The 461373-nt window shown below is 37.6% G+C and carries 399 protein-coding genes, 2 tRNA genes, 2 other RNA genes and 7 pseudogenes (1 of these 410 only partly in view); 177 read left to right on the top strand and 233 right to left on the bottom strand.

What is annotated here, in order from left to right; genetic code table 11:
* From rapA to tkt, 3 genes are all read right to left on the bottom strand, one after another.
* Window positions 1–2692, bottom strand: partial view of an RNA polymerase-associated protein RapA gene (rapA, locus tag F4V57_RS02025; protein ID WP_070070131.1) — the 5' portion only. The gene continues 146 nt to the left of window position 1, outside the view; 2692 of the gene's 2838 nt are visible here — the first part of the coding sequence; its start codon is at window positions 2690–2692; the stop codon falls past the left edge of the window.
* A gap of 93 nt (window positions 2693–2785) precedes the next feature.
* Window positions 2786–3430, bottom strand: a complete 645-nt coding sequence (locus F4V57_RS02020; RefSeq protein ID WP_070070132.1) for an RluA family pseudouridine synthase — start codon at window positions 3428–3430, stop codon at window positions 2786–2788.
* Between the two features lie 148 nt (window positions 3431–3578).
* A complete protein-coding gene (gene tkt / locus F4V57_RS02015) occupies window positions 3579–5564 on the bottom strand; it encodes a transketolase (protein WP_070070133.1) in 1986 nt (661 codons plus the stop codon).
* Between the two features lie 288 nt (window positions 5565–5852).
* Between tkt and sstT the strand changes: the two genes are divergently transcribed.
* A complete protein-coding gene (gene sstT / locus F4V57_RS02010; RefSeq protein WP_070070134.1) occupies window positions 5853–7073 on the top strand; it encodes a serine/threonine transporter SstT in 1221 nt (406 codons plus the stop codon).
* Between the two features lie 76 nt (window positions 7074–7149).
* Here sstT and F4V57_RS02005 read toward each other — a convergent pair whose 3' ends face one another.
* Window positions 7150–8616 carry an MFS transporter gene (locus tag F4V57_RS02005; RefSeq protein ID WP_070070135.1) on the bottom strand — a complete coding sequence of 489 codons (1467 nt, stop codon included), beginning with the start codon at window positions 8614–8616 and terminating at the stop codon, window positions 7150–7152.
* Window positions 8617–8919: 303 nt separating this feature from the next.
* On the bottom strand, window positions 8920–9813 hold the full coding sequence (locus tag F4V57_RS02000; RefSeq protein ID WP_070070360.1) for a LysR family transcriptional regulator: 894 nt from the start codon (window positions 9811–9813) through the stop codon (window positions 8920–8922).
* 449 nt (window positions 9814–10262) lie between these two features.
* Here F4V57_RS02000 and F4V57_RS01995 point away from each other — a divergent pair, with 449 nt between their 5' ends.
* The 3 genes from F4V57_RS01995 to F4V57_RS01985 all read left to right on the top strand — a co-directional run bounded on the left by F4V57_RS01995 (window position 10263) and on the right by F4V57_RS01985 (window position 13654).
* Window positions 10263–10508 (top strand): DUF485 domain-containing protein, encoded by a 246-nt coding sequence (locus tag F4V57_RS01995; protein WP_070070361.1) that lies wholly within the window; start codon window positions 10263–10265, stop codon window positions 10506–10508.
* The gene (locus F4V57_RS01990) at window positions 10509–12098 is read left to right on the top strand and encodes a sodium:solute symporter family transporter (protein ID WP_070070362.1); all 1590 of its coding nucleotides are present in this window, start codon (window positions 10509–10511) and stop codon (window positions 12096–12098) included.
* Between the two features lie 110 nt (window positions 12099–12208).
* Window positions 12209–13654, top strand: a complete 1446-nt coding sequence (locus tag F4V57_RS01985) for a CoA transferase (RefSeq protein WP_070070363.1) — start codon at window positions 12209–12211, stop codon at window positions 13652–13654.
* A gap of 67 nt (window positions 13655–13721) precedes the next feature.
* Here F4V57_RS01985 and F4V57_RS01980 read toward each other — a convergent pair whose 3' ends face one another.
* The 3 genes from F4V57_RS01980 to acuR form a co-directional block, all read right to left on the bottom strand.
* Window positions 13722–14600, bottom strand: coding sequence for an alpha/beta fold hydrolase (locus F4V57_RS01980; RefSeq protein WP_070070364.1), 879 nt, complete (start codon window positions 14598–14600; stop codon window positions 13722–13724).
* Window positions 14601–14653: 53 nt separating this feature from the next.
* Window positions 14654–15637, bottom strand: a complete 984-nt coding sequence (gene acuI, locus F4V57_RS01975) for an acrylyl-CoA reductase (NADPH) (protein WP_070070365.1) — start codon at window positions 15635–15637, stop codon at window positions 14654–14656.
* Between the two features lie 85 nt (window positions 15638–15722).
* Complete coding sequence (gene acuR, locus F4V57_RS01970) at window positions 15723–16361, bottom strand: acrylate utilization transcriptional regulator AcuR (RefSeq protein ID WP_070070366.1); 639 nt, start codon at window positions 16359–16361, stop codon at window positions 15723–15725.
* Window positions 16362–16604: 243 nt separating this feature from the next.
* Between acuR and F4V57_RS01965 the strand changes: the two genes are divergently transcribed.
* A complete protein-coding gene (locus tag F4V57_RS01965) occupies window positions 16605–17891 on the top strand; it encodes a globin domain-containing protein (protein WP_070070367.1) in 1287 nt (428 codons plus the stop codon).
* Between the two features lie 387 nt (window positions 17892–18278).
* Here the strand turns inward: F4V57_RS01965 and F4V57_RS01960 are convergent, their stop codons facing one another.
* Window positions 18279–20381, bottom strand: a complete 2103-nt coding sequence (locus F4V57_RS01960; protein WP_070070368.1) for a TonB-dependent receptor — start codon at window positions 20379–20381, stop codon at window positions 18279–18281.
* A gap of 53 nt (window positions 20382–20434) precedes the next feature.
* Window positions 20435–20836: a DUF2946 family protein gene (locus tag F4V57_RS01955; protein ID WP_070070369.1), complete on the bottom strand. Its 402-nt coding sequence runs from the start codon at window positions 20834–20836 to the stop codon at window positions 20435–20437.
* An 885-nt stretch (window positions 20837–21721) separates the two neighbouring features.
* Between F4V57_RS01955 and F4V57_RS01950 the strand changes: the two genes are divergently transcribed.
* A complete protein-coding gene (locus F4V57_RS01950) occupies window positions 21722–22060 on the top strand; it encodes an ArsR/SmtB family transcription factor (RefSeq protein ID WP_070070604.1) in 339 nt (112 codons plus the stop codon).
* A gap of 1 nt (window position 22061) precedes the next feature.
* On the opposite strand, the gene F4V57_RS01945 is transcribed toward F4V57_RS01950, so the two are convergent.
* The 5 genes from F4V57_RS01945 to F4V57_RS01925 form a co-directional block, all read right to left on the bottom strand.
* Window positions 22062–22646: a uracil-DNA glycosylase family protein gene (locus F4V57_RS01945; protein ID WP_070070605.1), complete on the bottom strand. Its 585-nt coding sequence runs from the start codon at window positions 22644–22646 to the stop codon at window positions 22062–22064.
* Window positions 22643–23134, bottom strand: a complete 492-nt coding sequence (locus F4V57_RS01940) for a hypothetical protein (protein ID WP_070070606.1) — start codon at window positions 23132–23134, stop codon at window positions 22643–22645. Before F4V57_RS01940 ends, F4V57_RS01945 begins: the two co-directional genes overlap by 4 nt.
* An 8-nt stretch (window positions 23135–23142) precedes the next feature.
* Entirely contained in the window at window positions 23143–24849 is a 1707-nt protein-coding gene (locus F4V57_RS01935) for a M61 family metallopeptidase (RefSeq protein ID WP_070070607.1), read from the bottom strand.
* Window positions 24850–25053: 204 nt separating this feature from the next.
* A complete protein-coding gene (locus F4V57_RS01930) occupies window positions 25054–26304 on the bottom strand; it encodes an acyl-CoA dehydrogenase family protein (RefSeq protein WP_070070608.1) in 1251 nt (416 codons plus the stop codon).
* 41 nt (window positions 26305–26345) lie between these two features.
* Window positions 26346–27596 carry an SfnB family sulfur acquisition oxidoreductase gene (locus F4V57_RS01925; RefSeq protein ID WP_070070609.1) on the bottom strand — a complete coding sequence of 417 codons (1251 nt, stop codon included), beginning with the start codon at window positions 27594–27596 and terminating at the stop codon, window positions 26346–26348.
* Window positions 27597–27851: 255 nt separating this feature from the next.
* Between F4V57_RS01925 and msuE the strand changes: the two genes are divergently transcribed.
* Both msuE and sfnG read left to right on the top strand, forming a co-directional pair.
* Window positions 27852–28580 carry an FMN reductase gene (gene msuE / locus F4V57_RS01920; protein WP_070069814.1) on the top strand — a complete coding sequence of 243 codons (729 nt, stop codon included), beginning with the start codon at window positions 27852–27854 and terminating at the stop codon, window positions 28578–28580.
* Between the two features lie 48 nt (window positions 28581–28628).
* Window positions 28629–29720 carry a dimethylsulfone monooxygenase SfnG gene (gene sfnG / locus F4V57_RS01915; RefSeq protein WP_070069815.1) on the top strand — a complete coding sequence of 364 codons (1092 nt, stop codon included), beginning with the start codon at window positions 28629–28631 and terminating at the stop codon, window positions 29718–29720.
* A gap of 102 nt (window positions 29721–29822) precedes the next feature.
* Here the strand turns inward: sfnG and F4V57_RS01910 are convergent, their stop codons facing one another.
* Complete coding sequence (locus F4V57_RS01910; RefSeq protein WP_070069816.1) at window positions 29823–30224, bottom strand: Lrp/AsnC family transcriptional regulator; 402 nt, start codon at window positions 30222–30224, stop codon at window positions 29823–29825.
* Window positions 30225–30328: 104 nt separating this feature from the next.
* Here F4V57_RS01910 and F4V57_RS01905 point away from each other — a divergent pair, with 104 nt between their 5' ends.
* The gene (locus tag F4V57_RS01905; protein ID WP_070069817.1) at window positions 30329–30907 is read left to right on the top strand and encodes a cysteine hydrolase family protein; all 579 of its coding nucleotides are present in this window, start codon (window positions 30329–30331) and stop codon (window positions 30905–30907) included.
* A gap of 30 nt (window positions 30908–30937) precedes the next feature.
* Here F4V57_RS01905 and F4V57_RS01900 read toward each other — a convergent pair whose 3' ends face one another.
* A complete protein-coding gene (locus F4V57_RS01900) occupies window positions 30938–32113 on the bottom strand; it encodes an acyl-CoA dehydrogenase family protein (RefSeq protein WP_070069818.1) in 1176 nt (391 codons plus the stop codon).
* 439 nt (window positions 32114–32552) lie between these two features.
* Here F4V57_RS01900 and F4V57_RS01895 point away from each other — a divergent pair, with 439 nt between their 5' ends.
* Genes F4V57_RS01895 through F4V57_RS01880 form a run of 4 tightly spaced genes read left to right on the top strand, consistent with a single transcriptional unit; the run spans window position 32553 to window position 36362 of the window.
* A complete protein-coding gene (locus tag F4V57_RS01895; RefSeq protein ID WP_070069819.1) occupies window positions 32553–33533 on the top strand; it encodes a sulfonate ABC transporter substrate-binding protein in 981 nt (326 codons plus the stop codon).
* A gap of 43 nt (window positions 33534–33576) precedes the next feature.
* Window positions 33577–34749, top strand: a complete 1173-nt coding sequence (gene ssuD, locus F4V57_RS01890) for an FMNH2-dependent alkanesulfonate monooxygenase (RefSeq protein ID WP_070069820.1) — start codon at window positions 33577–33579, stop codon at window positions 34747–34749.
* Window positions 34746–35558, top strand: a complete 813-nt coding sequence (ssuC, locus tag F4V57_RS01885) for an aliphatic sulfonate ABC transporter permease SsuC (protein ID WP_070069821.1) — start codon at window positions 34746–34748, stop codon at window positions 35556–35558. Before ssuD ends, ssuC begins: the two co-directional genes overlap by 4 nt.
* A gap of 12 nt (window positions 35559–35570) precedes the next feature.
* A complete protein-coding gene (locus F4V57_RS01880) occupies window positions 35571–36362 on the top strand; it encodes an ABC transporter ATP-binding protein (RefSeq protein ID WP_070069822.1) in 792 nt (263 codons plus the stop codon).
* 109 nt (window positions 36363–36471) lie between these two features.
* Here the strand turns inward: F4V57_RS01880 and F4V57_RS01875 are convergent, their stop codons facing one another.
* The 8 genes from F4V57_RS01875 to F4V57_RS01840 all read right to left on the bottom strand — a co-directional run bounded on the left by F4V57_RS01875 (window position 36472) and on the right by F4V57_RS01840 (window position 45169).
* On the bottom strand, window positions 36472–37383 hold the full coding sequence (locus tag F4V57_RS01875; protein WP_070069823.1) for a ParB/Srx family N-terminal domain-containing protein: 912 nt from the start codon (window positions 37381–37383) through the stop codon (window positions 36472–36474).
* A 10-nt stretch (window positions 37384–37393) separates the two neighbouring features.
* Window positions 37394–38680, bottom strand: a complete 1287-nt coding sequence (locus tag F4V57_RS01870; RefSeq protein ID WP_070069824.1) for an OprO/OprP family phosphate-selective porin — start codon at window positions 38678–38680, stop codon at window positions 37394–37396.
* A 183-nt stretch (window positions 38681–38863) separates the two neighbouring features.
* A complete protein-coding gene (locus tag F4V57_RS01865; RefSeq protein WP_070069825.1) occupies window positions 38864–39115 on the bottom strand; it encodes a hypothetical protein in 252 nt (83 codons plus the stop codon).
* A 440-nt stretch (window positions 39116–39555) separates the two neighbouring features.
* On the bottom strand, window positions 39556–40446 hold the full coding sequence (locus tag F4V57_RS01860; RefSeq protein WP_171257538.1) for a DUF3829 domain-containing protein: 891 nt from the start codon (window positions 40444–40446) through the stop codon (window positions 39556–39558).
* Between the two features lie 292 nt (window positions 40447–40738).
* Window positions 40739–41965, bottom strand: coding sequence for an FAD-dependent monooxygenase (locus F4V57_RS01855; protein WP_070069827.1), 1227 nt, complete (start codon window positions 41963–41965; stop codon window positions 40739–40741).
* Window positions 41962–43167: a 2-octaprenyl-6-methoxyphenyl hydroxylase gene (gene ubiH / locus F4V57_RS01850; protein ID WP_070069828.1), complete on the bottom strand. Its 1206-nt coding sequence runs from the start codon at window positions 43165–43167 to the stop codon at window positions 41962–41964. Before ubiH ends, F4V57_RS01855 begins: the two co-directional genes overlap by 4 nt.
* A 17-nt stretch (window positions 43168–43184) precedes the next feature.
* On the bottom strand, window positions 43185–44504 hold the full coding sequence (gene pepP / locus F4V57_RS01845; RefSeq protein ID WP_070069829.1) for a Xaa-Pro aminopeptidase: 1320 nt from the start codon (window positions 44502–44504) through the stop codon (window positions 43185–43187).
* A gap of 53 nt (window positions 44505–44557) precedes the next feature.
* Entirely contained in the window at window positions 44558–45169 is a 612-nt protein-coding gene (locus F4V57_RS01840; RefSeq protein ID WP_070069830.1) for a UPF0149 family protein, read from the bottom strand.
* Window positions 45170–45232: 63 nt separating this feature from the next.
* Between F4V57_RS01840 and F4V57_RS01835 the strand changes: the two genes are divergently transcribed.
* From F4V57_RS01835 to ssrS, 3 genes are all read left to right on the top strand, one after another.
* A complete protein-coding gene (locus F4V57_RS01835) occupies window positions 45233–45787 on the top strand; it encodes a hypothetical protein (RefSeq protein WP_070069831.1) in 555 nt (184 codons plus the stop codon).
* Window positions 45788–45791: 4 nt separating this feature from the next.
* On the top strand, window positions 45792–46091 hold the full coding sequence (locus tag F4V57_RS01830) for a cell division protein ZapA (RefSeq protein ID WP_070069832.1): 300 nt from the start codon (window positions 45792–45794) through the stop codon (window positions 46089–46091).
* 94 nt (window positions 46092–46185) lie between these two features.
* A non-coding RNA gene (gene ssrS, locus F4V57_RS01825) (6S RNA) lies at window positions 46186–46367 on the top strand.
* 567 nt (window positions 46368–46934) lie between these two features.
* Here ssrS and F4V57_RS01820 read toward each other — a convergent pair.
* Complete coding sequence (locus tag F4V57_RS01820) at window positions 46935–47519, bottom strand: TetR family transcriptional regulator (protein ID WP_070069833.1); 585 nt, start codon at window positions 47517–47519, stop codon at window positions 46935–46937.
* An 86-nt stretch (window positions 47520–47605) separates the two neighbouring features.
* On the opposite strand from F4V57_RS01820, the gene F4V57_RS01815 reads away from it, so the two are divergent.
* From F4V57_RS01815 to F4V57_RS01800, 3 genes are all read left to right on the top strand, one after another.
* On the top strand, window positions 47606–49084 hold the full coding sequence (locus F4V57_RS01815) for an MFS transporter (protein ID WP_070069834.1): 1479 nt from the start codon (window positions 47606–47608) through the stop codon (window positions 49082–49084).
* 532 nt (window positions 49085–49616) lie between these two features.
* A complete protein-coding gene (locus F4V57_RS14860) occupies window positions 49617–50294 on the top strand; it encodes a hypothetical protein (protein WP_227515686.1) in 678 nt (225 codons plus the stop codon).
* The gene (locus F4V57_RS01800; RefSeq protein ID WP_070069835.1) at window positions 50294–50578 is read left to right on the top strand and encodes an HTH domain-containing protein; all 285 of its coding nucleotides are present in this window, start codon (window positions 50294–50296) and stop codon (window positions 50576–50578) included. The genes F4V57_RS14860 and F4V57_RS01800 overlap by 1 nt, the downstream gene beginning before the upstream one ends.
* A 6-nt stretch (window positions 50579–50584) precedes the next feature.
* Here the strand turns inward: F4V57_RS01800 and F4V57_RS01795 are convergent, their stop codons facing one another.
* From F4V57_RS01795 to F4V57_RS01785, 3 genes are all read right to left on the bottom strand, one after another.
* Window positions 50585–51592, bottom strand: a complete 1008-nt coding sequence (locus F4V57_RS01795) for a tyrosine-type recombinase/integrase (RefSeq protein ID WP_070069836.1) — start codon at window positions 51590–51592, stop codon at window positions 50585–50587.
* A gap of 410 nt (window positions 51593–52002) precedes the next feature.
* Window positions 52003–52281, bottom strand: coding sequence for a hypothetical protein (locus tag F4V57_RS01790; RefSeq protein ID WP_070069837.1), 279 nt, complete (start codon window positions 52279–52281; stop codon window positions 52003–52005).
* A gap of 9 nt (window positions 52282–52290) precedes the next feature.
* On the bottom strand, window positions 52291–53175 hold the full coding sequence (locus F4V57_RS01785; RefSeq protein WP_070069838.1) for a phage antirepressor N-terminal domain-containing protein: 885 nt from the start codon (window positions 53173–53175) through the stop codon (window positions 52291–52293).
* Between the two features lie 145 nt (window positions 53176–53320).
* Here F4V57_RS01785 and F4V57_RS01780 point away from each other — a divergent pair, with 145 nt between their 5' ends.
* Window positions 53321–53575: a hypothetical protein gene (locus F4V57_RS01780; RefSeq protein WP_070069839.1), complete on the top strand. Its 255-nt coding sequence runs from the start codon at window positions 53321–53323 to the stop codon at window positions 53573–53575.
* A 48-nt stretch (window positions 53576–53623) separates the two neighbouring features.
* Here the strand turns inward: F4V57_RS01780 and F4V57_RS15000 are convergent, their stop codons facing one another.
* Entirely contained in the window at window positions 53624–53758 is a 135-nt protein-coding gene (locus F4V57_RS15000) for a hypothetical protein (RefSeq protein ID WP_264754217.1), read from the bottom strand.
* Between the two features lie 178 nt (window positions 53759–53936).
* Between F4V57_RS15000 and F4V57_RS01775 the strand changes: the two genes are divergently transcribed.
* Entirely contained in the window at window positions 53937–54164 is a 228-nt protein-coding gene (locus tag F4V57_RS01775; RefSeq protein WP_070069840.1) for an Arc family DNA-binding protein, read from the top strand.
* A gap of 4 nt (window positions 54165–54168) precedes the next feature.
* Window positions 54169–55614, top strand: a complete 1446-nt coding sequence (locus F4V57_RS01770) for a nucleoside phosphorylase-I family protein (protein ID WP_070069841.1) — start codon at window positions 54169–54171, stop codon at window positions 55612–55614.
* Window positions 55615–55653: 39 nt separating this feature from the next.
* Here F4V57_RS01770 and F4V57_RS01765 read toward each other — a convergent pair whose 3' ends face one another.
* The 15 genes and pseudogenes from F4V57_RS01765 to F4V57_RS01710 form a co-directional block, all read right to left on the bottom strand.
* Window positions 55654–56736 (bottom strand): hypothetical protein, encoded by a 1083-nt coding sequence (locus tag F4V57_RS01765; protein WP_070069842.1) that lies wholly within the window; start codon window positions 56734–56736, stop codon window positions 55654–55656.
* Window positions 56737–56775: 39 nt separating this feature from the next.
* Entirely contained in the window at window positions 56776–57867 is a 1092-nt protein-coding gene (locus F4V57_RS01760) for an XRE family transcriptional regulator (RefSeq protein WP_070069843.1), read from the bottom strand.
* Window positions 57868–57885: 18 nt separating this feature from the next.
* Window positions 57886–58506, bottom strand: a complete 621-nt coding sequence (locus F4V57_RS01755) for a hypothetical protein (protein WP_070069844.1) — start codon at window positions 58504–58506, stop codon at window positions 57886–57888.
* Window positions 58507–58669: 163 nt separating this feature from the next.
* Window positions 58670–59167: pseudogene (locus tag F4V57_RS01750) on the bottom strand (NlpC/P60 family protein); the annotation flags it as partial.
* A 74-nt stretch (window positions 59168–59241) separates the two neighbouring features.
* On the bottom strand, window positions 59242–59553 hold the full coding sequence (locus F4V57_RS01745; protein WP_319822798.1) for a hypothetical protein: 312 nt from the start codon (window positions 59551–59553) through the stop codon (window positions 59242–59244).
* Window positions 59533–59652, bottom strand: a pseudogene (locus tag F4V57_RS15120) (DUF2213 domain-containing protein); the annotation flags it as partial. The gene F4V57_RS01745 and the pseudogene F4V57_RS15120, both read right to left, overlap by 21 nt.
* Window positions 59653–59775: 123 nt before the next feature.
* Window positions 59776–60336, bottom strand: coding sequence for a hypothetical protein (locus F4V57_RS01740; RefSeq protein WP_070069846.1), 561 nt, complete (start codon window positions 60334–60336; stop codon window positions 59776–59778).
* A 75-nt stretch (window positions 60337–60411) separates the two neighbouring features.
* Complete coding sequence (locus tag F4V57_RS01735) at window positions 60412–61215, bottom strand: phage head morphogenesis protein (RefSeq protein ID WP_141729230.1); 804 nt, start codon at window positions 61213–61215, stop codon at window positions 60412–60414.
* Window positions 61175–61522: pseudogene (locus tag F4V57_RS01730) on the bottom strand (anti-CBASS protein Acb1 family protein); the annotation flags it as partial. The pseudogene F4V57_RS01730 and the gene F4V57_RS01735, both read right to left, overlap by 41 nt.
* Window positions 61488–61667, bottom strand: a complete 180-nt coding sequence (locus tag F4V57_RS14855; RefSeq protein WP_070069848.1) for a hypothetical protein — start codon at window positions 61665–61667, stop codon at window positions 61488–61490. The pseudogene F4V57_RS01730 and the gene F4V57_RS14855, both read right to left, overlap by 35 nt.
* Before the next feature lie 8 nt (window positions 61668–61675).
* Window positions 61676–62065 (bottom strand): annotated as a pseudogene (gene terL / locus F4V57_RS15085) (phage terminase large subunit); the annotation flags it as partial.
* Window positions 62064–62282, bottom strand: a pseudogene (locus F4V57_RS15080) (phage terminase large subunit); the annotation flags it as partial. The pseudogenes F4V57_RS15080 and terL, both read right to left, overlap by 2 nt.
* Window positions 62260–62739: a DUF2280 domain-containing protein gene (locus tag F4V57_RS01720; RefSeq protein ID WP_070069849.1), complete on the bottom strand. Its 480-nt coding sequence runs from the start codon at window positions 62737–62739 to the stop codon at window positions 62260–62262. The gene F4V57_RS01720 and the pseudogene F4V57_RS15080, both read right to left, overlap by 23 nt.
* A gap of 211 nt (window positions 62740–62950) precedes the next feature.
* The gene (locus tag F4V57_RS01715) at window positions 62951–63259 is read right to left on the bottom strand and encodes a hypothetical protein (RefSeq protein ID WP_070069850.1); all 309 of its coding nucleotides are present in this window, start codon (window positions 63257–63259) and stop codon (window positions 62951–62953) included.
* Window positions 63260–63402: 143 nt separating this feature from the next.
* Window positions 63403–63696, bottom strand: coding sequence for a hypothetical protein (locus F4V57_RS01710; RefSeq protein WP_070069851.1), 294 nt, complete (start codon window positions 63694–63696; stop codon window positions 63403–63405).
* A 292-nt stretch (window positions 63697–63988) separates the two neighbouring features.
* Between F4V57_RS01710 and F4V57_RS01705 the strand changes: the two genes are divergently transcribed.
* On the top strand, window positions 63989–64450 hold the full coding sequence (locus tag F4V57_RS01705; protein ID WP_070069852.1) for a very short patch repair endonuclease: 462 nt from the start codon (window positions 63989–63991) through the stop codon (window positions 64448–64450).
* A 62-nt stretch (window positions 64451–64512) separates the two neighbouring features.
* Here the strand turns inward: F4V57_RS01705 and dcm are convergent, their stop codons facing one another.
* The gene (gene dcm, locus F4V57_RS01700) at window positions 64513–65805 is read right to left on the bottom strand and encodes a DNA (cytosine-5-)-methyltransferase (RefSeq protein WP_205634526.1); all 1293 of its coding nucleotides are present in this window, start codon (window positions 65803–65805) and stop codon (window positions 64513–64515) included.
* Window positions 65806–65883: 78 nt separating this feature from the next.
* On the opposite strand from dcm, the gene F4V57_RS01695 reads away from it, so the two are divergent.
* From F4V57_RS01695 to F4V57_RS01675, 5 genes are all read left to right on the top strand, one after another.
* Window positions 65884–67290: an McrB family protein gene (locus tag F4V57_RS01695; RefSeq protein ID WP_070069854.1), complete on the top strand. Its 1407-nt coding sequence runs from the start codon at window positions 65884–65886 to the stop codon at window positions 67288–67290.
* The gene (locus tag F4V57_RS01690) at window positions 67283–68536 is read left to right on the top strand and encodes an LlaJI family restriction endonuclease (RefSeq protein WP_070069855.1); all 1254 of its coding nucleotides are present in this window, start codon (window positions 67283–67285) and stop codon (window positions 68534–68536) included. The genes F4V57_RS01695 and F4V57_RS01690 overlap by 8 nt, the downstream gene beginning before the upstream one ends.
* Window positions 68537–68617: 81 nt before the next feature.
* Entirely contained in the window at window positions 68618–69871 is a 1254-nt protein-coding gene (gene xseA / locus F4V57_RS01685) for an exodeoxyribonuclease VII large subunit (RefSeq protein ID WP_070069856.1), read from the top strand.
* Window positions 69864–70061 (top strand): exodeoxyribonuclease VII small subunit, encoded by a 198-nt coding sequence (xseB, locus tag F4V57_RS01680; protein WP_004938247.1) that lies wholly within the window; start codon window positions 69864–69866, stop codon window positions 70059–70061. The genes xseA and xseB overlap by 8 nt, the downstream gene beginning before the upstream one ends.
* Before the next feature lie 18 nt (window positions 70062–70079).
* A complete protein-coding gene (locus tag F4V57_RS01675) occupies window positions 70080–71078 on the top strand; it encodes a hypothetical protein (protein ID WP_070069857.1) in 999 nt (332 codons plus the stop codon).
* Window positions 71079–71082: 4 nt separating this feature from the next.
* Here the strand turns inward: F4V57_RS01675 and F4V57_RS01670 are convergent, their stop codons facing one another.
* From F4V57_RS01670 to F4V57_RS01650, 5 genes are read right to left on the bottom strand one after another with little or no spacing between them, the layout of a single operon-like run.
* Window positions 71083–71601 (bottom strand): hypothetical protein, encoded by a 519-nt coding sequence (locus F4V57_RS01670; RefSeq protein WP_070069858.1) that lies wholly within the window; start codon window positions 71599–71601, stop codon window positions 71083–71085.
* Window positions 71582–71998, bottom strand: coding sequence for a DUF559 domain-containing protein (locus F4V57_RS01665; protein ID WP_070069859.1), 417 nt, complete (start codon window positions 71996–71998; stop codon window positions 71582–71584). The genes F4V57_RS01670 and F4V57_RS01665 overlap by 20 nt, the downstream gene beginning before the upstream one ends.
* A complete protein-coding gene (locus F4V57_RS15075; protein WP_070069860.1) occupies window positions 71995–72384 on the bottom strand; it encodes a hypothetical protein in 390 nt (129 codons plus the stop codon). Before F4V57_RS15075 ends, F4V57_RS01665 begins: the two co-directional genes overlap by 4 nt.
* Window positions 72385–72394: 10 nt before the next feature.
* Window positions 72395–72844 carry a phage regulatory CII family protein gene (locus F4V57_RS01655; protein WP_070069861.1) on the bottom strand — a complete coding sequence of 150 codons (450 nt, stop codon included), beginning with the start codon at window positions 72842–72844 and terminating at the stop codon, window positions 72395–72397.
* 21 nt (window positions 72845–72865) lie between these two features.
* Window positions 72866–73120 (bottom strand): hypothetical protein, encoded by a 255-nt coding sequence (locus tag F4V57_RS01650; RefSeq protein ID WP_070069862.1) that lies wholly within the window; start codon window positions 73118–73120, stop codon window positions 72866–72868.
* Between the two features lie 133 nt (window positions 73121–73253).
* Here F4V57_RS01650 and F4V57_RS01645 point away from each other — a divergent pair, with 133 nt between their 5' ends.
* From F4V57_RS01645 to F4V57_RS01605, 9 genes and pseudogenes are all read left to right on the top strand, one after another.
* Window positions 73254–73919 carry a LexA family protein gene (locus F4V57_RS01645; RefSeq protein WP_070069863.1) on the top strand — a complete coding sequence of 222 codons (666 nt, stop codon included), beginning with the start codon at window positions 73254–73256 and terminating at the stop codon, window positions 73917–73919.
* A gap of 18 nt (window positions 73920–73937) precedes the next feature.
* Complete coding sequence (locus tag F4V57_RS01640; protein WP_070069864.1) at window positions 73938–74129, top strand: hypothetical protein; 192 nt, start codon at window positions 73938–73940, stop codon at window positions 74127–74129.
* Window positions 74126–74701, top strand: a complete 576-nt coding sequence (locus F4V57_RS01635; RefSeq protein WP_070069865.1) for an ABC-three component system protein — start codon at window positions 74126–74128, stop codon at window positions 74699–74701. Before F4V57_RS01640 ends, F4V57_RS01635 begins: the two co-directional genes overlap by 4 nt.
* A complete protein-coding gene (locus F4V57_RS01630) occupies window positions 74695–75195 on the top strand; it encodes an ABC-three component system middle component 5 (protein ID WP_070069866.1) in 501 nt (166 codons plus the stop codon). The genes F4V57_RS01635 and F4V57_RS01630 overlap by 7 nt, the downstream gene beginning before the upstream one ends.
* Complete coding sequence (locus F4V57_RS01625; protein ID WP_070069867.1) at window positions 75182–77074, top strand: AAA family ATPase; 1893 nt, start codon at window positions 75182–75184, stop codon at window positions 77072–77074. Before F4V57_RS01630 ends, F4V57_RS01625 begins: the two co-directional genes overlap by 14 nt.
* A 306-nt stretch (window positions 77075–77380) precedes the next feature.
* The gene (locus F4V57_RS14845; protein ID WP_227515688.1) at window positions 77381–77974 is read left to right on the top strand and encodes a hypothetical protein; all 594 of its coding nucleotides are present in this window, start codon (window positions 77381–77383) and stop codon (window positions 77972–77974) included.
* A gap of 11 nt (window positions 77975–77985) precedes the next feature.
* Window positions 77986–78396 (top strand): annotated as a pseudogene (locus tag F4V57_RS01610) (ERF family protein); the annotation flags it as partial.
* Window positions 78397–78457: 61 nt separating this feature from the next.
* Window positions 78458–78601 (top strand): hypothetical protein, encoded by a 144-nt coding sequence (locus F4V57_RS14730; RefSeq protein ID WP_169740420.1) that lies wholly within the window; start codon window positions 78458–78460, stop codon window positions 78599–78601.
* A 106-nt stretch (window positions 78602–78707) separates the two neighbouring features.
* Window positions 78708–79001, top strand: a complete 294-nt coding sequence (locus tag F4V57_RS01605; RefSeq protein WP_070069971.1) for a hypothetical protein — start codon at window positions 78708–78710, stop codon at window positions 78999–79001.
* Window positions 79002–79025: 24 nt separating this feature from the next.
* On the opposite strand, the gene F4V57_RS01600 is transcribed toward F4V57_RS01605, so the two are convergent.
* The 8 genes from F4V57_RS01600 to efp form a co-directional block, all read right to left on the bottom strand.
* On the bottom strand, window positions 79026–80048 hold the full coding sequence (locus F4V57_RS01600) for a tyrosine-type recombinase/integrase (RefSeq protein WP_070069868.1): 1023 nt from the start codon (window positions 80046–80048) through the stop codon (window positions 79026–79028).
* Between the two features lie 206 nt (window positions 80049–80254).
* Window positions 80255–80331 (bottom strand) — tRNA-Val (locus F4V57_RS01595).
* A gap of 50 nt (window positions 80332–80381) precedes the next feature.
* The gene (locus F4V57_RS01590; RefSeq protein WP_070069869.1) at window positions 80382–82475 is read right to left on the bottom strand and encodes a transglutaminase family protein; all 2094 of its coding nucleotides are present in this window, start codon (window positions 82473–82475) and stop codon (window positions 80382–80384) included.
* Window positions 82475–83398 carry a DUF58 domain-containing protein gene (locus F4V57_RS01585; RefSeq protein WP_070069870.1) on the bottom strand — a complete coding sequence of 308 codons (924 nt, stop codon included), beginning with the start codon at window positions 83396–83398 and terminating at the stop codon, window positions 82475–82477. The genes F4V57_RS01590 and F4V57_RS01585 overlap by 1 nt, the downstream gene beginning before the upstream one ends.
* 8 nt (window positions 83399–83406) lie before the next feature.
* The gene (locus F4V57_RS01580) at window positions 83407–84357 is read right to left on the bottom strand and encodes an AAA family ATPase (protein ID WP_406564523.1); all 951 of its coding nucleotides are present in this window, start codon (window positions 84355–84357) and stop codon (window positions 83407–83409) included.
* Window positions 84358–84437: 80 nt separating this feature from the next.
* Entirely contained in the window at window positions 84438–84737 is a 300-nt protein-coding gene (locus F4V57_RS01575) for a YbdD/YjiX family protein (RefSeq protein WP_070069872.1), read from the bottom strand.
* A 1-nt stretch (window position 84738) separates the two neighbouring features.
* Entirely contained in the window at window positions 84739–86847 is a 2109-nt protein-coding gene (locus F4V57_RS01570; protein WP_070069873.1) for a carbon starvation CstA family protein, read from the bottom strand.
* Between the two features lie 204 nt (window positions 86848–87051).
* Complete coding sequence (gene efp / locus F4V57_RS01565) at window positions 87052–87621, bottom strand: elongation factor P (RefSeq protein ID WP_070069875.1); 570 nt, start codon at window positions 87619–87621, stop codon at window positions 87052–87054.
* A gap of 71 nt (window positions 87622–87692) precedes the next feature.
* Between efp and epmB the strand changes: the two genes are divergently transcribed.
* Genes epmB through F4V57_RS01550 form a run of 3 tightly spaced genes read left to right on the top strand, consistent with a single transcriptional unit; the run spans window position 87693 to window position 92644 of the window.
* Window positions 87693–88700, top strand: a complete 1008-nt coding sequence (gene epmB, locus F4V57_RS01560) for an EF-P beta-lysylation protein EpmB (protein WP_070069876.1) — start codon at window positions 87693–87695, stop codon at window positions 88698–88700.
* A gap of 27 nt (window positions 88701–88727) precedes the next feature.
* Window positions 88728–90485: a hypothetical protein gene (locus F4V57_RS01555; protein WP_070069877.1), complete on the top strand. Its 1758-nt coding sequence runs from the start codon at window positions 88728–88730 to the stop codon at window positions 90483–90485.
* Window positions 90482–92644: an EAL domain-containing protein gene (locus F4V57_RS01550; protein ID WP_070069878.1), complete on the top strand. Its 2163-nt coding sequence runs from the start codon at window positions 90482–90484 to the stop codon at window positions 92642–92644. The genes F4V57_RS01555 and F4V57_RS01550 overlap by 4 nt, the downstream gene beginning before the upstream one ends.
* A 59-nt stretch (window positions 92645–92703) precedes the next feature.
* Here F4V57_RS01550 and rpmE read toward each other — a convergent pair whose 3' ends face one another.
* The 4 genes from rpmE to F4V57_RS01530 all read right to left on the bottom strand — a co-directional run bounded on the left by rpmE (window position 92704) and on the right by F4V57_RS01530 (window position 96263).
* On the bottom strand, window positions 92704–92928 hold the full coding sequence (rpmE, locus tag F4V57_RS01545) for a 50S ribosomal protein L31 (RefSeq protein ID WP_070069879.1): 225 nt from the start codon (window positions 92926–92928) through the stop codon (window positions 92704–92706).
* A gap of 209 nt (window positions 92929–93137) precedes the next feature.
* Complete coding sequence (locus tag F4V57_RS01540) at window positions 93138–94142, bottom strand: bile acid:sodium symporter family protein (protein WP_171257539.1); 1005 nt, start codon at window positions 94140–94142, stop codon at window positions 93138–93140.
* 109 nt (window positions 94143–94251) lie between these two features.
* A complete protein-coding gene (gloA, locus tag F4V57_RS01535; protein ID WP_070069881.1) occupies window positions 94252–94653 on the bottom strand; it encodes a lactoylglutathione lyase in 402 nt (133 codons plus the stop codon).
* Window positions 94654–94763: 110 nt separating this feature from the next.
* On the bottom strand, window positions 94764–96263 hold the full coding sequence (locus F4V57_RS01530; protein WP_070069882.1) for a bifunctional ADP-dependent NAD(P)H-hydrate dehydratase/NAD(P)H-hydrate epimerase: 1500 nt from the start codon (window positions 96261–96263) through the stop codon (window positions 94764–94766).
* Between the two features lie 19 nt (window positions 96264–96282).
* Between F4V57_RS01530 and queG the strand changes: the two genes are divergently transcribed.
* Window positions 96283–97383 carry a tRNA epoxyqueuosine(34) reductase QueG gene (gene queG / locus F4V57_RS01525; protein WP_070069883.1) on the top strand — a complete coding sequence of 367 codons (1101 nt, stop codon included), beginning with the start codon at window positions 96283–96285 and terminating at the stop codon, window positions 97381–97383.
* A gap of 183 nt (window positions 97384–97566) precedes the next feature.
* Window positions 97567–97806, top strand: a complete 240-nt coding sequence (locus F4V57_RS01520) for a hypothetical protein (RefSeq protein ID WP_070069884.1) — start codon at window positions 97567–97569, stop codon at window positions 97804–97806.
* 53 nt (window positions 97807–97859) lie between these two features.
* Here the strand turns inward: F4V57_RS01520 and F4V57_RS01515 are convergent, their stop codons facing one another.
* On the bottom strand, window positions 97860–98273 hold the full coding sequence (locus F4V57_RS01515) for an RDD family protein (RefSeq protein WP_070069885.1): 414 nt from the start codon (window positions 98271–98273) through the stop codon (window positions 97860–97862).
* A gap of 74 nt (window positions 98274–98347) precedes the next feature.
* A complete protein-coding gene (pepN, locus tag F4V57_RS01510; protein ID WP_070069886.1) occupies window positions 98348–100957 on the bottom strand; it encodes an aminopeptidase N in 2610 nt (869 codons plus the stop codon).
* A 212-nt stretch (window positions 100958–101169) separates the two neighbouring features.
* On the opposite strand from pepN, the gene F4V57_RS01505 reads away from it, so the two are divergent.
* Together F4V57_RS01505 and thiM are read left to right on the top strand one after the other, a co-directional pair.
* The gene (locus F4V57_RS01505; RefSeq protein WP_070069887.1) at window positions 101170–102345 is read left to right on the top strand and encodes a hypothetical protein; all 1176 of its coding nucleotides are present in this window, start codon (window positions 101170–101172) and stop codon (window positions 102343–102345) included.
* Window positions 102346–102360: 15 nt separating this feature from the next.
* Entirely contained in the window at window positions 102361–103173 is an 813-nt protein-coding gene (gene thiM, locus F4V57_RS01500; RefSeq protein ID WP_227515689.1) for a hydroxyethylthiazole kinase, read from the top strand.
* On the opposite strand, the gene F4V57_RS01495 is transcribed toward thiM, so the two are convergent.
* Window positions 103160–103978 (bottom strand): TIGR01458 family HAD-type hydrolase, encoded by an 819-nt coding sequence (locus tag F4V57_RS01495; protein ID WP_070069889.1) that lies wholly within the window; start codon window positions 103976–103978, stop codon window positions 103160–103162. The two genes, thiM and F4V57_RS01495, sit on opposite strands and share 14 nt — an antisense overlap.
* Window positions 103979–104123: 145 nt before the next feature.
* On the opposite strand from F4V57_RS01495, the gene F4V57_RS01490 reads away from it, so the two are divergent.
* The 5 genes from F4V57_RS01490 (at window position 104124) to metK (ending at window position 109783) form a co-directional block, all read left to right on the top strand.
* A complete protein-coding gene (locus F4V57_RS01490) occupies window positions 104124–104636 on the top strand; it encodes an MJ0042-type zinc finger domain-containing protein (protein WP_070069890.1) in 513 nt (170 codons plus the stop codon).
* A 430-nt stretch (window positions 104637–105066) separates the two neighbouring features.
* Window positions 105067–105336 (top strand): DNA-binding transcriptional regulator Fis, encoded by a 270-nt coding sequence (gene fis / locus F4V57_RS01485; protein ID WP_070069891.1) that lies wholly within the window; start codon window positions 105067–105069, stop codon window positions 105334–105336.
* Between the two features lie 75 nt (window positions 105337–105411).
* Window positions 105412–106986: a bifunctional phosphoribosylaminoimidazolecarboxamide formyltransferase/IMP cyclohydrolase gene (gene purH / locus F4V57_RS01480; protein ID WP_070069892.1), complete on the top strand. Its 1575-nt coding sequence runs from the start codon at window positions 105412–105414 to the stop codon at window positions 106984–106986.
* A 107-nt stretch (window positions 106987–107093) separates the two neighbouring features.
* A complete protein-coding gene (gene purD, locus F4V57_RS01475) occupies window positions 107094–108377 on the top strand; it encodes a phosphoribosylamine--glycine ligase (protein WP_070069893.1) in 1284 nt (427 codons plus the stop codon).
* Between the two features lie 239 nt (window positions 108378–108616).
* Complete coding sequence (metK, locus tag F4V57_RS01470; protein WP_070069894.1) at window positions 108617–109783, top strand: methionine adenosyltransferase; 1167 nt, start codon at window positions 108617–108619, stop codon at window positions 109781–109783.
* Between the two features lie 69 nt (window positions 109784–109852).
* Here the strand turns inward: metK and F4V57_RS01465 are convergent, their stop codons facing one another.
* From F4V57_RS01465 to surE, 3 genes are all read right to left on the bottom strand, one after another.
* The gene (locus F4V57_RS01465) at window positions 109853–110746 is read right to left on the bottom strand and encodes a LysR family transcriptional regulator (RefSeq protein WP_407642978.1); all 894 of its coding nucleotides are present in this window, start codon (window positions 110744–110746) and stop codon (window positions 109853–109855) included.
* Window positions 110747–110828: 82 nt separating this feature from the next.
* Window positions 110829–111635 carry a LysM peptidoglycan-binding domain-containing M23 family metallopeptidase gene (locus F4V57_RS01460; RefSeq protein ID WP_070069896.1) on the bottom strand — a complete coding sequence of 269 codons (807 nt, stop codon included), beginning with the start codon at window positions 111633–111635 and terminating at the stop codon, window positions 110829–110831.
* A gap of 160 nt (window positions 111636–111795) precedes the next feature.
* Window positions 111796–112572: a 5'/3'-nucleotidase SurE gene (gene surE, locus F4V57_RS01455; protein ID WP_070069897.1), complete on the bottom strand. Its 777-nt coding sequence runs from the start codon at window positions 112570–112572 to the stop codon at window positions 111796–111798.
* Window positions 112573–112714: 142 nt separating this feature from the next.
* On the opposite strand from surE, the gene F4V57_RS01450 reads away from it, so the two are divergent.
* The 8 genes from F4V57_RS01450 to F4V57_RS01415 all read left to right on the top strand — a co-directional run bounded on the left by F4V57_RS01450 (window position 112715) and on the right by F4V57_RS01415 (window position 119640).
* Window positions 112715–113113 carry an MCR_0457 family protein gene (locus F4V57_RS01450; RefSeq protein WP_070069898.1) on the top strand — a complete coding sequence of 133 codons (399 nt, stop codon included), beginning with the start codon at window positions 112715–112717 and terminating at the stop codon, window positions 113111–113113.
* Window positions 113114–113232: 119 nt separating this feature from the next.
* Entirely contained in the window at window positions 113233–114393 is a 1161-nt protein-coding gene (dacC, locus tag F4V57_RS01445) for a D-alanyl-D-alanine carboxypeptidase PBP5/6 (RefSeq protein WP_070069899.1), read from the top strand.
* Window positions 114394–114471: 78 nt separating this feature from the next.
* The gene (locus F4V57_RS01440) at window positions 114472–115017 is read left to right on the top strand and encodes a gamma carbonic anhydrase family protein (RefSeq protein WP_070069900.1); all 546 of its coding nucleotides are present in this window, start codon (window positions 114472–114474) and stop codon (window positions 115015–115017) included.
* Window positions 115018–115145: 128 nt separating this feature from the next.
* Window positions 115146–115625, top strand: coding sequence for an NUDIX hydrolase (locus F4V57_RS01435; RefSeq protein ID WP_406564522.1), 480 nt, complete (start codon window positions 115146–115148; stop codon window positions 115623–115625).
* Between the two features lie 6 nt (window positions 115626–115631).
* Window positions 115632–116771, top strand: a complete 1140-nt coding sequence (gene mnmA / locus F4V57_RS01430; protein ID WP_070069902.1) for a tRNA 2-thiouridine(34) synthase MnmA — start codon at window positions 115632–115634, stop codon at window positions 116769–116771.
* Between the two features lie 24 nt (window positions 116772–116795).
* Window positions 116796–117536, top strand: a complete 741-nt coding sequence (locus F4V57_RS01425) for a DUF489 family protein (RefSeq protein ID WP_070069972.1) — start codon at window positions 116796–116798, stop codon at window positions 117534–117536.
* 35 nt (window positions 117537–117571) lie between these two features.
* A complete protein-coding gene (gene purB / locus F4V57_RS01420) occupies window positions 117572–118957 on the top strand; it encodes an adenylosuccinate lyase (RefSeq protein WP_070069973.1) in 1386 nt (461 codons plus the stop codon).
* Between the two features lie 206 nt (window positions 118958–119163).
* Window positions 119164–119640 (top strand): BLUF domain-containing protein, encoded by a 477-nt coding sequence (locus F4V57_RS01415; protein WP_070069903.1) that lies wholly within the window; start codon window positions 119164–119166, stop codon window positions 119638–119640.
* Between the two features lie 981 nt (window positions 119641–120621).
* Here the strand turns inward: F4V57_RS01415 and F4V57_RS01410 are convergent.
* The 4 genes from F4V57_RS01410 to F4V57_RS01395 all read right to left on the bottom strand — a co-directional run bounded on the left by F4V57_RS01410 (window position 120622) and on the right by F4V57_RS01395 (window position 125474).
* Window positions 120622–122157, bottom strand: a complete 1536-nt coding sequence (locus F4V57_RS01410) for a pyridoxal phosphate-dependent decarboxylase family protein (RefSeq protein WP_070069905.1) — start codon at window positions 122155–122157, stop codon at window positions 120622–120624.
* A 3-nt stretch (window positions 122158–122160) separates the two neighbouring features.
* The gene (locus F4V57_RS01405; RefSeq protein ID WP_070069906.1) at window positions 122161–123537 is read right to left on the bottom strand and encodes a diaminobutyrate--2-oxoglutarate transaminase; all 1377 of its coding nucleotides are present in this window, start codon (window positions 123535–123537) and stop codon (window positions 122161–122163) included.
* Between the two features lie 385 nt (window positions 123538–123922).
* Window positions 123923–124549, bottom strand: coding sequence for a superoxide dismutase (locus tag F4V57_RS01400; protein ID WP_070069907.1), 627 nt, complete (start codon window positions 124547–124549; stop codon window positions 123923–123925).
* A gap of 166 nt (window positions 124550–124715) precedes the next feature.
* Window positions 124716–125474 carry a Nif3-like dinuclear metal center hexameric protein gene (locus F4V57_RS01395; protein WP_070069974.1) on the bottom strand — a complete coding sequence of 253 codons (759 nt, stop codon included), beginning with the start codon at window positions 125472–125474 and terminating at the stop codon, window positions 124716–124718.
* A 169-nt stretch (window positions 125475–125643) separates the two neighbouring features.
* Here F4V57_RS01395 and F4V57_RS01390 point away from each other — a divergent pair, with 169 nt between their 5' ends.
* The 3 genes from F4V57_RS01390 to F4V57_RS01380 all read left to right on the top strand — a co-directional run bounded on the left by F4V57_RS01390 (window position 125644) and on the right by F4V57_RS01380 (window position 127838).
* Window positions 125644–126831: a S1C family serine protease gene (locus F4V57_RS01390; RefSeq protein ID WP_070069908.1), complete on the top strand. Its 1188-nt coding sequence runs from the start codon at window positions 125644–125646 to the stop codon at window positions 126829–126831.
* Window positions 126832–127029: 198 nt separating this feature from the next.
* Window positions 127030–127299, top strand: coding sequence for a type II toxin-antitoxin system RelB/DinJ family antitoxin (locus F4V57_RS01385; protein ID WP_070069909.1), 270 nt, complete (start codon window positions 127030–127032; stop codon window positions 127297–127299).
* 98 nt (window positions 127300–127397) lie between these two features.
* Entirely contained in the window at window positions 127398–127838 is a 441-nt protein-coding gene (locus F4V57_RS01380; protein WP_070069910.1) for a GNAT family N-acetyltransferase, read from the top strand.
* 27 nt (window positions 127839–127865) lie between these two features.
* Here F4V57_RS01380 and F4V57_RS01375 read toward each other — a convergent pair whose 3' ends face one another.
* The gene (locus F4V57_RS01375; RefSeq protein WP_070069911.1) at window positions 127866–128591 is read right to left on the bottom strand and encodes a pseudouridine synthase; all 726 of its coding nucleotides are present in this window, start codon (window positions 128589–128591) and stop codon (window positions 127866–127868) included.
* A 173-nt stretch (window positions 128592–128764) separates the two neighbouring features.
* Here F4V57_RS01375 and F4V57_RS01370 point away from each other — a divergent pair, with 173 nt between their 5' ends.
* The 8 genes from F4V57_RS01370 (at window position 128765) to prpF (ending at window position 138732) form a co-directional block, all read left to right on the top strand.
* Complete coding sequence (locus F4V57_RS01370; RefSeq protein ID WP_070069912.1) at window positions 128765–129217, top strand: DUF2946 family protein; 453 nt, start codon at window positions 128765–128767, stop codon at window positions 129215–129217.
* A 108-nt stretch (window positions 129218–129325) separates the two neighbouring features.
* Window positions 129326–131341, top strand: coding sequence for a TonB-dependent copper receptor (locus F4V57_RS01365; RefSeq protein ID WP_070069913.1), 2016 nt, complete (start codon window positions 129326–129328; stop codon window positions 131339–131341).
* A gap of 84 nt (window positions 131342–131425) precedes the next feature.
* Window positions 131426–131704: a hypothetical protein gene (locus F4V57_RS01360; RefSeq protein ID WP_070069914.1), complete on the top strand. Its 279-nt coding sequence runs from the start codon at window positions 131426–131428 to the stop codon at window positions 131702–131704.
* A gap of 321 nt (window positions 131705–132025) precedes the next feature.
* Complete coding sequence (locus F4V57_RS01355) at window positions 132026–132712, top strand: GntR family transcriptional regulator (RefSeq protein ID WP_070069915.1); 687 nt, start codon at window positions 132026–132028, stop codon at window positions 132710–132712.
* Between the two features lie 3 nt (window positions 132713–132715).
* Entirely contained in the window at window positions 132716–133600 is an 885-nt protein-coding gene (gene prpB, locus F4V57_RS01350; protein ID WP_070069916.1) for a methylisocitrate lyase, read from the top strand.
* 76 nt (window positions 133601–133676) lie between these two features.
* Complete coding sequence (gene prpC, locus F4V57_RS01345; protein ID WP_070069917.1) at window positions 133677–134834, top strand: bifunctional 2-methylcitrate synthase/citrate synthase; 1158 nt, start codon at window positions 133677–133679, stop codon at window positions 134832–134834.
* Window positions 134834–137431, top strand: coding sequence for a Fe/S-dependent 2-methylisocitrate dehydratase AcnD (gene acnD, locus F4V57_RS01340; protein ID WP_070069918.1), 2598 nt, complete (start codon window positions 134834–134836; stop codon window positions 137429–137431). Before prpC ends, acnD begins: the two co-directional genes overlap by 1 nt.
* Before the next feature lie 65 nt (window positions 137432–137496).
* Window positions 137497–138732: a 2-methylaconitate cis-trans isomerase PrpF gene (gene prpF / locus F4V57_RS01335; RefSeq protein WP_070069919.1), complete on the top strand. Its 1236-nt coding sequence runs from the start codon at window positions 137497–137499 to the stop codon at window positions 138730–138732.
* 78 nt (window positions 138733–138810) lie between these two features.
* Here prpF and F4V57_RS01330 read toward each other — a convergent pair whose 3' ends face one another.
* The 8 genes from F4V57_RS01330 to F4V57_RS01295 all read right to left on the bottom strand — a co-directional run bounded on the left by F4V57_RS01330 (window position 138811) and on the right by F4V57_RS01295 (window position 148642).
* On the bottom strand, window positions 138811–140115 hold the full coding sequence (locus tag F4V57_RS01330; protein ID WP_070069975.1) for a hypothetical protein: 1305 nt from the start codon (window positions 140113–140115) through the stop codon (window positions 138811–138813).
* 232 nt (window positions 140116–140347) lie between these two features.
* Entirely contained in the window at window positions 140348–141718 is a 1371-nt protein-coding gene (locus F4V57_RS01325) for a nucleobase:cation symporter-2 family protein (protein WP_070069920.1), read from the bottom strand.
* A 48-nt stretch (window positions 141719–141766) separates the two neighbouring features.
* The gene (gene uraH, locus F4V57_RS01320) at window positions 141767–142102 is read right to left on the bottom strand and encodes a hydroxyisourate hydrolase (protein WP_070069921.1); all 336 of its coding nucleotides are present in this window, start codon (window positions 142100–142102) and stop codon (window positions 141767–141769) included.
* On the bottom strand, window positions 142099–142602 hold the full coding sequence (uraD, locus tag F4V57_RS01315) for a 2-oxo-4-hydroxy-4-carboxy-5-ureidoimidazoline decarboxylase (protein WP_070069922.1): 504 nt from the start codon (window positions 142600–142602) through the stop codon (window positions 142099–142101). The genes uraH and uraD overlap by 4 nt, the downstream gene beginning before the upstream one ends.
* 502 nt (window positions 142603–143104) lie before the next feature.
* The gene (locus F4V57_RS01310; RefSeq protein WP_070069923.1) at window positions 143105–144424 is read right to left on the bottom strand and encodes an adenylosuccinate synthase; all 1320 of its coding nucleotides are present in this window, start codon (window positions 144422–144424) and stop codon (window positions 143105–143107) included.
* A 66-nt stretch (window positions 144425–144490) separates the two neighbouring features.
* Window positions 144491–145657 carry an ATP phosphoribosyltransferase regulatory subunit gene (locus F4V57_RS01305; RefSeq protein ID WP_070069924.1) on the bottom strand — a complete coding sequence of 389 codons (1167 nt, stop codon included), beginning with the start codon at window positions 145655–145657 and terminating at the stop codon, window positions 144491–144493.
* A 179-nt stretch (window positions 145658–145836) separates the two neighbouring features.
* Window positions 145837–147267 carry a M48 family metalloprotease gene (locus F4V57_RS01300; protein ID WP_141729231.1) on the bottom strand — a complete coding sequence of 477 codons (1431 nt, stop codon included), beginning with the start codon at window positions 147265–147267 and terminating at the stop codon, window positions 145837–145839.
* 121 nt (window positions 147268–147388) lie between these two features.
* Window positions 147389–148642, bottom strand: coding sequence for a serine hydrolase domain-containing protein (locus F4V57_RS01295; RefSeq protein WP_070069976.1), 1254 nt, complete (start codon window positions 148640–148642; stop codon window positions 147389–147391).
* 285 nt (window positions 148643–148927) lie between these two features.
* Here F4V57_RS01295 and F4V57_RS01290 point away from each other — a divergent pair, with 285 nt between their 5' ends.
* Window positions 148928–149344 carry a hypothetical protein gene (locus F4V57_RS01290; protein WP_070069926.1) on the top strand — a complete coding sequence of 139 codons (417 nt, stop codon included), beginning with the start codon at window positions 148928–148930 and terminating at the stop codon, window positions 149342–149344.
* A gap of 69 nt (window positions 149345–149413) precedes the next feature.
* Here F4V57_RS01290 and F4V57_RS01285 read toward each other — a convergent pair whose 3' ends face one another.
* Entirely contained in the window at window positions 149414–150283 is an 870-nt protein-coding gene (locus tag F4V57_RS01285) for a MaoC/PaaZ C-terminal domain-containing protein (protein ID WP_070069927.1), read from the bottom strand.
* 97 nt (window positions 150284–150380) lie between these two features.
* Window positions 150381–151775 (bottom strand): 3-oxoacyl-ACP reductase, encoded by a 1395-nt coding sequence (locus F4V57_RS01280; protein ID WP_070069928.1) that lies wholly within the window; start codon window positions 151773–151775, stop codon window positions 150381–150383.
* Between the two features lie 211 nt (window positions 151776–151986).
* Between F4V57_RS01280 and F4V57_RS01275 the strand changes: the two genes are divergently transcribed.
* Window positions 151987–153432, top strand: coding sequence for an acetyl-CoA C-acetyltransferase (locus F4V57_RS01275; protein WP_070069929.1), 1446 nt, complete (start codon window positions 151987–151989; stop codon window positions 153430–153432).
* Window positions 153433–153583: 151 nt separating this feature from the next.
* A complete protein-coding gene (locus F4V57_RS01270; protein WP_070069930.1) occupies window positions 153584–154165 on the top strand; it encodes a 5-formyltetrahydrofolate cyclo-ligase in 582 nt (193 codons plus the stop codon).
* A gap of 41 nt (window positions 154166–154206) precedes the next feature.
* On the opposite strand, the gene F4V57_RS01265 is transcribed toward F4V57_RS01270, so the two are convergent.
* Window positions 154207–154851, bottom strand: coding sequence for an A1S_1983 family putative colistin resistance protein (locus F4V57_RS01265; RefSeq protein WP_455423261.1), 645 nt, complete (start codon window positions 154849–154851; stop codon window positions 154207–154209).
* A gap of 116 nt (window positions 154852–154967) precedes the next feature.
* Between F4V57_RS01265 and ispF the strand changes: the two genes are divergently transcribed.
* Window positions 154968–155447 (top strand): 2-C-methyl-D-erythritol 2,4-cyclodiphosphate synthase, encoded by a 480-nt coding sequence (gene ispF / locus F4V57_RS01260; RefSeq protein WP_070069932.1) that lies wholly within the window; start codon window positions 154968–154970, stop codon window positions 155445–155447.
* 70 nt (window positions 155448–155517) lie between these two features.
* Here ispF and F4V57_RS01255 read toward each other — a convergent pair whose 3' ends face one another.
* The 3 genes from F4V57_RS01255 to F4V57_RS14995 all read right to left on the bottom strand — a co-directional run bounded on the left by F4V57_RS01255 (window position 155518) and on the right by F4V57_RS14995 (window position 157989).
* The gene (locus F4V57_RS01255) at window positions 155518–157401 is read right to left on the bottom strand and encodes a SurA N-terminal domain-containing protein (RefSeq protein WP_070069933.1); all 1884 of its coding nucleotides are present in this window, start codon (window positions 157399–157401) and stop codon (window positions 155518–155520) included.
* A 156-nt stretch (window positions 157402–157557) separates the two neighbouring features.
* On the bottom strand, window positions 157558–157830 hold the full coding sequence (locus F4V57_RS01250; RefSeq protein WP_070069934.1) for an HU family DNA-binding protein: 273 nt from the start codon (window positions 157828–157830) through the stop codon (window positions 157558–157560).
* Window positions 157831–157863: 33 nt separating this feature from the next.
* Window positions 157864–157989: a hypothetical protein gene (locus F4V57_RS14995; protein WP_264754218.1), complete on the bottom strand. Its 126-nt coding sequence runs from the start codon at window positions 157987–157989 to the stop codon at window positions 157864–157866.
* A 333-nt stretch (window positions 157990–158322) separates the two neighbouring features.
* Between F4V57_RS14995 and F4V57_RS01245 the strand changes: the two genes are divergently transcribed.
* The 8 genes from F4V57_RS01245 to fdx all read left to right on the top strand — a co-directional run bounded on the left by F4V57_RS01245 (window position 158323) and on the right by fdx (window position 164428).
* Complete coding sequence (locus tag F4V57_RS01245) at window positions 158323–158979, top strand: hypothetical protein (RefSeq protein WP_070069935.1); 657 nt, start codon at window positions 158323–158325, stop codon at window positions 158977–158979.
* 107 nt (window positions 158980–159086) lie between these two features.
* The gene (locus F4V57_RS01240; protein ID WP_070069936.1) at window positions 159087–159560 is read left to right on the top strand and encodes an Rrf2 family transcriptional regulator; all 474 of its coding nucleotides are present in this window, start codon (window positions 159087–159089) and stop codon (window positions 159558–159560) included.
* A 1-nt stretch (window position 159561) separates the two neighbouring features.
* On the top strand, window positions 159562–160779 hold the full coding sequence (locus F4V57_RS01235; protein WP_070069937.1) for an IscS subfamily cysteine desulfurase: 1218 nt from the start codon (window positions 159562–159564) through the stop codon (window positions 160777–160779).
* Window positions 160780–160847: 68 nt separating this feature from the next.
* Entirely contained in the window at window positions 160848–161231 is a 384-nt protein-coding gene (iscU, locus tag F4V57_RS01230) for a Fe-S cluster assembly scaffold IscU (RefSeq protein WP_070069938.1), read from the top strand.
* A 42-nt stretch (window positions 161232–161273) separates the two neighbouring features.
* A complete protein-coding gene (gene iscA, locus F4V57_RS01225) occupies window positions 161274–161594 on the top strand; it encodes an iron-sulfur cluster assembly protein IscA (protein WP_070069939.1) in 321 nt (106 codons plus the stop codon).
* Between the two features lie 75 nt (window positions 161595–161669).
* Window positions 161670–162191 (top strand): Fe-S protein assembly co-chaperone HscB, encoded by a 522-nt coding sequence (gene hscB, locus F4V57_RS01220; RefSeq protein ID WP_070069940.1) that lies wholly within the window; start codon window positions 161670–161672, stop codon window positions 162189–162191.
* A gap of 20 nt (window positions 162192–162211) precedes the next feature.
* Window positions 162212–164086 carry a Fe-S protein assembly chaperone HscA gene (gene hscA, locus F4V57_RS01215; RefSeq protein WP_070069941.1) on the top strand — a complete coding sequence of 625 codons (1875 nt, stop codon included), beginning with the start codon at window positions 162212–162214 and terminating at the stop codon, window positions 164084–164086.
* Window positions 164087–164089: 3 nt separating this feature from the next.
* Complete coding sequence (fdx, locus tag F4V57_RS01210; protein ID WP_070069942.1) at window positions 164090–164428, top strand: ISC system 2Fe-2S type ferredoxin; 339 nt, start codon at window positions 164090–164092, stop codon at window positions 164426–164428.
* 22 nt (window positions 164429–164450) lie between these two features.
* Here the strand turns inward: fdx and F4V57_RS01205 are convergent, their stop codons facing one another.
* The 5 genes from F4V57_RS01205 to F4V57_RS01185 all read right to left on the bottom strand — a co-directional run bounded on the left by F4V57_RS01205 (window position 164451) and on the right by F4V57_RS01185 (window position 175041).
* On the bottom strand, window positions 164451–165944 hold the full coding sequence (locus F4V57_RS01205) for an adenylate/guanylate cyclase domain-containing protein (protein ID WP_070069943.1): 1494 nt from the start codon (window positions 165942–165944) through the stop codon (window positions 164451–164453).
* 28 nt (window positions 165945–165972) lie between these two features.
* A complete protein-coding gene (locus F4V57_RS01200; RefSeq protein ID WP_070069944.1) occupies window positions 165973–166407 on the bottom strand; it encodes an HIT domain-containing protein in 435 nt (144 codons plus the stop codon).
* Between the two features lie 114 nt (window positions 166408–166521).
* A complete protein-coding gene (gene mfd, locus F4V57_RS01195) occupies window positions 166522–169977 on the bottom strand; it encodes a transcription-repair coupling factor (protein WP_141729237.1) in 3456 nt (1151 codons plus the stop codon).
* Window positions 169978–170082: 105 nt separating this feature from the next.
* Window positions 170083–172299 (bottom strand): TonB-dependent siderophore receptor, encoded by a 2217-nt coding sequence (locus tag F4V57_RS01190; RefSeq protein WP_070069945.1) that lies wholly within the window; start codon window positions 172297–172299, stop codon window positions 170083–170085.
* A gap of 627 nt (window positions 172300–172926) precedes the next feature.
* On the bottom strand, window positions 172927–175041 hold the full coding sequence (locus F4V57_RS01185; protein WP_081409206.1) for a TonB-dependent receptor: 2115 nt from the start codon (window positions 175039–175041) through the stop codon (window positions 172927–172929).
* Between the two features lie 445 nt (window positions 175042–175486).
* Here F4V57_RS01185 and F4V57_RS01180 point away from each other — a divergent pair, with 445 nt between their 5' ends.
* The gene (locus F4V57_RS01180; RefSeq protein ID WP_070069946.1) at window positions 175487–175723 is read left to right on the top strand and encodes an SEL1-like repeat protein; all 237 of its coding nucleotides are present in this window, start codon (window positions 175487–175489) and stop codon (window positions 175721–175723) included.
* Between the two features lie 377 nt (window positions 175724–176100).
* Here F4V57_RS01180 and F4V57_RS14990 read toward each other — a convergent pair whose 3' ends face one another.
* The 3 genes from F4V57_RS14990 to msrB form a co-directional block, all read right to left on the bottom strand.
* Window positions 176101–176223 carry a hypothetical protein gene (locus F4V57_RS14990; RefSeq protein ID WP_264754219.1) on the bottom strand — a complete coding sequence of 41 codons (123 nt, stop codon included), beginning with the start codon at window positions 176221–176223 and terminating at the stop codon, window positions 176101–176103.
* A 159-nt stretch (window positions 176224–176382) separates the two neighbouring features.
* A complete protein-coding gene (locus tag F4V57_RS01170) occupies window positions 176383–176865 on the bottom strand; it encodes a glutathione peroxidase (protein ID WP_070069947.1) in 483 nt (160 codons plus the stop codon).
* Complete coding sequence (msrB, locus tag F4V57_RS01165; RefSeq protein WP_070069948.1) at window positions 176862–177281, bottom strand: peptide-methionine (R)-S-oxide reductase MsrB; 420 nt, start codon at window positions 177279–177281, stop codon at window positions 176862–176864. The genes F4V57_RS01170 and msrB overlap by 4 nt, the downstream gene beginning before the upstream one ends.
* Before the next feature lie 156 nt (window positions 177282–177437).
* Here msrB and F4V57_RS01160 point away from each other — a divergent pair, with 156 nt between their 5' ends.
* Window positions 177438–178673: a pyridoxal phosphate-dependent aminotransferase gene (locus F4V57_RS01160; RefSeq protein WP_141729233.1), complete on the top strand. Its 1236-nt coding sequence runs from the start codon at window positions 177438–177440 to the stop codon at window positions 178671–178673.
* A 164-nt stretch (window positions 178674–178837) separates the two neighbouring features.
* On the opposite strand, the gene F4V57_RS01155 is transcribed toward F4V57_RS01160, so the two are convergent.
* The 7 genes from F4V57_RS01155 to rpsB all read right to left on the bottom strand — a co-directional run bounded on the left by F4V57_RS01155 (window position 178838) and on the right by rpsB (window position 188634).
* Window positions 178838–181390: a DEAD/DEAH box helicase family protein gene (locus tag F4V57_RS01155; RefSeq protein ID WP_070069950.1), complete on the bottom strand. Its 2553-nt coding sequence runs from the start codon at window positions 181388–181390 to the stop codon at window positions 178838–178840.
* 7 nt (window positions 181391–181397) lie between these two features.
* Window positions 181398–183365 (bottom strand): DNA methyltransferase, encoded by a 1968-nt coding sequence (locus F4V57_RS01150; protein ID WP_081409207.1) that lies wholly within the window; start codon window positions 183363–183365, stop codon window positions 181398–181400.
* A 141-nt stretch (window positions 183366–183506) separates the two neighbouring features.
* Window positions 183507–185579, bottom strand: coding sequence for a polyphosphate kinase 1 (gene ppk1 / locus F4V57_RS01145; protein WP_070069951.1), 2073 nt, complete (start codon window positions 185577–185579; stop codon window positions 183507–183509).
* 121 nt (window positions 185580–185700) lie between these two features.
* Window positions 185701–186384 (bottom strand): monofunctional biosynthetic peptidoglycan transglycosylase, encoded by a 684-nt coding sequence (gene mtgA, locus F4V57_RS01140; protein WP_070069952.1) that lies wholly within the window; start codon window positions 186382–186384, stop codon window positions 185701–185703.
* A 187-nt stretch (window positions 186385–186571) separates the two neighbouring features.
* Window positions 186572–186742 (bottom strand): hypothetical protein, encoded by a 171-nt coding sequence (locus F4V57_RS01135; protein WP_141729234.1) that lies wholly within the window; start codon window positions 186740–186742, stop codon window positions 186572–186574.
* Window positions 186743–186851: 109 nt separating this feature from the next.
* The gene (gene tsf / locus F4V57_RS01130; RefSeq protein WP_070069953.1) at window positions 186852–187727 is read right to left on the bottom strand and encodes a translation elongation factor Ts; all 876 of its coding nucleotides are present in this window, start codon (window positions 187725–187727) and stop codon (window positions 186852–186854) included.
* Window positions 187728–187878: 151 nt separating this feature from the next.
* Window positions 187879–188634 carry a 30S ribosomal protein S2 gene (gene rpsB, locus F4V57_RS01125; protein ID WP_070069954.1) on the bottom strand — a complete coding sequence of 252 codons (756 nt, stop codon included), beginning with the start codon at window positions 188632–188634 and terminating at the stop codon, window positions 187879–187881.
* 238 nt (window positions 188635–188872) lie between these two features.
* On the opposite strand from rpsB, the gene map reads away from it, so the two are divergent.
* From map to dctA, 4 genes are all read left to right on the top strand, one after another.
* Window positions 188873–189697: a type I methionyl aminopeptidase gene (map, locus tag F4V57_RS01120; protein ID WP_070069955.1), complete on the top strand. Its 825-nt coding sequence runs from the start codon at window positions 188873–188875 to the stop codon at window positions 189695–189697.
* 62 nt (window positions 189698–189759) lie between these two features.
* Window positions 189760–190449: a YoaK family protein gene (locus F4V57_RS01115; RefSeq protein WP_070069956.1), complete on the top strand. Its 690-nt coding sequence runs from the start codon at window positions 189760–189762 to the stop codon at window positions 190447–190449.
* Entirely contained in the window at window positions 190446–190850 is a 405-nt protein-coding gene (locus F4V57_RS01110; RefSeq protein WP_070069957.1) for an NUDIX hydrolase, read from the top strand. The genes F4V57_RS01115 and F4V57_RS01110 overlap by 4 nt, the downstream gene beginning before the upstream one ends.
* Window positions 190851–190965: 115 nt before the next feature.
* Window positions 190966–192240 (top strand): C4-dicarboxylate transporter DctA, encoded by a 1275-nt coding sequence (gene dctA, locus F4V57_RS01105; protein WP_070069958.1) that lies wholly within the window; start codon window positions 190966–190968, stop codon window positions 192238–192240.
* 153 nt (window positions 192241–192393) lie between these two features.
* Here dctA and F4V57_RS01100 read toward each other — a convergent pair whose 3' ends face one another.
* Window positions 192394–193461 carry a type II asparaginase gene (locus tag F4V57_RS01100; RefSeq protein WP_081409209.1) on the bottom strand — a complete coding sequence of 356 codons (1068 nt, stop codon included), beginning with the start codon at window positions 193459–193461 and terminating at the stop codon, window positions 192394–192396.
* 334 nt (window positions 193462–193795) lie between these two features.
* Here F4V57_RS01100 and F4V57_RS01095 point away from each other — a divergent pair, with 334 nt between their 5' ends.
* Window positions 193796–194674 (top strand): LysR family transcriptional regulator, encoded by an 879-nt coding sequence (locus F4V57_RS01095; RefSeq protein ID WP_070069959.1) that lies wholly within the window; start codon window positions 193796–193798, stop codon window positions 194672–194674.
* 73 nt (window positions 194675–194747) lie between these two features.
* On the opposite strand, the gene uvrB is transcribed toward F4V57_RS01095, so the two are convergent.
* Window positions 194748–196769: an excinuclease ABC subunit UvrB gene (gene uvrB / locus F4V57_RS01090; protein ID WP_070069960.1), complete on the bottom strand. Its 2022-nt coding sequence runs from the start codon at window positions 196767–196769 to the stop codon at window positions 194748–194750.
* Between the two features lie 218 nt (window positions 196770–196987).
* On the opposite strand from uvrB, the pseudogene F4V57_RS01085 reads away from it, so the two are divergent.
* Both F4V57_RS01085 and F4V57_RS01075 read left to right on the top strand, forming a co-directional pair.
* Window positions 196988–197386 (top strand): annotated as a pseudogene (locus F4V57_RS01085) (A1S_2505 family phage non-structural protein); the annotation flags it as partial.
* A 443-nt stretch (window positions 197387–197829) separates the two neighbouring features.
* Window positions 197830–198054: a hypothetical protein gene (locus F4V57_RS01075; protein WP_070069963.1), complete on the top strand. Its 225-nt coding sequence runs from the start codon at window positions 197830–197832 to the stop codon at window positions 198052–198054.
* A gap of 75 nt (window positions 198055–198129) precedes the next feature.
* Here F4V57_RS01075 and F4V57_RS01070 read toward each other — a convergent pair whose 3' ends face one another.
* The 13 genes from F4V57_RS01070 to bcsA all read right to left on the bottom strand — a co-directional run bounded on the left by F4V57_RS01070 (window position 198130) and on the right by bcsA (window position 222508).
* The gene (locus F4V57_RS01070; protein ID WP_070069964.1) at window positions 198130–199539 is read right to left on the bottom strand and encodes an efflux transporter outer membrane subunit; all 1410 of its coding nucleotides are present in this window, start codon (window positions 199537–199539) and stop codon (window positions 198130–198132) included.
* Window positions 199536–202664, bottom strand: a complete 3129-nt coding sequence (locus F4V57_RS01065) for an efflux RND transporter permease subunit (protein ID WP_070069965.1) — start codon at window positions 202662–202664, stop codon at window positions 199536–199538. The genes F4V57_RS01070 and F4V57_RS01065 overlap by 4 nt, the downstream gene beginning before the upstream one ends.
* Before the next feature lies 1 nt (window position 202665).
* A complete protein-coding gene (locus F4V57_RS01060) occupies window positions 202666–203841 on the bottom strand; it encodes an efflux RND transporter periplasmic adaptor subunit (protein WP_070069966.1) in 1176 nt (391 codons plus the stop codon).
* 54 nt (window positions 203842–203895) lie between these two features.
* Window positions 203896–204510 (bottom strand): TetR/AcrR family transcriptional regulator, encoded by a 615-nt coding sequence (locus F4V57_RS01055; RefSeq protein ID WP_070069967.1) that lies wholly within the window; start codon window positions 204508–204510, stop codon window positions 203896–203898.
* 308 nt (window positions 204511–204818) lie between these two features.
* Complete coding sequence (gene clpB, locus F4V57_RS01050) at window positions 204819–207398, bottom strand: ATP-dependent chaperone ClpB (protein WP_070069995.1); 2580 nt, start codon at window positions 207396–207398, stop codon at window positions 204819–204821.
* A 444-nt stretch (window positions 207399–207842) separates the two neighbouring features.
* Entirely contained in the window at window positions 207843–210272 is a 2430-nt protein-coding gene (locus tag F4V57_RS01045; protein ID WP_070069994.1) for a TonB-dependent siderophore receptor, read from the bottom strand.
* 81 nt (window positions 210273–210353) lie between these two features.
* Window positions 210354–211307, bottom strand: coding sequence for a FecR family protein (locus F4V57_RS01040; RefSeq protein WP_070069993.1), 954 nt, complete (start codon window positions 211305–211307; stop codon window positions 210354–210356).
* Window positions 211308–211310: 3 nt separating this feature from the next.
* Window positions 211311–211832, bottom strand: a complete 522-nt coding sequence (locus tag F4V57_RS01035; RefSeq protein ID WP_070069992.1) for an RNA polymerase sigma factor — start codon at window positions 211830–211832, stop codon at window positions 211311–211313.
* A 313-nt stretch (window positions 211833–212145) separates the two neighbouring features.
* Window positions 212146–213753 (bottom strand): cellulose biosynthesis protein BcsG, encoded by a 1608-nt coding sequence (gene bcsG, locus F4V57_RS01030; protein ID WP_070069991.1) that lies wholly within the window; start codon window positions 213751–213753, stop codon window positions 212146–212148.
* Window positions 213754–213790: 37 nt separating this feature from the next.
* A complete protein-coding gene (locus F4V57_RS01025) occupies window positions 213791–216985 on the bottom strand; it encodes a cellulose synthase subunit BcsC-related outer membrane protein (RefSeq protein ID WP_070069990.1) in 3195 nt (1064 codons plus the stop codon).
* Window positions 216982–218121 (bottom strand): cellulose synthase complex periplasmic endoglucanase BcsZ, encoded by a 1140-nt coding sequence (bcsZ, locus tag F4V57_RS01020; RefSeq protein WP_171257541.1) that lies wholly within the window; start codon window positions 218119–218121, stop codon window positions 216982–216984. Before bcsZ ends, F4V57_RS01025 begins: the two co-directional genes overlap by 4 nt.
* Window positions 218114–220363: a cellulose biosynthesis cyclic di-GMP-binding regulatory protein BcsB gene (bcsB, locus tag F4V57_RS01015; protein ID WP_081409212.1), complete on the bottom strand. Its 2250-nt coding sequence runs from the start codon at window positions 220361–220363 to the stop codon at window positions 218114–218116. The genes bcsZ and bcsB overlap by 8 nt, the downstream gene beginning before the upstream one ends.
* Window positions 220364–222508, bottom strand: a complete 2145-nt coding sequence (gene bcsA / locus F4V57_RS01010; protein WP_171257540.1) for a UDP-forming cellulose synthase catalytic subunit — start codon at window positions 222506–222508, stop codon at window positions 220364–220366. It lies immediately after the preceding gene.
* A 522-nt stretch (window positions 222509–223030) separates the two neighbouring features.
* Here bcsA and argG point away from each other — a divergent pair.
* A complete protein-coding gene (gene argG, locus F4V57_RS01005; RefSeq protein WP_070069997.1) occupies window positions 223031–224374 on the top strand; it encodes an argininosuccinate synthase in 1344 nt (447 codons plus the stop codon).
* An 85-nt stretch (window positions 224375–224459) separates the two neighbouring features.
* On the opposite strand, the gene F4V57_RS01000 is transcribed toward argG, so the two are convergent.
* Window positions 224460–226487 carry an NADPH-dependent 2,4-dienoyl-CoA reductase gene (locus tag F4V57_RS01000; protein ID WP_070069996.1) on the bottom strand — a complete coding sequence of 676 codons (2028 nt, stop codon included), beginning with the start codon at window positions 226485–226487 and terminating at the stop codon, window positions 224460–224462.
* 123 nt (window positions 226488–226610) lie between these two features.
* Between F4V57_RS01000 and F4V57_RS00995 the strand changes: the two genes are divergently transcribed.
* Together F4V57_RS00995 and puuE are read left to right on the top strand one after the other, a co-directional pair.
* Window positions 226611–227168 (top strand): PadR family transcriptional regulator, encoded by a 558-nt coding sequence (locus F4V57_RS00995; RefSeq protein WP_070069988.1) that lies wholly within the window; start codon window positions 226611–226613, stop codon window positions 227166–227168.
* A 98-nt stretch (window positions 227169–227266) separates the two neighbouring features.
* On the top strand, window positions 227267–228217 hold the full coding sequence (gene puuE, locus F4V57_RS00990; protein WP_070069987.1) for an allantoinase PuuE: 951 nt from the start codon (window positions 227267–227269) through the stop codon (window positions 228215–228217).
* A gap of 114 nt (window positions 228218–228331) precedes the next feature.
* On the opposite strand, the gene F4V57_RS00985 is transcribed toward puuE, so the two are convergent.
* Window positions 228332–228835, bottom strand: coding sequence for an ureidoglycolate lyase (locus F4V57_RS00985; protein ID WP_070069986.1), 504 nt, complete (start codon window positions 228833–228835; stop codon window positions 228332–228334).
* Between the two features lie 32 nt (window positions 228836–228867).
* Window positions 228868–229875, bottom strand: a complete 1008-nt coding sequence (gene alc / locus F4V57_RS00980) for an allantoicase (RefSeq protein ID WP_070069985.1) — start codon at window positions 229873–229875, stop codon at window positions 228868–228870.
* Between the two features lie 209 nt (window positions 229876–230084).
* On the opposite strand from alc, the gene F4V57_RS00975 reads away from it, so the two are divergent.
* The 3 genes from F4V57_RS00975 (at window position 230085) to F4V57_RS00965 (ending at window position 234281) form a co-directional block, all read left to right on the top strand.
* Window positions 230085–230795, top strand: coding sequence for a FadR/GntR family transcriptional regulator (locus F4V57_RS00975; RefSeq protein WP_070069984.1), 711 nt, complete (start codon window positions 230085–230087; stop codon window positions 230793–230795).
* 324 nt (window positions 230796–231119) lie between these two features.
* Window positions 231120–232277, top strand: coding sequence for an FAD-dependent urate hydroxylase HpxO (hpxO, locus tag F4V57_RS00970; protein ID WP_070069983.1), 1158 nt, complete (start codon window positions 231120–231122; stop codon window positions 232275–232277).
* 435 nt (window positions 232278–232712) lie between these two features.
* Window positions 232713–234281, top strand: coding sequence for an ATP-binding cassette domain-containing protein (locus F4V57_RS00965; RefSeq protein ID WP_070069982.1), 1569 nt, complete (start codon window positions 232713–232715; stop codon window positions 234279–234281).
* 661 nt (window positions 234282–234942) lie between these two features.
* On the opposite strand, the gene F4V57_RS00960 is transcribed toward F4V57_RS00965, so the two are convergent.
* Complete coding sequence (locus F4V57_RS00960; RefSeq protein WP_070070746.1) at window positions 234943–236184, bottom strand: MFS transporter; 1242 nt, start codon at window positions 236182–236184, stop codon at window positions 234943–234945.
* Between the two features lie 151 nt (window positions 236185–236335).
* On the opposite strand from F4V57_RS00960, the gene F4V57_RS00955 reads away from it, so the two are divergent.
* Complete coding sequence (locus F4V57_RS00955; RefSeq protein ID WP_070070747.1) at window positions 236336–237112, top strand: AraC family transcriptional regulator; 777 nt, start codon at window positions 236336–236338, stop codon at window positions 237110–237112.
* A gap of 53 nt (window positions 237113–237165) precedes the next feature.
* Here F4V57_RS00955 and F4V57_RS00950 read toward each other — a convergent pair whose 3' ends face one another.
* The 3 genes from F4V57_RS00950 to F4V57_RS00940 all read right to left on the bottom strand — a co-directional run bounded on the left by F4V57_RS00950 (window position 237166) and on the right by F4V57_RS00940 (window position 241981).
* Window positions 237166–238506, bottom strand: a complete 1341-nt coding sequence (locus F4V57_RS00950) for an aryl-sulfate sulfotransferase (RefSeq protein WP_081409272.1) — start codon at window positions 238504–238506, stop codon at window positions 237166–237168.
* A gap of 16 nt (window positions 238507–238522) precedes the next feature.
* Window positions 238523–240760, bottom strand: coding sequence for a TonB-dependent siderophore receptor (locus F4V57_RS00945; RefSeq protein ID WP_150330535.1), 2238 nt, complete (start codon window positions 240758–240760; stop codon window positions 238523–238525).
* 234 nt (window positions 240761–240994) lie between these two features.
* Window positions 240995–241981 carry an ABC transporter substrate-binding protein gene (locus F4V57_RS00940; RefSeq protein ID WP_227515708.1) on the bottom strand — a complete coding sequence of 329 codons (987 nt, stop codon included), beginning with the start codon at window positions 241979–241981 and terminating at the stop codon, window positions 240995–240997.
* Between the two features lie 404 nt (window positions 241982–242385).
* On the opposite strand from F4V57_RS00940, the gene F4V57_RS00935 reads away from it, so the two are divergent.
* The 6 genes from F4V57_RS00935 (at window position 242386) to F4V57_RS00910 (ending at window position 249779) form a co-directional block, all read left to right on the top strand.
* Window positions 242386–243189: a Crp/Fnr family transcriptional regulator gene (locus F4V57_RS00935; RefSeq protein ID WP_227515709.1), complete on the top strand. Its 804-nt coding sequence runs from the start codon at window positions 242386–242388 to the stop codon at window positions 243187–243189.
* 155 nt (window positions 243190–243344) lie between these two features.
* A complete protein-coding gene (locus F4V57_RS00930; protein WP_070070575.1) occupies window positions 243345–245012 on the top strand; it encodes an arylsulfatase in 1668 nt (555 codons plus the stop codon).
* 207 nt (window positions 245013–245219) lie between these two features.
* Window positions 245220–245723 (top strand): rhodanese-like domain-containing protein, encoded by a 504-nt coding sequence (locus F4V57_RS00925; protein WP_070070576.1) that lies wholly within the window; start codon window positions 245220–245222, stop codon window positions 245721–245723.
* A gap of 27 nt (window positions 245724–245750) precedes the next feature.
* Window positions 245751–246668, top strand: coding sequence for a serine O-acetyltransferase EpsC (gene epsC / locus F4V57_RS00920; RefSeq protein WP_070070577.1), 918 nt, complete (start codon window positions 245751–245753; stop codon window positions 246666–246668).
* A gap of 227 nt (window positions 246669–246895) precedes the next feature.
* Complete coding sequence (locus tag F4V57_RS00915; RefSeq protein WP_070070578.1) at window positions 246896–247828, top strand: family 2A encapsulin nanocompartment shell protein; 933 nt, start codon at window positions 246896–246898, stop codon at window positions 247826–247828.
* Entirely contained in the window at window positions 247803–249779 is a 1977-nt protein-coding gene (locus F4V57_RS00910; RefSeq protein ID WP_070070579.1) for a family 2A encapsulin nanocompartment cargo protein cysteine desulfurase, read from the top strand. The genes F4V57_RS00915 and F4V57_RS00910 overlap by 26 nt, the downstream gene beginning before the upstream one ends.
* 490 nt (window positions 249780–250269) lie before the next feature.
* Here F4V57_RS00910 and F4V57_RS00905 read toward each other — a convergent pair whose 3' ends face one another.
* From F4V57_RS00905 to F4V57_RS00855, 11 genes are all read right to left on the bottom strand, one after another.
* On the bottom strand, window positions 250270–251265 hold the full coding sequence (locus F4V57_RS00905) for an aldo/keto reductase (RefSeq protein WP_070070358.1): 996 nt from the start codon (window positions 251263–251265) through the stop codon (window positions 250270–250272).
* A 19-nt stretch (window positions 251266–251284) separates the two neighbouring features.
* Window positions 251285–252613 (bottom strand): LLM class flavin-dependent oxidoreductase, encoded by a 1329-nt coding sequence (locus F4V57_RS00900; RefSeq protein ID WP_070070357.1) that lies wholly within the window; start codon window positions 252611–252613, stop codon window positions 251285–251287.
* An 88-nt stretch (window positions 252614–252701) separates the two neighbouring features.
* Window positions 252702–254897: a TonB-dependent receptor gene (locus F4V57_RS00895; protein WP_081409240.1), complete on the bottom strand. Its 2196-nt coding sequence runs from the start codon at window positions 254895–254897 to the stop codon at window positions 252702–252704.
* A 150-nt stretch (window positions 254898–255047) separates the two neighbouring features.
* Entirely contained in the window at window positions 255048–256079 is a 1032-nt protein-coding gene (locus F4V57_RS00890) for an ABC transporter substrate-binding protein (protein ID WP_406564527.1), read from the bottom strand.
* 89 nt (window positions 256080–256168) lie between these two features.
* Complete coding sequence (locus F4V57_RS00885) at window positions 256169–257101, bottom strand: TauD/TfdA dioxygenase family protein (protein ID WP_070070355.1); 933 nt, start codon at window positions 257099–257101, stop codon at window positions 256169–256171.
* 125 nt (window positions 257102–257226) lie between these two features.
* Window positions 257227–258012, bottom strand: a complete 786-nt coding sequence (locus F4V57_RS00880) for a Crp/Fnr family transcriptional regulator (RefSeq protein ID WP_070070354.1) — start codon at window positions 258010–258012, stop codon at window positions 257227–257229.
* A 193-nt stretch (window positions 258013–258205) separates the two neighbouring features.
* On the bottom strand, window positions 258206–258613 hold the full coding sequence (locus tag F4V57_RS00875; protein WP_070070353.1) for an ExbD/TolR family protein: 408 nt from the start codon (window positions 258611–258613) through the stop codon (window positions 258206–258208).
* Complete coding sequence (locus F4V57_RS00870) at window positions 258613–259344, bottom strand: MotA/TolQ/ExbB proton channel family protein (RefSeq protein WP_070070352.1); 732 nt, start codon at window positions 259342–259344, stop codon at window positions 258613–258615. Before F4V57_RS00870 ends, F4V57_RS00875 begins: the two co-directional genes overlap by 1 nt.
* 32 nt (window positions 259345–259376) lie before the next feature.
* Window positions 259377–260219, bottom strand: coding sequence for an energy transducer TonB (locus F4V57_RS00865; RefSeq protein ID WP_070070351.1), 843 nt, complete (start codon window positions 260217–260219; stop codon window positions 259377–259379).
* Window positions 260220–260231: 12 nt separating this feature from the next.
* A complete protein-coding gene (locus F4V57_RS00860) occupies window positions 260232–261050 on the bottom strand; it encodes an ABC transporter ATP-binding protein (RefSeq protein WP_070070350.1) in 819 nt (272 codons plus the stop codon).
* A gap of 4 nt (window positions 261051–261054) precedes the next feature.
* Window positions 261055–262665 (bottom strand): ABC transporter permease, encoded by a 1611-nt coding sequence (locus F4V57_RS00855; protein ID WP_141729261.1) that lies wholly within the window; start codon window positions 262663–262665, stop codon window positions 261055–261057.
* Between the two features lie 1120 nt (window positions 262666–263785).
* Between F4V57_RS00855 and purT the strand changes: the two genes are divergently transcribed.
* The 3 genes from purT to dapC all read left to right on the top strand — a co-directional run bounded on the left by purT (window position 263786) and on the right by dapC (window position 269009).
* A complete protein-coding gene (gene purT, locus F4V57_RS00850; protein ID WP_070069220.1) occupies window positions 263786–264997 on the top strand; it encodes a formate-dependent phosphoribosylglycinamide formyltransferase in 1212 nt (403 codons plus the stop codon).
* A 126-nt stretch (window positions 264998–265123) separates the two neighbouring features.
* A complete protein-coding gene (gene glnD / locus F4V57_RS00845; protein ID WP_070069221.1) occupies window positions 265124–267778 on the top strand; it encodes a [protein-PII] uridylyltransferase in 2655 nt (884 codons plus the stop codon).
* 61 nt (window positions 267779–267839) lie between these two features.
* Entirely contained in the window at window positions 267840–269009 is a 1170-nt protein-coding gene (dapC, locus tag F4V57_RS00840; RefSeq protein ID WP_070069222.1) for a succinyldiaminopimelate transaminase, read from the top strand.
* Between the two features lie 55 nt (window positions 269010–269064).
* Here the strand turns inward: dapC and F4V57_RS00835 are convergent, their stop codons facing one another.
* Window positions 269065–269646 (bottom strand): FxsA family protein, encoded by a 582-nt coding sequence (locus tag F4V57_RS00835; RefSeq protein ID WP_070069223.1) that lies wholly within the window; start codon window positions 269644–269646, stop codon window positions 269065–269067.
* Window positions 269647–269763: 117 nt separating this feature from the next.
* On the opposite strand from F4V57_RS00835, the gene ruvC reads away from it, so the two are divergent.
* Entirely contained in the window at window positions 269764–270306 is a 543-nt protein-coding gene (gene ruvC, locus F4V57_RS00830; RefSeq protein ID WP_070069224.1) for a crossover junction endodeoxyribonuclease RuvC, read from the top strand.
* Between the two features lie 58 nt (window positions 270307–270364).
* On the opposite strand, the gene F4V57_RS00825 is transcribed toward ruvC, so the two are convergent.
* Window positions 270365–272518 carry an AmpG family muropeptide MFS transporter gene (locus tag F4V57_RS00825; protein WP_070069225.1) on the bottom strand — a complete coding sequence of 718 codons (2154 nt, stop codon included), beginning with the start codon at window positions 272516–272518 and terminating at the stop codon, window positions 270365–270367.
* A 207-nt stretch (window positions 272519–272725) separates the two neighbouring features.
* On the opposite strand from F4V57_RS00825, the gene F4V57_RS00820 reads away from it, so the two are divergent.
* Window positions 272726–275287 (top strand): Lon protease family protein, encoded by a 2562-nt coding sequence (locus F4V57_RS00820; protein ID WP_227515665.1) that lies wholly within the window; start codon window positions 272726–272728, stop codon window positions 275285–275287.
* Window positions 275288–275337: 50 nt separating this feature from the next.
* Here F4V57_RS00820 and F4V57_RS00815 read toward each other — a convergent pair whose 3' ends face one another.
* The 9 genes from F4V57_RS00815 to F4V57_RS00775 form a co-directional block, all read right to left on the bottom strand.
* Entirely contained in the window at window positions 275338–275721 is a 384-nt protein-coding gene (locus tag F4V57_RS00815; protein WP_070069227.1) for a carboxymuconolactone decarboxylase family protein, read from the bottom strand.
* 3 nt (window positions 275722–275724) lie between these two features.
* The gene (locus F4V57_RS00810; protein WP_070069228.1) at window positions 275725–277176 is read right to left on the bottom strand and encodes an NAD-dependent succinate-semialdehyde dehydrogenase; all 1452 of its coding nucleotides are present in this window, start codon (window positions 277174–277176) and stop codon (window positions 275725–275727) included.
* A 110-nt stretch (window positions 277177–277286) separates the two neighbouring features.
* Window positions 277287–278456, bottom strand: a complete 1170-nt coding sequence (locus F4V57_RS00805) for a hypothetical protein (RefSeq protein ID WP_070069229.1) — start codon at window positions 278454–278456, stop codon at window positions 277287–277289.
* A 20-nt stretch (window positions 278457–278476) separates the two neighbouring features.
* The gene (locus tag F4V57_RS00800; RefSeq protein WP_070069230.1) at window positions 278477–279883 is read right to left on the bottom strand and encodes a purine-cytosine permease family protein; all 1407 of its coding nucleotides are present in this window, start codon (window positions 279881–279883) and stop codon (window positions 278477–278479) included.
* Window positions 279884–280249: 366 nt separating this feature from the next.
* Entirely contained in the window at window positions 280250–281716 is a 1467-nt protein-coding gene (tgnC, locus tag F4V57_RS00795; protein ID WP_070069231.1) for a (Z)-2-((N-methylformamido)methylene)-5-hydroxybutyrolactone dehydrogenase, read from the bottom strand.
* The gene (locus F4V57_RS00790) at window positions 281691–282776 is read right to left on the bottom strand and encodes an LLM class flavin-dependent oxidoreductase (protein ID WP_070069232.1); all 1086 of its coding nucleotides are present in this window, start codon (window positions 282774–282776) and stop codon (window positions 281691–281693) included. Before F4V57_RS00790 ends, tgnC begins: the two co-directional genes overlap by 26 nt.
* A 2-nt stretch (window positions 282777–282778) precedes the next feature.
* Window positions 282779–283729, bottom strand: a complete 951-nt coding sequence (locus tag F4V57_RS00785) for a flavin reductase (RefSeq protein WP_070069233.1) — start codon at window positions 283727–283729, stop codon at window positions 282779–282781.
* The gene (locus F4V57_RS00780; RefSeq protein WP_070069234.1) at window positions 283722–284552 is read right to left on the bottom strand and encodes an alpha/beta fold hydrolase; all 831 of its coding nucleotides are present in this window, start codon (window positions 284550–284552) and stop codon (window positions 283722–283724) included. The genes F4V57_RS00785 and F4V57_RS00780 overlap by 8 nt, the downstream gene beginning before the upstream one ends.
* Window positions 284521–285123, bottom strand: coding sequence for an amino acid synthesis family protein (locus F4V57_RS00775; RefSeq protein ID WP_070069235.1), 603 nt, complete (start codon window positions 285121–285123; stop codon window positions 284521–284523). Before F4V57_RS00775 ends, F4V57_RS00780 begins: the two co-directional genes overlap by 32 nt.
* A gap of 141 nt (window positions 285124–285264) precedes the next feature.
* Here F4V57_RS00775 and F4V57_RS00770 point away from each other — a divergent pair, with 141 nt between their 5' ends.
* Complete coding sequence (locus F4V57_RS00770; RefSeq protein WP_070069265.1) at window positions 285265–285924, top strand: GntR family transcriptional regulator; 660 nt, start codon at window positions 285265–285267, stop codon at window positions 285922–285924.
* 10 nt (window positions 285925–285934) lie between these two features.
* A complete protein-coding gene (locus tag F4V57_RS00765; protein ID WP_070069236.1) occupies window positions 285935–286216 on the top strand; it encodes a DUF1330 domain-containing protein in 282 nt (93 codons plus the stop codon).
* A 212-nt stretch (window positions 286217–286428) separates the two neighbouring features.
* On the opposite strand, the gene grxD is transcribed toward F4V57_RS00765, so the two are convergent.
* From grxD to alaS, 4 genes are all read right to left on the bottom strand, one after another.
* Window positions 286429–286773 (bottom strand): Grx4 family monothiol glutaredoxin, encoded by a 345-nt coding sequence (grxD, locus tag F4V57_RS00760; RefSeq protein ID WP_070069237.1) that lies wholly within the window; start codon window positions 286771–286773, stop codon window positions 286429–286431.
* A gap of 219 nt (window positions 286774–286992) precedes the next feature.
* The gene (gene csrA / locus F4V57_RS00755; protein ID WP_070069238.1) at window positions 286993–287244 is read right to left on the bottom strand and encodes a carbon storage regulator CsrA; all 252 of its coding nucleotides are present in this window, start codon (window positions 287242–287244) and stop codon (window positions 286993–286995) included.
* Between the two features lie 207 nt (window positions 287245–287451).
* Window positions 287452–288732: an aspartate kinase gene (locus F4V57_RS00750; RefSeq protein WP_070069239.1), complete on the bottom strand. Its 1281-nt coding sequence runs from the start codon at window positions 288730–288732 to the stop codon at window positions 287452–287454.
* Window positions 288733–288793: 61 nt separating this feature from the next.
* Entirely contained in the window at window positions 288794–291430 is a 2637-nt protein-coding gene (alaS, locus tag F4V57_RS00745) for an alanine--tRNA ligase (RefSeq protein WP_070069266.1), read from the bottom strand.
* A gap of 377 nt (window positions 291431–291807) precedes the next feature.
* Between alaS and F4V57_RS00740 the strand changes: the two genes are divergently transcribed.
* The 3 genes from F4V57_RS00740 to F4V57_RS00730 all read left to right on the top strand — a co-directional run bounded on the left by F4V57_RS00740 (window position 291808) and on the right by F4V57_RS00730 (window position 295746).
* Entirely contained in the window at window positions 291808–292830 is a 1023-nt protein-coding gene (locus F4V57_RS00740; protein ID WP_070069240.1) for a type I glyceraldehyde-3-phosphate dehydrogenase, read from the top strand.
* A gap of 415 nt (window positions 292831–293245) precedes the next feature.
* The gene (locus tag F4V57_RS00735; RefSeq protein WP_406564514.1) at window positions 293246–293857 is read left to right on the top strand and encodes a LuxR C-terminal-related transcriptional regulator; all 612 of its coding nucleotides are present in this window, start codon (window positions 293246–293248) and stop codon (window positions 293855–293857) included.
* Window positions 293858–293883: 26 nt separating this feature from the next.
* Entirely contained in the window at window positions 293884–295746 is a 1863-nt protein-coding gene (locus F4V57_RS00730) for a sensor histidine kinase (RefSeq protein WP_227515664.1), read from the top strand.
* Here F4V57_RS00730 and rnhB read toward each other — a convergent pair.
* From rnhB to F4V57_RS00695, 7 genes are all read right to left on the bottom strand, one after another.
* Window positions 295738–296307: a ribonuclease HII gene (rnhB, locus tag F4V57_RS00725; protein ID WP_070069243.1), complete on the bottom strand. Its 570-nt coding sequence runs from the start codon at window positions 296305–296307 to the stop codon at window positions 295738–295740. The genes F4V57_RS00730 and rnhB overlap by 9 nt on opposite strands.
* A 59-nt stretch (window positions 296308–296366) precedes the next feature.
* A complete protein-coding gene (locus tag F4V57_RS00720; RefSeq protein WP_070069244.1) occupies window positions 296367–296765 on the bottom strand; it encodes a hypothetical protein in 399 nt (132 codons plus the stop codon).
* 100 nt (window positions 296766–296865) lie between these two features.
* Window positions 296866–297864 carry an adenosine deaminase gene (locus F4V57_RS00715; protein ID WP_070069245.1) on the bottom strand — a complete coding sequence of 333 codons (999 nt, stop codon included), beginning with the start codon at window positions 297862–297864 and terminating at the stop codon, window positions 296866–296868.
* Window positions 297865–297934: 70 nt separating this feature from the next.
* Window positions 297935–299254, bottom strand: a complete 1320-nt coding sequence (locus tag F4V57_RS00710; protein ID WP_070069246.1) for an NCS2 family permease — start codon at window positions 299252–299254, stop codon at window positions 297935–297937.
* A 206-nt stretch (window positions 299255–299460) separates the two neighbouring features.
* A complete protein-coding gene (gene aroC / locus F4V57_RS00705) occupies window positions 299461–300552 on the bottom strand; it encodes a chorismate synthase (RefSeq protein WP_070069247.1) in 1092 nt (363 codons plus the stop codon).
* A gap of 13 nt (window positions 300553–300565) precedes the next feature.
* Window positions 300566–301573, bottom strand: coding sequence for a 50S ribosomal protein L3 N(5)-glutamine methyltransferase (prmB, locus tag F4V57_RS00700; protein WP_070069248.1), 1008 nt, complete (start codon window positions 301571–301573; stop codon window positions 300566–300568).
* A 111-nt stretch (window positions 301574–301684) separates the two neighbouring features.
* Entirely contained in the window at window positions 301685–302344 is a 660-nt protein-coding gene (locus F4V57_RS00695) for an epoxyqueuosine reductase QueH (RefSeq protein WP_070069249.1), read from the bottom strand.
* Between the two features lie 278 nt (window positions 302345–302622).
* On the opposite strand from F4V57_RS00695, the gene F4V57_RS00690 reads away from it, so the two are divergent.
* Together F4V57_RS00690 and F4V57_RS00685 are read left to right on the top strand one after the other, a co-directional pair.
* Window positions 302623–304005 (top strand): ABC1 kinase family protein, encoded by a 1383-nt coding sequence (locus F4V57_RS00690; RefSeq protein ID WP_070069250.1) that lies wholly within the window; start codon window positions 302623–302625, stop codon window positions 304003–304005.
* Between the two features lie 318 nt (window positions 304006–304323).
* Window positions 304324–305373: an NADP(H)-dependent aldo-keto reductase gene (locus F4V57_RS00685; protein ID WP_070069251.1), complete on the top strand. Its 1050-nt coding sequence runs from the start codon at window positions 304324–304326 to the stop codon at window positions 305371–305373.
* A 71-nt stretch (window positions 305374–305444) separates the two neighbouring features.
* Here F4V57_RS00685 and pgaD read toward each other — a convergent pair whose 3' ends face one another.
* The 6 genes from pgaD to F4V57_RS00655 all read right to left on the bottom strand — a co-directional run bounded on the left by pgaD (window position 305445) and on the right by F4V57_RS00655 (window position 311903).
* Window positions 305445–305858 (bottom strand): poly-beta-1,6-N-acetyl-D-glucosamine biosynthesis protein PgaD, encoded by a 414-nt coding sequence (gene pgaD / locus F4V57_RS00680; protein WP_070069252.1) that lies wholly within the window; start codon window positions 305856–305858, stop codon window positions 305445–305447.
* Window positions 305859–305884: 26 nt separating this feature from the next.
* The gene (gene pgaC, locus F4V57_RS00675; RefSeq protein WP_070069253.1) at window positions 305885–307156 is read right to left on the bottom strand and encodes a poly-beta-1,6-N-acetyl-D-glucosamine synthase; all 1272 of its coding nucleotides are present in this window, start codon (window positions 307154–307156) and stop codon (window positions 305885–305887) included.
* Between the two features lie 11 nt (window positions 307157–307167).
* Complete coding sequence (pgaB, locus tag F4V57_RS00670) at window positions 307168–309126, bottom strand: poly-beta-1,6-N-acetyl-D-glucosamine N-deacetylase PgaB (protein WP_171257526.1); 1959 nt, start codon at window positions 309124–309126, stop codon at window positions 307168–307170.
* 403 nt (window positions 309127–309529) lie between these two features.
* Entirely contained in the window at window positions 309530–310171 is a 642-nt protein-coding gene (locus tag F4V57_RS00665) for a DUF2057 family protein (RefSeq protein WP_070069255.1), read from the bottom strand.
* Window positions 310172–310350: 179 nt separating this feature from the next.
* Window positions 310351–311448 carry a signal recognition particle-docking protein FtsY gene (gene ftsY / locus F4V57_RS00660; RefSeq protein WP_070069256.1) on the bottom strand — a complete coding sequence of 366 codons (1098 nt, stop codon included), beginning with the start codon at window positions 311446–311448 and terminating at the stop codon, window positions 310351–310353.
* A gap of 62 nt (window positions 311449–311510) precedes the next feature.
* On the bottom strand, window positions 311511–311903 hold the full coding sequence (locus F4V57_RS00655) for a hypothetical protein (protein WP_070069257.1): 393 nt from the start codon (window positions 311901–311903) through the stop codon (window positions 311511–311513).
* 100 nt (window positions 311904–312003) lie between these two features.
* Between F4V57_RS00655 and trmA the strand changes: the two genes are divergently transcribed.
* Window positions 312004–313089 (top strand): tRNA (uridine(54)-C5)-methyltransferase TrmA, encoded by a 1086-nt coding sequence (trmA, locus tag F4V57_RS00650; RefSeq protein WP_070069258.1) that lies wholly within the window; start codon window positions 312004–312006, stop codon window positions 313087–313089.
* 26 nt (window positions 313090–313115) lie between these two features.
* On the opposite strand, the gene F4V57_RS00645 is transcribed toward trmA, so the two are convergent.
* From F4V57_RS00645 to F4V57_RS00635, 3 genes are read right to left on the bottom strand one after another with little or no spacing between them, the layout of a single operon-like run.
* A complete protein-coding gene (locus F4V57_RS00645; RefSeq protein WP_070069259.1) occupies window positions 313116–314063 on the bottom strand; it encodes a hypothetical protein in 948 nt (315 codons plus the stop codon).
* 27 nt (window positions 314064–314090) lie between these two features.
* The gene (locus F4V57_RS00640) at window positions 314091–315206 is read right to left on the bottom strand and encodes a toxic anion resistance protein (RefSeq protein ID WP_070069267.1); all 1116 of its coding nucleotides are present in this window, start codon (window positions 315204–315206) and stop codon (window positions 314091–314093) included.
* A gap of 17 nt (window positions 315207–315223) precedes the next feature.
* Window positions 315224–316045, bottom strand: coding sequence for a hypothetical protein (locus tag F4V57_RS00635; protein WP_070069260.1), 822 nt, complete (start codon window positions 316043–316045; stop codon window positions 315224–315226).
* Between the two features lie 236 nt (window positions 316046–316281).
* Between F4V57_RS00635 and metH the strand changes: the two genes are divergently transcribed.
* Both metH and F4V57_RS00625 read left to right on the top strand, forming a co-directional pair.
* On the top strand, window positions 316282–319983 hold the full coding sequence (metH, locus tag F4V57_RS00630; RefSeq protein ID WP_070069261.1) for a methionine synthase: 3702 nt from the start codon (window positions 316282–316284) through the stop codon (window positions 319981–319983).
* Window positions 319984–320288: 305 nt separating this feature from the next.
* Window positions 320289–320684 carry a hypothetical protein gene (locus F4V57_RS00625; RefSeq protein WP_070069262.1) on the top strand — a complete coding sequence of 132 codons (396 nt, stop codon included), beginning with the start codon at window positions 320289–320291 and terminating at the stop codon, window positions 320682–320684.
* Window positions 320685–320862: 178 nt separating this feature from the next.
* Here F4V57_RS00625 and F4V57_RS00620 read toward each other — a convergent pair whose 3' ends face one another.
* Together F4V57_RS00620 and F4V57_RS00615 are read right to left on the bottom strand one after the other, a co-directional pair.
* Window positions 320863–321156, bottom strand: coding sequence for a cold shock domain-containing protein (locus F4V57_RS00620; protein ID WP_070069263.1), 294 nt, complete (start codon window positions 321154–321156; stop codon window positions 320863–320865).
* A 135-nt stretch (window positions 321157–321291) separates the two neighbouring features.
* On the bottom strand, window positions 321292–321822 hold the full coding sequence (locus F4V57_RS00615) for a YaeQ family protein (RefSeq protein ID WP_070069264.1): 531 nt from the start codon (window positions 321820–321822) through the stop codon (window positions 321292–321294).
* A gap of 467 nt (window positions 321823–322289) precedes the next feature.
* Between F4V57_RS00615 and F4V57_RS00610 the strand changes: the two genes are divergently transcribed.
* The gene (locus tag F4V57_RS00610) at window positions 322290–324548 is read left to right on the top strand and encodes a TonB-dependent hemoglobin/transferrin/lactoferrin family receptor (RefSeq protein WP_070070566.1); all 2259 of its coding nucleotides are present in this window, start codon (window positions 322290–322292) and stop codon (window positions 324546–324548) included.
* A gap of 26 nt (window positions 324549–324574) precedes the next feature.
* On the top strand, window positions 324575–325408 hold the full coding sequence (locus F4V57_RS00605; protein WP_070070565.1) for an EF-hand domain-containing protein: 834 nt from the start codon (window positions 324575–324577) through the stop codon (window positions 325406–325408).
* A gap of 211 nt (window positions 325409–325619) precedes the next feature.
* Here F4V57_RS00605 and hfq read toward each other — a convergent pair whose 3' ends face one another.
* The 5 genes from hfq to F4V57_RS00580 form a co-directional block, all read right to left on the bottom strand.
* Window positions 325620–325997 (bottom strand): RNA chaperone Hfq, encoded by a 378-nt coding sequence (hfq, locus tag F4V57_RS00600; RefSeq protein WP_070070564.1) that lies wholly within the window; start codon window positions 325995–325997, stop codon window positions 325620–325622.
* 88 nt (window positions 325998–326085) lie between these two features.
* Window positions 326086–327030 (bottom strand): tRNA (adenosine(37)-N6)-dimethylallyltransferase MiaA, encoded by a 945-nt coding sequence (gene miaA, locus F4V57_RS00595; RefSeq protein WP_070070563.1) that lies wholly within the window; start codon window positions 327028–327030, stop codon window positions 326086–326088.
* 4 nt (window positions 327031–327034) lie between these two features.
* Entirely contained in the window at window positions 327035–328951 is a 1917-nt protein-coding gene (mutL, locus tag F4V57_RS00590) for a DNA mismatch repair endonuclease MutL (protein ID WP_070070568.1), read from the bottom strand.
* Between the two features lie 10 nt (window positions 328952–328961).
* Window positions 328962–329429 carry a tRNA (adenosine(37)-N6)-threonylcarbamoyltransferase complex ATPase subunit type 1 TsaE gene (gene tsaE, locus F4V57_RS00585; protein WP_070070562.1) on the bottom strand — a complete coding sequence of 156 codons (468 nt, stop codon included), beginning with the start codon at window positions 329427–329429 and terminating at the stop codon, window positions 328962–328964.
* A 182-nt stretch (window positions 329430–329611) separates the two neighbouring features.
* On the bottom strand, window positions 329612–329974 hold the full coding sequence (locus F4V57_RS00580) for a DUF1304 domain-containing protein (RefSeq protein ID WP_070070567.1): 363 nt from the start codon (window positions 329972–329974) through the stop codon (window positions 329612–329614).
* Window positions 329975–330101: 127 nt separating this feature from the next.
* Here F4V57_RS00580 and F4V57_RS00575 point away from each other — a divergent pair, with 127 nt between their 5' ends.
* The gene (locus F4V57_RS00575) at window positions 330102–331010 is read left to right on the top strand and encodes a pseudouridine synthase (RefSeq protein ID WP_070070561.1); all 909 of its coding nucleotides are present in this window, start codon (window positions 330102–330104) and stop codon (window positions 331008–331010) included.
* 670 nt (window positions 331011–331680) lie between these two features.
* Window positions 331681–332676 carry a sensor domain-containing diguanylate cyclase gene (locus tag F4V57_RS00570; protein WP_070069162.1) on the top strand — a complete coding sequence of 332 codons (996 nt, stop codon included), beginning with the start codon at window positions 331681–331683 and terminating at the stop codon, window positions 332674–332676.
* Window position 332677: 1 nt separating this feature from the next.
* Here the strand turns inward: F4V57_RS00570 and F4V57_RS00565 are convergent, their stop codons facing one another.
* The 10 genes from F4V57_RS00565 to prfA all read right to left on the bottom strand — a co-directional run bounded on the left by F4V57_RS00565 (window position 332678) and on the right by prfA (window position 344766).
* Complete coding sequence (locus F4V57_RS00565; RefSeq protein ID WP_070069161.1) at window positions 332678–333445, bottom strand: Rossmann-like and DUF2520 domain-containing protein; 768 nt, start codon at window positions 333443–333445, stop codon at window positions 332678–332680.
* Window positions 333446–333465: 20 nt separating this feature from the next.
* Window positions 333466–334497: an alpha/beta fold hydrolase gene (locus tag F4V57_RS00560; RefSeq protein ID WP_070069160.1), complete on the bottom strand. Its 1032-nt coding sequence runs from the start codon at window positions 334495–334497 to the stop codon at window positions 333466–333468.
* A gap of 2 nt (window positions 334498–334499) precedes the next feature.
* Complete coding sequence (locus F4V57_RS00555) at window positions 334500–335588, bottom strand: YdcF family protein (protein WP_070069159.1); 1089 nt, start codon at window positions 335586–335588, stop codon at window positions 334500–334502.
* 20 nt (window positions 335589–335608) lie between these two features.
* Window positions 335609–336649, bottom strand: a complete 1041-nt coding sequence (gene murB, locus F4V57_RS00550; RefSeq protein ID WP_070069158.1) for a UDP-N-acetylmuramate dehydrogenase — start codon at window positions 336647–336649, stop codon at window positions 335609–335611.
* A gap of 135 nt (window positions 336650–336784) precedes the next feature.
* The gene (locus F4V57_RS00545; RefSeq protein WP_070069157.1) at window positions 336785–337294 is read right to left on the bottom strand and encodes a low molecular weight protein-tyrosine-phosphatase; all 510 of its coding nucleotides are present in this window, start codon (window positions 337292–337294) and stop codon (window positions 336785–336787) included.
* Between the two features lie 20 nt (window positions 337295–337314).
* A complete protein-coding gene (gene dnaX, locus F4V57_RS00540) occupies window positions 337315–339453 on the bottom strand; it encodes a DNA polymerase III subunit gamma/tau (protein WP_070069156.1) in 2139 nt (712 codons plus the stop codon).
* A gap of 184 nt (window positions 339454–339637) precedes the next feature.
* Window positions 339638–340861 (bottom strand): bifunctional succinylornithine transaminase/acetylornithine transaminase, encoded by a 1224-nt coding sequence (locus tag F4V57_RS00535; protein WP_070069155.1) that lies wholly within the window; start codon window positions 340859–340861, stop codon window positions 339638–339640.
* Between the two features lie 122 nt (window positions 340862–340983).
* Window positions 340984–342258, bottom strand: a complete 1275-nt coding sequence (locus F4V57_RS00530; protein WP_070069154.1) for a Glu/Leu/Phe/Val family dehydrogenase — start codon at window positions 342256–342258, stop codon at window positions 340984–340986.
* Between the two features lie 584 nt (window positions 342259–342842).
* Window positions 342843–343661: a peptide chain release factor N(5)-glutamine methyltransferase gene (gene prmC, locus F4V57_RS00525; protein WP_070069153.1), complete on the bottom strand. Its 819-nt coding sequence runs from the start codon at window positions 343659–343661 to the stop codon at window positions 342843–342845.
* Window positions 343662–343677: 16 nt separating this feature from the next.
* The gene (prfA, locus tag F4V57_RS00520; RefSeq protein WP_070069152.1) at window positions 343678–344766 is read right to left on the bottom strand and encodes a peptide chain release factor 1; all 1089 of its coding nucleotides are present in this window, start codon (window positions 344764–344766) and stop codon (window positions 343678–343680) included.
* 336 nt (window positions 344767–345102) lie between these two features.
* Here prfA and F4V57_RS00515 point away from each other — a divergent pair, with 336 nt between their 5' ends.
* Entirely contained in the window at window positions 345103–345558 is a 456-nt protein-coding gene (locus tag F4V57_RS00515) for a glycine zipper domain-containing protein (RefSeq protein WP_070069151.1), read from the top strand.
* A 126-nt stretch (window positions 345559–345684) separates the two neighbouring features.
* Here the strand turns inward: F4V57_RS00515 and F4V57_RS00510 are convergent, their stop codons facing one another.
* The gene (locus tag F4V57_RS00510; protein WP_081409165.1) at window positions 345685–347403 is read right to left on the bottom strand and encodes a putative bifunctional diguanylate cyclase/phosphodiesterase; all 1719 of its coding nucleotides are present in this window, start codon (window positions 347401–347403) and stop codon (window positions 345685–345687) included.
* A gap of 159 nt (window positions 347404–347562) precedes the next feature.
* Between F4V57_RS00510 and F4V57_RS00505 the strand changes: the two genes are divergently transcribed.
* On the top strand, window positions 347563–348561 hold the full coding sequence (locus tag F4V57_RS00505; RefSeq protein ID WP_070069149.1) for an LLM class flavin-dependent oxidoreductase: 999 nt from the start codon (window positions 347563–347565) through the stop codon (window positions 348559–348561).
* A 3-nt stretch (window positions 348562–348564) separates the two neighbouring features.
* On the opposite strand, the gene F4V57_RS00500 is transcribed toward F4V57_RS00505, so the two are convergent.
* Window positions 348565–349026 carry an Lrp/AsnC ligand binding domain-containing protein gene (locus tag F4V57_RS00500; protein WP_070069148.1) on the bottom strand — a complete coding sequence of 154 codons (462 nt, stop codon included), beginning with the start codon at window positions 349024–349026 and terminating at the stop codon, window positions 348565–348567.
* A gap of 140 nt (window positions 349027–349166) precedes the next feature.
* Between F4V57_RS00500 and F4V57_RS00495 the strand changes: the two genes are divergently transcribed.
* A complete protein-coding gene (locus F4V57_RS00495; protein ID WP_070069147.1) occupies window positions 349167–350417 on the top strand; it encodes a D-amino acid dehydrogenase in 1251 nt (416 codons plus the stop codon).
* Window positions 350418–350473: 56 nt separating this feature from the next.
* Here the strand turns inward: F4V57_RS00495 and F4V57_RS00490 are convergent, their stop codons facing one another.
* Together F4V57_RS00490 and ppsR are read right to left on the bottom strand one after the other, a co-directional pair.
* Window positions 350474–351241: a hypothetical protein gene (locus F4V57_RS00490; RefSeq protein WP_070069146.1), complete on the bottom strand. Its 768-nt coding sequence runs from the start codon at window positions 351239–351241 to the stop codon at window positions 350474–350476.
* Between the two features lie 34 nt (window positions 351242–351275).
* Complete coding sequence (ppsR, locus tag F4V57_RS00485) at window positions 351276–352112, bottom strand: posphoenolpyruvate synthetase regulatory kinase/phosphorylase PpsR (protein ID WP_070069145.1); 837 nt, start codon at window positions 352110–352112, stop codon at window positions 351276–351278.
* 147 nt (window positions 352113–352259) lie between these two features.
* Between ppsR and ppsA the strand changes: the two genes are divergently transcribed.
* The 7 genes from ppsA to cyoE all read left to right on the top strand — a co-directional run bounded on the left by ppsA (window position 352260) and on the right by cyoE (window position 360765).
* A complete protein-coding gene (gene ppsA / locus F4V57_RS00480; RefSeq protein WP_070069144.1) occupies window positions 352260–354638 on the top strand; it encodes a phosphoenolpyruvate synthase in 2379 nt (792 codons plus the stop codon).
* Window positions 354639–354716: 78 nt separating this feature from the next.
* Entirely contained in the window at window positions 354717–355496 is a 780-nt protein-coding gene (locus F4V57_RS00475; RefSeq protein ID WP_070069143.1) for an RDD family protein, read from the top strand.
* 327 nt (window positions 355497–355823) lie between these two features.
* The gene (gene cyoA, locus F4V57_RS00470) at window positions 355824–356930 is read left to right on the top strand and encodes a ubiquinol oxidase subunit II (protein ID WP_070069142.1); all 1107 of its coding nucleotides are present in this window, start codon (window positions 355824–355826) and stop codon (window positions 356928–356930) included.
* Between the two features lie 3 nt (window positions 356931–356933).
* The gene (cyoB, locus tag F4V57_RS00465) at window positions 356934–358928 is read left to right on the top strand and encodes a cytochrome o ubiquinol oxidase subunit I (RefSeq protein WP_070069141.1); all 1995 of its coding nucleotides are present in this window, start codon (window positions 356934–356936) and stop codon (window positions 358926–358928) included.
* 4 nt (window positions 358929–358932) lie between these two features.
* Window positions 358933–359556, top strand: coding sequence for a cytochrome o ubiquinol oxidase subunit III (gene cyoC, locus F4V57_RS00460; RefSeq protein WP_070069140.1), 624 nt, complete (start codon window positions 358933–358935; stop codon window positions 359554–359556).
* Window positions 359553–359876: a cytochrome o ubiquinol oxidase subunit IV gene (gene cyoD, locus F4V57_RS00455; RefSeq protein WP_070069139.1), complete on the top strand. Its 324-nt coding sequence runs from the start codon at window positions 359553–359555 to the stop codon at window positions 359874–359876. Before cyoC ends, cyoD begins: the two co-directional genes overlap by 4 nt.
* A gap of 10 nt (window positions 359877–359886) precedes the next feature.
* Window positions 359887–360765 carry a heme o synthase gene (gene cyoE / locus F4V57_RS00450; protein ID WP_070069138.1) on the top strand — a complete coding sequence of 293 codons (879 nt, stop codon included), beginning with the start codon at window positions 359887–359889 and terminating at the stop codon, window positions 360763–360765.
* A gap of 147 nt (window positions 360766–360912) precedes the next feature.
* On the opposite strand, the gene F4V57_RS00445 is transcribed toward cyoE, so the two are convergent.
* From F4V57_RS00445 to F4V57_RS00420, 6 genes are all read right to left on the bottom strand, one after another.
* Complete coding sequence (locus tag F4V57_RS00445; RefSeq protein WP_070069137.1) at window positions 360913–361698, bottom strand: acetoin reductase; 786 nt, start codon at window positions 361696–361698, stop codon at window positions 360913–360915.
* Window positions 361699–361760: 62 nt separating this feature from the next.
* The gene (locus F4V57_RS00440) at window positions 361761–362819 is read right to left on the bottom strand and encodes a 2,3-butanediol dehydrogenase (RefSeq protein WP_070069136.1); all 1059 of its coding nucleotides are present in this window, start codon (window positions 362817–362819) and stop codon (window positions 361761–361763) included.
* 141 nt (window positions 362820–362960) lie between these two features.
* A complete protein-coding gene (gene lpdA / locus F4V57_RS00435; RefSeq protein ID WP_070069135.1) occupies window positions 362961–364361 on the bottom strand; it encodes a dihydrolipoyl dehydrogenase in 1401 nt (466 codons plus the stop codon).
* A gap of 10 nt (window positions 364362–364371) precedes the next feature.
* The gene (locus F4V57_RS00430) at window positions 364372–365913 is read right to left on the bottom strand and encodes a 2-oxo acid dehydrogenase subunit E2 (protein ID WP_070069134.1); all 1542 of its coding nucleotides are present in this window, start codon (window positions 365911–365913) and stop codon (window positions 364372–364374) included.
* Between the two features lies 1 nt (window position 365914).
* Complete coding sequence (locus tag F4V57_RS00425) at window positions 365915–366934, bottom strand: alpha-ketoacid dehydrogenase subunit beta (RefSeq protein WP_070069133.1); 1020 nt, start codon at window positions 366932–366934, stop codon at window positions 365915–365917.
* Between the two features lie 14 nt (window positions 366935–366948).
* Complete coding sequence (locus F4V57_RS00420; protein WP_070069132.1) at window positions 366949–367911, bottom strand: thiamine pyrophosphate-dependent dehydrogenase E1 component subunit alpha; 963 nt, start codon at window positions 367909–367911, stop codon at window positions 366949–366951.
* Window positions 367912–368241: 330 nt separating this feature from the next.
* Between F4V57_RS00420 and lipA the strand changes: the two genes are divergently transcribed.
* The 6 genes from lipA to rplI all read left to right on the top strand — a co-directional run bounded on the left by lipA (window position 368242) and on the right by rplI (window position 372904).
* Window positions 368242–369294: a lipoyl synthase gene (lipA, locus tag F4V57_RS00415; protein ID WP_081409164.1), complete on the top strand. Its 1053-nt coding sequence runs from the start codon at window positions 368242–368244 to the stop codon at window positions 369292–369294.
* A gap of 235 nt (window positions 369295–369529) precedes the next feature.
* Complete coding sequence (locus tag F4V57_RS00410; protein ID WP_227515661.1) at window positions 369530–370585, top strand: helix-turn-helix domain-containing protein; 1056 nt, start codon at window positions 369530–369532, stop codon at window positions 370583–370585.
* A 256-nt stretch (window positions 370586–370841) separates the two neighbouring features.
* Window positions 370842–371627: a thiazole synthase gene (locus tag F4V57_RS00405; RefSeq protein WP_070069130.1), complete on the top strand. Its 786-nt coding sequence runs from the start codon at window positions 370842–370844 to the stop codon at window positions 371625–371627.
* 193 nt (window positions 371628–371820) lie between these two features.
* Window positions 371821–372210: a 30S ribosomal protein S6 gene (gene rpsF, locus F4V57_RS00400; RefSeq protein ID WP_070069129.1), complete on the top strand. Its 390-nt coding sequence runs from the start codon at window positions 371821–371823 to the stop codon at window positions 372208–372210.
* 11 nt (window positions 372211–372221) lie between these two features.
* Window positions 372222–372449 (top strand): 30S ribosomal protein S18, encoded by a 228-nt coding sequence (gene rpsR / locus F4V57_RS00395; RefSeq protein WP_070069128.1) that lies wholly within the window; start codon window positions 372222–372224, stop codon window positions 372447–372449.
* A gap of 8 nt (window positions 372450–372457) precedes the next feature.
* Window positions 372458–372904, top strand: a complete 447-nt coding sequence (gene rplI, locus F4V57_RS00390; protein WP_070069127.1) for a 50S ribosomal protein L9 — start codon at window positions 372458–372460, stop codon at window positions 372902–372904.
* Between the two features lie 149 nt (window positions 372905–373053).
* On the opposite strand, the gene F4V57_RS00385 is transcribed toward rplI, so the two are convergent.
* Window positions 373054–373695, bottom strand: coding sequence for a hypothetical protein (locus tag F4V57_RS00385; RefSeq protein ID WP_070069126.1), 642 nt, complete (start codon window positions 373693–373695; stop codon window positions 373054–373056).
* Window positions 373696–373919: 224 nt separating this feature from the next.
* On the opposite strand from F4V57_RS00385, the gene dapD reads away from it, so the two are divergent.
* The 5 genes from dapD to F4V57_RS00360 all read left to right on the top strand — a co-directional run bounded on the left by dapD (window position 373920) and on the right by F4V57_RS00360 (window position 377312).
* Window positions 373920–374741, top strand: a complete 822-nt coding sequence (gene dapD / locus F4V57_RS00380; protein ID WP_070069165.1) for a 2,3,4,5-tetrahydropyridine-2,6-dicarboxylate N-succinyltransferase — start codon at window positions 373920–373922, stop codon at window positions 374739–374741.
* Between the two features lie 117 nt (window positions 374742–374858).
* A complete protein-coding gene (queE, locus tag F4V57_RS00375; protein WP_070069125.1) occupies window positions 374859–375557 on the top strand; it encodes a 7-carboxy-7-deazaguanine synthase QueE in 699 nt (232 codons plus the stop codon).
* 93 nt (window positions 375558–375650) lie between these two features.
* Window positions 375651–376319, top strand: a complete 669-nt coding sequence (gene queC, locus F4V57_RS00370; RefSeq protein ID WP_070069124.1) for a 7-cyano-7-deazaguanine synthase QueC — start codon at window positions 375651–375653, stop codon at window positions 376317–376319.
* A 20-nt stretch (window positions 376320–376339) separates the two neighbouring features.
* Window positions 376340–376714, top strand: coding sequence for a hypothetical protein (locus F4V57_RS00365; RefSeq protein ID WP_070069123.1), 375 nt, complete (start codon window positions 376340–376342; stop codon window positions 376712–376714).
* Window positions 376715–376847: 133 nt separating this feature from the next.
* Window positions 376848–377312, top strand: coding sequence for a peroxiredoxin (locus F4V57_RS00360; protein ID WP_070069122.1), 465 nt, complete (start codon window positions 376848–376850; stop codon window positions 377310–377312).
* 78 nt (window positions 377313–377390) lie between these two features.
* On the opposite strand, the gene F4V57_RS00355 is transcribed toward F4V57_RS00360, so the two are convergent.
* Together F4V57_RS00355 and F4V57_RS00350 are read right to left on the bottom strand one after the other, a co-directional pair.
* On the bottom strand, window positions 377391–378017 hold the full coding sequence (locus tag F4V57_RS00355) for a hypothetical protein (RefSeq protein ID WP_070069121.1): 627 nt from the start codon (window positions 378015–378017) through the stop codon (window positions 377391–377393).
* A gap of 109 nt (window positions 378018–378126) precedes the next feature.
* Window positions 378127–378702 carry a nicotinate-nicotinamide nucleotide adenylyltransferase gene (locus tag F4V57_RS00350; protein WP_070069120.1) on the bottom strand — a complete coding sequence of 192 codons (576 nt, stop codon included), beginning with the start codon at window positions 378700–378702 and terminating at the stop codon, window positions 378127–378129.
* Between the two features lie 80 nt (window positions 378703–378782).
* Between F4V57_RS00350 and F4V57_RS00345 the strand changes: the two genes are divergently transcribed.
* The gene (locus F4V57_RS00345; RefSeq protein WP_070069119.1) at window positions 378783–379580 is read left to right on the top strand and encodes an enoyl-CoA hydratase-related protein; all 798 of its coding nucleotides are present in this window, start codon (window positions 378783–378785) and stop codon (window positions 379578–379580) included.
* Here the strand turns inward: F4V57_RS00345 and F4V57_RS00340 are convergent.
* Both F4V57_RS00340 and folP read right to left on the bottom strand, forming a co-directional pair.
* On the bottom strand, window positions 379577–379888 hold the full coding sequence (locus F4V57_RS00340) for an NGG1p interacting factor NIF3 (RefSeq protein WP_070069118.1): 312 nt from the start codon (window positions 379886–379888) through the stop codon (window positions 379577–379579). The genes F4V57_RS00345 and F4V57_RS00340 overlap by 4 nt on opposite strands.
* Before the next feature lie 11 nt (window positions 379889–379899).
* Window positions 379900–380754 (bottom strand): dihydropteroate synthase, encoded by an 855-nt coding sequence (folP, locus tag F4V57_RS00335; protein ID WP_070069164.1) that lies wholly within the window; start codon window positions 380752–380754, stop codon window positions 379900–379902.
* A gap of 421 nt (window positions 380755–381175) precedes the next feature.
* Between folP and F4V57_RS00330 the strand changes: the two genes are divergently transcribed.
* Window positions 381176–381616 carry an ABZJ_00895 family protein gene (locus F4V57_RS00330; RefSeq protein ID WP_141729215.1) on the top strand — a complete coding sequence of 147 codons (441 nt, stop codon included), beginning with the start codon at window positions 381176–381178 and terminating at the stop codon, window positions 381614–381616.
* Between the two features lie 2 nt (window positions 381617–381618).
* On the opposite strand, the gene F4V57_RS00325 is transcribed toward F4V57_RS00330, so the two are convergent.
* Complete coding sequence (locus F4V57_RS00325) at window positions 381619–382728, bottom strand: NAD(P)/FAD-dependent oxidoreductase (protein WP_070069117.1); 1110 nt, start codon at window positions 382726–382728, stop codon at window positions 381619–381621.
* Window positions 382729–382942: 214 nt separating this feature from the next.
* On the opposite strand from F4V57_RS00325, the gene F4V57_RS00320 reads away from it, so the two are divergent.
* From F4V57_RS00320 to F4V57_RS00310, 3 genes are all read left to right on the top strand, one after another.
* On the top strand, window positions 382943–383434 hold the full coding sequence (locus tag F4V57_RS00320) for a thioesterase family protein (RefSeq protein WP_070069116.1): 492 nt from the start codon (window positions 382943–382945) through the stop codon (window positions 383432–383434).
* A gap of 170 nt (window positions 383435–383604) precedes the next feature.
* Window positions 383605–384753: an HlyD family secretion protein gene (locus F4V57_RS00315; protein ID WP_070069115.1), complete on the top strand. Its 1149-nt coding sequence runs from the start codon at window positions 383605–383607 to the stop codon at window positions 384751–384753.
* 6 nt (window positions 384754–384759) lie between these two features.
* Window positions 384760–386289, top strand: coding sequence for a DHA2 family efflux MFS transporter permease subunit (locus tag F4V57_RS00310; protein WP_070069114.1), 1530 nt, complete (start codon window positions 384760–384762; stop codon window positions 386287–386289).
* A 121-nt stretch (window positions 386290–386410) separates the two neighbouring features.
* On the opposite strand, the gene glpK is transcribed toward F4V57_RS00310, so the two are convergent.
* Window positions 386411–387904 carry a glycerol kinase GlpK gene (glpK, locus tag F4V57_RS00305; RefSeq protein ID WP_070069113.1) on the bottom strand — a complete coding sequence of 498 codons (1494 nt, stop codon included), beginning with the start codon at window positions 387902–387904 and terminating at the stop codon, window positions 386411–386413.
* Between the two features lie 135 nt (window positions 387905–388039).
* Here glpK and ssrA point away from each other — a divergent pair.
* From ssrA to F4V57_RS00290, 3 genes are all read left to right on the top strand, one after another.
* Window positions 388040–388399, top strand: a transfer-messenger RNA (tmRNA) gene (gene ssrA / locus F4V57_RS00300).
* A 188-nt stretch (window positions 388400–388587) separates the two neighbouring features.
* A complete protein-coding gene (locus F4V57_RS00295) occupies window positions 388588–389940 on the top strand; it encodes a tyrosine-type recombinase/integrase (protein ID WP_070069112.1) in 1353 nt (450 codons plus the stop codon).
* A 25-nt stretch (window positions 389941–389965) separates the two neighbouring features.
* Entirely contained in the window at window positions 389966–390337 is a 372-nt protein-coding gene (locus F4V57_RS00290; RefSeq protein ID WP_081409163.1) for a hypothetical protein, read from the top strand.
* Window positions 390338–390359: 22 nt separating this feature from the next.
* Here F4V57_RS00290 and F4V57_RS00285 read toward each other — a convergent pair whose 3' ends face one another.
* A complete protein-coding gene (locus F4V57_RS00285; RefSeq protein WP_070069111.1) occupies window positions 390360–390764 on the bottom strand; it encodes a DNA-binding protein in 405 nt (134 codons plus the stop codon).
* Window positions 390765–390934: 170 nt separating this feature from the next.
* On the opposite strand from F4V57_RS00285, the gene F4V57_RS00280 reads away from it, so the two are divergent.
* The 8 genes from F4V57_RS00280 (at window position 390935) to F4V57_RS00245 (ending at window position 399828) form a co-directional block, all read left to right on the top strand.
* The gene (locus F4V57_RS00280; protein ID WP_070069110.1) at window positions 390935–391510 is read left to right on the top strand and encodes a hypothetical protein; all 576 of its coding nucleotides are present in this window, start codon (window positions 390935–390937) and stop codon (window positions 391508–391510) included.
* 358 nt (window positions 391511–391868) lie between these two features.
* Window positions 391869–392816 (top strand): phage/plasmid replication protein, II/X family, encoded by a 948-nt coding sequence (locus F4V57_RS00275; RefSeq protein WP_070069109.1) that lies wholly within the window; start codon window positions 391869–391871, stop codon window positions 392814–392816.
* The gene (locus tag F4V57_RS00270) at window positions 392804–393022 is read left to right on the top strand and encodes an AlpA family transcriptional regulator (RefSeq protein ID WP_070069108.1); all 219 of its coding nucleotides are present in this window, start codon (window positions 392804–392806) and stop codon (window positions 393020–393022) included. Before F4V57_RS00275 ends, F4V57_RS00270 begins: the two co-directional genes overlap by 13 nt.
* Before the next feature lie 204 nt (window positions 393023–393226).
* A complete protein-coding gene (locus F4V57_RS00265; RefSeq protein WP_070069107.1) occupies window positions 393227–394750 on the top strand; it encodes an adenylate/guanylate cyclase domain-containing protein in 1524 nt (507 codons plus the stop codon).
* Entirely contained in the window at window positions 394734–395507 is a 774-nt protein-coding gene (locus F4V57_RS00260; protein ID WP_070069106.1) for an E2 domain-associated cysteine-rich protein, read from the top strand. Before F4V57_RS00265 ends, F4V57_RS00260 begins: the two co-directional genes overlap by 17 nt.
* 2 nt (window positions 395508–395509) lie before the next feature.
* Complete coding sequence (locus tag F4V57_RS00255; RefSeq protein ID WP_070069105.1) at window positions 395510–396433, top strand: TIR domain-containing protein; 924 nt, start codon at window positions 395510–395512, stop codon at window positions 396431–396433.
* 846 nt (window positions 396434–397279) lie between these two features.
* Entirely contained in the window at window positions 397280–398281 is a 1002-nt protein-coding gene (locus F4V57_RS00250; protein ID WP_070069568.1) for a LysR family transcriptional regulator, read from the top strand.
* Window positions 398282–398505: 224 nt separating this feature from the next.
* On the top strand, window positions 398506–399828 hold the full coding sequence (locus tag F4V57_RS00245; RefSeq protein ID WP_070069569.1) for a hemolysin family protein: 1323 nt from the start codon (window positions 398506–398508) through the stop codon (window positions 399826–399828).
* 18 nt (window positions 399829–399846) lie between these two features.
* Here F4V57_RS00245 and F4V57_RS00240 read toward each other — a convergent pair whose 3' ends face one another.
* Both F4V57_RS00240 and F4V57_RS00235 read right to left on the bottom strand, forming a co-directional pair.
* A complete protein-coding gene (locus F4V57_RS00240) occupies window positions 399847–400860 on the bottom strand; it encodes a CobW family GTP-binding protein (protein WP_070069570.1) in 1014 nt (337 codons plus the stop codon).
* A 2-nt stretch (window positions 400861–400862) separates the two neighbouring features.
* Window positions 400863–401402 (bottom strand): O-acetyl-ADP-ribose deacetylase, encoded by a 540-nt coding sequence (locus F4V57_RS00235; RefSeq protein WP_070069571.1) that lies wholly within the window; start codon window positions 401400–401402, stop codon window positions 400863–400865.
* Between the two features lie 141 nt (window positions 401403–401543).
* On the opposite strand from F4V57_RS00235, the gene F4V57_RS00230 reads away from it, so the two are divergent.
* Together F4V57_RS00230 and lon are read left to right on the top strand one after the other, a co-directional pair.
* A complete protein-coding gene (locus F4V57_RS00230) occupies window positions 401544–402587 on the top strand; it encodes a helix-turn-helix transcriptional regulator (protein ID WP_070069572.1) in 1044 nt (347 codons plus the stop codon).
* A 253-nt stretch (window positions 402588–402840) separates the two neighbouring features.
* Window positions 402841–405267, top strand: a complete 2427-nt coding sequence (gene lon / locus F4V57_RS00225) for an endopeptidase La (RefSeq protein WP_070069573.1) — start codon at window positions 402841–402843, stop codon at window positions 405265–405267.
* A gap of 93 nt (window positions 405268–405360) precedes the next feature.
* Here lon and F4V57_RS00220 read toward each other — a convergent pair whose 3' ends face one another.
* The 3 genes from F4V57_RS00220 to F4V57_RS00210 all read right to left on the bottom strand — a co-directional run bounded on the left by F4V57_RS00220 (window position 405361) and on the right by F4V57_RS00210 (window position 409835).
* Window positions 405361–405720, bottom strand: coding sequence for an RcnB family protein (locus F4V57_RS00220; protein ID WP_227515678.1), 360 nt, complete (start codon window positions 405718–405720; stop codon window positions 405361–405363).
* Window positions 405721–405975: 255 nt separating this feature from the next.
* A complete protein-coding gene (locus tag F4V57_RS00215; protein ID WP_070069574.1) occupies window positions 405976–407295 on the bottom strand; it encodes an ammonium transporter in 1320 nt (439 codons plus the stop codon).
* 170 nt (window positions 407296–407465) lie between these two features.
* Complete coding sequence (locus F4V57_RS00210) at window positions 407466–409835, bottom strand: DUF1989 domain-containing protein (protein WP_070069575.1); 2370 nt, start codon at window positions 409833–409835, stop codon at window positions 407466–407468.
* 317 nt (window positions 409836–410152) lie between these two features.
* Here F4V57_RS00210 and F4V57_RS00205 point away from each other — a divergent pair, with 317 nt between their 5' ends.
* From F4V57_RS00205 to F4V57_RS00195, 3 genes are read left to right on the top strand one after another with little or no spacing between them, the layout of a single operon-like run.
* Complete coding sequence (locus F4V57_RS00205; RefSeq protein ID WP_081409188.1) at window positions 410153–411367, top strand: sensor histidine kinase; 1215 nt, start codon at window positions 410153–410155, stop codon at window positions 411365–411367.
* Entirely contained in the window at window positions 411357–412049 is a 693-nt protein-coding gene (locus F4V57_RS00200) for a response regulator (RefSeq protein WP_070069576.1), read from the top strand. Before F4V57_RS00205 ends, F4V57_RS00200 begins: the two co-directional genes overlap by 11 nt.
* A gap of 18 nt (window positions 412050–412067) precedes the next feature.
* Window positions 412068–412871 carry a PAS domain-containing protein gene (locus F4V57_RS00195; RefSeq protein ID WP_070069577.1) on the top strand — a complete coding sequence of 268 codons (804 nt, stop codon included), beginning with the start codon at window positions 412068–412070 and terminating at the stop codon, window positions 412869–412871.
* A 211-nt stretch (window positions 412872–413082) separates the two neighbouring features.
* Here the strand turns inward: F4V57_RS00195 and F4V57_RS00190 are convergent, their stop codons facing one another.
* The 3 genes from F4V57_RS00190 to F4V57_RS00180 are packed head-to-tail and all read right to left on the bottom strand — an operon-like array spanning window position 413083 to window position 415412.
* The gene (locus tag F4V57_RS00190; RefSeq protein WP_070069578.1) at window positions 413083–414276 is read right to left on the bottom strand and encodes an amino acid aminotransferase; all 1194 of its coding nucleotides are present in this window, start codon (window positions 414274–414276) and stop codon (window positions 413083–413085) included.
* Between the two features lie 25 nt (window positions 414277–414301).
* On the bottom strand, window positions 414302–414898 hold the full coding sequence (locus tag F4V57_RS00185) for a YitT family protein (RefSeq protein ID WP_070069579.1): 597 nt from the start codon (window positions 414896–414898) through the stop codon (window positions 414302–414304).
* 31 nt (window positions 414899–414929) lie between these two features.
* A complete protein-coding gene (locus F4V57_RS00180) occupies window positions 414930–415412 on the bottom strand; it encodes an Lrp/AsnC family transcriptional regulator (RefSeq protein ID WP_070069580.1) in 483 nt (160 codons plus the stop codon).
* 353 nt (window positions 415413–415765) lie between these two features.
* On the opposite strand from F4V57_RS00180, the gene F4V57_RS00175 reads away from it, so the two are divergent.
* Window positions 415766–415841: transfer RNA gene (locus tag F4V57_RS00175), tRNA-Asn, on the top strand.
* Window positions 415842–415918: 77 nt separating this feature from the next.
* Here the strand turns inward: F4V57_RS00175 and F4V57_RS00170 are convergent.
* From F4V57_RS00170 to F4V57_RS00140, 7 genes are all read right to left on the bottom strand, one after another.
* A complete protein-coding gene (locus tag F4V57_RS00170) occupies window positions 415919–417283 on the bottom strand; it encodes an NAD(P)-binding domain-containing protein (RefSeq protein ID WP_070069581.1) in 1365 nt (454 codons plus the stop codon).
* Window positions 417284–417536: 253 nt separating this feature from the next.
* A complete protein-coding gene (locus tag F4V57_RS00165; protein WP_081409189.1) occupies window positions 417537–419510 on the bottom strand; it encodes a heavy metal translocating P-type ATPase in 1974 nt (657 codons plus the stop codon).
* 88 nt (window positions 419511–419598) lie between these two features.
* The gene (locus tag F4V57_RS00160) at window positions 419599–422757 is read right to left on the bottom strand and encodes an efflux RND transporter permease subunit (RefSeq protein ID WP_070069582.1); all 3159 of its coding nucleotides are present in this window, start codon (window positions 422755–422757) and stop codon (window positions 419599–419601) included.
* The gene (locus tag F4V57_RS00155; RefSeq protein ID WP_070069583.1) at window positions 422747–423976 is read right to left on the bottom strand and encodes an efflux RND transporter periplasmic adaptor subunit; all 1230 of its coding nucleotides are present in this window, start codon (window positions 423974–423976) and stop codon (window positions 422747–422749) included. Before F4V57_RS00155 ends, F4V57_RS00160 begins: the two co-directional genes overlap by 11 nt.
* A complete protein-coding gene (locus F4V57_RS00150) occupies window positions 423976–425337 on the bottom strand; it encodes a TolC family protein (protein WP_070069584.1) in 1362 nt (453 codons plus the stop codon). Before F4V57_RS00150 ends, F4V57_RS00155 begins: the two co-directional genes overlap by 1 nt.
* A gap of 57 nt (window positions 425338–425394) precedes the next feature.
* A complete protein-coding gene (locus tag F4V57_RS00145) occupies window positions 425395–425808 on the bottom strand; it encodes a hypothetical protein (RefSeq protein ID WP_070069585.1) in 414 nt (137 codons plus the stop codon).
* 84 nt (window positions 425809–425892) lie between these two features.
* The gene (locus tag F4V57_RS00140; protein ID WP_070069586.1) at window positions 425893–428091 is read right to left on the bottom strand and encodes a TonB-dependent siderophore receptor; all 2199 of its coding nucleotides are present in this window, start codon (window positions 428089–428091) and stop codon (window positions 425893–425895) included.
* Window positions 428092–428520: 429 nt separating this feature from the next.
* Here F4V57_RS00140 and F4V57_RS00135 point away from each other — a divergent pair, with 429 nt between their 5' ends.
* Complete coding sequence (locus F4V57_RS00135; protein ID WP_070069587.1) at window positions 428521–429780, top strand: putative DNA modification/repair radical SAM protein; 1260 nt, start codon at window positions 428521–428523, stop codon at window positions 429778–429780.
* Complete coding sequence (locus F4V57_RS00130; protein ID WP_070069588.1) at window positions 429781–430563, top strand: TIGR03915 family putative DNA repair protein; 783 nt, start codon at window positions 429781–429783, stop codon at window positions 430561–430563.
* A 46-nt stretch (window positions 430564–430609) separates the two neighbouring features.
* On the opposite strand, the gene F4V57_RS00125 is transcribed toward F4V57_RS00130, so the two are convergent.
* Window positions 430610–431527 carry a LysR family transcriptional regulator gene (locus F4V57_RS00125; protein ID WP_070069589.1) on the bottom strand — a complete coding sequence of 306 codons (918 nt, stop codon included), beginning with the start codon at window positions 431525–431527 and terminating at the stop codon, window positions 430610–430612.
* Window positions 431528–431656: 129 nt separating this feature from the next.
* Between F4V57_RS00125 and speB the strand changes: the two genes are divergently transcribed.
* The 6 genes from speB to folE all read left to right on the top strand — a co-directional run bounded on the left by speB (window position 431657) and on the right by folE (window position 437379).
* Window positions 431657–432619, top strand: coding sequence for an agmatinase (gene speB / locus F4V57_RS00120; RefSeq protein WP_070069590.1), 963 nt, complete (start codon window positions 431657–431659; stop codon window positions 432617–432619).
* Window positions 432620–433299: 680 nt separating this feature from the next.
* Entirely contained in the window at window positions 433300–433884 is a 585-nt protein-coding gene (locus F4V57_RS00115; protein ID WP_070069591.1) for an anthranilate synthase component II, read from the top strand.
* A gap of 15 nt (window positions 433885–433899) precedes the next feature.
* Window positions 433900–434952 carry an anthranilate phosphoribosyltransferase gene (gene trpD, locus F4V57_RS00110; protein WP_070069592.1) on the top strand — a complete coding sequence of 351 codons (1053 nt, stop codon included), beginning with the start codon at window positions 433900–433902 and terminating at the stop codon, window positions 434950–434952.
* 13 nt (window positions 434953–434965) lie between these two features.
* Entirely contained in the window at window positions 434966–435775 is an 810-nt protein-coding gene (gene trpC, locus F4V57_RS00105; RefSeq protein WP_070069593.1) for an indole-3-glycerol phosphate synthase TrpC, read from the top strand.
* A gap of 271 nt (window positions 435776–436046) precedes the next feature.
* A complete protein-coding gene (locus F4V57_RS00100; RefSeq protein WP_070069594.1) occupies window positions 436047–436757 on the top strand; it encodes a Smr/MutS family protein in 711 nt (236 codons plus the stop codon).
* Between the two features lie 73 nt (window positions 436758–436830).
* The gene (gene folE / locus F4V57_RS00095; protein WP_171257531.1) at window positions 436831–437379 is read left to right on the top strand and encodes a GTP cyclohydrolase I FolE; all 549 of its coding nucleotides are present in this window, start codon (window positions 436831–436833) and stop codon (window positions 437377–437379) included.
* A 72-nt stretch (window positions 437380–437451) separates the two neighbouring features.
* On the opposite strand, the gene F4V57_RS00090 is transcribed toward folE, so the two are convergent.
* Window positions 437452–438063: a carbonic anhydrase gene (locus F4V57_RS00090; RefSeq protein ID WP_070069596.1), complete on the bottom strand. Its 612-nt coding sequence runs from the start codon at window positions 438061–438063 to the stop codon at window positions 437452–437454.
* Window positions 438064–438385: 322 nt separating this feature from the next.
* Here F4V57_RS00090 and F4V57_RS00085 point away from each other — a divergent pair, with 322 nt between their 5' ends.
* Window positions 438386–439354 (top strand): hypothetical protein, encoded by a 969-nt coding sequence (locus F4V57_RS00085; RefSeq protein ID WP_406564518.1) that lies wholly within the window; start codon window positions 438386–438388, stop codon window positions 439352–439354.
* Window positions 439355–439420: 66 nt separating this feature from the next.
* Here F4V57_RS00085 and F4V57_RS00080 read toward each other — a convergent pair whose 3' ends face one another.
* From F4V57_RS00080 to ftn, 3 genes are all read right to left on the bottom strand, one after another.
* The gene (locus tag F4V57_RS00080) at window positions 439421–441613 is read right to left on the bottom strand and encodes a TonB-dependent siderophore receptor (protein ID WP_070069598.1); all 2193 of its coding nucleotides are present in this window, start codon (window positions 441611–441613) and stop codon (window positions 439421–439423) included.
* Between the two features lie 403 nt (window positions 441614–442016).
* On the bottom strand, window positions 442017–444029 hold the full coding sequence (locus tag F4V57_RS00075) for a TonB-dependent receptor domain-containing protein (protein WP_070070138.1): 2013 nt from the start codon (window positions 444027–444029) through the stop codon (window positions 442017–442019).
* Between the two features lie 405 nt (window positions 444030–444434).
* Entirely contained in the window at window positions 444435–444899 is a 465-nt protein-coding gene (gene ftn, locus F4V57_RS00070; RefSeq protein ID WP_070070139.1) for a heteropolymeric bacterioferritin subunit Ftn, read from the bottom strand.
* 325 nt (window positions 444900–445224) lie between these two features.
* Here ftn and F4V57_RS00065 point away from each other — a divergent pair, with 325 nt between their 5' ends.
* The gene (locus F4V57_RS00065) at window positions 445225–446286 is read left to right on the top strand and encodes an NAD-dependent epimerase/dehydratase family protein (protein WP_070070140.1); all 1062 of its coding nucleotides are present in this window, start codon (window positions 445225–445227) and stop codon (window positions 446284–446286) included.
* A gap of 174 nt (window positions 446287–446460) precedes the next feature.
* On the opposite strand, the gene F4V57_RS00060 is transcribed toward F4V57_RS00065, so the two are convergent.
* The 4 genes from F4V57_RS00060 to F4V57_RS00045 all read right to left on the bottom strand — a co-directional run bounded on the left by F4V57_RS00060 (window position 446461) and on the right by F4V57_RS00045 (window position 451268).
* On the bottom strand, window positions 446461–447009 hold the full coding sequence (locus tag F4V57_RS00060; RefSeq protein ID WP_081409226.1) for a DUF2799 domain-containing protein: 549 nt from the start codon (window positions 447007–447009) through the stop codon (window positions 446461–446463).
* Between the two features lie 12 nt (window positions 447010–447021).
* On the bottom strand, window positions 447022–449046 hold the full coding sequence (ligA, locus tag F4V57_RS00055) for an NAD-dependent DNA ligase LigA (RefSeq protein WP_070070142.1): 2025 nt from the start codon (window positions 449044–449046) through the stop codon (window positions 447022–447024).
* 247 nt (window positions 449047–449293) lie between these two features.
* Complete coding sequence (locus F4V57_RS00050) at window positions 449294–450139, bottom strand: 4-phosphopantoate--beta-alanine ligase (RefSeq protein WP_070070151.1); 846 nt, start codon at window positions 450137–450139, stop codon at window positions 449294–449296.
* A gap of 214 nt (window positions 450140–450353) precedes the next feature.
* A complete protein-coding gene (locus F4V57_RS00045) occupies window positions 450354–451268 on the bottom strand; it encodes a YadA-like family protein (RefSeq protein WP_070070143.1) in 915 nt (304 codons plus the stop codon).
* A 327-nt stretch (window positions 451269–451595) separates the two neighbouring features.
* On the opposite strand from F4V57_RS00045, the gene F4V57_RS00040 reads away from it, so the two are divergent.
* On the top strand, window positions 451596–452036 hold the full coding sequence (locus tag F4V57_RS00040; RefSeq protein ID WP_227515699.1) for a hypothetical protein: 441 nt from the start codon (window positions 451596–451598) through the stop codon (window positions 452034–452036).
* A gap of 6 nt (window positions 452037–452042) precedes the next feature.
* Here F4V57_RS00040 and F4V57_RS14725 read toward each other — a convergent pair whose 3' ends face one another.
* The 5 genes from F4V57_RS14725 to F4V57_RS00020 all read right to left on the bottom strand — a co-directional run bounded on the left by F4V57_RS14725 (window position 452043) and on the right by F4V57_RS00020 (window position 456227).
* On the bottom strand, window positions 452043–452219 hold the full coding sequence (locus F4V57_RS14725) for a hypothetical protein (RefSeq protein WP_171257548.1): 177 nt from the start codon (window positions 452217–452219) through the stop codon (window positions 452043–452045).
* A gap of 158 nt (window positions 452220–452377) precedes the next feature.
* Entirely contained in the window at window positions 452378–454012 is a 1635-nt protein-coding gene (gene groL, locus F4V57_RS00035) for a chaperonin GroEL (protein ID WP_070070144.1), read from the bottom strand.
* Between the two features lie 59 nt (window positions 454013–454071).
* On the bottom strand, window positions 454072–454362 hold the full coding sequence (locus tag F4V57_RS00030; RefSeq protein WP_070070145.1) for a co-chaperone GroES: 291 nt from the start codon (window positions 454360–454362) through the stop codon (window positions 454072–454074).
* Window positions 454363–454543: 181 nt separating this feature from the next.
* Window positions 454544–455311: a metallophosphoesterase family protein gene (locus F4V57_RS00025; RefSeq protein WP_070070146.1), complete on the bottom strand. Its 768-nt coding sequence runs from the start codon at window positions 455309–455311 to the stop codon at window positions 454544–454546.
* On the bottom strand, window positions 455292–456227 hold the full coding sequence (locus tag F4V57_RS00020) for a diacylglycerol/lipid kinase family protein (RefSeq protein ID WP_070070147.1): 936 nt from the start codon (window positions 456225–456227) through the stop codon (window positions 455292–455294). Before F4V57_RS00020 ends, F4V57_RS00025 begins: the two co-directional genes overlap by 20 nt.
* A 504-nt stretch (window positions 456228–456731) precedes the next feature.
* Between F4V57_RS00020 and F4V57_RS00015 the strand changes: the two genes are divergently transcribed.
* Window positions 456732–458570 carry a phosphoenolpyruvate carboxykinase (GTP) gene (locus tag F4V57_RS00015; RefSeq protein ID WP_070070148.1) on the top strand — a complete coding sequence of 613 codons (1839 nt, stop codon included), beginning with the start codon at window positions 456732–456734 and terminating at the stop codon, window positions 458568–458570.
* A gap of 204 nt (window positions 458571–458774) precedes the next feature.
* Here F4V57_RS00015 and ffh read toward each other — a convergent pair whose 3' ends face one another.
* Window positions 458775–460181 (bottom strand): signal recognition particle protein, encoded by a 1407-nt coding sequence (gene ffh, locus F4V57_RS00010; RefSeq protein ID WP_070070149.1) that lies wholly within the window; start codon window positions 460179–460181, stop codon window positions 458775–458777.
* Window positions 460182–460332: 151 nt separating this feature from the next.
* Here ffh and F4V57_RS00005 point away from each other — a divergent pair, with 151 nt between their 5' ends.
* A complete protein-coding gene (locus tag F4V57_RS00005; protein ID WP_070070150.1) occupies window positions 460333–461142 on the top strand; it encodes a cytochrome C assembly family protein in 810 nt (269 codons plus the stop codon).
* An 89-nt stretch (window positions 461143–461231) separates the two neighbouring features.
* Here F4V57_RS00005 and F4V57_RS14835 read toward each other — a convergent pair.
* Window positions 461232–461373: hypothetical protein (locus tag F4V57_RS14835; protein WP_228268218.1), on the bottom strand; the 142-nt coding region annotated here is incomplete at its 5' end.

Raw genomic sequence — 461373 nt, 5'->3', positions numbered from 1 at the left:
ACCGATCAATTTCATGTTGCCAGCGATTTTGATAATGTTGTTGCGCATCCTGTACAATTTGCGGTAATTGTGTTTTTACCAAATCCAGCGCCTGTTGATAACGTTCCTCAATAATTTCACGACGAGCTTTAATCACTTGACGAGCATTATTATTATCCAGATGCTGAATATATGGCTGTAAAACGTGGGAAGCAACTTTTTCAGATAAATCCTGACCATTTTCACTTAATAAAACACGAATTAATTGTTTCGGCAAACTGGCAGGCACGTTAAGTAATTTAGGCGCAATTGCATTAAGTTTAAACCATATTTCAACCAAAATTGTTCCCGGTTTAATGGCATTACTTTTTAATAATGCAACGTTAGCACTACCAAAAGACTGGGTATTGATAAATTCCATAACGCTTTCAACAAAAGGATGTTCCAGCGTTAAAAATTGCGCATCTTCGCGGGCTTGTGCCTGATCTCGATAAAAGGTCGCTGTCATACCATCTTCATCAAGTTGCAAACCTTGCACCTGCATCTGATCAGTCGGTCGGATGATCACAGTTCCGTTACTTTGCTCATCAAAATCAATATTGGTTGAAGACATAAATCGTCTGATAAAATCAGGAACCAATGAATTATCTTCGTAATCTTCTAATGCATTAACAATACGCTGGGCAACTTTTGGCCGACAAGAATTGTATTCTAATAATCGATCACGGCCTTCCTGTAATTCTTGCTCCAGAAGCTGACGTTGCTGGTTAACTTCTTCCAGTAATGCTTCAAATTTTTCTGATAAATCGGATAGTAAACAATCTTTAAGCTCAACAATAAAGTTTTCTTGCAAAGTTTGGGCTGTCGGCGAAATATTGCTAAAAATATTGAGTGCTTCATTATACCAGCGGAACATACGTTCCTGTGCAGAGCCTTCAATATAAGGCACATGAATTTGAATACGATTTTGCTGGCCAATACGATCCAATCGACCGATACGTTGCTCAAGTACATCAGGATTCGCAGGCAGATCAAATAATACTAAATCACTGGCAAACTGAAAATTACGTCCTTCTGATCCAATCTCTGAGCATAACAGGATTTGTGCACCATAACTTTCTTCAGCAAAATATGCAGCCGCTTGATCTCTTTCCAATAAACTCATGCCTTCATGGAACATTGCTGTACGAATACCGGCATGTAAGCGTAGTGCATTTTCCAGTGCTTCAACCACCGGACCACTACGTGCAATCAATAATACTTTTTTATGTTTTAAATCTGTACGCAGGGCTTCCAGCAACCAGGTAACACGTGGATCAGTCTCCATCCATGTACCATCAAGTTGCTGTTCTTCGGGCCACATTTGCTCACGTAATTTTCCTGTGGTATTCCAATCTTCCGGCTTTGGCAAGGCAACTGGTTGACAATCCCGTCCCGGAAATCCCTGAATGGCTTCACGGGTATTACGGAATAAAATACGTCCAGTACCATGACGATCTAGTAATTCATGAATCGCACGATAACGTTGTTCTGGTTCATCAGTAAAATCATGTTCCAATAATGCTTCGATAGCTTGAATTTGTTGGGAATCGAGCGGCTCATCAGACATTAATATTTCTGCAATTTTGGCAGTTTGCTGATATTGTTCTTCTTCTTCAAGAAAACGATCCAAGTCATCAAAACGTTGTGGATCCAGTAACCGCAATCGTGCAAAATGACTCTCTACACCCAGTTGCTCAGGAGTTGCCGTTAAGAGTAGTACACCTGCTGTTTTATTGGCAAAATCCTCAACCAGTGCATAACGATCATTACCACCTTCCTGTTCGCTCCACATTAAATGATGTGCTTCATCGACAACCAGCAAATCAAAACCAGCCTCTATCGCTTGTTCATGTAAATCAGGATGATCCAGCATCAAATCAATACTGGCAATAATACGTTGCTCTGTTAAAAACGGATTCAAATAAGGATCATGTTCACGAATGGCTGCGGTACGGGTCAGATCAAATAATGAAAACTGTAGATTGAAACGGCGGCGCATCTCAATCATCCATTGATATTGCAGTGAGTCAGGAACCAGAATTAATACACGCTCACTACGTCCGGTTTTAAGCTGCTGATGAATAATTAGACCTGCTTCAATGGTTTTCCCCAAACCTACTTCGTCGGCCAGTAATACACGGGGCGCAAGTCGGGTACCAACTTCATTGGCAATATAGAGTTGATGCGGAATTAAACCTACTCTTGCACCAAGCAAACCACGCAACGGACTACGGCTCATTTGTGCCTGCATTAACAACGCCTGAATTCTCAGGTCGTACCATTCTTTATAATCAATTTGACTAGCTAATAAACGCTCTAATGGTTTTGAAAGCTGAATATGGGCTCCCAGACGGGTTTCATTGAGATCCTTGACAACATCCTGTCCATTTTCATCAATACGTCTAGCATGATAACGCAACACACCATGATTTTCGTTGATAGCTTCAACAATCCAGTCCAAGCCTTCCTGATCCTGAATGCTATCTCCAACATTAAAGATGATACGAGAAAGAGGTGCATTATTGCGTGCATAAACGCGGGTTTCATCGCTTTTGGGGAATAAAATGCTGACGGATCGCTCATCGACATCGATAAGTACACCTAAACCAAGTTCTGATTCAGTATCTGAAAGCCAACGTTGTCCAATAGCAAATTGTTGCAATTTTCTCACCTTAAACGATTAATTAAAAAAACACCATTCTCTGAGTGTATGCAGCGCATACGATCATAACAGCCTTATCGATTGGAATAAATCTTCAATACTTTAAAATGGTGGTGGACAAACAAACTTCAATGCCTGACCACTAACGGGATGCTTAAAACTTAACGCCGTTGCATGTAAACACAAACGGGAAGATAGGGTCTGACCATCTACCGTTGCATAAAGTGTATCACCAATAATCGGATGCCCAAGATATTGCATGTGGACACGTAATTGATGTGATCGACCTGTAATCGGCGTTAATGCGACCCGACTCACTTTCTGATTCTGAATAGTCAAATACTCAATGACTTCAAATTGCGTTAAAGCGGGTTTAGAAAAATTCGGATCGGCAATATGCAATGGCGGGCGGCTTGGATCGTAGCAAACAGGCACATTCACCTCACCTCGTTCAGGTAAATCACCTTCGACAATGGCTTGGTAAAGTTTGTAAGTTTGACGTTCCTGAAACTGTCTGGAAATATGGCTTTGTGCTGCTTTATTTAACGCAAAAACTAATAATCCTGACGTATCACGATCCAGACGGTGGATCAACAGCGTTTTAGGTTCTATGGCGTGTAAACGTGTTAATACACTATCGAATAATGCTTCACCTTTACCTGGAACACTGAGTAACCCTTCGGGTTTTTGAATGACTAAAATATCCTCATCCCGATACACCAGGCAATCTTGTAAAAAATTACTCAAAACCACGCCTACGTTATGTTTTAGCAAGGGGCAAATAATAGTGATTCTGTTCTTTCAAGGCAATCCATTTTTATAAAAAAATACAGTTTTTTGCATAAAAAAAGCGGCATCTCTCACTGAAAATGCCGCTTTTGGAAGTATTTAATCTTTAGGCCAAAGATTTGACTGCATTAATCACTGCATCTTTGCTAATACCAAAGTGCTTAAATAAATCTTTTGCTGGTGCAGACTCGCCATAACTTGTCATACCAATGACTTTGCCATCCAAACCAACAAATTTCCACCAATAATCTACATGAGCTGCTTCAACAGCAACACGGGCACGGATATTTACTGGTAAAACAGTTTCACGATATGCTGCATCTTGTTGCATGAAGACTTCTGCAGATGGCATCGATACAACACGTACACCATCCAGCTCGGTATAAGCCTGCATTGCCAGATCAACCTCAGAACCTGTGGCAATAATAATGGCCTTTAACTCGCCTTTTTCTTCAGCAAGAATATATGCACCCTTTTCAATATTAGCAATTTGTTCAGCATTACGATTTTGGAATGGCAAATTCTGACGGGAAAGAATCAGTGCTGACGGACCTTCTTTACGCTCTAATGCCGATTTCCATGCCACAGCTGTTTCTACCGTATCTGCCGGACGCCAAGTATTTAAATTCGGTGTCCCACGTAAAGATGCAATCTGTTCAATCGGCTGGTGAGTCGGACCATCTTCACCTAAACCAATGGAATCGTGGGTGTAAACATGAATCACACGTTGTTTCATTAAGGCAGACATGCGTACAGCATTACGTGCATATTCCATAAACATCAGGAAGGTTGCAACATACGGAATAAAACCACCATGTAATGCAACACCATTTGCAATTGCTGTCATACCAAATTCACGAACACCATAATGAACATAGTTGCCGGCAGGATTATCCTGTATCCCTTGACAACCTTTCCAAAGTGTTAGGTTTGACCCGGCCAAATCAGCAGAACCACCTAATAATTCAGGTAGTAATGGACCAAAAGCCTGTAAAGTATTTTGACTTGCTTTACGTGTGGCAATAGTTTCAGCTTTTGCGTTGGTATCACTGATAAATTGTGCAGCTTTTTCTGCAAAATCATCAGGTAAGTCACCGGAAGTACGACGCAGTAATTCTGCGGCTTCAAGTGGATATTTTGCCTGATATTGTGTAAATAATTCATTCCAGGTCGCTTCAGCCTGTGTTCCTTTCTCTTTGGCATTCCATGCTGCGTAAATATCTTCAGGAATAACAAAGGCTTCCTCAGCCCAGCCTAATGCTTCACGAGTTAACTTGATTTCCTCACCACCTAATGGTGCACCGTGGCAATCTTCCTTACCTTGTTTATTTGGAGAACCCAAACCAATAATTGTTTTACAAATAATTAATGTTGGTTTTGTTGTTTCAGTTTGTGCTTTAAGAGTAGCCTGACGAATGGCTTGTGCATCATGACCATCAACACGCAATACTTGCCAACCATAAGCGTTAAAACGTTGCTCGGTATCATCACTGAACCAGCCTTCAACTTCACCATCAATGGAAATACCATTGTCATCATAATAAGCAATAAGCTTACCTAAACCCAAAGTCCCAGCCAGTGAACATGCCTCATGAGAAACACCTTCCATTAAACAACCATCACCTAAAAAGCAGTAAGTAAAGTGGTTTACAACATTAAGATCATCTTTATTGAATTGTGCTGCCAGCGTTTTTTCAGCTAGAGCAAAACCAACCGCATTGGCAATCCCCTGACCTAATGGGCCAGTTGTTGTTTCGATACCTGGTGCATACCCCAACTCCGGATGTCCAGGTGTTTTTGAGTGAAGCTGACGGAATTGTTTTAGATCTTCGATTGACAGATCGTAACCTGTTAAATGTAACAGCGCATATTGCAACATGGAACCATGTCCATTAGACAACACAAAACGATCACGATTAATCCACTGAGGATTACCCGGGTTATGGGTTAAAAACTCACGCCATACCACATCAGCAATATCAGCCATACCCATAGGTGCACCTGGATGTCCAGAATTTGCCTGTTGTACAGCATCCATTGCCAATACACGAATTGCATTTGCAATACGGCGTTCATTTAACGGGGTTGTCATAAGATCAAGTTCCAAAACGTAAACAAGTAAAGAAAGGATGATGTTGAAAATAATATCGACAAATAAATGGATATTATTATTCACAAAATTTAATTAGCTGATATTGTCCTAAAAAAATACTCATGGGTAAAGTATCACAACACAAAAAACCAGCAGACTTACAAAATAGTTGGAGAATTTGACTGAATAACGCCATTGCGACGGCTTTGATTTAGCCGAAAATACTAGCCATTAAAACAACTTTGAGCTAACCTGTGCCACTTTGATTGACTTGAAATAAAGGCTCCAATGTTTCGTGCTATTACTAAATTAAATTTAGTGACACAAATTTTTATTGCTTTAATTCTCGGGATTATTGTCGCTTTTGTATTTCCACAAAGCGCATCTTATGTATCGATCCTTGGAGAACTGTTCATTAAGGCGTTGAAATCTGTGGCACCAATTTTGGTTTTTGTGCTGGTTATCTCCGCCATTACCAATTATCAACCTGCAAATAATAAGCAAATCCGCTATATTTTTATCCTCTATGCAATTGGAACACTACTTGCTGCCAGTTCAGCAGTTGTTGCCAGTTTATTATTTCCTTCCGAACTTAATTTAAAACATGCTTATGATGCAGCAACACAGCCACCAAGCGATGTAGGTCAGGTATTAAAAGGCTTATTGATTAGCTTTATTGATAATCCTGTTCATGCCCTAGCAAATGCCAACTTCATTGGTGTACTGGCATGGGCCATCGGAATTGGTATTGCTATTCGTCATGCTAGTGACACGACAAAGCAGGTTATTCGGGATTTTTCCAATAGCATTGCGTTTATTATTTCTTTAGTTATTAAATGTGCTCCAATTGGGATTTTTGGACTGGTTGTGGTTTCTATTGTAGAAGCCGGCGTAGATGCCATTAAAAACTACCTTCATGTATTGCTGATTTTATTGGCAACTATGGCTTTTGTCGCATTAGTAATTAATCCATTTATGGTTGCACTTGTTATTCGTCGTAACCCTTATCCATTGGTTCTAACCTGTTTAAAAGATAGTGGCATTACGGCTTTCTTTACCCGTAGTTCTGCTGCCAACATTCCGGTTAATCTTGCACTTGCAGACCGTATGGGAGTAGATAAATCGTTATATTCAATTGCTGTACCTTTAGGTTCATCTATTAATATGGCTGGGGCTGCGGTTACGATTACCATCTTAACCATGGCCACTATTCATACACTGGGAATGCAGGTCGATTTATTTTCCATGTTTTTATTGTGTATTGTTTCTGCACTAAGTGCCTGTGGAGTTGCCGGTGTTGCTGGAGGCTCACTTCTTCTGGTGCCGTTAGCCTGTAGCTTATTTGGTATCAGTAGTGATATTGCCATGCAGGTCGTAACCGTAGGTATGGTAATCAGTATTCTTCAGGATTCAACAGAAACTGCGCTCAACTCATCTACTGATGTGTTATTTGTAATTGCTGCCGATCAGGCCATGAAACAAAAACAAGGAATTAGTATTTCTGAATAAGAATTCCACTTTTTTATACAGACAGATAGATTCCCCAATTGAGCATGGGTTAATTGGGGAATTTTTAAAATAATTTTTATTCTATCGCAGGTTTTCCAACCGATGACTGCTGATTATCTTCAATGATAGTAGCATCGACATCTTGTTTAGTTGGTTCAAATTTAATTAATAAACCAATCACGATTAATGGTATGAAAGCAAAGACAGAAATAATCAAAAATACATCCGTTTTATAATTTGCCATCCAGATTGGTAATACAAACATTGCAATTGCCTGAGCAACACCTGTAACAGCACGATTAAACCCAACGCCCACTCCACGAATAGATGCAGGATATGCCATTGTTGGGTAAACCATCATTTGTGCCCCAGGCCCAAATCCTTCTGCAAATAGCCATATACCAAGCATAATGATTGCAGTATAAACCAATAACGAGTTTTCTGGTTGTCCTATCCAAGCCAAGATTAATAATGAAATAAATTGTAGAAAGAACCCAGCCAATAATACATGACGCGATGCTAATCGACTGGCAACATAAACGCCTAATAAACCACCTGTAAATGCAAATAAAAGATTTAACCCTAATGTTGTCGAGATGGTTGTTAAGGTATCTGTATGGAAAAATCGACTTAAAATTGAAGGTAAAAAGAAAGCAATCGTTGTATATTGAAAAGCTACCGAAATATGAATAACAATAGATACAATGGTTCTGGATAAATATGTTTGATTAAATAATACTAAAAAGCCTTCTTGCTTATGTTTTTTCTGTTTTATACTTGTTTCTTTAACTGTTGCATGTGCATTAATATCATACGAATCACGTAAAATTTTGGCAGCTTCTTCCAGTTTTCCCTGATTAGCCAACCATATTGGAGATTCTGTAAGATATTTATTGCGAATAAAAATAATAAGTAGGGCTGGAATAGCACCAAAAATCAGAGAAGCTCGCCATAACCAGTTAATATGTTCCGGAGGTAAAATAAAATATAAGGCCAACACTATACCAAAACATACAGAAGATGCAGCATACCACATTGGGCACCATGCGGCTAATCTTGCGGCCTTATTACTTTTTCCATTAAATTTAGAAAATTCAGACAAATAGGACATTGCCACAGGTAAATCAACGCCTACACTTACTCCCATAATAAATCTGGCAATGATTAACACCCATACATTTGGTGCAAAACCGGCAACAATAGCAGCAATGACAAACAGCACCATATCTGCCATAAATACACGATATCGACCTATTTTATCAGTTAACCAACCCCCAATTAAATTACCGAATATTGTTCCGCAAATAATTGCTGAAGCAACCACCCCTGTCATCACTGGTGTTAATGAAAACTCTTCAACAACTTGCTCTATACCAAAAGAAAGTGTTGTTAAATCATAAGCGTCAATAAATACCCCAATTAAGGCCAACCAGATAACTTTATTGGTTTTACCTGACCCAGCAAATTTTGAAACAAGCTTAGAAACATCATCTGGTGTGTTTATTTCATATCTATCCTGATTTACTGAACTCTCAACACTCATAAGATTATTACTGCCATCAAATAAAGAAACATCTAAATACTTTTTAAGTAAAAAACAAAATAAATAATTCTGAAAATATTATTCATTTTTCTTCTTTATACTTTTAAATATAAATTTCTTAGTTTTGAATTTATTATTTCTAAACTAGCATAACATTAAAATATTTTTAAAATCATATATAAATAATTAATATATAAAATCATCCATATATTCCAAGAAACCATTCAATATTTATAAAATATCAAATAACGCTATCATCAAGAATGATATTTTCAAACAGACAAGTATTTAAATAATCATTATTTAATTAAAAGATAATTTACTTGAGTAATCACCATCAAATAAACATTCTTTAAAAAATTTCATAGATGTACCTTCACGCACATCATTGCGTCGAATAAATATTGTTGGTGTATTCGCAATATCTTTATCAATTTCATGAATATTAATTTGTTTATATATATTTGAATTTTTGATTAAATGTTCAGGTAATAATGCAATACCTACACCTGCTGCGACACATCCCAAAATTCCTTCCAAAGTGCCAAATTCTAATGAATGATAATGTGGTCGACCCAATGAAGTAAGTAATTGCTCAAGTTTTTTTCGATATGCACACCCTGCTCTAAACATTAATGCAGTCAAAGGAATGGTTGCACTTTGTAAATCTGCTAAACTCTTAATATTCCTTGAAGTAATAAGCACCAGTTTTTCATTGAATATCTGTTCTCCCTCCAATAATGCATGATCAATAGGTCCTGCAACAAAGGCACCATCTATCTCATTATCAAGAACTTTTTGAACAAGCTCAGCCGTTGGTCCTGTTTGGACAATTAATTCCACATTCGGATATTTTGAATGGTAATCTGCAAGAATTTCGGGTAAACGCACTGCCAATGTTGTTTCCATCGTACCGATACGCAAACTCCCCAGTGCCACACCATCATCTCTTGCAGCATCAGTTGCTTCATGCAGTAACATTGTAATCCTTGATGCATAAGGCAATAGGCGCAGACCTGCACTGGTTAGGGCCACTCCTCTGCTATGTCGCTCAAATAGAGCAACTCCGACTTCATCTTCGAGGCTTTTAATACGACTGGTTACATTAGATTGTACAGTATTCAACTCTTTTGCGGCACGAGTAATACCTGCACAACGTGCAACTGTAGAAAAAGTTATCAGATCGCTGATTTCCATCTTTTTGTTTCCTTTAAAAGATGATAGGAGAGTTCATTCATCAAATTTACATATAATTAGCAAAAACAAGGCCAACTCTATAAAAAAACAAAAACCAACATATATAATTGAATTTTTTATATAAATTTAAAAATAGTCTGATGATTTTAAATCTAATTCTATAAAATCTTTCTTTAACGTCAGCTTAACTTTAATTTAATTAGCTTTAAAACAGTGCCTTTTGTTATACGAATGCATCATTTCAGAACAAGAATGCACAATAATAAAATCATCAAAAATAGAGATTGCTGACATCAAAATTAAATGTTTTCCAAAGCCTAAAAATTAATTCATATTAAAAAAATGGATATTTTAATGATGAGTATTTTTATGATTTAAATATCTCAATATTATCCTATTTAATTTAACCTATGTTATATCTTTATTGATATACATTTAAGGAGAAATACATGAAATCCTTAAAAAATGACGAAGCTGATGAGTATATTCCATTAAGTATTTATTTTACGATTTTACAGATACTTTTCTATTTTTCATTTATTTTGTTGGGATGTTTTTTTAATGAATTCCTAGCAACTCAAATCGCAGTTTTAAATATACCCCTATCTTTTGCTATGGGGTTGGCAGTTATTTTACTCGGCACTTTTTTGACGGTGATTTATGTGATTGTTGTCAATCGTAATGAGGAAAGCTAAATGGAAAAAATTATTTTTTGTATTTTGCTATTAATCACCAATACCCATGCCATGGCAACAGAGTCAAGTATAGGACAAAGTAATCGTATTTCTCTGACACTGTTTGTACTGATTATTTGCATTACACTTTGTATTACTTGGTGGGCATCTAAAAAAACCCAGTCAACTAGCGATTTTTACGCAGCAGGCGGAAAAATATCAGGTTTTCAAAATGGTTTGGCCATTACTGGAGATGCGTTATCGGCTGGCGCATTTTTAGGTTTAACTGCATTGGTGTTTAACAGCGGTTTTGATGGTTTGATATATGCGATCGGTTATACCACTGGTCTACCTATCGTAGTTTTTTTGATGGCAAGTAGATTAAGAAAACTTGGCAAATATACATTCACAGATGTGGTCTGTTCCAAGCTCAAAGGTACACCTATTCGTATCTTTTCAGCTATGGCATCACTCATTATTGTTTCATTTTACCTAATTGCACAAATGGTTGGTGCTGGTCAGTTGATTCAATTGTTATTTGGCATCAATTATAACGTCGCTATTATGTTAGTAGGTTCGTTGATGGTGTTATATGTAGTTTTTGGTGGAATGATGGCAACCACCTGGGTTCAAATTATCAAAGCTATTCTGATGCTGGGTATAGGTGTTGTCATTAGTGTTTTGGTGATGGCTAGGTTTGACTTTAGTTTTATTCAGTTACTTCAGGCATCTACAGCAATTCATCCTGATCAGCAAAATATTTTGATTCCACAAGCGTTGGCGAAAGATCCTGTTTCAGGTATTTCACTGGCAATTGCATTGATGCTGGGAACAGCTGGTTTACCTCATGTTTTGATGCGTTTCTTTACAGTTCCTGATGCCAAAGCTGCTCGTACCTCGGTATTGTGGTCAACGATTTTCATGAACAGTTTTTATGCAATGATTTTTATTATCGGATTCGGTGCGCTTGCTTTATTAAATATGCATCCAGAATATTTTGATGGTAAAGGTGGCTTGATTGGTGGAAGTAATACCGCTGCATTACATCTATCCCATCTCTTGGGTGGCGATATTATGTTTGGTGCTGTATCTGCAATTGCCTTTTCAACAATTCTTGCCGTGGTTGCGGGTTTAACACTCTCTGGTGCATCAGCGATTAGTCATGATATTTACAGTGCTTTGTATAAAAAAGGAGATTTGAGTAGTGCGAGTGAGCTCAAAATTGTAAGAATTTCAACCATTGTATTGGGTGTTTTTGCAGTATTCCTTGGTATTATTTTCAAAGGCCAAAATGTAGCCTATATGATCAGTCTAGCCTTTTCGATTGCATGTTCATCAACTTTTCCTGTTCTTATTCTCTCTATTTACTGGAAAAAATTAACCAGTATCGGTGCAGTAGCAGGTGGTGGGATCGGCTTATTAAGTTCCTTATTGTTTACCATTATGGGACCGTCTATCTGGGTTAAAGTCTTTGGGTTTAGTCAAGCATTGTTCCCAATAGATCCTCCAGCAATTGTTACGGTACCACTGGCATTTATTGTCTGTATCGTCGTGTCCTTGCTCACACAACCCAAAAATTTGCCAATACATATTGAAGCGAACAAATCTTAATCCTGTTTTCAGCATGAATACTAACTCATATTCATTCACAACAGATTCTTTTTATGACCAATACATTCAACCATAAATCATCAGCAAATACCTGATGTTGAGGAAAAAACATGACAAATTCAAATGATTCCCTAGGACGTACAGGCGCATTTGCAGAACTGATGTCCATCCGTAATGGTACACCTATTATTGCAGATGAAATCAAAATTACTGGTCAGGATCCATTATTCTTTTCACCATTTCGTATCGGCGAAACCACGGCTGATGTGTTGGCAGCTCGGGCAGTTGCTGCCAATGATTTGTGGGAATTGCGTACTGGTCGCCGTCAATCGATTGAAATTGATGTCAGAGCTGCTGCTGCAACTTCGCTTTCAGGCGGAGACATAACCCAGAAAAAAAATGAACAGGGAATATATGAGCCGATTCCCTCTTCTGTGGAATTGAAACACATGATTTCGTTAACCCAGCCATGGCAAACCGCAGATCATCAATGGTTATTACCACATACCAACCTGCCTCATCTAGAAAAAAGAATACTTGATATTTTAAAATGCGAAAGTACGCCAGAGTCTATTGCAGAAGGCGTCAGCAAATGGAATGCTGATGAACTTGAAGATGTGATTGCTGAACAATTTGCCTGTGGTGGCAAGGTAAGAACACCTGAAGAATGGCTTGCCCATCCACATGGCGCATATCTAGCACTCAAGCCTGTCGTCGAAATTACCAAAATTTCAGAAAGTGAGCCTGTGCCTTTACCTGAGGGTGATTATCCAGCTTCTGGAATTAAAGTTCTGGATCTTACCCGCATTTTGGCAGGTCCATCATGCGGATTGGGCTTTGCCGAATACGGTGCCGATGTATTGATGGTGACCTCTCCCGAATTACCACAAGTACCGGCATTTGTCCGTGATACCAGCCATGGTAAAAGAAGCTGCTTTTTGGATTTTAACCATCCTGATGAAGCACAAAAACTTCGGGAATTGATTAAAGATGCCGATGTATTTATTGATGGTTACAGACCAGACCGTCTTGCAGCTCATGGTTTTGGTGCAGACGATATATTTAAACTTAAACCCGGTATAATCCATGTGTCAGTCAACTGTTTTGGTTCCGGTGGACCTTTTGCATCACGCGCTGGCTGGGATCAGGTTGCCCAAGCTGTGACAGGTATTTGCCATACACAAGGCGAAGCCACAAAAGCCGGACAACCAAAGCTTACACCCGTATTTATGTGTGACTTCATGACTGGATTTCTAGGTACATTTGGCGCATTGATTGCACTCGCACGTCGGGCAAAAGAAGGCGGCAGTTATCGAGTACAGGTTTCTTTATGTCAATCTGCCATGTTATTACAACGACAAGGATTAATAGAAGATTTTGAGAATGCTCCTGGTCGCTTAACTGCTGAAGAGTTTGAACAATATGCCGTTTTTGACGATAATACAGGTTATGGGGATTTAAAAAGCTTGGGGCCAGTAGTTCGTATGTCTGAAACCTCACCAAAATGGTTTGGCACCACACCTGATCTTGGTAGCAATCGTGCAGAATGGCTATAAACTAGACCTAAAATAACAGAAATAATGAACGTGGAGAGATTATAAGCCTTCACGTTCTTCATTTTAATCATGCATTTTTATCAACATTATTTTTTAGTTTCTGCAAAAAAGCTTTCATTATTTCCGCAGTTTGTTGACAAGACTCCTCTAGCACAAAATGACCACCGTCTAGTAAATGGATCTCAGCAGATGGAATATCCTTGACATAGGCATAAGCTCCATCGATGGTAAAAGATGGATCATGTTTTCCCCATACCACCAAAGTCGCTGGCTGATATTGCTTAAAATAATCCTGCCAATGCGGGTATAATTTGACATTGGACTGATAGTCATAAAATAGATCAAGCTGAATATCGACCTGTTTTGGCTGCGAAAGAAAATAATGTTCATCTACCCAAATATCTGGATTGTATAACTCAATATTAGGGCTATTACCCACATGCCTTAATTTGGTTGCTTCAAGAGAAACAAAATTTTGTTTTAATTGACTTTCATAACTATCCCTATCATTCCAGAATGCTTTACGGGTATCCCACAATGGCCCCAAACCTTCTGCATGCGCAACGGCATTCTGAACAATCAGAGCATTCACACGTGTCGGAAACTGACTCGCAATTCTAAATCCAATTGGACCGCCATAATCTTGTACCACAAGTGTATATTGTTGCAAATTCAGCTTCTCGATGAATTGCAGCATCACATCACTAAGATTATCAAATGTATAATGAAAATCCACATGCGATGGCCAACTGCTTTGTCCAAAACCAATATAATCTGGCGCAATCAGCCGATATTGCTCTGAGAGCAACAGCATCAATTGTTCATACATTCTCGATGACGAAGGAAAACCATGCAACAGTAAAATAACAGGTGCATCAGGTTTACCAATTTCACGGTAAAAAATTTGGAAGTCATTCACTGCAACATATTTATACTGCATATTCATCAGAATTAAACCATAAATTAACTAAACTTAAAGAAACTTGTGAATTCTGTTACTTAGCTGATTTTCACTACCGTCCTTCCGCGAACCTGACCATCCAGTATTTTGTGCGCAACATCAAAACATTGTTGCAACGTAATTTCTTTTGTCAATGCTGCAAGTTTATCGCTGTCCAGATCCTGAGCCAGACGTTGCCATGCCTGTTCCCGCAAAGATTTTGGTGCCATAACACTATCAATGCCATATAAAGTAATACCACGCAAAATAAATGGCGCAACGGTTGCAGGAAAATCCATACCACCAGCAAGCCCACATGCTGCAACTGCACCGCGATATAGAGTACCCGCACAGGCATTTGCCAATGTATGACTGCCTACAGTATCAATCACACCTGCCCAGCGTTCTTTTTGCAATGGTTTTCCCTGCCCTGACAATTTAGCACGATCAATCACTACACTGGCCCCCAACTGATAAAGATGCTCATCATCCTGCATCCGTCCAGTTGATGCAACAACCTGATAGCCCAATTTTTTCAGTATGGCAATTGCAACATTCCCTACCCCACCATTAGCACCCGTCACCAGAATTTCACCTGAGTGCGGCGTAATACCATGATTTTCCAGCGCCATAATACATAACATCGCCGTATAGCCTGCCGTACCAATTGCCATGGTTTGCTGGAAGGAAAAAGCCTGCGGCTTACGAATCAACCAATCACCGGAAACCTGCGCAAGTTCGGCCAAACCACCCGGAAACTTCTCACCAACACCCCAACCATTCAAAATAACTTCATCACCTGCCTGCCAATCTGGGTGACTACTTTTTAACACCACACCAGAAAAATCAATTCCAGGAATCATAGGAAACTGACGAACAACAGGTGACTGTCCTGTAATCGCCAAAGCATCTTTGTAATTTAATCCAGAATAATACACCTGAACCAAAACATCGCCTTGTCCAAGTAATTCATCATCAATCTGCTTAAGTCGAGCCTGATAGCCATTTAATTCATCTTTTTCAATCAAAATACCGTTAAACATTATCCAAACTCCTGCAATACCATAATTAGACTAGATGTCTATAAATAACCAAAAAATAATGCATTATGATAAATGCATTGATTTTTTATTCAGATGACAATACTGCCATTTTGAATAATTGATAAAATTCATGTAAAGGTTGCTCCGATTTGACTAACCGAGCTCTCAACACCGCACCTTCCCAACCGATCCAAAATTGATGTGCCAATTGCTCACAGCTCAATGAATGGTGAATCTTCTCAACAGGAATTTGCTGCAAACAACAACAAATCTTGACTTCCCATTCTCGAAAAATACTTTCCAGACGATTAATCAACTCCCCATCCAGATAAGATGCTTCCTGTCCTAGATTACCAACCAGACAACCTCGTTTAAACGCATAACGCTGCATACCCTGACCTGCATCTTGTACAAATGCCGCTATCCGTTGCATAGGACTTAAATCTTCAGTTAACAAAAACCGATCCAGCTTTTTAAGAAAATAGACGTTATAAGCATTTACAACCTCGAGAACAAAAGCGTCCTTACTGGTAAAATAATGATAAAAAGATCCTTTCGGGACCTGTACAGAACGCATCAGTTCATCCAGACTGGTAGCGATCATACCCTGTTCCGTCAGCATTTCTATGCCTCGACGTATCAACGTTTGTTTAGTATCTGCATAAGCGAGTCCATGTTTGCTGGGTCTGCCCCTTGGACGTTTTGGTAAAGATGATGTATTCATGCAAAATAAAATAGACCGAGTAACTACAAATATCAAGTATTTGATATAAATATTTTTTCAAACCAATCAAGCTCATATAAATTATTTAATAATTTATATGTATATCATGCATTTAAATTAAAATAATGATGACTTTCCCTATTCCTGACTTGTAATTTCATCAACAAAAATTAAACCCTGTATTGATAATGTCACATTAAAGGTGTATTTTAAATATATCTTTTGAGTCACTGAGTCACAATTATGCTAAGTCCTGAGCAAAAAGATCTCGTTAAAGCAACAGTCCCTGTTTTGAAAGAAAATGGTGTTGCATTAACTGATTATTTCTATAAACGTATGCTAGGTAATAATCCCCAGCTAAAAGAAACCTTTAACATGGGACATCAACGCAGTGGTGCACAAGCCAAAGCTTTAGCTGGTGCGGTGCTTGCTTATGCAGAAAATATTGACGATCCTTCCGTTCTCGCACCTGTAGTTGAATTGATTTGCCATAAACACGTCAGTTTGAATATCCAAGCACCAGATTATGATATCGTGGGTGAAAACCTGCTACATTCCATCAGTGAAGTGCTAAACATTTCCATGGAAGATGACCTGATTGCTGCATGGGGAGCTGCCTACAAACAACTTGCTGACCTATTCATTGCAACAGAAAAAGCCATTTATGATGAACATGAAAAAACCAAAGGTAGCTGGTTAGGCTGGAGAAATTTTGTTGTTAGCCGTAAAGTGAAGGAAAATGACGAAATTACCTCATTCTATTTGATCCCGCAGAATAAACAGTCACTTCCGCAATATAAACCAGGTCAATATATTACTGTTCGAGTTACTGTACCTGAGCTTGGTATCAAACAGCCACGTCAATATAGTCTGTCTGATAGCCCATCTGGTGAATATCTGCGGATTTCTGTTAAACGTGAAGATGCACATGTAGAAAATCAGGATCCAGGTTATGTATCCTCTACCCTACACAACCATATCAACGAAGGCGATGTGATTGAAGTCAGTGCACCTACTGGAAACTTTTTTCTGATCAATCCGGAAAAAAATAATGTACTGATCAGTGCGGGTATTGGTTTAACCCCAATGATTGCGATGTTAAATCAGTTAATTACCGAAAATACTGATCCAAACCAAAAAGCTTCATTTTGGGATAAAATCAAAGCACCATTTACACATCATAATGCACATAAAAATCAGATCAGCTTTATTCATGCAGCACGTAATCCAGAAGTACATGCCATGCGTAAGGAAGTCAAGGCACTGAGTCAACATCACGATCATTTAAATGTGTTTGTCGCTTATGAACAGATTGCTGACAACAGTAAGATTTCCCGTGAAGATTATCAACAATTGGGGCGTTTGGATTTGACCAAGGTACCAGTAAATCTTTTACCTAAAGATGCTGATTATTATCTATGTGGCCCTATTCCATTCATGCAACATCAAAATCAAACATTGTTAGCACTTGGTATTCCACAAGATCAAATTCATAGTGAGGCTTTTGGTACTGGTGGCGTTGCACTGTAAGTACATCATGTTTGTGTAAAATAGATTGCTAACAATAAGTGTTCAGTTTTCTGTAAAAGTTTAATCATTATATATTTCTTAGAAAAAATATATAATTTTGCAAAAATTATCTCAATAAAGGTCGTTTTAAGCGGCCTTTATTTTCCCCAAAATTCATTCTTATAAAACAATGTATGATTATAAGCATATACTAGAAAATCTATTTTTTATAATTCAATTCATCATTTAATCTGGTTAAAATAGATGGTCTTTTAAAAAAAATTAAAAGTATAAAAGATTATCCATATTTTTTTATGAAAGTCATTAAACTATCTTGATAATAAGTAAATTTAATGACTTTCTAGAGACTTTCACAAAAATCTATTTGTTTATTTTTTACAATCAGATTTAGAAATTAAAAACTAGACTCACAGTTGCTTTTAACGGCTCGCCCGGCATAATCCAGTAATTGGTATAACTTGCAACATAATAATCACGGTCAAAAACATTATGTATATTAAGCTGTACTTTAAGCATGGGTGTCAACTGAGTATATGCACCTAAATTTAATAGCAGAAAAGAAGGTAAAGTTGTGCCATTATCTTTATAATTCGCACTTCTTTGAGCATAATAATTTACATTACTGGTTAATCCTGATGCATATCCAAAAAGATTAAAAGTATATTCACCACTTAAATTTGCTGCATGTTTGGGAATATTTTTTAATCTTGCACCTGAGCGTTCTGTTTCGCTTTTAATCACTTTCGCATCAGTATAGCTATAATTTGCAGATAAGGTTAAAGCATCAAAAAATTGATGTTGCCAGTTCAACTCAAGTCCTTGACTTTTAACTTCACCATTATCAACATAACTATCAAAAACACCTTCTGTCAACAAATGCTGTTTACGCATATCAAAATAAGTCAAACTCAACCAGTTCTGCATACCATATTGATATTTTCCACCGATCTCCCAACTCTGGGTTGTTTCTGGATCAAATAAATTACCAGTACTCTCTTTTAAGCCAGTATTCATTTCAAAAGCTTTACCCCAGTTGCTATAAAAAGATAAAGCAGAGGTCGGTTGATAATTCAGACCAATTCTTGGGCTAAATGGCGTATAAGTTTTTTGATCTGAAATTGCAGATTTATCATCATAAATTTTCTGCTGCATATAATCTATTCGACCGCCAAATAAAATATTCCATTTTGAATTTAGAAAAATCTGATCCTGTATATTCAAAGCAAGATTATTTTGTGTTTCCTTTGAGTGTTTGGTTAATCTGGATAAAGGTAAAATATTGCCATACACAGGTGAAGATAAACTGATAGGCATGTTAATACCAGAAGCATTACGATATTGAATTTGCTTAATAACATAATGACTTGCTTCAACATTAGCAACAAATTCATGTGCAATTGTACCAGTATTAAATTGTCCCCGTAAAATAGACTGAAACTGGGCCGTTTCGGTGTTAAATTTACGATAACGACGGAAACGATTGGCGAGATCAGCATGAATTGATGCAATTTCTGTTGATGTACCTTCACGCTGACCCTGAGCATAAGTAATGGCTGAAGTATTGTCCCAATTCTCATTCAATTGATGGTTTAAACGTAACTGATACATCTGCTCATTTACTTTGACATCACCATCATTCGGCTCGCCCAGAAAGGTCTTTTTATCAGTCAATATTTTGCCAGCATTTGACATGGGAATTCCACGATCAAAAACGTACTGGTATTGCCCAATTTCACTCTCCAGATTTAGTTGGGTTTGTTCAGAAATTTTCCATACCAGTTGTGGCGCAATAAAATAGTGCTGATTGGTGACATAATTTCGAAAGCTATGATTATTTTCATAAGATGTAGCCAAACGATAAGCTATCTGATCATTTATTGCACCTGTGCTGTCCAGTGCTGCACGGTATTGGTCATTTGTCCCCGCTTCAAGATTAAGCCGGCGAGTGGTTTCCCATTCAGGTTGTTTAGTGCTGATATGAAGTACACCACCAATCGCCCCTTGACCATACATTGCCGCCATCGGTCCTTTCAAAAAATCAACTGCTTCAACATTAACCATATCCCTTGGGACATGAATACCGGGAATTGTACTTAAACCGTTACGTAAATTACTGGTTCCCATATTCGGATCAGTACTGAAACCACGAAAAGAATAATTATCCCAGCCACCACCACCGTAACTGTCCTGATAAAACACGCCACTCACCATGGACAGTGCATCACTGATATTTTTTATATGATAATTTTCAAGCTCAGTTACGGATAAGTGGGATTTATTAAAAGGGACATCAAGCAAATTATGTTGAAACTGTGTTATTGCCTGTGATGAATTAAATTTTTCATTTTGTTTTTCAGCTTTGACAACCAATGTTGGCAATTGCTCAATCTCCTGCACAGCATCAGTATTGTTTTGTTCGGCATATACTGTTATTGAAATTTGGATCAGTGCAAGACTCCACGTAAGTGGATGCAATAAAAATTTAGACATATTCGTACTCTGTCATTGATTAAGATTTAAGTTGCAAAAGCAACCAACAATTTTTAAACAAAAACAGGCGATACAGGTGGACCACGTCCTTGAGGACAAAGAAATAGACGTTGCAGATAAAAGAAGATATACCATGAGATAGTCAGGTAAATGATCCTCATCAATGTTCTAATTTCAATTAATTGTGGAGATGAAATAGATATTGCCAAACTAGAATGAAACAATTGGCAAAAGTGACAGTCCATAGTACTGTCGATTTTCACATGATGTTCAAGGCTAGATTGCTGTAATGCTAAATGGTGATGTGATGATGGTACTACTGAATGATCCATTGCATGTATAATTTCGATACAAACTTGATTTTGGTACATTTTTTTAGGTAATAAAGCTTGCCAGAACACCATATTCTGTAATAGAACTGCAAGAATCCCCAATAAAATACCAAACCGAATCATGAACAATATCAAATAAAATAGCAGACACAAGATAGTCAACTTTTAAAATGATTGCAAATAAACATTGTCCAAACCAGTATAAAACGCAAAAGTTTTTTAGTTGTTACTATTGTTTAACAATATTCAAAATTTTGCTCAGAAATAATGGCAAGCCATGGTGCAGAAGTAAAATAAAATTTGGAAAGCTATATTCATAATTCTCACTGTTTAATCATAGTATTCTAATTGTTAGAACCAATTCAATCAGTATATTGTTGATAGATACTCGACAATAAACATAATATGCTAAATTGTAATATTATGATGTATCACCTATTTTTTAATCATTAAAATATTTTTTAAATATTATTTGATATCAGGCTATAGCAAATTTTTAACAAGAAGATGTCGTTTTTATATGTAAAAAATAAATTTCACAACATACCTATTATTTTTTCTAACCTTTGTGATTTAAACTAATTTGTTGTACATTTTTGCCAATTAGCACAACATTTTTATTCTAAATTACAAGCTAGAAATTGATCATTTCTTTTTTTTTAAAAATATACAGAAATACGATTTATTAACAATTTCAATCAAATGATGAAATTTTAGTCCCACAATCTCTTTTGTTACTGAAAAATACAGAAAAATGCTATTTATAAGATAAAATTAAAAATATAATATTTTTTGCCAAGAATGCCGCTTTAATTCAACCTTGAGTGTCCATTAAAGTCATTAGGCCAGCATTACATAAAGTGATTTTTAACCATACAATATCACTATGTCTAGCTAGCACAATACAAGTTTAAACTCATATTGCAATTTTTATGAGGATAAGCTGAATCGGGATTATTCCGGTGTTTTCTTGTAATTTATTATATTTTTTTATATATTATATACCCCATGATTAAGGAGCGTTTCCCATTGGAAAATCTTCAGGCTGTTTCAGAATCATCTATCACGATTGATCAAATTAATTTGGTTACTGATCGACTTAAAGTCCTATCAAATCCAGATAGAATGAAAATTCTGTGTATGTTAATTGGTAATGAATTTAATGTGCAAACCATTGAAAAATTAACTGATATTCATCAGCCTACGTTATCACAGCAACTTACCGTATTACGTAATTCAAAGTTGGTAGAAACTCGCAGGGATGGTAAACAGATTTTTTATCGTATTACTGATGAAAATTTATTGAAGTTATTAGAAACCGTTTTTAAGCTTTATCATCAAGATTAGTTTAAATCAGTCCAATCTGATCAAATAATGCAGCATAATGTTGTGCTTTCTGCTCTAATTTCATCGGATAAGCTCTAGATGATGATGGCAAACGATGTAAGTAAATAGTTCTTTCTCCCAGATGAATATGCTGTGATTGTCCAATTGTCGGTGCTTGTAAACTCTCCCCTAGTGCAAGCATCATGGTCTGCGCAGCTTTTTCGCCTGTGGTAATTATATGATGACACTGTTTGAGCTGAGCTAAAATCTTTTGTAAATCTGCATATTCTACAATTTCTAAATGTGAATCTGCTGCATTTCCCTTAAGGCGTTTTACAGCAATAGCACTATCATAAATTGCAATCCCCTTTGTCTGTAAAAATTGCTGAATTACAATCGTTTTAAATGTTCTATTTTGCAAATCAATAAAATAATTTTTGTCCTGAAAAAAAATCAACCCCATGATTCGCCACATGTCATTTTGAAAATTTGGATAATAGAAATCCATTTTCCAGCGTAAACGAGGTGGCGGGAAACTGCCTAGCAAGAGAACTTTGGCATGCTCAGGTAAAAACGGCTGAAGTGGATGATGTTCAATTTCAATCATAAATATAAATTTTTCTGTTGCAAACTAACCTGAAGTACGGCGCCTGTATAAAATTGTTCAAGTTTTCGTACAAAAATATCCTGAACAGGATGTTGTATACGATCCAATACAACGATTTCAAAACGCTGTAAAATCGGTTGTAAGTCCTGATAACCATATTTTTGAAAAAATTGCTGATATTCACATAATTGTACAATTGTGGCCTCATATTGCGCTAACAACATTTGTGCAGATAATATGGTATGTAATGCAAAACTCGATTGCATCTGTAGTAAAACATTCGTACGTTGTGACAGGATTAAAGCTTGTGTAAGCTTGCCCTGATGATACATCACATCGATCAACGCAACAATCAAACGAATCTTGTCAATTTCATTTTCAACTTCGAGTGTATGCCAGCGTTTGCCCCGACAGATTTCATCGCAAATCTGTCTGAGCTGATATACGTGTATACTGGACTTTACTAACTCAGGATTAATAAAGCTCATGCATATCTTTATTGGTTAAAAATCCATTGAGAAACTTTCCGTTGATCTTTAACCTGTAATTTAACAGTCTGCAAAACATATTCTTCTGCCATTAATTCAAATTGCATGAATTCGTCACGTCTAAAAGCATGACAAGTCATATTACGCTGTGTCTTGGCTTTGCTTTTCCATACGGCCTCAGTTGCTTTAATACCATCAATTGCCACGACAATATCATGTGCAGATAAACCAGCCTGTGCTGCATGACTTGTTCTTGATACCTGTTGTAATAGTAATCCTTCCGGTTTTTCCTGAATCTTGGCACCAAAAGCCAGTGTTTGCTCTGTCTGAACTTGATAATCAATACCAAACTCTGCCAATACTTCATCCAGTGGTAATTCTTCAGTACTATTAATCAAAAATGATAAGCGATCTGCCCAATCCTGACCAGTTAAGGATTTACAAATTTCAAAAATACTACGCTCGTTAACCTGAATACCTTTTTGGGTATTGGCATATAAAGTTTTTAATACATGATCTAAACCTGAACCATGACTACGTAATCCTAAATCCAAACATAAAGCAACCAATGCACCTTTATTATAATAGCTTGTTCCAGCATTATTACTATTTTCATCCTGACGATAAAATTTTATCCATGTATCAAAACTGGACTCACTTACCGATTGAATTTGGCGTCCCGGATTCTGCAAATAACGATTAATTTGTTCTGTCAGTAATTTTAAATAATCTTCTTGCGAAATCACCTGACTTCGAGCCAAAATCAGGTCATCATAATAGGACGTAAATCCTTCAAAAATCCACAATAATGAAGTGTAGCCTTCCTGATTCAAGTTAGGATGAACATAATTTTCCGGACGAATAAATTTGACCAACCAGGCATGAAAATATTCATGACTACATAATCCAAGATATCGTTGATAATTTTTACTTGGTTGATCAGTTTCTTTTGCTGTTGGCAAATCATCACGTGGACAAATTAAACTGGTACTTTCACAATGTTCTAATCCACCATATAAACTACCGGTTGCCATGGTCAAAAAAGTATATTTTTCAAAAGGTGCTGAACCAAACATAGCAATTTCTGTAGCACAAATTTTTTGCAAGTCCTGTTTTATGCGATCCAGATTTGCATGATGTTGACCAGAAATGACAAAATCATGATGAATGCCTTGTGCATCAAAGCTAAATTGCTGTTGCTGCGCCAATTCGAACGGACTGTCTATTAAATGTGCATAATTTTTAGCTTTTAAGGTATAACGACCCTTAACTAATGATTTGCTGCTCAAGGCACCAGCCAAACTAAAATGCTTCAAAGCTGTCGGCAAAAAGATTTCCACTTCATGTGCAGCATCTTCCTGATCTGTTAACCCTAAACAAACAGTAGTTGGATTGATATAAATTCGGGTTTGATCAACATAACTGCCTCGCACCGATAAATCATAAGCATAAACCTGATATTCTACAGTAATCAGTTCATGTTCAGTATTGGTTAATTCCCAGCGATTCTTATGAGTTTTATGGATAGTTAGCGATAATCCGGCTTCATTATAGGCTTTGACATTTTCGATATGTTTAGAAAATTCACGGATCAGGTAACTTCCCGGAATCCATGTAGGTAACCAGAGTTGTTGTTGGGGATTGGCTAAAAATCGAATGGTGACGTTAATCAAATGTTGCGTATAGTCATCAAATTCAAGCTGATAATGAATCATACAAACATGGTCCTGTAATCAATTTCACTAGTGTAACACCTGCCAGACTACCGAAAAAGATCTGTTAAATTTCAAGATGTTTTTATAATGTCTGCTTGCCGTAAATTATAGGACAGTTAAAAAACAAAAAATCACTTATTCAATGTTCTGATCCATCAATTTAAAAATATCCGAACATTCAAATAAGTGATTTTTTAGGTGTATTTAAGCAGTTTTAATACTTGGACTTGCGCCAATTTGCCAGACAAATGGTAAAGCTTGCTGATTCACTTCCCAATCTCCAATTGCTTTTTCTTTATAAATGATTGGATTATGTGAAGAAACAACTCGAGCATTTCGCCAGAAACGATCAAGGGATTTACTTGAGCTTGCAGCAGAAGCACCTAATGTATTAAATAAACGACTGGTTAAGTCTAGTACCAGTTCAGAAATAATGACCTGCCCCTGAGCTGATTCCAGCTCAGCCGCATTATTTGCCTGAATATCTTTAAGTTCAGAGGAACCAAAATGACTTAAATAAGCAGTTTGTAACGCCTGTGCTGTACGTTGTGTAATGGCTTCACTGGCATAAGTTTGCGCAGATGCTTTACCAATTAATTGTAATATTTGTGGATCATGACGTACCAAATCGCCATTGCCATGACTGAAAATACGCTGACGATTCTGGACTTCCTGCGTAAAAGTCTCTACTGCTGATTGGGCTATACCTGTAAGTGTAGCAAGATGAAAGACTTGATAAAAAGCGGTCTGATATTTAAATCGTTGATCAAAAGGTAAAACATGTTCTGCGAACACAGGCACATTTTCAATTGTTAAAGTGCCACTCCCAGTCGTACGTTGTCCAAAACCATCCCAGTCATCTTTAATTTGAACACCTGTTTCATGGGTAGAAATTGCAGCAATAACATTTTGTTGTGTGGTTTCATCAAAAGCAAACAGATCAATCCAGTCTGCAAAAATTGAGCCTGTTGAGTAATATTTTTCACCATTAACCACCAAGTGACCTTGTGAATTCTTGGTTACTCGTGTAACTACGTCACCAATTTTAACTTTACCAACCTCAGTCCAACCATTTCCAACCAAATCACCCTGCACAAAACGTTCAAACCACTTTTGTTGTGCTACGGTTTTGTGAGCAACGATACGATCTTCCACAAATGCAAAATGTCCACGCAATGCCTGAGTTAGATTGGAATCTGCCTTTGCCAATTCTGTCAGTAATTGGAATAATTGTGGCAATGAAACACCTTGTCCACCATATTGCACAGGAATACGCACTGCACCAAAACCAGCATCTTTTAACCATTGAATGGGTTCATAAGGCAATTGTCGCTGCTGCTCACGTTGTAATGCTGTTGCAGCAATTTTTTCAAATACTGGACGAAATTGTTTGGCCACCTGTTCATAATCTGCGCCTAAAGACAATTCTGATGTTGCAATGTTTAGATCACTCATAATTTTTATCCTCTCATGCTTTAAATATTCAAAAATGAAAATTAACTCCATGAATGTCGTGGCGGTTCTATCTCATTAAGGTAATAATTTCCAATAATATTGTATTTCCAGCGTACAGGATCATGTAATGTATGCGTACGAGCATTACGCCAATGACGATCCAGATTTAATTCGGATAATGTGGATCTGGTGCCTGCCAATTCAAATAATTTATTGGTCGCGAGAATCGCTATTTCTGTGGTTAATACTTTTGCTTCGGCTGTTTTTAAGGTGGCCAGCGAAACATTGTGTTCTGTTGGTTGCTGTTTTGCCAGATCTATGGCATCTCCGGCCAGTGCCAGAATAGCTTCAGCCGCATGTAGTCTAATTTTCAATTCCCCAATATTGGCAATGGTATATGGATCATCACTTGCTTTTTCCAAACCAGAATCAATCCATGGACGGGTATATTGACGTACATATTGAATGGTTTGTTCAATGGCACCACGTGCAATACCTGCATCTACTGCTGCCTGAATATATTGTGAGATTGCTCCTGCGGCTGTTGGGCGCTCAAAGGCTTTGTAAACTGGAACAACATATTTGGCATCAACCTTTACCTGTTTTAGGTTTACACTTCCGCTTGCCGTAGTCCGTTGGCCAAAACCAGACCAGTCATTGATAATTTCTAATCCAGGACTGTGTTGCGGAACCAAAGCTGCATAAGGATTATTCTCGTCATCTACTGCGATCACAGGGATCCAATGTGCCAATAATGCACCAGTTGCAAAAAATTTTTGACCATTAATTTCGTAATGATCCTGATCTACTTTTTGTATTTTTGTTTCCAGTGCAGCAACATTCTTGCTATTTTTTTCTGAAAAGGCATTCCCAAATCGTGCACCTTGCAACACTTGTGCAAAGAAGAATTGCTGTTGTTCCAGACTAGCATCCAAACGTAGATGTTCAAGGAAAGCCCAATGATTTTGTGCAATCTGTCCCAATGAAGAGTCTACACTAGAAATAATATTCACAACTTCAGCCAGTGTTCGATATTTGACGTCTGCACCACCAAATTCCTTAGGGATTGTAATTGCCCACAAGCCGCTTTGAGAATATTTTTGGATTTCCTTTAAAGGCAAACGTCGCTCCTGATCACGCTGTGAGGCTTCTACAGCAAATTCAGTTGACAATTTTTTAGCGATTGCGATGGCTTCTTCATCAGTTTTAATAATATGTGCAGGTTCATTATTTTCAAAAAAATTAACAGGTATTGCCGTTTGAGATGAAAACGGTTGATTAAGATCGGTCATAATAACTTAAACTCTTGTGTTATTGATTTGATTTAAGCTAGCACCCTTTTTTAAATAAATTTAATAACAAATAATGCTAAAAATATTATTTTAATTAAAATCGAATTTTTATTTTATATATATTATTATGATAAGCTTATTCTTATAATAATTATCTATTATTTAGATAAGTTTAAAATATTTATTCATTTTACATCAGTGTTTTTTATTTCAATACTAATAAAACTTCTATAACATTATTTTTGAGCGATTATTATGTCTACTCCATCTGATCAACCTTTAAATATTGTGGCCGTATCTGGTGGCTTAAATACACCTTCAAAAACAGAAAGTTTGGTACAAAATATTCTTAATGAACTCTCAGTTGCAACTCAAATCAACGTTCACTTTATTAAACTAAGTGAAATTGGACCATTACTTGGTGGTGCAATTTATCGTAATCAGCTACCACAGCGTGTTCAAGATGATTTGGCTGCAATTGAATCTGCTGATGCATTAATTGTGGGTACACCTGTTTATCGTGCATCTTTTACAGGATTGTTTAAACATTTATTTGATTTTGTAGAACAAACTGCTTTAGTTGATGTACCGGTTTTATTAGCAGCTTCAGGTGGTAGTGATCGTCATGCACTGGTACTGGAACATCAATTGCGCCCTTTATTTAGTTTTTTTCAGGCACAAACTTTACCTATTGGGGTCTATGCCACAGACAAAGATTTCACACCTGAATACACCGTAAAAAGTGAAGAGCTTAAACAACGCATTACACTGGCTGTTGCACGTGCATTACCAATTCTTGAATGGGCACCGGCCAAGGGTCATCGTGCACAAGTGATTAAAGACAAAACTCAACAAGCCAATCAACAATTGGGTATTAATAAGCAAATTGAACAGGATGATGTTTTGCCATCGGCAGCCGTTCCTGATCTCGATGCTGCTGAAAATCGTCTACATGCAAAAACGCAAAAAGCTTCTGTCGCCTGATATACAAGCGTAAAGTTTTTTGATTAAAAAAGATGAATGGAGGTTTCCATGACTACAAAAACAGAGATTCAATTTGCTTACTGGGTTCCAAATGTAAGTGGGGGTTTGGTGGTTAGTAACATCGAACAACGCACCAATTGGAGCTATGAATATAATGTTAGCCTTGCTCAGGCTGCTGAAAAAAATGGATTTTCCTATGCCTTAACCCAGATTCGCTTTACCGCAGGTTATGGTGCAGAGAATCAACATGAATCTGTCAGTTTTAGTCAGGCGCTTTTAGCAAAAACGGAGAACCTCAGGGTTATTGCTGCTATTTTGCCTGGTCCGTGGAAACCTGCACTTGCAGCAAAACAACTGGCAACCATTGATTACATTAGTAATGGGCGTATTGCAATTAATGTCGTCAGTGGTTGGTTTAAAGGTGAATTTGATGCAATTGGCGAAGAATGGCCTGAGCATGATGAACGCTATGTACGCTCAGAAGAATTTATTCGTAGTATCAAAGGTATCTGGACACAGGATCAATTTAGTTTTGATGGTAAATATTATCAATTTAAAGATTACACCTTAAAACCTAAGCCGATACAGCAACCACATATTGAGGTTTTTCAGGGAGGAACTTCTCGTGCCGCAAGAGATATGGCATCAAGGGTATCGGACTGGTATTTCGCAAATGGCAATACTGTAGATGGAATCAAGGCACAAATTGATGATTTACGTTCCAAGGCAAAAGCCAACAATCATCAGGTTAAAGTTGGAATCAATGCCTTTATCATTGCCAGAGATACCGAAGAAGAAGCAAAAGCAGTACTGGAAGAAATTATCGCAAAAGCCAATGTTGAAGCTGTTCAGGCTTTTGACGATGCTACCCGTCAGGCAGGTGCTGCTAGCCCAGAAGGCGAAGGAAACTGGGCCAAATCGACCTTTGATGATTTAGTCCAATATAATGATGGGTTTAAAACCAATTTGATCGGCACACCACAACAAATTGCCGAACGAATCGTTGCCTTAAAAAATGTAGGCGTGGACTTGATTCTTTCTGGTTTTTTACACTTTATTGAAGAAGTAGAATACTTTGGAGAAAAAGTATTGCCTTTAGTCCGAGAACTAGAACAACAACAAGAAAAGAAATTAGCATAATTTTTATATCACCTTTATTTTTTTATGGCGACACCCTAATATGAATTTTTATTAGGGTTTTCTTTTATCTGGATTTTTACGAGAGTGTAAATGATTCTATCGTTAAATTGTCTTAATGACTGTTTCAACAGAATAACGGCACCATTGTGAAATTTTTTCAATAAACTGATTTAAATCCTGAGGTTCAAAATTGCTAACAACCATATAACAAGCTTTGCCCAAAACTTTATGGCACTCTTGAATCTGTGAATATTGTTTTACCAGATATTCAACTTCTGTAAAGGATTGCTGTTCATTTAAATATAGTTGGATAAACTGCTTATGTTGATGATTCACGGTAATCGTATATTTTTGAATAATACCCTGTTCAATCAGTTGTGTAATACGCATACCTACAGCCTGCCCCGTACGGTGTACTCGTTGACCAATCTCTTTATGGCTTAATCTGGAATCCAGCTGTAATAAATTTATAATTTTTTGATCTATATCATCTAATTGCAACATATTTTCACTACGAAAGAAAATTAAAAAGATTATTTTCAATATTATATAACAGAATTTATTTAATTAACCTACCATGAAGTTGTCTATTTACGTAAGCGTCTAGAATGAAACAAGCATTATTAATTATCGATGTACAAAATGATTATTTTCAGGGTGAAAAAATGCCATTATTTCAGCCTGAACAGGCCTTAAAAAATATTCATTTACTTGAACATTTTTTCCATTCACAAAAGTTACCTGTAATTTATATTCAGCATTTTAATTCTGAAAACAGCAAATTCTTTTATGAAAATACCATCGGAGCAGAACTTCATACAGAGCTAGCGTTAGCTGCTGATGCTATTATTGTTAGCAAACGTTATCCAAATAGTTTTTATCAAACTACATTACAGCAGACATTACAGCATTTAGCGATTGAACAACTTGTAATCACAGGTATGATGACACACATGTGCATTGATTCTACAACACGCCATGCAGCAGAATTAGGGTTTCAGCCTATTCTGATTCACGACGCAACCGCAACAAAAGATCTAAATGATCTGGGCAAAACAGTCGCTGCTCAAGATGTACAGATTGCATTTTTGGCCGCGCTAAGTCGATTTGCTCAACTACAATCGACACAACAATTTTTGACTACATACCCACCATCATCATGCCAAAATCATCGTGTTGTAAATTAAACTCACCTGATACCACAATAATTTTTTGATTTAAGAGTAAAAACTTGGATCAGGTACTTTTGCTGTTAACACCCATTCCCCAACTTCCTGATATTTGTAATCTATCGGATCATGTAAGGTTTGGGTGCGTACATTACGCCAGAAACGATCCAAATTAAGTTTTGCAGTGGTTGCTCTTGCTCCCAGAACCTGAAAGATATTTTGGGTGATCTCTAGACTAGTTTCGGTGGCTGCAATCTTGGCCGTAGCAATTGCAATAGAAACCTCCCCTCGCTGCTGCTCAGTTAAATTTTCACCAACTGCCCATGCCTGACTAAATTTTGTAATAGCTTGTCGTGCCAATAAGCGTACACTTTCCAACTTCACCCAGAATGCTGCAAAATGCTGTTGGATATAAGGATCATTAACAGCCTGTGTCGCATTGGATTTAAACCAGGCTTTTTGTGTCTGAATCTGTGCTTTTGCATATTCAAAAGCACCTTCAGCCACACCTAAAAATAAATGTACAAATATAAGCTGTGCGAGCAAAGGTCGCAAACTGGTATAAGGTGTACTTAATGGCCCTGGATCTAGCAAAAATTCTGATTGATAAATACGAACTTGTTCAAATTGTGTTGTGCCACTATCCGTCTGCCGTTGCCCCATATTATCCCAATCACCTTTAAAATAAATACCTTGCCGTGTAGTGGGAATAACTGCAATCCATAACTTATCGTGTTCATCATGTGCTGAACAAAGCAACATATCTGAATCTATTGAACCTGAACTAAAACTTTTCTCACCATTAAAAACATAATATTGCTTGTCTATTTTCTGTAATTTAGTCCGTTGATCCAATGGATTCAACGCATTGCCCCAGAATTGCTGTTTTTGTGCAGAATGTCGAAACCAACCTGTATATTGCTCAGGTTTAGAAAATAATTGTACTGTTGCAATCAATAAATGATGAAAAGCATAAACATGGGCAACTGAACTATCCGCTTGGGCAATAATGCGAATAGACTCAAAAATGGTTGACCACTGCGCACCTATACCACCAAACTTTTTGGGAATAGATAAATTCAACAAACCACTTTTACGAATCAAATCACGCTCATACTTTGGATTTCCGCCTTTTTTATCCCGAATAGCAGCAGTTTCACTCAATTTTATTGCGAGATCATGCGCAACTTCTAGTACATCTTCTTCATTCAGTATTAATGGCATTTCAATCTTCCAACATTATTTTTTCATACAATATTGTTTCTATTTTCTTCTGTCAAAATAGAAAGTAATAGCGTAATACATACTTTTTTAAAGTAGTTTAAAAATTAAGGAATTCATTGTGATCTATTTATTGATAATATCTATAATTTTTTAGTTTATTTATTAGCATTTTTATAACTATATTTTGCATTTTTTTTCCTATGCAATTTTTCAGATAAAGTTTGTCTTTTTTATTCGTTTTCATCGCTTATTTTTTTTATTACTTTAATGTCTATCGATTTTAATGCAATTGATTAAGCGAGTACGATATGCATGTTTTCCATTCTCAACCTTATACTTTTATAGACTGCAAGCAATATACCTCGATTGCGATGTGGATGCATATCTGTACGCATTAAAACTATTGTTTAAATAATTTTTCTTATTCGAGGTATATTCCATGTATTTTCAACCCAAATTTGCTGCATTCACTATTTTAAGTCTCGCATTTGCAATCAGTGGATGCAATAAATCTAACGATCCACAACAATCCTCAACTGAACAAACCACCGATCAGTTAAAAACCGTTTCAATTGGATTTCAAAAATATGGTTTGTTACCAATTGTCAAAGCACGTGGTGATTTAGACAAAGCATTGCAAAAACAAGGAATTAAGCTAAAATGGGTAGAATTCCCTGCCGGCCCTCAATTACTGGAAGGCTTGAATGTAGGTAGTGTAGTATTGGGTGAATCTGGCGAAGCGCCACCTATTTTTGCTCAGGCAGCCAGTCCCAATTTAATTTATGTTGCCAACCAACCCCCTGCACCGGCAGCTGAAGCCCTGATTGTTGCTAAAGACTCTCCTATCCATTCTATTCAGGACTTAAAAGGTAAACGGGTAGCCTTAAATAAAGGCTCGAATGTCCACTACTTATTATTAAAAATTCTGGAAAAAAATGGGTTAAAACTCAGTGACATTCAAGTAGTATATTTAACCCCTGCTGATGCGCGCGCCGCCTTTGAACGTAAATCAATTGATGCATGGGTAATTTGGGATCCGTTCTTTGCTGCCGCAGAACAACAATTAGGTGCCCGCGCATTGGCAACAGGACAGAACCTTGTCAGTAATCATCAATTCTATCTGGCAGATCGTAAATTTGCCCAGCAACATCCTCAAGTTCTAAAACAGATTGTGACTGAGCTAAATCAAACCACTGAATGGGTCAAAACTCATCAGGATGATGCAGCAAAACTTCTTGAAAAACCAACAGGTTTGGATTTCAACATCCTTAAAACCTCAATCTCCCGTATGGGCTTTGGTGTAACGCCAATCAGTGACAAAGTGATCACAGAGCAGCAGGCTGTTGCCGATGCCTTTTATCAACAAAAACTTATTCCAAATTCCATCAAGATTCATGATGCCATTTTAAAAACTGAATAAGCCCTGAACGTATTTTGGAATTCAATGTAACTAGGTGATGTATATGAAAATTTTTTGGTTTATTCCTACACATGGTGACAGTCGTTATTTAGGTACAAGCAAAGGTGCCCGTCAGGTTGATCATGCTTATATGAAGCAAATAGCTGTTGCTGTAGATAATTTAGGTTATGAAGGGGTATTGATTCCAACCGGGCGTTCCTGCGAAGATCCGTGGATCACTGCGGCCAGCTTAATTGATGCTACTGAAAATCTGAAATTTCTAGTCGCACTGCGTCCTGGTGTGACAACACCAGCATTAACTGCACGTATGGCAGCTACATTTGATCGTTTATCCAATGGACGTATTTTATTAAATCTGGTTACTGGTGGTGATGAGGAAGAATTAAAAGGCGATGGTTTATACGAAGACCACAAAACTCGTTATCAAACCGCCAATGAATATGTAAAAATCTGGCGTGAAATTTTGACCCGCTCACATACAGGAGAAAGTTTTAATTTTCATGGCGAGCGTTTACAGGTAGATGATGCAAAATTACTTTATCCACCAGTTCAACAACCTCATCCACCATTATGGTTTGGTGGCTCGTCAGATGTTGCTATTGATCTTGCAGCAGAACAGGTAGACACCTATTTAACGTGGGGTGAACCACCTGCCGCAGTCAAAGAAAAAATTGCCGTTGTAAAAGCCAGAGCAGAAGAAAAAGGTCGTCAACTCAGTTACGGTATACGCTTGCATGTCATTGTACGTGAAACTAATGAACAGGCTTGGGCTGCCGCAGATGAACTGATTCAATATGTGGATGATGAAACTATTGCCGCGGCACAGAAAAAATTTGCACAAATGGACTCTGTCGGCCAACATCGTATGGCAGCCTTACATGGTGGAAAACGTGACAAGCTTGAAGTCTCTCCAAATTTATGGGCTGGTATAGGTTTGGTTCGTGGTGGGGCCGGAACAGCATTGGTCGGTGATCCGGAAACTGTTGCTGCACGTATTCAGGAATATGCAGATCTTGGAATTGATACATTTATTTTTTCAGGATATCCACATCTTGAAGAAGCCTATCGTTTTGCTGAACTGGTATTCCCGTTACTACCATTAGAGACCCAGAAAAAACTGGTACAACCAAACTTAACAGGGCCTTTTGGCGAAATTATTGCCAATAATTATGTCCCTGATGCAGCCAAAAATAAAAAAACTGAGGAGGTGTTATGAACCAGACTGCCTCCAAGGCACCAAAAATCAAAAATCGCGTATTACAAAAATCATGGCAGAAAATTCTGCCGTGGTTAGTGCCCATTGCCCTTATTGCTTTTTGGCAAATCTGCTCTAGTACTGGTTTATTGGAAAGCCGTATTTTGCCAGCACCTACTGCTGTGATTGCAGCATTCTGGACATTACTCATCAGTGGTGAACTTTGGCATCACGTCAAAATCAGTGCCGGACGCGCATTACTCGGATTATTGGTTGGTGGTGGTTTAGGGTTACTTTTAGGTTTATTAAATGGTTCATCACGTTTTTTTTCCAATTTACTCGATACCACATTACAAATGATCCGTAACATCCCTGCTCTTGCGCTAATTCCATTGGTAATTTTATGGTTCGGAATTGATGAAACTGCCAAATTATTTTTAGTTGCTGTGGGTGTATTTTTTCCAATTTATGTCAACACTTATCATGGTATTCGTTCGGTTGATCCACAATTGATCGAAATGGGTAAAAGTTATGGCTTAACCCGCTGGCAGTTATATAAAGATATTATTTTACCAGGAGCAATGCCATCGATTTTGGTTGGATTACGTTTTTCGCTTGGATTGGTCTGGGTATTGTTGATTGTGGCAGAAACAATTTCTGCACAATCAGGTATTGGTTATATGACCATGAATGCACGTGAATTTTTACAGACAGATGTGGTACTCGTAGGAATTATTTTGTACGCCATACTCGGTAAACTCGCAGATAGCTTTGCCAAATCACTTGAACACTATCTCCTGCGCTGGCATGCCGGTTATCAAAATCATTAAGAGGATACAATCATGAGTAACTTAAATATCCTATATAGTGACGAAGCCGTTCATCTGGAAAGAGCTGAAAGCAAACCAGTTGCCATCACAGGTGCAGATATTCACATTCAGCAACTTTCCAAGTTTTATGGAAATGTTACTGTACTGCAAAATCTCAATCTGAACATTGCTGCTGGAGAATTTGTGGCAATCGTGGGTCGTAGTGGTTGCGGTAAAAGTACGCTGTTACGCTTAATTGCAGAATTAGAACATGCCGATCAAGGCGAGATTCAGTTTATCTCTCAAAAGAATCATCAAAGTATTCAGAAGCACGATATACGTGTTATGTTTCAGGATCCAAGATTGTTACCATGGAAAAGCATTGAAGATAACGTTCAGCTAGGACTAGAAAAAACACAATTTAATATTGCTCAAAACTTATTAAACAAAGTAGGTCTTGCAGAAAAAGCCAAACTCTGGCCAAGCCAATTATCCGGTGGCCAGCGACAGCGTACTGCTTTGGCACGTGCATTATCTCATCGACCACGTATCCTTTTACTGGATGAACCATTGGGTGCTTTAGATGCTTTAACTCGTCTGGAAATGCAAAATTTGATTGAAAAGCTTTGGCTTGAACAGGGCTTTACTGCCATTTTAGTGACCCATGATGTAAGCGAAGCCGTTCAACTGGCAGATCGAATCATCTTATTGGATAAAGGCCATATTGCACAACAATTTCAGGTTAATTTGGCACGTCCACGTAAAAAAGGTGTTGCATTTGCTGAACTTGAACAAGCCGTTTTAGAAGCTGTTTTAAATACATGATCTACAAATTATTTCTTATAGTATTGATAATTTAATCAGCGCAATCAAACTTAAATAAAATAACGAGAAGTAAAGACAGCTTCTCGCTATTTTTCGTTATTAGACATATTTATTTTTCAGAAAATGCATAAGTTACTTTTCCTGTTGGCGCAAAAAGTTTTTTATATTCATTTTCATTAAATTTTTGATAAATCCCCATATCTCTTACAGTATATTTTTTACCGTGAATCACTGCGACAACTTCATCAGACGGTGATTGAATCATTGCTTTGCCAATATTTTTCAAAGCTACCGCATAATCTATCTTATTAGATAAATTTAATGTGGATAATGGAACTTTTTTACTGATCCATTCAGCAAGATAAAACTCGTAAAATGGTGCAGCCTGATTAGGTTTTTTAAACGCCACTTCCCTTAAAAAATACATTAAAGAGCGATATTCATCATTTTTTAAATCATCTACTGTGACATGTTCAGGTAATTCTGAAAATTTTACAGTTTGATTTTGATAATTCAACCAGACAAGTTGCTGTTTTTGCATTTCTTCAGCAAAAGTCGTCATATCTTTTAACTGACTATAATCATGCGTTAAATAAACAAATAATGGCGTATCTGCACCTGAAACCTTCATAATTTGACTGACAAAATGATGACCATCGGTTAAATAAAATTGCCCATCAGGTGCTTTTACAACTGTTTTCATTGCATTTGGTTGAGTACCAAAATTTTCCTGACATTGAAAAGATTGTAAGTTTCTCAATGTTGATTGTCTGTTAAAACTTTTTACTGCTACTGCACCAGTGGCTTCACAATAATCATCAAACATTTTTTTAGGTTCATAATGATACCTTTGTACCTTATAACTTATCTGACGGTCACCTACTGCTGGCTGTGTTGGGTGTAAATCAGCCAAATTGACCTGAATTATTCCCAGCGGAACAGAATTTATCTGATTTTTTGCTGTGCTTAGAGGACTAGATACCATTAATGCCAATCCTACGCATCCATAAATAAAACGCATGATTAAATTCCTAGAAAACAAACTGAATACGACCAACAACAGTTTGGTTATTATCTTTAACTTTAATACCATTAATATTTCTTGAGGTATCAACATTACCAAGTTCTGAATAAATATATGATAAAGTAAATCTTATATTTTCATTCATAAAATAGTTAATACCTGCAACATAACTATTAATCTTATATTTGTCTTCTCTATTGATTGCACGAATACCATCAACATTGTTATTCATTTCTTTTTTAGATGCAGCTTCATTTGGTTCTATCTGGCTATATTCATAACGCAAAAATGGTTCAAATGTATTAAATTGGGTAGGTTTTCCCCATTTTCCTTCTGCAACATTATATTTACGACTTGCATTCCATAAATAAGATGCTTGTATATAGCCACCTTGTAAGCGTACATTTTGTAATTCAGTTTTCTTTTTACCAATATCTTTGCCTTTTACCTCACGATAAAAATATTCGCCCTGTAATCTTAAGTTATTTTTTTGATATGCAAGTTCTGCAACAGCTTCCCGATCCTGATATGTATTATTAACTTCTGCAAATCTTAATTTATCATCCTGATCGCTTCTTGTTTCTAAACGTGTCGCTATTTTTGTATCATTATTATCCGGATTAGCATCATGATAATTTAAGCCCAAATGTAAAACTTCATTTGGCTTAATAATCGGTGCAAAAGTAAATTTGGCATAATAACCAAAATTTTTATTGGGATTTTCTTCATCACGATCAAAATATGGCTTTGCCAAAGCCACAGCTAAACTATGATTTAACCCTGAAGAAGTAATTTGATAACCATAATCCAGATCATCTCGTCCAGTAGTTAAATCATACATGATAGGCCGTTCATTTGAGGTTGTCCAACTAGAACTGGTCGCGCCTTCCAGTCCCCAGTTATATTTAAATCGGCCTGCATAAACCCCAATATTTTCCAGACCTGTAAAACCAACCCATGCCCGATCGAAAGAAAAATCATGTGTTTTTCGATCATAAGCCACTCGAGCCTCATAAGGTAATACTTCATGAACTACTCCTGATAAACCAAGATTACCACGGCGAACAAAGGAATCATTAGAATTATCAAATGCCTTAGTTTGGCTCGCTGCAGAAAATCCTTCAAAATTCACAAAGTCATATTGTATTCGACCTTCAAGTGCAATAGATGAACCATATCCTGACAGGCTAAAGCCATCTTTCAAATTTGCAGAATAATCAAATGATTGATCTGCATAAGTAATATGACCTGCTGTTAAGGCAAGAATTGCCAATAAGATAGGTTTAAGTTGCATTTGTTAAGTCCATAATCAAAAAATTGTACTTTTTATACGTTCTTTATGTTTCTTTTTCATGACGAAATGTATTAGGTTATATAAAAATACTTTGATATAAAATTAAGTTTTTTACAAAAATAAGAGGCAATAAAAAATCTGCCAAACTCTTGATTTAGCAGACTTTTAAAATCTATTTAAGCATTAATTTGCAGACTCATCGGGTGGAACCTGTGTAATTTGTCCACCTTGTGCCAGAAATCTAGCTACTTCATCTTCAAGTTGTTCACGGATATGTTGCTTTGCTGTGACTGTTAATGTTTCCGCTTCTGCAAGGTCTAAATCAGAGACACCACTCGACTCATCATTGCCACCTTTTTCGGCTGCATTAGCTTCATCTTCGTCAACTGTTTTATCTTCACGATCTTCATCATCATAATCGTTTGCATCGGTCATGAGCGCATCTCCTATAACCCCAATAACTCATTTTTTCTTAAGGCGAAATGTAGCAATCTATCGCCTTCTGGAAAAGAGTTATTTGCATCTTTTTGTTTATTTAATCAACAAAAAATGTATTTTTTTATTTTTTGCTGTATTGCCTGTGTCGATGTAAATAAGTTGATAATTTTAGTCATGAAATATTTTTATGAATTTTACCTAAATACTTTAAATTATGACTGCAATTTCTTTATGAAAATCTAGCTAGATCCAATTTAAACCAAGAAGTCAACTTTATTTCATACGCATCCTTGTCACATTACCTTTCCGGTATACAAAAGCCATTTAATTCACTGTTCAGCAAAGAAAGTTACTCATTTTAAGCCTTACAACCTATGATAAAAATCTGCAACTTTCTTTTTAAAATAAAATCTGGCTCAATCACAATTTCTCAAAGCTTATGAGCGAAAGTTTGAATATTGTACTGCACTATTATAAGCATCAATCATAAACTTAAAATCATACTGATTCTTACTTTGTTTAAATTCCCGATAATATTTTAAACATGAGCTTAAACTCATTAAAACAGTATCGGTTGCAATTTTAGGATCTTTTTCTTTATTTTTATTATATTCAGTATTGAGTTGATTGAGTTCCTGCTGTAACTGATCGGCAATCGCATCTGCTTCTTTATATTTAGCTGGATTAGTTATGTCCTGTTCTGTTTGAAAGACCGATACCAATCTCTCTGATGCATCAAGTGCTGCAGCCCGATGATATGCATAGGCGTTTCCACTTTCTTTTAATTTCTCAAGTTCTTTTTTCTTTTCTTTACTATAAACTTCATTTAAAGCAATCTGAAATCTTTGAAAACTGTCTACCGCCTCCTTAAAATGCTGCTGGATTTGAGCATCAGCTTTTTTACCCTTGGCTAATTGATCAGTTTTATATTCACCGCTGTCATAGTAAATGTTAAATTCATTATAATCTTGTTCTAAAGCATGAATTTTAACTTTTAAATCTTTACTTGCTGTTTGTAAAGCAGGACTTAAGCTACTGACATCTTTTAATGCAGAAAATTTTTCATTCAGATACTTATAATTTAAGGAAGGATAATCTATCGCTTTATCTGGTGTAGCTGTTGCTATTTTCTGTTTTAAATATTGTGCTTGCGCTTGTTCAACTCCCGATAAACCAGTCAGCTGATTTGCAATCGCAATATGATCATTTATACGAACTGTATCAGCAGGCGCTGTATTTTCACTGGTTTCATGATCAGCCTGTTTTTTCTCATCACAACCGGCTAATAAAACTGAACAAATCATTGCGGACAGAAATATTTTGCTCACTCTCATATCATTTCATTCCATTGCTAAAAAATTTTAGTCATTATATTTTTTTACTTGCTGATTAAAACTTTTTTTACAACTTTTAAACCAATTCATATCTACTTTACATTGATTATTATTTTGATTGTTTATAAATAACGATCTTAATGTAAATTATTTCTCCAATTACTATCTACAGTTATTTTTTAAATATTGATACAGTCTTTCATAAAATTTAAAACGCCCAATGAATTTTATTAGACGTTTATTTAAACTGAGATTCAACCATTCACACAAGATGCAAAATTTAACATCAAACATATTGTGTAGATTTTAATGCGGGTAATCCGCTGGCCTGCTGACCAAAAAATTTAATTGCTTCCGGACGTTTGGCAACCATATTCATGCCTTCACTTCTTAACCATTGTAAAGGTCGCCATTGGGTTTTATTAATCCATCCCAAAGCAGACATACTATGCATCATCATACTGTTATGTAAACGACGTTGATGCTCATATTTTCTTAAAGTCTGTATGTTTGCCCAGACTCCACGTTGTTGATCTTTAATCAGACAATCTACCAGAACACCTGCATCCAGACAGCCTAAATTAACGCCTTGACCAGCAAGTGGATGAATAACATGTGCAGCATCACCTACTAATGCTAATCCATCAGTAACGTAATGCTGTGCCTGTCTGGCAATTAATGGAAATGCTGCTCGTGATATCACTTCATTTACATTACCCAACATATAGTGACTGGCCTGTGCCACCTTCTGTCTGAATTTTGCATCATCAAGTTGCGCATATTCTTCAGCGTAATCTGTAGGTAATGTCCAAACAATAGATTGCCAATAACCTGATTGTTCTGATTCTAGACTATGCATCGGCAAGAATGCCAATGGTCCAGTAGGTAAAAAAATCTGTCTTGCGACATATTGATGTGGATGATCAGTACGAATGGCACAACTGATGGCGGTTTCAGCATAGTTAAGAATATCAAGTTCAATCATGGCTTGTTTTCGTACAAAAGAATTTGCACCGTCTGCACCAATCATCAAGTCTGTTTGCAGTTGATCACCATTTTCCAGTGTAATTAACCAGCCTTTAGGACATTTGTCCAAACGTGAAACTTTGACAGAGGTATAATAATTTTGGATATTTTGTTTTAATTGTGTCTGGATTGCCAGATTTAAAATACTTGGTTCCACCATACTACCCAGCCAATCATATTGCATTGGCAGCGTATTTGAAGCATGTCCAAAATTAATTTCACTCAGACCATCTCTATTCCAGACCTGCATACCACTATAGGGTTCATGGCGCTGCAAATGCTGCCAGATTCCGGCATATTGCATCAGTTTCATAGATGCCAAATTGATCGCTAACACGCGGGGATTAGTTTCTGAAATTACTTTTTGTGGTTCTAATTCGGGAGAAGCATCCAAAACTGTGGCCTGTATCCCTGCTTTTGCCAGTAATAAAGCAGTTAACCCCCCAACCAGACCACCGCCAATAATCACTACCTGATGTTGTGTCATGCTCTTAGCCCCATTGCAAAATTTGCAATTAGTGGTTTTACTCCAGGAATAAAGTCAAAGGCCAGTAATCCTGTATTGCGTGCAAACTTTAATAACGGATTATTATTGCTAAAACCCTTTACCACACGATCACAGAAAAAAATGACTTTTTGCTGATCATTCAGACGGGCTTTTTCATAGGCCATTAAAACCTGTGTATCTCCCAAATCTTGTTGTTGCTGAAACTGATGACTTAAATAACGAATCAGTACATGGGCATCACGTAGACATAGATTAAAGCCTTGTCCAGCAACAGGATGAATGGTGTGTGCTGCATTCCCCATTAATACCACTCGTCCAACAACTTGTTTATGTGCTAAAACTTGCGTTAATGGATAACAAAAACGTTGACCTGTTTTTATAAATTTTCCGGCACGATCACCATAAGTTTGCTGTAAAGCATTTAAAAAATGTTGCTCATTATGTTCGCCTAACCATTCCTGTTCAGTGCCTTTTTTTACCGGCCAAACCACACTACGGCGATATTCTCCCGGTAATGGCAATAATGCCAAAGGGCCAAGCGCACTAAATCTTTCAAATCCTACATGTTGATGTGGTTTGGATGTTTGTACAGTCGTCACAATTGCAACCTGATCATAATCGTGTACATCTACACCAATACCTATTGCCTGACGACAAAAAGAATCCCGCCCGTCTGCTGCAATGACTAAAGCTGTACTTAATTCAAACGTTTCCTCTTCTCGTTTGACAGTCAGATAAGCTTGTTCAACATCCTGTTTTAAACTTGTTACCTGTACACCATCAATCAATTCAATATTTGTAGTTTGTCGAACTTCAGTGAGCAGCACTCGTCCTAGCCATGCATTTTCAATCACTTGACCAAAACTTTCTACGCCCTCATGCTGATTAATCAGTTTTGCTTTGCCAAAACTTCCTTGTTCAGAAATATGAACCTGATAAATAGGCGTTGCATATTGTTGTAATTTATCCCATAGACCCAGTTCTTGATAAATTTGCACACTACGTCTTGATAATGCGCTATTTCTGGCATCGAAACTGGAATGGTAAGGAATATCATCTGCTGCACCGTAATCAGGATAGCGAATAGCTTCAAGTAATTTCACCTTGATATTTTGCTTTGCCAGCATTAATGCCAGACTAAGCCCAACCATGCCACCACCCACAATTATCACAGCTTGCATTACATTCCCCTTTTTATTTAATTATGTTTCATAAAATGTTCAATATCATCAATTGATTTAATCACATCTGAGGTCAAAACGTGTGGACCATCTTTTGTGACAAGAATATCATCTTCGATTCGAATGCCTATTCCTCGCCAACGTTCTGCAACGGTTTCGTCATCAGCCTGAATATATAATCCGGGCTCAACGGTAACCACCATACCTGATTCGTATGGTCGCCATTCACCATGTTGTTTATAATTTCCAACATCGTGCACATCCATACCTAGCCAGTGTCCAGTTCCATGCATATAAAACTGTTTATAAGCTTCTGTTTCTATCAACTCATTGATTTCACCGGAAAGAATACCCAAATCAACTAGACCTTCAGTAAAAATTTTACAAACAATTTCATGTGGATAACGATAATGTTGTCCAACTCGTGTTGCATCAATTGCTGCAAGCTGAGCGCTTAAGATAATATCGTATAAGGCTTTTTGTTCACCTGAAAACTTTCCATTGACCGGAAAAGTACGGGTAATGTCTCCAGCGTAATATTGATACTCGCAGCCAGCATCAATCAATACCAGATCACCATCTTTAAGTGGCTGGTCATTTTCAACATAATGCAAAATACAACCATTTGCTCCGCCACCAACAATGGTATTGTAAGAAGGAACACAACCATGTTGTCCAAAAACATAATTTAATTCCGCTTCAAGCTGATATTCCATCATACCCGGATAAACAGTTTGCATCGCACGTAAATGCGCTTTGGCACTGATCTGACCTGCGATTTGCATCAATTCAATTTCTTCAGCGGACTTGATCAGGCGCATTTCATCAAGAATACTGTCAAGTTGAATCATTTGCTGCGGTGCGCCACCACCTTGACGTTGTTGTTTTTGCGCCTGATTACACCATTCCCCCACACGTACATCAAATTTCTTGGTTTGACCAAAACGCACAAATAAACGTTCTTTATTTAATAAAAAGACAATAATTTCATCATCCAGATCTTCAATACTAAATGCTTGATCAGCCCCATAATCCGCTAATGCACCTTCAATACCAGCTCTAAATCCTGTCCAGATTTCCATTTCACGATGGCGTTCACGACAAAACAAAGTGTAACTGTAATCGCCATTTTCATCGGTTTCCAATACAGCAACAGCTTCCGGTTCTGCAAATCCGGTCAAATAGTAAAAACTACTGTCTGCACGGTATTTATAATCTGCATCCCGATTACGATACATTTCATCACGAGTTGCAATGATGGCAATTGCATTGGCCCCCATGACATTCACCAACTGCTCACGGCGTTCGCGAAATACACTTTGCTCTAATCTGGACATGATAAAAACCTTATACGTTGTTCATGAAAATGGAATTACTAAAGTTCTGGCAATTAGCTTGGACGGTGGGGGGTAAACATTTCAACAACATTCGCATTTTTTTGTGTAAGTGCTGTTCCTTTAAGTAGCGCTGTTTCTGAAACTGCAACTTTTTTGCGTCCTGTAGATAAACTTACAGGAATTAAGCGTACAAATTCATAAATCTCGTTAAAACCTTCTTCGCCTGCTTCATCTGCATCATCTTCAGTAAATTCAACTGCTGCAACATCTTGCAAATGTTCAATCCATTCAGCTTCATCCTGCCGAATATGTCCTGATGCCAGACCAAAACCCAGTACAACACCCGCACACCAGTCTGCCAATGCCTGCACCCGTTCCGCAAGCAAATGTTGATCATCTGGTAACATCGGTAAATAATCCAGTTCATCATCATGAATTGCCGATGCGATATCCTCAGCTTCTTCGGTCAATAAACGTAAAGCTTCTTCAGATAAAACAGAAATTTGCAATGTATCTAAAATCGCTTCCCACTCTTGAGTGCTTGGTGCTTGAGTAACACAAATAATACCTGTGAGTATGCCATGTAACTCACTTGGGCTTGATAACTCTTCAATGCTGTTAAAAGCAGCATCCCATTCATTCCAACCACTAATATCGTCTTGCATTCGTATTTCCAATCTCTATACTGCTTATATATTACCGAGTAAACAGACAATGTGCGATAGATCATGTTAGAAGAATTACAGCATTTACAAAACCAGATTAAAACACTGGTTGAGCATATTCAGGATACGCAGCAAACGCTTGTGCATCAGTCACATGAGCACACTGAGTCCACTCAAAAGTTACATCGTGAACTGATTCAATCACAAGATCAGACCAAAGGCTATCAAGAACGCTTAAACAATAGCCAAACCGAACTTAATGAACAGAAAAATGCTTATCAGCAATTACAAAAAGATCATCGTGCATTAAATGATCAATACACCCGTTTAGAGCATAGTTGTGCTGAATTGCGTAAACGCTTTGAAGCGTTAATTCAGCAAAAGAATCAATTAAAGACCGATTGCGATACGCTGACCAATCAAAATGATTCATTGCAACGTCAAGTCAAAGAACTGACACACAATCGTGATGTATTACTGAAAAAAAATGAACTTGCCAAACATAAAGTTGAAGCAATTATTCATCGGTTGGCTATTCTTGGAACTTCACAGGATACTTCTGCTCAGGAAATTCAACAACTTGCTCATCCACATGCTGAACAGTTAGAAGAGAACTAAAATCATGACTCAAAATAATACTGTAGAATTATGGTTACTTGATAACGTTTATAAACTAGGCTGCCCTGATGAAAGCGTAGAAAAATTAAAAAGTACCGGAAAAATGCTTGAACAACGTTTCCAAGAGTTTCGTAGTGCTAATCCGCGTATGGACAATCAAAAAATTGCTGTAATGATTGCATTACAATTAATGCAGGAAGTTCTTGATGTCAATAAAACCCTGCAAGGCTATCAAAACTGTGAAGCCAAACTGGCTGAAATTAACCATCAACTAACCAAACAACTCGAAAATCTAAAACAGTGATGTGAATATAGACAGTTACGTGAAATATTGTGTCATTTTACAACAATCTGCATAACGGGTTTTTACAAAAGGTTTTTGAGTCGTTATACTAAGTTCATCTCTGGAATGTTTGCCAATAGGTCTATTCCCCTGAGCCGATATCATCACTTACGGATGCGATCTGTATGGTTTGGGTGTATGTCTGCCTTGTGTAGAAAACCGAAAAATTATACGTTTCATCCACCTTGAACTTTAGGGTTCAAGGGTAATGATCTATAGCGGCATTCTGGAGTTCTTATTTCTATAATAAAAACAATAAATTATTAAATAAAACATCAATATTCATTCACTTAAAAAACTTTATTTTTCATCTAAATATACCCTTCATGTTAATACTATGAACAGTTATTTTGTTGAAAAGAAAATGCCAAATGGTCAATCTAAGCGTAAAACTATTGGTAAAAATGGTTTATATACACGTAACCAAATACTAGCCGAAACTAAGCATTTATTGCTTTTGATGAACAAAAGGATTGATTGATCCTACAGCTGAAAAAGAAAATAGCGATAGAAATCTGTGTAAAATAAAAGATTGATACTATTCTCACCGCAGAATAGGCCTTGAAAGATAATAAATTTTCTAAAATAGCATTAATCCAAAGATAATTTTATCTAGTGAAATCGCAGATTCGAGAGCTACCTGTATTCGTACTGCAAAAACAAGCAGTAACATGAGAATCACAGAAATTAATATATCAGCAATTTAGAGCATTATTTTAGCATTTTAGTCAATTGGACTCACTTTCTGCTAGGTAAACCTTAAAAGCTTTCGTCTAGTCATAAAATTTTACATGTAATATAATACTAAAATACATTAATTTCATTTTGAATGAATAAATGAATGTGTTGATAAAAAAATTCAGTATTCATATTTGGCATATCAAGATTATATAAACTTTCTAGACCGCATGATGCGGCAATAAGTCTCCATGCAATTTGATCAGTTTGTTTAGTATCAAACTGAAATTTCCCTAATAATTGCCCTTGATCTAATACATCTTTGACCGATTCGTGCCATAACAAAATTGCCTGTTGGTAAGCACACTTAAAGATAACATCACTATCAATCAGTTGTTCAGCATCATTCCAAAGTTTAAGATAAGTCAACTGTTCTGAACTTTCGACAAAACCTAAGATATTAGCCAAAGCAGTTAAGGCACCTGTTTCTTTTAAATCTTCTGTTTCTAGATTCATTTTAATTAAAGCCAAGAATACCTCAACTTTCAATTCAGATACTGAACCAAAATGATGATGTACCTGTCCAACTGAAATACCTGCTGTAGCAGACAAATGTCTTACTGTTAATGCATTCAAACCATCGCTCAAAACAATTTGTTTTGCATAATCAATAATTTGAGATCTTCTTTCTTGCTTATTCAAGTAACTCATACAATACAGACCATTTAAATTGAACAAACGTTCAGATTAATGTGATATATTGAACGTTTGTTCAATTTTAAAAAATCAGGTTATTTATGTTACACAAGTGGTATATATTAGCAATAGTTGTACTGATTTACCTCCCTGTGTCTATTGATGCGACAGTTCTACATGTTGCTGTTCCAACCCTCACTCAAGAACTTGCTCTAAGTAATAATCAAATGCTTTGGATTATTGATATCTATTCATTGATGATGGCAGGTTTAATTTTGCCGATGGGCGCTTTGGGCGAACGTCTTGGATATAAAAGATTAATGTTGATTGGCGCAATTATTTTCCAATTAGGTTCAGTGATTGCCGCATTTTCACCCTCTGCTGGTGTTCTTCTTTTTGCACGAGTAATTCTAGCTTGTGGCGCAGCAATGCTTATTCCTGCGACCTTGGCATGCGTCCGTAATATCTTTTTAAATGAAAAAGAACGTAATTTTGCACTTGGGATTTGGGTTATAGCCGGCGGTGGTGGTGCTGCATTTGGTCCGCTATTAGGTGGTTTTTTGCTGGAACATTATCATTGGGGTACTGTATTTCTTATTAATATACCCTTGATTTTTTTCGCACTGATAGGTGGATATTATTTATTGCCAGCTCAAGCGATTAATGCGAACAAACATATTAATATTGTAGATGCATTAGTGTTAACATGTTCGATATTATTATTGATTTATACAATAAAAACCAGTATGAAAGCCTTTGATTACTCTATTATATGGACAGGTTTATCCGGGCTTATATTGCTTGTTTATTTTATTCAAAAGCAAAGAAAATTAGTAGAACCATTGATAGATTTGAGTTTATTTAAACTGCAATCTGTAAAAATGGGTTTTTTGATTTGTGTATTTGCAATGATCGCATTGGTAGGATTCGAATTATTAATTTCACAAGAACTACAGTTCGTATATGGTTTTTCTCCTTTAGAAGCGGGTTTATTTATTTTACCGTTCATGCTTGCAGTGAGTTTAAGCGGTATATTTGCAAGTTTATTAATCAATAAATTTGGCGTAAGACTGGTTAGTTTGTTTGGATTAGCATTTTCTGCCATAGCATTGATCGGTTTGGCGGAAACTAATTTTACTGAACACACTTACTACGCCTGGTTTTGGATGATTGTATTGGGCGCAAGTGTTGAAACAACCTTTCTGGCTGCAACATCTGCAATTATTTCTGCAAGCCCAGTAGAAAAAGCAACTGCGGCTGGATCAATTGAAGGCATGTCATACGAGCTTGGTACAGGATTTGGTGTTGCAATATTTGGGTTACTGGTATCATATTTTTATCAAAAAAGAATTCAGTTTGAAGGCTTACTCAACGATCAACAGCTTGAGCTTGCCAAGAATTCAATTGCAGAAACTATTCATGTTTTATCAAGTGTCGATCCAAAATTGACAGCACAAATACAATTTATGGCAAATCAGGCCTTTAGTTCAGCACATCATTCAGTCCTATATGTTTCAAGTATAACTTTACTAATCCTTATGTTATTTGTCACTTTTAGCTGGAAAATAAAGAAATTTTAAATATCAAAACTTTTCATGAACTTCGATAATTTTGGCTTAATTGAAGCCCAAAACAATCAAAAGATAATGTTTTGGGTTAAATTATATTTCAAACTATTTCTGTTCTCTAAGGGGATTCTCAGGTTCTATATTAGGTTTTTTTCAGGTTTTTGATTTTGATAAGTATCCTGATCCGCATTATCATCATTTGATTATTTTTGCTCATTTAACTCTTTATGCGATTGGTTAGTCATGTTTATATCCTTTTGATATGTGGTCAATTAATAAATATGACAGATTACATTAACAGTCTATTATAATTATGTATTGGTTGGTTGAAGTAGTGATTAAAAGCGGTTGACTAGGCGTTACAGATAAAGAAGATCCGGAACAAGCCCGATTATTTGCAATGCATATTTTTGGATTAAGCACTTCAATGCTTGCTGATACGTTATCGACTGCAGATTTTGAAAGGTTTGTGACCACAACACGTGACACTGTAGTTGCACTGCTCAAAAAAGAACGTGGTGAATTGAGAAATTAGGAGAAAGTCATGAGTAAAATGTCACATGAACAATTTTTGCTAATGAAACTAGCGGAAGAAGCCAGCGAAGTTGCACAAATTGCACTTAAAACAGCACAGTTTGGAATGACTGAAAAACATCCAGATTTACCATTAGACAATAAACATCGTATTTATGTCGAATTAAACGATCTGCTTGCAGTGGTAGATGAATTAAATACCTGCTGGTCTGGTTTTGGATACAAGCCCTGCTATGCTTCAAAAATCAATAAGATTGCCAAACTTAATGAATATCTTGGGTATTCAATTCGATTGGGCAAGGTTGAGATTGTTCCTGCTATTTTTGGCAATCCAACAGATTCTGCCAAAATTAAACAGTTAAAACCTGTACCGGTGCCAGATAATTTCTATTGCTGGTCACACCCAGATATGCACCTTGTCGATCCACGCTGGAGCGATGACGACGAGCGACCATACACTCAAGAGGATTTCAATCTACTTAAAGACAATGCTGGTGTGGATATTACACATGAAAGTTTTGACCCATTCGATGAGATTCCAAAAATATCAAATGATTCTTGTGACTGGTCAAAATGGAAGCCAAAGCCACCCTCACCTGACCATTTTCTAATTGGTGCTTACGATACGGAAGATGGGCCTGTGTTGTGGTGGGCTAAACAGCGTGTAAAAGATAGCGAGGTAGGGTGATGGCTGAATATATTGCTGTACTTGAAAGTGACACGCCACCACAGATTTTATTAGGTCAAAATATTGGTGGTGCAGTAGTCACAGAGTTAAAGCAGAAAAAACAGGAATTGGTAAGTGCAGCATATCTTGCAGGCATTTACTCAATTTCTACTGACACAGTAAGACGCAAGCTAGAAAGTATCAATCAGGGTTCAGACGGCAAGTGTCTGTATAATCCTGTTTTAGCTGCCACCATTCTAAAACAGGGTGACAAAAACAAACGTGGACGAAAGAGAGCTAACTAGGCTCTCTTAATCCAACATATCAGCAATATCATTTACGTGTGGATTATAATAAGTATTAACCAACATTTTAATAGTCTTATGCCCTGTCATTTTGGCTAAAATCTCAACTGGTAATTTCTGCTTATTCACAAGCCGAGTGATAGCTTCATGTCGTGTATCATGGAAGTGCAAATCATCAAGACCTACTTTTGCCTTTGTACGCTCAAACATCAACCTAAAAGCATTTTCAGACTGTGGGATAATCTTGTCATTATCATGATCAATCAGTGTCAATAATGCCCTTGCCTTTTTAGTGAGCGGAACATCACGAGCCTCACCATTTTTAGTCTTAGGCAAATGGACGTGTTTTTCAAATACATAGACCTTCATTAGTCCCAATATTTCGCCACGTCGCATGGCTGTCTCCAATGCAAATAAGAATGCCCACGCTACATAGTGTTGTGATAAGGTCGGTATCTGACCATCACGATAATCTAAAGCGTTTAACAGTATTTCAATTTCATCATCAGAAATACGCCTATCTCTTGCCTTTGGTTTTTTGGGTTTAGACACATTAGAAAATGGATTGTACTCAATCAAAAATAATTCTTTTTGAGCATATGTAAATATAGCACTGTACAGTGACATTTCTTTTAATACTGTCCCGGCACTTACTTGTTTTGACCGTTTGTTACGCCAGTCGGTCAAATCCTTTGGGGTAATGTCATAGATATTTTTTTCGCCAAGCAAACCAAATTTATTATCGAACGCATTAAATTGCTCTTGTATCCATTTTCCAGATAGCTTATACCTACCAACATTGACATTGTAATGCTCAAATAGCTGCTTGAACGTGATTATTGGCTTCTGCTCTGCCTTTTCCTCTGCGACACCCGCCTTTAACTCTAGCATCTTCATCGCAGCCCATTGTTCACATTCTTTTGTGGTATCACGAGTACAAGAATATCGCTTACCGTCAAACATAATTTCTATGCGATAAGCATCACCTCTTTTTCTAGGCTTGGGTAGTTTCATCTTGGCGTAAATTATGCCGTATTTTCGGCATTTTTCGCAAGAAATACCGCAAATGCAGCAAATAGCAGACATTAAAAAGGGCTTGCAAGTCATTGAAACTAATGCAAACCCTTGATAAATATATGGTAGGCATATCCAGACTCGAACTGGAGACCTCTACGATGTCAACGTAGTATTTAGGCTTATAATTCAGCTATTTAAGGAGTATGGGTGTTAAATTGGTGTCGATAAATTTATGTAAGGAGAAGTTTCATATCTAAAAGGTAGAGAGAATAATGATCTAATTGTTATTGAGCTATATTTATACCTGTTTTAAAAAATAATTAAAAGCTTAATTTAAAGTTGATGATTTTTTAATAGATTAAATAAAAAACCACCCGAAGGTGGTTTATAGATTATTGAATGCAAGATTAGGATTCATACTCTTTTTGATATGCATCTTCTTGAGATTTTGAAAACTCCAAATTATCTGACACAAGACCCTCTACTATTGCGAATAGTCTTTTCATATCGCTAAATACCGTATCAGGCACGTTGTAGACCTTCTTTACATACTCTGCCGTTTTTTCATGGTTATTGCGCATTGCATCTATCATGACGGATAGATCTGCTACTTGCTCATATGCTAAAGCGTAGCCTTCAGATACATCACTGGCATCGTATGATTTTGTCGGGGTATTTGTTTTCATGGTTCACCCCTACTGATCTAGTTTGTTTAAAGAAAGTAGATTGTTGTACTTTGCATCTGTACTAATCAAACGGCCAATGATTCCGTGTAAGTCCAGAGATTCATTTTGCCAGTCATGGTTTTGTGCAATCTGGCAAAGTGTGGCATAGCTACGTTCCCCCAGCAGTAACCTAGCTTCATAAGCGCCATTTTTAAAATGCTCATGGATGGGATAGCCCATTTTAGGATTGATTTGGCGTATCGCATTACCAAACTGATCCCACCATTGGCTTAACCAAACCGTATGCAGTACCAAATTTCGAATATTTGCTTCTTCTTCGGTGCTGTGTAGTTTTATAGTTTCTAGAAAATTGACAGCGTCTTGAAAGTGAATCGCTAGTAAGTCTTTATAGCTAGATACTTTGAAATGCTGATGATGTCTATGCCACATCTCTGTACGTTTCTTGACGCTACCTTCACAGCGACGATCGACAATTGCTTTAAGCTCAGCAATTTGTCGGTTATTGATTTTGATACGGGTTTCTATATGCTTTTGATTTGATATTTGGCCTTTCGTCCAGTAATCCCAAAGCACATCATCACATTCATTCTGATACATGATGACTTTATCCCTTAATTCGAGTTTTACTTTATTAGAATGAACTGAATACAACCAAGCTGGTAATTTACGAAGAGGTAGGCAAATCATCGAGCGTTCTTTACCATCATTTGCAACTGTCATGATTTCCATGATAGTTGTAGCAAATCTTTGTTTTAGCTTATCAAATTGTGCCTGCCAAGCTAGACCCATACCTTCAACAATGGGTTTCATTGGCACATACGGTTGGCCGTTATATTCGACTATTAGTAACTGTGCACCGTTAAACGGTGCATTTATTTGTGTTAGACTATTCATATCAGTTTTCTCGCTGAAGATTGATAACTAGCCTCGATAGCCGTCCAAAGTTCTCGGGGCTTTTTATTGTCACTAATTTAGTAACATTGACACAACTTTAATATGATACTAATCTAGTGTCAACAACTAACTTATTGAGTTTCAAATGTCAGATAAGACACGCACACAAAATCAAGATGAATGGAAACGAACGCAAATTCGGATTCCAGTAACTCTTTATGAAGAAATAGCAGAACATGCTAAAAAAGATAATCTATCGTTGAATACAGCAATGCTTGATTTAATTGAAAAAGGTCTAGATAAAAAAGACATTTCTATTGATTCTAAAACATTAGATAAATTTCAATCTTTGAATGAAAAGATTGAAAAACTTACCAAACTTATTGATCAAAAAATCTAAAAAAGCCGTCATGAAATTAATCATGACGGCTTTTAATTGAAAAGATATTTAAACAATTACTTTTTCAAGCTTCTCAATTAAAATATCTAATTTTTCAATCAATTGATCAAGTTCATTAATAGATATTTTTAAGTTATTGTTGCAATCCACTTTCGAAATCACTTCAACTTCTTTACTAAACATAATGTTTACACCAATATGAAACCCACGAAATGTGAGTAAGAAATCGCTTATGCGATAAATTGATAACTTGGTAATTATCAGACTGCTTATAGCAGTAAAACATCTATAATCAACTTGACTGTTGCAAATATATATGTCCACTTGATACCATGTCAACAGAATTTATTAGGACGATGTCATGGGTAAACATTTAGGTGTTGCTTATAATTTGCGTTTACCGCAAGAGCTAAAAGATAGAATTGCAGAGTCAGCCAAAGAGCTGAATCGCTCTATGAATGCGGATATTGTTGCTAGGTTGGAAGAAAGTTTTGAACAAAAATTTAAAAATTTAGAAAATACACCGACTGAGGAACTAATGAAAGAGTTAGCAAAGCGTTTGGATGGATTTAGTGTGGTGGTAAATTAACATTATGAATATTAAATCATTAAAAAACTCTATAGATAATAAATATTTTCTAATTCTGACATCAAATCAGAGAGAAACGGATACTATAAATGAATTATTCGATAATAAATGCGAAATAACAATCAACTCTAGAGTTTCTGGAAAGATAGGATTAATAAAAGGAAAAATTGTTTTACATATTAAAGGTGGCTTAGGCTTTACTAGAGAGGGTTCGATTGGTAGAAATGCAAACTTAATATTAAGTAATGAATTTTTTCCTCAACCAGTATTAACAATTTTAGCTGGTGTATGTTGGGGAAATCCTGATCTCACTCAAATAGGTGATATATTAATAAGCAATAAAACAGTAAATTGTAACCTGCAAAATGCATCAGGTATTCCTTATGATCAAGAAACAATTATAAGTAATATTGAAAACACCAATATAATCCATAAAAACACACATAATAATGTCAGACTTATTAGTCAAGAAACAAAGATTGAAGATCCAGTTATTAGAGATATTTTAACTACAAAGTATGCACCTATTCATGGTGGTGAAATGGAAGGCTTATTTCTTACGAATGCAACAAATTGGCTTATTATAAAAGTTGTAACTGATTATGCAGATCAAATAAATAGACAGACACAAGAAATTTGTGTAGAAAAAATCCAACCCGTCATCACTTCTATAATTAATTCTACAAACATTGAAGAATCAAATTGTGAAGAATTTTCGGAAGTAGTAAACTATTTAAAAGGAAATAGTGTCAAAATAGATATAAATCAAATTACAGCCAATCGTATTCAAATTGGATTGACTCGTTTATATGGAGAATTCATTAACAGAAATCTTAAGCGCTACCATTGCGAAGATAGTAGAATAAATAATTTAAATAATATTTTAAGATCTTTTATTCTTGAAATTTGTTCAAATGCTATTTCACATGGGAAAGCCGATAATATTAAAATAGAATTTTTTGGTAGAAAAATTAAAATAATAGATGATGGTGAAAACTTTAATCTTAATGATTTAAATAGTGAAAATAGTGGAGGAACTAGAGATTTCAAAAGTTTTCAGGAATATCATGATTTGATTTCTTACACACATATAAGAGCAGGTGTTAAAAACATTCATACATTTAATTTATCTAAAAGCATAGATGACATTAAAGAAATTATAGTCTACTGCAAAATCAATAGTGAAATTTTCTATCAAACACAAAATAATATTGAGTATGATGAATCATGCTCAGCAGTTTATTTTGATATTTCAGATCTTTATATGACTTCTTTAAGATACCCATTTGTAATGCACTTGATAGAAATTATGAAAAATCATAACAAAATCTTCTTTTTAAAAACGTTAGATGATATGCATCGAAATGATATTATCGAGAATATAGAAAGTGTACTAATAAATGAAAAAACTTTGTTAGAGCAGATAAGTAGCAGGTTGTTTTATATTTAACTTTAAAAGCACCTTAAGGTGCTTTTCAGTATGGAAAACCTATCCAAAAAGCTCTTTAAACTTCAACTGTAAAAATTCATCATTTTTAAAAAATTCTATAGGGATAGTTACTTTAAATTGTGTTTCGCTTCCATTTGAATATATATGTCTAAAGTTCCCCCACATCGCCGCCACTAATGCTAAGTTCTTATCAGAAGTGACAGCTATAAAATTACTATCATTATAAATAACACTATAATTAATAAACATTTCAAGTAAATTAATATCAAATGATGCATTATAAGCGGTTTCCTTATTGAAACCACTACTAAATTTTAGCACCTTATTAAATATTGAAGACCTATTATTATCAGAAGAAACCACATGTAAAACACTAAGTATTAATGCTATATCTTTTTGATAAATTTCATTTTTTTCACATATTTCTTTCAACTTATACCAAGTTTCAATAATTTGATTATTATTTTTAAATGGTTTTTGCATTAAAGCATTTGCTTCAAGTAAGAAATTTTGCCTTTTTTGTATTAATTCTCTTAAATCATTGATTAGCTTCCACGCATAGTCATGCAACGTAATACCCTTATATTCTTGTAATTTAAGATTAGGTAATGCCTTTCTAATTTTTAGCTTTGCTTCTTCTAGTTGTTCTCTAACAGTTAAATAATCTACAAATTTTTTCTCATTCGCTTCCATTGCAAATAAAGTAATATCAATAGTCCAATCTAAATTCTGCAGCTCACTCAACCATCCAAGTTCATCTTCTTTCTTAAACTTGCCTTGATGAAAATTATTTATTAAACCACTTATGAAATTCCGATCTGCAATAACTTTAGAGTGTTTTAAACCTAAATTTAAAGGCAACCATCCACCTTTAACGAGGCAATATACCTTAAATGTATTTGGTAATATCATAGTAATTTCAAGAAAATCATCAGGATTAATTTTTACTTGGCTATTAAAAGCTGATTTACTATCAAAAAAAGATATTTTAAGTTCTGAATTTCCATTAATGTAATCATCAAGCTCATCAAAACCTAGTGGGTTGATATTCCATTTTTCTAAAATAATAATTTGTTTATCGTATGATAAACAAAGGTGACCTGCTGAATTATATGTAATCATTTTCAAAAATCTATAAAATTTTAATATCTAAAAGCGCCATTAGGCGCTTTCTTCTACTAGTTTAGGAGTTCTTGGCTTTTTGGGAATCTCTATTCCTACCAAATTTTCAAGAAAACTAACATTCATATCTAAAGCTTGAGCTATATCTTCTGCAAAAATTTTCTTTTTTGCGAGCATGATAAAACATGCTTGAAGAAGCTCAGGCTTCTCCTTAGGAATTAAATGATCTTCTTTCTCTGTAATCGCCTCACCTGTTTTTTTCAGGTAAATCACACCACTAGTATATTGCTCTTGAGTTAATAAACCCAATTGCTTGGCACGATAAAGGATTGCAGCCTTACTCACTTTCCAAGTCTGTTTAAACTCACCCAGCTTTGTCCAGTTATAACGACCATTTCTGTACCAAGTCGGAAAGTGTGTACGCATCATGACTTGAGGAATCAATAAAGCTGAAGCAAAGTGATTAGCTTGAGATTCAGTTAATCGATCTCCAGTCACTATCCCATCATGAAGTACAAGATGCCCCAGTTCATGTGCCAAATCAAAACGCTGTCGACAAATACTTTCCTTCGCTTCGTTCCGAACAAATACAGGTCGCTTGGTTGCTAGAGACAGAGCATCAACTTCTTTTGAAATAGATGGAAAAGTTGTCACTATGATTCCATGTGTCTCACAGAGCCTAACCATATTACTAATTGGCCCTAAGCCTAATCCCCATTTTTCACGGCATTTTTCAGCAATTAATTCAATAGATGAATTTTGAGAGCTTTCAAATGCTTCAATATCATACTTAGGTAAGCGTAGTTTAGAATCAAGATACTCAGTTAATCGCTTAATGTACTCGCCTCTAGCAATCACAATCTGCTTAAATGATACTTTTGAAGTACGGTTACTTCTAAAATGTATTTGATCCTCTTGTAAAACAGGTTTTAGCTGCATAAAAAAAGACTGTGACACATTAAAGAAATGCGCCACTTTATCAATAAATTGATCGTTGGGTGTCGTTTGCCCCGTCTCAACTTTATGAAGATATTGACGTGTTAAGTCCAGCTTGCCACCTAAGTCCTCTAATGATAATTCATTGAATTGTCTTAGAAGCTTTAGTTCCAAGCCATTAAACTGTGTTGTCATGGCTAAGTCATCATGCAATTAGTTGTTTACAGCTTCGGAATCATCGTCATCTTCTTTTTGATTGTCCATATCAGGATCTTCAACCAATGGTGAACCTAAGTCGACTGGTTTTGGTGTTTCAGGTTCAATCAAGTGGATATGATTCAAGCCAGTGATTCTACTAGAATCCCAGTATGCAACTACATCGTCTTCTGCATTGTATCCAGCAAAGATAACAAGTGCTTCATCTTCCTCAGTTGATGGTTCATTAAGAATATACTTCCAATAAACCGGTTCATTTACATTAGATGGGAATAATTCATAATATGAATCATCCGCTTTTTTAGAAAAGCCTTGATTACTTGGATTTAAAAAATCATCTTTGCAGAATCTGATTCGAGCACTACCAATTTGGAAAATACATTTGAATGTACCATCCTTTAATAAAATCGGTACTGAACATTCACCAGACATTATTAAATGCACTACACATGCATATGTCCGACCAAAAATAGTACATCCACGTGTATAAGCATTATCAAATTGATGTTTGAGATCCATAATGGTTTCGTTATAGATATCAAGCATTGGTTGAGCAATAAAACTGATAACCTCATCAGTCAATTGGGGTTCAAAATAAGAAGGATGACGCCATTCCATAAAAATAATCCGCAATAAAAAGTGAAATGTTGGGTTAAAGTCAATTTATTGCTAATTTTAATATCTGTCAACCAACTTTTATTGCTAATTCCTACTTTTGTCAACCAAATGACTTTTTTTCGACATGATATGAGGCTATAACCATCTCACATCATGCTTGAAGTTAAACCTCACTCACCTTAATTGCAGTCACACCAGAAAGCACAGGCAGATCATAACGATGCTGTGCAGGCTGAGAAGTTTGGCCATACCACATGAATGCCTCAAAATCTGACTCTGCATAAAGCGCAAAGCAAACCATGTCTGACTGGTTCCCTCCCAGACATACCAGTTTACCTGTTCTTTGATCACGTCCCACCACAAAGCAAACATGGCCACCGCCCTGTCTGGTTTTTACTGCTACACAACCATAGGCAGGATTTTTAAGTTTGGTACCATACGCGATATCGATATAAGCAAGTGCTCGGAACCAGTTTTTAGGGTATTTTACACCAGCAATCTGCAAGCAATGCGCGACAAATGTGCCACACCACGGCGTTTCATCATCCGTCCACCACGCCTTCAATGCTTTCAGCCAACTCACGATCGTTAAGTTATGTTTTGGGCCTTTGATTTCTCTCAGACCAATGTGCTTGCGAGCTTCCGCAATCCAGCCTAATTCAGGAAATTGACTCATTTTACTTTTCTCCAGATAAAAAAAAGCCCACTGAGAGTGGGCACGGAATGGATTTGTATTTACTTAAAGATGGATCTGAACGTTTCCCGGACTTCAAGAACAATTTCAGCGAGTGATTTACCCTTCATTAACTGCACGGCTTGATAAACAATACCAATACAAAGCATGCCAAATACCGCAAAAATTAGCATGACAAAACCTTGGGCCATGTGTGAGTACATACTCAGCTCGTAGTATTCGATGAATGCGGAACCACCGTACAGACTGATTGAAACGCTAAAGGCGAACTTCATAATCACACCTGGTGTAATCTTGATTCTTCCTTGTGTATCAATATCGCCAGATAGGGTTACCTGAGGTGCCTTGGCCAAACGTACATTCACACACTTTAGATAGCCTTCTTGAGTAAATGAGCGGGATGACTCGCTGGGTGCAAAGTCACCAATCTTGATGTGATAGATAATTTTCATAAATTGGGCTCATAAAAAAACCACCCGAAGGTGGTTCAAACATAATTGACTAGTATTTTAAATTTTTTAAAATATCAATATCGATCATTAAGAAAAATAGATAAATTGAAATATTAAATAATTTCAACTTGCATTTGATTTGAATAAATCAGAAATTTTCTGAGACTCTGAACAAAATTTTTCTACTTTAAATTCAACTATACATTCAGGTTGCCTTAGAAAAGCATCAGCTCCTATTACTAAAATATGATCACCATTTTCAATACGAAAATTTAAACAATTTGGAATTCTATGCTTCATTTTATTAAGCAATTTATTTAAAGAAATAGGTTTAGTAATTTTACCAACTCTTATTCGAGCATTTCCTGGCTGAATAGTAAGATCTTGAAAATCTTGAGGTGTAATATTTTCATCAACTTCACCTATATGTACATCCAAAATATCCCTATAATCTTGGGCATATTGCGCATTAGCACTCAAGGATAATGCATCTCTTTCTCTAACTATTTCATTAATAATATAGTCAAAATTTTTAATTGCTATTTGGCTTGTAACATAACACCCTTCATTGTCTCGACTTTGCCAAAATAATTTAAAGTCTATAGAAGCTTGATTTAGTAATTCAATCGCATCATCCAAAGTAGCTCCCACCTTATTAACTAAAAATTGAAAATTATTCCCCATAGCTTTTACCAATTTAAATATTAAAATTTAGTATATTTTATATTAAGTTAATATAACTTACTAATAAATAAAAATTTAAATAAGGACATCCTCATAATTTGGCAACGCAGTACAACGGCATCGAATGGGTTCACCTGGATGTCCACCTGTAGGCGGATCATCCCAACGAAAAGTTTTACCTTGTTTGTGCTGATGATCCTTCCTTACCCGTTCATCTTTAGCAGTTTGCCAGACATACGTTTCAACACCCATGGAAAGTTGACGCGCTTTATTGATCTGGCCATTCACCTTACCCATCTGATCCGCAGCAATCAGCCGAGCACGTGAATCTGTGCTTTGTCCTAATTGGGCAATTGCCTTGGCTAGATCTTCATTGGTCTGCCCTGTTTGAAAGGCATTCATCACCAAGGCTTCAAGCTTGTCTACATACTGATTTGGAATAGACTTAATCAGGGCCACGTTTGCCGCAATACTGGTATCCACAACATCCTGAATGTCAGAAGCCCGATATAACGGCGTGAGATCCACACCAATGATCGATTTGGTATGCTCTGCAATCTGGGCATCCACTTCTTTTTGTGAATCTTGCACCACTTTAGTTGCCAGTGTTCGGGAAACCTGTGTGGTGTACTTCACCAGCTTCTCACGAAGTTTGGCAAAGATATCGGTAATCCAGCTATCTCCGATATTCTGGCCAACCGTGGGTAGTACGATTTCCTTGGTCTGATCCTGACAGTATTTTGAAATGACAAGAAGCTGGCGCGTGTAGTACAGCTCAAGACGGCGGTTTACTTTTACAGATCTTGGCTTGGTTGCCTTACGGCCCCGCTTACGCTTAAGGAATTTCAGCAGCACCCGCCGTTTGAATTGAAAACTCACTCATCAAGTCAGGTAGTCCGGCAAAGTTATACGTCTTCGAGTCGTATTCTTCATCCTTGTCGAGTACCAGCATGCCGTTCAGGCTTTTGAGTAAACCCACGCTTAGAAAACGCTCAGCAACTGCCTTCATATCTTCTTTGATTTTATCGACCAGATTTGGCGTCCTGATCACATCAATCTTGGATTCATGGACCAGACTGGCAGTGCCTTTTTTTACTGCGGCATGATCAAGCAGATCCTCATAAATTTCCTGTAGAATACTTTGCGGTTCTTCATTCACTACATCGGCATAGCGGAATGCGATCATGGGCCGCTTTATCTCTCGATGTGCCAATATTTGACACAAAATTGGTATATGCCCCTGCATCGCCGATTGCATCGACCGCTTTTTTGACAGCATCTGCGACGATTATTTTGAGTGTGCCTTCAGCATTCTTTTTTTCTTTTGCCATAAATACCTCTAATCAAATACAGTCGGCTTTTTGGCCACAGTGTCATTGATTGCGTCAATTGTCGGGTCCCACTGGTCATCATGATCGTGTGTCATGTCTGCGGTGAGTCCTTCAATTTCTTCAATGTAGTTCAGTAGCCATGGCGCTTCCGCTGGTAGCATGACCATTTTGTCTTCGACATAAAACACCACATCCATGGTCCGCGTAAGCTTGTCAGTGCTTCGCTGAATTGCACGGATCGGTAAGGTGGTTTGTCTGGAAATGGTCTGGATCAGCGTGGTACCTGAGGACTTATCCTCAATGGCCATATAACGCAGCTTGCCGATTTCGGTATTGCTTTCTTTGTGCCTGTTAATAAATAACTTGGCTTGCTTGATCAGTTCCGGTGCTTCCCACTTTACCGCTACCAGGTGGAACGTTTATGACCAGATTATCAATCCGGCCTGCAATTACCTCGTCAATCGCCCAGGCGATGTATTCATGATGCCAATTGACTGAAAACTTAAAGCCCATGCGGGGCATGAAAAAACGCCGTGTAAAGAACAAGTGTTCTTGCTCGCATTTCTCACGTTCCAACTGCATTTCAAGCAGGCTAGTACTTACCTTCGAGTTCATTTAACACCTGCCTTATCTGCTCAGGCGTTGCAACAACATGGGTGACTGGTTCGGGATTGAGTGGATCTCCACCTGCGCCGGTAAGCTCAGTTTTGTTTGTATACTTCCCGCCTACATCCTCAGCAGCTTGTCGCAAAATATTTAAAGCAGCTACCCGGTTTTTACTGTGCTTCTGGTATTGATTTTCTAAGCGCTGCAACCGCACTGCCAAATTTGCGATTGGGATTGTTTCTGGTTTGGCCAGAAAATCTTTACGTGTGGCTTCAAACTCTTTTCTCAGCTCCTGGCTTAGATCTTGCCCCGCTCTTTTGGTTGGATCATATCTTTCACACTGCTGCCGAGAGACATTTAAATCCTTGTATTCTTCGTTGACGAGCTTTGCTGTTTCTTCTGGTGTATTAAATACAGCAAGTGACCGTACAATAAAGAGTTTCACCTCTTTTCTGAGGGCTGCCATAAATATCCACCTGTCAACGTACGTCAACGTAAATAGTCAAAAAAAGAGCTCGAAGGCTCTACTTAATCAAACACGTCCCACAACTTGCAGCTGTATTTTTTTCAGATACAAACGGCGCTTTTTTAGTTTTGGCTTTGTATGTAGCAATGTTCATAAATTTAGTTCATTAAAAAATCCACCGAAGTGGATTTTGATTTTAATTAATACATTTCTAGTTGCATTTAATTGTCTTGTTTAACACTTTAAAGCTTCCTGTAGTAACTACCTGAGACATATATATCGTCTGACTATGGGTTTGCAAATTATTACCAACTTCACTAAACCCTTTACCTTCACAAACCAACTCAGCCTTTTTATTAACTTTATCTTCCATTGCTTGATTTGAGCCAAATATATTCGAAGTAGTTTGTATCATATAATTACCAGTATTTAGTTTTGTCGCTTGAGCTGGAACCATTTGAGCACAACCTGTTAAAGAGACTGTTGTTACTGCAAAAATTAAATTTAGATATTTATTCATAATTACGTAGTTCATTGTATTAAAGAAACAAAATAAATACATTATATTTAATAGTAATTACAGTCAATTTTTTTCTGATGCCTATTTTGAATTCGTTGGCGTTTCTAGCCAACAAAAAAGCCCATCAAATGATGAGCTTTTTTTCAATCTAGCAACTTGCTTAACTGACTTTTCAAATATGCCAAATAGAGATTTCGATCTTCATAATTTGGTATTCCAAAAACCCAGAAAGCATAACTCTTAGATCTAAACTTAAATTTAACATTAACAGTTTTGACTTCGATAATTGCCTCTTCTTTGCGCATCTCCACAAATAGCTTTAAAACTAAGGCAAAAAATTTAAGCTTATTATCTATTTCATATTCCGACGGTTTATATTGCTCCAGTGCTACAGCAAATATTAGCTCACACCACTCATAACCATCTTCATCATCCATTCAGTCTCATTTGATTATTTAAAATAGATAACGGAATCGACTTATAGCACAGGAGACAATCTTTAACTGTTATTAAGGCCAATATAAAAAATTAAGCCACCAAATAACAACAAAGCCCGCATATGCGGGCTTCAGTTCTGGCCATTTACTTATAATTCGACCACTATAAGATCAAAATAGCACTTGTCCTGCGCAGGGTCAAGTTTTCAATACTTAAACCTAATTCATGCATAAAAGCATATCTCTTAACATTATATTATGGATAAAACCCAGTTATGGTTCATAAAGCAATATGGTTGACGTCGTAGATCGTGAAACCCGTAGCCGTATGATGTCAAATATCAAGGGACGGAATACCAAGCCTGAATTAATGGTGCGCAGTCTTCTACATGCACGAGGTTTTCGCTTCCGTATACATCGTAAGGATCTGCCAGGTAAACCTGATATCGTACTGCCTAAATACAAGGCTATTATTTTTATACATGGCTGTTTCTGGCATGGTCATCAAAACTGCAGATTATTCAAGTTACCTGCCAGCCGTACCAAATTCTGGGAAGCAAAAATTTCCAGAAATCAGGAAAATGACATAAAAGCCATGCATCTGCTTTTAGATAGTGGCTGGAGAATATGTACTATATGGGAGTGTGCAATACGCCGTTCCAGAAAGGATCCTGCACTACTTATGGAAATACTTACAGCATGGCTAGCTGGTACCGAACCACTTCTGGAGATAGATGAATCAATGATGAACTGAAAAAGGGAGATAACTCTCCATTTTTCAGTGAAACCGAGTTTTCACTTACATGGGATAGCAAACTAGAATAGTTTTAGCTGTCTCTCTGCAACAATCTTTTCAGCCTTATCAAGACAGCTAATTATTTGTCCGGCTACAGCCTCAATAACCTTTACGCATACAGAATTGCCGAACTGCTTATAGATTTGTCCATGTGAAACTGCATCGACTATATAGTTCTCAGGGAATCCCTGCAGGCGCGCGCACTCACGTGGCGTCAGCTTACGGGGGTTCTTGCCATGCTCGGCCTGTGAAATGAGGATTTCCGATCCATCCTTGTAGTAGCGTGCACTCAAGGTATTGGAATACGGACTATCGCCTGTATAAAGTGTATAGCCAAATCCGTTACCCTTGATTCCGTGTTCTTCCTTGCGGCGCTGGTGACCTTCCCATAGACGGTCGGAAATCGTATACACATCTTCAGTATTCTTGAATCTGGATACATCTTCAAGGATATCGCCAAGCCGTGTCTGTGTCTTTGGAGGAACAGGCCAGCTGAAAAGTTCTTTAAAATCGCACTCTTCACCAAAGTATTTTCGGTCAAAACCTACTAGGAAAACACGCTCACGGTTCTGTGGTACACCAAAATCCGCTGCACGTAGTACCTTGACATCAACCCAGTAGTTCAGTTTTTCAGAGAGTGCTTTTCTGGTTTCATCAGAAAGCGTTACATCCAGATTCTGTTTCTGATCAAACTCACCACGTAAAATTTCCAGAATTGTCTGGAGTGTGCGCCCTTTGTCATGTCCCTGCAGCTGCTTTACGTTTTCCAGCAGGAATGCTTTTGGCCGCTTTTCTACGAGAATGCGCTGAATCTCGAAGAACATGGTACCACGGGTATCCTGAAAGCCCTGACGTCTGCCTGCCTGTGAGAAAGCCTGACACGGGAAGCCTCCCAGAAGAATATCATGATCAGGAATGTCAGCTGCTTTAATCTGTGTAATGTCACCTGACGGCAATTCACCAAAATTTGCAGCATAGGTCTTCTGTGCGAACTTGTCCCATTCAGAACTGAATACACACTTTCCTTTCAATTTCTGAAAAGGTAAACGAATTCCGCCAATACCGGCAAAAAGGTCAATAAAGGTGAACTTATGCTTCTGGTCAGGATGCTCCCTGAATGGAGCCTTGTCTGGCAGGGCCATGATCTGCTCCCATTTGGCTTTTGTAGGTACGTGCTCGCCACTTTCCCAGCCCCTGACTGTTCTTTCACCATTCTCTTTCATATCGAGAAGCAATGCGAACTCTTTAAGGGATAACCCCATGTTATTTCTTTTTTGTCTGATATAAGATGAATCGAGATCAACGTACTTCACAATAACTTATCCGCTTTTTGACCCGGCTATTAAACCACGATAGTCATTAATGCGCAATCAGGATTAACAGGATTTATAATGATCCATACAATAGATGACCTTATTCACAAAATATCTACTTATGAAAGTGGAATGGATCTAAATAGAGTTCCCAGTTGGCCATCTCTTAGATTTTCGAATACTGGCCGGCGTGGTGAAAAGAAAGAATTTGAAATTTCATTATTTTCTCTAGAAAAAACACTGATAGATATTAAAAACAATTTCAGTGAATTTGAAGTTATCTCGAATTATATTGAGAAACAATGGCGAGATGCTTTTTCAAATTATCTAACTGATCCTGTCGTAAATGCTCTTTCTACTGTACAGACATTGCCTTTATATTCAGTCGTACATAAAGTTTTGTGCGCTGTAAATAATATCGCTTATGTTGAAAAACAAATGCCCCTCACTGAAACCTACTTAAATAATACAATAGCGTTTCTGAACAGACAGGTGCATAACTACACAGCCAGTATCTCTTTTCATGAAATTACAACGGAAATTGATAGTAAAGGAACAGGCGAAAACATCATTTACTACGGCGCACCAGGAACCGGAAAAAGTTTTGCAATAGATCAAAAAACAGGTCCTCATAACTCAATAAGAACAGTATTTCATCCTGAAACGCAGTACAGCGACTTTGTTGGCTGTATCAAACCCTCAATGGGTGATGACGGAATTGAGTACAGTTTCAGGAAAGGTCCTTTTACCGAAGTACTTATCAGGGCTATGAATGATCCTGAGCAGCATTACTACCTGATTATTGAAGAGATCAACCGCGCGCCGGCTGCTGCAGTTTTTGGTGAGCTTTTCCAGCTTCTAGACAGGAATGCTGATGGAAGAAGTTCATATACCATCGATATCAATGATAAGGATCTTTTACAGATCTTTAATACGGAACTTTCAGGCAAATTTCCTGACAACAAGCTTTTTATCCCTTCGAACCTGAGCATCTATGCAACAATGAACAGCAGCGATCAGGCTGTCATGCCACTGGATACTGCTTTCAAGCGTCGATGGAAATTTAACTATATACCGATTAATTTTTCGAACTCTCCAGAAGGGTCTTTTGAAATCATTGCAATGGATAAAGAGCATCGGATCAGCTGGTCTGATTTTGCACAGTCGGTGAACAGAATTCTCTCTGCCGAAGCAATCCCGGAAGACCGGCATCTTGGTCCATGGTTTGTGACTACAGAAGAGATTGCCAGTCCTGAAAGTTCAGAGAAAACCCTGACCGGGAAAGTACTGATGTATCTATGGGATGATGTGTTGAGACACACGGAACGGACTGTCCTTTTTCATCCGGACATCCGGACTTTTGGCTCACTCGTTGAGCATTACAGCCGTAAAGCCGTTATTTTCTCGGACAGGTTTCAAAACCAGTTGCAGGAAAAACTTATAGCTGTACTACCAGGCGAAACGGAAGGCATTACTGGTGAATAGCATTCTGGCGCAGAGTGAATACCTCACAGACAGGATGCCTGTAGAGCAACTTCCTCCGAGGATCGCAAGTTTTATAAGGGATAAGGGACTAGTCAGCTCTGTTAATGGAATGAAAGTTTCATTCTGCGGACTTGTCTGCCATGAGGGCAGGAACTATTTTTTCTTTCCACGCAAGTCGGACATTTATGAGATCCTGCTGAAACCGGAAATATACTGTAACCTTCTCATGCAGTCTCTTTTAAAATTTGCAAGATTTTCGAGAACCCAAGTCCATAGCCCTGAAGATGGTGCAGATGAAATGGGTTTCGACAAGCTTGAGCTTTTCCGGTACCTGATATCAGACTTCCAGCAACACGGTATATTCAGGGATGAAGAGATACTGTCCAGAAAGAATACAGGTAAGACTGACTGGAAAAGAACACTTAACCGGTCGGTTTCCTATCCTGATGCTAAAGGCAATCCGGTTTATCTTGACGTATTCGGCAGACAGAAAACTGTCAGCATTTCTGAAATAACAAGGATTCATGCAGGCATTCTTGCCCGGATCTATTCGAGATACGGTTTTTTGTTTGGTGGTAAAAATGCGGTACCTTATTCACTCCTACAGTACGGTGAATCCGGACTGGCCGTCAGGGCTCAGATCATCCTGTTGAAGCACGAGGCAAGAAAGCATTTTGCAGATCGCCATACACTCCTTCTGGGAAAGCTTATAGATTTTCTTGAGGCCCTGAAGGGAAATCAGGACATGAATATGGTCATCGGGGTCACACGTTTTCATGTGGCATGGGAACATATGCTCGCAAGGTGTTTCCGCAACGTTATTGACATCAACAGATATCTGCCAAAACCGGTTTTTCTGGATAATGATGGAAATTCTCATATTGCCAGTCGATCGGGCATGAGAACAGATATTGTCATTGAGAACCGTGAAGACAGATCACTTCATGTAATGGATGCAAAGTACTACGATGCAACCCAGGTTTCCAGCTCTCCCGGCTGGTCTGATCTGGTAAAGCAGTTTTTTTATGAAAAGGCTCTCTCCCAGCTTTTCCAGTTTGAGGGATACCAGATCAGGAACAGTATGATTTTTCCAGGAAAGCAGAAATTTTTCGACAGCATAAAAATGCTGGACGAATGTTCAAGACAGTTTCAGGATGACTACTTTCCTCCTATCCACTGTATATATATTGACCCTCTTGATATTTTAAAGACATATCTGGATGAAAAGCATTTGCCTGACGGGTAGAACAGCTATAGCGATGGTAAATGTTTATTCTCTCACCCTTAGGTTTTATACTGCTTTTTCAGTCAATCACTATAACGATTAATGTCAGATCACCCTTTATCACTTAACGAGTATCTTGCCTCAGTAAGGGAAGTCATACAAATGACTTTCGATGAGCCTGTATGGGTAAAGGCCGAGATACGCAACCTGACTATTAAGGGCGGCCACTACTATCTTGAGCTTGCCGAAAAAGAAGAAGATACCGACAAGATAATTGCAAGCTGTAAGGCGACGATCTGGAAGTTTACTGCCGCCAAAGTTGTTTTGAAGTTTGAGCGGGAAAGCGGTATTGAGCTTTCTAAAGATCTCAACGTACTGATCCGTATTAAGGCACGTTTTGATCCACAGTATGGCTTTTCAGTAAATGTCGAGGATATCGATTCAAGTTATACACTGGGCGATATTGCCAGACGTTATCAGCAAATTGTTGATCGGTTAAATAAAGAAGGCCTTCTCCATAAAAACAGATCTTTGCCTGCACCTTTCGATATTAAAAGCGTTCTGGTTATTGCTCCACTCAATGCGGCAGGTCTGGGTGACTTCAAGAAAGATGCCGATGTACTGGATCAGGCCGGCGTATGCCATTTTGTTTACCACAGTGCTACCTTTCAGGGTAATACCGCACCTGAGAGTGTTATAAGTTCTGGTTTAAAGCAATGGGCAAGTGATTATAAGGATCCGCCAGATCTGATTGTGATCATACGTGGCGGTGGTGCCGTAAATGATCTGGCCTATCTGAATGACTATGATCTGGCCGCCTTGCTCTGCAAGCGCTCAGTACCAGTATGGGTTGGTATTGGCCATGAGAAAGACCGGACTATTCTGGACGAGATTGCACACCGCTCTTTCGATACACCCAGCAAGGTAATCGGTGGTATTCGCAATCTGATTCAGGAACGTGCACGTGAAGTTATGGATCATTTGCAGACGATCAAGTTACTTTCTCAAAATCAGATCAGTGCTTATCAGAGTCAGAATGATCAGTACATGAACATGATTAAAACGCTGACCACCAGCCGGATCAGTGAAGCTCATAAAAATATTGATACTCTAATGGAAAGTACGCGCTACTTTGCACAGTATCAGCTTAAACTGGCATCTTCGCATATCGAGAGCCTGATCAGGGAAACACTGATTCAAAACCCCAAACATGTGCTGGGTAAAGGTTATGCCATTGTCCGCAGCAACAATCTGGCTATTCGTTCCGTTCAACAGATCACTGATTCATCCATTGAGATTGAGCTTCAGGATGGATTTATTCAGGCAGACGTCAAAAAGGTAATTCGACATGACTAAAAAAGAGCTTTCATTCAAGGATGGCTACGATATTTTGAAGAAAAATGCCGAGCTACTGGAGTCTCAGGAAGAGCCGGACATTGATAACCTGATGAAGATTGTCGAGGAATCAATGACGGCGTACAAAGCCTGCAAAGCCAGAATTGATGCAGTTCAGCAGGCTTTAAACGAGACATTTAACAACCCTTAAAATATTTACTTTATAAACATGATGAAACATACTGATATAAAAATTGATTTAGCCTTTATCACTACAATATATTTAGGATATCTTTACTTAAGTGGCAGAATATTTATCGATGGAGCAATCTATAAAACAGGTAATGAAACCACAAATATTGGTTTCGATTTCACAGATTATGTTTATGAAGGATTCCTGATAAATCTAGGTATTCCTCAATACATAATTTTAGCTGTATGCATAATTTATTTTATAGCAAGACTTAAAGTTAATAAAAAAGAGTATGAAATATCCTATTTATTGTTTTGTGAATTCTTAAATAATCCTTCAGATTTTAATAAAAACAACTTCAAAGGCACCAAAAATAGAGTATTACGAAAATATATACTCGATTCGAGAAGAAAAAAGAAAGTTGGTTTATTTCATGGTTTTCATAACGACCTTTTAATTTCATATCTATTAATGATAACTCTATTAATCTCACTTATGCTTTTTTTTCTTAGATTGTCAGACTTCTCAGTTCAGGGACAAGAAGCCTCACTGTCTAGAGTCTTAAATAGCAGTGTTTATATATTAAAAGATAAAGAAAAAATGTATCAGCTAGCTTGTGGAAAAGATAAATGTATTTATGCAAATAAAATATTTAGTAATTTTATAGCATTAAAAGAAGATGAAAAGAAAACATATATACTCGAGGAAATACCAAGTTTCAGTAGCAAATACAATACAACTGCTTTTATCTTAAGTTCAAAAAAGAGTAAAAAAACTCAAGAAATTATTATTCAAATAAACATGCACTCTAGAAAAGAACCCTTACCATATAAATACGATGTAAAATTAACAACATCAACAGATCACCATAATAAAAAAATCTATAGTGATCAGCCTAATGATTTCTCAGATAAGTTAAACAGCATTCAATTTGTTAAAGAAAAAAGTATTCCTTATTTTGCTTATTTCAAAATTCCATCCGATGAAAGTATTGTAAGTATATCAATACAAAATTTACCAGAGATATATGATTAATCTTTTAGAGATTAACCATATACCCAATAAACCCATACTTACAATGCAACACTGCCAGACCGCATTTTATGTCCTGTCTGGCATCGTTCTGGGTACGTTGATCGTTTGTCATTTCTGACCACGATTGCCCGCGAAAGTAACGGTCAATTAACGCGTCCATCCAGTCGTCTATAATTTCACTCTGGCCAGTCAAATCGAGAATCAGGCGCTGTACCGCTCGTGCTTCATTATCATTGATCATGCACTTGATTCTGGACTTATGCTTTCGGTACGGTTCGCTCTCACTTGCAAAGTAACTGGCAATGATCTCGCGTTGTTTTTTCTTACCCAGCCGTTTCAAACGCCGCTGCTTTTCTGCCTGTATCATGGCCGATGCTATCGGATTACTGTATGCGCCACTGGGAGCACCGGTAAAACTTTTCTGATCCAGCCATGCACCAAACTGGTACAGCCAGCCTTCCAGATCAAATCGGGACCAGTCCACCGTTTGCATAATATGCTTCTTATCGATCATTAGTGTCATTGAATCCCCCAATCATTTTTTCTATCTGCTGTACCGCTAAACCTGATTTAACTTGCGCTGTACTGAATCGTAAAACTGTAAAACCCATCATTGCCGCTGCGTTGTATTTTTCCATATCCCCGATATAACCTTTGCCTCGTGTATGGCGTCCGCCGCTCCAGATCCCGCCTTCAACCTCTATCAAAATTTTTGTACCTGTAATCCAAAAATCTGCCCGCCATTTTCGTTTTGTATGGAATCTATATTCCTGCTCAAAGCTGATTCTGCATGCTCTCAGGTGTGTTGCCAGTACATTCTCGCCTTCACTTGGCTGTCTGGTACCCTGCTTTGCTGAACGGCGTTTTGTTTTTTTCACTGGAAATAATTCACGGTATTCAGCAAGGCTCATGGATGTCATGCCGCCCCCTGCAACGAGCCCTTAAACCCGACCTGCTTGAGATATCGCTCCCACTGTTTGGCCTGCACAGGATCTGAGAGTTTCATGGCAATTCGTGCCGCCAGTTGCTCGTAGCTTTCGCCGGCGTAGGCAAAGAACCCTGCAAACTCGGGATGGTGTGCCAGTTTTTGGGAGAAAGCTGTGATTTGTTTGTCGGTGAGCTGGTTAGCTACACCCTGCTGGCGTCTAACCTGCTTGTCGTGATTTGCGGTTTGTTCACGTACCTGATACTTGGCGTAGCAGCGGTGTGTTTCCCCTGCACGGTCTGCCAGTGTGAGTAACACGAGTCGCTGGCTTGAATTTTTGACTTGAGCCTTCCACGCCCAAATACTTGCGTCTAAGCTCATAAGCTTTTCCTTATTTGTTCATGCATGACTGCACCTGCTTGTCGAGTTTGGCCAGTGCCACATGCATTTCATGAATGACTCGTGACATATCCAGCGCCTCGCCCTGCGTAATCCGGCCATCGGCCATCATTTCCCTAAAGGCTTTAGATACATTGCCCTTGTGTATGGCCAGATATAAAAAGGTGTCCATCAGGCTGGTATCGCGTTTGCTCTCGGGGATATCTGGTAGGTCGATTGCCACCTTGCCCAGTCGGGCGCACATTTCCTGCAATATCCGGTAGTCCCCTGTAATCTCCATCAGCTTGACTGCCTCAAGCAGTGTGATGTGATGGGTATGTGTGTTCGGGTTGACCTTGCTATTAAGCACGGCAGGACTTTTGATGCCCATACGTGGAGCAAGTGCTGATGCGCCGCCTTTGTAGTCATGCACAGTGTTATAAGCAGCATCTAATATGTTCATATCGAGTTCCTTTGAACGTTTTTATTCGATGGGTACTTTATTACTATTTTGGTTGTAATCGTTTAAGACTGGATATAAACCAAAATGTTGAAGAATTTCGGCTTCAGAGACTTTTCCTTTACTCGCAGTAGACAAAGCTTTTCTAAGGTTTCTACGTGGTTCTTTGTACCCATATAGCAAATGAGTCTTTATATAACCGACTGTAGTTCCTGCTTCTTTTGCATATTGCTCTAATTGTTTTGGGCTTTGCTGAAGTACGAAATCTCTAAATTTCATGGATTGATCCTCACCTATCAATCCAAATATTACCTTTTAGGTAATGTAAAAACAACCTTTTTTCTTGTTTACCTTTTTGGTGATAGAACTAAAATTGACATATGTGACTCGTCACAGAACATTCAGGATAAATATGGACAGCAAATCAATTAGATACAAAAATACTCGTTTACTTGTTGATCAAGTTGGCGGTGTATCCAGTTTTGCTGAAAAAATTGGGAAAGGTCAATCACAAGCGAGCCAATTCGCTGGTACTAATCCAATAAAAGGAATTGGTAACAAAGTTGCTCGTGAAATTGAGATTGCCTTTGATAAACCTCATGGGTGGTTGGACTTACCTCATGAACAGGAAATTACATCTAAAGATGTAAACATTTCTGATCCTATTCCTATAATTGGTAAATTGATTCCAGTAATTTCTTGGGTACAAGCTGGTACATGGACATCAACGGAAGCTATACCATCCAATACGCAGTTTGAAGAATGGCTTCCTCCAAATCCTAAATGTGGAAAACATGGCTATGGTTTAGAAGTTGTTGGAGAATCAATGCTTCCAGACTTCCGCCCTAGTGACAAAATATATGTAAATCCTGACTTTCAAATAAGTGATTTAAAAACAGGTGATTTGGTTATCGTTGCATGCGACGGGGAAACAGAAGCAACTTTCAAGAAGTTGATCGTAGAAAGCAACGGTATGTATTTAGAACCCTTAAACCCGAAATGGCTTGAAAAAATCATGGAGCTTCGTGAAGGATGCAAATTGGTTGGAAAAGTTGTTGGGCTTTATAGAGACGTTTAATTAAAAGCGAGAATGATCATGGACTTTCTTAATCAAAATTTATCAGAAATTCTGTCTTTTCTAGGCGGTGTACTAGCTGGTGGAATTGGAGGTGTAAGTATTACTAAATACATGAGCAAAACAGATAACTCTAATAAAACAATTCAAAAAAGGATCAATGCTGGTGGCGATGTTGCAGGCGGCAATATTGATAAATCTGTTAAAAAATGAGTAGCCAAAAAGATATTCAAGCTGGGGGTGATGTTGCTGGTGGCAATATTGATAAATCTCAAAGCTATCATATTCATTTACCAGCTAATGGTCATGTATCCTTACTTCAGCCATTTCTTGATATAATGGCGAAAATAGAAAGTGGGAATAGCATTGATATTGAAAATGAATTAGATGATATTGAACATTATTCTAAGCATCATCGAAGTGATAATAGAGGTCTTGAGAAAAAGTTAGAAGATTCTGGTAGACATTATATGGTTGATGATGCTGTAAGATATAAAACAAAAGCTTCTCAATTTATTTTAAAAAATCAAGACAAACCAGCTTTACTATATCTTATTGGAAGAATATTAAGCAGGATAAAAATAACATACGATTCATTAATCGTACCGTTAATTCAAGCTGATGCTTCAATTGAAATAATAGAAGCAAATATTTTTAAAGAAGTAGTTACTCCTATACAGAACACATTGGTTGGTACACCATTATCTTATAATGACGATTGTGTAGTTCATTTAATGTATTTTCTTGCTGGTAATTGTCATATTTGTTGGGATAAAAAATGTTAATTTATCACCCAGCTTTTGATTCAAGTAATTGTTGCTACCGGTTGATTACAATTTTCAACCATCTTAATCCTAGAGTTACTTTAGAAAAGGATAGATTAAAAATTATTGATTTCTATGTAGTATTCCCTAAGAAATTAAGTACAACAAGAATTCCTAATGAATTTAGAAAGCTAAAATCAGAGTTGAAAAAAATAAATGATACTTATAGACCTTGTAGTAATCCATTTTTCATGGCAAAGAAAATGGGCGGAATTCAAGAACAAGTATTAAAAAAACTTGTTAGTAGTAAAATATTGAGTTTTGATATTAATAGTAACTCTTATGGTAGAGGTGAGAATTTTTCAAAACTTGAAATTAACGGAGATCTTAGTCCTTTTTTATCCCAAGAGAACAAAGAGTTATTTTTGGAATATTTAACGAACTACCCTTTAAAAGGAAAAGATGGAATTAAACATAGGACTCTCCTAATGGAATATCGATATGACAACATATAATACTTTTACTGCTAGCAATCTATTATGCATTAAATCAAAACAGATTGTTATAGACCTCCAGTTAAATTTAGGTTTAAATGTTATTTATGGAAACAATAGTGTTGGAAAATCAACAGTTCTAGATTTAATATCTTATGCACTTGGAGCAGAAAACATTAAATTTAAACCTGCTGCTTTAGTATGTGATTTTGTTCTAATACAAGTAAATATCAATGAATCCACAATTACAATTAGAAGAGAAATCAATAATTCCAGAGCTTCGATATTAATATATTTTGGAGCCATCTCTGATTCACTCAAAGCTCCCGATAGTGAATGGCTAAAACTGCCTTATAATTCTACAGAGGAAAAGTCCGGATTCTCAAAATTTTTCTTTGATTATTTAAATTATCCATCAACTGTTTCTACTGAAACAAGCATTACGACTCATCAAATTCTTAGATTACTTTATGCAGAGCAAAAAAATAATAATCTACCAATTTATCGAGAAGACCCTTGGGATAACACAGAAAAACGTATTGCAATTAGAGATTATATTTTAGGTATCTTCAGTGGAGAGTTATATGAACTTCAGTTAGAAAGAAGAAAAGCTGACAAAGAGCTATCTGCAACGATTAATCGTATCCAGTCTTTTTTCCAAATAGTAGGAAAGACATCAGATCATCTTATTGAAGATCTTTTATTAGCCGAAAAGCAAAATCTAGAATATAGAAAAAATGTTATATTAGAAAAAATTCACAATTTAAATACAACCATTACTAGTACTAATACTTCTGACAGTCAAGTTGATGAGCAAACTCGCCTTAAAAACCAACTAAGTGGCTTGAATAAAGGAATGCTCTCAATAGAAGATAAACTTAATGAAATAGCTTATGAAAATACAGATTTAGATCAATTTAAACTCGAATTGAAACATAGATTAATTGATATAGAAAACGCTATTAGCTCTAACCAAATAATAAATGACATTGATTTTGAGTTTTGTCCTTGTTGCCACGAAAAAATATTAAAATCCACCGATACAAACTCCTGTAATCTATGTAAAAACCCAGTAAACACTTCGAATAATAATTTAAATTTATTACAAATGAAAACTGAAATAATTTTTCAAATTCAAGAAATTGATAAAATTATCAATGATAATAACCATCATTTTTCTAAATTAAATGAGGAATATTCATCACTTAAAACTAATGTAAATAAAAAAGAACAAGATTTGAAACTTCTTACATCAAGATGGCATACAGATTTCGAAATTGAAAGTATTAGGGCATATAAAGAGTTAGGAGAGATAGAGACAGAAATAACTGGTATATTACAAAAATTAGAAATAGCTCAGGAAGTTAAAAAACTCCAAGATCATCGTGACAATCTGCAAGCCAGACTAAATTACATTAATGATCAGATCAAACTATTGCAAGATCGTTCAAAAAATGAATTATTTAGATTACTAGATAAATTAAATAAAATCTTAAAATATCTACTTTCTTTAGATACTGGTTTACAAACAGAATTTATGGATCCAGATAGTGAAATTTTCGTTATTTTTGAAGATAATGAAATAACAGTTAATGGTACAAGTCATTTTTCTCAAAGTTCATCAATATTACTTAAACATTTATTTCATTTAGCTTTATTACTATTAGCAAATGAAGAACCATCTATGCGCTTACCTAAATTTTTAATATTAGATGGTATTAATGATGGCGGATTAGAACAAAAGCGAGCGGAAAATTTACAGGCTATAATTGTTCATGTATCACGTATGTTGACGTCTCCTTTCCAAATAATTTGTGCTACCTCTGAAATATATGAGCCAATGCAACCTTTTATAACACGTAAATACACTGACGGTGAAAAAACATTAAATTTGCGATAAAAGGTAATTTTGTATTGCAATAAATTACCTTTTTGGTAATATTTATCTCGTAATCAATAAAAAAGCCCCTTCACTTTGGACGGCGACGGGGCTTTGCACTTAAGCGAGATAAGTATGAAACAAAAACCTATACAGAGTCAAACCACCTCTATCCTATACCAGCAGCCCACTGCCCTTGAGCAACGCCCATCACGCTGGAAATCTATCTACACCACTGCCAAAGAGTTCTGCCTCTTTGCCCTGCTCTCATTTGTACTTTGGGCCGTTATCCACCTTTGCTACATCGCTGTTGCGGGGTGAATCGTCATGACCTATAAAATATTTTCGAACACTCAAAAACGTACATTTCCTGTTCAACCGCAGCGCAAAATATACCCGACAAGTTATGGCGCACACACACCTGAAAGCCATGTAAATACTGGTGTTTCGGCACCATCTATACAAGGTGGCAGCCACAAGCGTGTAGATCGTTTTGCAAGCGCTTCCACATCCGTCGAAACAACCCCGTTTGTGGAGCATGTGATGAACAAGAAACGTTTTACCACCCCGTTTCAGCAGTATTTATATCAGGACACCAACGGCTACTTTAACGTCCGTTTGGGCCCAAAAATCTATCTGGTCAAAGTTTCTTTAGATTACACCCCAAACTTTGACAACGAATTTTTAGGTGGCAAAGAGGCACCAGCGTTTAACTGGAACAGCATACTGGTCAAAGACACACCAGAGAGCCAGCCGCGCCCCATTACCCAAGATGAACTCACACTGTACTGGTTTAAACCAAACATTAAAAAGGTTGTGAATTATCAGCGTGCCATCAAGCGGCGTGCCAGATCGCAGTCACCGCGCTACAGCAAAGAGCAGCGCATCGCTTACCGCAATAACCAGTACAACAACGCCTGAGGAATAACATGATGAACGTCGCAGTAAATACACAAGCCATGGCCGCTATAAATGCCTCAAGTACCTTGCAACTGATTCAGCTTGAGCTTAAAGCGCCAAAAAGCAAATTCAACAAATTTGGTAATTTCCATTACCGTAGCTGTGAAGATATTTTAGAAGCCGTTAAGCCGCTACTGCACAAGTACGGCGCTACCCTTGTTGTCAGCGATGAAGTGCAGCAGGTTGGCCCACTGGTCGTGATCACGGCCAAGGCTATCTTTACCGAAGCAGACGGAAAACAGACCGTGATTACTGCCCATGCAGGGGTCGATATCGATAAAAAAGGCATGGACGTTGCGCAGACCTTCGGAGCTTCAAGCTCTTATGCGCGCAAATATGCCCTGAATGGTTTGTTCCTGATCGATGATACTCAAGATCCAGATCCCTACTAACCAACCAGAAGGCTGCCAGCCAGCAGTCTTATGAAAAGTTTAAGGGCCATACATGAGTTTTCGTTATTCATCACGCTACCGCACCCTTGTGGTGATCGGTAGCAAAATGAACCACTATTTTGACAATGTAAATGCATCGGAAATATACCAGCTCATCGAAGACGCAAAATTTAAAGAAGCGTGCTGGAGAAAATAAAACCGTCTTGAGCTGCGATGTTCTGCATGAGTGACCATATTGCTGACCCTCTGTGGTCACTCTTGAGAACATTGCAGTATTTGGGGAAATTTTGAAGGGTAAGGTTATGGAAAAATATATATTTGTCATTGAAGCAGAAAAACCACCTCAGGTGTTTATCAATGAAGTCATTCCAAATATCGGTAAAGTTATTGAAATGAAAGCTGAGGAATTACCCAAGAGAGTTGATGCAGCCTGGCTGCAAGAGCGGTTTTCTATTTCGCGCAAGGCCTTAATAGAAAAGTTGCGGATTTTTAATAAAGGGACCGATACCAAACATTTATACGACCCCAAAGAAGTCATGCCAATTCTGGAAAACCTACATGTCACCAATAAGCGTGGTGCAAGACGTAAAAATTAAGGGAGCAATTGCTCCCTTTTCTTATTATGAAGCATTCATCATTTTGGCAATATCCGAGGCCGTAGGATTATAGTACGTATTGATCAGGGTTCTGATGTCCCGATGTCCAGTAACCTTGGCCAGAATCTCGACAGGCAGCTTACGTTTGTTTACGAGTCTGGTGATCGCTTCGTGCCGTGTATCATGAAAATGAACCAGATTGTGCAGCTCCGTTTTTCCAACCGCTCTTTGCCAGCACAACCGAAAAGAATTACTGGTATGTGGAATTAATTTAACGCGATCGGCATGAGGCACCAGATCCAGCAGTGCTCTGGCTTCTGTCGAAAGTGGTACATTACGTGAATCACCATTTTTGGTCATGGGCAAATGTATGTAATCGGCGTAAATATTGTTGCAGGTAATACCGATAATTTCGCCTTTTCGCATGGCGGTTTCAATCGCAAAAAGAAAGGCCCAGGCAACATACTGTCGGGGTGTTTTGGGTGTGGTGCCCGCTTTATAGTTAAGAGCCTCAAGTATGGTCTCGATTTCACTCTGACTGATTAATCGATTACGCGCGGGTGGCTTGGCCGGTTTGATCACTTGCGCAAATGGATTCTCTTTGAGCATAAACAGTTCATTTTTTGCATAGTTAAAGACCGATGTATAAAGACACATCTGCCGATGCACGGTTCCTGCTGCAACTTCCTGTAGTCGTTTATCTCGCCAGTTTCTTACGTCAATCGCTTCGATGTCATATATTGATTTTTCAGCAAGATCGCCAAAGTACTTTTTAAAGGTTTTAATTTTTAGCTGTTGCTGAATATAAGATTTGCCCCTTTTCTTACATCCCACCTCGTCATAGTATTTCTGAAAAAGTGCATGGAATGAAAAGTAAGCTTTTCTTTCTATCGATTTCTGGGGATCATATTCCGCTTTCATTTCCAGTAAACGAATGGCTGCCCACTGTTCACATTCCCGGGCGGTATCTCTGGTAGCGGTATCACGAAGATTTTTATAACGGACTTGGATTCGCCAAGCATTGCCGCGTTTCACTGGTTTTTGCATAAAATCACCTTGGTGTCGTAGCAGCACCAACGACAAAAACCAAGTAGAAACTTGGTGTCTATTTGGTGCTAAAACGGAAATAATAAGGTGTTTTTGACGCAAATTTTGAGGATTTTGCACCCTCAAGCTGACCAATTTAGCATTAAAAACTTAGGTTCTATTCCAATTTTAGCTACTTAAACTATTGATATTTAAGTATTAAAATTTGGTAGGCATATCCAGACTCGAACTGGAGACCTCTACGATGTCAACGTAGCGCTCTAACCAACTGAGCTATACGCCTAAGTGAGCGCATAATAACATTTTAGAAAAAACAAACAAGCTTTTTATGTGCTAATTTAAGCTAATTGGATATTTCATCAACAAATCAATTAACTTTTTCATTTGTTGAAATGAAAGTGATTGAATATATAAATGCTGTGAATATAACTGCATAATCACTGTCAGTTGGTCATTGCTACCATGTTTTGCTTCTATTCGTTTCATCCACGTTATTATAGGTTCACCATCCTGTCTAGATAGTTCTTGTTTTTCTAGCCGTTTAGATAAAGACATTACCGCTGTTTCTAATTTACTTTTTTTATTTTTCTGTAAATAACCAATAGCCTTTAATAATATCCAAAAAAATACAAATGTTAATAAAAGTAATAATAAGATTTGCTGTGTTAAATTTTGAATAGACCATTGTTTTAACCAATTTCTTTGTTTTGATTGATCAAATCCAACCACTTTACTCTGCCATTGATAATTAACATAATCTGTCAAAATCTTTACCTCTGTTAACCACTGTGATTGCTTTGCCTGAATTTTTGCAAGCATAGAGTTTCCATAAACTTGTTGGTATTGTTGTGAATACTGTTGCATACCGTATTCAATTCTCGCTGGAGCAATCGCTGCAGTTGGATCCATACGCACCCATCCTTGACCTTGAAACCATACCTCTGTCCATGCATGTGCATCCAGTTGACGTACTTCCCAACTTTGTTGATCTGGAGCTAAACGCCCACCTTGATAACCCACTACAACTCGTGCCGGAATATTTGCCATACGCATTAAATTTACAAATGCAGAGGCATAATGCTCACAAAATCCGGTACGTGTATGAAATAAAAAATCATCAATCCGGTTATTATCCTGTAATAAAGGAGGTGATAAAGTATAAGAAAACTGCTGTGTATTAAACCAATGTAATACGGCTTGCGCATATTTTTGTGGATCTTGACCAGATTGTAGAAACAATTGTTGTGCAAATTGCTGACTTTGAGGATTCTCAGAAGATGGCAGTTGAATATTTTGTCTAATTTTGTCTATCGGTAATTCCACATCAATTTTCGGTTGTGGCAATAAGTATGCAAGCTGAAATTGTTGTTGCTGGTTTAAATTAAATGGTAAACGCCAACTCAAATCTGATTGCAGGATCAATGGCTTACTGGCTAAACTAAAATCCAAAGCATAAAACCAAGCCTGTTGTGATGGCTGCATAATTAAATAATATGACTTTGTCTGGATCTCTTGAGATTTATCAAATAAATATGCACTAGGTAAATGTAATCGATTTAATGAAATGGTATTTTTTTCTAAACTAAATTTAGGTATTCGACGCCACTGTTTACCATCAAATTGGTCAAGTACCATTGCCCGCCAGTAAAGTTGTGTTGAATCCGGCATAGATTCAGGCTGAGAAAAAATCACACGAAAAACCAATTCACTGGACTGACTTAATTGTGCAATATCTCCTGGAGACATAACATCATTCATCCCCGTTCTTGCTTGAGTTGTTGTTGTAGGAACACTCCATAAGGGCGGAAATCTTGGAAAAAATAAAAATAATAAAATCATTAACGGAACAGCAAACCCCATTAATTTAATAATTGTGGTAAAAGCCTGACGGCGTAGCTGGTTTTTGGAAACGTTCTGAAATGATACTTCCTCATAAGCATCATTATAATACTGTAATTGATGCATTGCATATAAACACACAATAACAGCAATACATGCTGCAACAGCTAATCCAATGCTCTGACCATATAAAAATAAACTGGCAACAACAAATAATGAAAAATTATACTGAATAATTGCGTCACGATATCTTTTAACCTCAAATGCCTTAACTAAAAGAATTGTAACCAGTGTTGAACATCCTGCTTCAACACCCAGAAAGGTTTTATAATGTGCATAAATAATTGCCAAACCTAGTAACAAAACAACATATTGTATCCATTTGTTTTTTAATTTCTTAAAATTTCCATTTTTAAAAAAATTAAACTGCCATAAAATCAAAATAGAAATTAATAAGATATTTAGTAATCTTGGCATATAAAATAGATGCGGAAGAATTGTGATCCACAATACCATTAACAAATAACGATCATTACGTGAATTTAATGCTGTCCATGCTACAGAATGTCTAATTTTTTGTTTTAACATTATGGTTCCTTGGCCAACATTAATTTAGCTTGAAAAAAATGCTCATCGCCATGCCCATATTCAAGAAATTGTGTGGGAAGTTGTAAACTAAATGCATAATGCTGCTGATAGGCTTGCTCCACTAAATACATTAATTGACCTAATTTTTGTTCATGTAATGACAAAGTCATATCAATGTAATTAAAGTTTAATGCCTGTTCTTGATATTGTTCAAATTGCTTGACCAGTAATCCTTTACCTTTTGCATATTGTTGCCATGCAACGCGATTAAGCCCATCACCAGATTGAAATTCTCGCAAATGACTAAAATCTTCAATGCCACTAGTACTCAACTGGGAAGATCGAAATCCATAATGTTGTAAATTTACCATTATAGCTTCAGGTGCAATCCATATTTCTGTATTTGGATAAGCTAAACTCCATGCTTTTACTAAAGCAAATGGATAAACACTATAGAAATATAAACGTTCAATTTGATACCGTCCTCTTGCTTTTGGTAATACAGTAAATGATATTATTTCTGTTATTTTTAATATTGATATTTTCTTATATTGTTGTTCAAACTCGAATCGTAAATGCAAATGTACATAATTTTTTAAAGGAGAAACTTGATAATTAAGTTTCAACGGTTGATTAATTTGTCCCAATTCTTGTGCATTGATTTGTAGTTTTAAACCATAAAGTTGTTTAAATGCCAAATAAAAACTTAATACCAAAATGCTAATTAATAAGAAACATAAAGCCAGAATTAGATTGTTTGCATAATTAATTCCAGCAATAAATGTAATTAAAATTAAAATAATATAAAGATAACCTTCACGATGCACAAAAATTAAAATATCTCTATGTGTTAATCGCTTGTTATTTACTAGTCTAAACCGTTGCACTAACCAACGTTGCCAGTAGGATTTAATTATTTTCATTCATTGACCTAAAATGTAATATCTCTTAACGCTTGCTGAATTTCCTGTTTTGATAAATGAATACGATGAGCAACAACCGGTGCAAAAACTGCCTGAACATCTTCATGCATAGTATAATATCGCCCTTCCAGTAAAGCGTGTGCCTGCACTGCTCTTTTTAATGCCAATAATCCCCGTGTCGATAATCCTTGAACTTTTGCTCTTGTCCAAGCAACCAATGCCTGTAAATAATCTAGCACTGGATCTGATAATAATATTTGCTCACAAACATTTTGAAGTTGCAGGATTTTGTCTTGATTCAAGACTGGTTGCATTTCTATCAATATACGGCGTCGGACCTGCCCTTTTAACAAAGCACGTTCTGCCTGCTCTGAAGGATACCCCATAGATAAACACATCAAAAAACGATCTAATTGTGATTCAGGTAGTGGATAAGTTCCTGATTGTTGTAAAGGATTTTGGGTTGCAATCACCCAAAATGGTTCAGGTAATACATGGCGTATACCTTCGACAGATACCATGCCTTCTTCCATAGCTTCCAGTAAAGCACTTTGAGTTTTTGGACTACTACGATTAATTTCATCTGCAAGTAAAATCTGACTAAAAATTGCGCCTTGTTTAAATTCAAATTTTGACGTGTCTGGATAAAAAATATTGCTTCCAATAATATCGCTTGGAAGCAAGTCGTTGGTAAACTGAATACGTTGAAAATGCAGTCCCGAAAGTACAGATAAAGCCTGAGCCAGTGTAGTTTTCCCTAAACCGGGCAAATCTTCAAATAACACATGCCCTTTGGCCAATAAACAACATACCGCAAGTTTAATTTGTTCAGGTTTATCTAAAACGATCTGATTTAATGCCTGAAGATAGTCTTGTAATCCAGGAGATAACTGTTCAACTTGTTTGGCGAGTAAACTGTATTCATCATGGTCATACGATTGTTGTTTTTTATTCCACAGCATGAAATCCCCCATCTACCCCATAAAAAAGTGCACTTCTTAGAGTACACTATTTTATTGAAGAGAAAATAAAATTCAGATTAACATGGACACTTTTTCAAATTACCTGCCGATGGATACCGTGCATCTACACAATAACGATGAAAGGTTTTTTCATCCATAGGTGTTAAATCTGGATGATGTGTACTCATGTGTTCCAAATATGTTTGATAATCCGGTACACCAACCATCAAACGAAAACTTTGTTGAAGTCGTTGCCATAATACTGCAATCCTTGACCAGTTTTTAGGTGAAAAAATCAAATGTTTTTGTGACATGATGGTAAATTTGATAATTCGAATCATGACTGTTTTACCATGATGTGCAATTTTCAGATTCATATTAATCCCCTTTGCTCACACCTGTTACATTAATATTGGATTCATCAGCATAGACGGCTGGTGCTTCATTAACCGTTGGATTCGGATTAGCTAATGCGCGGCGAATTACAGTAATGGATGCAAATAACATAACAATCGCAACCAACATAAAGAATCCGCACAACACCGCATTAATCTGATTGGATAAAATCACCGTTTGCATTTCAGCAACAGTTTTTGCTGGCGCAAGTAATTCACCATTCGCCAATGCATTTTTAAAACGATCTGCTTGAGCTAAAAAACCAATTTTCGGATTTTCATGGAAAATCTTTTGCCAGCCAGCAGTCATACACGTTACAAAAAGAAAAATAGTAGGTAGAATCGTCACCCAAACATATTTTTCTTTTTTCATTTTAAACAAAATGACGGTACCCAATAGCAATGCCATAGCAGCAAGCATCTGGTTACCAATACCAAATAATGGCCACAATGAGTTGATACCGCCCAATGGATCAACAACGCCTTGATAAACAAAAAAGCCCCATCCTGCAACGGCAATAGCCGTACCAATCAAATTACCAATAAATGATTTTGAGTTTTTAATCGCAGGAATGACGATACCTACAGTATCCTGCACCATAAAGCGACAAGCACGAGTCCCTGCATCTACTGCAGTTAAAATAAATAATGCTTCAAACAAAATTGCAAAATGATACCAAAAAGACATCATGGCACGGCTGTTAAAAATTTCTGAGATGATGTGTGCCATACCAATTGCAAATGTTGGTGCGCCACCAGTACGCGAAAGAATTGAGCTCTCTCCCACTTCCTGTGCCAATACACTCAACATTTCTGGTGTAACCACAAAGCCCAATTGACGTACTGCTTCAGAAGCACTTTCTACAGTGGTTCCCAAAACCGCAGATGGTGCATTAATGGCAAAATAAATGCCAGGCTCAAGCACGGTCGCACAGATCATTGCCATGATTGCCACAAATGATTCCATTAGCATACCGCCATAACCAATCATTCGTATATCAGCTTCATTATTGACAAGTTTTGGCGTTGTACCACTCGATACAAGGGCATGAAAACCAGAAATCGCCCCACAAGCAATGGTAATAAATAAAAATGGGAATAAACTACCCGAGAAAACCGGGCCAGTACCATCAATAAAATGTGTTACTGCAGGCATTTTCATCATTGGCATGGCAACAACAATACCAATTGCTAACCCTACAATCACACCAATTTTTAAGAAGGTTGATAAATAATCACGTGGTGCTAAAAGCAACCAAACAGGTAATACCGAAGCAATAAAACCATAGATCACCAAGGCCCAGGTCAATTGTGTACCGCTTAAAGTGAAAAATGGTCCCCAGTATGGATCTGCTGCAATATGTCCACCATAGACAATTCCCAACATCATCAAGACAAAGCCAATAATAGATACTTCTGCAATTTTACCCGGACGAATAAAACGCATGTAAATACCCATAAAAATTGCTATTGGAATTGTCGCCGCAATACTAAATACACCCCATGGGCTATGGGCCAAGGCTTTAACCACCACCAATGCCAACACAGCCAAAATAATAATCATCACGCCTAATGCACCTAGCATTACAATGACTCCGGCAAAGGCACCTAATTCCTGTTTTGCCATTTCGCCCAATGAGCGCCCGTCTCTGCGTGTGGAAATGAAAAGAACCAGAAAATCCTGCACGGCACCGGCCAATACAACACCGACCAGTAACCAAATTGTACCGGGTAAATATCCCATTTGTGCTGCCAAAATAGGGCCAACTAAAGGCCCTGCACCGGCAATCGCAGCAAAATGATGTCCAAACAAAACACTTTTATTGGTAGGTACATAATCCAGACCATCTGCCAAACGATGTGCGGGTGTCAAACGCCGTGGATTTAATTCAAATACTTTTTCCGAGATATATAGACTGTAAAACCGATAGGCAATGCTATAAATACAAGCGGCGGCAAGTACCAACCATACGGCATTCACATGTTCACCACGACTTACTGCCAATACAGCAAATGATATTGCGCCAATGATCGTGATTAAACTCCAAAGCAGCTTACTTTTTACGCTCATTCTAGTTTTTATTTCGCCCATTCGCATGTCTCCTTGAATATATGATTAGCAGATGAAAGGTTGTAATTATTCATTCTGAATAGAAACAATCCCTTATTATGTTTATCAGCTCTGCTTTCTTCCTTGTGACTGTACTCTTCCCATGCTGCAAAATATCTAAGACTTTGGCATAAAAAAAGGACGGTTTTCAACCATCCTTTACAGAGTAGCATAATTTAAAAATAATTACGCACGCTCTAAATATTCACCAGTACGTGTATCAACACGAACACTTTCTTCTTGTTGAACGAACAATGGTACACGAACAACTGCACCTGTTTCGAGTTTTGCTGGTTTACCACCTGTTCCAGCAGTATCACCTTTAACACCCGGATCAGTTTCAACAATTTTTAAAATCACAAAGTTTGGCGCACTAACGTTTAATGGCACACCATTAAATAACATGATGCTACAAGTTTCATTAGAATCGTCTTTTAACCACTTTACAGCATCGCCCATAGCAGTTTTATCTGCAGCAATCTGCTCAAAAGATTCCGGATCCATGAAATGCCACATTTCACCATCGTTGTACAAATAGTTCATTTCAACTTCAACGATATCTGCAGCTTCCAGTGAATCACCGGATTTAAAAGTTTTTTCCAGAACTTTACCAGTTTTCAGGTTACGCAATTTTACACGGTTAAATGCTTGTCCTTTACCCGGCTTGACGTATTCATTTTCCATGATTGAACATGGATTACTATCAAGCATTACTTTTAAGCCTGGCTTAAATTCGTTTGTAGAATAATTGGCCATGTCTGGCACACTCCAAATTTAACAACTCAACTATAATATAATGCCATATCGCATTATCAAAATCGTGTCGCATGATAAACTATTTATTCCAAGAGAAAAACTGGCAATCACAACTCAATGATCTAATTACTGATCCATTTGAGTTAATTTCACTGCTTGAGCTTTCTCCTGAGCAACTGGATCATCAGGCCCTATTGGCCAACAAACAGTTTAAACTTCGTGTACCACGCCAATTTGTTGAAAAAATACAGATCGGAAACCCACATGACCCATTATTATTACAAGTATTACCACACCATCTGGAAATGCAGGCATTACAAGGATTTAGCTTAGATCCTCTGGGTGAGCGGGACGCCAATGCACTACCGGGCATTTTACATAAATATAAATCCAGATTATTACTTACATTAACTGGGGCATGCGCCATTCATTGTCGTTATTGTTTCAGACGTCATTTTCCTTATCAGGAAAATTTACCCAAAGAAAAAGACTGGCTCCCAATCAAAAAATATTTACTGGAGCATCCCGATGTTAACGAAATTATTTTAAGTGGTGGTGATCCTCTATCTGTATCCAATGAAAAACTCGCACGATGGATACAACATTTTGAAGAATTATCACAAATTAAAACCCTAAGAATTCATAGCCGGCTACCCGTCGTTATTCCGCAACGCATTGATCAAGATTTTCTCGATATTTTACAAAATACTCATTTAAAGCTGGTGATGGTTGTACACAGCAACCACCCACAAGAGCTGGATCAGGCATTTGATGATGCTATGAGTAACTTGATCAAAAAAAATGTGATGCTGTTCAATCAATCAGTATTATTAAAAGGAATTAACGACAATTCTTTGATTTTAAGTGATTTAAGCTATCGACTGTTTCATGCACGTGTGCTACCTTATTATCTGCATGTATTGGATAAAGTCAGTGGATCCGGTCATTTTTTGATTAGTGATATACATGCACAAAAAATTTATCAAGCAATTTTAAAAGAACTACCAGGTTACCTAGTACCAAAATTAGTCAGAGAGATTCATGGTGAATTACATAAAACACCATTAAATATTTTCTGAGATGAAAATTTTCGGGGTCTTGCAAGAATGACAATCAAGTTAGATAAACTTTTTAGCGATACAGTAATACTTGATATCCAGCAACTTACCTATATCCAAAATTACGCTAAGGAAAATGTAGTACGACAGTGGTTACAGGAACTTGTTGAACTAGAGCTTGGTGAAGCAGCCAAACAAATTTTTGTTACTTTATTGGAATTACGCAATCTTAATTGTGAAGATACAATCCGTTGCCAATTATTAGGAATAATCGAACCAATATTGGCTCAGATTCTGATTTCACTGGAAAAGCACTATCTCAATCAGTCCTTACTAGAAACCAAGAGAGATCAACAAATTGCAGAATTAGTGCTGGAAATTAAATCATTATATGCATTAATTTACAGTGAAATCTTTAAACGCACCCAGCGACAACTGGAAACCAGAAAATTTTCTATTCTTGAATTTAACCTCAAGAAAAAATTATTAAATATTCAAAAGACTGCTGCATTAAATGCCCTATACCATCTCACTCAATTATTGCATTCACTACATTTAATTTATTTGGATATTCCAAAACGTTTCTGGTTACTTGCTTACTCTATTTATCATCTAGCCAAGGCTAAAGGTATTACAGATGAAAAAATTGAGTCGAATAAACTGATTCACCTACATATTCAGACACTTGAACAAGCTTTTAAAGAGCTTTTATTACTACACATTCTAAATAGCCATAAATTACGTCAGGCAGAAACTCGCCAACTCATGTTGTGTATCCCTTATTGGGTCGATCTTGTTAACATTTCCAATCATCCTCAACATCAGAGTAAATATGAGCTAAACTTTTACCAAGATCAGCCACCTAAACCCTACATGGAAAGACCTAGCCATCATGCTGAGTCCTACTTTCTGGATACCTATCAACTTAAAAATTATATTACCGAAACATTGGGCAACAGCAAAAAGTGTCACTCTGAAATAGAAGAAAAAAATTTAAGCTCTGTACTCAAATTTCATATTTTGTCGATACTGGATGAAAATAATGTGCGCAAAAGCACTCGTTATAGTCAAGAAGGCGAAGTGGAATTATTATTAGGCATTACTTCAGCCCACTTTTTTCTATCCAAAGCCAAGCACTTCAAGGAAACTTTACTACTGTTAAATGATACATCCAATTTTGATGGACGTCAGCTACGTTTAGATGAACATGGCTTATCTCATCACGAAATCCAAATTTCATCTAGGACATACGCTCAAAGATTCAATGCAGAAATCAGTAAAATTTATACTGCCAATTTAGTTAATCGCAGTGATGAAGGCATGTGTTTGCAATGGACATCTGCTTCTGCCAATCACCTGAGAACAGGACGCTTTATTCTCTTCAGAGAACGTAGTGATGATCCATGGACCAGTGGAATTGTTCGCTGGATTAAATCAATGGATCATGAAATTGTGCAATTCGGTATTGAACTATTCACTCAGCACATGTGTCCTGCAGCCGTTCGTATTGTCTCAAAACAACAGGAATATGTTTATCATCCTGCAATAATTTTAGTTAATCATACAAATCAGTATACGATTATATTACAAAGCTCACAAATTTTTTCTGAAAATCAAAATCTGTTACTACGTTTAGCACAAGAAGAAATTCGGATTTTTTTAAAAACAGGGAGTATCCTTACATCAAATTGTGCTCGTTTTGAATTTGATGTACTGGAACCACCAAAACGAACCCTGCTGCAACATTATATTGAGCAACATGCTTACAGTGCCAATACACAAGATTTGTGGGAATCTCTCAAATGAACTTATTACAAGCTAACCAGATCAAATACAATCATGTGATACGTTTGTTAATGGTAGATCATCAACAAAATAACTTTAATCACATCCAACTTGCATTAAAAGACGCTGGCTATCAATCACAGGGAAAACTACTTGATGACTTAAGTAGTTTTGAAAAAATGATTAATCTACAATGGGATGCGATTGTTTTTCATCATGCTTATGATTTTAGTTATGAGCAAGCTATCAAAATGTTGAGAGAAAAACAAAAAAATGTTCCAGTATTGCTTTTAAGTACAATAGATGTACGTAGTCCTGAAGCATTAGATGTTTACAAGTTGGGTGTATTCAGTATTCTACATCCAGAAAATTATGATTATATTTCAATCATGTTGGTTAGAGCCGCAGTATTTACCCGCATTTTAAGACAGAAACAAAAATTATCTGATGAAGTTGATAAGCTACAACAACAAAGTCAAAGTCTGGTTAAAAATACAGATTATGCTGTAGCAGTATTTCATGAAGGTGTTCATGTATCCGTAAACCAACAATATATTACCCTTTTTGGTCAACAATCTGCTGATGACTTTATTGGCTTGCCGATTATGGATGTATTATGTCCGCAAGATACTTCACAATTTAAAAAAGCTTATAAACGTTTTGCTGCCGGAGATTTTAGTGAATCGCCGATTACAATTGATACAACAAATTCACAATGCCAAGAAAAAAAATTAAAACTTCAGTTTTCACACATTAATTTTGAAAATGAAAATGACCTACAATTGATTGTTCTTACTGATAATATTAATCATGACTTGGAGCATCAAAGCAAATCTATGCATGATGAACAATCATTACTGCACCGTGACTCTAATTTTTTCCCATATATTCAAACCTTATTGTCAACAAATCAAAATATCTGTTTAGTTTTTTTTGTTTTGAACGATTTACCTGAATCCTTATTCAAATTAGAATGGAATGCTCCTGGGCAATTCTTTGTATCATTACAACAACAACTCAATAAACTCAGTCCACATGCTCTTTATCATATTGCTGAGCATATTTTCGTGTTATGTATTAGTAACCCTAATCATGAAGCGGTGCAGAAATATCTTGATCAAATTCAACCACATTTGCCAAAAAGTATTCAGGTAAATCAACATCAATTTGCTATCTCCATACGCTTGACAAGCACCACGATAAATCAACGGATCTCAGAAAGTCAATTAAATCAATATATTAATCAAGCTTTACAACAATCTGAAGTTACTAATCATTCAGATACCCCTCTTATTGACTCGCAAATATCTGAATCAGCTCTTGGTGCTCATCCTACAGAATCTGAAACAACAACTGCTGTATCAGAGTTTATCAATGAAACAACTGAACAACCTTCATCATCCTTGATGATTGATGAAAATGGTGATACTACCTTAGTCAGATCCCTTGAACAGCAATTACAACAGAATCAGATTCAGCTACGTTATCAACAAATATATGATAAAGAAGATATTGATACCCATCTATATGAAGTAAGTGCATATTTTAGGCATGGTGAAAATACTATTAATTTTAAAGGTTGCGATGAGTTATTTAGACAAAATCCCGCCATTGCAATCAAGGCACATCGTTGGGTATTGGTAGAAGCTTGTAAACATTTACATAACTTTTTACCGCAACGTCCAAAAGCAAAAATTATTGTTTCCCTACATTCTATCTGCTTTAATGATCAAGATTTGATAAATTTATTTGCCAAACTGGTTAGTTTAATTAATTCTAAATATACACATCCCCTTATCTTACATTTAAAAGAAAGTGATATTGTTTTATGTATGGAAGATACACTTAAATTCTGTCAAAAGGTTCGTGATCAGGGAATTGATCTTGCAATTGAAGATTTTGGTACAACCGAGTTTAGTAAGGTCATTTTACCTAGACTAGGTATTCAATATGCACAATTAAATACAAAATACAGTCAACTATTATTAACAGATGATGGCTTGGTAGAATTACAGGAACGTCTGGACGATTTCAGAACCCACATGCCTGATGTCAAATTCTTAATTGGTGAACTCAATGATATGACAATATTTGCCAATGCATGGAATGTAGATATTCGTTATTTACAAGGAAATTATTTTCAGGCAAAACAATCTGAATTTGTGGATAGTGCAAGTTAATTCAGCACTTTCTACGACAATAAAAAACGGGCAATTTGCCCGTTTTCTTTTGCAGTCGCTTAGCGTTTAATGCTACGTGACATACCAGCAAAACGTTGTTTGAACTTGTCAATACGACCACCAGTATCTACAGATTTTTGTTTACCTGTATAGAATGGATGGCAAGCTGAACATACATCAAGATAAATAGTATCTTTACCTAATGCAGAACGTGTTTCAATTACATTGCCACATGAGCAAGTTGCTACAATATTTTTGTATGCTGGATGAATATCGGCACGCATTGTCGATTACTCCTAAAATAAGAAAGGCTTAAGCCATCATCGCAATTAATCACTCTCAAAATTTGAGGAAAAGGCTAAATATATTCAGCAGATTAACACGATCACAGACCATTTCTTTTGGCCCACCGAGACAATCATTGTCAGAGCTAAGCACAACAAGTGGACAGAATTATAAAGGATTTATCCCTATTCGCCAAATGATTTCCAAGTTAACTTTCGGACTTTAACATCGTTGATGGTGTATCATTTTCTTGCCGAGACCATTTGGCAGCAATCACACCACATACCATTAACTGAATTTGATGAAAAATCATGATTGGTAAGACAATTAAACCGAGTGGCTGACCAATAAATAGAATTTGTGCCATCGGTACACCAGATGCCAGTGTTTTTTTAGAGCTACAGAAGAAAATTGTTACCTGATCTGGACGATTAAACCCAAGTAATTTAGGTAGAAATTGTGCTAGCAACATCACAATCGTCAATAATACCGAACAGGCCATGACCAGATAAAATAAAGTTAACCCATCAACCTGATGCCAAAGTCCGGCAATCACTGCACTACTAAACGCACCGTAAACCACCATCAAAATACTGCCCTGATCAAATGCTTTCACAATACTTGGTTTTTTTGCCATTTGTGGAAATACCCAAGGACGTAACACCTGCCCTAAAATAAAAGGAATCAGTAAAAGTGCGACAATTTTGATGATTGATGATGTTGGATCAAAATCATGCTGGGTCTGACCGAGAATAAAAAAACTTACAAGAACAGGCGTAATGAACATGCCAATAATATTGGAAAATGAAGCACTACACACCGCAGCAGCCGTATTACCTTTGGCGACAGAAGTAAAGGCTATCGAGGATTGTACTGTAGATGGCAAAAAGCACATAAACAGAAAGCCCCAATATAATTGCTGCCCAAGCATAGGTAATAAAACAGGTTTGGCCAATAATCCGATGACCGGAAAAAGTAAAAATGTAAATGCAAATACCACAGCATGTAACTTCCAATGCATAATGCCCTGCACTACAGCTTCTCTAGAGAGTTTAGCACCATGCAAAAAGAACAAAATTGCAATAGCAATGGTTGTCAGTAAATTAAATATTATTGCTGCTTGTCCATGAATGGGCAAAATCGTTGCTAAAACAACCATAAGCACCAATAACAGGGTAAAGCGGTCAATTGCCAGTAATTTCAACATGATAATCACCCAATAAAAAAGCCCAGTATTCCATTACTAAGATACTGAGCCTACAGAATTCACGATTTATAAGCAATAATTTATCGAAAATCCTACCATACTCCTGCAAGAAATTTTAGTTATTTGTTGCATTTTCATCTTGCTGAATTAATTCGACTTTATAACCATCCGGATCTTCAACAAAAGCAATAACTGTCACACCACCTTTCATTGGTCCAGCTTCACGAACAACTTTGCCACCACGCGCCTTAATCTCGTCACAGGCCGTATATGCGTCATCCACAGCGATTGCAATATGTCCATACGCATTGCCCAAATCATAATGGTCAGTATCCCAATTATGGGTTAATTCCAGTACTGTATGATTTGCTTCATCTCCATAGCCTACAAATGCAAGGGTAAAGCGCCCTTCCTGATACTCCCGCTGACGTAATAATTGCATACCGAGTACTTCAGTATAGAACTTTAGAGATCGTTCTAGATTGCCTACTCGTAACATGGTATGTAACATGCGCATGATATTCATCCTTTTTATTGATCAAAACTACAATGTGAGGCTAAAAATCATAAATCAAAGCCTACTTCCTATTCTACCATCAACTTGTATATCACTTTGGGGGCAATTAATCAGTCAAAATTTACACCATTTACCACCTGATAAATTGCTTGTGACATGTGATGTGCCTGTAGTCCACGCATCCCATGTTGAGCAAGACGATCTCCAGCCAAAGCGTGTAAACTGACAATTTCTGCAATAGAAATTACTTTGGAAAATTGTGCTTTCAGTCCTGCCATCATGCCGGATAAAACATCCCCCATTCCTGCTGTTGCCATACCAGGATTACCAAAAGCACAAATTTCCAGACGATTGTTTTGTAAACTCAGTGAACCCGCACCTTTCAAAATCCATTGTCCGCCATAACATCGTTGTAACTGATGAATTGCAGTAATACGATCTGATTCAATCTCAGCAACAGAGCAATGCAGTAATCGGGCAGCTTCACCGGAATGTGGCGTAGCAATGCAGTGTTCTGGTAAATGCACTTGTTCTGGCAAATCTGCCAAAAACCAGAGTGCATCAGCATCAAGTACCAGAGCTTTTAGATGTGTTTGCTTTAATAATTGTTGCAAAATTGGCTGAAAAAATTGTGCAGCCCATTGATCCCGACCAAATCCCATACCAAAACATACGCTGTCAATAGACTGTAAAAATTCGTTAAATGCGACTTCATTAAGCTGCGTGATATCCTGCAACATAATATTTGGACTTCTGGCTAAAATGGCAGTGTGATGATGTGGATCACACATGATTGTTACCTTACCTGCTCCTGTCGCAATCGCAGCTTCACCAGACATCATCACTGCCCCTCCCATTTTGGGATGTCCGCCAATCACTAAAACATGACCAAAATCACCTTTATGTTGAAAAGCCAGTCTAGATGCCAGTACTGGCTTGGTCTTATTGAAATAGGCGGTTGCGATTAATTGTCCATCTTTAGGAATCAATGGTAATTCGTACAAGTCCCCCACGTAGGCTTGTGCCTGAGCAATCAATAGTCCAGTTTTTAAAGCCATAACCGTTAAAGTGAGATCAACTTTGGTGGCAACCGGCATAGGTATTCCATGATCCGGATGTAAACCGCTTGGTAAATCAAGCGCAATTTTAATACCACTCACCTGATTGAATTGCTTGATATATTGCTGCGCTTGATCGTTCAATTCACGATTCAAACCATTACCGAATAAAGCATCAATGTGTATATCATAATCATTCAGTGGGAAATCCGAATATATTTGAATTTGCTGCGCTCTTGCTTGCTGTTCGGCACATTTGGTTTCTATGCTAATAGGTTGATAAGCTGCAAAAATTGCAACATGATAACCCGCCTGCTGCAAGTAAAAGGCAGTCAAATAACCATCACCACCATTATTTCCAGCACCACACCAAACCAATATTCGCCGGTGTGTCATGGAATTCTGGTTTAAGTAATTCTGTATTGCCTGATCAATCGCCAAAGCTGCCTGCTGCATTAACCCATAACTGCTATTTCCGGCAGCAAACCAACGTTGTTCCCATGCCCGAATGTCCTGACTATGGTAAACTTCCTTCCCATCTATTGTTTTCATCTTGCCTCTTTTATTCTGCATGTCGAAAAATTCTGTCAAAACTCTGGATTTATCTTTACGGGAAAATCCTCAGGCACTCAAAACGTGGATTAAAACTCAAGCACTTGCACTTGGTTTTAATGACTGCGTGATTGCCAAACCTGATACCAAAGATCAACTTGAACATTTTAAACGCTATCTAGATCAAGGCTATCATGCAGATATGCATTATCTGACAGAAAATCTGGATAAACGAGCTGATCCAACGTTATTGGTGCCTAATACCCAAAGTATCATTTGCGTCCGTCTCAATTACCTACAGGATAAACCTCAGCCACGTTATATTCCAGATACTCCGGATATTGGTATTATTGCACGATATGCACGTGGACGGGATTACCATAAAGTTATGCGTGGCCGCTTAAAACAGCTGGCGCAATGCATAGAGGCTAAAATTGGCCCATTTAGTTCAAGACCTTTTAGTGACTCAGCACCAATTTTTGAAAAAACACTGGCAGAAAATGCCGGAATGGGCTGGACAGGTAAACATACTTTACTGATCAATCGCCAATCTGGTTCTTTTTTTGTACTCGGTGAATTATTCTGTAGTCTGCAATTACCTTTTGATGCTCCGGCAACACGACACTGTGGCTCATGTTCTGCCTGTATTGATATTTGTCCAACTCAGGCAATTGTCGAACCTTATATGCTAGATGCCCGTAAATGCATTGCCTACCTTACTATTGAATACAAAGGCAGTATTCCACTGGCTTTACGTCCAATGATTGGGAATCGTATCTTTGGATGTGATGATTGTCAGCTAATCTGTCCCTGGAATCGCTATGCAAAAGTGACCACCCTAGAAGATTTTCATACTCGTCATCAACTTGATCAAACGCATTTAATGGACTTTTGGCAATGGGATGAATCAACATTTCTGGCAAAAACAGAAGGTAGTGCCATCCGCCGTACCGGATTTCAGAGTTTTAAACGCAATGTAGCGATTGCGCTAGGCAATGCACCCTTTTCTGCCGCAATATGCTCTGCATTACAACAACAAAATACCGAACACAATGATCTCGTACTAGAGCACCGAAACTGGGCACTCCAACAACAAATAAATAAAAATGTGCAATCATGATTTTTCAAGCTTTTTATTTGATTAAATTTTATACAAAAATACTGTGACAAATATCACTATTTTTAAAATAATATATTTATAATCAAATACTTGAATTTTTATAACTTTATATTTCTAAAGAATTGAATTTTTTAGATAAAAGCGTATAGTGCGCATTATGTTAGGTCACAACAGTTTATTTGTATGAGTATTTTGCAACGCTTTATCTTGTCTAATCAACAGCACAACCGCCATTTAAATCAGGTACATTGTGTCGAAAATGATTATGCGGGCAAATCTTGCGAACAACTTTTTCAAATTTTGCTTACCACTCAAGATCAAGATTTAATTTCTGGTTTAAAACGTCTACTACTCTCTCGTGGTTATACGCGCAAAGAGCTACAACAAATTTTGACCCCGCAAATTCGTATTAAAGGCTGTTAGCCTATAGCCAAAGTGCAGGAGCAAATATTATCCTGCACTCAAAATATCAATTACTAAATTTCTTTTACCACAACAGTATTGGCAATTTTATCATGCCATCCTTGTTTCTTTGGGTCCCATATAACCCACAATAACCCCAAGCAAAAAATTAATGTTGCCGGAATATAACCCAAATAGCGTAAAATACTTTGTCCTAGTGTCAAGTGATGACCAGTTTGGGCATCAAGCACTTTAAGTTTCAATAAACGTTTACCTGGTGTTCCTGCAAATTTCACCCAGCAATAGACAATAAAAGCAGCACTCAATAATTGAAAAAAAGCATCGACCCAATTAAATTCTGTACTGGTAAAATAATCTTCATTCAAAAGAAGTCCAATAGGTATCGTTACCAGCATAATAATAATTGCATCAATGATTGATGCACCCATACGAATCCAGAACCCAGCATATTGATATTGTTGTGACATGATTTATATCTCTAATAAAAAACTCAGCCAGCAAAATACTGACTGAGTTTATGTTAAATAAAAATGAATCGTATTTAAATAGCCAACATACTATTCACCGTTTCCACTACATTTTTGGATTTCACTTCAGCTTGTAGTTGTTGTAAAGCTGCTTTCACTTCATGCTGACGAGGTTCAGCCAATGTATACCAACGAGAAAGCACCTGAATCATACGGGCACCAACAATTGGATTTTTTTCATCCATAAGTTTTGCTAACCCGATAAAATGTTCTACACCAACATTTTGCCATAAATTTACAGGCCGTGATGCCAGCCCACCAGTCACTGCACGTATTCGATTTGGTGTTCCCAAATCATAATCAGCATGTGCGGTCAATTGTGCAATCTGCTGTTGATCTGCTTGAGGATGTGCTGCCTGAATCATAAACCATTGATCGAGTGCCAATGCTTCATCTTTGAAACGTTGATAAAAATCTGCCAAAACTTGTTCTGCCTGAGGTGCATTATTCCATACCAGAACACGCATTGCACCCAAACGCTCTGTCATATTGGTGGTGTGTTGATATAAATTAAATGCCCAATCAAATGCACAAGTGTCGCCATGACGTGCCAACATACTGAGTGCAATATTGCGTAAAGCACGTACACCCATCGCTTGACTAAACTCTTGCTGTTGATCCGGATCAAAATCCTGATAGATTTCTTTCCAGAAATCACCCATGAATTGCGCCAGTTTGTTTAACAAAGCTTCTCGTTTTTCCGCAACGAACTCTGGCTGATAATTTTGGTCAATACGACTGGCCAGATAACTTTCTGTCGGGACATCAAGTAAACGTGATGCCAATAAAGGATCTTGTGGCGCCAACTGCGGCAAGACCTGTTGCATCGCCTGCAAATATACGTCTACCGAATGATCCTGTAGTAAAATACGTTCTAACAACGCTTGTGTTGCCTGCCATTGATTAAATCCATTGGTTTCATGACGCAATAAAAATGCCAATTCAGCATCAGAATAATCAAAATCCAGATTAACAGGCGCAGAAAAATTTCTAAGTAAAGAAATCACTGGTTTCTGGGCAATCTGCTGAAAAGTAATTGTTGCCTGTTCCTGTGTAAATAAATACACACCATCTTTAACCTGATTTTCAAATAAATCAGTACAGTCCAGTGTAAATTGCTCCCCAGATTCAGCATCAAATAAAGCCAGTGCAACAGGAATCGGGACTGCTTTAAGAGATGGATACTTATGATGTGACTTGATACTTTGCTTAAAATGTAAAGTTAATGTTTTTGCCTGTGCATCATGTGCTGCCTGAACAGCCAAAGTCGGTGTACCAGGTTGATTGTACCAGGTTAAAAATGCAGACAAATCTACACCAGAGCCTGCACTTAAAGCAGCCACCCATTCTTCAACTGTTACCGCTTGCCCATCATGACGATAAAAATATTCATCAGTACCCTGACGAAACTTTTCTTTGCCGAGCAAGGTGGCCATCATTCGGGAAATTTCAGCGCCTTTTTCATAAACTGTGGCTGTATAAAAGTTATTGATTTCCACGAAATGATCCGGACGTGGCGGATGTGATAACGGTCCGGCATCTTCAGGAAACTGGTGTGATTTCAATACAGACACATCATCAATACGTTGTACCGCAGGTGATTGTAAATCTTCAGAAAAAGATTGATCACGAAAAACGGTTAATCCTTCTTTTAAACATAATTGGAACCAGTCACGGCAAGTAATCCGGTTTCCTGTCCAGTTATGGAAATATTCATGTGCAATTACAGATTGGACTCGCATAATTGCTGCATCAGTTGTCACTTCAGGATCAGCCAACACACAGGAGGTATTAAAAATATTTAAACCTTTATTTTCCATTGCCCCCATATTAAATGCACTGGTTGCCACGATCATGTAATTATCCAAATCGTAAGCACGACCATAATGTTCCTCATCCCAGCGCATCGAATCTTTTAAAGCTTGCATAGCAATCTGGCATTTTGGAATATCTTTTTCTACAGCATAAATTTCTAGCGCAACATCTCGACCTTCAATCGTGGTGTAACGATCTTTTAACACTTGCAAATTTCCAATGACACAGGCAAACAAGTAACTTGGTTTTTGGGTAGGATCCTGCCAGATTGCATAATGACGATCACTTCCAACTGTCCCTGTTTCCAGTAAATTGCCATTGGCAAGTAGTACTGGATATTTTAAATCTGCTTCTACACGGGTGGTGAATACCGACAACACATCCGGACGATCCGGATAAAAGGTAATTTTACGAAAGCCTTCCGGTTCGTTTTGTGTCACAAATAAATCGCTACCCGCCTGATATAAACCTTCAAGTTGCGTATTACTTTCAGGATGAATAATCACTTCAGTTTCAATGATTGCCTGATCTGGAAGTTCAGCAATGATGAGTTGCTCAGCATCTAATTGATATTGATTTTCTGCAAGCTGCTGTCCATTCACCACAATACGTTGTAATTGCAGGTCACGCCCCAACAGTATCAAATCACCCGGATGTTGCCGTTGTACCTGCAAAGTAGATCGCACAATACTATGATCATCAAACACCCGAATATCCAGATGAATATCTTGCACTGCAAATGCAGGAGGCGTGTAATCTTTTAAATAAATGGTTTCTGTTACACCAGACGCATTTACAGCAATGTTCATATTGTCGTCATCCTAATTTTATAGTCAATTTAATGAAGGTGTATATCTGGGCAAATCAAACAATTTAAAGCCCATATCAAACTACTTACTCAACAATTTATTAAAAAACTAAAATCCAAATAATTCAATATAGTTTTTATCCAGATAAAATCTTCTTTCGCTTAAATTTGAGGTAAACTTTTCTAAACTCTTGCTGCTGTTATTGCCCTATCATGCCAGAACTTACACAAATTTATCAGAAACAACTGGATCAAAGTCAACTCTGCCCAATTTGTCAGGCAGCCATGTACTGGATTGAAGGCGAATATTTTCAGCAGAATTTAAACTTTCATCAATGCAGCCATTGTGAACATTGTATTTTTTATGCAGATACACCACATACCTGTCATTGCAAACATTGTTTACAAAAACGCCAAAAAGAAATTCAGGCGACCCGTTTTCAGGAGCGTAAAAACGAATGGACAAAAAAACGGGAACGTCAGGATAATGTCGAAATTCTGCTAAATGACCTGAGTTTATTACATAAACTTTTTTTATTGAGCTTATTGGATGGTACTGTGGATGATCAACGACCACATACTGAATTTATTGATTTCGAACATTATTATCCATTGCAGATTACACCTAGTTATCAATTGTTCAAACAACTTAAAAAAACCTTTATCGAACGTTATTATTTACTCTCTCTGGGAAATTCAGAGCAACAATTTTTTCCAAATTTACGTTTACAAGGCTATCGTGAACCAAGCCTATTGAGCTTGACTCAGCAATTACGTCAATGGTTCTATCAAGATTTTACTCAAGGCGTGCCATACAAAGACAGTGAGGAAGTTAAGGATACCTTAATCACTTTACTGGCACATGAGTTGGTTAATTATTGTCAATATCGCTGCCAAAAATGGCAAATATTATTTTATGCCAATCAACAGTTTGTGGATTATTGTAAAGAGCTACTCCGTGATCTGGCTGTCAGCCAAATCTATCACCTGATTGATCGTGGATTAAATTATTTATACGATCAGCAATTACTGGACAATACCAATAAAAATTATGTCAATACCAATCGTTTACGCAAAACTTTACAAGGTTATCGTGAACGTGGACAACAACAACACTGGGAAACTGCAAGCCTTGCCCGCCCCATTGATTTGCCTTACTCACAAATGACGTATATTTTTATTGACCGTTTTCTAAAATTTGAACAAAAAGTATTTATTCAACCGATCTGGAAATGCTGGCAAGATATTTTGCCTCGACTACGTTTTTTCACCGAACGGCACTGTATTCATTGTGGTAGTAAAGATTTACATATTGAATATAGTGCAGAAAATTATGTGTCTTTTAGCTGTTTGCGCTGCAAACATCAGGATCATTATTTTATTCGTTAAAGGATGAATAATTCTATGCAACACAATCAGATTATTGAAGAATTAACCAGCATCTGGCAACAATTACAGCAAACACAACCATTGGTGCATTGCATTACCAATACTGTTGCCAGTAATTTTGTCGCCAATGTTTTACTGGCAATCGGTGCTTCTCCTGCAATGATTGACAATCCATTAGAAGCAGAGAATTTTGCCAGAATTGCTGCGGCATTAAGTATCAATACGGGTACGCCAAACACTGAACAAACTCAAGCCATGTTTAAGGCTGCACAAGGCGCAACACTAGCACAAACGCCGTGGATACTTGATCCAGTAGGTTACGGTACAATTCTGAAATGGCGAAGTGAAACAGTTGATCAATTACTGACATATTCACCTCGAATTATTCGCGGTAACGCATCTGAAATTGCTGCTTTGGCTGGTTACCAAACCACAGGAAAAGGGGTCGATACCACGCTATCTCCAGAAAATGTATTGCAGCATGCTGCAACTTTAATTCAACAAAATAATCAATGTATTGCCATTTCAGGCACCACAGATTTTATCTTAAGCCAACGTTATGGTGTAATTGCCATTCAAGGCGGAAGTTCACTACAACCAAAAGTTACAGCGATGGGTTGTGCTTTAGGTGCAGTATGTGCTGCCTATCATGCAGTAACTGATGATAGCACCTTGGCTGCAATAGCTGCTCATGCACAATTTGCTTATGCAGCACAGCAAGCTGAACAAACTTCTACAGCACTTGGTCGCTTTCAAATCACTTTTTTGGATGCGTTATCGCAATTTCGTCCAGAATATTTCACAGAGGTTCAGTTCAACCAACATTAATTTTTTCTTGAAAATACGACGATAAATCTGCGACTGACTCAATGACAAGATCTGGACGAATCTTTGATTGCTCATGATAAGCTTGTCGGTATTTACCAGTTTTCACTAAAATACCAAAAATACCCGCACGCTGGGCACCACCAACATCACTGTCAATATCATCACCGATTAAGATGGCTTGGCTTTCATCACATTGTGCCGAGCGCAAAACTTGCTGAAAAAATGCCACCGCAGGTTTACCAATAATTAAGGCATCTTGTCTGGACACGTATTCCAGACCAGCAATAAATAAACCGATGTCAACTTTTAAACCATGGCGGGTTTGCCAAAATCGATTTTTATGCAAAGCAACCAGTTTTGCCCCCTGATTTAATGCATAAAAGATTTGATTAATTAAATTATAATCCCAAGCTTCGCCTATATCGCCAATTACAACAAAATCAGGTTGCTGGGTTTCATGTATAAACTCAGAAAAATCTTGCACTATATTTGCATGTACCACTGGCCAGACTTTTATTTTACGCTGTAAAATTTGCTGTTGTTCGCGTAAATAAATCCGGCTTGCTTCGGAAGCACTTAAAATTTCATGACTTTGTGCCTGAATGTTCGCTTGATACAAATGTTGCAATAACATTTCCTGATTTTGTGTAGTTGTATTGGTCATAAACCGAATCATGTAATTTTGCGCACGTAATTGTTCGATCAGTAAATTTGCACCCTCTATCGGCTGACCATCGATATGTAAAGTTCCATCAATATCAAAGATAATGAGTTTTACTTGAGTAGGTAATGCAACGTTGCTCATAGCTACTCCTTTTATTGATAGCTGTTTTGCTATCTTATTAAGTTTTTTATTCTTTCTACAAGCTGTTTTTTATACCGAAATGTTTTTATACTCTAAGCACGAACCCCAGATTAGGTGAACATGTAATGTTCGCAATGAAAAATCCATGCGCTACTTAAGTCAATGTCCAAGTTGCCAAACCATTTACCGATTATCATTATCCCAAATTAATATTTCTGATGGTCGGGTCAAATGTGCGCAATGTCAGCATATTTTTAATGCCTTATCCAACTTTATTCTTGACCCAAGACAATCTATATCCACAGAAATGGATGAGCGTGTAATTTCTGTACCAGAAGCAACAACACCTTCGACAAGTGAAACCTGTACAAAAAAAATACATAACAGGCATCAGCAATATGTGAGCGAATTTATGCATTATCGTGTAGAAGGTTCAAAACTGAATTTACAAACTTACCTGAATAATCTTAATCGTATTAATCCCACACCAGATGAATCACGAAAAGAGAATATACTTCAAACACCATATAACCCACTCATCATTCAAAAAAAATATAATAAAATTATTAACTTAAATCAACAGTTTTTACCTATTAAAATTATTTTAATTCTGCTATCGATCTTCTTTTTACTGATTATTTACCAGACCATTAGGTAATTCTTTTTACACAAAATACTAATCTATTAACCACAGCAACAAAAAAAGTTTCGCACTATAAAACAATTTAAACCAAAAATACAGAAAAAAATTTAAGAAAAAATTGCAGTTTATTTACTCACTTTTTCATAGAAAATGCTATTATATGCGCCATTGAAGTTTACTTATCCTCTGTGTCGCTCTAGTCACAATTTATTACTTAACAAAACTATTTTTACCAATGGATATATTGGTAATGAGGTAGTTTTTTTGTGAGTTTTGTTTTAGGATATTTTTTGAACGATTTTATTGTTCATTGAAGTGCCCAAGGGCAATTTAACTTCTTACTTAATTTTTGATAGTTTTTTTAATTTTTAAAAATACTATCTTCGACTTTGACTAACTTGCCACTGTATCAATATATCGTGGTCTAATATTTTGGGTTTTTAGCATGAATAGCAAATCTCCTATTTTTACTGCGCAGTCTGACGTTGCCTTACGTATTCACGTCGATCGTGCAGTTCGCCATTACTTCGCGCAACTACAAGGCGAACAGCCTTCTCAAGTTTACGATTTAGTATTGGCTGAAATGGAGAAGCCTTTATTATCAGTAGTACTTGAATACACGCGTGGTAATCAAACACGTGCTGCTGAAATCTTAGGGCTTAACCGTGGGACTTTGCGTAAAAAGTTAAAAGCGCACGGACTTATGGCCGAATAAATGATAAAATGCTCGCTGTTGCGGGCATTTTTTTTATGCCTTTTTTATATTAACTGCTAAAAAAATCTGATTGCTATGACAGTTTCTCGTGCTTTAATTTCTGTATCTGATAAAACAGGTATTGTTGACTTCGCCAGAGCATTGGCGCAACTAGGGATCGAAATCCTTTCTACTGGTGGAACTTATAAACTACTGAAAGAAAATCAAATTGCAGTAGTAGAAGTATCAGAACATACTGGTTTTCCTGAAATGATGGACGGTCGAGTTAAAACCCTGCATCCAAAAATTCATGGTGGCATTCTGGCACGCCGCGGTCTTGATGAGGCTGTAATGCAGCAACATCAGATTGACCCGATTGATCTGGTGATTGTAAATTTATACCCATTTGCAGCCACTGTTGCCAAAGCAGATTGCTCTCTGGCTGATGCCATTGAAAACATTGATATTGGCGGGCCAACCATGGTTCGTGCTGCTGCGAAAAACCATGCATCTGTCGGCATTATTGTCAACGCAAGTGATTATGATGCTGTAGTAGCAGAACTTAAAACCAGTGGTGAATTATCACAGGCAACACGTTTTGATTTAGCAGTTAAAGCCTTTGAACATACTGCACAATACGATGGCATGATCGCCCAGTATCTAGGTGCCCGCGTTGGCAAAAAAGAAGGTGAAGCAGATCAATTTGCCCGTACATTCAATCTGCAACTTAACAAAGCACAAGATTTACGTTACGGCGAAAATCCACATCAATCCGCTGCATTCTATGTTGACTCGGCAGCAAAAGAAGCCTCCGTTTCTACTGCAAAACAATTACAGGGTAAAGAATTATCCTACAACAATATTGCCGATACTGATGCAGCACTGGAATGCGTCAAATCATTTGCAAAACCTGCCTGTGTAATTGTAAAACATGCCAATCCATGTGGTGTTGCCGTATCACTGGATGGAATTAAAACAGCTTACGACTTGGCTTATACGACTGACCCTGAATCTGCTTTTGGTGGAATTATTGCATTTAACCGTGAGTTAGATGTTGCAACAGCACAAGCGATTGTAGAGCGTCAGTTTGTTGAAGTGATTATCGCACCGGCAATTGCTGATGGGGTACTTGAAGTAACTGGTGCCAAGAAAAATGTCCGAGTTCTAATTTGTGGTGAATTACCATCAATTAATGAACGCGCTGCGCAACTGGACTTTAAACGTGTAAATGGTGGCTTACTGGTTCAGGATCAGGATTTAGGCATGATTAAAGCAGCTGACCTGAAAGTTGTAACAACACGCACACCAACTGAACAAGAAATTGATGATTTAATTTTTGCATGGAAAGTGGCTAAATACGTCAAATCCAATGCGATTGTATATGCAAAAAATCGTCAAACTATCGGTGTCGGTGCAGGTCAAATGAGCCGTGTCAACTCAGCACGTATTGCAGCAATTAAAGCAGAACATGCCGGTCTTGTTGTTGAAGGTGCTGTGATGGCATCTGATGCCTTCTTTCCTTTCCGGGATGGTATTGACAATGCAGCAAAAGCTGGAATCAAATGTATCATTCAGCCAGGTGGTTCCATGCGCGACCAAGAAGTTATTGCAGCAGCAAATGAACATGGTATCGCCATGGTATTTACAGGAATGCGCCACTTCCGTCACTAAACTGAAACTTATTCACGTTTAAACATTAGCTAAAAGCAACCTTCTCAACACTTTTAATGTATTTATAAGCGCTTGAGAAGGTTTTTTACTATAAATTGGAGAATTTTATGAATATTTTGGTTTTGGGTAGCGGTGGTCGTGAACACGCCTTATCCTGGAAAATTGCACAGGATGAAAAAGTAAAAAAAGTATATGTTGCACCGGGAAATGCCGGTACGGCACTCGAAGCCAAATGTGAAAATATCCTTCTGGATATTCTGGACAATTCTGCCATTATTGCATTTGCACAGAACAACGCCATCAACTTGATTATTGTTGGCCCAGAAGCACCTTTAGTCAATGGTGTTGTAGATGCCTGCCGTGCCGCCAATATCAAAATCTGGGGTCCTACCCAATATGCAGCGCAACTGGAAGGTTCCAAAGCTTTTGCCAAACACTTCCTGAAAAAACACAATATTCCAACGGCTTTTTATGATGTTTTTACCGATGTTGATGCAGCCAAAGCCTATGTTACACAACATGGTGCGCCAATTGTTATTAAAGCAGATGGTCTAGCTGCGGGTAAGGGTGTCATTGTTGCCATGAACAATGATGAAGCTTTTGCAGCAATTGATGACATGCTAGCCGGCAACAAATTTGGTGATGCAGGTTCTCGTGTTGTCATTGAGCAATTTTTAGAGGGAGAAGAAGCATCCTTTATTTGCATGATTGATGGTGACAATATCCTACCAATGGCAACTTCACAAGATCATAAACGTATTTTTGAAGGTGATCAGGGACCAAATACTGGAGGTATGGGTGCATATTCACCTGCTCCTGTTGTCACTGATGATGTCTTTGAACGTGCCATGACAGAAATTATGCGCCCAACTGTAGAGGGTATGAAAAAAGATGGTCATGTCTATACGGGTTTCCTTTATGCAGGATTGATGATTGACAAAAGTGGACAACCTCGCGTCATCGAATTCAACTGTCGTTTTGGTGATCCGGAAACTCAGCCAATCATGATGCGCCTACAGTCTTCATTGATTGATTTAGTAGAAGCAGGATTGGCTGGGAATTTACCCAAAGAAGCACAATGGGATGAACGAAAATCTATCGGTATTGTTTTGGCTGCCGAAGGATACCCAGAAACAGTTCGTAAAGGTGATGTCATTTCTGGCTTGGGTTCAAATCTTGCGGATACCAAAGTTTTTCATGCAGGAACAGCAAACAATGCAGAGGGTCAGGTCATTACTGCCGGCGGCCGTGTGCTTTGTGTAACGGCTTTGGGAAATAGTGTACTTGAAGCACAAACAAATGCTTTAACTGTTTGTGGGGATATCACTTTCAGTGGTATGCAATATCGCCGTGATATTGGTTATCGTGCCATTGCTCGTGAACAAAATTAATTAAATATATCAGGCTCATACTTTATGAGCCTGATGTTCTAAAATAATTTTTAGATCTGTTTCAATCATTTTTCATATCAAAATGAAAAAAAATCATTCCACAAAAACTTTTAAATAATTCATATTTTTCATAAAGTTAATCAATAATACATATATATCAATGTTTGCATTACCCTAGTTAAATTCGGACGAAAGTAGTAGTATATCGCCATTTTGTAAAATCAACATTTGGAATATTCATGCGAGAATATGCTGTATTTACCTCTGAATCGGTAAGTGAAGGTCATCCAGACAAAATGGCCGATCAAATTAGTGATGCTATTTTGGATGCTATTTTAGAACAAGACAAATATGCTCGTGTCGCATGCGAAACATTGGTTAAAACCGGCGCTGTTGTTCTGGCAGGTGAAGTCACAACCACAGCAAATGTTGATGTGGAAAATATTGTACGCCAAACGGTTAATGGTATTGGTTACCATCATTCCAATCTGGGTTTTGACGGTTCAACCTGTGCCGTGATTAACATGATTGGTAAACAATCTCCTGAAATTGCACAGGGTGTTGATCGTCAGAAACCTGAAGATCAAGGTGCAGGTGATCAGGGATTGATGTTTGGTTATGCAAGTTCTGAAACAGATGTATTAATGCCAGCACCGATTTTGTATGCACATCGCTTAATGGAACGTCAGGCAGAACTACGCCGTAATGGTAAATTGGCATGGTTACGTCCCGATGCCAAGAGTCAGGTTACCTTTGCCTACGAAAATGGTAAACCTGTACGCCTTGATGCTGTAGTTTTATCGACTCAGCATGACCCCGAAATTGCACAAAAAGATTTAAAAGAAGCGGTCATCGAAGAAATTATTAAGAAAATTATTCCTGTGGAAATGTTTCATGCTGATACCAAATTTCATATCAACCCAACCGGTTTATTTGTAATTGGTGGTCCGGTCGGTGATTGTGGTTTGACTGGTCGTAAAATTATTGTAGATACTTATGGCGGTATGGCACGACATGGCGGTGGTGCTTTCTCTGGTAAGGATCCATCCAAAGTGGATCGTTCTGCTGCTTATGCAGGTCGTTATGTAGCAAAAAACGTAGTTGCTGCCGGTCTGGCCGAAAAATGTGAAATTCAGGTCAGTTATGCCATTGGTGTGGCTGAACCAACTTCTATTTCAATTAACACATTCAATACTGGCAAAGTTTCTGATGAGATGATTATTACATTAATTCGTGAATACTTTGATTTACGTCCATACGGCATTACACGTATGTTAAATTTATTGCAACCAATGTACCAAAAAACTGCAACTTATGGCCATTTTGGTCGTCAGGGTGCAGCCAATGCCTTTACTTGGGAATTAACAGATAAAGCAGATGCTCTACGGCATGCCGCTGGTTTGTAATTCAAACAGAGAAACTTGCAGCATCTTCATGTTGCAAGTTTTTTATCCCCTTTCAAAACATAATCTAACTTAACGGCCACCGGGAAGTTGAGAAAAATAAGTTTTTAAAGCATCCAGACAACGCTGAATTTTAACTGGTTGATGCTCACGTTTTGATGTCATGGCATATAGGGTATATTCAGGAAGCTGCCAACAAGGCAATACTTCTATTAAATCATGCTGGCAAATTTCATGCTGTGCATCCAGATATAAAATCCGGGCAATACCATGACCATTCAAACACAATGATTTCATTACCAAAACATTATTGGTCTGGATCTTGATTGGCATTTTAATTTGAAGGGTTTCGTTACTTTTTACATGCGTTAAATCCAGTGTTGAATAATCCTGCATCAACATGACAGGTAAAAGCTGATGATGAATTAAATCCTTGGGATGATCAATATTGGAATATTGATTCAAATAAGTTGGAGACGCAACCAGTACCTGCTGCACTCGAGCCATAGGATGAAATTCGAAAGCATCATTTTCTTCAATTTTTGGACTCATACGAATGGCAATATCAATACGATTTTCAGCCAGATCAATATAATGATTATCAGCTTGTATATGTACAGTTAATGCAGTATGTGCCATCATCCAGCGTGATAAGGCTGGAATAATATGCATTGAACCAAGTTCCGGTGTTGTTGCAATCCGTAACTCACCAATCAAGTGGTCCTGTAATTCGACAATTCGTATTTTGCCACGCTCTGCCGCTGCCATCATTTCCTGACAACTTTGAAAAAAAACTTGCCCGGCTTCTGTCAAACTGATTTTTCGGGTTGAACGGTGCAGTAATGTCGTATTCATTTCCTGTTCAAGAGAACGAATTTGTTGACTGACTGCACTGGTCGTAATTCCAAGCTCTCTTGCTGCCCCACTAAAAGACCCCCGTTCAACAATACAAGCAAATACACCCATTGCCCGAAGATTATCTAACATTGTACTCAACACTTTTTTGTTAAAATATTTATCATTATATAATAAAATAATTTTTATAACATCAACTTATCGGTAGTAAAGTTGAGGGGTCAATCGGTTTTCCATCCAGACGAATCTGAAATTGCAACCATGTTCGATTCGTACCAGTATTACCCATTTCTGCAATTTTCTGACCTGCTTGTACTTTATCCCCAACTTTGGTCAATAATTTACTGTTGTGTGCATACGCAGTAATATAACCATTGGTATGACGAATCAGAATTAATTTACCATACTCCTTTAAACCATCATCAGCATATACCACTTCACCCGCAGCAGCAGCATAAATCGGATCGCCGCTATTTCCACCAAAAAACAGACCTTTAATGTCCTGATTCAAATTAAAACGCTGCAAAATCGGGCCTTTACTTGGTAATACCCAGCGAATCTGACTGCTACTAGACGGTGTTGTAACAGTGGGCGTTGAGGTTGATCCAGTTTGAATTTGTGGCTGCACTACAGGAGCTTGCTCTGGTACACTATGATTTTGTGCTTGTTGTGCCACACTTTGTCGCTGAATCTGGATCGGTTGCTCAATTGGACGAGTTTGCACCAAACGTGGTGTGGATTGTGCTGATCCTCTCAGTCGCAATGATTGACTGACATAAATTTTATCCATTGTGTTGATATTATTCAAACGAGCAATTTCTGTGTAATCCAAATTATAACGAGCAGCGATTTTACTTAAACTATCACCTGGTTGCACAGTATAATATTCAGGTATATAAAACTGCCGTGATGATGATACGGTCGGTTGTGATGCACAACCCACCATCAGTAAAGTTGCACTGATCAGCGTTACAGAATAAAAAGCCTTTTTATTAGACATCAATCAACCATCCAGAAATCATATAAATCTTGCAAATACGGTGTAAAATCCGTGCTAGCATAACAAAATGTGTTTTAGCACTAATATTTATTTCGTGCAAAAACACAAAGCAACAACATTTTTACATATATTTTTAGCTTTTTTGCAAGCAATCAGTAAGTTAAATCGCATAATCCACCGATTTTGCCAAATCAAGCAAAACCTCATAATTTGTACTGTCCATTTGAATTGGTGTCACACTGATATAGTCATTGGCAATTGCATAGAAATCTGATGGAATACCACTCACCTTACTTCGCTCAGTAACCGCTTCTCCAGATAGACCAATCCAGTATACTTGCCTACCTCGTGGGTCAACATGACTGGTCACAGGCTTGGATTGTTGGCGACGCCCTAAATGCGTAACTTGTACACCGGCATAATGTTCAACATCAGGAATATTTACATTTAAAATATGCCGTGGTGGTAAATTAGGTATGCCCTGTTGAATGAAAGATTTAACCCAATACGCAGCTTTGGCATAGTCTTCAGGTTTTTCATAAGTACGTACATTTTGTCCACATAACGATACAGCAATAGCAGGTTGTCGCATTAATCGACCTTCAAAAGCTGCACCCACCGTGCCCGAATACAGCACATCATCTCCCAAGTTAGCACCACTATTGATTCCACTAACCACCAAATCAAACTCCCGATCCTGAAACAAACCGTTCATGGACAAATAGACACAATCAGCCGGTGTCCCATTTATAGCCCAGGTATCTGGAGAAATTTGGACTGCGCGTAATGGTCGATCCAGCGTTAAAGCAGAAGAATAACCACTTCGCTCACTTTCTGGTGCAACAATGGTCACATGGGCAATTTCTTTTAGGGCATTCGCCAAAGCAATAATTCCGGGTGCAAATACACCATCATCATTGGCAATCAAGATATTCATGAAAAAACTCTACAAAAATTATATAGCAATCAAAAAGTGGCTTCAGTATTGTAGGGGAATTTACAGGATCTGTCTGAATTCCTCAGGATTTCAAGCAAATCCACCCCACTGAATTGACTTACCTTAATTGGAATATGTACTAATGTCCAAAATTTTAAATTCTATTTTAGCAATCACACTGATGTCCGGTGTTGCTATAACTGGCTATGCAAAAAATACCACTAGTCCTACCCTAGATAAAACCAATCTCGAAGAATCTTCTCAAAGCAGTCTGGTCGAGATTGCTAATTTACAGGTATTTAAAGAAGTATGCCCCGAACTGATTGGTGAAAACAAAAATCTTAATCAGGGAATTCATAAAATTTTGGGAGCGTATCTACCTGGTTTTAAGGATCCAGAATTGGCGTTAAGTGCATTAAATCAGGAAGATTATTATCAACCTATTTTACAGCAAGCTCGTCAAGAAGTTGCAAATGCGTCCAAGGAAGATAATCGTCAAGTTTGTCTAAGTATTGTAAATTGGGATAAAAAGAAAAAATAAGTTTTTAACTATTTTTTAGCCTGAAAAACGATAAACCAATTGGTTTGTCGTTCAGGCTCCTCTAGAATAAGAACCCGTCAACCTATCTATCTCACAACCCTTAACTGGAAATCCAAATAATGACACGCCACATTGCATCTGCTGCATTATTTTTAATTACAAGTAGCTCTTTTAGTTTCACTTATGCAGCAACGGTCATTGCCTCTCCGCCAGAACTAGATAACAAAGCTTATGTGGTCATGGATTATGACTCAGGGCAAATTTTGGCACAGAAGAACCAGAATGAGCATCTGGCGCCTGCCTCAATGACCAAAATGATGACCAGTTATATCATTGAGCAAAAACTATTAAAAGGCGAACTTACCGAAAATGAAAAAGTTCGTATGAATGAGTCTGCGTGGTGCCGTGGTAGCAGTACGGAATCATGTATGTATGTTCCACTTAATGGAACAGCTACAGTACTGGAAATGTTGCGGGGCATTATCGTGCAATCAGGTAATGATGCATCTAAAGCACTGGCGGAACACATTGCTGGCAATGAAGGCACCTTTGCCCACATGATGAATCAGGAAGCTGAACGTCTGGGAATGAAAAATACCCATTTTGAAAATGCAACTGGTATGCCTGCCCAAGGTCACTATTCCAGTGCACTGGATTTGGCTAATCTGGCACGCCATATTATTCGGGATAGCTCAAAATATTATCCAATTTACTCAGAAAAAGAATTTACCTTTAACGGAATCAAGCAAGGCAATCGTAATGCTTTGCTTTATACAGATCCAAGTGTAGATGGCTTGAAAACAGGACATACCAGCGAAGCAGGTTATTGCTTGACAGCTTCCAGTAAACGTGGTCCGATGCGTTTAATTACAGTGATTTTTGGCGCCAATTCTATTCAGGGGCGTGCAGATCAAAGTCGCCAATTACTTAACTGGGGATTTAGTAATTTTGAAACTGTAAATATTCGCCCTGCAAAACAGGCATTGGCAACAACACCAGTCTGGTTTGGGACAGAAGACAAAGCTGAAGTTGGTGTGATGGATCCATTTTCAGTGACTTTGGCGAAAGGTCAAGGTGGTAAAATTACCACAAAACTTGACATCAACCCAAAACTTGAAGCACCATTAAAGCAAGGTCAAGTTGTCGGAAAAATTTCAGCCATTCTTGATGGTAAAGTCATCAGTGAAAGCCCATTGGTTGTTTTAAAACCGATTGAAGAAGCAGGCTTTTTTGCTCGTCTAATTGACCATATTAAATTATTTTTCAGTAATCTTTTTTAAAATAATTTAACAAAGCCATTGATCTTTATAGAAAAGCATTCATCATTTGATGAATGTTTTTTTATGGATAAAAAGATCATGTCAGACAATGTTCGTAATTTCTTAGGTATTCAGCCAAAAATTGATGGCAGTTGCTATATTGATTCACTCTCCGTAGTGATTGGCGATGTACAACTGGCAAAAAATGTATCTGTCTGGCCTTTTGCCGTAATTCGTGCCGATGTCAATCATATCCACATTGGGAAATGTAGTAATGTACAGGATCATTGTATGTTACACGTCAGTCATAAAACAGCAACTAACCCCCAAGGTTCACCACTGATTATTGGCGAAGAAGTTACCATTGGCCATCATGTAACCTTACATGGTTGTAACATTGGAAATCGGGTACTCATTGGCATTAATAGTGTAGTACTGGATGATGTCACGATTGAAGATGATGTCATGATTGGCGCAGGCAGTTTAGTTCCACCTCGAAAAACACTTAAAAGCGGTTATCTATATCTAGGCAATCCCGTGCAACAAATTCGCCCACTTACAGAAAAAGAGCTGGCATTTTTATCCTATTCGGCTCGGCATTATGTCAAAGTGATGCAACAGCATCAACAAACCCTCAAAACCTGATTTATCTTTACGAATCCTGTATTTTTAACCATTTAAACGCAAAAATAGCCTGAAATTCAGATTTCAATTGGCCTTTGCAAACTAAATTGCGTATCATATAGCGCAATTATTCTCAGGGTGGAATGAAGATGTCATGGTCTGCGCATGTTACAGTTGCTACCGTTGTTCAGCAGGACGGACGTTTTTTACTGGTTGAAGAACACAGTGAAGGTTTTTCTCATCCTGTTTATAACCAGCCGGCTGGTCATGTAGAAGCTGGTGAAACGCTGATTGAAGCTGCATTACGTGAAACACTGGAAGAAACCGCTTGGCAGGTCAAAATTACTGATTTTCTGGGAATTTATACTTATACGCCACCAATGTTTCCAGATCGTACTTATTTTCGTTTTTGCTTTTTAGCCAAAGCACTACAAAATACGCAGCAATCACTTGATCAGGATATTCTACAAGCAGTCTGGTTAAGTTTTGATGAGTTACAAAATTCTGGTCGTGCACGCAGTCCTTTGGTTCTCCAAGCTATACAAGATACGATTGCTGGACAAAAATATCCGCTAAACATCATTCACGAACACCCTTTTCATTCTTTAACCTCAAATTTGGAAGCTTAATCTCGTATGCAAAAAAATGTCATCGTTGGCATGTCAGGCGGTGTAGATTCATCCGTTTCGGCAGCTTTACTCCTCGAACAGGGCTATCATGTAGAAGGTCTGTTTATGAAGAACTGGGAGGAAGATGACGGCACGGAATATTGCACAGCAATGCAAGATCTTGCTGATGCACAAGCTGTCGCAGATCGTTTAGGTATTAAACTACACACAGTCAACTTTTCCATGGAATACTGGGATCGTGTTTTTGAACACTTTCTTGCAGAATATTCTGCTGGACGCACACCTAATCCTGATATTCTATGTAATAAAGAAATTAAGTTTCGTGCCTTTTTAGATTATGCCGTAAATTTAGGTGCAGATTTAATTGCTACCGGACATTATTGCCGCCGTGGTATAAGCAGCCAGAATAGTCAGGGTGAAACTTATGCGCCTTTACTAAGAGGTCTTGATAATAATAAAGATCAAACATACTTTTTACATGCCGTACATGGTCGAGAAATTGATAAAACGCTTTTTCCTGTAGGAGAACTAGAGAAACCCCAAGTTCGTGAAATTGCCCAAAAATTAGGTCTATCAACGGCGACTAAAAAAGATTCGACAGGTATTTGTTTTATTGGTGAACGCCGTTTTAATGATTTTTTAAAACAATATTTACCTGCTCAGCCCGGTGAAATCGTTCTTGAAGATGGTACAGTGATTGGGCAACACCATGGGTTGATGTATTACACGCTTGGCCAACGTGGTGGTATTGGTATTGGTGGCATGAAAAATGCTGCTGAAGGTGCATGGTTTGTACTACATAAAGATATCGCCAATAATCGTCTTGTTATTGGACAAGGTCATGAACATTCATTAATGTTATCGACCCAACTAGATAGTGAAGAAATTTACTGGATCGCAGGCGAACAAGATATTCCGTCATCTGGTTTACGTTGCACAGCCAAAACACGCTACCGTCAATCTGATCAGGCATGTACCATTTATCGTCATGATGAATTTCCTTCAGGTGTTCTCGTAGTATTTGATGAGCCACAACGTGCTGCAACACCTGGGCAATCTGTGGTATTTTATCAACAGCAAACCTGTTTGGGTGGTGGTGTTATTCGCAGTATAAATGCACCATTACCGCAATATTTACAGAGATAAATTATGGACACCATGCAGCCTTTTATGCCAGAAGTTGAGTTCTCGCAGCAACAGCATCAGGTTCTGGCATTGGCCGCAGTATTTCAGGCAGCTCAACTCGTACATGTTGTTGCCACTTCCAGTTCAAGCCGTATTGGTGAATTAGGCAACCATTACCGCGATATTTCAATCAGAGCTGCATTAAATATTCGGGCAAATGATAATCCAAATTTAAATAGCCAGATTTTTTTTCCGACATTAGGCGATATCCATCTAGGTTTACACACATTAGAACAATGTCTGATTGCACCTTATGATGCCAGCCCAAAGTCCCGTATTCCCCGCCTTGGCATTAAAAATGCCAAATTTCCATTAAATTATGCAATGGGTTTACTTAATCTTTCTGCCAAAGTCTATCGTCAGGCAGAATTTTGCAAAAAGATTAATCAGACACAACAGAATATTATTCGCCAATTGGCTTTTTTTGACTATCAATATCACCACCCCAGTATTATTGCTGCCTTTGCACAACTATATACTGAAACAGCCAGTACACTAAAACCCAGAATCATGGTTAAAGGTAATCCGGAATCTTTCAAAAACCCTCATGAAGTTGATATGATTCGGGCATTATTATTCACAGGTCTACAGGCCGCACACTACTGGCGCAAACTGGGTGGAAATCCATGGAAGCTGGTTTTTTCCAAAACTAAAATTATTAAAGAACTTCGTTATTTTGCACAACTCCAACATCAGCAGCTCAAGTTTGCTGATATTGAAACTTAATCACAGCGTTTGACTGAATTGAAGGATTTACCATGTTGTCAACCTTAACCGCCCTTTCTCCACTTGATGGCCGCTATGCAAGCAAATGTGATGCATTACGCCCTTACCTTTCCGAATTTGGACTGATTCATGCACGGGTTACCGTAGAAGTGCGTTGGTTACAAGCACTTGCCAATCATCCGGAAATTACTGAAATTCAGCCATTTAGTGATGAAACAAATGCCGCACTTGATGCAATTGTTATCAATTTTTCTGAAGACAATGCTTTAAGAATTAAAGAAATTGAACGCACTACCAATCATGATGTTAAAGCTGTTGAATACTTTTTAAAAGAACAAATTGCACATATTGATGAATTAAAAGAAGCTGGTGAATTTATTCATTTTGCCTGCACTTCTGAAGATATTAACAATCTATCACATGCTTTAATGTTAAAGCAGGGACGTGATGTTCTATTACAAAGTATGAAAAAAATTCTGGCAGATATTGCTACACTTGCACAAACTCATGCTGCTCAACCTATGCTATCTCGCACACATGGTCAAACTGCAAGCCCAACCACGCTGGGTAAAGAAATGGCCAATGTTGCTTACCGCTTATCTCGCCAGATTAAACAATTTAAGCAAGTTGAATTACTTGGCAAAATTAATGGTGCTGTAGGAAACTATAATGCTCACTTATCTGCTTATCCAAATATTGACTGGCCTGCACATTCACAGGCATTTGTTGAATCTTTGGGTTTAACTTTTAATCCATATACCACGCAAATTGAACCGCACGACTATATGGCAGAATTATTTGACGCTTTGCGTCGTTTTAACACTGTCTTAATCGATTTTAACCGTGATATCTGGGGTTACATTTCTTTAGGTTACTTCAAACAACGCTTAAAAGAAGGTGAAGTTGGTTCGTCAACCATGCCACATAAAGTTAACCCAATTGACTTTGAAAACTCTGAGGGCAATCTAGGGATTGCCAATGCAGTGCTTGCGCATTTAGGAGAAAAATTACCGATTTCCCGTTGGCAACGTGACCTGACGGACTCTACTGTTCTTCGTAATATGGGTGTGGGTTTTGCACAAAGTCTGATTGCGTTTGATGCCTGTTTAAAAGGGATTGGCAAACTTGAACTCAATGCCAATCGTCTACTGGAAGATCTTGATCATGCACAGGAAGTTCTTGCAGAACCAATTCAGACAGTGATGCGTCGTCATAATATCGAAAAACCGTATGAAAAATTAAAAGCATTAACACGTGGCCAAGCAATGACACGTGACATGATGGTAAATTTCGTCAACGGTTCAGAACTAGAAAAAGTTCCTGCTCAGGATCGTCAGCGTCTTGCAGAAATGACGCCAGCAACCTATACAGGCAATGCTGAATTACAAGCAAAAATACTACAAAAGCATCTGGACAAGTAAGAAATTACAACGAGTTGCGAGTAGCTACCATAACCCATTTGCATGTTTTGCAAATGGGTTTATTTTTAATCCAATCTAAAATATTAATAAGAAAAGATTTGTGGAAACCAATAAATTTAACCAACATAAAATTCCAAAAAATCTATCAATTCTTGCTGTGCGTGATACATTGATAGATTCCTCCTCCAAATAGTGACTTCATCCAAATGAAAGTTATGCTTTGTTATGCCAGCAAGAGAAAGATTAATGATGATGAAAATTTATTAGAAGACATTATCGATATTCTTACTTTAGCTAGAAAATTCAATCAGGAAAATGAGATATATGGTGTACTTTACTATGCAGATAATGCCTTTTTTCAATGCCTTGAAGGTGAGCAATCCACAATAGAATCCTTGTATAGGAATATTGAGAAAGATATTCGACATCATTGTGTAAAACGCTTATGCATTATTGAAATTGAAAAATTTAGATTTAAAAAATGGTCAATGAAATATGTTGAAAAAGATTCAATGATTGACCACTATTTTAAAGAAAATGGAATTGAAAAATTTGACCCTCAAAAGCTGGACTTGCATCATCTCAGCAATTTTATAGAAACACTAATTACAGTGAATCAAACCAATAGAAAAAATAGAACCCGTACAGGTTTTAATAATCGGGGAATCACTCCGTTTTTGTAAAATTACTAAAAATCTTGAGATTTCTACTCATAAATATCAGAGAAGTCGCCATAAATATTCCTGAACAAATCAGGAATATTTCATTAGATTTACCTAAGAACAAAATTAGAACAAGAAAAGGTACTGTTAGTAATAAATAAACTTTTTCATATTTTAATTGTGATGCGTACATACTATTTACTATTCCATAAAGGAAAGACGTTAAAAATAAGTTGATTGACTCTATAAAGCCGATATAGTTAAAAAAGATCAGTAAAACAAAAAAACTAATGGTAATAAACAAGAAAAACAGGATATCTTTAAATTTTAGCATCTTCATTTCCCCAACGATTAAAGTGGTATCTCTTCCTCTCCTCCTCCAAAAAGAGGAAGAGATGCCAATATGTATCAAAATTATTATTGAGAATAGTTATCTTAATTCTATATGCCATTCTCTTTAATATTGATCAAGTCAACTCGATACATAATGCCATTATAAAAAATAATAAAATTAAACGAATAGTCTATGGATTACAACGATGTAAGCTTTAGCTTACATAATTGCAAGAAATATCTTACATTTGTATGATTTTTAACCATAATATTGTTAAAGTACAGATAAATCCCTTGTTATGCAATATATGATTTATAAAATTAAAGCGTATTAACATTTCACAGATACTTGAAATGCAACCGTACATGATGTAGAACTTTTTAGTTGGTACAAGGCATGATTTGTATAACTTAGTCGTTCTAAGTAAAAAATATAACGCAACATGAGATGAAGGATCAATCACTGTAAGCAAAGCAATGATGTCGTACGCTATATAAGACTCATACTCAGGGTTAGGATCAAAATAAAAATACTTAAAATCTGTGGAATCAAAAAAGGATTAAATCCTACAAAATGCAGAATTTAATCCTCAAGACCTATTTCACTGATTTTTCGGCTTCACACCACTAAATCAGTGAAATTACCAAGCAATTGATCAGCTTTTTAACCTATTCATCAATTGCTGGTGTATAACGACCAGCAACGATTGCATCTTTGATACGATTTGCCTCAGTCAATACAAGTGCCAAAAGATTTTTCACATTATCCAGTGTTGCCACAGGACTTAATGTGGTCATCTTCAGTGATTGTACCGCACCAACTTTGGTTACTCCAATATTTGCTTCACCACGTGCAAATAACTCATCTGCAACATTCTGGTTCAGGCTATCAATAAATTCTTCAGGATAATCCTTTGGAACAACACGGAATAATACCGAAGCAAATTGTGGTTCAACCAAAAGCTCTAAATCTTCTGTTGCCTGAATATAAGCAGCAACATCACGCGTTAGATTGACGCCATGATCAATCATTGAACCATAAAGTTCTTCACCTAATGCTTCAATCGTCATCCACAGTTTCAATGCATCAAAACGGCGTGTGGTTTGTAAAGATTTAGAAACCAGATTAGGAACACCATGCTCTTCATCGTAAGCTGAATTCAAATATTCCGCTTCATAATGCATAAAACGGTAATTAGCTTCATCTTTAAGCAGAAATGCACCACAGCTAATGCTTTGGAAATAGTGCTTGTGAAAATCCAGTGTGACTGAGTCTACAGTTTCAATACCATCTAACCAATGACGATAATCATTCGATAAAATTAATGCGCCACCCCATGCTGCATCGACATGCATCCATGCACCATACTGTGTTGTTAATGCACGAATTTTTTGGATTGGATCAATTGCACCAGCATCGGTGGTTCCGGCAGTTGCAACGACACAGGCAATAATTTTACCTTCAGCAGTCAAATGTGCCATTGTTTTTTCCAAAGCATCAACATCAATTTGTGCCTTGTCATTTACTGGAACAGTCACCACAGACTGAAAGCCCATTCCCATCATTGCCATATTCTTCTGCACGGAGAAATGGGCATTTTCAGAACATATAACTTTGACTTTACTTAATGCTTCTACTGGCAAGCCATCACGTTGTACTGACCATTCCTGACCATCGGCATTTTTCCAGTGTTTGGCAATCGCCCAGTCACGTGCCAGTAATACACCCATTAAATTAGATTGTGTACCACCAGAAGTAAATACACCAGCCTGACCCGCACCAAAACCAACTTTCTGGCGCAACCAGTCAATCAACTGAACTTCCATCAATGAACCGGCCGGACTTTGATCCCATGAATCCATAGACTGGTTGGTGGCATTAATTAGGACTTCAGCAATCTGACTGGTGACCATGGTTGGACAATGTAAATGTGCCAGAGAATGTGGATGATGTACCTTCAGGCTTTTATTCAGAAATAATTCTACTGAACGCTTTAATGCACCTTCAAGTCCCATCCCTTCTTTTGAAGGCTGAAATGCAATGACAGAACGGAGCTGTTTAATGCTGCCGCCTGTGTACATTTTGTCATTTTGCAACCATGCAGCAACTGCTTTAACAGCCTGTTCCATTGCTGACTGATAGTCAGCAATGGATTGTGCATCATTGCAAAGTAGTGCTTGACGGTGCTTTGCAAAATCTACCATGTATTATTTGCCTCGCACTGCAACTAATGCTTCAGCCACAGCTTTTTTGAAGCGTTTAAGGACTTCTTCGCATTCTTCCTGAGTGATAATTAATGGGCAAAGTAAACGGATAACTGTACCATTACGTCCGCCTTTTTCCAGCATTAACTTATTGTTAAAACATGCTGTTTGAATTGCTGCTGCCAACTGAGAATCCGCAGGATAAGCACCTAAATGATCTGCTGGTTGATTTTCGTCAATAATTTCAATGCCGATCATCAAACCACGACCACGCACATGGCCAATACAATGAAAATCTTGTGCCAGTTTTTTTAACTCAGCTTGTAAAAACTCACCACGCTCTTGGGCATTTTCAGCAAGTTTATCTTGTTTGATAGCCGTTAAAGTCGCTAAGCCTGTACCCATCGCCAATTGGTTACCACGGAAAGTTCCGGTGTGACCAGCAGGTTGCCATGCATCGAATTTACGTTTAATTGCCAATACTGCAAGTGGCAAGCTACCACCTACCGCTTTAGACATCACCACAACATCAGGTTCAATGCCTGTATGTTCAAAGGCAAACATTTTTCCAGAACGTGCAAAACCGGCCTGAACTTCATCGAGAATCAAGACAATATTATGTTTCTCAGTGACTTCACGAATTTTTTTCAGCCATTTTGTTGGTGCAACAACCACACCACCTTCACCCTGAATGGCTTCGAGAATAACTGCCGCAGGACGGGTTACACCGCTTTCTACATCTTCAATGAATTGTTCAAAATAATACGTTAAGGCATTTACACCAGCTTCACCGCCGATCCCTAGTGGGCATCGATATTCATGCGGATAAGGCATAAATTGTACGCCTGGCATTAAACCATTCACGGCATTTTTGGCACTTAAATTACCTGTCATGGCCAAGGAACCATGTGTCATACCATGATAACCACCTGAAAAACTGATCACATTTGCACGACCAGTATAGGTTTTAGCAAGTTTGATGGCTGCTTCGGTTGCGTCTGCACCGGATGGACCACAGAATTGTAAGCAGTACTCTTGTTTTCCACCAGGAAGAAACGACAAAAGATTTTCTGTAAAGGCATCTTTTAACGGTGTCGTCAAATCCAGTGTATGTAATGGCAAACCGCTTGCCAGTGTGTCCTGAATACTTTGAATAACAGCAGGATGGTTGTGACCAAGGGCCAAAGTGCCTGCACCAGCTAGACAGTCGAGGTATTCATTGCCCTCAACATCGGTGATCCAACAGCCCTTCGCTTTCGCAATCGCTAAAGGTAATTTACGAGGATAACTACGAACATTTGATTCCATCTGACTTTGGCGAGTCAAGTAATATTCGTTAGTTTTGGCAGTTGCAGTTGGATCGTTTAAAGATACGCTCATATCGGATTACCATCTCTGATAAGGGTAGAAAAAAATAAGTCTTCATTTATAAAGACTTATGCCAATAGCTAGTTTAGGATAATTGCTGTGTTCTCTATCTTAGTCCTAGGCAGCCGATCATACAGTTTTTTTGGGGAAATAAAACCATTTTCTATAAAAAAATGATACTTTCCAGCCAATTGAATAACCGTAAAAACCCACTAAAATAAGTCTATCAACTCTAAAAGAAAAATATATGACAAGTACTAAAGATCTATTTAAATTTTTGTAAATGAAACCATAAGATAAACAAGCAATTTATTCATGATAATTAGGTAATACTTTGCAATAGTAAGATAAAAATAAGGCTCCGGTTTATGTCAAAACCGGAACCTATTAAAACAAATTATTTTTCTACACCAGCTTCCTGACCTGCAAGTTTGGCATTTGCATAATCCCAGTTTACAAGACTCTCAAGGAATGTCGCGATGTATTTTGGACGTGCATTACGGAAATCGATGTAATAAGCATGTTCCCATACATCGATAGTTAATACAGCAATTTTGCCATGTGCAAGTGGAGTATCCGCATTAGCAGTTTTTAGGATAGATAAATTACCATTAATCTCGTCAGCAACTAACCAAGCCCAACCTGAACCAAATTGTGTTGCAGCCGCATTGGCAAATTCTTCTGCAAATTTTTCGTATGAGCCAAAGGCTTCATCAATTTTTACTGCAATTGCACCAGTAGGTTTACCACCACCATTTGGTGTCAGTGAATTCCAGTAAAAAGTGTGATTCCAAACTTGTGCGGCATTATTGAAAATACCTGCTTTAGATGTATCACCTGCTGATGCAGTAATAATTTCCTCTAAAGTTTTCCCTTCAAGTTCAGTTTCCTTGATTAGATTATTTAGATTAGTGACGTAAGTCTGATGATGTTTATCATGATGGAATTCTAAAGTTTCTTTAGAAATATGTGGCTCAAGCGCATCATACGCATAAGGTAATGCGGGTAAAGTAATGGTTGTCATTTCAATTTCCTTGCATATTAGCTGGGTAGTTGATATTTAGCAAAAGTATTGTAATTCATAAAAACGCATTTGGTGCATTTGTTTAAATAACAATACACAATAAGCGCATAAGAAATATACATAAAGCCAAACAACGCGATCCAATTCAATCATCAATTCAAATTCATTAAATCGGGTTATTTAACTCTATATAGTCATATTGCAAATCAAATTGCTTTGCAAGTGCTTTTCCAAGATGTTGTATACCGAATCGCTCTGTCGCATGGTGTCCAGCAGCAAAATAATCCAGACCATATTCATGTGCTTCATGGAATGTTCTCTCGCTTATTTCACCTGACAAATAAGCATCACACGTCAATGTAGCAGCTTTATATAAAAAGTCCTGTGCTGCCCCAGTACAAAAGCCAATTTTTTTAATTACCGACTTATGAGTATCGATATGAATAGGCACCTGTCCAAGTTTATCCGTTAATAACTTTACAAATTGTTCGCTGGATAATGGCTGTGCCAACGTACCAACATTACCAATTGGATGAGACTCAGAAGGATCAAGGGCACCAGTGATTTTAATTCCAAGCAAGGCTGCTAATGCAGCATTATTACCCAATTGTGGATGTGCATCCAATGGTAAATGATAAGCAATCAAAGAAATGTCTGCCTGCAACAGTTGCTTGATTCTTTTTCCTTTTAAACCAGTTAATGGACTGGGCTCACCTTTCCAGAAATAACCATGATGAACAATAAGTGCATCCGCTTTTAAATCTAGAGCAGCCTCAACAGCCTGTAGAGAAGCAGTAACACTACTTACCAGATACTGTACCTCCTGCTTGCCTTCAATTTGTAGGCCATTTGGACAATAGTCCTTAAATTGTGCAGATTGTAATGTTTGATCGCACCATTGGATAAGCTGCTGCAATTGTGCCATATTGATATATTCCATACATTTATAATCAAAAATATGCTAACACAAATTATTTTTTACTAAAGCATTACAAAATAGACTTCAACTTAACGTAGAAACAATTACAATTTGCATAGGGTCATCATAACTACCCTATTATATTGACTGTAAAAAGAATTTTGAGGAATAGACTGTGCGCCGTTTGTTAGTGGTGTTACCTTGGATACTTCTGGTTTTAGTGGTTATTGGTTTTGTGACATGGCAAAAAATGCAAGTACCAAAAGCACCTGTCGCTGCTGATGGCGTAAAAATGCCAGCCGAAAAAATTGAACCCCTGATTGATACCAGCCGTACCGGTGGCGTGGTTTCTTATAGTGGTGCAGTAAAGGTTGCCGCACCTGCTGTAGTAAATATTTTTACCTTACAAAAAACACAAAAACAGGAATCGCTCCCAATTAATGAGCAATTTTTAAGAGAATTTTTTGGTGATCAACTTCCTGAAAACCTACAACCTGAACAACAAAATAGTTTAGGTTCTGGCGTTATCGTTCGTCCCGATGGTTATATTCTCACCAACAACCATGTGATTGCACAAGCTGAAGAAATTGTGGTGGGTTTACATGACGGCCGCAAAGCTAAAGCGCAAGTGGTTGGTACTGATCCTGAAACAGACCTTGCCGTGATCAAGATTAATCTGGACAAACTACCAGTATTACCATTTAAACTGAGTGGTAACGAAGTTGGAGACGTTGTGCTTGCGATTGGAAACCCGTTTGGTGTAGGTCAAACCGTAACACAGGGTATCATTTCTGCGACTGGTCGAACTGGTTTGGGCATCAATACCTATGAAGATTTTATTCAAACTGATGCCGCAATTAATCCCGGAAATTCTGGTGGAGCATTAATTGATGTTGCCGGTAACCTTATTGGTGTGAATACCGCAATCTTCTCAAAAACCGGAGGTTCTCTAGGCATTGGTTTTGCAATTCCGGCAGAAATCTGCAAACAAGTACTTGATTCAATTTTACAAGATGGACGAGTCATTCGTGGTTGGTTAGGCATTGAAGTACGTAGTTTGGATCAAAATAATGAATTCGATACTCAAACCCAAAACGGTGTTCAGGTCATGGGGGTATTGCCTAAAGGGCCGGCAGCACTGGCAGGGATCAAAACAAGTGATATCATTCTGTCAGTTAATGGGCAAACGATTAATAACGCCAATCAGTTAATCGCCTATATCGCAATGCAAAAACCAAATAGTGAAATACCAGCAATTGTGAAACGTGATGATCAGGAATTGACACTCAAGATTAAAATTGTTGAACGCCCCGCAAGTAAAACTGGACCATTTATTCGTGTACCACAGCAATTACAACAATAGTCATTACCAAATTTAACCAAATACATAAATAGGTGCTGGATATAGCGCCTATTTTTATATGCATTACTTAATATTAAATTCTAAAATTGTTGATAAAACAAGCACTGGAAAAATACCTTTTTTTTTAGTAAGATATTTTTCGTCACAATGTAATGACAACGTGCTGTGTTAGTAAATCATATTTTGGGGAAATTTATCATGGCAAAAACTGAGGTTTATCAAATACGCCTAGATAGCGAAGAAAAGAAACAGGCATTTGCTGTTTTCAAACAATTGGGATTGACACCAGCACAGGCCGTGCGCATGTTTTTTCGGCAAGTGGTCATGACACAATCTATCCCTTTTAGTATCGAAAATAAAATGACTTTTGCACCGATTCCAGCTCGTGAAGAAGTGCAAGATGAAAATCATCAGGATTTATTTCTGGAACTGGATCAAATTCTTAATCAAAAACAGAATTCACAATAATTTTTCGTAGCATTTTTTCACAATTGTCTGTTTTATCTTCAAAATTTTTTTGTATATCCTGCATAACTCTTGATAACAATTTTTGAAGGATATGCTTTATGATCGTTAGACGTGCGACTGAACAGGATTTAACGCCTTTGGCTACACTGTTTGATGAATATCGACAATTTTATGGCAGTTCTTCTAATCTAAAGCAAACTCAAGAATTTTTATACAAGCGCTTTAAAAATCAGGAAAGTGTCATTTTCGTCAGCCAAAAAGACGATGAGCTTACTGGTTTTATCGTATTATATCTAGGGTTTTCTACAGCCGAATGTGCCGAATACTACATTATTGATGATACTTATGTCACCCCAGCTTACCGCCGTCAGGGTGCTGCACATCAATTAGTAGATACAGCAATTTTATTTGCCAGACAACATAAATCTTTAAGGATCAGTCTGCAAACTGCTGAAGATAATGTGGAAGCACGCCGTTTATACGAATCTTTAGGTTTTGTTCGTGACGAAGAGTTCAGTACTTATCACTGTTTTATCTAATAGCCAACATTTATTCTAGATCAGTATTTAAAAATCTTGCAGCTTATGCGGTGCTGAGGCAGCGCGTATTTCAGCTTCATTTAAGTAACACCATTCACCTTCCTGTAAAGGTAAATCTGACAATTTTAAACTACCAATCTGATCACGATGCAGTTGTACCACATGGTTACCGACTGCTGCAAACATCCGTTTTACCTGATGATAAATGCCTTGATCAATTGCCATCCTACACTGGCGATGATTCAATACTTCAATATCTTGGGTTGCAAAAACACCTTTTTCCTGATGTAAGTTTACCCCGCATTGTAATTGTTCAATTTGTTCTGGCGTGATGTCTTCTGTTGTTTCAATCACATAATATTTGTTGACGTGTTTTTTGGGATGTGTGAGTTGATGCAAAAATTGTCCATCATCCGTGAGTAAAAGTAATCCGGTAGTATCCTGATCAAGTCGTCCAATTGTTTGTACACCTCGCGAGATTAATTGATCCGATAAAAGATCAAAAATACTGTGATGCTGCTGTGGCTGATGAGAACATTCATAGTGTTGCGGCTTATAAATCGCCAGATAAACTTTTTCCCGATACTGATATTCTTCTTGAAAAACTGTAAATTTCAGTGATGTTGTGACTGTTTTAAACTTGCTATCCGTAATGATTTCATCATTAATTTTCACCTGCCCTTGCCGAATCAATTGCTGGCAATGTTTACGTGAACCAAATCCCTGAGATTGCAATAGTTTATCAAGCTGCACAATATTTCACTATCAAATACACATTTGCTTGGCATTATAACGGATTCAAATATTGAGTGAGTTGAATTTGAGTGTAATTGTTAGGAATCTATCAGATATCTTGTTATTTACAAACTTTACACAATATCAATATTCGGTTAGTGTGTGATGACTTTTATGCATTGAGATGTTACTTGATTCATCGTAGTGGCATACTGCTTGGTTTTTTTGCAGTATTTTTGCAGGTTGTAGTCTTTCTCCAACCTTTGCTTCCAGCTCAATTTCAGGTTTCGCCTGTGTGCGAAGTGATTTCTCGTGCCTTAATGTATAATAATTCAGTACAACATATCACAGCACACGATTATTCCTCTGTACAACCTTCTGCACATGAGCATCATCATGCTCAATCCATTACAGATGCTCAATCTTCTACTCATGAACATCATAGTTTAGGTCATCAATGTCAATATTGTACGGTTTACGCCCATCTGGTTTTACCACCTGAGTTAGGAATAAAAGAAGTTCTGGAACGCATTCAAATTCGATTGTTATTTTTTAAACGACAGTTGAACTATGTCTATTTTGTACTGCAAAGATTATTTCTTTTACCACAAGGTCGAGCACCTCCTGCTTTACTCACAATATAAAACTTAGCATTAAAGCATCATTGTATTTTTTCATTCCATTGCTACAGGACGAAAAAATATCAATGTATATGCTCTATTTATTTAAATTTTTATATTTTGAGTATTACCATGAATTTTTATTTGAAAATCCAGCCGCTAAATGCTGCGCTGTGTAGCCTGTTATGGCTACAAGTTAGTCATGCTGCTGAATCTACTCAAGACACCGCCATACAATTGGCGCCGTTGGTGATCACGGCACAAACAGATCATGTAGTCAATGGCTTGATGATTGTAGCTGATCCTAAGCAACCAATTCAGCCGATTCCTGCTGCTGATGGTGCTGCTTATCTAAAAAGTATGATGGGATTTAATGCTGTTGCCAGCTCAGGAATAAATAGTGATGTAACTTTTCGAGGAATGTTTGGCTCCCGAATTAAAATGTTAACAGATGGTACGGAAAATCTGGGGGCATGTCCGTCACGTATGGATAATCCGGCCTCTTATATTTCACCTGAAAGCTATGACCAAATTACGGTGATTAAAGGCCCGCAAACCGTTCAATATGCAACGCCGGGTTCTGCGGCAACAGTGATGTTTGAACGTATCGCACCTAAATTTGAACAAGGCAAAATGTATCAGGGACAAGCTAGCATTGTCATGGGATCTTATGGTCGTCTAGATCAAAATATTGAAACTGCTCTTGGTAATGCAGAATTTTATACCAGATTAAATGCTAATCGTTCCCGTGCAAGTGATTATGAAGATGGCCAAGATCAACGTGTTCATTCAAGCTGGTTACGCTGGAACACAGATTTGGCATTCGGATGGACACCTGATGCAGATACATGGTTTGAACTTAAAGCGGGTGTGGCAGATGGTGAAGCTGCCTATGCCGGACGCAGCATGGATGGAACTCAGTTTAAACGCCAGAGTTTGGGTCTGCATTTGGAAAAAAGTAATTTAACCTCACATATCAAAAAATTACAGGCGCAAGTTGACTACAATGACAATGACCATGTCATGGACAATTATCAGTTAAGAGCTGCGCCTATTGTCACCATGATGGGAATGGCAATACCCAATGAAATGTCAATGCGTGTCACTCGGCAAACCTTAAATAGCCGTCTGGTGATGACCAGTGAATGGAACAAATGGCAAGTATTAACAGGTATTGATAGTCAACATAATCGTCATGGTGGTGATATGAAAAGTTCAGCCATGTCTACCATGAATCGTGACTATACAGAAGATGCTAAATTTCAAAGTTATGGTGCTTTTACCGAATTTAGTCATACATTTAACCCCGATAATAAACTGGTAAGCGGCATACGACTGGATCATGTCAAGGTTGATGACTTACAAACCCGTCAATCGCGTTCCGAAAATTTACCCAGCGCATTTATTCGGCTGGAAAATCAGACAGAAGATCGCCAAATTAAAAATTATATTGGTTTAGGTTATGTTGAACGTATGCCGGATTATTGGGAATTAATGCGTACTTCTAACCGAGCAACCACATTTAATCTATTAAAGCCTGAACAAACGCTGCAACTTGATCTTGGTCATGAAATTAAATCTGGACCTTGGAATAGTTGGGTATCTGCTTATACTGGCTGGATCAATAATTACATTCTCATTGATTATCAAAGTACTTCACAAAAATTCTCCCGTAATATCGATGCCTTGATTGCAGGTGCTGAAGCTGGTGTTGGCTATCAATTGAATGAACAAATTCATGCCGACATGAGTGCAATGTATGCATGGGGTGATAATCGTAGTGATCATACTGCCCTGCCACAAATTGCACCACTTGAAGGACGCTTTAATTTACGTTACCAACGTGATGATTTTTCTCTGGGTTTATTATGGCGCATGGTTGCTCAGCAAAATCGTGTCAGTCTAAATCAAGGAAATATTGTCGGTTATGATCTCAATAAAAGTGCAGGTTTTAGTATTATTTCCTTAAATGCTGCCTATAGCATTAATGCACATGTTGATGTTTCAATGGGTATTGATAATTTATTCGATAAAACCTACACCGAGCATTTAAACAAATTAGGTGATGCAGGTGCTGGAATGATTGCAACAGCACAATTTAACCAACCCGGACGTAATGTTTGGGCTAGGATCAATATGAAATTTTAAGCCGTTTTCTATTTGCGAATCATGAATATTCAGGCATGATTCCAATCAAATTTTTAATTACTTTTACTTTTTAGGACGAATAACATGACTGATGAAAATTCTACCTCAAAATCTATTTTTGGCTGGAAAGGTGTGTTAATTGCAACTGTGTGTGCCGCAGCATTTTTGGCTATTCTATACTTAGCCATCGGCAATGAACCTGATTACATGCCAAGCCAAAAAATGAAACAGCAAACGACGCAAAAACAAGAGCATTCAACTCATGCGGCAAGCCATGATATGAATATGTCCGCAGAAGAAATGCACATGTCTTCTGCTGAACATGCAATGATGACAGCCTCTCCTGCTTCACATGCACATTGACAATAATTTGGTGTGTAGTTATTAATTTTTGACAGCCTCTCATGCTTGAGAGGTTTTTGTTTTTTTTAGATCTTGTGCTATTCACTATTCTGTTTTTACTTTAAAAAATAATCTCTACGTCATACATTCAAATCTTTTATCAAATTTTAGTTTGAAGCATACATGCCAAAAAATAATCGTTTTCTAAGTATAACTTAAAGTTTAAACTTTAGTCGAATTTTGGTGATCTTTTAAAAAACTGTCTACAATATTTATTGTTATTTGCTTATTTTTGCATTATTTTAATCCATATTCAGCAATATTGTAGACAATAAGGAAAATATGACCATTCATCAAACTGGCCTCTTACAGGAGATGACACTTGCTGATCAAGTGTTTTATAAAATTCAGAATGCCATTATCAATGGTGATCTGGCTCCTGGAAGTAAAATTTCAGAACCTGAATTATCTCGCATTCACGGCATTAGTCGTGGCCCTTTGCGGGAAGCGATTCACCGTCTTGAAGGTCAAAAATTGGTTGAACGCACAGCCCATGTAGGAGCGCGAGTCGTATCTCTTTCACATCAACAATTGTCCGAACTTTATCAAATTCGGGAAAATCTGGAAGGATTGGCCTGTCGTCTAGCAGCACAACGAATTGATAAACAGCAGATTTTGGCATTAAGAGATGTATTGAAAAAACATGCTGAAGATAAAACATTTAAAGCCGGTGAAGGCTACTACAAACAAGAAGGTCAGGACGATTTTCATTATTGCATTATCAAAAATAGCGGTAATAAAACGCTGGAAAAAATGCTTTGTGATGAGTTGTATCACTTGATTCGTATGTATCGCATACAGTTTTCCAATACGCCTAATCGTCCGCCCAAAGCTTTAAATGAACATATTCGAATTTTGGATGCCATTGCCGATGGTGATGGTGAGCTGGCTGAGTTATTAATGCGTCGGCATATTGCACAGTCATATAAAAACATTGAACAACACTGGATGTCATCTCAAGGAGAATAAAGGATGTCAACATTATCCGCAGGTCAACGCTTTCGTGATGCGGTTGCCGCAGAACACCCTTTACAGGTCGTCGGTACAATTAATGCCAATCATGCACTTTTGGCAAAACGTGCTGGTTATAAAGCCATTTATTTGTCTGGTGGTGGCGTTGCCGCAGGTTCTTTGGGTTTACCTGATTTGGGCATCAGTAATCTGGATGATGTACTGACCGATGTACGTCGTATTACCGATGTATGTGATGTCCCTTTACTGGTGGATGCGGATACCGGATTTGGTGCATCGGCATTTAATATCGCACGTACCACCAAATCTTTGATTAAGTTTGGCGCAGCTGCCATGCATATTGAAGATCAGGTCGGTGCAAAACGCTGTGGTCATCGTCCAAATAAAGCCATTGTGTCAACACAGGAAATGGTCGATCGGATTAAGGCGGCTGTTGATGCCCGTGCTGATGATCGATTTGTGGTGATGGCACGTACCGATGCACTGGCAGTCGAAGGTTTACAGGCAGCAATTGATCGTGCGGGTGCATACGTGGAAGCGGGTGCGGATATGCTATTTCCCGAAGCGATTACCGAGCTTGCGATGTATCGTCAATTTGCGCAGGCGACGCATGTACCGATTCTCGCCAATATCACCGAGTTTGGTTCAACGCCACTCTTTACTACAGAGGAATTGGCTTCTGCTGATGTCAGTTTGGCACTTTATCCATTGTCGGCATTTCGTGCCATGAATAAAGCTGCGGAAAATGTCTATCAGGTATTACGTCGTGATGGTACACAAAAAAATGTGGTGGATAGCATGCAAACCCGTCAGGAATTGTATGAGCGCATTAATTATCATCAATTTGAACAGCATCTGGATGCATTGTTTAATCAGACCAAGTAGCAGATTTGGATTTAAAAATTGTATGACATGAGGTCATCAAAGATAAATTTACCCATCAGGAAGAAAGGAAAAAATTATGAGTCAGTTAGAACAGGTTGCAGGATTTAAACCGAAAAAATCAGTCGCACTCAGTGGTCAGGTTGCAGGCTCTACTGCATTATGTACAGTAGGACGCAGTGGTAATGACCTACATTATCGTGGTTATGATATTTTAGATTTGGCTGTCAACTGTGAATTTGAAGAAGTTGCTTATTTACTGGTGCATGGCAAATTGCCGACCAGTTCAGAACTTAAAGCCTATAAAGCCAAACTCAAAGGTTTACGTGGTTTGCCGGCAGCATTAAAAACTGCTTTGGAACAGTTACCGCCATTATCACACCCGATGGATGTGATGCGTACCGGTGTATCGGTTTTAGGCTGTCTAAGACCAGAAGCTGAAGAACGCAGCTATGCCGCAGCACGGGATATTGCCGATAAACTGATGGCATCACTTGGTTCAATGTTGTTGTATTGGTATCACTTTAGCCATAACGGCAAGCGTATCGATGTCGAAACCGATGATGACTCGATTGGTGCGCATTTTCTACATTTATTGCATGGCGAAAAACCCAATGAGCAATGGATTCAGGCTATGCATACTTCCTTGATTTTGTATGCAGAACATGAATTTAATGCCTCAACCTTTACTTCCCGTGTGATTGCCGGAACAGGTTCGGACATGTATTCCTGTATTGCCGGTGCGATTGGTGCACTACGTGGTCCCAAGCATGGCGGTGCCAATGAAGTGGCATTTGTAATTCAGCAGCGTTATGGCAATCCAGATGAAGCCGAAGCAGATATTCGTCGTCGGGTGGAAAATAAAGAAGTGGTGATTGGTTTTGGCCACCCTGTCTATACCATTGCCGATCCACGTAATGATGTAATTAAAAAAGTGGCGTTTGATCTGGCCGAAGCACACAACAATAAAAAAATGTATCGCATTGCCGAACGATTGGAAACGGTCATGAAAGAGGCCAAAAACATGTTTCCAAATTTGGACTGGTTTAGTGCAGTGAGCTATCACTTGATGGGCGTACCGACAGAAATGTTTACGCCTTTATTTGTGATTGCACGTACCGCAGGTTGGTCGGCACATGTGCTGGAGCAGCGTCAGGACGGTAAGATTATTCGTCCAAGTGCAGATTATACCGGTCCGGAAAACCTAGAATTTATTGCTATTGCAGAGCGTGATTAATGAACACCCAGTATAGAAAAAACTTGCCAGGTACGTCATTGGATTATTTTGATGTTCAGCAGGCAGTTGAAGATATTCAGGCAGGGTCATATCAAACTTTGCCCTATACCTCAAAAGTTCTGGCCGAACAATTGGTGCGTAAAGCGGATAGTGACAACCTGAGCGATTATTTAAAACAATTGATTGAACGTCGGCAGGATATGGATTTTCCATGGTATCCGGCACGTGTGGTCTGTCATGATATTTTGGGACAAACTGCTTTGGTTGATTTGGCCGGTTTACGTGATGCGATTGCCGATCAAGGCGGTGATCCGTCCAAAGTCAATCCGGTGGTACCGACACAATTGATTGTCGACCATTCGCTGGCAGTTGAATATGGCGGGTTTGATCCGGATGCATTTGTCAAAAACCGTGCGGTTGAAGATCGTCGCAATGAAGACCGCTTTCACTTTATCGAATGGACCAAAACCGCATTTAAAAATGTTGATGTGATTCCGGCAGGTAACGGCATTATGCACCAGATCAATCTGGAAAAAATGTCGCCTGTCATTCAAAATCGTGAGGGCGTGGCATTTCCTGATACCTGTGTGGGAACCGATTCACACACACCACATACCGATGCATTAGGCGTGATTTCTGTTGGTGTTGGTGGGCTAGAAGCAGAAAATGTCATGTTGGGTCGAGCCTCATGGATGCGTCTACCGGATATTATTGGTGTGGAATTGCAAGGACAACGTCAGGCTGGCATTACTGCAACCGATATTGTTTTGGCCTTAACCGAATTCTTGCGTAAAGAACGTGTGGTCGGTGCTTATCTGGAATTTTTTGGTGAAGGTGCCGATACCATGTCGATTGGCGATCGTGCCACAATTTCCAATATGACTCCGGAATATGGTGCAACTGCGGCCATGTTCTATATCGATCAAAATACCCTTGATTATCTGACTTTAACTGGTCGTGAAGTAGAACAGGTGAAATTGGTTGAACAATATGCCAAGCAAATTGGTCTTTGGGCAAGTGATATGACACAGGCGGTCTATCCTCGTGTTTTACAATTTGACCTATCCAAAGTCACGCGAAACATTGCTGGACCTTCCAATCCACATGCCCGTGTTTCCACGGCTGATCTGAAAGAAAAAGGGATTGCTGGTGTAGTCGAAAACCGTAGCGACGGATTAATGCCTGATGGTGCGATTATCATTGCAGCGATTACCTCATGTACCAATACCTCAAACCCACGCAATACCGTAGCCGCAGGCCTATTGGCACGTAAAGCCAATGCGCTTGGACTGCTGCGTAAACCCTGGGTAAAATCCTCCTTTGCACCGGGTTCCAAAGCAGCCGCATTGTATTTGGAAGAAGCAGGCGTACTTAACGATCTGGAAAAATTGGGTTTTGGGATTGTCGCCTATGCTTGTACCACCTGTAACGGTATGTCGGGCGCACTTGATCCTGTGATCCAGCAAGAAATTATTGATCGTGACCTCTATGCCACTGCGGTACTGTCAGGCAACCGTAACTTTGACGGACGTATCCACCCCTATGCCAAACAGGCATTTTTGGCTTCACCGCCGTTGGTTGTAGCCTATGCCATTGCAGGAACAATCCGTTTTGACATCGAAAAAGATGCTTTAGGCACGGATCAACAGGGCAATCCAGTTTATCTGAAAGACATCTGGCCATCTGATGAAGAAATTGATGCTTTGGTTAAACAATCGGTAAAACCTGAACAATTCCGTAAAGTCTATATTCCGATGTTTGATCTGGGTGAATTTGAACAGGCTGAAAGTCCACTGTATGACTGGCGTCCGCAAAGCACCTATATTCGTCGTCCACCCTATTGGGAAGGCGCACTGGCTGCACCACGTACTTTAACCGGAATGCGTCCATTGGCAATTTTGCCTGATAATATTACTACCGATCATTTATCACCGTCCAATGCCATTGTGCTTAACAGTGCCGCAGGCGAATATCTTGCCAAAATGGGCGTGCCGGAAGAAGATTTTAACTCTTATGCTACCCATCGGGGCGACCACTTGACTGCACAACGTGCGACACTGGCCAATCCCAAAACATTTAATGAAATGGTGTTAAATGCTGATGGTACGGTAAAGCAAGGTTCTCTGGCACGGGTTGAACCAGAAGGTCAAGTGTTGCGTATGTGGGAAGCGATTGAAACCTATATGAACCGCAAACAGCCATTAATTATCATTGCCGGTGCGGATTATGGACAAGGTTCCAGCCGTGATTGGGCAGCCAAAGGCGTACGTCTGGCTGGGGTGGAAGTCATTGTGGCCGAAGGGTTTGAGCGGATTCACCGTACCAATCTAATTGGTATGGGAGTATTGCCGTTACAGTTTAAACCCGGTACCACGCGTAAAACTCTGCAACTTGATGGCACAGAAACTTATGATGTCAAAGGTGAACTGTCACCACGTAATGATCTCATTTTAGTGATTCATCGTACCAATGGCGAAGTGGTTGAAGTGCCAGTGACCAGTCGTCTGGATACCCTTGAGGAAGTGTCGGTCTATGAAGCAGGCGGTGTATTACAACGCTTTGCACAAGACTTTTTGCAGAATCAAAATGCCGCCTAAACCAAGTGATGCAAATTCATACCATATTTGCATCATTTATTTATTGCGTTTTCATGGAGTGAATTATGTCATTTTCACCACAAATTAAAATTGCTGCAACTTATATGCGAGGCGGTACATCCAAAGGCATATTTTTTAAACTAGATGATCTACCTAAAGCCGCTCAGGTTGCAGGTGAAATACGAGATCAAATATTATTGCGTGTTATGGGTAGCCCTGATCCATATCAAAAACAAATTGATGGTATGGGTGGCGCTTCATCAAGTACCTCCAAAACAGTCATTATTTCAAAAAGCACACAACCTGATCATGATGTTGATTATTTATTTGGGCAAGTTTCAATAGATCAGGCGTTTGTAGACTGGAGTGGTAATTGTGGAAATCTTACTGCTGCTGTAGGCGCTTTTGCGATTAACAATCATTTGATTGATGCACACCGCATTCCACAAAATGGATGCTGTACAGTGAGAATCTGGCAAAAAAATATTGCAAAAACCATTGTCGCCCATATTCCGATATGTAATGGACAAGTACAAGAAACCGGTGACTTTGAGCTGGATGGCGTGACTTTTCCAACAGCGGAAATTGCAATTGAATTTCTGGATCCTGCTGCTGCCGATCAAGATGGTTCCACCTTGTTTCCGACCGGGAATGTAATCGATACCTTGGACATACCGGATGTTGGTAATTTACAAGTCACGTTAATTAATGTAGGAATTCCTACAATTTTTCTTAACGCTGAGGATCTGGATTATCAAGGTACCGAATCACAGGAGGAAATCAATCAGGATTTAAACGCCCTTGCCCGTTTTGAACTTATTCGTGCGCATGCGGCTTTAAAAATGGGCTTAATCCAGCACCTTGATCAAGCAAAAAATCGTCAACACACCCCTAAAATTGCATTTGTTTCACCATCAAAAACCTATGTTTCATCTAGCGGTAAAACCATTAAAGCAGAACATATTGACCTATTGGTTCGGGCATTGTCTATGGGTAAACTACATCATGCCATGATGGGAACTGCGGCTGTAGCCATCGGAACTGCTGCCGCGATTCCGGGCACATTAGTTAATCTTGCTGCGGGTGGTCAACCACGTACAATTGTTCATTTCGGGCATCCATCAGGAACCCTAAAAGTCGGTGCCGAAGCTATACAAAATGCTCAAGGACAATGGCAAGTTAAAAAAGTCATGATGAGTCGCAGTGCCAGAATCCTGATGGAAGGTTGGGTAAGAATTCCTTTTGAAGATGTAGGTCTATTGGGGGTAAATCATAACGACAATTTAAACGAGCTACATTAGAACTGTTAATTTGTTTTTTATCAGCCTCAAATCATGAAAGATTGAGGCTGATAAAACAAATCAAATGATAGAACGTTATTAAAACTTATAACTTAAACTTAAACGATTTTGCCAGAAATTTTTGTCATAGCGTGGAGATGTTTGTACACCCACGAAATTACTTAGACTGAGGCCTTGCAACTTTCCACCAAAGTTATAAATTCCATACAGTAAATATTCAGATTGGTTCCGGCTTTTTAATAGATCACTGTCTTTTAAATCCATAAATGAATATCTTGCGCCCAGAATGGTTTGATCATTCCATTTTCCATCAATTGCAGCCATGAAGGCATTACCCGCACCTAAATCCTGCGTACTGGTAAAAAATGGCTGAGCAAAGATCGGGCCAGAAGATGTGTTATATGAATAAGGTGTTAACAATGCTCCATTTTTATATACATTTTTTTCAGGCTTGATGTAATCATAAGCCAATTTTAAATTTAAACTCGGTTTAAGTTTTAGACTAACCTGTGCTCCAATCACCTGACTATCTACCTGACCAGCATAGGCTTTACCCTGATCTTGTCCCGATAAATATTGCAATGCAATTTCTGGTTTATAATGATGTTGTGGAAATAATACACTCCCCTCTGCATAAAACAAATCGGTCAAATCTTCATAACGCTGAAACCACATCTGTCCTTTTAATTGCGTATTTACATTTAGAGCATAACTTTTTCCTACGCCAATTGCCCACATACCATCTGTTTCAATGGTCGAACTTTGGCGAGAAGTTTTGGTAAATTCATCAGCCGCAAAGCTTTTAAATTTATTGACTTTAGTCAAACGTAGAAAATCGGTTTGATTTCCCAATTGAAAATCAGCCGCTTGATACAATGCCTGCAAAACACGCCAATCTGCATAATCGCCTACAAACGGTAAATTTAAACGCTGGTTACCAATTGTTACTCGTGCAACATCATTTTTCCATGTTACATAAGCTTCGGCCAGACCATCACGATCTTCCTTAAACTCGCTCACTTCGGCATGTGTACCTTTATCATCCAGACGACGCTGTAAGTCATAGCCGACTGCAAGCTGGACACCGTAATAAGGTGCTGTCTCATATTTGACATATCCTCCAGCAACCGCAGTATCCTGAGTTAAATCATTCACAAAATAAGCATTATTTAATGAATAATAAGCAGTTTTGACAGCACCATGTACACTACCACAGGCAAACATTGCACCAATACGATCAACTGAATTTTCTGTGATTGTACAATTCTGTTGTAAATTAAACAGATGGTTTAAAGAGGTGTCCTTAGCCCATGCAGAGTGGCTGGCCCCATATAACATTCCGATTAAAGCAATATTAAATGCAGAATATGCAAGTTTTTTCATAAATAAATCATCCATAATTTTAGGCATTGCTTTCAGATAATTTAAATGCCTAAAAGTATTTTAACCTTATGAATATGCATCTTTTTTATCAAAGATACAGTTCATTACCAAAGATTTATATTATTTTTCCAGCAAATTGTGGACAAAATAATCCCCAACCTATCCATCATCTGAATAGGCAGAAAAATAGACAAATAATTCAGGTCAAATTGTTGAGAATTTCCAATAATGACTAGTGACCAGCAGATGATGTAGATGACACATTCATCCCTGTTTTTCTATTTAACCATGATAAATTAAACAGAACATTGAGTAAAATTGCTGTAATACAAGCTGAACTAATACCAGAATGTAATAGAGTTTTTACCCAAACCGGGAATTGAGCATAAAATTCAGCATTTACAACTGGAATCATACCAATGGCCAATGATGTAGCAACAATAATTAGATTTTTATGCTCGTCATAATTCACTTTAGATAAGGTACGAATACCGCTGGCAGTTACTGTTCCAAATAAAACAATACCAGCTCCACCCAATACTGGCATTGGAATTGAGGCAACAAATCGCCCAACCAGTGGTAATAAACCAAGAAGCACTAAAATCCCCCCTGCTGTTGCTACAACAAAACGGCTTTTGACTCCAGTAATTGCCACCAAGCCCACATTTTGTGCAAATGCACTTTGCATAAAAGAACCAAAAATCGGCGAAACTGCACTGGATAGCATATCTGCCCGTAAACCATTACCAATACGTTTGGAATCAACTTTTGTACCAACGATTTCACCAATGGCAATTAAATCAGCAGTTGTTTCTGTCATAATCACCAACGTGACAATCAACATGGCAATAATTGCAGTAAGATCAAATACTGGCGCACCAAAATGAAATAAACTTGGAAATGCCATCACAGGCCCTTGCATAACTTTGGAAAAATCCGTAAATCCAAAAATTGCAGCGATAAGTGTTCCCAGAATAATTGCAAACAGAATGGCCAGACGACGAAGTAAATGATTACGCATCATGCTAAAAAACAACACAATAATTAGTGTGACAGCAGCTAATCCAACATTTTCTGGAGAACCCCAATTTTCAGCTTTTGGGTTACCTCCCATAATCCAGCGAATTGCTACAGGTGTTAAAGAAATTCCAATCATGGTAATCACACATCCAGTGACTACAGGTGGAAAAAAGTGAATAATTTTTGAAAAAAAAGGCGTAAGAAGTAAACCAATGACAGATGCAGCAATAACTGCACCATAAACCACTGGTAACCCGCCTCCAGTATTGACAATCGCCAGCATCGTTGCAACACCAGCAAATGAAACCCCCTGCACAATTGGCAATTTTGCACCAAAATGCTTAAATCCTAAAGTTTGTAATAATGTTGCTAATCCACCGACAAATAATGCAGCAGCAATCAACATACCAATTTCTGCTGGAGATAACCCTGCTGCTGCCCCGATAATCAATGGCGGTGCAATAATTCCTCCATACATTGTTAGCACGTGCTGTAAACCATAGGCTACATTTTTACTCACACCAAGATTTTCATGTTCAGGTGAAACGCCAGTTTCTAAATCAAGAATTTTTTCATTGCTCATTACTTTATCCCCTAACAGCCAAAAAGCTGTTTTTAATATTTTGGCATCTTAGCTACCACGATAAGTGGAATAGGAAAATGGACTGATTAAAAGTGGTACGTGATAATGCTGAGCTATATCTTTTACCGTAAAATCAATGGTCACTTTGGGATAAAAACAATCCCGCTGCGTCACAGAAAAATAAGAAGCAATCTCAAAGACCAACTGATAATCTCCTACTGTTAGTGAAGGAATTTTAAAATCCTTGATACGACCATCAACATCTGTAAGTTTTTGATCGACTAAAACATATTGATTCTGTTGAAACTGCAATAATTTCACTGCAACATTTATTGCAGGGCGACCCAATGCGGCATCCAGAATATGCGTTGTAATGCCACTCATGCGATAATCTCCTGTTTTAAGCGTAATACTGCGATTTCAGCCAATTGCTGTATCACTTCAAGATGTTCAGCTTCATCTGAATTTTTTAAACGGCGATGTAATTCAGATAAAATTTCTTCTGTACTACGTCCTGCTGCACGAATTAAAAAAATAAATCCAAATTGATCTTCATAGGTCTGATTACCATCCAGCAATAACTGTGCTGTGGTATTGCTTAGTTCCAGCTTGCCTTGTTCCTGTGCAGAAAAGTTTTGCTCTTTTTGCGATAGTTCTTGTGCTGCTTTTTTTTGCCCAATGCGTGGATGTTGCGCCAATGCTGTATAAACCTCCGACCATTGCCATTGCTTAGTGTGATACTGAGCAGATTGGTATAAGGCATCAATCGATTGAAAAGGACGTTGTGCCACCAAAAAATTAACCCATGAAGCAATATGTACACAATTTTTGAGTATGCTCTTTGCTTCTTGTTCAGGAATTTGATTAAACGCTTGCAAATGCATGTTTACTCCAGCATTTATTAAATATCAGACAGGTCAGACCAGTTGCTGATTAATAAAGCAATAGTTATGCCATTTAAGCTTTTTAATCGACAACAAGAATGATGATGAAAAATTTAGTCATTGTTTTTTATATATTTTATAGAATAATATTGAAAGAATAAAATTTTCTTAGTCAAGAACTAAAAACAAGATATTAATTAAAAATGTTGTTTTTTGGTGCATTATTCTAGATACAAATACTTTACCATACCATTGCTTCATCATGTTGCCTGAATATTACATAGAATAAATTATGCTAATGTTTTGATAAGCGCTCATTTAAAAATAATGATATATAAGTTTATTTTGTTATAGACAAAATAAACGCATATTATTGAATGCACCAAAATAATCATATAAAAATGAAATAATATGATCTTTTAATTTTTCTACTTTAAATCCACGTAGAAAAAAACCGAATATTGTGACTAATATTCGGTTTCTTAAAACGATTGTTTAATAATTAGCTATTAAAAGGATGTCTTAAAATAATGGTTTCAGCACGATCAGGACCTGTTGACACGATATCTACCGGACAACCAACCAATTCTTCAATACGTTTGATGTAAGCCAATGCATTCGCTGGCAGTTGGCTCATCTCAGTTAAGCCAAAAGTTGATTCAGTCCAACCCGGTAATGTTTCGTAAACAGGTTTAAGATGTTCAAAAGATACTGCATCAGATGAACCGACACAGCCGGAATCTGCATCGTCATAGGCAACACAAATTTTAATTTCTTTTAAACCATCAAGAACATCTAATTTAGTCAAACAAATTCCTGACAGGGAATTCACTTCAACTGAACGACGTAAAATGACTGAATCAAACCAGCCACAACGGCGTTGACGGCCTGTAGAAGCACCAAATTCACTGCCGACAGTACCCAAATGGCGACCAATCTCATCACCTTCACCAGTTGCAGCATCATAAACCAATTCTGTTGGAAATGGCCCACTACCCACTCGAGTTGTATAGGCTTTGGTAATTCCCAAAACATAATCAAGATGCAATGGCCCCATACCAGAACCTGAACTTACACCACCAGCAGTCGTATTTGAACTGGTAACATAAGGATATGTACCATGATCCACATCCAGTAAAGAACCTTGTGCACCTTCAAACATTACTGCTTTGCCATCTTTACGATATTCATGCAAGGTTTCTGTCACATCAATAACAAGTGGCTCAATAACTTTACGCCATTCGTCCATTAACGCGAGAACTTCATTTACATCAATGGCATCAACAGCAAAATATTGTGTTAATTGAAAATTATGATATTCAAGTAATTCTTCTAATTGCGCTTTTAAAGCATCACCACCACGAACCAAATCGGCAACTCGAATCGCACGGCGCGCAACTTTATCTTCATACGCAGGACCGATACCACGACCCGTTGTACCAATTTTTGAGTTACCACGTTTCTTTTCACGTGCTTGATCCAATGCAATATGATGTGGCAGGATCAATGGACAATTTGGAGAAATACGAAGACGTTCTTTAACTGGAACACCTTCTTTTTCAAGAATGTCCATTTCTTTGATCAATGCTTCCGGTGAAAGAACAACACCATTCCCGATTAAGCATAATACGTTATCACGTAAAATACCTGATGGAATGAGGTGTAATACCGTTTTTTTACCACCTACAACTAGAGTATGTCCTGCATTATGTCCACCTTGATAGCGAACTACTGCAGCCGCTTGGTCTGTGAGCAGGTCAACGATTTTACCTTTACCTTCGTCGCCCCATTGGGTACCAAGTACCACAACATTTTTGCCCATAATCGCCTCATTACATCTGATATAAAAAATGAATGATCAATGCTGACTTATATCAGCACGCCGCTTTTAAATCTTTTCGACTTTCCAGCCTTGTTCTGTGTATCGCAATTGATGTGTCGCCTGAGGTACAGACGTCAGTTGATCTTCGCCCAACAACTGAATCACATGATGTCCTTGTTCACGCAAGGTCGAAATCTCAGTTTGTAATTGCTGCTCACGCCCTGCTGGAGCCACAATCAATTCCACATCTTTATACTGATCAGCAACCAGTTTATATAAATCGCAACTAAAACCAGTCGCTGGACGTGCTCGACCAAAATGCTCACCGATACCATCATAACGACCACCTTGAGCCAATGGCATCGCATGATTTGGTGCATATACGGCAAACATCAGACCGGTATGATAGTGATAACTGCGCAGCTCTACCACATCAATACCGACCTGAACTTGTGGCCAACGTATTTGTATTTGTGCAATTGCTGTTTGCAGACTATCTAATGCGTAATTAAAATCTGCATCCTGTAAAGTCTGTGGTGACAGTGCTGTAATAAGTGACTGTAAATCACCAGACAAACGTCCAAGCTCATAAAAGTCTGCGCCAAAAGCAAGTTGTGCAGTATAATCTTTCAATTCCGGCAAAGCTTTGCGCTGATACAAATCTGATAGAGCCAGCTCCTGATCCTTACTCAATCCGGCCAGTTTTACTAGACTTCTAAACAAGCCGACATGCCCAAGATCAAGGTGCAAACCTTGCTGATATCCTGCAACTGCAAGCACACCCAACATGGTATCGATCATTTCCAGATCGGCATCCAGACTGTCATGACCATAAAGCTCGGCACCCAATTGTAATGGTGCCCGGGAAGCCGTCAGCCCTTGTGGTTTGGTATGCAAAATAGTGCCTGCGTAGCAATAACGTGCAACGCCTGCAATTGGACGCACATGTGCATCAATACGTGCAACTTGTGGTGTCATATCAGCACGAACACCCAATAAACGGCCGGAAATCTGATCAATAATTTTAAATGTGACCAAATCCAGATCGTGATTAAGTGCGCTGAGTGAAGAAAGAGATTCTAAATATTCAATAAATGGTGTGTAGACTAACTGATAACCACGCTGTGCAAGGAAATCTAAGGCTTGACGGCGTAAACGCTCAATGATCTGAGCCTGTTCTGGAAGAACATCTGCTACGCCATCAGGCAACAACCATGTCTCTGAAATGGGCATGTGGTAAAACCTAAAAAAATCAGTTTAGACAAACAATCCGCATAAAAAAATCGGGCAATACCCGAATTGCAGCCTATCTTAGCATGTTCTACGTATAGATGCACACCTGATCTTGGCAGATTAGGATTTTTCGGCCAATTAACATTATTTTTTGATAATTTTCATAAACTTAAATACAATTAACTGTCTAAATCATGTGCATCTTGCATTTGTGCAACGCGCTGATCTATTCTGGCTTTTAATGCAGGTTGATCTTTTGCTAAACGCTGTGCTTGCAACAAACTTTTAATTGCATTCACTTCCTGCCCATTCCAAAATTGCACTTCTGCCCGATATCGTAAAACATTAATTTCACGAATGATGCCAGTTTGCAAATTGGCTGCACGTTGCAATAACTGCCAAACCATTACATCTCTTGGAAATCGAGTCGATAAAGGATTTAAAATCTGATTGGCCTGCTCAGGTTGATTCTTTAAAATGTAAATTTCTGCAACCTGCATCGCTAATGCCTTATTTTCAGGTGCAATTTGATAATCCGAAAAGATTTCTACAAGTGCCTGATCAAATTGATTTTGACTTTTATACCAGTCCGACCAAATAAGATGATATAAATTTTTTTGTACCTCACTCGGTTGTATTTTATCCAGTATTTTTTTTGCCTGTTGATACTGCGCTTGCTGAATATGGTAACTTGCCAATGCCAAAGCTGCTGCTGAATTGTTTTGGGCTGCGATATTTAATTGCGTCAAATTTGGATTAGATGAAGAAATCAGGGTACGCCATTTAATTAACTCAAAACGTTGTTGACGAGCATAATCTGGCTTGGAATTAAAATTAAATTGCCGAGCACGTAATCTGGCTTCACTCATTCTAGAAGTGGTCAGTGGATGGGTTAACCAGAATTCCGGTAAATAACTTAACTGTGTCGAAGAACGTTGCATAACCTCAAAAAAATCCGCCATACTATTCGGATCATAACCAGCCAATACCATATATTGCATACCAATACGGTCTGCTTCACGTTCCTGATCACGGCTATAAGATAATCGCTTACCAATCATTGCAGCCTGAGATCCCATCATTACGGCTGCGCCCGCATCAGCAGATTGAGTCGCCACTGCAAGCCCCGCAAGTAAGCCCACCAATGCCAGAATACCTTGCCCCTTTATTGACTCCATACTTCTACTGTAATGACGTTGTGACACATGCGCAATCTCATGCGCCATAACACCAGCCAGTTGGTCAATATTTTTTGCAGAAACAATTGTACCGGCATTGATTGCAAATAATCCTCCAGGAACAGCAAAAGCATTTATTTGTAAATCTTTAATCAATACAACGGCAATGGGTTGCCCCAATCCCGTTTGTGCGTATATACCAGAAAAAATTTGCTGAATTTCGGTTTCCAGCCAAGGATCTTGTATCGTGGCTAACTGTAAACGAACTTCTCTTAAAACTTTTTCACCAATTTCTTTTTCTTGTTGCTGACTGATGAGTCCTTGCGATGAACCCAAAACAGGGACATCCAGATAAGGATTTTTTTGTGCCGGAATATTTGACCAATCTATATTCAAAGGCTGTTCAGCCCTAATAAGCTGCGTACCAGACATCAGGCATGTCATTATCAATATATACGACACATGGTTGAGCTTCAAAACCAATTATTCACCAAAAAAATGATGCCTATGTAATATCAGAGTGCATCATTTTTCTCAATCTATAAATGTAACGCTAGAACCAGCTATTCCGCCCATCAATCGCCACATCAGCGCATTGCAATACCGTCTGTGTTAGCCACCATAAGCGATAATCACCAGTGATATTGCCTGATTTAAAATTATGAATATAAGCAAAACTTAACTCACGAGTTGGATCACACCATCCACCAGAACCATTATATCCAATATGCCCAAATGCTGTGGGGACACGTTTTCCTAAAGTCAATACACGATGATAGCCCAAACGCCAGTGCATTGGAATTGGCATAACCTTGTCACGTGCATGCGTTTGTATACTGGACAAATCCTCAAAAATCTCAGGTTTAATCATTTCACGACCATTCCATTGGCCTTTATTTGCCAACATGGCATAGATTTTGGCAAGACTATTGGCAGTAAACACGCCATTTGCTGAAGGAATAACTGCCTGCAAGGCTTCATCACTATAAAAATCAAATTTTCCCATACTACGAGGAATCAAAGCATCATCAATATCATAAGGATTGATACCGCTTAGACTAATCACTTTTTCGGTGATACTTAAAGGACGACGACCATCTGCATTTAATGGCTTACGTGGTTTCGGTGTACGCTCATCCTCTTCTTTTTTAAATGGTCTGGCAACCCGAGACAATTGTTCGGTAGGAACACTAAAATATGCACCATCCAAGGCCAAAGGCTCTACAAGATATTTTTGTAATAAATCTGGTAATGATTCCTGCATCACTTTTTCCAGTGTTCCACCTACCAGCCAGCCAAAACTTAAAGCTTGATAAGCTGTTGCCGATCCCGGTTCAAAACGTGGTGCCGCATTCTCATAAGCGTTTAACATTCCTTGCCAGTCCAGCATTTTCTGTGCATCGGAAATTGTCTGGCGAATATCGTATAAACCACTTTGGTGACTAAGAACATGACGTAAAGTGATTTGGTCTTTGCCAAACTGGGCAAATTCCGGCCAATATTTGGCAATCGGCATATCATAATCCAAAAAGCCCTGACTCACTAAAATATGTGCCAAAGTTGCTAAAACTGCTGAGCCTGTTGAATAACTCAGTGCCATGTGCTGAGCATCCCATGGTTCATCCGGCTTAGCATCTCCAGTATAGAGTTCGGCAACCTGCTCACCACGAAAATAGATACTAATCGCTGCACCACCTAAAGTAGTATCTGGCTGAATTTGACTAAGCACATGCGCTACGGCCTGAAATCGCTCATCACACATGCCACGGTAATTATCTTTTTTTCCCTGTGTAATCTTTTTTATGATTTTTAAACCTGACATAACATGATCCTTACACTTTTAAGCAAACTTTCATTATTGAAAAAATAATGCATTGACTCAATTGCTAAAATGCCCGATTTATTCATTTTTTTTACTGCAATTATTCTTTGTAGAATTTGTATTTTTAAAAAGATAAAAACAAAACTTTTATCACCATAAATGCTTTATTTTTCATTGATTTTAAGAGTAGACATTACAGATATTTACTGTTTAAATAACGAAATAAACTGGATTTTAACTGTTATAGCATTGCATAAGGAAACCAAGCACATGACGATAGATTTTAATATTGATCAAACTACAATTTTGCTTAAAGAGCGTATTGACCAACTTTTTGAAATTGAATCTGAAATTAACCAGCGTAAAGGTATCCCTGAATCCTTTGGGGCTTCTTTATGGAGTGAATATTCTGATGTTAGAAAATATATCTGGTTAGATGGCGATCACGTGGTGATTATTGGCAAATCAAGTAATTTTTATCGTATTTTTCTGGATCAACTTGGGCATCGAACCTGTATTTTTCACTTATCAGTTTTAGAAGATGATACTTATAAATTAATTACTTTGCGTTATGGCCCATGGGTACAACGTTTTGATCAATACGTTACTGATCTTGCTGCTAAAAAAGATCAACTTGGAAATGATTATAATGCCAACCAAGATGACTTTCAACCCATTGATTTTTAAATTAAAGACTTCCAGACCTGAACATTTAGGTCTGGAAGATTTCTTTTACTATTTGAATTACTAAATGATTTAATTCAGCGTGATCAATGTACCCATTAAATGTGGTTTATGCGTTTTGGCATTTCTAATCATAAAATGACTTGTTGATTCTGATGATTCATCTGTTAAAAACTCAACCTGCGATGGTAAAAAGATTGGCAATTTAAACCATACATCGGCTTGATAGGCATTAGGTAATGGTGCAAGAGCAGCCAAAGCCCGAGCCTTACTCCATAAACCATGTGCAATCGCTTGTTTGAAGCCAAAAATTTTAGCTGTTAATGCATGTAAATGGATAAGGTTAAAATCACCTGAAATTTGTGCATATTGGCGCCCCAAATTTTCAGCAAGTTGCCATTGCTCAATGACTTGATATACAGGTTGTTGCGCATTGGTCGATTTTTGCTTATCCACAGGTGGTGCAGTCACTTTTTGTCGGGAAAGATATGTCATTAAGCCTTCAAATACAATTTCACCTGAAACTCTAGCAGTCGCTATAAAATCAAATACAATCCCTTTATCATGCTGATCAATTTCTCCAAACCGACAGCTTAGCTCAATGGTTTCATTAACTTGAACAGGACGATGCTGCTTAACCTGATTTCGTAGATGAACTAATCCAAGAATTGGAAAAGGAAAATCTTCCTGCGTCATCATGTGCATTTGTAGACTTTGACTCAAAACTGCCAAATAAGTTGCCGGAACATAACCATCACTGAAATAATGGCAAATTTTTTTATATTTGGCTAAATGTACCGAATCAATTTGTAAGTGGTCTACTATATATTCAACCTGTGGCAAACTTGGTGAAGATGTCTGGGGTTTCTGAATTAAGCCTTGTAGCACTTTCGGATAAGCCATATAAGCTTTTGGCAATTGGCTAAAGTGGCGCATTTTCATAAATTTTGCCTTATTTTGTGTCCTGACATTATTTTCACATGATAACAGATCGTTTGTCATAGAAACGAGCTGTTATCTCGACTGTATAAAAACAATCTTACGCACCTAATAGACTTTGTCCACACACCCGCAAGACATTGCCATTAACTCCACTTGAAGCTGGTGAAGCAAAATAAGCAATCGTTTGTGCCACATCAACAGGTAATCCACCCTGACTCATCGAATTCATACGTCGCCCTGCTTCACGAATTGCAAATGGGATCGCTGCTGTCATTTGTGTTTCAATAAATCCCGGTGCAACTGCATTAATGGTCACACCATTTTTTAAAGTCGGTGCTGTGAATTTCACCAGACCAATGACTGCCGCTTTCGATGTTGCATAATTACTTTGTCCCAAATTACCAGCAATTCCGCTAATTGAGGATACACAAATAATGCGTCCATTCGCATTAAAACCCGCATGATTTAATAAATAATCATTAACTGCTTCATTCGCAGCAATATTAATATTCACAACCAGATCCCATTGTTCAGGTTTCATATTGGCAAGGGTTTTATCCCTTGTCACACCTGCATTATGTACCAGAATATCCAGACCACCATATTCAGCAGCAGCAGCTTTAATTTTTTCACCGGCATCTGTTGCAGTAATATCCAGCGTTAATACCGAGCCGGAAATTTCCAATGCCACACGTTCTAGATCAGCCTGTTGTTGTGGGACATCCAGACAGATGACATGTGCGCCATCATCGGCCAGAATATGTGCAATAGCTTCACCAATACCTCTACTGGCACCTGTAACAACAGCAGTTTTTCCTGCAAGCGGCTGATTCCAGTTTATTGCAATGTGATCAGCATTAGATACACGCACAACCTGCCCGGATACGTACGCTGAACGCGGTGAAAGGAAGAAGCGCAAACTGGATTCAAGATTGTCTGGTGCATCTGGATCGACATAAATCAAATTAGCAGCAATTCCTTTTTTAAATTCTTTTGCAACAGATTTTACAAATCCTTCAAGCGCACGTTGCGCAATGGACTGAGATAAACTTTCTGCCTGATCAGGTGATCTGCCAACAATAATCACTCGACCTGAAGCCTGAACTTGACGAGCAACCGGATGAAAAAAATCATAAAGTGCTTTTAATTGACTTACATGTGTAATGCCTGAAGCATCAAATAATAAAGCTTTAAATTTTGATGTTTTATTACTTACATTAAACACTCGTAGATTTAACCCAGTCTCCACTGCAATCTGTTTTAATTCAGAATATTGTTCTGTGCTATAAGTATCTGCATGAATATTTGCAAGGATCTGGCTGATACTTTTAGAAAAAATACTCTCTCTTGCTGCTGCAAATAATACAGCACCATGAATAACCGGCTGATTAACATCGAAACGATCCAATGTTGTTGGTGATGGTAAACCCAAGTTTTTAATCACCAACTTGCCAAGTGCAGTTTTTGAAAAAAGCTGATATTGATCTGTCATATTTGTGCTCTTATGTCCTGAATTTCTGTATCATGCCCAGTATAAAATCAAGCCTTTGGGCGGAATAAACCTTTTGCTTTATCATACTTGAGAATATTTTTAGATAACTTGACCTAATTAACGTATTGTCTGTCATTGCAGTCAATTTTACCCATACAGGTTTATGTTAATGTTAGCCTCAATCATTATTTAATTTTATGGGACATCAGGAATGACTCAAAATTCTCAGCCTTCCCCAGACTCTACAGAAAATACACCAGTACAAAGCAGCATAACAACAAGTGCTGTCCAGACCACTCGCCGTAAAAATACAACACGAAAAACAACATCCACATCATCGTCTTCCAGAACCCGAAACAAGCAACAGGATCATGCTATGAGTCAATCTACTATTCGCCGTGTCGCAATTATTGGTGGTAATCGTATTCCATTTGCACGATCAAATGGTGCATATTTCACTGCATCTAATTCAGACATGTTAACTGCCGCCTTAAACGGACTGATTCAACGCTTTAACTTACAAGGACAACGTTTGGGTGAAGTCGTTGCAGGTGCTGTACTTAAACATAGCCGGGACTTTAACATGACCCGTGAATGTGTACTTGATACTGCACTTTCACCTGAAACACCTGCCTACGATATTCAACAAGCCTGTGGTACAGGTTTACAGGCAGCATTTTTGGTGGCAAACAAAATTGCTTTAGGACAGATTAACGTTGGTATTGCAGGAGGTGTGGATACAACATCAGATGCCCCGCTTGCTTTTGGTGATGGATTACGCAAAGCTTTATTGGAATTAAATGTCGCCAAAACAGCAAAAGATCGCTTAAAAGCACTCACCAAAATCAATGTAAAAAAATTATTGGATGCACCCCAAAATGGCGAACCTCGGACAGGTCTGTCCATGGGTGAACACGCTGCATTAACAGCACTAGAATGGCAAATCAGCCGAGAAGCCCAAGATGAATTAGCAGCAAAATCCCATCAAAACATGGCAAGAGCCTACGAAGACGGTTTCTTTGACGATTTATTAACCCCATTTATGGGCTTGGCAAAAGATAATAATTTGCGCCCAGATTCCAGTGTAGAAAAACTGGCCAAACTGAAACCTGTTTTTGGTCGTGGTGAACAAGCCACCATGACTGCCGGTAACTCTACACCACTCACAGATGGTGCATCCTGTGTATTACTTGCTTCAGAAGAATGGGCTAAAGCCAATGGTCATGAAATTTTGGCTTATTTAAGTTTTAGCGAAACAGCAGCCGTTGATTTTGTACAGAAGAAAGAAGGTTTATTAATGGCACCTGCCTATGCAGTACCACGCATGTTGCAACGTGCCAATCTAACTTTACAAGACTTTGATTATTATGAAATTCATGAAGCTTTTGCTTCTCAAGTACTTTCAACGCTTAAAGCATGGGAAGATGAAAAATTTTGTACAGAACGTTTAGGATTAGATCATGTATTCGGTTCAATTGATCGTAGCAAGTTAAATGTTAAAGGTTCATCTTTGGCCGCTGGTCACCCATTTGCAGCAACTGGTGGACGTATTCTGGCGACAGCAGCCAAGTTAATTCATCAAAAAGGTTCTGGTCGCGCCTTAATTTCGATTTGCGCCGCTGGTGGTCAAGGCGTTGTTGCCATTATCGAAAAATAATACATAAAAACAAAGCCAGCCAATATCGTTTGGCTGGCACAATCAATCCAATATCGATATAAATAACAATAGATCAGTAAATGATTGTCATATAGGCTTTGTCATTGTAAGGTTAAAACTTCATATCAATTTATTTCATCCTGTTACTTTCATGCAAATCGCACAATTACGCCAGCAAATTCGCAGACAACGCCGCCATCTCAGCCAAATACAGCTTCGTCAGGCAGAACTAGCATTAATGCATCGCATTATCTTTCTTAAAGAAATGCAACATGCCCAACGAATTGGTATTTACCTGGATGCATTTGGTGAAATTCCAACCCGGATGTTAATTGAATATTTATTTAAACAACACAAAAAAGTTTATTTGCCACTAATTTGTAATATGAATCAACAATTACGCTGGCAACCTATCAGCCTACAGCAATATCATAATCAGCGTTTTGCCAAACACCGCTTAGGCATGCAACAAGCCATACAACAACGTGGACAATTGTTTAAAGTACTAGATGCCGTCATCATGCCATTAGTTCTGTTCGATCGCATGGGACATCGCATTGGTATGGGTGGTGGTTTTTATGATCGAACACTGGCTAGCGCCCGATATGTGAAACGTATTGGATTAGCACATGATTTTCAGCAAGTAAATTCCATCATTTCAACACAGCACTGGGATCAGGATCTGGATGTGATCTGTACCCCGAAACATATTTATCGCTATAAGCGGCGTTAATATTGAACAAATAATTATTTTAATTCTATAATAAATCCTGATTAATCAAAAAGTTTGTAAATACCAGTAAAATAACGACATGAACCGTCCTTGGAACTAAACTTTAACAAATGTCCCTGACGCTCCAAACTATACTTACATTTTGTTTCTAAATCAATCACTTGTGAGAATTGATCAGGTGATGTATAGGAGCGCAAATAACGAACACGGGTATTTTCGGCATTATTTGGATTACGATATTGAATACCTTCAATTTTTATTCGATTTTTATCCAGTTGATGCAACTGTAATTGTGTTAATGGAGTATGCCGCTGTTCAATATTTTGTCGAATAAAATATTGTGTCAGACTTTGATTCATACTGGTAAACAAATCTAAATCGTTAATACGTTGCTCAAACTGCTGTTGAATACAACGTGTAGTTTTACATTCCTGTACGTAATGCTGCCATCCGATTTGCGTTGTTTTTAAAAGTTTTAACGGTGCATTGGACATCAACTGCGCACTAAGATATTTTGCTTTGATTACATCATTTAGACTGGAAAGATTCTTGTCCTTACAAACTAAACCATCAAATCTCTGTACTGTTTTTTGTGAACAATCGGGCAATACTGCAAAAGTTTGACCAGTAAACATCGCAGAAAACATAAATAAGAATAGGTGCTTAAAACTGGGTTGACTGTTCATAAAAGGATAAACTGTGAATATCAGAAGAAGCCAAAATACGATATGCTTACTATACGCTTTTATTTCATCAATACACAAGTCATCACGTTGTGTGATCGTAGTTTAGGAACAATAAAATGTTAAGAATTGGACAGGGTTTAGATGTTCATGCTTTTGAAGAAGGCGAATTTGTTACGCTTGCAGGCTTAAAAATTCCACATACTCATGGCCTGAAAGCCCATTCTGATGGTGACGTTGTATTACATGCACTTGCTGATGCAATATTAGGCGCTTTGGCACTAGGAGATATTGGTCAACACTTCCCCGATACTGATGAACAATTTAGAGGTGCTGATAGTCGGATTTTACTTAAACACGTTTATCAACTTATATGCAACCAAGGCTATCGATTGGTTAATGCGGATATTACTGTTGCATGTGAACGACCAAAACTTGCACCGCACAATTTAGCCATGCGCCAGAATATTGCTGAAGATTTACTTGTTGATTTGGATTGTATCAGTATCAAAGCAACGACCACAGAAAAACTTGGATTTACGGGTCGGCAGGAAGGAATTTTTGCTTCCGCAATTGTATTGTTGAGCAAAAATCTTTAAATAAAATACTTTTAAAAAAGGCCAACTCGAAATTTCCAAGTTGGCCTCTTAATGATTAAAAAACTAAAGCTTATTTACTTTCAATCTTTTTAATTTCTGCTTTAGATTTTAAGTACTCAATATAATCATTAAGTTCTAATTGTCCACGTGGTTCAAAACGGCCAATAATTTGCTGTTTTTGCTGATCGTTTACATTAAACTCAGGATTTTGCCCCACATTGGAAACCGCAACAACATATAGGGCTTCACCTAAATCAGTGGTGGTTGCAGACCAAAAGTTTGCTTTTGGCACAGATACACTATAAATAGCACGTTCTAGCTTGGTTGGTAAAACCTGACTATAACGTGGTACAGGCCCAAGATTCTCAAATTTGATACGACTTGCTGCCAATGCTTCAGCAGCAGGTTTATTTTTCAGATCATTTAATAATGTTGCTACAGCAGCTTGTGCCTGCTTAATCTGTTCCTGACGTTTTACAGTTGCAGCAACCTGAGCTTTTGCTTCCTGTAAAGTCTGTGGACGTTCAGCATGATAATTTAGGACTTTAACCCATGCTGCATCACCATTTTTTAAGTTAATCACAGTTGATAAATTACGATCACCGTCAACAACTTCTTTGGAAAATAAACGTTGCTTTACAGCAGAGTCAGCAAGAACAGCATTGGATTGGTTAGCCAGTGTTACACCCTTAGTGGTCTGTACCTGTAACTTATATTGATCAGCAATTGCATCTGCTGCATCCGATTGCACTGCGATATCATTTGCTGCTGCAACTGCATCCTGAAAAGCATCTGCCGATTTTTTCGCCTTTACTTCGTTCGCCATTTGATCACGGATTTCGGATAAAGGTGTAACTTTTACTCCATCAATATGGTCAACTCGAATAATGTGATAGCCATATTGTGTTTTCACCGGAGCTGATGTTTGTCCTTGTTGTAGTGCAAGCACTGCCTGATCAAATGCATCCCCGTAAACACCTACATTATAACCGTCTACTTTACCCTGAGCGGCTTTTGTTACCGGATCATCAGAATATTGTTGAACCATTGCTTCAAACTTTTCGCCATTTTTCAATTTGTTTGCGATACTTTGTGCAATTTGTAACGCCTGTTCAGGTTTACGTTGATCTGTAGTAATCAAAATTTGGCTAATCTGACGTGAAGCATCTTTATTTTGCTTGGCCACATAAGCCTGATATTGCTGGTTAATGTCCGCATCGGTTACTTGTACTTTATCTGCAAATTGTGCTTTGGATAACACTACATATTGAACATCAACATTTGCCTGACGCATAAAATCTTTTTGATGTGCATCATAATAGGTCTTAATTTGTGCATCTGTTGCAACAAAATTTTGTGCATATTGGTTTAATGGTAGTTCAGCAATATGTGCTGTACGCTCCTGTCCCAGTAATGCAATAAGCTTTTGCGCATCAGTTGAACTATACAACGCACTATAAATCACACTATTCGTTAATAAAGACAAAGACATACGCTGACCAAAATCTTTTAATAGTTGATCTACAGTAGTACGATTATTCATTAAATAATTCTGGAATACCTGCTCCGAAAACTTACCATTTTCCTGAAAAGCAGCTTGTTGACGGATCAATGTACCAAGCTGCTCATCACTTAAACGAATACCTAATTTTTCAGCTTGTTGTAATAACACAGCCCGCACAATCGCAGCATCATAAACTTCTGCTTCTATGACGCGTTTATTAAGTAGTGACTGATCACCATTTGCAGCCTGTAAATATTCATTTGTCTGAACTTTAATCCAGTTATCCAGTTCATTTTTACTAATTTCCTGATCATTAACTTTGAGCGCTACATCCTCTTTACTAGAGCCTGCAAAATAGCTTTCCAGACCAACAAAGACCAAGGGTGCCAAAAATAACACCAATAATACTTTTCCAAGCCAACCTCGAATTAAAGTACGAAAAGCGTCCATAAATCTTCCAAGAAATTATTTAACCAAAGAATACTAGCCGAAAATCCAGTAATGACAAGTGTTTTATCTGTTGATCACATGTTATATAGATATAATATCAGCGATACCATATAGAAAAAACGCGCCAGTATTGGCGCGTCAAAGTTACATAATCTATTATGCAACTGCGTCTTTAAGACCTTTCCCAGCTTTGAAGCTCGGTACTTTGCTTGCAGCAATTTTTAATTCTTCACCAGTTTTAGGGTTACGACCAGTACGTGCAGCACGTTCCTTCACGCTAAATGATCCGAAGCCTACCAAAGTGACTGTATCATCTGCTTTTAATGCATCGGTAATAGCTTCAATTGTTGCGTCCAAAGCTTTAGCAGCATCAACTTTAGTTAAGCCCCCTTTTGAAGCAATCGCATCAATTAATTCTGATTTATTCATGCAAAACATCCTCTGATTTGATAGTTTGAATACCTAAGGTAAAAATCTTCTACTTGCCTTAGCAGCCTTTATAGCAATGCCTTTCACATAAGGCAATAGCAGGGTGACGGTTTTACCCAAAATTTCTACGGATAATGGATTTTTTACTCTATTTTGCATATTTTTTAATCAATCATATTGTGAGTTGGCAAATTATAATGTTGCTATAATCATTGCAGAACCCTTGCAATATCAGGCAATGGATAAGGTTATTCCTATATTTTCTACTGTTTCAACCTATATACTTTTCATTCGTAACCAAGACAGCAATCCAGCGTTAAAAAAAATTCTTCTAAATTGTTAAATTTGACTAAACAGTCATTGAATACGTTATATGATTTTTGCCAATAATGCTAAAAATTCATTGTAGTGTTGACACCACTAGGCTTCATCCTCTTAAATGTCAGGCTTTCTTTCCTACAGCATGCAGCCAAAAAAAGGTTTTTCTCGTTTATGAATGATCAACAACAAGACAAAAACTCTCCACATCTAATGCAATCTCTAATTATGATTTTTTTAGAGACAAGCTTAACTTTTGTCTTAAAAAATGATCGTTTATCTAGAATCCATGCCAAAGATTTCTTTGAGCACAAAGTTAGCCTACAGTTTAACGTATACTTACCCAGTGGACAGTTTTATGTCAGTTTTGATCAGCGTGGTGTATTATTTGACCTTGAAAAACCTGAGGGAATGACTCAAGCAGATATTGTTATCACAGCATCAACAATCGATTTAATCAAAATTTTATTTACTGGTAATAAGAAAAGTATTCGTCGCCTTCAACTCAAAGGTCATGATGAACTGCATAAGGATTTTCGGTTATTATTGGGAAGTATCAGTTTATCTGCGGTGATTTCTGATTGGCGTTATTGGCTTAGCTCAGCCAATACGCAAACAAAACCATCAAGATATAGCATTCAAAACTTGACCCAACATATAGAATTACAACGTCAAGAAATTACCAAATTACAAATTAAAGTGAAATCTTATCGCTACGATTTAAAAAGGTTACAACGTAAACATAAAATGATGACCTACTTGTACTGGACAATTATTTTAGCCTTAATCATTTCCTTAATTAGTGTAATTTGCTATAATCTGAATCAATAAAATATTAAACTTTAATAAGTTCAGCAGCACAAATAAAGTTGACTAAATTAGTCGGATTTAAGTATAATCACTCTATCGCATTTGTTTGCTTAACTGTAGATTGGATTATGCGTCTTACTACACGCGGTCGTTATGCTGTGACTGCAATGTTGGATTTAGCACTTCAGCCACCAGACCAAACGATTACTTTAGCCGAAATTGCTGCAAGACAGACAATTTCTGTTGCTTATTTAGAGCAATTATTTTCCAAATTAAAACGAAAGCAGCTTGTTGCAAGTGTTCGTGGTGCAAATGGTGGTTACCACCTTGCTCGCCCAGCAAAAACCATTACTGTTCTGGCAATTATTGAAGCTGTTAACGAAACTGTTGACGCAACACGCTGTGATCATCAAGGAAATTGTCAAAATGGTGCAATGTGTTTGACACATGATTTGTGGCATGACCTTTCCAATCATATTGAAAGTTATCTTGAACGCATTACGCTTGCTGATCTAATTGAACGTGATAATGTTCAGACAGTTGCATTACGCCAATCATCACTTGATGATCTAGCCTCTTTATCGGTTACAGGAACAATCTAAAATGAAGCTCCCAATTTATCTTGATTATGCTGCGACAACCCCTGTTCTTCCTGAAATTGCCGAGTCAATGATGAATTGCCTGACGTTTGAAGGTAATTTTGGTAATCCGGCATCTCGTTCACATGCATACGGTTGGCGTGCTGAAGAAGCCGTTGAAGATGCGCGCCAACAGGTTGCAGATCTAATCAAAGCAGATCCACGGGAAATCGTTTGGACATCTGGTGCAACTGAATCCGATAATCTGGCCTTAATTGGTGTGGCTCAATTCTATAAAAATAAAGGTAAACATATCATTACCTCCAAAATTGAGCATAAAGCAGTTCTAGATACCTGCCGTTATTTAGAAACTGAAGGATTTGAAATTACCTATATTGAACCTGAACCACGTACTGGCTTAATTTCTCCTGAAAAGGTACAGGAAGCATTACGTCCAGACACCATTCTTGTTTCATTAATGATGGTAAATAACGAATTGGGTACGGTTACTGATGTCGAAGCAATTGGTGAACTCACTCGTGCCAATAAAACTTTTTTGCATGTTGACGCTGCACAGGCTGCCGGGAAAATTGACATTGACTTAAGTAAAATCAAGGTTGATCTCATGAGTTTTTCCGGTCACAAGGTTTATGGACCTAAAGGCATTGGCGCACTATATGTACGCCGTAGCCCACGTGTACGTTTAAAAGCTTTAATTCATGGCGGTGGTCATGAACGTGGTATGCGTTCTGGCACACTGGCAACCCATCAAATTGTTGGTATGGGACATGCTTTTGAAGTTGCCGGCAAAACCATGCAAGCCGAACAACAACGTATTCGCCAATTACGTGACAGACTCTGGAATGGTTTGTCCGAAATGGAAGAAGTTTATTTAAATGGTCACCCTACTCAGAACGTAGCCAACTATTTAAATGTTAGCTTTAACTTTGTAGAAGGTGAATCTTTAATGATGGCTTTAAAAGACATTGCAGTATCTAGTGGTTCTGCATGTACTTCTGCTACATTAGAACCTTCGTATGTATTACGCGCTTTGGGTCTATCAGATGAATTGGCACATAGTTCAATCCGTTTTAGTTTTGGTCACTATACGACTGAGGCTGATATTGATCACGTGATTGAAGTAACCAAAACAGCTGTAGCAAAATTACGTGAACTTTCACCACTTTGGGATATGTTCAAAGAAGGTGTTGATTTTTCAAAAGTGGAATGGGCTGAGCACTAATTCACTTGAATTTATGCATTTTCACCCTTATTTAAATATTAGCTGACCCCGAGGTATGGAGAAGCATCATGGCATATAGTGATAAAGTAATTGACCATTATGAAAACCCGCGTAACGTAGGTGTTTTAGATAAAAACGCTGAAAATGTGGGTACAGGAATGGTGGGTGCGCCGGCATGTGGCGATGTTATGCGTTTACAAATTCAAGTAAATGATAACGGTGTCATTGAAGAAGCGCGTTTTAAAACCTATGGTTGTGGCTCGGCAATTGCATCAAGCTCGCTCGTTACGGAATGGCTAAAAGGCAAAACACTGGACGAGGCTCAAGCAATCAAGAATCTTGATATTGCGCAAGAATTAGCATTACCACCAGTTAAAGTTCACTGCTCTGTTTTAGCTGAAGATGCAATTAAAGCTGCGATTGATGATTACCGTAACAAACGGGCAAAATAAATTGCCTGTTACAGATAATTAGCAACTATTTAGGAGAATTGTATGATTCATTTGACTGAAAGCGCCGCACAGCATGTTGCTAATTTTCTGGCTAATCGTGGCAAAGGTGAAGGTATTCGCATTGGTATCAAAACTTCTGGTTGTTCAGGTTTAGCCTATGTGCTTGAATTTGTAGATGAAGCTGATCCACATGATGAAGTCTACGAAAATCATGGTGTTAAGGTTTTTGTTGATCCTAAAAGTCTAGTCTATATTGATGGACTGGAAATGGATTATATTAAAAATGGTCTCAATGAAGGCTTTGAATTTAATAATCCGAATCAAAAAGGTGAATGTGGCTGTGGTGAATCATTCACTGTATAACTGCCAGATTCTTATCTAGACAAAGCCAATAAATTTTGTTGGCTTTTCTTTCATTCATTAATCAGAAATTCCGCTATGACTTATTTTGATTTGTTTGATCTGGAGCCTAGCCTGGATCTTGATCTTGATGCTTTAAAAACTAAATTTCTGGCACTACAGCAGCAATATCATCCTGATCATAATCAAGATAATATTGAACAGGCTGTCACAGAATCAAGTGAAATCAATCAAGCCTATACCATGCTGAAGCAGATTGATAGTCGTGCAGCTTACCTTTTAAAATTACAAAAACAGGATGCAGGTCTGGAGCAATCTATTCATGACTTTGAATTTTTACAATCTGCTCTAGATATGCGTGAACAACTAGACGAAGCAAATACTGTAGAACAATTACAACAATTGCGTGAAGAAATTCAACAATGGGTTGACAGTCTAATCCGCGAATTTAAGCTGGATTTTTCAGCACAGGATTGGAGTGAAGCACGCGATACGGTGCGTAAATTACGTTTCTTTCGTCATGTCCTTGCAGACATAGACAAAGCTGAAGACAAGCTGTTCGATGACGATCAGTTTTCAACATTGGATGATGATTTTTAATTTTTACTACGGACTCCTTTATGGCTTTATTGCAAATTGCGGAACCCGGCCAATCCAGTAATCCTCACGAACATCGTGTAGGTATTGGTATTGACTTAGGCACGACAAACTCTTTAGTTGCAACAGTGCGCTCAGGGACACCTAGCATATTAAAAGATCATCAACAACATAGTTTGCTGCCTTCAGTCGTACATTTTGCTGAAAATGATGTAATTGTAGGTTTAGCAGCTAAAACTTTTATCAATCAAGATGCCAGCAACACCATTGTCTCTGTAAAACGTTTTATGGGACGTTCCAGAGCAGATATTCGTTTTCAACATCCCTATCAGCTTGAAGGTTCTGATCAGGACATGCCAAGTTTTGTGACATCCCAGGGAAATAAAACACCAGTTGAAATCTCAGCACATATTCTTGCAGCATTAAAACATCGTGCTGAACAAAACTTGGTCCATGATATTACCGGTGCAGTCATCACGGTTCCGGCCTATTTTGATGAAGCACAACGACAAGCTACACGCGATGCAGCGCAGCTTGCAGGTTTAAATGTTTTACGTTTACTGAATGAGCCGACTGCTGCGGCCATTGCCTATGGACTAGATCAAAATACCCAACTTCAACAAGACCAAAATTTTGCGATCTATGATCTAGGTGGAGGTACTTTTGATATTTCAATATTACGCTTTTCAAAAGGCGTGTTTGAAGTATTGGCTACAGGCGGTCATACTGCTTTAGGTGGTGATGATATTGATCGGTTAATCGTCAAGTATGCCAAACAGCAATTTTCTCTGGAAAGTCTTTCTAATCAACAACACACTGAATTAATGCAGCTTGCAAAGGCAGCCAAAGAGCAGTTAACTACTGAAAATACAGTAAATTTAATCTTTAATACGCATCACTTAACATTGACCCAAGACTTACTTCAACAAATTATTCAACCTGTTACTGATCGCAGTTTGCAAGTATGCCAACGCGTATTACGTGATGCAAAGCTTAAAACTGAACAAATTCAAGCGGTCATTCTGGTCGGTGGTTCAACACGTACGCCCGCAGTACAACATGCTGTTGCTAATTTTTTTCATAAAGAACCTTTATGCAGCATTAATCCTGATGAAGTTGTGGCACTAGGTGCAGCAATTACTGCCAATCAATTGGTGGGTAATAGCAGTGATGGTACACTATTACTTGATGTTACCCCCCTTTCCTTAGGTTTGGAAACGATGGGGGGGCTAGTTGAACGCATTATTCCTCGCAATACACCAATTCCAGTGACTCGCCGTCAGGAATTTACTACTTATCAGGATGGACAAACTGCCATGCTGATTCATGTAGTACAGGGTGAAAGAGATCTAGTCGAACACTGTCGTTCACTTGCTAAATTCGAATTGCGTGGTATTCCACCAATGACTGCAGGTGCTGCACGAATTGAGGTTACTTTTCAGGTTGATGCTGATGGTTTACTCAATGTTTCTGCGCTAGAAACAACTTCCGGTGTACAATCTAAAATTGTAATCAAACCATCATACGGATTGTCTTCTGAAGATACTGAACGCTTATTGCTGGAAGGTTTTCAATATGCTCAGCAAGATAAACTGGCTCGCCATCTACAAGAAACTAAAGTCGAAGCACAACGAGAAATCGAAGCATTAAAGCAGGCATTACAAATTGATGAAGCTTTATTGAATACTGAAGAATCTCAGCGATTACATAGTGCAGTTAAAATTCTTGAACATACAATCGAAGGCGATGATCTGGAAAAAATTGAACAAGCTGTGCAGAATCTAAAAATTTATAGCGATATGTTTGCAGCTATGCGAATGAATCGACATATTGATCACGCCCTTAAAGGTACTCGTGTAGATGACTGGGCAACCACCAGCCAAGATAAGGATCACTAAGCCATGCCACGTATTAAAGTTCTTCCTCATTCACAAATCTGCCCTGAAGGTGCAGAATTTGAAGTTGAGAAAAATAGTAATCTTTGTCAAAGCTTACTTGAGCATGGTATTAAAATTGAACATGCTTGTGATATGTCATGTGCCTGCACAACTTGTCACGTCATTATCCGTAAAGGCTTTTATGAACTGGAAGAAATGAATGATGTAGAAGCAGATTTATTGGATCGTGCCTGGGGTCTTGAACCTGAATCACGTTTATCCTGTCAAGTTAATATCGAAGAAGAAGATCTGGAAGTCGAGATTCCGAAATACACCATTAACCATGCTTCAGAAAATCATTAAGTTTTAAATTGAAAGCCAAATTTTATGGTTTGGTTTTCTCTTTATCTTGTAATTGTTGTTTAAGTTGAAGGTCTGAATCGATCATAACAATGTCTTCCTGCTTTAATGGCACAACCCCATCAAAATCTGTTTGATCTCTTTGTAGCTTTAATCTTTCAATCGTTTTTTCCATAATATCAATGAGTTCTGGATACTGATAAATTGGTGTTTTATCCAGATTTAATAGTAAATTAAATCCTTTATACTCATAATCGTACCAACGGCGATATTTATCTATTGAATCGTGATAATGTTCTATCACCTGCCAAGATTGAATAAACCCAGAAATTCCTTTTAATTTTAAAGGTGGATGTTTAATACATAAAAAATGTTCTCGCACCAAATTAAAGGTTTCATCAGAAATCAAAATTTGATCAACATCAGCAGCAGATTGCAAACGTGCAGCAATATTGGCATCACGTCCTACAATGCTGTAGGCCATACGATGTGACGTACCATAATTTCCTACGTGACAATAGCCTGTAGCAATTCCCATTCGAATATGCAAAGATGCAAAACCCAATTTAATCCAACGCTCACGCAGCACACGCATTTGTTGACGCATTGCAACTGCCATATTCAAACAAGCAATCGCATCTTCCTTGATCCCTCGACTATCTGGGTCACCGAAAAAGATTAAAATTCCATCCCCCATAAATTTATCAATTGTTCCGCCATAGTGTTTGGCTATATCAGTCATGTGTGTAAGATAGTCATTTAATAAAAAAGCCAGATCATCAGGAATCAACTGATCTGAAAGTTCAGTAAACCCCTGAATATCTGAGAAAAATACCGTTAATTTTCGTCTTTTATATTCAATTTTTGCCTCAATTTCTCCACGCATAATAGATTGCCAGACTTGAGTCGGTGCATAACGTGCGAGTTGATTATTTAGATGAACATAACGATTCATTTCATTGAAATAATATAGTTTTTTCTCATGTAACTGACTAATCCTCAAAGTCTGGTAATACATGGTAATTGCGATAAAAGTTAAAAAGGAAATTAAAGATAATACATTTAATTCTAGGCTTGAATTTTTAATATAAGGTTCAAAGCCAAATAATAAAAAACTCGAAATATAAAAAACTGAGATCCCTATAATTGGCGTAAGTAGGATATAAATATAATGAATTTGCCGAAAAATAGCAGAATAAATTAATGCCCCAATAATCGTCATTGATGGGATTAAAGCCATGTGCATGGCAGAAATAAATAAAGCTGTCAGGAAAACATCACTTAAAAATGTAATATTATTTCTTATATCTTTTCCATAATGATATTCAATTTTAGAAAAGGAAAATCGCTCAATAAGTAAAACCAGCAAAGCAACAGGAATAACAACTAAATGGAAGAATTCTATATTTATTTCTGTTACGCTGCTAACTAGCATAATCAGGCTTAAAAGTAGATAACTCAAAAGCCGTAGAAGTTTAATAAACTGATACGGGGCGACATCTAGGAATTTTTTTTTCATACTAGTAATGACGCCGTGATCTGGTTAATTAATCCATTCGCCAGTCAAAAGGCATATCACCCTGCCCTCTTAATGCCAGCATCAGGGTTTGGCGCATGTGTGCCAATACATCTGAAGTATAAGGTACGGCAGTTGTACCCCATACTGGTTTTGGCCATGCAACATCATTTTGATAACGCACCACATGATGAAAATGTAACTGTGGTATCATATTACCCAATGCAGCCACATTCATTTTATCTGCACGGAATACGCGTGCCAACTGACTGGATAACCAACTGGATTCACGAAGAAATTGTTCCTGATCAGCCGGACTTAGCTCGTATAATTCAGTCACTCCAGGTACGCGTGGAATAAGAATTAACCATGGAAACTGCATATCATTCATTAAACGACATGTACACAGCGGGAAATCACCTACGAAAAAAGTGTCTTGGGCGAGTTGTGGATGCAAAGTAAACATATCTTTTCTATAAATAAATGCAATAATTTCGATGCAGCAATACTAACATAGCTATGCTGCACAGGATAAGGGTTTCGATAAAGTTTTATACAATTACTTCACGTTTATGCTGCATTAATGTAATGATGCTAACAATTGATCCAGTAATTGCTGAATAAAATCAATTCGTTTTTGCTGATCTTCCAGATTCACGGTAATTTTTAATTTTTGCCCACCTTCCATTCGATAGAAGGTTGGATTTTTTTGCATCAATTGAATGATAGTAAGTGCCTGTATCGGTGTATCTGGTAGAAAGTCAATATAACCACCACCTTTGGCAATATCAATTTTGGCAATACCTAAGGTTTCTGCTTTTAAACGAATCTGATGGACTAAGAATAGATTTTTTACAGCTTGCGGTAAAAGTCCAAAACGATCAATTAACTCTATACGAATATGATCTAATTTGTCTTGACCACTCACATTACTGATACGTTTATAAAATAAAAGACGTTGATGCACATCTCCCAGATAATCATCAGGAATTAACGCCGATAAGTGTAAAATAATGTCAGCAGTTAAATTCAATGGTTGATCGAAATTCGGAGATTTACCTTTTTGGATAGCTTTTGTTGCCTTTTCCAGCATTTCCATATATAGGCTGTAGCCAATTGCCTGCATACTGCCACTCTGTTGTTCACCCAACAATTCGCCTGCACCACGAATCTCCAAATCTTCTGTAGCAAGCATAAAGCCAGCACCTAACGTATTGGCTCTTTGAATAGCATCCAGACGTTTCTCAGCATCACCTTTTAAATGTTTTACTGAAGGAACCAAAAGATAGGCATAAGCCTGATGGTGCGATCTTCCGACACGTCCACGTAATTGATGTAATTGAGCGAGTCCCAACTTATCTGCACGTTCAATAATGATGGTGTTGGCATTGGGTACATCAATTCCTGTTTCAATAATGGTTGAACAAACCAAAACATTGTACTGTTTGTGATAGAATTGTTGCATGACATGTTCAAGTTCTTTTTCGCGCATTTGTCCATGTGCAACCGCTACTCGAGCTTCAGGCAATAAAACCCTTAAATTTTCTGCTGTACGCTCAATGGTTTCAACTTCGTTATGTAAGAAATAGACTTGCCCACCGCGAAGTAATTCACGTAATACCGCTTCTTTAATGGTGGCATCTGTCTGATCCTGTACAAAAGTTTTGACTGCCAAACGCCTTGCAGGAGGTGTAGCAATAATGGATAGATCGCGCATTCCTGAAAATGCCATATTTAATGTTCTTGGAATTGGTGTCGCTGTCAGTGTGAGCATATCAACATCTGCACGCAACGCTTTGATCCGTTCTTTATCTCGCACACCAAAACGATGTTCCTCATCTACAATCATCAATCCCAAGTCTTTGAATTGTATTGACTCTTGTAGCAATTTATGCGTACCAATGACAATGTCAACTTTTGCATCTTGAATATCTTCAATAATTTTTTGATGTGATTTGTTACTACCAAATCTGGATAAAACTTCAATGCGAATTGGCCAGTCGGCAAAACGATCCCGAAACGATTCATAGTGTTGTTGTGCCAGCAATGTGGTCGGCACCAATACCGCAACTTGCTTGCCATTTTGTGCAGCAACAAATGCCGCTCGCATAGCAACTTCTGTTTTTCCAAACCCAACGTCTCCACAAACCAAACGATCCATTGGTCTAGCTTGCTGCATATCATGTAATGTTGCAGTAATTGCACTGGCCTGATCCAGTGTTTCTTCATACATAAAACCACTAACAAATTGATGATACAAGGCAGAATCTAACTCAAAAGCAAAACCCGGCTTAGCTTGTCGACGCGCATGAATATGAAGTAGCTCCGCAGCAACATCATGTATTTGCTCCAATGCTTTACGCTTGGCTTTATTCCATGCATCTGTACCCAGTTTATGTAGTGGCGCCAAGTCCGGATCACCGCCACTAAAACGACTAATTAAATGTAAATTGGTGACAGGCACATAGACTTTGGCATCATCGGCATAATTAAGTTGCAGGAACTCATGCGTTTCATCATCAATATCCAATGTAACTAAACCGGCATAGCGTCCTACACCATAATCAACATGTACAACTGGTGCACCTATTGATAATTCAGTTAAGCTACGTACCAAGAACTCTTCAGACACTTCTTTTTGATGCTTACGGCGGCGCTGTACTACACGTTGTTCATATAATTGATTTTCAGTAATAATAATCAATTGATCTGGTAAGCATAATCCCCTTTCCAAAGGTGCATCAGTAATTGCAAGTGTGTGTTTGTCCTGTACAAATGTCTGGAAATTCTTTACCACTGCCAAATTTTTTAACTTCAGTGCATCTTTTAATGTTTCACGTCGACCTGCACTTTCAGCAACAATTAATACTGGTTGCTGATGTGTAGCAATATAATCCTTTAAATTATGAAACGGATCTTCCTGCTTATGATCCACATGAAGTTTCGCTGGCTCTATTCCAGTTAAATCAGCACTACCTGCACGTTCCGGTGCTGCATCACTTCCCACAATCATTCTTGGATGCTGATTTAAACGCTGGGCAATTTGTTCTACCCGAACAAAAAGATGATCTGGTGACAAAATAGGCTGATCAATATTATGTCGACGATCCTCATAACGCCGTTCAACTTCCTGCCAGAAATTCTGAATATCTTTTTCCAAATGTTGATTGGTTACAACCATTGCATTTAACGGCAGGTAATCTAAAAAAGTACTCTGTTGTAATTGTTCTGTGCGAAAGAACAACGGAAAATAATACTCAAGTCCTGGACTGGCAATACCATCCATCACATCCTGATATAGTGGATTACGTTTTGGATTGGCCTGTGTAAAAATTTCTGCATAACGATCACGAAAGGTCGAACGACCTTCTTTTAAGGGAAATTCTTTGGCTGGCAAAATGGTAAATGCCTGAATCTTGTCTGTAGTACGTTGGGTTTCTGGATCAAAATAACACAGACTTTCTACTTCATCATCAAATAAATCAATACGAATTGGCTGCTCCTGTCCAGAAGCAAAAATATCCATCAGACTACCACGAACAGCAAATTCACCATGTTCGTAAACAGTATCGACCAAATGATAACCAGCAGTAATCAGTTGCTCACGTTTGCTTTCTATATCAAATTTTTCACCTTGACGGATATCAAAATGTTGACCATATAACCAGTTAGGTGGAACAACTCTTTGCGCCAAAGTAGTTGCAGCCAACAATACAATCCCGGTTTTAGGCATATTGGTGAGTAACGATAACCGCTCAGAAATAATATCTTGATGTGGTGATAGACGATCATAAGGCAAGGTTTCCCAATCAGGAAAAACATAGACTTGCTGACCAAAAAATTCCAGCTCACTTTCCAATTGTGATAAATGTTGATTATTACGGGCAATAATAACCATTAAGGAATGTTGTTGCTGAGCAATCTCACTCAGTAACAATGACCCTGTAGAACCAGTAATTTTTCCAACCCAGCGCCGTTCGCCTTGTTTAAGTTGTTTTAGATTTAATTCAGAAATAGTAGGTTGCAAGAAAGACATCATGGTTGAGAAGATCATGGTTAAAGGAAAATATGAGTTTAATGCTACCACTTAATGCAGGGACAAAAAAGGCAGCCGAAGCTGCCTATAATGAAAATTATGATTTTAAAATTTATATGCCAATGATACTGTATAGGTTCTTGGATCCCCATAAGTATTTGCCCATGTATTTAAACGATATTTTTCGTCTGTTACGTTGGCAATATTTAGTCCAAGGTTGACGTTTTGATTAACTGCATAACGTGCCATAAGGTCTATTAGTGTGAATCCTTCTTGGCGATATGCCTGATAGTTCACACCCGTTGTGCTACGATCATAAAACTCACTTTGCCAATTAATCCCAGCTCCAACAGTCAGTTTTTTATCTAAAATTGGCAGGTTATAAGTCGAAAATAACTTAACTTGCTGTTTTGGAATATCCGTATTGATTCGTGTTCCTGTATTATCTTTTGTTTCTGCTTGAGTATACCCTGCTTGAATATTCCAGCCTGGTAATATTTCTCCTGCAAGCTCAATTTCGAAACCTTTGGTTTCAGCACCTTTTACACCACGATAATAAGAAGTCCCTACTGTAGTCCAACCATTAATAACAGCTGTATCATCCGAAGTATATTTTCCAACTGCTTCGGCTACATTATCCATTTTTGCCTGAAAATATGCTGCACTAATATTCAGACGATTATCGTAAAATGAAAATTTTAAGCCAGCCTCATAGTTATTTCCTTCTTGAGGATCAAGAACCTTATACGAATAATCACGATTGGTTTGTGGTAAGAAAATATTGGTATAACTTGCATAAGCCGTCAAATATGGCGTGAGATCAAAGGTTAAACCAGCATATGGCGTTAATTCATTAGACTCATCAACATGTGAATCTGTTACAGTACCTCTTACAGTATTGGTAGCATGAGTCTTCAAATCGTAATTTGAAACACGACCACCAATAATGATATGTAATGGATCTATAGGATTTAAACGTGTTGCAAGATAAAATCCACTTTGTTCATAATCCTTATTACTTACACCTGTTGCTGTGGTTGCCGAAGCTGGTTGAGCAATTGTGCCATTCCATGTATTTAAATCAATTACTGCACTCGCACTATATCCTGCATATGCATTATTATTGCTTTTTAAGTTTTGATAACTCCCTCCCATCATTAGTTCATGTTCCCGACCAAACAATTGATAAGGTCCATTCACTGAAACATCAAGGCTATGTTCTTCAGGACTAAAATCATTTTGTGAAGCAGCCAGTGAAGCAGTCATGTCTGTATAATTGACCTGAGCAACGCCAATAACACCATACAGTGAATCAATGTCCTGTTTGGTAAAATTATAATTTGCATGAATTTTCCATCGATTTGCAAATTCATGTGTCAATTGTGCAAAAAGATTTAATGTGTCAACTTGACTATAAGCCCAACGCGCATTGGCATTAAATTCACGATTAAATGGCATGATCGTACCATCTGCACCATACATATCCAAACCATGTACCCCTTGACCATCAAGGCGTGAACGACTAAGCATTGCACCTAAAGTCAAAGAGCTTTTATCTGATAGATCCGCATCAACAACACCATACAATAGAGCATTATATTGATCCCCCCAATCTCGCCAAGAATCACTTTGGCCATACGCAGCGACAACACGTCCACGCACATTACCAGATTGAGTTAATGCCCGTTGTACATCATATTCCGAGCGAATAGCATTATTTGAACCAGCACTTATACGCACTGTACCAACTGGATCAATGCTAGTAGCATGTTTTCGGTTCAAACCCACGCTTGCACTCGGATAACCTGCGCCGTTTGTCAAACCAGCTGCACCTTTAATTACAGTTATATTTTCATAAACACTAGGATCTAAATTACTTAATGACGAACCATTCTTGCCACTAGTCGCAGGTGATGTCATAACACCATCAACTTGATAATTGAGAATTTGATTACCTCTTGCATAATAAAAAGTATATTCTCCACCATTACCTACAGCGCCTTGCGCACCAAAACGACGCACATACACTCCAGGCGTTTTTTCTAAAACTTCTTCTACAGTATTTAAATCTTGATCTTCTATCTGTTGCTGAGTAATCACCGTAACTGATTGTGGTGTTTCTTTTAAACTTAGATTCAGTTTGGTAGCTGCCTTACTTTCTTTAACTGTATAAGTATCTTCTTGTTCTACTTGCACTTCCATCGTAGGTAACTGTTTTACTGGATCTTCTGCATACACTGATGTGGCAGCCAAAGCAATTGTCGTATATAAGATATGATTTATTATAGAACTGAGCAAAGTTTGATTTTTCGCAAATTTCATCACCACAAACACCAAATTTAAAGTTAATAATTCTTATTATTGTTTGCAATATACTTATTAGTCAATAACAATTTTTAACATATTAAAACAATTAGAATCTATTAACATTTACTTTAAAAAATAACGGTAAATTAAAATTCAATCACCAAACCATAATTACTTCTCATGGTACATCATACAACACTGATTAAAGATAAATCTATTCTGCAAAATTTTGAGATCTATCTCATATAATTTTATTAAAACCTTTCTTCTAAAAACACCTAAATGATGATCAAGATATGCAGATCTAAAATGGTATTGTATTGATGATAACCATATTTTATTTTCTCAACATGCCACAGCACCCAAATCAAAGATCAGGCTACTTAAAGCATTAGTGGAAATGACTCTAAAATTCATTTAAGGTAAATATTGCAAAGAAATCCAATATATTGTTAAAAATTAATTTATAAGAACTGCTACATGCGATGACAAGCTAAAACACAGAACTATGAAAATTCAGTATTCAGTTTCTTTAGAGTTTATATTTATTTGGTTGTCACCATAAAGTGTCAACATTCTCTGGTAAGATTTAAATAAAAGGCAGCGTATGCTACCCTTTACTTATTCTTGTACTTAAAAAGTTTAGAAGTTGAAAGTCACACCTGCTGTATAAGTACGTCCTTCACCAATAGTGGCATAATTATTACCAAATACGCCTGCCCAATACTTTTTATTTGCGACATTATCCACGCCTACACGCAAAGTAGTGTCCACACCCCCAACTTTGGTTTCATATTTAGCACCTAGATCCACAACAGTATAATCAGGTAATTTAATCGTATTGGCCTGATTTAAATACTGTTCACCAACGTAGGTAGTGTGCGTATTAACACTTAGACCTTCAACAAATGGAATATCATAAGTTAAAGTCAATCCAGCAGTAAAATGTGGAATACCTAGTACAGTTTTTCCTTGATTTGATGCGCTTTTAGTATATTCAGCATCAATATATGCCACACTACCTAACACACTTAGATCATCAATTAGATTACCTGTAACTGTCCATTCCACACCACGAGAACGCTGTTCACCATTTTGTGTTAAATAAGTCTCACCATTTCGTACCTCTTCAAGACTTGCCGCTTTTTCAATTTGATAGAAAGCTAAAGTATTTAACCATGATCCTTGTTGGTATTTAGTACCCATCTCATATTGTTTTGTCTTATAAGGTTTTAAGGTTTGTCCTCCGTTTGCATACCCAGCTGTTTCAGAAACCTTATCACCTTTCGTCAATCCTTCAACATAACTAGTATAAACAGAGAAATTATCTCCAAAAGGTTTCAATACAATTGCTGCACTTGGCGATACACGATGAGTAGAATAGTCCGAAGAACTATCTAAATGATTTTTAATATCCATATCTTGATAACGGGCACCTAAAATCACTTGTAACTTATCATCAAGCATCGACATTTGATCCGTTAAAGCATAGCTTACAAATTCATTATCATCATAACGGTAGGTCTGAGGAGAAGTCGTTTTTACATAAGTAGTATTTGGAGTATAGATATCATCTAAAGTCAAAGCAGAAGATGATCCAGTCGTTTTATACTGAAATGTTTTTTGTGTTAAATAATCCGCACGTAACCCAACAGTATGTTGAATAGCACCAGTATTAAAGATACCTTCTAATCCTGTATTTGCCGTTACACCAATTTCAGACTGTGGTTGGTCATAATAATTAATTGAATATATGCCGTTACGATAATTTACACGTGTTCCAAACATCTGTCCGGAATGCGATTTTTCCGCATAACCTACACCTGCATATCCTTTAAAATCTGGAGTAAAGTTATATTCACCACTTAGCCCAACATAATTACTTTTAATATGACCAAACAAATAAGGTAAATAATTGGTATCGCCTTCGGGTGCGGAAGGAACAGATTGATTGGCATAGGCTGCCAAAGAAATCATTGCAGGTGAACCACCTTGACGATCTTGTTTAATCGAAAAAGCATCAAAATTAATTTTAAATTTATCTGTTGTATAGTCTAAAGCGATAATTCCACTGATATTGGTATCGTCCATACCATCAACAACATGCTCCCCTGTACCATAGTAGGCACTAGTACGAATACCAAATTGTTGATCTTCACCAAAACGTCTTGCTACATCAAAACCAGATTTGTAATAACCACCTTTTTCAATGGAAGCGGAGACTTCTGTTAATTCTTTAGTTGCACGTTTAGTATTGGCAATCACCTTACCTCCCACACCTCCTGTTGGTGACATGCTAGAAACCAAAGCATTTGGACCTTTAATAACAGTAACTGATTCCAATAAATCAGTAGGTGTATTACCAAAAGGTTGCATACCATACTGGCCATTCAAAGCAATTTCATCATGATTAACATCAAAACCACGAATGGTTAAGTTTTCCATCATGTGTCCAGAGTTTGTTGTAGCACGAATGCTTGGATCATTTTTTAATACTTCTGCAACAGTTGAAGCCTGTTGATCTTTAATTCCTTTTTGTGTGTAAGTTAAAATTGAAAAAGGTGTATCAATTAATGATTTTTCTCCTAATACACCTAAATCTGATTTTTGAGCGATCTTCCCTTCATCATAAGTTTCAACAATCAGTGTTGGCAGAACTTTTACATCATCCTCAGCAAATACTGTTACACTAAAACAAGAAAGCGTTGAGAAAATTGCACAATAGATAGATTTTGCAAGTTGTGTTTGATGATTCATTTTGACCCCTTAACTTAAATTGTCACTCAATATTACAACTGATAAATATTATCCTTCTCATATCAATTATTAGTCAATACTTTTCGTTACATATTTTTAATTTTAATAACAATTCACCACGACAATTGAATATATTGATTAATTTTGCTTAATTATCAAAAAAAACTATCCTGGTTATAATTTATGCTCATTTAGAATATTGACATTTATTATGAAACACGATATAAGAGTTAAGACATTTTTATTGTCAAATTGATTGGTGTGCTTTTTCGATACAGCAAAATGACTAGCTTAGTCTCCCAAAAATAACTCAAGCTAATCACCATACCATTACTACATTGTATCGTCATAAAGATGTCATAACTTTGTTAGATACTCATTGTGATAAAAGCATATCAAAAAGTTGGAAGTTGTCCGATCTATTAGAAATATAAAGGAGTCTTAGATGAAACACAAAACAACTGCTGCCCATGAACTTGAGCATTTATACTCAACAGGTGTAAATACAGTACAAACAGAAACCAACTATCGTAATGGTATTGATCAGTTGGAAACAGCTGCACGAGCTGGACATGGTAAAGCTGCTTTATTTTTAGCGCAGTTATATCATCAAGGTTTTCGTGTAGAAAGAGATTTGCAGAAGGCTCAATACTGGCAAGATCTCGCCTATCAACAAGCCTAATAAATGCCACAAATTGTGGCATTTTTAATATCTATAAAATACTATTCGTGTTTTTACTGAAATTTATAAATATCCAAACAATAATAATGAATAAAATTCAACGTAAACCTAGATAATCCCATGCTTACAAAATGTAATATTGAATAAAAAAATTATTACAATATTGATCTTTCCAGTTTAGTCTATTTATTTTTGTGTATCGTTGTTTAATTGGCTCATTTTTCTATTTAATTATGTCACAAAGTTTTGCCAACATTTTAATTAAAAATAGCTAGGTTAAATTAACTACAAGAAATTTCTATTTTGACCGTAACTATACCGAAGAATCAAAATATCCCGCAGCTCGTGATTATAGTTTATTGATTACTTTATGTCGTTTATGGTTGTGCTTTTATGGTGGTGGCATACGTTGCCAATGCTGTTGGAAATGAGTTTAGTTTAACGGATAAAGAAATTGGTTGGCTGACTAGCTGGATTAATTGAAATGACTGTTTGCTCATTATTTATTGGCCAGTTAATTGATCATATTAAGTGTTGTAATCTTATTTCCTCATTTTTCGAAAAATTGGGGAATTTTTGCAATAACTATTATATTCAAATATCCTCAGGTACCATCAAATACTTTATAAAAATATCAATAGTACCTGAAAACATTTTTATTATTGTGCCAGAGCCCTTTCAATATCTTTTTCCAGATGTTCAGGCTTGGTTGTCGGTGCATAACGATCCAGAATTTCACCCTTTCTTCCAATTAAAAACTTGGTGAAATTCCATTTGATATTTTTATTGATAAAGCCTTTGGTTTCTCGGGTTAAATAACGAAAAATGGCATGTGCTTCTCGACCTTTAACATCAACTTTGGCAAACATTGGAAAGCTTACGCCATAGTTCCGTTGACAGAATTGTCCAATTTCTTCATTACTTCCTGGGTCTTGTCCTCCAAACTGATTACAGGGAAATCCTAAAACAACAAAACCCTGATCTTTATATTTCTGATAAATTTTCTCCAAACCGGAAAGTTGTGGGGTAAATCCACACTTACTGGCAGTATTCACAATTAAAATAACTTTTCCCGAATAATCCTGTAAAGATTGCTCTTGCCCTTCTAGGCGTTCGGCTTCAAATTGATAAATATGAGTCATGGATAGTTATCCTCATCGCTATTTTTTTTGCTTTGTAATTTTAATGATGCAGAATTTACACAATAACGTAATCCTGTCGGTTGTGGCCCATCTTCAAACACATGACCGAGATGAGCATCACAATTATGACAAGTAATTTCAATACGATGCATACCATGTGATAAATCAGTCTGTTCATCAATACGTCCATTTTCTACAGGTCGGAAAAAACTTGGCCAACCACATCCTGAATCATACTTTGAATCAGAGGAAAATAATTCCGCACCACAACATCGGCATGTATAAATACCATCAACCTTACTATTCCAGTAACGACCGGTAAAAGCAGGTTCTGTCCCTTTTAATCGCGTAATACGATATTCATCAGGACTCAGTTCACGCTGCCATTCGCGGTCTGTTTTATTGACTTTTCCCATTGCCCGCTCCTTTTCTTATCATATCGAAAATGTCATGATTGCACTTTAATATATTTACGCTACTGAAATCAAAATTGCTAGTGTAATATGTTGCTCAATTCAATTTTTTTAAATTGACTCCTTCTTAAATAATCTTTCAATTACATGGAATTGGTTATGTCCACTCAAATACACTCGTCACGGGAAATCAAAAAATCAGCTAAATTGGAGCATGTTTGCTACGATATTCGTGGTCCTGTGTTACGAGCCGCCAATGAGATGGAAGAACAAGGACATAGAATCATCAAGCTTAATATTGGTAATCCAGCACCGTTTGGCTTTGAGGCGCCTCAGGAAATTATTAATGATATTGCCATGAATTTGCCTAATGCTATTGGATATACCGATTCAAAAGGTATTTTCCCGGCACGTAAAGCCATTTGCCAATATTACCAACAAAAAGGCCTTCTCGATTTACATGTAAATGATGTCTATATCGGTAATGGGGTTTCAGAACTCATCGTCATGTCCATGCAGGGCCTACTTAATGACGGTGATGAAATGCTGATTCCTATGCCTGATTATCCATTATGGACAGCAGCAGTTAATTTATCTGGTGGAACAGCCATCCATTATAAATGTGATGAAGAAAATCACTGGTATCCTGATCTTGCGGATATGGAAAGTAAAATTACTGCCAATACTCGTGGCATTGTGGTGATTAATCCAAATAATCCAACAGGTTCGGTTTACCCTCGTCATATTCTGGAACAAATTGTTGCATTGGCACGAAAATATGACCTGATTTTATTTGCTGATGAGATTTATGACAAGATTGTTTATGATGGGCTAGAGCATGTTGCTTTGGCATCATTAGCCAAAGATGTTTTATGTGTGTCCTTTAATGGCTTATCCAAAGCTTACCGTATCGCAGGTTATCGTTCAGGATGGATGGCCATCTCAGGGGATAAATCCAAAGCTGCCGATTACATCGAAGGTCTGGATATGCTGGCATCCATGCGTCTATGTGCTAATCATCAGGCACAATATGCTATACAGACTGCGCTTGGTGGCTACCAATCAATCAATGATTTAATCCGTCCAAGTGGTCGTCTATATGAACAACGCAATATCGCATGGGAAATGTTAAATGAAATTCCTGGTGTCAGTTGTGCAAAACCAGAAGGTGCTATGTACTGTTTCCCTCGACTTGACCCTAAAATTTACCCAATTGAAGATGATGAAAAATTAATGCTGGATTTATTGAAGGCAGAAAAAGTTTTACTGGTACAAGGAACTGGCTTTAACTGGCCTACACCAGATCATTTCCGAGTAGTATTTCTACCCGCACCTATTGAGTTACGTGAAGCCATTACCCGTATTGGACGTTTTTTGGCAAAATTACGTGCCTGATACAATAATTGGCGGCTGTTGAACATTTCAACAGCCGCTAATTTAATTCTGAGTTTTTCAGGACATTTGCTTGTTACAACAGGCCTTATGCCCATTCAAGGAAAGGATGAAGTAAAGGTATAATCGCCAACTTTACTATATACAATAGAATTTACTAATAAATTCTATTGTATATCAAGAACATGCCGTAGCTCCTGTATAAATTCGTTCTCGTTTCGTGCATGATAAAAAGGGAGAGCTGTTATTCTATATTGCGTATGATCAAGCTGAATGTGTTGTTTTTGCTCGGCAATACACTGTAAAAAATCTGCTTTCCACTGATCTTTATCTTTTAAATGTTCACCTTTGGGTTCAATAAAAACCTGATAAATCAAGCATTGATCATCAACATATTTTTGGCAATATAAAACAAAATCAGGCTCAAATGCCCGCCCTTGTATGTCATAAATTTTAAAGGCACGTTCATTTCTTATTAAATAAATATCTGCAAAATTTTGTTGTAAAGTCGAAATTTGTCTTGCCATCATCTGAACAAATGCCTTTTCTTCAGATGTGCCGTAGTTTGCAGTAAACGCATACCAATCCTGAGTTGCCAGCCATTGCTCCTGCCCTTCTGATCGCTCACTATTCTGTTCGACAAAAATTACTTTATCTTTAAAAATACTGGCAACAGGATATTGAGTAAAATGGGTTCCTGCAAATCCACTGACCTGTTGTTTAATTTCATGCTCCAGTTGTTGCAGAAACTGACGAACTATTCCTATATATTGCTGCATATCGAGTTGATGTATTGACTGTTGTGCATGCACACTCACCGATACTCCCATCAAATAATGCTGGCTTTGTATAAACTCTGATATAGACGTCAGTGCAGGAAAATATTGTTTTAAATTCTGAAAATGAAAAAACTCTCTTTCTGATAAAGCATAACGTAGCGTATGTTCTGGGATCTGGGTAAGCTCCAAATCAGTCACTACTTTGTCAGTAACATCATCAGGACGATCTTCAGTCAATAATCCCAGACGATACCCCCTACCAGATTTCAGGGAAACATGAAAATTTCTTTTGCGAATACCGAGTTGTATAAATGAACAGCTTTGTTGCGTATCCAATACCTGTTTATCATTTAAAAAGATTAACCCTTGTTGATACAAAACACTTTGCTTAAAACTTTCTTTTAAACTCAAATTACGTTGGATTAATTTATATTGATCTTCAACTAGACCAATGGATATTAGAGCCTGACGCAATTCTGAAATATAACGGTTATCTTCAACTGTGTGATAATACAATTCTTCCAAAATTCTAAGTTCATGGTCAGGCTGCTGATCAAATTTTCGCTGATCTCTGGAAAATTCAGAATTTTTCAATTCAAATGGATAATAACGCGCTCCACGCCCAATTAATTGTGCTTCCGATAATGTCGTTTTACCAATTTTGCCATGTTTAATCCCATCACGATCTTCATATAAACGTACAATATCAAATAAATTTAGTACATCCCATCCTTCATTTAATTTTTGTACTGCAAATATGGCACGAATAGGATTGTCCAGATCTTCCAGTGTGTTTAATAAAATTTGATTACGTTCAGCTTCTATTTCATTATTGGCACTTAAACAATGTTCAAATTTAAAATTAGATTTCAACCGGCTTACAATTTCATAAAATGAGATATTTCTACCTTTAAAATAGCTAAATATTTGCTGAATAATATCTGCTGTTGCATTTTTCTCTATATATTCAATATGAGAAACATGTAAATCTTCAATAATATGATGGAAATTTCTCTTATTTTGTTCTGACTCTTTAATGCTTCGTTTAGCTTTAAATAAGATAACAGGCTTTAAATTAATATGATGCTTTGCTGCAATGTCTTCACGATATAAATTCAGTAGTAATGCCTGTAAAATACGTTCCCGTTCGGCAAAATCACTGGCTAAGGTATCTATATGTTTGGAATATCCTGCTTGACAAAACTGTTTTAGATCATACTGATAAATTACTTTATGCTGATATTTCTGATAAATTTGATGTATATCTGCATCAAGGGTTGCTGTAAATTCCAGTAATATATTATCTGAATGCTGTTGTAATAATTGTAATACTGTACTTTCCCAACTTCCTTTCATTTCACCAGATTTTGTACCACTATTTAAATGATGTGCTTCATCAGCAATTAAAACAATTTTTTTATCTTTAAAATCTTCTAGAGTCAATGCATTTTCTCTAGATTTATTTAAATCACTATGTAACTGCTGTAAAGTTGTAAATTTAATATTAATATGTTCTGAATCTGCTTCATCAAAATTTTCAACAGATTTAATCAATAACTCATGATCATTAAATAGCATCGGAGATTTAAATAAATATTTACTATTTTGTGGATCTAGAAAGTTTACTTGTGTCTTTTGCATTATCGTTGAACTATTTACAAAAAATAGAAAATAACGATAACCTTGCTGATATAAATATAACATCAAGGCAGCCATTAACATGGTTTTACCACTGCCTGTAGCCATATTATACATTAAGTGATATGGACGAGATGGTTTATACTCAAAATCATGCTGAAAAAAATAGATACTCTGTTTTAATGCTTGAAACTGATAAGACCGAACTGGATGTTTAAGAGAATATAAAATCGATTCAGGGACATTAATTTGCATTAATGCCTGTTGTGCCAAAGGATGATGGAAAAATTCTACTAAATTCATCTTCGCTTTAACCTTTCAATTGATAAAATGCCTGACTTAATTGCTTTTCAGTCAAACTACAGACAAATTCCTGATCTTCCAGAGAAGATAGATTTACATATAGCTGGTTTTTATCCAGAATTTCAATGAGGTATTGCTGTTGTTGTAAAAAATCCAGCGCCTGAAATTCCGCCAGATAAATGTCCTGTTTCTGAATATCCAGTTGATAATTTAAAAAGGATTTTTGCTTCATCTGTTGCCAGATTTCAAATAATGCTGCACTGTCTGAAGCTGCCATGATTTGCTCAATAAAGCTCTGGTTATGGCTTTTAAGTTCAAAATATCCAAATGTACCCCCACCTTGCCAGTTCACCTCTGGATCACTGGAAATACCCGTAGCATCGCCATTAATCACATTCTGTAAACGTTGTAATGCCAAATCAATCTGATTTTGTAATTGCTCAATACCAATGTAACGCCGCCCCAGTTTATGTGCTGTTGCAGCCGTTGTCCCACTTCCCAGATGATAGTCCAATATGAGGTCATCCTGATCAGTGAACATACTTATCAATAATTTCATCAGTTGTTCTGGTTTTTTTCCATTTCTGAATTCCACACTTCCCTGTCTGGATACTGTATTATATTCTTTTTCAAAATTAAAAAAGTTGGGATATGGTTTTTTGGTAATATCACTACTTTGTGGCATACCCTGATAGTACCCACCATTCTTTTTACCCTGTGGTGCAGCATAAAAATAACGATAGCCCAAAGCATCATCACCCATATCAGGTACTTTGAACAGTGTTTCGGCAGGAAATTGAGCTTTTAATGGTTCCAGAAATTCTACAAAGAAACGTCCACTGCTATTTTTTTCACGAATTGAACCCCGAATACTAATTTTTTTCAATCCTTCTGTACTTGCAGCAGCCGTCTTTACTTGATACTGTTCAGGTAAGTAAACTTCAACTGTTTTATTCGCACACTGTAAAATTTGTGCTGGTACAGGATCAATCAACTCAACGTATTGATCATAATCATCAATGGTCTTGGCAATCTGCTGAAATGGCATTTTTCGATGAATATCATTACTATAAATTAATACATATTCTATAATATCATTAAACTCCTTATCTCCTGTCAAGGTTCGATCTGGATGCCGCACCTGTATGTGCAAATCACATAGGTGCTTGTTAAAAATCTCATCCAGCAATAACCTTAAATAAGGATATTGATGAAAGGAACACTGTGCAATAAAAACGCCCGATGGAGCTAATAAACTTCTGGCAACTTCTGCCCGATTTTTCATAAAAGTCAGCCAACTGGAGCGACTAAAAGTATCATTATATTGAAAAGAATCTGATCCTGTATTATAAGGCGGATCAATATAAATCAATTTTACCTGTCCATGAAATTGTGATTTTAAACTGTGTAATGCCAGCAAATTATTACCTTTAATAATCAAATTCTGACAAATTTTACCTTGTTGATTGCGCTTGAAATTTAAATCTGGATGCTGGCCTTTGGCATCAAAATATACTGGATGCGTTAATACCTTGGGTTCAAATAATTGAGTAATTTCATCTTGAGCCAGAACCTGATTAAAGAAAATTTCTTGCCGTTTTTGCTCTTCTCTTGTTTGTCCGCCTTCCAGCACACAATCCTTGAAAGGCCAGACTAGAACAACATCATTTAATTGTTTGATATATTTATCACCAACACTTAAACCAACTTTATTTTTATACTGAGTATAACTATCATAAAAGAAGCTCTTTTGTTCCATGAATTGTTCAAACTCATGTAATTTGAAGATTTTACTGTCTGCAATTTCTACAAAAAAATGTTGTTTTAACTGAATATTTTCTAGCAACAAAGTGATCAACACTGCATCATACTGTCTGGCTTTATTCAAAACTACCCATTTTTTTATCTGACCATTTTCATCAATGAAATCTGGTTCCTGCTGTAACTGTTGTTGTAAGGTCTGAATAAGCTTCATGAAATTTTAAGTACATGCAAAAAAAAAGAATGTAACGTTTTTTGGAAATGAAGTCTATGAAACAGTAAAAAGAGATGGGCAATCGCTTACTTTTTATAAAAAAGAAGGGGCAGTTCTGCCCCTCGCTGAAACTACTAAATTTTAGCTAAAATATTCAATTAAGACTTGTTGTGCTAGATGTATTTTTTCGCCTTCTGCTGCTTGTACCTGTAACCACTGACCATCAGGTTGCAAAACCCATGCCTGCTGGTTATCTTCCAGATAATTTAATAATCCTTGTTGATAAATACGTTTTTTCAAGACAGGATCTTCTATTGGGAAGCAAGCTTCAACACGATTGAATAAATTACGATCCATCCAGTCTGCACTTGAACAGTAAATACGTGGTTCACCACCATTTTCAAAATAATAAACCCGTGTATGTTCAAGGAAACGACCAACAATAGAACGTACTCGGATATTATCCGATAGTCCTGGCAATTGTGGACGTAAGCAGCAAATTGAACGAATAATCAAATCAATCTGTACACCAGCCTGTGAAGCTTCATACAATTTATCAATCAATTGTTTTTCAGTCAATGCATTGACCTTAACAATAATTCTGGCTGCTTTTCCAGCTTTGGCATTGGCAATTTCATTATCGATAAAAATCTTCAATTGCTGATGTAAGGTAAACGGTGCATGTAAAAGTTTTTTCAGTTTTACCGTTTTACCCATGCCAGTTAATTCCTGAAACACGCGATGCACGTCTTCACACAAATCACGATCTGTGGTTAACAAACCGTAATCGGTATAAATACGAGCATTACCAGCATGATAATTGCCTGTACCTAAATGAACATAACGTATTAACTTATTGTTTTCACGACGCACAATCATGATCATTTTGGCATGGGTCTTATAGCCAACAATACCATAAACAACGACAGCACCTGCTTCCTGAAGTACATTTGCAACTGCAATATTTGATTCTTCATCAAAACGTGCCCGCAATTCAATAACCGCTGTGACTTCTTTACCATTTCTGGCTGCTTCTGCCAAAACTTGAACAATCTCTGAGTTTGGGCCACTTCGATACAAGGTTTGTTTAATCGCCAAGACTTTTGGATCACGAGCAGCTTCCCGTAATAGACTAATTACAGGTGAAAATGATTCAAATGGATGATGTAACAAAATATCCTGTCGTTTCATCGCTGCAAAAATACTTTCAGTTTTTCTCAATGCTCGAGGAATTACTGGAGTAAATGCGGCATAACGTAAATGTGGTTTGTTAAAATCTGAAGTAAGTCGAGCTAAATTGACCGGACCATCAACCTTATAAAGATCATTTTCATCCAGATCAAACTCATCAAGTAAGTAATCATAAATGTGCTTAGGACAATTTTCAGTCACTTCAAGACGCACACCACGACCAAAGCGGCGTGAACTTAATTCACCTTTAAGTGCCTTTGCCAAATCTTCCACATCTTCATTTAAAGCAAGATCAGCATTGCGAGTTACACGGAATTGATAACATCCTGTTGCAGTCATTCCCGGAAATAAATCAGAAACATGCTCATGAATAATCGCAGATAACATGACATGATGGTCTTTACCTCCTGTCAATTCATCTGGTAAGCGAACAACTCGTGGCAATGAGCGTGGTGCCGGTACAACGGCTAAATCAATATTCCGGCCAAAGGCATCCTTACCTTCCAGTGTAATAATAAAGTTCAGACTTTTATTGACTAATCTTGGAAATGGATGTGCCGGATCCAGACTAATCGGTGTTAAAACAGGAATAACCTGCTCTTGGAAATATTTTTTGAGCCATGCCAATTGTTCTGGTGTCAACTCATTACGTTTAAGAAAACAGATATCTTCCTTACGTAAATTCGGTAAAATTTCTTCATTTAAAATTCGATACTGACGTTCAATCGCAGCATGAGCCGTTACAGAAATTTTAGCCAAAACTTCCTTAGGCGTTAAACCATCAGGCGTATGGCTTTCATTACCTAAAGCCAGTTGCTCCATGAGCCCTGCTACACGAATTTCAAAAAATTCATCCATATTTCTGGAAAAAATTAATAAAAATACCAATCGTTCTAATAATGGATGTGCTGGGTTGACCGCCTGTTCCAATACCCGCAAATGAAAATCTAAAATAGATAATTCACGATTAATATATCGTTCGTTAAAGGTGTAGTTATTCCCTGATTCGCTGATCGCATTCATATTACTTAAGTCTCAATTCAAGGTGTTAAAATTCTTTATCTATTATGCGTCAATAATATGACAATTTTGTAACTATTTCCGTGGAAATACACATTTCGTATTCGGTTGTTTAATTTTATGCTTATTCATTGGCAGGAATATGGCTATAACGAATATACTTTTGAATAAAACGCTGACGAAATTTATAACGGGAATCCTCTGGATGCTTTTGATAATACTTAGGATTTGGCAACATGGCTGCCAATTTAATTGCCTGATCTTTGCTTAAATTTTTTGCACTTTTACCAAAATAACGTCTGGATGCGGCTTCTACACCGTAAATTCCATCACCCAATTCTACCGAATTCATATAAACTTCAAGAATACGTTGTTTTGACCACATCCTTTCCATCATAAAGGTTGCTACAGCTTCCTGAGCCTTGCGTATGTAAGAACGTTGGTTAAATAAAAATAAATTTTTTGCCAATTGTTGAGAAATGGTTGAACCGCCTGCAACAACTTCACCTTTTTGGGTATTACGCTGTGCTGCATTCAGCATACCATCCCAGTCAAAACCATGATGTTGTAAAAAACGGCCATCTTCAGCTGCAACAACAGCATGTTTAAAATGGTCATTGATTTGATTATAATCTCGCCATTCATGATATAAATGCGGTTCTGTTGTGGTGTAATAATAAGTACGCATAAACATGGTCGTTTCTACAGGATGAGTTCGCCACCAGAACAGGCTAGTAAAAATCCAGATTTGTATCAATAAAATCACAGCAATCAATGTTAATACGATACATTTTAGAAACTTTATCATTAGGTCAAAAACAGATTGATCATATTGTTGCTCAAATTAGCATGTTTTTAATAATACTCAAGCTCAGCTTTGAGTAATTTTGTTGCCGTATCAAGTGATTAGCCATTGTTATTCATTATTTTAATTTTTATCTTCAGATGGATCTATTAAAAACGTCATATTGTGAATGACGTTCTGATTTTGATGTTTAACGTTTACCCATAGAGCGACGGGTACCACGTGGCGGCATCCATGTTCTATCTGCATATTGTTCAGGTTTTGGGCGCACCTGATTATGAATAGCTTCTGCCTGTTCTGCATCACTTTGTTTCGGTAAAGCAAAAGGCAATTTTACTGCTGCTTTTTTGGCTTGCGACATAAATTTGTCCTTTAACTAAAAATAATTAATGATTTTATCACTAAAATAAAAAGGCCGAACATTAAAATATCCAGCCTTTTACGATATTTAAACCAACCGTATTCGAAGATTATTTTGCAGCAGCTTGTGCAGCAGCAACTTCTTCAGCAAAGCTTAATTCAGCTTTTTTCTCAATCCCTTCACCAACTTCGAAGCGAACGAATTGTGCAACTGTTGTACCTGTTGCTTTCAATACTTCAGCAACTTTTTTATCGTTGTCGATAACATATTGTTGACGTTCAAGAACAACTTCATTCAAGTATTTTTCAACTGAACCTGTTACCATTTTTTCAACGATGTTTGCTGGTTTACCAGATTCAATCGCTTTTGCTTCTGCAATTTCTTTTTCTTTCGCAACAAGGTCAGCTGGAACTTGTTCTGCTGTTACTGCTACAGGATTGAATGCTGCTACGTGCATTGCAATACCTTTACCTGTATCTGCATCACCTGTGTAAGATACAACAACACCGATTTTTAAACCGTGTTTGTAGACTGCAAGGTTCTCACCTTCAACAATTTGCGCACGACGTACTTGAATGTTTTCACCAATTTTTTGAACAAGCGCAATACGTGCTTCTTCAACAGATTGACCATCTTCAAGTTTTAATTCAGCAATTTTTGCTACATCAGTTTCGCCAGAAGCAAGGATTACTTTTGCTACTGCATTAGAGAAATTAGAGAAGTTACCATCTTTTGCAACGAAGTCTGTTTGGCAGTTCACTTCAACCAGAACCGCTTTATTGGCTTCCTGAACGATAGTGATTGCGCCATCAGCAGCAATGTTACCTGCTTTTTTAGCAGCTTTAGCCTGACCAGATTTACGAAGGTTATCAATCGCAAGTTCAATGTCACCGTTTGCTTCTGTTAATGCTTTTTTGCATTCCATCATTGCAAGACCAGTACGGTCACGTAATTCTTTTACCATGCTTGCAGTAATTGCAGTCATGTTGATCTCCTAAATTCGGATGTATTTAAAATAAAAAAATCTATCTAACAAAAAACGGCCCAAAGTAGTCTATGGGCCGCCCGCATTACTTTGACGCTTTAATTTGCCACGACTGCATGTCGCAACGATGACAAGTGAAGCGTCAAACGCATTAAGCCTCTTGAGTTGCTTCTACAGCAGGCTCTTCAGCTTTTGCTTGTGCATTTGCTTGAGTTTGTGCGTACTCTTTACCAGCAATGATTGCATCTGCCATAGCAGAAGCATACAAAGTTACAGCACGGATCGCATCGTCATTACCAGGAATAACGTAATCAACGCCATCTGGATTAGAGTTTGTATCTACGATACCGATTACAGGAATACCCAAGTTGTTTGCTTCTTTAATTGCAATTGCTTCGTGATCAACATCGATAACAAAAATTGCATCAGGCAAACCGCCCATGTTTTTCACACCGCCCAAAGAGCGCTCAAGTTTTTCCATTTCACGAGTACGTTCTAACGCTTCACGTTTAGTTAGTTTCGCAAAAGTACCATCTTGAGATTGTGTTTGAAGATCTTTCAAACGATTGATAGACTGGCGAAGTGTTTTCCAGTTTGTCAACATACCACCTAACCAGCGGTGATCAACATACGGTTGACCAGCACGTTGCGCTTGTTCACGGATAATGTTGGCTGCTGCACGTTTTGTACCAACGAACAAAACTTTATTCTTTTTACTTGCCAATTGGTTAGCAAAGTTTAAAGAGTCATTTAACGCAGGAACAGTATGCTCAAGGTTAATGATATGAATTTTGTTGCGTGCACCAAAAATGTATTGACGCATTTTTGGGTTCCAGAAACGTGTTTGGTGACCGAAGTGCGCACCAGCTTGAAGAAGGTCACGCATGCTTACGTTGTAATCTGCCATTTTCTTTACCTTAAAAGTTTGGGTTAGGCCTCCATATATCCGCATTCTCCACTTATTAGGTAATTAAATAAACCTTCAAGCACCCAGAGTAATGTGACGATATATGTGCGGATTTTTTCTCCGAAGTTACCAAATGTGTTTTGTTATTCATATTTTCATACGAAAAACCATTTGATAAAACGGGCGGCTATTTATACCATAGTCATTTATAAATTACCAAACGTTTTTGAAGAAGATTATGAATAGTTATGTTGCTCCTCGCCGTTTAATCAAATCTGCTGAAGCCATTGAAAAAATGCGTATTGTAGGTAAGCTTGCGGCTGAGGTTTTGGAAATGATTAAGCCACATATTAAGCCTGGGGTAAGTACGCTGGAACTGGATACCATTTGCCATGATCATATTGTCAATGTCCAGCAAGCCATTCCCGCATGTCTGGGTTACGGTGGCGGCCATGGTCGCCCTGCGTTTCAACACACTATTTGTACTTCTGTCAATCATGTGGTATGCCACGGTATTCCTTCAGAAAGTAAAATTCTAAAACATGGGGATATTCTCAATATTGATGTGACTGTCATTAAAGATGGTTATCATGGGGATACCAATATGATGTACGTGGTTGGTGGTGAAACCAGTATTCTGGCAGATCGTTTATGCAAAGTTGCACAAGAAGCTATGTATGTCGGAATGGAAACTGTGCGCGCAGGTTCCTATGTGGGGGATATTGGCCATGCCATCCAAAAATACGTAGAAAGCCAACGTTTCAGCGTGGTTCGTGAATATTGTGGTCATGGCATTGGTACAGTATTTCATGATGATCCACAAATTTTACATTACGGTGAAAAAGGTACTGGCATGCAACTTGAAGCAGGTATGACCTTTACTATTGAACCAATGGTAAATGCGGGTGTGTGGCAAACCAAAACATTAGGTGATAAGTGGACGGTTGTAACTAAGGATCATAAATTATCTGCACAATATGAGCATACACTTTTAGTGACTGAAACCGGACTGGAAGTATTGACTGCTCGCCCTGAAGAAGATTTATCGCGTTTTCAGAAATAGTGAGTAAAAAATAAAGCCGACAAAAATTCGGCTTTATTTTTCTTTGTCAGCAGAAGATTAACGTGCAACTAGATTATACGAGAGTTCTAAGCTTTAATGCAGGTTTCGTAGACACTGCCTGCTTTCTTGCTTTACATGGTGTATTTGCTGCACATATTACTGGTAATTTTGTCACTTTGGCCGCTGGTATTGTGACAAATGAGCCATCAGGGACGATCGCCAAGATTCTTGCACTGCCAGTATTTTGTATAGTGGTTTTTTTAATACGTTTTTTTGATGATATTCTAAAGTTGTTTCATCGTTCAGCCTATAATGCATTATTACAGCTACAAATTTTATTATTTGCAGTTGCAGCAATCATTAGTTTTATTTTTCTACCCTTTCCTGCTACTGATACACCTGCGAGTATTGCAGTTGCTTTATTCTTGATTGCAGCGATGGCTATTCAGAATGCCATGCAGGAAGAGTATTGGCATCAACAGGCACCTACAACGGTCATGACTGGAGCAACTGTCAAACTTATGCTAAAACTTGCTGACTATATCTCTCCAGCAAATCAAAAAGATAAATCTTTCATCATGGATAAAATCAGGCTAAGTTTTCCCAGAATTATTTGGTTTTGTTTAGGCTGTATCCTTGCAGGAATCTTCTATAAACATGCATTATCATGGATCTTTGTTCCGCCTTTTATTGTAATGTTATTTGCCTATAGAATTAGAAATTCTCAACTTGATAACAGTAGTATTTCATGACGTTTACAGATTTTTATCGTTTAAGCGCACATGCTGTGATTTGTAATGCGCAGCGACAGGTTTTATTACTTAAAGCCACTTATACAGATTGTGCATGGGGTTTACCTGGTGGCGCACTGGATCTGGGAGAAACAATACATCAAGCTTTAATTCGGGAATGTAAAGAAGAACTGGGCTGTGATGTGTTAATCGAATATTTAAGCGGAGTTTATTTTCATCGCCATGTGCAATCACATGCTTTCATTTTTAAATGTCAACTCACTGATCATACTCAAATTCAACTCAGTTCAGAACATAGTCAATGGCAATGGTTTGATCTCTCAGAATTATCCCAAGTACAACGTATCCGAGTGCAAGATTGTCTAAACTTTAATGGACAAGTACTCAGTCGCAGTTTTTAATCTTTTTGAGTTTTTGACATTTATTTTTAAGGCAAATAAACACTTGGTTTTGTATGAATTTTCACATTGGAATATTTATTGCTAAGTACGATAATCATTTCAATGGAATTAGATCATGCTTAACCGGTTAAAACGTAGTTTATTTGCTCAAGTTGTACTTGCTTTAATACTAGGCGTGATCTGTGGCCTGTACTTCCATGATTTTTCCATCGCATTAAAACCACTTGGGGATGGATTTATTTCCTTTATCAAAATGCTAATCGCACCTATTGTGTTCTGCGTGGTGGTATTGGGTATTTATGGTGCAGAAGATATTAAAAAAATGGGGCGAGTTGGTGCAAAAACCATTTTGTATTTTGAAGTTGTAACGACTATTGCACTAATTCTTGGCATTGCTGCTGCATATTTGTTCAAACCTGGTGTAGGAATGAACATTGACATCAGCAAACTGGATAGTAAAGATCTAACCACTTATACAGAACGGGCGCATGAGCTCAATTCTGCATCTGATTTTCTGCTGCACCTGATTCCAAAAACGGTATTTGATGCCTTTACAAAAGGTGACATCTTACAGGTTTTAGTTATTGCGATTTTATTTGGCGTGGCAATGTTACTTGTTCCGAAAAATGTAGCTGACACAGCAAAAAGCTTTATTGAATCTATTTCTGAAATTTTATTCAAAATGATGGGATTAATTATTAAACTTGCACCAATTGGGGTATTTGGTTCAGTTGCATTTACTACAGCAAAATTTGGAATTTCATCCTTATTACAATTGGGCTCATTGGTTCTATTATTTTATGCAACATGTTTCTTTTTTGTTTTTATTATTTTAGGCAGTATCTTAAAAATTTGTGGCTTTAATATTTTTAAATTTGTGGCTTATTTTAAAGAAGAACTCACTATTGTTTTGGGAACAGCATCATCAGACTCCGTTTTACCGCAAATTATGCAAAAGCTGCGTAACTTAGGTATTAAAAACTCAACTGTTGGTCTGGTTATTCCTACTGGATATTCATTTAATCTGGATGGTTTTTCTATTTACTTAACACTTGGTGTCATTTTTATTGCTCAAGCCTGCAATATTGATTTAAGCCTACAACATTTAATGGCTATTTTATTCGTATCATTAATTACATCAAAAGGTGCACACGGTATTCCTGGCTCAGCACTGGTAATTCTTGCGGCAACTTTGTCTGTTGTTCCAAGTCTACCAACCATTGGACTGGTTTTATTACTTTCTGTGGATTGGTTTATTGGGATTGTCCGAGCACTTACCAATCTCATTGGTAATTGTGTCGCAACTGTTGTGATTGCAGTTTGGGAAAAGGATATTGATAAAGTACAAGCACGAAAAATTCTGGATCAACAACGTACAAAAACATCATAAAATCCTTCTTATACAATAAAGCCCATTAAATAATAAAATCTAATGGGCTTTATGTATTTTTACAGTGAATTAGGACATATTGACTTCATTGCCTGCCGTATCTAAACCATAATTTTCTGATTTTTCATGGCAAAAATTAAACTTTGACACATCCTAATATTGCCAGAACATACGTTGAATTTCTTTAGTATCACTGGTTTTAGTTAAGGCCAAAGCTGTCAAAATTCGAGCTTTTTGCGGATTTAAATCATGAGCAACAACCCAGTCATATTGATCATCGGGCTGTTCCGCATTACGTAAAACAAAACCATCCGGAACACGAGATGCCCGAACAATAATCAATCCTTGTTGTCTAAGATTTTTTAACGTATTTACCAAATAATTAGGAACTGAACCATTGCCTGTACCAGCATTAATAATCGCTTTCACACCTGCTTTTGCATAAGCATCATAAGCGACTGGCAACATGGAATCCGATCCGTAAGTAATTTGTACCAGTGGTAAACTATCCCCTTTAATATTTTCAATATTAAACTCTGATTGTGTAGTTTGACGTTTTACGCCTTGTCTGAACCAATAGGTTTTTCCTTCAACCACTGTACCTAGGGCACCCCATTGACTACTAAACGCATTAGTATGAATGTTAATTCGCTTACTGGTATCACGAGCCGCAAGAATACTATCATTCATAAACATCATCACACCCTTGCCTTTACTTTCAGGCGATGCTGCCAAAGCAACTGCACCATAAAGGTTCAATGGTCCATCTGCTGATAATGCTGAAGGTGGACGCATAGAACCAACCAATACAATTGGTTTATCGGTATGTACAACCAAGCTCAGAAAAAAGGCAGTTTCTTCAAGCGTATCTGTGCCATGAGTAATGACAACACCATTTACATCAGAACGTTTCACTAATTCATTAACTTGTCTGGCAATCGATAATAATTCTTTGTCTGTAATACTTTCTGAAGCAATTTGTAATGCTTGCACACCTTTGACATTTGCCAGATCCTGAATTTGAGGCACTGCATTAATGAGAGTATCCACAGGAACTTTGGCAGCAGTATATGTTGCGCTATTGGTTGCGCTGGCACCTGCACCTGCAATCGTACCGCCTGTTGCCACAATCATTACCGTTGGTTTAGCCCATGCACCAACACTAATAAAAACACCCAAACTCATGAATAATACATTTTTCACAATCTTTTTTTGCTTCATCTATTAAAATCCTTGATTTAAATCAAATTCCTTTTGGTTTTAGCAATTATGATGCCAAGCTTTGAATATAATGGTTTTAATGAATAACTTCTAGACAGTATTTTAGGATTTCTGCGATGTTTTTCATAAAAATGTAAAAAATATCTTGCTTTTTTTTTGAGCATTATAATATGATGAACATCATAATCGCATGATTTAGATAGTCTGTATCTCCAGACAGATTATCTTATTTTAAGGCTCAGACAATGTTTGGGCTATTTTTTTATTTAATATGATTAAAATTTTTTCATTATTATGTTAGGTTCAAATCTATTTCTTTTATTCTTTCAATACCATGAATCTAAATCAGGAATTACTGACTGTATTTAAAACTTCGATTGATACGGGTTCATTTTCTGCCACTGCCAGACAACTCAAAAAAGCCCCGTCAGCAATCAGTATGGCAATCTCTCAACTAGAAGATGAATTAAATTTAAAATTATTTGATCGATCGAAACGTGAACCACAACCTACAGCAGCAGCGTTAAGTTTATATCAAAGCACCTTACATACGCTTGCCACCATGCAGCAATGGCAAAATCATGCTTTACAACTTTCAAACCAAGTAGAACCTATGTTGAGTATTGCGATTGCCACAGAGCTTGAAAGCCTGACATGGATTACGATCTTTACACAACTCAGTGAAATTTATCCATTGCTGGAATTAGAAATTCTGACTTTACCACAGGAAGAAGCCTATGAAGCAGTATTATCCGGACGTATTCATTTTGCCATTTTACTGGAACGTCACCATCTAAACGAACACGAACAATTCATCGAAATTGGTAAAGAAAATATGCTTGCTGTAGTGGCAGGCCATCATCCTTTAGCAGTTGATCATGTGGATTATGATGCCTTACTCAAACATCGCCAAATTATTTTTAATAATCGCGAAACTGTCCATTCATCACTTCTTAAAATCTCTTATCAAAGCTGGCAAACTGATAATCAATATTTTGCTGAAGATATTATTAAGGCAGGTCTGGCATGGGGTTTCCTACCACAATCCTATATTCAACAAGACTTGGATACAGGTCTTTTAAAAATTATTGATATTGCCGATTTTAATCCAAAGATCAGCTTGTGCATTGATTTATTATGGAGCCGAGAACATCCGATTGGTAAAGTTGCACAGTCATTTATTGATTTAATCAAAGCACAAAAACACCGTTAAATTTTATAGATTTTTTCAAAACAAAAAGAGGTGGAATGAAACCACCTCCTTAAAACGACCAAAAATTTTGATACTATTGAATAAGCTGTGCCTTTAAACGAATAATTTCATCACGTAAGCGAGCTGCTTGCTCAAACTGTAAATCCTTGGATGCCTTAAGCATTTCTTTCTCAAGTTTACCAATATGTTTGGCGAATAGTTTTGGATCAGCAATCAGATGTCGTTCATCATCGCTTAACACCTTATCAACCGGGCGATTACGAATTTCAGTATCTTCATCATAAACTTCGCCTGTATCAATTTCCTTAATTACTTGGCGTACAGCACTTCTTGGCGTAATGCCATGCTCCTGATTAAACTGCATTTGTTTGGTACGACGACGTGCTGTTTCATCAATGGCTTTTTGCATGGAATCGGTCATACGATCTGCATACAAAATTGCTTTACCCTTAACATTGCGGGCTGCACGTCCAATAGTTTGAATTAATGAACGTTCTGAACGTAAAAAGCCTTCTTTATCTGCATCCAGAATTGCAACCAGTGAAACTTCTGGCATATCCAAACCTTCTCGAAGCAGGTTAATACCAACCAAAACATCATGTACACCACTGCGTAATTCATGAATAATTTTGACACGTTCAACCGTGTCAATATCAGAATGCAGATAGGCAACTTTGACGCCATATTCCTTTAAATAGGAAGTTAAATCTTCTGCCATGCGTTTGGTTAGTGTAGTAACCAATACTCGCTCGTTATGTTCTTTACGCAAATTAATTTCTGATAATACATCATCCACTTGGGTCAGTACCGGACGAACTTCAATTTCAGGATCAATTAATCCAGTTGGACGTACGACTTGTTCAACAATTTGCTCGGCGTGTTCAAGTTCATATTTGGCCGGCGTGGCACTAACATAAATTGTATCTGGTGTGATTCGTTCCCATTCCTCAAATTTCATTGGGCGGTTATCTAATGCACTTGGCAACCGAAATCCATAATTGACCAGATTTTCTTTTCTGGAACGATCGCCTTTGTACATTGCACCTATTTGTGGAATGGTCACATGCGATTCATCAATCATCAATAGTCCATCTTCTGGGACATAATCAAATAAAGTTGGCGGTGCATCGCCAGATTGGCGTCCTGATAAATGTCTGGAATAATTCTCAATGCCGTTACAATAACCAAGTTGTTGAATCATTTCCAGATCGTAACGGGTACGCTGTTCAAGACGTTGAGCTTCGACCAATTTATCGTGTGTTTTAAAAAATTCAAGCTGCTGTTTTAATTCAGTTTTAATGGTTCCAACTGCTTTTTCCAAACTTTCTTTTGGAGTAACGTAATGACTTTTGGGATAAATGGTCACACGCGGTACTTTACGAACCAATTTACCTGTTAATGGGTCAAACCAACGAATAGAATCGACTTCCTCATCAAATAATTCGATACGAATGGCATTTTGATCCGATTCCGCAGGAAACACGTCCAAAATTTCGCCTCGAATACGATAGGTACCTCGAGTAAATTCTAGTTCATTACGGCTATATTGCATTTCGACCAAACGGCGAATCAAATCATCTCGAGATACCCGATCGCCTTCCACGACATGCAAGAGCATTTTCATATAGGCTTCTGGATCCCCCAGACCATAAATTGCCGATACTGATGCAACAATAATTGCATCACGGCGCTCTAATAATGCACGAGTTGCAGATAAACGCATTTGATCAATATGCTCATTAATTGCTGCATCTTTTTCGATAAACGTATCTGAAGACGGGACATAAGCTTCCGGCTGATAATAATCATAATAGCTAACAAAATACTCCACCGCATTATGTGGAAAAAAAGCTTTAAATTCGCCATACAGTTGTGCAGCCAACGTCTTATTATGCGCCATAATAATTGTTGGTCGTTGTATCTGAGCAATCACATTGGCCATGGTATAGGTTTTACCTGATCCCGTAACCCCAAGTAACAATTGGTTATTTTTACCTTGTTTTAACCCTGAAACCAGTTTATCAATGGCTTGTGGCTGATCACCGGCAGGCAGATAATCTGTCACCAGTTGAAATGCCTGTGCATCTGATTTCATGTGGTTTTCCTCATAAATTTTGGCTAGGACTTGCCAACATTTTATTGATCAATCATATTGTCGGCTAAAATGTCAACAGATCGTTCATTATAACCAACAACTGAAATAAGCCCAATTTCAATCTGTTTAAAATATTTATCTATCGACACCATAAAATCCACATTCTCAGAATAATTTTTGAGTTACAATTCTAAAGACTCCATCCAGACAGGAATATTGTGATGTATCGCTACCACAATGAAGAAAAAGTTACAGCTTTACCCAATGATCAAATTTTTGTTTTTGGTAGCAATCTGGCTGGCAATCATTATCGTGGAGCAGCCAAAACTGCTCTGGAGAATTTTGGTGCAATGCAAGGCGTAGGACGAGGCTGGTCAGGACAAAGTTTTGCCATTCCAACCAAAAATGAACATGATCAGGCGATGCCTTTACATCAAATTCAACATTACATTGATGATTTTAAAATATATACCCGAAATCATGCAAAGCTTACCTATTTTGTGACAGGTGTCGGTTGCGGTTCTACCGGCTTTCATCTACAAGATATTGCTCCGTTGTTTAAGGGAATTTCTGAGAACGTCATCTTACCCTCTCGTTTTAAACAATTTCTAGAGCAATAACCAATTTATGTATTTCTTTGCACAAGGTAATTTTTCATGATCGATTTTTACCAAAAATTCATATTAATTTCAAAAAAATGTCATATTAGTTTCACATAGGCATATAGATTATTATAAGATAATTACAATCTTATGCTACAAATTATAGTGACATGCAACACATCAACTCAGATTTAATTGATACAGAAATTAATATCTGTGAAAAATTCAAAATTAAACCTTCAAAGATTATCATTGGTTATCAAACCTATGATCTTTTAATGCACGATCCCATTTTTTCGGATCAGGTTTTAAGATCATCAGCAAATCCCAATAAACGCAGATATCGAAATATTAGGATCAAATTAACACAAAGAGCATTTCAAATTGAGGTGGTTTGACTTATTTCTGTCATAGTTTAATGTAAAAATTTCTCAAAACATCATTGGGTTATTTTGAACATGCACGTTAAAATTGAAATGTTAAATCAATTAATTAAAGATGCCTTACAAAATGGTGATAAACCAGAGAAATTATTGATCGGCTATAAAGCTTATGCAGATCTGATGAGCAATCCGAAGTTTTCTGAAGAAGTGACCAATTCTGCACTTAATCCAGAAAAACGTAAATACAAAAAAATTAAGATTAAAATTACACAGGATGATTATCAGCTCAAAGTAATTTGATCCATTGATCCTCTCAGCTAAAAAACCACTCAATCTATGAGTGGTTTTTTAGCTATAAATCTTTTGAACAAAATATTAACTATCGGCACCGCCACCCAAGACTTTATATAAAGTCACGCGATTGGTCGCCTCTTCTAATAACAAAGTAATAAAATCCTGCTGTGCATTATACCAGGTACGTTGTGCTGTCAGAACAGACAAATAATCATCTATGCCCTCTTTATAACGAGCTTCCGTTAAATAGTAAGTTCGATATGATGATTGTACCAAGTCTTTTTGTGCTTCAACCTGATTGCTTATATGCTCACGTGCGGTCAAAGCATCTGCAACATCAGAAAAAGCGGTTTGTATGGCTTTTTCATACTGGGCAATATAAATATTTTTCTGAATTTTTGCTTGATCTAAAGAGGCTTTTAATTCTCCTGCCTGAAAAATTGGCAAAGTAATTGAAGGAATAAATGACCAGCTTGAGGTTCCACCAGAAGCAAATAGTTGTCCGAGTTGTGTACTACTACGTCCTGTTGTTGCCGTTAATGAAATTGTTGGGAAGAAAGCTGCTCTGGCAGCACCAATATCTGCATTGGCAGACTTAAGCATGTGTTCAGCATACAAAACATCGGGGTGATCAAACAGCACCGTAGAAGATAAATTTCCCGGAATAGATGCAAGCTTGATGTCATCCAGACGATCAGTAGATGCTGGTAAATTTTGTGTCACAACTTCTGCACCAACAATCAGATCCAGTGCATTTTTAGCCTGCTGTAGCTGTTTTCTATAACTGGCAATATCAGCTTTGGCACTGTTCACACTGGTTTTAACTTCTTCATAATCCAATGCAGAAGCAATACCTTCCTTATATCTTGCATACGTTAATCGCTGAGTTTGTTCCTGACTTGCCAATACTTGTTCGGCAAATTGCAATTTTTGCTGATAAGCCATAACATTCAGCCAATCTGCGGCAACTTCTGCAATTAAACTCATCTGTGTGCTACGCTGTGTTTCCTGCAAAGCAAAATAATTTTCCAATGATTCAGCTTTTAAGCTGCGAATACGCCCGAATAAATCAAGCTCCCAACTGGTAAATCCCACTGACAAACTGGCATTATGTGTAGTTGCTGCATTACTGGCTGTACCTGACCTAGAATTGGTCTGTGATGCCGTCGCACTAATACTGGGTAAAGCCTCTGCACTTTGAATACGATATTCGGCACGGGCAGATTCGATATTCAGCATGACAACTCTTAAATCTCGATTATTTGCCAATGCCTGAGCAATCACCTGTTGTAAACGCGGATCTGTAAAAATTTCTCGCCAGACCAATGTACTGGCCACTTGATCTACTGTACCACCGGCAATGGATGAATTTTCGAAATGTGTAGCAACTGGGGACTGTGGTCGTTCATATTCAGGCATCAGGCTCGTACAAGCAGATAATCCCAAAATCATCAGGCTACAGATGGAGTATGATAAAAAGTTTTTCATCATTGTGATTCCTTCATTTGGGATTGTTGATCTTTTTTTGAAAAAATACTCCGAATCAGAACATAAAATAATGGAACAAAGAAAATACCAACCAGTGTTGAAATTAATGTCCCGCCAAAAACCCCTGTACCCAATGAATGTCGTCCACCGGAACCAGCACCTGAACTGATTAATAATGGAAATACACCAAGTAAAAATGCGGATGAAGTCATTAAAATTGGACGAAGACGCATTTTTGCCGCTTGTAATGTTGCACTAATCAAATCCTGACCTTTTTCTTCTAATTCTCTGGCAAATTCAACAATTAAAATGGCATTTTTAGCAGATAGGCCCATCGTAGTAAGTAACCCAACCTGAAAATAAATGTCGTTGGATAAACCACGTAAATTGGTCAGCAACAATGCACCTAAGATGCCTATAGGCACGGCCAATAAAACTGAAAACGGAATTGACCAGCTTTCATATAATGCTGCCAGACACAAGAATACAAACAGAATTGAAACTGCATATAACCACGGTGCCAGATTACCTGATTGTTGTTCCTGATAAGATAACCCAGACCATGAATAGCCAAAACCTTCAGGTAATTGTTTGACCAGATTTGCCATTTCCTGCATTGCTGTACCTGAGCTTACCCCATCTGCGGGTTCACCTGTGAGTTCCAATGAAGCTGTACCGTTATATCTTGCCAGTGAAGATGGCGCATAATTCCAGCCAATTTGAGAAAAGGCAGCAAAGGGAACCATCTCATCATTACTATTACGAACATACCAGCGTTTAATATCTTCTGGTGACATACGTGCGCTGGCATCACCCTGCACATATACTTTTTTCACTCGCCCATTATTAATAAAATCATTTACATAACTACTTCCCAGTGCCGTTGATAAAACATCATCCACATCACTCTGGCTCAAACTTAAAGCACCAATTTTGGAATCATCAATTGTTAAGGCCAGTGTTGGTGAGTCCTCCTGACTCCCATAACGAACGTTTTGTAATTTACTATTCTGACTAGCTAATTTAAGCAATTTGTCTTTTGCACTAACCAAACTTTCATGTCCTGCTCCATTCAAATCCAATAATTCAAAAGTAAAGCCTGAACCTGATCCCAACCCCGGAATACCTGAAGGGGCCATGGCAAAGATTTGTGCATCTTTAAAACGCTTGCCCATTTCCTGACTGATTCGTATACCGACTTCACTGGAACTGACTGTACGTTCTGACCAGTCCTTCATACGGATAAAGCCCATCCCACTATTCTGACTACTGCCTCCCGTACTAAACCCTGCAACACTCATCATGGATTCAACTTCAGGCTGTTTTTCAATATATTTTGCTGCCTCATTCATGACATTGAGAGTTTGTTCCTGTGTGGCGCCAGAAGGGAGTTTAAAATTCACCATTAACATTCCCTGATCTTCTTCAGGTAAAAATGATGTTGGCAATATCCAAAATAATCCTGCAATTGCAACCAACATGGCACCATATACCATTAGCATGATTTTTTTATGTGCCAAAACCCATTTGACACCACGATGATAACGTTCGGTATTTTTACCAAACATCTGATTAAACCAGACAAAGAAACTGTGAAATATTCCCTTAGCTGGTTTTTGTTCATCGGTATGCGCTTTTAATAAAGAACCACACAAGGCAGGCGTAATTGTTAGCGCAACAATCGCCGATAAAATCATGGCTGATGCAATCGTAACAGAGAATTGTCGATAGATTGCCCCTGTTGAACCTGTAAAAAATGCCATTGGAATAAATACAGCCGTTAGCACCATTGCAATCCCAATCAAGGCACCCGTAATTTGTTGCATGGATTGATGAGCAGCCTGCTTAGGTGTTAAACCTTCTTCTGTCATTAAACGTTCGACATTTTCGACAACCACAATCGCATCATCAACCAGCAAACCAATGGCCAGTACCATCGCAAACATGGATAAGGTATTAATCGAATATCCTAAAACCGCTAGAACGCCAAATGTTCCCATTAATACAACAGGCACAGCAATTGTAGGAATTAATGTAATCCGCCATTTCTGCAAGAAAATGAACATAATCAAGACAACCAGAGCAATCGCTTCCAGTAATGTCATGACCACTTCTTCAATGGAAATTTTTACAAATGGTGCAGTGCTATAAGCCACATCATATTTGACACCTGTTGGGAAGAATTGCTGTAATTCCTGTAATTTTGCTTCCACAGCTTCTGAAACTTCCAGAGCATTTGCCCCTGAAGCCAGCTCAATACCCATACCCGCAGCATCTTTACCGTTAAACTGGCTGGTAGAAGCGTAGTCCTCACTGCCAAGCTCTACATTGGCAACATCTGATAATTTAACTTCTGCACCACTTTCATCTGATTTTAAAATAATATTTTTAAAATCATCGACTGTTTTTAAACGACTGCGGGCGGTTACTGTTGCCGTTAATGACTGTCCTTTGGCTGCAGGTAAAGCACCAATTGAACCTGCTGTTGCATCGCTATTTTGTGCCTTAATTGCAGTCACAACATCACTAGGCATCAAGCTAAAGTTTTTAAGTTTTTCAGGATCTAGCCAGATTCTCATGGAATATTTTGATCCCATGATCTGAACATTCCCCACACCATCTACACGACTGATCTGATCCTTAACACTGGATACCATATAATCAGCAATGTCAGTACCATTCATACTGCCATCTTCAGTATAGAAACTCAGTACCATAAAGATACTGCCTGATGATTTTGTCACCGTTAAACCATTGGTTTGTACTGATTCGGGTAAGGATGACTCTGCCTGTTGCAGTTTATTTTGCACCTGAACCTGAGCAGTATCCGCATCTGTTCCTGCAGCAAAGGTCAAGGTAACCGATGAACTCCCGGAAGATGAACTACTAGATTGCATATATAACAGGTTATCCAGCCCTGTCATGTTCTGCTCAATCACCTGTGTAACAGAATTTTCTGTGGTTTCTGCTGAGGCGCCTGTATATGTCGCACTGATTCTAACTGTTGGTGGCGCAATATCTGGATATTGCTCAATTGGTAAAGTAAAAATGGAAAATGCACCAGCCAGAGTAATTACAATGGCAATAACCCAGGACAAAATGGGTCGATTAATGAAAAAATCAACCATATTATTGCCCCTTGGTTACGCTGTTGGTCGTTACATCACTTGTTACTGTATTTTTTTGTGCTGTAATTTTTACTCGACTACCCGATGACACCGTACTGGCACCATCAATAATGAGGCGATCACCAGCTTTTAATCCTGAAGTTACCACCCATTGATTACCTTTTGTTTCGGAGGTCTGAATAATTTTTTCTTCCACCTGATTTTGACTGTTCACCAGTTTTACTACAGGCTCCCCTTTATGGTTGCGAGTGACAACTGTTTGTGGTATTAAAATTGCCTGATGATTAATCGCCATCGGCAATTGTGCCTTGACATACATCCCTGGCAATAACAAATATTTTGGATTAGGTACTAATGCACGTAATTTAACATTGCCAGTATCTGTCGCTACAGTTGATCCAATAAATTGTAATTGTCCTTGTTGATCATAGGTTGAGCCATCCTCCAGAATAATATTGACAGGAATTTTATTAATGGCCTGCAATTGCCCCTGATCCATTTGTTTACGCAAAGCCAAAAGCTCAGCACTGGACAAGGTAATATCCACATAAATTGGATTTAATTGCTGAATAGTGGTTAAAGCTGTAGTTTGTTCGGCTGTAACCAAAGCTCCAGGTGTATAGGTTGACGTGGCAATACGACCAGAAATTGGTGCCCGAATTGTCGTATATTGCAGATTAATTTTGGCAGTATCCAAAGCAGCTTGAGCAGATGTTACCGCAGCCTGATATTCTTTTAGACTAGATTCAGCATCTGCTGCATCCTGTTTGCTTACAGCCTCGATTTTTAATAAGTTGCGATAATGCTGTGCTTTGGGCTGAGCAGATACCAAAGCAGCTTCAGCCTTAGCCAGATCACCTTTTGCACTATTAAACGCAGCTTGATATAAACTGGCATCCAATTGATACAAAGCCTGACCTGCCTTGACATCATCACCTTCATTAAACAAGCGTTTATTGATGATTCCGCCAACTTGTGGACGAACATCAGACGTTAAATAAGCTGTTGTACGTCCGGCCAATGTCTGCTGTATTTCAAGAGATTGCGGCTGGATAATCTGCACTCCTACTTCCTGTACTTTGTCCTGTTGTGCTGGTTGCTTTTCCTGTGAAGAACAAGCAGCCAACAGGGCAAGTATTAAAGTCAGAGGAATCCATTTAAAATCGGGTTTAACCATCTCATTTATACTCAGTTGAAGTTATAGGAAAATAAACTGACATTTAAGGTATTGTTACCCATTGTCGCCATTGGAATGATATGTAAATAAATTGTCTAGACTATTGAAAAATGCCTGATAAATACGCTGCATCATTTCAGGATCAGCCTGATGATTTAAGCCTTTGTATGTTCTAATCAACATACCTTCGGTCAGAGTTGCAATTGCTTCAGATATGGCTCGTTGTTCATTCAGTGTGGTATTTTTAAAGCGTTGATGTATTAATTCCAGACCACAATTCATTAATAATTCATCGGCCATCACAACCAGACGATGCAATTCACTATTACGATTAAGTCTTAAAAACTCGGTAATTAATTTCAATTCATCATCATTTAAATTATCAATTTTTGTTGTGGCCAATTGTTCTGCTGTATGATTAAAATCACATTGATGAAGTAAAAATTTGCGAATTCTTTTATGTGTAATTTCCATGATCAAATGTTCAAGCATGGTATTTTTATCTTTAAAACAACGATAAATCTGAGCTGCTCCTAATCCAGTTTCCCGACATACATCTGCCATTGAAAAATCATCAATGCCTTGATTAATAATCAATTTTATTACTTTTTCAAGAATAAATTCTTGCCGAAATTTTAATTTTTCTTGCCGAATAATGACGTCAACCATTGTGCTTAATTCATACAAATGAGAATGCTTGCTCTCATTCTAAGAGTTAAATTTTCTTTAAAAAATCCGTTTTCACAAAACAACAAAGAATTATTATAACTATGAAGAAATATAGTGTGTAATATAAAAACACAGTGTTAAATAAGTCAATATTTACTTAAAATACATATTATTTATAAAAACTCACATGATATGAAATTAATTCATTTTTGATCAAACTTTAGAATAAATCATTTCTAATTTGCATAAAAAAACCCGAATTATCTAAATAATCCGGGTTTTAAGACAATTTATTTATTCATCAAAATTTAATTTAACTTTAATTTATTAAAAGCTAAATGTTCACCGTCTTTTGAAACAATGATTGTATCACCAGCAGTAAAATCACCAGATAAAATTTGCTGAGCCAATGGATTTTCAATTTCCTGTTGAATGGCCCGTTTAAGTGGACGAGCACCAAATACAGGATCGTAACCAATTTCAATTAATTGATCCAGAGCATCCTCTTCAACTCGTAAACCAATTTCACGTTCACTTAAGCGACTACGTAGACGATCTAATTGAATATCAGCAATACCTCGCATTTGTGCTTTTTTCAAACCATGGAATACCACGACTTCATCAATACGGTTAATAAATTCCGGACGGAAATGTTGTCCAATCGCATTCATAACCACCGCACGAACTTCGTCATCACTGGCATCTTCGCCCAGCTCACGAACATCCTGTGAACCTAAATTTGAAGTCATGACAATGACGGTATTTTTAAAATCAACGACCCGACCTTGTGAATCTGTTAATCGTCCATCATCCAATACCTGTAATAAAATATTAAATACATCCGGATGTGCTTTTTCGACTTCATCAAACAAAATCACACTATATGGTTTACGACGCACTGCTTCAGTGAGTACACCACCTTCTTCATAACCCACATAACCCGGAGGCGCACCAACCAAACGACTGACACTGTGTTTTTCCATAAATTCACTCATATCAATTCGAATCATGGCATCATCACTGTCAAATAGAAAGTTGGCCAATGCTTTGGTCAATTCTGTTTTACCTACACCCGTTGGCCCTAAAAACAGGAAGGAACCACTCGGACGGTTCGGATCAGACAATCCAGCACGAGAACGACGTACTGCATTGGATACGGCTTTTACGGCTTCATCTTGTCCAACCACGCGATTATGCAAAAATTCTTCCATTTTCAGAAGTTTATCACGTTCACCTTGCAACATTTTTGCTACGGGAATACCGGTTGCTGCACTGACCACTTCAGCAATTTCATTGTCGGTAACTTTATTACGCAACAATTTTGGTGCTTCATTTTCTTCGGCGACCTCGATACGCTCAAGTTGTTTTTGCAATTCTGGAATAACACCATATTGCAAACGACCTGCTTCGGCTAAATCACCTTCACGTTGAGCTTTTTCCAAAGCAATACGAGCCTGATCCAGTTTAACCTGAATATCTTTATTGCCTTCTACCAGTGCTTTATCCGCCCGCCAGATTTCTTCCAGATCGTTGTACTCTTTCTGTTTTTCTGCAATCTGTTCTTCAAGATGTTTGATTTCAGCTTTAGCACCGCTATCTTCATCTTTTTTAACAGCTTCAAGCTGCATTTTTAACTGAATTAAACGGCGATCCAGTTTATCCAATGCTTCAGGTTTGGAATCTAATTCCATTTTAATCCGTGAAGCAGCCTCATCAATTAAATCAATGGCTTTATCCGGCAATTGTCTGTCGGTAATATAACGATGTGACATTTTTGCCGCAGCAATAATTGCAGAATCCAGAATTTGCACACCATGATGTGTTGCGTATTTTTCTTTTAAACCACGCAAAATGGCGATAGTGTCCTCAACACTTGGCTCATCAACCAGCACTTTTTGGAAACGACGCTCCAATGCTGGATCTTTCTCAATGTATTGACGATATTCGTCTAATGTAGTGGCACCAACACAACGTAACTCACCACGTGCCAATGCAGGTTTAAGCATATTGCCAGCATCCATAGCACCATCAGTTTTACCTGCACCGACCAATGTATGGATTTCATCAATAAATAGAATCACTTGTCCTTCAAGTTTGGAAAGTTCTTTTAAAACAGCTTTTAGACGCTCTTCAAACTCACCACGATATTTGGCACCTGCCAATAGTGATCCCAAATCTAGTGATAAAACTCGTTTGCCTTTTAGACTTTCCGGGACTTCACCATTCACAATACGCTGTGCCAAACCCTCTACAATCGCTGTTTTACCTACACCCGGTTCACCAATTAAAACCGGATTATTTTTGGTACGGCGGGAAAGTACCTGAATTGTCCTACGAATTTCATCATCACGACCAATTACTGGATCAAGTTTTCCAGCCAAAGCACGATCAGTCAGATCAATGGTGTATTTTCCTAAAGCATCACGATTTTCTTCATGGTTGCTTGTAGTCACTTTTTCATTTCCTCTAATTTTTTCAATAACTGTGCGTAGTTTTTTGACATCCACACCGCTATTGCTCATTAATTTATGTGTTTCGCCTTGTTCGGCCAATGCCAGTAATAGCCAATCCGTTGAGAGAAATTCATCTCCAACTTTTTGTGCATAACTATCAGCCAAATTTAAAATTTTGGCAGCTTCCGGATTAAGATTAACGTCACCTGTCGGATGATCAATCGTTGGTGCATTATTTAATGCTTGTGTTAACTGATCTTTGAGCTGATTCAGTTTTGCACCTGATTGTTGTAACAGGCTTTGATTGGCTGGTTCTTCAAGTAAACTGGATAAAATATGAATACTGCCAATTGCAGTGTGATCTTTCCCTGTGGCCAGAGATTGTGCATCTGATAAAGTTTGTTGCAGGCGATCTGTAAATTTTTCAAAACGCATTTGTTATTATCCTCATCAAAAAAATTTCATCTGAATAATAGATGGGTATAAACCAGAATTTTTCAAATAAAATTTTTAAATATTTTCAACAACTTGGGTTGGTTTATTTTGGATATACAACGATAATAATATCTGTTCATTTTATTGCTTTTCAAGTGTTGAATGTACAACTTTTACCGAGATAGCTTGAGATCTCTGCATAAAAGCTTGCAAAATCATTTAGATGACTAACAATTTTTACAAATTAAAAAAATTAATATTGTGATGCTACGCACTTAAATGGGATAAGCATCATATTATAAAGGTCTATTTAGACGGGTTATAATTAGAAAGTAATTAGCCATTAAAGAATCGGAAAGATTAAATATTTTTAATATTCCACTACTCAAGTAATGGAATATTGAGAAACATATTAAACAACCATATTTCAATATTTAGAAAATGCTACCATGTAACTTTTAAACTTAGGATACCATTTCTTTTTTCACCGATACTTGCCCAAGTACCACTTGATGCCCAGTATTTTTTATTCAAAAGATTATTAATATTGCCATTTAATACAGCATCATACCCACTTAATTTAAACTTATAAGAAAAACCTGTATTGACCAGTGTATAAGCGGGAACTTTCACAATATTAGCGGTACTGGTATAAGACTCGCCATTATATCGAACGTTGCCATGCAGGCTTAAACCTTCAATTGATGAAACGGTATATTCTGCATTTGCTACACCTGACCATTTAGCAACTCCTGCCGGCTGATGACCTCTTGTAGCTTTATTCGCTTGTGACACTTTATCTATACTGGCATCTAAATACATACCACCCAAGCCAAGTTTCAGGGTTTCTACAGGTTTATAGCTTGTATTCAACTCTAAGCCTTGATAATTAGTTAGACCATCCTGCGTTAAATAGGTTAAACCATTCTGAATACTGTCCATAGTTGCTGCACGTTGCATTTTAAAAATGGCAGCTGTTAAACTCAATGGTTCGGCATCATACTTGACGCCTGCTTCGTATTGTTTACTGACCGTTGCATCTAAAACTTCACCAGCATTAGCATAGGTTGAACCAACAACGGAACCTGCCTCTAAACTTTCTACATAGCTTGCATAAAGCGTTGCATTAGGTACTGGCTTATATAAAAATGCAATGGTTGGCGTGGTTGCTTTAGTCGAGTAACCTGAATCTTTGGTTGGATCATAATCCAGATCTTCTTTATCATAGTAGGTATAACGCAAACCTAAAATTGCCTGTAATTGCTCGTTAAATTTAATGGTGTCACTGATATAGCCATAAGTTTGAGCTATTTCTGAACTTTTTGGTTTTAAGCTAAAGTTTGGTGTGTGAGTAATGGTATATGGTTGATCCGAATAAATATTACCTGTAAAATCTTTTACCCAGTAATAAGCAGAGGTTCTGACTGTACTTACTGTATATCCAGCACCAGCAACCAACTCATGTTTAATACTGCCTGTCGTAAATTTACCCGTAAGCATTAACTGATTTAGTTGGCTTTCATCCAAATATGCAAATTGATATAAATTACCAGTATAATCACCTGAAGTGTTTAATAAGTAATCAAATACTAAATTAGAATGATGCTCTTTTCGTGTATAACCCAGTTGATATTTTAAATTCCAGTTTTCGTTGATTTTCCAGTTTACTCCGGTAAATGCAGCGAATGTATTACTTTTATAATAAGCATTATCTACGGTTAAATTATCATAATCATAGGTTGCTTTTGGAAAACCATTGGTGAGTGATCCAAAACTAAATATCGGTGGTTCATGTTCTGTTTTATTATTTTCATAGATAAAATTAGCTGTCCAGTTGATATTGTCACTAAGCTTTTTATCTAATGCCAATGAAGTAATGAAATGATTTTGTTCCGCTGTATTATAGGATTCACCCTTATCTCCACCGATTATAAAACGATAGCCTAAATCAATAGCATCAATATAATTGCTGGTATCTACTAAAGCAGTCACTAAACCGGGATTACGGTAACTAACTTCCACACTGGTTTCCGGGGCCGCTTTAGGTCGTTTAAGCTGGTAACTGATGGCACCACCAGGCGAACCAAAACCATACATAAAGCCGGTTAAACCTTTTAAAACCGTTACACTTTCAGCAGCTTCTGACGGGAAATCCCCACCCCAAGATAAAGACATTGGAAAACCATCGACATAATAATTACGAACCCCTAAGCCACGAACAGTTGTCCCCCACCAGTCTGTTGCCATCGCAGCACTCTGGCTATAAACAGCAGGATCATTAATAAAAATTTGTCCTAATGTTTTAGCCCCACGCTTACTAATATCATCACTCTCTACGACGGTGATAGAAAATGGTGTATCTAAAATAGATTTACTACCTAATGCCCCTGATTGTATTGTTTTCTTTAAACCTTGTGGAGAGCTGACAGTATCTACAGTAATCGCAGGTAATTGTGCGACACTATCTGTTGAAGTTTTTACTGTTCCTTTTGCTTGCACATCAATTTGTTTTAATTGTCCGACATAATGGCTTTGTTGTGGTTTTAAATTACTTTTAGCAACCAGTGTATAACCATTTTTAACCTTGGCAATCTGATAAGGTGTATGTTGAAGGAGCTGATTAAATCCTGCTTCAATTTCAAAATTTCCTTGTAAACCTTCAGATTGATAACCTGACAGTAGTTTTCCATCTACAATTAAATTTACATTTTGCTGTAAGGCATATTGACCCAATGCCTGATTTAAATCCCCGGCAGAAATTTGAATATTGGTTCTGGCATATACTGTGGTCATTATTCCAGCACTTACAGAAAACGTAACCACATGGATTGCCAATACCAAAGGTTTCAATGAAATCAGTAAATTTGAGCGCATTTGTTAATATCCTCATGATGTTTGCTCTACTTACTTAGACGATTCAAATTCAAAAATCGGAAGTTTTTTTTTAATTTATGATTAATTTTTTTCAATTCGAGTGATATATCCGGAATAATGACTAATTTTTAAACCATGATGCTGTTGTAATAATTGTAAAGCGACTTCAGGTTGATCCAAAGGCAATACCGCTGTTACCCGATCATTTTCTAATGCGGTATTTGAATAAATAAAGTGGCTACGCTGGTAACTTTGTAATATTTCCAGAACTTGAGAGAGTGGCATATTATTTACTACAAGTTTTTTATGTTGCCATGCCTGCACCAACATTTGTGAAGAGGTTGTTGTCTGAATACGATAGTTTTGTCCATTCAGATATAGTGTTTCACCTGTTTTTAAAATAACTGTTTTGGTTATATCATCTGAATTAATTTGTGTTTTCGATTCAAGCATACTCACGATAGTAAGATTTTGATGATGTTGTACAATAAAACGGGTACCCAATGCCTGTACTTTTACATTACCAGTATCCACGATAAATGGACGATGCTTATCTTTAGCAACATCAACCAAAATATTGCCATGAAGTAGTTCAATTTTACGTTGCTGACTGGAATATTGAATATTATATGCGGTTTTACCCGATATACTGATCAGGCTATTATCCTGTAATTTCTGCTGTTGCCAGACTTGTTGATCATTTCGTACATCTGCTGTCCATGTTTGCCAAGGTAAAATATAGCCAATACTTCCCATGATAAAGACCAATAGTAATAAGGAAATATGATGGTTAGTTTTGCGTTTTCGTTTTAATACATATTGTTTGATCAGATTATTCTGACTATTAAGATTATGCTGCTGAAGTGACTGCACATTCTGGATTAAATGATATAATTGCTCAAATGCCTGTAAATGTTCAGGACTTTGCTGCTTCCACTGTTCGAGTGCAATCAAATCTTGATTTGTACATTGTCCTGTACTTAATTTAACCACCCATTCTGCGGCCTGTTCTGCAATATTTTGAGCTGATTGCATATTTTAGAATTCATCTTGCAAGATAGGCAGACGTTGCTGTAAATGGATCAACGATTTCACCAATTCATTATGTACCGTTTTACTACTCACTTGTAGTTTGTCAGCAATGACATTGAGTTTTTCGCCATCAATATAATGCCAGACAAATACTTTCTGACTACGTTCTGGAAGTTTATCCAATAAAATTGCCAATTGTTCGAGTAATTCTACCGCCATTAAAATTTTTTCAGGGGATATTTCATCACAAAATTGTTGATGTTCCAGATGCTTTAAATATTCTTGCTCAATTTTTGTATGTCTGGAACGATCAATCATCACCCGTTTAGCAACTGTAGTTAAAAATGCTTTGGGATGTTCAATATTCAAAATATTCTTTTGTCTGAGTAGCTTACTAAATGCATCATGTAAAACATCTTCAGCATTTTCAGCCGAACCAAGTTTTTGATAGAGCCATACATATAACCAATGCCGATGTTGTTGATATAACTCGGCAATATACTTCTGTATGACAAAATTTTGATTCATTTCATTTAAATGGATAAATATTGATATTATGCAGAAACTTTAACAGTAATGAATAACATTATCAATTAGGAAATAGACATATTCTCAAATTTACCAAGGAGTTCTCAAAATTTGATCAAGACGAGTAGTTATAATTTCAGGCATCCTATTCGATAAATCTAAACAAACTTTAGAGTTTTTATGCTGTTTATTTACAATATATTTTAAGGTTAAAAATTAACTGCCACAAGATGATTAAAATAATCATGTATTTCATATTTCAATTATCATTGTTAATGATAAGACCTTTGTTCTTAGTTCAAAATTAAGTTCATTACTTGTATAAAACCCATTGTAAATTATTGGTACTAAAAAAACTCCGCTGATTAATTGTGACTACTTTGCTATTTTCATTTTCTGAAATAGGCATGGTCTGAGGCAAGTCCTGCACAAGTAATTGCCAATTTATATTATTTCCATTAAAAATTTTACCGTCAACTACTCTATATATGATCTCTGACAATACATTATAACTACTTGGTTGTTCAATATTAATGGTTTTTTCAGGATGTTTCCCGGCCAATCCAGTAAATCTTATGGCCACTGGAACATGCGTAATATCATAACTAGGAATATCACGTAATCCTGTCATTTGAATATTGCTGCCTTTGAGATTAGCACCATGTTCTGGCACAACAACAATAACTACCTTGCGATGTTGTTTTTCTAAATTATTAATCAGATTATTTAATGCAGAAAATAAAGTTAAAGTTCTATCCCGATAATCAGCTTGATCATTACTTCCTAGATAATGATTGCCATCGTGTAATGGAAGTAAATTGGCATAAGTAATGCTACGGTCAGTATGTGGACGATTTAGCCATTTATTAAATAAACTATTATCATCATAAATTGGTGAGCCATCAAACGCTTGTAATGCAACCGGTAAACCTGTTTGAGAAAGCATATTGGGATTCATATTTGCATATTTTTTTAAAGTATCTAATACTCCACCATCAAATTGACCATTATGATCCAGCATCATTTCTTTGCTAAATCCCAGATTATTTAGATTTGAAAATAAATTACATTGTGCATAATCATTAGAATATAATTTATCGTGCGGTAATTGACCACAACTGGCGTGCATCAACCTCAATGCTGCTGGTCCACTATATGATGTTCCTGAATTAAATTGATCAAACATAACATCAAAGTTATTCCAGAATGAGTGATTTTTTAAACCAACAGTTTCCAGATCTGCCCATGATAATGAACAAATACTAATAATCAATATCTCAAAAGGTTGAGAGTTTTCCGGTAAAACTTTTGGAAAAATAATTTGTTTATTACTTTCCTGCGTATAAAAATTTTGTAATATTTCACTAAAATTTGTCGCGTTATTCTCAACAACCATTTGATCTTGAGTATTTTTACCCAAAGATAAAGTATTTAATATATTTTTTGGCAAATAATCGGAAATTAGATAAAAGAAAAATCCTAAAAAAACAACTATGGTCATCGTTATCGATAATCTCTTACTGATCGATAAAATTGACCAAACATAAAATAGAATGACAATAATCAAGACTTGAAACCAGTTTACAATTTTTGCCAGCCAACTTACGATATATTCAAAGCTAAAATCCGTCAGTGAAGAAAAGTGTGCAAATACACTTGCTGGTCCAGGTAACCATGAGTCATACCAAAATAATGCAATTGCAATAAAAAATGCAATAATATTAAATATCCTTTTTAATTTTTTTTGTGCAATCGGTAATAATAAAATTATTGCAAAAAGCAAATTTTCCCAGACATGAAAATTCAGTTTTTCATTCATCACCAAAATTAGTTTTAATAAAAAATACCCACCCCATACAGACAGTCCTTTCCATTGCTGCCAGTTTAAGAGCTGTGAATTTTTTTTACGATCTAATGGCATGAATTTTTCCAGAAATTAATAAAGATTGATGTGGGTTTTATTGATATTGATCAATATATAATGCTGGCTGCTGAACTGGTAAATTCATATTGCCATTCCAGCCATCAATCGAATATTTAAGGTAAATCATCATATTGCTTGGTACATAATCTTTCTGATATTGTAGATTAAGTGCTGTTCCTATAAACCAGTGTGGTGTCATTCTCTTTTCAGCAAATGCTTTTAGGCTATAACCAAAACCTTGTGAGGTTTTACCCGCTTCAATTGCATTTAAGTCTGTTAAATTTTGATTTACGAGCTGTTTTAATGGATAACGTTGCATGTCTTCGCTCTGCGCATAAGAATATGATAATCTGCTTTTTAATCCCCATGACCATTGTGAAGTTGATTTCTGCCATTCAATTGGAATACCCAGTGAATAATAACGCTGTGGGCTATAATATCCGCCCTGCCCTAATGTATAAGCACCTAAATTTTTATTATAATGCCAAAATGAAAAATCTACGCCAGTTGTGATTTTTTGTTGATCTTGATTAATCAAGTTATTGTAATATCCTAAACTACTGCGTAATCTTGAATTATCCACAACATGATTACCTGTTAATCGAGCAATATCAATGCTTGACCATAATCCTTGCCGAGTATTCAAGGCATAACTCGTTTTTAATGCCAATTGATCGGCATGAATACTGCCCCATTGTATACCTGTTAATGGATCAGTTTGCCCATAATAAGATAAAAGAGAATTAGATAAACGACGGCGTTCTATAATAGCCTGATAATTAATATTATTCCATGTATTGTTATAGCGAACTCCCCCCAATAAATCTATATTTTTTGTTTGGGAGGATATCGATCCTAAATCAATATCCCATTGTTTATTCTTCCAGCCAAATGCCAATGTTTTAAGTGTTTGTTGTTGTTGCTGTAAATTTGCACATTCCGTTGTGGTACATGCTGCCCAATGTGGATATTGCTGATTAAAATTTCCGGCATTAAAATCTGACCAATTGGCTTGCAATACTGCTCGCCCATCAGCTAAAGGAAATTGTGCCTGCAAAAAGAAAGTTGTCTGATCTACGTGAGAGCTTCCATCTGTACCATCATAATACGAATAATTTAATCCTGAACTGATACTACGCTCTTGTTGTCGATACACTTGCGAAGCAGATTGTTTAATATCTTGTTTTAACCAGTCATCGTCCGCGTGCAATTGCATAAATTGTGTAAAATCATCATTATTTTCTGGTACTTGTCGGGTGATTTGAGCCAAATACATGGCTTGCTTCCATTCTCGCAAAGCCTGATCTTTGCGATTTTCAATAACGTGCCATTTCGCCAAATCATTTTTTAATATTGCCATGTCTTCAGAAGGTTTAATCCAGTTCTGCTGACTGAGTTCTGAATATAACTGATTTGCCTGTGCAGACAATTTTAAATCCAGTAATAATTTTGCCAATTTGCGTTTTTCATTGATTTTATCAAAATGTATTTGATATAAATTCAATGCAATTTGTTTTGATTTTTTAGGTTGTGAATAAAGATAAATACTGGCCAGTCCAAATTGAGCATTGATATTTTTTGGATCAACCGCCAATACCTGTTGATAATGTTTTTCTGCCAAAGGCATATTTTGTAAAGCCAAATACCAGTCTGCCAACAAGGCATGTTTACGCAGACTTTCAGGCTGCATATTCACCCATTCGATGGCTTGTGTGGTTTTTCCGCTATCCCAGAATTGCTGTGCATCTTGATATCTTTGCTCAACCTGAAGATCTAAAATCAAGCTTTTTACTTTATCGTCCTGATGCTTTACATCAATTTGATCTAAAGCATTTAATGCTTGCTGATAACGTTGTGTACCATACAAATATAATGCGTATGCATAATAATACTGTGCATCATGTTGTAGCTTTGAATCTAAGAATAATGTATCGGCTTTTGCCTGTTGCTGAGTATTTAAATACGCTCTGGCCAAATCAAATATAGCCCAGACATTTTCAGGCTGTAGCTGAAGGATTTTTTGTCGGGTCATCACCAATTGATCAAATTGATTTTGTTGTTCTAATTGTTTGGCTTGCTCAGTCAAATCTCGTAATGTTATCGATGTAATGATTTGTTGATAAAGTTTTTGGGTATCTTTGGTTCTATTTTTAACAGCAATATCATTTAATTGCTGTAATGCTGTATCAATTTGATTTGTATTATTTAAATATAATGCATAAACATATTGATTTTTTTGTTCATTTTTTGCGTCTGGATATTGTTTAAAATATTGTGAAAATATCGCATTCGCTTGTGGTATTTGATTTTGTTGCACATAACTCATAGCCAAATCATAATGATTCCAAATTTCTGAAGTTTGTAAATTTAGAATCTTTTTTTGCAATGCAATTTTTTGATTCAATTGGTCAGATTGAGTCAATTGTTGAATTTGATGTTTTAAAGTTGCAATTTGCTGTTGCTGCTGTTCTAGTCTAATCTGAATTAACCCCTGTTGTGCAATGCGATTACTCGCATTCAATTGCAAAACTTGAGAAAAATATTGTTGTGCTTTATCCCATTGCTGTTTTTTTACTGCAATTTGCGCAGATTTTAATAGCTGTTGACTATATTGTTCTTTTTGCTGCATTAAAGGATTGGATTTATTCTGTGTCGTAGGAGCTTGGACACGAAACTGATTAATTTTATCAATCACTGCCTTTCCGCCATCAATAGAATTTAAAGCCTGAAGTGCTTGAGATTGTGTCGCAGGATTGTAGGCCAGAATTGTCCAATATTCCAAAGCAAGGTCAGCAGGCGGTTGATTTGAAAATAGAGTTTGATAAATATGACTCGCTTCAACAATTTTTCCAGCGCCTGCCAAACGTCGAGCTTGTAGTAAAGTATTTTTAAATTTTGGTGTGTTTAATGCAATGAGAGTTTTTGCCTGCACCAATTCTGGTGTATTTACACCATATCGTTGTAATCGATTAATCTTCTGTGTTTCTAAAGTTTTATTATGTGTTTTCACTGCATAATTAACCCATGCCAATAAAACTTTAGGATCATCTGGATTAATAAGATCCAACTTATCTAGAGATTGTTTGACTAAACTATAATTATTACGCTTGTCTGCAAAATTGACTTGATCCAGTAAATGATTTCGAGCATTTAAATCAGATTTAGCATACACTGTCATACAATACATACTTAAACATACAGGCACAAATACAAATATTTTATTCATCATTTATGATTCCAAGCAGGCAGAAGTTGTCCAGTAGCAGAAAAAGCAAACTTTTTTTCATACCAACCTAAACCGAATAAAATCAACATATTGTTATAATAATTTTGCTGATTTTTATAATTATCCTGAATATATAGTAATTGTTTTTTCTGAAGTGTTGGATCCTGTATAAATGGAAGCATCGCAGCAGAAAATCCAATTGGCCCTTGATTAATAGTTGTGGCATCTAAAACATTAATTTTTTCTGGTGGATAATGATTAGTATTTAATAATTTAAGCATTGGCATAAAATGCTGATATAAAGTTTGCTTATTTTGATCACTAGAATTTAACATTCCTAACCACAAATACACACGTATTGCATCATAACTACCTAAAATAGGTTTATTCTCTACTTGAGTTAACCAACCTAAAGTTTGATCATATTCGATCCAGTCTGGAGAAAATCCTTTCGGTGCAGATGCTATAAGTAAATGAACGCTATTATTTTTTATATTTATCCATAACGGAGCATGAGTATGGTTAGCAATCCCTGTCAAAATTTGTACTGGTAAATAACAGGGATTTAAACGCCATTTTTTTTCAAAAACAAAACCATACTGTCCCGGCAGCAGCATATCACCTAAATCAGGGATATTAACCACCTCTGATTTTTCAATTTGCTGTAATAATGCATCGGCAGTATCTGTATATTTCTGATTTTTCCATAAACGTCCAGCCTCTATTAAATTCCAGACAATCCAAAGATCTGCATCTGAAGCAGAATTTGGATCAAGAATTTTCCATTCTTGATTCTGATCTTTGCCCCATAACCATGCTGGTAAATGCTGCTGTAAATCTCCCTGTGCCAAATTATTTTCAGTCCAGCGCAATAATTTATCAAATGTTTTTTGGTCGTTATTCACCAAAGCAAAAAACATCGCATAACTTTGACCTTCTGACGTAGTAATAAATCGTTGATCACTGTAATCAATCACACGTCCATCTTCTGAAATATATTGCTGCTTTACGGTCTTCCAAACTAAATCAAAATTCACTTCATTGGCAAAAACAGAACGGCTCATGGTGCATATATAAAAAATCAATACACCACAGATTAATATACTTATCGCCAGACTAAAAGATATCTGCTTAATCATTGTTAATCCTATTGTGACGTATTTTTTTCATACGTTTTGCCAAAATAAAAGAAATAATAATTAATACTAACAACGCAATCAGCGCAGCTAATATCGGGTGTTTGGATATTTTGATCTGTAGAATTTCAAATGCTGATAAATCACCAACATGGTATTGTTCACCCATATCAATATTGGTCACACCAGATTCACGAATGACTGATACTCCACCAGAAATATCAAATTTATTCGGATTAATCATGACATTATTTAGCAATTCAATACTAGAATTATTATTGGCGAGAATTGCAATGACACTACGTTTTTTAAAGTATGGAGATTCCACACCAACAATTGCCCCAATATTTCCTTGGGCAGTCATCTGTGTTGCCACTTTTGCCGAATCGTTACGACTAATCTTATCACCAAGTGAATAATCAATCGGTGCTGTTAGTTCATTTTTTCCATTTTGAATATGAAGATTATCTATTTTTAACTTAGCAAAATTACCATCTTGATGATAATCTGCAAACAACAAAATATCTTTATCTTCTTTATTTAAATCGGTATTTTTATCAGCAACTCGCAAATTATATGCCGGAAGCCCTGTTTTATTACTAATCAAACCTACTGTATTTAATAGTAAACTCATTTGTTGTGCTGTAGGATTTGATGGTGTAATAATTATAGTTTCAGATAAATCGGCCATCCGACTATAAGGATAACCTGCATTAATAAATACACGTAAATTAGGCATCGCCATATAATGTGCAAATTTTGAAAAATCAATGACAGAATTATCGTCAATGGTTACAGCATTGGGAACAGGTTGATAAGTCACACACTGTGTTGTGGTTCCACCTGGTACAGGGCTCATAAAATAAGGTTCAAACCTTAGTTCATTGGTTTTCTCAGGTAACAATCCCGGAATCTTAAAAGCAGCATCGTCAGATGCCAACCCCTGGTGAACAGGAATCTGTAAGGTCAGTTTATTATCATCTTTTGAATCACCTAATCGTATGGTTTTCAAAAATTGATTATTTAAATAAACCAGCATTTTTGAATCATCTGGGTTAATTGGCCTCGTATATCTATATTTTAAATTTAATGAGGTACTATATTTACTTAATGCAAATAGGTCTGGAGGCAAAGTTATTGATAATCTTAATGGGTCAAGTTTATAACCAGCAGTTGTCAATTGATTTGAGTAAGTTTTAATTTGTCCCAGCGTTAAAGCCTGATCTATCGGTAACCAGTTTGGCGCATCATAAGGTTGTCTTTTTCCCAATTCATTTAATTTATTTACCAGAACTTTAGAACCATTCAATTGAATATTACTGGTTGCCAATGCTTTGGCCAATAATAGTAAATCCTGATCATTACGTCCCGCTAACACCAATAGTTTTGTATTTGGATAAGATGGATTATCGATTAATTCAACAGTCGGCTGTTGAACTGGTGCATAATTTTTTAAAAAATCAGGTTTATTCTGATTAGTGATAAAAACAATAGCATTTTCTTTAGGTAATTGATTATAAGTAACATCAAATTGAAAGCCACGCCATTGAGATTTTGTCGCAAACCATGATGCGAGAACAGCTGATGCCTGCTGCTGCATAGGATTAGGCGCACCATGAAAAACGATCGGAATATATGACGGCTGATTATCATTTTCATCAATAAATGGAAAAGGTAAAAATGACAACTCATTTTTGACTGGAATCTGTGCTGTATTGAGTTGTAAGGTAGAGTTACGTAATATTTTAAGCCATAGTGAACTGTGTATAGGATTTTCACAAATATCTGTATAGTGGCCTATAAATTGAAACTTAATTTCATTTTTCGTTGTCACCAGATTTGGGTCTATAGGAATATTATTAACAACCTTATTCCCCACTTGTTCTTGTGTAATTGGATATGTCGCAATAATATCATTATTCAAATACACAATCAGTTGAGAAACCGTTGGTAACAATGCTGGTGAAGGAATATATTCCAAATGAAGATTGGCATTGGTAACAATTTGATCTTTTCTCAATGAAAATCGAATAACATCTTCATTAATTAGACCTGATAAATTTACATTATCCTGATAAGGTGTAATTTGTTTTAATTTAATTTGAACAGCATCATCTTTGATCGAATGATTTTGATCCACTTGTGATATTTGTTTGGCAGTAATTTGCTCTGCTTTTAAAGACGTTACAGATGGAGGTAAAAAAATCCCTATAACCAATATTTTCGTGATTTTTGAAGTTAACATCTATATTTTCCTTCCATCAAAAACTTTTAGAATTTTGGCATCAAGTTTATTTCTCAGATGTTTATATAAAGCACGATACCCGCGGATTGCGACCTGTATAAACAAGATCATGTTTTTTGGAATATTATCTTCCGGAAGTTCTTTTTGCCATTTATCCCATATATTCGGACGGCCAAATGTACAGGAAATATAATTAATCCATTCATTTGCAGATAAATCATCAAGTAATACACCAATCTGATTTATTCTGCGATTTTTCTGTCTTACCGGAAATTCATAAAAATTTCCTTGATTATTTAAAATCACTTTGACAATTAACTGCTCATTTGTCAGCTTTTGATTTTTATTGAGTAATAAACCCAAACCATTTGCCGAAAAGTTTATGACTTTACAATTATATATTTCCCCAGTATTATCAATACATTGAGCATCCAAATCCATGATAATACGATGTGCAGATCTGATCTGTTTTTTCTCAATCGAAACATACAGGCAAATACCTAGAATCAATAAGTTATAAAAACACCAAATTAAACTTAAACAAACTGTCAAGATTTCGTCTTCAGGCCCTGTGAAAATACGATAAAGCCCTGTAATAACACCAATCATTAAAATAAGACTGGTAATAAAAAATGGACTGGCAATTTTATAATCAAAAAATTTATTTTGAATTAATCCACCTTTTGCCGTTACATTAAACTTTCCTTTATGTGGTGCAAATAACGCTACAACTGTAGGAATCAGCGTATAAAAAGATAATATTGTCTCATAGACTTCACCCCAAAAAGAATGACGATACTTACCCTGAATCAATGAATTAACATAAATGGATAGGAAAAGATGAGGAAAAACATATAACAACACCATAATTGCAGGTGCATAAATAATATAGCTATGAAAAAATAAAAATGCCAAAGGGGCTAATAAAAAGATAATACGGGAAACACTAGAGAGATAATGCAGCATTGCACTAAAATAACAAATACGTTGTGCAAATGTTAAACCCCTACCTAAAAATGGACAATCCAGACGCAAAATCTGAATCATTCCTCTTGCCCATCGAATTCTTTGTCCAATATGTGAAGACAAGGTTTCTGTGGCCAATCCTGCTGCCAAAGGATAACGTAAGTATGCAGAATTATAGCCTTTTCTATGTAATTTTAATGCAGTATGTGCATCCTCAGTGACGGTTTCAACAGCTATTCCACCTATTTCTAATAGAGGATCACGTTTAATAACTGCACACGAGCCACAAAAAAACGTCGCATTATAGGTATCATTACCGTCTTGAATAATTCCATAAAATAAAGCACCTTCACTTGGAATTTTACTGTGTAAATTTAGATTACGTTCAAAAGGATCTGGTGAAAAAAAGTGGTGAGGTGTTTGCACCAGTGCTAAATTTTTATCTTGAAGGAAGAACCCCATGGTACGTGACAGAAAATCCTGATTTGCCACATGGTCACAATCAAAAATAGCAATATAATCACCATGAGAATGTTTTAGAGCATGGTTTAAATTCCCAGCTTTGGCATGTTCGTGTGTTTCTCTTGCAATATATTCAACACCCGTATCTATTGCAAACTGTCGAAAACTTTCACGATGACCATCATCCAATATATAAATTTTTATTTTGTCTTTGGGCCAAACCAGTCCTAATGCCGCATATACGGTAATACGAACAATTTCGATATCTTCATTATAAGTAGGAATAAATACATCAACTGTAGGCCATAAAGATTGATCTTCCGGCAGTGCGACACTTTCTCGTTTTAAGGGGGATAGGCATTGAAAAAAAGCAATAAATAAAACAGCCCAAGAATAAATTTCTGCCGTCAAAAGCAGCATGCCAAATACTGTACTTAAAAAATCTGGAAATTCTAAGGTTGAACTGACTCGCCACCACATGTAACGTAATGACATTAATAAAGAAATAAATAAAACAATTAAAGTTGCAAATCTTTTCTTCTGCTTACCAAAATAACCAACAAACAATGAAAATGAAATTGCAATCAGGTTGAGCCAGATCAAACCAGTCGTTGAAATTGGTTGAATCATGATAACTGTCATCATTATTAGGCATAAGATGACTAGAAATATTTTAAGCGTATTTCTATTTTTATTAAATAAAGATAGGATTTGCAAATTAGGCTACCTTTTGCACATCGCAATTAATGATGAACTCGATCATAGCGAACCCTACATCTGGCTTAGAGAAACAATTATTATACTTTTAAAAAACAAATAACCACATCATTTTATTTTAAATAAAAACAATTAGCATCAAACATTCCATTAAAATATTAATTTAATTAACAAAAAAATTTTAAAATATGAAATTAATCACAGATTACCAATTACTCAAACCAGTAAAAAAGTACAATAACAACAAAATAAAATACTTTACAATATATTAAAAATTCATTTTATAGGGTATTTGCTCTTTATCATCGACAAGATCACAGTATGGCAAACACAAATCATGATAAAAAAGTGCAGTAATATCATGCAAGAAAAAGTAATAACATCACGGCAATAAATCGATAAAAAACCTGCTTTAGCATAGCGCTAACAAAAAAATGAGTGAAAATAGTGTATGATATAGCAATTTTAAACTGTCTTATCGTCACCAGTTTTGGTGCCATCTGTTATACATTAGGATTAACAATGTCTGATAATGCAACAATCTTGCAAAATGTACCTGTAGGGAAAAAAGTAGGAATCGCTTTTTCTGGCGGTCTGGATACCTCAGCAGCTTTATTATGGATGAAACAAAAAGGTGCTGAACCCTATGCTTATACTGCAAATTTGGGTCAACCTGATGAAGATGATTATGACGCAATTCCTAAAAAAGCAGAAAACTACGGGGCAGTTAAGGCTCGTCTGGTAGATTGCCGTTTACAACTTGCACTGGAAGGTATTGCAGCCATTCAATGTGGTGCTTTCCACATTACTACTGGTGGTATGCCGTATTTTAATACAACACCTTTAGGTCGTGCCGTGACAGGAACCATGTTAGTCACTGCAATGAAAGAAGATGATGTTAATATCTGGGGCGATGGTTCAACCTACAAAGGGAATGACATTGAACGCTTTTATCGTTATGGCCTACTCACCAATCCTCATCTAAAAATTTACAAGCCTTGGTTAGATCAAACTTTTATTGATGAACTCGGTGGCCGTGCCGAAATGTCACAATTCCTGATTGATAATGGTTTTGACTATAAAATGTCAAAAGAAAAAGCCTATTCAACTGACTCAAACATGCTTGGTGCCACACACGAAGCCAAAGATCTTGAATATCTAGATGCCAGCATTAAGATCGTTGAACCGATTATGGGCGTTGCATTCTGGAAAGAAGATGTAGACGTTAAACCTGAACAAGTCAGTGTGACATTTGAAGAGGGTATGCCGGTAGCACTAAATGGTCAACGAATTGAAAATCCGGTTGAATTGATCTTGGAAGCCAATCGTATCGGCGGTCGTCATGGTTTGGGGATGTCGGATCAGATTGAAAATCGCATCATTGAAGCAAAATCTCGTGGTATTTATGAAGCACCAGGAATGGCGTTATTACACATTGCCTATGAGCGTTTAGTAACAGGTATCCACAACGAAGATACCATTGAGCAATACCGTATCAATGGTTTACGTTTGGGTCGTTTATTGTATCAAGGTCGCTGGTTTGACTCTCAAGCATTAATGCTGCGTGAAACAGCGCAACGCTGGGTTGCCAAAGCCATTACTGGTACAGTCACTATCGAATTACGCCGTGGTAATGACTATATTATTCTGAATACAGAATCTGATAACCTGACCTATGAAGCTGAACGCTTAACCATGGAAAAAGGTGACTCCATGTTTAGTCCGGCTGACCGTATTGGTCAGTTGACTATGCGTAATCTGGATATTACAGACACACGTGCAAAATTGGGAATTTATACCAATACTGGCTTATTGTCGATTGGTCAGGGTTCTGCTGTACCGCAATTACAAACTAAAAAGAAATAATTTAATCTTATTGTTTTTGTAATTAAAAAATCCCACCTGATTCATCAAGTGGGATTTTTTATCACTTTATGTTGATATCAAATTACTAAATTTTTGCAGCAAGTACTGCACCTTGACGTATGGCTCGTTTGGCATCCAATTCACCCGCTTCTTTCGCGCCACCAATTAAATGGACAGACTGACCTGCCGCCAACAAATCAGCATACATCGCCGTATAAGATTCTTGTCCAGCACAGATAATAATATGATCCACTTCCAGTAACATGGATTGATCATTCACACGAATATGCAAACCTTGTTCATCAATTTTGTCATAATTGACACCTGCAATCATTTTGACCTGATGCTGTTTTAAACCAGCTCGATGAATCCAGCCAGTTGTTTTTCCCAACCCCGCACCTATCGGTGTATTCTTACGCTGTAACAAGTAAATTTGACGATGAGGTCTAGGATCTGGGTCTGCAGCCATCAAACCACCGGCATGTTGATAATTTCGGTCAATTCCCCATTGTCGATAAAAAATTTCAGGATTTAATGATGCACTTGCGCCATCTTGTAACAGATACTCTGCAGTATCAAAACCGATCCCACCCGCGCCAATAATGGCAACACGATGTCCAACTGTTTTTTTATATTTTAATACATCCAGATAGTTCAATACTTTATCAGATTCAATTCCTTGTATTTGTAATTGACGTGGACTGACTCCGGTAGCAATCACAATTTCATCAAATTGTCCCTGCTGTAATTCAATTAAATTTACCCGATGATTTAATCTTAAATCAATCTTGTCACTCAGCTCAATTTGACGCTTGAAATAACGTAATGTTTCATAGAATTCTTCTTTACCCGGTACTTGTTTGGCAACGTTAAATTGCCCACCAAGTTGTGCTTCTGCTTCAAATACAGTAACTTTATGCCCTCGTCTGGCTGCATAAATCGCAAAACTACAGCCTGCTGGTCCAGCACCTACCACTGCAATATGTTTACTTTGCTGCACAGTTAAAAATTTTAATTCTGTTTCATACGCTGCGACAGGATTGACCAGACAGGTTGCCTGCTTATGTGCAAAGATATGATCTAGACAAGCCTGATTACAACCAATACAGGTATTAATTTCATCGGCACGTTGCTGTGCAGCTTTCAAAACAAAATCCGGATCAGCCAGCATCGGTCGTGCCATAGAAATTATATCTGCATGTTCCTGTTGTAATACATATTCTGCAACTTCGGGAGTATTAATACGATTGGAAGTAATAAGCGGAAGTTTGACGTGTTGTTTTAATTTTTTTGTCACCCAACTAAATGCTGCCCTTGGTACTTTAGTTGCAATGGTCGGAATGCGTGCTTCATGCCAACCAATACCAGTATTGATAATTGTCGCGCCAGCATCTTCAATCGCTTTGGCAAGTTGGATAATTTCCTCAAAGGTGGAACCACCCTCAACCAGATCCAGCATGGACAGACGATAAATAATGATAAAATTTTCACCCACACGCTGGCGTATTCTTTTAATAATTTCAACTGGAAAACGCATACGATTTTCATAACTCCCCCCCCATTCATCATCACGGTGATTGGTTCTACTGACAATAAACTCATTAATCAGATAACCTTCCGAACCCATGACTTCGACACCATCATAACCAGCATATTGAGCCAAATATGCACAATTGGCAAAATCATCAATGGTCCGTTCAATATCGGCCGTTGACAATGCTTTTGGCTTCATTGGGTTAATCGGTGCTTGAATGGCAGAGGGTGCAACAATATTGGCTTGATAAGAATAACGACCGGTATGTAAAATTTGTAAAGCAATTTTTCCACCTGCAGCATGTACTGCTTGCGTAATGACTTTATGCTGATCCGCAATTTCCAGAGAATCTAATTTTGCTCCTCCCTGAAAAGTCACGCCATCATCATTTGGTGAAATTCCACCTGTGACAATCAGACCAACCTCACCTTGTGCACGACGTGCATAAAAGGCAGCCAAACGTTCAAATCCATGTTCAGCTTCTTCCAGACCAATATGCATAGATCCCATTAGCACACGATTTTTTAATATGGTGAAGCCTAAATCCAGTGGCGTTAATAATTTTTGATAATCGGACATATTTGTCTGTTCCTCCTTCATGCTGACCCAATCGGCTGGCGTATAAATTTTATAAAGCATCTAGCCAAACTATGCAATATGTTGCATAGTTTAATCTCATGACCCAGCGTTCACGGATCGTTTATGTCTTTAAGCCACGTTCTTCTGACCAGTTTATTAGAAAAACCCAGTACCGGTATTGATCTGGCTCGGCGTTTTGATCGTTCAATGGGTTTCTTCTGGCAAGCAACTCATCAGCAAATTTATCGTGAACTGGCGATTATGCAAAAAAATGGCTGGATTATTCCTGCACTGGCAAAACATAGTGATTCAAGAAAAAAAACTTATCAAGTCAGTGATCTGGGACAAAAAATATTATTACAATGGATGCAAACACATACACCACCACATAAAGTTCGCAACGAACTCATGGTAAAATTAAGAGCCGAGGCACAATTGGGTGGCAATCTGATTTTAGAAGAATTGATCCAGCATCAGCAACTTCATCTACAACAATTACGCATTTATCAAAAAATTGCAGAAAAAGACCAGCAAAAAAATGCAGATACGTCTACAGATGTCAGAACTCACATCATACAACAGCAAATCCTCAATCTAGGTATTCGTTTTGAGCAAGTATGGACACAATGGCTCGAACAAACACAGAATATACTTGAACAACAAAATAAAAATGAATCTTAAACTTTTGGTATTAAATTTGCTTTTATTAAGATAAATCATACGATCAATACCATTGAAATATGATTTTATATTGTTCAACCTAGAATGAATTTACCATTATGACTTCAGCTACATCTCATTTACTACACGATTCAATATATCCTCGTGACCTGATTGGTTATGCAAATCAGCCTCCTCATGCCCAATGGCCTAATCATGCAAAAATTGCCCTGCAATTTGTTTTGAACTATGAAGAAGGTGGTGAAAAAAACGTACTGCATGGCGATAGCGGTTCGGAACAATTTTTATCCGAAATTTTTGGTGCAGAAAGCTATCCGGATCGTCATTTATCTATGGACTCAATGTATGAATACGGCTCAAGGGTAGGATTTTGGCGGATTCAACAGGAATTTGCCAAAAGGAATTTACCAATGAGCATTTTTGGGGTAGCTATGGCATTACAACGTAATCCACTTGTCGTCGAAACCATTAAAAAATATGGTTATGATGTGGTATCACATGGTGCCCGCTGGCTGCATTATCAGAATACAGATATTGCCACAGAACGTGAGCATACCCTTCAGGCAATACAAATTTTAAAAGATCTTTTCGGACAAGCCCCTAGCGGTTGGTATACAGGACGAGATAGCCCCAATACCCGACAAATTCTCGCCGAATTTCCAGAAATTCAATATGACAGTGACTATTATGGTGATGATTTACCTTTCTGGACAACGCTAACCAATCAGCAGGGAGAAACTCGCCCTCATCTGATTATTCCGTATACCCTAGATACCAATGACATGAAATTTGCATCGCCAATTGGTTTTAGTACCAGCGAGCAATTTTTTGATTATTTAAAAGATAGTTTTGATGTGCTATATGCTGAAGGTGCAGAACGACCAAAAATGATGTCCATCGGCATGCATTGTCGTTTATTGGGAAAACCAGCTCGCTTTAAAGCCTTACAACGTTTTCTTGATTATGTGCAAAGTCATCATGATGTATGGATATGTACTCGTCAACAAATTGCTGATCACTGGTACAAAACACATCCTTATCAAGATTAAAATCCGATTTCGATCAATTTATCACATGAACATCTTATATTTCCCCTCATAGAAGAGGAAATATAAGTCAACTTTATACTTTTCACGTTTATGGTTTACTTAGCAAAGCCTGAATTAATAATTGATCACACATGGCGAAGAGAGTTGATACACATCACAATTTTCCCCTCCACTAATCCGATCAACCACTAAAAAATCACTTGGTGATTCATAACTCAACAATGGATGATGCCAAACACCTTTTGCATACGTCACACCTTGTAAACCATTACTTTCAAAAGCGTAAATATGCTGCTCATCCGGCTGATCTGCATTACTTGCTAATGCCACAATAATCAAAAATTTTTGTCTTGCCATAGGAATAAAAGATTGCGAACCATAAGGGTGACGTTCTAGCATGCTAATCTTTAAGGGTAAATCTGTGGTAATCACATTACGGAAAATCGTTATACCAACAGAAGACCCTTCTCCCTCACATTGTATCGTGGATAAAGCATGATATCGTTGCGTATGCCCATCATTTATAGGGAAAAATTCACTTTCCTCACATTCAATGACATCACCAAATTTAGCAAAGGCCGCCTTGGTTAAAGGCTGAATTCTGACAACAGTGTGCATAGAAATCATTTCCAAATCATTTGACTATGAGATTATTGAGCAATTTTGCCCCATAAACGAATACGACTAATCCCACCATCAGGGATCATATTCAGGCGAATATAATTCACTTTTTCAGAAATTAGAATTTGCTGAATATATTCATGAATATGATCCATACTCAGCGGTTGTTCACTTAATAGATATGGCCAGAACATACTTTGCGGGATCAATTGTGCATCCGTAGCATTGTCTGCATAGATTGCCTGAATTGAACAAAATGCCGGAAAGTTACCTTTAAAATGTGCTGTATCAACTTCAATTTTTTCAATTGCTCCGACTTGACCTAATTGGATAATGCACCAGTCATAGCCTGGCGCACGGCGGCGCTTGGTTTCCCAGCCATCGCCCATATTGATACCACGTCCAGGATTGAGCAAATTGGTGGGGTGACCAAAATGCGCATCGCTATATGCCACAATCCGTCCACCATTTTTTAGTGCTGCCAGATCTAATGTTTGTGTAGGATCAAATTTTTCCAGTACCACCTGTCCATACACACGCAAACGGGCAATCCCCCCATCAGGATAAATATTTAAACGTAAATGTGTCACTGGATCTGTCTGTGCAACCTCTAGCACATGATGATGGTCCGGTGATAAAGGTGTATTCGGTAAAATCTCCTGCCAAACCACACCATCAAGTTGATCATTCGGTGCATAACATGCTTCGATTGAAGCTGATGCAGGATAATTTCCGGTAAAAAATGATGTATCCAGATCCACACCTGAGATTTTTCCTGTTACGCCCAGACGAATAATGCACCAGTCATAACCAGCTTCACGTTTACGGCGAGTTTCCCATCCATCCATCCATTTGCCGTGATCATCATATTTACCTTCGACAAACTGTGCTGGTTCGGCATTCAGCATACGCTCTGCCTTAGCAAAAAATTCATCCGAGCAACACACAATCTGTGTACCCATTCTGGTATCAGCCAGATTCACCAATTTTTTTAAATGTGTAGGCAGTTCTACAGGTTTCGCTATTGTAATCGTCATTCAACACTTATCCTAAGTTAATCACCATGCCAAAATAAATCTGACATCGCCTTTTCAATGTTCAGATTGTATTATACGCAAATTCCATACCAACTGGTCAGACCAGTTGGTTTGATTTTTGCTAAATAAATCAAATACCAGAAAAAATTTATAGAGTTGTGTAAAATCTTTTGCATTAGGATCGATTTATGACAGGAATATCCACCACAATGAAACCACAAGCCAAGCTCAACCGTTCAACCTCTCAAGTCACTGAGCAAGCTGTGGAAACAATTCATAACTGGATTCAGCAAGGACTTTATCCAGTGAACACCACCTTGCCTGCGCAGCGCGAATTGGCTGTACAACTGGGAATTAGCCGAGCTTCGCTAAGAGAAGCACTAATGCGCTTATCTGCTCTAGGAGTGGTACAAATTAAGGCAGGCAAAGGTGTTTATGTGATCTCCCAGCAAAGCCAGCCGGCAGAACAATGGAATGTACAAAATCATATTTCTCTCAAAGACTTCTATCAATTACGTTATATTTTGGAAAGTTTTAGTGCCTTTCTGGCATGCGACTATTTAACAGACCAAGATATCATTGTTTTAAAACAAAATTTTCAAAATTTATCTATCGCAATTACTGCCAAAAACTGGCAGGAAGCAGCAAGCCACGATTTTAACTTCCATAAATACATCATTGAACTTAGCCACAATCAATCAATTATTCAGGCCCTGCAGCAACAAACCAAATGGTTACAACAAAGCCAAATTTTACCTTTTATCCAACCAAATCTTGCCCATAAAACCATCACAGAACACGAAGCAATTTTAACCGCATTATGCGAAAGAAATCCCAAAACAGCAGAACAAGCCATGCAAAAGCATATTATCGGTGCAGCTCAACGTGCAGGTGTTTATTTTTCGAGCCATAACAATTAAAAAAATGTATTACAAAAATGAGTTTTTTTAGGTCAAAATATTTTTTATGCACAATTTAAGCTCATCAATGCACAATTTAAAAGCAAAATATTAAAATATTCTTAAGCAATCAGATAAACTTAACCCCATGGACTTACAGGTCTTACCAGTTTAAGGCATAAATTTACTAATAGCGAATACCGACCTAATTTTTAATAAAAAATTATATAAATTAATTACTTAAAATAATCACCTACTTTATTTATAAGATTTGGCATAATTTTCGCAGTGATCTAAAGCAAATAGAAATGATTGTCGCTGTTTAAACATATAAAGGCTTTAGATATGAATATCATTATAATTGGTGCAGGTATTGGTGGTTTAACCGCAGGTATTGGACTAAAAAAATATGGTCATCAGGTCACGATTTACGAACGTGTAGAAAAAATTCTTCCTGTCGGAGCTGCCATTTCTGTCTGGTCAAATGGTGTTAAATGCCTCAATTATCTTGGCCTGACAGAACAAGTTAAAAAATTGGGTGGCATTATGGACCATCTAGCCTATATCGATGGTAAAACCCAACAGACCATGACGCAATTCAGTCTTGATCCATTAATTCATGAAGTTGGACAACGCCCCTATCCTGTTTCACGAGCAGAATTACAATACATGCTGATGGATGAGTTTGGCATGCAAGACATTAAATTAGGCATTGCACTAACTCATATTCAGGAGACAGAAGACCATATCGTTGTACAATTTTCCGATGGAACAGAAGCAAAAGCTGATTTACTCATTGGAGCAGATGGTACACACTCGCTTGCTCGAGAATATGTTCTTGGACACAAAGTCGAACGCCGTTATGCTGGTTATGTCAACTGGAACGGTCTGGTAGATATTGATGAAAATATTGCTCCTGCTGATCAATGGACAACTTATGTTGGTGAAGGCAAGCGTGTTTCTCTGATGCCAATTGCAAATAACCGTTTCTATTTCTTCTTTGACGTTCCACTTCCACTGGGTCTGGAAAATGATCGTAAACAGTATAAAGCTCTACTAAAAGAATATTTTGCCGACTGGTGCGAACCTGTTCAGTTATTAATTGAGCGTATTGATCCTGAGCGTACCAATCGCGTGGAAATTCATGATATTGAGCCTTTTTATAAATGGGTAAAAGGCCGTTGTGTTTTATTGGGAGATGCTGCACACAGCACAACTCCGGATATTGGACAAGGTGGCTGCATGGCGATGGAGGACTCTATCTATCTCATTCGCTCATTGGCAATCAATACTAATAGTTTACAAGATGCGCTAACGCGTTACGAAAAAGTACGTAGTGAGCGTGCCAATGATCTGGTACTACGTGCCCGTAAGCGTTGCGATATCACTCACATGAAAGACCCCGAAATTACCCAAGCCTGGTATGAAGAATTACATCAGGAAGATGGTCAACATATTATGAAAGGTATTATCAGTAACATTATAGGTAATCCATTAGATTAAGGTTTTTTAGCTCAAAAAATAAGTTAATTTTAATCATTTGATTTATTTATTACTAAACTGATATTTGAATAATGGTTAGTTTTTCATTTTCACTAGAAATTTATGGCCTTATTTAATCAATGCCCCTTATTTATTTTTATTATGTAATAATAAAAATAAATAAGGGGAACTTCAGAAAAGACTAAAATTAAACTTGACACAATGAATGAGTTTTATAAAATAAGGCGCTTCACATTTTCTTCTATTCAAGAGTCACGCCAATGAAGTAAATCATTTTTCTCATCATTATTTTTTAATTTTTGATGCGCAAAATAGATTCTACTCAAGGTTAAGCTTATTTTTTTCTCTACATTATCTACGATAAATAAACTAAAACCCTTATTTATAGCTTTATTTCATACTATTTTGTGCATCCTCAATATGAGGATCGTATTTATGCCACAGGCATGTATTATTTCAAACTTGAGTTTGTCATTCTCTACTCAAAATATGTTTGATCAACTCAACTTTACACTTTATTCAAGGAAAACCTCAGCTTTAATTGGTAGAAATGGTTTAGGTAAGTCATTGCTTTTTCAGATTTTACATTTACAGCATCATTTAGATATGTCATATAGTGGTCAAATTGCCTGGCATGTTCAACATGATCATTTATCACAATTGCAACGCCTAAATGCAAAGACAATTGCTCAAGCATTAGAAGTTGAGCATTTGTATACTGCTTTTCAATGTATTGAGAACAATACTGCCAGTTTTGAGGATTATGATCTGGTTGAAAATGCTTGGGATCTACCACAAAAATGGCAAAAAATTTTGCAAAATGCACAATTACCGACGGATTTAAATTATCCGACCCAACAATTGAGTGAGGGGCAAAAAACCAAATTAGCCTTGTGTAAGCTATTCTTGAAAAAAAATCATTATTTGTTGTTAGATGAACCAAGTAATCATTTGGATGTCCAATCTAGACAATGGCTTATGGAATCTATTCTAACCCACACTGCCGGTGTATGTTTGATTAGTCATGATCGCCAACTACTCGACCAAGTTCAGCATATTTATGCCTTAACCGAATTGGGATTACAACACATACGTGGAAATTATACAGATTATATTCAACAATATCAGCAACAAATCAATGCTTTAACTCAGTCGATTCAACAAGAAAAACGTGAATTAAAACAATTAAAGCAACAGCAGCATGAAAGCCTAATGAAAGCCCAAAAACGTCAACGTAAAGGAATACAGCTGCGTGACTCTAACTCTCAGGCTAAAATTCTACTCGACTTTAAAAAGGAGCAAGCTGGGCAAAGTTTTGGAAAATTACGCACTCAACACCTTCGTCAAATAGATGAATCACAAAGTCGCTTACAGGATAAACAAACCACTTTAGAAAAAATTAAACCGCAAAAATTTGAATTTCAACTACATAGCACTCGGCAAGGTGAAATATTGAGAATCAATGATTTAACCTTGCCCTACGCATCAACACAAAAAATTAACTTTTCAATGCGTGCTGGTGAAAAAATTCAGCTTAAAGGCATAAATGGAATTGGCAAATCAACCTTATTAAAAATGATTGCACATCATCAAACTCAGGAAATTATCTTTAATGGTATTTGCTTATATCTGGATCAAAATTTTAGCTTGTTGAAGAATAATCTCACTGTGATAGAAAACTTAACCAGATTCAATCATCAGATTCCAGAAGTAGAATGGCGAAAACTTTTGGGCCAATTACGGATTCACCGTGAAAAAGCACAATTAAAACTGACACAATTAAGTGGTGGCGAAAAGCTTAAAGTTGCTTTATTGGCCATCAGCCACGTAGTTAATGGTGTTGATTTACTTTTATTAGATGAGCCAGAAAATCATTTGGATATCGAATCTAAAACACTTCTTGCACAAGCTATTCAACAATTTCAAGGTACAATAATCTTGGTATCGCATGATAAGTTCTTTATTGAAGAATGCGGAATAAATGAAGAATATTTACTCAGTTAATAGGAACCTTAAGATGATACGATTCTAAATATGTCATATTAAGCATTATGCGTTGATTCAGTTTATACGAGTTTCTAAATAATTCTCTGTAAACTGAATCTTTTATCTTTATTTCTATCGCATCAATTTAACTTTCCATTTAGCTGTTCAATTTATGCTACTTTCAGCAATATAATATATAACTAAAAAATATACTGGTTAAGCATTATAATTAAAGTATTGTCTCATAGTTTTCCTATAGTATACAATTCCAAAACCCCAGTCATCCTGAGTATTGGTAATAAAAATAATCATTACATCATTCACTTTTATTCCACATGATTTTTCTAATCATTTGGCTAATTTTTCATAAAAAATTTTTTCTGTGAATGTTTCCAAGGACTGGTCAAAATTCTAAGCAATATAAATTTATTTGTCTTTTCAAAACCTAATCTGAGATCCTTGAAAATTACATGTGAGGATTTATTTGCATAAATAATCGGATAACGATCATCTTTTAATACATTAAATTCTTGTAAAAAAATCATTAGCGATATCTAGATTTTTTTAATTTCAGTTCGCCCTTTAATCATATCAAACTTTAATAATGGCATTATTTCTACTAAAAAATAATTTCATGTATCTCATAAATAGGGTGATATCCACAGTAAATAATTTATATCTATTTTGTTAATTTAATCCTTGTAGTATTAGGTAAAAAGGCAGTGACAAAACCTAATAATGGTAAAAAAGCACAAAAGTTATATACCCAAACAATACCATGAGTATCTGCAAGATGACCAAGACCTGCTGCACCAATACCACTAATACCAAACATCAAACCGAACATCAGGCCTGCAATCATTCCCACACGACCGGGTGCAGCTTCCTGAGCATAAACCACCAATGCCGAAAATGCTGAAGACATTACCAAACCGATAACAATGGTTAAAATTGCAGTCCAGAACAAATTCGCATGGGGTAATATCAGTGCAAATGGCGCAACACCAAGAAATGATGCCCAAATAACTGCTTTTCTACCAATTCGATCACCTACTGGTCCACCTGCAAATGTGCCAAGCGCAACTGATCCCAGAAAAATAAATAAATACAATTGAGAACTTTGTACCGAAAGTTGGAAGCGCTCAATCATATAAAAGGTAAAATAATTTGTAATAGAGGCAATATAAATAAATTTTGCAAACATTAAGATACTAATAACAACCATTGCCTGAATGATTTGATGACGGCTTAAGCTTGATATAATAGGTTTGCTATTTTTTTGTTTTGAAAGTGTTTGCTGTTTTAATACCCATTGTGTTACACGCAAAAGAACCAAGACGGCTAATCCAGCGACCAATACAAACCAGCCAATAGCAGCTTGACCATTAGGAATAACAATTAAAGCAGCCATTAAAGGACCCATTGCCGAACCACTATTCCCACCAACTTGGAACATGGATTGTGCTGTCCCAAATCTACCACCTGAAGCCATACGTGCAATTCTGGAAGCTTCCGGATGAAAAGTAGATGAACCTACCCCGATAAGTGCAGCAGCAACAAGTAAAGTATAAAAATTCCCAGCAATCGCCATTAATCCAATACCGACCAAAGTCACAACCATTCCCATAGGTAATAGATAGGGTTTTGGATATTTATCAGTATAAAATCCAATCCACGGTTGCAATAAAGAAGCCGTAATTTGATAAACCAATGCAATCCATCCAATTTCTGTAAAAGTCAGTGAAAATTCTGACTTTAGCATCGGATAACTTGCTGAAACTACAGCTTGAATTGAATCATTCAATAAATGTGCAAATGCAACTGCACCCACAATCTGAAAAATAAATTTATGCGATTGATCTGTTGATGAACTGTCATTTAATGATACAGAATTATCATAAGTACTTATTTCTTTAGACATAATTTTCCCTAAAAGTCTATATCCAATATAAGTTTTTATTAAAAAACAATCATATTTGCGCTTGTAGCCGAGTTATCTTAAACTCAATTATAGCGGCCCAAAATCATCTTCAGGCCAAATAACATAGAATATGGGCCATTTAAGGATATACATGCGTAATATTCAAATCAAAGATTATGAAAATATTCCACGAAGTGTTATGGCAACTGGAAACAGCTATTCTGATGGAACAACACTACAACGTCATAGCCATTTACGCTGTCAATGTCTATATGCAATTACAGGTGTTTTAACTGTGACAACCAATAAAGGAAGCTGGGTTGTTCCTCCACGCCGTGCATTATGGATTCCGTCCAGTATTGAACACGAAGTCTATATGAATGGTTATACCCAAACTCGTAGTGTTTATATTCAAACTAACATTGCAATCGCTACAGGATTATCCAGCAACTGTATTGTGATCAATGTATCCTCGCTATTACATGAATTATTATGTGCGGCTGTCGATTTGCCACTTGAATATACTCTAGGTGGTCGAGATGATTATTTAATGCAATTAATCATTGCAGAAATTGCACGAATGCCTGAATTACCACTTAATACACCGCTACCACAGGAACCACGATTAATTCAACTTTGCCAGCAGTTATTACAAACCCCGTCTATGGAAATGGATCTGGATTGTATTGCAAAAAAAGTTGGAATGAGTCGGCGTAATTTTACACGATTATTTCGTATACAAACTGGTATGAGTTTTGGCCACTGGCGCCAACAAGCATGTATGTTGGCGGCATTGAACCGAATGGAACTTGGGCAACCTATAACCAATATTGCTATGGAACTTGGTTATACCAGTAGCAGTGCATTTACTGCAGCATTCCGACGTTTACTTGGTGCACCACCAACCGTTTACTTACAGAAAAAATAATCGACTGACCTTATCTTACTTTATACACTACAATCCTTTTCTTCAGAAAAATACTAGTTTTTACCAACCTTGGCAATTTTAAAATCTTGTAATACAGGAGGTTTCACCGCAACCTCCTGACGTGATGTACCTACAGGCACCCATTGATATGGTACTGGAGTAGAACGATATAGCATATTGCTTGCTGCCCGGTTCGCTTCAGCTTTGGATAAGTAAGGACTAATATATTCCCAAACTATTTTTCCTTCTTTGGTAATCTGAAAAATACGCCCTGTCTGCCCTTCTGTAATTTGTGTATTACCATTAGGCAAGCGTCTTGCTGAACTGGTAAATGCACTAAAGAAACTGCTCCCAGGACGATATTCCCAAACAATTTCCTGACGTACTGGATCAATCTCTACTACTCGTGAGGTACCTGTTGAAATTTGATAAGAAACAGCCGGATAACCTGATCCTCCCTGATTATCAAATAGCAAGATATTGCCTTCCCCAGGTAATCCTTTGGCAATCATTTTTGCATCATGTAAACCACTTAATTGATCTACAGGTTTTGGTAGCTCCTGTTTACTGTTAAATGGATTGGTTAATTCTGAAGATGTATAATTTGGCCCAAGATTCCAGACGACTTTTCCAGTTTTTTTATCAATAATAATGATAAAGTTGGCTTGACGGGAATCTACAATGATGTTGTCCGGATGAAAGCGCTGATCACCGGATTCATACCATTTGTTATTTCCCAATCTACGAGCATTATTAAAATGTAGATAATCAGCAAGTTTTGTATCATAAACCAGTTGTAATTGCTCTGCGGTAAATCCAAACTCGTTTAAATGTTCAGATGCAGTCCATTGCCAGACTATTTTACCTTTAGGATCAACTTCATATAAAACATCATCAATCAATTTCGGCAGTTTAAAACCAACAACTGCATGTAATTTATTGGCCAGAATTAAAACGTTACCATTTGGTAATTTAGAAATTTCATGATGTTGATGGGCATTTCCCGTCGCTTTGTCACCTGCCCATTTCCAAACCACCTGACCGCTCCAGTCTAACTCTGCAACGGCATGGTTATTCACGCCATTACCAAAAGAAGTTTTATCTTTATTCTTAATTTCTTCAAATTGAACAAAAACATGACCCTTTTTTCCTTGATTGATTACTGGATCAATAACTTCTGTTGGAAAACCTCGATATGGCCACTTTTGTATAACATTTCCATTCATGTCAATTAAATAACTTTGATTGTCTGCACCACTAAAAACATTGTATTGATTCCATGCCTGCTGTGGATCATAAATTGTCACACCTGTTGGATACACACTTGGTGCTGCCGAAACAGATTGTATAAACAATGCAAATAATCCCGTTAAAAGTTTAAAACCATGCTTCATAATGTTGTCCTATTTATTAAAAATCGTATTGAAGATTTAAGCTAAGTGTTCTAGGAGCGCCAATCTGTAAAGCATTTGTTGAGGCAATCCAGTAATCCTGATCAAATAAATTATTAATTTCTGCACGATAGATCAGTTGATGCTGTCCCAGATTTTGTCTGTAAATTGCACCCAAATTGACAACTTGATATGAAGATGTGTGTAAAGTGTTAGCATTATTGATGTATTGCTTGCCAATATACTTAATATTGCCATGCACCGTTAATCCTTCAACTGTACGAAAATCTTTTTCAAATCCAAAACTTCCCTGAAAACGTGCAACTGCTGTAGGTTGTTTTCCCAAGATATCATCTGCTGCTTTAGTATATTCTGCATTGATCCATACGCCGCTCGCATTTAACCTTAAAAAATCTGTTGCTTTAAATTGCCCATTGAATTCCAAACCATCATATTGTGCTATGCCATCAACGACATATTGATTCTGGGCATTGGCATAGCCTGTACCTCGCTCAATACGAAACAGAGCTGAAGCCAATGACCAGTTTTTCTGTTCAGTTTTAATGCCTAACTCATATTGTTTACTTTTGACGGGATCAAGTTGTTGATAAGCGTTGGTATAAGTACTTCCAACTGTTCCTCCATCTTCCAATGCCTCTACATAACTAGCATAAACTGTTGTTTGTGCTTGGGGATGCCAGAGTAATGCAACAGTTGGAGAAACCGGGTTTTGTTGATAGTGCGAACGTAATCTACCAGAAACATAATAATTGCTATTTTCATAATCAAATTTGCGTAAACCCAAGAGTACGGACCAAGCATCATTCACACTTAAAGTATCACTGATATATGCAGATTTGGTATTCCAGTTTGAAATTCTAAAATACTCTCTGGGTGCATAACCGCCATAAATCAGATTGAGAGAAGAATCATATAAATTACCTGCCGGATACGTTCCTGTACCAGGATAAACATAATTCTGACCACCAGTATTAGTCGCCGGATTCAGATTCGGATTACCAATATTTAGATCGCGTGTCTGCCTCTGCCAATCTATTCCTGCAATCAATTGGTGTTTAAGCCAACCAGTATTAAACATACCTTCTAAACGCAATTGCACAGAATCGTAAGCTAAAGTCGGACGATAAAATTGTCTCAAAGCAAGATTGTAATCCCCTTGTGAATTACGCAAATATAAAGTTTCATCTCTGGAATCAATTTGTTTTAACGTATGTGAATAACTGCCATGTAATGACCATTGATCATTAAATTGCCAATTTAATCCAGTTGCTGCTCCCCATGCAATTGAGTCGTAATATGATGAATCATAAGCAGTTAAATCTTTTCGCCCACTAATTGCCTTAGGTAAAGTTGTTCCTGAATATGCATAGTTACCTGAATTTGCAATACTAATTGTACTGATTCCACCATTCAAATTACGTTTTTGATAAAATCCATTGGCATAGATATCCAATTTTGGACTGAGCTGAGCCGTCAAATACAAAGATGCCGCCTGACGATCAACCTTGGTTCCATTAAATGCACGACCTTGTTCATTAACCAGATTAAAGCGATAACCATATTTATGTGCTTCATCAAAATGCCCGCCAATGTCGGCATGCTGACTAAATAAATCATCAGACGAATAACCGACCGATAAAGATGCTTTAGGGGAACTTGTCGGTTTTTTAGAAATATAATTTACCGTACCACCAGGAGAGCCAATACCATATAAAAATCCAGTTGCACCCTTTAAAACCTGAACTTGTTCAAATAATTCCAGAGGTAATTCAACACCGTACATTTGGAATGGGTGACCATCAATTTTATATCCATTTACAAAATCCAGATTTAATCCCCGTACAGAAATACTATAGGCATCCAGACCATAACTGCTACCTTTGGATTCAATACTGGCATCACCTTCAAATAATTTACCAATGGTTTTTGCCTGAGATTGTTCGATTTGTTTGGCATCTACATGCTGACTGGAGAAAGGTGTTTCAAGATCACTACGTGATCCCAGTGTTCCACTGGCAATTGTATTTTTCTTTATCGTTGCAATCACATTCACTGCATCAAGTTGAATAACTTCCTGTGCTGTAGACGTAGATTTGCTATCTATCTCTTCAATATCATTTTGCTGTGCATAAACACTATTGAATAGTATTCCAGAACTAAATATTGCAGTATAAAGATTACGATTTAGTTGATTAAATAAAAACTTATTTTTAAATAAGTTTTGATATTGGTGCATAGAAATCTCTCAAAAATTAAATTCATTTCATTATGTTTATTTTATTTTTTATAATTATAAAAACTATCTTTTAAATAACACATTTAATCAAGATTAATGATTAATATATATAAATTATCTATAATAAGAATTTATATAAAAAATAAATCATTTTATATTTTCAACTATAACAATAGAAAATATAAAATATTTATAAAAATCATCAAGGCTTACACTTCATAAATTAAAAATCATTTACCAAACATGATCATAATTTAACTGTTTTAAACCTTTATCAAGATAAGATCTGTCTAGCCATTGATTCACATCAAAACGCTGACGAATTAATTTTGCTTCCAAAGCAGTATCCACCCCCAATTGCAAATAATCTAAATAATCCTGATCTAATTTTGGAGAAGAGATTTTCTTAACATCTTTACCTTGTAAATCCAGACGATATAAATCTTCAGGATAACTGGCATTTTTACTCATCATTTGAATTAATTCTTCGCGATTTTTTTCCTGAGATGCCCAATATGCTGATTTTAAAACAACATTGATAAATCTTTGAGTAGTTTCAGGATGAGTCTGAACATATTCACTTCTTGCAACCAAAGCAGATGCAATGGTTCCACGACTATTTTTCTGTGTTTTAGTACTTAATGGAATATCTACAGCCCCTTTCTTTTGTAAAGCTAAAATATTAAATAATCCCCAACCTGCATCCACCTGTTTGGCTGCCAAAGCTGCATTGGTTGCAGCAGGATCAAGATTAATAATTTTGAAATCTTTTTCATTAAAACCATAACTTTGAATAAAACGATTGAATGAAAGTTGATGTGCTGTGCCTTGCCATACAGCAATTCTTTTACCTTTTAATTTATCCAGACTATCGTAACCATGATCTGGGATCACACCTAAATACACAGAACTGTCTCGTCCTGTTGCTGCCAATAATGTGGTTTCTACACCATTCGCTTTACCAATAATTGTTGCCAGATCTCCTAAAAAAGCATAATCTAACTGTTTATTGGCTAAAGCTTCATTAATTACTGGGCCAGCACCTTTAAAAAAGTGCCACTCAACTTTAACATTATCTTTTTCAAATTCTTTTTCAAATAATTTATTTAAATAAATATAATCCACAATCGGATTTCCACTGCTTGAATTCTTACCAGAACTTAAATCAGGTACAGCAATTCTAATGATCTGTGGTTGCACAGGTGTTTGACTTTTTTGCACAACAGATGATTTTCTATCAGGTTTAAAAACTATAAATAATACGACTATGGCAAGAAAAATTATCAAGCCAACTATGTACTTTGATTTTATTGCGCTATTAATCATAATGTCCTCAAATCACTTATTGTTCTACTTAAAATAGTTAAAAGTCATTGATAAAACACATCATTTTGATCAATAATTTTTAATATAGCGTAAACACAGTGAGTAAAGTAAATTAGTCTTGCGTCATCTTCTGTCATTATCAAAACAATGTTTCGCAATATTTTTGCTATTCTTATAAAAAATTTAGAATTGGATTTTTATGTTAATAACTGATGATCTTATCAATATTTTTTAGTTGCCGCACATATCAACAAGGTTATGATTTCATCCATGATTATCTTTTTTATTTCTGTATGACCATGAATAGCTTATTACCACAAAATCCTATTTCAAAATATAAACATGAGCTTAATCAACAATCGGATTACACATCTCATTCAGAACATGTCAAAAATGCCATTAAAATCATGGAGAATTACCAATTCATCCAGCACTTAACAGACCAAGAAAAAAATCAATTAATTCAAAATATTAAAGTTAAAAAATATTATCACAACCAACTCATCTATGCACAAAATTCCCCTACAGAAAACGTCAATATTATTGTGGAAGGTACGCTAAAATTAGGCTGGACAACACCAAGTGGCAAATATCATACATCTCTTTTTATGCCTGCCGGAACATTAATTAATATTGTTCCAGTGATTGCTAATCAACCGTTAATCTACGACCATATTGCACAAGGTAATACAATTATTGCCAATATCAGCAGTGAAATTTTTGTCAATAGTATACAAAACAATGCAAAAGCCTTATTTATGGTTTTAAAACTTATTTGTAATCGAACACAGATGAATCGTGAACATATATTTTACTTTTCAGCAGAACCTTTACACATTCGATTAGCCAAAGAATTACTTTTTTTGGTCGAATACCATGCTTACCAACAAAATAATAGATTTTTACTGGATTTTAAACTAAGTCAGGAAAATATTGCTGAGTTGTTACATACCACAAGGCAAAGTATCAATAAAGAACTTTCTAGTTTTGCTAAAGCCGGCATCTTATTGATTAAATATAATCAGATCCATATTTTAGACTATAAAAAACTAAGCGAAATTGCAAATGGCGACAATTTGTCAACGACAACCAAATTTCTATAAAAGTATTTAATAATTATTTTTAAATCAATACTAGGTGGTTATATTTTTTTATTTTAGGTATATATTTTTTTTAGCAAACAATTGTCATCCTGATCACAGATATAAATAAAATTATTTATAAAATATAAAAATCTTGTGTTCACTGGATGATAAAAATGTCTGATCATAAATTACAAAACCGCCCAAATATTCTTCTGATTGTAGCTGACGATTTGGGGTTTTCTGATATTGGTGCTTTCGGGGGAGAAATTAAGACGCCTAATCTAGACAAACTGGCTTTGGCTGGCTTACGTTTTACCAATTTCCATACCGCATCGACCTGTTCCCCAACTCGAGCCATGTTGCTTTCCGGAACCGACCATCATCTTGCAGGTCTTGGTACAATGGCCGAGGCATTAACACCGGAACTGGAAGGTAAAGCTGGTTATGAAGGCGTATTAAACGATAAAGTGGCTGCATTACCTGAATTACTGCGTGATGCCGGCTACTATACCATTATGTCAGGTAAATGGCATTTAGGTTTAAAACCTGAGTTTTTTCCTTATCAAAAAGGGTTTGAACGTTCTTTTGCTTTATTGCCGGGTGCAGCAAATCATTACCGCTTTGAACCAAATATTCCAGAAGAAACTACACCGCGCTTATTAAAATCAACACGTGGTTTATATGCTGAAGATGCTCAATTCATTAAACAATTACCTGAAGATTTTTATTCTTCTGATTATTTCACCACAAGATTGCTAGATTTTCTACAAGATGATGTACAGCGTCAAGATCGTCCATTTTTTGCCTACTTGCCTTTTTCTGCCCCACATTGGCCATTGCAAGCACCTGAAGAAGATATTCAAAAATATCATGGTGTTTACGATCAAGGCCCAGCAAAATTACGTGAACAACGTCTGAAAAATCTAAAAATTCTTGGATTGGTCGATGCAGATACCAGTGTTCACCCTGTTCTAGCCAGAACACCATTTTGGGATCATCTAAATGAGGAACAACGACAACGTTCCGCACGTACCATGGAGGTATATGCTGCAATGGTTGATCGCATGGATCAAAATATCGGTAGAGTTCTGGATTATTTACATAACACTGCACAGTTAGACAACACGCTCATTATTTTCTTATCTGATAATGGGGCTGAAGGCGCTCAACTAGAAGCATTGCCCGTATTTGGAGGTAATCTTGATAAAATCATCGAAACATACTATGACAATACATTAGAAAATATTGGTCGTGGCAATTCCTATGTTTGGTATGGCGAGCACTGGGCACAGGCAGCAACAGCCCCTTCACGATTGTACAAGGCACATACCAGTGAAGGCGGGATTCGCACCGTATCATTTATCCACTATCCAGCTTTCCAGCGTCAATCAGAAATCAGTCATGAATTTTTAACTGTAATGGATTTGTTACCAACACTGCTGGATCATTTAAAAATTAAACACCCTGGAACTGAATATAAAGGCCGTCAGTTAGTTTCATTACGTGGACAATCTTTCCTTAAATATTTAAATGGTGAGCATGAACATATTCATGATCAACAGCACATCACAGGATGGGAGTTATTTGGTCAAAAAGCCCTGCGAAAAGGCGACTGGAAGGCATTATTTATTCCTGCACCGAATGGTCCAAATCGCTGGCAACTTTATCACCTCAAAGATGACAAAGGTGAAGTTAACGATCTTGCTGAGCAATATCCTGAAAAACTTAAAGAATTGCTGGATGAGTGGGCAATTTATGTCAAGGAAAATGGTGTGATTGAAAATATCCCACAAAAGCGGTTATTACAAAATGATCACTTACCTGCTTTTAATATCAACTAAAAATCAGTTTAATTAATTTAGTCTTTATTGATCAATAGATTATTAAAGGCTAAAGCAAAACATCATAGCATTAAATTAGATCGAAACACTAATTTAGTGATTTTACTTATTATTTTTTTGTATAAAAAAATGAATATTCTTTATTTTAAAGAATAAGTAAATCAGCGTAGCATCTTCTGTATTAAAGATAAATTTTAGGACTAAAAAATGAATGCCATTGTTCAATCTCATCCATCTAATGATGCTGCAACTCATGTTGTCAATAAAAGTGACCAGACCATTCTGGATCAGGCACAACAATACGCACAGCAAAATGATTTGGATTTTACCGGTAGTCTACCTCCACAGGATGCATGGCAACTATTTGAACATGGTACAGCAGTCATTGTTGATGTACGAACCAATGAGGAGCGTAAATTCGTAGGTTATGTCCCTGACAGTGTGCATATTGCATGGGCAACAGGAACTTCTTTCAATCGTAATCCACGCTTTTTAAAAGAACTGGAAAATAAAGTAGGCAAAGATAAAACCATCCTATTATTATGTCGTAGTGGGAATCGCTCCGCACACGCAGCTACCGCTGCTTATGCCGCAGGTTTTGAACAGGTTTATAATATACTGGAAGGCTTTGAGGGCGATTTGAATGACCAGCAACAACGCAATCATGATAATGGCTGGCGAGTAAAAAGACTGCCATGGATTCAAGATTGATACCAGCTAGAAATTAAGGAGAAATACATGTCGCAATGGGATATAAGACACGTCATTCATGATTTGCAACAAGTGCGACATGACTGGAGAGAGTCACAACATCGAATTAAGGAATTTGGAGGTCGAGAACTTCCCTCTAAAGAAGCCCTCAAAGAAATTCTTAACGACCTTTGTGGTGTACTCTTTCCAATGCGGCTTGGACCATCAGAGTTACGACAGGAAAGTGAAGATTACTATATTGCCTACACACTTGATCGTGTACTCAACCACCTGTATCGACAAATTACACTGACACTAAATTATGAATCCAAACGTTTAAATCTGCAACAAAACCACCTACATCAGCAAGAATTAGCTCAACAAATTGTTCAGAATTTTGCTGATGAACTCCCCAATATCCGCCGTTTACTGGATGCAGATGTTTTAGCTGCTTTTGATGGTGATCCTGCTGCACGTAATGTTGATGAAGTGTTGATTTGCTATCCGGGAATTTTTGCGATTATCTATCATCGAATTGCGCATCAACTATTTAAACACGTTCCTTTAATTTCCCGAATTATTTCTGAAATTGCCCACTCTGCCACTGGAATTGACATTCATCCTGGAGCAAAAATTGGCAAGGGATTTTTTATTGATCATGGTACCGGAGTAGTGATTGGGGAAACTTGTATTATTGGAGAAAAGGTTAGAATTTATCAGGCAGTCACTCTGGGGGCAAAACGCTTTGAAATCGATGACCAAGGTTTACTCAAAAAAGATTATGCTCGCCATCCAATCGTTGAAGACGATGTAGTGATCTATGCCGGAGCCACAATTTTGGGACGTGTCACCATTGGAAAAGGATCAACCATTGGCGGAAATGTCTGGCTCACACATGACGTTGAACCTTATAGCCAGATTTTACAATCTCATTCACAACAAAAGAGCAATCACTCAGCAATTTAATTTTATTCAGACAGGTTTTTACACATTATCTCATCAAAACATTAAATGCTAGGAATATTTTGGATATTCTTAGCATTTGTTTATCTTTAAATATTATAAAAATATCCATATAAGTGATAAAGAATTTTTTGTGAAAATCAAATCTTATTTTCTTATTTTTCAAATGATTATTTTGCTTCTACTCTTGTATTTATCCGATCAAACCTCGCCGTATACAGGAAAAATTTATGGCAAAAAATACCGATAAGACCCAACTCGCACTTGGTGATATTGCTGCCCGCCAGCTTGCCAACGCGACCAAAACTGTTCCTCAACTTTCCACTATTACACCTCGCTGGCTTACTCACTTATTGCAATGGGTGCCGGTTGAAGCAGGTATCTATCGTGTAAACCGTGTCAGCAACACTGATGATATTCAGGTTGCATGTACCCAGCGCGATGAAGCAACCTTACCACAAACGTTTGTAGACTATGATCCACAGGCACGTGAATACTTTCTAAATGGCGTAGCCACTGTTCTGGATGTACATACTCGTGTGGCAGATCTTTATAGTAGCCCACATGACCAAATAAAGGAACAATTACGCTTAACCATCGAAACCATTAAAGAACGTCAGGAAAGCGAATTAATCAATAATCCTGAATACGGCTTATTAGCTAGCGTGACTGATGATCAGCGATTATCAACACTAAATGGCCCACCTACACCTGATGATCTGGATGATTTATTGCGTAAAGTATGGAAAGAGCCTGGCTTCTTCTTGGCACATCCCGATGCAATCGCTGCATTTGGTCGTGAATGTACTCGTCGAGGTGTTCCACCACCAACAATCAGTCTATTTGGTTCACAATTTATTACCTGGCGTGGTGTTCCACTTATTCCATCCAATAAAATTCCTGTCGAAGATGGTAAAACCAAAATTTTACTATTACGTGTAGGAGAAAAACGTCAAGGCGTTGTCGGATTATTTCAGCCGGGTCTTGCCGGTGAACAATCCCCGGGATTATCTGTGCGCTTTATGGGGATCAATCGTAATGCAATCGCTTCTTATCTGATTTCATTATATTGCTCACTTGCGGTATTAACCGAAGATGCACTTGCAGTATTAGAAGATGTGGAGATAGATAAATATCATGACTACCCAGTTAATTACAAATAATTTACCTGTGGGTAGTTCAACTGAACTGGATAAGGTTGGTGTTGCTCAGGCACCAACCGGTTTACCAGACCTCACAACAATTACCCAGTTGGCCAATGAATTTTTTTCAGCTTTGCCTGGCTTAGGAAATGGACAAACTTCCGGATTAAATCTGGATATTCCCAATATTGCACCGCCACCACACTCTCCGCAACCCGCAGAAAACGTGACGGCTTTAAGTGGTCGTGCGCCAAATATTGCCTTTCAGAAAGGATTAAATCCTGAATTACCAGACCACATCCCAAATTTACCGGATTATCCAGAACGCAGAGCAATCGCATCAGCACCAATTATTGGTGGAGCAAATATTCCCAAACCACCATTTGAACCACATGCACCCAGAGTTGCACATCCGCAACCTAGTATTCCAGTTGTTGCTGCAAAACAACCTGAGGCAAGTACGGATTCTCCTTTTTATTTTTTAAATGATCATACGCGTACAACATCGCAGCAGGATTATGCGATTTCGCATCATGAAGCTGATATTGCACAATCTTTTCATTTGCCTTATGGAGATGACTTAACACATTTATTAAAAAATGATCCGTCACAGACATCCGCTGCAAAACCACAACAATCTGCATCTGGTTTTTATTTTTTGGATGATTTTCACTCAAATCCGCCTCAGGCAGGAAATATTCCGGCACATTATCATGCAGATAAAACCCAATTTACACCTAGCCACCAACAACCATTAGATGTATTCGCCATTCGCAAGGATTTTCCAATTCTTCAGGAGCGTGTCAATGGCCGTCCTTTGGTCTGGTTTGATAATGCAGCCACAACTCAAAAACCTCAAAGCGTGATTGATCGTATTGCTTATTTTTATCAACATGAAAATTCCAATATTCATCGCGCTGCTCATGAACTGGCTGCACGTGCAACTGATGCTTATGAACATGCTCGTAATGTTGTTGCCCGCTTTATTGGTGCACGCTCTGCCAAAGAAATTATATTTGTACGTGGTACAACTGAAGGAATTAACCTGATCGCCAAGACTTGGGGCGAACAAAATATTGGTGAAGGTGATGAAATCATAGTATCAAACCTTGAACATCATGCCAATATTGTGCCTTGGTATCAGCTTGCGCAAAAAGTGGGTGCCAAACTTCGGGTGATCCCTGTTGATGATACTGGTCAGATTATTCTGGAAGAGTTACCAAAACTGATTAATGAGCGGACAAAACTGGTTTCTGTTACCCAAGTTTCTAATGCTTTAGGTACAGTGACACCAATTCCGGAAATTATCAATATTGCTCATGCTCGTGGTGTACGTGTCCTCGTTGATGCTGCACAATCTGTATCGCATATACCAACTAATGTGCAATCCATTGATGCCGACTTTCTGGTATTTTCCGGGCATAAAGTCTTTGGACCAACAGGAATTGGTGCAGTATATGCCAAACCTGAAATTCTGGACAACATGCCAGTTTGGGAAGGTGGTGGTAACATGATTCAGGATGTGACCTTTGAACATGTTATTTATCAGCCAGCACCAAATAAGTTTGAAGCCGGTACAGGAAATATTGCCGATGCTGTCGGTTTAGGCGCAGCACTGGAATATGTCGAGCGTATTGGCATTCAAAACATTGCAACTTATGAACATGCACTCTTAGAGTATGGTCAAAATGCTTTGGCCAGTGTTTCCGGTTTACGTTTAATTGGTACAGCTTTGAATAAAGCCAGTGTGATGTCATTTACTCTGGAAGGTTATTCAACTGAACAAGTAGGCAAAGCCTTAAATGAACATGGTATTGCAGTACGTTCTGGTCATCACTGCGCACAACCAATCTTGCGCCGTTTTGGTGTAGAACAAACTGTTCGCCCTTCTCTGGCTTTTTATAATACCACTGAAGAAATTGATTTACTGGTTGCAGTTTTACATCAATTAAGACGTAAAAAACACGTGTAATTCAATATCAAACAAGTATCTATAATTAGATACTTGTTTTTATATGCTCTATATAAAAAAGCGACCTATATTCTCATATAAGTCGCTTTTATATTTTTTATTAATATTAAAATCATATTATTCTTGTTTTAATAAAATTATTATTACCAATGACTTGACAAACATTTAGTTAAAGTCGGCAATTTAAGTCACCACGATTATGTCGTATGGATTTAAGCGTCATCATTATCTCCTACTGCTTTTCTATAAAATTAATATAACAAAAATTATTTCGATTAAAAAATAACAAAATATGATTTTTAAATTTTATTTCTTCATAAACAGTTAATCAAAAAATACAATTTCTATATTTTAAACCATTAAGTTTTTGATAGCAGTATCCAAAACTTAATTATTCATTTTCTTTATAGAAAATTTCTAATAACTCTATTATTAAAATTTTGATATAAAAGCTACTCTCTAAAAAGTATTTTTTAGAGAGTAGAACAAATTAGTTTTCTATAATTTCCTGAATTAAACTTAACTCTTCAGATGAAAAATCAGTATTTTCTAGACTTTTGACATTTTCCAGAATTTGCTCAGGTCGGCTTGCACCAATAATTGCAGAAGTAATATGTCGATTTCGAAGTACCCATGATAATGCCAATTGTGCCAATGTCTGCTGACGATTTGCCGCCACTCCATTTAATCGTTTAATTTTGTTGAGTAAATTTTCAGCCAATTGTGCTTGGGTTAAATATTTACTTCCTCGTCCGATTCTTGAGTCTTGTGGAACACCTTGTAAATAACGCCCACCTAATAAGCCTTGCGCTAAAGGAGAAAAGACAATAATACCAAAACCTAACTGCTCAGAAATCGGAAATAATTCTTGCTCAATATCCTGATGGAATAAGTTATAAAGTGGTTGATGTAAAGTGACAGGCACTTTATATTGCGCCAATAATGTTGCAAGTTGCATGGTTAATTCTGCATTATATCCAGAGGAAATACCGATGTATAATGCTTTACCTTGTTTGACAATATCTGCTAAGGCGCCTGCTGTTTCTTCTAATGGCGTATCAGGATCATAACGATGTGAATAAAAAATATCGACATATTCTAAACCCAGACGTTGTAAACTTTGATCCAGACTAGAAATCAAATATTTACGACTACTGCCACCCTGCCCATACGGTCCCGGCCACATATCCCAACCGGCTTTGGTAGAAATAATCAACTCATCCCGATATGATTTAAAATCATGTTTTAAGAAATGACCAATATTTCGTTCGGCACTGCCGTAAGGCGTACCGTAGTTATTGGCTAAATCAAAATGGTTAATTCCAGCATCAAATGCTGTGTGTAAAATCTGTTTTTGCTGAGAAAATGGTGTGTCATCACCAAAATTATGCCAACAGCCTAAAGATAATGGTGGAAGAACCAGACCACTTTTTCCCGCTTTACGATAATTAAGTTTTTCATATCGATTTTGTGCTGCAATATACACGATGTATCACCCCGAATAATTAATGAAAGGCTATACCGTAATGTTCACGTAAGGTACTGCCTGTATACGCTGTACGAAATAAATTTCTTTGCTGCAAAATTGGAATCACCAATTCCACGAAGTCTTTTACACCATCAGGAATCAGTGCCGGCATGATGTTAAATCCATCGGCAGCCTCATGTTTAAACCAGTATTCAATTTGATCTGCGATATATTCCGGAGTACCGATTAAACTGAAATGTCCCCGTCCGGCCGCAACACGCTGATAAAGCTGCTTCACTGTCCAACCCTGTTCCCGACCAAGTTTAGTAAATAATTCCTGACGACTTTGTTGTCCTGTTTGTGTCACTTCCAGTGGTGGTAAAGCAGCATTGACGTCAAGTTTAGATAAATCGAAATTACCCAACATTCGTCCCAATAATCCTAGTCCAACATCTTCCTCGATTAAATCATCCAGAATACGTTGCTTTTGCTCTGCTTCCTGCTGTGTTTTGGCTACGATGACATATAAACCGGGCAATACTGCCAATTCATTTTCATTACGATGATGTTGTTTTAAGCGGTTTTTGACATCCTGATAAAATGCACGTGCGGAATCAAAATTAGGTTGCGCAGTAAAAATCACATTGGCAGTTCGTGCGGCAAGATTCTTTCCTCGTTCTGAGCTACCTGCCTGTACCACAATTGGTGATCCCTGTGGACTTGGTGTTACGTTTAAGGGTCCTGCAACTGAAAAATATTTGCCTTTATGATTGAGCTGATGCAGTTTGTTTAAATCAAAGAAAATTCCTTTTTCTTTATCACGAATAATGGCATCCTGATCCCAGCTTTTCCATAAACCAGCCACAACATCATAAAATTCTTCGGCACGTTCATAACGATCTTTATGAATAACGTGTTGTTCAATATTAAAATTTTGAGCTTCGGTTGCCAGATCGGTTGTCACCAGATTCCAGCCTGCACGTCCATTGGAAATCAGATCGAGTGAAGCAAATTTTCTGGCAATATGATAAGGCTCATTATATGTAGTGGTAGCTGTACCAATGAGACCAATGTGACTGGTCTGTGCAGCGATTGCCGACAATACGGTAAGTGGTTCAACTTCATGACCACGAACTTTGCCGGACTTCACGACATTGGGATCAACTGCCAGACTATCTGCAAAAAATACAGCATCAAATTTGCCCTGTTCTGCCAGTTTTGCTGCATTTAAATAACGTACAAATGCCGTATCGTTTAATTTACTATCCGGATGTCGCCAGCTTGCAAGATGATGACCAAAACCATCCAAAAATAAATTAAAGTGTAAGGTTCGTTCAGTTTTTGCAGATTCTTTAATATTGCTCATGTGTTGTTACCCCATGACTTTAACGCACATCAGCATGGTGTAAAATACCCTCATTAAATGCGTTAAAGTATGTTCAAAAAAAGTCAACTTAGAAGTTTTTGCGGAAAGATAGTCCGAAATAGCGCTCATCATCCCGAGGAACCTGTCGATTAATACGATCGCCATTGGTACTGAGTAACGTCGCATAAGATTTATCCAGAATATTACGTACCAACAATGCAACACGCCAGTCTTTAGCCGTATCATTGAGGGCAATACTGGCATTCCAGATACCATAAGATGGCTGAATAGTGTTGGCATTCTGATCCAGACTAAACTGCACATCACTTTGCCATGAATATTGTGTAGATAATTCAATCTGTCTGTTATTGGCAATCGGGAAATACTTGTCCACTTGTGCATTGACTTTCCAGTCAGGTGAAAATGGCAAACGCTTACCATTAACATCAGGACATGAGGTATCTCCTGCCGGGCAATTAAATTGATCGATTCTGGCACGGATATTGGCCAAATTCAGACTATAAATTAAATTTGGATTTTGTTTATAGGTTGCATCCAGCTCAATTCCCTTGGTAGAAACATCACCAGCATTCACCAATCGCGTAATTGGGAATCCATTTGGATCCAGTGTACGGAAATTAGCCTGATAATTATCATATTTGGTATAAAAAGCTGCCAAATTAAGACGCAAACGATTATCTAGCCATTGTGATTTTAAACCCAGTTCATAAGAATTTGCAGTTTCCGGATCAAGTACAGGCGTATCAATAGATTGCATATTAAAATATACATTATACGCTGGCCCTTTATACCCTCTTGAATAGGTAAAATAAGTATTAATATTCGGTGTAATATCAAATTGTGGACCTATACGACCTGAAACACCCGTTTCTGAGCTTGAACCGGAACTGGCATAATTAGAACGAATAGCATTGCGGATCCCAACACTGCTAGGCACAGTAGAATTACGTTCATGATCATAAGATAATTCATCACGGGTTAAACGTAAGCCTGTGACCAAACGTAGCCGATCGGTAAAATTGAAAGTGCCTTCACCAAATATTGCATAATTGGTACTGTCTGTATTATAAACGGCTCGTCCGGAGTCTGTGACGTAGGCACTGGTTGAACTGTTATACCATGTAGATTGCCGCTGATAGGTTTCATCGTTGGTATTTTTGGAAAAGTATAATCCGGCAACATAATTTAAAAATCCCGGTGCTAATGGTTTAATACGAATTTCTTGTGAAAATTGCTTACTATTTACTGTTCCAAGATCAGCAATTCCTGCAAAATTAACCGTTGCTGCCGATAATTGATCCCCATCCTGAATTTGCGTATTTTTCCATTGGCGATAAGCTGTAATAGAGGAAATCTGATGATTCTCCAGGGTCCAATCTGCGGTTAAAGCCAGTCCCTGATTGGTATCTTCAGTTGAAGCACTGGTATTTTCTATGGTTTCACGATTTTCACGATGTGCAACCACCGGAGATAAAGCTGCTGCATAATTGGCATTGGTATTACGCACAACAACTCCTGTCGGTGCCGTACCGTCTTTATGCATATAATCAGCAATTAATCCAATACTTAGGTTATCCGTTGGTGTATATTCGAATTTTGTTCTAAAGCCATGATTTTTATAGCCATTAACATCTTTATTGGTCGATAGGTTTTTGACGTTTCCATCATAATTACCCAGTAAAGCAGTCACATTGGCTTTTAAGGTATTCGGAATCAATGTACCTGATGCACCAAGTTTTACTCGCTGTTCACCATCATTGGTGGCATAGACATCAACATACCCAGATGGATCATTCGTCGGTTTTTTTGTGACAATATTAATCACACCTGCCGAAGCATTTTTACCAAACAATGTTCCTTGTGGTCCTCGCAATACTTCAATACGATCCACATCAAGTAAATCTAGTGTTGCCTGCCCCGGCCGACTATACACTACACCATCTACAACAGTGGAAACTGAAGGTTCAACACCAGGCGAGGTGCTAATCGTACCCACACCTCGTACAAATAATGAAGTATCTTTATTCGATGCTCCTGCACGAAAATTTACTGTAGGTACTTCAGAAACAATGGTTTCCAAAGAGCTTTTTTGTTTTTTATCCAGATCTCTACCACTGACAATTGAAACTGCAACGGGAACCTTCTGCAAAGATTCTTCTCTGCGAGTTGCTGTCACCACAATAGTATCCAGTTGAGCAACATCTTTTTGTTCATTACCAACAGCTTGTGATGCAAGAGATTGTTCATCAGCAAAACTGTACATACTGATGAATACACTACCCGCCAATACACTCAAACCTAATGTTTTTCCTGCAAATTGTCTAAAAATAGATGCTGATCTATATCGTTGGTTACGCATAATTTGTGTTCTCCAAAAAATCTTAATTTGTGAAATTGCTTTAATTTAAAAAAATTATTTCTTTAAATAATCGTAGGTTGCTGTAGGCTGCCAGTATTGCTGAAGTTTGAGATTGACAATCGCCTGATTGGCAAATTGTGGATTAACCCAGGATTTCAATTGGATAGGCTGACGAATCAATCCTTGAGATTGTGCCAAGTTAATTTTTTGCTGTAATTGTGTCAGGTAATACTGGTCAAATAATGGCGAATACAGGAATTTGAAATTCACACCATGTAATTCCTGTGCATATACTGATGCAGGATAAGACGCTTGAGTAAAAAATAAAGCGATTTGTGGAATACGATTTTTTTCCTGTGATAACCAGTACAAACCGTTCACCACCTGATTAACCAAACGCTGGGTTTCTTTTGGATAAGCTTTAATAAATTTTTGACTGCCTAAAAATACACCTTGTGATGCACCTGCACCATTTAACTGACGAGTACTTACAGGTAATTTGACAATCCCTTTGTCACGTAAAGCAATAAAACGGGCCGGTCCCCATGAAGCGTCTATTCTTTTTGCCGCCAATGCAGCGTTCACTGCATTAAAATCCAGATTAACCAAGCGGACATCGCGAATCGATAATCCCTGACTTTGTAATGCAGCAATCAATGACAGCTCATCTGCTGTACCACGTAAAATACCAATGCGCTTACCTTTGATATCGCTTAATTTTTTTACATTTAAATCGGATCGGACTGCCAAATAATTGGTAAGTCCTCGAGTGGTTGGTACCAGTAATTGAGTATCCAAACCACGGGCTTTGCCAATAATTGGAGGTAAATCACCCAAAAATGCAAAATCAATTTGATTATTTGCCAAGGCTTCATTAATGGCTGGACCAGCACCTTTAAAAAAATACCACTGTACTTTGATATGATCTTTGGCAAATTCGTTTTCGATCCAGCGCTTGGTATAAAGAACATCTGTGACACCGCCAGCGGCATGCTTTGCTCCGGCAGATAAATCTGGTGCAGCAATACGAATTACAGTCGGTGATTGAGCAAATATTGCCTGTGAAAACACCACGCCGGCAATCATGAACAGCTTTCTTAAAACATTAAATATCATCATCATTCACCCAAAATATTCAATCATAAAAATTTATAAGTAATCGTGTTTTAAATATTTCAGGCGTTTAAAATCGCTTGTGTTTTAAATTGCTCAAGCTCCTGATCATGAAGATTCTTAGGTAATAACGTAATACTTTTTTGTCCATCAGTTCCGACTGGAACCTCTCCGGAAAGAGTCACCCTACGCACAATACGATGTGCATCACCATAATCATCCACAGCCAAGTGCTGAGTAGCCCGGTTATCCCAAATAATTACATCGCCTTCCTGCCACTTCCAACGCACAGTATTTTCAGGCTTGGTAATTCGCTCCTGAAAAACTTCAAATATTTTTGCAGATTCCCGTGTGGTTAATCCGACAAAACGTTTAAAAAATTGTCCAAGCACTAGAGTTTTTTCACCTGTTTCCGGATGAATACGCACCACAGGATGTTCTGTTTCGTATCGGGTTGATGCAAAAAGTTTTTCATGACGCTCCACCACCGACTGATCTGCATTAGGTCTAAAACCACCATAATCAAAATCATTGGTATGAATGGCGCGTAGGTGATCTGCAAGTAGTTTTAAGGACTGTGGAAGTTCCTGATATGCTGATGCTGTATTTGCCCATGTAGTATCACCACCAACAGCCGGTATTTTAATTGCTCTTAAAATACTTAATTTTGGATAAGCATCAATAAACGTCACATCTGTATGCCAGACATCTGCCCTGCCACCATATTTTGAATCGAGTTCAAAAATGTAATTTGAATCCTGTGCAACAGGCACTGTCGGATGTTTAACTGGTGTACCAAATAATGCCGCAAATTTTTCCTGCTCTTCATCAGTTAAATGATGTTGCCCACGAAAGAAAATGACTTTGTATTTTAATAAAGCCTGATAAACTTGATTAATCTGGCGTGGATTAAGTGTGCTAGATAAATGAATATCTTGGATTTGCGCACCAATTCGACCCGTTAATGGTGTAATTTTTAATTCAGTATCACTCATTTTATTTCTCTCAATCTCATAGATTTGATATTGGAGAAATTTTAAAGAATAAGAGAAAATTAACTCTACACAAAAATATACATTCCTTTTCTAAAATAAAGAAAAGAAATGCACAATAAATAATATTAAACCAGTTCTCTTAATCGCTGTGGATCTTTGATATAAAATTTATTATATTTATTTTCTATGATTTCCTGATCAACAAACCATGAAATCTCTTTACGAATACTTTGTCTGGAAGTTTTAAGTAAATCCGCAAAATTTTCTTGCGACAAACGAATACTGAGTTGAATCATCTGATTAGTTTGTGCAGAAAAATTTTCCATCAGATATAGAAATTGTCTGGCAAGTTGTGCCCGTAAAGACTTGGTATGGCAATGATACATATCATTATCCAGCAATCGATTCCTTAAACAAATAACTTCAAACACATGATACAAAACTTTGCTATTCTGTTTTAAAATCATTTTAAAAATATCACCGGGAATGGTAATTAATGTGGTTGGATCATAAGCAATATAATCATGTTCAAATTTAGTCTGAGAAATTAAATAAATAATATTTAATAAAAATCCAGACGGAATAAATCTGTGAATAATTTGCTTGCCATCTTCTGCATACCATCCCATTTGAATGGTACCTCTTAGTACAAAAATCACCTCATCACAAGACTGATTTCTACGATAAATAGTTTGTCCAGAAAAATAATGACAAATCTGCATGTGATCAAAAATATATTTTTTTTCTTCTTCACTACACAGTTCTATCAGTTTATAGTTATTTAACATTTCAACAGCTAATTTCCGATAATCAGAACTTTGCTGATTGATAAAATAATCAGATTGTTTTTCCAATTGATTTAGAATGTTTCTAAATTGGCTATAGTCTTGACTTTCAGGCATTTTATACATGGCGCTCTGCTATCAATGATGAAATCCGGCATTTTGAGTGAATGAAGATTGAATGCATGACTATAACGCGTAAGCTTTCTTTTAAATTAATAATATTTCATGATATTTAAATCAGAAATTCTCTAAAGATCTTTTTTAATTGTTTTTTATCATAAAAATTAAGGTGCCAAATCTATGCTGGCACCTTTGATGATCATTGTCCCGGCACAGTAATAACGGACAAACGATCTACACCAACTCGTTCGATACTGGCCAGTAGTTTTGCAATCGTACCATAAGGTACAGTTTCATCTGCATTCAGATTTAATGCCAGTTTGGCATTTTCTTGCTTGCGTTGTTGCAATGCCTGCTCAAAACCATCTGCTTTCACCTGTTGTTGATCCAGATAAATACTTCCATCTGGCTTAACACTGACCACAACAGCTTTGTTCTGGTCGGTGCTTTGAGTCGGTGCAGCTTTAGGTAAATTAACTTTTACACTATTGGTCAATAAGGGTGCTGTTACGATAAATACGATCAGCAATACCAGCATGACATCAACTAATGGTGTGATATTGATTTCACTCACCACATCATCATCTTGTGAAGTAGAAATTGCCATTATGCTAAGACCTCCTGCTCACGAGTGACTGCTGTTTCAGTAGTTTTCTGGCTTAATGCGCTTGCACCAGCTTGTTGGCTGGGCAATTGAAAGCCGGTTTTTTGTGTTAAGCTAACAAAGTCTGTCGCAAAATCATCCAAATCAGCACCAATATTTTTTACTTTACGAACGAAGTAGTTATAAGCCAGTACTGCGGGTACAGCAACAGCAATACCAATACCTGTGGCAATTAAGGCTTGTCCGATTGGCCCTGCGACAACATCCATACTGGCATTGCCTGATTGTGCAATCGCCTGTAAGGCATGAATGATCCCGAATACTGTTCCAAACAAACCAATAAATGGTGCGTTATTACCAATGGATGCCAGAATTGCCGAACCTTTTTCCAGTTGACGACGTTCTGTCAAAATTTGTTTACGCAAGTTACGCTCTAGCAAATCCTGACGACTCCAGCTTTGCTGTAGATCCTGATGCGTTTTTTCATCTGCTTCACGAAGAATTTTAAAACCTACCTGTGCGATATGAGCAGTTGGCCCTTCTGCTTGCTTAGATTGTGCAATGGCATCATTCAGATTTTTTGCCTGCCAGAATTGCTCTACAAAACTTTGGCTTTGTTTACTGGCTTTACGAGTTTGTAATACCTTTACAACAATAAGAACCCAGGTAACGATTGAAAATCCTATCAGTAACCAAATGGTTGCATCGTGGATGATGGTGTTGATATCTGTCATGATTTTATCCTCTAAAATGATTAAATAAGGTTTTAATTTTTGGGTAATTTGAAGTTGATCGGTACATCGACCCAGCCTTCAATTGGGGTTGAGCCACGTTTGGCAGGAGAGAATTTCCAGCGTTTTACTGTACGAATCGCTGCATCGTCCAGGACTTTTTTGCCACTTCCCTGCTTGATACTGACGCTCAACGGACTACCATTGGCAGCAACTTTGACACGTAGCATCACCGAACCTTCCCATCCTCGATCCAGTGCAACTTCCGGATAATCTGGTGTCGGATTACTCAGATATCCTGCAAAACCTCTGGCTTCAGTTACAGGCTCATTCTCCTGTTTAGGTGCTTCTTTAGGTTGTTGCACCGGTGCAGGTGTTGGCGCTGGAGTTGGAATGGTTTTCTCAGTTGCAACAGGTGTCGGCTGAACAACGGGTTGTGGCGTTGGTTGCTGTACAGCTTTTGTTGGCTGTGGCGTCACAGCTTTTACAACTGGTTTGGGTTGCTCCGCAGGTTTATCTACCGTTTTAGGTTTTTGACTTACTGGCGGAATTTTGGGTTGTTGTGTTACTGGTGGAATTTTTGGCGGTTCTTCCTTCGGTTTAATAATCTCAACAACCACAGGTTCAGACGGTTTTTCGGGCAATGGCTGAGTCGGCAAATGTTTTGAGATTTCCCATACTGCATAATGCAATACAGCAACAGCCGCAACTGCAATCACAACATATTTGGTTTTTTTTGATCCATTTCCCTGCAACGTACCAAAATTTTCATGGCCTGGAAATGGATCAGAAAATACCGTAGCTGCTACAGTATTTGCCGAACGTAACTGGGAAGAAAGAATGGCTCGCTTATATAAATGATGTTCTGATTCGTTCATATATTCACCTGATTATATAATTTTGTCTTCGGTTAGAATTTTAAAAACCTGTTCTTTTAATTGATGTAATTCAAAGCTCGAACGATTTCGGGGGCGAGGTAAATCAATCGCAATAATTTGTTCAATTCGTCCAGGTTTAGGTTTTAAAATCACCACACGATCAGCCAGGGTAACGGCTTCTTCAACATCATGAGTGATAAAAATAGTGGTAATGCGTTCTTGTGCCTGTATGCGCAGTAATTCATTTTGCATTTGATAGCGAGTTAAGGCATCCAGTGCACCAAAGGGTTCATCCAATAGAAAAATTCTAGGCTGTGAAACCAAACTTCGTGCAATTGCAACTCGCTGTGACATCCCGCCGGATAATTGATGTGGATAAGCTTTTTCAAAACCATTTAAGCCAATTAAGGCAATTGCTTTTTCTATACGTTGCGTCTTGTCTTGAGTAGATATTTTTTCATTAATCAATCCCAATTCAATATTTTGCTCAACAGTAAGCCACGGAAATAATCGATGTTCCTGAAATACCACAGCACGATCGTGTCCTACACCAGCAATCGGCTGACCATCAACTTTAATTTCACCAGAAAAATCGTTATCCAGACCAGCCAGCAATCGGAGTAAGGTAGATTTACCACAACCACTACTGCCAACAATCGCGACAAACTCGCCTTCCTTAATTGTTAAATTAAAATTTTCAATGACCTTAACAGGATGACGATTAACAATAAATTGCTTTTGAATATCTTTAAATTCAACAATATTTGCTTTTAAAGCATGCTGATTTACTGTCGCATTTGCTTTATATTCAGTATTGACATTCGCATTCATGATCTTATCCCTCATTTCTGCGCCATGCAGTGGCATAATTTTCAATTGCTGTTCCGACCCAAGCGAAAACAGCTCCCAGAATTGCAACCAATACTGTTGCTGCAATCACACGATCCATTTCAAAATTCTGTTGTGCAGACATCATGTAACTGCCAATTCCTATTCCTGATCCCATTAAATATTCCGCACCAAATGAAGCCATCCATGAATAAAGTAAGGCCAAACGAAACCCAGCAAATACTGAAGGTGCAATACTTGGAAAAATCAAATATTCAAGCCGTTGCAACGTGTTAAATCTTAAAATTGCAGAGGCTTCGGATAACTGTTCAGGAACACCTGACATTCCTTTCCATGTCGCAATAAACATCGGAAAAAATGTTGCAATTGAAATAAATACAACCTTGGATAAATCCTCCAGACCAAACCATGCCGTGATCAGTGGAATCCACGCAAAAATAGCAATGAGACGCAAGGTATTTAATGTTGGTGCAAATAAACGACCTACAGTACGGAACATTCCCAGCAAAATACCTGTAATGACACCAATACTCCCACCAATAAACAAGCCCAATAATGCACGATATAAACTATGATAAATGGATGTTGTGAGTGATTGATCCGCTATACCTGCACTTAATGCTTGCCATACTGATAATGGTGAAGGTAATACAATTTCTGAAACCCAGTTTAATTGAGAAGATAACCACCAAAATAAGATCAAAATGATAGGAATTAACCACGGTTTAAATTTATTTGTGCTATGTTTTTGCGATGATGTATGTGCAGATAAAGCAGTATGAGGCCAGAAAACTAATTTCTTTTCTGCCCACGATAATATTGTATCTAACAAAATACCCACTAAACCAATAATAATAATCGTGACAAATACAATATCTAATTGGAATAATTGTCTGCCCGTTACCATCAAATAACCAATACCTTCTGATGATGCAAGTAATTCAACAGCAATTAAGGTTGTCCATCCTGCGGCCATTGCCAAGCGCAAACCGGTAAAAAAGTAAGGTAAAGTTGCTGGAAGTAATAATTTAAAAGTTAAATCTTTTTTGTTAAATCCCAAAATTAATGCCATTTCTTTTAATTTTGGCTGGATATCACGAACACCTGCCTGCGTATGAATTGCAATTGGAATCAGAGTTGCCTTGAAAATAATAAATATTTTTAAAGTATTTTCAATACCTAACCAAACCATCAAGATAGGCAACCATGCCAATGTAGGAATAATCACCAGTGCATAGAATGTAGCAGAGAAATATTGTTCAAAAGCTTTGCTGTATCCTAGTAGAATACCCAGAAATAAACCACCCAATACTCCTAAAATTAAACCAAAGAAAAACCTTTCCAGACTAATTCCCAATTGTGACCATAAATCGATATTGGATAATTCCAGAAAAGTATTCCATGTCATTTGCGGTGTTGGCAGAATCTGACTTGGCATTAACTCATAATTTGATGCATACCACCATAAAACAAACAATAAAACCGGAACAACCCAATATATTGCAAATGAATTCATTATAGAAGACATACTAAATTCTGTAGATTTGGTATTCTCTAATAAAACATTTTCTGTTCTGACGGTTAAAGTTTCTTTCATATTAAAAATATGCCTATACATGATTATCAGTATAGATTACTACCCATACTGACCTAAAATACGATATTGACTATACAACTTTTTTAAACATTACTAATGAATATTTCATGATTTATTAATTTAAATAAATGCTTAGAAATATAAAATATGTCATTAGATTTAAACCGAATACTATAGAAGTACTTTTTTCAGAAAACTGTGTAAACCTATACAGTTTTAATATTTTTTTATTATTAGTTAATCACTTATTGGAATGATGTAATTTTATTCATATCGTCATTAATAAATAATATACAATTATCTAAACCATGTTATCATATAATTAAAATATAAATAAAATCAAATAATTAAGCTATAATTTTATGTTATGATATTTATCTACTTTTGTGCTCTTATCTTATACGTCATATCTTTCAAATAAAGAAAAAGACCTATGTACACTTTTTAATACTCATATTAATGTATTAAGATTGTCAAAATCATAGTAAAATTATTTTTACAGATTACTTAAGTATTTTAAAATTTTACTTAAATTATTGCCATTATCCATAGCAGTAGCGTAAACATGCTAATACTCACAATATGCTCCCGTCTTAGGATACATTGCACTAAAGAACTCTGTTCTTTAATCTATGTTATTATCACCATAAAAGTAAAATTTAAAACTCTTATGAATCCCACTTAATTTATCACCAAGATGAAATTCGTCAAAAAGAACTCCTTTATAGCCAGAATACAATTAAATGATCTAATTCAGAGTAACTCGATTAAAAGCCAGTACTACTGAATCATTTCAATAACACAGGCTGTCTGATTATCTGTTTATAGGCATTATTACCTTTACCTGCCAATGATCATAGTTTTAGCTTAATGAGGAGTCTGTGGGGTATTGGCATATAGCTAAAATTGTACTGGATTTGGATGATTGCATTAAATACTTCCTGTTCATAAACTATCCAGACATGATCACATATAGATTTATCAAGATAATCATTAATAAAAATTAGCACACGCATCTATTGGTTGCATTTCAATCAAATCATACATGCATAGTGCTGTTTGATTACAGATCTGTCTGCTATGCTTAAAATCTACGTTCAATTATCAGGAAGACATTATCATGACTGTGCATATCGGGACGCCACTACAATCCTCCGCAACACGTGTATTATTTTTAGGTTCAGGAGAATTAGGCAAAGAAGTTGTTATTTCCTTACAGCGCTTAGGTGTCGAAATAATTGCAGCTGACCGCTATGATCATGCACCAGCCATGCAGGTTGCACATCGCAGCTATACACTGGATATGAGTGACCCAGTAGCATTAAAACAATTAATTAACGAAGTACAACCCCATTTAATCGTGCCTGAAATTGAAGCAATTGCGACTCAGGTACTTTTAGAGGTTGAAGCAGAGAATCTTGCAACTGTTATTCCTTCTGCCAAAGCAGTCAATCTGACCATGAATCGTGAAGGAATCCGTCGTCTAGCTGCTGAACAATTGGGTTTACCAACTTCAAATTATCGATTCGCTGATAGTCTAGAAAGTTTTCGTGCAGCATGTGATGACATTGGTTATCCCAATTTTGTCAAACCAGTAATGTCTTCATCAGGTAAAGGACAATCCCGTGTAACCAGCTTTGAGCAAGTAGATTCTGCATGGGAATATGCCATGCAAGGTGGCCGGGTAAATCAGGGCAAAGTCATTGTCGAGTCACAAATTGATTTTGATTTTGAAATTACCTTACTTACTGTTCGCGCTAAAGATCCGGAAAGTGGGGAAATCGCTACACATTTTTGTGATCCAATCGGACATCGTCAGGATGCCGGAGATTATGTAGAAAGCTGGCAACCACAACCCATGACAGAAACTGCTCTTGTCGAAGCTAAACGTATTGCCGACAAAGTAACAACTGCATTAGGCGGATGTGGCATTTTTGGCGTAGAATTATTTATCAAAAATGACCAAGTCTGGTTTAGTGAAGTTTCGCCACGTCCACATGATACAGGATTAGTCACACTTGCCAGCCAGTTCCAAAATGAATTTGAATTACATGCTCGCGCTATTCTAGGGCTACCTGTAAATACTCAGCGTCACAGTATTGCGGCCAGTGCTGTAATCTATGCAGGTCAGGACGCAAAAAATTTGACCTATGGCAATTTAGCACAAGCATTGGCACACTCTGACAGTGATTTGCGTTTATTTGGTAAACCTGAAGGCTTTAAACGACGTCGCATGGGTGTTGCAACTGCCCGAGCAACAACAACAACCGAAGCCCGTGATATTGCAGCACATACAGCTCAACTGGTTTCTGTTAAAAGTCAAACTGATTAATTAACTTAAGATGTTGTTTTAAATATTAGTCTCATCGCTTTAATGCATTTGATACAATGACATTTAAGCATGAGAAATTTGTCATTTTTAAAACAGTCTCTTGTTTACATTAAGGATTGAAGATTTATGCTCAAGCTTGCTGCCCTATCCGATTATGTCTGTTTAGGTGATTCATTACAGGGAATTAACAACTGGCGTAAAGATGTAGAAAATCAACTGGATCATGCATTTGAAAATGGCACATCAATACGGGAAATTATTGCAGCACGTTCTGAACAAATTGATACTGCCTTAATTTTTTTGTGGGAAAATGCTGGACTCGATGCATCTTCACTTGGATTATTTGCTGTTGGTGGATATGGCAGACGTGAAATGCTGCCCTATTCCGATGTCGATATTCTGATCTTATCAGAAGATGAACTTGATAATGCAACAGAAGAAAAAATTAAAATCTTTGTATCTTCATTATGGGATGTTGGCAATTTCAAACCAGGAATCAGTGTACGAACACTTAAAACTTGCTTTGAGCAAGCACAAGAAGACTTGACTGTTGCCACCTCACTGATTGAATCCAGATTATTAATTGGAAATCAACAACTCACCCCCTGGCCGCGCCGAATTGTGGCACAGAGCTGGACCGATAAAACCTTCTTTGATGCAAAAATGGCTGAGCAACATGCGCGTTACGAGCAGCATAATAATACGGAAAGTAATCTCGAACCCGACATTAAAAATGCGCCTGGTGGTTTACGTGATATGAATCAAATTGGCTGGATTGCCAAACGACATTTTCGTGTCAATCGTGTATACGATCTGGTTCATCTAGGCTTTATCAGTGAATTTGAGTTAGGTTTACTGGAACAAGCTGAAACTTTTTACTGGGAAATCCGCCATCACTTGCACAAACTACGCAAACGAGATGAAAATCGTCTACTTTTTGATTATCAAAGGGAAATTGCTGCAAAAATGGGCTATACCCATCAGCAAGGACAACATCCTAATCATAGCATTGAACAATTTATGAAGCGTTATTATCGGATGGCACAAATCGTTTCAACCTTAAATGAATTGTTACTAAATTATTTCAATGAATCTGTTATTACGCCAAGATTACCTGATTATGAACGTAGAATTGTCGAACTAAGCCATAATTTTAAACTGGTTGATGACAAACTCGCAGTAACACATCATAAAGTTTTTTCGGAATCTCCTAGCGCAATTCTGGAAGTGTTTTATTTAATGGCGAATCGCCCTGAAATACAGGGAATCCGCTCTCGCACATTACGATTATTGTTATTGTCAGCAAAAAAAATTGACCAAACCTTTAGAAACGATCCAACCCATCAAGCATTGTTCATGGCTATTATTCGCACACCGCATCAGCTCTATGAAACATTGGTGGCAATGAAGCGTTATGGTGTCCTTGGACATTATATTCCTGCATTTGGAAAAATTATGGGGCTGATGCAATATGATTTATTCCATATTTATACTGTTGATGCCCATACCCTATTGCTCATTCGTAACCTGAATCGCTTTGCAGATCCCGAATTCAGTCAACAATATCCCGTGGTTTGTAACGTTTTCCAGCGTCTGGTACGTAAAGATATTATTTATCTGGCAGCACTATTTCATGATATTGCCAAAGGGCGCGGCGGTGATCATAGTGAACTTGGTGCAGAAGATGCACTGGAATTTTGCCGTCAACATGGCTTAACCGAGCGTGAAGCAAAAATGGTTGCATGGCTCACCCGTAATCATTTGATGATGTCGTTAACAGCCCAGAAAAAAGATATTTCTGATCCGGATGTTGTCCAAACTTTTGCTGAACAAATGGGCGATATGGAGCATCTTGATTACTTATACTGCCTGACAGTTGCCGATATTAATGCTACCAATCCAACACTTTGGAATAATTGGAAAGCTTCGCTGCTACGCCAGCTTTACTCGCAAACCCGTGAAATTATCCGAGCAGGTATTGATCGTCCTGTAGATCATCAAATGTTAATTGAAGATACCAAGTTCGAGGCCATGGATAAACTTTCAGATGAGTTTTCCAGTACCGAAATTGAGCAGGTCTGGCAAGAGCTTGGAGATGACTATTTCCTCAAGGAAAGTGCAGATGAAATTGTCTGGCATACCAGCGCAATTTTGCGTCACGGTGACAATCCGGATCCTTTAGTTCTGATCCGTGAACATCGTAAAGCGGTACAATTATTTATTTATACCCGTGATACACAAAATTTATTTGCAACCACTGTAGCAATTCTGGATCGAATGAATCTAGATGTACAGGACGCACGAATTATCACCGCAGCAACCAATTTTTCACTGGATACCTATGTCATTCATGATCGTTTGGGAAGTTTGATGAGTGATCGTGAACGCCGAAAACAGGTCATCAACAAACTGGTTGAAGCACTGCGTCATGCAGATCAATATCCGGGTGTGATGCAACGCATCATCCCTCGTCAGTTACGGCATTTTGCGGTAGAAAACACGGTAGATATTCGCTTGAATCATGCCTTGAATCAAAATATGGTAGAGATCTCTACCCTTGACCAACCGGGTTTACTGGCACGGGTAGGTGGGTTATTCATGATGCAGGGATTAGATATTCATTCGGCAAGAATTGCAACACTAGGAGAACGTGCAGAAGATATCTTCTTTGTTACCAAACAGGATGGTTCTCCGATGAGTGAGGAAGAAACCATCAGTTTTGCCGAGAAGTTAAAATTGGCGCTTGAAGAAGCCTCAAACCGTGTTACCGTACAACATTAATTTTCAGCGATCAGACCAGATCTGTCAGGTCGCCTATTTCCGATTAATATGAGCTTTTGTCATGAACCCTGATTTGGCCCTTTTACATCCGTATCCTTTTGAAAAACTAAATGCATTATTTGCTCATGTTCAACCAGCCGATATGCCGTTAATTCCGCTTTCCATTGGCGAACCAAAACATGCCGCACCAACATTTGTACAACAGGCCATTCAGGATAATTTCCAACATTTATCGACCTATCCCAACAGTAAAGGTCTGATTGAGTTACGTCAAAGTATTGCCAATTGGTTGACACAACGTTTTCAACTCAAATCGGTTAATGCTGAAACACAGGTTTTACCCGTTAGTGGTACACGTGAAGCAATTTTTTCCTTTGTGCAATCTGCAATTGATCGAACACAACACCCTTATGTTGTGATGCCAAATCCTTTTTATCAAATCTATGAAGGTGCTACTTTATTGGCAGGCGCCAAACCTTATTTTGTCAACTGTACAATTGCCAATCAGTACAAAGGTAATTTTGATGCTGTTCCTAATGAAGTCTGGGAAAAAACGGCTATTTTATTTGTGTGTACGCCCGGTAATCCAACCGGTGCCGTATTGGATAAAAATGATTTTAAAAAATTAATCGCATTATCTGATCAGTATAATTTTATCATTGCGTCAGATGAATGCTATTCAGAATTATGGTTTGAGCAAGCACCTGTTGGTTTATTGCAAGTCTGTGCCCAAATCGGTCGTGATGACTTTAAAAACTGTATCGTATTTCATTCTTTATCCAAACGCTCTAACCTGCCGGGAATGCGTTCTGGTTTTGTGGCAGGTGATGAACAACTACTGGCACCTTACTTAAAGTATCGTACCTACCATGGCGCTGCAATGCCTGTACAGCATCAACTTGCTTCTATAGCAGCGTGGAATGATGAACAACATGTCGAAGACAATCGTATTGCCTATCGACAAAAATTTAATCTATTTCAGCAAGAATTAGGCCATTTACTTGCATTAAAAAAACCTGATGCCGGATTTTACTACTGGCTACAGGTGGATGATGATGAAGTTTTTGCCCGCAAGCTTTTAGCGCAGGCCAATATCAAAGTTTTACCCGGTCGTTATCTGTCAAGAGAAACTGATCAGGGCAATCCCGGTGAAAATCATGTGCGTATGGCATTGGTCGCCAGTATTGCACAATGCGAACAAGCCATCGATCGGTTAAAGAAAATTTTATAAAAAAGTCACAAAAAATCGGGTATATCACCCGATTTTTTACTGATTATTATTTATTTTAATGATCTTGAGATGAACGATCTTTAGGTGATTGAATACGTTTTGAATCAGGCGTAACCTCCCTGGCTTCACCATCAATAATGCTGGAATCCTGATATTGGCTGCTACCTTGCTGACGTTGCATATCCTGCATCTGACGCATCATATCTTCAAAAGGACTACCCGCACCTGCATTATTTCCACCCATCATCCCTCCCATCATTTTGTTCATCATTGCTTGTTGACGTTTTTGCAAAGCACTCAACGCCACATTCTGGATCAACTTATGCATCCCCGGAATGAGAAGAATCAGGGCAACAACATCTGACAGCAATCCTGGAATCATAAGTAGCACACCAGAAAGACAACGGGCAAGATATTTACCAACTTGAGGATCATTACCCATTTGTCCGCCCAGTTGCATTTGCTGTAACTGAGGCATGATATGAGAAGAACTACTGCGCAGTAAATTTAGACCAATAAAGAATGCAGCAATAAACCAAAAAAATACATACCATGCACTGCCAACTAATTTACCGACAAAAATCCATGTCAGAATTTCCGCAACAATTGCAATCAATGCCAATAAGATCAGACCCATAAGTAAAAATGATTACCTCAATTTGGTATTAAAATTCAGCAAAGCCGTAGACGAGGGCTAAGCTTTTTCAAGCATATATGTAACAATAGGGATATTTTAAAATATTTAAAGGGCAAAATGACATTAATTATTGGCATTGATCCTGGTTCACGTCTTACAGGTTACGGCATTGTAGAAAAACAAGGGGCAAAATTGCGTTTTGTTGATGCAGGAACAATTCGAACAGAAAGTCAGGATATGCCTGAAAGATTAAAGCGTATTTTTGCCGGTATTGATCGCATTGTACAATTTCATCAACCCACTGAAGCTGCTGTAGAGCAGGTTTTTATGGCGCAAAATCCTGATTCGGCACTCAAACTGGGACAGGCTCGAGGCGCTGCTATTGCTGCATTGGTTAATCTTGACTTGGCTGTTTCAGAATATACAGCACGACAGATCAAGCAATCTGTTGTCGGCTATGGTGCAGCCGATAAAGAACAGGTACAAATGATGGTGATGCGCCTGCTAGATTTAAGCATTAAGCCGCAAGCCGATGCTGCCGATGCACTGGCAGCAGCCATTTGTCATGCACATGCTTCCGGTAGCTTGAATAAAATGGCTGTATTAAATGCCTTGGGAGGCATGGCTCGTGGACGAGGACGTGGTTTACGCCGTAGGTAATAAAACCTCCAATAAATATAACAAAGCCATTTGCATTACCATACAAATGGCCTGAAATTTATTCTTTCATGCCTTCATGTTGCTTTAATAATTTGGCAACCCAAAGTACAAGTAGCAAAATTGGAATACCCATTAAAAAAGTAATAGTAAAAAATCCTGAATAACCGATTTGATCTACCATTGTTCCTGAATAACCACCAATAGTTTTTGGCAGCAATAACATTAAAGAGCTGAAAATAGCATATTGCATAGCAGTAAAAGAAACACTGGTTAAACTGGATAAAAAAGCAATAAATACTGCGCCTGCCAAACCAGAAGCCAGATTGTCAAAGATAATTCCCATCACTAACCAAATTTTACTGTATTGAACCACCACTTTGCCCTTAAATTCTACAGGCTGGGTTTGATCGACATTCACTGCAGGAATCTCAAGCAGATTTATTCGATTTACAGGTTGCATTTGTTGTAAATTGATTTGATATATGGATTTTGCAGTTAAATGATAGATTTGTTGTTGCAATTTATAATCAGCATTAATCTGAATATATTGGGAAGATTTCAAATCCTTTCCATTAACAACAGCACTCCATTGGTTATTATCATTGACATTGGCCAATACTTTTTTATTATTCACCATGATTTCAACTTTTTTATCTGTACTATTTGCCGGAATATTGAGTAAATTACCCTGAATAATCACATCCCGAGCTAGTTCGTTTTTAAACAATATATTATCACCACCTATTGGTTTAATATAAATGTCTGGTGCCGAGTGTTGATGATATGTTTTTAATGGCACTTCTACGCTTAAATTTTGCGATAAACCTTCAGGTTTTGAACTAAAACGAATACTATTTTGTGCCTGAAGCTGTTGCTGTGGAATCGTAATTTTCCAGTTGCCGACTTCATCAGGCTTGATAAGATATTGATGTTTCGCTGTATTCACCACAACATCATTCATACTATAACCTGATTTTACTAACCCCACAAAAATCAGATTGGTCGCACTTGCCAAAATTGCACCCAGGAACATCATCTTCATGATGTTGTAACGCTGAGATAAAAGACCACCAATAAATCCACCTAAAATCACAAAAATGACAGCAAAAAGCTTATTAAACCATGCAATTTCTTCCTTATCGAAATTTAAATCAACATAAAATAAATTTGCCATTGTACCTGCGACAATATCAGAAATACGATAAAAGCCTATTAATAACAGGATAGCCAAAGCAATTTTTAAACCATATCGTCTAAAAAAATCCAGAAAAGGATTAACCCAGGTTTCCATGACAATTTTTTTCTGAATAATCCCTGTTTTAATCAGTATCATTGGTAAAATAAATGCAATAATGGCACAAAAAATAAATTGTATAGCGAGAACAATAAACCCAAGAAAAGCATCTTCAATATTTAATTTAGATTTAAGCGTATTACAAAAAATAAAAGCCATGACAAAAACACTGGTAGAAAGGATAAACACCAGCATTAATTGTAAATAATCATGATGTGAGTAATGCGAATCGACTCTTTTAACCTGAGGTTCATGAATGACTAACGTGGTTATAATCCCTATCAGCATCAGACTGGCCATTAATAAATATGTACTTTGCCATGCTTCATAAATATAATTTCCGGCTGCCGTACCCAGTGATGCGGCAAAAAGCAGAGCACCAAACTGAGTAATGATGGTTGCAATACGATACCCTGCATTATAGGTAGAAGCCAAAACGGTTTGTAATGCTTTATCTTGTGTCAGTTCAATACGGTAAGCATCGACAATAATGTCCTGTGTTGCTGATGAAAATCCCAGAAATACTGCAGCAGCAGCCAGTAGTTTCAGATTGACATTTTCTCCTGTAGCACTTGCCACTGGGTCAATCATAGCCATGAGTATAATTGCAGAAATCACCATGAATTGTGAAACAAGTAACCAGCTTCGCCTTTGTCCCAACTTCTTGGTCAGAAAAATAATAGGTAATTTATCAATTAAGGGGGCCCAGATAAATTTAAAGGAATAAGCTAAAGCTGCCCAGCTAAACATAGTGATTGAACTACGATTGACCCCTGCTTCACTCAACCAGAATGACAAAACCGAGAAGATCAAAAAAATGGGTAATCCTGAAGAAAATCCCAAAAACAGCATAATGATGGCACGCCGATCCAGAAATGCAGAAAAAGCGCTACCCCAGTTTTTTGATGTATTAGACATTAATGATAAATTTCCTGACCGCAAAGAATATCCATCAGTAAAAATGCTGTTTTGATGCAGGTTTTTACAGACGAATGACAATAACAACTGTAATCTTAGAATTGCGCTTGAATTAAAGCAATAAAACTGTCACCTTTATATACATAGTTAATACCTCGTTTTATGGACTACCCAGTGATTTCAAACCAGAACGCCGTACACAACACCATAGCTGATACTCAAACAAATGCTCTACCGTACCAAAGCCATAATTACCTTAGTGCACTCGATAATGCAGAAATCCAGAAAACTATTGAAAATACCGAATTAAAACCGCAGCAACTCACTCATTTTCCAGACCTTGAAAAAATTCCTAGCTCAACCAAACGTATTAAACCTGTAAATAATTTTTTAGGTCAGGATCGAGCCAGAGCTTCTGTAGAAGCCGGGATTAGTATGCCGTACTCCGGCTACAATATTTTTGCAGTCGGCACAGCAGGACTAGGCAAGCGTACCATGATCAAGCGTTTGCTTCAGCAACATGCCAAAACCCTCGCTACCCCACCCGACTGGGTTTATGTCAATAATTTTCAGGATGCCAGACAGCCTTTAGCCTTACAGCTTACCGCAGGACAAGCACCAAAATTTCAAAAAGCCATGCATGATATGTGGTTAAGTAGTTTGAAACAATTGGAACGCCGTTTTGGTGCAGATACATATCACAAACAAATTGAATTGATCCGCCAGCATATTAGTTTGCAACAGCAGGAAGCATTATTAGAATTAACTCAGGAAGGTGAATCTTTATCACTTAAACTGGTTTCCAAAAATGATGAACATTGCTTTGTGCCTTTTCAACGTGAAGATCAACAGGAGAAGGAACTCTCTGATCAAGAAATTGATGCCTTACCCTCTAAAGAGCGTATTCGTATCGCCTCAAACATGCGCTATATGGATAAAAAATTACAAAGGCTGGGCTCAAAATTAGGCATTCTTGAAGACAATGCTCGCGATCAAGTGGTTGATTTAAATCATGATATTGCCAACCAAGTGATCATGCCAAAAATCAAAAATATTTTACATCGCTTTGAAGATGTTGAAGGACTCGAGCAGTATCTCAAACTATATGCAAAAGACATTATCGAAAATGTTGAGTTAATTCTGGATCGTGAGGAGGAAGATTTTAGTCCAACATCATTTAATCGTGTTCCTGCCCGTTATCAAGTCAATATTATTACAACCCATAAACTGAACTCTGGCGCACCAATTATTTTTGAGGATTTTCCAACACATTACAATTTATTGGGGCATGTGGAACAACTCACACATGGTGGTACGATTACCACTGATTTTACCCTGATTCGTTCTGGTTCATTACATCGTGCCAATGGTGGCTTTTTAATTCTTGAAGCAGAGCAATTACTGGAACAAGCCTATGCATGGCAAGGCTTAAAACGTGCATTAAAATCAGGACAATTAAAACTATCATCCTTAGAACACATGCTGACACTAACTGGCAGTATTTCTATTGAACCACAAGCCATTCCACTGAATGTCAAAGTTGTTTTACTGGCAGAACCACAAATTTATTATGAAATTCTGGAATATGAACCAGAATTAGGCAGTGTATTTAAAATCCGTGCCGATTTTACCGACACCTTGCAACGCAATGAAAACAATGAAAAAGCCTACATACATTTGATTGCAGATTATGTACAGGCTGACAAATTATTACCTTTTGACCGCTCGGCATTGGCGGCATTACTTACTGATTCCAGTCGTCAGGCAGAAGATCAAAAATCGCTGTCATTACATGCAGCAACTCTGGGTGATTTGATTCGTGAGTCTCATCATCATGCCATTCAGAAAAATGAAAGCATGGTCACAGCAGAACATATCAATCTGGCTCTCAAACATCGTCAGTATCGCTTAGGTTATTTGCGTGATTTATATTGGCAAGATTTATCCCGTGGTACTCAACTGATCGAAACCCGTGGTTATCGTCTGGGACAAATCAATGCTTTATCGGTCATTCATTATGCAGATGTCGAGTTTGGTTTACCTTCTCGTCTAACTGCTTCAGTTTATCAGGGTGGTGGTGACATTCTGGATATTGAGCGCAGTGTAGAGTTGGGGGGGTCATTACATGCCAAAGGTGTTCTGCTAATGTCCAGCTTCTTAAAAGCACATTTTGGACGCACTCAAACTTTGCATTTCTCTGCTGCACTGGCATTTGAACAAAGTTATGGTGAGGTTGATGGTGATAGTGCTACCGTTGCCGAACTATCAGCATTAATTTCTGCCATTAGCCAAATCCCTATTGACCAGTCTTGGGCCATTACCGGTTCAATGAACCAATTGGGTCAGGTGCAACCAATTGGCGGAGTAAATGCCAAAATTGAAGGCTTTTTTGATGCATGTAAATTACAGGGCTTTACAGGTAAACAGGGTGTGATTATTCCTCGCCAGAATATGCAGCATCTTATGTTGCGTCAAGATGTCATTGATGCCGTGGAAAAAGGACAATTCCATATTCATGCGATTGATACTATTACACAAGCACTGGAAATTCTTATGTCACGTCCTGTTGGTTCTTTAAACAAGAAAGGCCGTTATAGTAAAGATTCCATTTTTGCTGCAGTTATGGAGCAATTGGAAGATTGGCAAGCTGTTGAAGATGGCGATATTCAGGACGAGGTTAAAAAGAAAAAAAAGAAAGCTAAAAAGAAAAAACCGCAGCATGATGAACAATTAAGTGATCAGGTGGTGGCAGAAGCAAAACCACACTAATCGTATTTCAGAAAATAGCGAATTTCTCTGGAAATTCGCTATTTTTCGGGTTACTCCCCATTTTCATATTCTGTAATGGCTTCTTTGGCGATACGAAAGCTATCTACTGCCGCAGGTACACCGCAATAAATAGCCACCTGTAGTAACACTTCCCGAATTTTTTCTTTAGGTACGCCATTGCGTAATGCACCTTTAACATGCAACTTTAATTCGTGTGGACGATTTAATGCAGAAATCATTGCCAGATTAATCAAACTACGTTCAGATTTTGACAGTTCATCCCGCCCCCAAACAGCTCCCCAACAGTATTCTGTTACCAATTCCTGTAAGGGCAGATTAAAATCATCTGCATTGTTGATGGAACGATTAACATATTCTTCGCCTAAAACCTGTTTGCGAATCTCTAAACCTTTTTCAAACTGATCATTACTCATTTTTTAAAGTCCTCCAAATAAGGTGTATTTGATTTCAAGATAATCTTGTATACCATACTTTGAACCTTCACGACCTAAACCTGAATGCTTAACACCACCGAATGGAGCAACTTCATTAGAAATTAAACCTTTATTGATTCCTACCATGCCATATTCAAGTTGTTCACTCATACGCCATGCTCGACCAAGGTCCTGAGTATAACAATAAGCTGCCAGACCAAATTCTGTATCGTTTGCCATCTGCAAAGCTTGTTGTTCCGTATCAAAGGCAAATACTGCAGCTAATGGACCAAAGGTTTCTTGTGTTGCGACCAACATCTCAGAATGCGCATCAGCAATTAAGGTCGGCTGAAAAAATAAAACACCAGCGTCATGTAAATGTCCACCACTGATCAATCGACCATTTTTATCCAAAGCATCCTGAATATGGTACTGAACTTTTTCCACCGCAGCTTGATTAATCAGTGGGCCAATATCATGTCCAGCTTCTAAGCCGTTCCCAATGCTTAGCTTTTCAATTTTACTTTTTAGTGCAGCAATAAATCGTTCATAAATACCTGATTGCACCAAAAAGCGATTCACGCATACACAGGTTTGACCTGCATTTCTAAATTTAGCAATCAAAGCACCTTCTATTGCAGCATCAAGATCGGCATCATCGAATACGATAAATGGGGCATTTCCACCTAATTCCAGCGAAACTTTTTTCAGGGTTTTTGCCGAACGTTCCAGTAGTTTTTTGCCCACTGGTGTTGAACCTGTAAAGGTAAACTTACGCACATCATCACTGGCAAAAATTGCATCACCAATTTCTACAGCATCACCTGTAATTACACTAAAGATTTCAGGTGGAATCCCCGCCTGAATTGCTAGATCAACCAATGCTAAAGCTGTAAATGGTGTTTCCGGCGCAGGTTTAACAATACATGGACAACCTGCTGCCAGTGCTGGTGCAACTTTACGGGTAATCATGGCCGCAGGAAAATTCCAAGGGGTAATCGCGGCTACGATCCCAATAGGTTGTTTATGAATTACAATTCTGGCATCAGGATATGGGCTTGGAATAATATCACCATAAATTCGTTTGGCTTCTTCAGCAAACCATTCAATAAAACTTGCAGCATAAAGAATTTCACCTTTGGCTTCTGCCAATGGTTTTCCTTGTTCTGAGGTCAAAATCAATGCCAAGTTATCCGCCTCAGCAATCATTAAATCAAACCATTTTCTTAAAACAATTGAGCGCTCTTTAGCTGTTTTATTTTTCCAAGCGACCCAGTGTTGTTTTGCGACCTGAATCGCACGTTCAGTTTCAGCTTTTCCCATATTAGGAACTGTACCCAAAATTTGCTGATTCGCTGGATTATAAATTGTTGTAATATGCTGGTTATCAGCATCACACCATTTACCAGCAACAAAAGCCTGCTGATGAAACAATGCCTGATCTTTCAAATTCATGATGAATCCTGTCTAATAGAAATGAATGGATACCATACTGCTGTCATATGGTATACCATTTAAATAGATAAAAAATTTTCTGCATATTATGCAGGCATGGTCAGACGAAACTAGAAATAATAAAACAATGTCAGATTTAACAAACGATTGGTTTTATTATTATCTCCCTGTGCCAGAGCTGAACTACTGCCACCAATAAATGGATCATTTTTTGCAAAAATATATTCTGCAACCAGAGATACTTTTTTATAATCAAATGATGCACCAATAAAGTTACGGGAAGAATCCTTTGCACCAGAAACATCCTTGATATAACTGGAATAGGTCAGATATGGAGTAATATTCAATCCATCTTTATAAACATCTTTCAGCACATAACGAACATCAGCAGTATAAAAATAACCTTTGTTGGCAACATCATATTCACCATCATACGATCCCATAACAGAATAATCCTGGTTATTCAAATCTTTATTGTTTACAGAATTTTTACCACCAGTCAGAGTAAAAGCCAAGTTATCATAACCAACACTGCTAAATAATGCCCATGCCTGACGAGAACCTGTTAGACCAGCGCTTTTATTTTCAATATCAGAATACCAATAAGATCCGCCAACATTGATTTTGAGATCAGGAGCAGCAATAAATTTTAGATCCTGACTCACTCGAGCGATCCACATATTTTTTTCACTAAGTGTTGATTTTGTTGGATCACTACTTTTTACAAAATTCGCTGTATAACGGGCAGAATCAAGACTATCACCAACATAATGGCCACCATCAGTTGCAAAATATGCCATATCAATTTTGGTTGATGCAATTTCATGATGATAATTCACCCCTAAATTATGTGCATCTTCCAGCCCCATCGTATTATTGATACCACCATATAAAGTACTTTCCCAAAACCGTGCAACTCCAAATGGAACAGGTTGAATACCAATGGTCAGATTTTGTTTTGGACTAAAACGATAACCCAGATATCCATCTACTAATGTAGAAAAATCACATAAGGTATCGTATTGATAACAGCGATATTCAACGTGACCAAAAATATTTGCAGAATCGTAATCTAAATTGATCTTGGCAGCATCAAACTGAATTTTATGGTCATTGTCTGAACCATAGTTTTTATCCTGATATTTTGCTCGAACATAACCCGAGATGCTCAGCTCCCCTGTTTTATCATTTACATCACCAAACGTAATGCCAGCAAAACATGGTACCGCCAGAGTACATCCCAATAATCCTGCACTACAGCGAGAGTATATTTTTTTCATCATTATATCCTCAATGAATATTAATATTTTTTGGTTGAAATGTCGTAACGGTCGACAGCTTTGACTCGTGATGCATTGAGTAGCCAATATACGATACCTGTTACAAGCAATCCCACAATCCAAGAAATATCAACATCTGGAATAATATTTGCTAATGCGCCTGTAAAGAATGAATTGGTCAAAAATGGAATCTGTACCACAATTCCAATGAAGTAAGTAAGTAGAGTTTTGGTATTGTATTTACCATACTGACCACCATCCTCAGCAAAAATTGAATCAATATCGTATTGTTGTTTATTCACAAAATAAAAATCCATTAGATTAATCACTGCCCACGGCACACAGATAAATAACATGGCAAAAATAAAATTCAGGAAGTAACCAATAAAATTACTTGATGCCCATAATGCTGTCGCAGTCGCTGCAATCAACACGGCAATTGATAAGATGATTCGGCTATTACGGCTTGGCATCCATGTTCCAGCAAAAGTTTGGATAGCTGTAATAAATGATAAAGATGCACCATACAAATTCATGGCATTATGACCAATAATATTGCATAAAAATAAAATCATCAGCACATAACCAAAACCACCTGTTACCGTTTTAACTGATTGCATGGCATCACCTGTGGTTAAAATACTTACTGCCAACATTCCAAAACAAAACGCAAAAATGGTTCCAAGTGCTGCACCTAAATAGGTATAAATGAATGGTTTAAAAATACCAATTTCCTTAGGTAAATAACGTGAATAATCAGAAGTATATGGCGAGAAACTAATTTGCCAGATGGCACAAACACAAAACATGGCAAACCAGCCTTTTAAATTAAAAGCGCCTTTTGCCAACACCTCTGCATTTACATGAGGCAACATAAGCATAAAGCCAATTAATAATGCACCCCCCATAAACCATGTGCCGACTTTATTAAATTTATGAATAAAGTGATAGCCTACAATACCAATCAATGTCGCTACAATGGCCCCAATTATTGTCGCAGTAGATACCGGAATTGCTGGAATAACCGCATGTAACGTTTTTCCTGACAAAATAATATTGGAAACAAAAAAACCTAGATAAATCATAGTTGTAAATATTACTACCAATAATGCACCGTAGCGCCCGAATTGGGCACGACTTTGAATCATCTGTGGAATACCAACCTGCGGACCCTGTGCTGAAGTCAATGCCAAAATCAATGCACCGAAAAAGTGACCGAAAATGATGGCAGTCAATGCACTCATAATATTTAAGTTAAACGTTTGCACTGCCATTGCTCCAGTAATGACAGCTAACGGGGCAATATTGGTACAAAACCACAAGGTAAATAAATCCTTTACGTTACCATGCCGTTGTGATGGAGAAACGTAATCAATACTATTACTTTCTATTTCAAAAGCTTTTCCTGATGTCGTATGCTGACTCATATCATTAATCTCCATTTAGAGAATTGGCTTAAATGACAAACCCACACATTCCTGTGAGGAATTCTTTATTCCTTTAAATCAAAGCAATTTTTAGACCATTTTTTATTCAAATTAAAAATATTTTTATCCATTAATTTTATCGGAATAATAATATACCGATGTGCTTTACAATGAGATTTTAGAAAAGAAATAGATTTATATCATTTTGTTTTAAAATGATTTTATTATGGAAATAACAATCAACACTCTCGAAAAAGATCGGAGTATTATATTTGAAAATCCATTTTCAATATCACAAATCCATTGTGTTAAATGCGATAAAAATTTATATAAATTTTTAATCAAAAACGGGTAAAAATAACTTTATCACCTCATCACAAAAGGATCATCTATTGGCTGATCTGACGTCCTAAGCCACACTGATTTTGTGGTGGTATAGTCTAGTACCGCAGCAATTCCACCTTCACGTCCATGCCCTGATAAACCATAGCCACCAAAAGGGACTAAAGGCGAAACTGCACGATATGTGTTTAGCCAGACAATACCCGCACGAATAGCTTTCGTCATACGATGCGCTCGGGTCAAATTATTGGTAAATACACCTGAAGCCAGCCCATAAGGTGTACTATTAGCTTTTTGAATCGCTTCTGTCTCATCATAAAAGACATCAACTGATAATACAGGGCCAAAAAGTTCAGTGGTGATACTGTCGGCTTGTGGCGTTTGGCTACAGTCTAAAATCGTTGGTGGATAATAGTACCCTTTGCCTTCAGGAGTGTTTCCACCTGTAATCAATGTTGCACCTTGTACAATAGATGCATCAACAACCTGCTGAATTTTCTGACGTTGCTTTAAAGTACATAATGGTCCGTATTCAGTTTGCATATCTTCTGGCAAACCAACTCTAATACTTTGCACACGTTCAGCCAGCTTTCTTAAAAATTCATCCTTGATACTTGCTTCAATCAATAAACGCGATCCAGCAACACAACTTTGCCCTGTCGCTGCAAAAATAGCGGCAACCTGTGCATTTAACGCACTATCTAGATTGGCATCTGCGAATACAATAAATGGTGATTTTCCACCAAGTTCCAAAGATACCTTTGCCAGATTATTTGCTGTATTTTTTACAATATGTTGTGCTGTTTCAGGGCCACCGGTAAATGCAACATGAGCAATTGCGGGATGACCACTCAAAACAGCTCCACATTCTGCACCAAAGCCAGTTACAATATTAACAACACCTGCCGGAAAACCTGCCTCATCAATCAATTTGGCAAATTCCAATAATGGTGCAGGAGCTTCTTCTGAGGCTTTTAAGACAATGGTACAACCTGCCGCAAGTGCCGGTCCAACCTTGACAGCAGATAAAAATAACTGGCTATTCCATGGCACAATCGCTGCAACCACACCAACAGGTTCACGAATTAACCATGCTTGCATATCAGGTTTATCAACCGGAACAACACTGCCTTCCAGCTTATCTGCCAGACCTGCATAATAACGATAATATTCAGCAACATAGGCAATCTGACTAGAGGTTTCCCGAATGATTTTCCCGGTATCCAGTGTTTCCAGTTCAGCTAAGCGTGGAGCTGCTTTTTCAATTAAATCTGCCAGCTTATAAAGTAATTTTCCACGTTGTGAGGCAGTTAATGCTGACCAGTCTGAAGCATAAAATGCTTTTTCTGCTGCCTGTACTGCACGATTAACTTGTTCAGTACGTGCTTCTGGCATTTTTGCCCAGACCTGCCCAGTTGCAGGATTGATGCTGTCAAATTGCGCAGCACCATCTTCAAATTGTCCATTAATATAAAGCTGGAATTTCTGCATCTTGCTTTTTCCCTGCGTATTGTTGGGTAAATGCTGGCATAACTTCATTAATCATGCGTTCTAGAGATGCTTTTTTGCGCTCAAAACTCATTCCGGTATCAATCCAGAAAGAGAATTCATCATAGCCCATGGCTTCATAGCCTTTTAAACGCTCAATAATGTCCGAAGCTTGTCCAATTGGCATATTTTGACGCATCAATTCTGGGGTATAAAATGGATGCGATGCAATTTCTTCTGTACTAAGTGGTGCAATCAAACCTTGTGAAATCTCACGTTCATTTTTAAACCATGCGCCAAAATAGTTATAGAACACATTGATTTCTTCTGCTGCTCGCTGAGCATCTTCTTCACTCTCTGCAACATAAGCATGTTGTAACAGCATAATCTCAGGACGAGGAATATCATTGAATTTTTCACAGGCATGATCAAAATGGTTTTTTAACTTACTAATTTCTTCATGCCCGAGATGCAGTGGTGTAACCTGTACATTACAGCCATTTTGAACGGCAAATTCATGGCTGTTTGGATCACGTGCAGCAACCCAGATCGGTGGATGTGGTTGCTGTAAAGGTTGTGGTGAAGATGTGGTTTTTGGAAATTTCCAGAACTCGCCATCATGTGCATAATCACCTTTCCACAAAGCTTTTATTGCAGGAATCATTTCACGCAGGCGCTGCCCGGCACTCCATGCATCCATTCCAGGAACCAGTCTTTCATATTCAAAAGAATATGCACCACGTGCAATACCGATATCCAGACGTCCATTACTGATCACATCCGTCATAGCGGCTTCACCTGCCAATTTAATCGGATGCCAGAATGGGGCAACAACTGTTCCTGTACCTAAGCGAACATTTTTGGTCTTATTGGCCAAATCAACCAGATTTAAAAATGGATTCGGAGCAATAGTAAAATTCATACCATGATGTTCACCTGTCCAGATTGCATACATTCCCCCTCGGTCTGCAATCTGACATAATTCGATCATTTCTTCATACAACTGCTGTTGTGTCTGCTGATCAGACACGCGTTCCATGTGAATAAATAGTGAAAAACGCATAATTAAACCCCTTCTTTTACAATTTGACGAACCGTTCCTGCAATTTCATTACCATAATAAATACCGTAACTTTGCAATTGCTTTTCCCGGTGATAACGTTGCAACATACTTTCTAATGCAGGATTAACGAATTGCAGGGAGGATAGTTTATCCAGATCAACGAATTTACCTTTTAAAGGTTGTGAAGTTGGTGCATTACATAAAAATGAAATGTATTGATGTTGATTACTACAGTGTTCATACACTGAATAGATAAAACTTGCTGATGCATCAGACTTATATTCATCAAATAATTTTTTTAAGGCTTGATCTGCACCACTCTGATCTACCTCAATATGCGGAATCGTCCAGAGGTGGTTTGCATCTTCAAGCAGTAAAACCTGATTTTCGTGCGCAATAATGGCACTAATCACTACTTTTGGTCCTGAGCTTACTTCTTTTGAAATAATTTCAGTCGAAAATTTGGCAGGGGTAAAATATCCACCACGATAATATCCCAACCCAGCAAAACCCGATGATGCAAAATTTTCAATCTTGCCAATTAAAATTGCATGATCACCAGCATCAACAATTTGATAAGTAGTACAATCAAACCATGCTGTAACATCATCTAAAATTGGATTTTGGTATTCACTGAATGACCATTTCACCTCAGCAAAACGATCTTGACTTGGACGGGCAAAAATATTGGAAATATTTTTTTGCTCTTCTGCCAAAATATTGATGGCAAAATGCTGGGTATTGGCAAAATTCTCATAGTTACTGGATGTCTTGGCAATACTTACCAATAACAAAGCCGGATCAAGAGAAACCGAGGCAAAAGAATTTGCGGTAAAACCCAAAGGTTTATTTCCATTTTCTTTACTGGTCGTAACAATCGTTACGCCTGTCATAAAGGCACCAAATGCATCCCTTAATTCTCTAATCTTATCGATTGATTCCATTTCACTCATGACTATATTCCCTTATTTTCTGGCTAATGTTCAAAACTGGCGTTTTAAGCCAATCTTCCATTGCTTGATTAACTTGTTCAGGTGCAGTCAGATTAACCATATGGCGATGCTGATCAATAATCACGGCCACACCAAGTGGTGCATGCTTCGCCATTTCTATACTCATGGCAGCTGTGGAATTTAAATCATCTTCACCAGTAAGAATCAGTGCAGGACATTGCACTTGTTCCCACAAATCAGCATAAACATTATCACCACGAGCAAAGGCTGAATAAGCTGTTGCATAACCACGTAAATTAATTTGCTGTAACCATTTTTTCACTCTGTCACATGCGAGTCGTTCTATTTCACTCGTACCGAACCAGCGTTGTAATGGTGTTTCAATATCAAGTTCACCATCTTTTAACTGCTCAGCACGATCTATCACTGCCTGACGTGCCTGCTCAGTACGCTTATAAACACCGTTCAACACTGCAACACGCTTCACCAAATCTGGTCTGGTCGCAGCAACGCCTGTGGCAATCAGCGATCCCATCGAATGTCCAGCCAAATTCACAGGTTCAGAGCTTAAATGTTCAATTACATGAATTGCCCATTGCACAAAATCTTGTAAACTGGCGCCTTCGAGCAAAGCATCACTTTCACCATGTCCCGGCATATCTACCGAGATCACACGATAATTTTTAGAGAAATACTCAATTTGTGGATACCAAGCCGCTGCCTGCATGCCCACACCATGAATCAGAACCAATACTTCACCCTGACCATGTTCCAGATAATGAACTTGACTGTTATTTGACAGCCGCAGGGTTTTTGAGGTCATGACCTAACTCTTCCAAATCTTGATAACGATCACCAATACGGTGGTGTGGGCGACCAGCAGTTGAAGCCCCAATTACAATAACCAGTTCATCAGCAGCAGGAGCATCAGGAATAGCAAACTGAATGGTTAAATAATGTGAACGGCGACCTTCATCATTTTTATCCATCATAGGCACCAAAATTGGTGCATTCGCTGGCCCACGCGTGTTATTGAATGCAAGATAAGATTTCGCACCGACTGCACTACGATAAGTATTACCAAAATGTAAGGTATGAATTAATGCGGAAGCATGTTCAAGTTCACCATCCAGACCAACAACAGCCGATTTACCAAAAGCCTCCACTGCTTCACCTGAACCAATTTCATCAAGAATCAATTTTGTTAAATGCTCACTTAGAATTGGTGCAATACGTCGAATTTCAGGTGTTAAATTTTCTACATATCCCTGACCTGCCCATGGATTTTTAATCACTGCTGCTGCTGCCACCATTTTTAATGGGGTTGCTGCTTCTTTAGCACCATCAACATAAATTGTTTCTACATGCAGTACGGTTTTCCGAATTAGGCTCACGTTTTAATCTCCTTGGTTTTACTCGAATATAAAACACAATATTATGGTATACAATAGTACAAGCTACTCATGTACCATTTTTTTTGCTAAAATACTTGATGAAAATGTAACTAAAGATTACATTCATTAGTGAGAAAAGCCTTGAATCTAAAAATTGAACAACCGCCAATTACGCTACGGGAAATGGCATTAACCAATTTGCGCAATGCAATTATTACTGGCTACTTTCCGGCAGGAAAAAGATTGGTAGAACGTGTGTTATGTGAAGAACTCGGTGTCAGTCGAACTGTAGTTCGGGAAGCGATTCGCTATCTTGAAGCAGAAGGTCTGGTAGAAATTATTCCCAATAAAGGGCCTATTGTTTCTGTGCTTAACTGGCAAATTGCAGAACAAATTTACGATATACGTTTATTATTGGAACAAAGCGCTGTTGTTGATTGCACTAAGAATCTTGACTTACAAAATAGTCAAATATTGCAGCAACACCTAGAGCAATTACATCAAGCGTTTGAACAAAATAATATTCCCCATCTATTGGCCGTTTCCCGTGAACTGTATCATCAAATTTTTACCATTGCGCAACATGATATCGCATGGGAAGTTGTTGAGCGTTTAAATGGGCGTATTAGTCGTTTACGTGCAATGACCATTAATTCAACTCGGCGGGAAATTTCAGGTTATGAACGCATTTGTCGGATTATGGAAGCAATTTTGGCACATGATCCCGAATCTGCAAAACAAGCCGTAACAGACCATTTGGCAGAAGCATCAGCAATAGCCAAACAAATTCTTAATCCGTAAGGAGAAACTCATGGCAGCATACTGGATTGCTCATGTCACCATTCAGGATATGGCACAATATGAAAAATATATGCAACTGGCACCCGCTGCATTTCAAAAGTATGGTGCAAAGTTTCTGGCACGTGGTGGTCAGGCATTAAATCCTGAAGGGAAAATATTTGAACGCCATGTCTTAATTGAATTTCCTGATTTGGCAACTGCACAAGCTTGTTATGAATCTGAAGAGTATCGTTTAGCTCGAAATGCACGTGCTGATTGTGCAGATGTAATGATTAGTATTGTAGAGGCTTAATTTTTATAAGCAAACCAGAAGTCATCCATTAAATACATCACAATAAAAAGCCTTTAATATTCTAATGCAATACTAAAGGCTAATTTAAGTCGATATCAGCAGAATAAGTAATTTATTACTGAACACTTAGTTTTTCAAAAGCACTAGTTTGCTTATCCCTTTCCGCTCACGCTTCAGGTGTTCGCCTTGCGCAGGGGCAAAGTAGTACTTTCTTATCCCTGCTCAGGAGTTGGGGTATTTTCTTCGATTAGGGTGCGTAATTCACCACTCTGGAACATTTCCATCATAATGTCACTACCACCAACCAATTCACCTTTTACCCATAATTGTGGAAAAGTCGGCCAATTGGCAATTGCTGGCAATGTCGCACGAATATCAGGATTTTCCAGAATATTGACATAAGCAAATGGACGACCAATCTGGCTTAATACTTCTACTGCACGTGCTGAAAAACCACATTGTGGAAATTGTGGGGTGCCTTTCATGTAAAGTAATACAGCATGTTTGGCAATCTGATCACGAATTAAAGCTTCAGTATCTCTTGCTTGTTCAGTCATTAATAACATTCCTCTTTAATAATAGTGCTAATTATAAACCAAAGCGATCAACTAATTTCAATCAATTATTATTTTGTTGTGCTGTTTTGGAAAAAACCATATAGGTTTAAATAACAGGTAGATCAATAAAAATTTATAAAAAACAATGTAATATAAATATTTCTCTTATTATTTTACAATAAAAAAGCCAGCAAAAAATGCTGACTTTTTTACTAGGTATTAACGGTTACCAAAAGATGAATAGTCATCATCATTGAAATTTGGCGTGTAATTTTCATCAAGATTTTGCAAATGCTCATGCATTGCACGCTCATGTTGAATACGCTGATAAATTTCTTCACGATGGACTGATACTTCTTTAGGCGCATTGACACCAATACGCACTTGATTACCTTTCACACCTAAAACTGTGACACTCACCTGATCACCAATCATTAGAGTTTCACCAACACGACGAGTCAAAATTAGCATACGGCCTCCTTGCTAAATGTGCTTCATTCGAAAGAGAAACTACCATTGATCACAAACCAGTCTTAAACATTTTTCGCACAACCGCTTAATTCTGTTTGTAAACAAATCACGTTTTTAAATATAACAGAGCCACTATATAAGAATAGTGGCATCTTGTCAGGCAATCTTAGTTTTTTTTGCCAATTAATGCAAATTGGTGCTTAGTTTTTAAGCACGAGCGCTACTTTCACCAGATTCACGATCTAAACCAAAGGCACTATGCAATGAACGAACAGCCAATTCAAGATAATTTTCTTCGATTAAAACTGAAATTTTAATTTCTGAAGTTGAAATCATCAAAATATTAATGCCTTCATCAGCCAATGCAGTGAACATTTTACTTGCTACACCAGCATGTGAGCGCATACCAACACCCACGATAGAAACTTTTACAATATCATCACGACCTGTAACTTCGCGCGCTTTAATTTCTTTCGCTGCATTTTCAAGAATGCTACGGGCTTTAGCATAATCAATACGGTTAACAGTAAATGTAAAATCTGTGGTGCCATCTTCTTCAATATTTTGGACTATCATATCCACTTCAATATTTGCAGCACTGATTGGGCTTAGAATTTTAGAAGCAATACCTGGTTCATCAGGTACACCTAAAATTGTTAACTTTGCTTCATCACGATTAAATGCGATTCCTGAGATAATTGGCTGTTCCATATTTTCTTCTGCCTCAGTTGTGATTAGTGTACCGACTGTTTGTTTGAACTGTTCATCAAAAGCACCATCATTGTCATTATCAAAGCTGGATAATACACGTAGTGGTACCTGATATTTACCAGCAAACTCAACTGAACGAATTTGCAAGACTTTTGAACCTAAAGATGCCATTTCCAGCATTTCTTCAAAAGAAATACGGTCAACTTTTTTGGCTTTAGGTGCAACTCGTGGGTCGGTTGTATAGACGCCATCCACATCAGTATAAATCTGACATTCATCAGCTTTTAATGCTGCTGCCAATGCCACACCTGTAGTATCTGATCCACCTCGACCTAATGTTGTGGTATTTCCAAGCTCATCTACTCCCTGAAAACCTGCAACAACAATAACTTTGCCAGCTTCAAGCGCTGTGGTCATCACATCTGTATCGATCGATTCAATACGTGCTTTGGTAAATGCACTATCGGTTTTGATCCCCACCTGACGCCCCGTATAAGAACATGCAGATACACCGATTGAATTTAATGCCATGGCTAACATGGAAATCGTTACTTGCTCACCTGTAGACACCATTTGATCAAGTTCACGTGGGTCAGGTGTTGTAGTAATGGCTTTCGCTAATGCCAACAAGCGATTGGTTTCACCGCTCATTGCAGAAACTACAATCACAACTTTATGACCGTGATCGTGCCAGCGTTTAACCCGATGAGCAACATTTAAAATGCGCTCAGGTGTACCCATTGAAGTTCCACCATATTTTTGTACGATTAATGCCATAGCTATTCCATATAAGCCGTGATCCTGACAGGCCCATCAGGATCAGTTACACATTGAAGTTCTATTGTTGTGCAAGCCATGCAGGCAAAGCTGCAATAACCTGTTCAAACTTCTCATTAAGTGGCGCGCCACCTTGTGCCAAGTCAGGTTTACCACCACCTTTACCACCAAGTTCAGTAGCCAGATGCTTGATGATCTCTCCTGCCTTGATATTTGCCTGATGCTGCTTCGCAACAGAAGCAATCAGGCTCACTTTATCTGCATCTACACCTGCCAGAACGATAATAGCATCATCCATTTTTGATCTAATACTGTCGTGTAGATGACGTAATGCTTTCGCATCCATAGCTTGCTGTGAAGCAATCAAAGTACGGCGATTATTTATGTCTTGTACCTGATTTAATAACTCTACTGCTTGTAGATTTGCCAACTTCTGGTTAAGTTGCTCAATGTGTTTCTGTAATTGTACAGCATGATCAACAGTCGCCTGTACACGATCAAATGTCTGATCTTTTTGTGCTTTTAACAAAGCATCAATCTGACGAATGGTACGATCTGCCTTTTGTGCTGATTCAAGAGCAACCGTACCTGTGATGGCTTCAATACGACGAATTCCAGCAGCAACACCACCTTCAGAAACAATCTTGAATAAACCAATGTCACCTGTACGCTTCACATGAATACCACCACAAAGTTCTACTGAGAATGGTACATCATTATTCACAGTTCCCATGGTCAACACACGTACAGTTTCACCATATTTTTCTCCGAATAACATCATTGCGCCTTTTTGCTTGGCACTTTCAATATCCAGAATTTCAGTTTGCACAATTGTATTAGCAATCACTTCACGATTGACCAATTGCTCAATTTGTTGCAGTTGTTCAAATGTCACAGCCTGATCATGTGAGAAGTCAAAACGTAACATTTCTGAAGCAACCAGTGAACCTTTTTGCTGAACATGACTTCCCAGAATTTGACGTAATGCAGCATGCAATAAGTGCGTCGCAGAATGGTTACGAGAAATTGCTGCACGTAAATCAGCCTTTACTATCGCTTGAACACTTTGTGTTGTTTTAAGATGACCTACGGTCACCACCCCTTGATGAACAAAAGCATTACCAGATTTTTTGGTATCATGAACTTCAAAGATTCCAGTATCATTCTTGAAGATTCCGGTATCACCAACTTGCCCACCACTTTCAGCATAAAATGGAGTCTGATTAAGTACAATCAGCGCTTCGTCACCTTCAAAAACTTCTTCAACCTGCTCACCATCTTTATAAATAGCAAGGATTTCGCCTTGTCCATTGGTAGCATCATATCCATCAAACTGGGTAGCACCGTCTACTTTTACAATGCTATTATAATCTACTGCAAATTTTCCGGCTTCACGTGCCCGCTGACGCTGTGCAGCCATCTCTATTTCAAAGCCGTTTTCATCAATGGTTAATTCACGTTCACGGGCAATATCTGCGGTTAAATCTGCCGGAAATCCATAGGTATCATAAAGTTTAAATACAACTTCACCCGGAATAGTATTTCCATTAAGTTGGCTTAACTCACTTTCAAGCACTTTCAGGCCTTGTTCCAGAGTTTTGGCAAACTGTTCTTCTTCTTTTATTAAGGTTGCTTCGATACGAGATTGATTTACAGCCAATTCAGGGTAAGCTTGTCCCATAACATCAATTAAAGGTTGCAGCATTTTATAGAAGAATGTGCCGGTTGCACCCAATTTATTGCCATGACGTACTGCACGGCGAATAATACGGCGCAATACATAGCCGCGTCCTTCATTAGAAGGATTAACGCCATCAGCAATCAAAAAGCAACAAGAGCGAGCATGATCTGCAATAACGCGTAAAGATGGTTGTCCTTCATCTTGAATGCCCGCAATTTCAGCTGCTGCTTTAAGTAAATGCTGGAATAAGTCGATATCATAGTTGGAATTGACATGCTGTAAAACTGCGGAAATACGCTCAAGTCCCATGCCAGTATCTACAGATGGTGCAGGCAATGCATGCAAAATTCCATCTGCGGTACGATTAAACTGCATGAATACATTGTTCCAGATTTCAATAAAACGATCGCCATCTTCTTCAGGTGTGCCCGGTAACCCCCCCCAGATATGTTCACCATGATCAAAGAAAATTTCAGAACATGGACCACAAGGGCCGGTATCACCCATTGCCCAAAAGTTATCTGAAGCGTATTTTTCGCCTTTATTATCTCCAATACGGATAATGCGTTCAGCAGCAAGCCCGACTTCTTTGTTCCAGATATCAAATGCTTCGTCATCAGTATGATAAACTGTGACATAAAGCTTATCTTTAGGTAAACCCAGCCATTGTTCTGAGGTTAAAAATTCCCAGGCATAGTGAATTGCTTCACGTTTAAAATAATCACCAAAGGAGAAATTACCCAGCATTTCAAAAAATGTATGATGTCTTGCTGTATAACCGACATTATCCAAATCGTTATGCTTGCCACCGGCACGTACACATTTTTGTGATGTTGTCGCGCGGGTATAGTCACGTTTTTCCAAACCAAGAAAACAGTCTTTAAACTGATTCATCCCAGCATTGGTGAACAATAATGTTGGGTCATTATGCGGAACGAGTGAACTCGAGGCGACACGTGTATGACCTTTCGATTCAAAAAATGATAAAAAGGCTTCACGAATTTCAGCGGACGTCATAAAACGTGTACTCACAACAAGTCACTCCATATTCAATTTCAAGGTCATGTTCGGCTATGAAAATTTATTTTTACCGAGCGACAACCAAATTATAAAAGCGCTAAATTATAACGGAAAAAATCTGCATCAACCAATCATTTTCCTGCCATTCACAAATTTAGCCTGTCATTGATAACACTCTAAAAACAAAAGCTAAAGATGAAGCATAAAATAATACGGTCAATTGCATGTTTATTCATCAATTTAACAGAATATTATGAGGGTTTTATGTCTAAAAAATTATTCAAATCAATTTTAACTGGTTCTTCCCTATCATCCCTTTTCACAATGTTTTAATATAACCAGCTGATTTTTATTGATGATGTAAGGAATTCTCCATGCAACGTATTGCCATTAACGGTTTTGGTCGAATTGGTCGAAATGTTGTCCGTGCATGGTTTGAAAATTCCAATCCACTATGCACAATTATTGCCATTAATGATGTTGCAGAGATCCAGACGCTGGCACATCTATTACGTTTTGATAGCACGCATGGACGTTTTGCCGGCAGCATTGACGTCATACAAGAACAACACCGGCAATTTTTATGGATTCAAGCATTCAACAAATCACTAAAAATCGAAGTTTTTAAAAAACCTCAACCGATTGACTTGCCATGGAAAACCCTCGAAATTGATGTGGTACTCGAATGTACAGGTTTATTTCGTTCAAGAGCTGATGCCAGTCAACATTTAATTACAGGTGCAAAACGTGTCATTATTGGTGCTGCACCTTTTGATAGCGTAGATGCTGCTATTGTTTATGGCATTAATCATCATGAATTAACGACTGAAGATCGGGTAATTTCCAGCGTTTCATGTACGACACAGGCACTTGTGCCATTAGTTAAAATTTTGGATGATGCTTTTGGTATTGAAACAGCCATGATGACAGAAATTCACGCAGTGACTGCTGATCAATCTGTACTGGATCATGCTCATCGGGATTTACGCCGTGCCCGTGCTTCAGGACAAAATATTATCCCAACCACTTCCAGTGCTTTAGGCGCTTTGAAACGCGTAATGCCAAAAATGGAAAATCGTATTGAAGGATTCTCTATCCGTGTTCCAACCATCAATGTTGCAGCCATTGATTTAAGTTTTGTCATGCCTGATACGCATACTATTGATGATATCAATACCCTACTGACACAATTTGCCCAAGGCGAATTTTCAAATATCATGTCTGTAATTGATCAGCCTCTGGTTTCCAGTGATTTTAATCACTCTCCTGAATCATTAATTGTTGATTTGACACAAACCATGGTGGTCGGTCGGCATGCAAAAGTTTTTGCATGGTATGATAATGAATGGGGTTATGCTAATCGTTTACTGGATTTGGTCAGTGTTCTACCCAACTAAAATAATTGCCTGAATTAAATTTGACATAATCATTAAATCTTTGAAATTGCTTTAATCCATAGATATAGATATTTTGGACTATGGTTACAGTCTTTTTATCAGATCAAGTAACTTATCTTATCTATCATCGCTAAGAATATAAAAAAATATAAAAAGAAAGCAAGCCAATATGTTTGGCATACTATTGGCTTATAAATTTTTCAACAATAAATTAATATTTAAAATCAATAACATATAAAATATGCGCAAAATGAACATTTTTTCAATACCCAACCTCAGGTATGTTCATATTCGGACAAGTCTTTTATTCTATTACTATTCATCAAATTGCTGTTTCAATCATAATAGGTGACGTGTGTCTGATCTAGAACTTGTTTTACCCACTCCTGTTTTCATCATTGAAGATGATCCGGTCATGCAAACAAGATTATCCAGTCTTTTATTATCGGTTGGTTATAAAACTGAACAATTATTATTTTCTCAGACATTGGCACAATCCAAAAAAATGGTAGAAGAACACCCAATATCATTTTGTTTAGTTGATTTGGGATTACCAGATGGTAATGGACAGGATTTCATTGAATATTTGCGCAATCAGGATATCGGTATTCCAATACTTGTAATTTCCGCATGGAGTACTCAAGATGCCATATTAGGAGCAATTCAATCAGGTGCTACGGGTTATTTACTCAAAGAACGTGACGATTTTGAAATTATACTGTCTATTCGCAGTATTTTACGTGGTGGTGCGCCAATAGATCCATTTATTGCGCAACAGATTTTAAGCAAAATTATTAAACCGAATCAACCCAGAGTATCGTTACAACATTCAAATCATATTTTATCTTCCCGCGAATTAGAAATTTTAGAATTGGTTGCACAAGGTTTAAGTAATAAAGCTATCGCTAATGAAGTCAATTTATCAAGATATACCGTAGAGTCACATATTAAACATATTTACCGGAAACTTGCTGTATGCAACAGAACCAAAGCCGTAGATACTGCTCGATCACTCGGTATATTATAAAATTTTTATATTGCATTTGCTTAGGGATGCTACTCATCCTTGTAAAACCGAGTTATGCCCAAAGCAATCTACAACTAGGGAATTGTACAGCACATATTCAAAATATGTATATCGCTAAAGGTATAGGAAAAGATCATTTACAGCGTCCAGAAAATGGCTGGTTAAAAATAAAAACTTTTCCTGATTTTGTCGATTCTCACTGGAAAAACTATTCAGGAAATATTTGGTATAAAATACAACTGAATTATGATTGTCCAGTACAGCAACACAATCCAGTCATGCTGGTCATTAACCGTATCAATGTTACCGGAGAAATTTTTATTAATGATGACTTGTTATGGCAAGATCAATCATTAGTAGAACCATTATCCCGTAGCTGGAATATGCCTCGCTATTGGAATATTCCTGCATCAAGTTTAAAAAAAGGCGAAAATACACTTTGGATTCGGGTAATCAGTGTTCCCACACAATCTTCTGGACTTGGAAAGGTATTTATCGGAAATCCCAAAGAAATCATGCCCAAATTTCAGGAGTTTTGGTATGAACAACGAGTTTTAACCTTTTTTAATTTAATTTTTTCTTTAACCCTCGGTATTGTTGCACTAATCATTTGGTTGTTTCATCATCAAGAAAAAGTTTTTGGCTGGTTTGCACTCACTTCATTAGCATGGGTATTATTTTTATCAGGTCACCTCATTAGCTATACACCAGCAGGCTTGAATCAAATTCAATTTACCTTTCTAAATCTTATCATCTTAAATTTTTATAGTGTGTTTTTTTGCTTTTATGCATGGCGGCTGGCAAGAGTAACTTTTCCTAAAATTGAAAAAATACTCTGGATTTTTTTGCTTACAATTACTTTTATTCCTTTGCTCCCCTTTGATCAATATCAAAATACATTATTATTCATTTATTTTTTTACTGGAATTTTGATTTTATTTGCTAATTTCATTAGTTTCCAATGTATTGCATGGAAAGTTAAGCAAATAGAATCTACTTTACTTGCTTATATTTTTATCATCTATATTTTTATTTCAATACATGATTTATATGGCTTTTTTTTCATAAAAAACCAAGAGAATTTACTATTCCCCTATACTGGTCCGATCACCACTTTTTTCATTGCAATTATCTTAGGATTACGCTTATCTAAGAATATTAAGGAAATTTCAAGATTTAACAAAGTACTTGAAGAAAATATTATTCAAACCAGAAGCGAATTGACCAACTCATTGACCACTCAATATAAACTTGAACTCATCAATATAAAATTACAGGAAAGGATTAATCTTGCACATGATTTGCATGATGGGCTGGGTGGTTCACTCGTACGCTCTATGGCATTAATTGATCAAAGCAAAGTTAATTTGAGTAATGAGCAATTCCTATCCATGCTGAAATTATTAAGAGATGATTTGAGGCAAATTATTGATAGTGGTTCTAGTGTTGATGCAAAAATTCCTAAAACACCGATACTTTGGGGAGCACCGATTCGTTATCGTTTCAGTCAATTATTCGATGAAATGGATATTTACTCCTATTGGCATTTCCCTAATCAATGGGAAATTAAACCTTCACCGCTAGAATGTTTAACCTTATTACGAGTTGCTGAAGAATCTCTAACTAACATTATTAAACATAGCCAGGCAACACAAGTGAAAGTCCAAATGTTTTATAATGATCAACAGCAACTCATTTTGGAAATACAGGATAATGGTATTGGCTTTGATCCAGCATTGGTTCAACAGTCAGGACTAAGTATTGGTATTCGCAGTATGAATATTCGACTGGAAAAAATTAATGCCAAAATGAAGATTGACTCACAAGCTGGGAGAACCATAATTCAGGTGATTAAATCCTTCAACACACCTAAAGTTAATTTATTGTGATTGAGCTAGCAATAGTTTGACTGGTTTATAGTTACGACGATACATTGGTAAAATTCCATATATTTGCATAGCTTCCAAATGTGCTTTGGTCGGATAACCATTATGTTTAGCAAATCCATATTGTGGATAAAGTATATCTAATTCCTGCATCTGGTGATCCCGGGTTACTTTTGCAAGAATACTAGCGGCACTGATTTCCTGATGTAATGCATCACCACCAATCACGGCTTCACACGCCAAGGATAAATCCGGACAACGATTGCCATCAATACGAACTAATTGTGGAGTTATGGACAAAGTTTCTACCGCTCTTTTCATGGCCAGCATGGTGGCTTGTAAAATATTGAGTTGATCAATTTCTTCATGTGTTGCTTCTGCAATTGACCAGGACAGTGCTTTTTGCTTAATTTCCAGAAATAGCTGCTCACGTTTTTTTGCCGTAAGTTTTTTGGAATCATTTAACCCTTCAATTGGATTATTCGGATCGAGAATGACCGCAGCAGTCACGACCGAACCAATTAAAGGCCCTCGCCCAGCTTCATCTACACCAGCAATATACAATGTTGTTCTCCAATTAAAAAAGCGATCTTGTGGATCGCCTTTGGCATTTTATAGCACAATTATTTTTTCACAAATTCTGAATAACAGGCACTTAGTGTTTTAGCAACCGTATTGGTTACAATCTGTGCACGTGCATTTGGATCCATGGCAGCCTGTGCCAGTTCAACCGCAGTTACATTTTGTGGTGCTTTTTCGCTAACACAACCACAAACTTTAGTTTCCAGTGCCTCTTGCTGTTCAGCAGTCATGGTTAATGCAACTACACGAAAAGCATTATTACTTTGCAATTCTGTACGACATTGACTATCAACGGCTGCTTTAAAAATATTTCCTCCAATTGTTGCTGCAGTACCAATACTATTAGTACCTGAATTTGTGGTACCTGTTCCAGTGCTTGTTGCACATGCTGTTAATGCCAGTGTTGTCGATGCAACAACCATCATAAGTATTTTTTTCATCTTCCCAATATTCCCGAGTATTTATGAATTTTTGATACTGATACCAAAATGCTTCAATACAAGCATTTTTGATGGGCTTACTATACAAAAAATGCCTGAATTAAATAGCATTAATTTTGTTAATCCATTTTGTTTTTTGCTCGTTCGGTAAAAAACTGGCTTGAAAAGAATGAATAGCCAATTGTTTTAATTCCAAATTACTCAGTGCCAATGCATCGGCAATGGCATAAAAATTGTCATTCATATATCCTCCAAAATAAGCCGGATCATCTGAATTGACAGTGACCATTACACCTTTTTGCAGCATACGCTGAATATTGTGTTGCGCCATATCATCTACAACACAAAGCTTTAAATTACTTAATGGGCAAACAGTTAACGGCATTTTTTCGCTGATTAAACGCTGCATCAATATGTCATCTTCTTCTGAGCGCACACCATGATCAATACGATTAACCTTTAATAAATCCAGTGCTTCCCAGACATAATCAGCCGGCCCCTCTTCACCTGCATGCGCAACAACTAAATAACCTTGCTGTCTTGCTTTGGAAAAAACACGTTCAAATTTACTGGGTGGATGCCCTACTTCACTGGAATCCAGACCTACAATTTTGATTTTATCTTTAAACGGTTCCGCCTGTTTTAAGGTTTCAAATGCAGCATCTTCACTCAAATGACGTAAAAATGACATAATTAAATATGATGTAATCCCTAATTTTTGTTCTGCATCAACACAGGCACGATGTAATCCCTGAATAACAGTTTCAAAAGCAACTCCGCGATCTGTATGAGTTTGTGGATCAAACATGATTTCGGTGTGAACTACATTATCCTGTTGGCATTTTTCAAAATATGCCCAAGCTAAATCATAAAAATCTTGGGCATATAGCAATACACTGGCACCAGCATAATAAATATCCAAAAAAGATTGTAGATTATGAAAATTATAAGCCTGTTTAACCTCTTCAACAGACTGATAAGGAATTTGCACCTGATTACGTTTGGCAATTTCAAACATAAGTTCAGGTTCAAAGCTCCCTTCAATATGTAAATGCAACTCGGCTTTAGGTAATGCTGCAATTAAATCATGCTGCTGCACAAAACTTCTCCAAAATTTCAAAATAAAAAAAGGTGTAGCCGTGACTACACCTAAAATACATCATTCAGCGTTAGCCACCAAATACAGCAAATTTAAATGCCCATAATACGGCAATAATCCACACCATATATGGAACATCTGCTGCTTTTCCGGTTAACAGTTTGATCACCGCATAACTGATAAAACCAATGGCAATTCCATCTGCAATAGAATAAGTAAACGGCATAAAAACGATAGTCAAAAATGCCGGAACAGCTTCAGTAATATCATCCCACTCAATACCTGTGACGCCATGAATCATTAATACACCGACATATAATAATGCTGGCGCAGTTGCAAAAGCAGGTACACTTTGAGCAAGTGGAAATAAAAATAATGCCAGAATAAATAGTACAGCTACTACCACTGCCGTTAAACCTGTACGCCCACCGGCTGCAACACCTGATGCAGATTCGATATATGGTGTTGTAGATGATGTTCCCAACGCTGCACCGGCAATAATCGCACTAGAATCTGCCAAAAGTGCGCGTTTTAACCGTGGTAATTTACCATCTTGTAATAAACCTGCACGTTGTGATACACCAACCAGTGTTCCGGTACTGTCAAATAGATCCACCAAAAAGAATACGAAAATAACACCAACCATGGAAATATTAAATAATCCATGAAAATCCATTTGCAAAAATGTGGGTGCAATGGAAGGAATGGCACCGACAATGCCTTGAAATTGATTATGCCCAGTTAGCGTAGATAAGATAGTAATCGATAAAATACTAATAATAATTGCACCACGGATTTTGTAATGATGCATTACTACAATCAATAAAAACCCTAATGCAGCAAATAAAACAGAAGGCGCTGCCAGATCACCCATTTTCACCAGTGTCGCTTCATTACCTACCACAACACCCGCAGACTTTAGAGCAATTAATGCCAGAAAAAAACCAATCCCACCTGCGATTGATAATTTTAATGACATTGGAATGGCATTAATCATGGCCTCTCTAAATTTAAACAGGCTAACAAACAAAAATACACAACCAGAAACAAAAACAGCTGCCAATGCTGTTTGCCAAGGTACCCCCATTCCCATACATACCGAAAATGTAAAATATGCATTCAGACCCATACCCGGTGCCAAAGCAATAGGATAATTGGCAACCAATCCCATCACCAGACAACCAATTGCTGCTGCAATACAGGTAGCAACAAATACTGCACCCTGATCCATACCAGTTAAATGTAAAATACTTGGGTTGACAATGATGATGTAACACATGGCCAGAAATGTTGTAAATCCAGCCAAAACCTCTGTGCGTACATTGGTTTGATTGTGACGGAGCTTGAACAAACGCTCCAGCAAGCCCACAGAAGAATCTGAATGTTGCATTATTTATCCTCAAAAAATATGTTAATGCATAACGCATTAACATAAGCTTTTTTCGTTATCACGACACGATAACGATTACACCCAAAGCAAGCAAAGCTTGTGCCATGCGGTTTATGCTTAGGTGATATTTTGGCCATTTCAACCAGAGATATCTAAAAAAACAAAAGCCCCAACACACGATTGGGACTTGAATAAAAATTTAAACCCTAAGGAGCAATCGGTAATAGCGGTTGTTGTACATCAGCATTTTGAGCACGATGTCGCATAAAATGATCCATCAATACGATTGCCAGCATTGCCTCTGCAATTGGTGCAGCACGAACACCCACACAAGGATCATGACGACCTTTAGTTATGACATCTGTTGCCTGACCCTGTAAGTTAATGGTCTTACCTGTGGTAGTAATACTTGATGTTGGCTTCAATGCAATGGCGACCCGGATATCCTGACCTGAAGAAATGCCACCCAAAATACCACCAGCATGATTGGCAGTAAATCCTTGTGGTGTTAATTCATCACGGGACTGGTGTCCAAACTGTGCGGCAACTGCAAAGCCATCACCAATTTCAACTGCCTTGACAGCATTAATACTCATCATGGCATGGGCAATATCAGCATCAAGACGATCAAATACCGGCTCACCCCAACCGACAGGTACATGCTCAGCCAAAATTTCCAGTTTGGCGCCACAACTTGTTCCCTGTTCACGCAAAGAAGTTACCAAAGCCTCAAAACGTGGAACGGCATCAACATCACCACAAAAAAATGGATTATTGGCCACTTCATTCCAGTCCAGTTTACTGGCAACTTCCGTACCGATTTGTGTAACGTGTGCACGAATCAAAATACCAAATTTTTCTGCAAGATATTTTTTGGCAATGGCGCCCGCAGCAACTCGCATCGCTGTTTCACGGGCACTGGAACGCCCACCTCCACGGTAATCTCTAAAGCCGTATTTTTGGGTATAAGTGTAATCTGCATGTCCAGGACGGAATGTCTGAGCGATATTGCCATAATCCTTAGATTTTTGATCTGTATTACGAATTAATAATCCAATCGATGTCCCTGTGGTTTTTCCTTCAAATATTCCAGAAATAATTTCAACTTCATCGGGTTCTTTACGCTGTGTTGCAAATTTAGATGTTCCCGGTTTACGACGATCCAAATCTTGTTGTAAATCTTCAGTAGACAATTGCAACCCTGGTGGTACACCATCAACAATTGCCATTAATCCAGCACCATGTGATTCGCCACATGTTGTTACCCTGAATAATTGACCAATACTATTACCAGCCATGCTCAATTACTCCTTATTCAATCGATTGCTGAAAAATTGCCTGATATTCACGGCATTGTTGTGCTGTTAAGGCAAAAATACCGGAACCGCCATTTTGAAAGCTTAACCAGTGAAAATCAATTTTATTAAAGTTCTGTTTCAGCGCCCATTCGCTATTGCCCACCTCAATCACCAGTAAACCAGTTTCGGTCAGGTAATCCGCAGCAACAGCCAACATTTTACGTACAAGATCTAAGCCATCCTGTCCTGCGGCAAGTGCCAATTCAGGTTCATGATGAAATTCCTGCGGTAAATCCGCCATGTCTTGTGCATCTACATAAGGTGGATTCGACACGATTAAATCGTATTGATTTTCCGCAGGTATACGCACAAATAAATCAGATTCCAACAATGCAACCTGATATTGCATATTGTGATGTTCAACATTAATGGCTGCAACTTCCAGTGCATCCTTAGAAATATCTGTGGCATCGATCGCTGCATCCGGATAGGCATACGCCAGTGCAATGGCAATACAACCCGATCCCGTACATAAATCCAAAATACGTTCAGGTGTTTTAGGCATCACACTGGCAGGCAATTGATGACGATCTTCGCGCATTTGGCCTTGCTCATCCAGACAATAAGGCGCAAAACGATCCTGAATCAGCTCGGCAATCGGTGAACGAGGAATTAAAACCCGTTCATCTACATAAAACGGCTTACCATCAAAATAAGATAAATTTAATAAATATGAAGTTGGCACTCGCTCATTAATACGACGCTCCAACAAACTTAAAAATTCCTGCTTTTCATTTGGTAATAATTTGGCATCCAAAATTTCTGAATCCGCAGACCAATCCAAAGAAAGCGTTTGTAATACCAATGCAGAACTTTCAGCAAAAAAATCTTCTGTACCTTGTCCCAAATGTGCATCATATTGACGTAATGCTGTGACACCAAAACGGATAAAATCTCGAATGGTACTTAAATTTTCGCTTGCTTCCTGTAAGCTTTCCTGACTAATTAATGGATGATCCACTCAACACTCCAGACCCAAAACGATAGAATGCACTATTCTACTCACTTTCATCATAATTTATAAGCGAAACCTGAGATTTCATGCGTTGGTACAACGGTCTTTGATCATCTTTCAGGATTCATCAGACATTGCCGAATAAAATTTTACTCCTAGTTTTATGCGATCACGTCCATTAGACATCCGCCAACGGTTAGTATCCCGTAAAGAATAAACACAACCACAATATTCCTGCTGATAAAATTCTTCACGTTTCGATATTTCAATCATACGGTTGGCACCGCCATTCTTACGCCAGTTATAATCCCAATACATCATATCTGGATAATGTGAAGCTGCACGAATACCGCAATCATTAATTTGTTTCATGTTCTTCCAGCGAGAAATACCCAGTGAACTGGAAATCACCTTAAAACCATGCTCATGTGCATACAGTGCTGTACGTTCAAACCGCATATCAAAACACATGGTGCAACGAATACCTTTTTCCGGTTCATCCTCCATACCCTTGGCACGAGCAAACCAGTTATCCGTATCATAATCACAGTCAATAAATGGAATATGATGCTTTTCCGCAAAACGTATATTTTCTTCCTTACGAATCAGATATTCTTTGACTGGATGAATATTTGGATTATAAAAGAAGATGGAAAAATCAATTTCAGATTCAATCAATGCTTCCATAACTTCACCGGAACATGGCGCACAACAAGAATGTAGCAATAATTTATTTGCATGATCTGGAAGTTGTAGTTTTTCCCGTTGTTTTGTCATGACACTACACTGATTCAAAAATATTACGATAAATTATACTGAGTTCATGGCAAACTTGCAGCTAATGTTATTCTGTAAATTTTGCAATAATATGCCAGAAATCAACTCTGCTTTGTCTTTAAACATAATACATGTGCAACAATTACAGCAATTAACCGCTTAAATAGCCCATCATCATTGCAGAAAATAAACAGCCCTACCCGATTTATACGCACAGCCGAATGACTTTAGTGTACACTGCTCTACTGCATGTTTCTCACTTTTCAGGATTTGCATTTATGTCAGATCAAAATGATAAACTGGATCAGCTCAAAACTTCCGCATTTGATCGCCGTTTTTCCATTGCCAAAGCCTCTTTATTAGCAGGAACCCGTTGGGCGGCAGCAAATGCAACAAGTCTATTTTCCAGTGATGCCGAAAAAGAAAAGAAACGCAAAAAAGCCATGATTGAGCAGGCCAATTATCTGGTTTCAGAAATTGGAAAACTCAAAGGCTCCGTGGTTAAGATTGGTCAAATGATGGCACTTTATGGCGAGCATTTTTTGCCTGAAGAAGTGACTCAAGCATTGAATACACTCAATGATAATACCGTTGCATTATCATGGCCGATTATTGAACAGCATTTAAAACAACAATTAGGTGAAAAGTTTTTTGCACTGGATATTGAGCAAGAACCACTGGGTACAGCCTCACTGGCACAGGTGCATAAAGCTCGTCGTAAGTCTGATGGATTAGAACTGGTATTAAAAATTCAGTATCCCGGTGTTGCAGAAGCCATTGATTCAGATATGCGACTATTTCGCAGTATGCTAAGGCTTACGAATATCGTACCGCAAACTCGAGAATTTGACGAATGGTATGAAGAAGTACGCAGCATGATGCACCGTGAAGTCAACTATCGAATGGAAGCGGCAACCACTAAACGTTTTTATACGCGTTTAGCAACAGATAATCGCTATATCGTGCCGCAAATTATTGATGAACTCTGTACCGATCAAATTTTGTGTATGACCTTTGAACAAGGTGTACCGGTAAATAGCCCAACCCTGTTATCTTTACCACAACATCGCCGTAATTTATTAGGTGAAGCTTCACTAGAAATTTCTATTCGGGAAATTTTTGAATGGGGCGAAATGCAGACTGATCCAAATTTTGGTAATTATCTAATTCGCTTAGGCAATGGACATGATCGTAAGGATCAAATTGTTTTGCTTGATTTTGGTGCAATCCGCCAATTTGATGCACATTTATTGCATGTGGCAAGAAATTTAATTATTGCAGGCTATCATCACGATAAAACTGAAATGATTGCCAACATGACTGGTTACCCATTTTTTGACAATATTCCTGCTTCAGTCAAACCCGATCTGGCACAGGTATTTTTAATTGCCACTGAAGCATTTAGTACTCCGGAAAATAATCCGGAAATGCCGGAAGGTTTAATGGATGAGCAATATCGCTATCACTGGAAAAAAAGTCAGTTGCACAACCGAGTTATTCAGCAAGCTAGTCGCTCTATGGCATCCCGTTATTTTTCTGTACCGCCAAAGGAATTTATGTTTATTAGTCGTAAATTTATTGGTGCCTATACATTTATGACGGTAATTGATGCCAAAACTAATATTCGCGATATGGTTACACCTTATCTTAAAAAATCATAATATCTAATATCTTTATTGATGGGAGATAATATAAAATATTATTTCCCATCATTTATTTTGATTTACTTATACATTCCAATCATTATATTAACTAGATTATTTACTTCATCTTTTTATTATCCATTTGTAATAAAACCTAATATAGACCGAAATCATGAATATTGAAATAAATAAAAAATGATATCTAAATCATAAATTGTTTTATAGTTTTCAGATAATAAGCAATAACTTACAAGAAATATATCAACAAGAATAAAATGATAATGCTAAAGTAATTCAACAAACAGATCTACAAAATGTGAGAGGATAAATCAAATCATGCGATATAACAAACTGGGTCAGACAAATATCGATGTCAGTGCAATAGCATTAGGCACGATGACGTGGGGCGAACAAAATACTGAACAGGAAGCGCATCAACAAATTGATTTTGCACTGGCGCAGGGAATTAATTTTATTGATACTGCCGAATTATATCCTGTACCGCCCAAACCTGAAACCCAAGGTTTAACTGAACAGTATATTGGGACATGGCTTGCTAAATTTGGCCAGAGAGATAAAATTATTTTGGCCAGTAAAGTTGTAGGCCCTTCATCAGGAAATGGTGGAACAGATCATTTCCGTAATGGGCAAAGCCGCCATAATAAAGTGAATATTGAACAGGCATTACACGACAGTTTAACCCGTTTACAAACGGATTATCTTGATCTCTATCAATTGCATTGGCCAGATCGCCATACCAATTTTTTTGGTCAGTTGGGTTATAGTCACCTTGAACAGGACGACAGTACACCAATTCTTGAAACTTTATCAGTATTAAATGATTTGGTACAAGCGGGTAAAATCAGACATATTGGTTTATCTAACGAAACCCCTTGGGGAATTAGTCAATTTTTGCATCTGGCGGAAAAACATGACTTAGCCAGAGTTGTATCCGTACAAAACCCATATAATCTGCTCAACCGAACCTATGAAATAGGCACTGCGGAAATTTCCATTCGTGAGCATGCTGGTTTACTGGCTTACTCACCTTTGGCTTTTGGTCATTTAACCGGAAAATATTTAAATGGTGCATTGCCTGAAGGTGCAAGAATCACCAAATGGCAGCGTTTTTCACGTTATAAGAGTGAAAATGCAATAAAAGCTACAGAATTATATGTAGCACTTGCAAAAAAACACGGCATTGACCCCGCACAATTGGCATTGGCATTTATTAATCAACAACCGTTTGTGACCAGCAATATTATTGGTGCAACCAATTTACAGCAATTAAAAACCAATATTGACAGTATTGATGTAATCTTATCTGAAGATATTCTTGCCGAAATTGCAAATATTCACCAGCGTTATCCAAATCCAAGCCCTTAATCATCAGATAAAAAAACAGCCAAAATATCTAATTTATTTTGGCTGTTTTAGGGTCGATAAGATTATTTTTCTCAGTCAATTTTGATAATTTTACCATGCTCATCATGATGAACTGTGCTGATTTTTTGGCTACGACTTTGCTGTAAATCCTGAATGACTAATCCAAAGTGATTGGCATAATCCATATCCGTATTGGCCTGTAACTTTTTCTTCGGTTTATAAGGCACAAAATTATTCCAGAGTAACAATAACACAGCACAGATCATCAATAACATAACGCCTTTTTCTAGTGCTGTCATGAACATTAATAATAAATGATAGGCGACATTATGATGATGGGTATCCGTAAAGCCGAGTAATATCATGATTGGTCGCCATAAAAGCAACCACGCTACCCATAACAATGCGGTGGTGGTAGTTGATAAATAACGCCTATGCCAAGGTAGCTGATCACGTACATCAATAATTAAAGCATGTTGTTTCATTGTAGATCCCCCCATTCCATCATGATTTATTGACCCGAATTAATTTTAATGCCGCGATCCGGACTAACCCATCTTGCTCGCTGCTCAGTGCCGCGTAATAATACTTTTGGAAAGGCCACAATACTCGCAGATACTGTAATTAACCAAAATACGAATGGATACCAGATCATCCAGTAATAATTCCGCCCAAGTTGATTTTCATAACGACTGTCCATCCATTTACTAATAATAAATTGAAATAAACAGGTCAATCCAAGCAATATCCCTGTTCCATAAGGTAAAAAAGGTGAACTGACTGCCGGAAAAGCGATCCACGGCAAAATCATGTGTAAAATCCATATCAGCGCCAGAATAAATAAAAGATATGACCAGACCAAAGTCAACATCAACTCTAGCATTAATGGCCACAGATAGTTCAAACGTGGTTTAAATAATACATCAATATTTTTGATTAAAACCTGTGCCCCACCCATAGCCCAACGTAAACGCTGTTTCCATAATCCCTGAATGGTTTCCGGCATTAAAATCCATACCAAAGCATTAGGCTCAAAATAAATATCCCAACCTGCTCGCTGTAATTTCCAGGTAATATCAATATCTTCAGTTAGCATATTTGGTGACCAGTAACCCACCTCATGAACTGCAGTTTTACGAAAAGCCGTGATTACCCCTGATACAGTAAAAATTCTCCCAAAACTACGCTGCGCACGTTTAATCATGCCAACAATAGAAGAAAATTCACCAACCTGAACTCGTCCCAATAGTGTGGAACGATTACGAATTCGCGGGTTACCTGTAACTGCGGCAACAGATGGATGTACCAGAAAATGTCTGACCATCCAAGTTGCTGCATGAGGATCCAATAAGGCATCCCCATCAATACCAATCAGATATTCGGCATCAGTAAGTAAACTACCTGCCTGTAATGCCATGGCTTTACCCTGATTTTGTGCCAAATGTACCACTTTTAATTTTTCATATTTTTCGGCAAGTCGATTCAATACTTCAGCAGTATTGTCCTTGCTGCCATCATTAATAGCAATTACTTCAAAATTTGGATAGTTTAATGCCAAGGCATGACTCAGGGTTTCTTCTGCATTATCCCCTTCATTAAAACATGGTACTAAAACTGCTACTTTTGGATAGGTTGTCAATGCTGTGGGTTGTTGATACGAAGGTTCTTTACGCTCCTTCCAGTAGAAAATAATTGCACCCATCATCCATAAATAAGACATAAATAATGGATAATAGAACAAAAAGTTAAGTGCTGATTGCCAAAATTGATGCATGGTCGTCATGATAAATTCCTTTAAGGAACAAGACGGTTGGATTTGATGGCAAAAGCATCACGCATTACAGTGGTATCTGGATGATTTTTAATTGGGTCATCCGGATAATATGCAACGTGAATTGCATCCTGTTGATACAGGGATTTTATGGTATCAGCCATCTCTGTTGACGGAACAGGCTGATTTTTACGCCAGTCTGTTGCCTGAATTTCAAATACAGTTTTCTTTAAGCCATCCGGATATTTTTTTACCCGATTTACAATGTCATTAAAAAACTGCTGTGGATCTTTCGCCTGCTCCATATATGGCATTGCCATAATTGCAGTAAAATCATAACGATGAAGTGATTGTTCCAATGATTGTGAATACCAGTTTTCTGCATAAGGCGATAAGGCAACTTGGGCATATAAATTACGCGCAGTTAACAAAAACGGCTGGTAATAACGGACATCATCTGCCAATTTCATGGCAAAGTCATCAATAGTTTTGGTTTTAAACGCCGTCCATTTTGATAAAAGTGCATCATCATTGCGGATTTTGTTTAAATCAGTCGGTAATCCGGCTTTGGCATAAGCTTTTAAAGCTTGTGGGCTGACATCTTCATAATCTGATAAGGTCGTATCATCATGGAATAAAATTCCGTTAAATGTGGATGATTTTGCCAAATCACGATACAAGCCTTCGATCACTTGTCTTGCCTGAATAGAATACGGACTCAGACGAATATACCCCATATTTAAATGGTCGCTATTCTTAGGCTGCTCTGTTACCACAACATCTTTGGAGACCGGATTATTTTTGGGCAGTTCCCATGCCAAGAGTGGCATCCATGCATAGACACGGCGTACATCTGTACGTGTCTGGATTTGCCATGCGACGCGATTAAATAAATCTGCACGCATTGGTAAATAACGATTTGGAAAATAAACCATATCAGCAGAACCATTGGCATCAGGATCAGCAAAAGCCTGCAAATATACAGTATTAACTTTCATGGCATTAATGCGGTCTAGCAAGTGGCTTAAATTACGCTCTTGCTGTTGCGGATCTGGATCATAAATATAATCCAGATCAATATGCATAATTTTTTGCGGGCGATTATTATCATTATAATTTAATAATCGAGCCTGAATATCTTCTGCCAGATCTTCTGTGCTTTCATCTTTTTCGATCAAAATACGATTAAGATGCCCAAGCGATTTGGTCACATGATCTGCACCATCATCCAATGTAATAGTGATCGGCATACCCAATTGTCTGGCAATCTTCACAGTTTGCAGATTATATCGTCCGTATGGCCACACCATCACACGTGGCGAACGAATGCCATGTGCTTTCAAAGTTTCATTATTTTTCTTTAAATCATTATAAATACGCGCTGTGTATTCCTGATCTGTTTCATAACGTTTTGATTTTGGAAAATATTGACGTGTTGTTGCCGCAGGTTCTGAATTACCTTGCGGATTTCCCATAATACCTCGATGCAGATTATAACTGTGGCTGCCAATCTCAACGTAACCGCTGTCCTGCATTTCCTTTAATTCAGACCAGCTTAATAATTTATTTCGAGCCAGTTTATCATCACCAAATTGTACCTGTTGATGATTTTTAACTTCCAGCCATGATCCCACTACAGCCAGCACAACAGGAATTTTTCTGGCTTTAAAAATTGGATAGGCGTATTGGTAAAAGGATTGATAACCATCATCTATTGTTATCAAAACTGCTTTTTCTGGCAATTTTATTTTGCCCGCATTGGCTTTGATCAGATTATCAACACTGACAAAATGATAACCATTCTGCTGCAACCAATCCAGATGATGCTCCAAATCCTGTGGTGTTACTGCATAATCTGGAATAATCGCATGGTTCTGTGGGGTAATTTCGTGATAGCCAATAATAGTTAAAGCAGAAACATCGATTTTTGCTGTTTCTTCGGAAGATGCCGTTTCACTTGCTTCAGGTATTGATATCGTCATACTGGAGAATTCTGGAGTTTCTGCATAGACACCAGCAGTTAAAAGTGAAGATAAGGCAAATAAACAAGTAGATAAAACTTGCGCTGAACGAGGTATATTCATGAATGTTAATCCCATTCACCAACTATCGCTCAATAAAAAAAACATATTTACTCAGAATGAATGAATATGCTTTTTAACTGAAACAACAATGACATAAAGAGTAAAAGAGAAGCAATATAATCGCTTCTCTAACCGCTGGATAATTCAGGTGAATTGTTATCCTTTTTTATGTAAATTAACAACCTATATTTTTATGATTTTTTTTATAATTTTAGATTTTAACCTGCATAATACCGATTTAGTTAACATAATTTCACAAAAATATATTTTATAAAATAATGAGAATTATTTCGATACTTTATTATCTGCTTGCCTGCTCAGTCAACCATGCTGTAAATTCTTTACGTTGCTGTGAGGTTGCTTTTTTCCACAACTCGATCAATTGATTTCCAGCGACATTTGTTGCATTTTGAGCACTTGTTACTTGAGCATGCGCTTCTGGTACATAAACAACTGTTGCCTGAGGTTTATCTTTACGCAAATCTGTTACTGCACCAAAAAGGTTTTGCCCTAACCAGCTTTTGTTTTGCTGACTTGCACCCACTTGCTCAGCTACTTTTTGTCCTGACTGATTTTGAATGGCAATGGTTGGTCGCTCAGCGAATTCTTTTGCCTGATCGAAGTCTTTTGGAGGATTAACCAGCACGAGTTTATAGCTTTGTCCATCCTGTAAAGGCACTTGATTTAAAGTCAAAATATTGGATTTTAGTACATCATGTTCACCGCTGGCATGATAAAAAATATCCTGATATTTTACCGAAATGCTATGTACACCGGCATCAAGTTTAAAGCTATTATTTTTTTTGCTGATTAAGCCCTTGCTGACTTCCTGATCATCAATTGCTAGCACAATAATTTCTTCTGGTGCTGTCAAAACCACATCAGCCCACGCAGATACACTTAAAACACTCAATGAAATCACAGATAAGAATTTTTTTAACATGCAAATAGACCCAATCACAATTTTTCACATGCACTATGCGGATTTTATGTGAACAATTTATGACAATGCCGTAATATTGATTAAACACTCCAACTCGTATCGTCCTGTTTTATTCAATTAGAATCAAAAAATCCAGTGCATATTGGCACTGGATTTTACTGACAACATCTGTTGTCCAATTATTTCTCATCAGTGTGAAATAATGCTGCCACAAAAGATTTTGCCGAAAATGGACGTAAATCGTCAATTTTTTCACCAACACCAATATAACGAATCGGTACATGAGTTTTACTGGCAATATTAAACAGTACACCACCTTTAGCAGTACCATCCAGTTTTGTAATCGTTAAACCCGTTAAACCAACAGCTTCATCAAACATTTGTACCTGATTAATGGCATTTTGACCAGTACCAGCATCAACAACCAGCATGATTTCGTGTGGTGCTGTTGCATCAATTTTTTGCATGACCCGTTTTACTTTAGATAACTCATCCATTAGATTAGATTTGTTATGTAAACGTCCGGCAGTATCGGCAATTAATACATCAGCACCTTTGGCTCTGGCACTTTCAAAAGCATCAAAAATCACCGATGCACTGTCTGCACCATGCCCTTGTGCCACAACGGCAATGTTGTTCCTTTCGCCCCAAATTTGCAATTGTTCAGTCGCCGCAGCTCTGAAAGTATCGCCAGCAGCCAACATAACTTTCTTGCCTTCGCTCTGCAAACGTTTGGCCAGTTTACCAATGGTTGTGGTTTTTCCCACACCATTAACACCCACCACCAAAATCACAAAAGGGCGTTTATTACTGTCAATATGTAAAGGTTTGACTCTTGGTGCCAACAAGCTTACCAATTCTTCCTGTAAAGCTTTATACAAAGCATGCGAATAAATTAAATCACCACGTTCGGTACGTTCGGTTAAATTTTTGATAATGGTTCTGGTCGCATCTACACCGATATCAGCAACCAGTAATTGATCCTCCACTTCTTCCAGAAGCTCATCATCAATTTCCTTACCGCCTACGAGAATATTCATCATGCCATCAGCAAGATTTTTACGGGTTTTGGTCAATCCAAGTTTCATCCGGCTAAAGAATCCACCTTTGCTCTCAGACGATTCTTGTGTTGCGGCGATGGATGCAGCGTGTTGTTCAACACGTGGAGATTCCTGAATGTCAATCTCTAAAGCTGGCATAGCCGGCAAAGTAACATCATCATCGCCAATATCAGCATCAATCAAAATTTTTTGTTGTGAATTCAATGGTTGTTGCATGCGAAATCCTGTATGCACCCAAAAATGTAAATGTAGCGAGTATGGTAACATACTTCGTATTTTCAGGGTTGATTAGCGAAACTTCCTGAACCAATAATTTTTTCTGACTTTGGTGTACTGACAGTTTCGGCTTTTTGGTAATGGATACGTTGTTTTTCTAGCTGTAACATGCGTAAAAATCGGAAATATTGGTATTGATTGATGGGTTCAGCCTGACGAACAATGAATAATGCATAATCCCGAGTATTGGGATATAAAGATTGTGTCACATATTGCACCACTTGCTGTTGCTGTTGTGTCGTTATAGGGCGATAAAATAAATGAATCGACCAAATTAAAAATAGCCCCATCATCACGCCAATCAAATAAAGATAATAGCGATCAAAATACGTGGTCAGCGAAAAACCATGACGGCGAATGCGCTGTTGTAACTGAGAGATTGCAGAAATTTTCATAGCGCAAGTGTAGCGATTCACTGAGTGAGGCTCAAGCCTGATTTTTCCTGCAAAGTTTGATAATATGCGCCTCCTTGTAGGATTTTTGATTGATTGCAGTATGTCAGAACGTTATCAACAACAACTTGATGAAAAAACACAGCGAATTAAAAGTCAGTTTGCTGAATTCCAAACACCTAATTTGGAAGTGTTTGCCTCTGCTGCACAACACTTTCGCATGCGGGCAGAATTTCGTATTTGGCATACAGATGACGATCTGTTTTACGCGATGTTTGAACGTGACGAAAATAATCAACAAAAAATAGTCGTGCGCATTGACGACTTTCCGATTGCAGATCAGTCGATTAATGATCTGATGCCAAAATTATTAGCTGCCATTAAAGCACAGAATATTTTGTCACAACGCCTATTTGAAATTGACTTTCTGGCAACCCTAAATGGCGAAATGTTGGTGTCCATGATTTATCATCGTAAACTGGATGATGCATGGCAAGTCGCAGCCCAGCAGTTGCAAAAGAATTTAAATATCAAAATTATTGGTCGCAGTCGTGGTCAAAAACTGGTATTAAGCGATGAGTTTGTGATTGAAAAGCTCAACGTTGGCGAACGTGAATTTATCTATAAACAAATTGAAAATGGTTTTACCCAACCCAACGCCAAAGTATGTCAAAAGATGTTGACATGGGCATGTGAAGTTGCTCAAGGCGCTCAAGGTGATTTATTGGAGCTTTATTGTGGCAATGGTAACTTCACCTTACCTTTATCACAATACTTTCCAAAAGTTTTGGCTACAGAGTTAGCTAAAAGTTCAGTGTATGCCGCACAATGGAATATCGCAGCCAATCACATTGCAAATATTCAAATCGCACGTTTATCCGCCGAAGAGTTTACAGAAGCTTATCAAGGGAAACGTGAATTTAAACGTTTGAAAGAACAGCATATTAATTTATCAGATTATCAATTTGACACTGTGTTTGTTGATCCACCTCGAGCAGGTATTGATGAGGACACTTTGACGCTTATCGCTCAATTTACACGAATCATCTATATTTCCTGTAATCCAGATACTTTATATGACAATCTCAAACAACTAAGTAAAACGCATAAAATTTCTCGATTTGCGTTATTTGATCAATTCCCTTATACCCATCACATGGAATCTGGTGTGTTGCTGGAAAAATATTAATTGCTTCTAGCAACAGAAACGTTTTTTTAACCATCTCCGATATGTTGAAGCTGCGTTTCAATACGTATAATTCGCTGTGTAATATGCCGATGAAGTCCATAAAAAATTACAACGGCCAGCGCTGCAATCAACAATAAAATTTGCCATAACCAGCGACTATATTGTGTCATTTGGTTGGCAGAAGTAACTTTTTGCTGTATCGATTTGGCACTGGCAGTCACAGCTTGTCCATAAACTTGCTGTTGCATTGCCCATAATTGCGCAGGCTGAAAACCATAACGCTGGAAGTTTGCTGATTGTTGTTGTTCCTCGCTGATGATTTGCTGTAAATATACTTTGGCCTGCTCTCGATCTGCAGGTTGATGTAATAAGGCAGTTTGGGCCAGCACATACGCCTGAACTGTGGCATCAATATGTAACTGCTGTAAATCCTGATAAATCTCACTCTGACGAATATCATGCTGATAAAGCATCGCTTGCTGATAATGCTGCTGAACTTGATCTTGCTGTATCACTTCATGCTGAAGATAAGCAATACCCAACCAGCTCATCAGGGCAAGCACACACCAGAGCATCACATTCTTAAAAAATCCCCGAATACGATCTGTAATAAACCTGAATTTTTTGAGTAAATAAAGCGTCAAACTGGCACCCAGAATTGCACCCGTCAGTTTTAATCCCAACCAGAATATCCAAAGCAAAAGTTGCATAAAATAATCAGGGTTTTCTCCCAATTTTTGTTGTAATGCCTGTGCAGATTCCGGAAGATGTAAATGCTGAACCTGTGGGGTAATCTCAAAAAGAGCATAGATCAAACTTTGATTAAACCATAATAAAACACCACTAATACAAAGCATTGCCAATGCCAACATCATCCAGATTGCAATCTTACGTTCTCTTAAGCGTAATTGCTGAAAATCCTGCAAAAACTCCGGATTATGATCAGGTCTAAATTGTTTTTGTAATTCCTGCATGATTTCTCCAGTGAAAATTTGCCTTGATTATTTTGGTTTTGCTGTTTCAACCACCAGTTGATTTAAATTGCCTTGTAAACTTTTTAGTTTTTCAGTGGCTTGTACACGTTTTTCCATTCCTTCTTTTTGAATCTGAATCACATCATTGACCGTTTTAATTAAGGTATTTTGTACATGCTCCAGTGTATCAATATCAATTACTGCTCGCTGATTTGCCTTGGCTGTATTGACAGAATTGCTATGCAGTAACTCAGCATTTTTACGCAATAATTCATTGGTGGCATTATCGATACTGTCTGCTAGCTCAACACTGTGTTTTTGTTCATTCAGTGATAAAGCCAGACTAATCTGATTTTTCCATGCCGGAATAGTAATATTCTTAATGGCATAAAACTTATCAACCAACATTAAATTGTTGGATTGAATAATCCGAATCATGGGTAAAGTTTGTAATGCAGATTGTTGCAACATTTTTAAATCGTGGACACGTTTTTCCAGGTTATTGGCAGCATGATTTAAATCATATATTTGCTGAACAATATGTTGATCCTGTTCCTGTACAGTTAAAGCCGAAATTTGCTGTGCCAATTGCTGCTGTTTTAACTGTCCTGCTGCAATATAAATGCCTAATGTGTGTTGTTCCTGTTGCACTGCAGCAAACATCTTATCCAACATCTCAACTCGTTGTTTTAAGCCTGTTTGTGAAATTTCAATTTCTTGAATCAGATGATCTATTTGCTCTTTGGCATTATGAAACTGCACTTGAAAAGTCTGTTTTGCCTGTTTAAATTTAGAAAAAATCGAACCTAAAAAACCACTTTTACGCTGTTCAGCCAGTAAATGTTTGCTATTAAGTTGCTGTGCCGCATTCACCACCTGATTTAATTTTTGTCCGGTTTCATCAAGATCTTTACTTTGTACCAGTTGTAACAAATCATCAGTATATGTTGAAGTTTGAGTGGCAATATTTTTACCATACTCAGCCACACGAGTTTGATCAATATCATCAAGTTCCTGACTGACCTGCAACACAGCAGCATAATCCTTATCGTTTAATCCCAACGCTTTTAGATCCAGTTGCTGAAATTGTTGTTCTGTCATGCCCGAATCACTTGGCGTTGTCAGTGTATTTTGCTTGCTCATTGTCTTCTCACTTACAGTCATTGTTGTGGTGTGGTGATATCGCCAGAAATCTGATTATTCTCCAAGGCCTGATGTAAACGCCGAATTAGTGCATGACGAGCGTCATTCAATTGCTGGAGTTGTTGCGGTGTCTGTTGATATTGAATACTCAGTACATGCTGCTGCCATGCCGGAATTAAAATTTGTCGTGCCTCAGTAAAACGATCTAACAAGGTCATGGCAACTTGCTGTTGTAACTGCATTTGTAACATGGCCATATCAGTTGCAGATTGTGATGTCATTAGCGTATTGATTTTTTGCTGCAAGCGCTGTAGAAAATGCTCAAATTGCATGGATTGTGCATTAAATTGTGGGGATTCCTGTACAAATTGCTGTGCTGCAATCACATAATAAGCCAACTCTTGCCGTAAAATCTGTAATTCCTGCATATACTGCTGTGATACAGCCATTTCAGAAGCAACTAAACGACTGAAGTTTGCAGCCTGATTTATTTGTGCAATTAATTGCTCTATATATTGATATTGCTGTCCACGATATTCCAGATGCTGACCTAGCCAGCGCTGAAAACGATTAAAATATCGAGGTGTTAAAGACTTTTGCGACTGGTTTAAATGCTCAATCAAATGCTGAATACTTTGACTAAGATCAGTGGTATGTGAGGATGTTTTTTGTATCAACACATGATTTTGCTGCTGAACAATATGATCTGCATAATAACTTAACAGATTTGGACTTTTCAGCATCGGCACCAAAACTTTCACTTTAATCTGATCAATACGTTGTTGATCCAATTCCATATCGTGAATAGGCGTAAAAGAATTGGCTACAAAATTAGTCATGTGATGTTGTACATTTTCCTTGGCATAAGTTCAAATATCTTTAATGTTTATATTGGATTGATGCTCCTATTTTCAATTAAACTCTCAATTTTTTGCTCTTTAGATACAAAGTCATAACACAGTATAATGAAAAAATATTAAGCAAAGCTGAAGACGGCAGGCGATCCTGCACGAAAATTTACTAAATTCTGTTAAACTTTAGACTTTGTTACAGCCAGATTTAGCGAGCCTTGTGCATGTCCACATTAGCCACTTTAAAAGAAATTTTAGCCAATCGCATCATGATTATTGATGGCGCAATGGGAACCATGATTCAACGCCATAAACTGGAAGAAGAAGATTATCGTGGCGAACGCTTTGCTGATTGGGCATCGGATTTAAAAGGCAACAATGATTTACTGGTATTGACGCAACCGCAAATTATTCAGGGAATACATGAACAGTATCTTGAGGCTGGTGCAGATATTATCGAAACCAATAGCTTTAATGGTACTCGTGTGTCCATGTCAGATTACCACATGGAAGAATTGGTGCCTGAAATTAACCGTGAAGCAGCACGACTTGCCAAAGCGGCTTGTGAAAAATATTCTACCCCTGATAAACCCCGTTTTGTCGCAGGTGTTTTAGGGCCTACATCTCGTACCTGTTCAATCTCCCCTGATGTTAATAACCCTGCGTTTCGTAACATTACTTTTGATGCACTCAAAGAAAATTATATCGAAGCCACGCATGCCCTGATCGAAGGCGGTGCAGATATTATTTTGATCGAAACCGTATTTGATACACTGAACTGTAAAGCGGCAATTTTTGCAGTCAAAGAAGTGTTTAAACAGCTTGGTCGTGAATTACCGATGATGATTTCCGGTACGATTACCGATGCTTCCGGACGTACTTTAACAGGACAAACAGCCGAAGCGTTCTGGAATTCAGTGCGTCATGGTGATTTACTTTCGATTGGTTTTAACTGTGCGCTTGGTGCAGATGCCATGCGTCCCCATGTCAAAACCATTGCCGATATTGCCGATACTTTTGTGTCTGCGCACCCAAATGCCGGCTTACCCAATGCTTTTGGTGAATATGATGAAACACCAGAACAAACCGCAGCATTCTTAAAGGAATTTGCCGAAAGTGGCTTGATCAATATTACCGGTGGTTGTTGCGGGACAACGCCAGCGCATATCAAAGCCATTGCCGATGCGGTAAAACACATCAAACCTCGCGAAGTGCCTGAAACTGTGCCAGCTTGTCGTTTAAGTGGTTTAGAGCCCTTTAACATTTATGATGATTCACTTTTTGTCAATGTTGGTGAACGTACCAACGTCACAGGTTCAAAAAAATTCCTGCGTTTAATTCGTGAAGAAAATTTTGCCGAAGCATTGGACGTGGCACAACAACAGGTTGAAGCCGGCGCACAAGTCATCGACATTAATATGGACGAAGGCATGCTGGATTCGCAAAATGCCATGGTGCATTTTTTAAATCTGGTCGCATCTGAACCTGAAATTTCCCGTGTACCGATCATGATCGACTCGTCTAAATGGGAGATTATCGAAGCCGGTTTAAAATGCGTACAAGGCAAACCGATTGTCAACTCGATTTCCTTAAAAGAAGGTTATGACGAGTTTGTACATAAAGCCAAACTATGCCGCCAATATGGTGCAGCAATTATCGTGATGGCTTTTGATGAAGCCGGACAGGCGGATACTGCGGCACGTAAACGGGAAATCTGTAAACGCTCTTATGATATTTTGGTCAATGAAGTTGGTTATCCATCGGAAGACATCATTTTTGACCCGAACGTGTTTGCCGTAGCAACAGGGATTGAAGAACACAATAACTATGCGGTTGATTTTATTGAAGCGACTGGCTGGATTAAACAGAACCTACCAAATGCCATGATTTCCGGTGGCGTATCAAATGTATCGTTTTCATTCCGTGGTAATGAACCTGTGCGTGAAGCGATTCACTCGGTATTCCTGTACTATGCCATCAAACAAGGCATGACCATGGGTATTGTCAATGCCGGACAAATGGCCATCTATGATGATATCGACAAAGAATTAAAAGATGCCGTTGAAGATGTCATCTTAAATCGCAATCAGGGCGACGCTTCACAGGAAAATCATGGACAAAACGCAACAGAGAAACTGCTGGAAGTTGCAGAAAAATATCGTGGTCAAAGCGGTGCAGTCAAAGAAGCCGAAAATCTGGAATGGCGCAATCAGCCTGTGGAAAAACGTCTGGAACATGCCTTGGTCAAAGGTATTACCACCTTTATCAATGAAGATACCGAAGAAGCCCGATTAAAATCCAAACGTCCGCTTGATGTGATTGAAGGGCCATTGATGGATGGCATGAACGTAGTCGGTGACCTGTTTGGTTCAGGTAAAATGTTCTTGCCACAAGTGGTAAAATCTGCACGTGTCATGAAACAGGCAGTGGCTTGGCTCAATCCCTATATCGAAGCAGAAAAAGGCGAAAGTGAGTCTAAAGGCAAAGTATTGATGGCAACAGTTAAAGGCGACGTACACGATATTGGTAAAAATATTGTTGGCGTAGTCTTGGGCTGTAATGGTTACGATATTGTTGATTTGGGCGTGATGGTGCCTGCGGAAAAAATCCTGCAAACCGCCATTGATGAAAAGTGTGACATTATCGGTTTATCCGGATTAATCACGCCTTCTCTTGATGAAATGGTGTTTGTTGCCAAGGAGATGCAGCGTAAAGGCTTTAATATTCCATTATTGATTGGTGGTGCAACCACATCGAAAGCGCATACTGCCGTCAAAATTGAACCACAATATCAAAATGATGCTGTAATTTATGTCGCAGATGCTTCTCGTGCCGTCGGTGTCGCCACGACTTTACTCTCTAAAGAAATGCGTGGTGCATTTATTGCCGAGCATCGTGCTGAATATGCCAAAGTCCGTGAACGTATCGCCAATAAACAGCCCAAAGCAGCCAAGCTGTCCTATGCCGAAGCCATTGAAAATGGTTTTAAAATCGACTGGGATGCTTATGTACCGCCAAAACCAAATTTGATTGGCACACAAGTCATCAAAAATTATCCGCTTGAAACTTTAGTCCCCTATTTCGACTGGACACCGTTTTTTATTTCATGGTCATTGGCAGGCAAATTCCCCAAAATTCTGCAAGATGAAGTGGTTGGTGAAGCAGCAACCGATTTGTACAATCAAGCGCAAGACATGCTAAAAGATATCATCGAAAATCAGCGTTTTGATGCTCGTGCAGTATTTGGAATTTTCCCGGCCAAACGCACCGATGCCGATACTGTTACTGCTTATGATGAAAATGGCAATATCACCCATACGTTCCAACATATCCGCCAACAATCGGATAAAGTCACTGGCAAACCGAATTTATCATTGGCTGATTTTGTCAGCTCAAGTGATCGTCAACAGGATTATTTAGGTGGTTTTACTGTATCTATTTTTGGTGCAGAAGAACTGGCCAATGAATATAAAGCCAAAGGCGATGATTATTCGGCAATCTTAGTGCAATCTTTGGGTGATCGTTTTGCTGAAGCATTTGCCGAGCACTTGCATGAACGCATTCGTAAAGAGTACTGGGGCTACCAATCCAATGAACAATTAAGCAATGAAGAGTTGATCAAGGAAAAATATGTTGGGATTCGCCCTGCACCGGGCTATCCTGCTTGTCCTGAACACTCGGAAAAAGCAGTGTTGTTCGACTGGCTCGGTTCAACCGATAAAATCGGCACTTATTTAACTTCTAGTTTTGCCATGTGGCCACCGTCAAGTGTCAGTGGTTTTTATTACAGCCTACCGCAAAGTGAATATTTTAATGTCGGTAAAATTGCACTGGATCAACTTGAGGGTTATGCCAAACGCAAAGGCTGGACATTGGATGAAGCGAAACGATGGTTAGCACCAAATTTGGATGATTCGATTAGTTGATCAATGAAAATTCCCCCCTCAAAAATCGAGGGGATTTTTTATTGACAAGTATACGTTGTTATACTAAATTTTAATCAATAGACATTACAGACTCGTAACGAGCTGAAAATTGATGAATATTTAGTTAGAGTAACTCTACTAAATAAGGGTTTGGCAACCGAAATCAATTGGGTATAGTTCATAAGGACATACAGTAATGCCTCTCAAATAAGAGCATGGTCTTTTAGAGAGTTTTATCAAATCCATGTATCCGTATCTCGGCAGCCAAAACGAACTACGGCATTTAAAACTTTTAAGGAGTTTTTATGCCTGTTCGTAAAACAGTACTAAAAGAACAAACTTTAATCCAATATAAAAACCATTCTTACGAGTATCTACTACTTTCGTGGTTACTTATGGGTGGTTGGGAAGCCAGCAAACCTAGCATAGATTTAGGTTTAAAAACTGATGTGCAAATATCAGATGGTCGAACCCTATATCGTATTCAAGTTAAAAGTTTAGATTGTGTTGATGAAAATATTCTTGTCGAAAATAAATGGAAAGATGCTGATATAGATTTTGTTGTTTATTTTTCTAAAAATGCAGATTGGGGTTATATCGCTCCTGCTTTTAAAGAAAAAAGGAAACAATTAAAATCATCTAACCATATTCGCTTTCATCAACACCCGAAATGCTTTTTAGAAGCGTTTTCTAAAATTTAATCTAAAAATCACTTGTTTCTACATGCCTTGAAATGAGTGTATTTAAAAAAAGCCTATACAACCTATTAATGATTTTCATATTTTTGACAATCATCAATTCATTTTGTATTGTTAATTTTAACAATACATTTCTTATCTCATAAAAATTAATAGGTTTTTCAAATATAAAATATACTGTCTACTTCCTGAAACTATCCAGCAACGCACTGGTAATCGACTTATTATTCTCAACCACTCTGGATTTTTTTGCTTTAGCAGATTGATCGAGTACACGTTCAATTTTAATTGCCTTAAACTTACCATTATTTTCAGCAATGAGAAATTTCACTCTTTCATTACGCTTGGGTTCACCCTCTTCAAGAGGAAAATCTGAAATATGAAAGAAAATATCTTGCTCAAGCCCACCAATAAACCCAAAGCCTTTTTTGGCATCGTATTGTTTAATTTTTCCCTGATAAACTTCAGACTTCATAGATATTCCTCACATATAACAACATACACTTTTTAATATTATACCTTGATCCTGATCGCTACAGACAAAGCCTGATAATTTAATTTCTAAATTTTAGAAATAACTTTAAATTCAGACTTATCAAAGTTAATTTGATTACTGTAATTTTTCCCATTCAATTTCAGCTTGTCCATGTTCACCAATTAAGGTCCACTCATCATCCATCACATTAAGCTGTAATTGCATGGTACGTTCACACAAGACTTGTATCACTGTGGTGGTGGCTTCGGACAATTTCCATACCTCAACATTTTTTAGATTCTTAAGTTTGCTATTCCGTTTATACCATTCAGCCACCGCATTACCATAGGCAATCACTGCAACTTGCGAGCAACGAGCACTGGCTTTTTTAATTTTATCTTCATCAGGGCAACCAACTTCAATCCATTTCTCTAACTGCCCTATTAAGTCCTTTTGCCATAATGCCGGTTCATCGGTTTCAAATAAATCTTTGGTAAATTCCAATGCATCATCAGCATAACGAGCAAATGCCAGAATGCGTACCATAAGGCGTTCAATGGTTTCTGATGGATGTCGTGCGATAGTCAGTTGATAATCACCATATTGATGCGTATCCATATTAGCAATATTAAGGTCTGCTTTATAAATGGTTGCTTTTAAGGCCATGAGTTTGACATTACAGTTGAGCTAGAAATTTGCGTCTAGCATAACGAATTTACAAGTATCATGTAGAATATTTTTAGCAATTTTAAAATTCTGATCATTTAATCAGCGCTAATTTATATAGGCAAAATGCTTTAAGTGTTTTTCTCTAAAGAATCAATATTAAAAAATTATAACTATTTTGCCAAAAGTTTTATTTACAAATACAAAAAGTGACTCATAAGTTCATTAAATAAAAATGACTTTTAATCATATTGTTTTAAATAATAAATACAAATTTTTCAAAAACTTAATTATATAAATTCCAAAATTTACAAAAAGCAAACATTACATATATATTTTAAACAATATTGATTATCATTATTGTAATGTAATAAATTATTAATTACTCATATATTGTGTACATTTAAGGTTTATTTACTCATTTTTCTCCTCTTGATTTCAAAGTATTTTCCAACAGGAATCCATATATGCGCAAGCCGTATTCACTCATCTTGTCAAAGCAATTGGCTAAACCTTCATTATTGTCTATTAGTCTTGCTTCTATTCTCGCATCTATCACTATTGCACATGCAGAAGATGAACCTGTAACCAAGCTTGCAACGCTGACAGTATATGCACATCAGGATAATACTAAACCAGCTAGTGTAACCAAAATTGATCGGGAGAATCTTGATAAAACCGGTACAAATAGCATGGCAGATATTGTTAAGTATCTACCTTTAGTCACTGCACCCTTTTCTGCTAATGGTGCAAGTACATTTTATGCTGGTTCAGGTACAAGCAGTTATAATATTCGTGGTATTGATGGTAACCGTGTTGGCTTGGATGTTGATGGTGTCGATATTGCTGATGCAACTATAGCAACCTGGACTGGTGCAAGTATGCGCAATAGTGCAGCAGGCCGGGATTATATCGATCCTGAAATGTTCCAAAGTGTAAATATTTATTCTGGTACCACAGATGTATCTACAGATGGTATTGGCGGACGTGTTTCCTTCATTAATAAATCACCGGAAGATTATTTGGTTGATGGTAAAACTGTTGCAGGTACAGCGAAGTTGGGCTATAGCTCAGCGGATGAGGCTTGGTTGACTTCTGTTACTAGTGCAATCGGTAATGATACAGTTAAAGCATTGGTTGCTTATGCACATCGTGATGGTCATGAAATTCAAGGAAGCTCTGATACCAAACAATTTCCTGCCGACTGGAAATCTGATGCTGTTTTAGGCCGCTTGATCTGGAATATTAATGATCAGCATCAATTAGGTTTTACAGTCGATTATTACAAGAAAAATAACTACATTACAGAAATGGATGGCAGTACCTATACTGCAATTGCCTATAATGACGGTACTCAGGATCAAAATATTGAACGTCAACAATTCAGTATAGATTATATTTTTAAACCAACTCAGTTCGCATTGTTTGATAAATTAAAAACTAAAACGTGGTATCAGAAATCCAATAATGATACACGTACCACCTATAGCACAAGTAGCTATCTTCGTGACGTAAATAATGAATTTGAAGAAATAAATACTGGCATCAAGTTAGATGCAGACAAAAGTCTTGGTATGCATAATCTAACTTATGGCCTAATTGCAGATCAAAAGCAATATGATAGCAATCGTAAAGAATTACGTACAACGGCTAGTGGTACTACGGTTTCAACATCTAATTTATATCAAGGCGCTTACATATTTAACTCCAAAGTTAATCGTTATGCAGCATATCTTTCTGATGCAATGAAATTTGATGTGGCTAATCGTGAATTGATTATTACACCATCTTTACGTGGTGAGCGTTCAGAATATCGACCTGAAAATTCAACCTATACAGGTGTTAAAGATAAAAACTTTAGTTATTTTGCTCCGGGATTATCAGCAAGCTTCCAGTTAACACCGCATAATTATACCTATGCAAAATACACTCATGGTGCTCGTGTCCCATCTGCAACAGAGTTGGGAAGTTATTTTCAGACTTCTTCTTCTGTATTGTACTACCTATCTGGTAATTCTGACCTGAAAAAAGAAACCAGTGATGCCTTTGAAATTGGTTTGAGAAATGATTCCATTGAAGGAATTAAAGTGGATGTGACAGGTTTTTACACCAAATATAAAAATTTCATTGATTACAAGCAACTGGCTAGCTCTGAATGTACTGTTTCAGGAGTGTATTTATGCTATGAAGCGCAAAACCTGGCTAAAGCTGCGATTTGGGGGGCTGAACTTTCTGCACGTATAGATTTAGGTCATTTCATCAACAATGCCGATGGCTTTAGTTTAGCTTTAGTTGCTGGTAAAACCAAAGGTAATGCAGAAGATGACAGCGGAAATAAAACAGGTTTAAACTCTATCAATCCAGGTAAAGCAAGCTTAACTTTTGCTTATGATGATCCAAATCAGCGTTTTGGCTTAGGGTTTACCACCACAGCAGTTGAAGGAAAAACTGCATCACAAGACATTAGTACATATTCAGTAAGCTCTGGCTATACGCCAGTTGCAGGTTATACCATATTTGATTTTTCTGCATACTGGAACATTAACAAACATGCAAAATTAAATGTCGGATTAAATAACATCTTCGATAAGACCTATTGGTCATATTCAACAGTAGGAACATTAAATAGCGCCGTCAGTGCGAGTGGTCGTAACACCTCAACATTGATTGACCGTTCTGCTGAGGTTGGTCGTAATGTGACTGCAAGCCTAGAGTTTAAATTTTAATCACCATGCTATATTTAGGTATAAAAATGTATACAGCCAAATTTCTCTTTACTGCCCTATTGGTTGCTTGTGCACCAATAGCTATAGCCAATCCAAATCAGCCAGATATAAACATACAAACCATAGGTTTTTACAGTATGTTGCATCCGGAAGTAAAACAATTAACTCAAAATAATTTTAACAAAAATTTTCCTGCGGATTATGCAAATTTATTTAAGCAAAATCCTAATGTCTCCAAACAGCAATTTATTGCTTATTCCAATCAACATCTGGAAAATATTATCAGCAAACGCCGTGAAGGTTCGCTTAAACAAGCGCATGTTCGCTTTAATGTCTTAAACAGTAATAAAGATGACAAAATCACACTAAATGAATTTCAGGCCATTGGTTTAAAAACGTTTGCCGGATTTGATAAAAATCAGGATGGAATCATTAATGCTGAAGATATAAAACTTGCACCACAACAACAAGGCACACATGATGGATTAAGAATTACCACACCATTAGCAATGCCTATGGCAAACAACATTCAGGAATTTATTCAAACCTATGGACAAACTAAAAACTATGTTACTTTGGCGAATTATTTGACCGAAAGAGATAAGCAATTCTTTGCTGTGGACCAGAATCAGGATTTTGTCTTATCTGAGCAAGAATATGTCAATGAATTTATGCAGCGCTACGATCAAAATCTGACTCAGGCGAGACAACAATACCAAATTATTTTTGCACAGCAATTTGATGCAATTGCAAAAAACAAAAGTACGATTAATGCAAAACATTTAAATCAATATGCAGTAGCCGTATTTAAATCTCTGGATCGTAATAAAAATGGCATATTAGATCCTAGTGAAATCTAATCTTTTAAAATAAGTACAAACAGGCATATATATGCCTGTTTTTTATTATTCTTTATCATATTAAAGTAACTGCATTTTAAATAGCTTATTTTGAAGCTCATTGATAATTAAATTAGTGAGATTTATTTCATACAATCAGCATAAAAAAACGAGTCAAAATGACTCGTTTTAATTTTTACTATCTAATTAGACAGCAAATTTCATTTAAAGATTAACGGTTGTTTTCATCTTCGTTGTTATCTTCAAATTTTGGCTCAGCATCGAAATTAGAACCACCAAAACCACCTTGGTTACTACCACCAAAGCCGCCTTGACCACCAAAACCACTACTTTGTCCGCCAAAATTGCTACTACCTTGACCACCAGCCGGTGCGCCAGCAGGACGAGGATTACGGGCAGGAACAACGGTTGAAATAGCATGCTTATAAACCATTTGGCTTACAGTGTTTTTCAGTAATACAACATACTGGTCAAAGGATTCAATATGGCCTTGTAATTTGATACCGTTTACCAAAAAAATTGATACAGGAATACGTTCTTTTCTAAGAGAATTCAAAAACGGATCTTGTAAAGTTTGACCTTTAGACATTTTTAACTCCAAAAATAATATCAGCGCAAAATTTCGCCTTAATATTTCACTTAAACTTATAATAAAAGGCGAACATGCAAATTTTGCTTTATCTAAACAGGTTACGCAAGTACTTTTCCCCTTCTTGAAGGGTATGAAATGTATTAAATTTATGCAACTCTTGCAAAGAGCGTAACCATGTGTATTGTCTTTTTGCTAATTGTCGTGTTGCGTACAATGCTTTTAGCTGCATTTCCTTTTCATTTTTGTGACTAAAATCACCATGCATCAAATATTCCAATGCTTGACGATAACCCACAGAGCGCATAGAGGGTAAATTTTCATCAATATTATATTTTCCAATCAAGTCATTAACTTCATCTAAAAAACCTATTGACCACATTTGCTCTAATCGCCGCTCTATTCGTATATGTAACTCAGCACGATCAGGAAGTAAAGCATAATTAACAAAATGATACTTATTATTGCTTCTAGATGATTGCTCAGCCTGTAACTGGGTAATGGGTTTCCCTGTAAGTAAGTAAACCTCTAAAGCACGAATAATACGCTGTCTGTCCGAAATCTTAAATTTTTCACCAGCTTTAGGGTCTACCCGTTTTAATTCTTCGTAAACATATTGCCAACCCTGTTGTTCGGCCATGTTTTCAATATCTGTACGAATTTTTGCATCGGCACTGGGTAAATTATCTGCCAGACCTTCCAGCAAACTTTTAAAATATAGCATTGTGCCGCCAACCAACAAAGGAATCTTGCCTCTGGCATGAATATTATCAATCAAATGTTCTGCATCTTCTACAAATTCAGCAGCAGAATAAACTTGTGTTGGTTCAATAATATCAATCAAATGGTGTGGATATTTTTGCTGTTCTAACTTATTTGGTTTCGCTGTTCCAATATCCATATCCCGATATACCAATGCAGAATCTACCGAAATAATTTCATAGTGGCCTTGGTCATATAATTGACAAGCCAAAGCTGTTTTACCACTTGCCGTAGGGCCCATAAGATTAATGACCGGTAGATCTTTTGCCATTTTATTATTCCCCACGTGCAAAGAGTTTATCAAGTTGTGAAAGTGGAAAAGCTCGCCAGGTTGGTCGACCGTGATTGCATTGACTGGCAAATTCTGTTTGTTCCATTTGACGTAATAAGGCATTCATTTCGGAAAGACTTAATTGGCGATGCGCACGAACTGCGCCATGACATGCCATTCCAGCCAAAATATGATCTCGTTTTTGAGTAAGGGCTTTAACATCATCATTCGGATCAAGATCATTGAGCAATTCTGGGATCAGCTGATCCAGATCAGCTTTGATCAACATGGCAGGGACTCCACGCACCAGAACTTGCTTTTCACCATATAAATCGATTTCCAAACCTAAGCGCAGCAATTTATCCTGAAGCTGTTGCAAGCGATCTTGTTGCAAGGCATTAATGCTGACAACCTTTGGAATCAGTAACTGCTGAGATTGCCAAAAATCAGGTTTATCCCAAGCTTGTTTCATTTGTTCCAACAAAATACGTTCGTGAGCTGCATGCATATCAACAATGATTAAGCCTTCCGTATTTTGTGCAAGAATATAAATTCCATGTAATTGAGCAATTGCAATTCCCAAAGGATATTCGTCGACTGAATGACTTTGGCGATCTAATTGCTCATCTGATGTTTGTACTATCTCTGTTTGTTCTTTTCGTAAAGGTGCAAGATACTTTTGTACGGAATTAGCGACATAATCTGCACCAATCTGTGATTTGGTAGCAGAATACGATATTGGTGTCGCTGCTATATGTGCCTGCTGCATATCGTTGCTGCTTTCTGCACGTTGATCAGAAGGCTGTTGATGCAATGCCAATGCATCTTGATAGCGTGGTTGTACCTGCTGAATTTCGAGCTGAGGTTTCATGGCAACGGTTAAATCCGCACTTGCTGTCTGAAATTGAGCCAACGTTTGTTTCGCAAAATATCGAATAAACTCATGCACTTCACGCTGTTGAAGAAAACGTATCTCATGCTTAGTCGGATGTACGTTGACATCAATTTCATGAGCATCAATTTCCAGAAATAATAGATATGCAGCATGCTGATGGCCATGCAGAATTCCTTCATAAGCCATGCGTAATGCATGACTAATGGTTTTATCTCTGACAATACGGCCATTAACATAAATATACTGCATATCGGCCTGTGCACGCGCATCGGAAGGATGACCTAACCAACCTGCCAAATGCATACCGGATGATGATTCAGCATCTAGCCAATAGGCATTTTCAGCAAACTGCCGCCCCAATAGTTGCAATACTCGTTGATATCGTAATGCCCCACTATCTGCTACAGGTAAATTCAAACGAATTTGATCATTATGTTCCAGCAAAAAATGGACATCAAAATGTGTCAGTGCCATCCGCCTGACAATTTCTTCAATGTGCTGGTATTCTGTAGAAATACGTTTTAAAAATTTGCGCCGAGCAGGTACATTGAAAAATAAATCCTGTACGCGAATATGAGTACCACGATTCATGGCAATTGGTATTGCTTGTTGTTGCTCCAATGCAGTACCGTCCAGATTAATTTGATAACCTATACCATCATCTGTTTGCGTACTGGATAAACTTAACCGTGACACCGCAGCAATCGAAGCCAGAGCTTCTCCCCGAAACCCCAGACTTTGAATTGCACATAATTCTTCTGAATTACGCACCTTACTTGTGGCATGACGCATTACAGCCAAAGGCAAATCATCAGAATGAATTCCAAAACCATTGTCAATAATTTCAATTAAAGTGGTTCCGCCCTGCTCAATGCGGACGGTTAATTGCGTTGCACCGGCGTCCAGTGCATTTTCCAACAACTCCTTAACAACTGATGCCGGACGCTCAATCACTTCTCCGGCAGCAATTTGGTTAGCTAACGCAGGTGCTAAAGTTTGTATTCGACGTATTGCCCTTTGAGTCATCGGTATTTGATTAGTATGCATGCCATGCTGCCTTGACTTGTTCAATCACAACATCTGCCCCACTTAATTCTAACTGACGTGTTTCATTTTCAGCAGTCAATCGTAAGATATAATCAGGTTCAGGTAATACACCCTCACCTTTAGATGGCCACTCAACCAACAATAAACTATTGCTTTGCTGTAAATAATCACGAATACCCATTAATTCCAGCTCATAAGGATCCTGTAATCGATATAAATCAAAATGATAAACATGACGATCAGCCAGCATATATGGCTCCACTAACGTATAGGTTGGACTTTTGACTGTTCCTCGATGTCCAAGAGCCTGTAACCAATAACGTGTTAATGTGGTTTTTCCTGCCCCCAGATCTCCAATTAAAAATACAAGTCCTTTGGTAATATGCTTTGCCAGAATCTGGGCGAAACGTGCAGTTTCATCTTCCTGATGCAGGGTAGTCGAAAAGTGGGTTATCATAACTGATCAATAATATTGGCAGGGAAAAGTTATCTTACCATTAAGCGAATTCTGGGTAAAATTCACATGAAAGAACGAATACAACTCAAACCTATTGACCATTAATTTTCCATAATTCAGTAAAACGCTCTGTTTTGATTATAAAATCATTTTTGGAATCAGAATCCTACCTAAAATATCAGTTAATGCTGAAGATTTAATACCATTAAGGTGATTAATGCAGGAACAGCCTGAATAAGAATAATCTTTTTACTAGCAGTCATACCACCATACACACCTGCCAAAGCAACACAGATTAAAAAGAAATTTGCCACTTGTACTGCAAATGGAATATCTAAAAATATCGACCATAATAATCCAGCCGCCAGAAATCCATTATATAATCCCTGATTTTGTGCATAAACTTTTGTAATTTTAGCTTTTTCTGCATTATGTCCAAATGCCTTCATACCTGCGGGCTTATCCCACAAAAACATTTCCAACAACAAAATATAGAAATGTAAAATAGCAATGGCAATAATCAAAATTTGTGATATTGGGTTCATCATTTACTCTATACCCTTAAATTAACCCATCTAAACAAATATTTGCTTATTTGTATACGCCATTATATGACTTCATCATTCAAAATGATAAAATCTGTTATTAATAGATTTTTCAGCCATTTATATCATGTTATCTGCACAACAATTCAAACCACCTCTACGGGATGGCGTTAGTCCTAGCACTGTATTTTTGCCATTTTCCATACAGTATCAGACAACATTTGAATTTCTTTGCAATAAGTTTGCTCATATTTCCAGACAGGAATGGCTGCAACGTTTTGCGGATGGTCTGGTTTTTTCACAATCGGGCTTATGCCTAAATCAACAAAGCCTCTATTTATCAGAACAACACATTTATTACTATCGCCATCTGGGATCTGAAACCCTAGTTCCTTTTACATATGAAATTCTCTTTGAAAATGATGAGTTTATGTTAATAGATAAACCTCATTTTCTGACAGTTAACCCAACTGGGCAATATGTACAACAAACATTACTCACCCGTCTAAAAAAAGATACAGGAAATGCAGACCTGACACCCATTCATCGGCTGGATCGTGAAACTGCAGGCTTAATTCTTATTTCAAAAAATAAATTAACTCGAGGGATCTACCAACAATTATTTGCACAGAAAAAGGTCAAAAAAATTTACCATGCTATTGCTTCTTATAACGCACATTTAAGTTTTCCAATGCATTTTTCAGCATTTATGCAAAAAGGTGAACCTTTTTATACAATGTGTATAAATGACGGTGTTGCAAACAGTCATACAGAAATTGATATATTGGAACATAATCATTTTTGGGCGAAATATCAGCTTAATCCAATCACAGGAAAACAACATCAATTACGTGTACACATGAATGCACTTGGTTTAGCATTAAAAAATGACCGTTTATATCCAAAAATAAAACATGATATTGAAAACTTTAATCAGCCATTACAGCTACTTGCGAAATATATTTACTTTGAAGATCCTTTAACTCAACAGCAAATGTACTTTAGCTCAAAAAAGGACATCTATTTACCGGAATAGACGTCCTGTTATTATGAGAAAATTTAGTTAAATATTCAAACTTATAAAAACTATAAGTTTTGCAGAACATAACCAATAACTGAATGAAACACAACGGTTACTGCTAATGCAGTCGTTAAAGATATACCAAGATAAACTTTATTCGTCATCATCGTTACCTCTCTATTTCAGGTTCATTTATTGTTTTGTATCAGCCGTACTCATGATACAATCCATCCATTGAATAAATTAATAAGCAAATAAGATGCCTAATAATGTTTTATTGCTCATTTCACAATGATCAAATCAAATATGAATTTTTCACACTAACATCAAACAGTGTGTAAAAATAGCCTTCCCCTTACAATAATTTGTTAAATTTTTATATTTTTTGTTAAATAAAAAGTCAATTAAAACTGTATTAAAATATACAAATCACCTTATTTAATTAAAATTTTTAAAGCTTAAGAACATTAATATTTTTTAAAATAATAATTTGAATTTATATGATGCATTAAAATATATAGAATTGTATTCTGTATTTTAGATATTTATAGAAATCATTTATCTTTAACTGATTGATCAACATCATTGTTTACAAAATTATTTTTTAAGAAGCATATAAATCTGGTTTTTATTTATGCTGTTTTATATATAATTTGTGTAAAAATTGAAACCAACTTAGACTTTCATGGCAAGAGATTTCTACTTTTCCCAAAAACAGTTGTTAAATGTTATTGAACTACAAACTCAGATCATAAAACTGGGAACGGATGTTCATGCCATTATGAAACTTTTAGTGGAAGACATTCAAAATTTAACTAATGCAACAGCTTCAGCATTAACTTTGCTTGAAGATGATTATATTGTTTGCCATGCGGTCTCCAAAAATGTTCAAAGTTATATTGGTAAACGTTTCCATTTAAATGATGGATTAGCAGGTTATGCCATTAAAAATAAAAAGCTTATTTATAGTATGGATTACCAGGGTGATGATCGGGTAAATATTAACATCAGAAAAACCATGAGTTTCGAGTCAATCGTTGTACTACCACTCTTTTTTCAAGAACAGGCTGTTGGTGTCTATTTACTTTTTTCCAATCAGAAAGATGCTTTTTCAAAACAAGATTTACAATTACTTAATCTTTTGTCAGATACGATTTCTGCTGCACTTTATCAATCCATCAAACTGGAAAAACAAATTAAACTGGCTTCGATGGATTATTTAACTGGTTTAAATACTCGTGCGATTTTATCGGAGTATTTTGAAAAAAATAATCATCAACATGCTGGTCTACTTATGATTGATATGAATGATTTAAAATTTATTAATGATCATTATGGGCATCGTGCCGGTGATTTGGCTTTAATCGAAGTCGGCAAACGTCTTAAACGACAAATTCGTAAGGATGATTTAATTGTTCGTCTAGGTGGTGATGAATTTGCAGTTTTTTTAGCAAATATTCACACAGCGGATGCAATTCAACTTCTGATTAATCGCTTTATTCAGGTTTGTTCAGAAGCTTTTTATTATAAAAATCAGGCGATCAATATTAGTATTAGTGTCGGCTATGCCCTATATCCAAAAGATGGAAAACAATTGACAACATTAATGGAGGTTGCAGATCAACACATGTATAACAATAAACGTCATCGCAAGCACAGCAAAAACTTAATCCAGGAATAAATTACTTATGTCGGTGTCGAATTGCATCACTCATCAACTGATAAATCTTTAACCATTCGGCATAATGTTGCAATTCTTGTTGATGTAATTGCAGGATATTGTCATCGTGACGCATTGCTGGACCAGTCTGATTCTCATAAGCCGTTTGTTGTTTTAATTTATTTGCTGTACCTTGAATTAGTGGCAACAATAAATCTGGATCTACCTGCTGATTTTGCAATAGTTGTTGGGCAATATCATAACAATAATTACTAAAATTACAGGCAAACACTGCCGCAAGATGCAAGCTTAAACGTTGCTGCGAATCATAATGATAGATTTTATTTGAAAGCTGATCAGCCAACTGATGTAATTGACTTAAATCAGATGAGTGACTGGCCTCAAGAAAAATTGGTGTCTGTAGCCAATCAATTTTTTGATTTAAACTAAAGGTTTGTAAAGGATAAAAGACACCTGCTCTTAACTGATACTGACAAAGTACATTCAGAGAAGTACTGCCTGAGGTATGTACAGTTAATCCTTGATATTGATTTTCAGCCAATTGCCTGGCAACATGATCGATCTGCGCATCGCTGACAGCAATAATAAGAATATCAACTAATTCAAGTTGTTTAAGTGCCTGAATAGGCTGTGCCTGTACCTGTTTTGCCAATCTTTGCGCATTAGTCAATGTCTGGCTATATATGCTATGAATACAAATATCTTTTTGGAATAAAGCTATTGCCAAATGCGTTGCAACCCGCCCAGCACCAATGATTGAGATTCTCATATTTCTATTCATCATGCATATTATTGATAATATTGACGTTTATATTGTGCATGTAAAAAAGCAGGTATTAAACCAGTCAACGCAGCCCGGATATCAGCACGCTCATTAATCAATTGATGAGAGCCTTCCTCTAAAATAAGAGAAGTTTGTAACCGAAATTTTTTGCGAATATATTCAATATTATATTGCCAGTCTACAGTTTGATCCAATGCTCCCTGAGCTAACCATACAGGAATACGACAAGCGGGGCGTTGTTCCATTTGTACCATCCATTTTGCCATTGCCAGAATCCAGTCCATACTCATAGTTCTTGGTTGTAATGGATCCTGTAAACGTACAAAACGTAAAAATTCCGGATTGTGATTATTTCTGCGAAAATGTCGTGGTACTTGCCTTTTAATGCGACTCACAATACCCAAACCAATCGAATTATGCCACCATGCAGATTTAGCGGGTCTCACCAATGGGGATAACAATAAAACTCGGTCCACCATCGGATCCCGACGTTGCTCTGCATAGTCCAGAATATGATGCATGAGAATAGCCCCACCAGTACTTTGTCCAATTCCCAGCCAAGGCTTAGGCAATTGTCTGACAGGTTCCACCACTTGTCTAATCCCTAACAATACATCCTGATAATCATCAAAATTTGCAATACCCGCAACGGTTCCATCACTTAAGCCATGACCTGGTAAATCATAAGTGATTACGCTAAAGTCCTGTTCTAGTAATTCTTTGATAATGGGTTGATAAATACCACTATGTTCCAGATAACCATGAATCAACCAGACTGTACCCTTTATTTTTTCGACATCCGGCTGAAAAACCTGAACATGGATTTTGAATTTTGTGATGTTCAAATAACCTTGCCAATGTGTGCCGGATAAATGATCCAAACCATATAAACGCCGATACCCTTCCACTGCGGAATTTACAACAGGCATTTTTTCAAGATCAAAAATCGGCAACGCTTCCGGCGTATTGTTTCGATCAGGTACAGGCAATTGTGTAGATTGCAGCATCATAGGATGCATAAACGGAATATTTGCCATATTTAAGGTACCTCCCGACAATTACTTTCACCAATCCATTTACTGCGGATCAGTGCAAGTAATTCATAATTTGCACGACGGCTATGCATCCAGTTTTGGCGACTAGGCTGCCATTCAGTCAATGCATTTGGCAATGATGCAACAACAGGAATAGTTTCAATCCCATTTTGCGCAAATAATTGTCTTGATCTCGGCATATGATAGGCATCTGTCACAAGAAATACCGTTGGTGCACCGCCCTGTTTTTGTAACAAAAGCGCACTAAATCGAGTATTTTCACAGGTATTCATACTACGATTTTCTAAAAATTGCGCTTCAATATCGTGTTGTTTTAGCCATTTTTGCATATAAGGTGATTCAACACCACTGAGTAGAATCGGTAAATGGTATTTGTTATAAATTTCAATCGCAGTTTGTAAACGTTTTTGCGTATATGGATTTAAAATAATTTGTCCTTTTTGTTTACCTGCCATTAACCCTCCCCCAAGAATCACAATTGCATGCGGTTGGTGATCCGGACGTTGTAGAATAAAAGGAGAAGGAACTGATTCCTTCGGTCTACTTTGTTTCTTATGAGGATATTTCTTACTATTTCCTTGTTGGTTTTTTACTAAAAATTCACGATATTGCTGAAATAATGGTTCATTTTCATCAGGAATTAATTGCTGAAAATAATCTACAGAAGCCGCCTGCTCTATGTCTGATTCAGATGCTTGTTCTAATGTGTTTGACTGTTCTTTGGCTTTTTGTTGCTTGATCATTTGCTGTAGCAAATCATAGCGATGCTGCAAATAACTAAAGTCGTCGACCTGACCATCATTCAGTGCTTTATTCACTTCAGCTAGATATGCCTGTCTGGCAACCCATTCTGGTGAGCCCGGTTCATAAGTACTTTCCAAACTGAGCTGCCCTGTTTTTTGACTTTCTGCTGCGACAGGATCCACCCGAACATCTGTTAATTTATTTAGAAGCCACAAAGCACTTTTTGCATAAAAAGGAGAATACATAAACAGTGTTAAGGCAATAGCACATAGCATTAGCACAAACAAGCTACGCGACAACGTAATCAATGTATGTACTTTTTTTGCCATAAGTCTCATTTCCCCAAAATTTAAATCATGACATACGGCTGAATTTGCCCAGAACGATTAATTTGAACAGGTTCTGGTTGCAATACTATGGCAAATTTTTGAAAAATCTCTGTTTGAATTGTTTGATAAGTTCGTTGTACATCCTGCAAATTCGCCTGACCATAATTAACCAATACCAATGCTTGTCGCTCAAACATACCGACTTGACCAAGTTTTTTACCTTTCCAGCCAGCCTGATCAATCAACCAGCCTGCTGCAACTTTTACAGAACCATCTGCCTGTAGATAATGTGGTGCGTTAGGATGCTTCTGAATAAATGTAGTAAATTCTAAAGCTGATAAGATTGGATTTTTAAAAAAACTTCCTGCATTAGGATACAGTGCCGGTTGTGGTAGTTTTTCACTGCGAATTTTCACAATAGTATTCAGTAATTTCTCAGCCGTTGGCGTATCACCAACACGTTTAGCAACATCTGCATAATTTAATTTTAAATCGGCCTGTTTACGTAATCTAAAACTTAGTGCATAGATCAAATATCGGCCTGCCTGTTGTTTAAAAATACTGTCCCGATAAGCAAATTGGCATTGGTCTGCGGTAAAATTGACGTGTTGTTGTTGTTGTAAATCATACGCCCAAATATGCTCGATAAACTCACCAGCTTCAACACCGTATGCACCAATATTTTGAATCGGTGCAGCGCCTACACGTCCGGGAATTAATGCCAGGTTCTCAAGTCCATGATAACCTTTCGCACAACAGTCACAGACAAAATCATGCCATATTTCTCCTGCCTGAACTTTAATTACCACAAAGTCATCATCTTCAGAAACAATTTCCTTTCCCTGATTCAACATGTGTACCGTTAGTGACTGAAATTTTTCAGGTAAAAGTACATTGCTACCACCAGACAAGATAAAAATATTAAGTTGATGTTGCTTGGCATACTGTACAACGTCTTCAATCTGATCAATGGCATCAATTCTCACATAGTCACTGGTCTGACTGTATAAAGCCAGAGTATTAAGAGCAGTTAAGTCAAATTGATGTTGAACAACATTCACTTTTTTGTCCTACAAGCAGAGATATGGGAAGTTATAACATAAAGCAAAGATCTCTTGCGGAATTCCTTATGTTTGTTTTCTTGACATGAAAAAAATAATTTCATAATTGAGCCAGTAATGAATCAAATGTTTGATTTAGCCATGAACTTGCGACTGCAAGTATTGCACCCAGCCTCGACTACTCGATTCACATAAGTGAATTACATTTTCAAAATCCTGAGCTTTGCCATAATATGGATCCGGAACAGATTGATCTGGATACAATGGATCATGTGCTGTCATTAAAGCAAGGCTAGCACGAAGTGATTGCTTTTTTAAGGTTTTCCCTGCACATTGCATCATTTTTTTTACATTGTGTAGATTATTTTCATCCATAGCCAAAATCAGATCAAATTCATCAAAATCAACCATCGTAATCTGTCTGGCTTGAAGCTTACTCAAATCATAACCATGTATTTTTGCATAATACTGACTGCGTTGATCTGGTGCTTCACCAATGTGATAATTTGCTGTGCCAGCAGAATCAACGTAGAGGTTTAATCCTGCATGATGAGCTGTCGTCCTTAAAACCACTTCGGCAGTTGGAGAACGACAAATATTTCCCAAACAAACACACAACACTTTATACGGTAGTTTTTGTTGCATTATGACCTCAGGTTACCTATTTAACTTTTTAATTTTAAATTTTCAATACTCGCTGAAAAGTGCTCACTCAAAGCACTGACTGCTGCATGTTCAGCAACTTTATCATAGGCAGCTTGATATGCATCACGCTTACGTTGCTGTTGTAAAGTATATGGACATTGTTCTGTCATCACATGGTACCTTACTTGTAATTGCAAATCAGCAGACAGTTGTTGTAAGTGTGTTTGTAATACATGTTCAAACTGTTCAAACATCCCTTGATAAGAGGGATCCAAATGCAGTTCACTTTTTCCGGAAATTTGCCCATACATCATGCCATGTTGGGCAAACTCCTTAATAGCAGGTGTCAAATCAGATTGACGCAACCAGTAATCCCATTTTTCTAAATTCCATTCCCCTGTAAGCTGCTGTTCTTTAGCTAGAAGTAAAGCCCTAGGATCTTCAATATCATCCTGCTTAATATGATTTTGTTCATGTTTTAATTCAATTTCTTGTAGAGATTGACTTGGTTGTTGTACCGTATCAAGTAAATCAATTTGTGGTTCTGATTGTTCTTCTACTTGCGCAATATCATAAGATTCAACAATGTCTATCGTCTGATCCTGCAATGATTGATGAATAACATTTTCCGTTGCCGACGCATTAATTTCTGGCCGTACCTTTATTGCCTGTGTTGTTGAAAATGTTTCTGCTAACAATGGTTGATCTTGCACTGAAATTTGCTGCGCTGACAATTCAGATTGCTGATCAAAATCAGGTGCCCATGCAGAAGGCTGACAATCTTGTATACTCTTGTTTGTATCTAAAGATGCTGTTTTTTGTTGCTTTATGTCTTGTGATTGCTCTTGTTCATGATGCATTGATGTTTCTGGGGCAATGGTAAGTGGCTTAAGTACATTCTGAACATGATTATGTTGCTCATCAACTTTTAGGTTATCATGTTCTGTAGAAAAGTTTTCATTTGAAACTTGTGGTTCAGTTTGGCTATTGCTCGCAATAGTTGCTGATTCAATATGTTCTTTTGGTGTCAATACAGATGGATAATCCGATGCAACCGATAAAACTTCACCAACTGCCATTGGACGAAAAGCCAACAAACGCATGATGCACATTTCAAAGCCTTGCTCTGGTGTAAGTGCAAGTGATAAATCCGCTCGCCCCTGTAAAGCAATTTGATAATATAATTGCATATCCTGTGCTGCAATCGTCTGTGCCAATTGTTGTTTTCGTTGTTCTTCTTGTGCTAGATTTTCCGTGGATAACTGTCCAAGACATTGCAAAATTGCAGCTTCATGCAAAGTACTAATCACTTGCTCAAGTACATGTAATACATCAATGGCTTGCTGTCGCATCTGCTGTACAAGTTGAGCAACCTGAGAACGCTGATTTTTATGAATTGCCAACAGTAAATCAAAGACCAGATTTTTATCGATCAGTCCCAACATATTTTGCACATCCTGTGCAATCACCTGTCCTTGACCATAAGCAATTGCTTGGTCTGTCAGGGACAAAGCATCCCGCATGGAACCCTGTGCAGACTCTGCCAGTTGCCACAATGCCTCCGCTTCATGTTGAATCTGTTCCTGTCCAAGAATTTGTTCAAGATGTTGAAAAATTTCATCTTTACCTAAAGGGCGTAAGGTAAATTGCAAACAGCGTGAAATCACTGTAATTGGTAACTTTTGTGGATCAGTCGTCGCAAATAAAAATTTGACGTGTTCAGGCGGTTCTTCCAATGTTTTAAGTAAGGCATTAAAACTATGGGTAGAAAGCATGTGGACTTCATCAATCAAATAAACTTTATAGCGCCCTTGAGTTGGAGCATAAGGTACATTATCCAGAAGTTCACGCGTATCTTCTACACGAGTTCGGGAAGCAGCATCAATTTCGATTAGATCAATAAAACGTCCTTCGTTGACAGCACGACAAATATCACAGGTTTCACAAGGCATTGCTGTTACACCTGTTTCGCAGTTCAAACATTTTGCCAAAATACGTGCAATAGTCGTTTTACCCACGCCTCTTGTTCCTGTAAACAAATAGGCATGATGTAGCCGACCTCTTTCCAGCGCACTGGTTAATGCTCTGGATACATGAGTTTGACCAACCAGTTGGCTAAAATTACGGGGACGGTATTTTCTGGCAAGTACTTGATACATGAAAGCTCCTTGTGACCGTCTAAGGATACTGTTTTTTTGACTGATAGTGAATGAAAGGGGCTGGATTTATTTCTAATTGATGATTTGCTGTTATTTTTTTTGAATGATTCACCCTGCTAAATATGCTGTGATACTCAGCAAGGTAATTTAAGTTAAGCAAAGCGTTTCATTAAAAATGAAAAAATTATGCTGCAACCGACTGCGTAAATTGTGCAACCGCCCGTTCAAAACGAGCCAAACCTTCATCTATATCTTTATAAGGGATAATCAGCGATGGTGTAAAACGTACCACATCAGGTCCTGCAATCAACCCCAATACACCTTCTGCGGCCGCAAGTGCATTAATACGATTTGCCTGCCCTGCATAGTCTGATTTTAGTACACAGCCAATTAACAAACCAGCACCACGAACCTCTCTAAAAATCTGATATTTATCATTTATTTTCTCTAATCCCGCTTTAAAATATGTAAAACGTTCATTTACACCATTTAAAATATCTGGCGTATTAATTATTGCAAATACAGCATCACCCACCGCAGTTGCCAATGGATTTCCACCATAAGTCGTACCATGATCACCCACAGCAAATTGTTGGGCAAATTGGTCTGTTGCTAACATAGCTGCAATTGGAAAACCGCCACCCAATGCCTTGGCTGTGGTCAGGATATCCGGTGTCACACCGGTATTCATATAGGCATATAAACTACCTGTACGACCCACACCAGTCTGTACTTCATCAAAAATTAATACTGCACCATTTTGATCGCACAATTCTCGCAAGCCTTTTAAGAATTCGACATGTGCTGTAATAACACCACCTTCACCTTGAATAGGCTCAACAATGACAGCACAGGTATGTTCATTGATCGCAGCTTTAGCAGCATCCAGATCATTATAGGCAATATGTTGAATTCCTGAAGGTAACGGCGCAAATTCTTTGGAATATTTTGCCTGTCCACCCGCAGACACTGTAAATAAAGTGCGGCCATGAAAAGAATTATTAAATGCAACAATTTGATTTTTACCCGCAATACCACTCAGCAAACCAACTTTACGTGCCAATTTTAGTGCAGCTTCATTAGCTTCAGCACCAGAATTACAAAAAAACACTTTATCAGCAAAAGTATTTTCAACCAATTGTTTTGCTAGACTTAATGCTGGTTCATTTGTAAATAAATTACTGACATGCCAAATCTTATTTGCTTGTTCAGTCAAAGCTTTTACCGCACTTGGATGGGCATGTCCCAAAGCATTTACTGCAATCCCACCGACAAAATCAATATATTCTCGCCCATCCTGATCCCAAAGTCGTGAACCTTCCCCTTTGACTGGAATAAATGCTGCGGGCGCAAAAACTGGCACCATATACTGATCAAAATCCTGACGGGTTACAGCATGTGTAGACATGACGACCTCTTTACATAATTGTGAGAAAGATAAAACTCCAACATCATAACTCAATCTGCATAAGTGAAACAGGGCGTATTGATTTTTCCAACCAACACACCCTGCCTTTAACTTAAATGAAATTAACCTGGGAAAATTCCACGTTCTTTACGTGCTTTCAAAATACGCTCACATGCCAAAATATAAGCTGCTGTTCTTAAACTACATTGATTAGTTTCAGAAGTTTGCCAAACATCATCAATTGCTTGAATCATCAACTTATCCAGACGCTCATTAATTTCAGATTCACTCCAGAAATAGCTGGCCATGTCCTGTACCCATTCAAAGTAACTGACCGTTACCCCGCCTGCATTACAGATTACGTCCGGTACAACGGTAATGCCGCGTTTTTGCAACTCATCATCAGCTTCCGGATAAGTTGGTCCATTCGCCCCTTCCAGAATCAGCTTTGCTGTTAAAGTTTTGGCGCGTTCTACTGTAATCTGACCTTCCAATGCAGCCGGCACCAAAATATCCATTTCTACATCCCAGAAAGCATCATTCGAAATAGCCTGCGCACCTTCAAAACCGACAATGCCCTGAGTTTCTGCCACATAAGCCTGTAATGATTTAATATCAAGACCTTCAGGGTTAAAAATGGTTCCGGTATGATCCTGTACACATACAACTTTTGCTTGAGCTTTGTTAAATAAAAACGCAGCTTCACTACCAACATTACCAAAGCCCTGTACTGCCACACGACTGCCCTCAACAGGTAGTTTGATACGCTGTGCAGCCTGCACACCTGTTACGAATACACCACGACCAGTCGCACGTACACGTCCAAGAGATCCTCCAAGATGTACTGGTTTTCCTGTAACGACACCTGTAACTGTATGACCCTGACCAGTAGAAAAAGTATCCATCATCCAGCCCATAATGCGTGGATTAGTCCCAACATCTGGTGCAGGAATATCTTGTTGAGGTCCAATAATATGACTAATTTCACTGGTAAAACGACGAGTTAATCGTTCAAGTTCACGTACGGATAATTTACGTGGATCTACACGAATCCCCCCTTTTGCACCGCCAAAAGGTAAATTAACTACGGCTGTTTTAATGGTCATCCATGCTGATAATGCCATAACTTCCCCTAATTCTACATCAGGGTGATAGCGGATCCCGCCTTTACCGGGACCACGTGATAAGTTGTGCTGCACACGATACCCTTCAAAATGCTGGATACTGCCATCATCCATCACAATCGGCACATCAACAATTAATGCACGTTTTGGGCGTTTTAAAGTATCAATATAATCTTGAAGATCTTCTGATAAATACGGTGCAACACGTTCAATTTGCGTGAGGTAGGTTTGCCATGCACCGTTATTATTATTTACATACGATAAATTTGACATCATTAAATCCTTGTTTTGCAAATCATAAAGCACAGCTTTCTTTGATTTGCCAATTCACCTACATTGGTAATCTGTCCTGCCAGTAATACATTTAAAAAAATCATTTTTCTATGTGATCTGATTAATGTCTTTACTGTCTATAAATCAAAAATCCCAAAAATCAGTATTTTTGATTCTGATATGAACTGATAATCATTCGATAAAGAAAAATATTAACAATTCCTGAACTTTTATATTTCTACAAAAGTATCGCATTATCGTAACAATTTCCATATTTAGTTCGATTATCAAAATGAACCAAATTGGTGCAAAAATAGTTTTTGCTATTTTGTATTTATCACGCTGAATATTGAATACGATTGGTATAGAAATAAAGGATTTCAAAATTAAATAAAGAGCCAAATCGCTGTATAAGCAAGGAACCATCAAGATTTTTAGGATTATTCACATCAAGATAACAATAAAACAAATACCTTTTCTTATACTTTTAACATGCAAGCAATTGCCATAATATCCAATGCACTAAATTTGTGCATTTTTACATTGGCAAAAATCACCAATTTGCATTTTATACACTTTAATTTTTAATTGTACTGTGCCAGCGTGACTCGGTCATTTCCGCCATAATCCTGCACAGAACGAATGTTCTGGAAACCATATTTCGCAAAAAGTTGCTGTACTGCCTGTGCCTGATCATAACCATGTTCAAGTACGATCCAGCCATTTGGGTTTAACCATTGCGATGCATATTGAATAATATGAATTAAATCCGATAAACCTTGTTCTTGCGCAACCAGAGCTCGCTGAGGTTCATAGCGTAATGCTGCAACATGCGGATCTTCCGGATCAATATAAGGCGGATTGGAAACAATAAGATCAAAATGTTGTGTTGATAATGCCTGATACCAAATGCCTAGGCAAAACTCTACCTGATCTTCCAATTGATGTTTGCGAGCATTTTCTTTTGCGATCTGTAAGGTTGCAGAATAAACATCCGTTGCAACAATACGCCAATGTGGTCGTTCAGATGCCAGAGATAATGCAATTGCACCTGTTCCTGTTCCTAAATCAACAACATTGGCCTGATAAGGCAAATCAAGTGAGAGAACCGTTTCAATCAAAATCTCAGTATCAGGACGTGGCACCAAAGTATCGGATGTCACCTTTAGATCAAGTGTCCAGAAAGGTTGTGTTCCTAATACATAAGCTAGAGGTTCACCTTTTGCCAAACGCATTAGACCATCCAGATATTGTTTTTCCTGCTCAGGACTTAAATTCTGCATGGCGCGATATTTTAGTTCCAGAGCAGAACATTGCAAAATATGTTCCAGCAACCAGATTGCTTCCTGACGTTCGTAGCTATCTGACTGACCACGTAAATCCAGTGCCTGAGCAATTCGCAATGTAATAATCCTTCAATTAACCGCCATTTTCCTGAGCCAGCATTGCCAGCTGATCTGCCTGATATTCACGATGAAGGCTATCAAGTAGTTCGCTTAAATCACCCTCCATAATGGCATCCAATTTATACAACGTTAAATTGATTCGGTGATCGGTCATACGTCCTTGTGGATAATTATAAGTACGAATCCGTTCGGAACGATCACCAGACCCAACCAAGTCTCGGCGCATTTCCGATGTAGCATCGGCTTGTGCCTGACGCTTTGCATTCTCTAGACGTGAAGCCAGCAATGCCATTGCTTTCGCTTTGTTTTTATGTTGTGACCGCTCATCCTGACATTCTACCACTGTACCTGTTGGAATATGCGTAATACGTACTGCGGAATCAGTTTTGTTAATATGCTGACCACCTGCACCTGATGCACGATAAGTATCGATTCTTAAATCAGCAGGATTGATCTCTACTGTCGTATCTACATCAATTTCCGGCAAAATGGCAACAGTACACGCAGAAGTATGTACACGACCCTGAGATTCCGTAGCCGGTACACGCTGTACACGATGCGCACCACTTTCAAATTTAAGACGTCCATATACTCCATCCCCATCAACCCGACAGATAACTTCCTTATAACCGCCATGTTCTCCTTCATTTTCAGAAAGAATTTCGATACGCCAGCCTTTTGATTCGGCATATTTACTATACATACGGAATAAATCACCAGAAAAAATTGCTGCTTCATCACCGCCCGTTCCTGCCCGAATTTCAAGGAAAGCCGCATTGGCATCGTTCGGATCCTTTGGAATCATCAGAATATTGAGTTGATCTTCCAGTTCAGCCAGTAAGACCTTATTGGTTTTAATTTCTTCCTGTGCCATATCCTTAAAGTCAGGATCGGAAAGCATATCTTCCGCTGTAGCGATATCTGCTTCTGCTTGGGTATAGTTTTGCCAAACTTCAGTGATTTCCTGCAAATCGCTGTGTTCACGTGACAATTTGCGAAACTTGCCATTATCAGAAATAATTTCTACATCCGCCAATAATGCGGTTAGTTCCTCATAACGATCACATAATTGATCTAAACGTAAACGTAACGACTCTTTCATAAAACTGACTTTCTCAATGATAATTCAAGGCAATGGATATCGAATCATGCCTTGAGAAATTTTAACTGCGCATAGTGTAACGATTCCTGACAATAAATCCTACTGTGTTCTCCTGATCTGTGATGTTTAATCTATCCAAATCATACATTGAAAAATACTCTGTGGTTTTATTCATATTTTCTTCATAATTCTAATTTTAGTTGCAAACCAGACACACCTTTCACAATTTTCATCATATAAACTTAATAATTCATAGTAATTCTCAAGCTGTGCTTCATTTTAAATATGTTTCAAGTTATTACAGTGAAATCATGTCAAATCGAAATGGAGAATTTTATGAAAAAGTATGTTGCATTACTAGCTAGTGTGCTGGCCTCTTCATCAATCATGCTGAGTACCGCACATGCAGATAATACAACCCGTGTTGCTTTGGCTGGTGCTTTAGGCGGTGCAGTAGGTACAGTAGTTGGTAAACAAGTTGGTGGATCTACTGGTGGTAATATTGGTGCAGCAATTGGTGGTGCTGGTGGTGCAGCCGCAGCCAGCAAAAAATCCAATCGAACCTCATCTGCCATTGGTGCTGGTCTGGGTTCCTACGCCGGTGCCGCTGTAGGACGAACTTATGGTGGTAATGGTCAGGTTGTTGGCGCCGCATTGGGTGGTGCTGGTGGTGGTGCTTTAGGTAATAAAATTGGTAATGACCGCGCGGCTGATAAAAAATCCAGCCAACAACGCAAACATTACAAGCGCCACTCACAGCGCCATTATGCACAACGTTATTATCGCCACTAAGTCAGCAATTATCCCATCTAATTAACAAGGAGAGCCAGACTCTCCTCTAACTTCATTTCATGCAAATGCAGCATACAACGTGTAAAACTTATAATTATTTAAAGTAAATCTCATCAATTGGATTACTTATTGATAAATTTGATCTGCATGAATCGCTGGACTAAACAAAAATCCCTGACCATATTGACAGCCAATTTGAACCAGTAACTGGCGCTGCTGTTCAGTTTCAACACCTTCAGCAATGATTTTCAAAGACAAACTTGGACCAAGTTCAGTAATGGCCCTGATAATACTGAAATTTTTCCCATCATCGCCAATAGATTGTATAAAACTGGCATCCAGTTTCAAACAATCAACGGGATAATCCCGAAGTCGAATCAATGAAGAATGCCCAATCCCGAAATCATCTAATGCAATACGTACACCATACGCCTTTAACACATTTAATGCTCTTAGCACGTACGCTGCCCCACGGTCACTCAATATTTGTTCTGTAATTTCAATTTGAATTAAATCTCCAGAAATCTGATAATACTCAAGTTTTTGAATTAAATGTTCGGCATAATCATCCCGTAAAAATTCAATAGGTGCAGCATTAATCGAAACTGGCAAAACTTTATGATGGTTTTTCTGCCATGTTTTAATATCCTTTAATACATGCTCAAGCATTACATCACCAATTTTTCTAGCTAAATCATATTGCTGAAATGCTTCAAAAATTGAATTAGGTAATTGAAGACAGCCTGATTGATCCATCCAGCGTAGTAAAGCTTCATAGCCAATGATTTGCCCCGTAATAAGATTAACCTGTGGCTGATAATAGGCTTCAATCAACCCGTCACGAATAATTGCTCGACAATTTTCAATCTGATGTGCCTTATCTTTAATATGAATTGCAATTTCTCTATTAAAAATTCTAAAGCCGCCTCGTTCTGTGATTTTAAGATGATTAAGCGCACTGTCTGCTGCTTTAATAAAATCTGCCTGATGAATAGCATGATCCGGATAAATGGCACATCCGATACTAATACTGCCATTGATATATTTACCAGCATACATGATAGATTTTTCCATTTTTTTTAACACTATCCCGGCAATTTCTCGTAATTCATCTTTATTTTTTAATTGGTCTATAACAAGAGCAAACTCATCTCCACCAAGTCTGGCCACAAATATTCTTTTATCCTCACAACATGCCAGTCTTTTTGCAAAAGTCTTTAATAAATAATCGCCAGCAGCATGCCCTAAAGTGTCATTGATTAATTTAAAATGATCCAGATCAATAAACATCAAACCAACTTTTCCTTGTTTTTTATCTGCGTGCCTCAATATTTTTCGAATATATTTTTTCAATGTTCTTCTGTTATTTAGTCCTGTTAGCTCATCTGTCTGGCTAATTCTTGCCAGTTTAGATTCAGCAAGTTTTTGCAACGTCACATTTCTGGAAACGCATAAAATTTGATAAATCTCACCATTTTCATTTAGCATGGGTGTTAAAAGGTTATCCCAGTACTGGGTATCTTTCTTCTGACCACTTTTCCCTGAAAAACGTGCTGTTTTACCTGTTCTGGCTCTGTTGATTGCCTGTTGTCCAATTCCACGAACTTCGGCAGGAAGAAGTTTTAACCATTCCAGACCAAAGGCATTGGCATCTGGCTGCCCAAGCAAGGCGATACATCCTGCTCGATTCATGTGCAGCACGATACCATTTATATCAATAATTTTAATGCAGTCGACACTAACATCCATGAATTGTTGATATAGGATAAAATTTTGATTTATATCAATTTTATTTAACACAAGATCACAGGTATAAGTCAAGAAAAAATACCTTATAATTTCCATATTCAGTGAATTATGTCACACAAAATCAGGAAGTAAACTATTATCTTGTATTACCAAATACGGATCATTGAATCGTCAAATTTTAATATTTGCAAGACTTTAATTTGCTCTTCATCATCCCTATTAATATAACATTTATATACACATGGCAGGTTCATGATGTCTACATTACAACATTGTAAATTCTCTATACTGGAACTTGCACCAATTCAGGACGATGGTTCTGCAAAAATTGCCCTCAACCGGGCTTTGGTCTTGGCACAACATGCAGAAAAGCTAGGATATCATCGCTTTTGGTTAGCAGAACATCATAATATGCGTGGTATTGCCAGCTCGGCAACTAGTGTTTTAATTGCTTATCTTGCAGCACATACCCATTCTTTACGTTTAGGTTCAGGTGGGATTATGTTACCAAATCATTCGCCCTTAATGGTTGCCGAACAATTTGGGACACTAGCAACCTTATATCCTGATCGCATTGATCTTGGTTTAGGACGTGCGCCAGGTTCAGATCAACTTACCATGCGGGCTTTACGTCGTGGCAGACAGGAAACTGAAGATCAATTTCCACAAGATGTCAAAGAAATTTTAACTTATCTTGGAGATGCAAGACCACAACAACAAATCCTTGCCACACCAGGTCAAGGCACACATGTTCCAGTATATCTATTAGGATCAAGTTTATTTAGCGCACAACTTGCTGCTCAACTTGGCTTGCCTTATGCTTTTGCTTCTCATTTTGCTCCTCGTATGATGATGCAAGCCATTCAATTGTACCGTGAGAACTTTCAACCATCTGCTTATCTCGAACAACCTTATGTCATACTTGGCGTACCCGTTGTCGTTGCAGATCACGATGATGAAGCACGATATCTTGCAACCAGTAATGAACAGCGTGTTGTTGCACTATTACGTGGTCAACCTACCACTTTAAAACCGCCAGTAGAAACCATGCAGGGCTTATGGACAGAGGCAGAAAAAATTGCTGTACATAATTTCCTAGGTGTTGCAAAAATTGGCTCACCTAGCACTGTAAAATTGCAACTTGAGCAATTTTTACAACAAACCCAAGCAGATGAATTAATTTTTACCTGTGATATCTATGATGATCAGAAACGCTTACACAGCATTGAGTTATTAAAAAATTTGCAAAACTGAATCTTATACTTCGAGATATAGAGATTCTTTTACCTCCTCCATCACAATGTAGCTATGTGAGGAGGCAGAAGCTGGTAGTTTTTTTAAAATATCACCCAACAGCCGGCGATATGCACTCATTTGCTTCAATCTTGCTTTAACCAAATAATCAAATTCACCCGAAATCAGATGACATTCCAATACTTCTGGAATCTGCGCCAAATCCTTTGCCACTTGATCAAATACATCTCCTGATTTTGCCGAAAGTTTAATTTCCAGAAATACCAATAGACTTTTTTCCACCAGTGCAGGATTGACACGAGCATGATACCCCATAATCACACCCTCTCGTTCCAACCGTTTTACACGTTCAGAACAAGGTGTTGTGGATAAATTTATCCTTGCAGCTAGTTCACTAATCGCAATACGGCCTTCTTTTTGCATGATATCCAGTATCAAACGATCTGTACGATCCAGAGTTCGCATTATTTTTTCAACCCAAATGCTTATTTAAAAGTAAATACTTTAAATTTTACCTAAATTATAAGCATTAAAACAGTGAAATTACCTTTTTATCCATCTATATACTAGATGAATTAACTAGAATTTAACCAGAGGAATGTATAATGCACGTTATTGTACTCGGCAGTGGTGTAGTTGGCGTCACCAGTGCATATTACCTTGCCAGGAAAGGCGCAAAAGTCACTGTTTTGGATCGCCAGCCCAATCCTGCACAAGAAACCAGCTTTGGTAATGCTGGACAAATTTCCCCTGGATATTCAACACCATGGGCAGCACCCGGTATTCCATTGAAAGCCATGAAATGGATGTTCCAGCGCCATGCACCACTGGCGATTCGCCTAGACGGGTCATTTTGGGAATTACAATGGATGGCAAAAATGCTGGCCAATTGTAATCCAGAATCCTATGCCGTTAATAAAGAACGTATGACACGGGTTGCAGAATACAGCCGTGATTGCTTACGTGAATTACGCAGAGACACCAACATAAACTATGAAAATCGCTCTGGTGGCACCTTACAGGTATTTCGTAATGACGCACAACTCGAAGCTGTACAACGTGATATCAAAGTTTTAGAAGAATGTGGTGTTCCGCATGAAATGCTAACACCTGAGCAGCTTGCCACAGTTGAACCAGCATTGGCACAGGCTAAAGATCATCTAACTGGTGGCTTACGCTTACCTAATGATGAAACAGGTGATTGTTTTTTATTCACCAATAAATTGGCTAAACTGGCTGAAGATTTAGGGGTAGAATTTCGCTTTAACCAGCAAGTTGATCAGTTAATTTGGGACAATGATCAAATTACAGGGGTAAAAGTTGGGGATGAAATTCTGAAAGCTGATCAATATGTTCTGGCTTTTGGCAGTTATAGCCGTAGCTTTATTCAACCACTTGATATTGATTTACCAGTTTATCCTGTGAAAGGTTATTCGATTACTGTTCCTATTGTTGATGAGAATCTGGCACCACAATCTACAGTGCTGGATGAAACCTATAAAGTTGCGGTCACCCGCTTTGATAATCGTATTCGTGTTGGTGGAATGGCTGAATTAGGTGGATTTGATTTACGCCTTAATCCAACACGTAGAGAAACACTGGAGTTGGTGGTCAATGATTTATTTCCGGGTGGCAATGTATCACAGGCAACTTTCTGGACAGGATTACGCCCCATGACTCCGGATAGCACACCAATTATTGGCAAAACCAAATTTAAAAATCTATTTTTAAATACAGGACATGGAACATTAGGATGGACCATGTCCTGTGGTTCGGGAAAATTGCTAAGTGATATTATTTTTAATCATACGCCTGAAATTAGCACAGAAGGATTATCCATCGCACGTTATAGCTAATCCACCTACTTAAAATTCTGGAAGTTACAATTGTTTAGCTTCCAGAAGATTACAAATTACTTTGTTAACTCAAATGTGTTTACAACACCCCGATATTGATAGCCCTTATGCGTTAAGACATAACGTAAATATTTATACTGTGGCTTTTCATTTTGATCCAGTAACATGATGTCCAGTATTTTATTATCTCCGGATAATTTTAGATATTGGTTTGCCATGTCCTGTGTATTTTGATCATCATCCCGATGATTGGCACAATCATAATTAATACTGATACTGTGTAAGGGTTTATTTGATTTTGGATAAAAAATTCTGGCAGGTTTAAATTGCCCCTGTTCTAATTTAAATGCTGAAATATCATATCCCAATAAACAACTGCTACCCTGATAATAACTTTGCACCAGATAAATTGGCTGCTTTGCAATCAGGATTTGCCGCACTTCCGTAATCGCGCCTAGTTGTAACGGCTGGAGTCTGTTTTTCTGTCCAAGCCGATATTGCACATAAGACTCATATTCTCTCATGGTACCGCCACCACTTAAATCAAAAGTATAGAACTTCAATTTACGATCAGGTGACCAATGAATACCCAACCATAAACTTTGTCGTAGTGGTTTAAAATCATAATAAAAAGATGCCGGATCCTGTAATAAACCATTCATCACATCTTTGGTATAATTTTGATTAATCGCATAAAAATCAGCATCTTTATATTTATTAATAATCTTCTGCTCGTATTGCTTCAATTGCACCACATTGGCATGGCTATAACAGGATAAAACCGCACCAACCACGAGTACACCACACCAATTTATTACTTTCATCCTGTGCTCCAAGCATTCATCGAGCTATATATGATTAACCTATACGGCGTTTTAAGCCTGTAGATTGTAAAATTCGTGTTGAAATTTCTTCAATCGACATTTCAGAAACATTCAGAAATGGAATTCCTTCAGAAATATAGATACCTTCCACCGCGCGAAGTTCCATTTGACACTGGCTAAAACTGGCATAACGACTGTTGGCCTTACGTTCGCTCCGGATCGCAACCAGACGCTCTGCATCAATCATTAAACCAAATAATTTATGCTTATGTGGACGTAATACGGCTGGCAAACGATTATCATCCAAATCCTCTTCTGTTAAAGGATAATTTGCAACCCGAATACCAAATTGTAATGACAAATAAATTGATGTTGGCGTTTTACCAGAACGTGACACACCAATTAAAATCAAATCTGCCTGATCATAATGTCGCGTTCTGGCACCATCATCATTATCCAGTGCAAAATGTACTGCATCAATACGTGATTTATAAGATTCTGTGTCCGTTACCGCATGAGTTTGGCCAATAATTGAAGTCGCTTTAGTTCCCAATTCCTGTTCAAGCTTACAGATTAAACCCTCAAAAACATCCAGATTAACTGCATTTGCTGTATTAATAATCTCACGGACTGCAGGATTAACTAATGTATCAAACACCAGTGGTAATGTTCCATCACGTTCCGCCACAGTATTAATTTGCTGCACCACACTTAACGCACTTTCTTCTGAATCAATATACGGAATAATATGGATATCAAAATTTACATTAGGAAACTGTGCCAATAATGAATGTCCTAAAGTTTCTGCAGTAATTGCTGTTCCATCAGAAATAAAAAATACACTTCTGTTAATCAAATTGCGTTCTGACATATTTTTTTCACCTTAAATATTTGTCTTGGCGGCATATAATCTTTATAGTAAACGGATGTTGAAAATCTGTCGCCTATCATCGACTAAAATATAGGCACACCTGATAAACAATTTAAATTTTACTTACATCACAGTGGAGTAACGACCTTGGAAGCACGCGTTATTGGTCTGGAAAAATTAGGTAAGCATGATGTTGAAAAAGTAGGTGGAAAAAATGCCTCTCTAGGCGAAATGATCAGCCACTTATCAAATGCTGGGGTTTCAGTACCAGGTGGATTTGCCACCACAGCTGATGCTTATCGTGAATTTTTGGACAAAAGCGGTCTAAAAGCAAAAATTCAGGAAGAACTGACTCATCTAAATGTAGATGATATTGCTGCATTGACAGAAACGGGTGCTAAAATTCGTCAATGGATTATTGATTCTCCACTGACTCCTGAGTTAGAAAAAGAAACTCGTAATGCATTTGCAGCATTATCCAACGGCAACCCTGATATCGCGGTTGCCGTTCGTTCTTCTGCGACTGCAGAAGACTTACCTGATGCGTCATTTGCAGGTCAACAGGAAACCTTTCTTAATATCCGGGGTATTGACAACGTATTGGTTGCCATTAAAGAAGTTTTTGCGTCCCTGTATAATGACCGTGCAATCGCTTACCGTGTCCACCAAGGCTTTGATCACGATATTGTGGCGCTTTCTGCCGGTGTACAACGTATGGTACGTTCTGAAACAGGTTCTGCTGGTGTCATGTTTACATTGGATACGGAATCAGGTTTCCGTGATGTAGTATTTATCACTGCTTCTTACGGTCTGGGAGAAATGGTCGTACAGGGTGCTGTAAACCCTGATGAATTTTATTTATCAAAACCATTATTGAACACGAACAGACATGCAGTTTTACGCCGTAATCTTGGTTCTAAACACAAAAAAATGATTTACAGCAATGAAGGTGCTGCGGGTCGTTCAGTTGAAATTGTTGATGTTGAAAAACAGGATCGTCAACAATTTGCACTTAATGACCACGAATTACAAGAGTTAGCTAAACAAGCATTAATCATCGAAAAACATTACGGTGCACCAATGGACATCGAATGGGCAAAAGATGGTGATGACCAACAGCTTTATATCGTTCAGGCACGCCCTGAAACAGTAAAAAGTCGTCAAAGTGCAGGAACAATGGAACGTTATCTGTTAAAACAAAAAGGTACAGTCCTTTGCGAAGGTCGTTCCATCGGTCAACGTATCGGTTCAGGTAAAGTACGCATCGTTACTAACATCAAGGACATGGATCGCGTTCAGCCAGGTGATGTACTGGTTTCTGACATGACCGATCCAGACTGGGAACCTGTAATGAAACGTGCAGCCGCTATCATTACCAATCGTGGTGGCCGTACTTGTCATGCAGCCATTATTGCACGTGAACTAGGCGTTCCAGCGATTGTAGGTTGTGGTAATGCAACTGAGGTATTGACTGAAGATCAGGAAGTTACGGTATCTTGTGCTGAGGGTGATACAGGATTTATCTATGAAAATGCATTAGACTTTGAAGTACAAAGCAATTCAATTGAATCCATGCCACCGCTGTCATTTAAAGTGATGATGAATGTAGGCAACCCGGATCGTGCATTCGATTTTGCCCAAATTCCAAATGCAGGTATTGGTCTGGCTCGTCTGGAATTCATCATTAATCGCATGATCGGTGTGCACCCTAAAGCGTTACTTAACATTGATAGTCTACCACGTGAAACTCGGGCTGCCGTACTGGCACGCACTGCTGGCTATACATCACCAGTTGAGTTCTATGTAGAAAAACTGGTTGAAGGTATTGCGACACTGGCTGCTGCATTTGCAGACAAACCTGTGATCGTTCGTATGTCCGACTTTAAATCCAATGAATATGCAAACCTAATTGGCGGGAAGCTATACGAACCTGAAGAAGAAAACCCAATGTTAGGTTTCCGTGGTGCAAGTCGTTATGTCTCTGACAATTTCCGTGATTGCTTTGAACTGGAATGTCGTGCGCTGAAAAAAGTCCGCGATGAAATGGGATTAACCAATATTCAGATCATGATTCCTTTTGTGCGTACCGTTGCTGAAGCAAAACGCGTTATTGAACTATTAGCAGCAAATGGCTTAAAACGTGGTGAAAATGGTCTTAAAGTCATCATGATGTGTGAGCTACCAACCAATGCATTATTGGCTGAGCAATTTCTTGAACACTTTGATGGTTTCTCAATTGGTTCAAATGACTTAACGCAATTGACACTTGGTCTTGATCGTGACTCTGGTATCGTTTCACATTTATTTGATGAACGTGATCCAGCGGTTAAAGCCCTATTATCCATGGCGATCCATGCTTGCCGTAAAGCAGGTAAATATGTCGGTATCTGTGGACAGGGTCCTTCAGACCATCCGGATCTGGCAAAATGGCTCATGGAACAAGGTATCGAATCCGTATCGCTTAACCCTGATTCGGTACTTGATACATGGTTCTTCCTTGCAGAAGAAAAGGCCAGCAACCAATAAGCCCTTGTTATTTTCAAAAAAAGACCCTACATTGACTGGGTCTTTTTTATATTTATTACATGTTTTGAGATTGTTAAAATGCAAATTTATCTGGCGAGAAACAACCAACAGGCTGGTCCATATACGGTCGAGCAACTTAATCAAATGCTGGCAAGCCAACAAGTGGTACTCACCGATTTAATTTGGCACGAAGGCATGACAGAATGGAAGCCTTTAGGTGAAATGACCCAAGGACAATACCATTATTCTCCTTCCGGTTATCAACAAACTGAAGCACCAATAAACACACCTTTTCATTCCACAGTGAAAACAGATAACGTCACTACAGATAATGCACAGACTAAAAGTGAACTCGCTCCAATTTCTAAACGTGCATTTGCAAAATTTATTGACCTACTGTTGTGGTTTCCCATATTTATGTTTCCATCTGCATTTATGAATGCAGAACAAACCAATCAGTTTGCAACATTGCAGAATAAATTCATGCAATTGATCAATCAAAATCAACTTGAACAAGCCAATATACTTTCACAACAAATGATGCATGTAATACCCAACACTGTGTGGATTGCCATGGCAATTTATGTCTTGGTAATGTTAGCTATTCAGGCTGTAATATTGCAAAAATCTGGTCAAAGCATTGGAAAAAAAGTCCTTGCAATTCAAATTGTTGACCAAGAAAGTAACCAATTAGTTAGTGTTAATCGTTCTTTCTTTTTAAGAAGTATTTTATTTATTATCCTCAATTATATTTTTACTCCTTTTTTCTCATTAATTGACTGGCTTTTTGCATTTGGACGAAAACGTCAGGCTTTGCATGACAAGTTAACTAAAACCATTGTAATCCATAAAAAATAATCCATAAAATATCCATTTAAGCCCAATCATTTTGGGCTTAAATATTTTTTACAACATCATAAAACAATAACAATATAATGATTTTATTCAAAAAAATTACATTTCCACCTTAATTCATTATTTTTTTCATGGTTTTAAATGATTTTTATGATCGTTTTGTTATAGCTTAGTTGCTTTTAATCAGGCATAATGCCTTACAACGTAGCGGTGCCACATATTCAAAGGGAATTTCATTTTGTTAAAATTTGAAATTCTTTTTTTTAGACATGTAGCACTGAATCGCTATCCCATATTTTTAAAAATGGGTCTCTTCACCGAGGTTGTATTATGAGACAAAAGACACTAGCTGTATTGTCTTTATTAACAGCTACCACACTATTAACTGGTTGTGGTGGCGATATAGTACTTCTCAATTCTGAGGGTCCAGTTGCGCAAGGTCTTTCAGGTCTAATGGTAACAGCAATTTATGTAATGCTGCTTGTCGTTATTCCTTCGATCATTATGGCGCTCTGGTTCGGCTGGAAGTACCGTAAAAGTAATAAAGATGCAGATTATCAGCCAAATTGGGCTCACTCAACTGCAATTGAAATTGTAGTCTGGGGTATTCCTATTATAATTATTGCATTTTTGGCATACCTTGCTTACAAGGGTTCTCACGATTATGATCCATATAAGTCACGTGCTGCGGATTCATCGGAAGAACTAACAATTCAAGTTATTGCTGAGCAATTTAAATGGATATTTATCTATCCTGAACAAAATATTGCAACAATCAATGAAGTTCGCTTCCCTGAGCAACAACCCATTGCATTCCGTATCACTTCCAACTTTACAATGAACTCTTTCTTCATTCCGAAATTGGCAGGTCAAATTTATGCGATGGCAGGTATGCAGACCCAATTGCATTTAAGCGCAGATACAACTGGCGTATATCGTGGTTTTTCTGCCAACTACAGTGGTTATGGTTTCTCTCAAATGTACTTTAAGGCACACAGTGTGACTAAAGCACAATTTGATGAGTGGGTAAATACAATCAAAGCTGGTAAAGGCAATACGATTGTTGTTGATGACAAAGGTACAACCGCTATTCAAAAAGGTCTGTTAGACCAAGCTGAATTTGCTACATTGAAAGATGGCGACCGTTCTAAACATCAGATCGAAGCATTGGTTAAAGAAGCACAGCGTAAAGGTGATACTGAAGCTCTGGAAAAAGCTGAAGCAATGAAACCTTTTCCAAACAAACCAACTCCTGTGACTTACTACTCTTCTGTACAACCTGATTTGTTTAAAACTGTGATTAATGCTTATATGAGCAACTATCATGGCAATACACATGCAGGATCTCACGAGCAAGTAGCGCATGAGGCAGCGGCTTCAGTTGAAGTGCCTGCAAGCCAAGATACAGCTACTGCAAAAACTGTAGCGGGAGAATAAAATATGTCTTTTTTATTCGGTAAACTAGGCCCCGAAGCAATTCCTCAGGAGCCAATTGTACTGGTTACCATGGCCGTTATGATCATTGGTGCAATTCTAGTACTTGGTGCTGTAACTTACTTCAAACTTTGGGGTTATTTATGGAAAGAGTGGTTTACATCTGTAGACCATAAACGCATTGGTATTATGTATTTCATTGTGTCAGTTATTATGCTAGTGCGTGGTTTTGCAGATGCCTTAATGATGCGTTTACAACTTTTTCTTGCAGGCCCCGGCGGTGAAGGCTATCTACATCCCGACCATTATGACCAGATCTTCACTGCGCATGGCGTAATCATGATCTTCTTCGTTGCAATGGGTCTTGTTGTTGGTATGTGGAATATCACCGTACCATTACAGATTGGTGCGCGCGACGTTGCTTTCCCATTGTTAAACTCTTTGAGCTTCTGGTTATTCGTTGGTGCTGCCGGTTTAGTCATGGCATCATTAGTGCTAGGTGAATTCGCTGCAACAGGCTGGTTGGCATATCCTCCTCTATCCGGAATTCAATATAGTCCGGGTGTTGGTGTAGATTACTATATCTGGGCATTGCAACTTTCAGGGCTAGGTTCATTGTTATCTGGTGTGAACTTTTTTGTGACCATCATCAAGATGCGTGCACCAGGCATGAAACTCATGGATATGCCAGTATCTACATGGACAACACTTTGTGCATGTATTCTGATTATTGCGACTTTCCCTGTGTTAACTGCAACATTGGCAATGCTTTCACTTGACCGTTACTTCGATTTCCATTTCTTCACCAATGAGCTTGGCGGTAGCCCAATGCTGTACGTGAACTTGATCTGGACATGGGGTCACCCAGAAGTATATATCTTGGTATTGCCTGCTTTTGGTCTATATTCCGAAATTGTGTCTACATTTAGTCGCAAACCTTTGTTCGGTTATAAATCAATGGTATATGCAACAATTGCAATTACTATTTTATCGCTAGTTGTGTGGGTTCACCACTTCTTTACCATGGGTGCAGGCGCAAACGTCAATGCATTCTTCGGTATCATGACCATGATTATCGCCATTCCTACTGGTGTTAAAATGTTCTCTTGGTTATTCACGATGTATCGTGGCCAGATTACCTTTACATCACCAATGTACTGGACCATGGGTTTCTTGGTTACATTCGGTATCGGTGGTTTAACTGGCGTATTAATGGCTGTTCCACCAGCGGATTTCCTTGTACACAACTCTTTATTCTTGATTGCTCACTTCCATAACGTAATTATTGGTGGTGTAGTGTTCGGTTTCTTTGCTGGTCTTACTTTCTACTGGCCAAAAATGTTTGGTTGGAAGTTAGATGAGTTCTGGAATAAAGCTGCATTTTGGTTCTGGTTCTTCGGTTTCTATTTTGCATTCATGCCACTTTATATCCTTGGTTTCATGGGGATGACTCGTCGTTTGAATACTTACGATAATCCAGAGTGGACACCTTACTTGTACATTGCAATGGTTGGTGCTGTACTGGTGGCAATTGGTGTTGTTTGCTTGTTGCTAACTTTTGGTGTTGGTTTCCTAAAACGCAAACAGACTATCGATTATACTGGTGACTCTTGGGGTGCTGGTCGTACATTTGAATGGTCTACATCTTCCCCTGCTCCATTCTATAACTTTGCAACTGAATTGGACGGTGCTGGTATTGACCGTTTCTGGTCAGATAAAGAAAATGGTGTTGCTTATCAACGCCCTGCTAAATACGCTGATATTCACATGCCTACAAGCCGTGCGGCCGGTTTCATTATTGCAATGATTCTGACTGTTTTAGGCTTTGCTCTAATCTGGCATATCTGGTGGTTAGTTGTTGTAAGCTTTGCTGCCGCAGTCATTTCATTCATTCGTAGTTCATTCACCAAGAACGTTGATTATTATGTTCCTGCTGCTGAAGTTGAACGTATCGAGAATGAACGTTTTGCATTACTCGAAAAACATTTGAAGAAGGACTAAGACAATGGCTGAAGTACTTCATCACGACAACCACGGACATGATGATCATCATCACCATGATGATACGCCAATTACTGTCTTTGGTTTCTGGACATACTTGATGAGTGACCTTATCCTTTTTGGTACACTCTTCATCGCTTTCGCTGTACTCAGTGGCCACGTGCCACCGGGTACACCAACTGCAAAAGAACTGTTCGGTGAATCCTTAGGTTTTGTTTTAACTGAAACAATGGCACTTTTGGTTTCATCTGTAACTTTCGGTTTTGCTGTACTTGCACGTTATAAGAATGATGTGAGTGGTGTTCTGAAATGGTTAATCATTACATTTGTTTTTGGTGCAGCCTTTATTGGAATGGAACTCTATGAATTCCATCACCTAGTACATTCAGGCCATGGTCCAAGCACAAGTGCATTTCTTTCAGCATTCTTCACTTTGGTTGGAACACACGGTATTCACGTAACATCCGGTCTAGTATGGATGTTGGTATTGATGTATCAAATCAAAACTCAAGGTTTGACCTTACCAAATACTCGTCGTTTGGCATGCCTAAGTTTGTTTTGGCACTTCCTTGATATCGTATGGATCTGTGTATTCAGCTTGGTTTACTTAAAAGGAGTTCTTGCATGAGTCATGATGTAAAAAATCCTGGTGCTGCGCACGGTAGTTCTAAGCAATATACAGTTGGCTTTATTCTATCTATCATTCTGACCATCATTCCATTTGGAATGGTGATGTCAGGAATGACTGGTGGTGTAGTCTTGTTCACGATTGCCATTACTGCATTTGCACAAGTATTGGTTCAATTGATCTACTTCTTACATTTAAATGGTTCTGAAGAACAACGTTGGGATACAATTGCTTTTATCTACACAGTTCTGACCATCGCCATTTTGTTTGTAGGTTCAATCTGGATCATGAATTATCTACACGCTAACATGATGATCTAAACTGTTTGTCATGTTTAAGCAATACCTTCTCCTGGCTAAACCAGGTATCCTTTTTGGTAACTTTGTTACCACCTTGGGGGGCTTTTTTCTAGCCTCTCAAGGACATATAGATATTCCCCTACTTCTTCTAACCCTCATTGGAACAACGTTAGTAGTTGCGTCTGGTTGTGTCTTTAACAATATCATTGATCAAGATATTGATCCAAAGATGGCTCGAACACAAAATCGTGCATTGGTAAAAAAGACGATTTCTCCTGTTGCTGCATTTATATATGCATCGATCATTGGTGTCATCGGCTTTATTTTGCTTTATATATTTTCAGGTATTTACGCTTTTTGTTTTGCTGCTTTGGGTTTTATCGTTTATGTCATTGTGTACAGTTTATGGTCTAAGCGTCAATCAATTCATCAAACGGTTATTGGTAGTATTTCTGGTGCTTCACCACCTGTCATTGGTTATACTGCTGTGTCACATGAATTTGATGTGGCTGCTTTGTTAATTTTTCTGGCCTATAGTATTTGGCAAATGCCACATTCTTGGGGTATTGCAATTTACCGCCTAGATGATTATCAACGTGCCTGTGTACCAATTTTACCAGTTGCACGTTCAGTTTTACGGACTAAAATTGAATGTTTGATTTATGTGATTCTATTTACTTTGGTATTAAATGGTCTATATTGTTTCGGCTATACCAATGTATTTTTCCTGATCACATTTAACGGTCTTTGTGTTTACTGGATCTATTTATCCTTAATCGGTTTCAAAGTTAAAGATGACCAACAATGGGCGAAACGCTATTTTCTATATTCTATTATTCTAATCACTGCATTAAGTATTAGTTTTAGCTTTAGCTATCAATCTCCAGCACCACATCTACCCTTGTTCTAAACGAAAGAGTGAAGTTTGCTTTGCTCTTTCCTTATTTTTAGAAATAACAATTACTATATTTTTTAAATTTAAGTCTATTAATTTTCACAACATCAAAGTTTATGCATAAAAAAAGGATGCTCGAATTCACACCCTTTTTTCAGGAAATTAACGGTACACAATACCACCATCGGTTAATATAGATTGTCCAGTAATATAATCAGAATCTTCACTTGCTAAGAATGCAACCAATGCAGCCACGTCTTCCGGTGTTTGTGCACGCCCTAATGCGATTCCTTCAACATATTTTTTATAGGTTTCTCCTATCGGTGCGCCAGTAAGCTCAGAGAATCGCTTGTCAATTTCTACCCACATATCTGTACCAACAATACCTGGACAATAACCATTTACAGTAATACCATGACTAGCATATTCTTTTGCTGCCGCTTGGGTTAAAGCGCGAACAGCAAATTTTGTTGCAGAATAGACACCTAGCATGGCAAATCCATCATGCCCTGCAATTGAACAGGCATTAATAATTTTACCTTTCTGATCAAGTGCCTGAAATTTTTTGGCTGCAGCCTGAATTCCCCATAAAACACCACCAATATTAATATCAGTAATTTTTCGGAAGTCATCAGGTTTAATATCATTGATTGGCTGTACTTGTGCAATCCCTGCATTATTAATCATGATATCAAAACCACCTAATGCCTGATATGTATGATCAATTGCTGCTGTGACCTGATCTAACTGGCTAATATCTGCGACATAGGTTGTTGCCTTAACATTCAAATTTTCAATTTCTGCTTGAGTATTTTTTAATAGCTCTTCATTCATATCAATCAAGGCAATATGAGTGCCTTCTGTTGCTAAACGTAGTGCAATACCGCGACCAATTCCTCTTGCACCACCGGTAATTAATGCAACTTTATTTTTTAATCCTTTTGACATCGTACAACTCCCTAACAACACACTGAATTTTTCAATTAATCCAGTGTGTTTTGAACATTAATTTATGGGTGAACCAGAATTTTTACTGCTGATTCATTATTGTGGATTAATCTTTCAAATCCTTGAGAGATTAAATCATCCAACTGAATACGCTGTGTAATGAATGCATCAAGGTTAATTTTACCTTGTTCGACCAGTTTAATCGTTTCCTGATGATCATTGACATAGGCAATGGTGCCACGAATATCCAACTCTTTCATTACCACACTATGGATATTGACTGTTGCTGGATGACTCCAAATTGATACGATAACAATTACACCCGTTGGCCTTGTAGCAGATACCAATGTATCTAAAACTTTATTCACACTTGTACATTCAAATGCAACGTCTGCACCTTGATCATTGGTAATTTTCATGACTTCAGCAGTAACATCAACCTGAGAAGGATCAAGAATATAATCTGCAACACCAGCTTCTAAAGCTTTTTCTTTACGTTTTCTGCTTAATTCTGTGATAATCACAGTTAAGCCTTTGGCTTTTAAAATAGCAGATAACAATAAACCGATTGGCCCAGCACCACCTACCAAAGCAACATCACCTGCTTTTGCACCACTACGAACATAAGCATGATGCCCTACAGAAAGTGGCTCAATTAATGCTGCTTGATCTAGAGGAACTTTATTTGAAATTGGGTGCACCCAGCGACGTTTTACAGCAATTTTTTCGGAAAGGCCACCACCACGTCCCCCCAAACCAATAAAGTTCATATTTTTAGAAAGATGATAATTATCGCCTGGGCCTGTAGGTACATCATCAGCAATGATATACGGTTCAACAACAACATGCTGGCCAATTTCAATATCATCTACACCTTCACCAACAGCATATACTACACCCGAAAATTCATGTCCCATTGTTACTGGTGCAGATTCACCTGAGATTGGATGTGGATGACCACAAGGTGGAATAAAAATTGGTCCATCCATAAATTCGTGCAAATCTGTACCACAAATTCCACACCATGCGACTTTAATCCCAACTGTACCAGGAGCAACTTCCGGTTCCGGAATATCTTCTATACGTATGTCACCTTTATCATAAAAACGTGCAGCTTTCATTATTCTGTCCTGTATAAATCGGCTATGAATATTTCTACTAGACAAATCTTCATAGCCTTGGGTGATTTTGTATTTACTTCAACTTACGATTCTTTAGGTAGATATCAAGAATATAAACCTAAATCATTTCAACCTTAAAGGTTAAATATGAATCGCACGTTGCATACTGGCTAATATTGACTCATGCATTGCTTCAGATAAAGTTGGGTGTGGAAAAATCACATTGGCCAGACTATCATCAGTTGCTTCCAAAGTTTTTGCGATGGCAAAACCTTGAATTTGCTCAGTTACTTCATGACCAACCATATGTGCTCCCAGTAGTTCACCAGTCTGCGCATCTATAACAGTTTTGACAAACCCTGCAGTTTCTGCCAAAGCAATCGCTTTACCATTAGCCTGTAATGGAAATTTCCCAATATTGACCTGATAACCTTGGTTTTTCGCTTGTTGTTCAGTTAAGCCAATACTTGCCACTTGTGGATGGGTAAAAATACATGCTGGAATTTGTGTTCGATCAAGTGCATGTACATCAGCAATGCCTGCAATTTTTTCCACACATAAAATCGCTTCATGACTTGCTTTATGTGCAAGGCATGGTGCACCTGCAACATCACCTATCGCATAGATTCCAACCACATTGGTTTTACACCATTGATCAGTTTTAATGAAACCGCGCTCAAATTCAATACCTAAATCTTCCAGTCCCAGCCCAGATGAATTTGGTTTAACACCAATCGCACAAAGTACTTTGTCAAATGTTTGCTCAGTGATACCACTTGCTGTTTCAATCTCACAACGTACCTGCTGACCATCAACTTGCGCAGAGTTGATCGATGTTTGAGTCAAAACCTGAATGCCATTTTGTTCAAATTGTTTTTGAACATATTGTGCGACTTCGTGATCTTCTGTCGGAAGAATTTGCTTGGCAATATCGACCAAAGTGACTTGTGAACCCAGATCATGATACAAACTTGCAAATTCACTACCAATGGCACCAGAACCAATCACCAATAAAGATTTAGGAAGTTCTTGCGGGACAAGTGCTTCTTTATAACTCCAGATATGTGTACCATCAATCTGTAATTGCGGCAAAGTAGCTGCTTTGGCGCCTGTTGCCACAATAATGTGTGGCGCCGAAATTTCTGAAACTTTACCTTTTTCATCCGTCAGTTGTAGACGTTCCTTAGCAATAAATTTTGCTTTAGCATTAAATAAAGTAATCTGATTCTTTTTCAGTAAATGTTCAATTCCTTGTACCAGTTGTGCAGATACCTGTCGACTATGTTTTACCAGTTGATTAAAATCAAATTGTACATCAGCAAGCTGGAAACCAAATTGGGAAGCATGTTTTAGCTGTTGTGCAAAAGCAGCGCCACTTAATAGTGCTTTCGTTGGAATACAGCCCCAGTTTAAGCAAATTCCACCCAGATGCGTGGATTCAACAATCGCCGTTCTCAGTCCAAGTTGGGCTGCACGAATAGCAGCCACATATCCACCCGGTCCTGCACCAATCACAATGACATCAAATTGTGTGTCAGACATACCGAGTCTCCTAAACCAAAATTAATGCAGGGTTTTCAACAAATTGCTTAAAACTTGCCAAAAATTTTGCACCTACTGCACCATCAATAACACGATGATCACAAGATAATGTTGCTGTTACAATTTCCCGAATCACCACTTGATCTTTCTCCACTACAGCCCGTTTTTCGGCAGCGCCTAAGGCCATGATGGCCCCTTGGGGTGGATTAATGATGGCATCAAAATGTTTGATTCCAAGCATTCCCAAATTGGAAATACTAAAACTGCCACCTTGAAATTCATCTGGTTGCAACTTACCTGTTTTGGCCCGTGTCGATAAATCACGCATATCGCTGGAGATTTCTGCCAGAGATTTTTGATTGGCTGCTTTAACAATCGGTGTAATCAAACCACCATCAATTGCCACTGCTACAGCAACGTCAGCCGTTGGAAATTGTAGAATTTGCTGATTTTCTTCATCAAATTGTACATTAACTTCTGGAACTTTTATTAATGCTGCAGCGGCAGCCTTAATCAGCATATCGTTAATAGATAACTTAACCTGAGGTACCGTATCATTAATTTGTTTACGCAAAGCCTGCAATGATTCAACATTTAAATCAACGGTCAAGCGAAAATGTGGTGCATTGCGTTTTGCTGCCTGTAAACGTGAAGCAATGGCACGACGCATAGCATTCATGCTGATCACTTTTGGGGTTTGTTGCACAATTTGACAAGTAGGATTGTTAGATTCAGCTTGTGATGATTGTGGATGTAATTTGGCGTAAGTAGCCTCCACATCTTCTCTACATACTCGTCCACGTGAGCCCGAAGCACGACAGTCATGTAAATTAATGCCTTTTTCTTTGGCCAAACGTCTTGCTAGCGGCGTCGCTGCAACCTGACTATCATCTTGTGTTGAACCTTTAAATTGATGCGATACCGTGTTTTTGACATTCGGCCAACGACCACCTTGAGCAATTACAGTATTTTGAATATCATCAATACTGATTCGCCCTTCACGCCCCGTACCTTGAATTTTTTGCAGATTCACATTGTGTTTTTCTGCCAGCTTATTTGCATGTGGCGTAACAAATAAACCATGTGCTACATCATAACCCAGCAATGATGCCGGAATTTGATAACCATTTTGAGATACGGATGGTGTCTGTATTGTTGCTTTTGGTGTAGCTTCTTGTAAGGATGGCTGTGTGACTGTGGTTTTCACAGCTTCATTTTCTGGCATTTTTGCTACTGAAGTAGACGCTGACTCATTTTCTGTAGATGCATGTGACTGAATAAATGCCAAAATCTCATCTTCTGTCACCCCTGCATCAGCACATACGCCAATTAAGCCACCAACGGGTAAAGTTTCACCCTCTTTGGCGAGGATTTTACGCAAAGTTCCATCAAATGGCGCTTCAAGTACATTTACAATTTTAGTGGTTTCAATTTCACAGATTTCCTGCCCTTTACTAAAACTGTCTCCTTCCTGAATTAACCAGTTGGCAACTGTGCCTTCTTCCATAGACAATCCCCATTTTGGGATTTCCAGTGTTTTAATTTCGCTCATCCTAAGCCTCCAATGTTTTCCGTACAGCTTGCTCAATACGTTCTACACTCGGAATCCATTCTTTTTCCAACACAGGTGAAAATGGAATTGGTGTATGCGGAGGTGTGACTAACTCAATTGGTGCTTTTAAATAATGAAATCCTTTTTGGGCAATTAATGCTGCAACATCGTGACCAAATCCACAACGTGCAGCAGACTCATCAACAATCACCACACGTCCAGTTGAAGCTACAGATTCAAGAATACCTTCCTCATCCAGTGGAGAAATAGTACGTGGATCAACAACTTCCACTGAAATACCTTCTTTGGCCAGTTTATCTGCAACTTCATTGGCTTTATGAACCATCAGACTAAGTGCAATAATGGTCACGTCTGTACCTTCACGGGTATAATTTGCCACACCAAACGGAATGGTATAGGCTTCATCCGGCGCTTCACCCTTGATGTCATAAAGCATTTTATGCTCACAGAACACCACTGGATCATCATCACGAATTGCTTGAATCAGTAATCCTTTAACATCATACGGACTAGATGGTACGACAACCTTCAAACCCGGCACTGCTGTAAAAACATTATATGGTGACTGTGAATGCTGGGCAGCAGCAGAGAATCCAGCACCAATCATGCCACGTACAACCATCGGTGCTTTGGCTTTACCACCAAACATATAGCGGAATTTTGCTGCCTGATTATAGAGCATGTCATGACATACGCCATAAAAGTCCATAAACATTAAATCCACTACAGGACGTAATCCAGTTGCAGAAGCACCTGCTGCCATACCCACTAGTGCAGATTCGGTAATTGGAGTATCAATTACTCGTTCTGAACCAAACTCTGTCCATAATCCTTTGGTAACGCCAAGTACGCCACCAAAGCCTTCAAGTTTATTTTCATCAGTATTTTTACCACCATGTCCACCCCGAACATCCTCACCCATAACCACAATGGATGGGTCACGGCGCATTTCCAGTTCAATCGCTTCCTTAATGGCATTTCGATAGCTTTTATTTGGCATTCTGTACTATTCCTTTAGTAAGATACATAAACATCTGTTAATAATTGGGAAACTTCCGGGTACTGCGCAGCTCGGGCTTTTGCAACAGCATCATCTACATTAGCTTTCGATTCGGCATCAATCGCATCAAGCTTGGCTTCATCAATTTGCCCTTTCACTTTTTGACGGAAGATTTTCAACGGATCACGATGTTCTTTTACATATTCAAGTTCTTCTTTGGAACGAATCAAACCCGGATCACCTTCAAAGTGTCCATAAAAACGGTTGGTGATTGTTTCTATGACACTTGGCCCTTCTCCACGTCTTGCGCGTTCAATGGCTTTTTGAGCCACTTCATATACTGCAAAGAAATCTGTACCATCAACTTTTTCGGCAGGCAAGCCAAAGCCTGCTGCACGACCTGCAATATCTTTACTACCAACAGCATAATCATGTGCAGTACCTTCGCCAAATCCATTATTTTCAAAGACAAAAATAACCGGAAGTTTGAGTACCACAGCCATATTCATCGCTTCAAAGGTTAACCCTTGGTTCGAACCACCGTCGCCAGTAAACGATAAGCCAACACCACCTGTTTTTAGAGTTTTTGCTGTTAAGGCTGCTCCAATTGCCAGAGGAGGTCCACCTCCCACAATACCATTGGCACCTAACATACCCTTATCCAGATCGGCAATATGCATAGACCCGCCCTTACCCCGGCATAGACCCGCATCTTTACCAAAGATTTCCAGCATCATGCCATGAATATCGCAACCTTTTGCAATACAGTGACCATGTCCACGGTGAGTTGATGTGATATAATCTTTATCAGTTAAATTTTCGCAAATACCCACAGCAACAGCTTCTTCCCCACTGTATAGATGGATAAATCCCGGGATATCTCCCATAGTGTTTTCTTCATGTAGTCGATCTTCAAATTCTCGAATGTCACGCATACGTTTGTATGCAGCGAGCAATTGCTCTTCCGTTAGTTGCATAGGTATATCCTTTATTTTCAGTGCCTATCAAACATTCCAAATGCTTTTTGTATAATTCATCAAAAGCACAACTACATATAAAATCATTCTGTGTAATTTGAATATTAGACTAAAAAAAATATTTACTATTTTTGAACAATTTTTCTTTAAAAACACCAATTTAAACCCATAATAAATATTGTAATTTTTTATTAATCATCAAATACTTATCATAACAAACCTTTAACCAACCTTTGTTTTATACACTCATTATTTTTAATCATTGTTTTATATTTCTGGCATACATTCATACTATTTTATTGGTTTTGTTTTTAAATAAGGATATTTAAAATGAATCAGATTGTTCAAGATTTTATTCCTCAACTTCATTCGCCTAATACCATACAAGCAGATCTTACCAAAACTGCAACAAAACCTGCTATTGGTGAAAAATTACGTGGCACAGATAAACTGGCAAGAATTCCGGTTAAAATCATTCCAACCACTACTATCCCAGAAAAACCGGAATGGATTCGTAGTAAAATTAGCCATCCTGATGAAATCAAACGCATCAAGGATTTATTAAGACAACAACGGTTACATACCGTATGCGAAGAAGCTGCATGCCCCAACCTCCCCCAATGCTTTGGTAGTGGAACTGCAACCTTTATGATTATGGGAGATATCTGCACTCGCAGATGTCCTTTTTGTGATGTTGCACATGGTCGTCCCAAGCCATTAGATCCTGATGAACCCATGCATCTCGCAGAAACTGTTGCCAACCTGCATTTAAATTATGTGGTAATCACCTCAGTAGACCGGGATGATTTAAAAGATGGTGGCGCAACACATTTTGCACAGTGTATTCGAGCCATTCGTCAACGTAGCCCAGATACCCTGATTGAAATTTTAGTTCCTGATTTTCGTGGTCGATTAAAAATAGCACTGGATATTCTGGCAGCTACACCACCTGATATCTTTAACCATAATATTGAAACAGTTCCACGACTATATAAAGCCTTACGACCAGGATCAGACTACCAACATTCACTACAGCTATTACAGGCTTTTAAGACAAAGTGCCCCGACATTATGACCAAATGTGGACTCATGGTTGGTTTGGGTGAAATCGAGGCTGAAGTCATCGCTTTACTCAACGATTTAAAAGATCATGATGTTGATTTAATTACGATTGGACAATATCTACAACCCTCAAAATCACATGCACCGATCCATCGATTTGTTTCTCTGCAGGAATTTGAACGTTATGATCAACACGGTCAGCGTTTACAATTTTATAATATTTGGAGCGCCCCAATGGTAAGATCAAGTTATCATGCAGATCAACAATTTAGAGGTGAACCGGTTCCAAAACCATTTTCACGACAAGATGTGGTGGTGTAAAATTTTTGTACAATTTATCATAAAATGTCATTGCGAAATGACATCATTGTCGTCATATTTAAACGATGAATATGGCAGATTATGGATTAATCTGACAATTAACTTTGCTGCATTTTTCAGGTGCCCAAAACGATTGAAGTTTAAAGGATACTGACAAATCGTTCAGTAAAAGGATAAGTATATGGATATACAACACACTTTACCTCAATACCGGAATTTAAATACAATTGTAGATATGTTGGAGAATGATGCTACTGTTACAACGCAAGCTGCACCTATTCTTAATCTGGATTATGAATGGAATCATGCACTGTTAGGACGTGCCATGCAGCATTGCTACAAAGATCTCATTGCCATTGCCAATGATTCAGGTATGGCTATCGGTATTAGTAATCATCACGGTACACTGCTCTGGACCAATTGTAGTCGTTCAATGCTTTCTTCAGCAGAACAAGTACATTTTATAGAAGGCGGATTGTGGTCAACACAGGCGGTCGGTAATAATGCTCTTGGCTTGGCACTTGATACAATGCATAGCAGTTGTGTATATTCACATGAAAATGAAATGAATAGTGTTCGCGATTGGGTTTGCTATGCTGCACCTATTCTGGATTACACCACCACCCACTTTCATGGCATTATCAACCTATCCACTAAATCCCACAAACATACCAGTCTAGGTATACTGGCAATTGAACGCTGTGCAGAAATGGTACAACGTGCCATACAATTTGAACAAAACGATGTCCTTTATATTCAGGCATTTGGATCACCACAGATTCAATTTAATCAAAAAAAACTCACCCTCACTCATCGGCAACTTGAAATTTTATGTATTCTGATTTTACATCCTAATGGTGTTCATCTTGATGAATTACATTATGCATTGTATGGTGATCGTCAGGTATCTATTAGCACATTAAAAGCAGAACTTTCGCAATTACGACAACTATTAAATAATAAAATTCATTCCCGTCCCTATCGTCTAGATTGCGAAATTCAGTGTGATTTCCTTATGGCAGAACAGGCAATCGATCTACATTTTGATGCCAGTGTATTGGCTTTATATAAAGGTAGTTTTTTACCAAAAACTGAAAGTCCTTTACTTGCTGCATGGCGCGACTGCTTTGATGCGCGACTCAGTCAACTGATTTTTCGTTTACGTGATACAGACCAACTCCTTAAAATTATTAGCCGCATTCCAGAACGTACAGATGCAGTAGAACGTTTACTGGAACTACTTCCAGAAAACCATCAAATTAGACAAAAATTCCAGCAACTTGTTGAATAGCTTTTGATCGAACACAATATTTCTATTTCAAATGTCTATTTAAGACATTTACCTAAAACCAAGCAAGCCGTATCTTTGTCAGATATATTCTGGCAAAGTGACGCACACTCAACTCAATTTATTGAGAAAAATTACCGCAGATCACTGAAATACGCTGTAAGCCATCATTATTATATAATATATTTTAATATGATTTCTCAGATCTGTAAATTTTGTCGTTTCATTTATTGTTCATGGTGATTACTGGAGTTCCCCCATGCAAGACCAACCCTTGATTATCGGTTCACGTACATTTCAATCACGCCTTTTAGTGGGCACAGGAAAATATAAGGATTTACAGGAAACAGATCTGGCAATTCAAGCCAGTGGCACAGAAATTGTTACTGTGGCGATTCGCCGGGTTAACATTGGCCAACATCCCGACCAGCCTAATTTGTTATCTGTCCTTCCACCGGAAAAATACACAATTTTACCCAATACAGCTGGTTGCTTTGATGCACAAAATGCTATTCGCACCTGTATGCTGGCACGTGAACTGCTTGATGGACATAATCTGGTCAAACTTGAAGTACTGGGTGATGAAAAAACACTTTACCCAAACATCACCGAAACACTAAAAGCAGCACAAATATTAATTGAAGATGGGTTTGAGGTCATGGTTTATACTTCAGATGACCCTATTGTTGCACAAGAACTGGAAGCCATGGGTTGTGTTGCGATTATGCCTTTGGGAAGTTTAATTGGTTCAGGGTTAGGGATTCTAAATCCACATACCATTTCAATCATTAAAGAAAATGCCAAAGTACCTGTTTTAGTGGACGCCGGTGTTGGTACTGCCAGTGATGCTGCGATTGCGATGGAACTGGGTTGTGATGGTGTTTTAATGAATACTGCTATTGCTGCTGCACAACATCCAATACTGATGGCTTCAGCCATGAGAAAAGCCATTGAAGCAGGACGTGAAGCATATCTAGCGGGACGTATGCCACGCAAACGTATGGCTAACGCTAGCTCACCTGAAACTGGTTATTTCTTCAAATAATCAAAATCAACAAACAAATTTGATTTTAAAACCACAAGCATCTCTTAAATTCAACGAAATACTGATATGTAGCTTGTATTTCGTGCTTAAAGTCATTAAAATCTTGCCTTCGCTTAATGCGACATAACTTTAATCGGTTATGACTCCTTGCTTCTAACACTGTTAGGGGCTGTTTAAACCGTAAGGAGCTGACATGCGTCACTACGAAATCGTGCTTTTGGTACATCCAGACCAAAGCGACCAAGTTGTAGGTATGGTTGAACGCTATATCGCACAAATCAAAGAAGCTGGTGGTCAAATTCACCGTCTTGAAGATTGGGGCCGTCGTCAATTGGCTTATCCAATCAATAAAATTCATAAAGCACACTACATTTTAATGAATGTTGAATGTGGTCAAACTACGCTTGATGAGTTAGAAGAATTATTCCGTTATAACGATGCAATTATTCGTAACCTTATCATCCGTCGTGACAATGCGATTACTGAAGAATCTTTATTGGCTAAGAGTGCTGAAGAAAAACGTGCGCGTAAAGCTCAACGTGAAGAAGCACAACAAGCTACTCAAGAATCTGCTGAAGGGTAAGGAGAACATATATGGCACGTTTTTACCGTCGTCGCAAGTTCTGCCGCTTCACAGCTGAGAACGTTGCATACATCGACTACAAAGATATCGACACTTTAAAACAGTACATCACTGAAAACGGCAAAATTGTTCCTAGCCGTATCACTGGTACTCGTGCGCGTTATCAACGTCAATTGGCTCTTGCGATCAAACAAGCTCGCTATTTGGCTTTGATTCCTTACACTGACAACCATAAGTGAGGTGAGCTGTGGACGTTATTCTTTTACAACGCATTAAAAACCTAGGTAAATTAGGTGACAAAGTATCAGTTAAAGCTGGTTATGGTCGTAACTTCCTAATTCCACAAGGTAAAGCTGTAGCTGCAACTGAAGCAAACACTGCTGCATTTGAAGCTCGCCGTGCAGAACTTGAAAAACAAGAAGCTGAAGTATTGGCTGCTGCTCAAGCACGTGCAGATCAATTGAACGAAGTAAATATCGTAATCACTGCAAAAGCTGGTGATGAAGGTAAACTATTTGGTTCTATTGGTACTCGCGACATCGCTGATGCATTAACTAATGCTGGTCTGAATGTTGATCGTGCTGAAGTTCGCCTTCCAAACGGTGCCCTTCGCCATACTGGTGAATTTAACATTGCTGTTCAATTACACCACGATCTTGCTGCTGAAGTTCTTGTAACAATCGTTTCTGAATAATTTATTGTAAAAATAAATTGTTTAAGACAAAAAGCATGTGGAAACACATGCTTTTTTATTGACTTTAAAATTACATCATTTTGTTAAAGTTTAGACAAAAAAAATGAGCTGCCGAAACAACCCATTTTTTAATCTAAAACTAGTTTAGATTAGAAACGATAGCTTAAACCAACTTTAGCCACTGGTAACCATGCATATTTACTTGCATCGTTCAGTTTACGTAGTTGCTCTGTATCATTCTTAGTATCATTTGCAGCAAAGCTAGCATCTGGATTACCAGCATAATAAGTACCAATTTCACCAAAAACACCAAATCGGCTAGTAATTGATGGAGATACACCTAAACCAACATATGGAGCAATAACGTTATCGTAACGATAGTTATATGCTTCTGCTACACCATTTTCAGTTTTAGTTAGAGAAGATTTTTGATCAAGATAACCTACACCACCAGCAACATAGAACCAATTTGCCCAAGGACGGTATTCTACGTTGATATAAGCATTTTTACTGTTATCTAAATCTGTATCATATTCTTTGCCATTGACTTTAACATCTGGTGACCAAGAAATATCTCCGCCATTATAACCTACAGTTACAGCAGTTTTAGGATTTACATTCCAAGAGAACGCACCACCATAACCAGTTGTACCTACTTCTGCACGTACTTGCGCTGGTTTAAATGTTGAGAAAGTTGCAACACCTTCATCAGTGATTACTTTTTCATCCGCCATTGCAAATGTTGCAGAACCTGCAAGTGCGGCCATAGCGACTAATTTAAGTATTTTCATTATTTGACTCCTCCAAAAAAACAAACTATTTTCGTTTGAATTGAGCAAATCTTAATATAAACCCTTACAAAATGTGACAGGTTTTTTGTTTTCCTTTGTTATTTTTTTACACAATTTGTTACAACCATGATGTTTTTGCAATAATTTATTAAAAAATCCAACGCTAGGCGTATTTTATAACTTCGGTTACAATGATTAGCATTTTGAATTTACGGACATTAATGATGACTCAATTGGCACAGACTATTGAACAAGCTTTTGAAAATCGTGCACAACTTTCCAGTACAAACTGCCCTCAGGATATCCGTGATGCAGTTAATCAGGCTTTAGCAGGTTTAGATAACGGATCCCTTCGTGTTGCTGAAAAACAAAATGGAGAATGGATCGTTAACCAATGGCTTAAAAAAGCTGTTTTATTATCATTCAAATTAAATGATAATCAACCAATCCAATCTGGTGACTTACAATTCTTCGATAAAGTTGATACCAAATTTAACGGTTGGACAACTGAACAATTTCAGCAAGCTGGCATTCGTGTTGTACCTCCTGCTGTTGCACGTAAAGGTAGTTTTATTGCTAAAAATGCAGTATTGATGCCATCTTATGTGAACATTGGTGCTTATGTTGATGAAGGCACGATGGTTGATACATGGGCGACCGTTGGATCATGTGCACAAATTGGTAAAAATGTTCATTTGTCAGGCGGTGTCGGAATTGGTGGTGTTCTAGAACCATTACAAGCTGGCCCTACAATTATTGAGGATAATTGTTTTATCGGTGCACGTTCTGAAATTGTTGAAGGTGTAATCATTGAAGAAGGTTCTGTGATTTCAATGGGTGTTTACATCGGTCAGTCTACCCGTATCTATGATCGTGAAACCGGTGAAATCCATTATGGTCGTGTACCAGCAGGTTCCGTTGTTGTACCTGGTAGCCTACCATCTAAAGATGGTAAATATAGTCTATATGCTGCCATTATTGTAAAAAAAGTTGATGCACAAACTCGCAGTAAAACAAGTCTGAATGATTTACTTCGTGCTGAATAATCAGATCTAAAGAATAAAATAAGCCCTCTGAAATTTTCAGGGGGTTTTTCTTTTAATTTTCAGGTAGAATATCTGCCTTCATTTTCTCTACTCCCATCTCAGTTGTTCGACATTTCTATGCGTACTCAATCTATTCCTGTTACCGATCCTGCTGCCGGCTTAAGGCTGACCGAGATTTTTTATTCTCTTCAAGGCGAAGCAAATGAAGCAGGTCACCCAACAGTTTTTGTTCGGTTAACAGGATGCCCTTTGCGCTGTCAATATTGTGATACAACCTATTCCTTTGAAGGTGGCTACCGTACCAGTTTAGAGCATATTCATGATGAAATTGCCAACTATCAAGCCAAGTATGTCTGCGTTACTGGTGGTGAACCTTTAGCTCAACCCAATTGTCTGGTATTGCTTCAAAGCTTATGTGACGCTGGATATCATGTATCGCTTGAAACCAGTGGTGCACTTGATATTTCCAGAGTAGATACTCGAGTCAGTCGTATTGTGGATGTTAAAACACCCTCCAGTGCAGAGCAACACCGTAATTTGATTAGAAATTATGCTTATCTAACATCACATGACCAGATTAAATTTGTGATCGGTTCTCTTGAAGATTATGAATGGTCAAAAGCTTTTTTAGCAGAGCATGAACTAGCAAGTAAAGTATCTACAGTCTGGTTTTCTCCTGCATTTGCGATTACCGGCGATGTAAAGCTTCCAACTTTCGCACGTCAATTGGCACAATGGATTTTAGAAGACCATTTACCAGTCAAATTTCAATTACAGTTACATAAACTTCTCTGGCAAGACGAAAAAGGACGCTAGATTTATTACAGGTAAAAATCACCACAATTACGCAGCCTCAAGCTTGTCCTATGCTAGAATAATGGCGTTTTTATTTTTGTTTAGGATAGTTAAATGCGCCCTAGAGCCGTAGTTTTATTGTCTGGTGGTTTAGACTCAAGTACCTGTTTGGCTTGGGCTTCTGCACATTACGATTGTTATGCAATCAGTTTTATGTACGGTCAACGTTCGACCAGTGAATTAAAAGCTGCACAAAATCTGGCAAAAAAATATGCGCTTGAACATCGTATTATCAATATTGATTTAGGTAATATTGGTGGTTCAGCATTAACGGATCATAATCTAGAAGTCCCTGATCATGCACAAGAAGGTATTCCGATTACCTATGTTCCTGCCAGAAATACTATATTCTTATCCTATGCTTTGGCACTAGCTGAAGTTAAAGAAGCTCAGGCAATTGTTATTGGTGTTAATGCTGTTGATTATTCAGGTTATCCTGATTGTCGTCCTGAATATATTGATGCGTTTACAAAAATGGCGAATCTTGCAACAAAAGCTGGTGTGGAAGGACATCCTGTAAAAATTGAAACACCTCTGTTACATTTATCCAAAGGGAATATTATACGTCTCGGCCTCGAACATGGTTTAGACTATGCTCAAACTGTATCGTGTTATCAGGCAGATGATCAAGGTTATGCCTGTGGAAAATGTGATAGTTGCCGCCTACGTCATCAAGGGTTTATTGAAGCAGGCGTGGCTGATCCAACACGTTATATCAACTAAACAATTTTTTAGGACTATTTATGAAAGCTAAAATTTTATCAACTGCACTTTTAATCACTGCCAGCTTATCTTCCTCTGTACTTTTTGCTGCACCACAAGATCCAAGCAAAAGTACTAATGTTAAATCAACATTAATCAGTAATTGTAAAGAAGCTGCAACGACTCAAGGTAAGCTTGCAAGCGCAGATGCAGATAAATTCTGTAAATGTCAGGTTGAAGCTGAGGGCCGTGTAACAGAATCTCAAAAATGGGAAATCATTAGCTTACAGAACCAGAAAAAAGATCCAAGCACACTGGCTTTTGTTCAGCAAAATAAAAAGACTTTTGAAACCTGTTTAGGGCCACAATTGATCTCTAAATTACAAAGTGCTGCTCAAGCTGCTGCTCAAAAATAATATTGATTTCGATCAGAGAAAAAACCTGAAGCACACCTCTTCAGGTTTTTTTAACACTAGTTTTTAAACCAATAATTTTTGTACACTGTTATGATCAATGGTGCAATGTAATCGAATAAAAAAGGATAATCCTATGTCAGACGAAAATATTAATCTTCCTGATTTGTTGCTTGAAAGCAGTCAGGGGCAAATTAATCTTGCGAAATTAAATCATGAATGGTTAGTTTTATATTTCTATCCCAAAGATTCTACACCGGGCTGCACGACACAAGCCAATGAGTTTAGCCAATATCAAGCACAATTCACACAACTGAAGACTCAAATTGTTGGTGTATCTCGTGATTCACTTAAAAGTCACGAACGTTTTATCGAAAAACAAAATCTAAACTTTACTTTAATCAGTGATCCAAATGAACAGTTATGTCAACATTTTGCTGTGATTAAAGAAAAAAATATGTATGGCAAAAAAGTAATGGGAATCGAACGCTCGACTTTTATTTTTCATCAAGGGAAGTTGCTTAAAACTTTTAGAAAAGTTAAAGCAGCCGGCCATGCTGAATTAATTTTAAAGGAAATTCAACAACTACAACATGCTTGAATACCAAGTATGCCAAAATAAATACAAAACTGAATGAACATCAAATTCAGTCTTGTATTTACCAATATTCTTTAATCATTACCAATCAATGTGTTGTGCTGTTTCCTCTGTTTCACTTTTAAAAGTTTCAGGACGATTACAATCTTTTGCAGTTTGTGTCGTTAAGCTATAAACAACTCGAGCATTCTTTTCCTCAAATTTGACACTTCCCTTTTGGCTGGTACAGTGATTTTCATCATAACCACTATCGTCGTATAGAGTAACTGCATCAAAATGTTGTTTCACTTGCCAGCCATCAAAGCTAACAATAGAGATTCCCTGCGTGATGGTACCCTGACCAGAGCCTGCCCCACCGAGTTGTACAAGCGTTGCTGTTCTGGCATGACTTAAAACTTTAATCTCAGTGAGTTGTCCCGCATAATCTTTAAGATGACGGGACTCGTGTAATTTTGGCCGTGTTAAGATATAACCCTTGGTAAAATTACGCCCTGCATTGTCATATTCAACCTCAGACAAATAAGCGGTTTCGCCGGATTGCAACCGAATCGTTTGGGTATTTAAAATATGTGCTGAATCTGGTGAAACATGATCAGCAACTATTTCATTTTTATTACTTAACCAATGAATAACCTGATTATCGGTTGGTACTTTTGCCCAACCAGATTGTCCGATAAAGCATAAAAGTAAAATCAAATATTTTTTCATTTTTCATTCTATCCTGTGTTTTTGATCGTTTTTATTTTGCAGGGTCAAATCAATCATTTTCAGTATCATTTAATTTTATTTGACTTATACAAAATTTAAGCGAATGACTTTATATGACGGATTCATCCTGATGTTGAAAATGCTGCCGTAATTGCTGATATATCTGGGTATGCTGAAACTCCTGTAGGAATAACTGCACTTCCGGGGTAAACTTTTGTTGATCAATTTCACCACGATAGTATTTTTCACGTAAAGGTGTTGCGGATAGTGCATTTTTTAAATTAGGTAATTCTACCAAAGGCCATTGTGGAAATAATTTTAAATAATAAGAACTATCATCCTTGAAATGACCAATCAAACCTACTTTATTTGTTTTAGCAACGACCATGTTTACGCCATTAGTCACAGCGTTAACCCATTTTTCATCATTATATAAATCAATAATAGGCACAAATTTTAGACGTTTGGCATCTTGCTTAGAAAATCCGGATAAAATCATGCGCTGCCGTTCTGCCACAGTAAAGGGATTTTTAATGGTGCGTTCATCCTGAGCCGAACCCAAAACCAGCACGACTGATTGACTGATGGATAAAGCAATGTCAATCACTTCCCGATGTGCAATATGAAAAGGTTGAAAGCGACCAATAAATACCAGATCATCAAATTGTTTTTTTTCAGCAAGCATAAAATGACTCAAAACGTGAACTGTACAGTTTCCTGTGACTTTGTTAAAACAAAAGAAATAAACACCACAAGGATATTGTAATGTCACTGGATTGTCTAAATCAAAATATTCAACATTTAAAAGCTGAATTAAGTCATGGTGTACTCACACTCTATATTGACCGACCGGAAGCGAAAAATGCCATTTATAGCGAACTTTATCTTGCACTTGAACAAGCATTGTATCAAGCAGATGCTAGCCCAATAGTACGTAGCGTCATTCTAAGAGGGGCACAACAAGATTTTACTGCGGGAAATGATATGCAGGATTTTGCAAAAAATTTACACCACAGCACCCAAGCTGCACAGGATAGTCCGCCTTTTCTATTACTCAAATCCACAGCAAAATTTTCCAAACCACTGATTATTGCTGTTAAAGGTGTTGCAATTGGTATTGGTGTCACGATTTTATTACATGCAGATTTTGTCTATGCAGATGAAAGTTGTTTGTTTCAAATTCCTTTTGTAAGTTTGGGATTATCTCCTGAAGGTTGCTCAAGCAAATTACTACAACAACAAGCTGGGTATTTACTTGCAGCCGATTTACTGATGACTGCCAGAAAATTTGATGTTCACACTGCCTATCAAGCCAGATTAATTACACAAATTTGTGATGATCCTTATCAACAAGCACAACACACAGCAAAAACACTGGCACAATTACCCTTGGCCTCACTAAAGCAAAGCAAGGCATTAATGAAAGCCAATCTTAATGAAATTGTTGACTGGATTGATCATGAAGCAAAAATTTTTATGCAGCGGGTTAAATCTCCAGAAATGCGCGAAGCTTTGTCAGCTTTCAAGGAAAAAAGAAAAGCAGATTTTTCACAGTTTTCCTAGATCTCAATCAACTGCACAAATTCAAAAGCAGGTTCTTCATAAGGATGACTATCTAGAAGCGCCTGTTTGACTGATTTTGCCAATTGCTCTGGAACAATAGTTTCGACTCGCCATTCTTCAACATATTGTAATACCTGTGATTTTCCGATAAAGGGTTGTGCATTTTCCATAGGTCGAAATTGTCCAGTCCCTTTTACTTGCCACGCACAACATTGATAATCACCCATCCCACCAGCACCAGCGGAAAATATTGCATGTTTGGTACTTTCAAGATGAGTGTCGGGTACAAAATAAATGAGCTTTAACATCTAGACTCCCCTCATTCCGCATGTTGCATGGCTTGCCATATTTTAATAGCTTGCGCAGTGGCTTTGACATCATGTACACGTACCATACATGCACCTTGTTGAATTGATATTAAATGTGCAGCAACACTGCCGATCATCCGTTCGCCAGCTTCAGGCTGCTCAAGTACTGCACCAATAAAACGTTTTCTGGAGAGTGCGGATAATATGGGGTAACCCAATGCATGTAATTGCCAGAATTCCTGAAGTAACTTCAAGTTTTGTGCAGTATTTTTTGCAAATCCAAAACCTGGATCCAGAATAATATTCTCAGCCCGAACACCTGCCTGTAATGCCTGATCAATACGTTGCTGTAATTCCTGCATCACTTCAAATGTCACATGCTCATACTTTGCCAATTGATTCATGGTTGATGGTTCACCACGTATATGCATTAAAATTACTGGAACATCTAGTTTTGCTGCAGTCTCCAGAGCATTGGGACGAGTAAGTGCACGAACATCATTCCAGAGGTGTGCCCCCGCAGCCACCGCTGCACGAATAACTTCCGGCTGACTGGTATCAATAGAGATAACCACCTGCTCCTGAGCCAATTTTTCTACAACGGGAATCACTCGTTTTAATTCATCATCAACAGAAACAGTGGTTGCATTTGGACGCGTTGATTCACCACCAATATCAATGATTGTAGCGCCATCCTTAATCATCTGACGAGCATGAGCAACCGCCTGATCCTGCGAATAATATAATCCACCATCACTAAAAGAATCAGGCGTAACATTTAAAATTCCCATAATTTGTGGTTGAGATAAATCTAGTTGTAATTGACCACACTGTAATATTTTTTTGGGTAAAGACATCAGTTGCACGGTTGAAATTTCCTGTTGAAAATATTTTAATATCACAGTCATTTTACCGAAATTTTATCTTTAAAATACGAATGCTTGTAAAAACTCAGCAAAAACAGGCAAAGAAAAAGGCCAGTTAAGATGCGAGGCTTGAACTGACCATATATAAATTCTTCGCTTCATGTAAGATGCCATTATTACATGAAGCGATAATAAGACCCAACCGAAGTATCATCTCACATAAACGATTTATGATTGTGCCTAATACCTCGTTTATGAATTGATGCTCATGGATGCCTACACGACACATCAACTTTTTGCATGGATGATTGCAAGTCTTACCCTTATTAACGTCATACTGACAATATTGGTTGACATTATTTTTGAATTTTTTTACTTTTTTCAGCTATGATGATGTTTTAAACGTACTTTTATGAAAAAAATGTCTAACCTTTTTTCGAGTTATTGCTATTTTCTACTCTGGCTGATTGTTCTTACTGTACTTTTAGGCATCATTGGGGCTTTCTTGCCGCAATTTTTTAGCATGTTAATTTTAATGCCCTATGTGATTGCCTTTTATTTAATGACAAATCGCTTTCTAAAGCATTATCACAGGCTCCCAGACAAGAAACAGCGGATGCAGTTGAGTACAGGCTGCGCTACTATCTTCTGGTGTTATAGTATTGTTGCCGGATATATAGGCTTAATGCTGACACAAAAAACACTTACACCAGATTTTAGTAGTTTATGGCTGGCATTACATAATCAGACTTTTGTGATTTTCCTGATCGGCCTATTTCTTTGTGTTAATGCATTATTAGTAGGATTAGGCTACTGGTTTTTAGGAAAGCCAGCAGCACGGATGCTTGAACAACAACGCTAAGTTTAACCGGCCCACTGATAGGGGCTGGCATCAACCCATGTTGCCAAGCCTTGCATCTGTTCACGTAATAATCGCGCTGAAGCAGGTGCCATAACCAAGCCATTTCGGTAATGTCCTGCATTACACCATGCATTCTCACATTGAGGGATCTTACAGATTTTTGGTACACCTGTTGGTGACCCAGGACGCAATCCAGCCCATTGTTTTACAACTGGAAATTTTGATAGTTCCGGCACTAGAGATAAAGCTGACTGAATAATATTCTGGCTAATTTCCTCATGCAATTCCTGATGAAAGCCAAAATGATTAGTACTAGAGCCGCAAACAATGTGCCCGTCTCTGCGTGGAATCAAATACATAGTATTGTTCATACACATGGTTGGAAGCCATTTTGGCGGTGTTTTATACAATACCATTTGCCCATGTACAGGTTGAATATCCAGATGCACATTAAATTGTGCCATTAATTGTGCAGTCCATGCGCCCGTTGCAATAACATATTGGTCCGCCCGATAACGATTGCCTGAAGTATCATAGATGGCATTAACTCTAGCTGCCGCAATACTAATTTTTTGAATGGGTGTATGGGTATGTAATCTTGCATGAGGATGTTGCAGTACATATGTTAGCAAAGACTGAGTTAATCGTGGATTTCGAATGTTGGATAACTGGGGAAAATAAACTGCCGCATCAATTTCAGTATTCACTTGAGAATTAATTTTTTGAATTTCATGGCGATGAACTAAATATGCTTGCTGCTCAGGTTCATGAAAATGTTGTGCATAATTAAGTCCAAGATCAAACTGATCATGATCAAAAATCAGCATACCACCTTGTTCAATTTCAAAATCAATTCCGGTTATTGGCTGTAATTTTTCATTGAGTGCCAAATAACTTTGCTTGCCAAATTTAGCCAACTGATTAATTGCTGAATGATATTTCCATGGATACATTGGTGATAAAATACCACCACCTGCCCATGATGCAGCTTTTGCCGCTTGTTGTTGATCAAAGATTTCAACCATATAACCATGTTGCAGCAATTCTACAGCAGTGCTTAGACCTACAACGCCCGCACCAATAATAATTATCTTTTCGGATGAAGAAGACATACTTTGTCCTGATGATTTGATGAAATCCGAACCTATACCACATCAGGTTTAGTCCAAATTTATATCCCCAATAAAAACCATAACTTTCCTGATCAATAGATTATTGAACCGATGCGTCACCACATTCCCGGATAATCTAATTCAGTGCTAAGCTATTCTACGCCTTTAGCATGATCAGGCAAGCGAAGTTAAGCATGAAAAGTAGGAAGAAGAAATGCAAAAACAATGGACAGATAATGTAATGCCATCTGATTTTGGACAGAAGAATATCTTATTACAGAAGCTCTGCGATGCATTTAATCAATCTCCTTTTTTATCGCATAATCAATTATATATGCGAATCAGTGCTCAACAGGAAATTGAAGCTATCTTTAACATGCAATCCCATTTAATGGGCAATGTAGCTTTTTCTATTCTGCATGGCGGCGTCACAGCAAGCATTCTGGATAGTATTGGCGGAATTGTAGCAATGGCTAAAATTTATGAATTGGCCAATCCTGATCAATTTGAAGTGGCAATTGAAAAAGTCACTCGTTTAGCAACACTGGATATTCGTATTGATTATATTGCTCCGGGCCGTGGGCAATATTTTATTGCCCAGGCAGAAGCTTTACGTCTGGGTAATAAAAGTTGTTTAATGCGCATGCATTTACATAATGATCAAAATCAACTGATTGCTACAGGGATAGCATCTTACGCATACTAAATATGATTTAAAAATATTCAGATTATTATCTTTTTATGCGAATTTTCGATAAATACTGAAGTATAAGAATACTTTTTTTTGAATGAATTTCACGTTATCCTAATGTGTACTAGTCGGTACATTTTCGTCCCCTATCTTTTTTGACCTTCTAAAATCTTAGGATAATCCCTATGAGCGATGCTCAACAACAAAGCCCAGATGTGCAATCAACATCCGGAGAATCCCTGACATTACAGCAAAAACGCAAAAAGACTTTTAAAATTTTTGCCATCATCCTGATCATCATTGCGCTTATTTATGCAGGATGGCTATGGTGGAGCAGTAATGACGTTGATACAGACAATGCTTATGTTGGTGCAGACTCAGCAGCCATCACGTCCATGGTCAATGCACAAGTTCGACAAGTATTTGTTCGAGATACACAGCAAATTCATCAGGGTGACATTTTAGTTCAACTTGATGATCGTGATGCAAAAATTGCACTAGCGCAGGCTGAAGCGCAATTGGCCAAAGCACAACGTCAATTTAAACAAAGTAAAGCAAATAGCAATGCTTTGGATTCACAGGTTTTTGTGAGTGCAGATGCGATTGCAAGTGCTAAAGCCGAAGTTAATAAAGCTCAGGCGGATTATAATAAAGCGCTAGACGATTTAAATCGCCGCCAGCAATTGGTGAATATTGGTGGCGTTTCCAAAGAGGATTTGACATCAGCGCAAGCTGCAGCCAATACAGCTAAAGCAGCACTTGATGTTGCCAAAGCTAATCTGGCACAGACCCAATCTAGTCGCAAAGCTGCACAAAGTAATTTTGATGCCAGTAATGCGCTTATTCAGGGAAGTACAGAAAATGATACGCCAGATGTTCTAGTAGCGAAAGCCAGTGTTGAACAGGCCAAACTGGATCTGGAACGTACCATTATTCGTGCGCCAATTGATGGTATTGTTGCACAGCGCAATGTTCAGGTAGGACAACGTCTGGCTGCCGGCAACGTAATCATGAAAATTGTACCGATTCAACAGCTTTATGTAGATGCAAACTTCAAAGAAAGCCAGCTTGCCAATGTACGAGTGGGGCAAAGTGTCAAACTCACATCGGATTATTATGGTTCCGATGTGGTCTATCATGGTAAGGTTGTTGGTTTTTCTGGTGGAACAGGTGCTGCTTTTGCATTAATTCCAGCGCAGAATGCAACAGGAAACTGGATCAAGGTGGTACAGCGTTTACCAGTACGGATTCAGCTTGATCCAAAAGAATTAAGTGAGCATCCACTACGTGTAGGTTTATCCATGACAGCAACCATTGATCTTGCTTCCCGATAAATACGCATGAAAACACAAATTTATCCAACCGAGCTTCAGGGTGGCCGTCTCTTAATCGCTGCACTATTTCTTGCACTGGCAAATTTTATGGTTGTGTTGGACATGACCATTGCCAATGTTTCCCTGACACATATCTCCGGCGGACTGGCGGTTTCAAGTTCTCAGGGAACATGGATTATTACCTCCTATGCAGTTGCAGAAGCCATTTGTGTTCCATTGACAGGCTGGTTAGCAGGTCGCTTTGGTGCTGTACGCACATTTATTATCTGTTTAATTGGTTTTACTACATTCTCAGTGCTTTGTGGATTATCCAATAGCCTTGCAATGCTGGTCATTTGCCGGATTGGTCAGGGATTCTTTGGTGGCCCGATTATGCCACTAAGCCAAACCTTATTGATGCGGATTTTTCCACAAGATCAACATCCAAAAGCTATGGCAATATGGTCCTTAACCACTGTTATTGGCCCAATTCTGGGACCTATTCTTGGTGGAACCATTAGTGATAACTGGTCATGGCACTGGATTTTCTTTATCAACTTACCGATTGGCTTACTTTGTGCTGCTGGTATTTGGCATTTCTTACGCGTTGCAGAAACACAAATTGCAAAACTACAAATTGATGTCATTGGTTTAACGCTACTTATTCTGTGGATCGGTGCTTTGCAGCTCATGCTTGACTTGGGGCATGAACACGATTGGTTTAATAGCAATTTGATTTGTGGTCTTGCCGGATTTGCAATTGTCGGATTTATTACTTTCTGCATCTGGGAACTAACCGAAGAAAATCCAGTCGTTGATCTAAGAATTTTCAGGCACATTGGCTTTAGTAGTGCAGTATTTGCACTGGCATTTGGGTTTGCTGCATTTTTTGGTTGTATTGTTATCATTCCACAATGGTTACAAAGTAATTTAAGCTATACCGCATCATGGGCAGGTTATGTCACAGCAACCATGGGATTTGGTTCGATTCTCATGTCGCCAATTGTTGCAAAATGGTCTGCAAAATACGATCCACGTAAAATTGCCTTTTTTGGTCTAATTTGGTTAGGTGCAGTCACATTAATGCGAGCTTTCTGGACCAATGAAGCTGACTTCTGGGTTGTTGCTCTACCTCAATTTTTACAAGGTTTTGGTGTACCCATGTTCTTTATTCCATTATCCAACCTTGCACTAGCTTCTGTCTTACCACAGGAAATTGCTTCTGCAGCAGGATTAATGAGTTTTTTAAGAACCATGGCTGGTGCAATCGGGGCTTCTGTTGCAGTCACTATCTGGGATGATCACGCAATTCTTGCTCATAGTGAAATTGTATCCAGACTCAACCCTGAATTGACGCTGAATAACCTGATACAGCAAGGCTTCAATCAGGAAACGGCACTTGGTGTAATCAATGATATTGTAACCAAAGAAGCTGTAACTGTTGCAGCAGATCATGTCTTTTTAATCTTTGTATTTTTATTCTTACTGGCCGGATTTCTGGTCTGGCTGGCACCCAAACCTAAAAACGTCAAGCTTCCGGAAGGCGCCTCTCATTAAGGTACATCTTTTATGCTGATTACCAAAATCAGCATAAGATATTGTTTAGTAAAAAAAAGTATTATTTCCACTCAATTTAAGTGATATAAAATTAAATATCACAAAAATAACATTAACAATATCAAACACAATTTAATAAGGTTCTTCGTACTGCATCCTGCCACTGCTTTAAGTGTCTTTGACGTTGCTCCTCGGAAATATTAGGTTCAAAACAACGATCCAATTGCCACAAGTCAGCCAGTTCCTGTTCTGATTGAAAAAAACCAACCGCCAAACCAGCCATCATGGCGGCACCCCATGCAGTTGTTTCTACCATTTTAGGACGCAATACAGGCACACCTAGAAGATCCGCCTGAAACTGCATTAGCATATTATTCTGGCTTGCACCACCATCAACCCGTAACTCCGTTAAAGGCATAGGACTGTCCATTTGCATGGCTTTTAATACATCGTAAACCTGAAAAGCTATTGCTTCTAGCGCTGCTCTTGCAATATGTGCCTTGGTTGTTCCCCTTGACATACCGCATAATAATGCTCTTGCTTCACTATCCCAGTATGGCGCACCTAATCCTGTAAAAGCAGGAACCAAAACCACGCCATCAGTGTGTCTTACCTGCTCAGCCAGTTGCTCAACCTGTTTGCTATTGGTAATAATTCCAAGACCATCACGTAACCACTGTACAATTGCACCTGCCATAAATACACTACCTTCAAGTGCATAATGCTTGTGTTGTGGCTGTTGCCATGCCAATGTAGTTAATAATTGATGTTGACTGATTTGTGGTTGCTCGCCAGTATTCATCAACAAAAAACACCCCGTGCCATAGGTGTTTTTTGCCATACCTGCCTGAAAACAAGCTTGACCAAACAATGCCGATTGCTGATCACCCAAAACACCTGCAATCGGAATTTGTTTGGCAAAAAGCCCATCTGCGGTATATGCGATAATTTGCTGTGAACTGACAATTTCCGGCAAAACACTGCGTGGAATATCAAGCTTTTCAAGTAATTCTTCACTCCATTGCTGAGTAAGTAAATCCATTAAAAGTGTTCTGGAGGCATTACTTGCTTCAATGACATGACGATCTCCTTGAGACATTTTCCAGATCAACCAACTATCTACAGTTCCAAAAGCAACATGTCCTTGTTCAGCCAATCCCCTTAAGCCTTCAATATTTTCAAGTAACCAGACCAATTTCGTAGCACTAAAATAGGGATCAACTCTTAATCCTGTTTTTTGCTGAATGAATTGTGCCAAATCCTGTTTTTCTTTTTCTAGTTTCTGACACCATTCTGTGGTACGACGATCCTGCCATACAATGGCTGGAGCCAAAGGCAAGCCTGTACGTTTATCCCAGACAATCGTAGTTTCACGTTGATTGGTTAAACCAATCGCTGCAATTTCATGGACGAAAATATTTGCTTCAGCCAAAGCCTGCTGCATGACGCCAATTTGTGTATGCCAGATCTCATGTGCATCCTGCTCAACCCAACCAGAATAAGGTGTCTTGATACTAATTTCCCGTTGAGCAATGGCTTTGATATCCCCCTTGTGATTAAAAATAATTGCACGACAAGAAGTCGTCCCTTGATCAAGCGCCATTAAATATGACATGAAATTTTCCTGTATTTTTAACCTGAATCTTAAGAACGAAATCTGTTCTATCCAGATGTAGATGCTAATATATTGCGATTCAAAGCAAAAGCATTGGATTTTATGCTTTATTCTGTTACAATCATCAACTCATCTGGGGATGTTATTGGCTTCGACGCTGGTGATGAAGCTCATAGATGCATGCCGAGAGCGCATTTCCTCTCGTAAATAAAATTTGCATTTTAATAGTCGCAAACGACGAATCTTACGCTCTAGCTGCCTAAGGGCAGCTTGTCCGCCTACTAGAATACTTGTGGTCTGGTAGCCCGACTGAAGCGCACGCACACAAGTCCGTATAAAGTTAAGCCTCGGGACTTTATACCAAACTTAGAGGATCGCATCTTGTACCCTGTTCGTCGGGTCACAAAATGTTAAAACAATAGACGATATCTAAGCATGTAGTATTCTCGAGTGTAGTGCTTGCGGACGCGGGTTCAACTCCCGCCATCTCCACCAAGACATTAAATTTGTATACTGGCATATGACGGTATACAAGACAAAAAGGCTTAAACTGTAATGGTTTAAGCCTTTTTTATGCCTGTATATAACTTTTTATGATGACATACAATACAAGCTTCTATGTATAGTATCGTGTATAATCTGAGTTAGGTTGATTACCACTATACAAGAAGTAACGGAATACCATGAAAAGATCAGCAAATATTAAGAAGCCAATGAAAGATGCTGTTTTGTCATCCTTAGAAGCAGAGCTTAAAGAATATAGAATCAATGATGGTGATAATCTTCATTTTGTTGTTAGTCCTAAAGGTAATAAACGATGGGATTTAAGATATAAAAGTCCAGCTAGTGGAAAATGGACATGGTTAGGTTTAGGTACATATCCTGAAGTTAGTGGAAAGCGGGCAAGATTACAGGCACAAGAGTGGCTACAAAAAATTGCTGATGGTATTGACCCTATCGACTATAAAAATCAACAAAAGCAAATTGAAAATGGTGAACATACTTTTAAGAACCTAGCATTAGAGTATTGTAATGGTAAGACTTGGACAGATGGAACAAGGGTAAGAAATGAAGGGTCATTAACCAATCATGTTTATGCTGTGATGGGAAAAAGAGACTATAGAAAAATCACCAAGAAAGAATGGTTAGAGTTATTTAAGCAAATACAGCAAAAGCCACACCCCAAAACTGGCAAGCCAATTATTGAGATGGGCAACCGTGTAAGAGGTTTGTGCAAAGATATTTACGACCTAGCCGAAGTAACAGGCAGAATAGACTACAATCCAATAGTGGGGATTGAAAAATTTTTAGAAAAGCATAAAAGCCAAAATATGCCCCATGTTACGGTGGAAGAACTACCTGATTTATTAAAGGCAATACATGCCTTTAAAAGCCGTCAAACATCTATTGGGTTACAATTATCACTTATGTTTGGTTGTCGACCTAACGAAATGCGAAAAGCGGTATGGAATGAATTTGATCTTGATAATAAATTATGGAATATCCCTGCCCACCGTATGAAAAAACGGATCGAACATACTATCCCCTTATCAAGCCAAGCATTAGATTTATTGCAAGAATTAAAAAATTATAGTGGAGATAGCCCCTATTTATTTCGTGGTCGTTTGAAAGCAAATCAACCTATATCAGAAAATACTTTTGGTAAAGCATTAAAAGATATGGGATATAAAGGAAAACAAACACCACATGGCTTTAGGCATATTTTGAGTACAGCATTGCGTGAACATGGTTTTCAGCGTGAATGGGTGGAGTCCGCACTTGCCCACAAAGTAGGTGGTGTCGAAGGCATATATAACAAGGCGGTTTATTTGAAACAACGTAAAGCTATGATGCAAACATGGTCAAACTATTTGGATGGTTTAGTTAATGGTATATCGAATGAAGTATCTGAAAATAATCAATCAATAGATGATTTAGCAACCAAACTAAACTTATCAGATGAACAAAAACAATTGCTTGCAAAACTTTTTGAAGATACTGTTTTTGATAATGAATTTGGGGAGACGGCTGCGTAATAAAAAAATTAGGAGCAAAAATATTATGCAATTATTATCTGCTTATGATAGTCCAAAATCGACTAAATTAGGTTTTAGATCATCACCAATACAAGTGAAAGATGATTGTCATTATCAAGTTACAGCGTTTGATCCTGATGTCATTATGGCTGAAACTGAGCATGAAAATAGTCAGGTTTTAGCCCTTGCTGTACAAAATTGGTTGGGTTATGGCTTGGTTTACCCTAAATTAGATCAATTGGACATAAGCCAATTACAGCAAAGATACCCCAAAATCATTTTATTGGATGAGAATAGCCCTGAACATGATGACTTTATCCAATACGGGCAAGTCGTTTTTGATTGGAATGAGTATCAAGTTGAGGTACAAAAATTGGTGTATTATGTCGGTTTATAATTTATTGTAAAATAAATATTTTTTATGTTTTTGTGGAGTTGTTGGACAATGCAACAATCATATCCCTTACAATTTTTTTATGTGCTGGTGATAGTGCTATAAAAGCTTCAAATACTTCCTTATCCCTATAACCAATATCTTGCTGCCAACGGGCATCACGTTGTGCAATTGCTTTTTGGATGTCTTTTTCAAAAGCCAATTCTTCTGGTGGTACATCTAGCCATTTAGCAAGTGTAAGCAATTTGTCACCTGACGGAATAGCTTCGCCGATGAGCCATTTGCGTACCCCATGTAATGTCATAGGTCTGCCTGAATAGTTCAAATTGAACTCTCTTTCTAAAATAGAAGCCTTAGCTTCGTAACCTTTAGCTTGCATGGCTTTAATCAAACGACTTGCAAATAAGGTTTTTTCATCATCATTTTTCATTACCTCAAAATAATTAGCTTAACTAATAGTTACGTAATATTTGATTTTAATTACGTAAATTATTAAACTTTAGTTACGTTGTTTGCTTAACTTTTTAAATCTAACAACACGGGATCAATAGATTTATAAAGTGAGAAAGCAATAAATGATGACTTTATAATGGGGCAAATATGTTTAAAAAATCGTTGTGTTGGGGCTTGATGGCGACATCTTTATATTTGGTATGGGGATGTAGTGAAAGTGGGCAGGCAGTAGGTGCAACAACAGCACAAGAACAAGCTGAAGAAGCGGTAGCAGCGGCAGCCGAAGCTGATCCATTGGCAGGTGCAGATGCATTAGCAGATGAGGGTACAGCAATTGCGCAAGATGATGAATCAATAGAGCAAACAAATAATAGTGGTTATGAAGATGCAGGAAGCGTAAACCCTATTAAGCAACTAATAGATGGTGTACCTATTGATGTCACTTTCCCCCCAAACCCAGAGGTATCCCAAATATATGGTCATTTAGTTTACGACATTGCCATCCAGTCTAAAGTGGACAGGGTTGTAGTGAATGAGATCATCATCAATCGTGGTAATAATTGCAACATAAATGATTATATGCGTGAAAAATACTTACCTGCCAAATTAAAGTTTGGACGTTATGCAAAATTTTCGACAGGTTGTGATGTTAATTACATTAAGGAGGTCGAAGTTAAAACTAATTTAGGTAATTACACATTTGATCAGTTTGTACGCCGTTAAATTTTACATTAAATCGTATGAGGGGGCTTGTTTTAAAAGATATTAATTAAAATGAGTCCTACTATTTTTGTAATTAAATGGGGTGAAAATTGAGTTGAAAATGACCAACTTGATTTTGATGAAAAAATGGAGTACAATAACCACCTATTGTTAATATTAATAGTACATTTGTTGCATTTTGACATAACATAATAATTACATTTTTAAAATTTTAGTATGCCTGCCTTTTTATATCTAATCCTTTAAGTGTTTTTTGACTTATTTAAAATAGTCATGTGTATTTTTTTGATATTAATTTAGATGCTTTTATTTTAAGCATATTAAAAATAATAAAAAATATTGTAAAGGAGATAATTAAATGTATAAAAATAAAATTAATATAGATTGGTTAGATGTAGTTGTTGATGTAACACATGATCCAAAGAAGTTGTCTAAAGGGTTAACAATCTATTTGGATGAGAGCCATGATTTTGGCAAAGCACAAAAATCTTATAGTCCCTTGTGTATAGAGTCTAAAAATAAACATGTTTTAAGAGTCAAATCTGTAGATGATAAGTTAAAGATCAGTGGTAACTTTTATAAATGGTTAAATGGTCAAAACATTACAGGATGTGCCAGTATTGACGATTTGGTCTTAGATGTAGTTAAAAAATTTATTGAGATGGGATTAATTGAGCCAACAGATGAGCAACTAGATATCATTAAAAAAGGTCAATATCGTATCTATCAAACCCATGTTAAACTGGATTTAATTTTTGATAATAAACAATTGGCTTTAAATTACTTGGATCAATTAAAAACAGGTGGTTATTATCCATATAAATCTATAACAATATACCCAAATGGGGTTTATTTTGGTCAATCATCTAAACGATGGGTACTAGGTTATTATCACAAAGGTAAAGAGATTGATCAGCAACGTACTAAAAAAGACATCGTGAGTCCTGAATTAAAAGCACTTGCTGATGTTACAATCAGGGCTGAGATTAAAATTTATTATAAACAGCTAAAAGATTGGGATTTGATGTTTGCTTGGCAATGGCGTGATGTAGATCATTTAGATATGTTTTTTAAAAGACATTTAAATAAGCTAAAACTACCAAATTTTAACAATGTGATTAAATTATCAAAGATAACAAATAGTGCAGATAGAAAATTTTATAATTGTTTGCTTAATGGGGATATTGACCTTTTATATGGACGGTCAACCATCCACCGTAAAAGAGTAAAATTTATGCAAGATTATAATATCAATATAGACAACATTAATAATAAAAAACAAAAGGGGGATGTATGCAAAAACTAAGACTAACAAAAAATGAAGTGTGCCATATTTTATCAATCAAAGCGGACAAGTTGGCTAAGTTAATACAAACAGACGTATCCTTCCCAAGACCTATCAAAGAGGGTGTGACTAGACAAGCTGCCGTTTACTTTGATCGTCAGGACGTGGAGAATTGGTGGTGTAATAAAAAAGCAGCTAATGATCCCAACGCCGTGTTAAGTGCTTAAAGTAACTTAAGTGATAAGTTGGTTTTATATCAAAGCCTGAGTACTAAGGGTGGTTTGGATAAATGTGCTAGGCTTTGATTGTGTAATTTAAATTAAAATAATCATAAGGTTATATTGTAAATAAAATAAAAAACAAAATTCCTTGAAACTTTAAAAAGCATCCTCACTTAAAATATAACTCAATAAATTTAAGAATCAAAAACTATGTATTACAAGTGGAATAAAACACGTGCGGAAGATCATATTGATAGTCTTTGTGATGCTGTTGAAGAAGTCACAATTAAAGAATATACCCGTGATAAAAACTTATCGAATATAAAAGTTAATGAAGCGTACTCGATGAATGCAGTACATTTGTATGTAGACATCCTTAACTTAAAGGGCATATTAACAACAGCAAATGGAACTGAATCATCTACAACACATAAACGGGCTATACGTTTCTTTGATTCGCATGTGCGTGCTATAAAATTTATATTAGACCGAACAGATAGCATTTTTGTTGATTTTCATAATCAAAGATTACATGCGGTAATTGCTAAACCATATGGTGATGAATCTGAAAAGGATCGTATTGATAAGGCTATAGCAATTGCAGATTTGATTATCGAATCTGTTAAACAAAAGCGTGAAGTTGATGGGGATGAGTCAATTGAAGCAGCGGATATTCGTATTGGTATTGATACAGGTTTAGCCCTTGCCGTTAATAACGGACGTAGAAGTAATCGTGAGCCTTTATTTTTAGGTGACCCAGCCAATCATGCTGCAAAACATGCATGTGGAAGCAATGTAGGGATATATTTGACTGCTAATGCCCGAAATGTAATTGGCTTGAGTTTAGATGAGACTAAAGATACTAAAAAAGTAAAATTAAAGTCTGATGAAATTGAAACATCTAAGAATGCAGCAGATTTAGATTTGACATGTGATGATGTCATGAAGGAGTTAAAAAATAATGATAAAAAGTTAAATGATTTTAGTTTTAGTAGAACTACCCCACCTTTAAAAGATTTGGATTTTGATGATTTGTACTATAAATCAGCTAAGCATCAGGAAATAGTATCAATTTATGCCGACATTGATGGGTTTACAAATTTTGTAAGCGCAAATATTAATTCAGAAGAAGGCAAAAAAGACATTGTTAGAGCTTTACACGTTTTGCGGTCTGAAATGGATGCAACCCTAAGCAATGACTATAAAGGACGCCGTGTCCGTTTTATCGGTGATTGTTTGCATGGGCTAATTTGTGAAGGATCACATGTTGAAACCAAAAAAGATAAATCAGTAGATGTTGCTACAGAGGCTGTTGCTGGTATTAGAAGTAGCTTTAATATGTGTTTGGATAAATTGAATGAGTCTTTTGCAATAGATGGTATTGATGATTTGGGGTTAGCAATTGGATATGAGATAGGTGATGTATCTTTAACACGAGTTGGTAAACGAAATGATACTTCACGTTATGCAATTGGAATATCTACAATTGAATCTGAAGAGGCACAGAAAGTTTGTAAGGGTAATGCAACTAAAATTGGTACAGATGCATATGATAATTTGAGTGATAAGTATAAGACTTTATTTAAAAATCAAGTTGCTGCTGATTTAACCTATGAATCAATTAAGTCTGCTGATCAAGCTGATGAAAATAATGATACAGTCAAGAAAAGCAGCTTGTATGAATCAGCACCATATGTAGATACTGACCTAAAAGCACATGCCAAATTTAAATGATTTAGTTGCTTATCTAAGTAAAAAGAAAATTTCTATTCAGCAAAAAAATGAAAATACGATTATTTTTGAGTTGAAATTTTATACCGATGCTGGTGATGCCCGTATTGTAGAACTGGAAGTACATGCTGTAAACGATGTACTAAAAGTGAAAGCAACCAATGGGCGTTACCCTAGCTTATGTCCTAATAGGCATATTAATAGTGGTGGTTTTTTTTGCCTAGGATTGTACGAGGATTTAGCAACCTTACCTATTGAAAAGTGGGTACGAACAGTCCAAAAATTTTTAGAAGCCCAATATAAATGTGAACTTAATGGTGTGTGGCCCATCAATGATTTTAAACAATGGGCGCATGGTGATGGCGCAAAATACCAAAAAGTAGTTGAGCATTATTTTGATCAATTTAAGAATAATTTGTTGGGTGTAACCTTAGAGCAATTAAAAGTTGTTGAACTAAATAGTGACAAGAAAAAAATTTATCATGTTTATGCTAATGATGAACTGATTTTAGTTGGCAATGAAGATCAAGTCCTTAATAAGCGTTACACATGTATTTGCGATGATCATGGCTTAAAGAAACATATCAGTATTGGTAAATGCCCAAAAAACTGTGCAACAGTGATTTTTATGGTGGCTATTAATGACTTTTTATTGGATAAAGCTGAACAAGAATTTTGGGATAGTTTTAGAAAAGATTGCGAAGTCATTTGTTGTAACACTATGAAGAGATGTGAATTTAAACAAAATAAGGTGGAATAAAAATGCAACTTAAAGATCGCTTTAAAGACAAATCAGTACTTGTTGATGCGTTATTACCGCAAACATTAGTCCAACATGATAAACAAATGGCTGAGGATATAGCAGAACATGGTGAATTAGTGGAATTTGCTGAGGGTGATACCATCCTTACACAAGGCGACTACGATCAAGATGTATTTTTTATCATTGCTGGTGAAGTAAATTTATTAGTGTATGGCAATAAATTTCCTTATACGAGAAAGGCTGGTATAAGTATTGGGGAAATGTCTGCACTTGATGCTACACAACCTAGATCTGCTACGGCTATTGCAAACACTACTACTGTTGCATTGAAAGTAAATGCTAAAGCCTTTAATGAATTGGCGCAAAAATATCCAAAAATATATCAGTTATTAGCTGTTGATTTGTCACAACGATTAAATCAAAGAAATGAATTGATTGAAAAGCAAAGTGAAAAACCAAAATTATTTATCATCAGTACTGTAGAATCATTAAATATAGCAAGAGATATAAAATCCCAACTTGATTATGATGAGTTTGATGTAACGATTTGGAATGAAACTAGTGTATTTAATGGTGGTGATTATACACTTGAAGCATTAGAACGAGCTGTCCAAGAGTCAGATTTTGGATTGGCTATTTTACAGGATGATGATATAACAATATCTAGAGAAATTGAGCAAAGAGCGCCTAGAGATAATGTAATTTTCGAGCTAGGTTTGTTTATGGGCTTATTAACAAGAAAACGGACATTTATAGCATTACCACGTGGAGTAGACCAAAAACTAGCATCTGATTTGAAAGGTCTTACGCCTTTTGAATATAAGATAACAAGTAAAACTGATTATGACGTTAGTAATTTGACACATAATTTAAGAAAGGCAATTACCAAACTAGGTAAAAGAGATAAGTTAGATATGTGTTAAATATTTTTGATTGAATTTTATGCAATTAAGGTGCTAATAATACTTGATTTGTATAGTGGTTTGTATAGTAAAGGTTTTATTAATTTAATTTTTATTGAAAATCAATGTGATGGTCAACCAGTTTGGTAGACGCCATCCCACCAAAATTCATCAAAAAAGCCACTTACATTAAGTGGCTTTTTTATTTTATAAAATTTATATTCTGCTGAAAGAATTAACTGCATTTATTATAATAGCTTTGATTCTATTCATTGAGCTATTCCAAGATTTTTCATCTCGTGTATTTTATAATTGGATATGTAAAAAACCAAAAATATTTTTTGATATATATAATAAATTCATCTTAAATATAAAGTCCTACAAACTAATAAAACGGCTAATTTATAGGACATATATACAATATTTTTTTGCGAACAAAATTAATAATTTAAAAAAATTCTAATTTTTATCCTAGAGCCTATCCGCCATTCAAATTTTTTGCAAACAGGATAAAAAATACCACAACGAATACGATAATTGGTAAAATATACTTCATAAACAACCCTCAAGAAAAAAAGGAGCAGAAAAGATAGTATTTTTTTATAAAAAAATCTATGATTATTTAATACTTAACTAGCTAGTTTTCAAATAAAATAATGGTAAATAAATTAGTAAAGTATCTTTGAATCCTTCAAGCAGATCTTTAATCATATAGACATTAGCTAGATCTAATTAACGAACATCGCATACCTATTATTTCAATTAATTTCTTATTCGATCAAACTTTGTTTAAATAAAATGCACATGCGTTTGATTATATGGCATAATCCTTAAACATTTATCCACGTTATTATTGGTATTTATTTGATGAATCTAGAGCGGGTCGATCTCAATCTACTTATTTATTTAGATGTACTTTTACGAGAAAAGAATGTTACTCGTGCAGCTGAGCAATTAGGTGTTACCCAGCCAGCAATGAGTAATATTTTACGCCGTTTGAGAACATTATTTAATGATCCCCTGCTTATTCGTTCATCAGAAGGTATGACACCTACCGAACGGGCTTTGGAGTTACAGCCTCGCATTCGTGATGCACTATCTGATCTATCTATGATTCTTGAACCTCGGACAGAATTTCGTCCTTATACATCTAATCGTGTATTTCGTATCATGATTTCAGATTATGCTGAGGCAACACTTGTCCCAAGATTAATCAAGGCTTTACGCTCCGAAGCACCCAATGTCGTATTAGATTTTCTAACACCGAGTGATGTGTCTTACCGCGATATGGAACAAGGTAAAGTTGATTTGGCAATTAATCGATTTAATGATATTCCTCAAAGCTTTCATCAGGTTCTGGTTTGGCGTGATAGTTTTAGCTGTTTACTCAGTGAGAAACACCCAGCCGTTTCACATTTAAATTTAAAGGCTTATCTGGATTCGCAACATATTTGGGTATCTAAAACAGGAATGGGTGTCGGTTTTGGGGTTAATCCTGAAAAACAGGCAGGGTTAGGCTGGATTGACCAAGCACTGGAACGTATTGGTCAGAAGCGCAAAATTTCAGTATTTACCCGACATTATCAAATTCCAGCGTTATTGGTACAAAATGTTGATCTAATTGCAACATTACCCTCTCGGATTGCACAATTGCAAACCCCAAATAATAAAATTGTAATTAAAGATCCACCATTTTATATTCCTGAATTTGAACTTAAAATGGCGTGGTGTCCGTTGCTACATCATCATCCGGCACATCGTTGGTTACGTCAATTAATTCTATTCGTGGCCAGGCAAATGGTGGAAGAAGAGAAACGTGAATATTTATCCAATAATAATCATTCCTTCCCTACACATATTCAATATTAGTTAAAAATCAGGAAGCCATATACAAATATGGCTTCTTTTTTATCTCAAAATTACTTTTTTAAGGTAAAATAATTAAGATATGTTGACATTTCATTGATGATTTTTACAAAATGTCAACAGCCCCAAGCTGTTTCATTATTTTTTTCTTGTGTTCGTTCTTGTATTAAAATCATTAGATCTGTGTCAGTGAAGCAACTAAAGCAAATAATTTTTATAGGTGTACCGTGAGTTTATTTCAAAATATCATTGTTATTATTGCTTTAATCACATGTGCAGGGTTTCTTTCCCTCTCAGAAATTGCTTTGGCAGGTGCTCGAAAGATTAAATTAAAATTACTTGATGAAGCAGGTGATGAACGTGCAGGCCGGGTACTTAGACTTCAAGAAAATTCAGCTGATTTTTTCGCAGCCTCACAAATTGGATTGAATGCAATTGCTATTCTTGGTGGTATTCTTGGTGAAGCCGCATTTCGTCCATATCTAGTACAACTGGTCGAACGTTACTATACTGGCGCATGGGCACAAACCATTGGTTTTACCCTGTCATTTACTTTGGTAACTTCACTATTTATTTTGTTTGCAGATTTAATGCCCAAACGTATGGCAATGATTGCCCCCGAACGTATTGCAATCTCTGTGATTAAACCGATTGGCGTTTTCATTACCATCTGCAAGCCTTTGGCATGGTTAATAAATGCTTTTGCCAATCTGATTTTCAGATTATTAAAAATTAATACCACACGTGACGATAATATTACTTTTGATGATATTTCTGCCATTGTAGATGCCGGTGCACAAGCAGGTGTTTTACAACAACAGGAACATCACTTTATTGAAAATGTATTTGAGCTTGAAGAACGTACTGTACCATCAAGTATGACCACACGTGAAAATGTGGTGTACTTTACCTTGAAAGAGTCTGAGCACAGCATTCGTCAAAAAATCGCAGAATACCCTTATTCCAAATTTTTAGTTTGTAATGAACAGATAGATCAGGTCATTGGATACGTAGACACCAAAGATATTCTAGTTAAAATTATGAATAATCAATCATTTATTCAATTAAATGAATCTACAATCCGAAATGTGTTGATTATTCCTGACTCATTGACTTTATCGGAATTACTGGATCGTTTCCGTGCAACAAAAGAAAAAATTGCGGTAGTAATGAATGAATATGCCTTGGTTGTGGGGGTTATTACGCTTTCCGACATTATGATTACCGTAATGGGTGACTGGGTTTCGCCGATGGAAGAAGAACAACAAATTATTAAACGTGATGAAAATTCATGGTTAATTGAAGGTACCACACCAATTGAAGATATTAAGCATGCTTTAAATATTGAAGATTTTCCTGAATGGGAAAATTATGAAACCATTGCAGGCTTCATGATGTATCGTTTACGAAAAATTCCTCGTCCAGCAGATTTTGTTGAGCATGAAGGTTTTAAATTTGAGGTGGTAGATATTGACCATTATAAGATTGATCAATTGCTAGTCACCAAAATGCCTGTACAGCTTAATCAGGAACAAGATCAGGATCAGTAGAACCTTTTTGATTTGTCCCTATGCTTGATCTAAATCAACTTTCATCTGGCTATTCAGTAAAATAGTTTCAATCTCGCGCCAATCCTGTGCTTGCCGGCTAATAATTTCCAAACGATTATCCAGCCCGGCTTGAGCGCTAACATCTATAGCAAAATTTGATGGAATGGCATTGATATCAATCCAGCCTTGTTCTGTATTAAGTTTAGCTTTTATACGTTCAGGCTGCTCAAGTTGCTGTAATGCATGTAATAATGTATCAGTTTCAAATTGCCAATTTTTAGGTAAATGCCAACCTGCGACATAATAGCCCTGTCGTTGAGTCTGATAATAATAGGGTAAGGTTTTAGGCCCATGGTTTTCTGATATTTGAGAAACATTACTTCGTGCTAGAGATAATAAAGGCTGTTTTTTAACAGTAATATTTTCTCTGTCTACATCAATTTCTTTTAGATTAATTTTGCCAAAATCACTAAATTGCCAGTGTTTACCACTATAAGCATAAGCATGTTGAAGTTGCTGTAATTGCTGGTGGTCTTCTGCCTGCATTTGTTGATGATGTGATACGACAATAACATCAGCTACATCCAGTTGTTGTAAAATAATATCGTATTGTTTCCAAAGTTGCTCATGCAAGCGGTGACCATCCAATAGCGTTATGACTTGTTTAAGTTGCAAACTAGCACGCCAGTGTGGCTCAGAAAGCTGCTCAATCAACATTTTGGGATGCCCTAATCCTGTAGGCTCTATAAATAACCGATGTGGTTTATATTCAGTTAATAATCTTGCTAGAGTAATCTGCATGGGTAATTGCGAAGTACAACATAAACATCCTCCAAGTACTTCTTTCACTGCAATTCCCTGTTGTTCAGCCACCCAGCTCTGATCAAGACCAATCTCACCAAACTCGTTCATTAATACAGCCCAAATTTCTTTCTCAGGTTTTTGTGCCAGTAATTTTTTTAATAAAGTGGTTTTACCCGCACCAAGAAATCCGGTAATGATGTGAGTTGCTACAGTTTGTACAAGAATCATATTTAACCTGAATATAGATCATTAAAGCGCTGCATTCTATCTCGATAAATCTGATAATTAACCTCATCAAAACAAACGAAATAAATGGTTTGTACATAATGCAGTTCGAGAAGTTTATCTTTTATTGTTCCAATTGCAATCATTGCAGCTTCATGTTTAGGAAAATGATACACGCCCGTACTGATATTCGGAAAAGCAATAGAGTGACACTGATACTGTTCGGCCAATTGCAAGCTATTACGATAACATTGTGCCAATAATTGATGTTGCTGAGGTTGATTGGCTTGCCAAATTGGGCCAACCGTATGAATAACGTATTTTGCGTTTAATAACCCTGCACTAGTAATCACAGCTTCTCCAGTTCTGCAACCACCCTGTCTGGCCCGAATTTTCTGGCACTCTTCCAGAATTTGTGGGCCCCCAGCATAATGAATTGCTCCATCAACACCACCGCCGCCTAATAAAGACGAATTTGCAGCATTTACAATCGCATCAACCTGCATTTTGGTAATATCTGCCTGTAATACATTAATTTTAACCATAATTCCCCCCTAAATTTCGATTATGTCAGTGGCATGATATTTACTACAATTCAAAGCATCTGATTAGATTAGCATCAAGTTGGAAAATTATGCTACATTTGCAAAGCTTTTTTAGATTGTTGTGCTTGAGTCATTTAAATTATGTCAAATACAAAAAAATCAGTAGCAAAAAAATCCAGTACTGTTGCTTCTCAAGATAAAGAAACCGGCAATAGTCTCTATCGCCAATGGCAAATTCTGTCCCGTTTACCTAATGGGAAATGGATTGGTACACGTGACCTACAGCAACAACTGGAACGTGAAGGTATTCAAATCAGTTTACGCACCGTACAACGAGACCTTAATCAGATTGCAGAGCGTTTCCCTATTGAAAATAACGGTGCAACACCACAAGGTTGGCGCTGGAAAACTGATGCGCCCCTGCAAAGTCTGCCACACATGAGCAGCTCTCAAGCAGTGACATTTATGATGGTAGAAGAACATTTACGTCATTTACTGCCGCCCAGTCTACTTGATGAAATTAATCCATGGTTTGATTTAGCACGACGTAGCTTATCTTCACAGCAAAATAATGTTCGGCAATGGGTAAATCGTGTGCGTATTATTCCCGCAACACAACCACTCATTCCACCGGTAGTCAATCGCAAAGCTCAGCAAGTCATTTACGAAGCGCTATTACAAGATCGGCAAATTGAATGCATCTATGGCCGTCGCAATCAGCAGAATGAAGAAAAAACCTATATTCTTAATCCTTTAGCGCTGGTACAACGTGGTGCAGTAATTTATCTGGTTTGTACACGTGATGATAAAAACATCAATGCTATTCAAACATTTGCCTTACATCGTTTTAAATCTGCAACACTCATGGAATCTCGCGCATTGCATCCAATAAAATTTGATATCGATGCATTTATTGAATCTGGCACTTTAGGTTTCCGCATCCAACCGGATCAACCCACTACACCCATTCGACTTAAACTTACTATGCATAAAACCAATGCAGGTACATTTTATGAATCCAAACTCTCCAAAGATCAAAAAATCAGTGAGCTTAATAATGATATCATACAGATTGAGGCCACCGTTCCACTCAATTCACAACTAATCTGGTGGCTACGCGGATTTGGCAAAAAAATTACAGCCATTGAACCATCAGAGGTTCAACAACTGGTTCATGAAATCTGAATTGAAATTTTAAAATAAAGGATCGGAAATAGTCTTATTATTTAATCGACAATGATTATTCAAGACACGTGTATCTCAGATTAAGCTTAAAACCAATATCTAATTGCTGGCTGCCAAACTGGGTAAATAAGACACAAACACTTAATCCTGACCAAAAAACTTGATTTTTTTTTCAAGTTACCCTTGTAATTTACAAGAAATACATCACTAATAAAAACATGACAAACTTACTTGTCACTCATTAGGAGTGCCCATGACTGAAATTATTACAGACCAAGTCACCCATGAAGAACAACTTCCTGGAACCTTGCCTTTACTAGCTTTGCGAGATGTAGTGGTTTATCCACATATGCAAATTGCACTCTTTGTGGGCCGTGAAAAATCAATCAATGCGGTTGAGGTGGCTCGCAACAGTGATAATTTGGTCTTCGTAGTAGCACAAAAAGACTCTTTGACTGAAGACATTGACCACGACAATTTATATCAATACGGTACAGTTGCCCGTATTGTACAAGTGGTTAATCATGAAAATGATGACAATTGCATCAAAGTGTTAATTGAAGGTTTACATCGTTCAAAATTAGAAAAAATTATTGAACATGAAACTTATCTTGAAGCTGAACATCAACTTAGCCCAATGCAGATTCATCTTGATGAAGATACGCAAAAAACCCGTATTCAAGAAGTAAATGCCTTGTTTGCACAATATGCTGAAGCCAAATTACGTAATGCACGTGAACTGATTGCAGCAGCAAATAAAATTGACGATTTAGCGCAATTATTATTTTTTGTGGCAACCCGCGTACCGTTAAGTATTGAGGTCAAACAAAAATTTCTTGAAATTGATGAATTTGAAAATCATCTCAAAGAACTGATGACTTATTTACTGCAACAATCTGAAGAACAACAGATTGAACAAGGTCTCCATGACAGCGTAAAACGTCAAATGGAAAAAAATCAACGTGAATACTTTCTTAATGAAAAGATGAAAGTTATTCAACGTGAACTTTCAGACATGAACGGTGGCGGTGAAGATGACATTACCGAGATCGAAAAACGTCTGGAAGAAGCAGATTTGCCTGAGCATGTACGGAAAAAAGCAGAAAGCGAATTCCGTAAATTAAAATCCATGCAACCAGCATCAAGTGAAGCTGCCGTAGTACGTAATTATCTTGAAGTCATTCTGGATACTCCATGGAATAAAGCCAGTAAAGTCAGTATTAACCTGAATAAAGCTCAGGAAATTCTGGATGCAGATCATTATGGTCTGGATGATGTGAAAAACCGCATTGTTGAGTACTTGGCTGTCCAATCCCGTGTGAAAAAATTACGCGGTCCAATTTTGTGTCTGGTGGGTCCTCCTGGTGTTGGTAAAACTTCATTGGGTGAATCGATTGCTAAAGCAACCGGACGTGAATTTGTTCGTATGGCTTTGGGTGGAGTACGTGATGAAGCTGAGATTCGAGGCCATCGCAGAACCTATATTGGTGCAATGCCTGGTAAAATCGTGCAATCATTAAGCAAGGTTGGCGTAAAAAACCCACTTTTCCTGCTTGATGAAATTGACAAAATGGCACAGGACTATCGTGGTGATCCAGCTTCTGCCCTACTGGAAGTTCTTGATCCATCACAGAACAGTAAATTTAATGACCATTATCTAGATCTAGATTTAGATCTATCGGAAGTTATGTTTATTTGTACTGCAAACAGCATGAACATTCCAGAGGCATTACTTGACCGTATGGAAGTTATTCGTTTGCCGGGTTATACCGAAGAGGAAAAAGTCAATATTGCAGAACGTTACCTTGTACCTAAAGCAATTAAAGACAATGGTTTGCGTACCAAAGAGTTAAGTGTTCATGAAGAAGCAATTCGTGACATTGTACGCCACTATACTCGTGAAGCCGGTGTACGTAGTCTGGAGCGTGAGGTTTCCAAAATTGCACGTAAAGTTGTAAAACAAGCTGTTAGCAACAAAACCAAAAACCTGCACATTGATGTTACCGCTGAAAACTTACCGGAATATCTGGGTGTACAGAAATTTGATTATGGTATTGCAGAAGAAGAAGCACAAATTGGCCGTGTTAATGGCTTGGCTTGGACTTCTGTTGGTGGTGAACTTTTAACCATTGAAGTTGCAGCAGTAAAAGGTAAAGGTAAATTCATTACAACCGGTTCACTGGGTGATGTTATGAAAGAATCTATTACCGCTGCCATGACTGTCGTCCGTACTCGTGCAGACGAACTGGGAATTGAAGCTTCACGATTTGAAGAAACCGATGTACATGTGCATTTACCAGAAGGTGCTACGCCAAAAGATGGTCCATCAGCAGGTTTGGCATTAACTACAGCGCTGGTATCTGCATTTACAGGTATTCCGATTCGTGCGGACATTGCCATGACAGGTGAAACATCATTGCGTGGTCATGCATTACGTATCGGTGGCCTTAAAGAAAAACTACTTGCAGCCCATCGTGGTGGCATAAAATTAGTCTTTATTCCTCAAGAAAATGTACGTGATCTGAAAGAAATTCCAGAAAATGTAAAAGCAGGATTAGAAATTAAGGCTGTCAAATCCATTGATGAAATTTTACCACTGGCGTTGACTGAAATGCCAAAACCTTTACCTAAAACACCAATTGTCAAGGCAATTGATGAGGCGAAAGCAGCTCGACATTAATATCCCGAATTTTAACAAATAATAAAACCCCATGATTTGGGGTTTTATTATTTATATTTAACGTTAATAAATGACTTAGCTGATTATATATCATTAATGATGTAGTAAAATACTGGTGATAATACCGGATGCCACAGCAACCAATATATAATCACCATTTACATTCACCCATCTATGTCCGTGTGGTGGCCGAGGTAAATGATGTGCTCGCCAGTTATCGACTCGATAACGTTTTTCACGAAAATGTGGAGGTAGGCGATCACCTCGATGCCATTGTCTAACGTCCTGTTTATGATGAGATCTTGAATAATGTCCATCAGGTGGCCCCATTCGATGCTTCTCATGATAACGGACAGGACGGTGATCATCTTGCCAAGGTGCAGCTAAAGTTAAACTACTCATTGCTCCTGTACTGATGACTAGTAAACTGACCATGATTTTCTTAGACAACATAAATTATCTCCATTGCAGTGATTATAAAAATTTATGTCGGCTTTCTCTATATTTCATGAATTCACATAAATTTTTTTGTGATGATTTTTATTTAAAATGTAGAAAATATCCATATTCTATAAGCAATTTATTTTATTAAGAAACTATATATTTAATTTCATAAAACATCTAAATTATCCAAACAACTTTGTGTTAATAAATGCCTCAAATTTATTTTGAGGCAATAATCATTGATTTAATAAAACTTGTTTTTTATTAGTTATTATAAGCACGTTCATTATGATCGGTAAGATCCAGTCCTCGCTCCTCATCTTCATCAGTTACTCTTAAACCAATTGTAATATCGATAAGTTTAAAAATTCCCCAAGTAAAAATTGCACTATACGCAACGGTAACTACAATTCCAATAATTTGAGAAAAAAATTGCGGGATAAATTGCAAACCTTCAACATTTCCACCTAATGACGGCGCTGCAAAAATACCGGTTAATATTCCACCAATCATACCACCTATACCATGTAAAGCAAAAACATCTAATGAATCGTCAATATGCAAGATACGTTTTAGACGTGTCACTGCAAAGAAGCAGCAAATTCCGGTCATGATTCCAATCATACTGGCTCCAAAGGGTCCAACATAAGCTGCTGCTGGTGTAATTCCAACTAACCCTGCAATTGCACCAGAAGCTAACCCGAGAGAAGTCACATGCTTATCCGTTAACTTTTCAATTAACATCCAACCAACAATACCGCCACATGCTGCGACCTGCGTGTTCATTAAAATTAATGCTGCACTGCTATTCGCAGCTAATGCTGATCCTACGTTAAAACCAAACCAACCTGCCCACAATAATCCTGCACCAATAAACGTATAGACCAAATTATGCGGAGCCAAATGAGGAGTTTTCCAGCCTTTGCGTTTTCCCAGCATAATTGCCCCCACTAATGCCGCAACACCAGAATTAATATGAACGGCTGTTCCTCCTGCAAAATCCAGTACACCCCAATTGTGCATTGCAGCGCCCGGACCACCCCAAACCATATGCGCCATCGGTGCATACACAATTGTTGTCCATAGAATGGCAAATAAAACTAAAGCACTAAATTTCATGCGTTCTGCATAACCACCCACAACAATTGCTGGTGTAATCATGGCAAAAGTCATCCCAAAAACTGAAAGTACATATTCAGGGATACCACCAATCAGTGTTTGTTCCGTTACACCATTTAAAAAAATTTTATCCAATCCACCGACAAAGCTATGAAGATTAAATACACCTTCTTGCATGCCAGTGCCATCAACAATCAGACTATAAATAAAAGCAATCCACATTAAACCAACTAAGCCGGCAAAAGCAAAAAACTGTGTACAAATGGATAAAACATTTTTTCCACGAATCATGCCACCATAAAATAATGCAAGACCAGGAATAAACATAATCATGACAAACACAATAGATGTCATGACCCATGCGGTAGATGTTGAATCAAGGGTAGCTTCTTCAGCTGCAAATGCAGCCTGTGATAATATAAACAATAACGTACCAACAAAACCTTTCATGATATGGGAAAGCATATTCTCCCTCCTCTTGCATTTCATTGTATGTGGATCAATGTAGCTTTATATCTAAAACCACATTGCCTAGAATTCATTTCTAAAATAAAACATGATCTTATAGAACCATCTCCGTCTATTGGAATGCTGATTTTTCAAGACCACATAACTGTTTTGTACAGAAGATCTTGCTAGGAACGAACACGTATACGTTCCGGATCATAAAAAGGCAAACTTACTACTTGTGCTGTCAATCGTTTTTGTTGTCCGTCTAGCTTGCCAATTTCTACAACTGTTCCCAACTCTGCATACTGTGGCGCAATGCGACATAATGCGATTTGCTTTTGTAAAATTGGTGAATTGGTTGCACTGGTAATCACACCTACTGGATAATGACCCGAATCTGGATAAACTGAATCTCCATGTAATGCCGCCTGACTTTGATCCAGTATCAAACCAACCAGCTTATACCGACTTAGCGGATTCTGATTTTGCATTGCTTCTTTACCGATAAAGTTTTCCTCTTTACTTTTTATTGGCACAGTAAAACCAATACCTGCTTCAAATGGATTGATTTGTGACGTAAATTCATGATTTGCAAAAATCAATCCAGCTTCAATACGCAGCATATCTAATGCATCGAAACCCATCGGAGCAATACCATATTGTTGCCCATTTTGCCAAATCGTATCCCAAAGTGCTTTGCCCTGATCAGGATGACACCAGACTTCAAACCCCAACTCTCCCGTATAACCGGTTCGTGAAACCATTACCGGAAAACCTGTTGGTCCGCCTAATCGCCCTAATGTAAAATGAAACCATGCTAATTTTTTGATGTCTGGTTGATGCTCTGGTGTCCAAATAAGTTTTTGTAATAATTCTCGGCTATTGGGACCTTGTACTGCGAGATTATGAATTTGATCTGTAGATGCACGAATACTAATTTGATAATTTAATTTTTTTGCCTGTTGCGCCAGCCAGATCCCTGTATAATCATCACCACAAATCCAGCGAAAATTATTCTCGCCCATTTTAAAAATTGTACCATCATCCAACATACCACCTGTTTCCAGACAAATTGCTGAATAAGCAATTTCACCTACCGCCAATTTACGGACATTACGTGTCAAAGCAAACTGCATAAATTTTTCTGCATCAGGCCCAACGATTTCAAATTTGCGCAGCGCTGATAAATCAATCATGGCAACACGTTCACGACAAGCTGAATATTCTGCCTGGGCCCCCCAGCCATCATATTGTGAGGCCACCCAATAACCTCGATAATCAACCAAATGCGAAGTCAAGGCTGCAATGCATGGATAAAAAGCAGTATTTTTGGTCATACGAGGCATCTCTTCAGCAGTAATACGATAAGCATTGGCACGTGGAAAATATTCTGTAGCATCATAAATACGCACGTGGATATCTGTAGGCACCCAACCATTGGAAGGATCAATATCATCTGGGCAGGCAGAAGATGCGCAAATCAGATCTTTTGTTGCTCGTAACAGCACATAATCACCAGCCCTTGACCAAGGCTCATCCATTGAAATGGTGCCGCAAGGCTCGATTTGAGTGTTATAAAAAAAGTTAATCGCTGGCCATGCGGTTCTGGCTGTAATAGCATATTTTTTTAATGCCTGATTAAAATTCTCTGTACAGGAAACATGGCCAAAATAACCACTATCTTCATAAAATTTTGGACTACAAGCTGTCAAAAACATATCATGTCGCCCGACTGTATCTTGAATGACCTCTATCAAAGTCTGCATATTTGAATCGGCAAATCGGGAGTATAAACCTGGTGCGGGCGTACTATGTCCCAATAAGGTTCTGGTGGCTACAGCATCTAATGCAATTTCTTGCCCTTGCACCAAAGCTTGTGCATCAAAAGCCAGAAAATCCGAACATTGCTTCCCTGATACATCAATAATTTGTATCCACTGTCCAGCCTTAACTTCATAAGTTCTGGCACTGGCTGAAGGAATACGAATTTCTTGAACTGGCTGAGCCAGAGGTTCCGGTAAATACTCATTCAATGCCTGATATTTATGCACAATTACTTTTATATCATTAATAACATTATGCTGATCAATACACATATCCAGACCTGCATTAATGACAATAAGCTGAAGGTTTTCGGTACATAATAATTTTATTGTTTGAGTTTTCTCAATCAAAATCACATGTTGTAATTGCTTTTTATCAATCGTATATCGACACAATAGTTGCGCCAGATGATGACTTGATTGTGTCCCCTGTTGGAGTTGTGCCAAAGTCTGTGTTGCGGCACAAATTTGAATCATGTCCGTATTACTTTGACTTTGTGTTTCAAGTAATTTTGGGTTAAAAGACTGAACATGATCACGTGGTAATAATTCTAGGCATTGACCCTCTGGAATTTTAAATTCAATTTGATCATTTTTCTCTAAATGTATAACAGTGAGACTTTGCGCATCAACACGAAGATGCAACGTTGTCATCGGTTTTTGTAGATGAATATATTGTTCAATACGATTGCTTTCTTGCCGTATTAATCTTTGCTGTATCACATCTGACATATTTAATATCCTGATAACCAATATATTTATTACAAAGTCTATTTGCTGTATTGAATCCAATATCTAAATTTTTTTCCTCAATCACAATCTCCTTAAAGACTTACCCAAAAATAGGTAAGCCAATAAATATGCTTTGGCATAATTCATGCTACAAAAATAACTAACAGGAATATTTTTTAATTTACAGGATATTAAATATGCATATTTTCAATCATTCTGCTTTTAATGTTGTCAGATATTTTAATGTGCGCTGTTGTAATAATTATTCCAGACAAATTGCATTTCAGTGAATTTTTATTGAAAGGAATATAATCATTATGCTGTTTTGGCAAAAGTGGCAAAGGTTTTTTCTCAAAAAAAACACCGTTCCCATTTTATCTAAAGCAGAAGAAAATAATTTTTCTCAGACTACTGATGACAATCAAGCTATTTCTCAGGCATTGTTTTTATCACAGCAACAAATTCAATTGATCACAATGGATCACGATTGGCTAAGCCTGCCCCAAATTATTCAAAACTTACAACAAAGTTGGATTAAAAAAGCTCATCTACCACAACTTTTTATTGTTTGTTGCTATCCATTTAGCCATGAATGCGTATTATATCATGCCCCTGATCAATATTTAGGGCGACCAGAATTGAAACGCTTACAACAATTATTGCTTAAAAAATCAATTCAGGCTGACCAACAAGAAATCACACAAAGTATTCTCCATTGCAAACAATCTTTTACAGCATGTTTGATTGCAAAAAATCACAACCGTCTAATCTGGCGAGTATATTTATATGATGATATGCCTGTACAAACTCAAAGCTGTTTAGAATATACAGATCAATGTTTACAACAAGGTCTTCAACAATGGTTAACAATTTATGATAAGCAACAAGTCACTTTGGAACAAGAACGCCGTGATTTTGCTGCTGAATTACATGACAGCATTGCCCAAATTTTGGGCTTCTTGCGATTAAAATCCGCTCAACTTCATCAAACTTGTAAAAACCAGCAAAACTATCATGACCTTCTTGAACCTAGCCATGAACTGGCAAATTACACCCATTATGCCTATCAACAGACTCGTGATTTAATCACGGCATCACGCCTAATCCATCAAGATCTGGATTTTTCCAACTCACTTAAAAATATTATTGCAGAATTTTCCAGACAGTCAGCCATAGACTTTGAATTAGATAATCGTCTTGGTCACTTGAATATTACCGCCAAGCAAAGTATGCAATTAATTTATATTATTCGAGAAAGTTTGAGCAATATTGTACGCCATTCACAAGCAACTCATGCCAGAATTTTTATTGAAAAATCTAGCTCAGAAATTGTAAATATTGACATTCATGACAACGGCATTGGTATTCAGCTCCATCAAAAACGTTCCGATAGTTTCGGACTGGAAATCATGCAAGAACGGGCCGAACGTATTGGTGCGATCCTAAACATTAAAAATAACAATCCACACGGCACGACCATCTCGATACAACTCAATACATTAACAATAAAGGACACATCACATGAAATATAAAGTTAGTATTATTGATGACCATGCTTTATTTCGCCGTGGTGTCGCAGAACTGCTACAACAATCTGAAAATTTCCAATTATTATCACAGCATCCTTCAGGTGCAGTATTTTTAAAGGAAATTCCGCCCTATTATCCAGATTTATTATTGCTGGATTTACAAATGCCAAATGAATCCGGACTAGATATTCTACAACAAATCCGGATTGATAATCAGACGCTTAAAATTGTTATGCTCACTGCAAGTGATGATGATCATCAAATCATCGAAGCCCTGCGACAAGGAGCAAATGGTTATTTATCCAAAGATACTGCACCCGATGAAATCTTACATCAATTGCATGAAGTTGTTTCGGGACAAACCGCGTTAAATCAACATGGAATCAACGTATTGGCTCAGCAATTACGGCAGCAGCCCGTAATTAAAACGGCCTCTGATCTTGATCAAAATTTTACATACGCCAAACATGGTCATCTTGATATTTTGCAAAAAATTACCCAACGGGAAAAAGAAACGCTGTTACTCATTGCAAAAGGGTTAAACAACAAACTGATCGCCCGACAGCTTGGCATTAGCGATGGCACAGTGAAAGTTTATGTCAAAAATTTGCTGCGTAAACTCAATGTACATTCCCGTCTGGAATTATCCGTCTGGACACATCAACACCTAAATCTAGATCAATAACATAAAAAAAGGTTAGATATGAATAAATGGTTTCTCTGGCAGACAGAACAACATCAACAAATCCAGCATTTATGGCTGAATACTTTTCAACAATTTTCTGAATGTATTTTATTACTGGATGAGCATTATCAAGTGCTGCGTTATAATCAATCTTGGCAAAATTTTATTGAATCTTATTTTTATCCTGATCAATTCAGTCTACCTTTACAGGCTTTTCGCAACTTTAAACATTATATCTATCCGAATGATCTCTATGTTATTACACAACAAATGCAGCAAGATACTCAACAATCCGAACAAGATATCCGGTTAATTTATCAGGAGAAATTATTCTGGTTTCGTCTGCGTTGCCAACCTGTTCATGATCCACAATATCAAAAATATTACTATTACTTTTTCTTGCAGGAACAAACTCAACAAATGAAAGAAACTGCACTACGCCTTGCTCACCAGCGCGGACTAGATGGTTTATTACAACGTTTGCCCATGATGTTATATCGTTCACGTAATGATCGTAATTGGACCATGGAATATGTAAATGAAGGTTGTCAGCAAGTTATAGGATATTTACCGACTCAACTAATTAATAGTCCTTTATATGGTGAACGTATTCATCCTGATGATGCAGATCAGGTATGGTTTTCTGTCCAACAGGCACTTGATCTAAAAAAAGTCTTTTACTTATCTTATCGTTGGATTGATGCTCAACAAAATATCATTTACCTTAAAGATATTGGGCAAGGACTTTATTCTGCCAGTGATATGGTACTTGGTGTAGAAGGACTGATTTATAAAGATGATAATGTCCTAAAGCACTCATAAGTTTAAGATCATGACATTACAAGCAGTAAAAAAATTATAAGAAATTTACTGAAAATAGTTTGTAAAACTGCACCAATTTAAATCACTATGTTACTTTGTAGTGCATCATATTAAGTAACCATAAATCAAAGATAATAGTCATTATTTTTAGATGATACATGTCCTGAAATTGAACAGACCAATCTCTAGAGACGATCTGTTCATATTTACATTACAATACTTTAGCAATTGCCTCAGCCACAGTCGCCACATTATTTTTATTTAATCCGGAAACACAAATCCGACCTGAGCGTACTAAATATACTCCAAATTCATCACGTAGCCGATCAACCTGCTGCGCAGATAATCCTGTATAACTGAACATCCCTTGTTGCTGCACCAGATAGTCAAAGTTCTGTGTTGGAACAAGTTCCGTTAAACGCTGACGTAATTGATCACGCACTGTAAAAATTCGCTGACGCATTTCCTCCACTTCATCCAGCCAAAGCTGTTTTAATTCAGCAGAGTTCAGCACAATATTGACTAAGGCTGCACCAGTTGTTGGCGGGCTTGAATAGTTACGGCGCACAGTTGCTTTTAATTGTCCAAGCACGCGATTTGCTTCATCGGCATCCTGACAAACAAATGATAATCCACCGACACGCTCACCATAAAGTGAAAAAATCTTGGAAAAAGAATTGCTAACAATAAAGCTAACCTGAGTATTTGCCAATGCACGAATCAAATAGGCATCTTCTGCCATTCCTTGTCCAAAACCTTGATAAGCAATGTCCAGAAAAGGAATAATCTGTTTATGCTGAATAATTTCAATCACTTTATCCCATTGTTCAGATGTTAAATCTGCACCTGTTGGATTGTGACAGCAAGGATGTAATAAAACGATACTTTTTGCAGGCAATTGATTTAAACAAGCACACATTGCCTCAAAATCGACCTGACGTGTTTCAACATCAAAATAAGGATATTGATGTGTGACAAAACCTGCACCTGAGAAAATTGCAATATGATTATCCCAAGTTGGATTACTCACCCAGACGTCTGAATCCGGGAAATAGTTTTTCAGAAAATCTGCACCAACTTTTAATGCACCAGAACCGCCTAAAGTCTGAATCGTTGCAACACGCTTTGCAGCCAATACAGGATGATCGTCTCCAAACAATAACGCTTGAATGGCATTACGGTAAGGTGCCAAACCTTCCATTGGAAGATACAATTTGGCATCCTGATCATGCTGTTGATATTGTGTCTGAGCTTCAGAAATTGCTTTTAACTGCGGTACAATACTGTCATCGTTATAATATAAGCCAATACTTAAATTGACTTTATTCTCGCGAGGATCAGTTTTAAACGTTTCCATTAATGATAAAATTGGATCGCCTGCATAAGCGGGTACTTGTTCGAACATAGTTGTTTCCTTAACAACAGCAAATTTAAGCAAGATAACGATCTGGACGATGATTAATCGTCAAAATCATATTTAGAATAATTGCTCCAATGATGGAAATTATCAGCAATTTAAAACTTACAAATGGCATTGATGCCAATAATATACACATATCTATTGCTAACTGCACTTTCCCAGCAGATATTCCATAACGATCCTGAATGAACAGCGCTAAAAGATTAACTCCACCTAAACTTGAACGATGACGAAACAAAATCAAAAATCCAATGCCCAATAAGATATTCGCCAAGAGAGTTCCATAAAAAGGCATCAATGTATCAATATGAATATAGTGTGGATGTAATTCAGTTAATATTGATAATAAAGCAACCGCAATAAAGGTTTTAATCACCATAGCCAAGCCCAAACGTTTATAGGCCAGATAATAAAATGGAATATTGATTAAAAAGAAAATAATACCAAAGCGAATACCTGTCACGTAATGTAAAAGAAATGCCAAACCGGCAGTACCACCAGTCAACGTTCCGGATTGTTGAATAAGCATTACAGCAAAAGAGATGACGAAAGTTGCAATAATCATTGCTAATGCATCTTCAACATGAGAATGAGATCGTATTGGCATGAATTAAGTTCCTAACAGATTTTCTATTAGACTATTCATTACTGACTCCAGAATACATCATGTGATGATTTTCCTTCACACGCTCCAACACGATCGAAGTATTAAAATTACTGATATTAATATTCAATGCTGTCAATTGATTAATCATCAGGCTGATTTGACTCAAATCAGCAACTGCAACTTTAAGCAAATAATCGTAACGCCCAGTTAGTTTGTAAACTTCACAAATTTTTGGTTCATGTGCAATAAACTGTAGAAATTTTTCGAGTACACTTGGACTATATTGTGAAAATTTAATTTCCACCATTCCCATAATCGGATTTTGCTCCGCATCAGGATGTAATTGTGCAAAATACCCCATAATCATACCGCTTTGCTCAAGAGCAATACGTCGCCTTGAACATTGTGATGTGGATAATCCTATTATTTCTGCCAATTCCTGATTACTTAAACGTCCATTTGATTGCAAATGTTGCAAAATTCTTTGATCATATTCATCCAGTTGATGCGACATGTGCGATATACTCCCAGTATGTCTAAATAGTCTAGATTCAAGAAAATAAGCAATATTTTCCTAAAATATCAAAATTTATGCAATCTATTTGCATACAAAGATATATATACAATATTTATGCCTATCTTATGGTTTTTAGCTAAGTGATACAAAAAAATAGGGATCTTTAGTTTCTTTTATTCAAGCCAGAACCTCATGATATATTGAAAACCTTGTTTGCTATAATTCAAAACTTTTTATACTTAAGTTTTAAATGAACTGACTTAAAATTGCTGTTTTTTAAGACAATTAATTCTATTTTTAAAATTTTATCTTGACCAAGATAATTTTCATCCATAAAATGCGCCCTACATTCTCCCATAGCTCAGTCGGTAGAGCGACGGACTGTTAATCCGCAGGTCCCTGGTTCGAGCCCAGGTGGGAGAGCCAAAATTTAAAAGGCTCAATGAATTATCATTGAGCCTTTTTCTATGACAAATTATTAACAATCTAGTTACTCTAACACCCTATACAGCCTTTTTCTGTTGAGCGGAATCATCTTGCAGATATGCTTCTAATGAATCGTCTAATGCATCTAGCCAGCAAGTATGATGTAAGGCTGCTTTTGTTCCTGTAATGACAGAAGTATAAATATGATCCCGAAAAGTCATGATATTTTGTTTTTTATGCTTTTTCCACTCCATGAAAATTAATCGCATGGCTTCAATATCAAATGTTGGATAATCAGTTTCTTCAACCAATTCCATAATATAATCGCCCTGAAATTTATACATATCAGGAATTTCAGTAATTGCATTTTCCGTGTCATGCCATTGCTGAGTATGCATTTGCATTTCTGTCAAAGATGGTAAAAGAATTTCTCCCAGAATGATATCTCGGACGTACCATGCCTGTGCATCAAACATATTAAAGGTATACCATTGGTCCTGCATTCCCAAATAAAATAGTTTTGTATTTTTTTCCCAAACAACGCCTTTGTATAACCCTAATGGATATAAACGGTTATCTGTTTTTAAACGAAGATCTTCTGATATAAATGGAAAATAATGTAAGTAACCCGTACATAAAATAATAGCATCAACTTTTATACTTGAACCATCAGCAAAATAAGCATGTGTTTGATCAACTTTTAACAATGCTGGACGCTCTGACCAATTTACAGGCCAATTATATCCCATTGGCTGATTACGGTAACAACTGATAATTTGTTTTGCACCATACTTATAACATTGTGACCCTATGTCTTCTGCAGAATAACTACTACCAACAATAAGAACAGTTTTACCTTTAAATTCCAGTGCATCACGGAAATCATGTGCATGCAGAATACGCCCACCGAAATGTTCAAAACCTTCATATTTTGGCACTTTAGGTGTAGAAAAATGCCCACTCGCCACAATGACATAATCAAAGTTTTCGCTATACATTTTATCTTGTTGATAATCATGTACTGTAACCAAAAATTGTTGCGTTATTTCATTAAACTCAATATGTCTTACTGCACTGTTAAAACGTACATACTGACGGACATTGGCTTTTTCTACCCGACCTTTAATATAATCCCATAACACCTCTCGTGGTGGGTATGAGCCGATGGCTTTGCCAAAATGTTCATTAAAACTATAATCGGCAAATTCCAGTGCTTCTTTTGGCCCATTTGACCAAAGATATCGATACATACTGCTATGTACAGGTTCACCATTTTTATCCAGACCTGTACGCCATGTATAATTCCATTGCCCTCCCCAATCAGATTGTTTTTCAAAACATACAAATTCCGGAACGTTAATACCTTTTGCTTGTGCAGATTGAAAAGACCTTAATTGCGCCATACCACTTGGGCCTGCACCAATAATTGCAACTCTTGTCATATTAAACCCCTCTTTGCTACGAATTTTTAAGTGATATCTAACGATAAAATGATCAACATTGACTTAAAATTCCTATGAGGGAGTATGCAAAAAGGAGTAGATTTTGAATTTAATCAAAAAGTAAATTTAATATAAAATAATAACTTTTATTCATTTTAATTTTTCAAGATATCTAATGTATTGATCTTAGGATAATCTGTACGCTTTGTTATACAGATTATCCTATCAAGAATAAATGTTAATTATAGAAATTTTAGTTTAATTTTTGAATCCGCATTGCATTCATAATCGCCAGTAATGCTACACCCACATCGGCAAATACCGCTTCCCACATGGTTGCCATGCCGCCTGCACCTAAAATCAATACAATCGCTTTGACCGCAAAGGCTAAGGTGATATTTTGCCATACGATGCGTTTGGTTTGTTGACCAATTTTAATTGCTAATGGAATTTTTGACGGTTTATCATCTTGAATGACTACGTCTGCCGTTTCAATGGTGGCATCACTGCCCAACCCACCCATTGCAATTCCGACATCACTCAATGCCACCACAGGCGCATCATTGACGCCATCACCAACAAATGCCACGCTTTGGTTGTTGGCTTTGATGGCTTTAACTTTCGCCACTTTATCTTCAGGCAATAAATCACCATAAGCTGCATCAATGCCTAATTTTTGCGCCACAAATTGCACCACATTATTTTTATCGCCACTTAACATGGTGGTTTTGACATGTAAAGCCTTGAGTTGGTCGATAGTCGCTTGTGCATCAGCTTTGATTTCATCGGCAATAGTAATATAACCCACAAATTCATCACCATAGGCAACAGCGATGGTCGTATAAATAATACTCGATGGGTCGACAGGATAACCAATTTCAAATTTATCCATCAATTTCAAATTGCCGACCAACAAAGTTTTATCGGCGATAGTGGCTTTTAAACCATGTCCTGCGATTTCTTCTGCATTTTTCAGTTCGATATCAAGGGTTAATTCGCCGATATGTTGATGTATGGCAGTTGCCACAGGATGGCTGCTTAATTTTTCTAAAGCGCTGACCATTTGCAGCATATATTTTTGGTCGATATTGTCGTTAAACACCACCTCTTGGACTTTAAATACACCTTCAGTCATGGTGCCGGTTTTATCCATCACCACATTTTGCACTTTTGCCAAAATATCGAGAAAATTACTGCCCTTAAATAAAATCCCATTTTGACTTGCTGCACCAATGCCTCCAAAATAACCGAGTGGAATCGAAATCACCAACGCACACGGGCAAGAAATCACAAGAAATACCAAGGCACGATAGAGCCAATCATTAAACTGATAGTTTTCGACAAAGAAATACGGACACACACAAATGGCGATAGCCAAAAACACCACAATCGGCGTATAAATTTTGGCGAATTTACGGATAAAGAGTTCAGTTGGTGCTTTTTGTGCAGTGGCATTTTGCACCATTTCTAAAATCTTACTGAGTTTACTGTCATTATATGCCGTCGTGACGCGCACTTGGCTGACCGTATTGAGGTTAATCATGCCGGCAAGCACTTTTTCACCTTGATAGAGGGTATCAGGTTTACTTTCACCGGTTAATGCAGCGGTATTAAATGAGCCTTTATCAGACAATAATTCGCCGTCTAATGCTAATTTCTCACCTGCTTTAAGCTGAATAACATCGTCAATATTTGCTTCTGCTGCGGCAATGGTTTGGGCTTGCCCATCGACTAAAATCGTCACTTCATCAGGACGTTGGTCGAGTAAACTTTTAATATTACCTTTGGCACGTGAAACTGCTAGAGTTTGAAAAACTTCACCTACAGCATAAAACAACATCACTGCTACAGCTTCGGGATATTCACCAATCGCAAATGCGCCAATGGTGGCAATACTCATCAATAAAAATTCGGAGAAAATGTCACCATTCTTCATGCTGTCGATGGCTTCTTTAATGACAGGTAAGCCAACTGGTGAAAATGCAGCAAAGTAAACGATAAAGCGTAGCCAGCCTGTAAACCATTCAGGCTTAATCCAATGGTCTAAGGCAAGTGCAAGAATTAAAATGACAAAAGCGATGATTGCAGGTAAAAACAACTGGAATTTACTGCCTTCTGCGCTATGTTCGTGCTCGTGTGAAGAAGCGTGTGTATCATGCGAGGGTTGAATCTCATCATCACAGCAACACGATTTTTTTTGTGGATTGTGTTGATGTTGTTTGGTCATTTGTCATGTACTCTTTTTTCAATTTTCCATTCATGATTTGCCGAAAATTTATTCAACATAAAAATTCAGCAAATCTAATTATTTAAACCTATATCGTTTTGGTTTTTTGGTCCTGATTCATCCAGCGATAAATCACCGGCAATAAAATCAAGGTTAAGAGTGTTGAGGAAATAATTCCACCGATCACCACTGTCGCCAATGGACGCTGTACTTCTGCGCCCGTCCCTGTGGCAATTGCCATTGGCACAAAGCCAAGCGAGGCAACGCATGCCGTCATCAATACAGGACGCAAACGTAAAATTGCACCCTGCCAAGTTGCATGGACGATATCCATACCACTTTCACGGAGTTCACGGATAAAACTCAACATCACCAAACCATTTAATACCGCAACGCCCGACAGAGCAATAAAGCCCACACCTGCCGACATCGACAATGGAATTTCACGCAGCCATAACGCCACCAAACCGCCACATAGCGCAAAAGGTACGCCACTAAACACCAAAATGCTGTCTTTAAATTTGTGAAAAACCGCCATCAACAAAATAAAAATCATGATCAAGGCAAGTGGAATAACCACTTGCATACGGGCTTTTGCCGAAGCCAGATTTTCAAATTGACCACCATAGCCCAACCAATAACCACTTGGTAAAGGCTGTTTGGCTAAGGTCGTTTGCATCTCAGCAACAAATGAACCCAGATCACGATCCCGCACATTTGCTGATACCACCACTCGGCGTTTACCATCTTCACGGCTAACTTGGCTTAAACCTAATATATTTTCGACTTTTGCGACATCTTGTAATTTAATCAGACCGCCATTTGGCAATTGAATGGGTAACATTGCCAATTGCTGCGGATTACGCATGTCATCATTTAAGCGAATAACAAAATCAAAACGACGATCGCCCTGTAAAATTTGTCCAACACTTTGTCCACCAATGCTTGCTGCAACCACATCCTGAATTTCACGCACCGATAAACCATATTGCGCTGCCAAGGCATGATTAACATCCACATTCAGTAAAGGCAATCCATCAGTCTGTTCAACTTTGACTTCACTTGCACCTTGAATACCACGGATTTTCTGGGCAATTTTTTCGGCTTCCTGATTGAGCACCTGCATATCATCGCCAAAAATTTTGATCCCGACATCACTACGAATACCGGAAATTAATTCGTTAAAACGTAGTTCAATCGGTTGTGAAAATTCACTGTTATTGCCGGGAATTTGACTGACAAACGCCAACATCCGTGTGCGTAATTCATCAATGGTTTCCTTTGGATCAGGCCATTGCTCACGAGGTTTGAGTAGTACCACGCCATCAGAAATATTCGGCGGCATCACATCGGTTGCCACTTCAGCTGTCCCTGTACGGGCAAACACCGCTTTAATCTCAGGAAATGCTTTCAACAATTGCTTTTCCACACTTTCTTGAATAATTAGCGATTGCTCAATACCGGTACTGGGCGCACGCATCAACTGAATAGCAAAATCACCTTCACTTAAAGTTGGGGAAAATTCGCTACCAATACGAGTGCTTAACAAACCTGTTAACACTAAAATACCCAGTGCAATCGCCACCACAACAGATTTAAATTCATAAGTATGATCCAGCAGTTTGCCATAACCACGTTTTAGTGCGTGCATCCAGCGACTGTCTTTTTCTTCAACTTTGCCTGTCACAAATAAAGCCACTGCCGCAGGCACAAAGGTCACCGATAAAATCATCGCTCCGACAAGTGCCAACACCACCGCAATTGCCATTGGGTGAAACAGTTTCGCTTCCACACCCGATAAAGCAAAAATCGGTAAATACACCACCATAATGATAATTTGACCAAAAATTAATGGACGACGTGCTTGTTTCGCGGCCAGAAAGACTTCGCTAAAACGTTCGGAACGGGTGAGTAAACGCCCTTTATGATGCTGTGCTTCGGCCAGCCTACGGATACAGTTTTCCACAATCACCACCGCACCATCAACAATAATGCCGAAATCGAGTGCCCCAAGACTCATCAAATTGGCACTGACGTTTTGTTGCGCCATACCCGACAAGGTAAAAAACATTGACAATGGAATGATGCATGCGGTTATCAGTGCTGCACGAAAATTACCCAAAAAGATAAATAAAATGACGATGACCAAAATCGCGCCTTCAATCAGATTTTTTGCCACGGTTTTAATGGCTTTATCGACCAAGTGACTACGGTTATAGACAGTTTCAATTTTTACGCCTTGGGGTAAAGAGCGTTGGATTTCTTTGACTTTCTGATCAATGGCTTGCGAAACGGTTTTACTGTTTTCGCCCATCATCATCATGGCGATACCCAAAACTGTTTCTTCGCCATTATAGGTTGCACCACCGGTGCGTAAATCATGTCCAATGGAAACTTGTGCAACATCTGCAACCCGAATTGGCAAGCCATTTTTAGTGGTGACATTGACATTTTCAATATCCTGCACCGTGCTTAAAATGCCTGGCACACGTACCGTCAATTGTTGGCCATTGTCCTCAATAAAGCCTGCCCCACGATTTTCATTATTTTCACTTAATACCTGTTGCAAGGTAGATAAAGGAATTTGTAATTGCTGCAAACGCATTAAATCAGGCGACACTACAAAAGTTTTATTGTAGCCACCGATACTATTCACTTCGGCAACACCTTTGACCCGTTGTAACTGTGGACGCACAATCCAATCCTGAATTTCCCGCAAATCCATGGCACTATAAGGCGTACCATCTGCTTTTTTGGCAGTCGGTTCGGCTTTGATCACCCATTGATAAATTTCACCCAAACCTGTAGAAATAGGTGACATTTGCGGTTCAATGGCATCGGGCAATTCGCTTTTGGCTTCCTGCAAACGCTGATTGATCAGTTGCCTTGCCCAATAAATATCCGTACCATCTTCAAAAATAATCGTGACTTGCGACAAGCCATAACGTGACAGCGAACGGGTTTGCTGCAAATTCGGCATACCCGACATAGCATTTTCAATCGGGTAGGTGATGCGTTGCTCAATCTCAGATGCAGTGAACCCATTGGCCTGACTGTTGATTTGCACCTGTACGTTGGTAATATCCGGCACTGCATCAATCGACAAATGTTGATAGCTATATACGCCCACACCAATCCATGCCGCGACAAACAGCATCACCCAAATGGCATTTTGAATAGAAAATTGAATAAGCCGATCAAATAAACCCTCGGCAGGCGGAAGGTGAATAGGATTTTTAGTGTCCATGTTCCGCTTCCCCTTTTTCCAGTTCAGATTTGATCAGGAAACTACCTTGACTGATATAGCTTTGATTAGTACTCAACCCCGATTTGATTTCTACCCATTGCCCATCAGCAGAATAATTACCCAAAGTCACCGATGTAGGGGTAATATGAATTTTGTCCTTTTCCTGCTTGGCCACAAAAACCACTTGTTTGCCATCAATTTCTTGAATGGCTTGTTTAAGAACCCGCAAAACCGATGCAGATGTACCGCTGTTCAATTCAACATTGACCATCAGATTTGGACGTAATTCCTGTGCAGGTGTGATCACTTTGGCACGTACCAGTAAACGCCCGGTTTGCGCATCAGCCTCGCTACTTAATGCCTGAACCACCGCTTTAAAGGTGTTTTGGGTTTGCAATGATTTAAACGCAATCTCTTGATTTGGCACGACATTGACTTGTGCATCATTTGGCAAGGTAAATTCCAGCCAAAGTGCATCTAATTGATCAATCACAAATAATTGTTTATCGGAACTGACCTGCTCACCTACCACAATATCTTTGCGACTAATCACACCACTTAATGGCGCAATCAAGGTATAGCGTCCATTGCTACCATTCGATGCACCGAGCGCATTTAAGCGACTTTTTGCTGTCTGTACCTGAATTTGTGCTTGACGATAGGCATTATAGGTACGTTGATAGTCCTGACGAGCCGAGATACCTTGGTCGAACAATTGCTTTTCACGTTGATAATCTTGCTGTGCCAGCGTTAAATTTTCCTGTGCAATGCTTAAATTGGCCTGTTGATCAACCAAATCGGGAATAAATAAAGTAGCTAAAGCTTGCCCTTTTTTTACCGGTTGACCAAGTGCCACCGATACGCTGTCCACCCGACCTGCAAACGTTGACGAAACATGCGCCTGTTGATCCGTATTGGCAATCAACTTGGCAGGAAAATTTGTGCTTTGTTGCACGGCACCCATTTCTGTGTTGGCAAGTTTTACGCCAAATTCCGCCAATTGTTTTGCAGAAAATTCGAGTTCCCCATCTTCACCATGCCCTGCTTCACTGTGACTTTCGTCCTTTGCATGTTCTGCCTCACCTTCAACATGCCCATGTTCACTTTCTGTTGCAGATGCACTGTCTTTACTAGAAATAATCCAAGCCGCCAAAATAGCCACTACAATTGCAACCAATGCCACCCATAACCATTGTGTTTTTTTCTGTTGTGTTGTCATTACTCTACTCCTACAGTGGTACTGATTTCTTGCGTGCTTTGCCATAATTTTTGATTGATTTGCATGATGGCATCTGGCGAACGGATCACATTCACATCAACGCCCAAAGCCAAACTTTTGGCTTCAAAAGATTTTTGCCATGCCTGCTTGAGTAGCTGTATCTTGTTTAAACGCTGTTCCTGTAACTGAACACTGGCTTGTTGCACATCGGTAATCGAATATTTACCGACTTTAAAACCAAGCAACGTTTTTTGATAAACCTCTTCCGACAATGGAATTTGTCTATCATTCATCAAATCATATTGTTGTTTTAAGCCTGTAATTTCACTGAGCAAAGTTTCAAGCTGAACGCCATGTTGTAGTTGATAAAAACGTTTTTGCTGATCCAGTAAAGTTTGCTTAGCACTGATGATTTGCTGTGAATATTGATTGCGATTAAAAATATTCAGTGGCACTTCTACACCCAGCATCAACTGATTGTCGCTACCATTCACGCCAGCACTTTGATTGCGTGTCATACCCAACGACACGGTTGGATTTGGACGATTGGCAACCTTAAAATAATCCGCTTGGGCATGTTGCTGCTGTTGCAGCAAGGCTAAATTTTGCTGATACAGATTGTTGTTTTTGCTTGTTTCAATAAATTGTGCAGTATCCGAAGGCCAGATCGTTTGGTTAAAATTCACGGTAAAATTACTTGCGCTTTCACCCCATAAATTTGCCAATTGCTTTTTGGCAATGGTCAATGCCAATTCTATTTGCTGGGTTTTGCGTTGATTTTCAATATGCGTGACCATTGCCCGATCATCATCGAGTTTTGAAATACTGCCGGCACGATAGCGTAATTTTGTGGCATCAATTGTGGCCTGACTGGTCGCCAATTGATTTTGACTCAGTTTCAATTCCTCTTGTTGTAACGCAACTTGCGACCATAAGTATTCAACTGCAAGTTCTATTTCTACCTGATAGATTTTTTGTGTAATCTCAAGTTGTGATTGCTCCAGTTGGCTAAGTTGCTTTAACGCACGACGCTTGCCAAAAATATCAATTTCCTGACTGACACTAATATCCAGCTCACGATCTTGATTGCTGCCAAAACCTGTTTGAGATATCGAGAGATTTGGATTTGCCCATAAAGCACTTTGTTTGACCCGTGCCTCGCCAATCTGCTGTTGCGTAGCAAAAGTATTGGCTTGTTGTTGATATGCTGTCACTTTGTTAAGCGTATTTTCATAGCTTAAAAATGTATTTGCCCAAAGACTTGAAGAAAAACACAGTCCTGACAGTGCAAGCATATATTTTGCTTGCGACCATCCCAATAGACTGCGCTGATGCTGCCATATCGCATTGTGTTTAAACATGATGTTCCCACCTTTAAAAAATTTAAAAAAATGGTGGGACTTTTTTGGCTACCCCACCTATAGCGGGGATAATAAAGGTGGGGGATTTTGTCCTATTAAATCAGGCGATTGATAAAAATTTTGCCAATAGTAGCGTTGTCGAATTTTCACTGATGTATAGGTCACATGCTGCAGACTAGATTGCTGCGGATTTAGGCTAATATGCTGACCAAAATGACTACACTGATCCTGTACACAAATTTTTTGGCAATAATCCTTAATTTTTGATATATCAAGATTTGTTAAGGCTGATTTTTTTTCAACAGTAGAAAGTATTAGATTTTTTTCTAAGGATGGCATTAAAGAAGAATTTTCAACCACAATATCTACCGAAAATAAACGCATTTCGTGCAGACATGACGCCTCAGCTACACCCCAGACACTCTGAAGCATAAACAATAATGCCAGTAATCGCACGAATGCTTTTTTCATACAAATTTAGTAGAAATATAATCTTTCAGCCACATCATACCTTATCTTGAATAAAGCGCAAAAGTATAAAATCATCGCAATAATTTAAAACTTTATACTGGCTGAAAACATAAATGTTCGTGGATCACCCAAGACAGAAGTGTTGGCCCAATATTTTTTATTCAATATGTTATTTACATTCAAGCGTAAGGTTACAGGATAGTTTTGGATATCCATGCGATATCTTGCACCCAGATTAACCAGAGTATATGCTGGCATTTCATCTTGATTCAGTGTATCGGCAAAACGCTTGCCTGTATAATTTATCCCGCCCGTTAAGGTTAATTGCTCAAAACTTGGTAAAGTGTATTCACCATATAATTTGAAAATTTGCTGTGCAACTTCTGTTGGCCGTTTACCTTCCAGTGCAGTATTTTGTTTTTGTTGCTTCACTTTGGCATCTAATAAGGTAAATCCACCAATTACGGTTACAGCGTCACCTATTTTTCCTGTTGCTGTGAGTTCAATACCTTTATGTATCTGCCTGCCATCTTGTACATATCTTGCTGTTGTTGCATTAATTTTTTCATTATACTGCAACCCTTTATCAATCTGGAAAATGGCTGTATTCAGAGATAGCGAATCATTTAGTGTATATTTCGCACCTAATTCAATTTGTTTACTTTTCAATGGATCAAATACTTCACCGGCATTGACGACTGCCAATCCACTGGCAGTTTCAGGGGCAATGCCACCATTTTCGAGTGATTCAATATAAGTGGCATACGTTGTTAAATCGACAAATGGTTTATAAATAATTGAAAGATTAGGCGAAAGGTGTGAGGCATCATAACCTGATATTTTATTTTGAATATTGACATAAGATAGCCCTAATAATGCTGACCAACGCTCATTCAATTGGATATCATCACCAATCAACCAACTGGTCGATACGTTTTCTGATCGCTTTCTTAATTGTCCACGATCAACAATAAAACCATCTGGCTGATCCAGATAAACAGGCAGATTTAGATTATCGCTACTATACGTAATGATATTTCCAGCTTCTCTTTGATAACGTTTCTGAATCGATTTTGTACTCAGAACACCGGTTGTTAACTTATGTGAAATCGATCCGGTATGAAATGCAACATCCAAATAAGCTGCTGCAGATTTATCATATTGATTACTGGTAATACGGTTTTGTCCATCGGCATAAACTCTGGATACTTCCTGACCAAATGTACCGTCTGCATTTACGGTATTTGTAGCAGATTGTGTTTTTCTACTGCTAAAACTATCCAGATAAGATGCTCTAAAATCCATATACTCATTGATATTCCATGTTAAATGCGCACCATATCGTTCAGACTTGTAATGATTATTCATCCAAGGTTGCCCCCACAAAACATCATTTTTAAAACGATCTGCGGAATAACGTGATACTCCTGAAGCAAATACCCAGTCAGCAGTATTGCCATTGACAGCATAATCACGATGCATGGCATCCACTTGTAAAAGTAGATTGTCCAGAATATGCCAATCTAACGCTAAACTAACAAACTCTTTTTCAATTTCCAGACGATCTACAGCCGTTTCACCTCCTTGTTTGGCAAGATTCAAACGATAAGCAAAAACCCCTTGCGGATCAATTTTTCCACCAAAATCAGCCATAGTGTACCAGCTTTGTCCACCTGCATTGCCTAAGCTAATTTCATTAAATCGCTCTACCGTCGGACGTTTACTCACATAATTAACCATGCCGCCAACATTACCCGGACCATATAAAAAGCCAGATAAACCATTAAACATTTCCAGTTTTTCAGTATCTTCCATACTGGTTCCATGTCCATATTGATCACCTGGCAAACCATCACGATAAATGGTGGATACCTTGAATCCACGACTCATAAAGGTTGGTTGATCATTTTCATACTGAGATCTTGTCAATTGAATAGTTGGATTAAGGCGATAAACTGCATCCGGACTCACTGTTGACTGTAAATTTTTAACGACATCTTGAGAAAAAATATTGATGGAATAAGGTAAATCTTCAAGTTGACGTCCCTGCCATGGTCCAGCCTGAGAAACTTCTCTTGGCCGATAGCCTTGGTCTACTGTTCCATCTGAATGTTGCGCCTGTACTTCAATGGCTGTCAGCGTGGTATAAATTGGTTTCTGTTGTTCTGTTTCAGCAAATACCTGTGAAGAATAAATTGAACAACATAATCCATAGCCGATAGTCATGTACAAATAATATAAAGACTTCTTTTTAAATTGTTTTTTTCCGTTACAATGCAACATATATTTTCCCTACCAATAATGCCTATATTTTTACCTGCTGCATTATAGTTTGTATATAAAATTAATAATTGTTATCACTTATATTAACATTTGTATTAAATTAGAAATTTAATAATTTTTTTTACTTAAAAATCATTTATTTCGTAATATATATTTAATTTTTAATTAATTTTAACAAATACATCACATTTAAATTGCTTGTTATTTTTTAAAATAGTGATGTAGACATTAAACTTTTTGCTAGTGTCCTAACCTGTTTATTTTTCAAAACAAAAATAAACAAACCAATCAATAAGTTACTTTTGTAAATATGTTTAATGTGTTTTTCACGACATGCTGTGTCGCTTTCAGGTAGAAATTCACAGCTCATATTCTTACCATTCTTTTATAATTTTACCCTACCCAGAAATATCGGAATAGCTAACTGTCATGTCTGATCGCATTAGAGAAAAACTACAAATTCTGGCTGATGCAGCCAAATATGATGTATCCTGTTCATCCAGTGGCAGTAATCGTCAAAATAAAGATAAAGGTGTTGGCAATACCGGCTCGGGAATTTGTCATAGTTATACCGAAGATGGCCGCTGTGTTTCTCTTCTTAAAATATTATTCTCAAATGTTTGCATTTTTGATTGCCAGTATTGTGTTTCTCGTCGTTCCAATGATGTGAAACGTGCTGCATTTACTGTACAGGAAGTGGTTGATCTAACCATGAATTTTTATCGCAGAAATTACATTGAAGGTTTGTTTTTAAGTTCCGGAATTTTTAAATCTGCTGATTACACCATGGAACGAATGATGCAAGTGGTCAAAAAATTACGTCTGGAAGAAAATTTTAATGGTTACATTCACCTAAAAACCATCCCCGGTGCATCACCTGAAATTATCCACGAAGCCGGTCTATATGTAGATCGTATGAGCATTAATCTGGAAATGCCAACCGAAACCGGACTCAATGCCTTTGCTCCGGAAAAAAGTCATGAAGAAGTACGTAAGGACTTAGGCTTGGTACGTGACCGGCGAATTCAGTTAATTGACGAACGTAAACTGATTCGCCATGTTCCCAAGTATGTTCCAGCCGGACAAACCACACAAATGGTCATTGGTGCGCATCAGGAAACAGATCTGGATATTCTGAATGTTGCTGATCGGCATTATCGAGAATTTAAACTTAAACGTGTATATTATTCAGGCTATATCCCTATTAATACCGAACAAAACCTATTGCCTGCGGTAGGCACTGCACCACCCTTGATTCGAGAGAATCGCTTATATCAAACAGACTGGCTAATGCGTTTTTATGGATTTCGGCATGACGAAATTGTTAATAACCAGCATCCTAATCTGGAATTGGATATTGATCCAAAATTAAGTTGGGCACTACGTCATCCAGAATACTTTCCGATTGATCTAAATCATGCAGACTATAATATGATTATTCGGGTTCCCGGTATTGGGACACGTTCTGCAAAAAAAATTATTCAGGCCAGACGTTTTGGTTCAATTCGTATGGACACTGTGCAGCGTATGGGTGTCGCATGGTCTAAAGCACAACACTTTGTGCGCTGTATTGACTCACCTACTTTTCAAAAAGAAAAAACAGCAATGCAACTCAAGCAACACATTCTCAATCAAGGCCAATCTAAATACCAAAAACAATTATCACCTCAATTAAATCTGGGCTTTTAAATGGCAGTATGGGTTTTCGATGGGACATTAACAGGGCTATGTAGTTGTATATTTCGAGCGTTTCAGTTTCGGGAATTTACTGTACAAATTACTGCAAATAATCAGGCACAATTTGATCTACTTGGTGAAAACATTTATGTCACAGCCAACGAACATCACGCACAACGGGTATGGCAAGGCTTACAGCACAAATTGTCTAAACAAGCTTTACAACAGCTCCATTATGCTTTTTTATCAGAAAAAAATCAGGCATATCAACATATTTTTAATTACTGTATTTATGTGTTTCAGCAACAACAATCTGTAGAAAAAAACTATGGTCAGGCAGATATTCTTGCCATTTCACAGTGGGCAAAGCAAGTTGGCCGGGAAAAACATCGAATGGAAGCCTTTATTCGCTTTAAGAAAACCAAAGAACAATTTTATGTTGCCTTAATTCGCCCTGATTTTAATGTTATTCCAATCATTCAACGACATTTCAAACAACGCTACCAAGATCAAAAATGGCTGATTTATGATGATTTACGTCATTATGGCATTTTTTATGATCTGGACAATATCCATCAAATTGAAATGAATACACAGCACATTGACAGTAATCTGGACAATGGTTTTCAACAGCAATTCATGATTGCACTGGATGATGATGAAATACTTTATGATCAACTCTGGAAAGATTATTTTCATAGCGTCAATGTTAAAGAACGGCAGAATCTTAAATTACATATTCAATATGTACCCAAACGCTACTGGCGTTATCTAAATGAAAAATGGCCAACTTGAACCATTAACTCAATTATTTTCTCCATAACTTTATCAAAAATATGATTTATATACTTCTTGCCAAGCTGGTTTTAATTTTACTGGTATGTGCAACAACGTCACGAAATTTCTGAATAAATAACTCCTTTGTCCGACCACGGCGACTAATAACAGAAAATGGAGCACGATAGCCAAATATGGAAGGTAACAATACTTTTAAACGCCCTTGATCAACCCAGTGCTGAGCATAATGCTCAGGTAAATAACCAATGTATTGACCCGTCAAAATTAAGATAAGCTGAGCCTCCATAGACTCTACTGTTGCTGAAGAGTTTTTAAAACCATGTTTGGCCAGTTCATGATGACTCCAATATCCTCGTCTTACCATTTTTTCCTGTGTAACCTGCCCTTCAGTCAGATGACGCTGTGAAAAAAACGCATGTTTATCACTACAAAATAACCAATGTTGTTCCTGATAAATAGGTTGATAAATAATGCCACTGACTTTGGTAAAAAAGGAACCAATCGCTACATCAAATCGATTTTCAAGAATCCCCATTTGTAATTCATAAGGGCTTTGTACCTGTAAACGAATATAGACATGCGGATTTTCCTGCGAAAATAATCCAATCACCTGATCAATGGAAAAATTATTTTCCGTAATAATTGAATCAATAATACCAATTTTAATTGTTCCGTTGAGTTCACCCTTAATTTGTGCTGTATATATCGAAAATTTATCAAGTTCCTGTAAAATTCTCAGTGCTTCCTGATAAAACAGTTCGCCTTTTGTGGTTAAGGCAAAACCTCCCCGCCCTCGACTACACAACTTCATTCCAACATTACTTTCAAGCTGACTCATATATGTGCTAATTGCTGATGTGGATAAGTTTAACTCATGCTGTGAATTAGCAAACCCTTGATTTTTAACAACAGTTACAAAAATTTGTAATAACTTAAGATCTGGAAAATTACTTTGCACCATCGAATTCAGCTTACTTATCAATACATTTAAAAGTTTCTAAAATTCTAAACTAATTTTTTAATTTTTCCTATTTAACTGCCTATTATTTTGATAGATAAATAGTTAAAACAAACAGATATAGGATTGTAAATGTCAAAACAATTGCATCAACCTTTGGGTGGAAATGAAATGCCACGTTTTGGTGGCAATGCGTCCATGCTACGTTTACCTATGGTGAACGCATCGCACGAGCTTGATGAACTTGATGCAGCATTTGTTGGCATTCCACTGGATATTGGAACTTCATTACGTTCTGGTACACGCTTTGGTCCACGTCAAATTAGAGCAGAATCTGTTATGATTCGTCCATACAATATGGCAACTGGCGCAGCGCCGTTTGAGTCAATTAATGTTGCAGATATTGGTGATGTTGCGATCAATACTTTCAATTTATTGGATAGTGTACGGATCATTGAGCAGGAATATGACGACATTTTATCGCATAATATTATTCCACTAACACTTGGTGGAGATCACACCATAACCCTACCCATTTTGCGTGCCATCAAAAAAAAATACGGCAAAGTCGGTTTAATTCACATTGACGCCCATGCTGACGTTAACGATGAAATGTTTGGAGAAAAAATTGCACATGGCACCACATTTCGCCGTGCAGTAGAAGAAGATTTACTAGACTGTAGTCGCGTTGTGCAAATCGGCTTACGTGCACAAGGCTACAGTGCAGATGATTTTAATTGGTCACGCCGTCAAGGGTTTCGAGTTGTTCAGGCTGAAGAATGCTGGCATAAATCTCTAGTACCATTAATGCAGGAAGTACATCAGCATGTTGATGGTGGTCCGGTATATTTATCCTTCGATATTGATGGTATTGATCCGGCATGGGCGCCGGGCACCGGAACTCCTGAAATCGGTGGATTAACCACAATCCAGGCAATGGAAATTATACGTGGCTGTGCAGGCCTTAATCTCATTGGCTGTGATCTGGTTGAGGTTTCACCACCGTATGACACCACTGGCAACACAGCATTATTAGGTGCTAACCTACTTTATGAAATGCTATGTGTATTACCTAATGTCAAACGTGAACTATGACACCACTATAGGATTATCTCCATAAAAAATCGCTCATTTTTACCACCAAATATAAAACTGACCAGACGGACCAAAAAATTAAATCAGGCTGGTCAGCAATTAAATTTTAGAGATAAAGTCTATTTAATCTAACTATGAACATGATTTACGCCATACATTTAAAATAAGCTGTAATATGAATAAATAAAATCAACATGCACTTCCAGCAATATCCAGACTTGAAAAAAACTTTTTAAGTACTATGCTAAATTTTTAACTTAATTCTAATTTTAGAATGATAATTTTAATCACTATCCTCTTAATCGCTATTGGTTACTATATGTATTCCATCAAGCTTAATAACCCTTCAACTAGTATTGGTGAATATATACTCTATCTTGTTTTAATTTTACTAATTGCTCTGGCTACAGGTTCATATAGACTTTTGTTTAAAATATTTCACTAACAATTATTTTGACTGATACTAAATATTTACTGCTCTTTGACAAACCACTTTTTATATCTATACCAGATGTCAAACAAAAGATCGAAGAACATAAAAAATCTGATATAGTAATCGCTTAACTAGCAGTTTTTTTATTTATCAATTTTAGGTCACTTTTTTATTTGTGAGTAACATTGTGAGTAACAAAAAACTAAGTTAGATAAAAGGTTTTTAAAATCAATAGGATAAATCCGATATGCTTCTAATGATCGATAATTACGACAGCTTTACCTATAACATCGTCCAGTATTTTGGCGAGTTAAATCAGGAAGTTAAAGTTGTACGCAATGATCAACTTTCATTAGAGGATATTGAGCGATGGCAGCCCAAATACTTAGTGATTGGCCCAGGACCATGTTCTCCATCTGAAGCAGGAATTTCCATTCCAGCCATTCAGCATTTTGCAGGAAAAATTCCATTACTAGGTGTTTGTCTTGGGCATCAAGCGATTGGCCAAGCGTTTGGTGGCCAAATCATTCGTGCCAAGACCGTTATGCATGGCCGTCTTTCTGACATGTACCATGCAGATAAAGGAATTTTTGGCAATCTGCCTAATCCGTTCTTGGCCACACGTTATCATTCACTGGTTATTGATCAGGCCACTGTTCCCGAATCTCTGGAAGTGACGTGTTGGACTCAGGAGGCAGATGGTTCAATTGAAGAAATTATGGGCGTAAAACATAAAACACTGGCAGTAGAAGGTGTGCAATTTCACCCGGAATCAATCTTGAGCCAACATGGACATGAGATCTTTAAAAATTTTTTAGACATTTATAAATGAGCTTAATGCATAACCATGAATATTCAACAGGCACTTAATAATATCACCAAAAATATTCACCTGACTCAGCCACAAATGGAAGATGTCATGCGAACCATCATGCAAGGTGAAGCAACGGATGCACAAATCGGGGCACTCATGATGGGGCTACGTCTAAAAGGTGAAAGTATTGATGAAATTACCGCTGCTGCCCGTGTCATGCGTGAACTTGCGATCAAAATCGATGTTAGCGATATTCCTTATCTAGTCGATATTGTCGGTACTGGCGGTGATGGGCAAAATTTGTTTAATGTATCGACTGCAGCCTCATTTGTGATTTCTGCTGCTGGTGCAACAATTGCCAAACATGGCGGTCGTGGTGTATCTAGCAAATCTGGTTCATCTGACGTATTAGAACAGGCTGGTATTTGTCTGGATCTTGATATGTCTCAGGTGGAGCGCTGTATTCGTGAAATGGGCGTTGGTTTTTTATTCGCCCCCAATCATCACAAAGCCATGAAATATGCTACTGGTCCACGTAAAGAATTAGGAATTCGTAGTATTTTTAATCTACTCGGCCCACTGACTAATCCTGCCGGTGTACAACGTTTTGTTATTGGCGTATTTTCTGCCGAATTATGCCGACCAATTGCAGAGGTTTTACAGCAACTTGGCGCACAACACGTGATGGTTGTTCATTCTCAAGATGGTCTGGATGAAATTAGTTTAGCTGCGCCAACCACTGTGGCAGAACTGAAAGACCAGCACATTCAGGAATGGCAAATTATTCCTGAAGATGCCGGCATTCAGGCGCAAACACTAAGTGGTCTTTCTGTAGAGAACTCTGAACAAAGTTTACAATTAATCAAGGATGCACTAGGTAAGAAAAAATCTGCCATAGGTGAAAAAGCTGCCAATATGATTGCACTCAATGCAGGCGCAGGACTATATGTTTCAGGTATATCCAAAAGTTATAAACAAGGTGTCGCATTAGCACATGACATTATTTATGGTGGACAGGCATTGGAAAAAATGAGTGTCGTCAGTGAATACACACGAACCCTGAAACAAATGCAACCAACAATTTAAACGGACAATGAACATGCAAAAACACCTTCAGGATACGATTTTAGGTAAAATTGTTCTGCGTAAATATGAAGAAATTGCAGCCAAACAAAAGCAATATAGCCTTGCCGATCTGGAACAACTTGCACAACAAGCTACTCCTGTTCGCGGTTTTGCGCAGGCACTACAGCATAAATCACCAGCAATTATTGCTGAAATTAAAAAGGCATCGCCCTCTAAAGGCATTATCCGTGAAAATTTTCAACCTGCGGAAATAGCTCAACAATATGAACAGGCTGGTGCGGCCTGTTTATCAGTATTGACTGATGTCGATTTCTTTCAAGGTCATCATGACAATATTCGTATCGCCCGCGAAGCTTGTACATTACCGGCTTTACGCAAAGACTTTATGGTCGATCCCTATCACATTATCGAAAGTCGGGCTTTACAGGCTGATTGTATCCTATTAATTGTTGCGGCTTTATCCGATGCGCAATTACAGGAACTGGCAGCAACTGCCTTTGAACAACAACTTGATGTACTGGTTGAAGTGCATGATGAACAGGAAATGCAACGTGCCTTGCAGTTACCTGAACAATGTTTATTAGGCGTCAATAACCGTAACTTAAAAACCTTTGCAGTGGATTTAAATACCACAGTTCGCCTAAAAGATATGGCAGGCTCATCACGCCAAATCATTACCGAAAGCGGTATTAGTACTTCTGAACAAGTTCAATTTATGCAAGATCATGGAATTGATCGTTTTCTGGTTGGTGAAGGTTTTATGAAGCAACCGCATGCAGGTCAGGCACTTCATACATTATTTGGTTTGCCACGTACAATCTAGATCGTTTTGATCTAGTTTTATGCAAGTGGTCTAGTGAATTTCAACATCACTAGACTGACCAAATTGCTGATGCTAACAACAATAAATCATTTATCGCAGAGTAAAAACAAAGTAAAAAATTAATTTCATTCAAGAATTTAAATCAATAAAGTTGACTGCATCAACAATTTAAAAAGTAAATATAAATCAAAATCTTAACCAATTAATTTTTACCCGACAGTATTTCGTACTATACTACGACAAGTACGATTATTTTATATTTCTTAATACTATGAGCAAACAAGATACATCCCTTTCCAAATCACAACTGGATTTATTAAAACAATTTAAGAAACAGGTGACAGCACCTCAAACAAAAGTATCAACTGAAAAAAAATCCAGCAAACAACCTATTTATACATCTCCTCAAGCTGAGCAGGAAAACGACACTCAATTGTTTAACAAAGCCATGCAAGGTGTGCAAGAAATTGATCGTGGTAATCTTGCGATTGAAGCAACACAAAAAAGTCACCAACGACTAAATGCACAAATGCTAGCCAAACGCATTGCGGCTGAAGGAACAACTGAAACAGACGAAACCATATTGTCGGACACACAAGCCTTACTCAATCCTGTTGCAAGTCAGGCATTTTTAAGTTATCGCATTACAACCTTGCAAAATCGTGTTTTTGAAGACTTAAAAGCAGGAAAATTACGCTGGTTTGAAGCAGTTGATTTACATGGTTGTACCATTGAACAGGCTCGTATTGCAGTATTACAGCTTATTCAAATGGCTAAAGATGATCATCAGAATGTGATCAAAATTGTTCATGGTAAAGGGCCTACCGGTATTTTAAAAACCTGTGTGAATGGTTGGTTACGTCAGCATAAAGATATTTTAGCTTTTGTGAGTGCGCCAGAAAATCAAGGTGGAACCGGTGCCGTACTGGTATTGCTTAAACGAACAGAAAAAAATCCAAAGTATCAGCAAGAAAGAAAATAATCGGAAAAAAACCGTATGTTTTCTGATACAATCCCCTACTTGTTTTTCATCAGCCTATAAATGCCAAATGAGTATGCAGCAATCTTATTCAGATATTTTAACCGCCATCGGTGAAGACCTGGAACGCCCGGGACTGAAAGACACCCCTATTCGTGCTGCAAAGGCGATGGCCTATTTAACTTCCGGATATCAAAAATCTCTGATAGAAGTTACCAATGATGCGGTATTTCCATCAGATAACCGTGAAATGGTTTTAGTTAAAAATATCGAATTTTATTCTCTATGCGAACACCATTTATTACCTTTTTATGGACGTGTACATATTGCCTATCTACCTGAAGGTAATGTACTAGGTTTATCTAAATTTGCACGCATTACCGAAATGTTTGCTCGACGTTTGCAAATTCAGGAAAACTTAACGCAACAAATTGCTGAGGCAATTGTGGAAGTGACGGGTGCAAGAGGCGCAGCTGTGGTCATAGATTCAGCGCACATGTGCATGATGATGCGTGGTGTAGGTAAACAACATTCAACAACGCGCACTGTTTGCTTTTTAGGTGAAATGAAAGACAATGAACAGGCTCGACGTGAATTTTTAAACGCTGTACCTGAAAACTATTAATGCTTAACAATATAAGAAAATGTAAAAAAATCAGGCTATTAAAGCCTGATTTTTTATTATTTCCCCAAAAAACTAATAGTCAAAAAAAGTGACTTCGCCTGTTTCCAGTGAATATTCTGCGCCTATCACCAATAACTGGCCTTGTTCAATCAGTTTTTCAAGTACCGCAGAACCATGACGTAATTGATTTACTGATGCAAAAACATTGGCACGCACTGCATGTTTTGATAATTTTTCAATATCGTCCTTTAATTCGGTCTGAAATAAAATTTCTACGGATGGACGTACGCGATTAACGATAGACATCAAATTTTGTGAAGGTAAATTTTCCGGATTTTGCAAAGTTTCAATTGTTGCCTGAATTGCACCACAATGACTATGTCCCAATACTACCACTACCGGACAATCATAACGCTCAGCAGCAAATTCAACACTACCAACCTGTGACGGTGCAACAACATTTCCGGCAACACGAATGACAAACAGATCCCCTAATCCTTGATCGAAAACCATCTCAGCAGGAACGCGTGAATCTGAACACCCTAGAATAATCGCAAAAGGATTTTGATCTGATGCAAGTGCAGCACGATCCTGATGAGATAAATTCTTAAAAGTTGTATTACCACTAACAAAGTTTTTGTTACCATCTTTAAGGCGTTGCAATGCCTCTTGTGCACTTAACATGGGGATTCCTAAAACCGCAAATATGCGCCCATTGTAAGAGCCTTCCTGTGGTTTGTCATTAGACAAAAACTACCTTTTACATTCGGGTTCTTGAATAATATCGATTAAATCGAGATTCCATTTATAATTTCAATTTTCTATTAACATATAAATGATTAAGATATTTTAGATAAAATATTAAATTTCAAGGCATCAATGAATTGTTCTCAATCCTGTAAAAATCACACGTATTTGCTACCATCTGCTACAATCTATTCAATGATTGTCCTGTCTGAGCCTGTAATATATGCATCCTAAAGCCAAAGCTATCTTAGATGCCCAAATGTGTTTTATCGAGCAACAATTAAGCAATCCAACGACTATTGCTCAAGAAGTACTTGGTTTTTTTGACTGGTTTAAGCAACAAAAAATTATATCTATCTGGTCTGAGCAGCATATTCAGGCCTTATTAAAGCAACAAATTCTAAATACCCAGCTTTCTGCTTCGTTAATTACACAAATTGAACAACATATTGCACAGGCACTTCAACATCCAGTAAATATACACACTACCATTGAAGACGTTATCCCTGTAGAAACAGTCGATCAAATTGCACAATATATTGCCTCCAAGCATCAGCACAGACAGGCGTTGATCCAAAAGATTGTAACCAACGAAAGTTATATTGAATTGGTAACCAATATTGTGCAACAAAGCCTAAAAGATTATCTGGATCAAACTGTTGCAAGTAAAAGAATACCGGGTGTAGGTTCATTTATGAAAATGGGAAAATCTGTCATTGAACTGGCAACTGATCAAAATTTTGATGACACCATTAAAATTTATCTACAAAAAAATATTTCAAAAATTAGTAATATCAGTGAACAATTGATTAATCAAAGTCTTGATGAAGAAAAACTTTATCACTGGCAAGCCAAACTTTGGCATCAAATAAAAAAAATGCCCTTATCTCAACTGCAAAACTATATTCTGGTAGAAGACTTACCACAAACCGTCACAATGACCACACAAATCTGGCAACATTTACGCCAAACACCTTATCTACAACAACAGGTTGCTGATGGTATTCGCTTATGGTTAAAAGCACACGAAACAGAAACTTTTGCTAAAATTCTAGCTGATCTTAATATTAATGATGAATTATTAAAAAATGAGCTTTATGAATTAATGATGCCTATTATTGAACAGCTTATCAATGATGGCTATCTAATACAACGTATTCGTTTTTATCTAAAAGAATTCTATAATTCTGAACAAGTCACAAATATTTTATTGAATTCTAAATTATAATTCAGAAAATATAAAGCCCAATATAATATTGGGCTTTATATTAACTATTAAACTAATCTGAAAATTTTAAAATTGATATTTTAAACTGGCATAATAAGCGCGACCAGGTTCATTATAAGTTTGATTTACAGTTGTATCACGCAATTTCTGTTCATCAAATAAATTACTTACTCCCAATCGTCCACTAAAGTTTTGGTTAAATTTATAACCAAAGTTAATACCAACAAGACTATAACTCTTGATTGCAGTTGTCACAATACCAGTACGATTTTCAAGAGCCGTTTCTGAAAACTGACGTGGTTTTTGACGACCATATTGGGTATAGACAAAGTTAACATCTGCTTTGTCTGTAATCTCATAATTCAAAATAGAGTTAATCGTGTAATTTGGAACGATGGATAATGGATTACCAGTTCTCTTATTAATCGAATCTTTCATCCAAGTAAAATTATTGGTCCAGGTAATATTCCCCCAATCCAGACTAATACTTCCTTCCAAACCTTGTACTAGTGCCTCTGGAATATTTACCCATTTCAGTAGATTCCATGTCGCACCATTATATTGAACTTGTCCGTATACAGTATCACCAGAAGTGATTTTATTTTTATAGTCATTACGGAACCATGCCAGACTCGCAGTGACAATATCTTTCTCAAACTGAATACCAATTTCTTTATTTACTGAAGTTTCTGGTTTGAGATCTGCATTACCTTGTAATAAACAACGACTCAAACCAATTGGACAACCATTACCAGAAGTTGCTAATAAGTATCCTTCAGCATTTTGATATAAATTTGGTGCTTTATAGGCTTTAGCAACTCCACCTTTTAATGTAAAATAATCACCCAATTTTTGAGTAAGATTTAAACTTGGACTCCAGTTATCTCCAGATTTGTTATGATCATCAAAACGTAATGCCAATACCACATCTGTTGTTGGTGTAACTTTAATATTATTTTCTATATATGCCGAAGCAATACGAGAATTCATGTTACTACGATTACTGCCTGTTAAGCTTTCTACAACTGAATCACCAGTACCTTGAGTTGTATTCGCAGTATCAGTGAAATCCTCATCAACCCACTCAGCACCTAAAGTTAAATTTTGTGGTCGCCATAGTTCAATAGGAATATTTGCCTCAGCACTAAAACGTAAAGTATCTAAAACAGATGTCGGACGATCAGTAATACTATTAATACGACCTTCTGACGCACCAGCAGTGCCCTCAGCTAGACGTTTATTTCTCGTCTGGTCATAAGATGCTAAAAGTTTGCTTTTCCCCCAATCCCAGTTACCTTCATGAGTAAGGGCATAGTTGGTACGGTACATAGTGTTAGTTTCTGTACCAATTAAGGATGATAATATTGCATTAGTAGTAAAATCCAGATTACTATTTTGTGAATCTCCTGCATAATCGTTACCTTGACGACTAGCTCCAACATCCAATAACAAAGTTTGATTATCTGTCACCTGCCATGCCAGACGAGCATTAATATCCTTATTTTCTACCCCTTCTTTACCCGCTGCACGATAGCCAGAAGAGTTTACAGGGTTAAGATCAGCAGCATCACCATTTGTTTTATTAAAATTGCCGTATATACGATAAGACAGAACATCTCTAATAATTGGCCCACTCAAATTGGCACTGACACGACTACTATCCCCTTCCTTTCGATTTTCTGGTTGATTAGTATAAACCTCAACTGATCCATGTGTTTCATTCGTTACTTTTTTGGTGATGATATTAACGACACCACCCATTGCACCATTGCCATAACGAGCAGCAGCAGGACCTCGTAATACTTCGATAGATTCAATTGCATCTGCTGGAACCCAATTCGAATCACCACGCGTATCACGTTCACCACGCCAACCATAACGAACAGAATTACGAGAAGTTACAGGCTTACCATCTATCAAAATCAAGGTATTTTCTGGTCCCATACCACGGATGTCGATTTGACGATTATTTCCACGCTGACCTGTTGCACTGTTTCCCGTAAGATTAACACCCGGCATACGACGAATAATTTCTGAAATATCATTAACAACAGGTGTTTTTTCTAAATCTTCAGCAGTAATTTTTGATACACCAAGAGATTGCTTGATTTGCTCTTCAGCTGTTACAACAATCGCATCAAGCTGAACAGGTTTTTTCTGTTGTTCTATTTGTTCATCATTCGCAAAAGTATATGTAGTTGCAAATATTGACGCCAATATGCAAATTGTTAAGGTATTCTTTTCTAGCTTACTAAACATTACCAAAGTCCTGTGTTTATTAACATAAATTACATTTCCTTTCAGGATGGTAACAGATAATTATTATCATTAAAAGAGAAATAATTCTTAATATTATTTACTAAAGGTTATCACCATAGCATACAAACTTAACCATAAATCATAAAAACTTATATTTATCAATCACATACTTATTAATATATAATGTTTCAATAGTGAATATTTAATTTAAGGTAATATTTTTGAGAAATAAAATTAAAAGTTAAAAAATTAAGCACATGATATGTAAATACATTAAAATTTATTTTTTAACAAAAACTTACTAAACATAACGATTACAGTTATTAAAACCACGTTATCTCCACAATTATGGAGATAACGTGGTTTTTCGATCAAATGGTTTTTAACAATCTAAATTTATTTGTTAAAAATTCATATTTAATCCTATTGTGTAACGACGACCATCCAATACTTTTTCATTTTCCTCTGCAACAAGTTGTTTATCAAAAATATTATTAATTGCAAATTTTGCTGTTAAGTGATCGTTGAAACGATAGTTCAGCCCGACATCATAAAAACTGTACGCAGGCCATTCTGTCACTGTTGTACTATCGGTAGTAGCACCACGATAATTATAACGTGCCCATAAATTTACAGCATCACTAGGCTGAGTATCGAGTGTGACATTTACATTATGTTTCGGAATATCATTAAGCGGTCTACCTTTATTTGCACCTGATTTTTGCTCTGAATCTGTAAAGGTATAATTTGCACGTAAAGTTGACCAGTCATTGAGTTGAGTGTCGAATGTGATTTCGACACCATTAATTTCTGCGCTGTCTACATTGGTACGTTCAAGAATACGCCAATATTTTGTTTGTCCATCAGGTGCTGTACAAGTCCAGCTTGCACTATTGGTGCGACTACCCGCTTGACAAGCACTATAATTCTGCAATTTATCTTTGAAATCAGTATGATATGCCGTAAGACTTGTTGTAAATAAGTCCCCTTGCCAGATTGCACCAATTTCATACGTCGTACTTTGCTCTGGTTTTAGATCAGAATTACCTAAAATAATTCCTGCGCCACGTGCGGTAACCTGCCAAAAACCGTCAGCTGCTGCACGTAATTCAGGTTGTTTATACCCTGTTGTAACACCACCTTTTAAAGTAATTTTGTCATTTAGATGATACACCGTATATAATCGAGGGCTAAAATGCGAACCATATTGTTCATCATTATCCCATCTTAAACCACCTGTCACATTAAGATGATCTGTTAGTGCCCACGTATCCTCAAAAAATAATGCATTTGACCAGCGTGAAAAATCACTTCCTGCATTTCCGGCAGTATTTAGATTTGTTGCTTTATCTGTTAATTCTTCATTTTTAAAATATGCGCCGAAACTTAAGGTATGATTTCCCAATAACCAGTTCCATTGTGTATTTGCCGTCAAAACTTCAGTTTCAATCGGTTGATTCACACGTACACCATTATTTAATGATGTTAGTACAGCATTTTCACGATCTGGTGTCTGTGATTTTTCATACTGAAGATATGAATTACTATTTACGTTATCAGTATATTTACCATTATGAGTCAAACTAAATACATCACGGTAAAACCGTAATTTCCCACGAATATTGCTGGCGGCTGTTTTGGCTGTTTCATCACCTACCTGTTTAGACGTATCATATCCAAAAGCCACATCATGATGATCATTAATTACATAGGTAAATTTGGTATTTAAATGCTCACGTTTAGTTCCTTTAAAACCACCAATAATATTATCTTCATCCCGATTATAATAACCGGCCGCAACTTGCATGGCTAATTTTTCAGCTAATGGTCCTGCAAGATAAATATTGGTATCAAAAACATCGCCCGAATCTTTATGTTCCTGCAACGTTGTACTGACATCAAAACTTCCTGTCCAACGATCAGGTACTTTTTTCGTGATGATATTGACAACCCCTCCCATCGCATCAGAACCATATAGAGATGACATTGGTCCACGAATCACTTCTATTCTCTCTATGGCCTGTAACGGTGGCAAAATTCCTTTTTCAAGACCAAAATCGTCGCCATTCGGACGTGTCGTACGGCTATCCTGTTTTTTGCCATCTACCAAAAATAAAGTATATTGCGGATCCATACCACGAATACTGACGTCCAATGTACTACCCGATCCAGTAATTGTTACGCCTGGAACGTCATTTAATACATCAGTAATATCATGATAATTTCTTTTATCAAGCTCTTCACGATCAATTACGGTAATGGAAGCCGGTGCATCTGCAATGGTCTGTTCATATCCAGAGGCTGTCACAACAATTGCATCTAACTGTTTGATATTATTTTCATCTGCATACGCAATGCTACTAGAAGCCAAACTAAATAATATACTGCGGGTTAAAAAATTTCTTGGGAGATCCATAAAAAATCCATAATTGGTTACAAAAGGATAAGTGAAAATACATAATATCAACATATTTACATTCTTAAAAGTAATCTAAATCATTCTTGTTTATATTTTTTAGTAAATTTTACAAATTAGATAACATCATTACTAATACTTATTTAATTAAAGTATTTTAAAGATTAATCTTCGTTAATTTGTAAACGCGAACACTTTTTTTTAGAAAAAATAAATATGGTTTTACAGGTATACCAATAAGGAAAAATAGATATCTGGCTTCCCCTAACCTTCAATGAGCGTTGAATTCGGATGTTTTTATATTCTTTAATCTTATTTGAATTTTTAAACATATTTAAAGCTTTTTTGTATTGATAAAAAACCGGGAAACATTCCCGGTTTTCATTTTATGTATAAAAATTATAATTAAATTTGTGATTGAATATAATTTTGTAGTCCTATTTTTTCAATGAGACCAAGCTGTTTTTCTAACCAGTAAGTGTGATCTTCTTCAGTATCAGATAATTGCTGACGTAACATATCACGACTAATAAAATCACCTTTTTCTTCACACAATTGAATACCTTTTGCCAGTTTTTCACGAACATGATATTCCAATGCCAAATCAGCTTTTAAGCAAGAAACAACATCGGTACCAATATCAATATCTTCACGATTCATATTTGGTGTACCTTCTAGGAATAATACACGGCGGATAATAGCGTCCGCATGTGATGCCTCTTCCTGCATTTCATGATCAATACGTTCGTAGATTTTGCTTAAGCCCCAATCCTCATACATACGGGAATGGATTAGATATTGATCACGGGCAGCAAGTTCACCACCAATTAACATATTTAAATAATCAATAACGTCTGGATTGCCTTTCATACCAAAGCTCCTAAATTTTCCAATATTATGCATTATTTTTTGAAAGATGAAAACTCAAAAATACACTTAAATGTTTGATTTTAAATAACTAATAATGAGAAACAAACGCATTTGCAATCTATATCAAGGCAATTCTTTGAAATTAATACGCCTTAAACTGTTGAATTTGTAATCAAATTATTTATCTATTGATGAATTAAATAAAGTAAACGACTTATTTGTTAAGCTAAAATTTAGAGTTTTAAAATATTTTTTTTTGCAATTTTTTTTGTTTTTTTACAATTTTCATGGAAAATAATAATTTTCATATTGCCAGATATTGTCGATGAATAATTTTAATCAAAATGCGCCAATCCTTGTTACCGGTGCAACTGGTTACGTTGCAGGCTGGATTATTAAAGGCTTATTGGAAGCTGGCCGTACAGTACATGCAACTGTTCGCAATTTAAATCAACCCTATAAAACAATACACCTAAACCATATCGCTGAACAAACGTCCGGAACTTTACGCTTATTTGAAGCAGATTTATTAGATGAAAGAGCGTTTGATCGTGCTATGCAGGATTGTGAAATTGTAATTCACACTGCATCGCCTTTTGTGGTCAGTAATTATCAAGATGCTTTTAAAGATATTGTTCAACCGGCCATAAAAGGGACCGAAAATGTACTAACTTCTGTAAACCGTACTTTATCAGTAAAACGTGTTGTGCTCACATCAAGTATTGCTGCGACGTACGGTGATGCCATTGAAATTATCAAAACTGCAGAAAATCGCTTTGATGAAAGTCATTGGAATAGCACCAGTAGTATTGATCATCAGCCTTATCCATACTCAAAAGTTGCCGCAGAAAGAACTGCCTGGAAAATGCAGGCAGATCAGGCGCGCTGGGATTTGGTTTGCATTAATCCGGCTCTGGTTATGGGGCCATCTTTAACAGCCAACACACAATCCGGTAGTGTCGAAGTACTTAAACAATTTGGTGACGGTACCATGCGTTTTGGTGCACCAGCAATGTGGAATGGAATTGTTGACGTAAGAGATGTTGCACAGGCACATATTCAGGCTGCGCAAGAATTATCAGCTCACGGTCGTTATATTGTCTGTGGTGGAACACTTAGTTTGATGGACATTGGCTACATCCTACAACAACACTTTGGCAAGAAATATCCATTTCCGCCATTTGAAGTACCGAAACCTTTGTTTAGCTTAGTTGCACCTGCATTTGGTTTATCACGGAAATTTGTTCGTCTAAATATGGGATATCCAATTTATTTTAATAATTTACGTAGCATCCAGGAATTGGGGCTACATTACCATGATATCAAAAAGAGTGTTGTTGAACATTTTCAGCAATTACTGGACGATGGTATTATCAAAAAACGCTAAATTAAACGCCAATTAAAAGAATAGATGTTTCAAACAATCTTATATATCTCCCCCTAATAGGGGGAGAATTATCAAATAAATTTATTAAAATACTTATTTGAGAAAAACTTTGTTCTCAAAGAATCAAGCTGAGCGAACTTAAAAAACAACCTCTAAGGCAACTTAATTTTCAGATTAAGGTTTAACCAATTCCAATTCCCGTTCTAACTGAATTTGATCCTCAAGCAAATGATTCAAATCCTTTGAAAGTTGTCGCTGCTGTTCCAGTAATTTATAGCGTTCGTCTTTATCCGTAACTTTGTCAATTTTTCGATCAATATCTCGAATATTATTCCTTTTTGATTCAATATCCTGCTTGTTATTGTAATAACGTGAAGCAGTATCATGAATTGCTCTAACTCGGCTACGATTAGGTTCTGGACAAGCACTAATTGATCCTTGTCCAATAATCGATAACTGGTAAATATTTTTAGGTTGGCAATATTGCAAAATCGCAGATTGATACGCTTGTTGATATTGCTGTCTGTCCGTAGCGTTTACAGCAATCTGTTTTTTATTACAAGATTTAACTCTGGAATCTATTCTGGATGTATAACCTTTTAATCCATCCTGTCGTCCAAGATCCGCCCAGTTAGCAACTTCACATTCAGTAGCTGACATAACCTGACAACCACTTAATACGATGCAGCTACTTAACAACATAAATAATGTGATTTTCATCATCTTTGCTTCTTTTTATTGATACTGCTCTAGCATACTTAAAAATTCCTGTTCGTTCATCACTGAAACACCTAATTTTTCAGCTTTTTCCAGTTTACTTCCGGCTTTTTCTCCAGCAACCACACATTTGGTTTTACTTGATACACTACCTGAAACACGGGCACCCAATGCCTGTAGTTTTTGTGTTGCGTCATCACGCCCCATACTGGCTAGTGTTCCAGTGACGACCCAACTCTCCCCATTTAATGGCTGCCGAGTCGGTGCTTGCGGTGCTGGCCATGTAATGCCTGCCTGAAGTAGACGTTCAATGACCTCCAGATTATGCTGTGCATGAAAAAAGTCATAAATCCATTCTGCAGTAATATCACCTACATCAGGGGTTTTTTTCAATTGTTCCAGATCTGCCTGCATCAATGCATCCAGCGTTTGGAAAGTGTTAGCTAACATTTTGGCAGTTGTTTCACCGACTCCACGAATTCCCAGCGCGTAAATAAAACGATGTAATTGAGTATCCTTACTTTGCTCAATTGCCTGTAATAAATTCTGAACTGATTTTTCACCCATTTTTTCAATGGTTAATAATGTTTCACGATGTTGATGAAGTTGATAAATATCAGCCACATTTCGAAGTAGTTGTAAATTTAAGAGAGATTCAACCCATCGATCACCTAACCCTTCTATATCCAGTGCTTTACGTGCAACAAAATGCCGAATCGCTTCAATACGCTGAGCTGAACAAAACAGTCCACCTGAACATCTGGCCAATGCTTCACCTTCTGGCATAACAACTGGAGAATCACATACCGGACAATTTTCAGGAAGTTGTACGATTGCAGCATGTTCAGGCCGAAATTCAGGCCAGACTTTTTCAACTTTTGGAATCACATCACCAGTACGGTATACACTAACCCGATCACCAATACGCACATCCAGACGATGAATTTCTCCAATATTATGCAGCGTTACATTAGATACTGTTACACCTCCAACAAATACCGGATGCAAACGTGCAACAGGCGTCAAAGTACCGGTACGTCCGACTTGCCATTCAATATTTTCTACTGTAGTTAATGCTGCCTGAGCTGGAAATTTGTATGCTGTTGCCCAACGTGGCTCCCGACTTAAAAAACCCAATTGTTTTTGTTGTTGCAGATCATCAACCTTGATCACCATTCCATCAATTTCTACACTTAAATTATGGCGCTCTTTGATGATTTGTTCATAACATTGCTGCACCTCAGTAATACTATCAACCACCCATTGACGTTCGGCAATTTCAAAACCAAGTTGAGTTAACCAATGCAAACTTTCATGCATCGATGCCAAACCATGATGAGGTACACACTGTGCCACTCCATAGGCATAAAATGCCAGTGGTCGACTGGCAGCAATTTTTGGATCAAGTTGACGTAAACTTCCCGCAGCAGCATTACGAGGGTTTGCAAATGTTTTTTCACCATTTTGTTCGGCAACACGATTTAATTTTTCAAAACCTGATTTTGGCATCAAAACTTCACCACGAACTTCCAGAAAATCCGGGACAGTCACGTTAGCAGTACGTAAAGATAATGGCAGATTACGAATAGTTTTCACATTTTGAGTAATGTCTTCACCGGTTTCACCATCACCACGCGTTACACCACGAATCAGTACACCTTTTTCATACCATAATGAAATCGCCAGACCATCCAGCTTGAGTTCGATATCATATTGAATTTTTTGTTGTGGTAAACGTTCCTGAATTCGCTGATCAAATGCTTTTAACTCATCGTAATTAAATATATTACCTAGTGACAACATCGGTACTGCATGCGTTACACTGCTAAACTTAGAGAGGGCCTCTCCACCTACTTTTTGGGTTGGGGAATCTGTTTGAATGAGATCGGGGTATTGTTGTTCCATGTGTTTAAGTTGATGATATAGTTGATCATACTCAGCATCAGATATTGTCGGATTGTCCATCACATAATAGGCATGACTATGTTTTGCCAGGATCTGAATTAACTTACGCATTTCTGCAATAATTTGCTCAGTATTCATCAACTTTTCAACCAGACTAAAAACTGCGTATATTTAACCATATTAAATTTATCTAAAATACTCTAACTGATCATTCTAGTTTATTTATCAGCCTTCCAAAGGCATAACTTTTCGTAAAATTTTTTATATCACAAATATTACCAACGGATTTAAATTTTAACTCAATTGAATAATAATAAAAAATTCCTCACCGAAGTGAGGATAATGAGGAAAACTTTAAGATTGAACGATCTAAAGAAAATTATTTTTAACTCGGATATTTCACATTGATATTGTCTTTTAACCGAAAAATACCCAGTTTTACCGCAACAAATAACATTATATTTTGGTCAAACTTTATCACAGGCTCTAAATATGGCGTATATGCTTGAACATATTCTATTTCAAAACCTGATTGTTGCAATGTTTGATAAATTTCTTCTAATACACAGGATAACCTTTGCCCCGCATACAAATTCTGTTGTGCTTTTAACAAACTCTGATAAACCAATGGTGCAAGCCGTCTTTGCTGATCATTAAACTCAGTATTGCAACGGCTTAAAACAACACCATTTTCATCACGAAAAATGGGAACTGCAACAATTGCTACCGGCAAATTTAAATCTCGCCGGATTGCTCGCATGATTTCAATTTTCTGCCAATCAATCTGGCCCAAAAATGCAAGGCCAGGCTGAACAATATTAAATAACTTGGTTAATGTTGTAATGTCATCATCAAAATATCCATAATGAAATTGCCCACATAGAATATCCGTAATGCCTGGTACAGTAATCTTTGTTCGACATAAATCATCGCCATATAACTGCTGTACTGTAGGTACAAAAAGCAAATCGCATCCCATATCAGCCAGTAAATAATGGTCATTACTTAAAATACTACAATAGTTGGCATAATCCTGAACTGCATTAAATCGAGCAGGATTGACAAAAATACTAACAACCACAACATCACATAATTTTCGTGCTTCACGAATGATACTTAAATGTCCCTGATGCAAACGCCCTTTGGCTGAAATCAATCCAATGCTTTTACGTGCTAATCGTGCTGATTTTAATGCTGCATCCAATCCCAGTATTGTCGTTTCCGTTTTCATACGATTAACTTTAAATATTTTCTTTAATAAATTTTGCATTATTTATCTCAAGGATCGATTGCTCTTCTGATTTATCTGAAGAATTTATATGTCATGATCACTGAATAAACAATGATGACTGATCAGTTAATCAATCAGAATATTGTCGGTAAATGAGTTGTAACCATATAAATTATGGATACAACTCAATCAATAACATCAAATGATAAATGAATTAGTTACCGCCAAAGACATAAGCAAGACCGACACGTCCACCAACCTCACCACCACCAGCAACCCCAAGCGCAGCACTGACTGATGTACGACCATCAGCCAAAGCACTTACAATCCCCAATGCACCTGCTGTTTCACCTTTATAATGACCAGCACCACCAAATACAGCAATTTGCCCAGGTTTAATATTTGGAACTTGTTGCTGAGCAGCTAACGCAATTGCCGTACCACGATAAGCAGCTTTTTCAACGTCATCCAATCTGTTGGCAAGATTGTTTACACGAGTATCTGTATAGGCATTTGCAGCAGCAAGTGTTTCTGTCGATTTAGTATCTGTATAGTTATTTGCTGATGTTAACGTTGCGGCATCGCCTGCGATACGTGCAGCCGTTTCTGTTGCCACAGCCGTATCAGTATAAGCATTTGCTGATACCAGTGTTGCTGCATCACCAGCAATGCGTGCAGCTGTTTCCGCAGTTAAACCATCATTTAAATTACTAATAGATTGATTTGTCGCATAAAGTTGGGAACCATTTACAGCATCGGTTGAAGTCGCAGATAATGTTGCATCTGCTACACCTGTTAATTGCAATGCATTGCCTGAACCATCAGCCAGTGTGACTCCAGAAGAATTTAACGTTAATGATGCTGCTTCGGTTGGGTTTGCTGCTGTACCCGTGTAAGACGTCAATCTTGTATAGGTTAATGCACTATTTAATGTCGTAACTGTATTGGCTGAACCATTGGTGACATAAAAGTTACCAATAGATCCATCATCCGAATTAACATTAACTGCAATATCATTGGCATTGGATGCCAAAGTTGCACCGCTAACAGTTACTGTTTCAGCATAAATTCCTGTTGCTGCTATGGTCAATGCAATGGCCAATCCTGATAAATAAAATGTTTTTCTCATATAAAATCACCCTTTAAATGTCTTTGCTGTATAAAACTTATTTTCCCCAAAACACTGTTTTATCGTGTTTTACTACCTATCCATTATTTAAATCTGCAAATCTGGCATCAGTAGCCCAAATGACGATGTGAGCTGAGGTAAGCCTTGCTCAAATTCTAGTTTTACTTTAAAAATTTATCAATCAAAACTTGATTAATTTTATACAAAATTTTGTGTTTCTTATATTTTTTATTTAATTACGTAAAAAACAAGTATAAAATATACTCAAATTAATCTATAAATACTGCATAAATACAATATTTTATCAATCAAAACTTGATTTCAAGCATGTTACTTTATCAAAACTTACTTGACGTTCTTTTTTTTAATCAAATGAAAGTAAAAAATGAAAAAGAAGCTTTTAGCAAGCGGCTAAAACAACAACTTGCTAAAAATGGCTGGGCCATAAATAGCCCAACATGGTTAGCTCGTGAATTTAATCTACGCTATCAGGGACAGCCAGTTAGCGTACAAACAGCAAGTAACTGGCTTTCTGGTAATGCCATTCCCAATCAGGATAAGTTACAAATTCTAGCAGTATGGTTGGATATCTCCAGCCAGTGGTTGCGTTTTGGAGAAGAATTAAATGACCAGCAGGAATCTACGAATACAGATTATCATACCAATATAACGCTCAGTGACTTTTCTGATAAGTTTGCCAAGCTGACCACTAAACAAAAATCTTTAATTTATCATTTGATTGAAGAAATGCTGTCCGCCAATAAATAATTTTTTTCAATCGATCTTTAAGATTCTCTGTTTTAAATCAGCATTTTCTTTCTCTAAATATTTTATTTTTTCCAATAAAATATTATATTTTTTGACATATCCGTATAAGCGTTTAACCTCTTTTACTGGATATAATGCATATTCTTCTGTTACATCAAATATCCGATTTTGCTGATTAGACATATTTTTCCCCTGATTTTTCTTTCCAATACTCGCACTACATTGTTTTTGTAGTGTTCACTCCAACATATCTTTCATTATTATATTTATTTTCTTTTGCCATAAAAAATCCCTGCAACATAGCATTGCAGGGATTTTTGGAAGAACAGATGATGTAAAGTTTACATCATACCACCCATTCCACCCATACCGCCCATATCTGGTGCAGCAGGTTTTTCTTCTGGAATTTCAGTAATCATTGCTTCTGTTGTTAACATTAAACCTGCAACAGATGCCGCATGCTCCAATGCAGAACGAGTTACTTTCGCAGGGTCAAGGATACCCATTTCCAGCATATCACCATATTCACCGGTTGCAGCATTATAACCGTAGTTACCTTCACCTTGTTTCACAGCATTGATAACGACTGATGGTTCGTCACCAGCATTGGCTACGATTTGACGAAGTGGTGCTTCAATAGCACGGCGTAGGATGTTAATCCCTGCTGTTTGATCTTCATTTGCACCTTTTAAACCATCAAGTGCATTGACCGCACGAACAAGTGCAACACCACCACCCGCAACAACGCCTTCTTCTACAGCTGCACGAGTTGCGTGAAGTGCATCATCAACACGATCTTTTTTCTCTTTCATTTCAACTTCTGTTGCTGCACCAATTTTGATAACTGCAACACCGCCAGCTAATTTCGCCACGCGCTCTTGAAGTTTTTCTTTATCATAATCAGAAGTTGACTCTTCAATTTGCGCACGAATTTGTTGAACACGTTCAGCAATTTGTGTTGCATCACCAGCACCATCAACAATCACGGTGTTTTCTTTAGATACTGTAACTTTATGCGCTGTACCTAATTGATCTAATGTTGTTTGGTCAAGTTGCAAACCGATTTCTTCAGAAATTACTGTTGCACCAGTCAATGTAGCAATATCTTGCAACATGGCTTTACGACGATCACCAAAGCCAGGAGCTTTTACAGCACACACTTTGATAATGCCACGCATGTTGTTTACAACTAATGTTGCAAGCGCTTCACCTTCAACATCTTCAGCGATGATCAGTAGAGGCTTACCTGTTTTTGCAACAGCTTCCAATGTTGTAATTAACTCACGAATATTGCTGACTTTTTTATCTACAAGTAAGATAAATGGATTTTCAAGCTCAGCAGTTAATGTGTCTTGCTTATTTGCAAAGTACGGGCTGATGTAACCGCGATCAAATTGCATACCTTCAACAACATCTAAAGCATCTTCAAAGCCTGAACCTTCTTCAACAGTAATCACGCCTTCCTTGCCAACTCTTTCCATTGCTTGAGCAATAAGTTTACCAACAGTATGGTCAGAGTTTGCAGAAATTGAACCAACCTGTTCAATCGCTTTAAAGTCATCAGCTGGTTTTGCTGTCGCACGGATACCTTCTACTACTGCTTTTACAGCAATGTCGATACCACGTTTTAAATCCATTGGGTTCATACCTGCAGTTACAGATTTGATCCCTTCACTTAAAATCGCTTGCGCCAATACAGTTGCAGTTGTTGTACCATCACCTGCGATATCATTGGTTTTTGAAGAAACTTCACGAACCAGTTGCGCACCCATATTCTCAAATTTATCTTGTAATGAGATTTCTTTGGCAACAGTTACACCATCTTTAGTAATATGTGGCGCACCAAAAGAACGGTCAATCACGACATTACGACCTTTAGGTCCTAAAGTCACTTTTACTGCATCTGCAAGGATGTTCACACCTGCAATCATTTTAGAACGTGCTGAGTCACCAAATTTTACATCTTTAGCTGACATAATTTACTCCAAATCCTTTAATTTAAATACTCGATCTGATTACTAATGATTTTTCAGGATTAGCCTTCCAAAACGGCTAAAATGTCAGATTCTTTCATAATCAATAGTTCTTCACCATCAACTTTAACAGTTGTACCTGCATAGGTACCGAACAAAACTTTGTCGCCTACTTTTACATCTAACGCGCGAATGCCATTGTCTGTAATTTGACCATTACCTACAGCAATGACTTCACCTTGCGATGGTTTTTCTGCTGCTGAACCAGGTAATAAGATACCGCCGGCGGTTTTTGTTTCTTCTTCAACACGACGAATAACCACACGGTCATGTAATGGACGAATATTGCTCATAAAAAACTCCATCAGATTAAGTTCTGTTTAAAAATGTTGCCAATGACTCCTTCATTCCTTATCGCCACTGCCAACAAATCTTTGTACTGCCATTTTTTTGGGGATTGAAAAAAATGCTTCAAGGGGTAAATTAAAAAAAATTAGTTTTTTTGTACTTTTTTTAATCTAATATGGCACTTTTCTACAGAACTGCCTGTTTTTCAAACTTATTGCTGATTTCATTAAATAAATATACCAAAACTGCTCCATCTGGCGTAATTAAATTAAAACCATTCTGTTGACCATGATGTAGACGATAAGACAATGCTGTTCCAGCATGAATATCCCATACCGGATGCTCAACATTTAATCCATATAATTGCTGTAAATTATACTTGGCTGAATGATGCAAATGTCCATGCAATAGTCCATTCAATCCGGAATTCGCCCAATACCTCAACGCCATTTCCCCTAATACAGGTCGATCTTTTAAAGCATGTTTATCGAAAGGTTCATTATAAAAAGGCTGGTGAATCGCAACATACTTAAGTAAATGTGCAGGTGCTTTAGATAAAATATGATCCACAGTCTGTATTTGTAACTTTGATACATATCCTTTGGTATGATGTTTGGGCCGAATACTATTTACGCCAATGACAAAAAAATGCTTGGTCTGAATAATTTGTTCAGTATCACCAAAAAATAGTTGATAACGAGAAAATGGTGACATAAAACGCCGCCACAAATGATAAAGCGGAATATCATGATTACCAGGTACAACCAAATAAGGTAAATTCAAACTTTGTAAAAATTGTCGACATTTAAAAAATTGCTGATATCTGGCTCGCTGAGTCAAATCTCCGCTAACGACTACTAATTCAATAGGGCATTGCCGGCAAAACTGCTGTAAAGCAACAACACGATCAGCCTGTTCTGTCCCAAAGTGTAAATCAGATAGATGTAATAACATGCGGGACCTTTACTATTACTGCATTTTGGCATACTGCAAATTTTAAAGGTGTTGTCAGTTGTACAATTTCTCCATCCAATGCAACTTTTAAAGTTCTCTGTTTAGATTCAATTTCAACCTGATCCGCACAAAATCCATAAACATCATCTGCCCGCTCTAATTCTCCCTGAAATAATTTTAAAATTAATTGTAATAATTGCCAGCGATTTACCTGCCCCAATGCAACACCAGCCAATTTACCTTGTGCAGCACAATCTGCCAAACGTAATTTTAAATCCTGAAGTTGTAATTGATTATTGCCAAAAAAAATCATTGGACTGTCAACCGGATGCAGTTTTCCATCAATGCGTAATTTCAATCTAAAATGGTAAAAAGGCTTAATTAGCTCAACCAAGCCTGACAAATATGCCACCGCAGGAAAACGACCAATTTTTTGATTGTAATATTCACGACTTTCGATAATCACAGGATATAAACCAATACTGGCATTGTTCAAATATACCCGATGATTTACCTGAGCAACATGAATAGATCTGATGTCGCCATCAACCAAAACCTGTGTTGCTTCATCAATATTCAAGGGAATATTCAAGGCACGTGCCACATAATTAAATGTACCCAAAGGTAAAATTCCTAGTTGAATATCCAAACCCAGCAAAGCTTGTACAACGGAATTAATCGTACCATCACCACCTGCTGCGACAATGATACCTCGTTGCCCTTTGGGGAATGACTGATGACGCTTTATAGCCTCAGCAATACATTGATCCAGATTATAGACCTGATCCGTTAAAAATAATGCCACGGCATAATTTGCAGCAGACAAAATTTCAACCATTTTTTCAATGTTCACCTGATGTCCATGACCATGGTGACCCGAACCTGTGTTCATTACAATTGATAGCGGATCGTGCATTATGCGACTTCTTTTCACTAGAGAATGCAAATCTACATATAACGCAAATTAGCTTAGTCATACCAGATAAAAATGTAATTCATCCTTAAACTAACGAATATTACATAAATACAACACCTTCAAAGCAAATATCATTCTTCAGAAGGAATCTGATCAAGGATCACTGACCCCATTAAAAATTCATATTTTAGGCTTTTCCATCACAAAATAATGATATTTTTGTGTATTTTTTATCTTTTTTCCTATATCACTCAAAAAAATAATGACTATTGATTTATAACAGAATAAAGTATTTATTTTCTTTACCCCTAGTATTTATTTAAATTATTTCTTTCAAAATCATCCACCTAAATCAAGTTTTTTCAAAAGTCAATTCTCCATTAGATAAAATTGCTTATCATTTGATGCAATTTATGTTTTAATACGCCCACATTTTTTGATTTGTAATCGCTACGATCCTAGCGATTAATTGTACTTTGTACACACTTTTAAATAGGCCTCAACATGACCCAAGTGAACGCACCAGAATTCGTTCGTCATCCTAAGCTTATTGCATGGGTTGAAGAAATTGCAAAATTAACCAAGCCTGCAAAAATCGAATGGTGTGACGGTAGCGATGAAGAATATCAACGTTTGATTGATTTAATGATCGCCAACGGCACCATGCAAAAGTTAAATGAAGAAAAACACCCAGGTTCTTATCTTGCAAACTCTGACCCCTCTGACGTTGCTCGTGTAGAAGATCGCACGTTTATTTGTTCCGAACAAAAAGATGATGCAGGCGCAACCAATAACTGGATGGCACCAGCAGAAATGCGCAATAAACTAAATGGGCTTTTTGATGGTTGCATGCAAGGTCGTACCATGTATGTTGTACCATTTTCCATGGGCCCTCTGGGAAGTCATATTGCACAGATCGGAATCGAATTGACCGACTCGCCTTATGTTGCTGTTAGCATGCGTAAAATGGCACGTATGGGTAAAGCGGTTTATGATGTTTTAGGTACTGATGGTGAGTTTGTTCCTTGCGTACACTCTGTAGGCGCACCACTTGCAGACGGCGAAAAAGACGTTGTATGGCCTTGTAATGCTGAAAAATATATTGTGCATTATCCAGAAACTCGTGAAATCTGGTCATTTGGTTCAGGTTATGGCGGTAATGCACTATTAGGTAAAAAATGTCTTGCTTTACGTATTGCTTCTGCAATGGGCCGTGAACAAGGCTGGTTAGCAGAACACATGTTGATTCTTGGTGTAACCAATCCTCAAGGCGAAAAACATTATATCGCTGCAGCATTCCCATCTGCATGCGGTAAAACCAACTTTGCCATGTTAATTCCACCAGCTGGTTACGAAGGCTGGAAAATCGAAACTGTAGGTGATGATATTGCATGGATCAAACCTGGTGAAGATGGTCGTTTATATGCGATCAATCCTGAAGCAGGTTTCTTTGGTGTTGCACCGGGTACAAATACAAAAACTAATCCGAACTGTATCGCAACACTACACAAAGATGTAATCTACACTAACGTTGCCGTAACAGACAATGGTGAAGTTTGGTGGGAAGGTCTAACCAAAGAAGCACCAGCTAACCTAACCAACTGGAAAGGTCAGCCTCATGTTGCTGGTGAAAAAGCTGCACATCCAAACTCTCGTTTCACAGTATCTGCAGGTCAATGCCCATCTATTGATGCTGATTGGGAAAATCCGGCAGGTGTACCAATTTCTGCATTTATTTTTGGTGGTCGTCGTGCCGACACCGTTCCATTAATTTCAGAAGCATTTGACTGGGTTGATGGCGTCTATAAAGCTGCAACTATGGGATCTGAAACAACTGCTGCTGCGGTTGGTCAACAAGGTGTGGTTCGCCGTGATCCATTTGCAATGTTGCCATTTACAGGCTACAACATGGCAGATTACTTCCAGCATTGGTTAACATTGGGTGAAGAAGTTGCAACAAAAGCTAAAGCTGCTGGCAATAAACTTCCAAAAATATTCAATGTAAACTGGTTCCGCCGTGATGAAAATGGCGACTTTGTATGGCCTGGTTTTGGCCAAAACACTCGTGTACTTGAGTGGATCATTGATCGTGTAGAAGGTCGTGCCAATGCTGTAGAAACTGCAATTGGTTATGTACCAACCTACGAAGATTTAAATTGGAATGGTACAGATTTCTCCAAAGAAGACTTTGAAAAAGTGACTTCTCAGGATAAAGATTTATGGTTAAAAGAAATTGAAAGCCATACTGAATTGTTCAATAAATTGGGTGATCGCTTACCAAAAGTTTTAAAAGATCGTCAGGCACAATTAATTGCAGCAGTTAAAGCATTTGATGCTGCATAAGTCTGAATAAATAATTGTTCCAACCTTAAAATAAATGGATCATTATTTAAGCCAATATGCCCAATGAAACTCATTGGGCATTTGTATTTTTATAATCAATGTAATCGACACTTCAATTATAAATAGTTAATTACCTCTATAACGTTCTCAATCATATTTTAATATTTCAAAAAAAATGCTGATTTTCATCAGCATTTTTTAATTTTATTTCTTATCATTATTGCCAAATAATGGTCCCATACCGGTCATGCCTCCCATTTTTTTCTGCATGTCCTGTACACCACGTAACATTTTACTTAATCCAGATGGATTGGAGAATTTTTTCATCATTTTCGCCATTTGAGAATGTTGTTTCAACAAACGATTGATGTCCTGCACTTCCATACCACAACCTGCCGCAATACGTTTTTTACGACTTGGGTTGATAATGTCCGGATTACGACGCTCCTTAACCGTCATTGACTGAATGATGGCTTCCATTTTTTTTACTTGTTTTTCAGGCTGTGCTTGATCAAGTGCTTGTTGAATACCTGCACCACTCATACCAGGTAACTTGTCCAAAAAGCCTGCCATGCCACCCATTTTTTTCATTTGCTCAAATTGAGTCAGCATATCTTCCAAATTGAACGAGCCACCTTTTTGTAGCTTTTTCGCCATTTTTTCGGCTTTTTCTCGGTCAATTTTTCGTTCAACTTCTTCGACTAAAGAGAGAACGTCACCCATACCGAGGATACGTTGTGCAATACGCTCTGGGTGAAATGGTTCCAAAGCATCAAGCTTTTCGCCCATTCCTAGAAATTTAATTGGCTTTCCTGTAATTGCTCGTACAGATAAAGCAGCACCGCCACGTGCATCACCGTCAGTTTTGGTCAGGATAACACCTGTTAATGGCAAAGCATCATTAAAGGCTTTGGCAGTATTTGCCGCATCCTGACCAGTCATGGCATCCACGACAAATAGCGTTTCTGTTGGTGCAATTGCCTGATGTAATGCTTTGATTTCGTCCATCATGTCATCATCAATATGTAGACGACCTGCGGTATCGACAATCAATACATCGGCAAATTTAATTTTAGCTTGTTCAATGGCACGATTAACAATGTCAATTGGTTTTTCGGAAGCGTCCGAAGTAATCCATTCCGCACCGACTTCGGCAGATACCGTTTGCAATTGTTTAATCGCAGCTGGACGGTATACATCGGCAGACACCGTTGCAACTTTTTTCTTTTGACGTTCTTTTAAATAACGTGCCAATTTGGCAGCCGTAGTGGTTTTACCTGCCCCCTGTAAACCAGCCAATAAAATAACAACGGGTGGTTTAGCCGCCAAATCAAGAGTTTCATTAGCTTCACCCATCATTCGGGTTAATTCGTCATGGACGATTTTCACAAAAGCCTGACCGGGAGAAAGTTGTTGCAAAACATCCTGCCCTAATGCTTGTTCTTTTACTTTGGCAATAAAATCACGGGTAACAGGTAATGCAACATCAGCTTCAAGCAATGCCATACGTACTTCACGTAACGTATCCTTGATGTTATCTTCAGTCAACTGTCCTGTGCCAGAGACATTTCTTAAACTCTGCGTGAGTCGTTCCGTTAATGTATCAAACATTACAAATTCCGCTTAAAATGGCTAATTGCAAAAAATTCTTTCCAACAATGGATCAATTATGGCATAAGATGCGATAGGATACTTGAGTTCGGAAAAAATTTGTAGCGCTTGTTGTTTCTATGCACATTCTAACATGTATTAAAGGTTTGGCATGAATCTGCCCTTGATCTTCACAATATTGGCACTGGTTGCCTATGTCACAGGTTTTTTGTACCTGTTAAAACAGTTCCTGAATAAAACGACAACCAATCCTTTTCTGGTCTGGTCAAGTTTATTGACTGGTCTGATTTTACATGCATTGGTACTCAGTATTGATATGCTTACACCATGGGGAATAAATTATGATGTATTTAACTTAATCTCTTTTACGTCCGGATTAATGTTGTTGCTAAGTATTATTTTTAGCATGTATCGTCCTGTAATTATTTTAAATTTAATTGCTACTCCAATTGCCATACTGGGTATGTTTATGGGAGCAGCATTTAACTCTCCAGGACATGTCATTATTGAGCAAGGATTAGGCATTGATATTCATATTATTTTATCTTTAGCCGCTTATGCAGTATTGCTCATGGCAACAATTCATGCGTGTTTAATCTGGTTTCAAAATCGAGAATTAAAAAAGAAACAGAAATATCGAGTCTGGGTAAACCTATTACCGTCCCTGCAAACAATGGAATCCTTATTATTTGACCTGATTATGGTCGGATTTATTTTATTAACTGTAGCACTAGGTTTTGGCTTTTTTACCATTGAAAATTTTTTTGGACAACATCTTGCACACAAAACTGTTTTTAGTGTCATTTCATGGTTGATCTATGGTGGGTTATTGGTTGGCCACTGGCGATATGGCTGGCGTGGTATGAAAGCTATTCGCTTTACTCTAATTGGTTTTGCATTACTGGCATTAGGTTTTATTGGCAGTAAATTTGTGCTGGAAATTTTATTAATGAAATCTTAAATTTCCATTAGCTTTCCAACGAATTGTTTCAATTGTCAAATCAATAAAAAACGCCAGAATACATCTGACGTTTTTATTAAAATTATTTTTTAACCCGAATATTTTTTCAATCTAGGTTTATAGAAGCCAAAATATCCAATAATCAGAATAATAAACCAGATTGGACTGACTTTAAGCGCTTCAAATGTATCGGTTTCCAGTGACATAATATAAATCGTGCCAATAAAAAAT

Origin of the sequence: Acinetobacter qingfengensis (assembly GCF_008693185.1) — a bacterium.
GTDB classification, from domain to species: Bacteria; Pseudomonadota; Gammaproteobacteria; order Pseudomonadales; family Moraxellaceae; genus Acinetobacter; species Acinetobacter qingfengensis.
This window is presented reverse-complemented; position numbering and strand designations above follow the sequence as displayed.

Bases quoted from the DNA above. Each gene is read 5' to 3' on its own strand.
- tkt (WP_070070133.1), bottom strand. From the start codon at position 5,564: ATGACAACCCCGTTAAATGAACGCCGTATTGCAAATGCAATTCGTGTA.
- sstT (WP_070070134.1), top strand. From the start codon at position 5,853: ATGTTTCGTGCTATTACTAAATTAAATTTAGTGACACAAATTTTTATT.
- F4V57_RS02005 (WP_070070135.1), bottom strand. From the start codon at position 8,616: ATGAGTGTTGAGAGTTCAGTAAATCAGGATAGATATGAAATAAACACA.
- F4V57_RS02000 (WP_070070360.1), bottom strand. From the start codon at position 9,813: ATGGAAATCAGCGATCTGATAACTTTTTCTACAGTTGCACGTTGTGCA.
- F4V57_RS01995 (WP_070070361.1), top strand. From the start codon at position 10,263: ATGAAATCCTTAAAAAATGACGAAGCTGATGAGTATATTCCATTAAGT.
- F4V57_RS01990 (WP_070070362.1), top strand. From the start codon at position 10,509: ATGGAAAAAATTATTTTTTGTATTTTGCTATTAATCACCAATACCCAT.
- F4V57_RS01985 (WP_070070363.1), top strand. From the start codon at position 12,209: ATGACAAATTCAAATGATTCCCTAGGACGTACAGGCGCATTTGCAGAA.
- F4V57_RS01980 (WP_070070364.1), bottom strand. From the start codon at position 14,600: ATGAATATGCAGTATAAATATGTTGCAGTGAATGACTTCCAAATTTTT.
- acuI (WP_070070365.1), bottom strand. From the start codon at position 15,637: ATGTTTAACGGTATTTTGATTGAAAAAGATGAATTAAATGGCTATCAG.
- acuR (WP_070070366.1), bottom strand. From the start codon at position 16,361: ATGAATACATCATCTTTACCAAAACGTCCAAGGGGCAGACCCAGCAAA.
- F4V57_RS01965 (WP_070070367.1), top strand. From the start codon at position 16,605: ATGCTAAGTCCTGAGCAAAAAGATCTCGTTAAAGCAACAGTCCCTGTT.
- F4V57_RS01960 (WP_070070368.1), bottom strand. From the start codon at position 20,381: ATGTCTAAATTTTTATTGCATCCACTTACGTGGAGTCTTGCACTGATC.
- F4V57_RS01955 (WP_070070369.1), bottom strand. From the start codon at position 20,836: ATGATTCGGTTTGGTATTTTATTGGGGATTCTTGCAGTTCTATTACAG.
- F4V57_RS01950 (WP_070070604.1), top strand. From the start codon at position 21,722: ATGATTAAGGAGCGTTTCCCATTGGAAAATCTTCAGGCTGTTTCAGAA.
- F4V57_RS01945 (WP_070070605.1), bottom strand. From the start codon at position 22,646: ATGATTGAAATTGAACATCATCCACTTCAGCCGTTTTTACCTGAGCAT.
- F4V57_RS01940 (WP_070070606.1), bottom strand. From the start codon at position 23,134: ATGAGCTTTATTAATCCTGAGTTAGTAAAGTCCAGTATACACGTATAT.
- F4V57_RS01935 (WP_070070607.1), bottom strand. From the start codon at position 24,849: ATGATTCATTATCAGCTTGAATTTGATGACTATACGCAACATTTGATT.
- F4V57_RS01930 (WP_070070608.1), bottom strand. From the start codon at position 26,304: ATGAGTGATCTAAACATTGCAACATCAGAATTGTCTTTAGGCGCAGAT.
- F4V57_RS01925 (WP_070070609.1), bottom strand. From the start codon at position 27,596: ATGACCGATCTTAATCAACCGTTTTCATCTCAAACGGCAATACCTGTT.
- msuE (WP_070069814.1), top strand. From the start codon at position 27,852: ATGTCTACTCCATCTGATCAACCTTTAAATATTGTGGCCGTATCTGGT.
- sfnG (WP_070069815.1), top strand. From the start codon at position 28,629: ATGACTACAAAAACAGAGATTCAATTTGCTTACTGGGTTCCAAATGTA.
- F4V57_RS01910 (WP_070069816.1), bottom strand. From the start codon at position 30,224: ATGTTGCAATTAGATGATATAGATCAAAAAATTATAAATTTATTACAG.
- F4V57_RS01905 (WP_070069817.1), top strand. From the start codon at position 30,329: ATGAAACAAGCATTATTAATTATCGATGTACAAAATGATTATTTTCAG.
- F4V57_RS01900 (WP_070069818.1), bottom strand. From the start codon at position 32,113: ATGCCATTAATACTGAATGAAGAAGATGTACTAGAAGTTGCGCATGAT.
- F4V57_RS01895 (WP_070069819.1), top strand. From the start codon at position 32,553: ATGTATTTTCAACCCAAATTTGCTGCATTCACTATTTTAAGTCTCGCA.
- ssuD (WP_070069820.1), top strand. From the start codon at position 33,577: ATGAAAATTTTTTGGTTTATTCCTACACATGGTGACAGTCGTTATTTA.
- ssuC (WP_070069821.1), top strand. From the start codon at position 34,746: ATGAACCAGACTGCCTCCAAGGCACCAAAAATCAAAAATCGCGTATTA.
- F4V57_RS01880 (WP_070069822.1), top strand. From the start codon at position 35,571: ATGAGTAACTTAAATATCCTATATAGTGACGAAGCCGTTCATCTGGAA.
- F4V57_RS01875 (WP_070069823.1), bottom strand. From the start codon at position 37,383: ATGCGTTTTATTTATGGATGCGTAGGATTGGCATTAATGGTATCTAGT.
- F4V57_RS01870 (WP_070069824.1), bottom strand. From the start codon at position 38,680: ATGCAACTTAAACCTATCTTATTGGCAATTCTTGCCTTAACAGCAGGT.
- F4V57_RS01865 (WP_070069825.1), bottom strand. From the start codon at position 39,115: ATGACCGATGCAAACGATTATGATGATGAAGATCGTGAAGATAAAACA.
- F4V57_RS01855 (WP_070069827.1), bottom strand. From the start codon at position 41,965: ATGACACAACATCAGGTAGTGATTATTGGCGGTGGTCTGGTTGGGGGG.
- ubiH (WP_070069828.1), bottom strand. From the start codon at position 43,167: ATGCAAGCTGTGATAATTGTGGGTGGTGGCATGGTTGGGCTTAGTCTG.
- pepP (WP_070069829.1), bottom strand. From the start codon at position 44,504: ATGTCCAGATTAGAGCAAAGTGTATTTCGCGAACGCCGTGAGCAGTTG.
- F4V57_RS01840 (WP_070069830.1), bottom strand. From the start codon at position 45,169: ATGCAAGACGATATTAGTGGTTGGAATGAATGGGATGCTGCTTTTAAC.
- F4V57_RS01835 (WP_070069831.1), top strand. From the start codon at position 45,233: ATGTTAGAAGAATTACAGCATTTACAAAACCAGATTAAAACACTGGTT.
- F4V57_RS01830 (WP_070069832.1), top strand. From the start codon at position 45,792: ATGACTCAAAATAATACTGTAGAATTATGGTTACTTGATAACGTTTAT.
- F4V57_RS01820 (WP_070069833.1), bottom strand. From the start codon at position 47,519: ATGAGTTACTTGAATAAGCAAGAAAGAAGATCTCAAATTATTGATTAT.
- F4V57_RS01815 (WP_070069834.1), top strand. From the start codon at position 47,606: ATGTTACACAAGTGGTATATATTAGCAATAGTTGTACTGATTTACCTC.
- F4V57_RS14860 (WP_227515686.1), top strand. From the start codon at position 49,617: ATGAGTAAAATGTCACATGAACAATTTTTGCTAATGAAACTAGCGGAA.
- F4V57_RS01800 (WP_070069835.1), top strand. From the start codon at position 50,294: ATGGCTGAATATATTGCTGTACTTGAAAGTGACACGCCACCACAGATT.
- F4V57_RS01795 (WP_070069836.1), bottom strand. From the start codon at position 51,592: ATGAAACTACCCAAGCCTAGAAAAAGAGGTGATGCTTATCGCATAGAA.
- F4V57_RS01790 (WP_070069837.1), bottom strand. From the start codon at position 52,281: ATGAAAACAAATACCCCGACAAAATCATACGATGCCAGTGATGTATCT.
- F4V57_RS01785 (WP_070069838.1), bottom strand. From the start codon at position 53,175: ATGAATAGTCTAACACAAATAAATGCACCGTTTAACGGTGCACAGTTA.
- F4V57_RS01780 (WP_070069839.1), top strand. From the start codon at position 53,321: ATGTCAGATAAGACACGCACACAAAATCAAGATGAATGGAAACGAACG.
- F4V57_RS15000 (WP_264754217.1), bottom strand. From the start codon at position 53,758: ATGTTTAGTAAAGAAGTTGAAGTGATTTCGAAAGTGGATTGCAACAAT.
- F4V57_RS01775 (WP_070069840.1), top strand. From the start codon at position 53,937: ATGGGTAAACATTTAGGTGTTGCTTATAATTTGCGTTTACCGCAAGAG.
- F4V57_RS01770 (WP_070069841.1), top strand. From the start codon at position 54,169: ATGAATATTAAATCATTAAAAAACTCTATAGATAATAAATATTTTCTA.
- F4V57_RS01765 (WP_070069842.1), bottom strand. From the start codon at position 56,736: ATGATTACATATAATTCAGCAGGTCACCTTTGTTTATCATACGATAAA.
- F4V57_RS01760 (WP_070069843.1), bottom strand. From the start codon at position 57,867: ATGACAACACAGTTTAATGGCTTGGAACTAAAGCTTCTAAGACAATTC.
- F4V57_RS01755 (WP_070069844.1), bottom strand. From the start codon at position 58,506: ATGGAATGGCGTCATCCTTCTTATTTTGAACCCCAATTGACTGATGAG.
- F4V57_RS01740 (WP_070069846.1), bottom strand. From the start codon at position 60,336: ATGGGGAATAATTTTCAATTTTTAGTTAATAAGGTGGGAGCTACTTTG.
- F4V57_RS14855 (WP_070069848.1), bottom strand. From the start codon at position 61,667: ATGGCAAAAGAAAAAAAGAATGCTGAAGGCACACTCAAAATAATCGTC.
- F4V57_RS01720 (WP_070069849.1), bottom strand. From the start codon at position 62,739: ATGGCAGCCCTCAGAAAAGAGGTGAAACTCTTTATTGTACGGTCACTT.
- F4V57_RS01715 (WP_070069850.1), bottom strand. From the start codon at position 63,259: ATGAATAAATATCTAAATTTAATTTTTGCAGTAACAACAGTCTCTTTA.
- F4V57_RS01710 (WP_070069851.1), bottom strand. From the start codon at position 63,696: ATGGATGATGAAGATGGTTATGAGTGGTGTGAGCTAATATTTGCTGTA.
- F4V57_RS01705 (WP_070069852.1), top strand. From the start codon at position 63,989: ATGGTTGACGTCGTAGATCGTGAAACCCGTAGCCGTATGATGTCAAAT.
- F4V57_RS01695 (WP_070069854.1), top strand. From the start codon at position 65,884: ATGATCCATACAATAGATGACCTTATTCACAAAATATCTACTTATGAA.
- xseA (WP_070069856.1), top strand. From the start codon at position 68,618: ATGTCAGATCACCCTTTATCACTTAACGAGTATCTTGCCTCAGTAAGG.
- xseB (WP_004938247.1), top strand. From the start codon at position 69,864: ATGACTAAAAAAGAGCTTTCATTCAAGGATGGCTACGATATTTTGAAG.
- F4V57_RS01675 (WP_070069857.1), top strand. From the start codon at position 70,080: ATGATGAAACATACTGATATAAAAATTGATTTAGCCTTTATCACTACA.
- F4V57_RS01670 (WP_070069858.1), bottom strand. From the start codon at position 71,601: ATGACACTAATGATCGATAAGAAGCATATTATGCAAACGGTGGACTGG.
- F4V57_RS01665 (WP_070069859.1), bottom strand. From the start codon at position 71,998: ATGACATCCATGAGCCTTGCTGAATACCGTGAATTATTTCCAGTGAAA.
- F4V57_RS15075 (WP_070069860.1), bottom strand. From the start codon at position 72,384: ATGAGCTTAGACGCAAGTATTTGGGCGTGGAAGGCTCAAGTCAAAAAT.
- F4V57_RS01655 (WP_070069861.1), bottom strand. From the start codon at position 72,844: ATGAACATATTAGATGCTGCTTATAACACTGTGCATGACTACAAAGGC.
- F4V57_RS01650 (WP_070069862.1), bottom strand. From the start codon at position 73,120: ATGAAATTTAGAGATTTCGTACTTCAGCAAAGCCCAAAACAATTAGAG.
- F4V57_RS01645 (WP_070069863.1), top strand. From the start codon at position 73,254: ATGGACAGCAAATCAATTAGATACAAAAATACTCGTTTACTTGTTGAT.
- F4V57_RS01640 (WP_070069864.1), top strand. From the start codon at position 73,938: ATGGACTTTCTTAATCAAAATTTATCAGAAATTCTGTCTTTTCTAGGC.
- F4V57_RS01635 (WP_070069865.1), top strand. From the start codon at position 74,126: ATGAGTAGCCAAAAAGATATTCAAGCTGGGGGTGATGTTGCTGGTGGC.
- F4V57_RS01630 (WP_070069866.1), top strand. From the start codon at position 74,695: ATGTTAATTTATCACCCAGCTTTTGATTCAAGTAATTGTTGCTACCGG.
- F4V57_RS01625 (WP_070069867.1), top strand. From the start codon at position 75,182: ATGACAACATATAATACTTTTACTGCTAGCAATCTATTATGCATTAAA.
- F4V57_RS14845 (WP_227515688.1), top strand. From the start codon at position 77,381: ATGACCTATAAAATATTTTCGAACACTCAAAAACGTACATTTCCTGTT.
- F4V57_RS14730 (WP_169740420.1), top strand. From the start codon at position 78,458: ATGAGTTTTCGTTATTCATCACGCTACCGCACCCTTGTGGTGATCGGT.
- F4V57_RS01605 (WP_070069971.1), top strand. From the start codon at position 78,708: ATGGAAAAATATATATTTGTCATTGAAGCAGAAAAACCACCTCAGGTG.
- F4V57_RS01600 (WP_070069868.1), bottom strand. From the start codon at position 80,048: ATGCAAAAACCAGTGAAACGCGGCAATGCTTGGCGAATCCAAGTCCGT.
- F4V57_RS01590 (WP_070069869.1), bottom strand. From the start codon at position 82,475: ATGTTAAAACAAAAAATTAGACATTCTGTAGCATGGACAGCATTAAAT.
- F4V57_RS01585 (WP_070069870.1), bottom strand. From the start codon at position 83,398: ATGAAAATAATTAAATCCTACTGGCAACGTTGGTTAGTGCAACGGTTT.
- F4V57_RS01575 (WP_070069872.1), bottom strand. From the start codon at position 84,737: ATGAATCTGAAAATTGCACATCATGGTAAAACAGTCATGATTCGAATT.
- F4V57_RS01570 (WP_070069873.1), bottom strand. From the start codon at position 86,847: ATGGGCGAAATAAAAACTAGAATGAGCGTAAAAAGTAAGCTGCTTTGG.
- efp (WP_070069875.1), bottom strand. From the start codon at position 87,621: ATGGCCAATTATTCTACAAACGAATTTAAGCCAGGCTTAAAAGTAATG.
- epmB (WP_070069876.1), top strand. From the start codon at position 87,693: ATGATAAACTATTTATTCCAAGAGAAAAACTGGCAATCACAACTCAAT.
- F4V57_RS01555 (WP_070069877.1), top strand. From the start codon at position 88,728: ATGACAATCAAGTTAGATAAACTTTTTAGCGATACAGTAATACTTGAT.
- F4V57_RS01550 (WP_070069878.1), top strand. From the start codon at position 90,482: ATGAACTTATTACAAGCTAACCAGATCAAATACAATCATGTGATACGT.
- rpmE (WP_070069879.1), bottom strand. From the start codon at position 92,928: ATGCGTGCCGATATTCATCCAGCATACAAAAATATTGTAGCAACTTGC.
- gloA (WP_070069881.1), bottom strand. From the start codon at position 94,653: ATGCGCATGTTACATACCATGTTACGAGTAGGCAATCTAGAACGATCT.
- F4V57_RS01530 (WP_070069882.1), bottom strand. From the start codon at position 96,263: ATGAAAACAATAGATGGGAAGGAAGTTTACCATAGTCAGGACATTCGG.
- queG (WP_070069883.1), top strand. From the start codon at position 96,283: ATGTCGAAAAATTCTGTCAAAACTCTGGATTTATCTTTACGGGAAAAT.
- F4V57_RS01520 (WP_070069884.1), top strand. From the start codon at position 97,567: ATGAGTATTTTGCAACGCTTTATCTTGTCTAATCAACAGCACAACCGC.
- F4V57_RS01515 (WP_070069885.1), bottom strand. From the start codon at position 98,273: ATGTCACAACAATATCAATATGCTGGGTTCTGGATTCGTATGGGTGCA.
- pepN (WP_070069886.1), bottom strand. From the start codon at position 100,957: ATGAACATTGCTGTAAATGCGTCTGGTGTAACAGAAACCATTTATTTA.
- F4V57_RS01505 (WP_070069887.1), top strand. From the start codon at position 101,170: ATGCCAGAACTTACACAAATTTATCAGAAACAACTGGATCAAAGTCAA.
- thiM (WP_227515689.1), top strand. From the start codon at position 102,361: ATGCAACACAATCAGATTATTGAAGAATTAACCAGCATCTGGCAACAA.
- F4V57_RS01495 (WP_070069889.1), bottom strand. From the start codon at position 103,978: ATGAGCAACGTTGCATTACCTACTCAAGTAAAACTCATTATCTTTGAT.
- F4V57_RS01490 (WP_070069890.1), top strand. From the start codon at position 104,124: ATGCGCTACTTAAGTCAATGTCCAAGTTGCCAAACCATTTACCGATTA.
- fis (WP_070069891.1), top strand. From the start codon at position 105,067: ATGAATAGCAAATCTCCTATTTTTACTGCGCAGTCTGACGTTGCCTTA.
- purH (WP_070069892.1), top strand. From the start codon at position 105,412: ATGACAGTTTCTCGTGCTTTAATTTCTGTATCTGATAAAACAGGTATT.
- purD (WP_070069893.1), top strand. From the start codon at position 107,094: ATGAATATTTTGGTTTTGGGTAGCGGTGGTCGTGAACACGCCTTATCC.
- metK (WP_070069894.1), top strand. From the start codon at position 108,617: ATGCGAGAATATGCTGTATTTACCTCTGAATCGGTAAGTGAAGGTCAT.
- F4V57_RS01465 (WP_407642978.1), bottom strand. From the start codon at position 110,746: ATGGGTGTATTTGCTTGTATTGTTGAACGGGGGTCTTTTAGTGGGGCA.
- F4V57_RS01460 (WP_070069896.1), bottom strand. From the start codon at position 111,635: ATGTCTAATAAAAAGGCTTTTTATTCTGTAACGCTGATCAGTGCAACT.
- surE (WP_070069897.1), bottom strand. From the start codon at position 112,572: ATGAATATCTTGATTGCCAATGATGATGGTGTATTTGCACCCGGAATT.
- F4V57_RS01450 (WP_070069898.1), top strand. From the start codon at position 112,715: ATGTCCAAAATTTTAAATTCTATTTTAGCAATCACACTGATGTCCGGT.
- dacC (WP_070069899.1), top strand. From the start codon at position 113,233: ATGACACGCCACATTGCATCTGCTGCATTATTTTTAATTACAAGTAGC.
- F4V57_RS01440 (WP_070069900.1), top strand. From the start codon at position 114,472: ATGTCAGACAATGTTCGTAATTTCTTAGGTATTCAGCCAAAAATTGAT.
- F4V57_RS01435 (WP_406564522.1), top strand. From the start codon at position 115,146: ATGTCATGGTCTGCGCATGTTACAGTTGCTACCGTTGTTCAGCAGGAC.
- mnmA (WP_070069902.1), top strand. From the start codon at position 115,632: ATGCAAAAAAATGTCATCGTTGGCATGTCAGGCGGTGTAGATTCATCC.
- F4V57_RS01425 (WP_070069972.1), top strand. From the start codon at position 116,796: ATGCCAGAAGTTGAGTTCTCGCAGCAACAGCATCAGGTTCTGGCATTG.
- F4V57_RS01415 (WP_070069903.1), top strand. From the start codon at position 119,164: ATGAAAGTTATGCTTTGTTATGCCAGCAAGAGAAAGATTAATGATGAT.
- F4V57_RS01410 (WP_070069905.1), bottom strand. From the start codon at position 122,157: ATGGTAGATTTTGCAAAGCACCGTCAAGCACTACTTTGCAATGATGCA.
- F4V57_RS01405 (WP_070069906.1), bottom strand. From the start codon at position 123,537: ATGAGCGTATCTTTAAACGATCCAACTGCAACTGCCAAAACTAACGAA.
- F4V57_RS01400 (WP_070069907.1), bottom strand. From the start codon at position 124,549: ATGACAACCATTACTTTACCCGCATTACCTTATGCGTATGATGCGCTT.
- F4V57_RS01395 (WP_070069974.1), bottom strand. From the start codon at position 125,474: ATGGCACAATTGCAGCAGCTTATCCAATGGTGCGATCAAACATTACAA.
- F4V57_RS01385 (WP_070069909.1), top strand. From the start codon at position 127,030: ATGGCAAAAACTGAGGTTTATCAAATACGCCTAGATAGCGAAGAAAAG.
- F4V57_RS01380 (WP_070069910.1), top strand. From the start codon at position 127,398: ATGATCGTTAGACGTGCGACTGAACAGGATTTAACGCCTTTGGCTACA.
- F4V57_RS01365 (WP_070069913.1), top strand. From the start codon at position 129,326: ATGAATTTTTATTTGAAAATCCAGCCGCTAAATGCTGCGCTGTGTAGC.
- F4V57_RS01360 (WP_070069914.1), top strand. From the start codon at position 131,426: ATGACTGATGAAAATTCTACCTCAAAATCTATTTTTGGCTGGAAAGGT.
- F4V57_RS01355 (WP_070069915.1), top strand. From the start codon at position 132,026: ATGACCATTCATCAAACTGGCCTCTTACAGGAGATGACACTTGCTGAT.
- prpB (WP_070069916.1), top strand. From the start codon at position 132,716: ATGTCAACATTATCCGCAGGTCAACGCTTTCGTGATGCGGTTGCCGCA.
- prpC (WP_070069917.1), top strand. From the start codon at position 133,677: ATGAGTCAGTTAGAACAGGTTGCAGGATTTAAACCGAAAAAATCAGTC.
- acnD (WP_070069918.1), top strand. From the start codon at position 134,834: ATGAACACCCAGTATAGAAAAAACTTGCCAGGTACGTCATTGGATTAT.
- prpF (WP_070069919.1), top strand. From the start codon at position 137,497: ATGTCATTTTCACCACAAATTAAAATTGCTGCAACTTATATGCGAGGC.
- F4V57_RS01330 (WP_070069975.1), bottom strand. From the start codon at position 140,115: ATGAAAAAACTTGCATATTCTGCATTTAATATTGCTTTAATCGGAATG.
- F4V57_RS01325 (WP_070069920.1), bottom strand. From the start codon at position 141,718: ATGAGCAATGAAAAAATTCTTGATTTAGAAACTGGCGTTTCACCTGAA.
- uraH (WP_070069921.1), bottom strand. From the start codon at position 142,102: ATGAGTGGCATTACAACGCATATTCTGGATGCCGCATTGGGTCGCCCT.
- uraD (WP_070069922.1), bottom strand. From the start codon at position 142,602: ATGCATTTGCAAGCGTTTAATCAAATTCCTGAACAAGAAGCAAAGAGC.
- F4V57_RS01310 (WP_070069923.1), bottom strand. From the start codon at position 144,424: ATGGGCAAAAATGTTGTGGTACTTGGTACCCAATGGGGCGACGAAGGT.
- F4V57_RS01305 (WP_070069924.1), bottom strand. From the start codon at position 145,657: ATGCCCATTTCAGAGACATGGTTGTTGCCTGATGGCGTAGCAGATGTT.
- F4V57_RS01300 (WP_141729231.1), bottom strand. From the start codon at position 147,267: ATGTCTGGTACGCAGCTTATTAGGGCTGAACAGCCTTTGAATATAGAT.
- F4V57_RS01290 (WP_070069926.1), top strand. From the start codon at position 148,928: ATGACGATAGATTTTAATATTGATCAAACTACAATTTTGCTTAAAGAG.
- F4V57_RS01285 (WP_070069927.1), bottom strand. From the start codon at position 150,283: ATGAAAATGCGCCACTTTAGCCAATTGCCAAAAGCTTATATGGCTTAT.
- F4V57_RS01280 (WP_070069928.1), bottom strand. From the start codon at position 151,775: ATGACAGATCAATATCAGCTTTTTTCAAAAACTGCACTTGGCAAGTTG.
- F4V57_RS01275 (WP_070069929.1), top strand. From the start codon at position 151,987: ATGACTCAAAATTCTCAGCCTTCCCCAGACTCTACAGAAAATACACCA.
- F4V57_RS01270 (WP_070069930.1), top strand. From the start codon at position 153,584: ATGCAAATCGCACAATTACGCCAGCAAATTCGCAGACAACGCCGCCAT.
- F4V57_RS01265 (WP_455423261.1), bottom strand. From the start codon at position 154,851: ATGAACAGTCAACCCAGTTTTAAGCACCTATTCTTATTTATGTTTTCT.
- ispF (WP_070069932.1), top strand. From the start codon at position 154,968: ATGTTAAGAATTGGACAGGGTTTAGATGTTCATGCTTTTGAAGAAGGC.
- F4V57_RS01255 (WP_070069933.1), bottom strand. From the start codon at position 157,401: ATGGACGCTTTTCGTACTTTAATTCGAGGTTGGCTTGGAAAAGTATTA.
- F4V57_RS01250 (WP_070069934.1), bottom strand. From the start codon at position 157,830: ATGAATAAATCAGAATTAATTGATGCGATTGCTTCAAAAGGGGGCTTA.
- F4V57_RS14995 (WP_264754218.1), bottom strand. From the start codon at position 157,989: ATGCAAAATAGAGTAAAAAATCCATTATCCGTAGAAATTTTGGGTAAA.
- F4V57_RS01245 (WP_070069935.1), top strand. From the start codon at position 158,323: ATGAATGATCAACAACAAGACAAAAACTCTCCACATCTAATGCAATCT.
- F4V57_RS01240 (WP_070069936.1), top strand. From the start codon at position 159,087: ATGCGTCTTACTACACGCGGTCGTTATGCTGTGACTGCAATGTTGGAT.
- F4V57_RS01235 (WP_070069937.1), top strand. From the start codon at position 159,562: ATGAAGCTCCCAATTTATCTTGATTATGCTGCGACAACCCCTGTTCTT.
- iscU (WP_070069938.1), top strand. From the start codon at position 160,848: ATGGCATATAGTGATAAAGTAATTGACCATTATGAAAACCCGCGTAAC.
- iscA (WP_070069939.1), top strand. From the start codon at position 161,274: ATGATTCATTTGACTGAAAGCGCCGCACAGCATGTTGCTAATTTTCTG.
- hscB (WP_070069940.1), top strand. From the start codon at position 161,670: ATGACTTATTTTGATTTGTTTGATCTGGAGCCTAGCCTGGATCTTGAT.
- hscA (WP_070069941.1), top strand. From the start codon at position 162,212: ATGGCTTTATTGCAAATTGCGGAACCCGGCCAATCCAGTAATCCTCAC.
- fdx (WP_070069942.1), top strand. From the start codon at position 164,090: ATGCCACGTATTAAAGTTCTTCCTCATTCACAAATCTGCCCTGAAGGT.
- F4V57_RS01205 (WP_070069943.1), bottom strand. From the start codon at position 165,944: ATGAAAAAAAAATTCCTAGATGTCGCCCCGTATCAGTTTATTAAACTT.
- F4V57_RS01200 (WP_070069944.1), bottom strand. From the start codon at position 166,407: ATGTTTACTTTGCATCCACAACTCGCCCAAGACACTTTTTTCGTAGGT.
- mfd (WP_141729237.1), bottom strand. From the start codon at position 169,977: ATGTCTTTCTTGCAACCTACTATTTCTGAATTAAATCTAAAACAACTT.
- F4V57_RS01190 (WP_070069945.1), bottom strand. From the start codon at position 172,299: ATGAAATTTGCGAAAAATCAAACTTTGCTCAGTTCTATAATAAATCAT.
- F4V57_RS01185 (WP_081409206.1), bottom strand. From the start codon at position 175,041: ATGAATCATCAAACACAACTTGCAAAATCTATCTATTGTGCAATTTTC.
- F4V57_RS01180 (WP_070069946.1), top strand. From the start codon at position 175,487: ATGAAACACAAAACAACTGCTGCCCATGAACTTGAGCATTTATACTCA.
- F4V57_RS14990 (WP_264754219.1), bottom strand. From the start codon at position 176,223: ATGAGCAAACAGTCATTTCAATTAATCCAGCTAGTCAGCCAACCAATT.
- F4V57_RS01170 (WP_070069947.1), bottom strand. From the start codon at position 176,865: ATGACTCATATTTATCAATTTGAAGCCGAACGCCTAGAAGGGCAAGAG.
- msrB (WP_070069948.1), bottom strand. From the start codon at position 177,281: ATGGGAAAAGTCAATAAAACAGACCGCGAATGGCAGCGTGAACTGAGT.
- F4V57_RS01160 (WP_141729233.1), top strand. From the start codon at position 177,438: ATGTCCACTCAAATACACTCGTCACGGGAAATCAAAAAATCAGCTAAA.
- F4V57_RS01155 (WP_070069950.1), bottom strand. From the start codon at position 181,390: ATGAATTTAGTAGAATTTTTCCATCATCCTTTGGCACAACAGGCATTA.
- F4V57_RS01150 (WP_081409207.1), bottom strand. From the start codon at position 183,365: ATGAAGCTTATTCAGACCTTACAACAACAGTTACAGCAGGAACCAGAT.
- ppk1 (WP_070069951.1), bottom strand. From the start codon at position 185,579: ATGAATGCGATCAGCGAATCAGGGAATAACTACACCTTTAACGAACGA.
- mtgA (WP_070069952.1), bottom strand. From the start codon at position 186,384: ATGATAAAGTTTCTAAAATGTATCGTATTAACATTGATTGCTGTGATT.
- F4V57_RS01135 (WP_141729234.1), bottom strand. From the start codon at position 186,742: ATGTCGCAAGCCAAAAAAGCAGCAGTAAAATTGCCTTTTGCTTTACCG.
- tsf (WP_070069953.1), bottom strand. From the start codon at position 187,727: ATGACTGCAATTACTGCAAGCATGGTAAAAGAATTACGTGACCGTACT.
- rpsB (WP_070069954.1), bottom strand. From the start codon at position 188,634: ATGGCAGATTACAACGTAAGCATGCGTGACCTTCTTCAAGCTGGTGCG.
- map (WP_070069955.1), top strand. From the start codon at position 188,873: ATGAATAGTTATGTTGCTCCTCGCCGTTTAATCAAATCTGCTGAAGCC.
- F4V57_RS01110 (WP_070069957.1), top strand. From the start codon at position 190,446: ATGACGTTTACAGATTTTTATCGTTTAAGCGCACATGCTGTGATTTGT.
- dctA (WP_070069958.1), top strand. From the start codon at position 190,966: ATGCTTAACCGGTTAAAACGTAGTTTATTTGCTCAAGTTGTACTTGCT.
- F4V57_RS01100 (WP_081409209.1), bottom strand. From the start codon at position 193,461: ATGAAGCAAAAAAAGATTGTGAAAAATGTATTATTCATGAGTTTGGGT.
- F4V57_RS01095 (WP_070069959.1), top strand. From the start codon at position 193,796: ATGAATCTAAATCAGGAATTACTGACTGTATTTAAAACTTCGATTGAT.
- uvrB (WP_070069960.1), bottom strand. From the start codon at position 196,769: ATGAAATCAGATGCACAGGCATTTCAACTGGTGACAGATTATCTGCCT.
- F4V57_RS01075 (WP_070069963.1), top strand. From the start codon at position 197,830: ATGCACGTTAAAATTGAAATGTTAAATCAATTAATTAAAGATGCCTTA.
- F4V57_RS01070 (WP_070069964.1), bottom strand. From the start codon at position 199,539: ATGATGAAAAACTTTTTATCATACTCCATCTGTAGCCTGATGATTTTG.
- F4V57_RS01065 (WP_070069965.1), bottom strand. From the start codon at position 202,664: ATGGTTGATTTTTTCATTAATCGACCCATTTTGTCCTGGGTTATTGCC.
- F4V57_RS01060 (WP_070069966.1), bottom strand. From the start codon at position 203,841: ATGGTTAAACCCGATTTTAAATGGATTCCTCTGACTTTAATACTTGCC.
- F4V57_RS01055 (WP_070069967.1), bottom strand. From the start codon at position 204,510: ATGGTTGACGTCATTATTCGGCAAGAAAAATTAAAATTTCGGCAAGAA.
- clpB (WP_070069995.1), bottom strand. From the start codon at position 207,398: ATGCGTTTTGAAAAATTTACAGATCGCCTGCAACAAACTTTATCAGAT.
- F4V57_RS01045 (WP_070069994.1), bottom strand. From the start codon at position 210,272: ATGCGCTCAAATTTACTGATTTCATTGAAACCTTTGGTATTGGCAATC.
- F4V57_RS01040 (WP_070069993.1), bottom strand. From the start codon at position 211,307: ATGCAATCAGCTCAAAATATTGCAGAACAGGCCGCAGAATGGGTGGTT.
- F4V57_RS01035 (WP_070069992.1), bottom strand. From the start codon at position 211,832: ATGAATCAAAATTTTGTCATACAGAAGTATATTGCCGAGTTATATCAA.
- bcsG (WP_070069991.1), bottom strand. From the start codon at position 213,753: ATGCCATTAGATCGTAAAAAAAATTCACAGCTCTTAAACTGGCAGCAA.
- F4V57_RS01025 (WP_070069990.1), bottom strand. From the start codon at position 216,985: ATGATGAATAAAATATTTGTATTTGTGCCTGTATGTTTAAGTATGTAT.
- bcsZ (WP_171257541.1), bottom strand. From the start codon at position 218,121: ATGATTAAGCAGATATCTTTTAGTCTGGCGATAAGTATATTAATCTGT.
- bcsB (WP_081409212.1), bottom strand. From the start codon at position 220,363: ATGTTAACTTCAAAAATCACGAAAATATTGGTTATAGGGATTTTTTTA.
- argG (WP_070069997.1), top strand. From the start codon at position 223,031: ATGTCTGATAATGCAACAATCTTGCAAAATGTACCTGTAGGGAAAAAA.
- F4V57_RS01000 (WP_070069996.1), bottom strand. From the start codon at position 226,487: ATGTCCGATTATCAAAAATTATTAACGCCACTGGATTTAGGCTTCACC.
- F4V57_RS00995 (WP_070069988.1), top strand. From the start codon at position 226,611: ATGTCTTTAAGCCACGTTCTTCTGACCAGTTTATTAGAAAAACCCAGT.
- puuE (WP_070069987.1), top strand. From the start codon at position 227,267: ATGACTTCAGCTACATCTCATTTACTACACGATTCAATATATCCTCGT.
- F4V57_RS00985 (WP_070069986.1), bottom strand. From the start codon at position 228,835: ATGCACACTGTTGTCAGAATTCAGCCTTTAACCAAGGCGGCCTTTGCT.
- alc (WP_070069985.1), bottom strand. From the start codon at position 229,875: ATGACGATTACAATAGCGAAACCTGTAGAACTGCCTACACATTTAAAA.
- F4V57_RS00975 (WP_070069984.1), top strand. From the start codon at position 230,085: ATGAAACCACAAGCCAAGCTCAACCGTTCAACCTCTCAAGTCACTGAG.
- hpxO (WP_070069983.1), top strand. From the start codon at position 231,120: ATGAATATCATTATAATTGGTGCAGGTATTGGTGGTTTAACCGCAGGT.
- F4V57_RS00965 (WP_070069982.1), top strand. From the start codon at position 232,713: ATGCCACAGGCATGTATTATTTCAAACTTGAGTTTGTCATTCTCTACT.
- F4V57_RS00960 (WP_070070746.1), bottom strand. From the start codon at position 236,184: ATGTCTAAAGAAATAAGTACTTATGATAATTCTGTATCATTAAATGAC.
- F4V57_RS00955 (WP_070070747.1), top strand. From the start codon at position 236,336: ATGCGTAATATTCAAATCAAAGATTATGAAAATATTCCACGAAGTGTT.
- F4V57_RS00950 (WP_081409272.1), bottom strand. From the start codon at position 238,506: ATGAAGCATGGTTTTAAACTTTTAACGGGATTATTTGCATTGTTTATA.
- F4V57_RS00945 (WP_150330535.1), bottom strand. From the start codon at position 240,760: ATGCACCAATATCAAAACTTATTTAAAAATAAGTTTTTATTTAATCAA.
- F4V57_RS00935 (WP_227515709.1), top strand. From the start codon at position 242,386: ATGAATAGCTTATTACCACAAAATCCTATTTCAAAATATAAACATGAG.
- F4V57_RS00930 (WP_070070575.1), top strand. From the start codon at position 243,345: ATGTCTGATCATAAATTACAAAACCGCCCAAATATTCTTCTGATTGTA.
- F4V57_RS00925 (WP_070070576.1), top strand. From the start codon at position 245,220: ATGAATGCCATTGTTCAATCTCATCCATCTAATGATGCTGCAACTCAT.
- epsC (WP_070070577.1), top strand. From the start codon at position 245,751: ATGTCGCAATGGGATATAAGACACGTCATTCATGATTTGCAACAAGTG.
- F4V57_RS00915 (WP_070070578.1), top strand. From the start codon at position 246,896: ATGGCAAAAAATACCGATAAGACCCAACTCGCACTTGGTGATATTGCT.
- F4V57_RS00910 (WP_070070579.1), top strand. From the start codon at position 247,803: ATGACTACCCAGTTAATTACAAATAATTTACCTGTGGGTAGTTCAACT.
- F4V57_RS00900 (WP_070070357.1), bottom strand. From the start codon at position 252,613: ATGAGCAATATTAAAGAATCTGCAAAAACTGAACGAACCTTACACTTT.
- F4V57_RS00895 (WP_081409240.1), bottom strand. From the start codon at position 254,897: ATGTACAGTTTTGCTGATGAACAATCTCTTGCATCACAAGCTGTTGGT.
- F4V57_RS00890 (WP_406564527.1), bottom strand. From the start codon at position 256,079: ATGATTGCCGGCGTGGTGTTTTCACAGGCAATATTTGCTCAATCACCG.
- F4V57_RS00885 (WP_070070355.1), bottom strand. From the start codon at position 257,101: ATGAGTGATACTGAATTAAAAATTACACCATTAACGGGTCGAATTGGT.
- F4V57_RS00880 (WP_070070354.1), bottom strand. From the start codon at position 258,012: ATGTATAAAATGCCTGAAAGTCAAGACTATAGCCAATTTAGAAACATT.
- F4V57_RS00875 (WP_070070353.1), bottom strand. From the start codon at position 258,613: ATGGCAATTTCTACTTCACAAGATGATGATGTGGTGAGTGAAATCAAT.
- F4V57_RS00870 (WP_070070352.1), bottom strand. From the start codon at position 259,344: ATGACAGATATCAACACCATCATCCACGATGCAACCATTTGGTTACTG.
- F4V57_RS00865 (WP_070070351.1), bottom strand. From the start codon at position 260,219: ATGAACGAATCAGAACATCATTTATATAAGCGAGCCATTCTTTCTTCC.
- F4V57_RS00860 (WP_070070350.1), bottom strand. From the start codon at position 261,050: ATGAATGCGAATGTCAATACTGAATATAAAGCAAATGCGACAGTAAAT.
- F4V57_RS00855 (WP_141729261.1), bottom strand. From the start codon at position 262,665: ATGAAAGAAACTTTAACCGTCAGAACAGAAAATGTTTTATTAGAGAAT.
- purT (WP_070069220.1), top strand. From the start codon at position 263,786: ATGACTGTGCATATCGGGACGCCACTACAATCCTCCGCAACACGTGTA.
- glnD (WP_070069221.1), top strand. From the start codon at position 265,124: ATGCTCAAGCTTGCTGCCCTATCCGATTATGTCTGTTTAGGTGATTCA.
- dapC (WP_070069222.1), top strand. From the start codon at position 267,840: ATGAACCCTGATTTGGCCCTTTTACATCCGTATCCTTTTGAAAAACTA.
- F4V57_RS00835 (WP_070069223.1), bottom strand. From the start codon at position 269,646: ATGGGTCTGATCTTATTGGCATTGATTGCAATTGTTGCGGAAATTCTG.
- ruvC (WP_070069224.1), top strand. From the start codon at position 269,764: ATGACATTAATTATTGGCATTGATCCTGGTTCACGTCTTACAGGTTAC.
- F4V57_RS00825 (WP_070069225.1), bottom strand. From the start codon at position 272,518: ATGTCTAATACATCAAAAAACTGGGGTAGCGCTTTTTCTGCATTTCTG.
- F4V57_RS00815 (WP_070069227.1), bottom strand. From the start codon at position 275,721: ATGAGTAATGATCAGTTTGAAAAAGGTTTAGAGATTCGCAAACAGGTT.
- F4V57_RS00810 (WP_070069228.1), bottom strand. From the start codon at position 277,176: ATGAATTTGAAAGATCAGGCATTGTTTCATCAGCAGGCTTTTGTTGCT.
- F4V57_RS00805 (WP_070069229.1), bottom strand. From the start codon at position 278,456: ATGAAAAAAATATACTCTCGCTGTAGTGCAGGATTATTGGGATGTACT.
- F4V57_RS00800 (WP_070069230.1), bottom strand. From the start codon at position 279,883: ATGAGTCAGCATACGACATCAGGAAAAGCTTTTGAAATAGAAAGTAAT.
- tgnC (WP_070069231.1), bottom strand. From the start codon at position 281,716: ATGCAGAAATTCCAGCTTTATATTAATGGACAATTTGAAGATGGTGCT.
- F4V57_RS00790 (WP_070069232.1), bottom strand. From the start codon at position 282,776: ATGCGTTTTTCACTATTTATTCACATGGAACGCGTGTCTGATCAGCAG.
- F4V57_RS00785 (WP_070069233.1), bottom strand. From the start codon at position 283,729: ATGAGTGAAATGGAATCAATCGATAAGATTAGAGAATTAAGGGATGCA.
- F4V57_RS00780 (WP_070069234.1), bottom strand. From the start codon at position 284,552: ATGACCTCAAAAACCCTGCGGCTGTCAAATAACAGTCAAGTTCATTAT.
- F4V57_RS00765 (WP_070069236.1), top strand. From the start codon at position 285,935: ATGGCAGCATACTGGATTGCTCATGTCACCATTCAGGATATGGCACAA.
- grxD (WP_070069237.1), bottom strand. From the start codon at position 286,773: ATGACTGAACAAGCAAGAGATACTGAAGCTTTAATTCGTGATCAGATT.
- csrA (WP_070069238.1), bottom strand. From the start codon at position 287,244: ATGCTAATTTTGACTCGTCGTGTTGGTGAAACTCTAATGATTGGTGAT.
- F4V57_RS00750 (WP_070069239.1), bottom strand. From the start codon at position 288,732: ATGGCATTAATCGTACAAAAATATGGTGGAACTTCAATGGGTACACCT.
- alaS (WP_070069266.1), bottom strand. From the start codon at position 291,430: ATGACGTCCGCTGAAATTCGTGAAGCCTTTTTATCATTTTTTGAATCG.
- F4V57_RS00740 (WP_070069240.1), top strand. From the start codon at position 291,808: ATGCAACGTATTGCCATTAACGGTTTTGGTCGAATTGGTCGAAATGTT.
- F4V57_RS00735 (WP_406564514.1), top strand. From the start codon at position 293,246: ATGCAAACAAGATTATCCAGTCTTTTATTATCGGTTGGTTATAAAACT.
- F4V57_RS00730 (WP_227515664.1), top strand. From the start codon at position 293,884: ATGCTACTCATCCTTGTAAAACCGAGTTATGCCCAAAGCAATCTACAA.
- F4V57_RS00720 (WP_070069244.1), bottom strand. From the start codon at position 296,765: ATGAAAAAAATACTTATGATGGTTGTTGCATCGACAACACTGGCATTA.
- F4V57_RS00710 (WP_070069246.1), bottom strand. From the start codon at position 299,254: ATGCAACATTCAGATTCTTCTGTGGGCTTGCTGGAGCGTTTGTTCAAG.
- aroC (WP_070069247.1), bottom strand. From the start codon at position 300,552: ATGGCTGGTAATAGTATTGGTCAATTATTCAGGGTAACAACATGTGGC.
- F4V57_RS00695 (WP_070069249.1), bottom strand. From the start codon at position 302,344: ATGACAAAACAACGGGAAAAACTACAACTTCCAGATCATGCAAATAAA.
- F4V57_RS00690 (WP_070069250.1), top strand. From the start codon at position 302,623: ATGTCAGATCAAAATGATAAACTGGATCAGCTCAAAACTTCCGCATTT.
- F4V57_RS00685 (WP_070069251.1), top strand. From the start codon at position 304,324: ATGCGATATAACAAACTGGGTCAGACAAATATCGATGTCAGTGCAATA.
- pgaD (WP_070069252.1), bottom strand. From the start codon at position 305,858: ATGAAACAACATGCTTTAATTATTGATGTACGTGATCAGCTACCTTGG.
- pgaC (WP_070069253.1), bottom strand. From the start codon at position 307,156: ATGACGACCATGCATCAATTTTGGCAATCAGCACTTAACTTTTTGTTC.
- pgaB (WP_171257526.1), bottom strand. From the start codon at position 309,126: ATGACGATATCAATACCTGAAGCAAGTGAAACGGCATCTTCCGAAGAA.
- F4V57_RS00665 (WP_070069255.1), bottom strand. From the start codon at position 310,171: ATGTTAAAAAAATTCTTATCTGTGATTTCATTGAGTGTTTTAAGTGTA.
- ftsY (WP_070069256.1), bottom strand. From the start codon at position 311,448: ATGCAACAACCATTGAATTCACAACAAAAAATTTTGATTGATGCTGAT.
- F4V57_RS00655 (WP_070069257.1), bottom strand. From the start codon at position 311,903: ATGAAAATTTCTGCAATCTCTCAGTTACAACAGCGCATTCGCCGTCAT.
- trmA (WP_070069258.1), top strand. From the start codon at position 312,004: ATGTCAGAACGTTATCAACAACAACTTGATGAAAAAACACAGCGAATT.
- F4V57_RS00645 (WP_070069259.1), bottom strand. From the start codon at position 314,063: ATGCAGGAATTACAAAAACAATTTAGACCTGATCATAATCCGGAGTTT.
- F4V57_RS00640 (WP_070069267.1), bottom strand. From the start codon at position 315,206: ATGAGCAAGCAAAATACACTGACAACGCCAAGTGATTCGGGCATGACA.
- F4V57_RS00635 (WP_070069260.1), bottom strand. From the start codon at position 316,045: ATGACTAATTTTGTAGCCAATTCTTTTACGCCTATTCACGATATGGAA.
- metH (WP_070069261.1), top strand. From the start codon at position 316,282: ATGTCCACATTAGCCACTTTAAAAGAAATTTTAGCCAATCGCATCATG.
- F4V57_RS00625 (WP_070069262.1), top strand. From the start codon at position 320,289: ATGCCTGTTCGTAAAACAGTACTAAAAGAACAAACTTTAATCCAATAT.
- F4V57_RS00620 (WP_070069263.1), bottom strand. From the start codon at position 321,156: ATGAAGTCTGAAGTTTATCAGGGAAAAATTAAACAATACGATGCCAAA.
- F4V57_RS00615 (WP_070069264.1), bottom strand. From the start codon at position 321,822: ATGGCCTTAAAAGCAACCATTTATAAAGCAGACCTTAATATTGCTAAT.
- F4V57_RS00610 (WP_070070566.1), top strand. From the start codon at position 322,290: ATGCGCAAGCCGTATTCACTCATCTTGTCAAAGCAATTGGCTAAACCT.
- F4V57_RS00605 (WP_070070565.1), top strand. From the start codon at position 324,575: ATGTATACAGCCAAATTTCTCTTTACTGCCCTATTGGTTGCTTGTGCA.
- hfq (WP_070070564.1), bottom strand. From the start codon at position 325,997: ATGTCTAAAGGTCAAACTTTACAAGATCCGTTTTTGAATTCTCTTAGA.
- miaA (WP_070070563.1), bottom strand. From the start codon at position 327,030: ATGGCAAAAGATCTACCGGTCATTAATCTTATGGGCCCTACGGCAAGT.
- mutL (WP_070070568.1), bottom strand. From the start codon at position 328,951: ATGACTCAAAGGGCAATACGTCGAATACAAACTTTAGCACCTGCGTTA.
- tsaE (WP_070070562.1), bottom strand. From the start codon at position 329,429: ATGATAACCCACTTTTCGACTACCCTGCATCAGGAAGATGAAACTGCA.
- F4V57_RS00580 (WP_070070567.1), bottom strand. From the start codon at position 329,974: ATGAACCCAATATCACAAATTTTGATTATTGCCATTGCTATTTTACAT.
- F4V57_RS00575 (WP_070070561.1), top strand. From the start codon at position 330,102: ATGTTATCTGCACAACAATTCAAACCACCTCTACGGGATGGCGTTAGT.
- F4V57_RS00570 (WP_070069162.1), top strand. From the start codon at position 331,681: ATGGCAAGAGATTTCTACTTTTCCCAAAAACAGTTGTTAAATGTTATT.
- F4V57_RS00565 (WP_070069161.1), bottom strand. From the start codon at position 333,445: ATGAGAATCTCAATCATTGGTGCTGGGCGGGTTGCAACGCATTTGGCA.
- F4V57_RS00560 (WP_070069160.1), bottom strand. From the start codon at position 334,497: ATGGCAAATATTCCGTTTATGCATCCTATGATGCTGCAATCTACACAA.
- F4V57_RS00555 (WP_070069159.1), bottom strand. From the start codon at position 335,588: ATGGCAAAAAAAGTACATACATTGATTACGTTGTCGCGTAGCTTGTTT.
- F4V57_RS00545 (WP_070069157.1), bottom strand. From the start codon at position 337,294: ATGCAACAAAAACTACCGTATAAAGTGTTGTGTGTTTGTTTGGGAAAT.
- dnaX (WP_070069156.1), bottom strand. From the start codon at position 339,453: ATGTATCAAGTACTTGCCAGAAAATACCGTCCCCGTAATTTTAGCCAA.
- F4V57_RS00535 (WP_070069155.1), bottom strand. From the start codon at position 340,861: ATGTCTACACATGCTGTAACCCGTCAGGATTTTGATCAGTATATGGTG.
- F4V57_RS00530 (WP_070069154.1), bottom strand. From the start codon at position 342,258: ATGTCAAATTTATCGTATGTAAATAATAATAACGGTGCATGGCAAACC.
- prfA (WP_070069152.1), bottom strand. From the start codon at position 344,766: ATGAAAGAGTCGTTACGTTTACGTTTAGATCAATTATGTGATCGTTAT.
- F4V57_RS00515 (WP_070069151.1), top strand. From the start codon at position 345,103: ATGAAAAAGTATGTTGCATTACTAGCTAGTGTGCTGGCCTCTTCATCA.
- F4V57_RS00510 (WP_081409165.1), bottom strand. From the start codon at position 347,403: ATGGAAATTATAAGGTATTTTTTCTTGACTTATACCTGTGATCTTGTG.
- F4V57_RS00505 (WP_070069149.1), top strand. From the start codon at position 347,563: ATGTCTACATTACAACATTGTAAATTCTCTATACTGGAACTTGCACCA.
- F4V57_RS00500 (WP_070069148.1), bottom strand. From the start codon at position 349,026: ATGCGAACTCTGGATCGTACAGATCGTTTGATACTGGATATCATGCAA.
- F4V57_RS00495 (WP_070069147.1), top strand. From the start codon at position 349,167: ATGCACGTTATTGTACTCGGCAGTGGTGTAGTTGGCGTCACCAGTGCA.
- F4V57_RS00490 (WP_070069146.1), bottom strand. From the start codon at position 351,241: ATGAAAGTAATAAATTGGTGTGGTGTACTCGTGGTTGGTGCGGTTTTA.
- ppsR (WP_070069145.1), bottom strand. From the start codon at position 352,112: ATGTCAGAACGCAATTTGATTAACAGAAGTGTATTTTTTATTTCTGAT.
- F4V57_RS00475 (WP_070069143.1), top strand. From the start codon at position 354,717: ATGCAAATTTATCTGGCGAGAAACAACCAACAGGCTGGTCCATATACG.
- cyoA (WP_070069142.1), top strand. From the start codon at position 355,824: ATGAGACAAAAGACACTAGCTGTATTGTCTTTATTAACAGCTACCACA.
- cyoB (WP_070069141.1), top strand. From the start codon at position 356,934: ATGTCTTTTTTATTCGGTAAACTAGGCCCCGAAGCAATTCCTCAGGAG.
- cyoC (WP_070069140.1), top strand. From the start codon at position 358,933: ATGGCTGAAGTACTTCATCACGACAACCACGGACATGATGATCATCAT.
- cyoD (WP_070069139.1), top strand. From the start codon at position 359,553: ATGAGTCATGATGTAAAAAATCCTGGTGCTGCGCACGGTAGTTCTAAG.
- cyoE (WP_070069138.1), top strand. From the start codon at position 359,887: ATGTTTAAGCAATACCTTCTCCTGGCTAAACCAGGTATCCTTTTTGGT.
- F4V57_RS00445 (WP_070069137.1), bottom strand. From the start codon at position 361,698: ATGTCAAAAGGATTAAAAAATAAAGTTGCATTAATTACCGGTGGTGCA.
- F4V57_RS00440 (WP_070069136.1), bottom strand. From the start codon at position 362,819: ATGAAAGCTGCACGTTTTTATGATAAAGGTGACATACGTATAGAAGAT.
- lpdA (WP_070069135.1), bottom strand. From the start codon at position 364,361: ATGTCTGACACACAATTTGATGTCATTGTGATTGGTGCAGGACCGGGT.
- F4V57_RS00430 (WP_070069134.1), bottom strand. From the start codon at position 365,913: ATGAGCGAAATTAAAACACTGGAAATCCCAAAATGGGGATTGTCTATG.
- F4V57_RS00425 (WP_070069133.1), bottom strand. From the start codon at position 366,934: ATGCCAAATAAAAGCTATCGAAATGCCATTAAGGAAGCGATTGAACTG.
- F4V57_RS00420 (WP_070069132.1), bottom strand. From the start codon at position 367,911: ATGCAACTAACGGAAGAGCAATTGCTCGCTGCATACAAACGTATGCGT.
- lipA (WP_081409164.1), top strand. From the start codon at position 368,242: ATGAATCAGATTGTTCAAGATTTTATTCCTCAACTTCATTCGCCTAAT.
- F4V57_RS00410 (WP_227515661.1), top strand. From the start codon at position 369,530: ATGTTGGAGAATGATGCTACTGTTACAACGCAAGCTGCACCTATTCTT.
- F4V57_RS00405 (WP_070069130.1), top strand. From the start codon at position 370,842: ATGCAAGACCAACCCTTGATTATCGGTTCACGTACATTTCAATCACGC.
- rpsF (WP_070069129.1), top strand. From the start codon at position 371,821: ATGCGTCACTACGAAATCGTGCTTTTGGTACATCCAGACCAAAGCGAC.
- rpsR (WP_070069128.1), top strand. From the start codon at position 372,222: ATGGCACGTTTTTACCGTCGTCGCAAGTTCTGCCGCTTCACAGCTGAG.
- F4V57_RS00385 (WP_070069126.1), bottom strand. From the start codon at position 373,695: ATGAAAATACTTAAATTAGTCGCTATGGCCGCACTTGCAGGTTCTGCA.
- dapD (WP_070069165.1), top strand. From the start codon at position 373,920: ATGACTCAATTGGCACAGACTATTGAACAAGCTTTTGAAAATCGTGCA.
- queE (WP_070069125.1), top strand. From the start codon at position 374,859: ATGCGTACTCAATCTATTCCTGTTACCGATCCTGCTGCCGGCTTAAGG.
- queC (WP_070069124.1), top strand. From the start codon at position 375,651: ATGCGCCCTAGAGCCGTAGTTTTATTGTCTGGTGGTTTAGACTCAAGT.
- F4V57_RS00365 (WP_070069123.1), top strand. From the start codon at position 376,340: ATGAAAGCTAAAATTTTATCAACTGCACTTTTAATCACTGCCAGCTTA.
- F4V57_RS00360 (WP_070069122.1), top strand. From the start codon at position 376,848: ATGTCAGACGAAAATATTAATCTTCCTGATTTGTTGCTTGAAAGCAGT.
- F4V57_RS00355 (WP_070069121.1), bottom strand. From the start codon at position 378,017: ATGAAAAAATATTTGATTTTACTTTTATGCTTTATCGGACAATCTGGT.
- F4V57_RS00350 (WP_070069120.1), bottom strand. From the start codon at position 378,702: ATGCTTGCTGAAAAAAAACAATTTGATGATCTGGTATTTATTGGTCGC.
- F4V57_RS00345 (WP_070069119.1), top strand. From the start codon at position 378,783: ATGTCACTGGATTGTCTAAATCAAAATATTCAACATTTAAAAGCTGAA.
- F4V57_RS00340 (WP_070069118.1), bottom strand. From the start codon at position 379,888: ATGTTAAAGCTCATTTATTTTGTACCCGACACTCATCTTGAAAGTACC.
- F4V57_RS00330 (WP_141729215.1), top strand. From the start codon at position 381,176: ATGTCTAACCTTTTTTCGAGTTATTGCTATTTTCTACTCTGGCTGATT.
- F4V57_RS00325 (WP_070069117.1), bottom strand. From the start codon at position 382,728: ATGTCTTCTTCATCCGAAAAGATAATTATTATTGGTGCGGGCGTTGTA.
- F4V57_RS00320 (WP_070069116.1), top strand. From the start codon at position 382,943: ATGCAAAAACAATGGACAGATAATGTAATGCCATCTGATTTTGGACAG.
- F4V57_RS00315 (WP_070069115.1), top strand. From the start codon at position 383,605: ATGAGCGATGCTCAACAACAAAGCCCAGATGTGCAATCAACATCCGGA.
- F4V57_RS00310 (WP_070069114.1), top strand. From the start codon at position 384,760: ATGAAAACACAAATTTATCCAACCGAGCTTCAGGGTGGCCGTCTCTTA.
- glpK (WP_070069113.1), bottom strand. From the start codon at position 387,904: ATGTCATATTTAATGGCGCTTGATCAAGGGACGACTTCTTGTCGTGCA.
- F4V57_RS00295 (WP_070069112.1), top strand. From the start codon at position 388,588: ATGAAAAGATCAGCAAATATTAAGAAGCCAATGAAAGATGCTGTTTTG.
- F4V57_RS00290 (WP_081409163.1), top strand. From the start codon at position 389,966: ATGCAATTATTATCTGCTTATGATAGTCCAAAATCGACTAAATTAGGT.
- F4V57_RS00285 (WP_070069111.1), bottom strand. From the start codon at position 390,764: ATGAAAAATGATGATGAAAAAACCTTATTTGCAAGTCGTTTGATTAAA.
- F4V57_RS00280 (WP_070069110.1), top strand. From the start codon at position 390,935: ATGTTTAAAAAATCGTTGTGTTGGGGCTTGATGGCGACATCTTTATAT.
- F4V57_RS00275 (WP_070069109.1), top strand. From the start codon at position 391,869: ATGTATAAAAATAAAATTAATATAGATTGGTTAGATGTAGTTGTTGAT.
- F4V57_RS00270 (WP_070069108.1), top strand. From the start codon at position 392,804: ATGCAAAAACTAAGACTAACAAAAAATGAAGTGTGCCATATTTTATCA.
- F4V57_RS00265 (WP_070069107.1), top strand. From the start codon at position 393,227: ATGTATTACAAGTGGAATAAAACACGTGCGGAAGATCATATTGATAGT.
- F4V57_RS00260 (WP_070069106.1), top strand. From the start codon at position 394,734: ATGCCAAATTTAAATGATTTAGTTGCTTATCTAAGTAAAAAGAAAATT.
- F4V57_RS00255 (WP_070069105.1), top strand. From the start codon at position 395,510: ATGCAACTTAAAGATCGCTTTAAAGACAAATCAGTACTTGTTGATGCG.
- F4V57_RS00250 (WP_070069568.1), top strand. From the start codon at position 397,280: ATGAATCTAGAGCGGGTCGATCTCAATCTACTTATTTATTTAGATGTA.
- F4V57_RS00240 (WP_070069570.1), bottom strand. From the start codon at position 400,860: ATGATTCTTGTACAAACTGTAGCAACTCACATCATTACCGGATTTCTT.
- F4V57_RS00235 (WP_070069571.1), bottom strand. From the start codon at position 401,402: ATGGTTAAAATTAATGTATTACAGGCAGATATTACCAAAATGCAGGTT.
- F4V57_RS00230 (WP_070069572.1), top strand. From the start codon at position 401,544: ATGTCAAATACAAAAAAATCAGTAGCAAAAAAATCCAGTACTGTTGCT.
- lon (WP_070069573.1), top strand. From the start codon at position 402,841: ATGACTGAAATTATTACAGACCAAGTCACCCATGAAGAACAACTTCCT.
- F4V57_RS00220 (WP_227515678.1), bottom strand. From the start codon at position 405,720: ATGTTGTCTAAGAAAATCATGGTCAGTTTACTAGTCATCAGTACAGGA.
- F4V57_RS00215 (WP_070069574.1), bottom strand. From the start codon at position 407,295: ATGCTTTCCCATATCATGAAAGGTTTTGTTGGTACGTTATTGTTTATA.
- F4V57_RS00210 (WP_070069575.1), bottom strand. From the start codon at position 409,835: ATGTCAGATGTGATACAGCAAAGATTAATACGGCAAGAAAGCAATCGT.
- F4V57_RS00205 (WP_081409188.1), top strand. From the start codon at position 410,153: ATGCTGTTTTGGCAAAAGTGGCAAAGGTTTTTTCTCAAAAAAAACACC.
- F4V57_RS00200 (WP_070069576.1), top strand. From the start codon at position 411,357: ATGAAATATAAAGTTAGTATTATTGATGACCATGCTTTATTTCGCCGT.
- F4V57_RS00195 (WP_070069577.1), top strand. From the start codon at position 412,068: ATGAATAAATGGTTTCTCTGGCAGACAGAACAACATCAACAAATCCAG.
- F4V57_RS00190 (WP_070069578.1), bottom strand. From the start codon at position 414,276: ATGTTCGAACAAGTACCCGCTTATGCAGGCGATCCAATTTTATCATTA.
- F4V57_RS00185 (WP_070069579.1), bottom strand. From the start codon at position 414,898: ATGCCAATACGATCTCATTCTCATGTTGAAGATGCATTAGCAATGATT.
- F4V57_RS00180 (WP_070069580.1), bottom strand. From the start codon at position 415,412: ATGTCGCATCAACTGGATGAATATGATCAAAGAATTTTGCAACATTTG.
- F4V57_RS00170 (WP_070069581.1), bottom strand. From the start codon at position 417,283: ATGACAAGAGTTGCAATTATTGGTGCAGGCCCAAGTGGTATGGCGCAA.
- F4V57_RS00165 (WP_081409189.1), bottom strand. From the start codon at position 419,510: ATGACCAAACAACATCAACACAATCCACAAAAAAAATCGTGTTGCTGT.
- F4V57_RS00160 (WP_070069582.1), bottom strand. From the start codon at position 422,757: ATGGACACTAAAAATCCTATTCACCTTCCGCCTGCCGAGGGTTTATTT.
- F4V57_RS00155 (WP_070069583.1), bottom strand. From the start codon at position 423,976: ATGACAACACAACAGAAAAAAACACAATGGTTATGGGTGGCATTGGTT.
- F4V57_RS00150 (WP_070069584.1), bottom strand. From the start codon at position 425,337: ATGTTTAAACACAATGCGATATGGCAGCATCAGCGCAGTCTATTGGGA.
- F4V57_RS00145 (WP_070069585.1), bottom strand. From the start codon at position 425,808: ATGAAAAAAGCATTCGTGCGATTACTGGCATTATTGTTTATGCTTCAG.
- F4V57_RS00140 (WP_070069586.1), bottom strand. From the start codon at position 428,091: ATGTTGCATTGTAACGGAAAAAAACAATTTAAAAAGAAGTCTTTATAT.
- F4V57_RS00135 (WP_070069587.1), top strand. From the start codon at position 428,521: ATGTCTGATCGCATTAGAGAAAAACTACAAATTCTGGCTGATGCAGCC.
- F4V57_RS00130 (WP_070069588.1), top strand. From the start codon at position 429,781: ATGGCAGTATGGGTTTTCGATGGGACATTAACAGGGCTATGTAGTTGT.
- F4V57_RS00125 (WP_070069589.1), bottom strand. From the start codon at position 431,527: ATGGTGCAAAGTAATTTTCCAGATCTTAAGTTATTACAAATTTTTGTA.
- speB (WP_070069590.1), top strand. From the start codon at position 431,657: ATGTCAAAACAATTGCATCAACCTTTGGGTGGAAATGAAATGCCACGT.
- F4V57_RS00115 (WP_070069591.1), top strand. From the start codon at position 433,300: ATGCTTCTAATGATCGATAATTACGACAGCTTTACCTATAACATCGTC.
- trpD (WP_070069592.1), top strand. From the start codon at position 433,900: ATGAATATTCAACAGGCACTTAATAATATCACCAAAAATATTCACCTG.
- trpC (WP_070069593.1), top strand. From the start codon at position 434,966: ATGCAAAAACACCTTCAGGATACGATTTTAGGTAAAATTGTTCTGCGT.
- F4V57_RS00100 (WP_070069594.1), top strand. From the start codon at position 436,047: ATGAGCAAACAAGATACATCCCTTTCCAAATCACAACTGGATTTATTA.
- folE (WP_171257531.1), top strand. From the start codon at position 436,831: ATGCAGCAATCTTATTCAGATATTTTAACCGCCATCGGTGAAGACCTG.
- F4V57_RS00090 (WP_070069596.1), bottom strand. From the start codon at position 438,063: ATGTTAAGTGCACAAGAGGCATTGCAACGCCTTAAAGATGGTAACAAA.
- F4V57_RS00085 (WP_406564518.1), top strand. From the start codon at position 438,386: ATGTGTTTTATCGAGCAACAATTAAGCAATCCAACGACTATTGCTCAA.
- F4V57_RS00080 (WP_070069598.1), bottom strand. From the start codon at position 441,613: ATGTTTAGTAAGCTAGAAAAGAATACCTTAACAATTTGCATATTGGCG.
- F4V57_RS00075 (WP_070070138.1), bottom strand. From the start codon at position 444,029: ATGGATCTCCCAAGAAATTTTTTAACCCGCAGTATATTATTTAGTTTG.
- ftn (WP_070070139.1), bottom strand. From the start codon at position 444,899: ATGAAAGGCAATCCAGACGTTATTGATTATTTAAATATGTTAATTGGT.
- F4V57_RS00065 (WP_070070140.1), top strand. From the start codon at position 445,225: ATGAATAATTTTAATCAAAATGCGCCAATCCTTGTTACCGGTGCAACT.
- F4V57_RS00060 (WP_081409226.1), bottom strand. From the start codon at position 447,009: ATGATGAAAATCACATTATTTATGTTGTTAAGTAGCTGCATCGTATTA.
- ligA (WP_070070142.1), bottom strand. From the start codon at position 449,046: ATGAATACTGAGCAAATTATTGCAGAAATGCGTAAGTTAATTCAGATC.
- F4V57_RS00050 (WP_070070151.1), bottom strand. From the start codon at position 450,139: ATGAAAACGGAAACGACAATACTGGGATTGGATGCAGCATTAAAATCA.
- F4V57_RS00045 (WP_070070143.1), bottom strand. From the start codon at position 451,268: ATGAGAAAAACATTTTATTTATCAGGATTGGCCATTGCATTGACCATA.
- F4V57_RS00040 (WP_227515699.1), top strand. From the start codon at position 451,596: ATGTTACTTTATCAAAACTTACTTGACGTTCTTTTTTTTAATCAAATG.
- F4V57_RS14725 (WP_171257548.1), bottom strand. From the start codon at position 452,219: ATGTCTAATCAGCAAAATCGGATATTTGATGTAACAGAAGAATATGCA.
- groL (WP_070070144.1), bottom strand. From the start codon at position 454,012: ATGTCAGCTAAAGATGTAAAATTTGGTGACTCAGCACGTTCTAAAATG.
- F4V57_RS00030 (WP_070070145.1), bottom strand. From the start codon at position 454,362: ATGAGCAATATTCGTCCATTACATGACCGTGTGGTTATTCGTCGTGTT.
- F4V57_RS00025 (WP_070070146.1), bottom strand. From the start codon at position 455,311: ATGTTATTACATCTATCTGATTTACACTTTGGGACAGAACAGGCTGAT.
- F4V57_RS00020 (WP_070070147.1), bottom strand. From the start codon at position 456,227: ATGCACGATCCGCTATCAATTGTAATGAACACAGGTTCGGGTCACCAT.
- F4V57_RS00015 (WP_070070148.1), top strand. From the start codon at position 456,732: ATGACCCAAGTGAACGCACCAGAATTCGTTCGTCATCCTAAGCTTATT.
- ffh (WP_070070149.1), bottom strand. From the start codon at position 460,181: ATGTTTGATACATTAACGGAACGACTCACGCAGAGTTTAAGAAATGTC.
- F4V57_RS00005 (WP_070070150.1), top strand. From the start codon at position 460,333: ATGAATCTGCCCTTGATCTTCACAATATTGGCACTGGTTGCCTATGTC.